This is a genomic window from Paenibacillus sp. JT31N17 (assembly GCF_056269255.1).
Window position 1 is genome coordinate 1 of record NZ_JBWDNP010000006.1, and the last position, 461,237, is coordinate 461,237.

The following is a 461,237-nucleotide window of genomic DNA, read 5'->3' on the forward strand; positions in this document are numbered from 1 at the left end:
ACATGCAATCGAATCGCTTCACGCTTCACCGATTCTGGATAGTATTGATACTTTTGTCCTTTAATCGCCATAAAAATGCACCCCTTAGAATTCATCGGAATAACCAGGGGGTTTTTCCAATGTCTATTCTAAGGGGTGCACTTCAGAGTCCGTTTTCCGGGTTATTTGTTCCTATGCCGATTCGTCTTGATATGACCTTCTTACTCAATCCATTCTGTCTTGCTCGCTGCGCTTTCCCGTCGTCCCTGCGGCTGTAAATCCGGTACGCCCAGAAAAATAAACCCAAGCATCTTGTCCTGCGGGCGCAGCCCGAAGCTCTCGTTCATCAGGGGATGAAAGCAGGGGTCGCCTGTGCGCCAAACCGCACCCAGACCCAGCGCATGTGTAGCGAGGAGCATATTCTGGATAGCCGCAAACACCGCTCCGTATTCCTCAAGCTCAACCACACCCTTGGCGTCGCTTGGCTCAACTCCCACCCCGATGACGACAGGGGAACGGAACGCTTTTTGCCTGGCGGAATCCGCCTTCTTCACATTCTCTTCCGAACCCGGGTCCTGCGCCGCTTCAAGAGCGATGCGCGCATACGCATCCCCCAGCCGCTTGCGGCCGTCTCCCGACATGACAAAAAACCGCCAAGGCTGCGTCAATCTATGGTTCGGCGCCCAAATAGCGGCCTCCAGTATGGTTTCGATCTGTTCTTTGGCTATCGGATCTTCTTTCACTCTGCCGATGCTTCTTCTGGTATGAATCGCTTCAATAATATCCATTTCTGATTCTCCTTCTTGTACCATGTGATCTCTTTATCCTAATGCAGTTGAGTGCTTTATGTAAACCTTCAGAAGCGGAACATTGCAATAAATATCTCTTCATTGATCCATTGGGTCTACATTGAACCCATAACGACATCCTTTTAAGACCTGCCATGATCTTCGGCAACATTCACCTCATCCAATCTCTTTCATAAAAAGCAGTGCTTCTTATATTCAAGGAATTATGTAAACAAGCCCCCGTTCCACAAATTGCGGAACAGGGGCTGGCGCTAATTTCTATGCATGGAATATCGTTACCAGAGCACTCCTAGAAAAGGATCGAACGGCTGATGATGACAAGCAAGATGAAAAGTACCAGGATAATGCCTATACCTGCGCCGCATCCAGTCGATACTGGGCTTACTACCGGACCGCAATTACCTACGCCTACGCCGCCTACTGGATTACCATATCCGTATGACACCTGCAAAACTCCCTTCGTTTTATACTACTCTGCATTGTATGGGGCTGGCATGTATCATGCCTGTGCGTTTGCCCCTCCATGGCATATGCCTACAGCGCCGGCTCCCTAGCAAACCGGAAATAGGGCCTTGCCCATATGGAAATATCGGTATCATCTCAAAATGATGCGCGGCCTTTCCGCAACGGGTTTAATGGATTGTAAAGAAGTAAATAATGCTAGAAAAAGATACCGGGGATAGGCCAACATGAATAAAAATGCGGTTTTCAAATACCCTCGCCGTCAAAAAGGAGCATACTTGCGGTTCCTTTGGAAAAAGCCGCAGAAAAACCTAAACTTCTGGACAGCATCCACCGCTCTGACGGTACGAGCTTAATTGATACTGTTGCCGCATGCGCGACAGCTCTGACGGTTATTGCCTCATCCATCGGATTTATTTTACATTGGGGGCCAATTATATGGGGTTTAATCGGTGCTGCAGCAGGCTTCATTATTGGAGTCCTGATCGATTGGCTGTTAAAACGACAGAAATCCAATCAAAGAAAATCACAAGCGATAAAAGGAAAAAGTACGGAGGTTATTGTTGTAATCGATTGCGAAGCGCATTAAATGGAGGCAGTAGAGGCTATCCAAGCATATGGCGTTTGGCGTGGCTAACTAGAATAAAAACAATCAAGAAGGCGGGAGCGTCATGCCCCCGCCTTCTTGATTGCTTACTTAATGTTATCGGATAAATCGCTACTTATAAATCCGCAGCCTGGAACACCTTGTCAAAACCGGCTTTGGACCGCTGGGCAAGCTGCTCCGGCGAATCCGTCGGCGCCGGGGCGAGGATTTCCTGGGAAACTGCTCCCTGATAGCCGATTTTATGGAGCGCCCGCAGAAACCCGCCCAAATCGATGACACCCTCGCCCGGATAGATCCGTCCGCCATCCATCGCTTCCGACACCGGCACATCCGGAGCGTCATTAATATGGACATGCACGATCTGATCGGCGCGCAGTGCTTCAATATCCGCAATAGTCAGCTCATTGGTGTACCAGTGGTAAGAATCGAAGAGCAAGCCGACATTCGGCTCGCCGATGGCATCAATCCAGTCCAGTGTTTCCTGCAAGGTCCAGATAAACGGATTCTTCCACGCGGTGCGCAGATGATGCGGTCCGACGAACTCCAGACCTAGCCGGATACCATAAGCGCCCAGTATTTGCGCACAGATGCGGATCCTGCGCGTAGCCAGCGCCATGAAATGCGCTGCTTTGTAGTCCGTTGCTGGAAGAACATACGTACAGCAGCTTGTACAGCCCAGTGATGCGGCGGCCGCAGCGGCTTGCGTCAGCTTCGTCAATCCCTGTTGAAAATTCTCATCCGTGTTTCTCCAGTCCACAGGAAGTCCAATGGAACCGATTACAACATTATGGCTCTTAAGCAGCTCGCGGGCGCCTTCAACCCCATGTCGTTCCACCAGGCCCAGCGCATCCACATCCACAGCCTGAAAGCCGTATTGCGAAGCCAATTTAATAAGCTGTTCGTCATTCTCCACTTTTCCCAAACCGGCAGAAGTCAAACCTCTAAGCATTCCTGCACCTCCATATGAAGATATTATTATCGCGCTGCTTATATCCTCAATAAGTATATCAGTTTTATAGAAGGCTTCAACCTCTACCGCCAAGAAAAATTGCGCTGGCCGCGATTACAGATTATAGAAGGACACAGCGGTACCTCCCAATATTGCGTCCCTCTCGGGGTGCGGCCGGTCCTGCAGCGCCAGGTTAGTCTCTGCCCATACCCTGCCGTAGTCGCCTGCCAGATTCGCCACCGGCCAGTCGCTGCCGAACATCAAGCGGTCCGCCCCGAACAAGTCAATCGCATAGTCGATATAGGGCTTGATGTCGGAAGCCGACCAGTTCTCCGCAGCCGCGGTGTTAAGCCCGGATACCTTGGCATAGACATTCGGATATGCGGCGGCAGCCTTCAGCTCGCCGGCCCATGGCTCCATCCGCTGCTCCTTGATCTGCGGCTTCGCCAGATGATCAATGACCATTCTCAGACCCGGGACTTTCTCTGCAAGAAGCGGCACATGCTTAAGATGGTTCGGGAACACAGCTACAACATCGAACGTCAGTCCGAATGCCGCCAGCAGCTTCAGTCCCTCAATAACCGTATCCTGCACGACCCAGTCGGGATCCTTCTCTTCATGAATAAGGTGGCGAACCCCTTTGAACAGCGGATTACGGGTGTACGTCTCCAGCCTCCTGGCCGCTTCATCAGGTTTGTTCAGCGGAACCCAGCCCACCACGCCTGCCACCCAATCATGCTGCGCTGCCGTCTCCAGCATATAATCGGTATCCTCATAGGAGTCCATTGCCTGAACGATGACGGTTCGGTCAATTCCGTTCTCCCGCAGCAGCGGCTCAAGCTCCGGCGCTTCAATCGTCCGGTAAATCGGGCCAAAGCCTGCGGTCAGCCAAGGGTAGGCCACCTTTTCCAAATTCCAAAAATGCTGATGTGCGTCAATCCTTGGTTTCGTCTTATTCGGGAGTGGCTCCATTATCGCAATCGCTCCTTTTTAAAGGGTTAAGGATCCATTAATTCGGTTGGTTATTGGTACTACCAGAGTACCTAATATTGACCTTATCACACGTTCTTGTGCAGTTCAATAAAATTCTGTATAGTAGGCTCCATAACCCTATCCTGAACATTTCCACCAGCAGGTCTATCGGAGGCTACCGTATGTTTGAAGTGAATCCCGTCAAGAAAGTGACCGTAACCGAGCAAATTATGGAACAAATAGCAGGGCTTATCACCACCGGACAGCTTCGCCCCGGCGAGCAGCTGCCCAACGAAAGAGATCTGGCCGAGAAATTCAAGGTGACGCGGGGCCGCGTGCGCGAGGCTCTTCGGGCATTGTCTCTGGTCGGCCTGATTACCATCAAAGCGGGCGAAGGCAGCTTCGTTAACGAGCAAATGGTACCCCTGCCCGCGGAAACGATTATCTGGCTGTTCCATAGCGAAATTCATAATCTGGATGAGGTATACGCCGCCAGGCAGCTCATAGAATCAGAGGTCTACCTGGCTGCAGCCGTGCTTGCCAAGGATGAGGATTACGCCTACCTGCAGGGCCTCCTCACGACCCTCTCCAAATCCGTTAAAAAAGCCGATCCTGCCGTTTTTCTGGACGGGCTGGATACCTTTGATCTTTATATGGGAGATATATGCGGCAACCGCATCTATGCCAAGCTGATGCAGACGATCGTCCATCTCCGGCGGGAGACCAGCCTCCGGCTGCTGCGCGTTCCCGGCGCGATCGAGAACAGCCTGGAGATGCGCTCGGCTCTCTTGAAGTCCTGCCAATCCAAGGATATGGCGCTCGTGAAGGCATCGGTCGAGGCGTTCTTCCGGAATTCCCGGCGTTTCTATGACAATATTATCGCGAAGTCATAGTCTTGTATCCCACAGGAAGAAACGGCTGTCGCCGTCCTTTTGGCGGCGCAGTTCGTTTCTTCCCTCAAACCTTATAGACGCCTATATACGTCTATAGGCGTGAAACTTATACATGCTATAAGGTCAACAAAAGGCAAGAGAAGGCATCATGGATGCCTGTGCTCTTGCCTTTTCATTTGCTCCGCCTGGTCCTACGTGAAGCATGGCGATTCTCAAGAACAAACTTTTTGTTATTCAAACTAAATTTATGTTTGAATTCATTTTGGTTTGTGTTACTATTTTTGAAAGAGGGATATTTTACAGGAGGAGACCGTGATCAACGATGGAGTCTATCCACGAGGACTTTGAATTTTACAGCGATATGATCAAGGGTATTGCCGCTCAATTCGGGGATCAATGCGAGGTTGTGCTGCATGATTTGACCGGGGATTACGAGAGCACGATCGTGGCCATTGAGAACGGCCATATCACCGGACGAAAAATCGGCGATCCCGGTACGAATCTGGGACTGGAGATTTTGCGGGGCAGTCAGGTCAACGGCAACCGGTTCAATTACATGACGCAAACCAAGGATGGACGCATCCTCCGCTCCACTTCCATCTACAAGAAGAACCGCGAGGGCAAAATCATTGCCGCCATCTGCATCAATTATGATGTCACGGATCTGATGCTCGCCAAAAGAACGCTTGATTCATTAACGACCGGCGGACAGCAAATCGATGTGAAGGAATCGTTCGTCAGCAATGTGAGCGACCTTCTGGACGCGCTGCTGCAGGAGGCGCAGGAGCAGGTTGGCAGGCCGGTGGCTGCCATGACCAAGGAAGACAAGATGAGGATGATTCAGCTATTGGACCAGAAAGGCGCTTTCCTGGTCAAGAAAAGCGGCGAGAAAATATGCGGCTATCTGAACATTTCCAAATATACTTTGTACAGCTATCTGGAAGAAAGCAAATCCCAAGCGGAAGGAAAGGGGGAGCAGCATGAGTGAGTCAGCGGATAAGTCCATGTCGCCAATTCAGCCGCAGACGCCTTGCATCGTTATTGAACAAGCCGTTATGGAGCGCAATATTCAGGCTATGGCTGAAGCTGCCCGCAGTCACGGGGTTCAGCTTCGGCCACACGCCAAAACCCATAAGCTGCCCGAAGTCGCTCACCGGCAGCTGCAGGCCGGAGCTGTCGGCATAACAGTGGCAAAGGTGTCAGAGGCCGAGATCATGGCGCAAAACGGGATCATGAATATTTTCATTGCCTATCCGCTCGTAACGCCGGATAAAATCGGGCGCGCCATCCAGCTGAGCCGGCAAATCACGCTGATCGCAGCCGTGGACAGCCTGGAGGGCGCCAAGCGGATGAACGAAGCTGCCGGCCTCAGCGGGCATCCGCTGCAGGTAAGACTGGAAATCGACACCGGTCTGCGGCGGACCGGCGTGCTGTACGAACAGGCGCCGGAGCTGGCAGCCCGTATTCATGAGCTGGAGCATCTGCGGTTGACGGGAATTTACACCTTCCGCGGAGCGATTCACAAGCAGAAGCCGACGCTTGATCTGCAGGCCGCAGGCGAGGAAGAAGGCCGCCTGATGGCCGATTTGGCCGGGCGGCTGCGCACAAGCGGCATCCCTATCCTCGATGTGAGCGTAGGCTCGACGCCGACAGGCAGGTACGCCGCAGCTGTAAAGGGCGTTACCGAGATCCGGCCGGGAACCTATGTCTACCAGGACCGGATGCAGGCCCGACTTGGCGTATGCAGCCTTGAGGATTGTGCCGGCAGCGTCTGGGTGACGGTCGTCAGCAGGCCGTCGGCTGATCTGGCCGTCGTTGACGGCGGCAGCAAAACATTTGCCACCGATGTGCAGCCCGGCGTCGAGCCGCTTATGCTCCAGGGCTTCGGCCATGTCGAAGGCCTGGATGATGCCGTGCTGGAGCGGCTGTCCGAGGAGCATGGCATGCTGCGCCTGGGACCTGATGCGCAGAAGGCGAATCCTCAGATCGGCAGCCGGCTGAGGATTATCCCGAACCATATTTGCAGCACGGTTAATCTGCATAATAAAGTGTTCTTCAAAAGCGGTTCGGCACTTGAAGAAATGGCCGTGCTCGGCCGCGGAATGCTGGAATAGCGTCAGACCCGCAAAATAAGGAGGCTTAAAAGATGCTTGATCTCATTTTAAAAAATGGCCGCATTGTAGATGGCACAGGCAATCCATGGTATATGGGCGATGTGGGAATCAAAGATGGCTTGATTGCCGCCATTGGAAAGCTTGACCAGGAAGCGCACAGGATGATCGATGTGCACCGGCAGGTGATCTCACCGGGCTTTATCGACGGACACTGCCATTCCGATCTGATGATACTGGATCACCCGCTCAGCGAGATCAAAATCCGCCAGGGGGTCACGACAGAGGTGGTCGGCAACTGCGGGCTTGCCCCTGCCCCGCTGTTCAAACCGAATGCCGAGCTGCTGCAAAGCTACGTTCAGCCTGTGCTGGGATCAACCTCATGGGAATGGCCGTGGGAAACCGTGGCTCAGTATATGGATACGCTTGCCCATTCCTCCCCTTCCGAGAATCTGGCAACATATGTGGCGCATGGGGCGCTGCGCATTGCCGTGATGGGTTTCGCCAAACGCGATGCAACGGCGCAGGAGCTGCAGCTTATGAAGAAGCTGCTGGAAGAAGGGCTTCAGGCAGGAGCGATCGGCTTCTCCATCGGACTGCTCTATGCTCCCGGCAGCTACACATCCAAGGAAGAAATAGCGGAGTTATGCTCCGTTCTGCCCAAGTACAACGGTCTGTTCTCGACCCATATCCGCGGCGAAGGCAACAATCTGATTCCTTCCGTCAAGGAGGTCATCTGGATCGCCGAGAAAACAGGCGTTTCCCTGCATATCAGCCATTTGAAGGCGGCGGGCAAACGCAATTGGGGCAAGGTCATGGAAGCCATGGAGCTGATCGAGCAGGCCCGTGCCCGCGGCCTTGACGTCACCTGTGATGTTTACCCCTACAACGCCGGCTCCACGTCACTGACGACCGTGCTTCCGCCATGGTCGCTGGAAGGCGGTATAGCAAGCGCTCTTGAGGTTTGCCGGGACCCGGGATCGCGCAAACGGATCCGGGAAGAGCTGGGAAACGAACAGGAGGATTGGGATAACCTCGTCTGCTCCACCGGTTGGCAGAGCATCTACCTCTCGGCCGTACATACCGACAAGAACCGGGAGCTTGAAGGCAAGCATATCGAAGAGATCAGCGAAATGAGAGGCCAGCATCCGGTGGACTGCATGCTGGATCTGCTGCTTGAAGAAGAAGGACGGATATCGATCGTCTATTTCCATATGGCGGACGATGACGTCAAGCAGGTCATCGGGTATGAGCGGTCGCTGATCGCCTCGGACAGCCTGACCTGTGAAACCGGCAAGCCTCATCCGCGGCTCTACGGGACATTTCCGCGGGTATTCGCGAAATATGTGCGCGAAGAGCGGGTTCTGACGCTGGAGCAGGCGGTACGCAAGCTCACGTCTTTCCCTGTCCAGCGCTTCAAGCTGGGCAAACGGGGATTGATCGTACCCGGATACGCAGCCGATCTGGCCGTGTTCGATCCGGAGACGATTCAGGATCATGCCACCTTTGAGAATCCCAGGCAGTACCCTGGCGGCATAAACCAGGTTATCGTGAACGGCAAACCGACATTTGACCGTGAGCAGCATACGCATGCCAGAGAAGGCCAATTCATCCGGGCACAGTACAGCTGCAATCATTCCCATTAAAATTACGGAGGTATGTTAAAATGGCAAAAATCGAACAACGTCTGCTTGAGCTTGGCATCGTGCTCCCCCCTTCGCCGGAACCGCGTTTCACTTATATTCCCTGCAATCAGACGGGGAATCTGATTTATTTGTCCGGCCAGGACTGCCGGATCAACGGCGAGCTAATGTACGAGGGCAAGCTGGGGACGGATCTGACCATTGAACAGGGCCAGGAGGCCGCCCGCCAGACGATCATCAACTGTCTGGCTGTCATGAAAGGCTATCTGGGCGACCTTGACCGCGTCGTCAAAATCGTCAAGATGCTGGCTTTTGTCAACAGCGCACCCGGCTTCGCGGACCAGCCCTATGTCATTAACGGCGCATCCAATCTGCTGGTTGATGTATTCGGCGAGAGCGGCAAGCATGCAAGATCCGCTATCGGCACAAGCGACCTGCCTTTCCATACGCCTGTCGAAATCGAGATTATCGCGGAAGTACGGGATTAATAAATCCCGCATGAAGCAGCGGCTAGCGCCGTCCTTTCATGAACAACGCGCAGAACACATTTTTATACAGGAAGAACCGGCGGCCTTAAACGATAAGGTTGAGAAAAGCCTGCTCGCGCGAGCAGGCTTTTCTTTATTCGGAGTGACCATATTTCTTGTTCAGCTTGAACAGCAGCAGAATGATAGCCATTGCAATGACCAGCAGAATCCAGGCCATAGCCGATGCATACCCCATCTTGAAGTACTGGAACGCCGCACGGTACAGGTTGAGCGAATAGAACAGCGTCGCATTATCCGGACCGCCTGCCGTCATAATCAAGGGCTCCGCGAACCATTGAAAGACGTGGATGACGGACATGACAACATTGAACAGGATGACCGGCGAGAGGATCGGCAGCGTAATGGACATCGTCCGTCTGAAGAAGCCGGCTCCGTCAATCGAGGCGGATTCGTACAAGGAATCCGGAATTTCCTGCAGCCCCGCCAGATAAATGATGATGGAGGTGCCAGAGCCCCATATCATCATCAGAATGAAAGACGGCTTGGCCCATACCGGACTGGCAAGCCAGCCGGGACCGGTGATCCCGAATTGAGCCAATATGACATTGATAATCCCGTTATCAGGCTGCAGAATCCAGATCCACAGAATGCTCACGATTACCACCGGCACCAAGGTAGGTATGAAGAAAATGACCCTTAAAAAGGATAATCCCTTGATCCTCCGGTTGTTCAGCATAATAGCCAGAGCGATCGCGATGATGGTCGTGAAGAACGTGCCGATGACCACCATATACAGTGTATTGGTCAATGACTTGTAGAACAGTGCGTCATTGAAAAGAGCAGTATAGTTATCCAGTCCGATAAACTCCGGCGGATTCACAACGGAATAATCGGTCAGCGAATAGTAGAACGAAATGAGAATCGGATAGAGTTTAAATACCGCCGTGCCGATAATCCACAGAGAAATGAACAGCATGGCATTGCGGAAATCTCTTTTTCGGATATTCAGGCCTTTGTTCATGGTCTCCCCCTAACCCTTGATTCCGGACATAGCCACACCCTGTATGAAATATTTCTGCAGCAGGAAGAACAAGATCAATACAGGCAGGGTCATCGTCACGCCAAGAGCCATCAATATATTCCATTTGGGATCGTAAGTTCCCATGATCTGCTGTGCGCCCAGCGATAAGGTGTATAATTTATTGTCGCTCAAGAAAATCAAGGGGCCGATAAAGTCATTCCATGTCCCGAGAAAAGCAAAGATGACCACTGTGGAGATAACCGGCTTTGCGAGCGGCATAATAATTTTCCAATAAATTTGAAACTCGTTCGCGCCGTCTATCTTGGCCGAGTACGATAATTCTTTCGGAATTCCGAGCAGAAATTGACGCAGCAGAAAGATGAAGAAGGCATTGCCAAAAAAGCTGGGAACGATCAAAGGCAGAAATGTACCGATCCAGTTAAACTGCTGAAAAAGCAGAAAGAGCGGAATCATGGTGACCTGAAACGGCAGAATCATCGTAATCAGCACCAATACAAATACACGGTCTCTGTACTTCCAGTCCAGTCTGGCAAAGCCGTATGCGATCAGGGAGTTGGATACGATGGAACCGATAATATTGGGAATCAGAATGATGATTGTATTTTTCAGATAAAGCATAAAGGGAAATGAAGTAAAAACCAGGGAAAAATTAACCCATTGCGGCGTTTCCGGCCACCACTTGGTCGGCACCTCGAACAACTCGGAAGGAGCTTTGAGGGATTCCGCTATCAGCCAGAAGAAAGGAATAATGAAGCATAGCGCAAAAAGAATCAGACATACATAAACAACAAATAATTCCGCTTTTCTCCCGATATTCCCCAATTGAAGTCCTGCCTCCAATCCAATTTCATCCTGGATTTGCCGGATTCATCACAGGCAGGCACGCCCGAAATGAACCCGGCAGGTTTCATTGATGCTGCTTCCCTTCAGGCCGGAGAGCCTGGAGGTTTCCATGCGATGCATTATTGCTTGTCAATTTCCTTTTGCAGCTTATCCTGCAAGGCTTCGAGCAAAGGCTTCGGATCTTTATTGTTATAGATCACATTGTCTCTGAGCTGGACAATTTCATCCGCGAGCTGCGAGGATACCGGCGTAAGTCCGGGATGGCCGGAATTCGGCGAATTCGCAAGTTCGCGCTCAACCTTGTAGATCTCATCGTTGTTTTTGGTCCAGCTGACTTCGTCAAACTTCGCGTCCGTAACCGGTATGGATCTCCAGATATCAAAATTATTGCCGTTGATTTCCGGCTTCAGCGCAAACTTCACGAACTCCGCGGCAAGATCCACGTTCTTGGAGCCCTTCGGTATCATGAATACATTGGAATTCAGCGGCGATCCGCCTTCTCTGCCGCCCGGCGGCGTCGGGATCTTCGCCACTTTGTACTGGACGTCGGGAGCATAAATCTTGAGCGCGTTGGTGAACCAGTTGCCGGTCAGGGTCATGGCGATCTTGCCTGTCATGAAAGGATGGTCAGGCGAGAACATGCCTCCGAACCCGGAGGTGAAAGATTTCAATTTGGCAGGATCGTATTTTTGGGCGTAGCTGTTCATCCATTTGAAGGTTTCCACACTTTTGTCATCCGACAACACCAGCTTTTTGGCGGCCGGATCATAGATCGGAGAACCGAACATCCATAACCAGGTAAACGCATCTCCGCCGTTGTCCACCCAGGGAATAAATCCAAGCTGTTCAATTTTCCCGTCGCTCACCTTCGTCAGCTTCGCGGCATATTCGTCAAGTTCCGCTAAAGTCGCGGGCGGTTTGTTCGGATCAAGTCCCGCTTCCTCAAACATCTTCGTATTATAGTAGAGAAGCAGAACATTGGAATCCTGGGGCACCAGATAAGTCTTGCCATCGTATTTCATCAGATCCTTGAACCCGGGCATAACCGAACCGTCCTCAAATCCGATTGCCGGGAGATAATCATCCCAGGGCATCAAAGAATCCTGAGCAGCAAAATTGTAGCCTCTCGCCGGCGCGCTCGTTTCCACCAGATCGGGAGCGGTGCCTCCGGATATGGCTGTAAGCAGCTTCCCGTTCGACAGCCCGCCATCCGGTTCAATAAACTGAACGTCCACCTTGATTCCCGTTTCTTTCGTGAAAGCAGCGATTCTTTCCTTATCCCAAAGCTGGGAATCGCCGCTGAACGGGCTCCAGTAGCTTAATGTCCGGCCTGCAAAAGGCTGATCCGCTGTGGCCCCCTCACCGGCAGGACTTCCTCCGTCATTTCCCCCGCTGCCTGCACAGCCAGCAACCATAGCCAGGATCAGTATGAAAGCGAGCATCAAAAGCCAATTTCTCTTCATAAACAGGTTCCTCCTCTTTTAACCTTTTTCCCTGAAGCCTGGAATCGGGCTGTCTCCCCTTGATCCGTCAAATTTTGTAAGCGGATACATTGTCAACTGCCTTTATTTGTCTGCACGTCTTATTTTAGGGGAGATCCGCTATGAATGCTCGCCACACATTGTCTGATTTATAGTCATTTTTTGCTCATTATTTGTGCATGGACAGTAATAATAAAGGGGCTGGCTGCCCCTGGCGCAAGTCCGTTATTTCCCCGCTCCCCTCAGGGGGAAGGTCTAAGCGATGTTTTGCGAAGATCAGTCGGCGTATATCCTTTTACCAGTCTGAAGCATCTGTTAAAGGTCCGGATACTGTTAAAGCCGCACTCGTAGGCAATGTCCGTTATTGCCGCATTTTCCGTGAGGATCATGCTCTCCGCTTTGTTCAGCCTGAGCTGGTTTTGATAGGTTTTGAGATTCATGCCGATCGTTTTATTGAAGATTCTCGAGAAATAATGGGGGCTGACGTTCAATGTCTTCGAGATATCGTCAAGGGATATGCTGCGCATATAGTTTTGTTCCATATATTCAACAGCCGCTTGCACAAGCCTGATGCCCGAGGAGCTTCGGGCCAGCGCGGATTCGCTCTCTTCCTTGGGCAAATGCCGCAGAAACATGCCGCAAAGCTCAAGCAGCTTTCCCTTCATGACGATCGTAAAATAATCGTTTTGCCTCTGCCTTTCATGGACCAATGCCCGGAACAGCTCCATAATATCCTCATAGACGCGGCTTTTCAGACCGTTTTTCTTGTCTACGAACTTCTTTTGGATAAAGGGAGGCACAAAATGATGCTTCTGCCATGACCCGCTGCCGTCGATCAGCTCCGGAAGAAATTTGATCACCAAGGTCGAGCTGGATTTCTTCGTCACAAAATAATGAATGTCATTGCTGATGCAAATCGCCATATCCCCTGCTTCAAGCAATCGGCTTTCGGTATTGATGCCCATCTGGATGGGACCTTCAAAGACGAGGATAAACTCCACATCCGCATGCCAATGAGCCAAATTATTCAAATTTGGCTGTGTCGTCACAACAATCGGAATGTCATTATAATTGTTCTTGTTTTCGAAAATAGGTTTCATAGAAGGACCTCTTTCGACTTGACAGTGAATGTTTTTCATATGGATATGCAGGCTTGTCCGGCAATTATTCCATTATTCTTTAAAACATCTCGATTTCGACATTTATTTTATTTGGGATCGGATATAATGGGCTTTGGATTGGTCGAACTCGAATCGAATTCTTTCTTTTGGGAGTGTCCTATGTTCAGTAGAAAAGCCAGATATGTATTGATAACTGCTTTAACTGCTTTACTCACGTTATCCTCCTATATTTTGGGAAAAGTAACCAGCCCTGCCTTGTTGCTTCTTTCTGCTGTACTTTTTTTATCTGTGATGATCATTGATCATCAATCCAAAACGGTTCTGTATTCACAAGTGACAGCGCTCGCATTCTTTCATTGGTGCAGCCACCTCAATTGGTGCCAGCTGCTGTACTTTATTTTGATTGTTCTGGAAATCAGAAGCCGGCGGGATATTAAATATACCTTATCCATCACCGTAGGATATTCGCTTCTTTATACCTCCATAAGACTGACTTACCTTCCGTGGACTGAATATAATCTCCTGGTTTCCGTCTATGATTTGATTGGTTTCGTATTGGTCGTGCTCGTGATCCAGTATCTTCTTGCATCTGAAACAGAGAAAAAGCGTCTTCAAAAATGGAATACCTTTTTGACGAATCATGACCCTCTGACCGGGCTGCTCAATTATGACGGTTATATCAACGCGGTGAACGATTTGGTTGAAAACAAGAAGGCAAGCTTTGTCCTGCTGTTATTGGACTTTCAGGATTTTAAGAGCATCAACAAAGAAAGTATAAGCAGCGGCAACGAGATATTGACGAAGATATCCATCATCCTGCGAACCTACTTTTCAAATGCGGCGGCTATCTCGCGTTATGCCGGAGACCGTTTCGCCCTGGCGATTCCGGTAACAGGAGATGCCCTGAGAGAGGTACGAGAGATATTGGAGTCGCGGAGCCTTGGCTACGAGATCACCTACAGCATGGCTATGTTCCCCGAGGAGAGCTCGTCCTCCCAGCAAATTATCTCATTAGCGGAGGATCGTCTTTTTCAGAACAAGAGAGTGCTGTGGCTGAAACGCGAAGAGGAATTATTCAGAAACGAGAAATTGAAAATGGTGGGTGAGCTTGCCGCCGGGATGGCTCATGAAATCAGGAACCCCCTGACAACGCTTAAAGGCTTCATTGATTTATCGAAATCCCAGTCGTATAACATTAAACCATGGGTGGATATCATCTCTAATGAAATAACCAGAATGAATGAATTAACGGCTGAATTTTTGCAATTCTCGCGGCCGCATATGAGCAATATGAAACCGGAGACCATCTCCGGCTGTCTGGACAGAGTCAAATACTTAACCGAATCGCAAACTCTCTCGAAAGGACACAGCATCCGTATTCACAGCCCGGATGACACCATTCTGGTCATGATGGATCGGGACAAGATCGTGCAGGTCCTGATCAATCTTGTTCGAAACGCTCTGGAAGCCATGGACGAACCGGGTCATATTTATATCCAGGTAAAAAGAACGGACCCGATATTTACGGTTATCGAACTCCAGGATACCGGTAGAGGCATACCTGAAGACGAGCTCCCCAAAATATTTGATCCCTTCTACACGACGAAGGAAGAGGGAACCGGACTTGGCCTGTCCATCTGCTACAAGATCATTCAGGACCACGGAGGCATGCTGTCCGTGAAAAGCATCGTAAATGAAGGCACGTTATTTACCATTACACTGCCTGTCCTCGCCCAGCCGCTAGAAAAAAAACCTTCCCCTGTATGAAGGGAAGGTTGGTAAGATCTCATTCTCGCTGCCGGTTTATCTTAAATATACACGGCTGTAGTCAAACTCGTAATATTTGCCGAGGAGCTCGGAGGCGGGCATGGAATGATTCACGCTCGCTACTCCCGTATGCCCCCAGCCCGCATCAACCAGAAAATGGAAATCAATCGGCGTTCCGTTCGAAGTGGCCCCTGAGCTTTGCGGAAACTCCCGTGGCAATCAACGGTGTTGTTGAAACCGGTGAGAATGGAAGCCTGACAGGAGATTGGCAGGGTGCGTTTGCCGAGAATATCGCAGGCCTAGTCGATGCCAACGGAGATGAGCACGGTGCGACTGTTTATTTGCAATATGACTATGACAATTTTTTGTATGCGGTCATGAGATCAGGGCTAAGCTCTCTGGCCATCACAACCTGTTTCCCATCAATAAACGTATCTATGCCGGCGTCATACGCTGCTGTATCCGCATCCGCTGCAGCCGGTTTCATCATGATCGGAAATGCAAGCAATGTCATGATGCAAATCAGTTTGACGAATCGTTTCATGCTTCTCATCCGGTTTTTTCTCCCGGTATTGAAATTAAATTCTCTTCGTAAATCTCAAAAGACTGCTGCTTGCAAACCACACTCTGGATATCCCGATTACTATCCCTCCCACCAATAAAACAAGAAGAAACGGCTGTCGCCGTCCTTGGCACCGATGACGGTATCGGTTCGGACCGACCTGCTCTGCCTAAGGATAAAGCGTTCCGCGTTCCGCTGCACATAACATACGTTCGTGTGTCTAACTCACTTTTTGACATTTCATTTATTTTTTTTGAAAACTCGCAAAACTCTGGCAGGAACCTGATCCTGACCATAGAATCCTTAACAAAAAAGCGGAAACTTCAATTCAAAGCCAGATTAATTACCTCTTTACTGGGTGCGGATAACGGCTGAATTTTATAAGTAAATGACAGGGAGGGAGGGAGTCTATTGAGCGGTACCACTGAACGGAAGCTAGCGGAAAGGGAAATCACAGTAGGTAAAACATTGGTTCATCCCGATGGTCGGACTGTCGCTTTTTTGGCAAAGGGAACGGACGAGAAGGGGGATTTTCTGATCATCGAACATAGCATAACGCAGCGGGGAGCAATGAACGGCCCCCACTGGCACCCGGTACTTACGGAATCATTCCTGGTAGCGGAGGGTCGTATGAGATTCGTTGTGGATGGGAAGGAGACCATTCTCGAGGCTGGCGGACAACTGACGATTCATCCGAATCAGGTTCATCAATTCTGGAATATCGGCGATCGCCAGCTGGTTGCTACTCATGAAATTCGCCCGCCGGGGTTGCACGGGAATATGTTCGTCCTGATTCACAAGCTGGAGTGCGAAGGCAAGCTGACATCAAAAGGAATTCCTCGTAATCCGTTGTGGCTGGGAGTCGCTTGGGAGTGCATTGACGGTTACCTCGCCGGACCTCCCAAATGGATACAAAAAGTATTATTGGGAGGCTTGGCGAGGTTGGCCAAAGCGATCGGGTACCGGTTTTGATATCGGGGGGCAGGAACAGAATGCTCAAAAAAACAAGCAAACTCTAACGGAATATGTCATTTCGCAGCAAAATCTTGTAGACCGGCGCTTTATAACGAACAGGCAAAGGGAACGCAGCAATTACCATAAGGTTGAAGAATACGCCGTCACCCATTCTCCGACCAGGGGATTCGTGGATTCGTGTTGCTGGGTTGATAATGTCCCACTTGGGATCGGCGGCGGCAACTTTGACCACCTTATTAACCAGTACCTTGAAAGGCGCCGTCCTATGGCCTTCCTTTTCCGTTCTCTCTCGTGTTGTCGGGAATGAGATCAAGTTCTTGTTAAAATAGGGAAAAGGATTAAGTACTTGTCATTGGCATTTAACAAGAACATGATCCCATAAAACAAAAATACCGCGATTTCCACGGTATTTAATGAGTCATGTTATTATCACCCGACAATCACGTGCGAGACTGTCGGAGTTATTCCTCCGTCGACTCAGTGGATTTCATTCGAACCAACACACTTTGTTTGGTCCAGTAAGCGGAAGCGGTTCTCGATTAAGCCGTATTTCTACGAGTGTAGTTGTGTACGGATGGAAAAAATTCACTCTGCTATCTTTTAGCAAACTGGATAGTTTCAGAGAAGCTTGCCAATTACCATCTTCATCAATTGTATCGGGGATCGCGGATGCTCCTCCGGCATATCCACGGTAGGTAACCATGGCAGTTCCAGAAGATGCAATGATTCGCAGTTGGAGACTCTTTAGGGTTTCAACCTTTAATTCACTCAGATTGACATGAAAGCTCCGGAGGCTGGGGTCATTGCTATAAATATGTACGTCCATGTCAAACGCCTGAAGTTCCTGTTCTTCTTCATTTTCGCGACTACCTTCAAGCCGGATGTAATAGTCATTGATCGGATCGCCTCGCTCATCAACAGCACGGATCACAAATTGCTGCCATTTCTCAAGATTAGCCAGCATCCTTCCGGTTCGGCTTGTAGTATAGCCATACCATTCGTTTAGTGCTTGCTCGCTCTCTACCTCAAGTGCCCGATGAACGAAATCGACTAGCTCGTCCGACGGTTCACTCATGATCGTTCCATGGTCAATTCCCTGGATGGGAATCAACGGAATGTCAACATTGCTCCAATTCGAGAATAAAATCCTATCATTCTCCTCACCGCTCCTTGTTAGATCCAGGGTGATCTTCCGCGTATTTAACGCGCAGCCCGCCCATCTGACTGTACCGTCTGTACCTGGCTCACTAACCAGCTTCTTTATGCCATGGTATCCTTCTGTTCCACAGAAAATAAAGACATACGGCGTATTGTTATTGGGGCCGTAAAAAGGTTTGTTTCCAAGCAAGTCTTTCTCCGCCAATTCCCACGAAAAACGGCTACCGAGCTCAAGGCTGTCCAAGATGCGGTTCCCTGCCTCCAGGAAGTCTGGCCCCAGTTCCTTTCGGCCAACAAAAATACCTCCCAACCAACTGCGACCCTTGTGGGCAAGAGGAGACCCGAAGCTCGCTGGGGCTAAACCGATAAGGTGTTTTAAACGATCCCTCCGTTTGACAAATGCCGTAAGCCATGATCGGATGACCAACATCCCAGTCGAATGAACGATTGCATCGAACTCTTCATCGCCATTTAACCCAATTTGTTCACGGAGTGCTCGATCAAATCCTTCAGCAATGTCGGGAATCGACACCTCGTTAGTTAGAGTCTCGTAGGTGATCACATGAATGGTTTGCTTATCATATCCTCGGCTGTAAAGCTTGTTAACCCAGGTTTCAAAGGAGTTGCCTTTACTTGAGTAACCGTGAATTAAGACAACTGGTCGTTTTTTCATAAACGGTCTCCATTTTAATAGAATCTATACCTGTATGATCGGCACTGACTAATTTTTAATATTAATTTAATCTAACCGAAGCAAGTTCGGGGAAGATGTGACTAAGGAACTCTTGTTACCATTGTTCGATACACACCGGTCACTGTGAACGCGCATCCAATCCGCTTTTTACTCATAGGTCTTCTTATAACCAAGTAAGCCGGCGACCGGAGCAAGCGCTGTGAACACGGCTTTTTGAACCGGCCAAGGTGGATCTACAATTCGAATTTCATTTTGGTAATATAGCATCGGACGTGACATGCGTAGCAAGCTAGGTGTTCCTTTCTTATTGAGCTTGCCGTTTCTTGCAAGTGCGAAATAGCATTTGAAAAATCCGTCAATTTCTAAAGCAGGATAAAATCGTTGAATCGTGTGCGCTTCTTCGGAACCCTCATTCCAAAAATAATGCGGCACCCCTGCGGGAATGTCCAGCTTGTCACCGGCTTCTAAAATACGAGTCTTGCCGTCAATATAAAAATGAATTTTACCGGAAATCACTTCACACGAACTTTTTTGTTTGGGATGGATATGCTCGGGTTCTCTTTCCATTGTCGGTGGGTTAAAGCTTTCAATCTCCAGCAAAGTCCCGTTCGTGTCCTCCCCTGTCTTGCGGAAAATCATTCTTTGTCCGCTACGGGGATTCGTAATGGAATGACCTGAAAATGTCATTAGCAGCCTCCTCCTTGTACCAGGAAAGTGAAAGCGGAATTCGTCCTCTATGTTTTATACTACTTGCTTTGAGCATGGAATGCTATTGAAGCAAATGTCGAAAAAGGTTAAGTATTCGTTTAGCCCGTATTGATGATGACATCAATATCAACATATCCAACAGCAGCGTCTGCTTTTGGAGGCCGACCAGGTAATGCTATAACGCAAACAAGAACATATTTGAATTGAAAACGGGACAGCTGCAGTTATGCAACTGACCCATGTTTGATTCATTTCAGTGACACCTTCTTTTCTAGAGCATTCATCTTACTTGGCTACAGAATGCTGTTCCGTTGGGTTGAATCCTTCTGTTTGGTATTTTGACATGGGCGAGCCTGTTGGTGAATGGGTCGCCTATGTCAGTCAAGGCAATAAACTCAAAACTACTTGCTGGGCCATGATCACGTTTCGATTTTTTCGGGTGAAAGATCATATAAGCTGCCGTGCATGTGCCGCTCGTTGTAAAACAACAAAACATTGGCCAGAAAAGGACTTAACGGACCTCCTTGCGGAGTTCCTGCTCTTGTATCCTGCTCCATTGCGTTTACCATAGCCCCGGCATGGAGATACGCTCGAATAAATTTAAGGACACGCTTCCCGTAATGCCCTTTAACCCTGGGCTTATTTTATTCAATCAACCTCCATAGCAGATAGGCAGCTTCCGCACGCGTGAAGCCTTCCTTTGGCTCAAACAAATTTTGCAACCTTCCTGTCACAAGACCTTCTTTGGCCAAACCGGCGACCGCAGCTTTAGCCCATTCCGATATCCGGTCGTTGTCAGCAAAATCCGTCGTTTCCGTTTTGGCAACCGATTGGCCCTTGGCTTCCAACACCCATTTCATGATAACAGCCATTTCTTCCCGAGTCAGAGGCGATTCCGAATTCAGACCCTTCAAGCCGTCTTGACTCCATGCCGCTGTGCAATCCATCGAAAATGCTTTATTCAGAAGATCGGCAAACTCCGTTTGAGACAAGATTTCACTGGGTGCGAAACGACCTGCGGCTGTACCTTCCATGATCCCTTTGCCGGTTAGTCCGTAAACTCCTTCTTGTGCCCAGTGACCATACGTAACGTCTGCGAACCCGTTTAGCTGGATCCGATTGTCGGTTTCGATGTTAATCTTGCCAAGCTTTTCCGCATAAGCGATAAGCAGTTCCGCATCAGTCAAAGCTTCATTTGCGGCTACGATACTTTTAGCTTTCCCAAACATAGTGTAATTGTCGCCGCCCGTGAACATATAGTTGGACAATGCAAGCTTGTATCGGGCATCTTTGATTACGGGCAAACCGTTAACCTCTGCCTTATCAATCCGCTGTCCCACAGGCTTATCGGAACTATACGAATACGATATGCCAGAGACTTGCAGGAAGCCGCCTGCTAATTGTTCCGTTGCTGAAACGCCATTCTCAAGGGCGGCGAGCAGCATTTCCCCGCTTACCTCCGCCACGACGATTTTGTTGCCGAAGGGCAAGATGGATTTGGCATCCTTTAAAGTAAAATCCCCTTTTTGGGCGCTTGCGCGGATGCCGCCGCCGTTTGCGAATGCGATGTCGGTTTTATAGTAATCCTTGTAGGCGTCCGCGATCAAATCGCCGATGGCAGTCTCCTGGAAACGGGATTCATGGTTGTCCCCATAGGACAGATCAGTTTCCGATACGGCAATCGTTTTCCCTAATTCCTGATCCAGCCGGGATTGATACTTTCCAGCCATTTCCGCCAAAGGCGCATCGTCTTTGACGGTTTCGTCCGCCTTCATTATCTCGTGCGCCAGCTTCACTTGTCCTTTGGAGTCCTTGGTAATGTCCAATCGAATTACTGACCCCATGTTCCCCTGGGGAGAGAAAATGAACCTTTTCCCGCCGTCGACATCGTAGACGAACGATTTCTCTTCTGCTTCTTCCTCGGTAAAAACGACCCTGATGTCGGGAATGGCTTGAAGCAAGGATTTATCATCGATAACCGGTTCCTGGGTCAGCGCAATGATGAGATCGGGTTTCGCCACCTGTTTTATCATCCCAACCGCTTTTTTGGCCGACTCGATAACGCTTAGCTGCCTGACATTCTCGACCTGGGTCGTCGTATCCATCGCGCTGGTCAAACCTATGACACCTATTCGAATGCCCTGCCTGTCAAATACTTTATACTCCGGTACTTGGCCAAAAGGCTTCCCGTCCTTGCCAACAAGATTGGACGAAATCCAAGTGAAACGGGAAGCCTTCATTAATTCGAGCGCATTCGCCGTTCCTGCATCAAAATCATGCTGGCCGAAATTCGCCAGATCAATCGGAATCGCATTAAAGGCTTCAACCATAGGAAAACCTTTGAATACTCCGCCGAAAAGAGTACCGCCGCCCAGGTCTCCTCCGAATGCAACGATTTTATCGTTTTTGACGTTATCGACCAGTGTCTTGATCCGGGCAACTCCGCCCCGGTCTCCAAAATCATCTGACACGGGGCTGATTTCATGTCCGTCATTAAAATACAAAAAAGAAACGGTATCCATTGTTTTCGATTCCGCCCGAACCGGTATATCCCAACCAAATGGAACGGTAACAATTAACAGTAATAATATAAAATGAATAATACGTTTTGACATGTTCGCTCAATCCCCTTCTTATGAAGCCGAAGAATGCAGGCTTTTTCCATTATTATAAGTTAACAGCTAAGTGAAAATATCGTGCCAGAAGTCTTCAGCACCCTTCCTGCATACCGGTAATGAGCGGATCTTCAGTCACGATGGCTGCAGCCGCCCTCATGAACCGGTTCTGCCAATAATCGGTGCCATCCTACGCGATGGCCACGACGATTTTCGCCGCGTTGAGTGCCTTCTCCGATACCTTTTAAAGTAGCTCCAGCTGCGTGGAATCAATCTCCTGAAGGAAAGCATGACCTATAATGATTATCTTGTCACATTAATTCCCTCCTGGTATTTCTTACGGTTTAATGGTTTTAAAGCGCTTTCGTATCCGGATGCTTCTCCCCGCAAGAGATTCCGGACGTTTTGACTGAACACGCTTGAAACCGTATTCAAGAAACTCTCCCGTTCTAGCCTCATCTCGCTTGTTATCAAGTCTCCTCCTCCTATCGTATTGATAATGACTTGTGGATTAATATCTGACAAAATCATATTAAACCGGTTCTATAAGCGTGATGTTTCTGATTTATTAAGTTAATTTGAATATTCCTTCATTTCCCGTACCAGTTTTTTTGCCATTTAGTGAAACCGGTTTAATATCGGATTAATAGTTTTCCCCATAATGACGGCCTCTGATGAAGCTGAAGATCGCGATGCTGCGATTTTGACAATCATACAATAGGATAGGGAAACCTTAATCTTCGATTTTAATCTCCGGAAATAACAAAAGAGAAAATGACGCGCTGCAAATGGAGCATTGTAATAAAAAAACACCCGCGAGGGTGCTTTTTTACGATGGTTATCGGTTGAGGGCCCGTTTGACGCTGATTTCCAAAGGTGAATAGTCCGAGCCATCGCTTCGTTCGAACTTCATCCGCTCTTTCAACGGAGTCGTCCGATTGCACATGAACCGGGTAATGCCGCTATGATTTTGCGAAGGGGTGTGATACAGGAACGGATGGCATAAAATAACGTCGCCCGGCGATGCAATCGTTTCAATGACCTTCAGACGGGTACCGTGCTCGTCGATGTATGCATGGTCCATGAACTTGCCAATCCGGTCCTCCCCCGGCAGGAACGCATCGCAGGCCTGACCCGTCAATGCGGCAAGCCAGGGATGCTGAAGGCTGCACTCGTCGATTCCCTCTTGCGACTCGACCCCCTCCGTCTTGCTTGCCAAATAACGGGCCACGACCTGATGCGATCCTTCCGCTACCAAGGTCCCGCCGCCGTGCTTCCCAATCTCGGAAAATATGCATAAACAGAGCAGTCCCTGCTCCGATGCGTCGACGTAATGGCGAAAATGCGCTCCGTCCCAGTGCCAGCCTGCCGCAGGCACATCCCATTCTTTGTCTCCTCCAAGCCGGAAGTTGACCGGCCACCAGCCCCACGTTGGGTAATTCCGGTTCGGGTCGCTGTTCCAAAGCACTTTCTCCGTCCATCGGCCAACGCCGATCAAGTCTTCGATAGCCCCGCCCAGCCGCTGCGAATTGCATCTGTCGAACGACGGGCTGCGGAACGATTCCTGCACAAAGAGGATCGGCTTATCCCATGTTGCCGGATCACCCCGATCGATGCCATACCTTATTAACTGCTCCCATAAGAAATCCTGCGATTCGAGCGCCAGCGCAGTGGGGAATGCCTCCTCCACTTTGACCCAGCCAAGCTCTATAAACTGTTCGATTTGTGAGTCCATCAGTACTTTGTTCATGGGTTTCAGTCTCCCTGTTGTCCCGGATTTAAGAAGGGCTAACACAATTTGCACGTTAGCCCGGCCGCTATTCCATCCAATTTACTTGGATGCCTTCCACTCGTCCAACTGCTTTTGCACTTCCGCGTAAACTTTATCCATGCCGATCGATTTCATTTTTTCCAGGAATTTGGGAAGCACTTCCTCCGGATCAACCGTGCCGGTATGCAGACCAGGCGTGAATTCTTTCACGGCATTCTGGAATGCGGAAATTTCGTTTTTCACCGGTTCGATGTTGAAATTGAAGCCCAGCAGCTTGGATTCTACCGCCTCGCCGTTGAACTTCTCGAATTCATTCCACTTTTCCGGATTTTCGTTGTCGAACAGATAATCGTTGAATTGATTTCCGAACATGAAAGGCGTACCCGGGTTATATCCCGACGTGGTTCCGTCTATTCCTTCCGGGTAGGAAATGATGTTGTCTGATTTTTTGACATAATGCTTGCCCTCGATCCCGAATGAGAGCAAATTGACCAGGTATTTGTCGGTATAGAGCAGGTTCAGGAACATCATGGCCCTCTCCGGATCCTTCGACGTAGCGGAGATCGACATCATGGAACCGAGCGCGTCTCCGGTTGAAATAATTGGCTGCGTGAGCTCGACCTGAACCATCGGAACGCCGTGGGAATTGGTCTTCTCCGCATCCTTGCCGGGCTTGAGCTGATCCGTAAAGGCAAACCATTGGCCGGCTTTGATTGCGCCGTCGAAATCCTGAAGCGTAGCTGCGTCTTTGTTAATATAGCCTGCCTGATACCATTTGCGCATCAATTCAAGCGATTCTTTATAACGGGGATCCGCGTAAATATTAAATACCTTCAGCTCATCCCCTGACGCTTCACGGTCGATCGCAGCGCCGCCATCCGTCATGTTCAGCACTAATTCGGCTTCGTTGCCGAACGCGAGCGTATTATCGATAGGATTGACGCTTTTGTTCATTAAATAGGGCGTAATACCCGGCTCGTTCTTTTTGATGATGTCCAGATACGGCTCCAGGTCGGTCAAGGTCTTGATGGTGCTGATATCGATTTTATATTTCTCGACAAGCGCCTTGTTCAGGAGCAGGCCGCGTTGGGACGCGATTTCTTTATTAACGGGCAGCCCATAGTTTTTCCCGTCGTACAAGCCGCCCTTGAGCAGGGCCGGATTAAGAATGGCTTTGGCGTCCTGGCCGTACTTTTCAATCAAATCGTTAATCGGCAGGTACGAGCCTTTCTCGACTCTCGAGAAGTAGTTATCCCATGAGGCTGCCCAGTTAATATCGAAGGCTTCGTTCGACGCGAACTTCAGGTTCATTTTGTCCGGCCAGCTGCCCCAGTCGACAATGGTCATTTCCAGCTTCGCATTGATTTTATCCTTCAAATATTTGCTGGCTTCCTCGTTGATGAGCGCGATATCTTTTTGTGGTACGCCCGGCACGAACATTTTGATCGTATACTCCGGCAAATCCGCTGCTGCAGGAGCGTTTGCCGCATCGGTGCCATTGGCTGCATTTGCCGCAGCCGGCTCGGTCCCGCTTCCGTTAGAATCGTCCGCAGGCGGCGCCGTGTTGTTGGCATTGTTTCCGCCGCACCCGGAGAGAACCAAAACGGTCATAATCATTAATGCGAAAGCGGTAAGCCTGACCCTCTTCAAAGCGTTCATGTTTCATCCTCCTAGTAGATGTTATTTATGCTCACCGGCAAAGCCGGATACAGCCGATCATTAACAGTTATCCCTTGACCGCCCCGATTGTCAGCCCTTTGACGAAATACTTCTGGAATATCGGATAGGCCAGTACGATCGGTCCCATACCAATGATCGCCATCGCCATACGCACCGTTTCACCAGGGAGCTTGGCGATGGCTCCGCCCGCATTGCCGGTATTCGCTGCGTTCGAAACCAGGAACTGCAGGTTCATCATCGTTTTATACATCAGGTACTGCAGGCTGACCAGTTTATCCTGCTGGATGAATACCAGGGAATTAAACCAGTCGTTCCAATAGCCGATCGTATAAAACAGCGCAATCGTCGCCATTACGGGCGTGGAAAGCGGCAATATGATACGGAAGAAAATCCGCAGCTCCCCCGCCCCGTCTATGCCGGCCGATTCGATGATCGACGGGTGGATGGAGGTCTGGAAGAATGTCCTCATGATGATCACGTAGAAAGCATTGAACAGCAGACCGGGAATGATCAGCGCCCATATCGTGTCTCTCATATCGAGCCAGTTCGTGAACACGATGTACCAGGGAACGAGCCCCCCTCCGAAGATCATCGTAAAGAAGAGGAAAAAAGAGAAGAATGTGCGGAAATCGAAATCCTGTCTGGAGATCGGGTAGGCGAACAACGCCGTCATAAGTAATCCAAGTGTCGTCCCGATTACCGTGACAAGGATAGACAGTCCATAGGCATGCATAATTTGCGTTGCATCGTTCAGCAGATAAGAATAGGCGTCCAGGCTGAACTGCCTCGGAATAATGTTGTAGCCGTGAAGCGTCACCTGCTTCTGATCAGAGAACGAAACGGCCAACACCACAAGAATGGGAAACAGGCATAATACGGTATAGACCCAGAACAGGATGTTCAACACCACATTCGTTACCGGAGAAATCGCGTTTATCTCATTTGACTTTACATGTTGTTCCACATTCAAGGCGGTCTGCTGCTGCATCGTCGTTTTCATCTCAAACCCCCTCCTAAAACAGTGCGTTTTCTTTATTGATTTTGCGGACGATCCAGTTGGATGAAAGTACGAGAACGAAGCCGACGACAGCCTGATAGACGCCGGCAGCCGATGACATGCCGAGATCGCCGATTCGGAGCAGCGCCCGGTATACATAGGTGTCGATGGTCTGGGTTACCGGATATAAAGCGCCAGCATCCAGCGGAACCTGGAAGAACAAGCCGAAATCCGAGTTGAATATTTTGCCGACGGCGAGCAGTGTCATGATTGTTATCACCGGCATGATCAGCGGAAACGTAATGCGCCTGGTCTGCTGCCATTTGGAAGCGCCGTCAATTAACGCAGCCTCATAATACTCGTTGTCGATGCCGATGATGGCTGCCAAATAAATAACGCTCAGATAACCGATGTTTTTCCACAAGTTCACAAGCGGTAAAATATAGGTCCAGTATTTGGGCTCGGCATACCAGGCAATCGGTGATAATCCGAGCGGTTCCAATACATTTTTGTTGATATAACCGAATTCCTGGCTTAACAGCGATAATCCGAGATATCCGACGATAATCATGGAGAGAAAGTAAGGCAGGAACATGACGCTTTGATAAAATTTGGCCATGATCCGGTTGCGGAGCTCATTCAGGCCAATTGCGACGGCTACGGCAACGATGGTGTTGAGGACAATGAATACCGCATTGTACAGCACCGTGTTTCTGGTAATGACCCAGGCGTCCGGAGTTTTGAACAAGTACTCGAAATTCGCGAATCCGTTCCATTCGCTGCCGAGGATGCCTTTCTGATAGTCAAAATCCTTGAAAGCGATTATAGTTCCAAACATGGGCAAATAGTTGTTCAGCAGCAAATATAGCGTTCCGGGCAGCAGCAGCAATAGCAGCATCTTGTTCTTGCTGAGCTTCTTCAGGAACGATTGCCGCCGGACCGCCGCTTTTTTCTGCATGCAGGTTCATCCTTTCCTTGTCTCGATTAAGAAGTCTGTCAGCTTATTATAGGTTACTGTCTGCACCCGAAAAATAGCGTATTGTGACCGAAGTAACGTTTTTATGATTTCTATGGCACAAGAAGAAACGGAGGTCGCCATCCTCTGGCGGTATAGATGCTACAGGGCAAAAAAAAGAGACCGCCCTCCACCCTTAGGAAGTGGAGACGGTCCCCCCGCGTGCGACTACCCGATCGCCTGATACCGTTTGCGGAAATCCTGCGGCGTAATCCCGACCTGCTTCTTGAATGTCTTCGCAAAATGGGACAAATTCTCGTAGCCCAAACTATCGCAGATATCGCTGACTTTCATATTGGATTTGGTCAGCATCTGCTTCGCCCGGTTCATCTTCATCGAAATGATATAATCCATTAACGACATTCCGGTCTCCCGCTTATACAGCCTGGACAAGTAGGCGGAATTCAAATAAACCGCTGAAGCGAGTTCTTCCCTTGTAACGCTTTGAAGATTGCTTTCCACATATGCATTTACTTTCTCGACAAGCGCCGAGCTCTCCGTCCTGTTCTTATCGAAGTATTCGGCCGTCGACTGGATCAGCTTGCGCGTCCATGCCAAGAACTGGGTCACCGAACGCGTTGCCGCTGCGGCTTCCGTCCATTTGGAATTCCCGAGAAGCTGCTTGACTGATCCGCCCTTATGATGAACCGTCTGATAAACGAATCCCAGCAGTGTATGATACAAGGCATCCAACGTTTCCGAACTCATGCCGGACGCCGCATCGCCTCTGAACAATTCCTCGATTTGACGGATGACCGCTTCCGTTCTTCCCGCTTCGAGATGAAGCGTCCACTCCGCTGGATCGAACGCGAACGAGGTCATCTTGCGCGGAAGGGGAGCATCCGCACCGTCATTAACCTTCAAGAACAGGACTTGGCCGGTATTGACGATATTGCTTTGTTCCAATTCGATCAGCCGGTGATAGACGGGACTGATATCCGGAATCGGTACGGCTTCCCCGATGTAGCAGGACAGACTGCAGTAAAAATAACGGGAACAGGCTCTTATATAACGCTGACAGGCTTCTTTGAGTTCATCCTGGGAATACGCCTTGGGATCCGGCCAGTATAACAAAGCAAACAAAATGCCGTTGCGGTCCTCGATCACGTCTCCTTCCACTTCCCGGGGCCGGAGCAGCTCGGACGCGGCGTTGCGGAGCGCGTATATCAATATTTCTTCATCGCGCTCGGTAAATTCCCGGTCCCAATGCTCTACGCTGAGCAGAATCGGCATGACATACCGGTCCTTGCCTATTTTTACCTGATACTTGTTCGTGATCTCGTCCCACTGCTCGGGATACGGATGGATGCGCTTGGACAAGAGATCCTGCCAAAACAGCTCCTTAAGCAGCGGTTTCTGGGATTCCTGAAGCTTGGCGTACGTCTTGTACATCTCTTCGAAACGTTTTGCCTCCTTGTTGTTCTCCACCTCTGTCAAAGCCCGCTCCACAATAGTCCGGAACTGCTCGTAACGAATCGGCTTCAGCACATAATCGAATCCCGAGAGCTGAACGACCTGCCGGGCGTAATGGAAATCCGCGTGCGCCGTAAGCATAATCGTCACTGTAGCCGGAGAATGTTCGTTCGCCCACTCAAGCAGTTCTACCCCGCTGCTGCCGGGCATTTCAATATCGCAAATCATGACGTCAATGGGGTGCTGCAGCAGGAAGCCTTTGGCTTCTTCCGCATCGTACGCGCAATACACGTCGGAGAACCCCAGCGACTCCCAGTCAATACCGACTTGAACGGCTTGTACAGCATAGATTTCATCGTCTACGATAAGCAGCCTATACATCTGTTTGGTTACCCTCCTTGCTTGCGTCAAATGGGATCCTTAGGGTTACTTCCGCGCCTCCGGTCAGCTCGCCGCCGTTATTCGCAGGTGTACGATTCTGAAATCGGATGCTTACCGACCTGCCGTATTTGTGCTTGAACCGGTGCTGAACGTTGAGAATACCGAGGCTGCCGCTATTTGCGGTTTCGGTTGTCAGGCCGCTGTTTAAACGCTCCAACGTTTCCGCTGAAAACCCGATGCCGTTGTCGGCAATGACGATTTCCATGACCCGGGGGTTCTCAGAACAAGAGCGCGCTTCTACCGTAATATGAAAAACATGCCTCCCTGTTTTCATTCCATGCACTACCGCATTCTCAACGAAGGGTTGAATCATAAGCGGCAGCACGCTCTGATTTTTGTACCCGCGGGGCACCGTCATCTCGAAAGTCAGCTTTTGGGGAAAGCGCAACCGCTGAATCTCCAGATAGTTACGGATATGATCCGTCTCTTCCTCCAACGTGATATATTCCCTGTTAGCCCGGGTAATGAACCGGAAAAAATCGGTCAGGTGATGGGCCATTTCCATAACCAGATCATTATGTCCAAGCTTCGATAAGCTGTGTATGATATTCAGCGAGTTAAGGTAAAAGTGCGGGTTAATCTGCGACTGCAAATGCCTGAATTCCGCCTCCTGCGTTTTGAGCATTTCTTCGTATACGTTAATCTTCAGCGACCGGATCTGGTAAACCATCCGGTTAAATGTTTCATTCAGAAATTTGAACTCCTGGGTAGCCCCTTCGCTTAAGCGAATGGAGAAATCGCCCTGCGCCGTTCTCCGCATGCCGCGGATCAAGGAATTCATCGGCTTGTGCAGCACCTGCTTGAGGACGATCCAGAAAATAATAAGCAGGAGGACAAGACCGATCGGGATCAGGACGAGTCCGCGCTGAAAATAAGGCAGCTTCTGGAGGAGATCCGTATCCGGTATCGTAACGGCGAGCATTACGGGTGCCTGCATCACCGGAAAACCAACCAAAATATAATCTTTGCCGTTGGCCGGATTTTTCATGATTTGATAGGGCTCGGTTTTGACCGACAGCTTCCGCACCATGTCCTGAAGACTGGTATTATCCCACGTCGTATCCGTCAGCGACACCGCATTATTGGAAATGAGCATCGCTTGTCCCGTAGGCCCGAGATCCAGTGAGCGCAAATCCTTCATCAAATTCTCGACAGGAATGAGCGCGCCGACATAAACGTTCGGTTCAATCTGGATCTGCTCGGTCCGCACCAAATAATAACGCTGCGCATCTTCAACGATTTGCCAGGTATGGCTGTTGCTGAGCGATCCATTATGAATAAACCGGGTAAGCATTTCGTTCATCTTCTGGGAGCTGGCATAATCGACCTGCGATGCGATCAATTCGTTATATTTCTCCGTATACGTGAAAAACGTATCCACGACCACATAAGAATTCGAGGTAATTTCATCCTGGAAGCTGTTATAGATGCGTTGCTTGGCAAAAAAATAATTGCTGCTTCCCTCCGGATAAATGGAAAGTCCGATCAAATCCGAGTAATAGTTTTTGCTGGATACGAGCCGCAGCAAATAATTGCCGACCTTCTCGAGGCTGTTATCGATCTGATTCACATGAATGGAAAGAAAATTGGTCGTAGACTGCGAGACTTCGTCCCGGACAACATTCATCGCATACAGATTAAGCATGAACAAAGCGACGGCCAGGGGAACGATAACGGCGATAAAACCAGCCAATAGTCTAAAACGCAACGTTTTCGTGAACGTCATGGAATGGCACCTTTCACTGGGGGATTCAAATGTACGCGCTTTCTACATAATATAGCAGGAGATTTGATTCCAGTCAGCAATTATTCCGAACCATAGAATCCGTTCATACCCTTTCCATGAAATTCATTAGGTTTATCTTAAAATTTAAACGGCTTTATTTCAATCCTTATCTCTATTTTGATCGTTGTCATCATCCTGTTCGCAAAAAAAAACAGGTGATCATCTTCTTATCAGGAAGACGGATCACCGGAGTCGTTGCTGCAATTAGCCTGTATAAATTCCCGATACTTTGCCATTGGTGAACGTTACGTAATTGAAGCCTGAATAGCCCCATGTTTCAACCGTTATTCCGCTTGAAGAGAGCGAGCTTTTGGACGACGGGCTGCCCCAGGACAGAAGCACCTGTTCCTTTGTCATGCCCATGGAGATTTTCTCCGCCTTCACGGCATTCCATACAGAGGATGACCATTTATATTTCTTGTACGGATCGTAATTTGTAAAGGAATAGCCGTCGGTCAAGGTATCCTGAACATTTGATGCCGGCATGGCGTAGGATTTCAATTCTTTGTTTGACGCTGTTTTAAACACAATTTCAAAATAGCCGTTTTTATCCGGTTCGATATCGGCGACCGTCAGCTTGACGAATCGTTCCCATCCCTGGAAGTGGTTAACCCAGTACGTTTTTCCGATAAATGCGGCCAAGCTTCCCTGTGCTTCCCGTTTCTCGATTTTCGCCGTTTCGGCCGATTGTACGGTCATTTTCGCTTTACCGAACGTAATATTCATCTCTTGCCATCCTGTATCCCACTGCAGCTTTGCTCCTAATGCATCTGCAAGAAGTCCGGCCGGAAACAAAGTCTCCCCGCCCGCCGCTAGCGGAGCTGCCTTCATCTTATAGGGTTTACCGTTGAGCAGGGCAATGGCGCTTCCGCTGGTTAGTACAATGTTTGTCTGACCGACCTTGACCGCAAATGATTTGGATGCAGCCGTATAGGAGACGGTCCCTCCCAACGCTTGGAACACCGGTTTGACGGGAAGGAATACAACGCCTTTTACCTGCTTCGCATTCTGCAAGGCGCGGCCTAAACTCGCCGATACGGTAACGGTCTTCGACACCCCGCCCGACGTTACGGTAACTTGCGTTTCTCCAACGCCCGTAACCTTAAAGGCACCGTCGCTCTCCGGCTTTAACAAATGCGGCTTCTGAACGGTTACGTTCGCTTTGCCAAGCGGCACTTTTATTTTCGCCTGATTGGAATAGAGCTCCGTGATTTCCGCTTTCACCTTGTCCCCGACATTAGGCGCAAGCTTATCAAGCGCGAATGTAAGACTTTGCACAGCAGGAGCTACTAAAGGCTTAATCGCTTCATTATTATAAATCAGCCAGCTGCCGTCGGCTTTTTTGGCATAAAACAAGGAATCGTCGTCCAGTGCGGATGTACGGGTAATATTGCTCAGTCCGCTGATTTGCTGTGTTAATTTGTACCGTTCCTGGTATTCCCCGCTCTTCCATACCGTGCCGTCTTTACGGGTCACCAGCATTGTTCCGTCATTGGCATAGGCCAGGTGAACGGCGTCCTCAGTCATCGTTTCCGGAATGACCTCCAGCGTATCTTTGTCAAGGTTATAAATATCATAAATCACTATTGTGCCGCTGCGGTCCAGCAAGGCTGTCCTGCCGTCATGCGTATCCATCATAACAATATCGGATGCAGCGGAAACCTTGCCCAGCTTCCTGCTGCCGTACAGAATATCCCCCGTCTGCGAAAGCGATGCGTAAGACGTCTCGTCTGCGACTATCAGCATGGTCCCATCAAGCTCTTTGATTCGCCCGTCATAGTTCCACACCGTGCCATCCGTCTTAAGCCATGCGCCTTCCGTTACCAGACGGACTCCGCCGTATTCTGTTTCAGGCTTGAAAATTCCGCGATTCCATGAAACGACTTTGCCGTCACGGGTCAATCCATAACCGTTAATGCCATTGCCGGCAATGGCTGCCAGGTTAAGATTGTTGTGCACATGTCCATCAGAGCCGTATGTCCATAAGGAACCATCATCCAGCAGAAGCGTATTTCCCCCGACAATATCAACAATTTTCGGCTGAGCAGCAGCGGCAGCAGCGGCGGTCTCCGCTGTCCAATTTGCCGGGACAACCAGCAAGCATAATACGAGAAAAAAACCTAATAACCGTTTCATCTTTCCAACCTCTCCTCAACTCTGAATATAATAGGTAAAATATACTAGGGTTCGATAGTATTCTATAAGATTCGCTATAATTTTACAAATATTTCTTATCCGCTTCATGTGCAGGACTCCCTTTCGCAAAAAAAACAGGCTGCCGCGGCAGCCTTGTCGGTATTAAGCCAGATTTAATTCGCTTCTCTACGGTTTAACGGGTAATTAGATGATCCTTATCAAAAATGTGTACGGCTGCCTCGTCTGTCAGGACGGTTGACGTGCCGTTGATAGAGCTCGTAAGCCTGACGGTAAAGTCTTCGTTATATTCGATGAGATGATCGTCATTGATCTTTATCGTTATTGTCTTGCTGGTCTCGCCGTCCTGGAAAACCAGCCATTTATTCTCCGCCGCCGCAAAGTCGGCTCCTGCTGCGGCGCTCCCCGAGTACGCGGTATAGCCTACGTTTGCAATTCCCTGCGTGTTGCCTGACCGGATGACCTTGAGTGCCACCAAACCGGATTCCTCTATCGTATAGTAAGTCGGGGTTTTAAACGATATGATAGGGATGGAGTCGCTCTCGGTAACGGTCACCTCCGCATTGGCCAATTCCCCCAGCACCGCTCCTTCTGATGTGCTCTGTAATGAAACGGTGAAGGTTTCGGTTCCTTCATGGATAAAGTCATCGATCAGGGGAATGTGGAGCTTCTTGCTCATTTGGTTATCCCCGAATGTCAGCCAGCCCGATATGGCGGTAAAATCAGAGCCCGACTCAGCGGAACCGCTGCTCACTGTATAGTAAACGGAAGCTTCGCCTCTGCTGCTCCCTGTACGAATGACTTCGACTACTGCCTCTCTGGACTCCTCAATCGCGTTGTAAGCGGACGATTTGAACTGCAATACCGGCTTCGCTTCGCTGCCGCCATCGCTGCTCAAAATATCGATAAAAACCTCGGCCGGATCCATCACGATATCATCAGGTCCCGATGTACCCGTTATTTTAACGCTGAACCTCTCCGTTTCTTCAGCGTCTTCATCGTCTATTATCGGGATGGTAATGGTCTGGCTATCCTCCCCGTCAGAGAGAACAACGGAGCCGCCGGGCACTTCGTAATCGATACCTCCGGCAGCTGTTTGACCGGTAACCACATAATAGACCGTCACGGATCCGGTAGGAAACTCCCTGCCTACCTGCAGCGAGACAGCTCCGTCATCTTCATTGACCTCCACATGGCTGGGGGATAAAAATCTGACCCTGTTAATGGTATCGTTATTGATAATATTGACAAGCATCAGCGGCTCCCCTAAAGCGGCTCCCCCGGTCGGATTGCTTAAGATTACACTAAAGTCCACAGTAAATCTCTCGTACTTGTTGTTATCGATAATCGGTATCTCAATTCGTTTCCATGACTCTCCATCTGCAAACACAAGAGTCCCGCTCACGCCGATGTAATCGATATTTTCCTGAGCCTCTCCGGGCGTCGTTTGATAATCAACCGCTACGGTCCCGTCTGTACCGCCCGTGCGCTGCACGATTACTGCCGCATACTCATCCTCTTCATCGATATGAATATATTGGAATTCCAGTCCCGGTTTGCTGTCAAACTTCAGCAATCCCGGTCCATGCGGAGCTTGATTGTCATCCAAAACCTCGATACGTGCTCTTGGATACAGCCCGTATTCAAGCCCCTGCCCTTCGATCCCCGCAATAGATGCCTCGATCAGGCGGTTTCCCGTTTCCTCGGCATCGTTCATGACCGGGATGGGAATGGCCTTCGACACTTCTCCTTCCGCAAACGTGTACCATTGGCTAATGCCATCTATGGCTATTTTCACGCTTCCTGTTCCATCTCCTCTTACCCGGGTGACATTCAGCGAAACGGTTCCGGCCGACTCAGGTACGGAAATAAAATCCGTTTCAAAGGATACCTCATTGAGAAGGGGTTGGGCATTTACGGTGCCTTGAATGACGGGAAGCGTGAGCGCAAATGCAAGCAATAAGGCCAACAGAACAACTAGTTTTCTTGTCGATTGGGGAATAATCCATGTTTTATCCAACTTAATTCCTCCTCGATAATGGACTGACCATTGTCTTGTTACAAGCTGCTGCTCATCCAGATTCACGGTTCTGCTTATTTAAGATGATCCTTATCGTAAATGACAACCTTTGTTGACGTTCCGGATGACAAGCTTACATAGAACTGTTCCATGTACTCCGCCAATTGAAATCCAAAATGGGAATTCGTAGTGTCTTGACTGTTTCTCAAGCCTCAAACGTAAGGTTGCCCGTCACCGGGCTGAAATCGTCATTGCCTGCCGACTGGGCTTCCGTGTAATAATGAACGGTCTCCCTCTCTTCGGTGCTGCCCTTGCGAACTACTGGAATGCTGGCCTGCCCCTCCTCCTCAATAATATTGTAGAATCCGCTCTTGAACCCGATATTCAAGGTCCAGGCAAAGCCGGACTGGTTCCTGTATAACCGACACCGTAACGAACACTTGCGCTGCTCTCAATGCCGGTTGTACGTAAAACCCTCAGCGTAACCGTTCCATCCGACTCGTTGACGCCATAATAGGGACTCTCAAAATAAAAATCTTCAGCAGCATCCCCCAAGGCATGAACATCTCGTTGAACCATCGGCACAATCAGTGAAGCAGCTAGAATGAACGCTGCGAACAGGCACGTCTTGATAGTCAGGCTTCTTGAAGTGATCTTCATTGTCTGCATCTCCTTCAGCATATAGTGAAAAATTTGAGTGTCATCATATAAAAAGAACATGCAGCTGTCCTTATATGACTGGACAAGCTGCATGTTCTAAAATTTTCATTATAATAACGTTAGATAAGCCATAATATTCAATAGAAACATTTTGTATCTAATGTAAATTTATAGGATGCCCTGTTGATCGTCAAGAGCAAAATAGACTATGCCTCAAGGCCCTATTTTTACAAAATTCTAAATATTCCCTTTGTAGGAAATGAATCTCGGGGACGACTTTATCAGAAATAATGCCCTGTTTCGATTCATTATTTGACATTGTCATGATCTGTGCCCGTGATTACCTCATGCCATTCGCCGATCTCTGTCTCAAAACGAGCTGTCTTATCGCGATAGCGCGCCAGTGAATCACTGCCCAGCGGCAGATGGACCGGCGGATTCTCCGATTCGGCTAATGTAATGAAGGCCAACGCCAATTTCTTGGGATCGCCGGGCTGCTTCTTATTTACTTCCGTAGCAAAATCCCGCATTTTGCCGACCGTATCCGCATAATCCGCAATAATATTTCCGGTCCGGCTCAAGGAAGTCGTGTCCAGGAAATCGGTACGGAAGAAGCCTGGCGCCACTATAGTTGCATGTATACCTAACGGAGCCAGCTCCAGCGCCAACGCTTCCGTAATTCCTTCGACTGCAAATTTTGTGGAACCGTATATCCCCCAGCCGATATAGCCGCTTAGTCCGCCAACCGATGAAATATTGATTACATGTCCGGAACGCTGATTGCGCATGTGTGGAAGCACAGCACGTATGACATTCAATAATCCGAAGACATTCGTTTCATAATTTTGTCTGACTTCTTCACCGGATGCTTCTTCGACTGCGGTTAACAATCCATAGCCCGCGTTGTTGACGAGAACATCGATTCTGCCAAATTTCCTGATGGTCTGTGCAGCGTTATCAATGGCCATCGCCTCGTTCGTAACATCCAATACTGTAACAAGAAGGTTTTCGTTGTTGTTGAATTGCGCTGCCAATTGTTCCGGCTTGCTCCGGACCGTGGCTGCAACTTTATCGCCTGCCTCGAGAGCCGCTTTTGCGATCTCAAATCCGAATCCTCTTGCCGCGCCTGTAATAAACCATACTTTTTGCTTTGTTTTCTTGTTTGACATGGATATTCTCTCCCTTAGCTTGAAGTGCTGACCGCCTTCTCCATTCATGGTTCCCGGCTGGCTGATACCATAACTATACCAGAGCATAAATGGATCTACTTTGCTTGGAAGTCCAGAGTATTTGTCTATTTAGCTCAAAATCATTCGCCATGCCGCCATGTACCTTTGCTCAGGTCGAGAACCCGCAAGAATGAAAAAAGCACCTTTTTCAAGCACCGGATCACCATGCGGTCTCCAATGATTGGAAAGAGGTGCTGATATATTTTTCTCGATTACTTAAGCGAGGATGGAGAGTATCCAAACCTTTCTTTGAATACTTTGGAGAAATGGGCTGCATTTTCAAATCCAGTTGAGAAACAGGCATCTGTTACCGATAAGGATGAATGGGTTAATAATTCTTTGGCCATATCCAATCGTCGATTTCTGATCCATTGCAGAGGCGAAGTATTGTAAATCGCCTGGAAATCCCGTTTAAAGCTCGATAAACTACGGCCTGATAAATAGGCAAGATCATTGAGAGAAACCGGGTTTGTGATATTCGCCTCAATCACCTCGGTAATATTCTTCCTTTCTTTACGCTTCAGCATAAAAAACTGGAATAAAAATTTTTCGTTGGCATTTGCCACATCAAACAATAATTCCAATAATTTAACCTTAACCAATCCGTCCTCTACCTGTTCCGGTTCTTTGAAATAGGGTTTGAGAGACTCGATATAGCTGACAAGCCGGTCATTGACCGCGCTGATAGAAATTGGAACGATTGCGGCTGGGTACGCGTTCTGCAGATCCGCCATTTTGATAAATTCCGTAATCAATTCTTCTTTCAAAAAAAACATCATGTAGTTCAGTAAATAGTTTGACTCCTCTTCCCCTGACTTCTCAAATTCCACCACAATCGATTTTTGGAGCAGAACCATTTCATTTTTACGAACCGTAAACTCCTGATCGCCGAACCGCACCGTGTATTTTCCGTCAAGCACAAATAAAAGCAGATGGTCCTCCAGCAGCATAGTCCCCTTCTTGCCTTCTGTATGCGTACAGGTCTCGATCACGGTCAGATCGTTCATTCTTAAAGCCGCTTGATAGTAAGGGGCTTGTGTCAAATCCTGCGGAACTTTTGATACTTTCCTGGTTCGAAGCGCCATTGCTCCGACCTCCTTTTTTTCGAAAGCCACAGAAGGTAACCGAAGTTAGATGGCCTAGGTTCCCTTTATTGAATAAATCATAACCTCCTTACTCATCTAATTCAATAAGCCACCGCCATATGGTTATCACGGGTAAAGATCATCTCCTTCGAATGGAAAAGAGGAGCACCGCATCGGATGCTCCTCCACAATTTCAATATGCAGCATGTATGATATTCACGCATCTTGCAGCAGGCATCACCCGGAATTGTCAGACTCCCGGCAGATTCGCCGGCTTGGGCATAAGCCATGCGTGATTCGGATCATTATAGAACTTCCACGTGCGGACCGGTCCCGCCATTACGTTCAAATAATAGACTTCATAGCCCGGCGGCGCGGATACCGGATGATAACCCCTGGGCACGAGTACGGCTTCGCCGCTCGCAACGGAAAGCGTCTCGTTCAGCGACCCGTCATCCGTATACACCCGCTGCACCGCGAATCCCTGCTCCGGCTGGACTTGGTAATAGTAGGTCTCCTCCAGCAGGGATTCCTCCGGCAGAAAATTTCTGTCATGCTTATGCGGCGGATAGCTGGACCAATGGCCGCCCGGGGTAAACACCTCAACGACCAGCAGGCTGTCCGCAGCCTCAGACTCCGGCAAAATGTTGTGAATGAGCCGCTCTGTGCTTCCTTGTCCACGAAGCTCGACCCCCACCTGCCCGGGAGCGATCAGACGCGCAGGCTGCGACCCTTTGCCCGGGGCCCAGCAGACAGCGATTCTCAGCTCGGTCAGCGCCGTTATGGCAAAGCTGTCTCCGGAAGGAACATATACGGAATAAGGCGGGATCTTCTCAAACACGCTCATGCGCTCGCCTATCTGCTTCCATTCGAATTTGTCCGTGGCAACATCCGCTTTGCCTCCGAGGAGAACGATGCAGGCTTCCTGATTGCCGGTTGGGCGGCTAAGCCGTTCACCGCTGCCCAGCGCATATACTTCGAAGCCGACATGCTCCCAGCCTGCGGACTCAGGCGTAATCCGGAGCAGATTGCCTTCGGCATCCGGGATCTGGCCTGGTTTAACGATAAGATCGCTCATCTGGATCACCTCTCCTAAGTATGACTCGAATCCGTCATCGGTTACGCGTTTGCTTTGCCGGATGAACCGAACTCGCGAATTTTGGCCTGCACGCTCCGCTTCACAGCTTCCCGTCCTGCCCCCAAATATTTGCGCGGGTCATATTCGGAGTCATTCTCCGTCAAATAAGCGCGGATTGCGGCCGTGTTGGCCATTTGATTTTCCGTATTCACGTTGATTTTGGCTGTGCCGAGCTCAATCGCCCGCCGGATCTGGTCAGCCGGAATACCGCTGCCGCCGTGCAGAACAAGCGGCAATCCGGTCAATCGCCCGATTGTCTCCATCCTGTCGAATCCAAGCTTCGGCTCCCCGCGGTACGGACCGTGTACAGAGCCCAGCGCAGGAGCCAGACAATCGATGCCGGTTTCCTTTGCCAGCCGGACGCATTCCTCAGGCACCGCATACATCGCTTCCGCTTCATTGACGACGAGATCGTCTTCCCGTCCGCCGATTCGGCCCAGCTCGGCCTCCACGGAGATATTGTAACGATGCGCTTCTTCAACAACCTTTTGCGTAATCCGGATATTCTCCTCAAGCCCGTGATGGGAAGCGTCGATCATAACAGACGTGAAGCCGGCGCGGATCGCTTCTGCGCAAAGCTCGTAGGACGTACCGTGATCAAGATGCAGGGCAACAGGCACCGTGATCCGGTAGTAGTCAACGAGCGACCGGACCATTCCGGCAATGCAGGACAGACCGCCCATGTAGATGATATATCCCTCGCTCAAACCAAGAATAACCGGTGCCCGCTCCTCCTCGGCAGCCTGCAGAATCGCTTGTGTAAACTCCAGATTATTCAGATTAAACTGGCCGACAGCGTATCGGCCCTTGACAGCTTCATTCAACATTTCCTTCATCGAAACCAGCGGCATTTTCCCCATCCTCCTTTTTTTATAAGTGTAATGAGAACAACCTTATTCTGCAAGGAAGACCTTAAGCTTACCAGCGGGAGGTTACCATTTTCTTTCTCGTATAGAATTCGACGCCGTCCGTTCCATTCGCATGCAAATCGCCGTAAAATGATTTCTTCCAGCCCGAGAATGGAAAGAAGGCCATCGGAGCCGGAACACCCAGATTCACACCAAGCATTCCTGCATCGATGGTTTCACGGAACTGCCGGACATTCCCGCCATCCCGGGTAAAGATGCAGGCACCGTTCGCAAATTCCGAGCGGTTGGCCAGCTCAATGGCTTCCTCCAGGCTGTCTACGCGCACAACTGACAGCACCGGCGCGAATATTTCATCTTTCCAAATCTTCATGTCGCTGGATACCTGATCAAAAATCGTCGGCCCGACAAAGTATCCGTCGCCGCTGATTGCGGCATCCTTGCGTCCATCGCGAATCAGCGCTGCTCCTTCCTTCACGCCTGTTTCGATATATCCCAGTGTACGTTCCTTATGCTGTTCCCTGATGACAGGACCGAGGAAAACCCCCTCTTCCATACCGTTGCCGATGGTGAGTTCGTCTGCCGCTGCGACGAGCTTGCCGGTAAGCGTCTCAGCCGCTTCGCCGACTGCGACAACAACGGCGCATGCCATGCATCGTTCACCGGCGGAGCCAAATGCCGCATTAACAATTTGTGCGACCGTATTATCCATATCCGCATCCGGCATAACGATGGTATGGTTCTTCGCGCCTGCGAGGGCCTGTACCCGTTTGCCATGCGCTGTTCCGGTTTTGTACACATACTCGGCGACCGGCTGGGAGCCGACGAACGAAATCGCCTTGACGTCCGGATGCTCCAGCAGACCGTTCACGACATCATGCGCTCCATGCACCAGGTTCAGAACACCGTCCGGCAGGCCGGCTTCCCTGAAGAGCTCAACAAGACGCTTTGCAAGAAGCGGCGTACGCTCGGACGGTTTCAGCACGAATGTATTTCCACAGGCAATAGCCAGAGGAAACATCCAGCAGGGAACCATCATCGGGAAATTGAACGGCGTGATTCCGCCTACAACGCCTATCGGATAGCGGTACATGCCCGATTCGATGTTGGTGGCGATGTCCGGAAGCTGTTTGCCCATCATCAGCGAAGGTGCTCCTGCGGCGAATTCGACGCATTCGATGCCGCGCAGCACTTCACCGTGAGCCTCCTGATAATTTTTTCCATTTTCCATTGTAATGATTCTGGCGAGCTCATCCCAGTGATCCACCAGCAGCTGCTGGTATTTGAACAAAATACGGGCCCGGCGGGGAACCGGTGTTTTGCTCCATGTTTTGAAAGTGTCTTTGGCATTTTGGACAGCCTGATCAAGATCCCGTTTGGAGGACAAGGGAACGTAGGCTAGAATTTCTTCCGTTGCCGGATTATATACAGGATCATAATTGCCTGATGTGGAAGCGATCCATTCGCCTCCGATGAAATTTTTCAACTGAGCTGGCGCATTCGTTTGAGACATATCGGGAATTCCCCTTTCGGATTAAGCTTGTTTGGAAGCGAGCATAAATTGTTCAACCTGCATGACAGTCGGCATGGCGTCGGAGCTGCTGTGACTGGAAATAACGATGGAGGCGGAAGCACTGCCGAATTCCATGCTGCGGCTTGGACTCCATCCCTGCATCAGACCATAAATAAAACCTGCCGCATAGGAATCGCCCGCCCCGAATGTCTTAATGACCTTGGCGGGAAATATCGAGCCCCGGTGAGAGCTGCCATCCTTGCCGTAGGCAATGGAGCCGTCTTTGCCGTGTTTGATGACGACGATCTCGGCATGACAGCCGAACCATTGCGCAGCTGTTACTTCATCGCTGCGGGTCGGATTCACGGCGAACCGCTCCAGCATATCGAATTCTTCCCGGGTTCCGATAATGATATCGCTTTTTTCGGCGGCCAGATGGTAATAGATCGCCGTTTCCTCGGGAGATGTCCATGTATAAGGGCGATAGTCGATATCGAAGACGACCTTTGTTCCGTGTTTGCGGGCGTATTGGAGAGCAAGCAGCACGGCTTCCCGGGAGGGGCTTTTCGCCAGAGCCGTACCGGAAACAAGCAATACCCTGCTGCCCGCAATCAGCGACTCGTCGACTTCTTCCGGCGCCAGCAGCAAATCGGCGACATGATCGCGGTACATCAGGATGCTGCAATCCTCCGGGCTTTTGATTTCCGTGAATGCAAGACCCGTTACCGCGCCTGTCCGGTCTGTAGTAATTCCGGATGTTTCAATATCGTTATTCTGCAAATATTGGACAATAAACCGGCCCATCTGGTCATCGGCCACTTTGCCGATGAAGGCTGATTTCATGCCAAGCCGGGACATGCCGATACAGATGTTGGCCGGTGAACCGCCCACATATTTCGTGAATGTCATGGTCTCTTCCATCGGACGATTAATCTCATTCGCGTTCAAATCGATGCACAGACGGCCGATCGCCACAAAATCAAGAGCTTTGCCTGTGGCAAACGAAACAGATTCCATCTTAATCCCTTCTTTCGATTCGGTTGGAGAGGCTGCATGCAGGCGGAAGCCTGTGTTAACCCCCTACCTTCTCCCATGTGCAGGCCAGCCTAAGGAAGGCTGGCCTGCTCAATAACGAGCAGGCCTTAACCTCTATATTTTAATGTTGCGTCCAATTATTAGTAAGGCCGTGCAGCCTTCACATTCTTGCGCATTTGCTGATGAGCATCCAGCACCTTATCGCTCACCGACACCTCGGGCACGCCGACATGCCACCATGACTCGTAGCTGTCCGTGTTCGTTCCCGGAAGCACCTTAATCTCCACAAGCACCGGTCCCGGCTCCGATTTGGCCTGTCGAAGGGCTTGCTCCAGCTCATCCGCCGTTCGCGCCGTATATGACGCTGCCCCCAGACTGCGGGCATGCGCGGCAAAGTCAATCGGCATATAGGAACCGTTTAAGCGGCCCGTCTCCTTGGCGCGGAAGCGGAATTCATTGCCGAAGCCGTCGCTGCCATGTCCGCGCTGCAGGTTGTGGATGCACTGAAAGCCATGATTGTCGAACAGCAGAACGGTCAGCTTCACGCCTTCTTGAATGGCGGTTACAAACTCGGAGTGCAGCATCAGATAGCTGCCGTCGCCTACGAATGAATATACATTCCGGGACGGCTCCGCGAGAGCTGCGCCGAATGCGCCGCTGATTTCATAGCCCATGCAGGAGAATCCATATTCCATATGGTACGTCTTGGGCTCGACAGACCTCCAGACCCGATGCAGATCGCCAGGCAGGCTGCCGGCAGCGCAGACAATGACGTCTGTCGGTTCTACGAATCCGTTAATGACGCCGATCGCTCTTGTCTGAGTCAATCCCTCATCGCTTTCCAGCGCGTACAGGCGATTAACTTCCTCATCCCACTCTGCTTTGAGGCTGCTGATTCTTCCTTCTGTATAGCCGGAGCGGTACCCTCGCCTGGTTAATGCTTCATGCAGGGCGGCAATCGCTTCCTTCGCATCAGCCGTAATCACTGCGGCATCCATCTTGACCGCATCGAATGCGCTGATATTCAAGTTCAGGAAAGCGGCATCCGGATTCTGGAAGGCGGACTTGGAGGCTGTTGTAAAATCAGAAAACCGTGTGCCAACGCCGATGATCAGATCCGCTTCTGCAGCGATCCGGTTGGCCGCGAGCGTTCCGGTTGCACCGACGCCGCCAAGACTCAGAGGATGATTCCACGGGACAGCGCTTTTTCCAGCCTGCGTCTCCGCCACGGGAATACCGAAGGCTTCGGCAAACGCAAGCAGCTCCTGCGCTGCAGCCGCATAATGCACGCCGCCGCCTGCGATAATCAGCGGCTTCTTCTTGCCCGCAACCAAATCCGCCGCACGGTCAATGGCGTGAGGAGAGGCCGGACGTCGGTCAAGGGTGTGGATGCGCTTCTCGAAGAAAGAAGCCGGATAATCGTAAGCCTCTGCCTGAACATCCTGGGGCAGCGCCAATGTCACGGCGCCAGTCTCCACAGGGTCAGTGAGCACCCGCATCGCATGAAGCAGCGACGTCATCAGCTGCTCCGGGCGGATGATCCGGTCCCAGAACCTGCTGACCGGCTTGAAAGCATCGGTCGCAGAGATCGAATAATCGGTTGGAACCTCCAGCTGCTGCAGCACAGGATCCGGCTGGCGGGAGGCAAAGTTATCTCCCGGCAGCAGCAGGACCGGAATACGGTTGACTGTCGCTGTTGCTGCGCCAGTCACCATGTTGAGCGCACCAGGTCCAATCGAGGTCGTGCAGGCAAAGATCTGGCGGCGATTCTTCTGCTTGGCATATGCGGTAGCGGCATGAACCATCCCTTGTTCATTTTTGCCCTGGATGAATATCAGCTCGCCGGCCTGCCGCTCGAGAGCTTCGCCAAGCCCCGTTACATTGCCGTGTCCAAAGATGCCCATGAGGCCCCGGACAAACTTGGTTTCTTCGCCATCCACGGACAAATACTGCTGGTCCAAAAACTTCAGCAAAGCCTGTGCCATGGTCAATCGGATCGTTTTCATCGGCAAAACCTCATTTATATCAGATTTCATGATTTAACCTCAAGCTGTACAAGAAAGGTCTTGATTTCATATGGCTTCAGTGCGAATTCTCCATCATTAATCCCGGCCTCTCCAAGCTTGCGTTCCATCAGATCGCATTCCTCCAGCGAGCGGATTCGAAGATCGCTGCCGAGCTTCACTTGAGTGCGGATACCCGCAAACTCATGGACACGCAGCACCAGCTGCTCGCCGTCCTCCGCTTTCTTGACGGCATCCACCATCACATTGGGAGCGGACAATCGGAACATCGAAAGCGAATGGAGATCCGCTCCTCCTTCGAAGGCGGTCAACGGGTTATTCAGTGACCACGCCTCTTGAACGGTACCTCCAGCATACCAGTCCCCCTCATGCGGGAGGAGCGCATAGACAAAGGAATGCTCGCCGATATCCGCATCCGGATCCGGATTTATGGCCGATTTCAACAACGACAGCCGGATCACATTATCCTTGATGTCATAGCCGTATTTGCAATCGTTCAGCAGGCTTACGCCGTATCCGCGTTCGGATAAATCCGCCCACTGATGGCCGACGGATTCGAATCTCGCCAGATCCCAGCTTGTGTTCCAATGCGTGGAACGTTTAACATTCCCGAACTGAATATCATAGGTAGCCTCTGTGGAGCGCACATCTACGGGGAAAGCGACCTTCAACAGCTGCTGGTGCTCCTGCCAATTGATATGCGTACGGAAATCAATCCGTCTGCTTCCTGAATAAACCATCATCCGCTGCGATATTTCGGACTTCCCGTAGCGCCACTTGAATTCAACAACCGCTGCGAGCGGGCCAGTTTCCACAAGCTCGACAGAAAGCAGCTCAGAGATTGTCCGCATCTTTTCCTGATAGAAAATATCGATATCCCAGGCATCAAAATTAAGCGGCTTGTCTTCAAATACCTGCAGCACATTGCCAATTGCGCCTTTGGCCAGAACATTCCGGCGATTGTCCAGGTCGTAAATGCGAACCAATTGGCCGGATTCGTTCCACTCGATCTCATAATGAGGTGTCTTAAGCAGGCTGCCCTCCATCATGAAGGGAGCTTCGGCAATTCCGCCGGACGGCTGCGCGGAATCCGCCGTATAATGAATGGCTGCCATGCCTAAAGAAGGCAGATCGGCAGCTTCTACGAGCCAGCGTCCATTGGCATACTGTGAAACCAGTCTTTGGCCATCCTGATTCGTCCATATGCTTCCGGGAGGCACATTCTCTGCGGTTAATTCCAGCAAATCGTTTCGCTTCCAGGACGAGCTGTTAAAGACGGTCCATGTACCTTGTTCCCGTCTGCCGCCAACCAGGGCAGCGGCCTCGTTCCAAGCTTCTGTGGCGATCGATAAGGCTTGCGCATACTCCTCTTTGCTGTCCTCGTACACTTCCTTAATGGAAGAGCCGGGAATGATATCATGGAACTGATTGCGCAGAATGATAGTCCATCCGCTGTTCAGCTGCTCTTGGCGATAACGGCTCCAGTCGCTGCCCATCAAGACAGCGAGCGCGCTCAGCCATTCCGTCTCGCGGTAGAGAAGCTCGAGCTTGCGGTTCATCCGTTTATTGTAAGCCTGGCTCGTATAGGTGCCGCGATGATATTCGAGGTAGAGCTCCCCGTCCCATACATGCACGTAGCGGTCGGTCTCCTCGACGGTTTCATGCAAACGGTCGAAGTAATCATCCGCCCGCCCTGCCTTCACATTCGGCAGACCAGGCATCGTCTCCAGGCGGCGGCGCATCTCAAGCATCTCCCGGTTAACGCCGCCTCCTCCATCGCCATAACCATAAGACAGCAGAAGCTCTTGATTCACTTCTTTGTCCTGATAGCCGTCCCATGCCCCTTTGACGGTTTCCGGCGAGATCAAGCCGTTATAGGTATAGAAGAAGTTGTTGGCTCCTTCCCAATCGTCCGGTGTCGTAATAAAATGCGTCAGAACCTCGGAGCCGTCGATTCCGCGCCATTTGAAGGTGTCATGCGGCATCCGGTTGAACTGATTCCAGCTGATTTTCGTAGTCATAAAGGTTTTGAAACCGGATTTCTTCAAAATTTGCGGCAGCGCCCAGCTGTATCCGAAGACATCGGGCAGCCACAGGTACGTGCTCTCCACGCCAAATTCCTCTCGCATGAACCGGGTTCCAAACAGGAACTGCCGCACCAGCGATTCCCCGGAGGTCAGATTGCAATCCGCCTCCAGCCACATGCCGCCGCCAATCTCCCAGCGCCCTTCACGGATCCGGTCTCGAATTTGCTCGTAGATTTCCGGGTAATCCTGCTTGATATAGGCGTATAACTGAGGCTGCGTCTGCAAAAACACATAATCAGGGAAGCGTTCCATCAACCGCAGGACAGTAGAGAACGAACGGGCGGATTTCTCCCGGGTATGCTTCAGTCTCCAGAGCCACGCAACATCGATATGCGTATGTCCGACACAGGTGACCGTAACCTGATGATGCTTCTCGAACCGGGCTAATTCGGCAGATAGCAGCTCTCTTGCTTCATATACCGAATCATAATAAGCGGCAGAGCCGGGTTCGGACCAATCCACCTTGAAGAATGCGCGGTCCAGCGCTTTGATAAGATCCATGCGATCAGGGCTTCCTGCATCCAGCACCTGAACCGTTTCAAGAACAGCGGTTCCCGTGTAGTAGAAATCGTCAACTCTTTCATCCAGCCAGCACAGATCGGCACGGTTTATCGTATGCTTTATCTCGCGCGGCTTGCCGCCTCCGTCCAGCCCGGACCACAGCCGGATATCCAATCTTCCGGACGTTCCGGCGGATTGATCCGGCAGAAAAACCTCCTGATGGTAGGAATCGACGCCTTGATACGGAGTGCCGTTCCAGTAAAGCAGCGATTCAAAGCCCTCATTGTTGCCTCCGCCGGTCTCACCGAAGTCGAAGAGTGCAAGCACCGTTTTACCGTTCCATTCCTGAGGAACCTCAATGCTGCGGGAGAGCCAGATATACCGGTCGCGGCCGCTCCAGCTGTCTCCGGTCTTCAGCTCAAACGTCGGAAGGACGTCCATCGGCCTTGCCCCTGCTGCGCCATGCTCGTCCTCCGCTGCGGAGAAGCTCCCGAGCGGTATAAGATTGCGATAGCGGGTCTCGCTTAACTCATGCAGCCTTGCCTTGAGCTTCTTTTCTGCAAATAACATGTCATCCTCACCCTTCGGGATTCAACTTTAGAGAGCCTGCTCCAGCTTCAACAAATTTTCCAGGCTCAGTGCCAAGCTGTCCATCGGTTTTCCCGGGCAGTAATCCTGTTCTACGGCGAACCATTCGACTCCATGATCCAGGCCCCAGCGGAGAATGGGAGCAAAATCGATAAGGCCGGTACCAATTTCCGCGAATGTTCGCCGATCGTCTGCCGTCATATCCTTCAAATGCAGAATCGGCATACGATTAGCGTATTTGCGAATGAACGTAAGCGGATCCTGGTCGGCTTTCAGAACCCAATACGTATCGATTTCGGCATAAACGGACGGATCCTCAAGCAGATATTCGAGAGCAAACTTACCGTCGATCAGAGTATGAAATTCAAAGTCATGATTATGGTAACCCACCCTGTAGTCCATGCCTTTTACTTTGGCGGCTACATCAAGCAGATCTCTTCGCACACTCCTGTACCCTTCCAGATTCTGCAGGCCATCCGGCAGCGAGTGGCAGATGAAATCTTTCGTTTCGAACAGGTCCGCTTCCTTAAGGACAGCATCCAGATCCGTCTTCATCCTTTCCAGACCGACATGCATGCCTGCGGTTTTCAATCCCAGCTCCTTCATAAGAGAAGAGATATCCCGGGCGGAGTTGCCGTGCAGCCCGTCGATTTGTACGGCAGCCCAACCCATTTTGCTCAAATCTCGAAGGACGGCTTCAAAATCCTGTTTAATTTCGTTTCGCAATGTATACAGCTGTGCAGCCAGTTGATGTCTGATCATTTTGAAATTTCCTCCCTTTGTAAATCCAGCCATTCCACTTCCTGTGCGGTTAATTCAAGATTCAACGACAGAATGGAAGACTCAAGCTCCTCCGGATTACGCGGCCCGATAATTGCGCTGGTCGGGAAAGGCTGGTAGAGAACATAGGATAAGGCAATTTGTATAGGAGTAACCTGCTTCTCTTCCGCCAGCTTCACGGTGCGGCGGTACCGTTCCCAGTTGCCGCTGCTGTAATAAACTCTTACCATTTCCTCATTGGACCGGTCTTCCGGCGTAAAGTTCCCCGAGAAAAATCCACCCGCTTGAGCAGACCAGGACAGAAGCGGCAGCTGATTGCCCGCATGCCAGCGGCAGGTATCCTCGTCAGCCGACACAACGCCTTCCCATCTGGGTTCGATAGGCTTCGCCAGGCTCAGATTGGAGCTGCTGAAGGCAAAGCCTGTCAGCTTGTGCCCGGCGGCATATTCATTGGCTTCCTGGATGCGCTGGTACGACCAGTTGGAAGCGCCGATCGCCCGAATCCGCTTGGCTTGAAGATGCTCATTCAATTCCTCCATAATCGGTCCGACCGCTACGCTCGGATCATCGCGGTGAAGAGCGTACAAATCCACATAATCGGTGCCCAGCCTTTCCAGGCTCTCCATCAAATCTTTTCTGATCGCCTGCGGATTGACCCGCAGGCCCGGACTCCCGTCATCATGATGGGCGCCCTTGGAAAGAATGACGACCTGCTCCCGCAGCTGCTTTTCCGCCAGCCAACTCCCGAGTATTTGTTCTCTTCCCCGATACTGATGAGCCGTATCAAAAGCATTGCCTCCGGCTTGAATATAGGCATCCAGCATCGTCCGCTCAGACTCGCCCAAGTTCCTCAAATCCCCTGTCCCCATGATCAGGCGGGAAATTTGCTTGTTTACTCCTTCAATCTGCATATATTTCATCTTATTACCTCCTTGGCATATCTCAGCGAGCTTTTATTCATCCTCTTTAAACAGCGGCCTCAGCCTGAGTTCGAACTGGAATTCCTTTTCGTTCAGACGGTAGGGCTCAGCCAGCTCCGGTCCGCAGGAATTGGAGCCTACGCCGCTCATCCGGTAATCCAGATGGACGATCGTTTCCTTTCTCTTCGCCAGCTCCCAGCTGTGTGCGGCATTCGTCAGGTCCTCCGGCGTAAAATGCGATGCGTGGAAGGAGAATCCCTCCGATGCGGAGAATTGAAGGCCCATGCCCTGCTCATTGGATAGGATTGCCCAATCCGTACCATATCTCGCACCATTTTCCTGAGGCATGATGTAGTTTTCGAACATTTCGTCAACGCTTGTCAGGAACCGGCCTCTTCTGACGCTTTGGCGCTTGTCGATGTAGCTCTCATGCGGCCCGAAGCCGGAATACTCGACTTCCTCCATCCCTTGCGGCATGGACAGCCTCAGTCCGAAGCGGGGCAGATAAGGAAACTCGCGCTCCTCCCCCATCTTCACCTTTACCAGCAGATCGACCGCTCCACTCGGGCTCACCCTCCAGCATGCTTCACCTCGCAGGATCATAAAGCGGGAAACAGCGCCTATTGAGAACCGGGTTCTGACTTCGATTGCCCCTTCGCCGGTTTGTTCCCAATCGCATTGATACACCTTGGTGATTGCCCGGTCATAGCCTTCATCACGCCATTTTTCCTTCACATGCATATCATTGTCTGTCGGCGCCCGCCAGATCGAGAACTGGGCGGGGGCATCCAGCATCTCCACTCCGTTCCTCGACAACCGCTGCAAAGTACCTTCAATCAAGTCAAACTCATGCTGGAAATCAAATCCTTCGACCATCAGCCGATGGCCCTTCTGCTCCACTTGAATTGGCGGCTGCCACGCATGCACCGCTTCAGGCTTCGGATCGCTTTGTACACCGCTCTTCCATTCGAGCTGCTGGAACGTGATTTCATGGCCGGCTTCCGCCCAGGCTGTTTCTTCCTTCAACCAGCAGGATAAGGTGAGGACAAACTGCCCATTAACCGCCTCCGGCAGTTCGTATGGAAGGCTCACAATCCGTGAGCTGTGAGGCTCGATCCCGCCAAGCTCCAGCTGTCCTTGGTGAATCATCTGTCCATCGTGTTCCAGCTTCCAGAAAACGCCAGCATGGGAAAGATCAATAAAGTCATACAGGTTCGTGACCTTGATCTCTCCGGTTGGCAGGTTTTGTTCCTCGATCCGGATGGGAGCAATAACCTTCTTGAGCTCCAGCAGTCCCGTGTGAGGCTTGCGGTCAGGTGTGACAAGTCCGTCGATACAGAAGTTGCCGTCATTGGGTGTATCTCCAAAATCGCCGCCATAACCATAAAAAGGCGTTCCGTCCTTAGTCTCTGTCTTGATCCCGTGATCAGTCCACTCCCACACGCAGCCGCCCATCAGCTTCGGATGGAGATAGATCGCTTCCCAATAATCGTTCAAATCGCCGGGACCGTTACCCATCGCATGACTGTATTCACACAGGAACAACGGCTTTTTGTTATTCTCATCGCGGGCATACGCTTCTATCTCTTGCACAGAGGTATACATCCGGCTTTCCAGATCCAGGCATTCGACATGAGGACTGCCTTCGTAATGGGGAGCTGCCCCCTCGTAATGAATGGGCAGGGAAGCATCACGCAATTTCGTCCATTCGGCCATCGCGATATGATTGGCCCCATAACCCGATTCATTTCCCAATGACCACATTACGACACATGGGTGATTCTTGTCCCGTTCAACCATTCGGACAGCCCGTTCCACAAACGCTTCCTTCCATGCCGGATCACGGGACAGCTTATGGAAAACCCCATTTTGAAAATCGCCGGCGCTTCCGATTCCGTGACATTCCAGATCGGCTTCATCTACAACATAAAATCCGTATTCATCGCACAGCTCCATAAAGCGGGAATCATTAGGATAATGGGAAGTTCTGATCGTATTGATATTATGTTTCTTCATTAGAATAAGGTCCTTGATCATATGCTGGACCGGAATCGTCTGCCCGAGCTCCGGATGGGAGTCATGCCGGTTGACGCCTTTGAGCTTGACAGCCTGTCCATTGATCAGAAAGACGCCATCCACAATCGCAACTTGCTTGAAGCCCACCGGGAACTGGAGCGTTTCTCCGCCGCCATAAATATAGAGGCGGTATAGATAAGGCTTCTCGGCATTCCATAAGACGGGATCTATCAGCTCGAACCGGAGCGCGCCTTTGCCATCCACGAGCTCTTGTGCCGAAGCGACTACGCGCCCCTTGGCATCCTTCAATTCAGCACGGACCTCCAGAGGTCCTGTCGTATCAATCTCCGATACCAGTGCAGCCTTGCTGAACCCGTCCTCGAAACTCTGTTTATTAAATACATCCCGGATATGGACAGCATCACGCGCAAGTAAATATACATCCCGGAATATACCCGTATACCGCCAAAGATCCTGATCTTCCAGGTAGGAGCCGTCGCACCATTTCAGCACCATGACAGCGATACGATTCTTCCCCTCCCGAAGGAACGGGGATATATTGAATTCCGCCGGCATGCGGCTGCCTTGACTGTAACCGGCAAACTGCCCGTTAACCCATAAGTAAAAACAGGCGTTAACCCCTTCAAAGACAATAAATCGTTCTTTATTTAATCCAACTGGCGCCGCATTGAACTCCCTCACATAAAGTCCGGCCGGATTATTTTCCGGAACATAGGGGGGATCGCATGGAAAGGGATAATTGAAATTTGTATATTGAGGCTGATCATAGCCCTTTACCTGCCAGCAGGACGGAACCGTTAAATCGTCCCACCCGCTAACATCGGCAGTCTCCTCATAAAAAGCTTCTTTCACATCATGAACCGTTCCGTGATATTGGAATTTCCAGTTTCCGTTTAAGGTTTGATAATAAGGGGACTGACCCCGTTTGCCTGATCTCGCCGCCCGTTCATCCGCATAGGGAATATAATAGGCCCTCGGAGGCTGTCTGTTCACCTGAAGAACGTTCAGATCTTCCCAATATCTCTTGATTTGAATCATGCATCCCATTCCTTTCTGTTAAAGGAAAAACATCAATCGAAGTATCCGTCTCTCATCAGGCCGTGGATCATTTCACTGAACAGACTGTTGGCCCAGGCAAACCAGGGGCGCGTGTAATTCTCGGGACAATCCTTGTCAAAGCCTTCGTGCATGTATCCTGTATTCCCATCCGTCTGAATCAGCGTCGTCAAGATTTCTCTTATTTCGCGCTCATCCTTCGATGTCAGGACCTGCATAGCCAGGCTGATTGGCCAAATATAACCTTCCGGCGTATGCGGACTTCCGATTCCTTTTGCAAATTCACCTTCATAGTAATAAGGATTATCGGCGCTTAACACAAACCGGCGCGTATTCTGATAGATCTGATCCTCGCAGGTCGTGTAGCCCAAATAAGGAATGGACAGCAAGCTGGGAACATTGGCATCATCCATCAGGTTATGGTTTCCAAAACCGTCTGTTTCGTATGCGTAGATCTTTCCGTATTTCGGATGTACAAAGGTGCCGTAGGTCCGGATGCCAAAATCGATCTCTTCACGCAATTCCGCCGCCAGCTTCGCACCATTTGCATCCTTCCATATTTCACTGGCAATCTCCTCGATGTAACGAAGCACGACGACAGCAAACATATTAGAGGGAATTAAATAACCGAAGGTACAGGCATCGTCGCTTGGCCGGAAACCTGACCAGGTCATTCCCGTATAATTGACCGGCATCCCCATTCTGTTATTGCGCAGCGTATCGCTTGGCGGACAATCGATGCGTGCGAACCGGTAAGGAGACTGCTCCGCATGTCTTTGCTCTGTTCGCCACAGGTCCATAATCTTGTACACCGTCGCTTGAAAAGCATCATCGAACAGATCCGTTCTTCCCGTCTCCCTCCAGAACAAGTAGGCTAACTGAATCGGATAACAAAGGGAGTCGATCTCGTATTTCCGTTCCCAGACCCACGGGTTAAGCTCGGTCAAATCTTCGTCGTACCGGTTGTCATTTGCTTCTTCGTTAAACGCATTGGCATAGGGATCGATATGAATATAAGTGATTTGCCTGCGGATTAATCCTATAAACAATTCCTGCAGCTTCTGATCTCCGGCAGCTAGCGGCAGGTAATGCCTGATCTGCGCGCTTGAATCACGGAGCCACATGGCAGGAATGTCCCCCGTAATGACATAGACGGATTGGTCACTCAGATATTTTGTCGTCGTTTCAAGCGTATTCGGATAACAATTCTTAAACATTTGCAGCAGCTTGGGATGGGCAGCAAGCTTCGTTTCCGCTTCTTCAAGCAAGGCTGTAACTGACGCTGGCAATGTCATTGTCGGTATGGTCTCCCTCTTCATCTTGTTGAGTCAGATACACTCAAACCCTCTTCGCGCTGATTGATAAATACGTTCAACTGTTCAAGATCAGGTGCGCTTGTACTTCCGCCATAAGCGCCAACTGAGAGTGCGCCGCACGCATTTCCGTAACGAAGGCTGGTGGCGGCATCCTTGCCTGATAAAAAACCGTATAGATAGCCCGCGTTAAAGGAATCCCCTGCGCCGGTTGTATCTACCGCTTTAACCTTATAAGCCGTGCTGCGGGTCAGCAGCCCGTCTTTCATGGCAATGGCACCGCTCGCTCCAAGCTTCACCACCACATGATTGCAATATTTGCTCATATAACGAAGGCTCTCTTCCTTGTTCTCAAGTCCTGTATAATGAAGAGCTTCCGTTTCATTCATGAGGAAAACATCAAAATACCGCATAAAGTCAAATATGCTGTTGTCCCATTCTCCGGAATCATCCCAGCCTACGTCGCAGGACAGAGTAATTCCCTTTTCCTTGAGCGACCGGGCTAATTGAACATACTGCTCATGATTCCGTCTTCCTTTATATCCGGTGATATGAACATGCTTGCCTTGGGAAATTTGGTCCAGATCCAGTTTGTCTACCTGCAGCTCCATATTCGATCCCGCATATGTAATGAAGGATCGATCCGTTTCCGGATTGAATGCAATGGAGATGCCGGTACTGTGGATTTGACTCGTTTGAATCATTCTGGTATCGATACCATATTCGGCAAAACGATTCCGAATAAAATGTCCGTTGGCATCATCCCCCAAAACACCGTTAAAGGCTACCTGAAGGCCTAGCTTTGCAAGAGAAACCGAGAACAAAGCGGCTCCCCCGCCCAAGTGGATCATCATATTGTCCACAAAAACTTCCTGACCAGACTCGGGAACCTGGCCGGAACCTACTACCACAAGATCGATATTAGCATCGCCGATTACAACAGCATCAAATGTTTCCAACTCTTTCTCCCTCTTCCAATCGCTTATGATTTGGTTTCTTTATTTTTATCTTTATTCAATCATGCTCCTGATAAGCCTTGCAGCTGTCACGCACCACTAATTTATGCTTCAGAATAACGTCATGCACAGGTGCGCCTTCGTTACCTGAAATCATATCAAGCAGCTTCTCAATCGTCACTTTGCCCATCTCCAGGATAGGCTGCTCCATAGACGACAACTGCGGACGCACCTGCTCCGTCAGCTGGCTTCCGTCAAAGCCAATTACGGATAAATCCTCCGGAACCTTCAGCCCGTGGTCATGGATGCAGTTCATGGCGCCGACAGCCATATCGTCACTGACAGCAAAAACGGCCGTCGGACGCGTATCACAATTCAGAATTTTTTTCATTAAATTATAACCGCTTTGGGTTTTGTAATCACCGAAACGGATATAGTCGTTAGCGATCGGGATACCGCTCTCGGCCAGGGCGTCGGTGTAACCGATGTAACGGTTTTGTCCTGAGGTGACGTCACTCATGTCTCCGCCAAGAAATCCGATTCGCTTGTGTCCAAGTCCGATCAAATATCGCGTTGCATCATAGGATGCCGCGTAATCGTCTATAATGACGGAAACAAACGGCTGATTCGCCGGCTTCACACTGGAGAACAAGAGCGGAATGTCCAGGCTCATGATGAGCTCCCGAATTTCATCGCTTAATTTCTCATGCATGATAATAATGCCATCGACGCGCATCTGCTTGAATACCTGCAAATATTTCAGTTCTTTATCGTTATCCTCAATAATATTGCACAGCATAAGATTGTAATCATTGAGGCTTGCAGTTCTCTCAATCGTGCTCAGGATCGTGGAATAGAAGCTCGATGTAATATCGGGAACGATTACGCCAATAAGGTTCGTTTTTTTCAGTACAAGGCTTCTGGCGATATGACTGGGTGTATAGCCAAGCTCGGCAATCGCCCGCTGCACCCTTTCCTTCAGATCGTCCTTGACATACCGTTCGCCATTCAATACCCTCGAAACTGTTGTTACAGAGACGCCCGCTTGCCTAGCGACGTCTTTAATCTTCGGCGCCATTATTGTCACCCTGCCTTCTGAATAACTGAACCTTACTCGATATTTGCGTCCTTAGCTTTTAACCGCTCCTTCCATGATCCCGGCAATGAACTGCCGGCTAACCAGCAGGAAGAAGATGATCAACGGAACGGTCGCCATAAGCGTTCCTGTCATAACCATGGAGTAATCTGCCGTATGAGCCGACTTTAACTGCTGCAGCGCCAGCATCAATGTGAATTTGGACGTATCCGTCAGGACAATCAGCGGCCATAAGTAATCTTCCCAAACTCCCATGAAGGTCGTGATGGCCAGAAACGCAAGGGCAGGTCTCAGGATGGGAAGCGCAACACGCCAATAAAGCCCGAATTTGCTGGAGCCATCGATACGTGCAGCCTCAAGCAAATCATCGTGAATGGCCAGCGCATACTGCCTGATCCAGAAAATCCCCAACGCGCTTGCTATACTCGGAACAATGAGCGCCTTGTAGCTCCCCAGCCACCCCAACTCCTTGATAATAATAAATTGAGGAACAAGCAGCATTTGTGCGGGAATCATCATTGTCAGGATCATTAAATAGAAAAGCGCCTTGGAGCCCGGAAACTTGAATTTGGCGAAAGTAAATCCGGTCAATGAATTAAAAAACAGCTGCAGTGTGGTGCTGATCACAGCAATAAACACCGTGTTCAGGAATGCCCGTGTAAAATTGATATTGTCCATGACATGGTTAAAGTTCATCACAAAATAACCGCCGAATGTCAGCTTCGGAGGAAACGCAAAAATCGCACTTGTTTCATTCGTTGACATGACTACTAGCCAATAAAATGGAAATATAGAAAATAGAACACCGATTAACAAAAAAGTATGCACGAATATTTTTTTTGAAATCATCTTATTATGCTCCTTTTAGTATTAATCGTCTGATTTATTAAAGATTTTCCAGTTCAATAACGATATGATACCAATAATGAAGAACAGCACCCAGGATACAGCTGCCCCATATCCATAATTCTGATAGGTGAAGCCTTCCCGGTACATATAAAGCACGATGGTATCAGAGCCCGGATAAGGAGCTTGATTCCCGGCGAGTACCTGAGGCTCCGTGAAAATCTGAAAGCCGCCGATGGTAGACATCATAACTGAGAACAGGATAATCGGTCTAAGCATTGGAATCGTAATCTTGGTAAAAATCTGGAATCCGCTGGCTCCGTCAAGATTTGCCGCTTCATACAAGTCCTTGGGAATCCTCTGCAAGCCGGATAAAAAAATGATGGCATTGTAGCCCATATATCTCCAGCCAATCATTGCGGCAATGACGGTCCTGACACCGGCGCTGCTATTGAACCAGGCAATTTTATCAAGCCCGAGCTTTTCAAAGAAAAAGTTGATCAGCCCGTACTCATTGCCAAACATAGACTGAAATATTATGACAACGGCAACCATAGCCGTTATATTCGGCAGAAAATAGGCGATTCTAAAAAATCCCTTGAAATTCACGATCGACAGATTAATCACAAACGCTACGATCAAAGCGATGACTAGCATAGGTCCATTAGATAATAACCAGAGCGCTACGTTGTTGATTAATGCCTGCCAGAAAGTGGGATCGTGAAACATGTAAACAAAGTTGTCGAAGCCTACAGGCGTCATTTCCCCGATTCCATCCCATTTGTGAACGGAAAGATAAATGGAGAAGAAAATGGGGAACACGGAAAAAACTAAGAACAAGATATAGAAAGGAGAAATAAACAGATAAAACATCCTGCTTTTATAAATCTCTTTTAAAAGGCCTCCCATATTACTCCTCCACGAATGCGGGCGAGGCAGGCTTCAAATTCCGCCCGCCTCAACCCTTATTTGATTCCCTATTTCAAGGTGGCTGACGCTTAGTGCGACAGCTGGCGTTTAATTTGATCCTGCGCGTCTGTCCATGCCTTCTCGGGATCCTGTTTCTTCGTATCTACATAACCGAGATCCTGAACCAGTAAATTAAGGACCATATCGTCTCTTGGGTCCGTATGCGCGACTTTAACATCCTTCGCCGCATCGGCAAATATGGGGCTCAGATCCTGATTTCCGAAAAATTCATTCTTATTCTCCATTTCCGGATTCGAGTAGACAGCAGGTGTAGAAGGATAATTACCGAATTCCTTATATCCCTTAACAAGATTGTCAGGGCTGACCAGGAATTTAATGACCTCATAGGCTTCCTTCGGATGCTTGCTTGATTTCAAGGCACCGAAGAAGGAACCTCCCTGATTGCCTACGCCAACCGGCGGATAAGCAATGCTCCATTTTCCCTTCGTGTCGGGTGCCGCACCAACCAAGTCTCCCACTGCCCATGAAGCCCCGCTAAACGAAGAAATTTTACTGTTATTCATCGCGGCATTCTTCTCGGAATCGCTGGAGTAAGGGAATGTCAAACCTGCTTTATAGGCTTGTACCGAATCATCCCAGACGCTTTTGATGTGATCCTGGTCGCCGATGTAATTGCCGCCTTCATCGAAGAAGCCTTTACTGTTCTGACCCAGGAGACTTCTGAATATATCTACGAGCGTTCCGGTTTGCGTACCTGTTTTATCCTTAACCTTTTGGAGAAGATTCATGTAATCATCCCAGGTTTTCACTTGACTCTTGATGTCTTCCGGCGTACTTGGCACTCCCGCGTTCGCGAACAAGTCGCTGCGGTAATAAAGGACAACCGGCGCGACGTCAATCGGCAGCCCGATCAGATACTGATCGTCGCTGGTTGCTGCCATTTTCCACTTCCAGTCCAGATATTGGGATTGAATATCACGGGCTCCCTGGTCATACAGATTGACGTATTTGTCTTTATACTCCAGCATGGATGAAACCCAGCTGTCCATCGCGACAATATCCGGTCCGCTTCCGCCGCCGGCTATTGTGGTTTTTAATTTGGTCAAATAGTCAGGTCCGGACGGAAGCTTCTCCGCCTTTATATCGATATTAGGAAAGTTTTTCTTGGCGGCCTCTATCGTTGAATCGGATATCGCGCCGTTCCAATACCAGAGATCCAATGTAATTTTTCCGTTTGCAGCGCTTTCACTTCCAGCATTATTGTTACCGGTATTGGTATTCGTATTATTTTGACCGCATGCGGTCACGACAAGAACAAAGCACATAGCTAACAGAACGCCGAACAAGGCTTTAGATTTCATTTGTTGTGTTCCTCCGATTCGATAAGTTCAGAAATGTAAGGTATGCGGTAAATCAGTTTACTGCTGCTTTTTCATGCTGTTTACGTAAGTATTCCCATGCTTGACACGAAAAATTCGATCCATCAAGCCTGTTAAACCACCGCCTTTTCAGTCCTGCTTTGAATAAAAAATTTTATGGTATCGATACCAGATTTGAATATGGTATCGATACCATAAATACTCCTCTTAAGCCCCCGAAATGTTTGAGAACGATCTGGTATCGATACCAGACGCGGCTTGTGTACAAGTATAATATCTTAAATGATGTTTGACAATAGCAATTATGTATTTTATGAAAATGCTCTTGCAGGTAATATTTCACTATGAAATAATTATAGGCTGTTCATCTGTGTTGTAAGTTCTCATCAAGATTGCTTACCGTGCATGCCCGCCTGACGCGTTCCCTCCGCTCCGGCAGCGGAGGGAAGCAGTCCGGATATCGAAACAGCGGCCGATCAAACGATCCCTTTTTTAGTGCATGTGGCTATTAAGTGTCATTTCATTTGCTGCTTGCTGCGCTGGCGGCAGGATCCCCGTTATCGAAATAAGACGTATCCATAATCCGGGCATAAATATATGGATTTAAATTATGGCTTTGCACATGAATTTTAATTTTTTCCAGACCCTCTACATTGAATATAAGCTGCTTCACATCATCTTCCGGACTGACGGCATGAGTTTCCAGGACAGTCGAGGCTGTCGATCCTGCATCATCCCCCACGTTATAAAGCGAATATTCCACATCATATTCTCCGGGGCTAATGACAGCGGCATCCAGGACGAGACGCTTGTATTTACGGTCAATCGTAAAAATAACATCCCCGTACTGGTCAATCTTCAAAACCTGCTGGAACTGTTTATCTTTCACCATTGTTTCTTTGGGGTCTTTGGTCAAAATGGCATAGATGTTGTCAATCTCCATCGGTGCGGCAAAAATCGGCGTCTTTTCTCCGAGTTTTCCTCCGATATAAATTTTTTGATCGGCAGCGTCAAAGTCGATCGGGACTTTCAGCGCTTCAGACAAAGCGCGGACAGGCAAGTAGGTGCTTCCATTATAACTGATCGCCGCCAGCGATTTGCCGGATGGATCTTTGGGCTGCCATAATTCACCCTTCAGCACAAACGACACGCTCCGGTTAAGAAAAGCATTGATCGGCTCCAGCTTGACCGCTGCATATGCGGATCCCAACGAGCTCGCGATAATGGCAGCTATGAACAAAACACCAATTTTAAACGTTCTCTTTTTCGTAAAATTCAGCTTCAATGAAATTCATCCTTCCGTAATGGTTTGGACAACTGCTGTATCGGTGGCGCAATCAATCTCCAGCTTCTATGGCTATCTGAATAAAAAAATCCCCCCTTTAGATACATCCTAAAGAAGGGAGCGCTTCAAAAGCGTTTCACATTTATCAGCCGTTTAAAAAACGGTCGATTTCATCCAGCATGCCCGGTGATATTCTTTTGGATCGGATGATCTCGGTTGTAAGCTTCGGCAGCGGATGCGCGGCGGCGGCATGGCACAGAGCGCTTAGCTCGCGGCAGCGGTCGAGATATTCCTGTTTGCCCGATTTCCGGTAACGATCTTCGTTCAACGTAAGCGCGGCGGTCCGCTGCTCTGACGATCCGGGATTCAGCTTCCATATGGCGAAGCGAATGGCAGCCTCTTCCTGCTGGCCGGGAAAGTGCTCCAGCATCCGCTGCAGCTCATCCGCTTGTTCGGCGGACGTGATCTGACTTAAATCAGCCTTCAACCGGATGAGAAGCAAATTGAGCCTGAATTGCATATCTCTCCTTTTCAGCCGATTTGCCAGCATAAGCCCTTCCTCCGCCGTCTCCACAGCGCTGTCGAATTGCTGGCGTCTCTGCTTCAGCAAGCTCATGGAATAAAGCGCTTCGGATGCAAAGTAAGGGGTGCTCAGCTGTTTGAACAGCCGAACCGAGCGGCCAAGCATACGATCAGCCTCCTCCAGCCGCTGCCGCTCCAGAAGCCTCAGCCCTTCAAAGCCAAGCATGATGCCTGCAATTCGCAAGTCCTTGACCCATACGGCTTCTTCCAGACAAAAAGCGATGCAGGGCGCCGCTTGCTCAAGCTCGCCGTGACAAAGATAATATTTGCCCAGCATGCCGTGAGCAATGGCAAAGCCCATACGATCTCCAATCGATTTGCTGATCTCCATCTTATCGGCAATGAAGCCGAAGGCCTGATTCATTTCATCCATGTCCATATACACCATCGCCAATACGCCCATAGCTTGCTCGATCGTATACTTGTCTCCGGTCTCCGTTGCCAGCGCGATTTGTTTCTTGATCCAATGAATCGACTGATCGTACTCGCAGCGGTCATAATAGATGTGACCAATAATACCGAAGGATCGGCAATCCTCCCTGGTTTGGTTTCCGATACCGGGCAATTCCATCCTTTTCATCAGATAGTAGAGGACCTCGTCGTACTTCCCTCTATAGTAATGCAGAGTACCAAGCGTTACATAGACGGTGCTGAGTCCGGAATAATCGTCCAGCAGCTCAAAGCAGCGCAGCGCCCGCTCCAAATGAAAGCTTGCTTCCTCATATTTTCCCTGCATTCGCAGACAGTTGCCCAGCGCAACGTCGCAGCGGGATCGCTCCTGAATCGTTGCGGAGCTTCCCGAACGTTCAAACCATTGTTTATAAATCCTCTCCGATTCTTTCCAGTTTCCTGTGATGATCAAGGCCTCGCCAAGCTTCATCAGAATGGGCAGAATCTGCCCGAAAGGCAGCAGAATGCACAGCTTCTGATAATAGTTGATCCGCGTTTCATTGGCGTAAATCTTCTCCGCCGCCAATGCGGCCATTTCATAATAGACAATGGCCTCCCTGTTCATGCCCGCAAGCTCAAAGTGCAAGGCGATTTCCGCGGCAGCGGTTTCAGTCTGCCCATGATGAAAAACGTTCAGGCTGTGTGCAATCTGCCGGTGGCATTGGCGGCGCCTGCTCTCGCTTTTCAGCTTGTACGCGGATTCCCTGATCATATCATGTGCAAAATCGTACTTCCCGTCCCCCGTTTCCTGCAGAACCTTCACCAGCACGAGCTGCTCTATCCGTTCCAGAACAGCTTCCTCTTCCATGTCTGTCAGGATCATCATAAACGCTGCCGATGCAGGCCTGCCGATTGCGGCCATGGCCGATACAAGCTGGCGATCAATGGGCGAGAGCCTGCTTAAGCGGTTCTCGATGACGGTGATTACCATTGGCGAAAGACGAAATTCGTTCTTGTCGCTGCCTGTTTGCCACTCCCTCATCGTTTCTACTATAAATAATGGATTGCCGCCCGTCTCTGCATATAAACCGGATGAATGGCGGTCGGCGAGGACATCGCCGACCGTCGCTGTCATCAGCCGTTTCGTATCTGTTTCGCTGAAAGGAGCAAGCTCGATTTCCGTCAGCTTCCGTTCGGTCCGCAGGCCGGAGAACAGATGCATGACAGCCCCGTTTGCATCCTCGTCTGTCCGCATTGTCGCGGCCACGAGCAGTTTGGTCCTGGAATCGCCGCGCAGAAGAAAGGAAACAAGCTGGAGCGTTTCCGTGTCGCTCCATTGGATATCGTCCAGGATGAGCAGCAGCGGCTGCTCGGCAAGCAGCATCCGTTCGATCGCCTCATACCATTTGTTAAGCTGCCAATTTTCCTGAACGGGATTTGGCGCCGGCAGGTCCGGGTATCGCTCAAGAAGCTCCGGCAGCAAGCGGGCTAATTCGGAAAGCCAGACCGGATTCAGCTGCGGCAGGGGAAGACTTCTCAGCCAGCTTGTCACCGGCGTATAGGACATGGACCTTACCGATAGATAGCAGCCGGCAAAAACCGTTTGAATTCCCCGGCTTTCCACCCATGCCATAAATTCACGGGACAATCTGGTTTTGCCGATTCCCGCCTCTCCCTTCAATACAATCAGAGAGGACTGGCCTGCCGCGGCTTGCTTCCAAACACTCAGCATGCTTTCCCATTCTGCGGTTCTGCCGATGAACGGGGTTTCGCTGTGCACGGCAGCCGCATGTCCGCATCTGTTCTGCACAAGTCTTTCAAATAGCTGCAGGGTCGCCTCCGCAGGACCGATTCCGAATTCCGCCTCCAGAACACCGTGCAGCTGCTGATAGGTTTGCGCGACGCCGGCCATATCATTCTTCAAGGCGTACAGCCTCATCAGCGTGCGGTAAGTTTCCTCTCTTAATCTATTTTGGATCAGCAGCTTATTGGCAAAAAATAAGGCCGACGAATATTCCCTTTGCGTTTCCAATATGGCGATCAGTTTCTCAAGAACATCGGCATACAGCTGCGCCAGCAATTCCCGCTTCGCATTGAGCCAATCCTCGTAATATCCGGGCAGCAGCTCCCCCCGGTACAGCTCTTCCGCTTGTTGCAGCATATGCAGGCTTTGGCCGTGCGCCGCCTGTTCAAATTCGTACACATCCGAATAACAGGGCAATTCATTATTCCAATGTAAATATGCGGGGGTAATCTTCAGATAGGGGTTAATTTGCGGAAAGCTTTCCCGAAGATCGTGGATGACCTTGCGTAAATTGGAAAGGGCCTGTTTCTCCGTGGAATCCGGCCAAAAATCAAAGGCAATTTGCCTTCTGCTCTGCGGCATGTCAAATGAGAGGATTAAATAGGCCAGCAGCAGCCTGGCTTTCCCGCCGGGAAGCGGCGTAATCACCTCGTCATTGAGCGCGATTTGCAAACTGCCTAATAACTTGAATCGGCAACCGGCCAAAAATGATGCCCCCCATCAAATCCGATCGAATATCGACTTGCTTTATTTAAACATTACCGCACACAGCCTTCCTGTCAATAGTCAAAAATATTAATATATTGCGAATGACAAGCCCCTGTTCATTCCCGGCTGATCCATCGACGATTTGCCGACTATCGGCATTTGATTATCCCTAATATAGACCAGCTCTCGCCCTGCATCCGGGACAAGTATACGGGCGAGTCTTCGCATAACGGGCAACTCCATGTGGAAGGTCATTCGTCCTTCAACTGCAATAAAGCCAGCCGTTCTCATTAAGAATGGGCTGGCTTTATTCATTTTCTGTTTACTATCTACGTACGGGGGGATTGTTTTTTGACACCGCCGGACGTATTATTTTCGAACCTTTTGCGGTCAGTCCGTTCAATCTGGACAATCCTTCCGTCATGCACCGTTATTTGAACAGAGCCATATTCCAATCCGTTGACCTGCTCCTCGACCTGTCTGATCCAGACTTCGTCCAATTCCAGTCCTTTCGCCACTTTTCGATCCTCTCCTGTTCGTTTATGGAATTCTTTCCTCTTCTATACGAATTGCATATCAGGCGGGCTCGATACGAGTGATTCCCAATTATATTCGTTCCATTATGACTTTGTTGCCGCCGTTTCGCGCAGCGTCTTTAGACTGCCGGGAACGCCCCGCGTAATCTCGTCAATTTCCGCAAGCTCTTCGGAAGTCAGCTTCTCCGCCGCTTTGGCAACGGAATCCGTTATATTCTGCGGGCTTGAAGCACCAAGAATAGCGGACGTTACATGCGGCTGGCTGATGACCCAGTTGAGCGCCAGCTGCGCCAGCGTCCATCCTTTCCTTGCTGCGATCGGCTTTAGCCCCTCTACGATCTGGAAGTTGCGTTCGTTCTCCAGCAGCGACTTGATCCGCGCTTCTCCCGCAGCACCGCGTGAGCCGGCCGGCGGCGCCTGATCGAACTGGTATTTGCCTGTGAGCACACCGCGGCCGAGCGGGCTGTATGCGATGATCGCCAAGCCTTCGGACGCTGCAAACGGAAGCAGCTCCTGCTCGATCCCCCGGGCTATGAGGCTGTATTCGGGCTGGTTGCTCTCGTAACGGTGCAGACCCAGCTGAGCCGATATGCCGTGAGCCTTGGCAAGCTGCCATGCGGCGTAGTTGGAAGCCCCGATATAGCGGACTTTGCCCTGGCGGACAAGATCGTCAAGCGCGCGCAGCGTTTCCTCGAGCGGCGTCTCTTTATCGAAACGGTGAACCTGATAGAGATCGATATAATCGGTTTTAAGGCGGCGCAGGCTGTTCTCAACCGCGCGAATAATGTGGTAGCGGCTCTGGCCCTGGTCGTTCGGCTCGCTGCCGACGCGTCCATGCACTTTGGTCGCCAGAATAATCCGATGCCTGCGGGCACCCAGCAGATGGCCAAGTATCGTTTCCGATTGGCCGCTCTCCAGCGGGTTGCCAAGGTCGGTTCCTTTGCCATATACGTCAGCCGTATCGATAAAATTAATTCCCGCATCGAGCGCCGTATCCAGCACCTCCGCCGATTTCGACTCATCGATCCAGCGGCCGAACGCCATTGTGCCCAGCGCCACCTCGGATACTTTCAGACCTGTCCTGCCGAACTTCTTCAATGAGATGCTCACTTAAATGCACGCTCCTTCTATCAGGAATTGGTAAAAATGAATAAATGCGTCTGCAGTCACCCCTCCGTTATGGATAGCAAAATGACCGGAGAGGCGCAGCTTCTTACGTCTCTCCGGTCGACCGGTCGATTATTTACTAGTAATCCAATAAATAAACTATGATTTAGAATATAGCATCGTCCATAATCTGTGTCAAGATGTGGAAAACGATTTTGCACATGAAGGATACAGCCAGTTATTGACGCCCTATCCGATTGGTGATAACATTTAACTTATTATTCCACTAGGATTACAAGCATATAGTTGACCAGACTGCTGGAGACACAAGGATTGAATTGTGTTCTCCTTTTTTTTGCTGTTGTCTGGCGTAACGATGAGCGTAAGCGCGCCTTCATGGTCGGAATTCTTGGTGCTTGCAGGCGATTGAGGAAGCACCAAAAAATACAGGGAGGGTTTCAGCGTAATGGGCAAAGCAAAGAAGCAGGTGCATTTGAATGTTTTTCTTCGGCAGGCAGGCCATCATGCCGCCGCCTGGCGGCATCCCAAAACGACGCCCGAACTCACCTTCGACTTCGGGTATTACAAACGATTGGCGCAAACCGCCGAACGCGGATTGCTTGATTCCGTCTTCATGGCAGACGGCTATGTCGGTACGGGACGCCGGCTTGAGCCTTTCACGCTCCTCTCCGCTCTCTCCGTGGCCACTACACATCTTGGTTTGATTGGCACTGTCGGAACTACCTACAACGAGCCGTTCCATGTCGCCCGCAAATTCGCTTCTTTGGATCATATCAGCGGGGGCCGCTCGGGTTGGAATATCGTTACCGGCCATACGGATGCGACAGCCTTCAACTTCGGCAAGGAATCGCATCTGGAGCATTCGGAGCGGTACAAATGGGCGGAAGAATTCGTCGAAGTAACAAAAAAGCTGTGGGACAGCTGGGAGGAAGAGTCGCTCGTCTTCGACAAAGCCTCCGGCATCTCCATAGACGAAGCCAAACTGCATGAAATCAATTTTGAGGGCAGCGTATACCGCGTGAAAGGGCCGCTCAACATCCCCCGTCCGCCTCAAGGCTATCCCGTTCTGGTACAGGCGGGTTCTTCAGACAGCGGCCGCGAGCTGGCAGCCCGGACGGCGGAAGTCATTTTCACTGCACAGCCTACACTGGCCGAAGGCCAGGCGTTCTATGCGGATGTCAAAGGCCGGCTGGCGAAATACGGACGCAGCGCTGACGAATTGGTCGTCCTGCCGGGCTTCAGCCCGATTATCGGCCACACCAGAGCTGAAGCCCAGGAGCTCGAAGATGAGCTGAACGCCTTTCACGATATCCATGACGCCGTAGCCAAGCTGTCCGAGCGCTTCGGCGTTGACTTGACCGGCTTTCCGCTTGACGGCCCGATCCCGCCTATCATCGACCCGAAAGGGATCGAATCCGTCAACGGCAGCAAAAGCCGGCACCAGCTTATATTGGATATGCTGCGCAGCGATTCCAGCCTGACGCTCCGTCAGGTTGTGAACCGGCTGGCAAGCGCGCGGGGCCATCTGACCTGTACCGGCACGCCGATCGAAGTCGCGGACGTCATTCAGCGCTGGATCGAGAACCGCGCAGCTGACGGCTTCAACCTTATGCCTCCCATCTACCCGGACGGCCTCGATATCTTCGTCGACAAGGTCGTACCCGAGCTGCAGAACCGCGGTATCTTCCGCACCGCTTACGAAGGCAGGACCCTTCGGGAGCATTACGGTCTGGCACGCCCGGCCAATTCCTACAGCATCGGCCCGGAAGAAGCCGCTGCGGCACCTTAACGATAATCCACTAGGACAGGAGCTCACCACGATGGCCAAAATCGCCACCAACCTCACCCAGCTGATTGGCAATACGCCCCTGCTGGAGCTGAGAAATTTCAATGCCAAATATAATGTCGGCGCTGTACTGATCGCCAAGCTGGAGTATTTCAATCCCGCCGGAAGCGTCAAGGACCGGATCGGCTTCGCCATGATCAAGGATGCGGAGGAACGCGGCGTCATCAACAAGGATACGGTCATTATCGAGCCCACAAGCGGCAATACCGGGATCGCCCTCGCCTTCGCGGCGGCCGCGCTCGGCTATAAATTGACCATTACGCTTCCCGAAACGTTCAGTATCGAGCGGAGAAAAATACTGCTTGCCCTGGGGGCCGAGCTTGTTCTCACGCCCGGCGCGGAAGGCATCGCCGGCGCGATCAAGAAGGCCGAGGAGCTCGCAGCTGCGACCCCGAACTCGTTCATACCGCAGCAATTCCAGAATCCGGCCAACCCGGAAATCCACCGCAGAACAACAGCGGAGGAAATTTGGCGGGACACGGACGGATCGGTCGATATTTTCGTGGGCGGCGTCGGAACCGGCGGCACGATTTCCGGTGTCGGCGAAGTCCTCAAAGAGCGGAAGCCTTCGGTCCGGATTATTGCGGTTGAGCCTTTCAGCTCCCCTGTCCTGTCGGGCGGGGAGAGAGGCCCCCACAAAATCCAGGGAATCGGTCCGGGCTTCGTACCGGACAATTTCCACCGCCATATAGCGGACGAAATCATCGCCGTGACCAATGAAGATGCGCTCGAGACGACCCGCAAGCTGGCGAGAAGCGAAGGACTGATCGTCGGCATTTCCTCCGGCGCGGCTGTCTATGCGGCTGTTCAGATTGCCAACCGGCCTGAGAATGCCGGGAAAAACATTGTCGTGCTGCTGCCGGATACCGGAGAACGTTATTTGTCAACCGAGCTGTTCCCCATCGAAACGATTTAGATATCCATCAGTCAGGAAGAACCGGTTATCGCCATTCTTGCCGGTAAAGCAATTTTCTTAACTAAGACCTGTCCATAGATTGGATGACAGCCTCCGCGAATTCGCTCGTGGAGGCTGTGCCATGCAGGTCGGCGGTACGGATGCCTGCGGCAGCTGCTCCCTCGACTCCACGTACAATCTGTTCCGCGATGCGCTGCAGCCGCGAATCCCCGTGCCGGCCGGCCAGCCATTCCAGCAGCAATGCCGAGGATAACAATATCCCGACCGGGTTCGCGATATTCCGGCCCGCTATATCCGGTGCCGAGCCGTGGGCGGCCTGCGCCATTGCAAAGTGATCGCCCGCATTGATCGCCGGCGCCATTCCCAGGCTTCCAACCAGCTCTCCCGCGAGGTCGGACAGAATGTCGCCGAACATGTTCGTCGTCAGAATGACGTCGAAGTCCCCTGCCCTTCTAACCAGATGGGCTGCGGCGGCGTCGATATGGTAATCGTCCACCCGCACATCGGGATACTGCGATGCGACTTCCCGGCAAACGCCGAGAAACAAGCCATATCCGAGCTTGATCACATTAGCCTTGTGGATAATGGAAACATGCTTCCGGCGCGACCTGGCCGCCTGAAAAGCAGCATGGGCAATCCGTTCGGCTGCTTTGCGTGTAAAGACGCCGGCCGAAATGACAATATCCGGCGTCACCTGCCACTCTCCCGTTCCGTACGCCATATTCCGGTCAGCGTAGAAGCCCTCCGTATTCTCGCGGTAAATAACGAGATCCGCCTGCTTCGCTACGCTGTCGATGCCGGGCAGCGTCCGGTTGGGCCGGATATTGGCAAACAGGTCGAAGCTGTGCCGCAGCTCGCCGCTCGGATTTCGGCCGGTCCGGTGTTCCACCGGATAGGAAACGGAATCATGAGGTCCCATCAACCAGCCGCAGCAATTCTGCAGCGCCTCCTTCGTCGCCTGCGGCAGCGGGTCGCCATACTGCGCGATCGCTTCAAGCCCCATCGGCAGCCTTACCCACTCCAGCAGCTCAAGCCCGCAGCTTCTCTCCGCAGCCCCTATCACCTTCACCGCCGCAGCGACGATTTCCGGTCCGATCCCGTCCCCTTCCAATACCCCAATGCGATAAATATCCATCTAACCGCCTCCTCATACTTATTAACCTGCAAAAACAAAAAATTCCCGGACCGCCCGTAAAAGCGGTTCGGGATAAGCGACCTGCTAAACAAGCACGCCTTGCGCATTCAAATACAGCCTCGCATAATAACCGTTCAGCTCCATTAATCGGTCATGGGCTCCCTCCTCCACGATGCGGCCGCGATCCAGAACAATGATTCTGTCGGATCTCCGGATCGTTGACAGCCGGTGCGCAATGACCAAGGTCGTCCTGCCCTCCGATACAATCCGCAGCGCGGACTGGAGCAGCTGCTCCGTATGCGAATCAAGATTGGCGGTCGCTTCGTCGAGAATCAATATTTTCGGCTGGAAAACGATAATGCGGGCAAACGAAATCAGCTGCTTCTCGCCGGAGGACAGCCCTGTGCCGCTCTCGGCAAGCCGGGTTTCGTAGCCATGCTTCATCCGCCGCACAAGCTGATCCACTCCGACATGCTCGCAGGCACGAGTAACCGTCTCCACGGGAATCGATTCATCGAACAGCCGGATGTTGTCAAGCACGCTTCCCGAGTAGAGAAACGGCTCCTGCTGCACGAGCCCGACGATCCGCTGCAGCGTTTCCTGCTTCAGACTGCGGATGTCGGTTCCGTCAATCCGGATGCTGCCTTCCTTCACATCGTAGAAGCGGCACAGCAGGCTGATCAAGGAGCTCTTGCCGGCTCCGGTGGCGCCTACGATTCCCAGCAATTCGCCTGGCCGGATATTCAGATTAATATCAGTTAACACCTTATGGCCGCTGCCGTAGCCGAAGGTTACACTGTTGAATTCCACTTTGCCCTCGACCCCAGCCTTCTCAACAGATGCGGCTTTCTCCGGATCGCGCACATCAGGCGACACTCCGAATATGCTCCAGATCCGGTTCACGGACACGATGGTCGACTGAATCGTATTCCACTGCTGGGTGATCGAGTTGATCGGCTGAAAAAACTGGCGGATATAGGTGATGAACGCGTACAATACGCCGAATTCGATATGACCTCCCAGCACAGCGCGGCCGCCGAGCCAGACGACAAACGCCACGGACAGATTGCCGAGAATATCAAACAGCCGGTTGAACAGCACCATTGTACGGACTTCGCGCAGGTTGGTGCGGTAGAAGGCATCGTTTCGCTCGGTAAACTGCCGCTGCTGCTCCTTCTCCTGATGGAATACCTGAATGAGGTTCATGCCGGAAAGATTCTCCGCGGCAAATGCGACCATCCGCGACAAGGCCGTCCGGACCATCTGATACGTCGTCCGCATATAGGACCGGAAGCCGTACGCAATCATCGTAATGACAGGCAGGACCAGCAGACAGAACAGGGTCAGCCTGATATCCAGCTGAAACATCAGCACAATGATGATCAAGAGAGTCAAGCTGTCCCGCAGCAGGCTGGCCAATACCTGGTTGAAAAATCGGTTCAGGCCTTCCGTATCACTGGACACATTCGTAATAAGGCTGCCGGTCGACACGCGGTCGAAGTAGGAAACCGACAGCTTCACCATATGCCTGAACATGCCGCTGCGGATGCCGGCCACGATGCTCTGCCCGATTTTTTGCAGCAAATTGTTCTGCAGATACGTGAAGACGAAGCTGACGACTGCCAACAGGAGATAGATGCCGCAAAGAATCAGCAGCGACCGGTAATCCGCATGATCAACGGTAAATACGTCATCGATGGCGATTTTGATCAAATAAGGCTGCAGCAAATCGGCCGATATGGACAGCAAAATAAAGAAAAACAGCAATAGAAACGACCAACGATGCGGCTTGGCGTAGGTGTAAAGCGCTTTGAAGGCAGAGCCGTAATCAAGCGCGGCATTGTTGTCCTGCGGGATGCCCGTCCGTTGGTCCTGCTGCCAATCGTTAACGGCCCTCGGCATTGGCATCCCCCTTCTCCTGGATATTGTACAGCTCCGTGTAGACACCTTCCGTGGAAACCAGCTCCTCGTGCGTGCCGCGCTGCACGATCCGCCCTTCGTCCATGACGATGATCTGGTCCGCATGCTTGAGCGCGCTGATGCGATGGGAAACGATCAGGGTTGTCTTGCCCTGCCGCCCGGCACGGAGCGAGTCGATAACCGCTTTCTCGGTAAGCGAATCGATAGCGCTGACGCTGTCATCGAGAATCATCACGGGAGCCTGCTTGAACAGCCCCCGGGCGAGGCTCGCCCGCTGCCTTTGGCCGCCGGACAGCGTCAAGCCGCGCTCCCCGAGCCTTGTCTCGAACCCGTCGGGGAACGCATTCACCTCGAGATGGATTTGCGCTTGAATCGCAGCTTCTTCGATTGCCGCAAGCTCCGCTCCGCGGTTGCTGAAGGCGATATTTTCACGGATCGAGGTGCTGAACAGGAAGCCGTCCTGCGGCACATACGCAATGCTGCTCCTGAGGCTCTCAAGCGTCAGATTGCGAATATCCCGGCCGCCTGCGAAAATCGTGCCTTCAGGCGGATTGTAGATCCGCAGGAGCAGTTTCATAAGCGTCGTCTTACCGCTACCCGTCTTTCCGATAATGCCTACCGTTTGACCGGGCCCTACCCTTAAGCAGATATCCGACAATACGGGCGAGGAGCCGTCCGGATAAGCGAACGACAGATTCCGGATTTCGATGGCGGCATGCTCTGCATCCTCCAAGCGCTCTGTCCCGGCATCGGCAACATCGGGCTCTTCGCCAAGCAGGTCGTTCAGCCGCTCCAGGGAACCGCGGGCACGCTGCATCGCATTGATAACATCTCCGATCCGCTGCAGCGGATTGATCATCATGCCGATATACAGGACCAGCGAGACGAAATCGCCAAGGGAAACAGTCTGATCCGCCGTCAAATAGCCGACCAGCGCGATCGCGGTAATCATCGACAGCGCCCCGAGAAACGGAATAACCGCCTGCAGGAGTGAAGAAACGCGCACCAGCTTCAGCTGGTTGTCGCGGATCTGGGCAACCGTTGCGTCGAAACGGCCGATCATGATCGCTTCCACCGCAAATTTTTTTGTGACCCGGATGCCGCTGAACTGCTCGGAGGCTGTTTCCGTCATTTTCCCGAGCGCTTCCTGCACATGGACGGAACGTTTACGGATGACGGGACCCAGCCAGGCAACGACCCATGGAATGAAGAGAAGCGGAATAACGCTGATTAGAATCGTGTATGCCGGGATCGGGCTAAGGATCATGGATACAATGACGGAAATAAGCAAAATCGATGAGTTCGTAATATGGTTGATGCCCATCGATATCGATTCTCTTACCGCTGTTACGTCGTTAATCAGATAGCTCAGAAGCTTCCCCACCCCGTACCGGGAATAATTGTTCAGACTGAGACGCGTAAACTGGACAAACAGCTTGTTTCGCGTAATCCGCTCGAACAATCTCCCCGAGTACATGATGAGAAATTGCCCGGTCCCCCCAAGCAGGCCGTAGCTCAGCGCGATCGCCACAATGAGCAGGCTGTAGTGCACAACCTCATCGAAGGAGAGCAAGCCCTTCTGAAGCTCATCCGTAAAGCTGCCGATTGTTCTGGGCATGCGCGCCAGAATTACATTCGCCGCCCCGATAACAAGGACGGCGCTGATGTACAAGTACCACCTCGACCAGATATAGCCGCTTAATATTCTCTGCTTACTCAACAAGCATTCACTTCCTGTATCTATCATTAATGTTGCGCATAAGAAGAGACGGCAGAAGCCGTCCTTTGGCTGTCGAGAACCCCCTGTTTTATGTACGGGGTCTAAAAACTTCCTTATCAGTCTCAAAAGTGGATTCATCAGAACGTTTTAAATCGATTTTTTGTTTAAAAGATGGGTCTCTCCATACAAGAATTGAAGTGTCGAAAATGCCTCTGGACTTTCTCGATACTTTGAGTCGGCTGAAGCCGTCCTTTGGCGGCAAAGTTGGTTTCTTCCCCCAATCTATCAGAAATGGGCATGACATATTTTTTTACTTGCTGATACTTCAAGAAGAAACGGCTTCGACGTCATTTGGCGATTTGCAGGTTTTTCCCTTGAAGTGCGGTGAAAAAAACAGGCAGCGACTCTGAAGTCACGAAAATGGACTGATTTCAGTCGAGAATCCTCATCGGTCCGCCCAGATCGTTGGAAGCCCTTCTAATAAGGAAATTCCGGCCTGCATGCTCCCAAGCGGTCCCTTTCCACCTTCCAGCAAGGAAAATCCTCACTGCACCCGCTGCCGCATCACATTCAGCCCCTTCGAACCGCTCCAGCAAGGAAATTCCGGCCTGCATGCTCCCAAACGGCCTCCTTCACCTTCTAACAAGGAAAATCCTCACTGCACCCGTTGCTGGCAGGCCCAGGAAGACCGCTCTCCTTTTCTATCCGTTTCGGCTTCCTGCAGCGCTGAGTATTCAGCAAAAACCGGGGCCCAATAAGCCCCGGACTCTTCAATTCAATCTATTATGGCGCGCCGATTGTCGTTTTGAGCGTCTCGACATCCTTGTTGATCGCTTCCTCGGCTTTCCGGATAGCGGAGTTGACGTCGAGACCGCCGATTGCCAGATCCTCAGCCGCCTCAGTCAGACGGGTAGCAATTTCCAGCTCGTACGGATGGGTGTAGTGCTCCTGCAGCGCCTCGCCGACGAATACATTTTGCACCGTCTTGCCCTGGAGAACCGGAATGTCGAGGCCGTATTCCTTGTTCAGCTCGTCATTGATAATAGCGGGTACGCGGCCGTTGCGGGCCAGAATGCGCTGCCCGTCGTCCGACAGAATTTCCGCGATGACCTGGAAGGCCTCATCCTTATGCTTGCTTTTGCTGTTTATGGAAAGCGAGTGGATCTGCGCCTCCCTTGTTTTGCCGAGCTGGTCCGGGAAGTTCGGAGCCGGCGCGATATCCCAGTTGAACTCGACTCCCTGCTGGCGCAGCTCCTCCAGCGGACCGACCATATTGGCCAGCCAGGTCACACGGATTGCCACATTCTGATCCTTCATGAACTGGTCGCGTCCATAGTTCCATGTCTTATCGGGCGCCACATAGCCGGGGATTTCGAATATTTTTTTCTGCAGCTCGAACACACGGCGCCATTCCGGCGTATCCAGCGCGGCTTCGCCTGTCTCGCGGTCCACGTAAGGCAGGCCGAGGCTCTTCGCCAGACCCGTAAGATTATCTACAGAAAGGCCGACATACCGTTTGCCGCCATCGGTGCGCGTCAGCTGCTTCGCCAGCTCCAGCACTTCGTCCCAAGTCAGCTGCTTCTCGGTTGGATATGGCACGCCGAATTTGTCGAAAATATCCTTGTTATAGTACATCACATGCTGATTGGAGTTGAACGGGATCGCAATGATTTCGTCCCCTTTGCCCGCCGTAATCTCCGTGATGTAATTCCATAGAATCGGCTTGATCCGCGAGGTATCAAAGTTATGGCGCTTGATCAGCTCGCGCAGATCTTCATAGGCGCCGGTGCGGACGATCTGCTGATGCGAGGACGAGGAGGAATAAATGATATCCGGCGTATACGTCGACAAGACCTCTTCATTCGTTGTTTCCGCAGCCGGCGTAATCCGCTCAATCGTCACGTTTGGATATTTTCTCTTGATCGGGTCGGCGATAAGCGTATTGAATTCCACATCCGGAAATGTGCCGCTGGTATTGTAGAACGTGAGCGTCAGCGGCTCGTCGCCGAGCTTCTTGAAGCTTGCGGTATTCTCTGCAGCCGACGACGCGCCGTCAGCAGACGCATCCGTACTGCCTGTCGTGCCCGCACTATTGCCGGCATTCCCGCTGCATGCGGAGATCAGGCCGGCAACAAGCAGCAGATTTAGTATTGTGAGCAACTTCTTCATGAAACAAGACACCACCTATAATGTAATTGTTTGCCGGTGTTTCGCCGGAGAGCGGCTTCTATCCATCTTCAGTCTCACTCCACAAGCCCCGTGCGCTCCACCCCTTCGATGAACCAGCGCTGCGCGAAAAAATAAACAATCAGCAGCGGGAAAATAATGAGGAATGCAGCCGCCATCTTGATCGATTCCTCATATACCGACATCTCGCCCGCCCCTGCGGCCAGGGCCATCTCCGCGGCCATTCGCGCAAGCGTTATGGAGAGGGGCACGTTCTCGGCCGTAAACATGAAAATCGACGGCAGATAAAAATCATTCCAGTTCCACACGAAGGAGAACAAAACGACGACGACGATCGCCGATTTGGAAAGCGGGAACATGACCCGGAAGAACAGCCTGAACGCGCTTGCCCCATCCATTCTCGCCGCCTCATCCAGCTCCTTCGGCAGCGTGGAATAGAAGGAGCGGTAGATGATGACGAACAAAGCCCCCTTCAACCCATGGCCGAAAACGGCGGGAATGATCATCGGCAGCACGGTATCCAGCCAGCCGAAGCTTTTGAACATCATGATGGTTGGCAGAATGACGACCTGCGGCGGCATGATGAACGTGAACAGCAGCATCACCATCCAGAAGCGCTTGAACGGAAAATCGAGGCGGGCGAACGCATATCCGGCAACCGCGCAGGAGAACACCTGCAGCACGGACACCGCGCCGGCCAGCGATACGCTGATCGCCAGACTTTTCGTGTACTGAAGCAGCCGCACCGCCTCCTGAAGATGTCCCAGGAAAATGCTTTTGGGCACCCAGATCACCGACGGGTCGAGAATGTTTTTGGCGTCCTTCACCATCGTGGTGACCATGTACAGGATCGGCTTGATGTAGATGAAAGCCACATTGATCAGGATGATATACATGACGATTTTGAACAGGATGCCTTTGTCGATTTCGCCGCCGATCAAGCGGTATCGGACGAATGCCCCGATCCGGTCGAAAGCCGCAGACGGCACGCGCTTCACTCCGTTGATCGTTATTTTGGCCACTTGCGAATCCCTCCCTACTTTACTCACGTGTGCCTGAGAGCGCCTTATCCACCCTGCTGTACAGCAGCAAAGTCAAGCCGACGAACAGCAGAATGATGGAAAAATAAATCCAGGCCAGCGCGCTGGAGCTGCCGTAATTGGTCGTGTTGACCTTGCTTACGATCGGATTGGACGGGAATGTGAACAAATCGACGACCGTATACATCAGGTTCAGGAAAATATAGGGTACGAGCCCCGGCAGCGTTATTTTCCAGAAGGTATTCCATGGCCCCGAGCCGTCGATCCTTGAAGCCTCGTACATCGACGGCGGCAGCGTCTGGCGTCCCGCAAGGAAGATCAGAATCTGTACGCCCGAGTACCAGAGCACCAGCACGAATGAGCTCATCACCGTCTGGATCGGCTCCGCCCATGACGCCGGCACATACTCCTGCAGATATTCCTCGATATGCAGCGACTCCAGTACGCTCAGCGAGCCTTCCCCCTGGTTGATGAATTCCTGGACAATTTGTCCGGAAGAGAAAATAACAGGCAGGAAGAAGATGATCCGAAACAGCGTGCGTCCCGGGAATTTCAGGTTGAGCAGTATCGCAACCAGCAGCGAGAAAACGAGAATGATCGGAATCATCATGATGGACTCGCGCAGGAACGGGATCAGATCCTCATACAGGAGACTTCCGTTCGATACCAGGATTTCCTTATAATTCTGGAAGCCAAGAAAGGTATAGACGACCGAGTCGACGGTAATCCGGACCTGATGAAAGCTCATATACAGGGAATAGCCGAGCGGGAACGCGACAAAAGCAAGAAAGCCGAAAATCCAGGGTGCGATGAATATCGAGCCTTCGATTTTTCTGATCGTCGATGCTTGCAGCCTCAGCTTGCGAATCATCTGCCTGCTCCCCCCTTGATAACGGTGAAATCCTGCGCAGGCACATGAAGATCGCCCTGCACGAACTCGCTTGATCCATAGTTGACGATGACGCGCTGGCCGCCTTCGTAGGTCGTTTCCTTCACGTTCTCGGCAAGCGTGCGGTGGCCCGCGATCCGCTTATCCTGCACATCGCTGAGCGCTTCGTTGACCTTCGCATATTCATCGGACAGGCTGTCAAGCCAATCCCGGTAATCCAGACTGTAATACCAGATCGAATAGGAATGCCGCAGCTTGTCGGAAGGCGCGGAGGCGAATACATAGGTCGGATAAGCGCCGTATTCGATGCTGCGCAAATATTCGGTCCGCGATTCCTGACGCACATTCGCCCACTCGGATGTGTACGTAACCGACCCGTGCAGGACGATCTGGTTGAACGGCACGGCTTCATCGACGAATACATCGTAGGAATAATCGTCCATAAGCCGGGGAATATGCTTCAGATCCTGCCATACATAGGCATTGGCGTTGACAGCCGTGACCGCGCCAAGCTCCTGCTTCGTCCGCTTGAAAATGTCGCGCTGGATATTGGCCACATCCGTACGGCTGGCCGCATAACGGTTATTGAAATCGGTGTTCAGCTGATATCCGATCCCTGAGCCGTCGTACAGGATGCCGTCTGCCCCCAGCTTCTTGTACTCATCCAGATCGGATGCGATGACTTTGCTGTAGAACCGCGGGCTTACAAGCCAGGTGCCCTCACCCGCCTCAAGCGTATTGCCGGACAAATCGCGCTGGCCGTCGCGGCGGTACCAGAAGCCGTCGTCCCCGTTATTGTTGACCGAATAATTAGCTGTCAGAAAAACGGGAATATCCAGCGTATGCGCATAATCGATAAAGGATTTCATCCCTTTATTCCCGCCAAGCCTGGACTCGACTGGAAAATAGCCGCCCTGCGTGCTGTAGCCATCCTGCTGCCAGCCGTTATACTGCACGACCAAATTGTGGATGCCGCGGTCATAGATGCTGCCGACCAGCTCCTTCGCCTCGTCCGTCGTCGTGGCAGTCAGATAAGAATCCAGCAGCAATCCCTGCTCGATATCGCCCCCGACAATATCCACATACAGCGGTATATCCTTCTTGGGCTGCTCCACCGGCTTCAGCACGCCTTCAGCAGACAGATAATCGCGATACCTGGATGCCATGCCCACATAATCGCTTTGATCCGGCGGCAGCAAATAATAGCGGACCGTTCGCCGCGGGGAATTGAAACGTTGTTCCCCGTACGTGAAAAATCCCGCATCCGTGCTTTTGCTTACGCTTTGATAGAACCGCTGGCGGTACTGCCATTCGGTCGTTACCCAGTTCGACAAACCTATCGATCCGGATGGAGCCGCGAACACGTTGGCATGCTCCGGCCCTTCCGTGACAACGGCTACGAACGCCTGATCGCCGGATTTCAGGCCGAACACCGGAACCGAAGCCCGCTGCCGGGCCATATTATCGAGGTAGAAAGAGCCGTCATTGCCGTAAATCGGTTGATTATAGGTGAGCTGCGGGAGGATTCGGCCGGTTTTGAACCGGATCAGCGCGCCTGAGCCGTCAGGTATGAAGATGTAGCCATCCTGGCCCTGGGAGAACTGTCCGCCGAACAGCGGGTACAGCTTTGCATTCAACAGGCTGAAGGCTCCTCCCTCCACGATACCTTCGTCGCGGATGGTCGTTTCGACATAATCATCCCCCAGCGTCACCTCAACCGGAATTTTAAACGAACCCTTCGGCAGCACGAGCGTGGCTGTAAAGCCGCTGTCCGTTGTCTTGAAATCCTCGACATACCCGACCTCGTCCACAAGGCCGACCGTTTTGGACGCCGACTTGTAATTGGACAGATTCGTATATTCCACGATGATGGGGGACAGCAGATTGTTTTTCCATGCCCCGCCGATCTTCTCTTCCGCCCACTGTGCGGGGTCGGGATACGAATACCAGACCTTGCCGGTTTGTTTGCTGACGACCTGAAAATGCCCGGTCTCTTTGTCTGCCGACAGCTTCAAGGAAGCCGATTCGGCGACCGGCTGAAACCTGCTGCCGGGAGGCAGCTCCGGCTTGAACGGCACCGTTCCGGCACCTGGAGTGAAGGACACGGCCGCAGCGGCCGTGACTGCCGGAGCGGCATTTTGCCACGACACGATCTGGAGCGCCAGCCATACCAGGGCGGCAATGACGACCGCAATGCCCGTAATCAGGAAGGAAAGCCGCAGCTTGCTGCCGGTCATCGGATGATCACCTCCTGATAGATGGAATAAATAAAGTTGATCAGTTCCCCGCTTAAGCTGAAGAAGATAAAGATGAGCGTCGCGATGATGGCCAGCGCCAGAAGGGAGAATATGATGTTCAGGATCGCTTCGCCGACGCTGTAATTCTGGATGCCCTGCACCATCCAGAAAAACTGCAGGAACGTCCACAAATACATGGCAAGCTCCAAAAATTTGAAGATTGACGCTTCGCTGAGCGTAAATCCATGGGATATAACCGTTAAGGGTATGCCGATCGCTATAATCGGTATTAGGGCGTAAGAGCTTCCATAGAAAACATCCCGCAGCCGGCCCTCACCGCGCATCAGGGAGCTGACCAGATAATGCGCAATGACCCATCCGATCCAGATTGCAATAAACTGCACGAGTACAGGCCCGAGCTTGACGCCCTCATAGATTTCAGGATTAAAGACGAAGCTCGTCTGGGACCGGATGAGACCAAGGGCGGCGAATGCAAGCGCCAGCAGCGTCAAGCTGCTGGCAAGTCCGGCGCCGTCCTGGTAACGTATCGCATGGTACCCGTCGATGGGGTGCTTCACGAGTGTCCCGACATGCTTCAGCTGCCTGATGTAACTGCCCCGCAAAGGCATCTTGGCGTACCAGGCGCCGGCCCACGCGAATCTGCGCGACAGCCTGACGAGTACAAAAACAGCCAATCCCGCCGCGATGACGATGTTCATCAGCAGGCCAAACCGGTTCTGGAACCAGACCAGCCTGTTCTGCCAGAATGAATCCGAATAACCTTTATTGACCCCCGCCTTATAGAACAACTCCTCGGCAAGCTCGAACTGCTCTTTCTTGAAGGCTGCTTTCGCGAGCCCGACCAAAGCCGGCGTATAGAAGGCATTTTGCCGGTAAGCCTCTGCCCACAGAGGCTCGCTCTCCTCATACCTTCCGTCCTGGGTCAGCCTGTTGGCCTGATGGACCAGCAATCCGAACTCGGTCAGCCGAAGCCGCTGGACGAGACTGTTGACGCTGTCGAGCACCAGCAAATCCCCATTTGCGGTCGTTGCGATTGCCGCCGGCGTCTTGACAAGGCCAAGCTTCGTCGTCCCCGCCAGATCATCGCTGCCCCAGAAGAAGAGCAGGTTGCCGTCCGCGTCATATTGGCTGATCGTATTGTACAGCGCGTCGATGACCGTTAAGTTGCCGTCCGCATCCACGCTGATATCCTGAAGCTGCGGCAGTGCGCCGTGTGGCGCCCACCAGGCGTTCTCTCCGAACGCCCTTTTCTTCTTTTTCGCGGCCGGCGTGAATTCACCGCCTGCTTCCAGCTGATTCAATCCGGCGATATTGAATTTCTTGATCTGCTCGCTTTCGATTTCCTTGGTCACCGTATAGATGAAACCATTGGAATCGATCGCCGTGTTCACGACCGCTCCGGGCAGCTTGCTCAGCTCCCGCTGGTACATCTCTCTCGTATAGACCGCTCTCTTGAACGAGTCAAACAAGGAGAACTGGACCTTGTTGGAGCCGAAGAAGCTTTGATAATTGCCTTCGGGATCCAGCTGCAGCAAGCCCTGGAAAGCGCCCAGCGTCGTAATGTACAGGAAGCCCCGCTTGTCGACAACCAGCTTCGTCGGTTCGTATTTGAACGAATCCGGCAGGTAGGCCGAGTCCGGCCGTTTGTACTCGCGCAGCAGCCTGCCTTCGGCATCCAGGCGGACGACCCGCTGGTTGCCGGTATCCGCCACATAAATATCTCCGTTATCGGCGACGAACAAGCCGTTCGGGCTGCTCAGCGGGCTTTCCTTTACATCGATGATACCGATAAGACGTCCCTGCTCATTCAGATGCACAACACGGTTATTGCCCGTATCGGCAATGAAGATATGGTCCCGCCCGTCGACGAACAGATCCTGCGGCTGGTTCAATGCCAATGTCTGGCTTCCCCCATCGCCGGCAGACGCCGTTTGCACGGGTGCCTTCCACCCGGGTGCTGTCTCCCCGCCGATATCCGGACCAAGCACCTGCTCAGGCTGGTAGGCGGATTGAATTTGCGCAAGCTGCCCATACGCGTCCTTATAAAACGTGGTGTATGGGGAATATGCGTCCGCCGCAGGCAGATTTAGCGACACCGCCGCAATTGCCGCAAGCAAGGAAACCGATGCCGCGCGAAGCCACCGTTGCCTACTCAATGATGCGCCCTCCCCTTCTTTCATTTGATTCCCGAATGCGCCATCGTATCGATAACCTTCCGCTGCAAAATAATGAAAAACAACAGGTTCGGAACAAGAATGATCAACGCCGCGACTGCGGCCGCCCCCTGCCTGGCTACGTTGTTGGCCAGATTATTCGTCAGTGTGGTCAGAAAAAACGGGAATGTCTTCATATCATCATCCTGCATGAAGAACGTCGACGTCTCCAGATTGCTCCACGAATTCTGGAATGACAGAATCGCGACCGTGGCGACGGCCGGCATACAGACCGGAATGACGATTTTCAGAAACAGGCCGAATTCCGTCGACCCGTCGATACGTGCAGCCTCCAGCAGAGCGGACGGAATCTGGTCCATAAACTGTTTAAGCAGGAACACGCCGACCGGCAGCGCCACCATCGGGAGAATATGGCCCAAATACGTGTTCATGAGGCCTAATTCACTGACGACAAGATAACGCGGAATCTGTACAACCTCCGGCGCAAACATAAGCATCAGGATGATGGAAGAGAATACGAATCCCTTGCCCGGAAACTCATGCTTGGCAAGCGCAAAGGCGCACAGGGAGCTGACAATCGTGACCGTAACGACAGTCACGACGGAAATGAACAGGCTGTTGAACAAATAACGGGACAGCGGAATAATGGAATTGGACGTGACCCACAGCAGCTCAATAAAGTTCTGTGTCGTGGGCTCCTTGACAAGAAAAGTCGGCGGATACACGAACAATTCGTGATATGGCTTAAACGCATGATTGAAAATATAAATGATCGGCAGCAGCATAAATACCGCGAACGCGAGCATAAGGGCGATATACAGAATCCTTGATATAGAGATTGCTTTCAGCATGCCTACTCCCCCTTGCTTCCGAACAAACTCCAGCTGAGCTTGTTGGAAGCATACATCAGCAGCAGGAGAAAGACCGAGATCGCCGCCGCGTAACCCATCTCGAAGCGGATAAATCCGAAGTCCTGGATATGGTTGACGATCAGATGGCCGGAGTACTCCGGCGTCGGATTCTGGCCCGACAGCTCCACCCCGATCGAGCCCGTCTTGAAAGTCGTTACAATCGCCATAACGGCGCCGAACAGCATCTGCGGCTTCATGGACGGGATCGTGATGTACCAGACCTCCTGCAGCCGGCTCCGGATTCCGTCAATTCTCCCTGCCTCGTACAAAATCGGGTCGACATTGAGAATACCCGCCAGCATAGCCAGAAATCCCACTCCCATGCTCGACCATAACGAGACCGCAATCATGGAATCCATCAGCAGCTTCGGATCCGTGACCCACAGCTTCGGCACGTCGATCAATCCCTGATTAAGCAGAAAGCTGTTCAGGTAACCGATCCGGTCCCCCGATAGGAGCGGCAGCCAAATGATCGTCATCGCGATACCGACCGTCAGCGAAGGCGTATAGACGGCCAAAGCGATCCATTTGCGGAGCTTCTTGCCCAGCAGCGAGATGAGCCAGGCCAGGATGAAGGCCAGCGCGTAACCGCCGGGCCCGACGATGATCGCGAACTTGAACGTATTCGGGAGGGCATATTTCAGGAACAGCAAATCCTGCGAGATCAAATATTGAAAATTGCTCCACCCGATGAAGCGGGGCGGTTCGACCGCATTATAATAGGTGAAGCTCAGACCGATCGCGATCAAGACCGGTATGACGATGAAGATAATGAAGCAAAGCATAAACGGTGCGATGAATAAATAAGATTTACGGCTCTGCCATACTCTACTCCACATATCGGTCGATTCCTTCCCACGGCTTGTCGACAACCGGTACACGGAGCTCCTTCAGCCTGTTGCCGTCTGCGTCTATAAACCCGAACTCCTGCTGTTTTCTGCGGAGCTCCCGGTTAATGTCGCGGACCGCCTGCTCCAGCGATGCTCTGTAGTTCATCTTGCCGATTACCGTCCTGTTCCAGGCATTGTTTGTTTCCCGTTCCAGATAATAGCCGCCGGGTACATTCGGAATATCCTTGTACCACCGCCATTGATCCAGAATCACCTCCGCATCCTCCCTTTTCCAGGGCAGACGGGTAAAGGCTTGAACATTGGAGGTATTCCACCGGAATGCGACGCCGTTGATCGCCTCAAGATCGGCGCCGTACTGCTGCTGGACATCAGCGGACAGCCACCATTGCAGGAACTTCCAGGCATCCTCTTTCTTCTCCGACTGCTTGAAAATGACGCCGGTGCGCTGCCCGCCCCCGGCCCACCGGGAGATCGTACCGTCTGCCTGCCTGACGCCGGGAATGCCCGCGATCTTCCAGCGGTCGTTCAGCTCCGGCGCAGCTGCCGACAGCTGGACGTACATATTGTAATCCGAGATGCCGATTGGCATCGTACCGTCGCGGAAATGCTGATAGAAGCTCGGCACCTCCTTCTCGATGGCGTAGGTGTTGAACAGATCGGTCCACTGCTTGAACGATTGGAACGCGTCCGGATTGTCCAGAGCGGTCTTCAATCCGTCCGGTTCATAGAATTCAACGCCATTCTGGTAGAAGTACTGGGAGAACTGCAAAGGATTGATATAGAAATTCATATAATTCTGCTGCAGCGTCGGGAGGATGTCGTACACCTCATCCCATGTTTCCGGCACCTTGATCCCGAGCCTGTTCAGGATATCCTCGCGGTAGAACAGTACCTGGAACGACTGCGTTTCCGGCGTCCCGTAATACCCCCCGTCATAATACAGCGGCAGCCAGGAGCCCGGGCTGAACTGATCGTACAGCTTGTCGAAGCCGTCAAATCCCGACAGATTCTGCAAGCTCCCGCGTATGGCCAGATCGACCGGCAGATCCTGCGTCAAGCCAAGGGCGATGTCCGGCTGCACATCCGCCGCATTGGACATCAGCAGCAGCTCGGGATTCGCCAGCAGATTCACCTTCACTTCGATGCCGGTTTCGGGGGTGAACGATTCATCCGCCAGCTGCTGAAGCTGGTCCACATAATCGCGCCCGCGCTGCACCCAGATATTCAGCTTATGATTGTCAAGCTTCGTAATGCTGTCCCTGCTGTTGAACGAATAGCCGAAGTTCTGGACTCCGCCCCACACCCGGTTCCACAGCGTCGCTTCCATCCCCGGGAACTTCGTCTGGACCGGCGAAATATATACTTCGTCCAGCTGAAGCGGCTGCTTAAGCAGCGATTCGATAAATAGATTGAGCTTCTCCCGGATCGAGGAAATTTCGTCCACGCTATACGGGATTTCCTCCGGCTTCTTCAAGATCGACCGGATATCCTTGGCTGCCGTTTCGAGGCCCTGGCTGATAGAGTCCTTATTCCCGTTGATCCGGACGCTGTTCTGCGACAGCAGCTCCATCCGCTCCGCGAGCCCCAGCAGGCTGCCGGGAAGCTTCGGATAATCCCGTTCCATCACCCAGGTCCGGTTGCGGTCGACGACTGCGCCTGTCAGTGCCCGCAGGTCCCAATCTATCGAATCGAGCGCCTGCGACAGCGAATCGATCTCGGCTATAACCGGCTCGACTGGAGCGTGAGTGACGGCAAGCGATAACGTATGCCTGCCTTTCTCCAGGTAAACGGAGTAAGGCTCGCCGTCCGCATTCTCAAGCACCCTTCCCTGCCAGCTGGCGGAATAGGGGAACGCATAGGACTGAAACTCGCGGAACGGAACCTTGCCGTCGATCCGAACGGTGCGGAACGACGTCTTCTGCGAGACGACATTTTGCAAGGCCCGGAAACCGAATTTGTACCTTCCGCTTTCACTTACTTCAAACGACCATGTAATCTCCTGGTTCTGCTCAACCCAGCGCGCGCCGCCGACCGTGTTGTATGTAATTCTGCCTTTGGCCCTCGGCACGCTGCGCGGATTGCGGTCGGAGAACAGCTTGATCGACGTGTCATTCTTATAGGCGAAATCTTCAGCCTGAAGCGTAAAGGCTTCCGCTTCGTTACCGGCGGTTTCGGGGTAGGCGGCAGATACCTCCGCATAGGTTCCAATAGATTCGCTTGGCGCCAGTTCAATCCGCTCCAGGGCAGCAGGCTCATACCCCGAGAAGCGGATCGTATGGCTTCCCTTGGTAAAATGCCACTGCAGCGGGCCTGCGTAAGCCCCCGCTGAATCTACCAGCGGCCGCACGCTCCAAGCGGAAATATCCGTCGACCTCGGCCTGATCTGGTCGCCGTCGCTGTTCGTCAGGATCGGCCTGGAATCCTGCCAGGTGCGGTAAAGAGCGACCGAGGACGCCTCCGCGAACGGACGCTTGCCGTCGAGCTCCACCTCCCAAAGAATCGGACTTGTACCGCTGTCCCCGGCAATCGGATGATACGAGACGCGGATTTCGTACAAGCCGTCCTCCGGAGCTTCAATTGAATACTCGGCCCATTCCTTGTCCGGCGATTCCCAGCGCAGCACCCCGGATTTGCCTTCATATTCGCCGGCCATTAAACGTTCCGTATTGGAAACCGCCTGGGGAACCCCGGCATTCACCGCAACCACGGACCCCGCGCTGCCAATTCCTTTCTCCTTCCATGCGGACAACGCCTGGGCGTATGTGAGCTCATCATCAGGACCGGCTGGAGCTGACGGGTTGGCTGACGGAGCCTGATCGGCACCGCTCACCGTTTCCTTATCCGGTCCGCTTGCGGTTTGCGCAGTCAGCGAAGACTGCACGGAGAACAATAAGACAACCGCCAGAGTGGCGCTGCATATTCTCTGCCATAACCGAGTGTTCAAACCACTCTCTCCTTCCAGCGTCAAGCTTATTACGAGAACCGCTCGCCGGTTTCCCGATGAAAGAACAGCACCTTCAATGTATCAATGCCCAGTCTTACCGCCTCATTCTTTTCGAAATGGACGGATGGGCTGACGCGGGCGATCAGCAAATTGTCCTGGCTGATATCCAGATAAAGATATCTGTCGGCGCCCATCAGCTCCGTGAATTGATAGGAACCGGATATAACAGCCTCCGAGAAAAGCGCTTCAAGGCTGATATTCTCCGGCCGGATGCCAAGAACGACCTGCTTGTTGACCTGGCTGTGCTTCCTCAGCGCCGCCGCATTGGAGCCGTGGACCGGAAGCTTGAAGCGCGAGGTATGGAACTCCAGCACGCCAAGCGCATTCTCTTCGATTTTGCCCCGGATAAAATTGATCTGCGGCGAGCCGATAAAGCTCGCGACGAATGTATTGGCCGGCATCGAATAGATCCGCTCCGGCGTGTCGATCTGCTGGATGATTCCATCACGCATGACGACAATGCGGTCAGCCATCGTCATTGCTTCCGCCTGATCATGGGTGACATAGATGAAGGTGGTCCCCAAATTCTGATGCAGCTTGATAATTTCCATCCTCATCGATACGCGGAGCTTGGCGTCCAGGTTCGACAGCGGCTCATCCATCAGAAACAGCTTCGGATTGCGGACAATCGCCCGGCCCAGGGCGACGCGCTGCCGCTGTCCGCCGGACAGATGCCTGGGCTTGCGGTTCAGATACGGATCGATTTCCAGAATGCGGGAAGCCTTCTTCACGGCGATATCGATCTCATGCTTCGGCAGCTTGCGCATCCGCAGGCCGAACGCGATATTCTCATAGACGCTTAAATTCGGGTACAGCGCATAATTCTGAAACACCATCGAGATGTCGCGATCCTTCGGCGGCAGATGGTTGACCAGCTGGTCGTCGATGAAGATCTCCCCTTCCGATATGTCCTCCAGGCCGGCAATCATACGCAGTGTCGTTGACTTGCCGCAGCCGGACGGACCGACAAACACAATGAATTCCTTGTCCCGGATCGTCATGTGAAAATCCTTCACGACCGGGTGTTTGTCTTTTCCGTAGCGCTTATAGAGATGATTGATTTGCAAGCCCGCCACTTCGAACCCCCCTGTCCTTTTCGCCCGCTTTTTTTTCCACGAAAAAAAGAGGCTATCCATTCAGGTTTCCAGAAAGAAACCTGATCAGACACCTCCGTTTGAACGGTCGATCATTTGATTGTACGTGTAATAGCCGATAAATCCGATGAACTTGGTTTGATTTGAATCAACTTGGTTTTTACTATATCAACGGCCTTTAGCTTTTGTCAACACCGAATCCCGCCCATTTTTTCCAGTATGCATTGACGAGTCTTACAAGATCATATAATATTCTAGTAAATCGATGGGATTACCTTATGATTAGAGACCGGTCAACCGGATCCTTGGCTTTTTAGCCGCGGATCCGGTTTTTTGCGCCTTATAGAAGGTATAAGCTCCACTTTTACACATTTCTATAAGGGTTGAGGGAAGGAACAGCTGCCGCCAAACGCAGCTGTTCCTTCCCAGTCCGGCTTCATGCACAAGGGGCCATCAACGACAGAGGTGAGAGGCATGGGACAATCAAAGAAGAAGGCGCATTTTAATGTTTTTATCCGTGGGGCCGGCCATCATGCGGGGGCATGGAAGCATCCGCTCAGCGATCCGAAGGCCGATTTGGATCTGGACTATTACGCGGGCCTGGCCAAAATCGCCGAGCGCGGCTTGTTTGATTCATTATTCACCGCGGACAACTACTCCGGCCTGGGCAGAAGACTGGAGCCGTTCACTCTGCTGTCCGCACTTGCGGCGCTGACCAAGCATGTCGGATTTATCGCGACCGTAAGCACGACGTACAATGATCCGTTTCATGTCGCCCGTAAATTCGCTTCGCTTGACCATATCAGCAAAGGCCGCTCGGCATGGAATATCGTGACCGGACATTCGCAGGCGGATGCCGACAATTTCGGCAAGCCCGGGCATCCCGAGCCGGCGACGCGCTACGATATCGGCACCGAGTTCGTCGAAGTGACCAAGCAATTGTGGGACAGCTGGGAAGAAGATGCGCTCGTCTATGACAGGGATACCGATGTAACGCTGGACCGGAATAAAGTATACGACATCGATTTCAAAGGCAAATATTTCAACGTCAAGGGGCCGCTCAACATTCCGCGTCCGCCGCAGGGCTATCCCGTGCTCGTGCAGGCCGGATCGTCCGAGAATGGCAAGGAGCTTGCCGCCCGTACGGCGGAGGTTATTTTCACCGCGCAGCAGACGCTTGGGGCGGCGCAGGAGTTTTACACCGATGTGAAGTCCCGCCTGGTCCGTTACGGGAGGACGCCCGACCAACTGCTTATCATGCCGGGTCTTAGTCCGATCATAGCCGACACGGAGGCCGAGGCGAAGGATCTGGAAGCGGAGCTGTTCGATTTGGTCGATTCCGCCAAGGCTTTGAAGCGGTTATCGAATTATTTTACAGTCGATCTGTCCGAATATCCGCTTGACGCACTGGTTCCGGTCGAGAAATCGAAGCCTTACGATTTCTCGAGCAGCGGCATTACCAGCCGCCATGAGGTGGTCGTCGACGCCGCGCGCCGCGACAACATGACAATCCGCCAGTTTCTGAGCCGGAGCTATGCCGGACACGGACATGTTTCATTCACCGGTTCGGTTATCCAGGCAGCCGATTTTATCGAGAAGTGGCTGGCGGAAGGCGGAGCAGACGGCTTCAACATCCTGCCTCCCCTCTTCCCGTCCGGCCTCGACACCTTCGTCGACAAGGTCGTGCCGGAGCTGCAGAACAGAGGGCTGTTCCGCACGGAATATGAAGGCGCGACGCTGCGTGAAAATCTTGGCCTTGCCCGTCCGGCCAACGCGCATAAGCAGATCTGGGCGCTTAGCAAAGTCGCGGAATAACATTCTACGAAACGGAGGGGTTCGCCAAATGGAAGCCATCAATGGAACGGAAGTCGAATTCGGCTGGTATATGCCGACCAGGGGCGACGGCCCTTATATCGGGGTCAAATCGGAGCGTGTGGTCGATACGCCCTATATGATCCGTGTCGCGAAGGCGGTAGAAGACGCCGGCTATACGTTCGCCCTTATCCCGACGGGCGGCACCTGCAGCGACGCCTGGATTATGGGAGCGACGCTCGCCGCCCATACGCGCATTTTCAAGCCGCTCGTTGCGATGCGTCCAGGACTTATTGCACCCGCGTTAGCTGCGCGGATCGGCGCTACGCTCGACGAGGTAACGGGCGGGCGCGCCCTCATCAACATCGTGACCGGCAGCTCGCCGGAGGATATGAAGGCGATGGGCGATCCCCTCGCCTACGACAAGGATGCCCGTTATGAGCGGACGCTGGAATATATCAAAATCGTGCGCGAGCTGTGGATCCGCTCGCACGGCGCAGAAGGGCGGCAATTCCTTGCCGGCGGCAATCTTGCTGCGGGCAATCCGGAGGGCGCCGCGCAAACGTTCGACTTTGAGGGCAAATACTTCACGATCGAAGGCGGCAAGAGCTATCCGCCTCCGGTTCAGCGCCCCCATCCGCCCTTCTACTTCGGCGGCAGCTCGCCGGGAGCGAAGAAAACGGCAGCCGAAATCGCCGACGTCTATCTGATATGGGCGGAGCCGATCGACTGGATCAAGGAACAGATTGCAGAGGTCGAGCATCACCGCGGGCAGCTGCTGGCACGCGAGGGGGTCAACCGCAGCATCCGCTACGGTCTGCGGGCGCAGGTCGTCATCCGCGACACGGAAGAGGAGGCTTGGGCGGCTGCCCGCCTCATCATCAGCAAAGTCGACCAGAGCGACTTGGATGCGACGGAAATCCAGTTCGCCGGCTCGCAGTCGGAAGGCCAGCAGCGCCAAAACCAGGTGCGCGCTCTCGCCAAAGCGAATGATTACGTCATCGGGCCGAATTTCTGGGCGGGCCTGTCCGCCATCCGCGGGGGCGGTGCCATGGCATTCGTCGGCACGCCCGATCAAGTCGCCGACAGGCTGCTGGAATATGTCGATATCGGCATCACCTCGTTCATTCTCTCCGGTTATCCGAATCTGGAGGAAGCCACGATATCCGGGACAAAGCTGATTCCGGCTTTCCGCCGCAAGTACGCCAGGCGGCTGGGAGAGCATGACGGCAGCGCCAGCCTGACCGCTGCGCCGTGACCTGCCAATGATTGATCTTGCCATTATCGGCGCCGGTCCTTACGGCATCTCTCTCGCCGCCCATGCCGCTGCCCGCGGGCTGGACTATCGGCTGTTCGGCCCTCCGATGCACTTCTGGCGGGAGAGGATGCCGCAGAATATGTTCATCCGCACCAATCCCGCTTATGTGAATCTGTCAGACGCAGAGGGCCGCTTTACGCTGGAGCATTTTGCGGAGGCGACGGGCACGGAGCTTGGACAGCCGCTTCCCCGCCCTGTTTTCGTCCAATACGCCATGTGGTTTGCAGAGAAGACCCATATCGTATTCGGGCACCCGCTTATTGCGCAGCTGCGGCGCAGTACAGGCGGATATAAGCTTATGACAGGCGACGGCACCGCCAGCTATGCACGCCGCGTTATCATCGCAACGGGCCTGCAGCATTTTGAGCATATCCCGGATGAGCTTACCGGTTTGCCGGCCTCCCTGGTCTCTCATCCGATCGGCTATTCGGACTACAGTATCTTCGGCGGCAAGAGAGTGGCTGTGCTCGGCAGCGGCCAGAGCAGCTGGGAGGCAGCCGCTCTGCTCCACCTTGCCGGATGTCATGTGGAGTTGATCTACCGCCGGGATGAGCCGCATTACAGTCCTGCGGACAATCACGGCTCCGGAGCGAATCTGATCGCGCTTGCCGAATCGTTCTACGACCTGCCGCTCGAAGAGAAACAGGAACGCTGGAAGAGGCCCTCCGGCAGCATCGCCTCCTTCCTGCGCCCTTACGTCGATGGCAAAATAAAGGAAAGCTCCAGCGTGATGATCTCCTCCGCGGGACAGACTCGCGACCGGCGGCTCCTGCTCCGACTTTCGAGCGGCGAGGAACGGATTGTGGATCATCTGATCGCCGCGACCGGATACCGCATCGACATCCGAAAACTCCCTTTCCTGCATGAGGATCTACTGCAGGACATGGCGGTCGAGCAGTCGGGTTATGGTCTCTTCCCGCGGCTCGACCGCCATTTCGAAAGCAGCCTTCCCGGCTTGTTTTGTGCCGGACCGCTCGCTTCGCACAGCCATGGTCCGGCACACCGCTTTATTGCCGGTCTGGATAAGACATGCCATTCCATCATGTCGGGCATCCTGAAGCGGGATTCCGGGAAGGCGATATGACAATTCGATGAACAGGGATTTTCTTACAATGCAGGCAGCGCCCCGTTATGAAGGGCGCTGCCTGTTGTTTATGGAGCACATGCTGTTTTACTGCAGAGTAATGACACCGCGATCACTAAAAAAAAGACAATGATGCCCGATTGAAATGCCGATCAGCAGCTGTGCCTTCAATTTTTTTCCAGATAGGCGGTAAATAGCTCCCATACAGTTAAACGCCGAGCCTCGCTTATTTGAAGCGGAACCCCTGGCCTTCAATAAAGCCGTGCAAATGCTGCCGCAGCCGTTCTTTGCGGAAACGCGACGACATCTCCTTGGACCAATACGTAGCCTTGCTCCCCCCGGCACGGGAGGCGTAATACTTCCCGGTTGTCTCATCGTAGATTCGAATGCTGTCCGCAAACGCCGCATCATCGTATACTTCCTCATGGTAAACGGCGGCTTTCGGCAGCCTCGGCCGGGTATCGGGCTCCTGATCGGGCACGCCCACACACATGCCGAATACCGGATAGACCAGCTTCGGGAGTTTCAGCAGCTCTGCCGCGCGTTTCGGATTATTGCGGATACCGCCGATGTACACCATGCCAAGTCCCAGCGACTCTGCCGCCACGGTTGCGTTCTGCGCAGCAAGCGTAGCATCGATTGTCGCCAGCAGGAACGTCTCCACATTCTGCTCGGGTACAAAATCCTCCGTGCCTTCGTGCAGCCGGACAGCCGTCTGAATCCGGTTCAAGTCCGCACACCAGACAAGGAACAACGGCGCCTCCTCGATATGCTTCTGGCCTCCGGCCAGCTCGGCGAACTGCCGCTTTGTCTCCTCACGGCGCACGCCGACGACGCTGTAAGCCTGAATATTGGATGAGGTGGATACCGCCTGGGCGGAAGCGAGAATCAGAGCCAGCTGTTCCCCTGTCACCGGATCCGGCTTGAACTTGCGGATGGAGCGATGTGCCTGCAGCTGCTTAATAATGTCGTTCAAAAAAATTCCTCCCCTACAAAATGAATAACGCCAAACGCAAAAAAAGAGCACAAGCATCTCTTGTGTCTCCAGCAGTCTGGTCAACTATGCAATTATTCCAACAGGTATAATCGGTTTTATGCTATCATCATTTCCGCCACCCGTCAAGATCCCAAAGCCTCCATGCACCGATCATTCTGACCGGCCGCCGTCATGCCATCATGAAGGCGCACCACGAAAAAAGAGGCATGCGTCTCAGGCTGCCAATAGCCCGCTTAGCTGCCTCATGACCATGGCCAAAAGCATTTCAATTGCCGAGCAGCAGCGGCAGAAGCTCGTCAATCCGGTCCACAACCGCATCAGGCCTATCAGCGCCTTCAGGCAGAGGCTGTTCGCAGGCGTCGCCTTGTCGAACCAGAATCGCTTTCATACCCAGCCGTTTGGCCGGAATCACATCGTTGTCGATGCGGTCGCCGATCATGACCGCTTGCTCCGGCCGGCAGCCTGCCTGCTCCAGCGCAAGAAGAAAAAAACGTTCGTCCGGCTTCGCCATTCCCGCCTCGGCCGATGCGCAGCATACGTCAAAGTACGGCGAGAAGCCGTATTTTCCGATCCTCTCCTGCGTACCAGGGCCTTGATTGGCGATAATGCCGAGCCGATAGCGGCTGGAGAGCGCCTCCAGCAGCGGAATCGCTGCCGCAAAAGGGCGTTCCAGATCCTTGCGGTATTTCATGCCCTGGCGGATCTGTGTGCGCTGCTCGGCAATTGGCACCCACTGCTCCATTACACTGCGCATGGGAAAGTCTGCGAACTGCCGGTAAGCCTCTCGGATCGCCAGCCTTACCTGTTCCGCAGAAAAATCGAAATCCAATTCGTCTGCTGCGGTTATGAACTGCCGTATGCTTTCATTAATAGCTAGCGATTCGTCGATCAGCGTTTCTCCAAGATCGAAGAATATCCACTCAATTCCCCTCAGCCAGGGCTGTATGTCCGTCATTAAACCCATTCCTTTCCGATCCTGCCTGCCGCTGCCGGCTGTCCTGGTTCCATCAACTCAGGCCGACCGTCATTACGTTTCAATAGAAGGATGAGAGATGTATATCGTCTAGTATTATACTCGGAGCATATGTAATTTCAAACCGCGTCCAAAAAGAAATAGCCGGCAAGCATCCCCAACTATGCGCAGCGGCAGTCGGAAACATGAGAATAATGTCCCGGACTGCCGCCGCATTTGTACTGGTCCTGCCTATCGCTCCTCAATCAGGTGAAACGCGCAATCCAAATCCACCTTCACACGCAGCATCAAATGAGTATTAACCGGCGGGTCTATCCGCCGCCGCAGACGAATGATGCCGCGTGTTGGCCGGACGGGCCAGGCCAAGATTTTCCCGCAGCGTTGTCCCCTCATATTCCGTGCGGAACAAGCCCCGGTTCTGCAGCTCCGGCACGACCTTGTCGACGAAGGTCTCAAGACCGGTCGGGAACAGCTGCGGCAGCACATTGAAGCCATCCGCCGCATAGTTCCGGAACCACTGCTCGATGAAATCGGCCGCCTGAAGCACCGAGCCCGTGAACGTGATATGCCCGTGCCCGCCATTGCTGCGGTAGAGCAGCTGCCGGATCGTGAAATTCTCCCTCCGCGCCGCGTCAATGACCACCTCCTGCCGGCTCCGGATTCCGTTGAACGCCTCCGCCGCCTTTGCCCTATCCACCGGCACCGGATCATCCAGATCGTAATCGTTCAGATTGACCTTGAACCGTTCCGACAATTCGTCCAACGCGCGCTTCGTATCCACGTAGCTGTGCAGCTCCTGCTCAATGTCCCGCGCCTCCGCCGCCGTATCGGCAACGATTGGCGCGAAGCCCGGCAGAATGACGAGCTGATCCCCCGTACGGCCATACTTCGCCAGCCTGCCTTTGACGTCCGCATAAAATTCCTGACCTGCTCCGAATGTTTGCTGGGCTGTGAAGATGACCTCCGCCGTCTTCGCCGCAAGCTCCCTTCCCGCCTCGGATGAACCCGCCTGCACCAGCACCGGATATCCTTGCGGAGGCCTCGGGATATTGATCGGTCCCTTCACGGAGTAGGTATGGCCTTTGAAATTGATTTCATGGACGCGGTCCAGCGCGATATGGACGCCGCCCGCCTTGTCGAAGACCAGTGCGTCGTCCTCCCAGCTGTCCCACAGCTGCTTGACGACCTCCACGAATTCCTCGCCCGATTCATACCGCTGCGCATGCTCGGGATGCTCATCCCGGCTGAAATTATGGGCGGCCGAGCCCGCTCCTGTCACGATGTTCCACCCGGCCCGGCCGCCGCTGATATGGTCAAGCGAAGCGAACTGGCGCGCCACATGGAACGGTTCATTATAGACGGTTCCCACCGTCGCGATAAATCCGATATGATCGGTGAGGGCTGCCAGCGCCGACAGCTGCGTAAAAGGCTCCAGCTTGCTCCCCCGGCCGGCATAGCCGTCAGCCAGAAAGACGGAATCCAGCTTGCCGCGTTCGGCAATCCGTGTCAGATGGGCCAAATACTCGATATCGTGCTCCAGCTCCGGATGTGAATCCGGATGGCGCCAGGCTCCCGCATGATGACCGGTCGCCCGCAAAAAAACATTCAGATGCACGTTCCGCTGCGGCTTGCCGCTCATATTGCCTGCACCCCTTTTCCCGATTGATGGCGGGTGTTCGCCGGATAGGCAAGACCGAGATTCTCCCGCAGCGTCGCGCCTTCATAAGCGGTGCGGAACAACCCCCGGTTCTGCAGCTCCGGCACGACCTTGTCGACAAAACGCTCCAGACCGCTCGGGTACACCTGCGGCATTACGTTGAAGCCGTCGGCTGCGCCGTTCTTGAACCAATGCCCGATTACATCGGCAAGCTGCAGCGGCGTACCGGTGAACGTGAAGTGGCCCCGCGCCCCGGCCAGCCGGTTGATGAGCTGGCGCAGCGTCAAGTTCTCGCGGGAAACAAGATCAAGCACCAGCTGATGACGGCTTTTGTTGCCATTGACCTCGTCTGTTGTGCGGGCCTCGTGAATATCCAGCGGCTGATCCAACGGGTGATGGGTTAAGTCGATGCCGAACCGCTCGGACAACCGCTGGATCGCATTTTTCTGGTCGATCAGCTCGAACAGCTCATTCTCGATGTCGCGGGCCTCCGCTTCGGTATCGGCCAGAATCGGACTGATGCCCGGCAGTATTTTCAGCTGTTCCGGGCTCCGGCCGTACTTCAGCAGCCTCGTCTTCAAATCCGAATAAAAGGATTGCGCTTCTCCGAGCGCCTGATGAGCGGTGAAAATCACCTCCGCATACCTTGCCGCGAACTCGCGCCCCGTATCCGAGGAGCCTGCCTGCACAAGCACAGGATAGCCCTGCGGGGGACGGGCAATGTTGAGCGGGCCTTTCACGGAATGGCGCTGCCCGGTGTAGTTGATATCGTGCACCTTTGACGGGTCGACGTGGATTCCCGCCGCCTTGTCGTTCACGAATGCGTCGTCCTCCCAGCTGTCCCACAGCTGCTTGACGATCTCGACGAATTCCTCGGCGTTGGCGTAGCGCTCCGAATGCTCAGGATGCTCGTCGCGGCTGAAGTTAAGGGCCGCAGGACCTGCCCCCGTCACGATATTCCAGCCCGCGCGCCCTTTGCTAATATGGTCCAGAGAAGCAAACTTCCTCGCCACATGGAACGGTTCGTTATAAGTGGTGCCTACTGTGGCGATCAGCCCGATATGCTTGGTGACCGCCGCGAGCGCCGAGAGCATGGTGAACGGCTCCAGCTTGTTCATTCGCCCCGCATAGCCGTCCGCAAGAAACAACGAATCCAGCAGCCCGCGCTCGGCCGTTTCAGCGATTTTACGAAAATGTCTGATATCCAGATTCTTCTCCGGCTGCGCTTCCGGCAGCCGCCAGGAAGCCTCGTGATGGCCGGTATTATACAAAAATGCATTTAAATTCAGCTTGCGTCCCGCTTCACTCATCGGACCCCGCCGCCTTTCCTCCAATTTATTATTTCAAGTCTCCCAATGTTGTCCGCAGCGTCCCGACATCCTTATTGATGGCTTCCTCCGCCTTGCGGATCGCCGAGTTGACGTCCAGCCCGTTGATTGCAAGATCCTCTGCCGCTTCCGTCAGCCTGACGCTGATTTCAGACTCGTAAGGATGCGCGTAATGCTCCTGCAGCGGCTGCCCGATGAACACGTTCTGTACCGACTTGCCTTCAAGAACGGGGATATCGAGCCCATATTCCTTCTCCAGCCCGGGATTTACGATCGCCGGTACACGGCCGTTGCGGGCAATAATACGCTGTCCTTCGTCAGACAACAGCTCCTCCAGCACCTGGAACGCCTCATCCTTGTGCTTGCTCTGGCTGTTGATGGAGACGGAATGAATCTGCGCCTCGCGCGTCTTGCCCAGCTGGTCGTCGAAGTTCGGCACCGGTACGATATCCCAGTTGAAATCCACCCCTTGCTGGCGCAGTTCTTCCAGCGGACCTACCATATTGGCGAGCCAGGCCGCCCTCATCGCAATGGTCTGGTCCTTCATGAAATGATCGCGGGTCCAGGCCCATACTTTATCCTGCGCAATATAGCCCGGTATTTCATAGATCTTCTTCTGCAGCTCGAAAATGCGGCGCCATTCCGGCGTGTCCAGCGCGGCATTGCCGGTTTCCCGGTCCAAATACGGCAGACCCAGCGATTTGGCGAGGCCCGTCAGGTTGTCGCCCGTCAGACCGATATAATGCTTGCCGTTATCAGTCCTCGTCAGACGCGCTCCGATCTCCAGCGCCTCGTCCCAGGTCAACTGCTTCTCCGTCGGATAAGGCTCTCCAAAATGGTCGAAAATGTCTTTGTTGTAATACAGCACATGCTGGTTGACGTTGAAGGGCAATGCGAATATTTCTTCGCCCTTGCCTCTGGTCACTTCCTTGATGTAGTTGTACGCGACCGGCTTCAACCGGCTTTCATCAAAATGATGCCGTTTGATCAGCTCCCGCAAATCCTCGAATGCGCCGGTCCGGACAATCCGCTGCGATACGCTACTGAAGAGGATGTCCGGCGTGTACGTGGACAATACCTCTTCTATGGCGCTTCCTTCCACAGGCTTGATCCGCTCGATCGTCACATTCGGATATTTTTTCCTGATCGGATCGGCAATCATGATCTGGAATTCGACGTCCGTGAATGTCGCCCCCAGACTGACGAAGCTCAGCGTAAGCGGCTCATCGCCCAGCTTCTTAAAATCTCCTGCCGGCTCTGCCTTCGCGCCTGATCCGGCAGTGACCGTTTTATCTGCGTCCGTCTTGTCTGAATCCGCAATATTGCCCCCGCCTGCCGGCTGATTGCCTGACGAGCAGGCCGCCAGCAGAATGAGGATTATAAGAACCTGGACGCCCGTAAGGATCTTTTTCATATCCATCTCCGCCTTGTCGTTTTTAAATTTAAAATTCCGCGCAGCCTGCCTGCATGGTCTGGGCGCCCCGGTGGGCTGACCTCTGCCTTGATCTCTCCTTTCCCATGTCATAAGTTACAACTTGGAAGAACCGGCTATCGCCATCCTTTGGCGGCATAGCAAGCTTCTTCCCTCCATCCTTATAGACATTTATAATGTGAAGCTTATAAATGCTATAAAGTCAGGAAGAAACGGCTCTCGCCATCCTTTGGCGGCACAGCTGGTTTCTTCCCTTCAACTTTATAGACATTTATAATGTGAAGCTTATAAATGCTATAAAGTCAAAAAAACCGGAGACGCCCTGGGGGCAATCTCCGGCTTTCCGGTGGATATTTTAATCCAACTATTCCAACTGGTATTAGTGAATTTAACATCATTGCTTCAAGATGTCAACCCATAATTATCCAAGTTTTCAATTGACAATGTTTGGATTATGCTTTGCTTCGGCTGCCGACACTTCCTAAAGACCGAGCTTAATCTTCTTCCTGCAGCACAAGATTGTAAACGGCTGCGGCTGCTTCGGCGCGGGTTGTCAGCGCTTTTGGCGAAAATGTGCCGTCTGTCCCTCCTTTTATTAATCCTTGATCCGCGGCAAAGGCGATATACGGTTTGGCCCAGGCGGAGACCGCACCGAAGTCCCTGAATGCCGCTGTCCATGTACTCTCCGGCTGCCAGGCTGCCCCGGATGTAAAAATCGATGTTCGTACGAGAATCGCCGTCATCTCTTCGCGGGTGATCGCCCGGTCCGGCTCAAACCGTCCCTGATCGCTGCCGGTGATGATCCTCGCCGCATAGGCCGCCGCAGCAGCGTCCCTATACCAGGCGGAAGCGGGAATATCGGTGAAAGGCAGTTCCATCGCTGCGTTCGGGCTGTGCAGGGAAGTCAAAGGAACGGCTCCGGCGATCATCCTGACGAACTCGGCTCTGGTGACCTGACGGCCCGGCTGAAAATGATCCCCGTCCACACCCTGTATAATTTGCTTGGAGGCGAGCACGCCAACAGGCTTGGCGAACCAGGCTCCAGCCGGCACATCTATGAACGATGGCCGGTACTCCATCGCTCCATAAACGCTGAAATGCTGCAGCTGCACAGTCACAGTATCATTGACATCGTTAACCCGCCCTCCGGCATATTCCCATTTGCCCGTCTCTTCGTTCAAACGGTAAACCCCGGTGTATTCCCTGTCCATCCGTCCGGCTTCATAATGGAACGAGGCCTGAATCGGCTTGGGAAATTGCTCAAGCATGAACGGTTCCCCGGTTTCAGGCAGCAGGGCGAGCTCCAGCCGGTACAGATGTCCGGCAGCGCGGTAACCGGCTCCCGGGCTGGACACGGCAATGCCCGGCAATTCGCGATCGGCCTCCTGCACATGAAGGGAGATGCGTGCAGCCGGCGTCACGAAGGATTTTGGAGCGGCCTTGATTAATTCCGTGAATACCTCAGGCGGGATAAGGAGGGTTATTCCTTCGAGCAGGATCTCCAGAGTGTTCTGCCCAAGTAGCAGTCCCGTATCGGCAGGAAGCGTCAATCCAATTATTCCGCTGCCCGGGCGCAGGGTAACCTTGTTATCCAGGGCATTTTGCAGATCCGTTTCATCGACAATCTGGAATCGTTGATCAGCGGCATCGGCATGTGAATTTACCCCGTTGGCAGTACCAGGTCCCGGCCCAGTACCACTTCCATTTCCATTTCCTTCACCGCTTCCGTTTCCACCGCCTTCACCGCTATTGCCATTTCCGCCGCTGCCGTTTGGCGGGTCCAGAGTCACCCTAAGCTCATTGCTGGGGGCAGACTCGTTGCCTGCGGCATCCTTGGCCTTGACGGTAAACGAATACGCTGTCGATGGGGACAATGCCGTAATCTCCGCTGCGGCTGCGGTCCCGGGAAGCGTTCTGTAGAGCAGGCCGTCCCGGAAAACCAGATAGCCGGCAACGCCGACGTTATCGGCGGCAGGCTCCCATTCCAACCGGACGGTTGAAGACGTTTTTGCGGCTAATCTGATTTCTGGCGCCGAAGGGGGAATGCTGTCCACTGGACTGTCCGCCGCTTCGATTGAAACGGTTACCGGTTGCGTTGCCGTATAGCCCTGAATTTCCTGCGGCGGCGAATGCCGGTTGACCGCTTTAATCCCGCTCAGCTTGAGCAGGACGTCGCCTTCATGGAGGGCCTTGAACGGAATGTCGGCAATCGGCTGATAGGCAACCAGTCCATCAGCCGGCTCCGCGTTAATCAGGGGGAACGATTTGCGGCCGGAAGGCTCGGCATATTCGTTTTGCATATAGGTAAAAGCGCCGTAATAGCGAATGTCATCCATGCTCATCTCCGCCAGATCGGCGTTATATTCAACGGTATACTGCAAACCAAACAGATTGACCGCCTGCCCGGCATAGACGGTAACGATAAACGTATCGCCCGATTGAACCGAGGTCTTGTCCACGGTCATCGCAATTTCCGTCTTGACGGCCTCCGCGGCATGAAGCCGGGTTTGCGGCAGAAAGGACAGGAGCAGTGCGGCAATCGCCGCTGTCTTCATCAGCTTCCTCAATGAATTCACCACTTTCTTCCAAGGATGGTTCGCTGCCCGGATCCTGCAAGGAATGGGGATCGGCTCGCGATCCCCCTGTTCTCCAGCTATCTTGCGAGTAACTTGTCAGCCACGTAGGCTATATCGTAAATATCGATCAGTCCGTCCAGATTCATATCGTATTTTGGATCATATTTCGCAGGATCTCCGAATGCTTTGGCTACGATGGTCAAATCGTTGATCTTCACGCCGTCATTGCCGATGACATCGGCGGAGACAATGACATTGTAGGACGCAACGTCTTCACCAAGCGCGAACAATTGATCATTCTCATCGGCAATTGTCGAGCCCTTCTTCAGCGTGAAGGCATTCTTCGCATGGACATCCTTCGCTTTGAACGTGATGGCAACCAGCGGAACATCGCCGGTTCTGCCTTCCGGCTCGCCAAGCAGCGTGGACACGATGCGGATCCTGCCGCCGCTTACCGTCTGGTTAAAATAAGGCGTGGAGTTCCCTTTGAATTCAGCTGTCGGCGCGATCGACACAATTTCATACGCCTCAGGATCGAACGTTACGGTCAAGTCATATCCATACAGCCCGGAAACCTCCATCGCAGAGATAACCAGATCAAATCCTTCGCCATGCTCCACAATATCTTTGGATGGGGTCACTTCCATCACAAGACCTTGCGCAGGCGCAGGTTCAGTTGTCGTCTGCAGGGCATTCGAGGCTTCGGACAGATTGCCTGCCGCATCCTTCGCTTTTACGGTGAAGGTGTAAGTTGTCGCCGGCTCAAGTCCGGTGACTTCCGCATGTGTATCGGCTGTTATGCCGGCCTGCTCGCCGTTTTGGTAGATCACATAGCCTGTCACGCCTGTGTTATCGGCTGCAGCCTGCCATTCAAGCGCGATGCTCCGGGCGGTTGCCGATACGGCGGCAAGTCCGGCAGGCGCCGCAGGCGGCGTGGTGTCTTCACCCGGTTCTCCGATGATAATGACGGAAGCATAAGGTTCGGCTACCCCGAGCCCGCCTGCCGTTACCGTATACGTTCCGTCTCCATCAATTGTGAAGGTCAGCAGGAATGTGCCCCCGAAGCCGCTTGTCACCTGGTCGGCGAATACAAGGCGGCCTTCAGAATCCTTCACGTCCACGGTCACTTCCTGATTCGCCCCCGAGGAGACTTCGCCCCGGACTACAACTTTGCCGTTCGTATTGTTAACCGTAGTTTCCAGCACAACCGTTGCCGGCGGCGTCATGGCTTCGACAGGACTGCTCGGAGCCGAAATATTGTTTACGCTGTCCTTGGCCGTAACCGTAAAGACATAAGACCGGTCCGGTTCCAGGCCGCGGACGGTGAAGGAAGTATCCGCCGTGATGCCCGCCGCTTTTCCGTCCGCGTAGACGGTATAGCCGGTAACCGTATCGTTATCGGTCGAAGGCGACCAGGACAAACTCACCGTTGTCTCGGTTATCCCTGCAACCTGCAGCGATGCCGGTGCCGAAGGAGCCGCGATGTCGCCTTCGATGCCGTAAAATTCCAGCTCGGCGACATTGGCGGAGCTGCCGTCCGGTCCAAGGTAGCGCAGGAACCGGAACGCGTGCGGATCACTGATTTTGACTTCGTTCCAGCCATCCTCCGGAACGCCCCTGATCGTGAGGATGGTCGTATATCCGCCGTCCCGGGTCAGCGAGCCTTGAAATTTGCCCCCTGTCATCCGGTCCGGATAGTCCTTTCTCGGATGGAATTTCAGCTTTGTTACGCGCTTGGCGGTCCCTTCTCCGATATCAAGGCCGACATAGCTTCCATTTGCAGCCGCTGCATCAAAATAGCTGTCCGCGCTGCCGTCAAACGCCTTGTCGAACGAAACGGTCCCGCTGTCGCCGCGCGAGGCAGATCCGTAAGGGGTGCCCGACAGCTTCATATGGGCCGTATCCGTCGTGATCAGCACCCCATTCGATGGCTCCGAGAGGTTGCCGGCTGTATCCTTCGCCCGCACAGTGAATGTATAAGGCGTTGATGCGTCAAGACCTGCAACTGTGAATGAGGTTGCGCCGGCTGTCGTTCCTGCTGCCTCATCACCCTTGTAAATAACGTACCCGACCGTCGTATCTTCGTTATCCGTAGAAGCGGTCCAAGCAAGCGACACCACATTGTCCGTTGCGGAAGTGGCCCGCAGATTGCCAGGTACAGTAGGAGCTTCCGTGTCGGCTTCGCCATAACCATTGAAGGTTATGCTGTCCATCCAGACGACGGCGGGAGCATTCGCGGTAAAAGCGATCCCTACCCGTGGGCTCGGAACATCGCCGGTCTCAAATTTTACGTCAAGCGTGATCCATTTGTCTTTCTCCAGATTTTTTGTTTCGTAGAAGCCGCCGTTATAAGCCCAGCCTGCTCCGAACACCATCGGCTGAATGACAATGTCATCCTGTCCGGATGGAACATAGAAGCGGAAGGAAACGGTCTTCCCGGGCTTGATTCTGGGATCCGGAACGTCCCAGCCGATTGTCTGTGCTGTTCCCCCGCCGGATAATGTGATCTTGGCAGCCCCTTCGCCGGCAAATGTGCGCGTGCCATCGATAGCGATCGCCGCATTTTGTCCGTCGAGCAGCCTCATTCCCTGCAGATCCTCATTTTCAAAATTGTAGAGCGAGTTGTCGGCCGGCTGCGCATCTGTCGTTACCTCGACAGGCTCGCTCGCCGGAGAAATATTCCCTTCCGCATCCCTGGCTTTGACGGTGAAGGTGTAGCCGGTCCCCCGCATAAGGCCCTTCACAGTGAAAGTCGTGCCGGAGGTCGTTCCTGCAGGCGTCCCGCCCTGAAACACGTCATAGCCGACGACGCCGACATTGTCGGCCGCGGGCTCCCAGCCCAATGTCACGGCGGAATCGGTTTTCTTCACGACCTCTACGCCTGCCGGAGCCGACGGCGCCTCATTGTCGAAGAAAGCGGGCGTGACGGCACCGAACGTTGTGCCGATCCGGATTTCATCGATCGAATAATCTTCCGTTCCTCCGCTTGCGCTCGTCGTTGAAATCATGCCAAATCCAAGATTTGCGTCCGTCACAGCCTGAACGTCCGGGGCAGCTGGCGCATTCCCGCCCGGCTCCGCCGGATTGACATATAGACTGAACTGGTTCTCGGCGCCGAATTCGAGCTTCATGACAAGCAGAGCCGCTTTTCCGACTTCCAAAGGCACAGCGGAGCGGTAAACGGTTCCGTTCACCTTCAAGGACCAATAACGAATATTATTGTCCGTGGATTCGCTCCCGAAGAAACCCATTTCGAGCTTTGTCGACGGCCAATCCGTGCCTATTGTGAGTGAGCTGTCTGTCATGTTGTCTTTGCGCATAAGGGCGCTAATCCACAGCGCCGTGCCAGGCTTCCCGATTTTGCCGTTCTCCAGATAAGGTGCGAACGGTCCGTCGGCACTGAGGCTCAGCCCCCGGACCGCAGTCAGGTACGCCTTGCCGCCGATTGCATAGCTGCCGGTTTGATACAAGCCGTCATACACCAGCGGGTTATCGCCGCGCACATTGTACCCCGGCTCATCGGCATTGCCGTTTTGCACCTCCCAGCCCTTCGACCAGCCTTTGCCGCCGCCGGCTCCATGCAGTACGCCTTCCGCGGATTCGAAGGAATCCCGCGCAAGAATGATACCTGGCCCTGTATCTGCTGCTGCCGGAGTTACGACTTTCACCCCGGTGCTGTCAGCAGAGCCATCTGCCTCCGTTACGGCTTCAACTGCTTCGCTTGCCGGCGAGGTACGGCCTGCGGCATCGAGTGCAGCGACGCTGAAGACATAGGACGTGGACGGCAGCAAGCCCGTCACAACAAATTGGGTATGGTCCGTCGTCCCCGCGGAGGCACCGCCATTATAAACCGCATACGTGACCGTGCCCGAATTTGCGTCCGGAGCGTTCCAGGACAAGCTGACGCTCGTGCTTGTCGTCCCAGCCACATGCAGACCTGCAGGCGCTGCAGGCGCTTCGGTGTCCGGCGCATCTTCGTCCTGGGATGGTATCCCAGTGACGACGTCACCCGGGACCGGCGCTTCGGCTGCGGTCCCCCCATCGGCACTCACGGCTCCGCCGAACATCGAGAACATCAGAGCAACTAACGTCACATAAACCAGTGCGATTCGAAACGATCGCTTCATCGCCACATATCCCTTCTTTTATTGAAATGGTGGGTTTGCCTGTTCCGGTCTTATCCGCGGATATCGTCGATGTTCAAACTTTCATAAATTTTTGAGCCTTGAAGTTTGAGCAGGGAATCCAGCGTGCTTGATTCCAACACGACGTTCTTTGCTTCCTTTACGTCTCCTCTGCGGTACATGAGCGAGAATCCCGGAAATTGGCCAGCCATCGTCGGCGACATGATCGGCCATTTTTGCCATTTCGTCGGCCACGAGGGTCCGCCTGTCGCAAACATATCCAGTACATCGATTCCCTGCAGCGAGGAGTAGGCGGAAATCATGAATGGTCCTTCCGCACCGTAAGGAGTCGGATTCGTCCAGGTAATCTCCGAAATCATCGACGGCTGGTCATCGTTATGGACAACCTTCACAGGGTTCATGTCGGGATGCTGGACTATAGGAGTTGGAATATAAGTATCGCCTGCGTGAAGTGTCCAGTTTTCATTGTTGAACGCGGTATGGCTTGGTTCGGTGTAGGCATGCCGGTCGACCATGTCGGTGGCCGCATACGTATAACGTTCCAGAGCCTCCATCTTGGCCGGATCGGCCGTGATCCAGTTGCTGGCCGTTATTATGCTTTGCGTACCGATATCTTCCTTGTAGAAACGGTTCATATCCTCGTAGAACAGCCGCTGTTCCTCGGTGAGAAAACGAAGAATGTCCCGCCTGCGCTTATCGTCTCCTCCGTTTCCTGTCGCCCACGGAAGATTGGAAGCGCCTTCAACCTCCATCAATCCATTCTCCGGCTCGTCATTCCAGACCTTGCCGAGCGTTCCCCAGGCGTCATAAGCGGCATCCAGGCTGCCATATTCGTCCTTCAGCCAACCGCCGAACATTCTGGACAGCTCGCGCCTGATATTGTCGGGGAACTTCCAATCCGAGAAGGTAAAGAAGAAATAGCTGTCCTCGTTCTGGGTCTCGATGATCGCAACCGCCGGATCCTTGCCGAGCGGAAGCCCGTTCTCATAGGGATTCGGCGTCAGCAGAAGCTTCCGCACTCCTTTTTTGTACAGCTCCTGCTGCGTTTTATCAAAGAACAGAAGGCCGAACGGCTGCTTGTTCCAATCGAAAAACTCGTCGCCAGGCTGTTTAAAGGCCTCGGCTTTGGTCATATCCCACCAAAGCACGAAGTAATAGCTCAGGTTGACATAGATGCCTTCCTGCTTCATCGCGTGGACAAAATATTGATAGCGGTCAAGCGCCTTGGCGGTGATTTCGCCATTCTCATCAAATATCATGCCGTGTATCCGCACCATATTGACGCCGCGCTTCGCCAGCTGCTTGGCAAAATAATCAACGTCGCCTTTTTCCAGATTGATCGTTTCCGCTCCCGCATTAACGGCCCAGAAACGTGCTTCCTGACCGTCGCCAAGCAGCAGCTTGTCTTTTTGCCGGTGGACATAACCGGATTGGCCCGCCGTCTCTTCGTTCAAGTAACGCAGATCAAGCGCAGCATTGTCGTTGAACGGATCGATATCCGGCTCGAATGCCCAGAATCCCTCTTCCGCGCGGTTCAGCTTCTCTCCCGGACGCAGCAGGCCGCTTGGCATGAACGGCTGTTTGGACAGAATGAAGCTGTCGAATGCGGCGTTGGAATTCTCCGCTTCCTGCTGGAGCTTGATTTCAAGCAGATGCTTGCCTTTCGTCAGCGTTTCGCTCCCGGCGGATATCCAGTTCGCCTCAGTGAATTGCCGGAAACTGACAGAATCCAGAAGCGTGATGTCGCGGCCGACGGATTTCCATTCCCCGCCGTCCCACCGGTAGTCGAAAGGACCGTGCAGCCAGAATTTGCGGACAAAAAACGTATAAGCCGCGTCTTCGGGCACTTCAACTTCATAATTGGCAAACGGCGGATTATCCGGGTCTACCGCTACATTCGAGATCGCCAGCCAGTCGCTGCCGGACAGCAGATGACGCGTCTGAGGGAACGTATCCGCCGAGAAGTCCGCGGTTGCAGGGAAGTTCGTTTCCACCGCATCCTCTCCCTCCCACCATACGTACACGGGATCTTCCTCAGGCTGTGTGCCTGGTACGTAGGGGTCTGTCAGCCCTTCGCGCTCGACGAGAGTATACAGTGCATCGGGCCTGAGCGGAATTTGAAATCCGCCTGCAGCAGCCGTGCCCTGAACCTCCTCCTTCACATAGCCGTTCGGGTCCAGCGCGTAAATCCTGTTAATATCTGTCATGCCTTTGAGCAGTACGGAAGCGTCGATATCGCGGACGTTCATCGGCCCTTCGCCGAGTGAAACGATTTTCTGCTTCGCCACGCCGCCTTCCGTCACTGTCTCCGACTCGAAGCCGTACGATTTGTCTTCCGTCACCGCCTGGATCAGCAGCTTCTTCGATGAGGCGATCGGCAGATCGTCCAGCGAGATGACCATGACCGTGCCAAAAGCATTGCCGGACTCGATGACGACATTATCGAGCTCAACGCTGCTTACGGCATTCAGAATGCCCGTAGCCCCCTGGCTTTTCGGCGTATTCAGGCGGATGACACCTTGCCCGTAATCCCAATCCAGCTCATCCGTAACGCTTTTGATCCGCTTGTTGGTTGTGTCGATGTACGTGTCCAGGTCGGCGGTGAGCGCCTTGTTTTCCGACTCCGAATACGTCCGGGCTACCCGGCCGACATAGAACGCATACGGATTGATTTTGCTTTCCGTGGTTTCCGTCAGTCCGTACGGACTGACCTCCATGACGTTGGACAGCGGCTTCTTGCTTGTCAGGCTGTCCCATACGAACAGCTTGATTGTATGTTTTTTTGGAACGATCGGTTGATCGAACTGTGCGCTGAATGCAGAAGCTTCACCCGCAGCGGTGAAGGATATCTGCTGAATGTCGGAGCTGTCGATCGTATTCTGTTCATTGTAGAGTGCGGCAATCAACGTTCCTTGAAGCGGTCCGGCCGTTTTATTGACCAGCTTGCCGTGAATGACGCCTTCCGCGTCGATGCCGACATCCTCAATGGCAACCCGTTCGGCAAATCCGGCGGCTTCAGCCTGGCGGGTTCCTCCGGAGAAAATGCCCGAAGTTGCCAGCATGGACAGTACCAGGGTCAAGATGAGCGATGTCCTTCTATTCCTTTTCACATGCGCATCTCCTTCATTGTTATAATTTGGGCGGTTCCTTTCCGGTTCAATTGTTCCGGGCATCCCCCCTTCACATTTTGCTTGCGGGGTATACATTTCGTATCAGCGAAACCATCATAATCAATTATGAGATCCATCAGGTAGCGAAAATGGTATTGGCCCCGTGCGAATTCTGTCTCCCGTTTTTTCACGCAAGATCATTCCGCCCGCAATGCTGAAGATATTACCGCAAAACAAAAAGCCCGCCTTGTTAAGCGGACTTCAACCGGTCAATATTCCCGTCATTAATGACGCTCTTTCTGCTGTTCTATAACAAATCACGGGTAATCTTATTAGCCATATAATCAATTCTGCCTGTTCAGGGTTTCTGTCTTTATGAGACTTCGATTAATTGCCGTTCAATCATCCATTCAACCGATTCTTTGACCGCCTCAAGAGACGTATAGCGCGGGGCATAGCCGATCAGGCTCCGCGCCTTGTCGATGCTGCAGTTCGGACTGTGGGCGATATGGTCCCAGGTGCTGCGCGCTTCCTGCTCGGTGAGCTTGCCGCTCAATGTCTCGAACGGCTCGAATTTCAGATTCGCTTCCCTGCCGAACCACGATGCGACGGTCTCCGCATAGCCTCTTAGGGTCAATGCGGCCGGAGACACCACATGGAAGCTGTTGCCGACCGCGGCGTTCCAGCACTGGGAGGCTTTAATGAATGCTTGTGACACATCCTCCGCATGAACATGATGAACCGTTTCGAGGCCCAGGTTTGGGATGACGACTTCCTCCCCCCGGGCGAGCCGGGAAAACACCTGCGGGTTGAAATGACCAGCCGGATTGAGCGGCGCCCATCCTGGTCCGACGATATGCCCAGGATGGAGCACTGTGGCAGGGAAGCCTGCTCTTCTCGCCTGCTCCAGCAGGAAGCTCTCAATCTCTGCTTTCAAAATACCATATTCGCCAAACGGCCTGCGCGGCGCTTCCTCGGCAGTCGGAACCGATACGCTCGGACCGTGTACCCAAATGGTGCCGCAGGAGATATAGTGCTGGATCTCCCCTTTCAGCGCCTCCACGATCTGCCGCGCGCTCTCCGGCTTGAAGCAAATCATGTCAATGACGACATCAGGCTGAAGCCCGGCTATTTTTCGCCCGAATGTCCCGTCCTTCTCCTCCGCTGACCGGTCAACGGACACATGCCGGACTTCCTTCCATGCCAAATCGGGACGATAGGGCTCGCTTGTCCCTCTGCTGATATGAACAACCTCATGGCCAAGACGCACCAATTGCGGGATCATGTATGTCCCGACATGGCCGCTTCCTCCAATAACGACGTATCGCATAATGAACTCCTTTACTAGAGAATATATGATTCTGGCGGATGGCGCTTTCCCGCCTTTTCAAGCCCAGTATACCACTTCACGGAGACGGTTTACAGAGAACGCTTTCAGGTTGATGATTGATGCCATTTTTATGGCTGCGACCTACCAATTGAAAGAAGAAGCTTCCTATTGGAGGATATCCAACGGAAGCAGCATGATTATATATCGAAGCTACGACGGACCCAGCTTAAACGTCCGCAGCGATGCGCTATTTATCGGTTGATCAGCAGTACCGCCAAAAGGCGGGTATTGTATCCGTGAGCTCAGCTGTATGGCTGTTTGCGTACTAGTTGCAGGAATTAAAGCCCGAAGCTCAATCACATCACCGGCATTTAAGCGCAAAATCGCTACCGAACCAGAGTTGTCAAACTCCTGATCTTGAAAAGCTGCTATACCTGATCGGGTAGAATTTTGAAGAACGCCATTGACAAACACGCCAAATGCACAGTGGGTTTGGGTGGGAACCGGCAGGAATATGACTTCCCACAATATCGCATAATCCCCGGCCACCGGAACGGTCAGGGAAGTTTGGGTAGCCGTAATTCCCCCAAACAATATGGAGCCAGGCTGATCAAATTGATTGAATCGTACTGGCTGGTTAGGCTCAAGCCACTGATCAAACGTATCAAAAATATTGGCATACACGGGAGAAAAAGTACCGGGAACACCCATAGGGCCTTGAGGTCCGGGTATTCCCTGTTCACCTGGAGCTCCAGGAGCGCCCGGGGTTCCCAGAACATTGTTTATGATATTTTCAATATTTTGGATTAATACATTGATTTGATTGATCTCTTGCTGTGGATTCTCTAAAATGTTCACGATATTGCTTAGTTCTATTACCATCTGTTCGAGATGTACGACGAGATTCATAGGCGGAGTTAAACCCGGCCTCAGAATAGACAGGGACAACTCCAAAATAACAATAAGTCTTGTTTTTTTGCAGATCTTTGATCCTCTTACAAGTCTATTTAATCGGCGCATTTGAAACCTTAATTGGCGGATGTTTTCCTGATCTTGATCCAGAATAACGGGTGGAATAATATCTGCATTTTTCTTCAGAATATCCGAAAGCAGCTGAATTTCTTTTGTAGTAAATACATTTTTACAGTTTTTCTGTTTTCTACAGCATCGGCTTACCATGACATATTTGCGTTTTTTTCCGCTCACAGCAAACACTTTTTTAATTTTCTTCGTATTTTTATAAACCCTTCTCTTCAGGGTTGAACTCATTCGACCACTCCTCAAGCTTGGATGAAAACATAATATGAGAGGTGGTCAAACATGCTCTACGCTAATATCTTGGCTATGAAAAATAGGCAGATTAATAGGCAGCTGCCAATTGTAAATCTCAAAAAATATGATAGGTTTATATATTTCATTAAATCCGGGAAGCAATGAGACCGGTTAATTGTCCGCCCGCATTGTCGCTTAGAACCCCTCCGTGGTAGCTGATAATCGTGCGGATCTCGAAGGATGCCAGCTTGGCAAGCGAGTGGAGGGCGGTTTCCATATCCGGTGTGGCGCCCGGACTCGGGCCGGTCAGACGGCCGTCCGCAATGTTGAGCTCGTCGGCGGCGATCAGTGTTTGGCTGGCGTGATGATAGAGGCATATATGACCGGGCGTGTGCCCCGGCGTGAATATAACCGTTACGCCTCCCGCATACGGAAGCAGCTCGCCGTCTGAGATGATCCGGCTGATCTTGGAGGTAGGGGGATGGTCGAGCAAATATTCAAGCCGCTTGCGTGCCGCTTCCGGAGCGGCTGCCAGGCGCGGTCCGAATCATTCGCGATTGAATTTAACGAAAGGACGTTCACCTTCAATACTGCTTCTGTCCTCCTCATGGGCAAGCACGAGCAGAGGCTGTTTGGCGGCAGCCGCGATTTCGGGCATGCTGCCAATATGGTCGATGTCCTGATGAGTCAAAATGACCGTATTCAGCTTGTCGAAATCGACACCCGCCCGACCGATCTCCGTCCGGATGCCAGGGAGCATTCCGGGCGTGCCAGTGTCGACCAGGACGACATTATCCTCGTCCCATAAGAGCGTCGGATAGATGACGCTCGAGTTTCCCATAAAATTCATCTCAATCGGCAGGGCAGCGATTCCTTCGGCAATTTTCATCGATTTTCCTCCTCGGGGGTAGCTTGCTTCTTTATTATAAACGGAGGATGGAAGAGCCACAATTCGTATGCTTAAACAGGTCTTGACATTAACACTAGTGTCAAACTTTAGAATATGCATGGAACGAACCTATTTGACAGGAGGCATTTTCAATGAAAAGAAATGAACAAAGCGGGGAAAGAAACAGCTGGAGTGAAGGAACCGTCAGGACTGAAGGCAACGAACGCACACCGGTTACGATTATCGGCTTGGGTCCGATGGGGCAGGCGCTGACCCAGGCCTTTCTAAAAAACGGCCATCCTGTGACCATATGGAACCGGACAGCCGGGAAGGCAGACCGTCTTGTTATGCAGGGTGCTGTGTTGGCAGATACCGTTCATGACGCTATCGCTGCGAGCCCGCTTGTCATCATCTGTGTGCTGGACTACAACGCGGTGCACACGATTCTCAGCCCCGCTGAAAATGTCCTGAAGGGACGGACTCTGATAAACCTCACTGCCGATTCTCCCGAACGATCCCGCCAAATGGCCGCCTGGGCTGCCGAACATGGAATCAGCTATCTTGACGGAGCGATCATGACTCCAACGCCGACCATTGGTACGCCTGCTGCCGTTATTCTGTACAGCGGACCAGAGACCGTCTATCAAACCCATCAACCCTTGCTGGCGAACTTGGGCGGCACGGCCTCTTATCTTGGCGCAGATCCGAGCCGGGCAGCGGCATACGATGTAGCCCTGCTCGACTTCTTCTGGACAACCATGACCGGCTATGCCCATGCGCTCACCCTGGCCGGCGCCGAGAACATTGCCCCTGGAGAATTTGCGGCTTATGCTCAGGGAATCATGGCCATTATGCCTGATATCATCAATTACTCGGCAAAACATGTAGAAGAAGGACACTATCCGGGCGACAAGTCGAACATCGCATCGGCCGCGGCAGGTATGGAGCATATTATCCATGCAGCGCAGCATCACGGGATGGATACCAGCGTTCTGAGCGCTGCCAGGGCCGTTGCGCTGCGTGCTGTCGATGCAGGCTACGGCGCTGACGATTTCTCGCGCTTGACGGAACTGTTACGGAAACCGACTGTGTAGCCGGCCGCTAAAAAACAGGCTCCAGTCCTTCCTATGGACCGGAGCCTGTCATTATTTTGAAGCTCCCGTATGCTCCAATAATTTCACTCTTTGTTTTTCCCGCATTTTTGAGGTTTGTCTTTCCAGCCGCTCTTTCACGACTTCCAATCCGCTAATTTGTCTGTTGATTTGATCCAGCTTCGTTTGATAGGCGTCCAGCATCTCTTCACAAAATTCGTAATCGTCAGGTGTGCTGACCTCGCCTTTCAATATGTCCTCGATTTGCTCCGTTGTCAGTCCAAGACCCAAATAGAGCTGGATGATCCGTATACGCTCAACGGCAGATTCGTCGAACTCCCGATAATCATTGTCAAGACGGGCAGCGGCGATTAATTTTTTCTTCTCATAATGCCTGATGGATCGGGTGCTTGCACCGGTCCTTTCAGACAATTCGCTTATTTTCACTTAAACGGCCTCCTTCTACTTCGCCTGAAATATTAAATCGTTTCAAAGCTCTGCTTCTGACATCAGCACTTTAGCTTCCCGTGATGAATATTTGCCGTCTCCACCTGGATCGTGGTGTGTTCAATATGAAATTTATTCTCCAGCACATGAATGGCATTTTGCAAAATATCCTGACTGTCCTTCCGGTCATCAATCAGAACATGGCAGCTCAACGAATCAAAACCGGAAGTAATGGTCCAGATGTGGAGGTCATGCACATCCTTAACCCCATCGATAGCGAGCAGCGTTTCCCTGACTTCGGATTGATCGATAGCAGTCGGGGTTCCTTCCATTAATATATGAAGCGTATGGCTGATAACTCCCCATGCGCTTTTCAGGATCAGCACGGCGACAAGAATAGATATGATCGGATCAGCAATGTACCACTTGAATGCCATCATCAGGACTCCCGCCATAATCGCGCCCACGGACCCCAAAGCATCGCCAAGCACATGGATATAAGCGCTGCGGAGATTGACGTTGTTCTTCACATCGCCTGAACGCATCAGCGCAAAGGCGCTTCCGACATTCGCGAGGAGCCCGATTGCCGCGATAAGCATCATGGACCCGCTTGCCACCGTCGGCGGGCTGCCAAACCGCTGGATGGCTTCCCATACGATAAAGGCCGCAATGACAAACAGTGCAACACCATTGAAAAGCGCAGCAAGTATTTCAAACCGGTGGAAGCCAAATGTCCGCTTCGAAGACGAGGGTCTTGCGGCAAACCACAACGCAACCAGGCTTAGCGCAAGGGCACTGGCATCGCTGAGCATATGACCTGAATCGGACAAAAGCGCCAGGCTGTTCGTAACAAGTCCCCCGAAAAACTCCAAAAACATGATGCCGACCGTAATGGACAGCGCGATCGCAAGTCCTTTTTTATTGCCCGCTCTGGCGTGGTTGTGATGGTGGCCGTGATGTCCATGGTCATGGCCATGATGATCGTGCGCGTGATGGGAATGGCTGTGCATGGCAGTCGTCTCCTTTGTAAATGTTCAAATGATCGCAGTTGTTTTTCTAATTTATTATATATGAGCATGTATTCATATAATATTATGCTATTATTTCCCTCATTGTGTCAAGTACTGTATATGAAGAAGAAACAGCAGCAGCCGTCTTTTGGCGGCACCGCATATGCTTCAGCAATATAAGCAAAAAACACCGCCGTAGCGATGTCTTTTCAGGGCGGTACTCATAATCGACACATCATCGTCATCGATATGCTTTAAATGGCTTTATAATAGGATTTCATCAATCTTTCGTGCTATCATTCCAGCACCTTTACCGATATTGCCGATTATATGGGCATGTATTTTTTCTTTCGCATACACGGATGATTGCATGATGACTCCAGGATCGCTGCCCATAACATAATATTTGAAAACAGCATTATCATACATTGATATCCATACACCGTATCCATAATACGTATGCTCGTCTTCTTTTACATGAGGCGTCAGTAATATAGGAGTATATTCAGAGGATAGCAGCTGATTATTCATCAATGCCTCCCAAAACTTGACCAAATCATAAACCGTCGTAAAGGCTCCCCCATCAGGTCCGCCTTTAACTGGAACTGAATACATATTAGTCCTCCACGTTTGATCATAATCGATATACCCGATTGCCGTTCGTTCAGGCAGCCGATCCATTCTAAAATATCCCGAGTCCAGCATCCCGCACCGTTGAAATATATTCTTCTCAACATACGTTGTAAAATCCATGCCCGTCATGTTCTCAACAACCAAACCTAGTAATATATATCCTGCATTACTATAGGAAAAGTGATCGCCAGCAGAAAACTTCATGGGTCCATTCTGGAACAAAGGCAAAAAATCCTGAGGCGATTGAATGCTGTACATCGGTAATTCCTTCCACAATTCCTCATAATCATTCATAACCTCTTCATCAAAATAATCCGGTATTCCTGAAGTATGGGTTAAGAGATGGTGCAGGGTAATGTCCGGATCAAAATTAGGAAAAGGGATATGAATGCAATCTCTCAAATGTGAATCAAAAGATAAGACTCCATCCTGGACAAGCTGACAAATCGCTACAGCAGTAAAAATTTTACACCCTGATGCCATCCCGAACCTTGTATTCATGGTATTTTGGATTTGCTCGGACCGGTTCGCATATCCAAATCGCTGTTCAAAGATGTTTGTTCTATCCCGGACCAATACTGTTCCTGAGAATGGCAGGGTTTCATTATGCTTCTTCAGAATTTCTTCTATTTTAGAAAAATTCATGGAACCTCTCCTTTCATTTATACGCTGCTCGCACATCTGCAGGACAAACCAGTCCATTTATCATACTTTTCATTATAATCTGGCTGCCCACAAATTGGTAAATATGAATTATAATTGAGTAAGGCCCGGCTTCCCGGTATAAATCGTTTTTTAAACGGCTGAGTGCCAATTTTTTTATTTATATTTAATATTTCAATGTTACACTCTTACTGTAAAGTGATGCCGTCACCACCTGATAATTGTAAAATACCAAGGAGGAATCATTGATCATGAAAATCGTTGTAGCAGGCGGAGACGGATTTTGCGGATGGCCGACGGCCCTTTATCTATCGGCCAAGGGGCACGAGGTTACGATCATCGACAATCTGAGCCGCCGCAAATGGGACGAGGAGCTCCGCGTAGATTCGCTGACGCCGATTGCACCGATCGAGAAGCGTATTGCCCGTTGGGAAGAGCTGACGGGCCGTTCGATCGGGCTTTATATCGGCGATTTGAATCATTACGATTTTCTCAGAACAGTGCTGCTTCAGACGAGGCCTGACGCTTTCGTTCATTTTGCGGAGCAGCGTTCCGCCCCCTATTCCATGATTGACCGGGAACATGCGGTGTTCACCCAGGTGAACAATGTAGTGGGCACCTTAAATGTGATTTATGCGATTAAAGAAATAGTACCGGATTGTCATATTATTAAATTAGGCACGATGGGAGAATACGGAACGCCGAACATCGATATCGAGGAAGGCTACATCAAGATTACCCATAACGGGCGTGAGGATCTTCTTCCTTATCCGAAGCAGCCCGGCTCCATGTACCATCTCTCCAAGGTCCATGACAGCCACAATCTTATGTTTGCCTGCAAAGTGTGGGGACTGCGGGCCACCGATCTGAATCAGGGTGTCGTATACGGTCTGCATACCGATGAGACCCTGCTTGATCCGCTGCTTGCCAACCGCCTGGATTATGACGGGGTATTCGGCACGGCCCTTAACCGTTTTCTGATTCAAGCGTCCATCGGCCACAATCTGACCGTATATGGGAAAGGCGGCCAGACGCGGGGATTCCTCAACATCAGGGATACCGTTCGGTGCATTGAGCTTGCCGCGGAGAATCCGGCCGATACCGGGGAGTTCCGGGTATTCAATCAATTCACGGAGGAATTCTCCGTCCTGGAGCTTGCCGAGATGGTCCGCAGAGTTGCGCATGACGAAGGAATCCATGTTCAGGTTGCGCATCTTATGAACCCACGCGTCGAGAAGGAAGATCACTATTATTTCGCGAAGAACACCAGGCTGAAGGATTTGGGACTGGAGCCGCATCTGCTGTCGGATGAAGTGCTGCGGGGAATTCTGAGGACCGCCTTGGAGCATAAGGACCGCATTCTGGTCGATCATATTCTGCCGAAGGTGACCTGGAACTAAAGATAGGGAGTCTATGCCGATGAAAATCGTCATTATTACCGAAACGTTTCTTCCCTCTACGGACGGAATCGTTACCCGCTTGTGCGCGACGATCCGCTGGCTGCGGGAAAACGGGCATGACATCACCGTTATAGCGCCGGACCTGGGCGTCTATGATTTTGAAGGAGTCCGCGTGGAAGGGATTCCGGCGCGATATTTCTTTCTCTACCGGAGTAAAAAATTGGCGATGCCAAACCGTAAGGTAGGCCGTCTTCTGCGCGAGCTTCAGCCGGATCTGGTCCATGTGGTCAATCCCGCCGTGCTGGGCGTAGCGGGAATTTATTACGGCCGCCGGCATCGTCTGCCTATGATTGCCTCCTATCATACTCAAATTCCGAAATACGCGGATTACTACCGTCTGCCTTTCTTGAAGCCCGTCTTGTGGTGGTGGTTCCGGACGCTTCATAACCGTGCCCATCTCAATCTGTGCACCTCGCAATCCGTGCTGGACGAGCTGACCGCCAAAGGCTTCCGCAGCGTTCAGCTGTGGAAGCGCGGCGTCAACTCGGATGAATTCGGCCCGGACCACCGTAATCACGATATGCGGGATTTATTATCGAATGGACAGCCCGGAAAGACCATCCTGCTGTATGTAGGACGTCTCGCGGCGGAGAAAGAGATCGAGCGCATTCGGGAGGTTCTGGAATCTTCACCCCGGTATTGCCTGGCTCTCGTCGGAGACGGCCCTCACCGGGCTGCTCTGGAAGCTTATTTTCAGGGAACGAATACGACCTTTACAGGATTCATGCATGGCGAACGTCTGTCTCAGGCTTATGCCTCTTCAGATATGTTCATCTTCCCATCCACAACCGAGACGCTCGGACTTGTGATTCTGGAGGCCATGGCTTCCGGACTGCCGGTTATCGCAGGAATTAGCGGACCGACATGCGAACAGATCGAGGATGGGGTGACAGGACTGCTCTACGATACCGGGCGTCCGGGAGGGCTCACTGAAGCGGTATCCAGAGCGGCGGACCCGGAACTTCGCGAACGGATCTCCGGCAGCGCCCGCAATGCGGCGCGCCGTTTCGGCTGGTCCGAGCCTTCTGCTCAGCTGTTGAATTATTATCAGCATGTCTTGAAAGAGCAGAAAGAAACAGCCAAAGGTGCCGGCCGCAGGGAGCTTGCCGATGAGGATGCCTAGCAGCTGAGTGCAATGACAGTCTGATCTCTAAATGCCTTTTGCAGATACAGCGTGTTCAGCCGGAATCCCTGCGGCACGCCGCACACCAAAAACAGAGCAGCCAAAATCCGGCTTGCTCTGTTTTTTAATTCCTTATATTCAGCTCGCCGCATTCTGCAGATTAAGCTGTTTCCTGTAGACAACCCTCGAAATTGTTATGCTGATTTCATACAGCAGGAAGAGAGGGATAATTACGATAATATCCGACAGGATATCGGGAGGGGTGATGGTAACGCCCACGATCAAGAGAATAAAGTAGGCCATCTTTCTGGCTTTGGCCAGACGCTCGGGATTAAGAATGCCGAGCTTGGTCAGAAACATCACAGCTGCCGGCATCTCAAAGAGCAGGCCGAATGGAAGAGTCATATGGATCATAAATCTGAAATATTTCTCAGCCGTATACATGGTGTCAAAATCCGCCTTGGCCATTTCATTCATGAAATGCAGCACCATGGGAAACAAAATGAAATACCCGAAGCTAAGACCAATGATGAACAGCAGGCTGATGCCCGGAATAAACCATAACGTTGAGCGCTGGATATTGGGCGGGATCGCGGGCTGGAGAAATTTCCAGGTCTGGTAGGCGGCTACAGGCAGGGTGACTGCAATGGCTACAACGCCTGTAATCATCAGATAGACCCAGATTACGTCGGATGGACCAAGCACCACCAGCTTCTGATCCACATTTCTGACCAGCCACTGGTAGATATCCCGGACATAGATGAACGCTGCTGCCATAGCTGCCAGGAAGGTGATCGACGTCCGGATCAAGCGGGAACGCAGCTCCTCCAGGTGCCCGATTACATTCAGATCGTTTGGATTGCGCATTATTTATTCTGCGGTGCAGAAGGCTGCACCGGATCGGCATCCCTCTGTTTCTCGTCTTCTTCCCCGCCAACCAGATTCCGTGTCGCTCCTTTAAATTCGCTCAGCGTGCGACCGAAGGCGCGGCCAAGCTCGGGGAGCTTGGATGGTCCGAAGATAATAAGCGCGATAATTAGAATCAGGACCAAACCGCCAATACCAATGTTTCCGAAAGGCATGTTATCCCATCTCCTTCACATTATTTCCCAAGCTTGAAGCCGCTTATCGCCACTACAGCAGCGCGGGCCTTGGGGTCGCCGCTGCGATGCGGCCAGCGGCTTGTCGGCTTCTGCAAATCTTTCGTTTCTTCTCCAGGATGCTGGATAGACAGAAACAGGGTCTGCTCGTCCGGTGTGAAGAATGGACCTGTCATTTCGCTTTCCACTGGAGCGGAGGCGAATTGAAGCGCAATGCCTTTGCTTGGACCTGAAGTCGGAATGACGAACAGGCCGTTGTTCATAAAGGATTTGTATACGCCTTTGTTTTGGCTGGTACTGGAAATGTCGGTTACCACCCAGAGATCCCCGTCTGAATCGAATACCAGGTTGTCCGGCGAGCTGAAGCCCGATTGTCTGCCGCCGGCGGCAAAGATCTCGAAATCAAAGTCAAGGGCGCCAAGATCGTTGTTCGCTTCGAAAATTCTGGTGATGTGACCATGTATGTTGCCATGATTATCATTATTCGTGTGTGCGATAAACACCGTGTTATCGAACGGAGAGATTTCGATATCCTCGGGACGGTCTGTCGGCGTTCCCCCTACCAGCAGAGACGCTTCCTGGCACAAGGTAACGACATCGCCTTGCGTTTTGAATTTTGCCTGGACATCCGCCTTGCCTTCAGCTGCTTTTAATACCCCATCCAGCGTGATAGGAATCCATTTGCCCGTTTTCAGATTGGCGACATATAGAGTGCCGGATTCCAGAAGGGCGGAGTTCGAGCGGCCTTTGGATTTATCGAATTTGCCTTTGCTGATGAATTTGTAAACGCAGGCGTCTTTCACATCGTCTCCCATATATACGACTACACGTCCGTCTGCCGCAAGCCCCATCGCGGTATTCTCATGATTGAACCTGCCGAGGGCCGTATGCTTCTTCAGATATGTTTTGTCGAAGGGATCGATCTCAACAACCCATCCGTAGTGAGTCGAGGGCAGCTTGGACACTTCGGCGGTATCCGCATAGTTCTCTTCGCAGGAAAGTGCCGTGTTCCAAAGCGTCACGCCCCCGGAGCAGTTCGCGAACGTGCCCTGCGCGGTTGTCGCGCCAACAAGCGCCGCTGTCCCCCTGGCCGGTCCGGTCAATTCAAATTTAGTGAAGCCATTGATGCGGCGGGCATGCTTGGATTTGGTATCCATCTTCCACGTTCCGTTCTCATCGCGGTAAATTTCGATGACAGACATTCCCTGGTAATAGAGGTTCTTCTGGACTTGATCGGCTGTCATCTTGCCGTCCTTGATCAAGCCGATGCTGAATACACCCGTATACTCGTGGTTGTTCACCAGAAGGCCGCGCACATTCGAGCCTTCCAACGGGAAGAAGGCATTGTAATCGGAGCCGTCACCGAATTTTTCGCCGGCCGGGTTGATGACATCGTCCATGGCAGCGATTACATCGTATTTGAAGCCTTGGGGAAGAATCAATTTGTCTTCTTTGGAAGGAGCGATCGGCTCAAAGTAACCGCTGACCTTATTTGTTTTGAATCCGAAGAGATGGCTGGCGGACGAAGATGCGGCATTTACTTTGCTATCCAGCGTCCCGAGTCCCGCTGATGCAACTGCCAGAGCCGCTGCTCCTTTTCCAACATAGGATAAGAATGTTTTACGGTCGATATTAGTATTCAACGCATTCACTCCTCCAAAGAATTGATTAGTCCTAAGTAAAACTATACTGCTGCTTTGTAAGAGGAAGGTTATCTCCATGTGGTAAATATGTAAATGTTTGGCTGGATAATCGCATGAAGTGAGCACCAGGGGATCCGGATAAATTAAAAGCCGCTGGCGTTAAAAACCACCAGCGGTCCTCAAAGGCTTAATCTATACATTATTCACTCGATTTTATAAGCTTTATGAACGGACCTCATTGAATATTTATTGGTGATTTTTTCCCTAACGAAGGGAATCACCCACCGGTCGAATCCGAGCTTTGCCGCGTTCGAAGACGCCGCAAGGATCAGGATTTCCAATAGAACCATTTGCGGCCCTGTGCTTGTAGTTCCCGAAAACAGATAAGAGAAGTTCATAACTATCCCCATCAACGCGGCAATTGAAGTAAACATGCCAATTATTAATCCAAGCCCGACTAAAAATTCTCCCCAAGGAACCAGAAGATTAAATAGACCCGCATTCGGAATTGCAAAATAATTCAGAAAGTCAGCCCACCATGGCTGTACGGCGGGGTTTTCACCGTTCGAATGATTGACGGCAGCTCTTAGAAATCCGGTTGCGTCAAATTTCCCGCCCGAGATCTTGTCCCATCCGGAAGCTAGCCACTGCCAGCCAAGATATATTCGAATAATGGTCAAAAGACAGGAAGCAACGACACTTTCTCTCCAAAATTTAATAATCATACCAAAACCTCCCCGCATGTTATCATAATTGGCTGTTCCCTGCGCAATACCGCTTTTAAGTCGACTCGTTAAGCAACCCTTATCAAAGTAAACGACATAAATACAGAAGCGGTTTGATCGGGAAAAAGCTCCCCTATTTTAAGCAAAGCTTCATGCGGCAACCTATCAGAATACGGGCAACTGAAACGGTAAAGGGAAACGCTCCGAAGAACAGGTTTTTGCCGACATTCCGGCGAACAGCGGCTTGGCTGTTCGCCTTTGCTTTTTCGTTAGCCGAATTCTTGTAAAGTATCTATATCGGGACAAAAAAAATGACAAGCCGGATCGTTGGATTCGACTTGCCATTATGGATTGGAGTACTGTCTTATTGATCTTGATTCATCAGGGCATTGGCGTCGCGAAGCAATACATTGGCCGCATCGGCGGTAATATGCTTGTTTTTTTGCGCTTGAACATGTGAGATGAAGCTGTCGAGAGAACTGTGCTCCAGCTGCTTCAGAAAACTGTTTTCGATGCCGACATTGTTAATCCATCCGGTATCGGCGAATCGCGCCACCAGCTCTCTCATGGAGGCGATGCTGGCGGCCGTCTGGAACTCGACCGTCGCATGTGATGTATTGCCGGCCAGATCGGTTGCCGTTACAGTCATAGTGTGCGTGCCAAGCGGCAGCGTGTACAGTTGAATCGGCGTTTCCTGCGGTACAGTTTGACCATCCACCGTTACTGTCGTAAGGGCGGTATCAACCCCGGCCGACGCATCGGTCACATTAAATTGCGGCGTCAGCCCGGCTGAATCGGCGTAAACTTTGCTTTCCGGCTCCGTTACCTGGATTGCCGGGGGAGTCGTATCCTGGATCGCTTCCGCGGATAAGCTCACTTCCCCATAGCTGTCGGCCTGCTTCCAGTTATCCATCGTGCCGCTCCACATGAGAACGCCGGTGCGGCCGCTGCCTGTATCGTCGTCATTCGCACCGATATCAAAGCCTATTTTCATATTCGCACCCGGCGTCACGCCGAAGGTGCTCCACGGGATCGCCATTTCGGCGGTATAGCCCGTATCCGTGATGCTGGACTTCGCTATTACGCCATCGCTGATTCTCCACGAGGTAACCGTCGTGTCCCCGGGTCCGACGGCCAATTGACTGTCCTTGGCGTTGTCCCAGCCGTTTCTCCCGTTGGCCATGTCCACGTAAACCTCCACGCCGTCGTTGCCGAAGGCATCCTGACCGGAAGTAACGCTGGCATCCGTTACATCAGCTCCGACATACAGGTATTGATCGTCCCACAGCAGACCATACTTCAGCGTATTATTCGAATCTCCGGGCAGGGTGGCGTCGTGAATGGACCGGGTTACGCTGTCAGCCAGCGCGCCCGCCCAGCTCGCATCATCCAGCTTCCCGTCCAGTTCCGGCACCGCGGACGTCCGGTGCGCGGAAGTCTGCAGCGGCTCGTTGTACGCAACATGCAGGAGCTTGGAGTCGGCGTGTCCGCTGCCGTCGTCCGCAGCAACAGATATTTCATTGTTGCCCGGAGCGAGTGTCACTTGTGCGCTGAATTTGCCCGCGCTGACAGCCTCCGTAAGCGCTGCGCCTCCATTCACTTGAAGCTGCACTGACTGCGCATGGGTAACGCTGCCCGAAATCGTATAGGAATTATGAGTAACAGCCCCGTCCGCCTGATCAAGCGTAATGACCGGATTCGCCGCGTCTGCCGGATCAACAGGCCATATTACATGGCTAAACTGCGCAGTGGTGTACTTGTTATACTGATCGTCGGTGCCCCCGACGGCAAACAAGCCTGCCGTCAGCTCCGGCGAACCGGGGTCCGCCCAACCCCAGAAGTCTCCCTGGGTGAATGGCGTCCAGTTCACGCCGTCTTCAGAGGAATAGGCGGCGATGCTCCATGGATTCGGTCCTCTTGTTATTTTCATCCATACCGGTAGAGTTACCGGCTGCGAGGCAATATTGTCGGAATAGTCGCCGCCCTTGCGGAAACGTCCCACCAGCTGGCCGTCCTGCACGAAAATATTGGCGTAAGCGGCATTCAGGGCAGTGCTCGTCCGAATCTGGATACCGGCCATGCCGTTCGGATTCTCCACCGTCATCGAATCCAGCTTGGCCACGATTGAGAAATTGCCCTTCAGCCCCATCTCGTACGTATAGCGCATCGCGTCCGGCGCCGACCAGAAATTATAGCCCGAGCCTCTTAGCGTATATACGCCGCTGCTGTCAACCGTCGTACTGCCCGCATTCGCGGTTAATATATCCTGGCTGATAATACCCGATGCCGACTGGAAGTTCGCGGTAATCGTCTTGTCCGCATCCATTGTAATATCGGCCGGATTCGCCGTTCCCGTCAAATCGCCTGACCACCCGGTGAAAATATAGCCGGTTTGGGCGGTTGCCGTCAGCGTGACGGTACTGCCTTCCGTGTAATTGCCCGTTGCCGGACCCGCGGTGCCGCCCTCGGTCGCATTCAGCGTAAGCATATGGGTCGGGATTAGAGAGAAATTGGCCGTGATCGTTTTATCCCCGTCCATCCCAACCGTCGCCGGATTCTGCATTCCCGTCAGATCGCCGCTCCAGCCGTCGAATACATAACCGCTGTCAGGCAAAGCCTCCAGGGTTACCTGTTCCCCTTGCTCGTAGGCTTCTTTCTGCGGGCTTTGCAGCACCTGCCCGCCGCTTGCATCCACATCAAGCGTATAGGTCGGGGCTGTTTCGTAATGAGCCGTGACCGACTTGTCCCCATCCATCGTAAGGACAGCCGGATTGTCCGATCCGCCAAGATCGCCGCTCCAGCCCGTGAAGCGGTAGCCGCTGTCCGGAACTGCGCGAACCGTTACCGCTGCGCCCTCGTTATAAACGCCTCCCGGAGGGTCAAAAATGAGGGTGCCATGTTCGCCACCGCCGGCAAGCGTATGAGTCGGCACCGCGGTAAATTCCGCCGTAATCATTTTATCCCCATCCATGGTGACAGCCAGCGGGTTGGCCGTACCCGCCGCGTCCCCGCTCCAGCCGGTAAATTTGTAGCCAAGGTCCGGCGCAACGCTCAGGCTGAGCGGAGTTCCTTCCACGTACGATCCACCGGATGGGCTGATCCTGCCGTGCTCCGCCGCGGTCGTCAGCGCGTGCAGCGTCGTGGGAATGAGAGGCAGAATCGATGCCGCATTCCGCGTCGCAATAAGGGTGACAAATTCATTGGTCGTATTCCAGGTGTCGGTGTAGCGGTACAGGGCCGGATAATCGGACAGAGCGGGGTACTGGTTGTTCACCCGCGCGCTGTTCCAGGCATCGTTGAAGTAGCTCGGGAATTTGCCGTCCTGCAGATCGGCGTTCGGAATTCCCGGAACCATCTCCTTCCAGCCGTCATTGCCCGCTTTATACTGCGTCCACTCGTATTGCGAAATTTCATGCGTCAGCCAGTGCGGGCTGCGCTGCGGATTGCCAAGCCCGCTGATGTAGGAGTTGCTGAGCGGGTTGGAACCGAGCAGGTAGTTCCAGGTCTTGACGATCTGATCCCGGTATTTGTCATCATGGCTTACGCCGTATGCCATCATCATCGGGAAGGCAATCTGGCTGCCCGAGAAATACCAGCCGACCTGTGAATACGTATCGTCGACCATCGGTACGCCGTACGGCTGTTCATGCGACGCGCTCATCGCCGTATCCGCCCAGTCCAGAATCGCGTTGTACGCGTTCTGCCGGACCGTCGCGCCCAGATTCGTATCTTCGTAAAGGGAAAGGAACACTTCCATCCACGGTCCTTCATTGACCCAGCCCCACTTCTTCTGGGCCGAGCCGAGCGGGGAAGCAGGCATCTCGCCCGTAATCCAGTCCAGATACTTGGATTCTCCCGTAATTTTGTGCAGGTTGGCTGCCGCAATCAGCATTTCGTCCGACCAGGTATGCGGACCTTCGTCCGTAAAATGATCATCCTCCGGCTTCCAGAAGCTCGCGTCGTCCTTATGGGTTTCGAACGCATTGAACGCCCGAAGGGCCGCCTGCTTGTAGCCTTCCATCCTGTCAGGGAAATACTGCTGCATGAGCGGCGAATTGTAGGCCATCGCCAGAGCGCCCGCACCATACAGCGTCTCCGCCTTCAGCGGACCGTGGGTGACATCGAAGAAGATGCGGCCTGTCTGGCCTTCAGGCGGCGTTCCCTGCTCGTATCCGTCGCTCGCCGGATGGATATACGCGGCAAGAGCGCCGTCCTTGGCCGTGTTCATCACCGCTTTGTCCAGAAAATCCAGCTCGTAGACCAGTTCGTCCAGATAATCGGGGATTCCGTTGCCTGACTCGGGAATTTCCAGAGATTCCCCCTGCGCCTCAATCTGATCGGGGAACAGATTAGCCGACGAGAGCATGGTGCTGACCGTAGCGGCTACATTCCACGGATATTTGCCTCTGTCTCCGGCATCCATATGTCCGCCTGTCAAGTCGACATGCTGCCCTGTCGCTTCGTCGATAGCATCGTCGAGATGTGCGGCGGGGCGGTTCCAATGCGTGACGTTCGGGTCATCCAGCCCGTGATCGCCGTCGCGCTGCATCGTAATGCCGCGCGTCAGTGTATAGCCGATGGCATCCTTGTAAATCGAGCTGCTGATCCTAAAGGAATAGGAGCTGCCGACGCCCGGGATATACAAATGGTATTGTCCTTCCGCATTGAAGGAAGAAAAATCGAGCGAATAGAGATCGCTTTTTCCCCATTTCTCATCCGCTCCCGCTTCGTCGAAATGAACGCTTCCGGTGTAGACCGCAGCGCCAGTGCTTTCGTCGATCACCTGGAATGCCGGCTTGTCCGCGAAGCTGATCGAGCCTTGTCCTGTCCACCAGGACAGATACGCCACCTTCGGGCCGTCCGTGATATATCCGACCTGGTTCACATGAATGACGTCATTAGGCACGGAAGTATCGAAGATTGCCGTCATGGGATCAACATCGACTACGGCCGGATTGACCGTTACCGTGTAGGTCTTGCCTTCCTTCAGCTTTTTGGAAGCAGGGAGCTTCAGATAGATCCGGTAAATCTCGTTCAGATGAGCGACATTGGAGCTGCCGAGCGAGTCGCTGTATGGGCCGTCCTCCGGAAAATATCTGTTGTTGACGAGAATCGGTGCAACCGGCACGGAAAAATCCGGATCGTCGCTGCTCGTAATGGAATAATGGCCCGTATTCGAAACATGGCTCGCATTGTATGGCTTCTCACGCAAATAAAGCTGTATCCAGCCTGAATCGACGACGCTTGCCTGCGCGGCGGTCAGCACCTTCTCCACCATACCGCGTTCGTTCAATGCGAATGCCTGACCGGCCATTGCCGATGAAAAGACCGCGATCAGGGTAAGGATTACCAATAACCGCTTGTACCTTCTGCGCATTAACGGATACATAATATAAGTTTCCCTCCTTCAATATAGTGCCACGTCAGCCGGCTCTTCCCTCTTCGCTGCAAACCCTCTTCTTACGCTGTCTGCTGTAACTCCGCTGCCTTAACATGAACAAGCGACCTTACGATTCAACGATGATAGGGCGTTCATCATCACCTCCCCGGCGAGTAATCTGTTCCATGGATATCCTCCCCGGTAGGGAGAATTCCGGTTACTTGGGATGGATATAGACGGTCTCCTGCCCTCCATCCCATTTCACCACAAGCTCCAGGGCAACATTGGCGGCTGCCGTAAATTGCGGCCGCTCCGATCCCGAGGCGCGTTTCGAACAGGACAAATCAATCAGACCCTCGCGCCCGAAGGGATATTGCGACACGCCGTGAGCCTCCAGCAACCGGATGTCCCACACGAGTCTGGCTTGGCCGGCATCGGGCTGCAGGCCAAAAATATATTCAAACAGGACGGCGATAGGCGGCAGCCCTCCCCATCCAACGAAATCCGGTTTTGCCGGATTTCCCGGCGCCGCTTGCTCAGGCGCATAATTTTCCCATAGAGTTCCTGTCGTCTTGAATACGTCCACGACCTGATCGAGATGGTTCCGGGCGATCTCTTGCGCAAGCGTTTCATAGCCGGATTGGCGAAGGCCCCGCAGCACCATATAATTCGTCGGCGTCCATACGGCTCCCACCCAGTAATCGCCGGCCGGATTGTACGCAGGATGATCCGCTGACAATGAAGGCACACGGTGCGGCCGGTTGAACGCAAGAGGATCGGCGAGATGCCGGATAAAGCGATCCAGTCTGTTAAGCGGGACGATTTCGGCCAGCAGCGCCCAATACGCGCCGATGTTTTTCAAGCCGGTGAGCTTCCCGTCCGGCTGTTTGTCGTAATAATATGCGGTGCTCTCATCCCACAAGCACTCATTGACATAATCGGCCAAACGAACCGACTCACCGGCTATGTCCTGAATGTCCTGTTCTCTTCCAAGTACAGACGCCATGGATATCAGCAGCTTCGCGGCAAAAAGCTGAAACAGGCAGTTGTCGCACCAGACCAGATGGTAGTGGAAGAAGTTGTCCTTCTCCAGACTTGCGCTCCCCGGGAGTCTCGGCAAATTGTCGGCGGAGCCCGACCAGCCATTGGCCCAATAAGTGCCGTCGGGCCAGGTCCGGTAATTTCTCAGCCAGCGGTGATAAGCGACCAGAACGGGAAATACAGCAGCCAGGCGTTCAACATCCGACGTAGTCCGAAAATATTCCCACTCGGCCCAGGGCATGACATTAGGTCCCGTGCTGGACGGATCGAAGCGGTGAAATACGTCCGTTCCATCCTCCTCCCGAATTTGCCGGCAGATGAAACCGTCAGGATGCTGCTTGGCATAGAAGTTGTCCAGGGTCCGCTGAAAGTCAAACACGCGCCGCCCGTAAGCAGCAAACAGGACAATAAAGCTGCTGTCGTACATAAACAGATCATCATTAAATGCGGTATCGATATAATTCGCTATGAATCCGTTGTCCTCATTCGCCTGACGGAGATGCCCGAACGCGAGTTCCCAGGCTTTCCAATACGCCCTGATTGCGTCCTCATGTCCTTCCCAGAATGGCTGGGGCAGTTTGGAGGCTGAATCCGCGAATGAGGGAAGCTCACTGTGCCCCAACCTCATCCGCAGAAACCGATTTTCATTGACCAGCTCACTTGTGACGTACCTGTCATAATAATTCACGGCTACAGGAGCCTCCTTCAGAGGTTACTTTCTTCAGCAGTTGGCTTTGTTCCCTATCTATTAAAATTTTAATTCCAGCAGATTATCCATTCAATTCAAATATCCATCGAAAGATTATGGTAAGTATGACAGTTGGTTCAAGCAGATGGTGATTGATATAAGCATTTTTGATACATATCTATATAAAATGAAAACGGGGGCCGAACCATCATGGACCTGTTGGTGTATTCAAGGCTTGTCAATAAAAAAATACGACTGAACAAAAGTTCAGCCGTTGGTTCAATTCCTGTTTAAAGTCCCTATTTCAGGAACACCGTTCCCAAGACACTGGAACAGCCTCCCTTGCAGAGCTTCTATGCGTTCAATTTCCTTTCAGTCTCCAGGCCTCTGCAAGCAGTTCGCCGTTTAAGCCCGCAGCCGCCAATGATCCCATTGAAGCCGCCGTAATCGCCTGATACAGCTCCGTAGCCGCGTCGCCGGCACTATAGACACCCGGCACGTTCGTTTTGCCTGAGGCATCGACGATGATCGTCCCCGCTTCCGTGGCCTGACAACCCAAAGCTTGCGGCAAGCCGGATCCGGGAACGAGCACAGGCGCAAAGAATATTCCTTTGCATGGAACGTCATTGCCATCCTCCAGCATGACCCGCTTCACCATACCATCGCTGGATTCGATATGCTTGATCGGCGAGTCAAATACGGGAATCTGATGCTGCTTAAGCTCCCCGCGTTGTTCATCCGTCCATTCATCAGGTCCATTGGTGCAAATTGAAAATTGATTGGTCCATCCCGATAACATTTTAGCCGAATGCAGCGCCCTGGCACCCTTGACAATCAGCACAAGCGGCTGGTCCCGCAATTCCCAACCATCGCAATAAGGGCAGACAAAGGCACTTTTGCCATATACCTCTGCTAACCCGTCAATTTCGGGAGGGAGGTCCTTCATGCCTGAGGCAAAAAGCAGTTTTTTGCTCCGATAAGCTGCTCCCTGGGCCGTTGCGATATGAAAGTCCCCATCCGTTCCCGTGATCGTTACCGCTGTATCCTCCGCGAAGTGGACAGAGGGATAGACGCTGATCTGCTCCTTCGCAATTTGCCGGAATTCGTCCGGATGGATGCCATCCCTGGTTAGGAAACCATGAATCTCGCGGGTAACCCGATTGCGCGGCCGTCCCTCATCAATAACCACCGCGCTTTTTCTCGCTCTTCCAAGCACAAGTGCTGCGCTTAACCCGGCAGGCCCGCCGCCAATAATCCCTACATCGATAAGCTTCTCCATGATAGCCTCCCTTTGAGATCCTGATGATCCGCAATACGATTCACCTGCAGCAGAAAGTCCCACTATTAACTTCCCGCTCATATACAGATTTAAGATATCTATAATATCTATATTGGATTAAAAAAAATAACCATTGCATATAACTGCAATGTTATTTTCTTTGGCCGAAACGGTTCAATCAATCATTTAGCTTCGGCATTTATAGACTTTATATATCTATAATAGATCTAATAAGCATCCTCGTCAAGTTTTGCTCTATTCGGGGCAAATCTTTTTAGAAAAGTAATAAAAACCGCTATTATTGCGCCTCCTAGAATCAACCAGCCGAACCAGTCTCCCCATCTGCTGTAAAGCGTCTTAAGCGGCGAAACAGGAACATCCGCAACAATGGATGCATCTTTATAAACGAAGGTTGATTGTTCCGCCAATAACCGGCCGTACCTGTCCGATACCGTTACCAACCCCTCCTTGGACGGGCGGACTACGGCGAAGCCATTTTCGATCCCCCGAACGATGGCCATCCGGGAATGAATCCGCTCGGATCCTTCCCAATCCCACGCCGGCACCAAAAGCATTCCGACATTCTCTCTTCCATACTCTCTAATCGTTCCCGGGAAATCCATGTCCTTGCAGATGACTGTGCCTATTCGCCGGTTAAAAGCGTTAAACCGCGCCGTTTCATGCCCGGCAACGAACCCGTCTTCCAACCCGGAAACCAAATGAATTTTGTCGTAGTCCACAATCTTTTTGCCGTCAGGGGAGAAGATCCATGATTTATTATAGATGCCATCCTCTTGCTTCAGCTTTACGCCGACTTCCAGGAAAACCTGGTTATCCGACGCCGATTTGGAGAATATCTCCTCCATCTCTTGTTGATCGGCAGATGCTACAAAGACCAACTTCTCGGGAAGAACAACAAGCTTGGCACCCTGATCCGCCAATTGCGCAACATGGTTTACATATTCCTTTATAAATGCGGTATTCTTGCCTGAATCTATCGATTCCTCGAAGGGAACCGTATAATTGGAAGCCGTCAACCCTACCCTCACGGCTTCTTCTGCATGCGGAGTCTGAATTCGGAAAGTCCCCCACCCCGCAGCGGCCAGGATGCCCAGAATAAGAATAGATGCTCTTGTCGACCTGGCCCGGTTCCAACCTCTTTGCTTTAGAAGGTAAGCGATGCAGGCTGGAAATAGACAAACAAGAAATACGATGCCATATATGCCGGATATCGACGCATTCTGCATCAGGAACAGATAATCCGTTTGGGTATAAGCCAAGCTGCCCCAAGTACCTTGGGGAGAAAACAACGCCACCACGAACTCGAACGCCGTCCAGCCTATGGGAAATAACCAAACAATCGTCGTTTTGCGTACCCAGACCATGATCAGGGCAAAAACCAAGGCAAACAGCAGATGATATCCCAGGAAAAACGGAACCGACACAACAAAGCTCTCTGCCTTCCACCAGCTCATGCTTCCTGACCAATAACTCAGCATCGAACCTATGAACAAGAATCTGCCGGACAATCCGGGACCGATCACCATAATGGGAAGCGGGGCAAACCAGGCCAGCCAGCCGTAAGCTCCTGAAAAATAGAAGCACACTGCGGACAACAAAAATGCAAGCAACAGATACACGGGTTTATACATAGTCTCACTCCTTGCTTTTCAGCTTAGAGGAACCGGATACTGTTCACTTGACAATTCTTGCTAATGTAAGCCTTGGAATTTACCTTTTTTGGACGGGGATATGGATATCAATGACCCGCCTACCCTCAGGGTCAAACCGGTAAAGCTCCAGTTCCGGCCCATATACAAGCTCAAATTCGGCCTCCGAAAGCCAATTTCCGACCATGTACTTAAACAAATGCGGCAGATCCGCAAGAGAGCCCCAGTGGGAACAAACGGCATAGGTTCGTTTAGGTATGCTGAACACTTCCCAATTCCCGGGAAAGCAGTGCAGATGCGTCTGATCCGTCAATAGACCTGCCAAATAATCGAAGCGTGTTCCGCCTGTCGGAATAATGACTCCGGCCTGCTCCTGGTGAAACTCTACCGCAGGATGAATGGACCTCCATAAACATTCGATTTCTTTTTGATTGTGCTCCATGCTGATTGACGCAGATATATTCAGACCCTTCAGGCGTAAACCGGTGACTTGCAGCGAATTCAGGGTGATTATGCGGACATCGGGAGTTGCGGGGAAGGAGGCTGTGGAAAACAATTCGTTATCTGTGAAGGAGAGCATGGGGTAATGAAAGGTTGACAATCCACGAATCCGGTATTGCTCCGGCGTTATTCCGGTCACCTGCTTGAAGGAACGCGTAAACGCTTCATGACTTGCAAAACCCAGCTCCACCGCAATTTCAATGATCCGTTTTTTCGATTCCAGCAATTCCGTGGCCGCTATGGAAAACCGGCGTTTCCTGATATACACTGCCGCGGGCTCCCCTGCCACCATGCGAAAGAGCCTGTGGAAATGCCAGGGGGAGATATGGACATGCCCAGCTGCAGCTTTCAGCGATAATGGGTTAAACAGGTTATCTTCGATAAATAGAATGGACCTCTGGATCATGTTAATATAGCTCATCTGGCACACCTCCGGCTTTGCGACTTCGAAATACATGCGGGAAGGGCTGCTTCACGAAAGCGGTGAATGTCCTGCTGAATGCCCCCGGGCTCGGAGCTAAATATGAGGTCTGCAAACGACAAACTACAGACCGCACCCCCTCCCGGTTTAAGCCCTATCGTTTCTTCTGTTTGCCTTCCAGATTTTCTTTTGCTCTATACTTGGCGAGCTCGCTTATCAATTCCAACGGGAGCGGTTTATCTGCAGAAAATTTAATCGTGGTTTTGGATACCTCGTAGGGCGACAATTCTTGTTTAAAGACTTCAAATACCATAAATGGCGGCGGAAAAGACAACGAGTAATGATCTTTATAGGCGGAGAAATAGATCAGCATCCCATGATATTTAAATGCTGGCAGTTGATAGCTTATCACTTCCTCCGCTTCAGGCACGGCGTTTTTAATGGTTTGCCTGATTTGTTCCAGAGAGTCTTGAATCTCCTTTTGAAAGCTGCCGAAATATTCGTCTACCGTTTGAAAATTGCTTTTTTTGGTGGATGACATATTTGCCTCCTCGCGCAGTAAAGGATTGAAAAACACAGGTAAATTATAGCATAATGAACCAGTTTCGATTACTTCCAGATTGCTGTTTATCCGTAAATGGAATAAAGGGCTGCTGTATATGCAGCCCTCTGTTTGCTTCATGTGCGCTCAGCGAGCTCTAGCGTTTGTATTGCATCGACGGCGCCAGGCGCTGTCTTAAATCATAGAGCCGATGAAGGCTGGCGAGTGCCCGCTCCTCGTCCTGCTTGGCCATAGCGACGGTTAACGAATCGACCAGCGCAACGGGCGCCACCATCGAATGAAACTCTCCGCTCTCCCCCCGGCAGGTATAAAGAACAGCGTCGGCCAGATCCACCAGCTCGGACACCATCGCATCCGTCACCAGGACGGAGGGGCAGTCCGCCTGCCGCGCCAGCTCCAGCAGCACCTTCGCTTCCGGGGGAGTATTGGCGAAGCCGAACACGATGAGGACATCGGATGCGCCAAGCTGGCCGGCCCATTCGAACAATTCAGACCCGCCGCGGGAAATATGATTCACCCGGTACCCGAACCGGTTCAGCCTATAATAAAGCAGCTCGCAGAGCGAATGGGAGGGTCCCGAGCCATACACGAATATCTGCCTGGCCCGGATCATGCTGTCGACGGCAAACTGGAAATCCTCGCGCGAGAGCCTCTCCATCGTGATGGCCAGATGACGGATTTCCAGCTCCAGCATTTTGCCGGCCAGATCATCGTCGGCGACCTTGCGCAGCTTATCTGCCATTTTGCCTGCCGGCGTCGGCGCGGCATCGCCTTGAAGCTGCCGCTTGAAATCCTTGAAATTGGCGTAGCCCGCAGACTTCCAGAACCGGGATACCGTCGCGATGCTGATGCCCGTCTGCGCGGCCAAATCCTGTTCTGTCATATAAGGGATGTTCTGCAAATGCTTGACGATATAATCGGCGATCTTCCGGTGGCCCGCTGTCAACCGCTCAGCCTCGAACCGAATTTGTTGCATGGCAATTCGACTCCTCTCATACACGTTCTACCATAACCCGAAGGAAATCTCAACTTGTTTTGATAATTTTATTTCATATTTTAAGTTTATGAAATATTTTTTACAAAACGAACACACTGCGTTAACGCTCCCGTGATGCTCCTCTCTTATGATTGCATGGAACGAACTATGGGAGGGTGAAGAACGTATGGAAACTGCAGCCTACAACCGGAAACCGCAGAATCAGTCCCAAAATTTAATGGTGTTTGTATTATCGATGGCGCTCTTTGGACTGGCCGATCTGGTCACCGAAATGATTCCCGATGTGGAGATCGGTCCGATCGAGATCGGCATCCCGTACTTTGGATTCGTCGGGCTCATTCTTGTCGCCTTGTTCAACCCGCTTTATGCGGCGCTTGGGGCCGCGGTTGGCGAAGTCATCTTCGGCGACCTGCTGATGGGCGATTTCGGGGGCATCGGGGAACTCGAAGGGGTGCTGACGCTGTTCATCGGCTTGTACATTGCCGGCTTGCTGGTGAACAACCCGAAGAACAGGCTCAATATTGCGATAGCGGGCATGATCGGCATCGGCATCGAGCAGCTGCTCGGGGGAGTAGCCGATGTCATCAAGGTTTCGGTAGGCGTCAGCGAGCTTGAGGCCGTTGAAGGGCTGCCTCAAAGCATCGTTCTTTTGGAGCTGGTGGAGAATGTGAACGAATGGATCATATCCGGTATTATCGTCGGCATCCTCCCTGCCATGTTCATGCTTCCGCGGCTGCACGGCAAGCTGGAGCCGCTGCTGGGCATCAAGCCGCGCACGAATTCCTCCTACCGCGCCGCGGCGGGCAGTCTGCTCGCGCTCAGCGCAGGCATCTTCATCATCGCCGTATTGTTCGGCGTACTGGGAGAATCGCTGGAGCTTGGCGCCTGGGAGCCGGACTTCATCGATCAATACGGCGGAGGCTTCATCTGGGTCGGGATCGGGGTCGCCGCTCTCGTTGCAATCGCGGTGATGCTGATCGCCTTCTCCTCCCGCAAGAGCATTCCCCGGCAGGCCGAAAAGCTATGATCGCAGCTCCCATTATTGAAATGTCCGGGGTCTCGTTCCGTTATCCGGGCGATGAAGGAATGGCGCTCTGCGGAGTCCATTTATCCATCGGCAAAGGCGATTTCATCGCCATTATGGGCAGCAACGGCAGCGGCAAGTCAACCCTCTGCAAGTCCCTTAACGGGCTTATCCCGCATTATTATGCCGGAGATTTTGAAGGGTCGGTCTCGGTGGGCGGCATCGACCCGATGACGCGTTCGGTAGCGGAAATGTCCAGGCATGTCGGCTATGTGTATCAGGATTTTGAGAACCAATTGATACGGCCCACCGTCTTTGATGAGCTGACGTTCGCAAGAATGAACTTCGGTTTTGCCGACTACAAGGTTAAGGCTGAGGAAATGCTGTATCGATTCGGTCTTGAGCCGATCCGCAATAAATACATTTGGCAGCTGAGCGGAGGACAGAAGCACAGGGTGGCACTGGCAGGCGCACTCGCGATGGAACCGGAAATTGTCATCGTCGACGAGCCGGCCGCCCAGTTGGACCCGCTGAGTGCCGTGCATATTTATGACACGCTCAAAACGGTCAATGAGCAATTCGGCACAACGGTTATTGTCATTGAGCACCATACCGAATTTATTGCCGATTACTGCAAGCATGCCGTTCTGATGGAGCAAGGATCGGTCGCCTGGAAGCTTGAGACGGCAAGTGCCTTGAACGAGGTGGAGACGCTGCTGGCGCACCAGATTCATCCTCCTCAGGTGACGCAGGCCGCATCGCGGATATATCCGGAGCGCAAGCCCTACCCGATCAGGCTCGAGGAGGCGAAGAAATGGTTTGGGCCGGACCGGTCTTCCGATGCCGCTGCAGCCCCTGGCGGCGCAGCTGCAGGCGATGACGCTCCCCCCCTGATCGAACGGGCTGCCGTCGCTGAAATCCGGCATGTGACCCATCGATATATGACGGTCGAGAAAGGACGGAACACCGTGCTCAGCCAAATCGACCTGACCTTTCGCGAAGGGGAACGGGTTGCGCTTGTTGGCGGCAACGGGGCGGGCAAGTCCACGCTGCTCAGACTCATCACCGGCCTGGCAAAACCGTCGGAAGGCATGATTGAAGTTTTAGGGCGGGATACACGTACCGTTACGCCCGAAGCGCTGGCGGAATCGGTCGCTTTCATCTATCAGCAGCCGGAGGAAATGTTCATCGCCGACAACATCCGCTCGGATATCGCCTACTTCCTGAAAGCCCGCAAAACCGCCGATTACGAGGCCTTCGTTGACCGGATGATCGCACAGTTCCGCCTGCAGGACATTCAGGACAGGGATGGCCGGCTGCTCAGCGGCGGCCAGCAGCGCAGGGCGTCGCTGGCCATCGGGATCGCGATGCGCCCGCAAATTCTGCTGCTGGATGAGCCGACAGCCAGTCTCGATATATCAAGCCGCAAGGAGATCACGGGCATGCTGGAGCGGCTGGACACTTATGTCAAGACGGTTATTGTCGCGACGCATGACATGCAGCTTGCCGCCGACTGGGCCAATCGCATCATCGTGCTCCAGCATGGCCGGGTGCTGGCGGATACGGACGGCCAGGCGCTGTTCGCCGACCCGGCCTTGATGAGGGCGGCCAATCTTCAGCCGCCGCAAATCGCGCTGCTCAGCCAGGCGGCCGGCCTCCAGCCGCCGGCGCTGAGCGTCGAGGCGTTCTGCCGTCGGTGGCCCGCAGGAGGAAAGGAGGCGAACGATTATCGACAAGCTGTTGCAGCGACTGTCGCTGGAGCGATTGAAGCTGACGCTCATGAACATCGCCTACGCCAATAAGCAGACGTTTCTGACCCGGTTCGACCCGCGCATGCTGCTGCTCTGGTATTTGATCTTCGCTACCATGCCCTGGTTCATCTATAACCGGACGGTGCTGGTCCTGCTGTTTCTCACGATGCTGGTTCTGGCTGCCGTCTCCCGCGTCAGCGGTCTCATTATCGCGCTAATGGCGTTCAGCACCTTCTGCAACCTCATCTATCTGGTCGTTCTGGCGCTGGTAATCGGCGGAGACCTTGAGGCTTTCGCATCGATGCTGACGCTGACGTTCAAGCTGCTCGCCGTCGCGCTTGTCAGCGTCGCCGTATTCGCCAGTCTGGACCCGGAGAAATTCAGCGACGCCCTGCTGAGCCTGAAGGTCCCGGGGCAGGTCTGCTTCGGCATCTCCTACGGGTACCGGATGATACCGATTCTGGTTGAGCAGTATCAGCAGATTATCAGCTCTTACCGGTTAAGAGGGCGGATGCCGGCAGGCGGAAGATGGCTGCGCAGCCGCAAGCTGTTCTACCTGGGCCGGATCGCCGTTCTTGCTTTTTACCCCATGCTGCTGGGCACCGCCAAGCGGACCCGTACGACCGTCGAGGCGCTGGAGATCAAAGGCTTTACGTACGCCCTGCACAACCCGGAGGCGAAACGGCTGAAGCTCTCCTATCTGCGGCTTACCTACCGGGACGCGCTGTTCGTCGCCGGAACCGCATTGTATTTGACCATCATCTTTGCTCTCGGACGGATGTTCCCGATCTAAGGCGGAAAGAGGCGAAACACACGATGTGGATCGATTTTCACACGCATACGAAAATGTCAAAAAAGCTTGAGTTTTCCATGGACTATTTTCATAAAATGATTCGCAGCGCCCGCCGGAACGGGCTCGACGCCCTGGCGCTCACGGAGCATTTCAACACCCTCCATTACAGCCGGATATATGAGACGCTGGACGGGCATTATCCCTACAAGCATGACTATTATGATGTGGATGGATTTAAGGTTTTTACCGGTATGGAAATCGATATTATCGAGACGGGACATATTCTGCTGATCGGCAACAAGGCGCAAATCCGCGCGATACACGATAAGTTTGCGGATCGGCTGGAGAAGCCGCGTTTTCCAACCTTCGACGAGGTGCTCGATACTGCAGACGCGTTCGCCGTGCTGAAGATCGGCGCGCATCCGACGAGGAACTCGACGCCCCTGCTTCACCTGGGCGAGGAACGGCTGCGGCGGTTCGACGCGTTCGATCTGAACGGCAAGGATCTGGCCAAGCAGCCGGATACGCAAGCCAGGCTAAACGAGCTTGGCGCCAAGCTGGGCAAACCGGTCGTGTGCGGCAGCGATTCGCATTTGCCGATCCAGTTCGGCTGCGTCAGGAACAGGCTCTTCCGCGATTGCCTGACAGCCGAAGACATCCGCCGCTGCCTTCAGGAACGCAGCTACGAGATCAGCGTCTCCAGCTACGCCTCGCTCAAGGTGTTCGCCGCACGCATGACCAAGCGGGCGATGAAGCTGGCCGGCCAGTGCTGATCAGGATAACCTTGGGAATCCAACCGGGCTGTCTGTATATGATTTTTCAATGATCATCTTCTGTAACATGACCGGGCAATCTTGTTGCATTGTCCCATCATCAAAGAGAGTGGAAGTGTGATATAGTAATCGGTGCAGGCAGGCTGGAAAAGCCTCTGACTTAAAGTTAAAGGAGTTTTCATACATGACTGAATCCTTGACAGCAGCCTATAACCAGACCAACTATAAACTGGGCAATCACGGCAAACGCGATATCCGGGTATTAAAAGAGGCTTTTCAAGACATTGAGGGGCAGCTGGAAAGCGACAGATATGGCACGGGAAAGATCATTGAGGATTTTCAAGCGAAGATGGCGGCTTTACTGGGAAAAGAGCATGCCGTCTTCTTCCCGAGCGGAACGATGGCCCAGCAGATTGCTCTGCGCATTTGGTGCGATGAACAAGGCTTAAGGAAAGTTGCCTATCATCCGCTGAGCCACCTGGAAATCCACGAAGAAGATGGCTTGAAGGAGCTGCATCACATCAAAACGGTTCTGCTGGCTGACAAAAGCCGCGTCATCGGGCTGGAAGATGTCGTGAATATGGAGGAGGGCATAGCTTGTGTCCTGCTGGAGCTGCCTCAGCGCGAAATCGGCGGCCAGTTGCCAAGCTTTGAAACGCTTCAGAAGATTTCGGAATATTGCCGCGACAAAGCCATTAAGCTGCATCTGGATGGGGCGCGCCTTCTGGAGATCCTTCCCTTTTATCAAAGGTCGGCCGCTGAGGTTTGCGCTCTTTTTGACAGTGTCTATATCTCGTTATATAAAGGAATCGGCGGGATTGCAGGAGCGATTCTGGCAGGAGATCAAGCCTTTATAGCGAAATCCAAGGTTTGGAAACGGCGCCACGGCGGCGATTTGATCAGCTTGTATCCGTATATCGTCTCTGCGGATTATTATTATAATCTACGCTCACCCAAAATGGGGCAGTATTTTGAAGCAGCAAAGGAGCTTGCCGCCCTGTTCAATTCCTGCCACGGCGTTTCGACGCTGCCGCTTATGCCCGTTTCGAATATGTTTCACGTCCATTTCCATCTGGCCAAAGAGCAAGCGGCCTCTGTTCTGGCAGAGGTTCAGCAAGCCACGGGTGTTGGCATCACGAGCTATTTGACAGAAATCGATGAACATACCTGTTCCTGCGAAATCAGTTTGGGCGATTTGTATGCGGAACTGCCAAGAGAAGCCGTCATCAAGGCATTCCAGGTGCTTGATGAAAAAATGAAGCAATAATTCGTAATTCCCTGCTGTGTTGCATAATGGAAAAGAGGAGCCTCCCTAAAGGAGGCTCCTCTCTAATCGGACCGGTTATTCGCGTGAGAAGCGAAGTCCCCAGGTGCACGGAATGCTGCATTTCAACAAAGACTGAACTCGATATACAGGAAACAGCGTCAAAGCTCCGCAGCGAAACCGACGATGGCATTTCCAGTTTTCGTTATCGTGTATTCAACGGTTTTACCGCTCCAAAAGTGGAAAGTCAGCACGACTTCACCGTCATTCACTTCGTTGAAGAAGTCTTGCGTGAGCTTTATCCCGTTCGTGTCGTACGAAGGCGAGAAGGCGTACGCGAATTCCTTGAAAGACGTCCAGTTCTGCGGACCTGCGTTGCCTCCGGCAGCGTACACGGCTTCCATCGTAGCGAGCCGGTCGCCGTTGAACGCAGTCGGGATCGAGAACTCGTTCGTTGTTCCGGCGGCGTTCTGCAGCACTGGTGTATCGTAGACGATTACGTCAAACGTCCAGTCCTCGCCCTTATTGAAATCCGCAGTGATCTCCGCGTTCTCGCCGTAGGCGCCGGACGCCGTCAGCCTGGAGAGTAAGCCCGCCTTCACCGTCAGGAGATCCCCTTCCAGCGAATAGTCGCTGCCTTTGCGAAGCGGCCTGCCATCATGGCGAAGAGCCGTCAGCCGATTGCCGTTCAATTCGAGCCGGATAACAGCGTCCTGCGCTTCCGCGCCTTTGGCCAAATAAATCAAATCGGTTTCCGCGGCTGCGGAGCGGCCCTTCCAACTGGCTTTCAACATGCCATATAGCTGCGGATCGTTCCATTGCAGCGCATTGCGGTCGAGATGCTGCCCGTTGTCCCACAGCATATGGGTAATGCCTCTTTCTTGAACGTAATGAAGCAAGAATTCGAAAAATTTAAGCTTCTCCCCTTGTTCGATCGTACCCGTATTTTTGTCGAAGCCGAGCAAACCGTATTCGCCTAGAATGACGGGAATACCCTTAGCCACCAGCGAATTATAGACGCGGTCGAACGTTTGGACAATGTCGTTTTTCGTTTCTTCGTTGAAGCGGGTGAAGCCGGCAATGTTGACGCTGAACGGCCAAAAGCCGTAATAGTGAACGGTTGCAATCAGGTTCGGGTCGTCCAGCGCGTCGAACGTGTCCACCAGTGCGTCGAGCCGGTCCTGATTCGCGTTCGTCTCGAGCGTAGGCAGTACGAGCGGGCGCTCGGAGTTGTTGCCGCCGGAGGCGCGCACAATCTCATGGAAGGATGCATTCAATTCTTGCAGCATCGCGAAATGGGCTTCGCCGCTTTCACCCCAGCCGTCAGTGAAACGAGGTTCATTGATGCTCTCGAACGACAGCTTCTTCGAATAGTTTTTGAACCGCTCTGCGATTTGCTCCCATGCTGCGTTATAACGGGCAAGCACAACGTCATGCTCCGTCCCCATCCGGTTAACCCACAGCCAGGAATCGTGGTGCAGATTGATCATGACGTACAATCCGGCGTCCAGAGACCAGTTCACGACCTCTTCAACGCGGTCCAGGAATGCTGGTTCAATCATGTAGTCCGGCGCCTCGCCCATCCGCTGATCCCATGTGATCGGGATGCGAATGCTATTGTATCCTTGCGAGGCGATATGCTTGATGAGCTGCTTCGTCACACGCGGATTGCCCCAGGACGTCTCGTCTGCTCCGGTTGCGTCGAACGTGTTGCCAAGATTCCAACCGGGCTGCATAGCTTCGACATACGATTGAATCTTGCTCTTCGGAACGGGGATCGCTGGCCGCTCCTGCGTGGCCGCGCTGGCGAAAGAAGGAACGAGCATGGTCAACAAAACCGATACCGTCAGCAATATACGAATGAGCTTGCTGGATGAAAACATAATTCTGAATACCTCCTCCTGGATTATGTTCTGAAACAAAATGCGGGTCAGGTTAATCAGTTGCCCTGACGTGTTTCTCCTTTTATGAAAACGTTATCAAAAAGCAGTGGCAGTGATGATTTTACCGGATTATGGGTTTTGGAGAAACCCCGATAATTAGTGGATAAATCAGATGAAAATCGAGACTTATGTGTTAGCGGCAGAGGGGCATTAATCGATTACTTGCCTGGTCGTCAGCTTTCTGGACGCCGGTCTTCTTATATAGGGAAATCTTGCCCATGCTAGCTGCGGTCTCTGTAATCCTGCGGCGTAATGCCGAATTCCTTTTTGAACACCTTAATGAAATACGGCGGGTTCGTGTAGCCGGTCTGCTCGGCAATCTGATAAATTCTGCAGCCGGTGTTTTTCAGCAGGTACGCGGCTCTCTCCATCCGGTACCGTAACAGGTAGTCGCTCAGCATGCTGCCGGTCTCCAGCTTATAAACACGGGACAAATAGACCGGATGCAGATGAACATGGACCGCAATCGCCTGCAGCGACAGGTCGCCAGCGAGATGGTCTTCGATATACTCGTGCACCTGCTTGACAACACTGCTTCGTGTATTCTTAACCTCGTTCTCCATATCAGTCCGGATGCGCTCGACCGATGTTCGGGTCCATTCCTGCAGCTGAGCCACGGAGCGTGGTGAACCGCCCCGCGCGAACATCTCGAACTCTTGCCCGATCAGGTTTTCCAGCTTGCGGCCGTTCTTGTGAGCGATATGGGAGAGCATCGCCGCGATGGAGAAGAACGTTTCCACCAGATGTTCAAGCGAGCCATCGAACCTCTCCTGGAGCTCCTCAAAAATGTGGCCAAGCTTCTCTTCCGCCGCTTCCCACCTTCCGGCTTCCAATAAGTGTATGAGCGCTGGCGGTTCATACAGGCTCTTGAGCGTATGGACCGTGCCGGAATCATCCTCGCCTTCCCTCAGCGCCAGGAAGAACCCTCTTTCCGAACCGACTCTCCGGCGCAGCGACGCGACAGCGGATGCGTACTGATCGCCTAACTGCGCCGGAAACCGTCCCCATGCGCTTGCTACCAGGCTAATCGTGCCTTTCAAATACAAGCTGACGACCTTCTGGAACTGGGCGGCGATGTGTGCGATCTGCGCATGCTGTTGATTCCGCTCACCCCTTGCTTTCACGACCATTACTAAATTTTCATTCCGGTCCTTTGCGGTCCACAGGCGGAAATCGTTCCCGAACATCTCCTCCGCCATGTTGCCGATTGCAAACTCGAAGAGGGACAGGCTTCGCGGATCGAACTGTGCGAATTCGTCTTCGAGACGGATCAAGAGCACCGCGGCTTCATCCCCCACAGTATAGGGCAATTCAAGGAGCTGAAGCTTTTCTTCCAATACATGTGAAGCGTATTTTCTACCCTCCAGCAGTTCACGCAGCAGATGTGCGCGCATAAGCGGCATATTCGCACGCAGAGTACCGACGGCCCGTTCATACGAGCTGATGGCCGCCCACTCGGTCCTGATCTGCTCGATCGCACCCTCGACGGAGGCCCGCAGGTCTTCGTCCCGCACCGGTTTCAACAGATAATCCGATGCACACTGGAGCAGCGCTTCCCTCGCATAATCGAATTCGGAGTGTCCGGACAAAAGAATGGTTCTCGTCCGCGGCCAATCCTGCCGGATCCGCTTGATCAGATCAATGCCCGTAATGCCGGGCATCCGGATGTCGGTTATCACGATATCAACAGTCCTGCCTGACAGAATGTCGATTGCCTTCTGTCCGGAATATGCCTTATGCACCTTGTCGATCTGCATCTCCTCCCAGGGAAGCGTGCCCGCAATCCCGTCCACCACGGACTGTTCGTCGTCGACAATCATCAGCTCATACATACACCTGCACCTCCGGTAAAATCATGCTATTCTTGCGTCCACCTTCGGCCAGCGAAAGCTTACCGTAAGTCCGCCATCTGCGGATGGCCTGATCGATAGTGCGGCCTCCTGGCCATATTGGTAGACGAGCCGCTGGTTCACGTTCCACATGCCGCAGCCCATCTCTTCATCAAGAGGCTGGCTGATTTTTCTTCGCAGCAGCTCCAGCTCCTTTGCCGGAAGGCCAACGCCATTATCCTCCACCTGCACTTCGTAGTACGCCCCTGACTCTCGCCCTGCGATCCGGATCCGGCCTTCACCGACCTTCGGCTCGATGCCGTGAACGATGGCGTTCTCGACGAGCGGCTGCAGCAGCAGCCTTGGTATCACGATCGGAAACATTGAATCCGGCACGTCGATTTCGTAACGGATCCGCTTCATGCGCAGATTCTGGATTTCGAGGTAGTTCCGAAGAAGGCTTATTTCCTCCTCCAGACGCGGCGTCTGCTTCTCGTGCCGGGTCATATAGCGATAATATTCGCCGAGATTAAGCGCCATTGTTTCCACTGCCACTCCCTCGCCGAGCCGCGTCATATTCTTGATATAGTAAAGGCAATTATATAGAAAATGCGGATTAATCTGCGCCTGGAGCTGTTTGAGCGTCGCTTCGCGGGAACGCAGCTTCTCGGTATAGACCTTCTCGATCAGCTCCTGGATCTGCCGCGCCATCGCGTTGAAGCGCTCGTACAGGATGCCAAATTCACTCCGCGGCCTGTGCGTGATCCGCGCAGAAAAGTCGCCGATCCGGAGCCGCTGCATGTTGAGAAGCAGCTGCCTGACCGGCACTTGGACATTGCGGTACAGCATGAGCGCTGCCCCAAGCCCGAGCAGAAGCAGCAGCGTCAGGACGATGTAGAAGGAATTCCGGCTCTTCGTGATGGGCGACAAAATTTTCTCGAGCGGCACATAATCGACCAGATACCAGCCCACGCTGTCCAGCGCAACCACATTCACCACATACTGCTCACCCTTTACCTTCTTCAACCGGTTAAACGCTGGCTGCGTACGGTCTGAATCCAGCATCCGGCTAAGCTCGACGAGCGTATCGTCCTTGTATGTGCCGAACCTGATCACGTCTCCGCCGTCACGGTAAAGGAACGGGTGCCGCTCGCCGTCCGTTTCATAAGCACCGAGCATATCCATGATCCGCTGCGCCGGGAACCGGGTCTCGATAATCAGCTTGGCTTTCAGCGGATTGTCCGAGCCCCCCTGCGGCTCAGCTGCGTACCAGACAAACTCCTGCCGCTCCTTCTCGTATTTCCAGCCCCGTCCGACATTTCGTTCCAGGTATCCGGATTCATAGCTCACCGTATTGTCCGTCGATATGACATCCTTGATCTGCGGCGCGTACACCGAAATCCGGTTGATCCATCCGCTCATGGCCTGCTGGAGGCTGATCCGGTCAAGAACCGTATTTTTGACCCGGATGACATCCGTATAGTTGGGATAAAGATCGATATAGCGGTAATCGTTTAATGAACGATCCCGGATCAACATAATGGAATATGTAGCGATCTCTTCGATCTTCTTATCCATCTGACTGGCAAAGAAGATCAGTTGGTTCTTGTTTGACTGGTAAATCTCCGCTTTCACCACACCGACCGTCTTCTGGTTGGCATACGTGTAGAGCACCACAATCGGGGTCAGCAGCAGCAATATGAGCAGCATCAATTTCTTATAGACGGTCAAACGCACGTTTCCCATCACGGTCTCTCCATTCCCTGCAATCGGTTAACAAAGTAACATCATTCTTCACAGGTTGTTCTGGATTATGAAAGCGCTATCTTATTACAATGGAAGTAATCGGCATAGACCGCTTTCACTGCGGCCATTCATCCCTCTAAAGGAGCGACCTCCCATGCAAGCAAGCACAGGCAACCCGCAACCGATTAAGGCGCCAGCGGCGAGAAAAGCTGCCAAGGTCAGGAACAGGTGGAACTTCAAACGGACATGGCCACTGCATTTCATGATGGTGCCCGGCGTGATCTTCACCCTTATCTTCGCGTACCTCCCGATGGGCGGCATCGTGATGGCGTTTCAGGACTTTAAGCCGTGGCTCGGCTTCTTCAAATCCGAATGGGTTGGCATGGAGCATTTCCGCTATATGTTCCAGCGTCCCGACAGCGTGCAGGTGATTATGAATACGCTCATCATCGCGTCACTCAAGATCGTCTTCCAGCTCATTACCCCCTTGATCTTCGCCCTGCTGCTGAACGAGGTACGCGCGATGGGCTTCAAGCGCTCCGTACAGACCCTGGTCTACCTGCCTCACTTCTTGTCCTGGGTTATCCTCGGCGGCATCCTGCTTGACATGCTGTCCCCTGAAGGCGGTCTTGTCAACCGGGCACTCGGCGTTTTCGGCATCGATCCGGTGTTCTTCCTCGGCAACGGCGACTGGTTCCGCTTCACTGTCGTCGTCAGCGATGTCTGGAAAGAATTCGGATATGGCACAATCGTTTTCCTGGCTTCACTCGCCGGCATCAATCCTTCGCTCTACGAAGCCGCCGAAGTGGACGGCGCCGGGCGCTGGAAGCAGACAGTATACATTACGATTCCTGCGCTGATCCCGATTACCATTGTGCTCGGAACGCTGTCACTGGGCAATATTCTGAATGCGGGATTTGATCAAATTTTCAATCTGTATAACGCCCTTGTCTACAGCAAAGGCGATATTATTGATACTTTCGTCTACCGGATGGCCATCCTGAACGGCGAAATGAGCTTCGGCACAGCCGTCGGCCTGTTCAAATCGGTCATCGGCATGCTTCTGATCATCTTCGCTTACCGGCTGGCTTACAAATTCGCGAATTACCGGATTTTCTGAATTACCTGTTTGCATGTATAGGAAGGAGGTCGTCATATGCGCCGCCAGTCCGTTTCTTACCGGATTTTCTCCGGCTTCAACTATGCTCTTCTGCTTGTCGTCAGTCTGCTCTGCATCATGCCGCTCATTCATATTCTGGCCGTTTCCTTAAGCGGCAAGGCGCCGGCAAGCGCCAACCTCGTCGGCTTGTGGCCCATCCAGTTCACATTCGATGCCTATGAGAAGACACTTGTCAACGATAACTTCCTTCGCGCGCTCTGGCTGGCAGTGGAGCGGACGGCGCTCGGTACCGGAATCAGCATGCTGGTCATCTTCCTGACCGCCTATCCGCTCTCGAAGGAGGATTCGTTCTTCCGCGGCCGATCCGTCTATGCCTGGTTTTTCGTATTCACCATGCTGTTCAGCGGCGGAATGGTGCCATCCTACATTCTCATCCAGAAGCTTCATATGATGAACACGATGTGGGCGCTCGTTCTGCCGACCGCGGTCAATGTGTGGCTGCTGATCCTGATGTTGAACTTCTTCCGTACCGTTCCCAAGGAACTGGAAGAAGCGGCGCTCATCGACGGGGCCAGCCATCTACGGACGCTCATCAGCGTATATCTGCCGATTTCGCTGCCTGCGATCGCGACGCTCTCGCTGTTCAACATGGTGGGCCACTGGAACTCCTGGTTTGACGGTATGCTTTATATAACGGAGTATGACAAATACCCGCTCGCGACGTTCTTGCAGACGATCATCGTCCAGCAGGACCTCAGCAAGGTCAACGTCCGGCCTGAGGATCTTGAGAATATTGCCCAGCGTACCGTCAAAGCGGCGCAGATTTTCATCGGCGCACTGCCGATCCTGCTCGTGTATCCGTTCCTGCAGCGGTACTTCGTCAAAGGGATCGTGCTCGGTGCGGTCAAGGAATAGAATGGTGAAGGAAACCGCCGGTCTGCTGCATGCAGGCAGGCGGTTTTTGTTGTGTAAAGCCTTAAAACCCGATCCGCGGAATTTCCCGGGCTTCTTCGCGGGTCGGCTCCAGCCGCCCGTCCGCTATCCCGTAAATGCGTCCGTGGGTTGTGGCAACCCGGTCGATAAAAGGCTGATAAGGCCGATGGCAGACATCGACGGCGCCAATCTGGAAGTTCTCTCCATCGAAGCGGCCCAGCAAAGCCTGGTCATTGAGGATAAAATAATGTACCCCGACGAGATCCGTCAACGCGGCCGCATGCTCCACATAATGGCTGTATGCCTTGCCGCGCTCCTCTTGCGTCGTTACGCCGCGAAGACCTGTTGCCAACAGGCCGGCGTCAGGCGCTCCGAAGTGAAATTCACCAATCATGACAGGCAGCCCGGTAAGTGCTGCGATCTCGTGAATTTCGTCTGCATCGGGCTTCATTTTGTAGCAGTTTATCGAAAACACGTCGAAATGATGGCTTCCCTTGAACAGCTTCGGGGATGAAATCCATGCATAGCGCATGCCGAGGTTCAAATGGTTCGGATCCGCTTGGCGGCATGCCAAGGACGGGATGGCATTATATTCTTCGATCATGAGCTCCGTAAACAGATCGAGATCCTCCGCTGCGCCTGCCGATGCAATGACTGAATCAGCTTCGAATGGCTGCAGCAGCCCGTCGAACGACATGAGTACCGTTCCCCATGCCTCGTTGAGCCGGCTGATCTCACCTTCATAACGTTCCGACAGGAACCGGATCATCTCCCGCTTGCTTTCGAAGGCGGCATCCAGTTCCAGCAGCTTCGCCGCCAGATTAACATCGCCTGCGAATGCCCAGAGCGGTTCGTTACGCAGGAAATATCCGATCAGATACGGATCGTCCGCGTATGCTTTCAGCTGCTCTGCAAACTGCTCAGCCCTAGCGCGGAACTCCTCGCTGAATACATCCGGAAAGTCGCGAAAGATCGACCGCTGCGTCATCGGAAAATGCTCCAGCGGCAGCACATACGGCATCGCCGCCCCCCGGATGAACCCCGGATCGGACCAATTGCCCACCGTATTAAAGCCCCATCCCAGCAGCCGATTGCGGGTGATAAGCGCCCAATCCTCGTACCATGTGCGCCCGAAAGAACGGATCAAATTGGCGACGGCATAGTTGAAATAGCGGCCATTCATCAGATCGCCCCTCCCGTCGGTCACACTCCATGCCTCCGCATAATCACCGTCCTGCGGCGGCAGCCGGCTAAGCAGCGGCTCCATGCCGTCGACCTTCATGGACTCGCCGGGATTGACGCAGTCCATGCCGAGGCTGTAGAATGCGGAGCCGTCCGGATCGACCAGCCACCACCTCCTGCCGTCATGCTCCGTCCGGAAATAGCCGGACGCCGCGAACATCTTGCCCTTCCAGCCGCCGAACCGGCTCCTCTCCGCAGCTAAGCTGGCTGAACTGCTTTCCCGTTCGCTCCGCAGATAAGTGGCGAGTTCAACCGGATCCGCGGTTTTCCCCGGCCAGCTCTTGCGCGAATACTGTCCCAATTCGTCCACAAGGCTGATTGGCTGCAGCGTATAATCGGGCTCCGCCATTGATAGATGGACGTTCCACACGTTAAACGTCCAGCCCTTGGCGGAAGCGAGCGTGCCGATTGCAAACGCTGCGACCTCAGAGCGCTTCAAGCCTTCACCCGAGACAAGCGTCTTCAGCTTGCCCGGCGTCCTCGGCAGGAACACGGCTTGAGAATCGAGCGCGTCCAGCGGGAATGCGATGCGCGTCAGCACACCCGGCAGCACGCCCGTGAAAGATTGCAGCGACGGCTCCCCGTCTATGTGTTTATAAAATTCAATTCCAAGCCCAAGCACTTCATCCTGCTCGTGATACACATCCATAACAAGATAAGGCGCCATCTCCCAAAGCTTGCGGCCGCTGTGCGCGACGGGGAATAATTTCCGCCCTCCTGCGGGGCCGATTGAAAATTCCTGGTCGCCTGCAAGCAGGCCATTTTCATTGCTGCCCATTTCGCTTCGCCTCCCGGATTTATGAATTTCACTTATACCGCAATTGCAGCATTTGGTACCATAAAGACCCGGCCATTGGAATGACCGGGCTTGCTGTCCGCCGCATTTGCTGGTTACTTGCCGCCTACGGCTTTATACCACTCGTTGGCTTCGGTGTATATTTTGTCGCCGCCGTTCTTGTTGTAATCCTCAACGAACTTATCGAACGCATCGATGCCAAGCTCCCCGTAGACGATCTTGCTGAAGATTTCCTTCTCAAGCTTCTCCAGGAATTCGCGTTTATCCTTCATCGTAGGCGTCGCGGAACCCGTAAACATATTTTTCATGGCGATATCCTTCTGGTCGATGACGATCTTGGCTGCCTCGAGGACAGCTTCCGGCGCCATTTCCTTTTGCAGCTTCTCAAACGTCGTTGAAGGCTCTTCGCCCGAGGCGATCTTCGCCAGCGCATTCATGGAGAGCGAAGGAATCCGCGCACCGTCGAACGTAAGCGTATATTTATTGGTTGCGAAGCCGTTTTCCCCTTCCTTCAGAACCACTTTCTTGCCGTCTTTCTCATCCCAGTCATAGCCCTTCGACAAGCCGTATTCGAACTCGCTGCCTTCTTTGGGATTGGCGTAGTTGTCGAACAGATAGTTCTGGTATGTGAAGAACACTTCCGGATTCTTCATATCCTTGTTGATCAACACCACGCCGTTGTTGTTTGGCGTACCGTGGCGTCCGGCTTTGCCATCCGGTCCGGCCGGGATCGCATACGCCTTATATTCCGCACCTTTTACATTCTTCTTCACATCTTCAAGCGGCCACGAAGGCATCCAGTGCGGACCTGCTACGATACCTGCTTTGCCGGAGGTGAATGCTTCGGTCGACTTCGTTTCGTCCCATAGTCCGGCTTCCTTCGGAATGTAGCCCTTCTTCATCCAGTCGCTTAATTTCGTCAGACCTTCCTTCATGGCAGGATTGATCGAGCCGTACGAGATGCCTCCTTGACCATCGGAGTTCCACTGGTTCGGCATTGTGCCGTAAGCGCCGAAAACCCAGCCTGCATCGCCCATCCATGTATTCAACCAATTCTTGAAGCCGATCGTCAGACCGAATGTATCCTTCTTGCCGTTGCCGTCCGGATCATTGTTCGTGAAAGCTTCCAGGATCTGCTCAAGGTCCTCAATCGTCTTCGGCGCCTGCAGATTCAGCTTTTTCATCCAGTCCTCGCGGATCCAGAGCACCGGGTCGCCGTTGTATGCATAGTCCAGGATCGGGAGGCCCACCCGCTTGCCATCGCGCATATACGGGTACCATACAGTAGGATCCTCGTTCATAGCGTCCTTCCAGGTCTGGGAGGCATACTTGTCAAACAGCTCGCCCGCATCCTGGAAGCGGCCGGAGTCTATGAGGTCGTCGACCACGTCTGCCGTAGTACGCAGCGGCAAAATATCCGGGAACTCCTGATTGGCGGACAGCGCCAGACGGAGCTTTGTCTTGAACGCATCGTTCGTATCCACTACAGTCCACAGATACTTCAGCTCGATGCCGAGCTTCTCTTTCGCCCATTTAGTGTGAACGTTGTTCTCCATCGACTCGCCGTCTTTAAACTTCACCTCGGCACCGATGCCCCGCACCACCGTAATGGTTACCGGCGGATCGAACTTCCCGTCTTTTATCGGTGCACCGCTCTTGGCCGGATCCGTATCCGCGCTGCCCGTACTTCCCCCGTTGCCGGAAGAGCCGTTGTTGTTTGTAGAGTCGTTATTGCCGCCCGTGCAAGCGGCCAAAATGCCGATCAGCACGGTAACCAGTACAAGAGCAATAGATTTGCGCAGCTTTCTCATCGTGGTTCCTCCTATAACGAAATTAATGATAACAATCAAATTGTAAGCGATTTCGTAAAGGGCGGACAGAAAAAGGTATTAACATCCATACCACTTTGTTAACTTCTTGAAAGCACTTCCATTTAAAAGCAGATCATTATATTATCTGTTAAAAACATGGATATTGGCGTCGAAGGCCGGCGCGTGGATAAGGGTAAACGGGCGAATAGATTCAATCTTGGCTCCCGTTACAAGACAAACCCCTCCAGGGAGCGCTCTTGCGAGCGCGGTCTGCTTGGAGGGGTTTGTTCATGCGTCAAAGCGCCCAGTTCAGATAAATCAATTCACTTTGGTAATGCGATTTTCGGTTTTGGCGGTAATCGGCCCGGCCGGGAATTTCGTTTTCACGTATGTGATCGTCGCATCCAGGTCGACAGGACCCGCCTCGCGGTCCGTTCCTTTGACGAGCAGCGTATAGCTGTCGCCCCCGGTTGCCATAAAGTCGTTCACGACGATTGTATAGAAAGCCGCGTCCTCCAGCGGGGTACCGTCCGCTTTTTTGATCTCGATAATCTTCTGGCCGGCCGGCTTGCTGTCATCATAAGAGTACGTGAACCCGGATACTTGGCCGATCTTTGTTCCGGTCTCGCCCCACTGCTGATTCAGCAGTTCTTTCATCTGGCTTCCGGACAGCGTCATTTTCACAAGCACGTTGCCGAAAGGCTGGATGCTGAACATGCTGCCGTACGTAACGGAACCTTCCGGCATGTCGCTGCGGATACCGCCGGAGTTCATAAACGCGAAATCCGTCTTCATCGCCTCGCGCATGCCGTCCGCAATCAAGTTGCCGAGCGCGGATTCGCCGGATGCTGCCGCGGTGCGGGTGATGGCTGCGTCCGTTTTACCGACAGGCGCATTCATGACCGGCGCGTTCAATTCCTGGTAGTCCTTGATCATTTTCGCGATTTCGGCATCCGGTTCGATGCCCTCTTGTTTGACATCGACGACCTCGCCTTTGGCCAGCACGATATCATGCGTGGCGCGGTCGATCTCCAGATCGATGTCGGAGAAGGCTGTGCCGTACGAGTAAGCCTCGGTGACCAGCTTGCCGTCGATCACTTTGTTCAACCCGCCATGATTGTGGCCTGCGAAGATGACGTCCACTTCGTCGTCCACTTCGTTGGCCAAATCGACGACTTCACCGGTCGGCGCGCCGGCGCTGCCCTCAAAGGGATCATGGGCCAGAATGACAATCGCTTCAATGCCTTTAGCCTTTAATTCCGCAACGGCTTTATTGACCGCCGGAGCCTGCTCGATGAAGGTCAAGCCTTCGATGCTGGATGCTTTGACAATCGTAGGGGTGATGTTCGTTACGACGCCGATAAAACCGATTTTGACGCCGCCGACTTTTTTGATGACATAGGCGTCAAGGAGCGGTTTGCCATCCTTATCCACGACATTGGCCGCCACGTAAGGGAAGTCCGCTCCGGCGAAATCTTTGCCGGATACCGGATTCTTGCCCCCGTTGATCAAACGCAGCGCTTCCTCTGCGCCCCTGTCGAATTCGTGGTTGCCCACCGTACCGGCATCGAAACCGAGCCGATTCAGGAAATCGATGGTCGGTTCGTCCTGCAGCAATGCGGATACCGGAGCGCTTGCGCCTACCGCGTCGCCAGCATGCACGAGCAGGGTGTTCGGGTTAGCCGCTTCGCGCTGCTTCAGATAGGCGGCCAGGTAATCGGCTCCGCCGAGCGTGGCGGTAACGTTCCCGCCGGCATCCTTCACTGTCTTGCTATAATCCAACTGGCCATGGAAATCGTTAATGCCGAGCAGTTGGACGGAGATGTTGCCGGTCAGAAGGCTGATCACTTTGGCTGCTTCGGCACGCGTGGCCGCCGCTGTGGGGTTAAACTTGCCGCTGCTGCCGCTCATCACGCCGCGTTCGACGGTTATGTCGACGCTTGCGCTTGCCCCGGCACTGATGGCCGAGCTGTCCGTGAATTTCGCTTCGCTTTCCGCTTTAAGGGTCTTCCCTGCCTTCAGATTCAATGCCCTGCTGATCATAATGGCCATTTGCTCGCGGGTAATGGTTTGATCCGGGGCGAACCGGTCTTTGGTAATGCCGCTGACAAGACCGTTCTCCGAGGCGGCCGCCACCGCGCCGGCATACCAGGCCGATGCAAGGATATCCTTGAATTTCGTTTTACTTTTGGCGGTCAATTTCAACGCTTTAACCAGCATGGATGCAAACTGCGCCCGGGTTACCCTGGCATCCGGTTCGAATTCCGCGCTGCTTGCGCCCGAAACGATTTGTTTGGAGGCAAGCTCATTAATCGCGGAATACGCCCAGTGCGATGAGGGTACGTCCTTGAACGTTTTGCTTACATCCAGGGAAAAGAGGCCGAAGCCTTTATCGTCCGTCTTGTTCAAATAACGGATGTTGGACGACGATTTTACGTACTCGGCCGCTTTCGGGGAAGACGTAATCGTTACGTTCACTTCTCCGAAGATCGGCGCAATCGACCAGTTGTTATCGCTCGAGGGATCAATCGATTTCTGCGATGAGATGTAATCCATCAATATTTGGCGGTTCTCATCGGGCGAGTCGATGATGTACTTGCTTCCTTTCACGCCCGGGAAGCTGCCCCCGCCTCCCGCACGGTAGTTGTTAGTTGCGACAAGAAAATCCTGATTCGGGTCGATTGGTTGGCTGTTATAGTTTAGTTGGACGATCCGGCTGGAATTGGCGTCGTTGATCGTGCCGTCCGGTTTATATTTGGCCGGCTTCGTTACGTCGATCTGGTACGTCACTCCGTCGATGACGTCGAAGTTGTAGACCGGAAATGATGGGTTGAGGAGCGGCTGCTCTTCTTTGTTGTCCGGATCGATCTGTTTGAATTTGCCCGCGGACATTTCGAGCCATTCCTTGACGGCTGAGCCTTTCACCAAAATCACTTTTAACGTGTTGTCATACAGGTAAAGGTCGCCTGCGCTCTTGATCGCGAGAGGGCCGGCTTTAATTTCCGTAAACTCGTCCGGACCGTTGCGTCCCGCTTTAAAAGGTGCGCCAACGGACAGGATCGGCGTGTTTATATACTGGGGCAGGTTTTTCTGCACATAATTCTCGACGTACCACTTTTGCGCATTCGTTACGATCTGGATGGAAGGGTCGTCCTGCACCAGGGAGAAGAAGCTGTGGATCGGCGCGGTCGTCGTCCCGATCGGGCTGTTCGCATATTGAATGGCCGCTTCATGGTCGGCCTTCACCGCTTCAACGACAGCAGGCTCTGCTTCAACCAGCGGCTTTTGGGCCGCAGTATCGTAAATCGCTTTTGTGGACGATTGGGAAGCGGCCACCTTCCACTTCCCGGCCTGCTTTTCCAGCGTCAAATCGATGATGCCGAGGTTGTTCCCGCCGTATCCCGCTTGCACCGCGGGCACTTTGTTGATCGTTCCTTTGGCGTTGTCAACGCCCGGAAACACGCTGCCATCCGTGTCCTTGAATAGCGGGTCGAGCGATTTATCGTCCACCGCAGGAAAAACCTTGTGGGTATGGGAGAATGTAATGGCGTCGATACCCGCCACTTTGCTCAAGGGCAGCACGGCATCCTCTGCATCTGCATATGCTTTGGCGGATCCGTTGAAGCCCGTGTGCGCCAAGGCGATGATGAGATCGGCTCCTTCAGCGCGCATCTTCGGGATGAATTTCTCGGCCGTCGCGACAATGTCCCGGGCCGCAACATGGCCTTCGAGCCATGATTTGTCCCATTGGGTAATTTGCGGCGGAACGAAGCCGATCACGCCGATTTTCAGGGTTTGCTCCTGTCCGGACTCGTCTACCAACGTTTTGGTGATAATTTCATAGGGATCAAAACGATTGACGTCATTGTCCGGATTGCCGTCTTTGTCGTCCATATACACGTTCGCGTTAACGTAAGGAAAGTTGGCGCCCTTCACGGCTTCATCCAAATAATCGAGTCCATAGTTGAATTCATGATTGCCCAGTGTGGCGGCATCATACCCCATAAGGTTCATTGCTTTGTAAACGGTATGGACTTCGCCTGCTTTCAGCGGAGCGACAAGCGCCTTGTAAGTACCGAGCGGGGTTCCTTGAATCAGGTCGCCGTTATCGACCAAAAATGTATTTTTTGCTTCCTGGCGGGCGGTTTTGACCAATTGGGCCGTTTTGGCCAAGCCTACCGTGTCTGAGGGGGCATCCTTGTAATAATCGTAAGAGAGAATATTCGTATGAATGTCCGTCGTTTCCATGATTCTCAGCTTTAAGGCCGCGGTGCCCGGGTCAGCCGCTGCCGCCAGAATCCCGTTAAATGGCAGGGCGATCAGGCCCACCGTCAAAGATGAAATAATGAATCTGCTTAATTTCCTCCTCTTGATCCGGTTTTTCATATGCTGCCTCATCCTCTCATGTTATGCATGCTAACATTTTTATCATAAGGGAAAAGGTGGATGGATTACTAGAATTAAGTTTTTAAAACTATTAAAAAATAAATATAAACGATATCAGTGTATGCTTGAAAAGTTGCAGATCTGCTCAAGCATTCGCTGCAACGCAATACCAATACGAATTACATACACTCCGAAACGCAGCACAAAGACGGCCGAAAACCCTTTCGTCGGGGACTCACGGCCGTCTTTTTATTTTTTGTGAAAGGCTTGCTTACAATTACAGCTTCTTGTCATCAACACCGCTCAGCCAATTATCGATGTCCCCCATGACCGATACGACACAGCCGTCTTCGAACGGCGATATGAGACCGGCCACCTTGACGAGCTCCAGGAACGACTTGCTTCCGCCCTGCTGGCACAATTTCAGGTAATCGGCCCAAGCGGCTTTGTAGTCTTCGTTCATCCGCTTCCAGAACTGGAACGCACAGATTTGCGCAAGGGTGTAATCGATATAATAAAACGGCGAGCGGAAAATATGCTGCTGCTTCTGCCAAAAACCTCCGCGTTCCAGATAGTCGTTTTCATCGTATTTGCGGTGCGGCAGGTATTTCTTCTCAATTTTGCGCCATGCCGCTTTGCGCTCGTCCGGCGTCGCATCTGGATTTTCATAAACGAAATGCTGGAATTCATCCACCGAAACGCCGTACGGAATGAATTGCAGCGAGCTCGCCAGATGATCGAAACGGTATTTATCCGTATCCTCCTTGAAGAACAGCTCCATCCACGGCCAAGTGAAAAACTCCATGCTCATCGAATGAATTTCGCATGCCTCGTAAGTTGGAAACCCGTATTCCGGCACTTCGTAGTGGCGGCTCTCAAACACCTGGAAGGCATGCCCTACTTCATGCGTCAACACGTCGATGTCTCCTGAGGTACCATTGAAGTTGGAGAAGATGAAAGGAGCTTTGTAATCCGGCAAATACGTGCAATATCCGCCGCTTTGCTTGCCTTTCTTGCTGACCAGATCCATCAGCCCGTTATCCAGCATGAAGGTGAAGAATTTGTCGGTTTCCGGAGACAGCTCCCGGTACATCCTCCGTCCGTTCTCCACGATCCAGTCGGGATCGCCTTTGGGCTTAGCATTACCGGTTTTGAAGCTGAATCCTTCATCGTAATATTTCAGCTGGTCAACGCCGATCCGGCGGAGTTGACGCTCTTTGAGCTTAGTGGTCACCGGCACCATATATTGGGCCACTTGATCACGGAAATTTTGAACCATCCCCGCATTGTAATCCGTTCGGCTCATCCGTGCATATCCGAGCTCGACAAAATTGCGGTAGCCCAGTTTTCTGGCGATTTTGGTACGCACTTTGACCAGATCGTCATAAATGCGGTCCAATTCCTGTTCATGGTCCGCCATGAATTGATATTTGGCGTCCGATGCCCGGTGCCTCATATCCCTGTCCGTCGACAATTCAAACGGCGTCAACTGAGCCAGCGTCCGTTCTTCCCCTTCGAACGGGATTTTCGCGGATGCGATGAGCTGGCTGTACTCCGTAGATAATTTGTTCTCCTGCTGCAGGTCTTCAATAATTTCAGGGCTGAATGTCTTGAGCGACATTTCCGCCAGACGGAAAAGCTGCTGGCCCCACTTGGCTTCGAGCTCCTGACGGAATTCCGACTGGGTTAACGCACGATAGTAATCCGTTATGTACTCTTGAATAACGGGATTAATTTCATCGAAATAATCTTGCTCGGCCTTATAAAATTCGTCTCTTGTATCTATGGAATGGCGAATGGAGACCAGCGTCTCCTGTGTGTTGTACTCGTTGCGCAATTGATTGATGGACTCCATCACCTGGTTTTGTTGTGCTGCGCCTTCAGCCTGGTTGAACGATGCGAGCAGTTCCTTAAAACGCTGTTCAATCTTCTTCACGTCTGGACGTTCATATTGATACTCATTGAATGTCATGAATCCGACCATCCTCTCCGTTCCATTTATTTACTATTATTCATCATACCCCAACCGAAATACCATTTTCCATATCGATATCGGCCTTGGTTGACCGCCCCACAGAATCGCTTCTTTTCCGGGCTCTTGAACAACGTCCAGAAACGTTTGGTAGTTCAAATAATAGCAATCTATCCATTTCTGAAAAGTGCCAATATAACCGGTTTCGAAGTCCCAAGGATCCTTAATTCGACATTTAAGGAGGAATCGGGGACGAAAAGGATTGGCGCGGGCTGGAGAAAGGACAGGTGAATGATTACCTTCTACCCTCCCTGATATATTCATCCCTTTGCAGCTCAGGGACTTCAACCTGGACCGTATCCGGATATTTCACTCCAGCTCCGGTGTTTAAAGCAACAACGGTCTCTTGTTCCCTGATCCATCCGTTCTTTCTCAAAATTCTTGCGGCTGCAAAAACAGCAGCGCCTTCCGGGCAAATAAATGCGCCTTCCATTGAGGCTATTCGCTGCTGCTCTTGCAAGATGCCTGGATCGTCAACAGCAATAGCGCAACCATCCGTCTTATAGACCGCATCCAATACCAAAAAGTCACCAAGGGCTTTCGGCACATTGATTCCGAATGCAGCCGTTGTTGAATTTTCCCAAAATTCCGAGACGGCCTTTCTTCCTTCCCAGGCTTTGACAATAGGCGCACACCCGGATGCCTGAACAGCGACCAGACGAGGAAGCGGACCCTCAATCCAGCCTAAAGCCAGCAATTCCATCAATGCTTTATATATGCCAATAATACCTACTCCACCACCGGTTGGATAAAGAATGACGTCAGGCATTTTCCATCCCATTTGTTCAGCTATTTCAAGTCCCATCGTTTTCTTGCCTTCAATACGGTAAGGTTCCTTTAAAGTCGAAGCATCAAATAAATTAAAATCCTTGACAGCCTGTCCTACAATTCTGCCAGCGTCGCTAATTAACCCATTGACCAGATACAAATTTGCCCCTGAAACCGCACACTCGTTTCTTGTAATCCTAGGGGCATCGAGAGGCATCACAATGATAGATTTAATGCCCGCTCTCGCTGCATACAGCGCCCATGCGGCACCGGCATTTCCATTCGTCGGCATAGCCAGCTCTTTAATTCCCAGTTCCTTTGCTTTAGAAACACCGACAGCAGCCCCTCTTGCTTTGAAGGTTCCGGTTGGTATAATGCCTTCATCCTTCATAAACAGGTTGGGAATAGCAACGGATTTACCAAAATTCCGCATTGGAATTAATGGCGTCATTCCTTCTCCCAATGAAACAACGTTCTCTTCTTTTAGCACAGGAAGTAATTCGTGATACCTCCAAAGATCAGCTGGTCTTCCCAATAAATCCTTTGGTTTAAACTCCTTTTTCAATTCATCCAGATCATAGCTGACCAGTAAAGGCGAACCGCATATACACAGCTGATGTTTTTCATGCAAATCGTAGATTTTATTGCACTTGGGACAGTTAAGGTGGGAAACATAGCTAAACTTCATTTATCTTGCCTCCATTTTCAAGTCATTCATCGTAGTAGAACCATTCTGTACGAATGGTTTATTAATTTAAGAGTACAGGATGAATTACTTTTATGGAATTAAAATTAATTAATCGGACTGCCGCTATTGAAAGTACCGCAGCCTGAGCTCTTAGTACCTTTACGGTATCCGAGCTAAGGCTGCGGTTGAGTGGAACGATCAGCACAATTCCCTGATTATTTTAAAAACTTTGGAGCCTTCCGGTGATGGGTCGCTTGCTCATAGGAATACGCTAATTTAATAAGAATCGGCTCACTGAATGCTTCGGATAAGAATGAAATACTTATTGGCAGCCCATCCGATCCAAACCCCGTCGGTACCGAAATAGACGGATAGCCGGATAAACTGGCCAAATTGCTGCTGCCAGGCGCCTGCCCGCATTTATAGCTTGCGTCATTTACTCCCGGAAGGGGCTGAGCGGTACAACCGCTTGTCGGAAATACAACGGCATCCAGATCATTATCTTTCAATAGTTGATCAATGATTCTACGGAACGATTCCGGACCGTACTTCAATGTGGCCTGGTAATAAGGATCCTGAAGTCCCCCTGCAGCCTCTGCTGTCTCCAGCCGTCCAAGCACGTTAGCATTAAGAGGCAGATTATTTTTTTCTGCATCCGAAATGATGTCGGACAATGTTTTGAAAGGTAAAGCATTGCCCCTGGTTTTAAAATAATCTTCAAGCTGCCATTTAAATTCCAAATCTGAAATGGTGCTGTAGATTTTACCGGATACGTCAATCAGGTCCTGCGGGATTTTCAAGGAATCCACAATTACGGCCCCTTGTTTTTGCATATCTTTGATGGCGGCATTGACCGATTGGTCCACTTCCGGATTGGCTCCAAAATAATTGCGCAAAACTCCGATTCGTGCTCCCTTTAGCCCGTTCTTTTTCAAGAATGGCGTGTAGTCTTTATATGATTTTCCAATACTTTGGTAAGTCGCCGGGTCGTCAGGGTCGGCTCCTGCCACAACGCCGAGGACGATAGCCGCATCCGCGACGGAGCGGGTCATAGGTCCGCCGACATCAAACGTCAAGGAAAAGGGAATAATTCCGGAACGGCTGGTAAGCCCCAAAGTCGGTTTTATGCCCACGAGTGCGTTGCTTGCAACCGGTCCACGTATGGAACCGAGCGTGTCCGTGCCCATGCCGACCGCAGCCAAATTTGCAGCCACAGCCGCACCGGGACCGGAGCTGGACCCGGAAGGACCGCGATTCAGTTTATAAGGATTTAATGTTTGCCCGCCAAACGAACTATATCCCCCGCCCGCAGCTCCACCATGCGCCCATTCATCCAGGTTCCCTTTGGCCAGAATAATCGCCCCGGCGTCACGAAGTTTTTTCACCATAAACGCATCCTTAAGGGGGAGTGTGTCTTTAAGAGAAGCGGATCCGCCTGTTGTCGGTATATCCGCGGTATCATAGTTGTCTTTCAATATGACAGGAACCCCGTGTAGCGGTCCTCTGGGCCCCTTGGTTTTCCGCTCCTTGTCTAATGCAATAGCAGTTTCCAGCGCATGCGGGTTCACCGTAATAATGGAATTTAAATGAGGACCTGCTTTATCGATTTCACCGATTCTTTTCAGATACAAGTTTACAAGAGCTTCCGAGGTAAGTTGTCCCGAAGCTAATGCTTTCTGAATGTCTTCAATCGTGGTCTCCTCGATGACAAACGGTTTTTTGGCCGGGGAACTCCCTTCGGCAATTATAGAAGCAGGAACAACCACAGCAAGCATAAGCAAGGATAAGAAGGTTATTCGCAAACTGTTAAACATTCCAATCATCTCCCTCATAGATAATCATTCTGACACTGCACCTTGAATACGTTGTCACTCCTCTCCATGTTAATTAAAGTAACATAAATAATAGTGATTTCCATACTAAAGAATATCCTATTAATTTGCAATACTGTTAAGTCACTCCTCCAACTATGCGCATCAGATAAAACGAGATTCAAGATATGTCCCGAGCGCGAGCGGAATGAGCAGCACCTCTTCATCACTAGGTGGTATGGTTGGCGTTCTTCTTTGTTCTCTTACGCTCCCAGATATATATATATTTATCAGGTTTAGCCATGTTAAATATTGCTTAATTACAAGAGTTGCGTCTATACTAATTGATATAATGTTATATAACCTTACGTATATGGGAGGAAATCGAATGAAACCACTCATCAAAAAGAGTGCACTTCTTTTCTTGACCGCCTGTCTGTTTTTTGGAGTTATGCAGCTGCCCGTTTACGGCAAGAACTCAAATGTAAGCCTGCAGAAAGCCAAACCTTTTGTCCTCGAGGAAGCCACCGTAGAAAGCATCCATGCGGCATTTGCCAATAAAACGCTCACTTGCGCAACTCTGGTTAAAAGTTACCTTGATCGCATTAAAGCCTATGACCAGCAAGGGCCTGCCCTTCACTCGATCATTACGGTCAACCCCATTGCCCTGAGCATTGCGGCACAGCTGGATAAACAATACAAAAACAGCAAAGGCCGAGTCGGCTCGCTGCATTGTATCCCCATCATTCTAAAGGACAACTTCAACACGTATGATATGCCAACTACCGGCGGCAATGTAGCTATGAAAGATTCGGTACCGACATCCGACGCTTTCACCGTCGACAAAATGCGCAAAGCCGGCGCCATCATCCTTGCAAAATCCAACCTGCAAGAGTTCGCGCGTGGCGGCGTATCCATCAGCAAACTTGGCGGTCAGGTTCTCAATCCATATGATCTGACCCGCACTCCCGGCGGTTCCAGCGGCGGAACCGGCGCTGCAATCGCGGCTAACTTCGGTGTGCTGGGGACGGGCAGTGATACCGGACAATCGATCCGTTCGCCGGCTTCCGCTAACAGTCTTGTGGGAGTACGACCGACGAGAGGGTTAATCAGCCGCGGCGGCGTCATTCCAAACAGCTTCACGCAGGACGAAATTGGTCCGATTGCCCGTACAGTGAAGGACGCGGCAAAACTGCTCGACGTCATGGTTGGCTATGATCCCAACGATCCAATAACCTCATTTGGTGTTGGCAAAACTCCCTCCAGCTATGCGGCAGGGTTGAAGGCGTTTGCCTTGAAAGGCGCGCGCATCGGCGTCATGACTAATCTGTATGGCAAAGAGGAGCGTCACGCAGAGGTTAATAAAATCATGGAGCAAGCGATCAAGACGATGGAAGCAAAAGGCGCGACCATTATCCGTTTCACACTGCCTGAATATGACACGTTGTCACCGATCGTCGGCACCTCCCAGTGGGAGGCCAACTCTGCAATGGAACATTACTTTTCCGAACTTGGCAATGACGCTCCTGTGAAAAGCTTCAAACAGCTGGTAGATTCCAAAACAGCATCACCGGATATCCAGAAGACGCTGGAATCTGAGATTGCCATACAAGACGGTCTGAACAATCAAACGTATAAGGATCGCACGCTAAACCGTGACAAACTGCGCTTGGCCGTTTCCTCCAAAATGGCCTCGCTTAAGCTTGACGCAATCCTGTACCCGCTGCAGAAGGTGCTTGTCGCACCGGCAGGCCAACCGGATCAGCCGGAGCGAAACGGTACATTGTCTAATGGCACCGGCTTCCCGGCCGTTACGTTTCCTGGCGGCTTCAGCGCCAAGACGGCCACCGCGCCGCTCGGGATCCCGGTCGGCGCAGAACTGCTCGGCCGCGATTACAGCGAGCCGCTGCTGCTTTCGCTCGCTTATTCTTTCGAGCAGGCAGCAAAGACGCGCAAAGCCCCACTCAGTACTCCAGCTCTCAAGTAAGCATAAACAGCCAACATTTGTGCTTACCAGACGGTTGTGACGAAGGTTCATTTGATCAAGGAGGGTCAAGTATGCGCACTTTTAAACTCCCTGCGTTCAAAATTTGTTTGTCCGTTTTTTTGGCCGCAACTTTATTGCTTGCCCAAATATCGCCTCTGCAAGTTTCGGCAGAAGCTCAAACCCCGTTATGGCCAAGCCTTAAAACCGTTCTGCAACCCATTATCGATTCCGCTGCCAAGCAGGGGATTCAAGTTTCGGTAGGCATAAAAGATTTGAGCGGCACTTACGACAATCAGGAAATCCTGCTCGGCTCGCCGGATAAGTATTACGCCGCGAGCACGATCAAAATGGCAATTGTTGCTCTTCTGATGCAAGAGGTGGAAGCTGGACGATTACGTCTGGAAGATAAGCTTACGGTCAATTCCGATGTCGTTGTCGGGGGATCCGGGACGCTGAAGAATGTCAAATTCCCTCAGGATATTACCATCGAGCGCTTGGCGCGTCTAATGATTGTCCAGTCGGACAATACGGCAACGAATGTACTCATCGATCTGCTTACTTTTGAAAAAATTAATGCCTTGATTGACAATTTGGGGTTTGATGTCATGCAGTTGGGACGGAAAATGCTGACTCCCGCGAAATCCCCTGCTGAAGATAACTATGTCAATGCGGCGGAACTGTTGGAGCTGCTGGATATGCTTTACAGCGGCAGTTTGGTTTCCGACAAGTCCCGAGAACAAATCATCACGTGGATGAAGGGCCAGGAGGTTAAAACCAAATTTGGCGCCGCTCTGCCTGGCAAGCCCATCGCTCATAAAACAGGCGAGTTGGGTGATGTTAGCCATGACATCGGGTATTTTCTGGAACCGGGCAAGGAAATCGCCATTGTCGTGCTTACGAAGATTACAAAACCGGAAGATGCCGGAAAGGCGCAAGAACTCGGCAATCCGATTGTACAGCGGGTTGCCAGGGCAGTTTATAACTATCTATTGGACAACCCGTCCCCTGCTCCGTCTCCGGACTCTTGGCCTGCCCTTATACTAACTGTAAGCCCGATCATTGAAGCGGCAGCGAAGAACGGGATCCGTGTATCCGTCGGGCTTAAGGATCTCAGCACATCACAGGGCAGCCGGGAGCTGCTGCTCGGCTCCCGTCAATCCTACGCGTCGGCAAGCACAATTAAAATGGCACTTGTGTCCGCGTTAATGCAGGAAGTCGACGCCGGCCAATTGTCGCTGGATCAGAAAATAACCGTTGATCCCGAAGACGTCGTAGGCGGGACAGGCTCTCTCCAGAATGAGAAGTTTCCGCAGGACGTGACTATTGAACGTTTGGCCCGTTTGATGATCACGCAATCGGATAATACGGCTACCAATGTTCTGATCGATGCGGTCGGACTCGACAAGGTTGACGCTTTAATGAACCAATTGGGCCTGAAAGTGATGCATCTCGGGCGCAAAATGTTCGCAGCCGCACCAACGCCGGCTCAAGACAACTATATCGACGCATCCGATCTTGCCGCTCTGCTTGAGAAGATTTATAAAGGAGACTTCCTCTCCGGGAAGTCCCGCGATCAGATCATCACCTGGATGAAAGCCCAGGAGGTCAAAACCAAATTTGGCGCCGCTCTGTCAGGCTTGCCGATCGCCCACAAAACCGGAGAGAATGGGAACGTTACTCATGATTCCGGCTATTTCCTGATTCCTGGAAGGGAAGTTGCGATTGCCGTCATGACCGAAGTGACCACCACCAGCAGCTTCGACGAAGCACAAACCATAGGGAATCCGGTCGTTCAGGAGATTGCCAGGGCCGTCTATCATACGATAGCATTCGACTCCGTATATACGGACGTTAATGCGGGCCACTGGGCAAGAAGCTATATTGAAGCGGCTGCCGCAGCTTCCCTTGTCAAGGGAACATCGGAAAGTACATTCAGTCCTGAACGCCTGGTTACGCGTGCGGAATTCGTCTCCATGCTCGTCCGGGCATTTGGACTGAAGCCATCCAATGCCCTTCCAACATTTGTCGATGTCGCGGCTGACAGCTGGTTTGCTGCCGATGTTGCGGCAGCTCAGGAAACTGGAATCGCAAACGGCCATACGGACCATGTTTTCAATCCTTCAGCCCCCATAAGCCGTACTGAAATGGTATCGATGATCATCCGTGCATATGAATATGAGAATGGGCCTGTCAAGGGCTTTTTGGAGAATTTGCCGTACAAAGATATAAATCATATTCCGGCATGGTCAAAAAACGCCGTGCTAAAAACACAGTATCTGGGGCTCATTAATGGATATGAGGACGGCACTTTCCGGCCGAGCGGCAATGTTACCCGTGCCGAAGCCGTTAAATCCCTTGTTTATTCCCGGATTAAATAAGACTGAAGCAACAGACAATGACCGCGCATCAGGAAATGCATGTGGATATACAAGCGGAGATGGCTCCCCACTGGAAAAAGAACATGCAGTCTTTTTCCCGGGCGGAATGATGGCTCAGCAAATTTGTCATCGCCTGTACCAGCAAATGAAAAATAGCCTTGTTCGCATCAATTTGCGAGCAAGGCCATCTATCATTTTCGGATTATTTCGGATTGCCGTTCTCCGGCTTATCTCACAAATTGAAACCAGCCGAAATCGAAACGGCTTCCCGGCAAAAAGATGAAGGTTACTTTTTGGCTGCCCGTTATTTTCTCCAAGTCATATACCCGCTCTTCATATCCACCGGATTGCGTGAATTCGATGAGTTGATTGCTTTCGCCATCCTCGTTTGCGAACCGGATATGAATGGTATTTTTATCAATAGGCGATTGGCCATATACGACAAGCTTCGTCGCGCCTTCACTTGTAAAGTCCATTTGTTCAAACTCCAGGGAAACATTATTCCCTATGCCTTCAACGCCATTATCCGTAATGGTGAAGGTATCACCATAGATACGGTCGCTTTCCGCAGCGTTATTCCGCTCAAAGGCCCGATTCCATTTATCAAATGTGAAGCCCTTGATATGCACTTTCTTCTGAAGGACAAAACAAATCGAAGTGATGCCCGTGAGTCTTTTGGACAAGCGGTATGCCGCCTCTTGATACACATTCCACCTGGATGCTTTTTGATATATGACATCGGCCAGTAATTCACTGCCCTCTGCCTCGGGATTTCCCTCCCAGATTTGCAGTTCATACGCGTCGCTGGTTAAGGCAAAAATTGGCATGGTGATCAGATCAGAGCCATAGGGGCCAAAGTCAATATTGCTGAAGCCTACCCGGGTTTCTCCGTCTCTGCTGGTCGCTACCCCTCTTTCATTCCCGTTTCCCACTTCGCCCTTACTGAAATCGTAAAGTCCTGCCGATATGAAGCCGTAAGGATCCTTGTATGCTGTGCCCAGACCGGAGGCCTTAAATTCCAGCTGGGAAATAAGCTTGGTCTTGTCGCTGCCGTTCCTGCTCATGCAGCGGACCCGAAACTCCCCGTCACCCAGCGCCGTGATCTTCGCTTCATGACCGGAAGCTTCTATGCGGGCAAGGTTGGATACGATCCCCGCCTCGTTCACTACGCTCCATTCCACCTCTTGATAAGAAGCATGTTCAGGATACAGATTTGCCCGCACAACCGCCTCTTGTCTTGATTCGTTAAACAGCTGTCCCGAATCGCTTACAATTTCAATTTTGCGCAGCGGGATTTCTTCCTTGCTTCCCATGACGCAGGGCAGGTCCTGATTTCTCATGGCTGCGGAAATGCCCTCCAACGCCCCATCCCCCGCCGGAAGCGACTCAAATTCTGCAGCTCCGCTTTCCAGACCGGTCGAAGAAACCTCGATTCGAATTCTGCCAGGCTCCAGCGAAGCCGCGATGATGGCCATCAGTTTTCCGCTGAACAGCCTTCTGCTTATCCCTTTATAGGGATCATAGTCCGTACTGTCTCCGTTATCCAGACCGATCAGGCGGCCTGCTCCCGTTACCTGTACATGCACCCGATTGTTCGCGTTCTCCACCGGATTGCCGTCCTCATCCTCCATGGTTATTTCCACAAATATCAAGTCGGTCCCATCCGCAATAAGGGTCTCCTTATCCGCATGCAAACCAATCCGCCTCGCATCGCGAGGGGATCTTCTGACATCCGTCGCAATGACATGGCCGGCTTCATCATAAGCGATCGCTTTGATTTCCCCTTCTTCATAAGGAATCTTCCACCAGCCGGCAAGCTGCGTTCCATGCTCATGATCAATATCATAGGTTCCGATTGTAACGCCATTGCACTGCAATTCGACCCTGGGCGCATTCGAGCATACGCGGACATCAATCATTTGACCGTTATTGAAATCCCAATAAGGAAAAAGATGGACCATTGGTCTTGTCTTGTAATCCGTCCAGGCCGCTTGATAGATGTAATAGGAATCCTTCTTGAAGGTTGCCGTATCGATCTGCCCGAAATAAGAGTTCTTGGTATGATAAGGGGTCGGCTCGCCGATATAGTCAAATCCGGTCCATATAAACTGGCCAAGGGAAAAGGGGGTATCCCTTTCTGCAAGAATGCAGGCCTCTGCCGACTTTGCGCCCCAGCTTGTTGAGCTGTTTCCTAATGCGGAGCACTGCTCGTCGTCGTCGGCAAGAATCGATCTCTCGAACGGGAAGTGGTAGATGCCTCTGCTTTGGACAACGGAGGCTGTCTCGCTGCCGTATATAATCCAGTCCGGATGCTCCGCATGATGGCTTTGATAATACTTCTCCGCGTAATTGTATCCCGCAGCCTTCACGATATCCGCGCATTTTTGGGCATTCTCCCAGGGCATATAATTCGAGCCGATCGTAACGGCGGCGTTGCCTTTCGGATCATACCGAAGCACTTCATCCATAAGCATCCTCGTTACATCCTGCCCTTTCGGATCGGCATGGGTATCGTAAATTTCATTGCCGATGCTCCACATCAGCAGGCTCGGATGATTGCGGTCGCGCATGACCCAGCTTTTCACATCGGTACGGGCCCAATCCTTGAAGAATCTTGCGTAATCATAAGTCGTTTTCGGTCTCTCCCACATATCGAAGGCCTCCGAGACGACCAGCAGCCCCATCTCGTCCGCCAGATCCATAAGCTCGACTGCAGGCATATTGTGAGCTGTGCGGATCGCGTTAACGCCCATATCCTTCAAGATATTAAACCTTCTCCGAAGGGCGTTTATATTAAAAGCCGCCCCTAAGGCTCCCAGATCATGATGCTCGCAAACCCCGTTTAATTTCATTTTTTTGCCGTTTAACTGAAGACCTTGATCGGGACTGAGTTCGATTTCCCGAAACCCGATATTCTGTGTGACGGTTTCGAGCATTTCCGTCTGTTGATTCGCGTCCCCATCCGCTGCAGCCAGGTGCAATTCGGTTTTCAATTGGTATAAATGAGGCTCATCCGTGCTCCACAACAGCGGTTTATTTACCGGCAGCCTTACCCAATGATGTGCGGCAGGAACACTGCCAGCTGCGATTCTATCGGAGGCGGAAGCAATCACCTGGTCCTTGTACAGAATCGTATGCGAGAGCTGCGCGTCCTGATCAAGGTTCATTTCGGTTTCCACTTCCACCTGCCAGCTATCGCCATCCCGTTTGGTGGTGATATAAATCCCATCCGTAACAAGATGATTGCGGTCTCTTGTCTTCAGCCACACATTCCGGTAAATGCCGGCACCGGAGTACCATCTGCTGTTCGGGCTTTGATGCACGACCTTCACCAGAATTTCGTTAATCCCTTCTGCGACCGCATCCGTGATCTCGTGTTCGAATGACGAATATCCGTATTTCCATTCTCCAGCAAATTGACCATTCACATAGACGGTAGAGTCCATGTACACGCCATCGAAGCATAACAGGATCCGGTCTGCGCGATTGGTACAGGTAAATTTCTTGCGGTACCAGCCTATACTATTTTCATATAAATTTAACGTATCGTAGATCAGCCAATCGTGGGGGAGATCGACAGGCTCGAACTTCAAATCCGCACTATCCGCAGCTTCCAGGCTGCTTTTGGCAAATTCCCATCCATCGTTAAACAATGTCTTCTTATTCACGGTTTCATGGCTTCCTTTCCGATTGCTGAATTTATCCCTTGGTCCCCGTAACCGCAATTCCTTCAATAAAGTACCGCTGGGCGAACAAATAGATGATAATAATCGGAATCAGGGACATGGTGGTGGCAGCCAAAATAAGCGGATAGTCAGCACCGTTCACCTGTTGAAAATATCGGATCCCCATCTGGATCGTGTACAGATTTTCTTTGCTCAGGTAAATCAAGGGCTGAAGAAAATCATTCCATGACCCCAGCAGGTTGAATATGCCTAATGTCACGAGTGCCGGCTTGGCCAAAGGCAGTACAATCCGAAAGAATATGCCGAATTCCGAACAACCGTCGATGCGGGCGGACTCGTTCAAATCATGCGGCAGCTGAATGAAAAATTGCCGGAGCAGGAAAACGCCATACGGACTGAACAAATGGAGCAGGATTAACGCCCAATGGGTATTGACGAGGTCCAGATTCTTCATAATGGTAAATTGCGGTATCATAATCGCCTGGCCGGGAATCATCATCGTCGCCAAGTAGAGCAAAAACAATTTGCTGTTCCCTGGGAATTTCAGCTTGGCGAAGGCATAGGCGGCAAGCGATGCGGAGATAAGCGACCCGGCTGTCGATATTACCGAGACTTTAACGGTGTTCCAATAAAAAGTGCCGAATGGAATTTTACTCCATACGTCGCTGTAATTTGACCACAATGGCTGCGTGGGAATAAGCTGCATGGAATGCTGGAAAATCGTCGCCTGATTTTTAAGCGAGCCGGACAGCATCCATATGAACGGCAGGACGGTCACAATGCATACAACCAGAAGCAGGATATAGGTCGAAACGGTCCGTAGGACCTGTTTCTTGCCAAGACCCAATCTCTTTGGGCTTTCGCCCGCTGTCAGTTCCACAATCCGCGCTCCTTTCTATTCGATCAAGAATCTTTATGCAAAAGAACCACTTTATGGGGTTATCTTTAATAGGTGACCCAACGTTTTTGAACCCTTAACTGAATGAGCGTCAGGATCAGGATGATGACGAACAAGACGTAGGACATCGCCGAGGCGGCGCCGAAGCGATAGTTCAGGAAGGCCGAATTGTAAATGTAATAGACGAGAACGTTCGTCGATCTTCCCGGACCGCCCTGCGTCATGGCCATCACGGTATCAAAGACCTGGAACGAGCCGATGACCCCTGTCACGGCGCTAAAGAAAATAACCGGCGACAAGCCTGGAAGCGTTACATGCAAAAATTGCTTGAACCGGTTCGCTCCGTCCAGCTCCGCCGCTTCGTACAGCTGGCGTGGCACGCCCTGCAGGCCGGCAAATAAAATGACGGCGTTATAGCCGACGCTTTTCCAGATGCTGACCAGCATGACGGCCGGCAGCGCCAGGGAGGTCGAAGCCAGCCAGCTTGGCGGATTACTGACGCCGACAAACCGCAGAATCGTATTAATCGGCCCGTATTGCGTAAACATCGCCGCCCAGATAATGCCGACAGCGATGGAGGCCGTAATATTCGGGAAGAAGTAGAGAACACGGAACACTTTTATTCCCCGCACCTTCACATTCATTGCAAGCGCGAGCAGAATGGATAGCGCAATGGTGACCGGCACGGTAACGACCGTGTAATAGATATTATTCCGCAATGAAATGCCGAAGGTCTGATCTGTCAACAAATCCCGATAGTTATCCAGTCCAATAAATTTGATTGGTGTTAATCCGTCCCATTTCGTAAAGCTCAAATAAAGCGAATCCAGAACCGGGTATAAAATAAACACAAGCAAGCCGATCAGACTTGGCGCCAGGAACAAGTACGCGATACTGTATTGTTTAAAGCGGAGCATGTCTTCCCCCTCTTTGCTGTAAAGTTACGGCTTTGGCAGCGCCCTCTGCCCGCGGACGGGCAGAAAGCGGTTGCGGAAATTCAGTTTATCATTTGACTTCTTTTTTGATGCGGTCCTCGATGTTCTTCATGGTTTGATCCAGCGACTGCGTCTTTAACAGATAGAGAGAAGACTCTTCCTTCACAATGTTGATTCCTTGATTGTACAGCGGATCCATCGGCACTTGACTCAGAACCTTGGTATCGTCCGAGAAGACGCTGACATGCTCCGGCGTTGTCACCTTGGTCAGATACGCCTGCTTCACGGCATCGGTGCTCCAGACCGTCAATAATCCGTTGCCGGCCATGATTTTCGCCGCTTCCTCCGAAGCGATAAATTCAGAGAGCTTCTTCGCCTCATCCATATGGCTCGTCTGCTTGTTCACCATGACGGCGGCGAACGAGCCTGTCGTAGCCGGCTCCGAGTCTTTCCAATGCGGCAGCGGAGCGACATCGTAGTTCAGCTTCACGCCTTTCTGCTGAATGGCGTCGTTCAGCATCTGTACGGCCCAGTCGCCGTTCCACATCATGGCTGCGCTTCCCTGAAGGAAGCGTCCCGCAAAATCGGCGCCCGCATTGCCGACCAGCTCGCCGAACGGCTGCTGTGCTCCATCCGTATAGGTCAGGTTGTAATAATACTCCAGCACCTGTTTGAATTTCGGCAGTTCTTCGGGGTTCAGCGGGTTATTCGCCCCTTCGATGTTAGCCAGAACCCTCCACCAGGTGTTATCGGATTGATAACTCATGGAACCGTAAGTTTTATTCTGACCGCTTCCGCTTGTCAGCTTCTTGGCAGCCTCTTCATATTGATCCCATGTCCATGTTCCGTCGGGATACGGGACGCCCGCCTTGTCGAAGAGATCCTTGTTGTAGTAGAGCACCCACTTGCTGGTCCGATAGGGAAGGCCGTAGATGTGGTCGTCGTATTTAACCTGGCTGATCGGGTCGGCAATTCCGGCCAGTTCCGGCGAGCCCGCCAGATCGTCCAGCGGCTCAAGCACCTGCTTGGAGATGTATTCAGCGAGATTTGAGGTGCTTTGGGTAGCGAATACATCCATATCTCCGCCGCCCGTCGACAAATTCACAAGAATTTTCTGGATATAATCATTGCTTGGCACATAGCTGGCATTGACTTTAATAGTCGGATATTTCTTCTCGAAAGCGCTTATAACTTGATCCATATAAGGCTGCTCATCGGTCCAATCATAGTAATTAAGCGTAACCTGTTTATCGCCGGCTGCGGCAGAATCGGACGCAGCCGAGTCCGGCTTATCCGACGAGCAAGCGCTTAACAAACCGGTACCAAGAACCATAAGGCCAACCAACAACGATAATGTAAGCCGTTTCATATTAAACCCCCATCATTCGATCCTATAATCTTGATGTCGCGACCATCTGCGATAATTGTAACCGTTTTAATTTCCTATGGAAACGTGTTAACATTCGGAATAAGGAACAATTCTTCAGGTCTTTCCGCACCTGGCGAACAACCCGCCGATTCGCCGCCAGAGCATTTTATGATCCAACTCCTTCAGAAAATTCAGGCATAAAAGAATAACCCTCCAATCACATTGGAAGGCCGGGATGCCCCGTGTTGGCTATCAACTTTGAATACTGCGGTATTCGGTCGGCGTCATTCCCAGAAAACTCTTGAACATTTTACTAAAGGATCTCGGATCCTTATAACCCAGATATTCGGATATGTCGTTAATCTTTATGGTCGGGTCCATCAGCATGGTTTTGGCTTTTTCGATTTTTATGCGGGTTACGTATTGTATGAAGGTTTCCCCGCTTTTTTCCTTAAAGTATTCACTGAAATAAGTAGGGTTAAAATGAACATAATCCGCGACCTCGGCAAGCGTCAGCTGCTTCTGCAGATGAGTATTGATGAATTCCTTGACCAATTTAATGATCTTATGGTCGCCTTTCCCGTTTCCTTCGATTTGCTTGATATAGGAAAACCGGATTTGGATCGCATGCCGGATATGGGATAAATTGCTCAGATCATTCGATGTAATAGGTAAATCCTTATCGAAGCCCTGGATGCGGTACTTACTGAAAAAATGATTCGTAATCCGCAGGATTTCATCCACATATTCCGTGATGGTCATCCGATCGCTTAACAGAGCCTGTCCATCCTCTATTGCGCCAAAAACACGGTCGGCGTCAAACGAATCCAGCGCATTCAGAAGCTGGAACTCAAACTGCTGAAGATTGGCCTGCTGTATATCGGAACGCATGTTGATGCTTAAAAAATCCTTCTTGAAGCTTGAGAAAACGGTCATTATGTCCTTGTCATGAATGGGCTTTAATAAATAATCATAAGCCCTTAAACGGAGCGCGCTCTGCATGAGGGCAAACTCATCGTACCCGGTCAGAAAAACAACCGGAATCCGATAGCCCTTCCGGGTTAATTCATCCAACGTTTCAATGCCGTCCAATCCGGGCATCTTGATGTCGCAAAAGATCAAATCAAAGGAAGCTTGCTTGATCCGCTCGATCGCTTCTATACCGTTTGCCGCCTGTTCGACTAACCATTCGGGGCTCAGCCTCTCTACCATTCGAACGATACCGGTACGAATCAGCCATTCATCATCGACCACCAATAAACGATGCATATCCGTTTTCTCCCTTCCTTTGGTTCATCAAATCCGTGTTCGGAGCTCTACTCTGGGGATTTTGATTTGAACGGTCATCCCCTCCCCATACTCGCTGATGATGGTTAAACCGAACTGCGGACCGTACTCCAGTTGAATTCTTGAATGCAGGTTTTTAAGGCCGATTCCCGAGCTGCCAAACGTCAGTTCAGCTGCCTCATCGGCCAGATAGGCGTTCAATTTCAATTGATCGCTGGCCGTCATGCCCGTTCCGTTATCCTGAACCATGATGAATATACCGCTTTCATACGGCTGAACCGCGATCTTGATTTTTTTCGGTCCGTTCACTTGATCAAACCCGTGATGAATGCAATTTTCGACCACAGGCTGCAGCAGAATAGGAATCGTCATGCAGTTCAAAAGCTCTTGATCCAGGTCATAGTCGACGATCAGGGAATCTCCCGAACGAATCTGCTCTATTTTGAGATAATTCCGGATCTGATGAATCTCGTCGCGAAGCTCGACCTTCGAATTTTGTTTATTCAGACTGTAACGAAGCATGCCACCGAGGGCTGAGGTAATCTCCACGATCCCCTCCCTGTCACCGATTTCCGCCAAAGCCCGGATCGCCTCAAGGTTATTAAACAAGAAATGAGGCCGGATTTGAAGCTTGAGATTATTGAGCTCCGCTTCCTTTTGCTTAAACCGAATTTCAAGCACCTGGTTGATCAGCTCATCAATTTTCTGATTCATTTTATTGAACGCTCTTCCGACCAGGCTGATTTCCAAATTACCGTTCAAGGAATGATAGGCCACGTTAAAATCACCCTTCTCCACCTTGCCCATCAGCATTCGGAGCGTCTTTAAAGGCTTCGTGATCGTATCGGACAACAAGACGGAAACAATGACGATGACCAGAACAATAAGGGCCATTACCGTGAGAATGGTTTTATATAATATGGCTTTCCCTTGATTCATCTCGGATTCGGACACCATTCCGACGATCTTCCACCCCGTATCCGCAGAATCAATATGATGAACAATCAGCTTATCGCTGGCCGTTTTAATATCCTGTATCCTGTCATTCGAGGCATCGATATTCGGTAGCGCTTCCATATAACGGTTATTTTTGCTGTAGATATTCTGATGGTGGTCATCCAGCACAATAATATTCGAATCCTTGCCCAGATCCACAGGCTTGAAAATACTTTCCAGACCGGTAAAGTTCACATCGATGATAATAACGCCCAGGATCGGCCCATTATAAATCTTGATCGCTCTGACGACTGAAAAAGCGGGCTCCGGACGGTTAATAATTCGTGAATCATTGACTTTTCCGGTGAAGACGACCTTTCCATTCGATGCAATCGCTTTCTTGTACCAGGGCGAGCTTTTGAAGTCATACTGATAATTAATGGCTGCATCATAGATGGAGCTTGAAAAAATCTGTCCGTCTCTCCTGTAAATGGATACGCTTTGCAGGTCCTCCCTGGGGTTGCGGATCGCCTGCGATAGAAGCCCTTGAATTTGTTTGAAATCCGAATCGCCGATATTTCCTGTCTGCTGCATAATATTCAAAATTTGGCTGTTGTAATAGGGGAGAACCGACAGCCTGGTAAGCTCATCAAGATAGGTGTCCAAATGTTCATTGACCAGATTTACAGTATTGACCACATTGTTATCCATGCTCTTGGTAATTTGATTGCTATAGATCCAGCTTGATAGCACGGTCAGGAATATCATTGGAATAAGGACCAGAGGCATAAAGGTAATGATCAACTTTTTTTTAAACGTACGGGTTTCCCAATAATTTTTTAGCGCTGGCAAGCTGACACCCCCATGTTGTACCAAACGGCTCTGTGCTGTCTGAGTCATACTGAATAATCTTCAATAGTCATTGTAATTGCAGCTTAGGAATATGTACAGGATGGAAAAGACAAAATCCCCTTCCGGCCATAAGCCGCAGGGGATTCGATTTAAGGTGAGCAATCGGAAAGCTCATAGGCGAGCCAACCGGTTGCGTGATATGGTTAGTGTACCTTAATACTGTCACTGCCGGTAAAATGGTTTCCATCCTCCAGCACTCCGTTAACCTTCACTTGGACCTCGCCGGTTTGCCCCGAAAGGAGGTTAATCAGCTGTTGCCGGTCAAATTTAACCGTAAATCCCTTGGAACTATCCCCTTTGGCATCTCCCCCTTGCAAAGTGCCGCCATTCACGCTCATGGAAACGGATGACAAGCTTACATTGGAGTCTCTATTATATTCCGGGATATTTATATGAACCGTCACAGAATGATCTCCTCCACGGCTCTTAAGATTCAGCGAGCCGGGACTTACGTTCACATCCGCGATATACGTTACATAAATGTCAGGCGCTGGAGGCTGTATCATACCTTCTCCCAAATAATAGCTGGTATGCGGAGGCTGGTTGTAAGCTACATTCTGCCAAGCCACGTCCAGACGGTATAGCGGGTCGTGCATGAGCGCAGGAAGGCGATGCTCCGTAATCGCTGTCGTCGTATAAATTCGCAGCGCGCTGCTGTCGGCTGTTCTCCAGATCGCTTCTTCCCGCCAGTCGCCCAGAATATCGGCCTGCAGGCTCGGAGTGCCTTTCGTAGAATTATTGGACAGCGTCCCTTCCGCAGTCAATAGGTTGTTGGTCTTGACATTTATATAATCCCATTTGTCAATCTTGCCGGGACCTGCTCCTATGGCCGAATTGTAATTATGATCCAGAAGCTCACGAAGCAAATCACCATCCCACCAGATGCCGAAGTTAGTAGAAGATGGCGTAGAGCTGCTTATTTTTTGGCCTTTTACGGTATTTAGGCCAACGCCGGAGCCGGCCCATTGTTCTTCGCCCAAATAGGTAGGATCGATATCGGCCGACATCCCCCTGCCCGTATCCGTACCTGTAAATATCCCCCAGATGGTTTGGCCCGTAGAGGCATCCCAAACCGCTGCGCCATACGGGGAATCTTTATGCTCCATGACTTTAAATACTTCCAGACCCGGCCTGTCGGGATCCAGATCCCCTACATGAAGCGCATCGCCATGACCCAATCCCGTGCCATACAGAACTTGACCGTCCTCACTAAAGGTCATGGCACCGTAAACAATTTCATCCCTCCCGTCGCCATCCACATCGGCCGCAGTCAAATTATGATTCCCCTGGGCTTCATAGGCGGGATTGCCGTTGCTGTTAAAGGACCATTGCTTGGTGAGCTTGCCGTCTCTCCAATTGTAGGCTGCCAATGAGGTTTTAGCGTAGTAGCCGCGAGCCATGACCAGACTCGGTCTTTTGCCGTCGAGGTAGGCGATGGTTGCAAGAAAACGGTCGACACGATTGCCGTAGTCATCGCCCCAATCGGTGATATTTCCCCGCGCTGGTTCAAAAGGTACGGAAATCATTTCTTTCCCGGTTGCGCCTTCAAACAAGGTGAGATATTCCGGACCGGATAACACATAACCTTCAGCAGTCCGAAAATCCGTGTTGGGGTCGCCTATGACTTTTCCCGTGCCGTCTACGGCACCGTCAGCCGTTCTCATGGCCACTTCCGATTTACCGTCACCATCCAAATCATAAACCATAAACTGCGTGTAATGGGCTCCGGCGCGGATGTTGCGGCCAAGTGATATTCTCCACAGAAGGGTACCGTCCAGCTTATAGCTGTCGATATATACTTCACCGGTTACACCGCTTTGCGAATTGTCCTTGGAATTGGAAGGATCCCATTTCAGAATAAGCTCGTATTGACCGTCCCCATCCACATCTCCGACACTTGCATCGTTAGCGTTATACGTGTACACAGAGCCATCCTGATTGGTCCCGTCAGCCGGCTTTTGCAGGGGAACATCGAGATATGATCCACCCCAAACGCTCACTTCGTCAGATGCAGGCTGCTGCTTGCCGTTCAAGACGGCTCGAACCGTATATGCGGCACTTGTCGTTCCTGACGCATCCAGATAGTTGGTGCTGGTGAAGATCGGAGCGTTATTTACTTTTTTCCCGTCACGGTAAAGATTAAATGAAATATCAGACGGTTCTGTACCCAGCAGCCGCCAGCTGACGAAGACCCCCCCATCGGTTTTAACCGCCACCAGTCCGCGGTCCAGATATTCCATCTGTCTCTTCTCTTGCGCTTGCCCGGTTACAGCATCCGCGGGATTTGCTGTAACCGTTTGCAAAGGTGAGCAAACAGCCGCAATTTGAATGGAGCCAAGCAAGCACAATCCGGTTTTCTTCATAGACCGCTTCCAGTTCCGTACGTTTCCCATTAACTAGAGCCTCCTATAATTGGTTATTTATCACAATTATTGTGACTCCTTAAACCTAATTCATTGGCAGTTTTACAGCAATAGGATTTTTTTGCAAACAAGATAGTATTAATTCAATAGAATAGTTCAAGTTAATTTTCGGCATCCGCATTTCCGATTTTGACAGCCTGTCTGCATACATGATACTGTAACGTTAAAGTCCTGCACTGTGTAAAGTAAGGGAGATCCTGCCTATGTATGAACAGAAAACAAAAGAAACCGACAACTCTGTTATTGAGTTTATTGAAAATGTCGAGAATCTTAAGAAACGTGAAGACGCCTATAAGCTGCTGGATATATTTACAGAAACGACTGGTTATCCTGCGAAAATGTGGGGCACCAGTATAATCGGGTTTGGTTCGTATCACTACAAATACGATTCTGGTCACGAGGGTAATGCCCCGCTCGTTGGCTTTTCACCCCGAAAAGCCAAGATCAGCCTGTATTTTGCGACAGGCGACACGGAGCGGGAGGCGCTATTGCAGAAGCTCGGAAAACATACATCAGGGAAAGCCTGCGTCTACATTAACAAAGCAGATGACATTAATCATGAAGTTTTGAAGGCATTGATTAACCAATCTGTAAAGTTTCTGAATGAGACCTACCAAAAACAATAAAGTGAACTATTCCATTACCATGTCCTGGTCTTATTGATCTCTGTCTTTTTCTGAAAAGACTGTTCCAGGTCGATATCCAGCTTGTTGGCAAGGTCGCAGATATTCCACACTATATCGTACATTTCCAGACCAAGACGATCTTTGATTTCTTCCATCTTCTCATGATCCGGATGATAGGAAATATGCAATAGCTCCTTGACCATCTCCCCTACTTCGGTAACCAGAAAAAGCGATCTTTGTTCAATGGTAGACTTGTCGAATCCCTTCTCGATACTGAATTCTTTGGTATGTTTTTGCATCTCGGATATTTGCATGATTGAACAACCTTCCTTGTCATCATTATTATTTATGCATGAAACACTGAAATTTAACCCGTTGATAAAGTGAGGCACTCCATGATAAGGAGCGGCCCCGCTTTTTTTTTTGTGTTGAATGATTAAACGACCCATCTTTTCTTTGATTCAATCTATCTGGCTGCCTCTTAAAGCTCCATTCCGTTTATTGCAGAAACACACGATACATTATACTATTAACGCCGTGTCAGTTGAATAGATCAACAAAATGGAAGCCATTATTAGCCTCTTATTTGCAGAAACCAAATATGGTTAACAATGGTATACTCTAAATATAAATAAGCTGTAAAGACTGCTCCATTATGGGAGAACCTTATTATTCAACAGACTTGAATAAATAGTAAGGAGCGATGGGCATGGCACAAGCATATTCTTCGGAAATCCCGAAGGAAAAACTGATATTAGCAAAAAAATATCCCGTTCAGGTTGTCGACACGATTGGCGTCAACGCCCACTACCAGAGGCTTCATTGGCATGATATATTGGAAATCAACTTCATTAAAGCCGGGACAGGCTATTACATCATTAACGGACAGACGTTTGAATTTCAGCAGGGAGATATTTTGCTCATTAATTCAAATGATCTTCACCGCGCTTACGAGACAAAAGATCTGGTCATGCAGGTCATATCGTTCGATGCTTCCTGGTTTATGAGCAGCCTCAGGTACGATCCCGTCATCCTGTCGCCATTCAAGGAGATGGGGGTTAGTTTTACGAATCTGCTCGACCGGAATAATCAGCAAATCGGGATGCTCCGCTCGCTTCTGCTGGAAATTCAGGATGAGCATAACCGTAAAGAAAGCTCCTATGAATCCATCGTTTACTCCATTATGCTCCGTTTCCTGGCTACCGTTAACAGACACTTCCGCAATACAAGCATGAACCGCGCCAAACAGGCCATCAACGCCCAGCAATTAGAGAAAATACGCAACGTCATTCATGCGATGGAGGAAAATTATACCCATGCATGGACGCTGGAAGAGCTTGCCTCGCTCGTTTACCTCAGCCCCTCCCGCTTCAGCGATCTGTTCCGGTACGCGGTCGATACTCCGCCTTTGCTTTATTTGATTCATATCCGCCTGGAACGCGCTATTGAGCTGCTTGATAGCAATACGATGAAAATTATGGATGTTGCCCATGAATGCGGTTTCCGCAGTTTATCCAATTTCAATCGCCTGTTTAAGAAGCATATCGGAGCCTCGCCTAAAAAACTCAAGAACCAAGAGTGGAAACAAACAGTAAGATAGTGTTGCTTTATAAGCGATTTGATGGAGAATAACGGCATTTGTCCCTCTATAATAAGGAAATAACGAATTGTTAAGGGGGAATCAGATGCTGCAGACGAAAACCTCCAGACTGACACGTTTGTGGCAGCAATGGGATATTCAACTCATGGTAGTGCCGGCATTGCTTTTCATATTTGTGTTCAGTTACATCCCGATGTACGGAGTATTGATGGCTTTTCAGGACTACAGCATATTCAAAGGTTTTCTAAACAGCCCCTGGGTAGGCTTCAAGCACTTTGAGATGTTTTTTCAGGCACCTGAGTTCTGGACCATCATGCGCAACACGTTAGTCATCAGCATGCTGAAGCTTGGCGTCGGTTTCCCGGCTCCCATTCTATTGGCGTTAATTCTGAACGAAATCGGTCACCGCACCTTCAAGCGCATCGTGCAAACCATCAGCTATTTGCCCCACTTCCTGTCCTGGGTGATCGTGTCCGGATTCGTCATTTCCATGCTTTCTACGGATAATGGCAGTATCAACATCCTGCTGCAGGCGCTTCACATTATTGACGAGCCGCTGAATTTCCTGTCGATTCCCGAATACTTCTGGGCCATTCTCGTGGCGACTGGAGTGTGGAAGGAAATCGGTTTTGCCTCTATCGTTTATTTAGCCGCGATTGCAGGCATAAATCCTCATTTATACGAGGCCGCCTCTATAGACGGAGCCAGCAGAATCAGGCAGATTTTTGCCATCACCCTCCCTTCAATTATGCCGGTCATTATCGTATTCTCGATTCTGGCAATCGGCAATCTGTTGAACGCCGGCTTCGAGGATATTCTCCTGTTAGCCGCAAACCCTGTGCTCCGCGACGTCAGCGATGTCATTGAAACTTACGTATACCGCGTCGGCATTAACAACTCCAGGTTTTCGTATGCAACGGCCGCCGGGCTCTTCAAAGCCGTTATCAGTGTCGGACTTCTGGCAGGCGCCAACTATCTGGCCCGGAAGTCAGGCAACAGCTTATGGTAGCGGGAAAGAGAGGGTAAAGCTATGAAACTGTCATTAGGCGACAAAACATTTGTCGGAATCAATTATTTTTTGCTGACGCTGCTTGGCTTTACCTCCTTTTATCCATTCTGGAACGCTGCCGTTATTTCATTCAATTCCGGTACAGATACCATGCTCGGCGGCATTACGTTCTGGCCCCGGGTGTTCTCCCTGCAAAATTACGAGGTCGTATTCAAGGACGAACGGCTGGTCAATGGCTTTATCATTTCCGTGCTCCGCACGGCGGTCGGAACGGCCTTGTCGATTTCCGCCACCGCCATATTCGCCTACGGCATGACCAAAAAGCAGCTGATAGGACGCAAATATTACATGATTATGTGTATTGTCACGATGTACTTCAGCGGTGGCCTGATTCCGAGCTATTTGCTCATCCGTGAGCTGGAATTAATGAACACCTTCTGGGTCATGGTCATCCCGGGCATTATCAGCGTCTGGAACATGATTATTTTCCGTACATTTTTTGCGGGCATTCCAAGCGGTCTGGAGGAATCGGCGCAAATTGACGGCTCCTCCAACTGGGGCATCCTGTTTCGCATCATCTTCCCCTTATCCGGCCCGGTCATTGCGACATTATCGCTGTTCACAGCCGTGTATCACTGGAATGACTGGTTTACGCCAGGCTTGTACATATCGAATGTGGATCTTCTCCCTATTCAAACGAAGCTTCAGCAAATTCTGAACTCCAATATTATGGCGGAGCAGATGGCCCAGATGGATTCAGCGGCGCAGGGCCGGTTAAACTCGATGAAGGCCGTAACGACCAAATCCTTGTCGATGGCTACAATGATGGTCGCGACCGTACCGATTCTATGCGTCTATCCTTTAGTGCAGAAATACTTTGTGAAGGGTGTTCTTATCGGCTCTTTGAAAGAATAAGCGAGGTTAACGATTATTGCCAGTAATCAAGGGGAGGGAGTTTGGAGATGCAAAAAATCAAAAGAACGTATCAAGCCGCCTTGTCAGCCGTACTCGCTGCCGCAATGGTTATAACGGGATGCTCCGGCAACAACGAGCCGTCCCCGGGGACAAACGAAGGGGATCCCCCTGCGGAAACTTCCTTTGTGTTAGGCGAGACGCCGCTCGATTTTTCCTTCTATGGGCATTATGACTGGTATACGATGCCGAATTGGGGCGAGGATTCCGCTACCAAGTGGATCCAGGACAACAAAAAAATCAACATTACCCCGATCAGCTCAGGCGGCAACGCCCAACAAAAGTTCAATACGATGATCGTTTCGGGCGAGCTGCCCGACGTCATCTGGATGGAACGCGATGCCGATGTCGAGAAGCTTCGTTCCGAGGGTATGCTCGTGCCGTTCGATGAGTACCTGGAGAAATACCCCAATTTGAAAAAATGGGCCGGAGAAGATGCGATTGACATGCTGCGGTCCCCAGACGGCAAGCTTTATCAATTCCCGAACTGGTATACGACGCAGCCTAACGGCAATGCAGGCTATGTGGTAAACAAGAAAATTTACGAGGAGCTTGGTTCCCCCAGCCTGGAAACGACCGATGAATTGTTTGATTACCTGAAGCTGGTTAAGGAAAAGTATCCGGATGTCGTACCGCTTGAAGTCGGGCAGAGCGCTTCGGGTATCGACATTCTGGTATCGGCCTTCGCGGAAAACCGCCCTCCCACATTCAACGCTATGATGGCGGTACCGTCCGGCGATAAGTTGACTTCCCTCTTCACCGATCCGGTCTACCGGGAATTCATCCAATTTGCCAGCAGGCTGTACCGGGAAGGGCTGATTTCACAGGACTCCTTCACGCAAAAGCTGGAGCAGGTCGAGCAAAAGGTCTTGACCGGCAAAATCGCAGTATTCATCGCATCCAGTCCAACCGAATTCGGATCCATAGGCAACACGCTCCTGAAGGAGCAGGACCCTGACGCCGGTTACATAATGGTTTGGCCGGTGCATAAGGAGGGTCTTGACCGCAACAAAATTTTCCCTGGCGACTACACGCAGCTGGGCTGGAACGTCAGCGTCATAACAAAAGCAGCCAAAGATCCGGAGGCCATCTTCGCATTCCTCGACTGGTTTACCGGCCCTGAAGGCCAGCGCATCATTATGTGGGGACCTGAAGGCTTATACTGGCAAGGCACGGATGAGAATGAATATCCTCTTTTCAACGATGCGTTTGTAACGAAAGCGGCTGATCGCGAGAAATTAATGTCTGCTATTGTGAACTTTCAATGGAACGGCAACACCGTATATGTCGATAAATCCAAAATGAAATTCGAGTCCACCCTTCCGCCCGAAAAGCGCAGCTGGGATACGTACTGGCAGTCAGAAATAACGTGGAAAACCCAGTTTAATACAACGGAATTTGTAAACCTGACTCCGGCGGGCGATACGGAAGAAGGCATTGCCCAGCAAAGCGTATTCGACATTTATGAAAAAGCAAGAGCAAGTTCCATCATGAATGCGAAAACCGACGAGGAAGTATCCGCCGTCCTGGATCAGGCCGAGGCCGATGCGCAGCAAGCGGGCTACGGGAAGCTTCTGCAATATAAGACGGAAAAATGGCAGGAAAACAAGAGCAAGCTTGAATAAGTAATCTCCATGGTGCAAAAGTCGCACCGTAGTGCGACTTTTGCAAAGCGATGGGTGGTCCAGCCCGCTCAACTTATTTAGTCCAAAGTATTCTTAATCTCGACGCTCCGCTTTAACTAGCCCTTTACCGCTCCCTCAATCATTCCTGCAATCAATTGCTTCTGAAAGATTAAGACAATGATTAACAGAGGAAGTACGCTTATGACCGAACCGGCCATGATGAGATGGTATGGCGTATTATTACTATCTTCCAGTGCTTTGAGCGCAACAGATAATGTCATATGCTCTTGAGATCTCAAGATAACGGAAGGCCACAGGAAGTTGTTCCACTGCTTGACGAACAGGATAATGCCTAATCCCGCAAAGCCCGATTTTAAATTCGGCAATACAATTCGACGGAAAAGCTTGAATTCACTGCAGCCGTCAATACGTGCTGCTTCCAGCATCTCATCCGGAAGCGATGTACAATATTGACGCATGAAAAATATACCGAAGGCGTTTGCCAGGTCGGGTAAAATTACTCCCCAGATGTTATCTATTAAATGTAAGCCTTTATATATTGAGAATAACGGGACCATCGTAGCCTCGTGAGGAATCATAAGAGAGGCAAGTACGAATATGAACAAAATCTTCTTACCTTTGAAATGATACTTCGCGAAGGCAAAACCGCCCAAACCGCAGAACAGTAATGCAATCAGCGTCGAAGTCGAAGACAGCAAGAAGCTGTTCCATGTGATGATGCCGAATTTCCGATTTACAAATAGCTCCGTGAAATTCTCCCAGTGTAGTGTTAATGGAATCCAGATCGGCGGATTCACAAATATTTCACTGATATCCTTAAGTGAAGAACTGAACAGCCAGAACAGCGGGAATAGTGTTGCCAGTGAAATTAAGGTCATCAGTATGAAGGCCAGCGTCGATGTCCAGCCCCGCTTCGTACTGGATGCGGCAGCTGCTCGACGCAGGGTCACCGTTTTTTCCATGAATTTTCCCCCATTCCTAATCTTTATCATCGAATACGCGCATCTGAATTAATGAAATCGCCATCATCAGAATAAAAAAGCAGACGGCAATCGAAGATGCGTATCCGAAATTAAAGTTTTGGAAACTCTCATTATACAGCATTAGAATTGGGGTCAATGTCGAATTAAGCGGTCCGCCCTGAGTCAGGATAAACGGCTCTGTAAACAGCGAGAAAGTTCCAATCGTAGAAAGCACGGTACAGAACAAGAGCATTTTTTTGACCAATGGAATCGTGATAAGAAAAAAGCTCTTCAATTTGGTTGAACCATCCACATACGCCGCTTCATACAAATCCTTAGATATGCTCTGCAGTCCCGTCATAAGCAGGAGCATATTGTAGCCAATCCACCGGTACAACACCATCATCGCTACGGAAATGCGAGCCCACCAGGGGGATTCCAGCCAAGGTATCGGACTATCGATCAGCCCCATATTGTCAAGTACAGTGTTGATCAAACCATCCTGGGTATTAAACAGCAAGACGAACACGAATGATACAGCCACTACCGATACAAAGTTGGGCACAAACAGAGCCATCCGAAAAAAGCCTTTCCCAACCATCCAATTGGAATTCAGAATGGAAGCAAAGATAAGTCCAAGAAACAGCATTATCGGCACATACATCAAGAAGATAATCGAGCTGTTCCAGAGGGATAACCAAAAGTTCTTATCCCCGAACAGCTCAATATAATTATCAAATCCGATCATCGTCTTCTCGCCAGAACCATTCCAGTCCGTAAAGCTGATATAGAACGAATACAGAATGGGATACAAAGAGAAGATGAAAAACAATATGAAATAGGGTGATATGTATATATAGGGAGCAAACAATAACTGCTTGTTCCATTTGGAAGTCTTCATATCGTCCCCTCCTGACATGTTAATTAATTTCTCTTCGTCTTGCTGCGAAGCTCATCCGCCATTTCTTTCAGCGCCTGCTCAGAGCTAACATTATTGAGAAATACTTTAGCCCATACATCGGTCATCAGCTTGTTTGCCATTGGAAAATCGGACGTATAAGCGAGCGGATACGTATTTGCAAGAGATTGGGCGTACACTTTACGAATCGCTTGATTATTGAAATAGGCCGACGTTTCTTCCATCGATGCATCATCATCCACCATCAGAGCCGGAAACAGGCCTGCACCCGTCATCATTTTCACTTGCGATTCTTCATTGCCAAGCATGAATTCAATGAAATCCCAAGCCTCTTCGGGATGCTCGGAGTTTTTGTTGATTGCCAGATTCGCTCCACCCTGGTTAGCACCGGTATAGGTATCATCCTTCGACCATTTCGGCATCATCGTTACAGACCATTTCCCCTTGTCTGACGGAGAATACTGATTCTCAATTATCGCATCATGCCATGAGCCCCCAACAACCGTAGCGATCTTCCCATCACGAATACCATTACCCCATTGATCCGTGTTCGCACGAGCATCGAAAACAAGCCCATCTTTCTGCATCTTGATCAGGAAGTCTGCCGATTCCTTCACTTCCGGAGAATCTACGGCTACCTTTCCCTGTTCATCGAAGTACCACAAGCCACGCTGCCACAGCATCGATTCAAACATCCGGCTGCTGGAATTTGTCTTGGAATCCCCGTACATGAAAGCTCCTGTTTTCTCTTTGACCAGCTTGGCAGCCTCATAATAGTCATCCCAGGTCTGAATCTTCTTGGCGACCTCTTCGGGATCGGTAGGAAGACCAGCTTGGGCAAACAGATCATTACGATAGAACATCACGACCGGACCGCTATCCCAGGGCATTGCGTATATTTTCCCATCCCGAGTTGCATCTTCCCATTTATAAGCACTCATCTTATCCTTGTAAGGCTCCACGCGCGAGGTAATGTCCAGCAAGGAATCGATTTGTACGATTTGAGATAGATTAGTGGACTCCACAGCTACAATATCCGGTACCTCATCTTCCGTACTTGAAGTAATTAAATATTTGGAGTACAGGTCGGTAGACTTCATGGTTTGAAACTCAATCTCGATATTCGGATACTTGGCTTTGAAAGCTTCCATATTCAGATCCAATCCGTCTTTTGCCGTTTCCCAAATCCATACAATCAGCTTGACCTTCTCATCGCTTGTTCCCGGATCATTCGATGCAGCCTGCTTGGTGGAGCTGGAGCAAGCGCTGGCCAGTAAAGAAATCATGAGACAAGCAATGAGTACATACAGCGTACTTTTTCTTTTCATAAGTCGTAACCCCCTAGTCATTTCTTCATTCTTATCATAAATATTTTGTAAGGGATTTCATACCGACAGACGTTTGATATTAGTGTGATCTTTTCCGATAAATAAAAAAAAAGCCCGGAGAACCCAGGCTATTATCGTCTATTTGTTTGAATGAATCGTCATTTTGTTAGTGTCCGGTATTGCCCTGGCGTAAGCTCAGCACGCTTCTTAAACCATTTCGAGAAATATTTAACATCGTTAATACCTATCTTCTCCGCCACTTCCTCTGTCCGAATGGTGGTAGCCGTCAGCAGTTCCTTGGCTTTCTCCAGCTTGCGCTCTGAAATAAAGGATATAATACTGCACCCAGTAGCTTCCTTGAATATCGTGCTGAAATAACTCCGGCTAACTCCGATATATGTCGCCACATCCGCAGCTCGAAGGTCTGAATCCAGATGCTGGTCAATATAGTCGATAGCTTCAATAATATCTTCCTTATGCGCCTTACTTAACAGCTTGTTATGACACTCCACTCCCCATAACCGATACAGCTTGCTTACGGCAGCGAACCAGTCCTCCACGCTTGTAACGGGACCTGCCTGCCGCCACTCGATCGTATTGTCCTGAAATTTCATCTCTATCAGTTTGGATTGTACGATGCCCAGTAATTGTTGATCACACACAATGAGGTCCGAATAGGCGTCTATTTCTAACGGCTTCAATTGATCCTGGTGAGCCATAGACAGGTCCTTCCATTGTTTCTGATAGGATCGATTAACGGTTTCTTTCTCCTTGGGGATGTATAAGTGAAAGATATAAGCCCCGGACAGCATCCAATTCCACTGCAGCCGAAGATGCTGCATAAGATGCTCTTTTGCCGCATGACCGCGATGATGAAGCCATGTACCCAGAGCTTCTGCAGACTGATCCTGTTGATTCTTCACCACAGACAGAGAGGTCTGCTGCTTCGCGGTCATCTTCTCAATCTCTATGCGTACACGGTTCAGGGAGTTATCAATATGCTCATCGTCCATATCCGTCTTAACAATGTAATCGCTCACCCCAATTTGAATCCCATGCCTGGCATACGCAAAATCCCGATGACAGCTCAGAAACAGAATGGCAGTCTCTGGCGCTTCTTCTTTTATCTTCTGGGCCAGCTCTATTCCATCCATCTCCGGCATGACAATATCGGTAATCACCAGCTGGGGACGATACTTCAAAAATTTCTGCCAGCCGAGGCTCCCATTTGGCGCATCGTCTACAACGGTCATTCGATGCTTCTCCCAATCAATGGTCATGCGCAGGCCTTTACGCACCAGTTGTTCATCGTCTACAATTAATACTTTGAGTGGGGATTTAGCTCTCTCGATATTGGCCATGTCAACGTCACCTTCGTTCCTATATTTCTGTTTGATTCCAACGTTAGGCCGTATGCGTTACCGAAATGAAGTTTAAACCGTTCATCCACATTTCTTAGACCCAACCCGCCTTGCTTACCCGGAATCTTCATCCCGGAATTTATGAACTCCATATGCTCCAGCTTGACCCCGATCCCATCATCCTCAAGCTCCATATATAATTCACAATTGACAGTGAAAATTCTCATGTTAATGTGACCAAGACCATCCCGAAATCCATGGAAAAATATATTCTCAAGTAATGGCTGAAACACCATCCGGGGAACCAGACAATCGTCAAGTCCCGGTTGTATGTCAAACTCACAGGTGAAAACATCTTCGTACCGAAACCGCTGAATCTCTATGAAATGGCGAGCGATCTCCAGTTCCTTGTGAAGAGGGATAAGCGTCTGTTTGAAGTTAAAGCTTCCGTCCAGAACCACGATTAAATGCTGCAGCATTTTAAGGATTTCCGGCTGATGGGCTAACTTTGCTTTCCACTGTATAGAATTCAATGTATTGAATAAGAGATGCGGATTGATCTGGTAATGCAGCGCCCTGAGCTCTGCGTCGCTTTTCAGCTTCTCCGTCCGGCTAATCTCGTGAACCAGGCCTTGTATCTGACCGGTCATCCTGTTGAAGGTTTCACTTAGATAACCAAGCTCATCCGATGACATCACCGGTGTTCGTATCAACAAATCTCCATCACCAAATCTACGCATCGATTGGGCCAGCTTCATAATCGGCCTTGTAAATCGGAACGAGAAGAAGCCTGCCATTATAACCCCCACGATGACAGCCAATACAGCAATAAATAGCGAGTATTGCAAAATAACTGTGGAGGATTCGTAGAAAGTGGCATAAGGAATTCTCGCTTCCACAATCCAGTCTTCCGTATCCAAGGAGCGGGACCAGACAATATCATCATCCTGATTCACATAATCGGAGGACGTCTGCAGCAGAATCTCCCCCGACGCATCCATGATCAGCAAATGGGACTGCATATCCTTCTCAAAAGCTCTGATCAAACTCAGTATCGTATCCGCTTTCATATCAATCAATATCCGGCTCCCGCTGGGAAATCCAAGACCATTCTTAAGCGGCACGATCAGGCTGATCGCATAATCATCATTAGGCGTCGAATAGTAATCCGGAATATGGATCACGACATGTCTATTATTGTAAGCGGATACATACGACCAAAAGGACGAACTTGCCAGGTTATCCATACTCACTGAGCTATTCCCGATGACTCTTCCCGAAGGAGTTATAACCGCCACTTTAAAAATATTGGTACTTTCAATAGAAGACAGGTAATTTTGAAAATCTCTTTCTTCAACGTATTGTGCATAGGTTGTTGGAGGCTTGTCACCAATGAATATGGATGATGCTATCATATAAGCTAAGATATTCCCTGTAATTTGGTCCATCTGCTTGATATTGGAATCAAAATGCAGCTTTAGCTGCTCCACTGCATACATGCCATAGCTGCCAAACTGTGAATTAACGACTTTGGACGATTTATGATAAGAAAAATAGCCAAGTGTCCCTAACGGCAGTACGGCAACAATGAAAAAGATAAGCAGAAGCTTAGTTCGGACATTTCCAGCCATCCTGATCCAAGACAATCTTCCCTTAAAGCCGCTCATAATCAATACCCTCTTCTAGCTGGTCATTTTATATGCTGAATATTGAACCATCACAGTATATCAAAAAACACCTTTAATTTGAACAAATGGTGTCCCTAAAGTTTTCGCTTCGGGGACACCTTCTATCTCGTGCTTATTCATCTTCCTTAAAAACAGGCATAATATTAATCTCAAATGTAAACTGCTTCTCGTCCAGCCGGTAGACTTCCAGAAGCTCCGGCCCGCAGGAGTTGGAGCCTGCACCGCTCATTTTATAGTCCAGATGTACGATGGTCTCGTCACGGCGGACGAGTTCATAGGCATGCATCGCATGGGTCAGATCCTCCGGAGTATAGTGGGAAGCATTAAATGAGAATGGTTTAGCTCCCGAGAACTTCAACCCCATCCCCTGCTCATTGGATACGGTCACCCAATCGGTGCCATTATGGGATCCGTTCTCCTGCGGCATAATGTATGGCGTAAACAAATCGTCAACTGACGTTAAATATTTCCCTTTTCGCGTGCTTTGCTGTTTATCGATATAGCTCTCATGAGGACCATTTCCGAAATACTCCACTTCCTCGGTTCCTGCCGGCATCGTCAGCTGCACTCCGAATCGGGGAAAGAATAAGAGATCCTCCCGAACTTGAGCTTCAACCTTCATCCTGATCTCGCCATTGCCGGTCACACGCCAGTATCCTGATCCATTCAACACAGGCGGTTTAGTGTGACCGCCCAAAGAGAAGGTAACTTTAATATCTACAAATGACGCCCCCTGATCTGTCACACTTGCCTCGTATATATGCATATGTGCGCGATCATAGCCTTCTTCCAGCCACTTTGCCTTAATCTTACGGTCATTATCAATTGGGGCTCTCCAGATGTTGAAGCTCAGCGGCTTCTTGATCATATCTACGCCATGTCTGGACACGGAGATAAAGGTTCCGTTGTATAAATCAAACACATGACGGAAATCAAAGCCTTCGATGATCAATTGTTGACCGGCCTCCATCAGTTTGATTGGCGGATAATTAACCGCAGGTGCCGGCAGTGACAGCCTTTCAACAGGCAGCTCAAACTGTTCAAAAGTCACTTCATGACCCGCACTCGCCCAGACCGTATCCTGCTTCAAACGACAGGACAAGGTCAGCAGATAGGTTTCATTGGATGCCTCTGGCCATGAATAGTCGAGCTTCACTGCCCTCGAGGTATGCGGAGCGATCAGTTCCAACTCCAGCTGGCCTTGTTCGGAGAGTTCTCCTTCTTTCTCCGTCTTCCAATACAGTGTCAAGTGAGAAAGATCAATAAAATCATATAAGTTCGTTACCTGGATGTATCCTTCCTCCAGGTTCCCCGCTTCCAGTCGAATCGGGGCTATCACCTTCTTCAATTCGAGAAGACCGGTATGTGGGAGCCGATCAGGTGAGACAAGCCCATCAATACAAAAATTGCCGTCATTGGGCTGATCACCAAAATTACCGCCATAGGCGAAATAACGCGTTCCATCATTATTGGTTGTCAAAATACCGTGATCGGACCATTCCCATACACAACCGCCCATCAGCTTTGGATATTTATAGATGACATCCCAATAATCCTTTAAATCGCCGGGACCATTTCCCATAGCATGGCTGTATTCACACATGAACATCGGCTTCTTACTGTTCTCATCCTTGGCGTAGGCCTCAATATAAGCCGGGGAGGAATACATTCGGCTCTCCATATCCAGCACAGCCGTATCGGGACTTCCCAAATGTCTCGGGTCGGAGCCTTCATAATGAACAGGTCTGGAATTGTCTCTTGCCTTCGTCCATTTAGCCATCGACATATGATTGGCGCCGTACCCGGATTCATTACCCATGGACCAAATCACGACAGAAGGATGGTTCTTATCACGCTCTATCATACGCTCTGCCCGTTCGACAAATACATGCTCCCATTCCGGCAAACACGTCAGCATATTGAAATTGCCTACTGCATGAAACACCCCGTGACACTCCAAATCCGCTTCATCTATCACATAGAAGCCATATTCATTGCAGAGCTGCAGAAAACGTGAATCATTCGGGTAATGAGACGCTCTTATCGTATTAATATTGTGGGATTTCATCAGCTTCAAGTCTCGAATCATATGATTGACCGGTATCGTTTGCCCTAGCTGCGGGTGAGAATCATGACGATTTACTCCCTTTAGCTTCACAGCCATACCATTGATTTTGAATACCCCGTCAATAATCTCCACCCGTCTGAAGCCGACTGCAAAATGAAGCACTTCGTCCGAAGCATAAATATATAATTGATACAAATATGGAGTTTCGGCAGACCACAGCTTAGGCTTGTCTATCTGGAGTTCGATGCTCCCCTTGCCATCTACGGTAACCGTTCCCGATGCCTGGATATGGCCTTCTCTGTCAGTAAGCTTCACTTGAGCTTCCAGCGCACCGATTGTATCCAGCTCACAGATTATTGTTCCAACTTGATAATCGCTTGCCAATTCCATACGATTGAACAGGTCCCGAACATGGGTCTGATTGCGTGCCAGCAAATAGACATCCCGAAAAATCCCTGAGAATCTCCACAAATCCTGATCCTCGATGTAAGAGCCGTCACACCATTTCAAGACCATCACAGCAATCTTGTTAGTTCCAGCTTGCACATAGGGTGAAATATCAAACTCCGCAGGCATGCGGCTACCCTGACTATACCCCACCCATTTTCCGTTGATCCATAGGTAAAAACAGGAATTCACACCTTCGAACACGATATACTTTTGTTTGCCATCCCAATCGCTTGATAGATTAAAATCCCGTACGTATAAACCCGCCGGGTTAGCATTCGGTACATACGGCGGATCACAAGGAAACGGATAGTTCACGTTCGTATAGTGAAGCTGGTCATACCCTTTGACCTGCCAGCATGAAGGGACAATCAGGTCATCCCAACTGCTGACATCTGCATCCATCTGATAGAATCCATTCTCTACATGTTGAACCGACTCATGATATTTAAATTTCCAGCTGCCGTTAAGTGTACGGTAAAATGGAGACTTTCCCCGCTTTTGTCTCAAAGCGGATTCCGCATCCCCGTAAGGTATATAATAAGCTCTTGCCGCTTCTCTGCTCTTCTGAAGCACGCTCAAATCTTCCCAATATCTCGGTACATTAATCATGCCTTTTCTCCTCATAACATCGAATTAGGTATACGCACCATTCATTGTAATCGATAGTAAAGGGCTCTCATACCGACACTTGTTTGATTGCAGTGTCATTTTGTTTGAAGTGATGGTCTTTTCATCCTACCACTCGGCGACCGACCCGTCCTTATGTCTCCATATCGGATTTCTCCACCTGTGCGGAGATTCCGACGCCATCTTACGGACATACTCCTCATTAACTGTAATACCGAGACCCGGACCCTGCGGAATCTTCACAAAACCGTCCTCATAGGAGAATACGCCGGGGTCCTTTACATAATCCAGCAGATCATTTCCCTGGTTGTAATGTATCCCGAGGCTCTGTTCCTGAATGATTGCATTATGAGCGGTTGCGTCAACCTGCAGACAGGCAGCAAGTGCAATCGGACCCAGAGGACAATGGGGGGCTACTGCAACATCGTAAGCCTCCGCCATCGCGAAGATTTTCTTGCACTCTGTAATTCCGCCTGCATGCGATAAATCTGGTTGAATGATATCCACGTAACCGTCTTCCAGCAATGATTTGAAGTCCCAGCGCGAGAACATTCTCTCTCCCGTCGCAATCGGCGTACTTGTATGATTCGCAATATCCCGGAGTGCCTCGTTATTCTCCGGAAGCACGGGTTCTTCGATAAACATCAGCCTGTAAGGCTCGAGTGACTGGGCAAGCACCTTTGCCATGGGTTTATGAATACGGCCGTGAAAGTCTACGCCGATGCCAAAGTCCGGACCGGTGGCAGCTCGGATCGCTGCTACCCGTTCCACGACCTGATCCACCTTGTGATAGCTATCGATATACTGCATCTCTTCCGTAGCGTTCATCTTGATTGCTGTAAAGCCTGCATGCTGTTTGTCCAACGCCGCTTGTCCAACATCACTCGGTCGATCCCCGCCGATCCAGGAATAGACACGCATCGAATCCCGGCATGCCCCGCCAAGCAGCTGATATATTGGAGCATTGTAATATTTCCCCTTGATATCCCACAACGCCTGGTCAATTCCGGCGATCGCGCTCATCAGTATGGGGCCGCCGCGGTAGAAGCTGCCGCGGTACATGACTTGCCAATGATCCTCAATGCGAAGCGGATCTTTCCCGATCAAATGATCCATGAGTTCATCTACAGCCGCTTGCACCGTATGAGCCTTGCCTTCGATTACGGGCTCTCCCCATCCAACTATTCCTTCATCCGTTTCAATTTTCAAGAACAGCCACCGGGGCGGTACGATAAAAGTTTCAAACTTTGTAATTTTCAAATTTAACCTCTCCCTATTCTCTCGCTTTTTGGATTTCCAGTCTGAATTGCCGAGCTAAATCTGTAAGCTCATCGTACCGTTCCTCTTCAATCGCACTCTTGTTCGTTAAAGAACTCCCGATGCCGACGGCCGCAGCGCCTGCATGAATAAATTGGCCCGCATTGTCCAAGGTAACTCCACCCGTTGGCATCATCGGTATATGTCCTAATGGAGCCGACAGCTCTTTTATATAATTGATGCCCAGTGAGGAGCCCGGAAAAATTTTGAGCATGTCCGCACCATATTGATACCCCTTCACGATCTCGGTCGGCGTCATAACCCCTGGAATCGAGATCCTGCCATATTGATTGGTTAGACGGATCGTAGCTTCATCCAGGATCGGAGAGAATATAAAATCAGCGCCAGCTTCGATCGCTGTCTTCGCTGTTTGTTCGTCTAATACGGTACCTGCGCCAACCAGGACCTTCCCTTCATATCTCTCTTTCAAGCAGGCAATGATTTCATATGCCCGGTCTGTATCAACCGTAACCTCCAGCGCTTCTACGCCGCCTGCCACCAGTGCATCCGTAATCCGGATAACCTTGTTATACGGGGGTCTTCGAATAACTGCAACGATGCCGGAATCCTTTAACTGCTGCAGCTGCTCCGTTTTGTTCATGATAATTCCACCTCTTAGCGTGCCGCATTTTTTTGTTCATCCTGTATCAATCTATTCATAAATCCGGCAGCGAAGCCGTCTCCCGCATCCACCGGATCAACCTCCTATCCTCCTCCTCCGCCATAGCGGCAGGCAATATAGATCATATCTACATTTAATTGATCTATTAAATATGTAAAAAAACCCGATCTATAATAGCATTTCACAACTAAAGTGACTAAAAAACCACAACGCATTGTTCATAGATCGGATCTTTATGAAGGTATCATAGTATCTTTATTTCAAGATGTCAATACGTTTTATTATTAGGAGAAGCTTGTACGATTGTGTTAGTATAAACCTAATATGAAGGTACACAGGGGATTGTTACAATGAAAAAAACGACATTCGCAATGACAGTTGATGTGCTTGAGCAGAAAATTAGAAGTGGGGAATGGCCGCCTGGATCACGCATTCCAACCTTGCAAGAAATCTCCAGAGATCTGGCAGTTAGCGTATCTACTATAAGAGAAGCGCTGCGGACTCTGGAAAGCCAAGGAAACGTCAGTATCGAGCATGGACGGGGAATGTATGTACGCAACGATCCATTATTGTTGGAAGATCCTACAGCAGATCTTAAGGAATTGGGGGATATTTCTCTTGTCAAATTGCTGGAAGCCAGATTGCTCATTGAGCCCAAACTGGCTGCCCTAAGCGCAGAGCATGCCACACACTCCCAAGTCAAGCAGCTGCGTGCGCTGGCTGACTCTATGGTTAACCAGATGGAAGAAGGGGGTCCATTTCTGGATACCGATCTTTCCTTCCATCATCTCATTGCAGAGTCAGCACAACACCCTGTCCTACTTCGCATGATGGAGTCAATCTATCCACTTCTCTCCGAAGGTCGCAAGCAAACTAACACCCTGCCTCATATGCGTACCAAGGCATCCAATTATCACATCTTAATTGCGATCGCCATTGAGGAACGACACAGTGAGCAGGCAAGGCAGCTTATGCATAGTCATATCTACGACATGCTTGAGGCATTAAAGAAATAACAATGGGGGTAAACGATATACCGAAATGGTCAAGAATTTTGCAGATTGGCAAATAAAAAGGTAGGGCAACAAAGTCATGAAAGACCTTGTTGCCCTACCTGAGATGTATCCCGTCGATCCATATACATCTTTCGCCCATTCAGTTCACTACAATTTGCAGCGTACCCGCAATGCGTATACCGCCTGACTCTATGGTCGTGCCAATGACAGCGGTGCCTTTGTTATGCGCCTTCAAGACATCCTGCCCGTTGACGCTAGCGACCTGATTGTGACTGCTTTTATACTTCGCATCATAACCGGACAAATCTACATTGGTGCCATCCGGGTAAAACCCCTTGACCTCCAGCTTGACTGATTCGTTCCTGAATAACTGCGTCTTGTCGGCTATGATCTTTACCTCCGAGAGCCACCGCTTCTGTCTGGCCAGTGGAATGGTAAATGCGTTGCCTGCGCCTAAGTCGTAGAGGAAACCCTGCGACATATCCGTCGAATCGGCGTAAGAACGGACGAACGTTGTGTCGCCTATATCGAGCACGTACAGTCCTTCACTCAGCGCCTTAATCCCGCGGATCATATAAGCCGCGCTGCGCACTCCATCGTTCTGAACGTAAATCATGGTTCCGGGCAAGCTGTCTGGCTCCAATCCCTGCAAATCGAGCTGCACCGTCATCCGGTTCTGCCGGGAAAGGTCTTTCGTGAAATCAACGATAGTGCCTTGAAGCCTGCTTATGCCTTCATTTGCAAAAGATGCCCCGAAACCCTGCATTCCTACCTTGCCTATATAAGCACCGTCATTGACATAGGAATAAAGAGGCTGACCGTCTTTTTCCGAATATATCCCAAACGTGCCCTGGAATCGAATTGATCCGTCAATCGTATAAACGGCGTCCCGGTTCAAGGAACTGACGATATAATCGATCCGGCCATCCATCAATTCGACTTTGACGGCGCGAACATCCTTCAAGCCTTCAATCGCAGAGTCCTCACCCGATACTACCGCCACCGGGGAAATGCTGCGGATGAAGCGCTGCTCCTTATAAGGCTCGATGACCGATGTGAACGTGCTTTGCAGATTTGTTCCGCTGCGATGGGCGATCAGGTATTTAATGCTCTGCGGATTTCCCGGCTTGTTTTGAGGCGGAACTCCGTCGGCAAGCGCGACATCATCCACATCCCCAACCATGGTCAGCCTCACATGCAGATCCTCCGGCTGAGGCAGCACCTTCCATGTGTCCATCACATCATAATCGACGCTGAATGAATCTGCCGGATTGTCGTCGCGCTCCACATTTTTAAGCCAGTGGAAGCCCGCACCCGAATATCCGGCGCCGGAGACGCTGTCGTCCGAAGGACGCTGGCCAAATGCAATATCCGGACCTGCATACGTCCCCGCTGCCTGCGGCGTCAAGTTCAGCCCGACTGCCGTAACCGGACCTTCCGCAGCATGAAAGCTGAAGTGATGCTCGCTGCCGCCCTTGACCCGGAAGAAGTCGACGAGGTAAGAATTGGTTTCATCCACGCGGACCATCGCTGTCGTACGCTTATATAATTGTGTCTGAGGATAAGGCTCAGGTGCTTCGACATCCATCAGCTTCACCATGGAGCTGTTATCGTACAGCTTGGGCGTACCGTCCCATTGCGGTTGTTGTTTCTGCTTGTCGACAAGCACTGTATTATGGCTGATCGTGTTTTGAACCCATTCGAACCGGTTCACATCGGTTGCGTTCGCCTGCTCGGGATAGCCCAGATCCGGTGCAAGATCCAGCCCGAAGCCATATAAGCCCAGGTTCAGCGTATCCCTGTGCCCGTGTCCGCCGCTTCGTCCGTAGTAGAGCCAAGCGGCGCGGTCCGTATCCGGACCCGCTCCATCGCGCAAGCCCGTAAACCCATATCCGGTCAAATTGCTGCTCCCGAGCTTAAGCGGGCCTAGTGTCTCTATTATCGACTCAATGCTGCTTGCCACCTTATCAGGTTCAGGAGTGTAAACATCCGAGTGAATCCCCTCTGTGCTGCCGCCATTAAGCATGTAAGCCAGTTGGGCGTAAACAGGGTCGTTGAACTTCTCGAAGGCTTGTATGGATTGGGACTTGTCGACCAGGATGCCGGGTTGACCCGTCGTTCCGCTGTCGCCGATGGAAGGCGTATATTTGTCAAGCATCAGGAGCGGATACATCGCCTGGAACATCTTTTGAAACTTGAGGTTCTCGTACAAGTCGGCCGCCGGATATTTGTCGTAACCATCGAGGGCATTTGCCGCTTCGAGGTAGGTGCTCAACCATAAGCGGTTATAACCCGGGCCTGCTTCATTGCCATGCCCGTCCCGGTCAACATCGTTCACCAGGCTGTACAGCACGTTCCCGCCCGTCACACGGCGGGGGATTTCGTTAATAAAGCCGCCTGCCTGGAAAGTATAATCCAGCCACAACTTGGTTTCGGGCAGCGTATCGTGAACGACGGCCGCCAAGGCGACAGCGCTTTGATGGAAACCGTTATTGCCCCGGAGCTGATCCCAATAAACGCCTGGCTGCACCTGGCGCAAAATATTATCCTCGATGCTGCGGCGGAGCCCGGTACCGTTTTCTTTAAAAGGCAGATCGAACTGCTCTCCCTTGGATCTCAGGAATTGGACAACTTCTGGGTCGTCGTATACAGGGAAAAAGACGTCATAAGCGGTGATAAACGATTTGACAAGTCCGCTTTCCCAGATCGAGCCAACTGCTTTGCCGTCGCCCGTTCCGCCATGCGAATTCACATAGATGGCATTGCTGAATTGAGCGACATCCAATGAGGGGTAGACATCGGCGATCCGATTGAGTAGAATGGCTCCCGCACGCGCATATTTCATGTCCCCTGTATAGATGTAAGCATCCCGAAGCGCATTCAAACCGCCCTGAATATTTGCCGGACCTCCATACCAGGCGAACCAGTGGGCGTAACAGGCGATAAACGTATACCGTTTATTCGTTGCCGGATCGAACCAACCGTAACCATCGTCAACTCCCCAATCCGGACCTTTCTCGGGATAAAGCGTGTTTAAGAGCAGACTGCGATCGGCCAGAGAAGGATCGAAATTGTTATGTTCATCCAAGCCGCTGCGATAGTAGGCGCCGAAGTCATTGGTGGGAAATTTATACCCGCTAGCCGGGTCCGTAATTTTCCACGGCTCGTTAAGAGGGTCCGCCTTCCAGGGATAATTCCCGTAGGACTTCAGATCACCCGACACCGGGCTGAAATTCCCGCTCAGCTGATTCGTGTTATAGCTGCGCGGGACAGCCTGCGTCGGCACAAGGCTCCACAATTCCTCGTAACCCAATGCCGCATAAGTGTCCGCTTTCATCTTCACGGTGTTCAGGAGCGATGCCGCCCAGTCGAATTGCCGGACATTATTTCTCGCGGCATCGAGTTTAATCTGGTTGTAAAGGGTGCTGCGCGTTTTGCTGCTTGTGACAGCGTCCAGATCGGTCAAGACAAGCCGTGAGGGATACATGAATGTCCCTTCGCCGTTTCCCATCCCGCTGCCCTTTGATTTCACCGTGATCTGGAAGGTATGCTTGCCCTCTGCTAACTGCAGCTGGTCAATATATAGATCCGCTCTGGGATATTGACCCGTTACACTGTAGAAACTATACTGGCCCTGACGGATTCCGTCTATGCTCAGATCAGCCGTGCCGCCGTCCGAAGCGGTCATTCCGCCCAGCTTCACGCTGTAACGGCCGGCTTGCGCCACCATGAACTCGAACGTCCGCGACGGCTCGGCCAGGGTCGAATGAATCTGCACTCCGCTGGCGGCAGATGTTACCCGGGGCGCAGCATTTGGATCGCCGAGAAGCGCAACGACAGGGCCGGAAGCAGGCTCTGTTCCGAAATGGTACACGGTTGTGTCCGGCATAATGAATTCCTCTGTCTCATCCGACGCATTGGAGATGCGCGGATCTTGGAATGAAAATAACGAAAGCATAATCAAACAGCACAGCACCGTTGATAGCCGCCTGCGAATCTGTACAATCATTCATATCCCTCCTCGGTTTTGGAAACGATTTTCACAGCAAGGTTCCCCCTATAATCGTGATATTCCCCTTTGCAGCAGTAAAGCAGCACCCCCCTTGACCAATTGCTCCACGGAATGCGTGAAAGGCGATGGCAATCCGAAGTAATAGCCGGATTCCTCGGACTCGTATCCGCCTTCTCTGAGCTGACTCTCTGTAGGCAAATAGCCGATCATGCCGTTGCTGTACGGCAGCGGCAGAACTCCGCCGGCAAGCGATTTTGCGAATAATCCGTATTCGACGACGGTTTCGGCATTAATGGCGAGCAGAGACAATCCCTGAGCGAGATTCAGGCAACTGAGCTCTAACGGTATAGAAGGCAGAAGCCGTTCCGGATAAGACAGAAGCAGCCTGCTCCATTCTCCGGATATGCCTCCACGGGCTGCCTCGTTTTGCAAATCTTCGATACCGGGCACGCGCTGAAACGGCAGCGCAATTGTCAGGCGCTCCGAACGAATGGATGAGCATGGCAGCACCTCCATCGGGGATTCAAGAACATGTATCACCTCATCAGCCAGCGTGCGGCCCAGCTCCACTATGTCTGTCGTGTCTCCCCGGTAAAATTGGGCGTCACGAATGAGTGCCGGACGAATATCGCCGCAGCAGCCCTGCAGGAAAGAGGCGGCGGCTCCTTCTCCGATTGCGCGTTCCACTATCTCCATGGCAACACCGGGAAACTCGGAGGTGACGCTGTTGTCTCCCGTAGTGGTAGGATGGCATGCGTAATGGAACCATACCCCTGCCGCCTTCCCTGAAGATGCACGAAACCGGATCACAACGACTTCCGGATCGGAAGGTCCTTCCGGGTTTGGCGCCATCGTCATCTTCACTCCGTTTCGCCGCCGGCGATGGATACCGATGCGGCACACTCCGCTTCCGCGCTCGATGGTCACGGGCTCCAACCGTCCGAAGGCTTCTGCAATGCCGTCCATCAGCTTCATTTCCAGCAAGCGTATATACCGGACATCGGGAAGACCGAGCGATGGTGTGAAAAGGCAGCTCGTTTGCGGACCGAAGTGGGTATGGCTTGCATGCAGAATGACGGACGATTCCGGCAAGCCCCAACGCTCCCGTATGGCCAGAGCGAGCTTGGAGACCCGTTCGGAGCCCCACCAGATCAAATCGGCTTGAACGACCAGTGCCCGCTCCGGTTCAAGACCGGCGGCACCCCCGTTTTCGAACAGCCAAACCTTGGCGAACAAGGGGCGGTCAATGGATTCGAATACGGAATGCCGGTGCGCGAACCCGGCCAGCGGCAGCGGTTCTTCCGGTGTAATATCAACCGTTACGACGCCCAGCCTAAGCATGTTCCCTCCCGGCCAGTATGGAATTCGTCACCTTCTTAACCGCCTTTGCAATATCGTACATATCCTGTTCCTCCGCCAGCAGAACGTTCTGGTGCAGCCAGAGTACTTCCTTCTCGCTCGCTCTTTCGCTTACCGGACAAGGCTGGATGCGGTGCTCGCCGGTCCACTTCTCAATCTCGCGGATAACCGCCTCATTGCGGTTCAAGGAAATATAGCCGTAACCGACCGGTATCCCCTCAGAGTTGATATGCCTGATTATCAGGCTCTTATCCATCGTAATCGCAGGTTCCAGCTTGAACATGTATAAATGATTGGCGTGGCGGGTGATCCGCGGATCCCTTCGAATCGTGCGAATGCCCTCTATCTCGTCAAGCAATTCCGTCAACAGCTTTCCGTTGCGCTCCCGCTTTGCCATCTGTTCGTCGAGTCTCGTCATTTGTCCAAGCAGCACGGCAGCTTGAAACTCGGTCATTCTCAGGTTCCAGCCGATATGCTCATGCTGGTACCAGGCGCCCTCGCGAATCCGGCCGACATTGGTCAGCGACCATGCCTGATCGGCAAGCGCCTTGTTATTCGTCAGGATAATACCGCCCTCTCCGGCATTAATGTTTTTACTTGACTGAAAGCTGAACGTCCCCATATCTCCGATGGTCCCGACACTGTTCCCCTCCCACTGTGCACCGACGGCTTGCGCCGAATCCTCGATCAGACGTATCCCATGACGGTCCGCAATTTCCCGCAGCCGCGTCATGTCCGAGGGTGCCCCCGCGAGATGAACGGTCAGGATCGCTTTTGTTTTCGGCGTAATCGCCTCTTCTACCCTTTCCGGATCAAGCAGCAGCGAATCCGGCTCTACATCGGCAAAAACAGGAATAGCGCCGAACATCAAGGCGGAAGTTGCCGTTGCAATAAACGTGTATGGCGGCATAATCACTTCGTCGCCAGGCTGTACCCCGGCAGCCTGCAGGGCAATCGTAATGCCGATCGTACCGTTCACGACAGTGACTGCATGCGATGCCCCATGATAAGCGGCGAACTGTTCCTCAAATTCAGGCAGCTTGATGCGCCCGACACCGCCCCATTTTCCCGAGTGCAGAACTTCCAGGAGATGGCGCTCCTCCTGTTCTCCGTAGATGGGCCATTCCGGGAACGGCGTTGTTCGAACAGGGCTTCCACCTTTGAATGCTAATGTCTCCATTTCCAAGTCCCCTTTCCTTATCATTTAAACATACGTATCATACCTGTATTATATGTGCATGCGCAAAACAGACCGCTCTTCGTGACCGATAATTGTAGGATTTATGACCGGTTTATTAACAACAATCTTACATCTGTATTTCACTTGTATTCTTTTTTTTGTTGCATTACAATATTGAAGTAATAAGCAGTTTAGACAGGGATAGGAGTCATTACATTGAGAAGAGAGAATGAATTCCGATATTTAACATTAGCCAATATTCTTCGTGAGCAAATCCATTCCGGCTTTATCAAGCCAGGAGAATTTCTTTTATCCGAGAATGAGCTTTGCAAGCATTACGGCATGAGCAGAACCTCTGTGCGCAAATCGCTGGATCAGCTTCTGCTGGAGAAGCTGATTGTCAAGAAGGTCGGACAAGGCACCATCGTCTCCCCTGACCTCGTTGTGGAGGCATCGCCCAATAAAGTTCTGCGCATTTTCACCACCTCGCCCTCCAACTTCTATGATCTATGCATGCCCCTGCTCATTGAGGCGTTTCAGAAGAGAAATCCGAATGTGGAAGTCAAGTGCATGAGCTTCTCTGGCGGCGATTTCTGGGACTCTATTAATACAAGCATGGATCTGGGCTTAAAGCCCGATCTTATACTCGTATCAGACCGCCAGTTCGGCGAAGCGGAAAATTTGGAACAATTTACGGATCTGCAGGACAAGCTTGGCGGCAGCCGGGAAGCCATTTACCCGAGATTATGGCAATCTTTCAGCGATTCGGGCAGGTTAAAGGCGCTGCCCGTTACTTTTTCCACCGTGTATCTTGCCTATAATCCGGATTTATTTCAGCGGTATGGCGTAACCGAACCTTCCCCATCCTGGACCCGTGATGATTTCCTGGAAGCCGCCGGGCAGCTGACTATGGACTTGAACGGCGATGGCATTAACGACGTATACGGTTTGTCCTTATCGTCATCCCTCAGCCGCTGGCCCGTCATTGCACTGCAGAATGGCGTGAATTTTAAGGCGATTGACAGCACGGACCCGATCCTGAATACTCTGAAATTCCTTCATCACCTGTTATACAAGCATCGCTCTGCGGCACTCTCACCCAGAAATGCGCTCAACTCCGAATCGTTCACGCGGGAGAAGGCGGCGATGGTCCTGACAACCTCGATAGAGCTTGCCGGCTGGAAGCATCAGACGATGCCTTTCACTCCTAAGATTGCCCCGCTGCCATTCGGGAAGCAAAAGAAGACCATGCTAATCGCCAATGTTCTCATGCTGCCCAAGAACAGCGAAGAACCGGAGTTGGCTCTGCAGTTTCTGCAAACAGCGGTAAGTCCGGAAGTTCAGGAGCAGTTGAGTGCGACAACGGGCTTTATTTCAGTCCGCAATCAGATTAATGAAGCGATATGGAGCCAACCTGGACTGGAGTCGCTCCATATCGATGACGACACGATCGAGAACAGCCTTTTTCTGTATGAAATCTTTGAAGATGCGCATCTCGTCGATGAGCTGGAAGCCGAAATGACCCTGTTCTGGGCCGGTATGGAGTCCGCTTCGGAATTGGCTGAGAGGATGAAGCTTATTTTAACGAAGCCATAATTCCATACGGATCCGACAGCTCCGGAGAAATTCTGCTGCTCCTGATGACAGTCTTTTTCTTATCCCTTAATCGAACCCAGCAGCATCCCTTTAACGAAATACCGCTGCAGGAACGGATAAATCACCAATACTGGAATGATAGCGACCACGACCGTTGCCATCTTGATTGTTTCCGGGGGCAGCGTTTGCAGCAGCATGGGGTTGGATATCGCAAGCTCCTGACTCACGTTGGGCGTCTGGATCATATTCCGCAGGACAACCTGTATCGGATACAGCGCCTTGTCGTTCAGATACATAATCCCCTGGAAATATGCGTTCCAATGGCCAACTCCGTAGAATAACCCGATCGTCGCCATAATAGGGGCTGACAGAGGCAGTACGATACGAAATAAGGTTCCGACATCGCCGCAGCCGTCCACCTTGGCCGCTTCTTCCACTTCGGCGGGCAAATTCTCAAAATAGGTTTTCATGATCAGCATATTAAAGGTAGAGACCAGACCGGGGATGATGAGCGCCCAGACCGTATTCATAAGGCCTGTTGCCCTTACGACCAGGTACAGCGGAATAAGGCCGCCGGAGAACAGCATCGTAAACACAATGACTATGAGGACGACATTCCGGCCGGGAATAAATTTCTTGGATAACGGATACGCCAGCAGGGTCGTTACGGCAAGATTGAGGAAGGTCCCGACTAACGTGATGAATATCGTAATTTTAAGTGCCTGCGGAACGGTCCGGCTTGAGAAAATCGCCTGAAAGGCCTCCAGCGTAAGCGAGGACGGCAGGATGATAAAGCCTCCGTTTCGCAGCACTTCCGAGTAAGGGGTAATCGATACGATAAACACATAGTACAGCGGAAAAAGAGTAAGGAAGCCGAAGATGCCAAGCAGCGCGTAGATTCCGGCATCTACGATCCGATCCGATTTCGATTTATACAGAGAATGGGACATACGTTCGACCTCCTACCAGATTCCCGATCCACCAAGTTTTTTGGCCATCCTGTTGGCTCCGATAATAAGGATGAAGCCGATCACGGATTTGAACAGATTCGTTGCGATGGCAATGCTGAACTCAAGCTCCTCGAGCCCACGGCGGAATACCCATGTATCGATAATGTCTCCAACCTCGTATACGCGCGCATTCAGAAAAATATAAATTTGTTCAAAGCCGGCATCCATGATATGGCCGATCCTCAGAATCAGCAGCAGCACGAATACGTCCCGGATTCCCGGCAGCGTGACATGCCACATCTGCCGCCATCTTCCTGCGCCGTCCACAACCGCGGCTTCATAAAGCTCCTGATTAATCGTAGCCAGCGCGGCAAGATAGATGATCGCTCCGAAGCCCGTATTTTTCCAGATGTCGGTAAGCAGAATGATTGGCCGGAAATATTCGTTGCTTGCCAGGTAATTGACCGCGTTCCCGCCCAGCTCGCGGGTATAGTAATTCACAATCCCGGAATCCTGGGCCAGGAAAGCAACAGCCAATCCGTATACGATTACCCAGGACAGAAAATAAGGGCCGTAAGTAACGGTTTGGATGAGCCGCTTAAACCATAGGATGCGTACCTCATTCAGCATGAGGGCCAGCAAGACGTCAGGCAGCATATTGAACAGGATCCTGTAGCAGCTGATCAGCAGTGTATTGCGAAGCAGTTCGTAGAAATCGGGTGTATGGAATATGATTCTGAAATTGTCCAGGCCCACCCACTCGCTGCCCAGGATCCCTTTACCCAGGCTGTAATCCTTGAACGCAATAATCATGCCTGCCATCGGGACGTAGTGATAAACCGCATAATAGAGCAAGCCTGGAACCATCATCAGATAAAACCAGCGGTATCGGTATAAGGCTCTTGCAATCCGATGGCGAATAGGTTCACTGCCCGCCGGGGAACGCCCGAGAGCCGCGTTTTGCTTCATCCGTGTATTCCCCCTCTGCGCTTGCGTGATTTACTTGATGACTCCGGCCTTTTTGATCTGTTCGGTGTAGGTATCGATCATTTGTTGACCGCCGTACTTTGTCATCAGCTCTTCCTCGTATTTCGGCCAGTTGGACGCATCCGGCTCATCGAACAGCACTTGTACCTGGTATTCCCTCATTTTTTTGCGGAAATCGGCAAGGTTGAAGCCAACTGGAGGAGCAACATTCGTTCCAATTGAAGGATACAGCTTATACGACTGAATCGTTTTGCTGATTTCACGGTCGCGGTCCGACAGTCTCTCATCGACGACTTCAAGTCCAAGCGGCTCATATTCCGGGTTATGCGAGTAGAAGAAACGATATACCTCCTGGAAATTACCCTGTTCAATGACATCCTTGCTGTACGCATCCAGGTCAGACTGCGTCACGGTAATCGTATTGCCAGCACGCGTATAATGTTTGCCCTCAATCCCGTAATTGATCAGCAGGAAGCCTTCCTCACTTGCCATCCAGTCCAGAATTTGCACCATCCGGTCGATCTTCGCAGGGTCTTTCTCTGCTGTTTCGCGGGAGAACATAAACGGCTGGTCAGGCAGGTTCTCCGTCCATGTGCCGGTTTGGGCAAAAGGATGGAACGGCATCCAATTAGCCTTGGGGTTTAAGGCTAACGTTTTGTTCTGGATACTCGTCGGCTCGCTGTCATAAGCGAATGATTTGCTGCCTCCGACAATAATGCCTGCTTTGCCGCCGACAGCCTTATCCACATTCTCGGTACCCTTGAGCAGGAACCAGTCCGGATCCACCGTGCCTTCCTTCATCATGTCCTTCACACCCTGCAGCACCTGCTCAACAGCCAGATCGCTTTGAACGTCAACATATTTGTTGTCCCGAACCATAAGCGCTCCGATCAATCCGTTCTCGATCCATTGGGGGAAATCAAAGGAGAGAGATGTGCCGTTCCCGACAGTCGTCAAACCATACGTATCGTTCTTGCCGTTCTGATCCGGATCATCGAATGTAAATGCGTGCATCACCTTCATCATTTCTTCATAGTTGGCCGGTATTTGCAGCTTCAGGTTATCCAGCCAATCCTGGCGGATATAATAGGATCGGTATACCTCACGGGGGAAAATAAGCGGGGCCCGTTCGAATTTCCCTTCGACTGCATAGCGTTCAAGCTCCGTCTCGCTGATCCATTTGAAATAGTTCGGCATTTTCTCAGGGGTCACAAACGGCGACATATCCGCGGTGACACCGTCCAGGATAAATTTCTGGGAAGCTACTCCCGTCGCCGTAAACAGGTCCGGGGTATCCCCCGAAGCGAGCAGAAGGCTGATCTTGCTGTCAAAGTCTGCGCCTGAAGGCAAGTACTGGATATTGAGATCGACATTGAATTTTTCTTCGATTGCTTGTCCGATAAAATCCGCATCCCCTTCAGGAAGCACAGCATCTCCCGATGAAGTGACAAACCAATTCAGCTGGAGGCGTTCATTATCGGAATCCTCCCCGGCAGCGGTTTCTTCACTCGCGGGATCGCCGCCGCTCTTGTCGGAAGAACAAGCACCAAGTATCAGGATAAATGTCAGCATTATGGCAAGCAATACATTCAGCTTCAACACTTTCATGAATCGGGACCTCCTTCACGTCAATATAACTAACACATAAAATACGATATATGTATCGTACCTGTATTATATTCTGATAAAAAAACAAACGTCAACTATAATTTTGAGAGTGTAATCGCTGTCAATTCTTTTGGTAATGATCGGATACCTTATGGACTGCTTTTATGATGTCATTGATATCCGAATCTGTGTAATATTCATTCACATTGATCCGAACGGCCGTCCTCAATATCTCCTCCGCATTCGGACATAATCCCCGATCATAGGTAATGCCGGTTATATCGAAAGGAAAAGGGCTGCCAGGATACGCACTCCGCTGTTGAAACATCGGCTGCATATAGACGACATCCGGAATATAGCCGGCGCTGCACGGAATTCCTTCCGCAGCAAGCGCCTCACTGAACTCGTTTCGGCTGCAGTCCAGCTCTTCTTCGTTCACCCGAAGCATATAAAACCAGAATGTGCTTGTATTGCCCTCTACAACGCAATGAGGGGAGATACCCCGGATCCCTTCGATTCCGGCGCTGATCTGGTTGCCGTAATCGGTTCGCTGCCCGCAGATCCAGCTGAGCTTCTTCAGCTGGGCGATGCCGACCGCCCCTTGAAGTTCCGTCATCCGGTAATTGGGTGCAAGAGTCTGGAGATCCCGCATGACGCTGCTCCCAAAACGCCGATAGTTCTTGTCTGCGAATGCATGAACCGTGTGATAATCCTCCTCTTCTCCCGAATTGACCGTAACCATGCCTCCGTCACCGGTTGAGATATGCTTGAAATCATTGGTGCTGAAGCAGCCGTAGTCGCCGATTGTACCCGCAAGCCTTCCCTTGTACCGGCTCAGGTAGCTTTGGGCGCAGTCTTCGATCACCTTAAGCTGATGCCGTGCGGCAATGTCCATGATCGCATCCATATCGCAAGGATTTCCGGCTAGGTGGACAACGACAATCGCCTTTGTCCTGCCTGTAATCCGGGCCTCCACGGACGCAGGATCCATATTGTAGGTATGCGGCTCGAGATCGGCAAATACGGGAATCGCATTCTGATACAGAATTCCAACCAGTGTTCCCTGGTCCGTGATCGGACTTGTAATAACTTCATCCCCTAAGGTAACGCCGGCCGCCCCCAAAGCGATATGAATGGCTCCCGTCCCCGACGAAGCGGCAACGCTGTAGTTCACTCCATAGATATGGTTGAAGTCGCGGAGAAACTGCTTCACTTTGCCGCCGAAGTGATAGAATAGCGTATTCTGCTGCAAGGCTTCCATTAATTCCTTCGCTTCCTCGATTCCAAATCGCTGTCCGCTGCCGAACGGCCCGCTCTTCACTTTCGGACCGCCGTGAATAGCCAATTGGTCTTCCATTTTGAAAACCTCCTATAAGGACAGATTCCTTGCTGAACGGTTGAGCACCGTCTTCCTGCATGGCACACCGAAACGTTCTACCACATTAGGTCCTGCTTCCGTAATTGGCATCGGCAGATAGACGATAATCCCGTAGATCCCCTCTGTACCGCTTGCCATGATCTCTCCCTGCTCCCCAATTCCGTCGATCCTTATCCCCCGGCGTGAACGCTCCCAATTGTTGATTTGCTCCGACGTCCAGAACTGGAACCCCCTCTTGACGGCTTCGGCGACCACCTTCCGCAGCGCATCCGTCACTGCAGGCTGCTGATGGATATGGACCTGGTGGAAGAGAAAATGCGCTGCTCCCTCCACCTTCGCGGTTTGCTCCAGGAAAGGGATCACGACGCTGGAATCCGCCAAGTTGACATGATCCAGATCCTGAGTCAGGAAACTGATTTCCAGCACGTCATACAAACGGTTATGCCGATCGAACCAGGCGATGGGAAAATAGGGATGGCAGGTTCCGAACAGGAAACCGATGTTGCCTTTTTTACTTGGACCCCTCGTTTGATCCGCCTGTATACCGTTCTTTTCGCACCATTCAAACAGCTCTCCCCAGCCTTCATACCTGGTATAGTGATTTTTGTTCGAGGTGACAGCATGCAGGCCTGTTGCCTGCTTCAACCATTCGAACTGCCGGTCGAATTCGTCCTCGCTCCACTTCCCATTCTGGATATCGAGCGCATTATAATGAAAGGCGAGTTCATGTCCATCGCGTTTGACACGCTCATAGACAGCAGAATGATACCCTGGCTCAATCATGCACCAGGTCGAATGAATCCCGCATTCCTTCAGGACATCCAGTGTAGTGTCAGCAGTCTCGTCGATATTAAGGTCGCTGTCATGTGAAATGGCCGCTACACATTGAACGCCGTCCGGCCAGTAGCCGATTACAGGAATCGTCAATCCTTTACCGGTCACAATTTGCAACAGATGCGCAATCAGATGCTCCCTCCAGATGTCTGCGTAAGGAAAAGCAAAATAAGGGGCGCCCGTCTCCGTATAGAGACGATCCAGCTCCCAATCCATTCCGCAGCGGTCATCCGCCTTCAAGATCCCTTCATCTACGCTGCCCGTTCCGTCTTTGGCCGGAATGCCGTCGTGAAGCACCGGGCTTGTTCCCTGCTGGAACATCACGACCGTCTTCGGAATGTTGACGGACCAGCGGTCTATCCTGCCCCTTCCGATAGTGAATTGCAGAAGTGCAGCGCCTGCCTCCGCTCCGTCCGGTGTATCGATACGCAGCGTTCCGGATGCCTGGGCACAATAGGCGACGGAAGTTTCGCCAATCTCCCACGGCTTGGCGCTTAAATACCGCAGAGGCACATCACCGAACGCTCCTTGCCGGTTCGGATCCGTATAGCCAACCGCCAATTCCCGCTGCTCGAAGCAGCCGAGCCTGACGGCAAGCCGGTTCAAGCCCCCGTATGAAATAACAGTACCGCCTTGTTCCGAATATGCCCAAATCGCTTCTTCCGTCTCCGGATCTTCCTCTGCTAAGGCGATGATTAATACATCCGGATCGTACTGCTGAATATCCCCTACCCGATTTATCCATTGAAAAGGCAATCCTGCATGTGCCAACAGCTCACCGATATACGATTCGAATACGTTAATGCCGTAACGGTGGCGGCGCCGGGCAGCCTGTTGATCCGACAGCACGCCTATTCTAGCCATTCTCATGCGCTTGCTCCGCATCCCTTCATGTTTAAATTGTTGTCTTCAAGCGGAAAGCCTGATGGTTCTGCCGCTGCTCCGGCTGATGTTGGCCGCTTCGATAAAGCGGATGATTTCAAGCGTTTCCTCCAGAACGATCGGCGATTTTCCGGAACGGAACATCGCCATGATTTGTTCCAGCAAGCTGGCATAATAAGGTTTTTTCTGCGCATACACATCAATGAAGCTCGAGCTATCCATTCGATGGATAACGGCTCCGAATTGCGAATTGCCCTTTCGGTTGCCGCGTATGGTTCCTATACGTCCATCCTTCCAAACGCCAACGATAAGGTCATGATGTTCATTCGTCACCGCGCTTACTTGAACGCAGCCCGATCCCATGGCCGCAAACAGCATCTCCGCCGTATGGATGCCATACCAGAACAGGCCCGGCTGAGTCGGCTCCAACGCCATTGGACCATAGCAGTCCATGCCCATGATGGACTCCTTCCCGGAGTTCTCCAAATCAGCCGTCAACCCTTCCGCATACCGGAGCGCGGAGCAGCTCATAAGCGGAACCTGATATTGTTTCGCTGCTGCAGCGATAGTTTCCGCATCCGCCAAGGAAATCGCAAAAGGCTTATCGATAAATACCGGTTTACCGTAAGGCGCGACCTTCATGAACTGTTCCCGATGAACCCTGCCATCGACGGACTCAAGCAGAATGGCGTCACTTACGGCGGCCACCTCTTCGATGGTGTCCTTCATTTCAACCCCGTATGTTCCGGACAGGTCTTCTGTAAATCCTTCAACTCTGGAACGGCTTAATTCAAAGTCAGGTGAACCTCCGGGAAAAGCGGTGACAATCCTGCCTCCAGGAACATGGTAAGGATGATCGATTTTGTGAAGCATCTCGGTAAAGGCTGTTACATGCGAAGTATCCAATCCGATCATGCCGATCTTCAATGTTGAATCGCTCAAGCTTCCTCCTCCTGATCCTTTTTATAGATACTTTTTAAAGATACTTGTTATATACCTGTATTATAAATTTACATTACTGGCATTTCATCTTCCTGTCAATTCTTTTTTCGGCAATTCCATCCTGAGAAAACACCAAAATCAGCTCCCAAGAATAATGGCCGCATTTACAATTGACGTTGACAAATACCTCTCTTTTATGTAGTGGACTTCAGCTCGCGTTATGTAAAAAAAAGCGTAACCGTCTAACTTCAACCTTTCGGTTGACGGTTAGATGATTACGCCTTTTTACGAATTCGGATATATTTCAACCAGCTGCTTATTCTATGATCCCTTCTTATTTAACAGGTGATCCAGAATGGATTGTGTAACCTCATTGGTGGTCGCATTGCCGCCAAGGTCCGGGGTCTTCACACCCGCCTCCAGCGTATCTTCAATGGCAGCCAGCACAAGCTCCCCGATTTCCTTATATCCAAGAAAATCCAGCATCATTTTGGCGGTCCAAATTTGTCCTATCGGATTGGCCAGCTCTTTGCCGGCAATGTCCGGTGCTGACCCGTGGACAGGCTCAAACATCGAAGGATATTCCCGCTCCAGATTCAAATTCGCGGCAGGAGCAATTCCAATACTGCCCATAATGGCTCCGCCGAGGTCCGTTAATATATCCCCGAATAAATTGGATGCAACGATAACATCAAAAATTTGAGGCTTCATCACGAAAAAGGCAGCTAAGGCATCGATATGAATCGCTGAAGTCGAAATATCAGGATAGGCTGTACAAACTCCCTTGAACACATCGTCCCAAAACGGCATGCTGTAGGTGATTCCATTCGATTTGGTAGCGCTCGTCACATGGCCCTTACGGTCCTTGGCCAATTCGAATGCATGATTCATCACACGCTCCGTAGCCTTCCGTGTAAAAACAGCGTTTTGAATGGCCATTTCATCCGGACCGCGATGAATCCGCCCTCCGATTTCCGAATATTCACCCTCGGAATTCTCCCGGACTACGACCAGATCGAAGTCCTTGGGTTCCCTGAGCGGGGAACGCAGCCCGCGCAGCAGCTTGGCCGGACGAACGTTAACGGCCTGCTTCATCTCCCGGCGGATCTGGATGAGCAAGCCCCAGAGCGAAATATGGTCCTGTACCAGATCGGGCATGCCGACGGCTCCGAGAAAAATCTGATCGAAGCTGCGTAAGGTCGATATGCCATCGGACGGCATCATCCGACCATGCTCCAAATAGTATTCGCAGCTCCATGGAAATTCCGTCCATTTAAAAGCCAGCCCGCCATCAATCTGCGCAGCTGCCTCCAGCACTCTCAAAGCGGCAGGTACAACCTCCTTGCCGATTCCATCCCCCGGAATGACGGCAATCTCATAACTGTTCATCCTCGATTCCTCCACGCAATCGTATCGTTCCGTTTGAGTGCGAAACGTTCTCCTCAAAGCTTCTGGCCATTACACAGCTTATCGATGTATTCATCGCGATAGGTTCCGGGCGTCATCCCCACCAGCCTCCGGAAAGATCGGATAAAGTTCTGCGAATTGTTGTATCGCAGCTTTCCCGCGATTTCAGATATTTTCATATCCGTATCCTCCAGCATTTCCTTTGCTCTATTTAACCGGTATTGCATCAGATAGTCGCTGAAGCTGATCCCCATCTCCTGCCTGAGCACCTTGCCGATATAGCTGGGATGATAATTAAGCAGGTTGGAGCACGATTCAAGGCTGATGTCGGTATCATAATGATCATGAATCATCTGCACCACCTCTTGGGAGATGGTTTGATATTTCGTTTTCCGCTGCTGTTCATACACGCATACCATAGGCTCGATAATCTGGGATTTAAACCAGTTCCGCACATCCTCAACCGATGCAAGCGCATACAACTGTTCCATGAGCGGCGGATCGCCTCCAAGCAGCTCGAAATGGGAGATGCCGCTGTCCTGCAGAAGCCTGATCAGATTGACAAAAAACCGCGTAACCGCAATTTGATAGTCGTTATAATTTTGATATTGACCGGAAATTTCCTCGAAGAAGGGATCCAGCAGCAGCCGGGTTTTTTCGCGGTCCGCCATCTTGACAGCATCAAATATTTGCCGTTCCAGCTCCTTCGGATATTCCGTAGTCACATTCTGGACCGGCTGCACGTCATCAATGTGAAGAATGGTCCGCTGTCCAAACAGCACCCTGTACTTCTGTGCATCCATCGCTTCCTTATAAGCTCTGTTGGCATCCTTGAGTCCGCCGTAAGACCTGCTGATTCCGATGCTGATCCGCAGCGACAAATAATTCTCAACCTCGTCCTGAACCTTTTTGGCAATCGCATACATATAGGTTCGGAATTCCTCTGTCGATTTCGGATCATCAAAGAGGAGCGTTACCTGAGAGGACTGCACGACAATGGGTACCAGCCGGTTATGCTGGGGTATAAGATCGCCTACCATATTGCTTATAGCAAAAAGCAGCAGCTCGCTGTCCCTTTCACTGTACCTTGTGCCTTTCAAGGTATCGATTTGGATCGTGAGCACAGCCATCCGTTTCCATTTGTTCAAGCCGATATTCAGATGCCCCAGCTTCTCATTGATTTCTGAAGCTTTCATATCCCCCCTTACCAGCTTGAGCACATAATACTCCTCCAGCTGCCGGATGTGGTTCTTGATTTGATCGGCCATCTGCACTTGAACATTGCGCATGCGCGTGAAGCCCTCATTGATCGTATGAAATTCATCAATCCGTCTACGTCCCTTGTCCTGGTTGGCAATTAGGGATTGGTACAGCCGTTGAATCGGAGCGTACATACGCTGTGAGCCGGTAAGAGAAAAAATAACCGCTATAAACAGCATTATAATACAGGTGGCCAGTATGATCCATCCCGTTCTTCTTGACTCAAAGCGGATCTGCTCAATGGGAATGACGGATATGTACACCCATCCATTGAACGAGGAGCGCTGGAACGCAACGCCAACCTGTTTATCGCCATATTGGGCTTCATATAATCCGGATGGCTCTTCCGATTTGCGCAGCCTGGCTATCAGCGTGTCAAGGCCCTCCCCTTCCATCTGCATGGTTTCGTTCTGGGTGGCCAGGACATGGTAGGACTCATCGAGAATAATAACTTCTCCCAGCGTATTGTTGTTGGACAAGTAGCTGCGCAGCTGCTTGCTGGGGATTTCGACAATAAACATGCCATCGGGGTTCTCGGAAAAAGCGGGAATTTTTTTAACCAGATTAATGGTGAGGCTTGGTTCAGTTGAGCTGCTGGCGTTATGGAGCAAACGCTCCTGACCGGCAATCCAGAACTTGTCATTGTTAATATTCAGATAGCCCGATATTTGTGAAGACTCCGAATCCGACAGCTTATTGAGTCCGCCGCTGTTTAATATCCAGTTCTTCTTTAAATTGATCAAGTGAATATCCTGTACGCCGACATCAAAGGTCTGGACCTGCGACATGGAGGTTAATATGTTTCGAACCAGAATAAATTGGGATGGAATAATGCCATTATCCAGCACTTCCATAACCAAGGTGCTGTCCGAGAGCCGCGCAATCTGAAGATCGAGCGTAACCAGCACCTGCTCCACGCGCAGTCGTGTCTGCTCCAGAATAAGAATGTTCCCTTCATTGACCTTTTCCTGAATCGTTCCAGAGGTTCTCGTGTAGAAAAACAGGCCAAGCAAAATAATTGGAAGCGTACTGACTCCAATTGTGAACACAATCATCTTTGTCAGATATCTGTTGATTTTAAACATGAGCAGCCACCACCTATTTATACAGCAGTAAAACCAACCTGTAAGCAATATGGATGATTGTTCTGTGCAGTTGTAATGACAGGATCGTTCTGTTGATTAATAAACGATGCTTCCTTCCCACCGCTGCATGGCCTTAACGGTTACTTGCAAGTGCCGGTTCATTTGCTTGAGGCTGGTTATCACTGCTGCGGGATAATAGGTTAAACCGACTGGCCGTCTCTGCCCTTCTTGCCTACATCCAATTGGTCCTTCAACGTTTCCTGGTCGATGATTCCCATGAAATAGGCGCTGGCACTCCGCAAATACCCGAAGCCCATTTTCACTGCCTGGGCATAATGGCTTGTCGGTTCTTCCGCGAAGGCCTTTTCAATTTCTTCTTGGGAAGGCTCCGCTCCCTGACGAAGCGCCTGGGACAGCCGGATAATCGCATCCTCTTCGTTATAGAAGTTGGTGTCCTTCACAAACCGCTGCAATTTGCCTTGGACCGGTGTCACCACCGCTTCCGCATAGCGGTCCAGTTGGATCGTCTGCTCCTGGTGCCTGGCATGCAGCTTTTCGAAAAAGATCTCCACATTGTCCGTATCGGGCGTAAACGTCTGCAGCCCGATAAGCGTACGCTGCCAAATAAAGCGGAACGTATCCGCCGCATCATTCACATTGACCGCCTGTGCCGCCTGCAGGCTTCCCATGCCGTTCTCGAAATTTGCCGTCCTGTACGGAAATGGCGTGCGGCTGTTGTTTTCGTATAATTTGTGGAAAATAAAGGCGTCATGATAAATGCTGCAGTCCGTCGGGAACTCCCTCGATTCCGGTTCCGCCTCACGAAATACAACCTTCATCTGACGGTCAGCCGCGCGGTGGCACAGCCAGCCAAGAACAAAGGCCAGCTTATACCCTAATTGCTCCTCATCCTTGCGTTCCTCCCAGTTCGTCCGGTATTTCTCCAACAGCGGAATGGTAAATTTATCTCCGGAGCGCGTTACGCTGCCGAATTGCGAGAACTGGATGTGGCTGCGGCCCGATTCTTTAAAGGCCTCACAGATCGTGTCCGATGCAAACATCAGATTAAAGCAGTCTTCTACTACCGCTGTGTGGGTGACATTCTCAGACATGTCTCATCCTCCGTCTATTCTTATTTTATAGCGGGCCTTCCATCTTGGACAGCAACAATCGTAACAAGGAACAATCCTTAGAGAATCATTTTTAAAACAAATACGCTCTGCGCAGTAAAGCATTAACCGTAGAATCGTCCATGCCCAAGCCCGGACCTGTCGGCGCTTTGATGATGCCGTCCTTGACCTCCATGTCCGGGAATAAGAAACCGGTCTGTTTAATGCCCGATTTATCCTCCTGGAACTTCCCGATATTCGGTATATACGAAGCATAATGAAGCACATATACATAACCGAAGCCGCCGGAGATATGCGGTGTGACCGGAATTCCTTTTAGAGCAGCCATTCTGGCTATCCGGGTGTTTCTTATGAAGCCTCCATTATACTGCAGGTCCGGCTGAACAACCTGAGCGGCATCGTTGTCGATGATCCATCTAAAGCGCCTGATGCTGGTTTCCTGTTCACCGAATGCCATGGGGATATCCAGAGTATCTGCAACCTCCTTCGTATCTTCCAGATGCTCGAAGGGACACGGCTCTTCATAGAAAAACGCATCGATCTCCTCCAGCATTTTTCCATATTTGATGGCTGCAGCAGGGTCATAGGAGCCGTTGCCGTCCGCGTGGATGGCGATACGGTCGCCAAAAACCTTCCGGGTCATATAGATGAGGCTTTCCGAGCGTCCTTTGATCGAATCCGCATTTTTGCTCATCCGGCCGCCCACCTTGAATTTCACTGCCTTGGCTCCTGTTTCCTCCATTCTTCCCTGGAGCACCTCAATTTCCTCTTCCGGCGTAGTTCCCCGGTTCCCGCTGGCAACGTAAATTGGAATTTCATTCCGTACGACCTCTCCCAGAAGAGCGCCAATGGGCTTGCCGCTTATCCTGCCGAGCATATCCAGCAGACTGGCTTCCACCCATGAGATGCAGCACCACAAAGCAAGACCCGAAAGCTTATAGTTGCTTTGGTGCACATAGACCCCTTCCAGCAGCTGCTCCAAATCCCGGGCATCCTTGCCGATAAAATACGGCAGAATCAGCTGCTTGAGAAGGGGATGCAAATATACCGCCCGCTCGCTGGCCACAGCCACCCCCTCGGAGCCGTCCCTTGAGCGGGATCTCAGGAAATATAACCCGTTGTTGAACAGCAGCTCCATCGATTCGATAATGACCGGTGAGCGCAGCTCATCCACCCTCAAGACCGCAGAATTTGCCGCCTCCTCCAGTTCTTCCGTGCTTACATGACTTCTGGCTTTGGTCAGGGAACCGTCCAGGTGCAAATATGACAAATCGCTATATAGCTTATTCAGGCTCTACCCCTCCTTAAATTTCGCGGCCGTGCATATGAGCTATTGCTTGTTCGGGTCGGCCTGATATTCCTTGTTCAGTTCCTCCAGCACTTTATCGCCGCCGGATTGCGTCCAGCTGTCAAGCGCTTGCTGCCAGCCCTTGCCGTCTATTTCACCCATGATATATTTAATCCGCGCGTCATTAATAATTTTATCAAGCTGTGTGCGTTTTTGATCATACGTGGACGAGCTGTAAGCCGCGGCCGGATTGACTACGAATATATCCGGAATGGCTGCCGCTTCTTTTTTGGCCGCTTTAAATTTTGCCGTGTACTTATCCAATGTGCCCTCCATGGCAAGCGACCCGTCGGCAACCTGCATAGCCTGCTGCATCTGTATTACCTCTGCCGCATACTTGGTGGCCTGCTCCGGCGTACGGGTCGCTTTCCCGTCTGCTACGGAATAGTGGACGCCTTCAATGCCCCATTCGAAAATATTTTGACCCTCTTTGGTGGAAAGCTTATCGAAGTATTGCAGAATCCGCCGCAAATCCGCTTCCGTCTTGACGGTTTGCTTCGGGATGACAAAGGCTCCCGACACGCCTGCATCCATCAGCAGCTTCTTCCCGTTTACGCCTTCAAGGATGCTTGAGGTGTCCATCTCAGCACTGGGATTAAGCTTGAACAGCTCGGTATGGCGGGCAACAAAGTCGTTGTCGCCCAATCGAAAGCCGAAGAGCCCTTTATTGCCGTTATCGATATTTTGCACCCGCTCCGTGATCGCGAAATCCTGATTGATCAGCTTTTCCTGATACAACCGTTTATACCAGTCCATGGCGTCAATATAAGCCTGGCTTTCATGGGCAGGCACGATTTTGTTGTCTTTGACTTCCCATACGTTTCCGCCGCCCATTGCCGCCAAGATGAACTTGAAGCCGCGAAGGCCTTTCTCTTCGGCAAGACCGATGGTATCCGCCTTTCCGTTGCCGTCCGGATCCTGGGTTGCAAACGCCTTGATCACTTCATACATTTCATCGAGCGTGGCCGGCGGCTTCAAGCCAAGCTTGTTCAGCCAATCCGTACGATAAATCATGCCATCGCCGACCAGCGAGCGGGCGCGGTTGATCGTATAGGCTTTACCTCCGACCATGGTGCTTTTCAAAACCTCCGGGTTCAGCGCTTTCTCCAGATCAGGATAATCCTTGAGATAAGCCCCGATTTCCCAAAACTGATCGGATTTCATGGCGGATTTAATATGGGACGGGGTCGGGGAACCAACGAGCAGAACCATCGGCAGTTGACCTGAAGCTATAGTGGCATTTACCTTTTCATCGTAAGTGCCGTTGGGAACCCATTGAATTTGCAAATCGGTGTTGGTCAGCTTTTCTACGGCGGTAATGATCGGGTCGTTTTCTTTGGGCGGCTCGGATAATACAGACAAATTCATCATGGTAATAACAAACGGCTTCTCCTCATTCGCAGGCGTGTTCCCCTGCGGCTTATCGGATGCCGAGGGACCTGGGCTGCTGCAGCCGGCTAACGCCGCAGTGACTAAGAGACTTCCGGCAAGACTGAGCAAGTACTTTGATTTCCATTGAATGGACATGTAATGAACCCCCCATGGTTTTTTGGATTAAACCGCAAGCCCGTATCCACGCTGCGTGACCTTTTTCGCTAGACAGCCAAAAGCTTGTTCAATTTATTCGATTCAATCCCGCCTGAGAAGAACACGCTGGCATTGCGCAGGTTGCCGAGGCCCTCCTTCAAGGCCTTCGCATAGCTGCTCCCCGGCTCGGCTGCTAATGCCGCTTCGATCGTTTCCTGTGACGGCTTCCTCCCCTGCCGGACAGCTTGAGCCAGTTGAATAATCGCATCCTCGTCGTCATAGAAGTTCGTATCCGTCACAAGCTGCTGCACCTTCGCCGGGTCCGGGTTCATTACAGCTTCCGCATAGCGGTCCATATATGCAGCCCGTTCCTGATAGTTGGCATGCAGCCTGTCGAGCCAGACTTCAATATCTTCAACGTCCGGAACGAAGGTATGCATCTCAATGAGAAGGCGCTGCTGTATCACCTGAAACAATTCCTGTACATCCCCGCTGCTGATGGAAGCTGAGGCAGGCAGGCTTTTGGCCTTTTTATCGTATGCCTCTGTTCTGTAGGGTTCAGGCGTATTGCTGTTATTCACGTACAAGCGGTGGAAAAGAAAAGCGTCACGGTACATTCCGGATTCTGCCGATTCCGGCTTCAGGTGATGCTCGGCAGCCCTGTGGCATAACCAGCCAAGAACAAACGCCAGGATGGATTCCGGTTTGGTTTTGGGTACAAGCGGGGCAGACCTGAAGCCGATTTCCTCTTCAGGCCTCTTATGGGAGTCCCAGTTATCACGGTATTTCTCCAATAGTTGGACCGGAAAGCCCGCGGTGATGTCTGTTACGCTGCCGAACTGGGCAAAATTCTCATGGCCTTGGACCACCTCTTTAAAAGCTTCGCAGATTTGATCCGATACCAGCATAATGGCAAGACAATCCTCGATTAAGGCTGTTTGAGTTACGCTCTCTGACATGTCTCATCCTCCGTTTCAAAATTGGCTATTGGTCACTGCTTTACCGGTCCGTTTCCGTTATCTCTGTTTACCTCTCAAATTATCCTGTTTTGGTGGCCGATCGGCCGGGTTCTCGTTTCGTTGTCGGCCGTTTCCGCATCTTGGCTTCGGTGGTGAACGTTCCATCTGATAGAGATTATTCATAGAACCTCCTTATGTGGACGCCACGATTTCTTATCCTTTAACAGAACCGATCAAGGCTCCTTTGGCAAAATGCTTCTGCAGGAACGGGTAGACGCACAGGATCGGCAGCGTGGATATGACGATCACGGACATCTTGATAATCTGACTCGGTGGAACGATATAATTGGAATCAAAGGTCGCCGAATCGCCCAGCCCGCCCGACGATAGAATAACGATTTGCCGCAGCCACACCTGAATCGGCCACTTGTAGCTGTCGTTGATGTACAGAACCGCATGGAAAAAGGAGTTCCAATGGTTAACCGCGTAAAATAGCGAGAAGGTGGCAATGGCCGGGAGCGAGAGCGGCAGTACAATTTGCCACAAGATACGCAGATCATTGCAGCCGTCGATTTTGGCCGCTTCCTCCAGCCCCTCCGGCATCTGCTGGAAAAAGTTCTTCAGTACAATCAGGTTAAATGCGCTGATCGCTCCCGGCAGGAGCAGCGACCAATAGGAATTGATCATCCCCAATGACTTGACGACCAGAAACGTCGGAATCATTCCTCCGCTGAACAGCATCGAGAATATAACCCCCAGCATGATGATCCGCCGGCCGTCCAGATCCTTGCGGGCCAGCGGATAGGCCATCAGGCAGGTAAACAGCAGATTGATCGCGGTTCCGGTGACCGTAATAAAGATCGTTACCCCCAGACTTGTGAGGAGCACGCTTGTGGAGAAAATATAGATGTAACCCTCCAGGGAAAATTCGTGCGGGAACAACACAATCTTCCTGGTGATAAATTCCTGAGGCGAGGTGAACGAGCCTGCGACGACATAAATAAACGGAAGCACCGTGGCCAGACCGAACAGACCCAGAAAGGTGTTGTTGCCGATATCGAACAATCTGCTGCCAAGCGATCCCTTACGCATGTTACCCACTCCTTATCTGCCAGCGATAGACGTTGTACTTCTAATAGATGCCTTCCTCGCCCATCTTCTTGGCGAAGTAATTAGAGCTGACCACCAAAATAATGCCGATGGCCGATTTGAACAAATTGACCGCCGTTGAATAGCTGAAATCCCCCTGCTGGATGCCGCGTTCATACACATACGTCTCGAATACCTCTCCGACCTCCCGATTCATCGGATTAAGCATCAGGAATATCTGCTCAAATCCGGTATCCAGAAAAGATCCCATGCGAAGAATGAGCAGCACCACAATCGTGCTTTGAATCGCGGGAAGCGTGACATGAACCATTTGCTTCCACCGGCTGGCTCCATCCATCCGGGCCGCTTCATACAGCTGGGGATCAACACCCGACAGCGCAGCCAGGAATAGAATCGTGCCCCATCCGGTTTCCTTCCAGATCGATTCGCTGACGATCATCACCCGGAACCAATCCGGATTAAGCAGAAAATTAATCTTTTCCCCTCCATATTGAAAGATAAGCTCATTCACAATGCCGCCTTCGGTGGTGAACAGAATATAGGCAAGACCAACGACGACGACCCAGGAAATAAAATGGGGAATATAAATCAAGCTTTGAATAACCCGCTTGTATGCCTCCTTGCGCACCTCGTTCAACAAAAGCGCAATAATAATGGGAAGCGGAAAAAAGAACAAAATATTATAGACCGCCAGAATAAATGTATTTCTAAACAGCATCCAAAACTCGGGCTCGCTGAAGAAAATGCGGAAATGCTCGAAGCCGACCCAGGAGCTTCGCAAGAAACCGGTAAAGGGCGAATAATCCTGGAAAGCGATGAGCACGCCCCACATAGGCGCATATTTGAAAATAAGAAAATACAAAATACCCGGCGCCAGCATGTAGTACATCCAGCGGTTTTTGATCAACCGTTTCTTGAGAAAGTCTCCAGCCGTGGGCGTAACCATGGGATTCGGTTTATTTGCCGATAGCGCTTTCAATGATTTGACCATCCTTTCTGCATACAAGGTTTGTATGACTGGTTCGTGTTAAGCCGAGCATACCATCACCTGTCGTAACCGGATACAATCACTAGAGAGTCAAAATGGATGCGCTTTCAAAAAGCGGTATATCAGGCTTCATCCAGCCTGATAATCATAAGAGCGACTCCGCATAATCATTTAGAGGTGTTAACTGCCGGCTGCGCTATTGTCAAATCGCGATTCCAGGAAACCCGCTATAAATGCCGCTTGCAGCCGCCGCACCTCATCTACAAAGTGAACGTGATCGCAGTAAGCGGAGTTTCCGAATTTCCTTGTCAAGCTGTACAGGTCGATCCGGGGTATTCCCAGTTCTGCGAAGATGGAGTCAGCCGCTGCATTATAAAGCAAGACGTCTTCATGGAACCGGTGGAACGTTTTGCCTGGACTATTATGAAGCTCCTCCACGACGTCTGTCGTCCGAATCCAAACCACCACGTTTGCCATTTCCATGGCGAGTTTGGCTATTTCCTTCAGGTTGTCCTCGTACGAGTCAAGCGGAACCTGCTTGGCACGGGTTCGCGGATCCGTCTTCATATCGTGCAGTCCGCAGTTCAGCAGCAAAATATCGTAATGCACGCCGCTCTTGCATTCCGACTTCAAATAGCTTAAAACCATCGAGCTGTCTCCGCCATTGGCACCCATGGCTTTATCCAGATCGACCATCGCCTGATCGCCGCCGCGCTTTCGGTCATAGCGGAACCTGCCCGCAAGCAGCGTACTCAAAAACGGACCGTATTGGATTGAGATGCTGTCCCCGATTACCATCACATTTCTCATATTTGCCGACCTCCGAATGGTTTATATCTGTCTGTATTTTGCAATTTCCTGTTCGTACAGATCATTTCCATGAGCATCGTAAGCGACAAGCAGCGGAAAGTCCTCCACCAGAAGCCAGCGGATCGCTTCCGGACCCAGATCCTCATAAGCAACAATTTCAACGGCCCTCACCTTTTGGCTAAGTACCGCGGAGAGCCCGCCAATTGCCGCAAAAGAAACGGCATTGTACCGCATGCAGGCCTCCTTGACCGTATCCCCCCGCGGCCCTTTACCGATCGTCCCCTTCACCCCGTATTCGTACATGGCCGGGGCGTAAGGGTCCATCCGAAAAGCAGTCGTCGGGGCAATGGGACCAATGATTTGTCCCGGTTTGGGAGGACAAGGCCCTGCGTAAAAAATAATTTGCCCTCTCAGGTCGACGGGAAGCTGCTCCCCCAGCTCAAGCCTGGCAATCATTCGTTTATGTGCAGCGTCCCTGGCCAGGTAGATCGCTCCGGAGAGCAGCACCTCATCCCCAGCCTTGAGTTGGTGAATGAAATCTTCAGCAAGCGGCGTATTTACACGGTATTGTGTCACCTTGGACAGCTCCTCCCTAAATGACTGTTGATTGTTTCCGCGCGGCGTGACATTGAATATTAACGGCGACCGGGAGCGCCGTAATGTGGCAGGCATAGGTTTCCACGGATACCCAGAGTGCGGTATTGGTTCCGCCGAGTCCTTGCGGCCCGATTCCGGTCTTGTTAACCAGCTCAAGCAGCTCCCTCTCGAGCCGCGCAATATGCGGTTCGTGATGGTGCTGTCCGATTTCACGCAGCACAGATTCCTTGGCAATCGCCGTCACCTTGTCAAAGGAGCCGCCGATCCCGACGCCGACTACAATCGGCGGGCACGCTTTTCCTCCGGCAGCAATAATGGTATCGAGCACAAACTGCTTGACACCCTCTTCCCCTTCGCCGGGCAGCAGGAACTTCATGGCGCTCATATTTTCACTGCCGCCGCCTTTGGGCAGCAAGGTCAGCTTGATTTGATCCCCCGGCACGATTTCCGTATGAACGACAGCCGGCGTATTGTCGTTTGTATTTACGCGCAGCAGCGGATCGCCGACCACCGACTTGCGCAGGAAGCCCTCCTCGTAGCCTTTTCGAACACCCGCCTGGATTGCTTCCAGGAAAGGACCGCCCGTAATGTGAACATCCTGGCCCACATCGGCATATACGATAGCAAGTCCCGTATCATGACAATAAGGCATATGCTGCTCCGCCGCTAATTCGGCATTCTCGATGAGCTGACTGATGATCGATTTGCCCAAAGGCGATTGTTCTGTCCGCTCTGCTTTCCTGAAGCCTTCTACGATGTCTGCAGGCAAATAATAGCAGGCCTCCCAACATAAACGGGCCACGTTATCGACAATTTCGTCCACATGTATAGTTCGCACCATGTAATCTCCACCTTTACGCTTTGTTAAATCGAGCATAACATCCTTTCATCATAACCGGATATAATCAGGAGAGCGCCAGATTTTTCGAAGGCTGGAGCACATTACGCGAAACCGGGCATTTGCCCTGTGGATATAATCTTGCAAGCCTTGCCTCAATCAACAGTCATCAATGATTGCACGTAAAAAACCCCCTGCGGCTGCAGGAGGAGAGTACTATTATTGAAGAAACTGCCGTATGTGTCACCTGGATCCTGTAACCAAGCCAAGGCTGCTACCATGATCGTTTTTTAACGAACCGTCCCCTGCATGATCTGCTTTATCGCTGAATGCTCTAACCTAATGAGCTGCATGGTATGCGTCATTGTACTCGTCAATGACTTGATCCCCCCCTTGCTCGCTCCATACGTCAATGGCTTTCCGGAATCCTGCTTCATCAATGCTGCCCAGAATAAAATCATAGGTCGCGTCCTCCATGATTTGGTTCAATTCATTTCCCTTCTCATTGAAGGTGACCGATTCCAGAGCATCCGCAGGATTCGGAACAATAAAATTGACATTGTCCGCATTGAACAAAATATTCTTCTTCCTTAGCGGATCATTATCCGGTTTTAGCAGCTCGGGAACGGTAACCTGAATCGAAGACAGTGGACGAACATCCTTCTCGATTGCTGCTGCGGCACCGGAAATATTTTCATAAACCCGCTCGCCGATCACCTTATAATGAATCCCTTCTATGCCAAGCTGCGTCAACCTGTATATATCCGGATCCCCCAGCCTGTCGAAGAAAGCCAGAATCCGCTTCAATTCCTCTTCTGTTTTCACTTGTGATTTGGGAAAAACATAGACCCCGTTATGCCCGGCTTGTGACCATATATGAGGCTTGCCATCAGGCCCATTGATCCGGTTGATCAAATCAAGCTGTGCATCGGGATTCACTTTCAGCAAGGCACTATTCAGATTCTTGGAATCATCCATATTCCCGATATACACACCGGCATGTTCATTCGTAAAATAATCCCATTGCTGCTGCTTGCTCGTCACGGCGAAGTCCGGATTGATCAGCTTTTCCACATAAAGCTTCTTCATGAATTTCATCGTATCCATATATTCCTTGAACATGAAATCAGGGACCAGCTTTCCATCCTTCAACCCCCAGCTATTCGGAGCTCCTTCGTAGGAAGCCAGCGTCTTAAATATACCGAATACCAAATCATTGCGGTCAGGTATTCCAAAAGTATCATCAATCAGATTGCCATCCGGGTCCTGCTCCTTGAAGGCGACAAAGATATTATACAAATCATTGAGGGTTTCAGGCTCCGGCAAACCAAGCTTCTCCAGCCAGTCCTTACGAATAATAATCCCTTGTCTGGACAAATCACGTTCCCGGTAGATGCCATAGTTCTTGCCGTCAATGGCCGTATCCTGCAGAATCGACGGATTCATTTTGCTTAGATTGGGGAAATCCTTGAGATATGGACCTATTTCCCAGAATACTCCGCCGCGGGCAGCATTCAAGTAGGCAGTGCTCTTGATGTCTTGAATCGTGACAACCTTGGTAAGGGTGTGCGAAGCAAGCGCGATTGTAATTTTATCTTCACTTACCGCGTCCGGTACCCAGGTAAAGCTCAAATCTGTATTTGTAGCTTCCTCAATTTTGCTGATTACAACATCAGAGGGTGGTGCAGGCGCATAAAGAATTGCCGTCCAGGTGATTTCCAATGGGTCCTCTTTTTGCTTTGTCTTTCCATTATCTGCAGTGTTATTATAGAAGCATGCGCTAAGGAGCATCATAAATATGCCGGTCAAGACAAACAGTCTTATCATCCCTATGCTCCTCATCTGCTTGACCTCCTCCTCCGTTCATTCACCATTGCCCCGGTTAGGATGATAGAGCACAAATTTGTATTGAATTCCCGAATGTAAGCGCTATACTTATTGTAACGAATCCATGGTATTATATCAAAGCTTTATAGTCTCGCCCGCTGACGCAATCATAAGTTTCTTCCAGGAGGATCAATGAGCAAACAACCGAATATGTATTTTCTCAAAATCCTGTTATTTGGTGTAATCATTGGTTCACTGCCCGTCATCACGATTGGGATATTCTCATACTTCAAGGCATCGCATACGATTCAGATCAATGCCAATCATTCAAAGCAGCAGAACCTGTTTCGTATTCAAAATAGCGTTGAACAAGTATTGAAGACAACGGACCATTCTCTTACCTACTTCGTCAACTCAGCCTTGTTAATCGATACCCTTACCGAGCCCCTCACTGTCACCCAATTTAAACAGTACAATCAAATCAGAAAGGAACTGACTCATCTCCAAACCTTCGATACGGGCATTTCGGATATCATTTTGCTTAGTCAGGATAAGGGATGGTTTATTGATAATGTCGGGTTATATCGCCTGGATCAAATCAAAGACGCGGACCGTTTTACCCGGTACCTTGATCTTCCGTTCGATTCTGTATGGATGGTCGACTCTCCTATTAATAATTCAGCAGCCTCTGACAACTGCCAATCCAATATCCAATTAATTAAAAAACTGCCCATCAATTCAATGAATAAAAAGGGCTTGGCTGTTACGCAAATCCCCGTCTGTTATCTTGGTAAAATGTTTTCCTATGATGTGGCCAATGAATCCGTGATGATCGTAGACCAGAATCAACAGATCTTCCTGGAAGCCAATCCGACTTTGCTTAAAGATGTGGATGTCAAATTATCCGTGCTTGATCCGATATCAGATCTGGTGCCCTCTTCCGGCCAATTCCAGATTAACAATCATAGTACTGAATTTACCGTTACCTACCAAAAATCCGATTACAACGGATGGATCTATCTATCCTTCATATCCATCAAAGAACTGACAAAGGAATCACGTGCAATTGGCTGGTTTACGGCTGTGATCTGCATCGTGCTGCTGCTTGCTGCGCTCATAACCGCCTGGATCGTAACGAAGAGAATCTATAATCCCATCAAGAAATTGTTTCATTTCTCTTCCGAGCTGGAGGGTCAGCTGCAAACACAAACAGGACAGCTCAAAATCCTGTTCATGTTCAAGCTGTTCCAGGGGGGACTGGGCTCCAGGGAAATCAGCGAAAAGCTCCAATCGCTGGGCTTCACCGATTCATATAAACAATTGTCCGTCATTACGATCCAGATTGACACATTGGAAGGAACGCGGTATGACGACAATGATTTGGACCTGTTGCTGTTTGCTATTAACAATATTATAGAAGAATTGATTGCCGAGCATCGCCGGTTAACGCCGGTCGTCATCGACCAATCTCAAACAACCATTTTGCTGAACAACGCAGCAGACCCTGACAAATTGAAAGAAGATATTTATTTACTGGCCCAAGACATTCAACTTACGATATTCAAATATCTCCATGTGGATGTCAGCATAGGGATCAGTCTGCCGTTCTTTGATCTGTCCACGACCCAGCAGGCCTATCAGGAAAGCATAGAGGCTTTGAAAAACCGGATACGTCTGGGAGATAAAGCGATTATTTATTACCAGGAGCTGCCGCAAGGGGGATATCCCATCCACACGTTCTTCCCCTCCAAAGTGCAAAACGAATTGTCGGATGCCATTAAACTTGCGGATCGCGGGGAGGTAGACAAGCTATTGGCTTTGTTCTACCTGAATTTATCAAATAATCATATGGGGCCAAAGGAATACGAAATTTGGACAACCCGATTACTCATCGACTTTATCCAGCTCACACACTCCCTTGGCATCCAGTACATGCCATTTACCGATAACCAGTCGGTTTTCGAGCGCATGTTCAAATTGCGGACAACAAAGGAAATCCAGGTTTGGTTGCGGCAATCCGTAATTGAACCTATTATCGTGGCTATTGAAGAACGGACATTATCGCAATACAAGAATATCTCCGAACAAATCATCATGATTATTCAAGAAGACTTTGATAAGGAGATTTCGCTGGATTCCATTGCCGCCAGAATGCATTACAATCCCAACTATTTAAGCAGTGTATTCCGTAAGGAGGTAGGCATCCCCTTCAGCGAGTATTTAGCCGTGCATCGCCACAGCAAAGCGATCAGATATTTGGTCGAGACCACGATGTCCATAAAAGAAATTTCTGAGAAACTGCAGTACAATAATTCCCAAAATTTCATTCGTTCGTTCCGTAAAATAGAAGGCATAACGCCTGGCAAATACCGTCAGGACCGTCAAACTGGTTGAATGTTTGATTATTAAGCCTGGACAAGACCATCCATTTCACAGCACGCCATGATGAGCGCACCGACTCCGTGCAGATCATTCCCGCTGGTTTCCCTTGTCACATAATGGGTATAGTCGCCCGCAGAGGTACCCACACAAATGCCCGGCATGACAAGACCTTGCTCATCCTCATAGAGAGAATGAATTAACCCCTCGTACCCTGCGATAGCAGCAGACCGGCAATCGTTATCCACATAACCATGTTTGATTGCCTTGGCAATCGCATAGACAAACAGACTTGTGCAGGATGACTCCAACCAATTGTCGGAGCGGCTGCCCTTGTCTATTACCTGATACCACATACCGCTGCCTTTATCCTGATAACGGATCAAGCTGTACAGTAGATCGCGAATATGTCCGGTTAACTCGGCGGTTGCGGGATGCCCTGCGGGCAAATCATCCATCAAGTCAACAATGGCAATGGCATACCAGCCGGCCGATCTCCCCCAGAATTCCGGTGAACAGCCGGTTTCCGGGTCAGCCCACGGCATGAGACGGCGCTCATCCCAGGCATGATAGTACAATCCCGTCCGCGGATCCTGCATATGTGTTCTCATCAGCTTTTCCTGTTTCAACGTTTGATCCACTAATTCGGAAGCGTTATAGTGTCTCGCATACTTCACAGCGAAAACTCCGCTCATATATAAACCGTCCAGCCACATTTGGTATGGATACTTATCTTTATGCCAAAATCCGCCCTCGGAAGTCAGATTGAGGGTGTGGAAAAGCTGCCGTAATTTAGCTGCCGCCAACCGGTAACGCGCTTCTCCGAATTGTTCATCCAGCGTGAACAGAATAAGCCCAGCCTGTATCGCATCCAGTTCGTCGCGTTGAAAATAAAAATTGCCATATTCATCAATCAGCAGGTCCGCATACGCTTTCACATACAGCAAATAACGTTGGTCATGATTTTTCTGCCATAATTGCAGCATCCCGCACAGGAACACACCCTGATGATAATGCCAGCGGTTAGCCGGCGGCAACTGCATCGGTGAATACCGGTTCATTAAAGAATTGCAGGCAGCCTCTGCCCATTCCAGAGGGGTTCGTTGAACCCTCCTGCTATGCTCTGCTTGATTAATCATTCCAGTATCTCTCCTTCATTCTTTATTTACGTAACATAGCCATTGACTATCCTTTAACCGAACCGAGCAGTGCGCCTTTGGCAAAATGCTTTTGCAGGAATGGATAGACAAGCAGGATCGGGAGGGTGGCTACAACAATAACCGCCATCTTAATGGCTTGATCCGGCGGCGGGACTTCACTATCCATGGACGAATCGCTATTCATACCGCTGGCGAGAATAACAATCTGCCGCAGCAGGATCTGTATGGGCCATTTGGCATTATCATTCAAATACAGAATGGCTGAAAGATAAGTGTTCCAATACGTCACCGCGTAGAAAAGTGAAATTGTCGCTATCGCGGGCAAGGACAGCGGCAGCACAATTCGAAAAAATATGCCAAAGTCGTTGCAGCCATCAATTTTCGCCGACTCTTCAAGTCCCTCAGGTATGTTTTGAAAAAAGTTTTTGAGTATTACCATATTGAAGGCATTTACCGTAACCGGAATAATGAGTGCCCAATAAGAATCGATTAATCCCAGTTCTTTCACGACCAGGAAGGTTGGAATCAATCCCCCATTAAACAGCATCGTGAAGACGACAAGGAACATGATCAAGTTCCTGCCATCCACATCTTTGCGCGCAAGTCCGTAAGCCATTAACGAAGTAATGAACATGCTGATTGCCGTTCCGGCAGCGGTAACCCCGGCGGAAACTCCCAATGCCTTAGCGATGGTGCTCGTGGAGAAGATAAAGCGGTAAGCATCGAGACTCCACCGCGTTGGGAGAAGTACAAATTTCCTGACCGATAGCTCTGCAGAGGTTGTGAACGAGCCCGCGATGATATGGATGAACGGCAAGATCATAATCAAGGCAATCAGGATCAGGATGGCAAGATTAACGGAAGAGAACAATCGACCCCGGAATGAAGTATCTTCGACCATTAGTAGATACCCTCTTCCCCCATTTTTTTGGCCAATCTGTTTGCGGCTGCAATCAAAATGAGCCCGACAATCGATTTGAAAGCGCCGATTGCGGCACTATAGCTGAACTGCTGCTGTCTTAATCCAGCAGTAAATACGTAGGTATCTATTATTTCTGCAACACCGCGGTTCATCGTATTTAACAATAAATAGACATGCTCAAAGCCGAGTTCAAGGACGTCGCCTATTTTCAGAATCAATAGCAAGACAACCACGCTCCGGATAGCCGGCAATGTAATATGCCAAATTTGCCGAAACCGGCCGGCGCCATCAATGCGGGCCGCTTCATACAACTGCAAATCTACTGCTGCAATGGCTGCTAAATATATAATCGTCCCCCACCCCGCCTCCCGCCAGATCACCTGTAGAATGTACACGGGTCTAAACCATTCCAGGCTTAGCAGGAAGTTCACCTCATTAAAGCCAAAATAGACGAGAAGCTCATTGATCAGTCCGCCGTCCATCGTGAGCATGACGAAGCTGATCGATACAATAATGACCCAGGACATAAAATGAGGAATGTAAATGATCGTTTGGATCGTTCGTTTAAGATAAGATATTCGGACCTCATTCAGCATTAAAGCCAGAATAATCGGAATCGGGAAGAAGAAGATCAGATTCATCCCAAACAAAATAAACGTATTCAATAGAATGTTGATGAAATCCGGCTCGGTGAACAATCTTTCGAAATGCTTAAAGCCCACCCATTCACTTCCGGTTATCCCCTTGAAGGGCTTATAGTCCTGAAACGAGATAATCAACCCGTACATCGGTAAATATTTAAATAAAACAAAATAAATCAGACCGGGGGCGATCATGATATACAGCAGCTTGTTTTTCCAGATCCGTTTCTTTAGTTCGCTGCTGCCGGGTTTTGGCACATAGGCTTGCGCAGTTTGAACTGCTGAGTCTTGCATGATCGTTCTTCCTTTCTTCATACAGAATTAACGATTCGGAAGAGATTGTTCAATTCACAATCTCTTCCGCTTGACTACACCTCATTACCGGTTTTACCCTTCGCACCGCGCGCAGCTCCCAGCGCGCGGTGTGGCGTTGCATGCTCTCATTTCTTATAGGCTGCGTTATATTCTTCAATGATTTTATCGCCGCCGCGTTCTCTCCAATCCTTGATAGCCGCTTGAAATCCGGCTGCATCAATGCTCCTGTAAATATATTTATAAGTGGCATCCGTAATAATTTGCTGAAGCTGTACACCTTGCTCCGTATAAGTTGCCGAATCCAGAGTTGTTGTCGGATCATTGATCATGAAGCCTTCATTTTCCTTCGCTAATTGTACGGCTTTATTAGCGGCGTCAAGCGTGTAATAAGGCTCGTATCGGCCATTTGTTTCAGGCTCACCGATCACGCTGTCCTTATAGCCTTTCACTTCTCTAATGTTCTTGTCCGGATCGTCTCCATCTTTCGCACGACCGTCAACGATGGTATAATGTTCATTTTCAATGCCCCAATACATCATATTTGCAACTTCAGGTGTCATCATTTTATCGAAAAACGCTAATATTTTCTTCAATTCGACTTCATCCTTGATGGCCGATTTCGGGAACAAAACAACATTGTTATAGCCGGGAATGGTCCAGCTGCCAAATGTGCCTTTAGGTCCATTAATGTGGCTTTGAACGTCAACTTCAGCTAGAGGAACGTTCTTGACCAGATTATTGAACAAACCGTTCACATCTGCCATCGAACCGATATAAGTTCCTGCTGTTCCTGCCTGGAACATATTAACCTGGTCGGTTTTACTCGTTGCAGCAAAGTCCTTATTCATGTATCCCGCATCCCGGATCTTGGCGAAGTAGTCCATCGTTTCGATATATTCCGGGAACATGAACTCAGGCAGCAGTTTACCTTCCTGCTCGCCCCAATTATTCGGCGTACCGAACCATGCGGCAGCTGTTTTGAAAGCGCCGTAGATCAGATCATTACGATCCGTCAAGCCGACGGTATCGTCCTTGTTATTGCCATCGGGATCATCTTCGGTAAACGCCCTCAGCATCTCAAAGTATTCATCCACATTGGCGGGAGCCTTCAAGCCTAACTTGTCCGCCCAATCTTTACGGTAGATCATACCTTGACGCGCTAATTCTCTTCCCAGATACAAGGAGTAAATTTTCCCGTCTACCTTCGTATTGTTTAGAATGATTTCCTTTAATTTGCCCAGGTTTGGAAACTCTTGCATATACGGGCCGATTTCCCAGAACTGTCCATCACGAATGGCATCTTTAAATAAAATAAAGCTGGCTTGATTCTTCAAATATGTGACCTGCGGCAGCGATCCGGTAGCGAATGCTGTATTCAATTTTTCCTCATACGCATCTGCCGGAAAGAATTGATAAGTAAGCTTCGTATTGGTCAGCTTCTCTACTTCATTCTTAATCCTGTCCGGCGGCGTCTCTGGTGTATTCAATGGAAGCATAATTGTGATTTCCGTTGGCGCTTCCGGTTCAACCACATCCGTTGCAGCTGCATCGTCCCCGGCTGGTGACTCTCCTGCAGCTGGTGCATTCGTGTTCTCTGCGCCTTTGCCGGAGCACGCGGACAGAACGATGCTGCAGATCATAATCATGCTCAGCAATAACGCTAAACCTTTTCTCTTCATTTTGCTTGACCTCCGTATTATTAGTTTTGTGCAACTTCACTGTACATTCATCTGCAGCGTTTCAGATACAATCATTAGTTCATTTGAAGACCGTTTGATGCACGATCTGTACCCATGATTATGATCTGTGCTAATGACACCTCCATCTATCAAGAGCACGGCGGCACCTTGCGGCGGTTTTTTTCGGCATAATTGTTTCTCCTGCATGGGCAAGGATGCTCTTTCTAATGCTCTTTCTATCGCCTTTTTCCCGATGGCTTGAAAAAAAGGTTACCCCGCAAGCGGCTTATTGCTCGAAGGATAACCTTTTGTCCTGGCAGATTTAAATCAGGTTGGATTTCTGAAGAAGCCTCTGAACAATGGTGGCAGCCTCTGCTCTGGTGATGTAAGCTTCCGGAGCAAGCTCCCCGCTGCTTCTGCCCATAACGATTCCTGCCTGCAAGCTGCCATAAATACCGTCCATCGCCCATTCGGAGGCCTTGCTGACATCTGCGAATGGAAGAAGCAATTCTTCTGCTGCTCTGGATGGAAGCGTTGCTTTCAGGCCGGTAACGTTCATTGCATGAGCGATGATAACCATCGCTTGTTCCCGGGTGATTCTATCCATCGGGCGGAAAGTACCATCTTCAAACCCACTGATCAGGTTAAAGGAGTCTGCCGTTTGCACAGCGCCGCTGAACCAATCTGCTGTTTGAACATCTGAGAACGAACTGGTCCCGATTTCCGGCTTCAAGCCCAATCCTCGAACAAGAATCGCTGTGAATTCTGCCCGTGTAATCTCCTGATCCGGATTAAACAGCTCATCGCCGACCCCCTGGATCACCATTCGCGACCCCAGATCATTAACGGCATTTTTAGCCCAATGACTTGCGACATCCTTAAACTCAACGGGGTGCCATACTACAGTGTACATGCTGTTTGTTAAGCTGTTTATTTTTATGAAATTCTTGCCGTCAATCACAACAACCTTGGTGGGTACATGCCGAACCGTTCCGTCAGGCTCAATAACAACACCCGTTGTGACTTTTCCTGGATCAGTACCCTCCGGTACAGCAATGGTACGTTCCACATAAGCATTGAACCTGGCCGCTTCAATTGCAGTATCCCCGTGAAAAGCTCTTACCGTGAAGTCCAGCGGGGAAACGATGATGCTGAATTCTCCTTTAGCCGCTGAATTCTCAACGATTTCCATCGCTGCTGCCGTCGGTGCCGCTATCCCGATTTGTACTTTTATATCTTCGAGCCTTACGCCTGCACCAAATTGTTCTGATAGCTTTTGAATGTTAATCTGCTGTGCAGGCAGCGTATAAGTCGCATTCGGAGTCTTTATTTTCACAGCTGCCTGTTTCTGCTCCATGATTTGGACCGATTGGCCGGTAAATTCTCCAATAACAGAATCAGCGCTCAAATTCGTTGATATCTCAATGATTGCATGCTGGCCTGCTCTTTCAAGGACAGCTTGTAATTCCCCAGAGTTAATGACTATCGCTGCTGTTGTACGATCGTTCACGGATGTCGTCGTTAATGTTCCTATATGTTCAGCCCTGCCATTGACAACAACATCCGCTTCGTTACTCTGATCTGCAGGATTCACCGGAGTGTCAGGATTTATTGGCGTGCCCGGATCTGTCGGCGTGCCCGGATCTGTCGGCGTGCCCGGATCTGTCGGCGTGCCCGGATCTGTCGGCGTGCCCGGATCTGTCGGCGTGCCCGGATCTGGCCCAGGGTAGGATATATCAAAGCGGCTGTACACATTGCTGTTTCCGTTCGAAACGGTTCCAGACCACTGCACGCCTGCCCCGCCAAATTCATTCGGAGCAATCGTTTCCGCAAGGGATAATACCTCGTCGTCCACATCGTTATAGGCGCTTACCGTAAAGGTATTTCCTGTTATTGCGAGATTTATATACGTGTTTGGCTTGAGAACGCCCGTTAGTACTTGTGTGTCGCTAATAGGTCTGCCCACACCATTGTCGATCTTATAAAGCTGGAACATGACTTTCTGTCCGGATTGCGTTGTTCTCCAGAATCTCAACGAATATCCGGTCTTTGTACGCGGATCGTATTTAATAAAGATATCCGATTTCTGTACGAGTGGTTCGTCGCTGCCAGAGCCAGGGCTTCCAAAGCCTTGACCTTCAATCTTCTCAGGCGACAGCACCGCACTGATTTGCATATCTCCAAACCTGGCATCCTGCTGATAGTACAGCGCCGCTCCCTGCGAAGCCGCTCTAACCCCATAGCCATTTACCAGATTCGCCCCCGCTGCCGATGTCCAGTTGCCGGCAACGGTCCACAAACCGCTGGTGTATTCTGCGTTTGTTGTTATGACGAAGTTTCGGAAGTTAGGAGAAACGTTCATCGATGGGATGTCCGCCTCCCGGATCGGAGCGGCGGACATGGCGTATTCCGCTGGGCCCGGATTACTGATCGAGTGCTTGGGCTCAACGCCTGCACGAATATATTTTCCGGCATCACCCGGAGTAAGCGTGTACTCCTTCAAGGGCAAATTTCCTCTGCTCATGGCGACTGCTCTTGAATTTGTTCCTGCAGCATCGTCGCTAATGTACCATGTAATGACCGATTGATCCTCCTTCTTGCCCAGATCCATCGAATAATTGAGACTTACTTTGCCGTTTGCCGGTGCATTTAAAATCGGCTTTTCAACGAACGTCGGCGGATCAATATACTCCGGCTCAACATAAATATGCGCCGTAACATAAAAACCGTTAACTGCAGTTGCTCTGACCGTGACATACTCGGCTTGTTCTGTCGTATTCCGGCCGGTTACAACGATTTCCTCGCCTGTCGTGCTGCTTAAAGTGATCAGGTCTGAATCCGTAGACCATGTAATTGTCTTGTCAGGCGCTCTTGCGGGTGATACGGAGGCTTTAAGGGCAGCGCCTTCTCCACCCGTTCGAATCGACTGCGTTCCGTTAGTGATCGCCATTCTGTAGATCAAGTCGCCCTGGTCTGCGTATTGCTCTTTAAGGCCCGCTGGATCCCAATCGTCTGCGACACCCGTTGGCGTTGCGCGGAGCAGGTTTCAGGGGTTGAAGGCTAACGCTTCCTCGTCCGATAATTCTCTTGATGTATGATTGGCAGGCTCGCCATTAAGGCTATCTACAAATTCCGCTCTATTACCGGTGGTGTCCTTCGTGTTATACGTAAGAGAATATAAATTATTTCTAATGATCGGGGTCGTAGTTCCCCATACGTTAGGCGTTGTTGGGGTGAATACAGGCAGCGTGCTGTTGATCAGGGCAACCGGATTCGAGAATCCTTTATAGAAGCCCACGCCTCGGTCTGATGTGAATTTCGTATTAATGAAGACAATGCCTGATGCCGCCATTACAGGTCCATAACCATCCGGAAAAGCAATCTCAGAGTCTTCCCAGACACTGATTGTTCCGCCTCCAAGGAAATCCGCAGTACCCTCCAGATAACAATTCTTACAATAGGAACGCGTAGTCTGCAAGAAGAGTGTGTCTAATCTGCTGAGGAAAGCAACATTCATATAGGTGTGCTTGTCACCAGACGCTTGCAGCGCCACTGCCTGTGTTTCTACATTCGACCGCTTCGTCAGGTTTTTGCCCGGATCGCCTGGATATTCATAATCTATGTTCGTATAGTTAAGGAATGTAAGGTTCTTGGCTGTGAATCCGGTTGCTCTTACAATGACGACATAACCGTTATTGGAAGTCGTCTCCGTACCGGCTCCTTGCTTATTACCGCGATTGTCGGCGAGCACGACTTTACCTCTATCATCGGTAAGTCCAAGCAAGGTTATATAGTCTTTGGTAATGGTCAGTCCCGGCTCGGTCGGCGTTCCCGTAATCTGATAGACATCCGGCTTCAGGCCAATCACGGTCGGATTGTCTGCCGTTCCTGCAGGCGCGGCTGCATAAGCCGCCTGCAGCGTTCTAAATTCGTTCTGTTCGGGAATATCTGCCGGAAGCGAGCTATCTACAAGATAATCATAGCTAAGCCCGGAAGCGGGGCTGTTTTCAGGCAGGCCATTCTCCTCCGCGGACGTACGTGATCCTGTAAGGGACATGACTAATACCAACATAACTGTAAGCGCTAACATAATCATTGTTGGTTTTTTATACATCTTCATTTTCATCTCCTTGTATAAGCTTGCTTCAAATCCTGATCCGTTTGTCTCATCGATGCCGGAGACAGTCATTGATCTTGCTCAGCCTTATCCAAAAGCTTCTTCTCTTCATTCTCTGTTGACCTCCATAATATTATTTCTGTGCCTTTACTCCACTTTCACTGTACATTTCCCGCATGGTTACGGATACAATCATTAGCTCATGTAGAGGCTCTATGATGCACGATCTGTAATGATGATTACGATCTGGACTAATGACACCGCTTAAATATCCGGATTTTTGAGTCAAGACCGCCTAACGAGCCTACTCCGCACATTTGAATGAATCTTCTCAGCCATTCACCGTGAATGGCTGAGACTTACCGGGCCATGGTCGCCCAGTCATTCGGTATCCTCTGTACCTCTGTTTATTTGGCGGGAATATTCAGTAATTCAGTAATCGTAACCAGCTTGACCCCATCGTTTTTAAGCTTGTTAATAATGTTGGGCAGGGCCTTTACCGTTCCCGATAGATCCTCACCCGTTCCACCGGCAGAATGCTGCAAAATAATGGATCCCGGGTATACATGGGCAAGAATATTCCCCTCTACCTGTTCGGCACTTAAACCTTTCCAATCCAGGGAATCTACGTTCCAATTCACAATTTTTTTGTGTTGACTCGCTAACCACTGGATTTGTCTCTCACTTATATTTCCATAAGGCGGCCTGACAATTTTCGGGGTAAATCCGGTGAATTGACGAATAAGCTGATCCGTTTTATTAATTTCATAACGAAATTCGGCGTCGGACAATTTCGGGAGATTCGCATGATCGTAGGAATGATTACCAATTAAATGGCCATCCTGAACAATGCGTTTCATGATGTCGGGGTGTGATTCAGCCCGGTTTCCAATCACAAAAAATGTTGCTTTGACCCCCGTTTTTTTCAGAACGTCAAGTATTTGCGGGGTGAAATCAGCATCAGGCGCATCGTCGAATGTCAAAGCGACTTCACGTTTTTTTGCAGAACCATTTAACAGAAAGGTACTTTGGTATTTATTTCGCAAATCCGATAGAGAGAGGGAATGGGGTTGACGGTTTTTTTGCTCCGACCCATCCAATAGATCAGGTGTTACAGACTGTGATTGTATGTTCGACTGCTCAGTCAGGCTCCGCGGTGCAGGCTGCGCCGCTTTTTGATCTATACTTCTTTGTGTACAACCAGAATCCATAAATAGAACGACAAGAAATGGAACGAGCCAATGTAGCTTCATGTAATTGTCCAGCCCCCGTTTTTAAATTTTTTCATGTCGTTTAGGTTGTGTTATTGCCAATAAATTATACAGAATTAAGAATGAATGATGCGTTAATTTCGAGGGAAATATAGGCATGGGCATTACAAACATAAGAATGTATATTAAAGCCTGTACCAATGGAGTTTTCCATAATGAAAAAGGTTTATATTCTATATTGGAAAAAGGTAGCTTGGTTTCTTGTCTGCTTGCTCATTGGCTTGAAAGACAGCCAGCAGTTTGACAGCATCGTCCTCACAGCTTTCAGACAGTTTTCCCCATATCCCATAGCAGGATGTGAGCGGCCTGATTGTTGTGAAGCCGGTCACGTCTTCTTCTTTTGCCCGAATAAAGCCCGGCTTTGCAGCCCCTAAATAGAAAAAAACCGCCCTCACTTAACGAAAGGACGGTTTTATAAAGGAATTCTTTAAACATACCTAATGCCCAACTAAATTATTTTCAGGACGGGAATATCGTTTAGCACGGATGTTCCTGCCTTACAACGTGATCGGTGAGACCGGGAAACCGTATATCGTTCATCCTTCACTTCGTATTGTGGGATGAAGCGGAAATTGGTGAAATGGGTGTGTGTCCTATATCCCTTCGCCGCCGCAGCTGCCGCTCATCCATATCGCGTCGTCTTCGACGCGGCCAGTCCGGTCGGCGCACCGCCAGCGACCACGCTCCGAACGCGCATTGAAGCCGCGCCCAAGCCGGATCCACGGTCAGTCTGACGATCACCGCATGGTCGGGATAGTTGGCGAATAGCTCACGCTTGAAAGAAATGCTGCCCTGGCTGAACGCCATCGCAACGATCCTGCTGTCCATATCCAGCAATCGGGAATAGTGCGCCATATCGCCTTCGGGGAGCGCAAGCTGCAGCCGTTCCTGCCGCGGCTGCCCGTACACCATCGCGCCTAGCCGACCGCTGCCGACCGGCAGCGACTCTTCCAATGTGTCGCCGGAGTGTCAAATAACAGCTTATGGCCGATCATATACCAATCCTCATTACTGCTGTCATTCGTCCATGCTTTCCCGCTGAATTAGGTCTCACAATCTTCGCGGTAGGCTCCCGGGGTAACGCCCGTATATTTCTTGAATACTTTCGAGAAGTAATGCTTGTTCTCGAGCCCCACCTTTTGACCGATTACGTTTACAGGAAGATGCCACTGCGTCCTTAACAGCTTCTGTGCTTCACGAATCCGCAGGGCGTTTAAGAAATTAACGAAGTTGTCACCCGTCTCCTTCTTGAACAGTCTGCTGATATAGTGCGGATGTAAATTCATCAAATCCGCAAGACACTCCAGCGACAGGTCTTGCATGTAATGGCTCTCCAAATAAGCCAGAATGCGCTTGGCATGTCTTGTATACTCCGTATCCCGATCAGAGGGCAACTCCTCGACGATTCCTGCCAAAAGCTTCGCAATTTCATCCTTGTCGATCGGCTTCAATAAGTAGTCCACCACGCCGATGCGCAGGGCTTTGCGAACATACTCAAAATCTTCGTGTCCTGTCAGAATGATAAATCGATTGCACAGTCCGTCCTCCCGGGCTTCTTCGATCAACTCAAATCCGTTCCTCTCTGGCATATGGAGATCTGTAATGGTGACATCCGGCATAAACCCCTGCATGACTACAAGTCCCTCAGACACATTACCTGCCACACGAATCTCAGTACCGGGGGGAGCCACTTCGTTGACAACCTTGGTCATGCCATTCAGAATCAAAGGCTCGTCATCGACAATCAGTATTTTCATCGTATACCCGCCGTCCCTTATCTATAATGATTATCAGGCACGTTCCCTTCCCATGCTCGCTTCTAAGCTCTAGCCTTGAAGTCCCGCGGAAGAACGATTTGATCCGCTCGCTGACATTATAGAGTCCTATGCCTTCTTTTCGCTCGTTCACAGGCTTCGACTCGCTATCTTTCGCCATTTTACTTTGAATGACATTCAGTATCTCCTGCGGGATGCCGGGCCCGTTATCCGTAATGGAAATCCGGAAATCATCGTGTGTCTCCTCCGCCTGAAGTCGAATATGAATGGGGCGGATGAGATTCGATGCACCATGCACAATACTATTCTCAATGAGCGGCTGCAGTATGAAACGCGGGCAAGCAATTCTCTCGGCGTCCACAGCGACGTTGATTTCGTAGGTCAGCCTGTCCTGAAGCCTCATCTTATGAATCTTGAGATAGAAGGTTACCGTCTCGATTTCCCTGGCCAGTACCGTATCGTCCTTCTGAGAAGACAGGCTGTATCGCATCAGCTTTCCGAACCAGAATGATATGTTCGCTACTTCTTTGTCATTGTTGGATTCTGCGAGCATCCGAATCGTTTCCAGTGTATTGTACAGGAAATGCGGCTTGATCTGTGCCTGAAGCACTTGATAGGCGGCTTCCTTATTGCGCAATTCGACACGATGGACGTTATTGATCAGCTCATCCATCCGATGAATCATATTGTTGTAAGTAGTGATGAGAAATCCGATTTCGTCTTGATTGTCAGGGCGGTTCACCATCAGCTTCATATTATCGTCGCCCAGGTTGCGCATGTGCCTTGCAAGTCGAAGAATGCGCTTCGTGATGGTCGATGCAAGTAAATAATAGGCAAAGGACAAAGCGACCAGCAGGGCAATGATCGTTGAGACCAGCACGATCTCCTTCCGCTTGATTGTACTGAACACGTTGTCAACTTTCCCCAGCACTGCGACACGGACGCCAAGCTCCGCTATATACAGCTGATTCACGATAGTTTGCCTGTTGATGATGTAGGCTTTGTGTTTGTTCACTTCCAGCAGTCTCTGCGTTTTGTCGTCCAGTTCCCCTGCATGCAGCGGCAAGCTCATCTCTGACAGTAAAACGGCTTCCCAGTTTCCATCAACCCCGGCTGCCTTATAAAATTTATGGATCAACTCGCTGCTGATCCGAATCTCGAGAAGACCAAGTTTCTCTGTTATATTCGTATTGTATATATTTTGATAGTAGACAAGAGACGGTTCCGGAGCCCGCAGATCGAGAATGAACCATTGTCCTTTACCTGGCTTCAATGAAAGGGAAACCTGCTCAGCCTTCGGTCCAAGCAAGGAAGCGTCCATAAACCGATCCGTTATGGTAAGGGCCTGTTTCTTCATTTTATAAATCCTAAGCGATTCAATTTCCGGGTTGGCAAAAAGCGATTGAGTGAATATCGGATTGATATAGCGCGTATAGGCATAGATGCTCTCGGCGTCGGATTCATAAACGCCGTCCAGATAATCCGTTACATAAGTATTATACTGCAGCAAACGGTGGCTCGATTGAATTCGGATTAGATCGGCTTTCATATTCGCGTAGGCTTGTTCCAAAATTTTGTGCCGGCTTTCGACGAATTGTTGCGTCAGGTTTCCATATATTTGTGTGTAGTAATAATAGCCGAACACTACGACTGGAATAAAAATCAGGACGATATATCCAATAATAATTTTTCGGACAATGCTCATGATGGCGAATCTCCTCCGGATTGCGGAATTTCTTCTAACCGTATCATGAGCAAGCAAAATTCGGTAGAGGCTTCATAGCCTCTACCGGTTGCCCATCTGCTTACTTGAACAAATCCTTCTTCTTCTGATAGGTGTCGTTAGCCCAATCGACCAGCTTCTGCAGTCCGATCTTCTGCGCATTCTTGACCATGCTTTCGTAGTTCGCTATGGCTTCATCTTCGGACTTGGACAGATAGATCTTGACTTTCTCGTTCTTAATCATTTCATCTATCTTGGTCCTAATCGTCTTTTCCTCGGAGTCCGGACGCATCTGAATCATGCCGAGCTCCGGCTTGTACTGAGTGATCGCCTTGATTTCCGTGAGCGCCTGCGTCGTCTGCGTACCCGGCACATAGCTCCACAGCCCTTCCGTGATGGCGTCGTTATACAGATACCACCATTTGATCCCGTTGCCTTCCACGAATTGGCCGTCATTCGGATCGTATTTGAGATTCGGGTAGCCTGCCTCGTTCCAGGTCCAATGCTCGCCTTCGATTCCGAACATCGTCAGCTTCTTGCCTTCGTCTGTTGCCAGGTATTGCAGGAACTTAATTGATTTCTCCGGGTTCTTGTTTTTCTTCGTAATGAACGTACCCGCGAAGCCGACCCCTCCGCTGACAATTTTCGCATCGCTCGTCAGCACGGTCGGCAGCATTTTGAGCGTGAAGCTGCCTCCTTCCTGCTTGATGGCCACGTTGTCGCTGTCTGCGACACTTACCGTGTGCATATGGGCAAACGCCTTACCACTGGTAACATATTGATCGTCGATTTTATCGTTGGCGTGAGCGAAATTCTCCGACATGATGTAGCCGTTGCGGTACAGGTTGTTCATAAACTTGAAGTATTCCTTTATCTTCGGATGGTTAATGACAAAGTCCACTTTGCCGTTTTGCTCGAACCAGGGGCTGGAAAAGGTGGCATCGATGCCAAACTGCATCAAAAAGTACTGCTCCATCCATTCCTTGTCCATGACCAGCGGCACCATGTCCGGGTGCTTTTCCTTGACCATGCCCAGTACCTTCACGAAATCGTCCAGTGTCTTGATTGGCGGGTTGCCCAGCTCCTTCATGATATCTTCCCGCACGCCAACGCCCGGATTTCCGTTATTGCCGAGGGCGTACTTGTTTGCCGCCCACTCTTCCTTCGTCGCAAAGGCGTTGCGGATGGTGTAGAAGTTGCCGTCGTCCATCGTATGGATCGCAATCCGCGTCTGGTCGATCTTAAAGTCCGGCGCATACTGATCGATCAGCTCATTCCAGGGGTAGGACAGCTTCGAATCGGACAGCCGGTCAACGTTGTTGTACGTGAAGACCAGATCCGGCAGATCGCCCGATGCGATCATTAGCGGCAGCTGCTTGTCATCCGTCGCCACGGTAACCTTCAGCTTGACGCCTGTTTTCTCTGTGATTTTTTCCGCAATCGGTCCCTTCCATTCCTTGACCGGATACCACGGCGCATCTATGAACAGCGTCAGTTCTTCGACTTCGCCGCTCGCCGGTGTTTCACCCGCCGTATTATCCCCCTCCGTATTGCTGGCATTTTCCGCCGGAGCCATGCTGTTCGTTTCGGCTCCCTGATTCGCATTGCCTCCGCTGCCGCTGCTGCAAGCGGACAGCAGTGCCAGCACGAGCACAACGGCCAGCGCAGCGACAAGTTCCTTCATCCCTCTCGTTCTATTCAAGATAACCCCTCCAATGATATTGATTTGTATATTAAAGCAGTTGCTTTAATATCGAAGTTAAGCGGTTTCATCCCTTAACGGAGCCAAGCATGATTCCTTGGACGAAGTACTTCTGCAGGAACGGATACACGCAAACAATCGGTGCAATGGAGACGACCATCGCTGTCACTTGCAGAGAGAAGCTTGTCACGCCCGACGAGGAGCCGTTCGCGGCGGCGATCATGTCCATTGGCGAGTTGAACTTGTTGATGACCTCCATCATCCGGTAAGCAAGCGTCCGCAGGTTTTCAGACTGCACGAAGTAGGCCGAATCCAGCCACGAATTCCAATGGCCGACGCCCATGAACAGCGCCATCGTCGCGATGAGTGGCGTTGAAACCGGCAGGATGATCCGCCGGAAAATGACAAACTCGCTTGCGCCGTCCATGTGGGCGGACTCCTTCAGTTCGCCTGGGATTTCGCGGAAAAACGAGATGGCAATCAGCAGGAAGAACATGTTGAGCATCGACGGGATGATATACACCCCGAACGAATTAAGCAGACCGATCGAGCGCAGCACCACGTAGTACGGGATGAGGCCGCCCGAAAAATACATCGCGAAAATGATAACCGTGAAATAAAACTTACTGAATAACAGATTTCGGTGCGAAAGGCCGTAAGCGACCAGACACGTTAGCAGGACGCCAAGCGCGGTACCCAGCACCGTTCGCGCAACCGTCACCAGAAAGGCGCGATACCAGTTCGGATCGGTCAGGAAGGTCTTGTAATTTTCCAATGTGATGCTTCGCGGCCACAGGTATACGCCACCGAGAAGCGAATCGGATCCCTTGTTGAACGAAACGACCAGTACATAGTAAAACGGATACAGCATCACGAGCATGATGAGAAAAAGAACGATGTAATTAATGCTGTCCAGAAGCAGGTCCTTCTGTCTTTGGCTTCGGAGCACGAACGCTCCTCCTTTCCCTAAAACAAGCTCGAATCCGACTTTCGCTTGGCGATGAAGTTGCTCGAGAAAATCAACACGACAGAGATGACCGATTGGATCAGATCGATGGCTGCTGCATAGGAGAAGCGACCGTCCCGCAGACCGACCTTAAACGCATAGGTCTGCACAATCTCGGAGGTCGAGTTGTTGATGCTGTTGCCAAGCAGGTAAGCCTGCTCGAAGTTCGAGCCGACCAGACCGCCGCCAAGGATACTGCCGATTGACAGAATAAGAACCACGACAATCGTCCCCTGTATCCCCGGGATTGTGATGTGGCGGATGCGAGCCAGACGTCCGGCGCCGTCGATTTGGGCCGCCTCGTACAAGGATGGGTTGATACCCGTGATGGCCGCGAGGAAGATGATCGTCCACCAGCCCATCTCCTTCCATACAGCGCTGCCGACCGCGAGCCCCCAGAAATAATTCGGATTGGTCAGTATGTCGAGCGGCTTGTCAATCAGACCAAGTGCTAGTAGCGCTTTGTTCACAAGTCCGACATCGGAGGACAAGAGGAAAAAAGCGAGGCCTACCACAATGACCCAGGAGATGAAATGCGGCAGGTAGCTGACCGTTTGAACGAACCGCTTGAAGGCCATGTTCTTTACTTCGTTCAGCATAATTGCGAACACGATCGGGGCGGGAAAGGTGAAGATGACCTTCAGCAGACTCATCATCAGCGTGTTGCGCACGATCGTGCCAAACTGGTAATCGTTTACGAATTCGTCGAAATACCGCAGACCGACCCATTCACTCGTAAAGATTCCCTTGATGCCGGTCGAGATGCTGTAATCCTTGAACGCCATAAGGATGCCGAACATGGGCATGTAGGAAAAAATCAGCAAAAAGATCAGGCCGAGTCCGACAAAAAGATGTAACACCTTTTGCTGTTTAAACCGCTTCCATAAAAGCGCTTGCCTTCCGACTTTGGCAGTGGAGCTTGTAAACTCCGTATTCAGTTCCATGCGCGTTCCTCCCTTACTTTCATCCTACCTCCAATAACGCCGTTCCGTAAGCCGAAATTTTTGAGAAAGCGTTGTCAATTTTTGATCTCTCTTTGGAGATTTTCATTGTTTTGCTGAAAGACAGAGAAATTCTGATGGAACGGCTTGTCCGCGCTTTTGTCCTCTTCAGAGCAAAAGTGTGGGATCGATCTCACTCGAATGCAGCTCAATAGAGGAGTTGAGCCTGACACGTAGTATGAACTCTAAACGGCAGATTCTGCCGCGATTGACCGCAAATCACTTACATACGAGATGGACCTGAAGGCATTTTCAGTGATTTCACCAAATAGATTACGTTTTATATGCAATAACCGCACTTCGTAAAAAATCCCGTAATTCCTTATGGACTCAATCAGAGAAGGAGAACATATTTCGCTCCCCCTTGCTGCGAGTGAAGCCATTCTGCATAGGGACTAATATAAGTTACAGCTTTGGCCTGACAGGATGCAAATCATATACGACGTTGGGCTCCGCTGTAAACCGGAGAACGGAATCCTGATCCGGCACAGTGCCAACAGGTTGATCGCCCCGCATAATCATTGCCGGTACCGGCATTCGGACGACACATTCGCCGCCCACGGTGGACGCGATGCGGGCCTTCTTCAGTTTACCGTCAGCCCATTCGATATCGACGATATAGCCGCCCCGGGCGCGGAGACCATTCACTCGTCCTGTGTGCAGCATATTTGGCAGCGCGGGAAGAAAGTGAATTTCGCCTGCATGGCTTTGAAGCAGCATCTCGGCAACGGCAGCCGTGCCGCCAAAGATTCCGTCGATCTGAAAGACTGGCGTATTATTTGGATGATTTGGCAGCATATTTCTTGCAAGCAATCCGGGCATTCGGCTGAAGGCATTCTCCGCTTCACCCAATCGCGCCCAACAATTGATCACCCAAGCCCGACTCCAGCCTCCCGGTGCCCCGCCATGCTCCAGTCTTCGTTCCAGCGACTTTCGCGCTGCAGCCGCCAGCTCCGGCGTTTTGTGCAGCGTAATTTGGCTGCCCGGATGAAGGGCGAACAGATGTGAGATGTGCCTATGGCCAGGCTCCGCCTCATCATAATCCTCCAACCACTCCTGAAGCTGGCCATGCCGGCCGATTTTCGGTTTCGGCAGCTTTTCCAGCGCTCTCCCAATCTCGGACGCAAGCGCCTCCTCTCCTGAGACCGAAAGCAATCGCTCACTTTCCGACACAGCCATAAAGAGTTCGCGCGTAATTTGGGTATCCATGGACGGTCCGGCGCAAAGCACGCCCGATTCGCCATTGGGCAGCAGGTATGTATTCTCCGGAGACAAGGAGGGGTTGGTCACAAGCTCACCGCTGGGACTTTCCACAAGAAAATCAAGCAAAAACAAGGCAGCATCGCGCATCAGTGGATACGAGCGTTTAAGGAATTGAATGTCCATTGTAAACTGATAATGATCCCATAGATGCAGGCAGAGCCAGGCGGCGCCCATTGACCAGTAGGTAGCCGGAATATAAGTATCCTGCGGGGCAGTATCCGCCCACAGATCCGTATTATGGTGAGCCATGAAGCCCCTGCATCCATACATGACGTCAGCAGTCTGGCTCCCGTTCTTATGCAGACGCTCCAGCAATACGAAAAGCGGCTCATGACATTCGGAAAGTCCGCAGGTTTCCGCTGGCCAATAGTTCATTTGCGCATTGATATTTAAGGTATACTTGCTGTCCCACGGCGGAATAAAGAGCTCGTTCCAGATCCCCTGCAGGTTAGCTGGCAGCGAACCGGGCCGGCTTGAAGCAATCAACAGATATCGGCCATACTGGAAATAAAGTGCGATCAGTCTTGGGTCTTGCTCTCCTTCGTTCAATCGTCTTACGCGCCGATCTAAGGTCATGTTATCAAGCGAGGAGTTCTCTGGATCAACTACCAGCGACACACGCTGGAACAGCTCGCTGTGATCACCAACATGCCGTTTGTATAATGCGTCGTATGAATGGGCTGCCGCTTCCTTTGTCCTCTTCTCGGCATCTTCCAATGGGTTTTTAACTCGAAAGGTTGTAGCTGCGGCCAGTAGCAATGTTACGGCAGTTGCATTCTCGACCACGATGTGCTCGCCGATTACCTTCGTTGACCCGTCTTCGGCGGATGCTTTCAATACGGCTGCGTAATCGCACCCTTCCTCCCCTCCGCTGTTTCCTGCCATGAAGATCGCATCGTTCCCCGTTCGCCCCGCACGGTCCGAGTAGCGCCAGTTTCCCCGCTCCAATCGGGCGCTACAGCTCACGGCGCCAGGGCGATCTGCCGACAGTCGGACAACGATCGCCTGATCGGGAAAGCTCGCGAAGACTTCGCGCGTAAAGGTAACACCGCCCTGCCTGAAGGTGATTCTCACTACGCCTTTATCCAGATCAAGCGCTCGGCTGTAGCTTTCCATTTGACCATCAGGCATCGAGAACTGAAGCAGAAGATTACCCAGGGGCACATAATGCCGTTGGGACTCGGGCAAACCCGACAGCGCTAATACGGCCAGTTCCTCGGCCTCCTTAATTCTGCCCTTGAAAATGAGCTCTCGGATTTCCGGCAGGTGCGTCTTGGCATCCGGATTATGGCGGTCTCTCGGTCCGCCGTACCAGAGCGAATCTTCGTTAAGCTGGATCCGTTCGTTCTCCGGCCGCCCGTATACTACCGCGCCGAGTCTTCCGCTCCCGATCGGGAACCCTTCCGTCCATGCTTCTGCCGGTCTATCAAACAGCAATCGATTAAATTCCCTACTCGTCATTGTGCTTCTTCCTCCTTTATTTTCATACACCTATGCTAGGAGTGACACTGCACTGCACAGTCGAAACAGAACGATGGTTCGATCCGTCACCAGCTGCCGTGATGCACGGATTTACTTGAAGGGAGAGTAATGAAGAGTGTCTCCCGCATTTACGGCGCATCGAATCGATTCATTCCGGTAACGCAACGTACTCGCCGATCCATTCAATGAACGTACATCTGCTTTTATCAGCATCCCCCCTGCCCACGTCATGTCGATCTCGAAGCCTCCACGCGCGCGCAGTCCCTTGATGGCTCCTTCCGACCATTGAATTGGAAGCGCCGGCAGCAGTTCAATCAGATATTCCGCGCACTCGCCTTTATATCGAGCACTGCTTTGCAACAGCATTTCTGCGATGCCGGCGGTGCCGCCGAAATTCGCGTCAATCTGCATGGGAAAAGGCTCATGCTGATTGAACATGTTAGGATTCGTTGAATCTGCCAACAAGTCGACGAGGCGGTCGTGAGCGCTCCTGTCGTCCTTCAGGTGCGCGTAAAGCGCGATGCGCCACGCTGCGGGCCAAGCCAGGCTTCTTCCACTGTTGCGAAGCTCAAGACTCTTCCGCACCCCGGCGAACAATTGAGGGGTATCCTCCTGGGAAATCTGATTGCCGGGATATAGACCATATAAATGTGAGACATGGCCGTTATGGTCTTCGGGACGGTCCCAGTCCTCCAGCCATTCTTGTAATTGTCCATACCGGCCGATTTGCATGAACGGCAGCCGATCGAGCGCGGCTTTAACCTCGGTTTTGAATGCATCGTCCGCTTGCAACAAATCGCAAGCGATCAGGTAGCGTTCGAACAAGTCCCGTATCAACTGCAAGTCCATCGTGGATGAATAAGTCAGGTGCCGTCTGCGATTTCGACCGTCCATATAGGCATTCTCCGGCGAATAAGAAGGGTTGGTCACCAGCATGCCGGCGAATTTGATTCCTTCGGGCGCCTCTACCAAAAAGTCCAAGATGAACCTCGCGGCCTCCTTCATAACGGGGTATGCCCTTTCCCTGAGAAAGGTCAAGTCAGGATTGTACTCATAGTGATCCCATAGATGCTGCACCATCCATGTTCCGCCGAGCGGCCAAATTCCCGCATAGGTATCGACTGGCGCCGCGGCTCGCCATAAATCAGTGTTATGATGGACGACAAATCCCCGCGCGCCATAATAGATCTCTGCGGTACGTGAGCCGGTGACACGAAGATCGTCGATCAATTCGAATAGTGGCAAGTGGCATTCCCTCAAATTACCAACCTCGGCTGGCCAATAGTTCATTTGGACATTAATATTGGTCGTCCATTTGCTGCCCCATTCCGGCCATTCCTCCTCATTCCAGATTCCCTGAAGATTGGAAGGCTGATCGCCAGGTCTGGAAGAGGCTATAAGCAAATATCGACCGAATTGAAAATATAATGCCGCTAATGCCGGATCCTCCGTCTGACGAAAAGAGCAAATGCGTTGATCCGTCGGCAGTTGATCTCCTCCCCCGTCCTCTTGATCCTTATTCGCATCACCGCCCAGCCGCACAGCAACACGCTTGTACAAGGATTGATAATCCTCAATATGTTCGTTCAACACTTCTTCGTAAGGACGACCGGAGATACGTGCAAGGTATTGCTTGTTTTTCTCTGTCGGATCCCCGCCGATATCACAATAATTTACGAAACCGGTCGCTCCGGAAAAAACGAATGTCACTGCATTTGCTTTCGCAATCAGCAGGACACCATCGGCAACCCTGCACTGTCCTCCATCACAAAAGGCCGAGAGTACGCCTTCAAACCGGAGCCCCGGCCCTTCCCAACCGGCGATCCAATGCCTGGCCTCTTTGCGTGTACCAGTCTGTCCAACAAGTCTGATCGTATCGTTTCCGTCCGACTGAACGAAAGTATCCGGATGTACGCTGGACAACGAGGCATTTACGCTAATGCTTCCTTGCGAGCTGCCCGCAAGCCGGATAACCATGCACCCGCTTGGATGCGAGCAGAAGATCTCACGGGTAAACGCGACCCCGTCTACTTCGTAGCTTACCGTCACCACCGCCCGTTCCAAGTCCAATTCTCGGCGGTAATGATTGACCGGCCGATGCTCCGGAAATTCTAACCATAAATCGCAAAAAGGCAGATAGGACTGCAAATTGACAGGATCGCCCATCATTTGCTTCAGAAACACCTGTTCCGCTTCCTCGATGCGGTCCTCAAAGATCATCTCCCTGACCTTCTGTAAATACTGGCCAGCATCATCCCGGTTGTAATCATGCGGAGCCCCAGACCACATCGTCTCCTCGTTGATCTGGACTCTTTCCTTCTCCAGTGCTCCGAACACCATGGCTCCAAGCCGCCCGTTTCCAATCGGAATCGCTTCTTTCCATGTCGAGCCGGGCGAATCATACCAAACCTTCATATCAATTCCGCCTTTCAGTTAGTTTGTGATTCATGCCGTTTTAAGGCTCTGTGCGATACGTGCGTCGGCATTTCCTCCGTTACTCTCATACTACTTCCCGGTGACCGCTGCAGTAAGCAAACATTTTTGAGAAAGCGTTGTCAATTTTTGATCTCCGCTACGCCGTTAATTATGGAAGCAAGGCATACGTTGTCCGGATGCCGGCATCTTCCAAGCGCCTCCGATATAGTTGTCAACCATTGCTGACCAGTCGACATTTAATGCAATCGTTTATATTTTATGCAAAAAAACATCAGTACCGACTGGATCCGGCACTGATGAATAACTGGCAATAATGAGAGTATCTATTTGGCGCTTATTCCATATCGGAAATAATCAAAATCGGCATGCCCGCCAATTTCCTTGGATGCATAATGGAAAAGCCCGATTCGGTAGCCCATAAAATGATCCAGCGTGTATTTCATCTCTAACGAACCGCCGATTCGATTCCAATTGCTTCCGTCTGCAGAGTAATAAAATCCCGCAATATCGGTACTGTCCTCAAAATTAAATTCAATCTTCAAGAAAATTTGGCTGCCGTCGAATCGGATCGTCTCGAGCACAGTCTCGCTGCCGTCGCCGCTATTAACACACATCGCAACGAATTTTTCGCCGTTCTTCGCAGCTTTAATGCCAACGGTGCCGAAATGACTCTGCAAGGCAACCAATCCTGCATGGTCTCCCGGCTTCATATGAGAAACGTCTACCAGTGTTATCCCGTAACACGCTGGACCTTCCGTCCGTTGCGTTAATGTATTGCGGGCGTAGACGACACTCTCGTTTATGCTGCCGGTTGTCAATCTTAGATAACCGGGCCTCTCCGTTACCGACCAAAGCCCATTATCCGGGTTATGGTTCCACTGCCAGTTCAAAGCCAGCTTGTTTTCCGTATAGTCAAACTCATCGCTGATAACCAGCGGCTCCTTGGGAGAGGGAGGCAAATCTACTTCAAACTGCTCCGGCGCCTTTCCATCAATTCCGAAGACTGGCCATCCGTCTGCCCAGGATAGCGGCAAGAGATAAGGGATTCTGCCTACGGCATCATGATCCTGAAACAGCATCGCATACCATTTGCCCCCCGGAGTGTCAAAGATGCCCCCTTGCGCAATACCTTTGTTGTGATAACCCATGTCGTCATCGAATACGATTTTGCGTTCATACGGACCCAGCAGCTCCTTCGAACGATAACAGATTTGCCTGCGCCGCGCGTTTCCTGCGTCTCCCTTAGGCCATTCGATAAACATCAAATAATAATAGCCGTTTAATTTATAAGCGTGGCAGCCTTCGCATCGAAGCCCGATCCCATTCCGCTCCGTTTCGAACAGGAGCTGGTTAATTCCGCCCGGTTTGATCGCCGTCGCATCGGATGTCAGCTCGGTGATGTAAATGCTGCCGTTACCGGAAAACACAAACACGCGGTCTTCATCAAACAATAAGCCCGGGTCATGCAGTAGTCCTTTGATGACGGAGCGCTCCCATTGTCCGTTCTCGACATCGTTTGTACGGTAAATGTAGAAGCTACGCATGTCGTTGCTCGAGAAACATACATAAAACAGCCTGTTATGATAACGGAGGCTGGCGGCCCATGAGCCTTTTCCATAAATGTTTTTCCTATCGATCAGATTATGGGCGTCGTTATCCTCGAACCGGTCATATACGTAGCCCACAACCTCCCAATGCATTAAATCTTCCGATTTCATAATCGGACAGCCCGGCATTGAGTGCATGCTTGTGCTGACCATATAATAGGCTGTTCCTACTCTTATAGGGTCCACATCCGGAACGTCCGCCCACATGATCGGATTCGTGATTACCGTTTTGCTCATCTCATGCTCCCCCTGTTCTCACTTGACAGCTCCCGTAATGCTCCAATAGGATTGCTTTGGCTGATGCTCCGCGTCAAAGATAAACGGCCAATTTTTGCGGCCTCTCACCGGAAAGTTATCGAGCCACGTATAATCGTCGGCCGCTCCCCAGAATGTAACGGAAGTAACGCTTTCACTATGCTCCTTGAACAATTGGAAAAACTGCATATAACGTTCCGCTTGCCTTTCAAGCATCTCCTCTGTCGGCGCCTCCAGATCGGTTCGGCGATCATCATGACGGAAGACGGATACGTCCAGCTCCGTGATATGCAGCTTTACGCCAAGACTTGCATACCTTTCGATCGCTTGGCTAATATTGTCAAGCGACGGATGGTCCAGGCTCCAGTGCGCTTGCAGTCCAATTCCGTGGATCGGCACGTCTTTCTCCCTCAACGACTTGACCAAGGCATAGATTTTTTCTCTCTTCTCGGGTACAGATTCATTATAATCGTTATAAAATAGCAACGCCTCAGGGTCTGCCGCATGCGCATATTCGAACGCTTTGGCAATAAAATCCTCGCCGGCGATATCGAGCCACTTGGATGAGCGCAGCAGCTCCCCCTCTTTGTCGGAAACGGCTTCGTTCACGACATCCCATGCATAGATCTCTCCCTTGTAACGCGTAACGACCGTTTCAATGTGGGATTTCATCCGCTCGAGCAGCATATCGCGTTCAACTGCACCTCCTGATTGATCCTCAAACATCCAATCGGGCGTTTGATTATGCCATACGAGCGTATGACCTCTAACCGCCATGCCATTCGCTTTCGCGAATGCCATCAAGCGGTCCGCTTCCTCAAAGGTATACCGTTCTGAAGCAGGATGCACACGCTCGAACTTCATTTCATTTTCGGCCGTTATGCTATTAAAATGATGCGCCAACAACTCACGCTGAATGACCAGCGTCTTTGGATTTACTGCCGCCCCTATTAAGAACTGCCTCCTGAACGCTTCATGCAGCTTTGGGAACCCATCCGTACGAGAATTGACCACTTCTTCGTTCGCCTCCTCTTCCTATCCAACCCTAAAGGTTATACAAGCCGTAGGTAAGTTCTTCATACCAAGAGTGTAGCGCTTGGACACAATCGCAGCAACCTGTCGATTTTTTGTTCGTTTACCCGGCAAATGATAGGTTTACTGCTCCTCGTCCTCCTTTACAAGGACATTAATGGAAACATGGGCCAATTCCCTGTTCAGGTCCTTATCCTCCGTCAAATCCAGAACCGGATATCCGTCAATGTCAAAATGAACGCGGCGCAAGCCTGAACCCCTAGAAGCATCAACCCCTGGTCTAGCATGGTAGGTATTCCAAATAACGCCGTCATCATCCGTAACATAGGAATTATGGCCAGGACCGTATTCCCCCGGAACGCTTCTGGAGGTCAGCAGCGGATAATTCCCCTTTGTCCAGCTGTCAGGATTCAACAAATCCGCATCCGTATCCGCGGTCAGAAGTCCAACGACATACGTGGCATCCACCGCTGCACTGGCAAAGGTGACAAACAACTTATTGCCTCTAATCATGGCAAACGGTCCTTCGTCGACAAAGGTATGGTTATTGGCCCAGCCGTAATCCGGTTTCGTAAGCAGCACCGGATCGCTTGTCAGCTTCCATGGCTCCTTAGGATCCAATTTTGCAATATAAATCCATGCTCCAAGATCAATAGGCACGAACTGACGCTCCGACCAGGCTGCATAGTACTCCCCGCTCAAATGAATAACGGTCATATCAAGGGAGATGACCTTGCCTGCTTCGCATAATTCCGTTCCGTCTTTCTTGACCACGCGCCGGGGCATCGACCAGTCTGCCGCACAGGTCGGATTGCCGCCTTTGCGCAGCTGCATTACGTGGCACTCTTCATATAAAAAATCGCCGGTCGTTGCCGCGTGAAAAATGTACAATTCATCTTCAATGATATGGATCTCAGGCGCCCACAATAGGCCTTTAATATGATCATAGGTCTTCGTGTCAAGTATTAATGCTTCCTCGGCATTTACCAGACCGGGAATGGTATCAGCTTCCCTGATGTAAAGGGTTTGATTGTGGTCGGCATCGTTGGTGGCAATGAAATAATATTTGCCGTTCCATTTGGCGATACAAGGATCCGCGCGGTTGATCGCGATGGGGAAATCATAATGCTCCTGATGAACGGTTCCCGAAATGCGATAAGTTCCCGCTGTATTCCACTCAACCGCTGCCGTTTTCCAGTCCACTCGTTTGGATGCCGTTGTTCCGTCACTATAAACCGCGGTCGCCCGTATTTTCTTTAATTCTTCTGCCGATGCCGCTGCGACGGTGTCCGGAACTTCGATTGCAACGTTCGCGGGAACCGTAAGCTTGCATACAAGTCGATGAGCCAATTCCTGCGGGACGCGAATCGCATTGCGTGGCGCGAATCCTTCGATAGCTACAGATACGGGATCCCATGCAAAAGTGTCTATTTTTTCCGGTACCGATGCACCGTCCAGGTTGAAAATATCCGCGATAAAGTTCCTGTAGCTGATCCCGGACTCATCGCTCCAGCGGATGTCGTATGCCTCATTCGTTTCATCATACTCACAGTACACGTCATGTACAAAGGTATCGCCCTTCATGTCAATAAGGCCGATTTCTTTATATTGCAGCAGATCGGATGAAGTAAAGAAGAGAACCGATCCTCTGCTTTGTTCGTCATTTTGACCATCTGCTTCCGTACGTATCGCAACCACGCCGTAAGCGCCGTTCGTTAGCTGGAAGAGATACGGATTCTTCAAGCTTTTTGCGTTCATCGTTCCATTCTCGTTATCCGTCGCTTTGGCAAACAAAACCCCGGAATTATGATTCAATGCTTGATAGCGTTTACCGTCTTCGCTATACGCAAGATGCATGCTGAATGCGAGCTTTGCTGCGTAAATGATATCCTCCTGCGGCACTCTCGTATAGCATAGAACATAGTTACTTTCTTTCTTCGTTTCTGCTATCATACTAGCCGGCTCACCCTTTATTGATGATTTCGAATACGGTTCACACGTGAAGCATCTCACGCCAGCCGAGTTCCGGATCCCGGCTATTGCCGACATCAATCAGAAAGCGCCTTGGGGTAACCTCCGGTCCCCGCAAGACGTTTTCTGTTCAGCTCGGCAAAGGTTAACCGACGATCCCGGTGCGCTCGATACTTTCGACAAAATAACGCTGAACGAACAAATAAAGAATAACGAGCGGCAGGATCGCGAGCAGGATGCCAGTGTCCTGCACCATGCTCATGAAGAATGGATCCTTGTTGGTCGTTGCGCCGCCCTCAAGCAGAATCGCCAGATTGTACGGCAGGGAAGCAAGCTGCGTAGACATCACCTTGCTCGACGTCAAATACGTTGTCGTGAAGAAGCTGTCATTCCATTGCCATACGAACGAGAACAACAGCACGGTAATGATCGACGGAATGGCATTCGGCAGCATGATCCGCAGGAACGTCGAGCCGACGCCCGCACCGTCGATATAGGCCGCCTCCTCGACCTCCTTCGGAATGCCCCGGAAGAACTGCCTGAAAATGAAAATATAGAGGCCTGCCTTCAGCGAGTTTGCGGTGATCGAAGTCAGAATAAACGGCCAGTACGAATCCAACAGATTTATTGGCTTGCCGGTCAATAATGGGATTAGGCCCATCAAGGTAAAGTCCTTCAAGTTCATATAGATCGGGATCAGAATCGTCGTTGGCGGAACCAGAATGGTCAGGATAACGCACGCGAAGAGCAGGCTGCTTCCCTTGAATTTAAGACGGGCGAACGCATACCCGGCAAGCGCGCACGATGCGGCAGTCAATATCGTTGTCATACTCGTGAGCGCGAACGTGTTAAGCAGAGTCTCCCAATAATCCATGATGGCGATCGCTTGCTTGAAATTATTGAGCGTATAATGCTCGGGAATGAATACGACAATAGGCGAATACAAGTCAGCTTTATCCTTGATCGATGTCGATATTTTTTGAATGATCGGATACAAAATGACGAAAGACAGTCCAACGATCAATACCAGCCGGACGATTGTCCACAGCCATCGCTTCCAATTTTCAAACGATAACAATTGGGCCATTATCAATGCTCTCACTCTCCTTCTATTCCTGGTAGAAGACCCGTTTGGATATGAAATACGTACTAATCAGCAAAATGATCATGATTGCCAGGAAATAAATCCAAGCCATCGCTGAGCTGAGCCCGAAGTTGAAGCTCGTGAAGCCCGTTTCTTTGATGAGCGTCGTCATGTTGTTCCTGGAGAACGAGTCAATAATCGTGTAGATCACATTGACGAGAATAAGCGGGCTAACCATCGGGAACGTGATCTTCCAGAATGCTTCGTACCCGGTAGCTCCTTCGATCTTGGACGCCTCGTAGAGCTGGGGAGAAATCGTCTGGATTCCTGCCAGGAAGATCAAGATTTGCACGCCCGATTGGCTTACGATCTGGTAGATCCGATCGACCGCATCCATAAGATAAAAGACAACATTTTCATTCACGCCGGAATTTATCATGATCCTCGCCATTTCGATCGTGCCTGTCGAGAATACGCCTTCGGCGGCATTTTGCTCGTTGATCGCTTGAACCAAGCTGGAGGCTTCCAGAGTCGCAATAACACCGGAAGCAAGTATGACCGGAAGGAAGAAAATCGATCTGGCGATGGCTCTGCCGACGAATTTCTGATTGAGCAGTACGGCTAGGAACAAACTAAAGATGACGATTAAAGGCACGTTAATGATCATATTCACGATCGATTCCGTCAGCGTGCGGTTAAAGCTCGTGTTCACCGTCAAAGCCTCGATGTAATTGGCAAATCCGATAAAATCAATTGTCATGCCATTCGCATTAGCCGTAATGGAGCTTAAGCTGTATCGCAACGAATTCAATAACGGAATGAGGAAGAAAAACAGAAATCCGAGCAGCCACGGCAATACGTAGAGAAAGCCCAAAAGCGCTTTCTGCTCGGCGTACGTCCTCGGTTTAAGGCGAAATTTTAATATCGGTTTCACGATTGCTCACCACCCGTCACATAACTCTCGGCATCCACAGTCATCCCTTCGGCTGTCGCTTGCTTATCCGTATAGTTCACGATGACGAACATGCCGCTTTCATAGACGGTTTTGAACAAGCCGTCACCGAGCTTCTCATGCGCGACGATCCGCTCGTTCCGGACGTTCTTCAGTACCGTATTTACTTCTTTATAGATTTCCGCTGCCTGGTCCAGCCACAGCTCGTAATTGACGGCGTACAGCTTGCTGAACTCCGTATCCTTCACCTTGTAATTCGGCTCGTGAATCCACTCGAAGTACACGCCTGAGCCGTATTCCAGGCATTTCAGAATATATTGCCGGACATTGGTATAGGCGGTCAGATTGTACGGCGTCCCCGTATAGTCGATATGTCCGCGAATAAGCATCTGATAGAACGGAATTTCTTCATCCTCGAGCTTGAATTTGCTGTTTGACATCGGCGCATTCGTAATATCAGACAAATAAGGAAAGGCGTACGCGTTGCCTCCTTCGGCCAAGATGTTCAGATTCGCTTCGCGAATATCGTTCAGAGCCTGAATGGAAATGTCCTCGGACTCCGTCCGGTCGATTTGCTTGTTCTTGCGGAAGTCGCTGTTCAGCTGATCAGCCATATCCCGAAGCGAAATACCGCCTGTCTCGAAGCCCTTCAAGTCCTTCAGCATCTCTTCAACGTAAGTACCAACCAGGCGAGGCGAAACGGCATACGACGGCGGCTTGTTCCGGTCGCGCCTGCCTAGCGCCAGATCAATCGGGTAAAACGCCGATGGCACGCCTCGCAGCGAGCGCGAAGCTTCTTCTTTCTCGTCGAACCCTTTCCCCGTATGCGCAGTCAGAACGGCAACGTCCGGATACAGATCGATGCCTTGCTCCTTGGCGAACGCTGTCAAATCCCGCATGCCTTTGGCGCCGCCGATTACCCGGTCAACCGACACGCCGTCCGGCACTTCGTGATCGAGGCCCCCATTGAACCAGCCCGCATACCTCAGCTTGATATTGGCGATGCCAAGGTTTTTTATCCGATTTATCAGTTGCTGAGCCTGTTCGAACGTCGTAAGCGGTTCCAGCGTACGATATGGAACGCCGACGAGATGCTTCTGCTTTGCTATGCTTCCGACAAGCTGAAGATAGAACGGAAGCTCCTCTTCCTCGTTCTCCGCCTTCGTATCGGGCAATCCGCCGCTGCCCTCCAAATATTGACGGTAGTATTCGGCCATTCCTTGATACGTAGCATCCTCCCCGCTAAGAAAGGCATAGCGGACCTTAAAGTCGCTCTTCATCGGATTCTCCTGAAACTTCGGCAGCGTGCGCTCCGCTCCGTTCGCTTGGAGCGTCAATTCTCCCTTGTTAATGACGTTAAAGGCCGGATACACGTAATTATAACTGTTTAATTTACCGCTAATATCCGCATTGATGGTAGCAGCCGGGGCGCCTTCTTCAATAATGCCCAGGAAGGCGCTACCCTCCAGTATGACGCCGAACACAGGCAGCCTGACGGTTTGCTCGTTAACGGCGTCTTCGACTGCCTCCATCGACAGGTCTGCCCCGTATACCGCTTGTTGATACGCCGGGTATTTGGTTTTGCCGTTATTGAAGTCAATTAGCGCGCCGGAACCGTCCGGCACGAAGATCGAGCCTTTCTCTTCCGTCCCCCCGGCTCCAAAGAAGCTTAGCACCGAAACGCTGCTGACCGGATATTCGCCCGGCGACTTAATGTCCCCGGCCGGTACTTTAACGACGAGGCTATCGGCATCAAGCGTATACTCAATCGAGGCCAGGAAGATTCTCGGTGCAGGCGACTCCTGTGTGAAGTTCAGCTCAGCCATATCTTTCTCTAAATCTTCACTCGTGTAGCCGGCATCCTCGAACGCTTTGAATGCACGTTCCAGCTGAAGCCCGTTCAGCGCTTGGTCGTTCCGGACATAGGCTGATTTCTCGGGATCTTCGGTGTAAGCGATTCGCAGCGCGCGTTGTCCCGCCTTATCCAGCTTGCCCGACAATTCCCCGAAACGGGCAACGCTTAGCATAAGCGGCAAATCCTGAGCCGTTTTCTCGGCCTTGCCGAATTTATAGGTGACTTTGACCCCGTTCGGAATGGGATCGAACTTTACTTGCTTGTATGCGACGCTGTCCAAGAAAGTGTTGATCGAGCTGATCTGCCCGAAGCTATTGTAGTAATCGATCTTTAATTGCGAGGACAGTAAGCCCTTGTTGACACCAGCTGCAATCGGATCGGCGTCTCCTTCGGGCGGATTGCTGTGCCATATTTCGCCGCTGCGTTTATTCAGAACGGCAATGGCGCCCGTTTCGTCGTTGACAAACAGCCGAAGCCGGTCGTTCTCGGTGATTCCCTTCATACCGGCGACGCGCGTATCCGTAAAGGAAGGGTTAAGCGCCTTGCCCAGCTCGAACGCAGCCTCCAACTGCTGCTCTCCGGAAGCCTGCTTCGTGTTGCTTGTACCCGAGCAACCGGAGATCAGCAGTCCTGCGACGATGAACGCGGACAATATAGCATTTCTGGCTGAATGCATCTCCATTCCCCCTTCCTTAGTTCCTCATGGCGATTTCTTGATAAATAACGGAGACGAAAGTCATAATCTGTTGGAGCAGGCTAAAAAACAATAAGCAGAGAAATGCCATGAAACCAATGGCGACGACCGTGAGCAGGATCGTTCCAATCGTCTTGCTCGGCGTGAATTGATGTACGGTCATATTTCCGACAAACAACAAGTACATGGACCACAGGACGGCAAAGCTGTTGCAGAAATAATAAAAAGTCGTCTCCTGCATTGAAATAACGTTGCTTAACCAGATCCATGGAAAGTTGATGATGACCATCGGAACGATCGCGAAGCAGGTCGACGTGAATATTTCGACGAACTTCCCTTCTCCGTCCATCAGCGTCGTAAGCGACCAATTGGCCACGCACCAAAACAAGACCGGCACGACCACGTACGTAATCTCCATCAGGCTGTTCATGTTGTCGGGATTATAAATATTGACCAAAAACCCGCTGTACTGGCTGCTCAGGACATTGGTCAAGACCATTAGCAGCAAGATCGCAAACGATAAAATCAGATTCAGCTTCTTGCTCCGTTCGTATTTCAGCTCCCAATAACCGTTAAAGGGATGCATGATAAGATATAAAGGATATTTAATGAGCTCTCTATTCAACCGAAACGCCCCTCTTTCTATCCAACATTTTCCGGTATGCCCGAACGAGCAGGTAGACAGCCGCTAGCGCGATAATGACGGTCATAATCGTGCCAAAGTGTTCTCTCAGCACTTGCTTGCGAAAGAGCAGGTACGCCTTCGAATAGTTTGGTTGGTCCAGGCTTTGCTTGAAATACCGCATCGCCCCGTCGTAGTCGCCTTGCCGGAGAATGGCCTTGCCGATGCCGGAATAAGCGAAATCCAGGTTCGCGTTCATGTTAATGGTTTGTTCATAGAGATGAAACGCTTTTTCTTCTTCGCCCCGGTAGTAGCTTCTGACCGCCTCGTTTAATGTCCGGCCGTATTCCGTCGTCTGGAACACCGTAATCTCGCCGAACGCCTTATCCAGAACCAGGAAATCGTCCCCCACCCGTTCTATGGCGACCGGCGTGTTGAACTCGCCCAGACGATTGCCTATGCCGCCGAACATGTACATGAAATGGCCGTCACCGTTGTAAGTGAAGATCCGGCCTTTCTTCGAATCGAGAACGGAGTAGATTTCACTGTCCGTGACATCGATATCGATGAGCCTGGAAGGCCCGACATCGTTCGAATAGCGAATGTCGCCTTGCGGACTGTAGTATCCGGTTCTCCTTAGAATATCGCTGCCTTGGGCATTCAGCTTCCGGATGTTGTCGCCCCATTCTCCGCTCGTCGCGTAGATGAAGCCTTCGTCGTTTATATCGAGGTTCGTAAATTCCGTCGGCGTGAACATAATCATCTGGCTTCGCTGCGCCTTCGTCGACAGCCTCTTCCAGAACAGCTCGACCGGATCGACCATAACGCGATTCGCGCCGATGAAAGACGTGAATGCACCTTCCGCGCTAAATTCCATCAATCCGTCGAATACGCCTACCGCCATGACATAGGTCCGCTGCGCCTTGTCCATGACGACCCGTACCGGCTGAAACTCGAAGTTCTCTTTCAGCAGCTCGGACTCAGGCTTCTCGATTACTTTCACCAATTGATGGTTCTGGTCGAGATGAACGACGCGTTTATTGCCCGTATCCGCGATAATAACGTGCTTCTGTTCGGTTATAAAAATGCCCTGTGGATTCAGGAAGGTATCGGCCTGCCCGTCGCGTTTGAAGGAGTCGATGACAGCCGTCTGTCGATAATCCCGGTCGAGCACGACAATCCGATTGTTACCGGAATCCAGCACGTAAATTTCATTGTCCGCCGTGACATGCAGATCGCTCGGATTGTTGAACGATTCTGTTCCTGGACCAGAGCCGTCCAACAAGATTGTCGCTTCGTATGCGGACGGTGATATGACAGTCTCGCCCCAGACGGAATAATTATAGGAAGCCCCGCCGTCTTGCGCATGCGTAATAGTCCCTCCCGCGCTCACGCCAAGCAAGCAGCAAACCGCCGCAAGAACACAAGCTCTTATTCTTGATCTGCTCTTCAACATCGTACAAGTCCCCCTTCTACTCTTTCATCCCGGAGGTCGCCATCGTCTGAATGACGCTGCTCTGAGAGATGACGAAGAGCGTAATCGGAACAATCATCAAGATCAGCGCGACTGCCGCTCCGACGCCTGCGCGGGCGATGCCGCCCGCCGTAATCTGACCAAGCGCATAATGAAGCGTCTTTAAGTTTTCGCTGTAAATGAAGTTGCCTCCATCGGTCCCCCATAATGCGGGAAACTGTAAAATCATGAGCGTTAACCATGCGGGCTTAACGTTCGGCATGACAATGGTCCAGTAAATCCGGTATTCGTTCGCTCCGTCGATCTTGGCCGCTTCCAGCAAAGCAGTCGGAATTTGCTCGATAAATTGCTTCATCAGGAACAGCCCTAATGGGAACGCGAGCGACGGAACGATAATCGACGCATGCGAGTTGATCCAGCCGAGCCAAGACATAACCATATAGTTAGGAATGGCCGTAACATGACCTGAGAACATAAGTGAAAGCACGACAATCGAAAACAGCGTCGTCGAGCCGGGAAAACGATATTTCGCCAGCGGATACGCCGCCGCGGAAGCAAGCAGGATATGTCCCGCAGTTCCGATAAGCGTAATGAGCAGCGTATTGGCGATATAGCGCGACAACGGTACCCAGGAATTGCCCATCAAGGCGACCAGGTCGTAGAAGTTATCCATTGTCGGATTGTTCACGAAGAAGCGCGGCGGGAAAATGAACAATTCGTCGAGTGGTTTGAAGGCGTTGTTCACCGCATAAAGCAGCGGCAGCGCCATGAAGGCTCCGAACACAGCTAGAAACGCGAACAAGATAAAGTTGACCGTAAACGAACGGTTCAGTCTCTTCGGCGTTCGGAAAGCGGCCATCAATCTAACGACCAACGTCACTCACCTACCTTTCTGAGCAATTTTTGCGTCACCTTGTTAGCTCCGATCATAATGCAGAAGAGTACGGTCGCAATCGCGGACGCGTAACCCATCTCGAACCGGATCGTGCCATAATCCATCAGATGCGTAACGATCGTATGCGCGGCGTAGTTGACGCTTGGGAAGCCCGCCAGCGCTACCGTAATGTCGGCAACCGCCAGTGATCCTGTAATTTGCATGACGGCGCCAAACAGCAATTGCGGCCTCATCGAGGGTAATGTAATGAACCACAGTTCTTGCCAACGGTTCTTGATTCCATCTACTGTTCCCGCTTCGATTAATGCCCTGTCGATCGTCTGCAGGCCGGCGATAAAAGCCAGGAAGCTTGTGCCCAGACTAAGCCAGAGCTGCACGATGATGACGATAGCAAGAATATAATGTTCATTCGTCAGCCATTGAATCGGTTCCAGTATAAATCCGAATTTAATCAGGAAACCGTTCAAGTAACCGTACCGGTCTCCTGAGAATACGATTAGCCAAATAAAGAACACGTTCCCTGAAATCGCCGGTGCATAAAAAATCAGCGTCATGAACGCCCTCACCTTCGGTGACAGCTCATTGATGATCCAAGCGAATAGAAAGCACGCAATGTAGCTGACCGGTCCGGTAATGACCGCAAACAAGAATGTGTTCTTCAGCGCAATCATGAAGATATCGTCGTTCAGAAATAGTCTCGAGTAGTTCTGCCATCCGACAAACCGCGGAAACTCGAGCATATTGAAATAAAAGAAGCTAAGGATTAACGAAAAGACGACTGGAATGACGGTGAAGGTAAAGAAAATAAGCATATACGGACTCATTAGAATATAGTAGTGCTTATTTTTTTTCAGTTCCGTCCACGCATGGGCCAATCTCGACTTTTTGTCCGGATGGATAAGGCTGGGCACGGCTTGACTGGTTAATTCGGCTTGCAATGGATTCCACCCCCAAACTAATACGGTAAATTGAATTCTTTCCTCTTGATCTCGATTTCGTCGTTAATGTAAAGTACGTAATCGTTCAATGCTTCCCGAGGGTTCTCGCTCGCGTTAACGACTTTTCGGAAGGCGTTGTCCAGATGTCGGCCGGTAAAGTAGCCGCCCGGTACTTGCGGAATGCCTCTGACCCATTCCCACTGGCTCGCCAGATTGTTGTAGTCTTTGACCGGCCAAGGCAATTCCTCGAGCGCCTCGACGTTGGCCGTCGGATAACGCGCAGCTTCACCCATCAGACCTTCCATCTCGCGTCCGTACGCGATTTGTGTATCCTTGCTGGTCCACCACTTCATGAACGCCCATGCCGCGTCCTTGTTATCGGCATTTTCCATCATCATGACGCCTGTCGTATGGCTCGCTACCTCATGATTCACAGTGCCGCCTTCCTTCTGCGTGCCTGGAACCAGCGTAAATTCCCACAGCCCTTTGATTTCCGGAGCCAAGACTGTCAACATATTGTACGTCGTATAATCCGCGATGCCGATCGGCATCTCGCCTGTACGGAACCGGTTCGGAAAATCCGCCAGCACCGGGAATTTGTAGTTCGTATAAAATTGAGTCCACTTCTTGAACATTTCCATAGAAATATCGGTATCGAGCGCGGTCTTCTTGTCGCCGTCCCGATAAAACTCGCCGCCGTTCTGGTAGAGCAGCATGGAGAAGGTCGCATTCGGAACCAGACTCGCGTTTGTAGCTTCGATCGGCATCCAAAATTCCATGTTATGCTTTTGAAGAACGGAAATCATGTTATAGATATCCTGCCATGTCTTTGGCGGCGCGAGGCCAAGCTCCTCCAGAATGTCCTTGCGATAGAACAGCATCGGGAATGATTGCTGCTCCGGCAGAGCATACACGCCGTCATCGAACTTATACGGAACGAGTCCGCTGTCATGGAAACGGGATGCGACTGTATCGAAATCGGCAAATTGCGTCAAGTCCGCCGCGGCGTCCCTCATTGCATAGTTCACAGGAACATCTTCGCCGATCTGCATGGCGACGTCTGGTCCTTCGCTGGCCAGCGTAGCCGGCAGAAGGATGTTGCCCGGCACGAGCCTCAGGTCTACTGCGATATTCGAATCAGGCGTGAAGGAGTCGTCGATTAAGCTCTTGAGCACTTGCGCCTGATCGCGCCCCGTTGTAATCCAAACCGTGATCTTGCTGTCTTGCTTCCCGTTCGTATTGCCGATGCTGTCGTAATCCTCGGTATAGGAGGCAAAATATGCGCCAAGCTCGTGCTTAGCCTCCTCGAAGAGAGTCGCTTCCGCCCTCGGCAGCTCATGTCCCGGTGAAGAGATGATCAGATAATCCAGTGCCAGCGGCTGCTCGCGAACAGTAAGAATCCATGTGCCGAGACCGCCGACATTGACTTTGAACGCGTTCAGTCGGGTGCCGACCGTCTCCGGATTTTCCGCCATTTCTTTCAGTTGGCCGACCATTGTATGCAGAACGGCGACCTTGTCGCTTAACTCTCCCGTCGATTGCTCCAAATAATCGGCCACGCTCTGGATGATGACGGCTTGTTCCTCGAACGTCTTAACCATATCCGGTATCCGCTTCTCCAATTGGTAATCGCGGAACGGATCTGGGGAATTCGACGTAATCATCAAAATATTTCTGTACATTTCGTTCAGCTGCAGCACGCTCGATTCGATCGTTCGAATCAAAGGAGCGATATCGCCGAGCGAAACCATCATCCGAATGCGATGCGTGCCTTTTGTCAAGTGGAACAGGTACGGTTCGTCACCGCCGATCACGTTCATCTTCCATTCCATATCAAAGTTAAAGCGAAGTCGCTTCATCTCCTGAAACGGATGTTTCCCATCGATGGTTAAGCTTCGTGTGGCGTAAACGCCTCGAAGCTGATCCTGCTTCTGCTTCAGTGCGATCTGATATAAACCGTCCTCAGAGACCTCGAACTCCCATTCGATCCATTGTCCGGGGAGCTTCCAGTTCAATCCGCCGATCGTATTGATTCTGAGCTTCGATACGTTGTACGGAACAACGGTCGGGCTGGATCTATCCGATAACGGATATAAAGTAGGCGAAGACTTGGCGACGGCATCCTCCGCTTGGATGAGAATGTACTGATCAATGGAGGGTTTGATTCCTTCGGCCTTGTGCTCGTTATTTAACTCTTGATACGACTTCAATGTATCGTCCTGGTACAGCTCAATATAATCAATTGCCACCGGTTCCCTTAAGGCCGTCAAGGAAATCGATTGCTGCCCGCTCTCGAAATAAAAGGAATAAGGCTCGTCATAATAACCATTGCGGTCAGTAAATGCGGCAAGCTGCCATACCGGTTTCTCTACCTGTCTAGGCCGAATTTCGTTGCCGCGGTCGTCTTTCTCGATCTCGTCCTGCCGATTACCCCATACCCGGTCAAATAAAAGGATGTCTGCGCCCTTATAAGGAATTTTCTCATTAATGGCAAATTGCCTTTCAATGGCAGAGCTCTTGCCTTCAATCGGCAAATAATGAATTCTTACATTGTACAGACCTGCATGCTCGACTTGCACATCCCAGCGGATTGCCCCAGTTTCCGGCGTGATTACTGCTTCGCCGTCCAGCCCGTCTAGGCGGTCCGAGATTTCGAATCCGACGCCGGTCGTTCCCGAGTAGCCCTCGCCTTCGATACGGATGACCTCTTCCGGCCTATTCGCAGCCGAGTGGCTATTCAAGTAGGTTTCATAGCTGTCTTCCCCTGCCGATGCCGTAACGGCGGTGAAATCCGCCATGGCCAGACTGTGATCGGACGAATCTGTAGGGTATAAAGCCCAAATAGACGATACCAGTACGGCGAGAACTAGTATGATTACGGCATAGTTCTTCTTTCTGAAGTTCAACTTTTCTCCCTCCTGCTGCAAGAGATTAAATTCAACAACAGTCCCCATTATAGAAGTAGTTTCTAAATGGGGACTGTCGGTCACACGCTATCACATGTTAAGAACCGTACACTTCGTCAATTGCCGCCTGGAACGTCGCTTTATACTTCTCGACGACGGTGGATACCGACACCCCGCTGTTCAACTCGCCGACGAATTCGTTGAATTTCAGATTGGGGAATGTGTTGTGGTCGAGAACGATCATGTTTGGAGCAACCAACTTGGCGTTGTTGATGTCAGCCTCATCCGTAAACAAGGTCTCATACATGCCCTGATCCGGATAATCATACATGGAATCGATATCGTTAATCTTCTCCCAGATATATAGGAGCTGCTCCGGATTCTCGACCGCTCTCGGAATCGTCAAGGCTTGGAATAGCGCTTCTGCGGAATGATAGGTTGTTGCATTCGGTCCCTTCGGAAAGGGAACAAAACCGAGCTCATAGTCCGGCATGTCCGTCTTGAAGCCGCCAAGCTCCCACAGGGCTCCCGCATACATCAGCGTGTTGCCTTGACGGAAGAATTGGCCAGGCTCCGTCCAATCGCCGCCCTCAGTAGGTCTGGCAACTTGCTCAGTTGCCAGGCGGGAAACGAAATTAAGCGCATCAAGCGTTGCGGGATCCTCCAGATTTTGCTTTTCCCCCTTGGTGAGTCCCGTATTGTTGGAATAAAGGGCTTGATCCATAAGCGACGGATTCGCTAGCCCCCATGTATCGAGCTTGCCATCGTTATTCGTATCCTTGTTTGCCTCTTTGGCAACCTGAGTAAACGTTTCCCAATTCCAGTTGTCTTCGTTCACATATTCTTGAAGCGGTTTCAAGCCCAACTGATTCATAAGCGTGCGATTGTAGAAGATACCCTGGACCAGATTGGCTTGACTCTCGCTGAACCCGTACCCTTTGCCCTCATACTGGTAATATTCATTGGTGACCTTCTGGTTAAATGCCCTAGAATTCTTTGTATACTCATCGATTGGCCATAACAGGTCTTGCTTCACAAGCGTTGGCACCGTATATGTTTTGCCTAATCGGACGATATCCCCAATCGGCTCGCCCGCCAGCAAGGAAGCGGTGACCTTCTGCTGGTATTCGCCGTAATCGATAGCAATGTATTCTACTTTAAAATTATGCTTCTCCATTAAAGCGTCCAGGTTTTTCTTGCGCTGGATATTGTCCGGATTGTCCTCCGGAATCGTCATATCCCACCACGATACGATTTTAATTGTTTTGCCGCCCAGGTCGAAATCCATCTCCGGCGTGCTGCTCTCGTCCTCCTCATTGTTTACCGCCGCGTTGTCTGGCTTATCGGTCTCGCCGCTGTTCATTGCGTTGCTGGTTCCGGTGTTATTACCGGTGTTGGTGCCGGTGTTGGTGCCGGTGTTGGTGCCGGTGTTGGTGCCGGTGTTGGTGCCGGTGTTGGTGTTGGAACCGCCGCTGCATGCTGCGAGAACGAGAACCATGGCGAATAACAGAAATATCATGTTACGGATCCGCATGACTTAATCCCCCTTAAGGTTTATGAACACAACAAAAGTGTAGCGCTTACATAATGCAGCAACAACCTGTTGAACGCGAGGTATTCTACCCGTCTAATTATAGGTTGAGAGCTGACGTTTTCGATTCCGAACCGACTTGTAATGATAAGTGGTAAACAACTGTTTAGGATATAAAGAAAAGCACATTGTTAATCATTCGTGTATTTACCATAATGAAAGCGTAATCAATGAGGGGCATAAGGGAGGGGGCCGACGTAACGCGAATAATTGTTAATCATTTGTTTAATCAACATTTTGTTATTTGACATAATGAAAGCGTAATCTTTTTCAAGCATAAAGGGGACTTGACGTGCCGCGAATGCATTGGGAGGTAAACATTGTGTATAAGATACTGTTAGTCGATCTGGATAATCAACCTGTACATAAGACACGAAATTTGATGGATTGGAGCAGTATGGGATTTGTCTTGGATGGTTATGCCTGCTCTTCCGGAGCCGCCATGTCTTTATTCACCAAACATCATTTCTCGCTGATTGCGATTCATATGAATGGCTATCATGAAGAAGGAATGGAACTTTGCGGCAAAATCCGCTGCACAAGCCGCGTACCGATTATTCTCATCGGCGGGGGCACGGACTTCCAGCTTGCAAGAAAGGCGATGTACTATCAAGTCAGCGACTATTTGCCCGACCCTTTATCGACCGAAGAATTAACCGCAAGTCTGCAGAATGTAAAGCAAACGCTTGACTTAGCCCCGCAAGCGGAACAGTATACGCAGCCCTTGTCCTTATCGGAAAATGATCCTTCCCCGCAGGCCAACGTCATCGATAAAGTAAAGGAATACGTGGAGGAAGCGCTGAAACAAAACATCACCTTGAAGGAAATATCCAATATATTGCACTTTAACTGCTCTTACCTGGGACAGAAATTCAAATATCACGAGAACATGACCTTCAACGAATACCTGCTGCAAAAGCGCATGGAGAAAGCCAAATCCTTGCTTGAACAAACCGACATGAAGGTTTATGAAATCGCTAACGAAGTCGGATACACCGAAATGGATTGGTTCTACAAAAAATTCAAGTCGTACACCGGTGTAAGCGCTAACGAGTACAGAAAGATGTCCTCATTTACGGCATAAATTCGCATGCTGAGGATTATTATGGAAATCCGCTTGCTTAGTTCAAACGAAGCAAGCGGCCGTTTTAATTTGTATAATTTAGAAGTTTCTTATTAATGTAAACCGGTCACTTCGTTTCCCTAAGCTTAAGCCCCGAATGGGCAGCCAAGACAGAGGCTGTCAATATTTCATTGCCGCCTCGCCCTGCCAGCCCTGCCCGCTCCTTCGATTTCCCTCAAATATTCGGGTAGCTTTGCCCGATTTACCTTGATGCATCGATGCCGCCGAACGCGAAGCGGGCGTCAGCCCGTCTTACTGGCCTCCGGCGGGTAAAGAACGATACGGCCGTCCTCCATCTCCACTCGAACTTTGTTGCTGTCCCTGAAGCCCTCCAGGTCAAGGTACCCGGAGGGGATCTGCAGCCTTCCCGCCTTATCGACAACGGCATACTCCACATGGCTTACAGCCTCGTACCGGGCGTTCTCCGCATCCAGCAGCGCAAGCTCCTCCGCATGCGATACCCGGCGGATCATCTCCGCCGACGTCTTGCCGTCGCGGATCTGAACGACTCGGTCCACCTTGCGCGCCAGCAGCGGATCGTGCGTCACAATAACAATCGTAAGGCCGATCGTCCGGTTCAACGTACGGAACAGCTCCAGCACCTGATTGGACGTATTCGTGTCCAGCGAGCCCGTCGGTTCGTCAGCTAGCAGCAGCCGCGGTTCATTCGAAAGGGCGATCGCGATCGCAACCCGCTGCTGCTCCCCGCCCGAGAGCTCGCTCAGCCGGTTCGTCATCCGGCGGCCGAGTCCCACCGCCTCCATAAGCTCTGTCGCGCGCGCACGCCGGCGGCTGCCGCGCAGCAGCATAGGCAGCTCAACGTTTTCCCGAGCGGTCAGGTAGGGGATCAGGTTCCGTGCATTGTTCTGCCATACGAACCCGACCGTATTCCGTTTATACTTCACCAGATCCTGCTCTCCAAACGTAAGCAGATCCTTGCCGTCTACAAACAGCTTGCCGGCTGACGGCTTGTCGAGTCCGCCCAGCATGTTGAGCAGCGTTGACTTGCCGCTGCCGGAATTTCCGATGATGGCCATTAGCTCGCCAGCTTCGACATTCATATCGAGACCTTGCAGGGCTACGACCTCGAGATCCGCCGTTTTATAGATTTTAACGAGACCTTCACATCGAATCATAAGTTACTCCTCTCCCAGCTTCAGCGCTTGGGAAATCCTGGTCCGCGACAGGCGATAGCCGAGAATCACCAGGCCGGTCGTCAGCATGGTGCCGACGATGCTGTAAAGCTGCACATAATCACTGAGCTGATTCGTAATCTCGAACGGTGGCACTTGATCGGTTGACTGCAACGACAATTCGAACAGGGGAACAAACATTTCGCTGGTCAAGTTGCCTATGATTACGCCGATAATGACGGCCGCTCCCGAGGTGAACAGCTGCTCACTGACGAGCATCCCTATAATTTGCGTGAATGGAATACCCATAGCCCTCAGTACTCCGTATTGGAGTGTCCTTCCCGACAGGGTCAGCACCCAGAAGAGCAGGAAACCGAAGAAGCTGATCAGCATGGAGATCACGAAGCCCAGTGTCATAACGCCGTTGATCGCGAGCCGGAAAGGATCGTTCCTGGACTGGATCAGCTCTTGCTTCGCATCACGGAGGTCGGTAACCGGTACTTTCTTCTCTGCCAGCTGGTCGTATACCGCCTGACTGGAAACACCGTCCTTCAGTTTGAGCCATACCTCATAAGGCTCAACCGCAAGCCTGTTCTGGATCGTGCCCAGATGGCCGACGATCAGATGTGGCTCCGCTGCCTCTTTGTCTACCGCCTCGACGACCGGAAGCGGATTCCAGCTCGGCCAGTAGTCGATGACACCGTAGACGGTGAACTGTACCTGGTCGAGACCGTCCCAGGAGACGCGAATCGGATCGCCCGGTTTGAGCTTTGTCGCATCGGCGAGTGAGCGAGAGATCAGCACCGCTTTCGGATTCAGCGCCATCAGATTCAAATAGCTGTTGATGGGGTATTCAAGCAGCCCGTTCTTCATCCAGGCTGTGTTGCCGAAATCCATCGTATCGATGCCGAGCAGCATAGTCTTGCCGGTCTTGCCGCTGCCTGATGAACTGAACCTTGCCCCTTCCTTCTTGAACACTTTTGCGACCTCCACCACGCCTGCCAGCTCCTGAAACGGCTGGAACGGCGGTTCGGTATACTGAACCCTCCTTGTTTCCGTAGAACCTGCTTCAGTCTGCGGCTGCTGCTGGGAGCCGGACAGCAGCGGAGGCGGCGCATCGCTCTCCCAGCGCGTCGTAACCGCAATGTCGGCGCCGATCGCGTACTGGATTTTGCTCTCCACGTTATCATTGATTGTCCTTGCTGCATTCGCGCTGAAGAGACCCGTTGCGACCGTCATAATCAGAAATACCTTGATCGTCAAATATTGCCCGGACGAGCGGCTGATTTGAACCAATGTATTGTAGAGCGCCGGCGACCACCATCTGCGTCCCGCCAAGTAAATGAGACGGATGAGCCACGGATACACACGCAGCACGAGCAGTCCGCCGCCGAGCGCGAACAGTGCCGGCATCAGGAACAGCATCGGATCAAGCTGCAAAGCGTCGGAATCGAGCGCCAGCCGCTTCAAGTCCTCCTGTCGTTTATTGAAATTGTATAGGAGATAGACCGCCAGGCAGACAAAAAAAATATCGAGCCCGGTCTTATGCCAGAAAGACATCTTGTTCAGGCGCGCCATCTGCTGCTTATGTCCCACGATGCTCGTCCTTGTTGCAAGGAAAGCCGGAATCAGTATGAGCACGATCGCTGTACCCACGGCAATCGCCGCGATCCTATAGGCGGTGCTGGTCAGACTGATTTCAAGCGCCGATCGCTGGACGAACTCCAAGAAGCCGCTTGAGGCGCCAAGCACCTTTGTGAACGCAACGCCGAGGAACGGTCCGGCGACCAGCGCGAACAGACCGAGCAGCGCGTTTTCCACCGTGTAGACCGCCATAATTTGCAAACGGCTCGCTCCGCGGCTGCGAAGAACGGAGATTTCAGTCTTTTGACGTTCGATAATAAGATTGGCGGCCATATACAAATAGAAGGCCAGCATCAGCATGACAGGAGAGTAAAGGGACAGCATCATCACGTCGAGCTTCGCTTGTTTTCCTTGATAAGACGCCATCGTCTCGACCGCCGGGACGTTAACCTCTTCCACCCCCAGCCGTCCCCGAAAATAACGCCGGATGTCCGTATTGGCCTTGATGAATTGATCGATACTGTCAACGCTCAGCTGTTTGTAATTCAGGGCAAAGCGCCATTCAAGGTCGGTTAGCCTTGCTCTGCCGCCCTTGGTAAATTCGCGCTCGAATTGCTCAAACGGAATAATAAAACCGTCTTCGGCCTCTGTCGTCAAATACGGCAAATACGGGTCGGCCACCGTGTCTGTCTCGATGATGCCGACCGGAATGACACGGAAGCGGAGCTTCTCCCCTTCCGGTGATTCCGCCACTAGTTCTTCCCCGAGACCGCGTTTGGTTGCGAAAAGAAATTTCTGCGTCACGAGCGCTTCGAAGACGCCATCCGTTCGGTCAACCGGCAATCGGCCGTCGATCAGCCGCACGCGCTTCTCCGCCTCGGATAAGGATTTAAAGCTGCCCGCCGTTTTTTGCGACTGTTTCTCCTGCTCCGAGGCGTCGGCACCGTACACCTTCATTTTTTGTGTAAACCGCTGCTGGTAGAAGGACAGCGCCGAAAGACCCGCCCTGCCTGGAATCGTATGCACGAACTTGTCAGCCCGAGCAATCACTTCAGACGCCTCCTTATCCATCTTAGATGAAGATACGGTCGTGCTGATCCGGACAAAGCCCGGATAAACGGCGTCCCGGCTCTGTACCAGCTGGAGCTCCTTCAACAATGTCCGCTGCAGGATGGCTTCAGAATATAGGGGCATGGAACTGAACAAGGCCACACATACGGTAAGGCCAAAGCACAGATTCAGCTGCAGCCATTTGTTATTTGCCATTTTGCGGAGGATCATCGTCCATAAGGCCATATGTACACCCCAATTCTCTTGCGTCCGGATAATCCGGGCATTTGGTTTAATTGTTCAGGATCACCTGCTGACCTTCCTCCAGACCGCGGACGATCTCCACCTCGGTCGAAGTCGTTAATCCTGGCTCGACGTCGACCTCCTTGCGGCGATCGCCCTCCGAGACCTGAACATAGCTGCGGCCCATATAGGAGCGAATCGCCGAACGCGGCAGCACAATGACGTTCTCGCGCTTCTGAAGCTCGATCGTAAGCTCCGCGCTATGACCGATCTGGACACCATCAGGCTCATCAACAATGCCGATAATAATGGTCACCGAATTTCGTTCGGCCTTCGTTTCGTCAGCTGCGAGGGGCACGTTAGAAGGCGATTGCAGCACCTTCCCTTTATAATCCTTGCCCTTATACTTCAAGCTTACGGGCATTCCCGCTTCTACCGGAAGCAGGTCCTTCGTATTTGCCGCAACATAAGTGAGCTGCATCTTTGACGGATCCGCCACGGTTACAATCGATTGGTACGCGTTAATAGAGTCGCCCGCATTCAACGATTCGACGAAGGTGACAATCCCTGTGATCGGAGAGTGCAGCTGCGACTGGTCAAGCCGTCTCTCCATCGATTCCACCATCATCGTTTCCCGCTCCATGTCAATCTCCCGGAGTCTCAGCTCGGTTTCGTGCGCGCCTGCATCCCGTGCCTGCTTGTATTGCAGTTGCGTACGCTCTACATTCAGCCGCTGGAGACGTATCTGAAGCTCTAGATCGCCTGTCTCCAACTCGACTAGCAGGTCGCCTGCCTTCACTTCTTGGCCGACCGTCACGTTGATGGATTTCAACCGCCCGCCGGATTCTTTAAACGAGAGCGCATCCGTGCTCGAGGACACGAAGTTTGCCGTTCCTTTGAGGAACGTCTGAATGCTTCCCTTGGCTGCGACCACGATATCCAATTCTTCCTCTGCCGGCTGGACGAGCGGCGGCTGAAGCGCCTCGTTCTCCAAGGGAAGCAGCGAACAGCCGGATAGCGCTATTGAAGCGACGAGTATAACGGTCATATACTTGACGAGGGGAAGCCTTCTAAACAACGAATAATTCATGCGTCGTCTGCGGTACAATTTGTCCATCCTCCAATGCGATAACGTAGTCGGCAAGCTCCATAATGCCCGGGTCGTGCGTCGTTAGAACAATCGTCATGCCGGACCGTTTCACAAGATCACGGAATACACGTATGACCTGCAGTCCCATCTTGCTGTCCAGCTCCGCGGTCGGCTCATCCGCGATCAACAGCGCAGGCTCGTGGGCTATCGCGCGGGCGATCGCCACGCGCTGCTGCTCGCCGCCGGACAGCTCCGTCGGCCGGTGCTTCATCCTTTCCCGCATGCCGACGCGTTCCAGCGCCCGCTCCGCGGCCTCGCGGTTGACTTTGACGGGGGTACCCGCGATACGCAGCCCGAACTCCACGTTCTCATAGGCGGACATCAGTGGAATCAGACCGAACGATTGGAACACCAGACCGATCTCCTTGCGCCGCAGAGCGCTGCGCTGCGCGCCGGATAATCCGGTAATCTCCTGTCCCCGGAGAAACACCTGCCCTTCCGAAGGCTCGTCAAGCGTACTTAGAATATTCAACAGTGTCGTCTTGCCGGAACCCGACCGGCCTTTGAGCGCCACCATCGATCTGGCGGGTATGGCCAGATCGATGCCCGCCAGCGCGGTAACGGCGGTATGGCCTCTACCAAAGATCCGCTTAATGCCTGATGCCTTCAGGATCGTTTCGCCGTTTGCCTCTTTCTGTTCCTCTGCCTTCGCAGCCATCGCGCTCCCCTCCAATTCGTAAACAGGTCATGCTGTATAGACATATCAGCACATACTTTACAAATATTTAAAGCCGATTCGGTTCTATCTCACATAATTTTAGCGCTTTCATTTCGCGAACAATACCTGTTTGTTTCTTGTTTAATCACCCTTCAAATGATAGTTTTGCTGATAAAGAAAGACCGCCGTCCCCTTAACCTGATGGCCTGGACCGCGATCTTCATTATGCCCATACGAGTGAAGCGTACTTTCAAAAAAAGAGAAGACCCGGCCATTCGCCGAGTCTCCCATTGCTTGCGCGGCCTGTATCAGCTATTTGTGCTCAAATATGAGGCTTTAGCGGGAGGTTTTCCTTCTACGTACGACATGCAGATTGTGGAAGGTTGCGGTCGTTTCGAAGTAAGCGTAGTCTTGTTGAATATAAAATGTCTCGTGTGTCTACAGGTTTATTGTCATTACGGTGAAAAACCTGCGCTTGAGTACGAGTTAGGCAACAGTTAATTGCAGTTCCTACGAATGAAACAAAGCGTTGCCGTTTAGCATGGAGGGGCCCTGGTGAATCAAAACTTGTAATTCTGCTGATTGGTTACTTACATGTTCGAATCAAACCGCTTCTTGGCTAAACTGCCAGGAGCCAAGTTCAAACAACTCCGTACCGGGCTTTCCTTTAAACACAAAATAGAGATCATGAATACCATCGGCGCCCGAGACTTCCGTTATCGACTCGGTCCACCCGGTTGCCGAAGGCACGGCAAGCGTCCCGATCAGCCGTCCTTCCGGATCGTCCAAGCGCAGCTCCATGATGCCGCCCTCCTCGCCCGATACCAATGCCGTAAAGGAGGATGCCCCGCTGCCGAAATTCACTTTTGAAACCGCGGTCCAATCTCCGGCATGAATGCCGGTAACAGCCAGCTTCGCATAAGCTTGCCCATTGTCGTCCATCAATCGCGGCTGCGTGTTAACTCCTGCGTTCCACGCCATCGTCGCAGCTTCAACGCGAGCGTACGGATTGAAATCCTTGATTTGATAAACACCCTTCATGTCTGCGGCGATCTCCTGGATAGAACCGTCCTCTTTTAAGTGAACCTGATTCAAATGAGTCGAACGGTAGCCCTTAGGCACACCCATCGCTTTGGATAAGGTCTGCGCATGGTAAGCAATGTACCAGGCGTCATGGAATTGAAATATAACGTGATGGTTATTGCCGCCAACCCCGAAGAAGTGTCCGGGATTTTTTAATATAGTTCCCTGATACGTCCATGGACCCATCGGCTGGTCACTCGTCATATAGGCAATTTCCCCGGCCGGTGGACTTCCTTCCGGACGGACGCCGTTGTAGAAGTTCGAGCAGTAGGTATAGTAATAAACGCCTTTGTATTTATTGATACCGGCATCCTCGAACATATAAGGAGCCGGGATTGCCGCCGCTTCGCCGACAACGCTGATCATATCGTCGCCCAGCTGCATCACGCGCGCGGTATTCGGCATTTCATTCTTTCCTTCCGGAACGCCACCGCCATAGTAGATATAGGCTTTGCCATCGTCGTCTACCAGCACGGCAGGGTCGAACAGCCAGGTCACGCCTGCAGCGGAGGGCATGTCTCTCGATATAAGGGGCTTCCCGATCGGGTCCACCCACGGGCCGATCGGACTGCCGCTTGTCAATACGCCGATGCCGCTGGCATTATTGGCGAAATATAAAAAGTACTTGTCTTCTCCGTTAATGACTTTATGTGCGGCTGCGGGCGCCCACGATTGCGTCGCCCATTTGGCCGCGCCTTCCGGGCCTGCGGCAGCGATCTCGCCGTGATCCGACCAGTTCACCAGGTCATCCGTGGAAATAACCGACAGCTTGTTAATGTTGCCGTATGTATTGTCTTTGACAATGCCTCCCCCGTCATATTCCAGCACATCGTTCGTATTGTACAGGTAGACGCGATCCTTGAATACCAGCGCATATGGATCAGCGCCGAATTTATGGGAGACGACCGGGTTGCCGTTCGGAGGAAGCTTCCCGACCGCCTTGGCAGGCGGAGCGCAGGTCGCTTTGGCAGCGTCACCGCTAACGTCGTACGATGCCGTTTTATTGTCGGAACAACCGATTTCCAAGCTATTCATTTTAATTTCTTCATTCATGACTTGTGTCAACTCCCGATTCAATTTTAATCTGATCGTCGCCAATTCCTTCGCCGCCTGGGAATTCATCGATTAATAGGCTAAAATCATAAGCGGTTCCCTTTTCTTTACTAGGCACAACAGCGTCTTCTTTCACGCCTCCTGCCCTTATGCTCGCCTCCTCTTCCGATATGTAAAAAGTGTATAGCTTGCAGCTCGAGGCAGCAACCTGCCGATTGCTACATATTACCCGGCAAGTTATAGGTTTTTAGGGTGTAGACATAAACAAAGCCTGTTGTGACAAATCTGACGCCAACCAGTAATCGGAACGCAGCTTCGAGCCGGTTGCTGATTGATTAATGACTATCGCTTGTCTACAAAGTATCCCGGTATTCCTGAGGCGTCAGTCCCGTCGCCTTTTTAAAAAAACGGGTAAACGAGTGAGCCGCCTCGTAGCCGACGCGCAATGCCACCTCCCGCACCTTCAGATCCGGGTCCTTTAGAAGCTCCTTCGCTTTTTTTAACCGGCATTTATCAATATACTCGGATAAATTAATCCCACGTTCCTGTTTGAAAAAACGGGATAAGTAGGACGGATTAAAATAATGGATTTCCGCTAGCCGAACCAGCGACAGATCCTCGCTTAAATGTTCCTCAATAAATTGGCATATCCGTTCGACGATCTGGGAGGCGCGGTCCCGTTCATCCTTACGCTTGAATTTAAATATCGCATCCGCGATTTGTTTCAGATAGAGGAAGCCTTCTTTCATGGAGGCATGATCATCCAGACGCATCAGCGTTCCGTGATCATCAATGTAACCATGCATCCCTAAGCGATTGATGTAAGAGAGAAGGACAAGTGCGATGGAATAATACGCTTCAATCGTTCTCTGGACATTGCCGTTTGGATTTAAGGCGGACTTCGACAGCTTCTCCAATTCCTCGAAGTACTCCGCTGCCCTGTCCGCTTCAAGATGCGCTGCCATGATCTCGGCTTTGTGGCTTAACACAAAACCTTCTTTCATAGAGCAGACAGCAAGCGGGTCGGAACGGTCCACCATTATCATGGAAATACCGTCACCGATCTTTAACTGCTGCAGCTGACGAAGCCTCTCGTATTGCTGGTTTACATCTCCCCATTCACAGTTGCTGCCGCTTATGGTAAAGCCGATTATCACACCCAGCGACGCCAGACACGCTTCTTGAATCAGCTCCAGCGTTCCTTCCAAATAACGGATTAAGTGATTGTTGAACTTCTCCTCGGAGTGCAGCGACGACTGAAGAAACCATACGATGTCTCCGTGCTTATCCACGATTCCAATGCTTCGCGTCTGCTCGGTAAGAAAGGAGTTCCATATGATTCTGGACGAAGCTAGGATTTCGTTTCTCTCGGCATAAGCCGTCCCCGCCGGAAAGGATAAGCGGCCGAGGGCCAGCACAACCGGCGCCTTGGGATCCATGCCAATATTTAATGTGTTGAAGTCTTTAACCAGCGTCTCCTGACTCTCCTCATAAACATGGCTCTTCTGCAGAAAATGTCTAAAATACTCACCCTGCGCCATATATTCAAGCGTATCCTTCTGTTCGCGGGACTGCTCTGCTAACTTATTCATTTGAATGCCGTGATTTAATTCCTGGATGACCTCTTGCACGGTTTGGGTTACCTTCGCGAACCCTTCCGTCTTCAACAAATACCGGACATTTGGCATTTGAATGGCTTTATAAGCATAGTCGAACTCGCTGTATCCTGTGAGAAAAATATTTCTGCATCTTGGCCAAAAAGTTAGAATTTCTTCGGTTAATTCCATACCGCTCATCCCCGGCATGCGAATATCGGTGAGTACGATATCGATTCGCGTGCGCGACATCCAATTCAACGCTTCCTTGCCGGAATAGGCTTTACAAATATCCAGCGTTTCCGGCATGAGCTGATTAAACACTTCGTATAGACCATCCGTAATAATTTCCTCATCATCGACGATCAAAAGTCTATACATCCTAACTCACCTCCTGCAGCTTGATTCGAATAACAACTTTCAGACCGTTTAACTCGCTTCTGGACAGCGACAAGCCACTGTCATCACCATATGTTAATACAAGACGCCGATGGATATTGATCATGCCCGTCATTTCGCAGGATTCGGCCGTATGATCCAGCCGGACCTTTAGCGCTTCAATTTCGGTATCGCTGATCGTGTTCCCGTTATCCTCTACAATGATCCGAGCCATTCCAGGATCCAGCTCGAACGAAATGCGAAGCTGGCCTTCCTCGGTCATTTTCTCAAGACTATGCTCGTACGAGTTCTCGATAATAGGCTGGATGATCAATCTCGGTACCCGGATATGCTCCATATCCTTCGGCAAATCATCAAATTGCACCCGAATGCGTCTTGAGAACCGGAGCTTCTGAATTTCCGTATACATACGCGAGTGTCTCGTTTCCTCCGACAACAAAACATGGTCCTCGCTATTTCGGGTAATAAACCTGAAATACTCCCCGAGCATGTTGGTAAATTGTTCGATCCGATCCAGATCCCCGGTATTCGCCAGTGAGTTCAGAATGAAGAAGCTGTTATATAGAAAATGCGGGTTAATCTGCGACTGCAGCTGCTTTAACTCCGCCTTCTGCATCATCATTTTCAGTTTGAAATCCTGATCGATCAGGCTTTGCAATTTCATCAGCATATGGTTGAATCTTGTATATAAATAGCCGAATTCGTCTTTCTTACCGTGTTCGATTGGAATGTTCAATGCACCCCCTTCCATCCGTTTAAAGCTCTGGACGAGAGACAACAGCGGTTTATGAATAAACGTATAAGAAGAATAGGAAAAAATAACAACGGCAAACAGAGACGTTATGGCAAATACCCATGCCCACCGGTAAAAAATGCTCAAAGGTCTTTTGACGGTTTCTTCCGGCAAATATGTAGCGACCGAAAGCTCCCGTTTATTAGAATAGGCTTTGTCGATGTGGTAGGTTCGGCCGTCCAGCTTTAATAAAAAGATGCTGCCGCTTGATGCACTCGTTCCTCTCACGTAGTCCCGGATCACGGGGTTTGATGCCTCATTGCTCATTAGCGCAAATCCCGTATTCTCCGAGATCAGAATTGAGCCGCTATCCGGATAAATGTTGATCTGATGCAAAGATTCCCTTAACCTCTCCGTATGCAGCTCGATTTCAATGAGGAATAAAGGCTCCTCCCCCTTTGTCCCACTTTGCTTGGAGGCGCTGAGATAAAGCGTGTTATTCCAATTGATCAGCCGGTTGTCATTTTTTCCGGCACTGGAACGGAAGTAATTGAACCTCTCCTCGTCAAATTTATATACGTCATTTGCAGCCGAGACCGTTTTGTTAATGGAACGGATATGCACGTTGATATCTTTAATATAGGGACTGCTGTTTTGGAACGACGTAAGACGGTGCAGCAGGTAGTTCAGGCCTGATCTTCTTTCCACATTATCCATTAATTCCCAAGTAGCGACAAGCTTGTTCAGCTCGCTGTCCTCCAGGATATCGAACTGCTGAAGCTCCATCCATTCGAGTTCCCGGTCCAAACCCTCTAAATAATAAGTCAACTGCTTAACGGTCGCTCTCGATATATCCTGGCTTGCGTTTTTGTAGCTCCAGTTATACAGATATACCCCAAGCAATATAATGGGGAGCACAACGATGAGATAAGTAAGTACCAATCGGACAAAGATCGTATTACGCAATGATACAGCGGGAAATTTAAACAAGAAAACGCCTCCGTTGCCGCTTTAGTGAATGAATTCAAGAGAGTTATGCCGTTTAGCAGACAAATCCGGAGCATGACCTCCTTGCCTTGATTACTGTCTTTCAGCAAACCATTCGTTTACTTCAGTCGTCATCTTCTCACCGCCCAGCACATGCCATTCTTTGACAAATCGATCGAATTCGTCAATAGATCTGCCAAGTATGATATTCACATAGGTTTCAATTTGCAGATCATATAGAATGGCTTTTTTCTCGATCATCATTTCCGTCGGGGCTCCGACAAAGCTCTCATATAATAACTGATTATTTTTCTCGTATTGGTCAACGATCGCAAAGGCTCCCGAGGGGCCGTATGTTCGCTCCCATCCCCACCCGGATTCCTTGTCCGCACCGCCGGAAAGATATGTATCAATGTTCTTTTGTATGGCTTTAGCTTCGTTTTTTAAGACGGATATATCCCCCGTTCGGCGGGCCTCATCCAGTTGTAGATACGCGTCCAGGTTTTTTCTTGCCGGATAAGGGGTAACGGGGGAAAGCTGCCATATAGGGTACGGCGAGCTGTAGTAGGTTTCATATTCGGCAGTTTTACCCCAATTTTTTTCCAGATGCAAATTAAATAGCTTAACGATCGCTTCGGGATGCTTATAGTCCTTCCTCACCGCAAGGAACTGATTGGTGCTGAACCGGAGCGGTACCTTCGGCGCTTCCCCCGATACGGAAACGATCGGAAAGGCCTGCCACTGGGCGTTCGGATCGTTTTCGCGGCTCGATTGAACGAGAAACGATCCCCATTGCTCCCCATAAAGCATGCCGATCTTCCCGTCAGCTACTTGCTCCTTCGCTTTAATGCCATCCTTAATTCCGAATTCGCTGTCGATTTGGCCGTCCCGATACATGTCCTGCAGGGTTTGCAATGCCGTTTTCACTTCCGGTTTAATGCCTCCGTATACAAGTTTGCCGGAATCGTCCTTGATCCACATATTCGGGAACGCATTATAGCCTGCCATAAAATCTGTTAATCCCATGACGGGATCCAACAAATACTGCGTAATCGCTAGCCCGATTGTGTCTTTGGCGCCGTTTTGGTCCGGATCCTCTTCTGTAAACGCTTTCGAAATTTCCAGCAAATCATTCATGGTACGTGGCGGTTTCATGCCGAGTCGATCGAGCCAATCTGTCCGGATCCATATAAACTGAGCCCCCTCAATAGAGGAACCCGTTTCCGGAATGCCCATCAGCTTGCCGTCGATCGTTGCCGCATCGAACGGACCGTTTCCTTCTTGGCTAAGAATCTGTTTGGTTAGCTGAGTGGCGTATTTCTCGTAAACTTCGGATAAATCCTGAATTAATCCCGCGTTGCTGAGCAGTCTGAGCTGCTGCGCATTGACCCTTACCACTTCCGGGATATCGCCCGAAGCAAGCGCGACGCCTAATTTTTGATAATAGAGATCGCCCTTGGCGACCCAATCGTACTTTATTTTGATGCCGAGCACCTGTTCATACAGACGGCTCCACGTGTTGTCCTCCAGCGTTTGTCCCGGCAATACGTTGATTAAATTTTCCAACCCTTCGCCAGTTTCCCTTACGAAGGTAACTTCGACCGGCGGATCATATTTGCTTAGCCCTAATTCATTATATTCGATCACCTGTTCGTTCCCGTCCGGCTTTTGATTATTCGTATTGTCGCTTTGGCTGCATCCCGATATAACTTGAACAGACAATAATGCGGTAAGCATAAGCTTGGACTTATTCATTATTGGTATCCGCAACAGATGTAACCCCATTTCACATGTATTGGTGGCAAGCCAGCGTAATATTATAATTATCCAGATCGAATTCCGGTCATGCAAGATGCATTTTTTTATATCGTTACCCTATCTTTACTAATTTGCAATAGAAACAATTCACATGAGGAATGCTTGGCGGTTAGCGGCTTCTATAGCCGCAGCCCCGTCGGTGAAGGCGCTCTCCTGCGGTACGATCCGCTTGGGCATAGTCATTACTTCCACAATTCCCCTTACGCCTTGCATCAGGCCACGAAGAAGAGCCGGTTCAAAATGCGACCCGGCTCTATCATTTCTTATGGCGTTAGGCATTTATAGTGCCTATTTCTAAGAATATCGGTATCCCTCCGCTCCCTGTTTACCGTCTTATCTCGTCATCGTTGAAGCGGTATGAAACGAATTCCAATCGGCAGGATGATACTGGCCTTATCATTCAGCCGCAAGGAAGAAGGTCCCTGCTTTTCCCCCTTATGGAATCTTTAAAATATGCTTTTCCCTGTAATCCTGCGGGGAATAACTGGTTGCTTTTTTAAAAAAACGAGTAAATGAAGTAGCCGTTTCGTATCCCACCTGCCGGGCAATATCACTGATTCGTATTTTTTCGCTTTTGAGCAATTCCTTTGCTCTTACTAAACGAATGGATTCAATAAATTCCGTCAGATTACTGCCGGTTTCCTGTTTATAGATGCGCGACAAATACGAAGGATTCAGATACACTTGTTCTGATAATCGAACCAATGACAAATCCTCATCCAAATGGTTCATAATAAACTCTTTTATAAAGTCGATCGTATTATCCGCCCGCTTCTTTTGCTCTTTTGTTTGCATATCAAAAAGAACGACCGACAACTCCTTCAAGTACACTGCCGCTTCGTTCCAGGTATCAAAAAAATCCGTCCGCATCAGTTGCAACTGACCACAGTTAAGGAACAGCTTTTCATTTAGTCCCCATCTGTTAATATATGACATCATATACAGGGATACCGTGTAGTAAGCCTCCTGCGCCAGGGCGTTGCTTTTAGAGCGAATACCCGTTAAGGGGATAAGCAGCTGCTCTATCGCTTCAAAATACTTCTCCCTCTGTCCTGAATCCAGATACTGCTCGATAACAGAAAGATTTTTTGACTTGAGCTCTGTTACCAGCTTCGCTTCTTCAGCGGATTCTTCCTCATTGACTATGATCAAGCCGGCCTCATTGCGAATCGTGTTGCTAATCTCACTATCAACCAGTAGGATGGTGCTTTCAATACCTATTCGATAGTTGAGCAAATGATAAAGCGAATGATATTGATTGGAGATCGAGTTCCACCAGCACGCTTCACTGCCGACTGTAAAGCTGATTGAAATCCCGATGTTCTCCTGACAAGCCGACTGTATGATTTCCAAAGTGCCTTTAAGGTAGGACACCGTTTTCATATAAGTTTGCTCAATTAGCTCCGATTTTGCCTCGAAGATGCTCGTTAACGATTCTTTAGGTTGTGCTAATATAACAATCCGATGATTCTCGTCCAAAACCATCACAATATTCACATGAGTGGCAAGATATCTTCGAATAACCTGACGAACCGAATACATAAGCTGCATCTGTTGCATATAGTCGCTGCCCTCAGGTAATTTATCAATCTTTCCCGTCACCAAGGTGACCGGCCATTGCGCATTCATCGGAATCGACAGCTGTTCAAACTGCCCTTTGGTAACTTGTACGTTGGGATTGCCCTTTAAAATGCACAGAATATAATCTTCTTGAAATAAATCCAGCGCCATATGGATTTGCTCTTTTGCATTACGAATTAAATCTTCCGTCTTGATTTCCATACGAATTTTCAAAATAGTCTCTTCTATGACCTGAATAACTTTTTCGATATCTTCGGCTTTAAGTATAAAGCTTACGTCCCGATGCTGAATCGCTTTATACACATATTCGAATTCGCTGTGACCGGTCAATAATACAACCTTGCACTGGGGCCAGCTTTTAAAAATTTCCTCCATGAGCTGCAATCCATTTATGTCTGGCATATCGATATCTGTAAGCACGATATCGATTCTTGTTCGATTGAGCCACTCAATGGCTTCCTCCCCGCTATAGGCCTTATACACATCAAGATCCAAATGATCAAGGCCGCGAAAGATCTCATACAAATGATTCACGATAATTTCTTCATTATCTACGATTAGAAGCCTGTACATGCTCAACCTCTCACCTCTGGATTAAGTCGCAAAGATACCTTTAAACCGCCCATTGCGCTTCGCTCTAAATATAATCCGTTATCGGCGCCGTAAATCAATTTGATTCGTCTATGAATATTGATTAGTCCTGACGTTTCAATAATCGAATCATCGTAAAAGAGCTTTTGTAAGGCATTCAATTTTTGATCCGATAAATCAGCTCCATTATCTTCAACCATTATCCGCACGGAAGCCTCTTCCAGACGAAAGCTTAACAGAATGATTCCTTTTCCTTTCGTTTTTTCCACGGCATACTTAAAAGCGTTTTCAACGATTGGCTGAAGGATTAATCTAGGAACCTGTACGTCCCTGACCGCTTCGGGACATTCTTCAAACTTGATGGAAAGTCTGCTGGGATAACGCATCATCAAAATTTCCGAGTAAGTCCGGGCATGTTCAACCTCTTCATAAAGTGGCAAATCATCTGAAGCATTTCGTGTAATAAATTGAAAATATTCGCCCAAAAGCTTGGTAAACGGGATTAAATTATCATCCTTAAGCTTTGCCATCGAATGAATCAAAAACAAGCTGTTATATAAAAAGTGCGGGCTGATCTGTGTCTGCAATTGTTTTAACTCAGCCTTCTGATTGAGAATCTTCTGCTTGTATACCTGGTCGATCAAGGCAGATACATTCTGGACCATGGAATTAAATCCTTGGTACAAGAAGCCGAATTCGTTTTTGTTGTTTATGTTGATAGATACGTTAAAGTCGCCGCTTTCCACACGACGAAATGATCCCACAAGCTTTCTCATAGGCTTGTGGATCAAATTAAAGGTGTAGATGGAATAGAGAATAATCATCAACACGCCGACTCCGGTGAAAATCCATAACCAGATATAAAAACTTTGCACGGGTACAAATATTAATTCTTGCGGGATATAACGCAGCAGCAGCATATTAAGATAATCCGACCGAAGGGAAACGACATAAATTTTCTGCCCGTGAATGGCGGCATAACCGTTGTTAACGCTTACAAAACGGTGATAATTTTCCACCAGTCCTTCCAAAATCTCGGTTTCGTCCTTTTCTTTTCCGGTTATCACCACATCGTGCGTTAAGTCCACTAAAAAAGAACCGTTATCGTCATAGGTATAAAATTGCTCTAACGACTCTTGCAACGCAGTCGTGTTGATTTCAACTTCAATCATGTACGACTGAGACAAACCGGCGTTTCCATCGTGAAGGGTGGTTAAATAAAGTTTGTTCTCGTATTGTACCAGTTGCGCTCCCTTTTCTCCCTCCGGAACCCGGATCCGCTCGAATTTTTCCATGTCGATGGGGCTCACCGAGCTGACGGAGGATATCGTTTTTTGAATCGGGAGGATATGCGCGCTTACGCTGGCAATATAAGAGCTGCTATTATGGATGGTGACCAGCCGTTGTTGCAGTTTTCTCATGCTTTCCATTATTTCATGCTCGTTCATAATCGGATAACGAACGGTAAGCTTCGCAAGATACTCGTCATTGAGCGTATCGTATTGCAAAATTTTAATGCGTTCGATTTCCTCTTCCAGACTTTTCAGATAAAACGATACTTGAGCGGCAGAGGAGTTCACAATTTCATTTTTAACGGTACGCAGGCTCCAATTGTACATGTAGATTCCAAGCAAGGAAATCAGTATGATCGCCAACAGAAATGTCGCGATCAACCTTGCAAAAATACTATCTCTGATCTGCACCTCCCTCCTTACATACGCAGCCTTAAATAAATTTTATGGATATAATACCATAGAACGAATTTAATTCGTAAGAACGAATTTAATTCGTAGCCGGGAAACTATCCTTTTACGCTCCCCAGCACGATCCCTTTCACAAAAAAACGCTGTAAGAAAGGATAAGCGCAAAGGATGGGCAGTGCCCCAAGAAAAATTTGAGCCGATCGCAATGTTTTGTCCGATATGGTCGCCATGAGTTTGGCTTCCTCCGCCGTTATCGTACTAAAAGAACGCTGAGCCACAATGGTCTGAATATAGCTTTGGACGGGATAATTGCTGGGATCGTTCATATAGATCAATCCATCAAACCAGCTGTTCCAATGCGAGACCAGCGAGAACAATAGAATGGTCGCCAATGCCGGCAAAGATACTGGAACATAAATCCGCCACAGCGTTGTCCAATGACCGGCCCCGTCCATAAAGGCAGACTCGCTTAATTCCTTTGGCACAACGCGGAAGAAATTGAGCAGCAAGATTACGCTAAACACAGGAACCGCGGTAGGCAGAACAAGCGCCCATACACTGTCAATCAACCCAAGCTGGCGAATAACCATATAGGTCGGTATCAACCCCGCGCTAAAGATCATGGTGATGAAAAAGCTCCATGAATAAAAGCTCCGAATCCGGAATTCAGCGGTTTCTTTGGACAGCGGATAGGCTATCATGATCGTAAGGAACAGATTAATCGTTCCCCCATAAGCAATTCGTTGAAATGACACAAGCATGGATTGCCAGAAAGCTTCCCGTTGCGCGACGAACTCATAAGAGCTTAAGGTGAATTCCTTGGGCCATAAAGTTACAGCCCCCGTTGCCGCCACGGCGCTGGAGCTTAGAGAAACAGCCAGGATGTGAATGATCGGGATCAAGCACAGCGCGGAGACGAGCACCAAAAAGCAATGATTAATAATCGCAAACCAGTCGATTTTCTTTTGCACGAGCACAAAAATCCCCCCTAAAAAATCCTATAGTCTGCAAATTTATATGCGAAGAAATAGGAGATGGACACGAGTATTAGCGCTATGACCGATTTAAATAATCCGATGGCGGTTGCTACGCCGAATTGAGCGTCCAACATGCCAATGCGGTACACGAAGGTATCAATGATATCCCCGCTTTCGTACACCATTGGGCTGTACAAATTGAAAATCTGATCAAAGCCGGCATTGAGCAGGTTGCCAAGATTGAGAACCATAAGAAGAACAATGACCATCTGCATGCCCGGCAGGGTTACATGCAGCGTCTGCTTCCAGCGGTTAGCTCCGTCAATCTGTGCCGCTTCATATAAACTCGGGTTAATGCCTGTAATTGCGGCAAGATAAACGATCGTTCCATATCCGAATTCCTTCCATGTATCCGTCAGGATCATCGTTATCGGGAACCATCGGTTATCCCCAAGGAAAAAGATCGGTTCAAAGCCAAACGCCTGAATGACTCGATTCACCAGGCCGTCGGTGGGCGACAGAAGATCGATAAAAATGCCGCCTAATACGACCCAGGATAAAAAGTGAGGCAAATAAACGGCTGTCTGAACGCCTCTTTTCAACCCTAGCCTTTTGACTTCGTTTAGAAGAACGGCAATTGCAATTGGGACAAGAAGACCCAAAGTGATTTTCATTACCGCAATGTAAAGGGTATTCCACATGATGTTTTGGAAATTGGGCAAGCTCATCACATACTGAAAATTGCTCAGCCCAACCCATTGCTGGTCGCCAAACAAGCCTTTGGCCGGGTAAAACTTCTGGAACGCTATGATGATGCCCGCCATGGGAAGATAACTGAAGATGAGCAAAAACAGGAACCCCGGCAATATCATCAAATGCAGCGGAACTTCCCTTATCAACCTTCTTTTATGCATACGATTCACCCTGTTTCAATAAAATAATACTCGCATAGAAGAGAAAGGATACTAGCAGAAACTCCAGTATTCTTTCCCTTTGTTCAGATTATTCAGCTGACGGAATCATACCATTCATTGACTTCCTTGGTTATATCGGCACCGCCAAGCCTATTCCAATCCTTAACGAACTTGTCGAACTCATCAATGGAAGCGGCACCCATAATAATTTTCACGAATATCTCGATTTCCAGCGCTGTCAGTGCGGACTCTTTGTCCGCCATTGTTGGGGTAGGCGGTCCTGCGAAAGCCTCGAGCATGAACAGATCGTTATCGACATAATTCACACCGTGCCGAAACACGCCTTCCACTCCGTAAATTTTAGGCCATCCCCACTGAGAGGTATCTCCATTTTCAAACGCGACAATATTCTTGTGTATGGACATCGCTTCGCCGGTCAATTGATCCAACGTACTTTTGGCTCGTGCCTCCTGGATCTCCCTAAACGCGTTCAGGTTTTTAAAAGGAGGGAACGGCTGAACAGGCGAATACTTCCAAACGCCTACGCTGTCATTGGCGGCTGGCATATAGTAATAGTCAAAATCTCCGGATTCTCCCCAGTTTAGTTCAACGTGAAGATTGAACATTTTGATCAGCGCTTCCGGATTGGAGAAGCCCTTCCTGACAACCCAGAACTCGGAAGCCCCGAATACCTGAGGCGAAAGAGCCGGTTCTCCGTCGACCGAAACCAGCGAGTAACCTACCCAGTTTGCGTTGGGATCGTTCTGATAGCTGCTGATAAGCGGATACATGGGGTTCCATTGCGCGCCGTATTGCATACCGATCTTACCCGATGTGACCGTTTCCGCTACCTTTCCGCCATCCTTTACACCAAATTCCTTATCGATCTGCCCAACTTTATACATATTAGACAGTACTTGAAGCGCTTCCTTTACTTCGGGAAGGGTACTGCCCCATACCAAATTGCCTGCCCCGTCATCTATCCACATATTGGGATAAGCATGGTACCCTGAGAAGAAGCCTTCCAACCCCATGGCACCGCTGTAAAGATCCTTTGTTAACGCAAGACCGTAGGTATCCTTATTATTGTTTTTATCCGGATCCTGAGTTGTGAATGCCTCACTGATCGCAAGGACGTCAGCCATCGTTTTAGGCTCCGACAGACCCAGATTATCCAGCCAGTCCTTACGGATCCATAGGAATACACCGTCGCCGTAAACCTCCGCTGGGCCTAAGCCCATCATTTTACCGTCAATTTTTGCAGCATCGAGGGCTGCGGGACCCTGAACCGCATACAACTCCTTCAGAAAATCAGTAGCATAGGTATCCCAATATGGTGTCAAATCCTCGATCATATCAGCATCGGCCAATTGCTTCATCTGTGCAGCCGTAACGCGGAGCATGTCGGGAATTTCACCTGAAGCCAGCGTCACGTTGATTTTTTGGGTATAGGGATCTCCGACCTTCACGGTCCAGTCGTATTTTACGTCAATCCCCAGTTTTCCTGAGAACGCTTTCAGCCAGCGGTTGTCATCAACCGTCTCTCCTGGAGTTTTGGGAATGATATTATCCTGCAAATCATCATCCACATCACGTGCGAAGTGAATGGTAAGCGGTGTATCATACTTGCCCAATGGATTATTGTCACCGGAGACTGCTTCGCCGGATTCATTGCCCGAGCCGTCCGCCGGTGTCTGGCTTGGCTGTTGATCGCTTGGTGAATTGGACGTACATGCTGATAAAGCGCTTACGATCATTAGCAAACAAACGAACATAACCATTCCTTTTGTGTACATTCTACTTTTCACACTCATAACCCCCCTCTAAAATTGTTAAGCATTATGCTTCTCAACTGTAACCCGAATTTTTAGATTAATCTATCTTCCGGTTATGACATAACTAACATCTCTTTACTTCATTGTCGCGCCCCGCCTAACCGTTTTTTACTCACTTTTCATCTTTTTACAACCTTGCGGATGAACGGCATTTTGTGTTGAAACCGATCGTTTGAAAGCGCTATAATAAATAACCGCAAGCAAAATAATGTGCCGATAAGAGGTTCGATTGCATCCGCATAACCGGAACATCCATCATCGTACACGGACTGGAGAGGATATTTGTGGCGTTATTGATCATTAATTCGGGACGAAAGTATTCTAAAATTAACAAAAACATTTTCGGGCACTTCTCGGAGCATTTAGGGATCGGGATTTATAATGGTCTTTATGTAGGTGAAAACAGTCCAATCGCCAATATACGCGGAATACGAACCGACGTCGTGAACGCGCTGCGGCATATTGAGGTTCCGGTATTAAGATGGCCTGGCGGATGCTTTGCCGAATACTACAACTGGAAAGACGGCGTCGGACCTGTTCGCAAGCGTATCGTCAACGCGGGCTGGGGCGGCGTGGTGGAGGATAACACGTTTGGAACCCATGAATTTCTGGATCTTTGCGAGCAGATCGGGTGTTCCGCCTATATCGCAGCGAACGTTGGCTCCGGCACCCCACGGGAAGCAAGCGAATGGGTTGAATACATGACTTTCAGCGGTGAATCCCCGATGGCGGACTGGAGGCGTCAAAATGGCCGCGAGGAGCCCTGGAACGTAGAGTTTTTGGGAATCGGGAACGAAAACTGGGCCTGCGGCGGGCATATGCGGTCGGAATATTATGCGGATGTATACAAGCGCTTCGAAACATTCATCCGCAACTATGGCAGCAATAGGATTTTCAGGGTTGCCTGCGGCGCCGACGGTGCCGACTATAAATGGACGGAAACCTTGATGCGCCTTGCAGGTAATAGGATGAATGGTCTCTCGCTGCACTATTACACCATGCCGGGGTATTATGACACTGAAGAATACCCGTGGGAACGTAAGGGACCGGCCGTGGGATTTGACAAGGCCAGCTATTACCGAACGCTCCGTCGCGCCCTGTATGTCGATGAACTGATTCGCAGACATAAGTACGTGATGGATTAGTACGACCCCGAACGCAAAGTGTCGATTATTATGGACGAGTGGGGAACATGGCATCAGGCCGAGCCGGGTACCAATCCCGCATTTCTTTTCCAGCAAAACACCATGCGCGACGCCATTGCTGCCGCGGTATCATTGAACATTTTCAACACCCACAGCGACCGGCTGCATATGGCCAATCTTGCACAGATGGTAAATGTGCTCCAATCGGTTATTCTAACCGAAGGAGAAGAGATGCTCCTTACTCCCACCTATCATGTATTTGATCTGTTTAAGGGGCATCAGAATTCCACATTGATCGAAAGCTACATACAGCAGGACCTTACGGGGACAGAAGAAGCTCCCGTGCCCGCGCTTCACGTCAGTGCCTCCGAGAGAGCTGATGGCAGAATTCATGCAACGGTTGTAAACCTGTCGGCAGACGAGCCTCGGCTGGTGCAGGTAATTCTTGAGGGAAAGGCGTTCTCTTCCGCCTCTATCCGCCTGATCAGCGGCGATATGAACAGCCATAACCGATTCGGGCAGCCTGCTCAAGTCGAAATTAAAACGATGCCGGATATGAATGTGAAAGACAATTGCTTTTCGATTAAACTGCCCGCCTGTTGCGTAGCAGAAATCAGGGTAGAGTAGCCTCCGGGCAATCGATCAAATGAAAGAAATGACGGTGCAAGGATAAATTCCAGCACCGCCATTTCTTTTATTTTTGCCGATTTTTCACTAATCGAGCATTGTTATCAAGTGTAATATACCTGCTTTTGAGACTGCCCTTTTGCCTGTTCGGATGAATTTGTTCTATTGCGGCAAAGACACGATTTCGACGCCATAAGGTTCCATATCCAGAGATGGTCCGACCGTCGCTTCCGCAAGCAATCCATAATATCGGCCTCCTAGAGGCACTGTCTTCCGCTGGCGGCTCAGATTGGTTATGAACAGATAACGTGAGCGGTCTTTCTCGCGTATTGATATCTGCACTCCATCAGGCAATCCCTCAAAGCGGCTGAACCCCGCCTTCTCCGCCGCGTCGATGAACATTTCCACGTAGAAGCTCTCTTCGGCCACCGTTCCCAAGTAGATCATCTGTCCTTGCCCCAGCTTATGGCAAGTGGCTGCAGGCTTGCCGGCATAGAAGTCGTCCTCGTACCAGGCAAATGGCTCTGCCCCTTCTGGCGTTAAAATATCGCACCATTGGCTGCAAGTATACGTATGGCCTCGCTTGGTGCGGATGGTATGCGAATCAAGGCCTACAGGGTCGTATTCGGAGACGCGCACCCCTGCCGCATCGGCAAGAGGACCGGGAAGCGGCTTCAGCCAGCATACATTATTTTCGTTTTTGACACCTGTTCGAGGGGTCACGATCAGCGTGGCGCCGTTCCGGACACAAGCTTCAAGATGCTGCGCCACGGCTTCGTCCAGCATATATACCGACGGGGCGACGATGAGCCGATACCCGCTCAAGTCATCGGCAACATTCAATACATCCGACATGATCCCGGCTTTGGTCAGCGCCCGATGATAGAGCTTGAGGTTGTCAAAGTAGTCCATGCCCTCCGCTTGAGGCTGCATCTGGAAAGCGTTATAAATGTCATGCGAGTGAAGCATCACTGCCTCGCTGCGCACCTCGGTGTCCTGAATGAGCGCAGATAACCGATTCACTTCTCTACACAGCCGTGTATACTCTTCAAATCGTCTGCCGGGAACATTGCCGTGATCGATCAGGCCATGCCAGAACTGCTCGGCGCCGATCGTCGCGCTCCGCCACCGGAAGTGGACGACTGTATCTGCTCCTCTGGCGATGCATTGCCATGCAAATGCGCGGATGAACCCTGGTTGAGGCGTTCGCCACATCGGGAACCAGCAGCCCGGTGGACCGCTGATCGTTTCCATAATCCAGAACCCCCGCCGCTTGATGCCTCTTGCCAGATCCAGCGTCAGCGCGCCTCCATAACCGCTTGTGTCCGCTTTTCCGGGACTGGTGCCAGGATAATAATCGAGCGAAGCAAAGTCCAGGGGCTCGCAGAGCTTATAGTAATCCAGAGCCATCGGGTAGCTCCAAATATTATGTGTCACGAATTGGTCAGGGCATCGCTGACTCAGCAAGTCCAGCTGAAGTTGCTGAAACGACACCACAGACTCCGTCTCGAACCTCTTCCAGTCCAGCAGAAAGGAAGGATTCTGAAAAGCAGCGCTTCCCTGCGGCGGCGAAACCTGACGCCAGTCGCTGTATTCGCCGCTCCAGACAACGGTCCCCCACGATTCATTCAACTTGGTCAAAGAAGAATCGTACTTGCCGCATAACCAATCTCTGAACTTTTCCGCACAATGTTCGCAGCGGCATTCGTTCAGACTGAATTCGTTATCGATCTGCCAACCGATCACTGCGGGATGCTTGGCATATCTGTCGGCGAGCCTCTCGACAATTCGCGCCGACAGCCTCCGCATTGAAGGGCTGTTGTAGCAACGATGTCCTCGCACGCCAGGATAGCGTGGATGCTGCTGGGCGCCGACTGGCAGCGCGTCGGGATAACGATGCGTCAGCCAGTTCGGGGGCGTGCACGTCGGAGTGCCCAATACGACCTGTATGCCCCGACGATGAAACACCTCGATTGCGTCGTCGAGCCATTCTAAGTTATATTCCTCTTCTTGCGGTTCCAGACGAGACCAGGCGAATTCAGCCAGACGTACGATTCCAACACCAGTCCGACGCATCATCTCCGCGTCCTCGTCCCACATGGCTCGATCCCAATGCTCCGGATAATATGCAACACCCATTCTTGTCATAATATCAAGTTACCTCCGTCTAGCCTTGTTTATGATCGCTCTATTCCTTTACGGATCCTACCATAACGCCTTTGACAAAATACTTCTGCACAAATGGATAGATAAGTAAGATCGGAATCGTCGTGATTACAATCAGTGAATATTTCAACAAGGTCTCCATATTCTGCATTAGTGTCAGCCTCTGGGTATCCAATGTCGACGACATGCTCGTATAATCGATTTTATTCTCTACCAGAATCTGGCGCAGCACGAGCTGCAACGGGTACAGAGACTGGGAGTTCAAAAATATAAGGGCATTAAAGTACGAGTTCCACAGTCCGACCGCGGACCACAGAATTAAAACGGCGAGGATTGGCTTGGACAACGGCAGCGCAATGCGCGTTAAAAACCGGAAATCGCCGCAACCGTCCAGCTGCGCTGCTTCGTAAAGCTCCTTGGGCAATGAGGTCTGGAAGAAGGTCTTGGCGATAATAATGGAAAAGATATTTAGCGCCGACGGTACGATGATCGCCCAGGGCGTATTCAGCATGCCCAACTGCTTGACGACAAGATAAAAAGGAATAAGTCCCCCATTAAACAGCATGGCAAACAGAATAGCCCAAATCCAGACGCTGCGTCCGAACATCTCTTTCCTCGACAAAGGATATGCCATCATAACCGTGAGAGAGACGCTTAGCAAGGTGCCGCCCACGGTATAAAGAAGTGAATTGGCAAATCCGGTCCATACCGCGCTGTACTTAAAGACGCCGATATAACCGTCCAGCGTGGGATCGACTGGCCACAGCCACACCTTGCCGCTCTGTACGGCTGCTCCCGAACTGAATGAAGAACTGACAATAAAGAGCAGTGGATAAAGCACCATAACGAGAACCAGAGTCAAGCCTGTATATACGAAAAACAAAAAAATGCGGTCCGCCCCAGACTCTCGGATCGTGGTTGTGTGACGCATAGAATATATCCTCCTAACCTAGAACAGACTGCTGTCCGAAACTTTTCGGGCGCTATAGTTGACGGCTGTAATCAAGATCAAGCCTATGACTGAGTTAAAGAGACCTATTGCAGCGGCAAAGCTGAAGTCGGCATTAACCAGACCGACCTTATAAACATAAGTAGATATAACCTCCGAGGAGCTCAAGTTCAGATTGTTCTGGAGAAGATATACCTTCTCAAAGCCGACGCTGAGCAGCCCGCCGACGCTCAGGATCATCAGGATAATAATTGTCGAGCTGATGCCAGGCAGGTCGATATACCGGATTTTCTGCAACCGGGAGGCGCCATCGATCTTGGCGGCCTCGTACAGCTCAGGGTTTACTCCAGCCAGAGCCGCGAGATAGATAATGGCTCCGTATCCAGTCTCTTGCCAGATACCCGACCAGACATAGATGGAGGAGAAACTATCCGCGCTAGCCAGCACGTTGGGAGGATTGTTTTTGCCGAACAGTTGGGAGATAAGGGCAAGAGGTCCGCTTGTCGGCGAAAGCATGATTTGAATCATGCCGACCAGAATGACCGTCGAGATAAAATAAGGCGCATAAGTAAACATCTGTACCGCCTTTTTGAACCGGCCGTTTTTGACCTCGTTCAAAGCGAGTGCCAGGATAATTGCACATGGAATGGAAACGGCAAGATAATAGATGCTTATGGTTAGCGTGTTTTTAAGCAACGGCCCAAAATACGGGGAGGATAGAAACAGCTCAAATTGCTGAAAACCGACCCAGGGGCTTCCCCAAATGCCCAGCACCGGGCTGAAATTGCGGAACGCAATCTGCACCCCCAGCATCGGCCAAAAACTGAATATGATCAGAAAAGCAGTAGGCATCGCGATGATGGCGTACAACGGCCAGTGCTGAACGATTCTTTTATTTATCCCATGACTTTGTTTCATGTTTATCATTCCTCGCTTAAAGAAGTTGCATCATCCTCTCCAGGAAGCCTAGAGGGGATGATGCCGTTGCGACTCCTATTCCAACGATTCTAGACTCTTGATGACAGCATCGTCACGCTGGAAGCTGCTCGTATCGAACGGGCTGACCATGGCGGATTGGGTGATGCTCAGATATTCATCCAATCCCAGATTCTGAACGCCGGAGACGTAAGCGTCCCAGTCTTTGCTTAGTGACTTGTTGCCGACGATGAATTCAGCAGTCCATTGCTTCACGTAATTGTTGATGTTAGTCTTTAGCAGCGAAAATTGCTGCGACTTCACGGGATCGATCCATATAGAGGCTGGCACCACTTCTCCGGGTTGCTTGCCTTTATAGTCTTTCTCCGTGTAGTAGTGAAGCAGCGCTTCCGAGCCCGATCCATCAGGCGTAAAAGGCGCTTTAGCGACGATACTATTTCGCCATTCTTCGGATTGATAGATTGGTCCCAACTGGTTCCAGCCCCAGGTAAATGGAGAAGGCGGCTGAATATCGATCGCGAACTTTGCCGACGTGCCCACCAGGCCCTTGTCGCCATCCTTGGCTTTGAACCAGTACTTGCCTTCCGGTCCGTAATCGGTAATCGTCGTGCCTTCCGTAGTCCAGATGAAATCAAGCAATTTCATGATGGCGATTTTCTCTTCGTCAGAAGCTTTATTCGTAATCGCGAATACGGCGCCGCTTACTCCGTTACCACTGAAAGCTGCATATTGCACGCCATCCGGACCTTTAAGCGGAGGAACCGTTACCCAGTTAATAACGTCGTTCATGTTCTCCGAGCCGACGACGCAGTTCATACAGCCCCAGGGCACAACTCCAACCTCATGGTTGATGGCTTGCTTGTTAAGCACATCATTGGTCTGTGTGAATGCCGCGTTACTGATCAACCCTTTGGCATACAGCCGGTTAATATACTCGAGTCCCTTCTTCCATCCGTCCTGAATCGCGGCTAACTCTACTTGGCCGTTGTTGATCTGCAGATGATTACCGCCATCGTTGTACACAAAGGCATTCATAAGGAATGTAGTCGGGTCAGAGTTCCAGCCATCCGTCGAGCCGGTTAACGGCAGGATACCGTTCTGCTTAAACACCTCTAGCATATGCTCGAATTCCTCGGTTGTGGTCGGTATGCTCAAGCCATACTTTTCAAGAAAGGGTTTATAGACCCAGAGCTTGCTGGAATAATAACAGTGAAGGCAATAGTTGTAGAATGGCAGGCCGTAGATGTTGCCGTCCGGAGTAAACAACCCTTGCTTCAGCGCAGGCGTATTCTGAATGGCGTTCCAGACGTTCGGCGCGTGCTCCTGAAGAAGATCGTTCAATGGTACAAAGACGCCTTGTTGTCCGTATTTCAACAGGTCTTCATTGCTGAAGCTCCCCGCCCAGAAGATGGATGGATAATCTCCGCTTGCAAGAAGCAGCGGCTGCTTGGTGGCTACATCCGTATTGGGCACGGTAGACCACTGGATATCCATATTGAAGTTTTTTTCTGCATATTCCGTAAACCAGTTCGTATCCAGATTGCCGTTAAAGCTGGATGTACCCGCGAATAAATTCACTTTTACGGGCTTGCTGCCGGCAGACGAATTGTTAGTGTTCGAGGCGGAATCACCCGTTGTGGCAGCGTTCTCATTATTGCTGTTGTTGCTTTGCGAGCACGCGGCTAGCAATACGATAATCAGAATGACGGTCATCATCGTCGCAATCTTCCGTTTAACGTTCATTGTTGAAGCCCCCTGTATCATTTCAAGTTTGATTATGCTGTAACCCCTTGCTGTGCCAAGCTTTGAAGGCCCCGCACCACCTCCTTTTTTTGAATATTCTGTAAATATTTCATATAAAATAATTCCACTCTATATGATGACGATTCCTTTTCATCCTTTGAAAAGGAAAGCTCCCGCCAATAATAATGTGAGTGCTTTCAAAATGTTACGCATCCATAAAATTCTGGAAAAAATTCAAGGGGATATTCAAGTCATTACTTGAAAAACAATCATTATTTCTGGGAATTCCAAATTAATAAGCTACGTTAATTATAATGGATGGTCACACAAAGTAAAATCAGATATAATTAAAGAGGCATATAAAAAAATGAAAGTAGTGATTGACTATGAAACACTACATGAAGCAAATGCTAGTCACACCTTTAGACCGGGCATTGCCGATCTATATCGAGCTTATGGGCTGGAACGAATGGCAGGAGGAATTCGACAGGCCCGAAGGATATCACTGCTACCACTGGCTGCATACCACCAGCGGAGAAGGGCAATTCGAATGCTCCGGGTCGACGGTGACATTAGCCGCGAATCAGGGCATTCTGCTCCCGCCTCAAGTTCCTCATCGTTATGTCACGTTATCTCATCCCTGGTCGACCTGGTACGTTACGTTCAACGGCAATCTCGCGCCAACGATTGTATCTTCGCTAAGCCTCGCCACCTCTACAGTGATTACCTGGGAGCCCGGATCAAGGCTGGCCAAGCTTCACAGGAGAAGCCGCAATCTGGCGTTAGGCCATTTCGATTTCAAAGGTATGGACGGCTCTGCCTTCCTTTATCGATTCCTTATGGATTTGAAACGCTATGGGCAAGTGGACAAGCAGCGCTCCTATTCCCAGCATTCGCTCCGCCTGATGCCCTTGTTTCAATTCATGGAAGAAAACTTCCACAACCCGTCGATCGGCCTCGGCGATCTCTCCAGTTACGCTTGCCTCAGCTCGCAGCGGCTCAACTACCTGTTCCGGATCACAACCGGGATGAGTCCCTATCAATACCTGATAAATCTGCGCATTCAGAAAGCGAAAGAATATCTGATCAAGGACAAAACGATTACCATTAAATCAATCTCATCCTTGGTGGGCTTTCTGGATGCCAGCCACTTCGTGTCCACTTTCCGAAATTTCGAGAACATGACTCCGCAGCGATTCCGGGAGCAGAACTAGGATCAATCCCTGAATTCCTGTGGCGTTACGCCAAAGCGCTCTTTGAAAACCTTGATAAAATACGTCGGATTCTTGTAGCCCAGACGCGAAGCAATTTCATAAATCTTGTATCTGCTCTCCTTCAATAAAACAACTGCATGATCCATTCGCAAGCGCAGCAAGTAGTCGGATATCGTCTCCCCTGTCTCCCTCTTGAATACTTTCGAAACATGAGTAGGGTGCATATACACATAATCCGCGATAGCTTGCAGTGACACGTCTTCCGATAGATGCTCCTGTAAAAACTGATGAATCTGCGCAACCAGCGAGTGGCGAGTAGCCGACATCTCCGAATTCAACTCATTCTGCAGCCGCTCCAGAATGTCCGCAGCCCAATAGGTCAGCTCTTCGATGGTCTTCATTTCCGTCGTTCCGCGCAGGCGATAATCGGCCAGAAGCTTGCCGTTTTTGTGCACAAAGTACGAGAAGGCGGACTTCAGGGAGTAATAAATCTCGGACAAATGTTCGTTGGAGCCGTTATATTTGGATTTCCATTCCTTCACAATCTCATCCAGTTTCTCCTTCGCTCCCGCCCAGTTGCCCGCTTCCAGCAAATGTGGAAATAAAGGGGGCGAGTAGAGGGAGCCAACCACATGGGATGCCGGTCTCCTGTGTTCGCCGCCAAGTCGTACGACCAAATCATGCTCATGTCCAACTTGCGAGCGCATCGTGGCGATGCAGCGTTGATAAAGTTCTTCCAATCCTCCCGCAAGCGTTTCGATTGGCGACAGCACCACTGAAATTGCAAGATGCAGCAGTTGGTTGACTACCCGTCTCATCTCATCTGCCAATTGTTCGATGCATTGATCGGTCATATCCCCGGTATTGCGCCTGATGACAAATACCAGATTACCGTACAGATCTTCGCTGCTCCAGCTTTTGCCGGTTCCGGACAGCAGCTCCTCCACAATATTCGCGACGGCAAACCCCAGTACAGGCATATCCGACGGTTGATATCGCAAATACACATCATGAATTCGGATGAGTATTAGAGATACGACATCATCGGAGCGGATCGGAATATCGTACAACTGCAATTGCTCCTCCAATTTGGCCTTAGGAATCGTCTGACCCCGTATAAGATTATTAAGCAGATTGGCGCGAAGCACAGGAAGATTGCGATGCACCATGGCTTGCGAATGGATAAAAGCCCTTACTTGCTCCTGCTCATCCCTTCTGGCATCAGCCGCTTCATTTACTGCGGCGAGCAGCTCCGAGTCCTTGACCGGCTTGAGCAAATAATGAGACGCCTTATGCTTCAGCCCTTGCTGGGCGTATTCAAACTCCGCATGACCGGTCAAAAGCATACAGGATATATGCGGCCACTGGCTTTTGATCGTCTTGATCAGTTCAAGGCCGGTTATACCAGGCATGCGAACATCGGTAATCACAATGTCTACTGTCTCCGTCTGTATAATATCCAATGCCTGTTTGCCGGAGTACGCCGCAAAACATGCTGTGATTCCAGCCTCCTGCCACGGTATGCTCGCGATCATGCTATCCACCAGATGCTCCTCATCATCTACGATCAGCAGCTTCATTGTCACTTGCCTCCAATCTCCAATGCAGCTCGACTCGAAGTCCTCCGGCAGCGTTGCACGATAGCCTCAAGCCAGAATCTGCTCCGTAACGAAGCTGCAGCCGCCGATGGACATTTCGCAAGCCGCAGCTCCCCGTGCGATCCTTAGGATTGCCGCTCAACAGGCGCTGAAGCTCCAGGACCTTCACGGACGTCATCGCTCCGCCATTGTCCTCCACGATCAGTACACACAGGCTTCCAGTGAGGTTGCCCGTTATTGCTATTACACCGTCGTCTTCCATACTCTCTATACCATGAATCAGCGCATTCTCAATGATCGGCTGCAGTATCAATCGAGGCACTTTGACCTCCATCAACCCCGGCATCACCCCGATCGAATATCGAATTCGCTTCATCCGCATCCGGTGAATGCTCAAGTAGTCGTCGGCGTTCTTCAACTCCTCGGACAGCTTGACGAGTTGATACTCGACACGAGTAGTGTAACGATAGTAGTCGGAGAGATGGTAGGCCATGTTAATCACGGCATCTTTGTTGCCGAGCTTGGTCATGCTGACCACATAGGTCAAGCTGTTGTAGAGAAAATGCGGATTAATCTGTGATTGCAGTTGCTTAAGCTCGGCTTCGCGCGCATGCAGCTTCTGCTCCAGCACATTCTCAATCAATTGTTGAATCTGCTCCGTCATTTCATTGAACCTGGAAATCACCAACCTAAATTCATTGTTAGCCTGCAGCGGAATCCTTGATTTGTATTGACCCATTTTGATCTGCTGCACCCCTTTTACAAGCGCCCCCAAAGGTACCTGCACATTACGGTAAAGCAGCCAGGAGACGACGATACCGACAATTAGAAGCAGCCCCAGGACAAGATAGCTGAACTGATTGGCAATCCGCAGAGGTGTAAGGATCTCGTCGAGCGGCACAATATGGACCACATAACCGTCAAGCGCCTGAACGTCGGAATAGGTTAGCAGATACGAGATGCCGTCGAGCTTCAGCGTCATGTCTCCTTCGCTTACAAGCGGAGTACGCTGCAATGCCGATAGCCCTTGTTCAAGGAGAACCGGCGGCATCGAACTGGCAGACAGATAAGCTTCCCGGGACCTGTAGAACAAAACCTCTCCGTTACCCTGCGCTTTGAATTCATCCAGCATACGAATCACGTTGCTCATGTCGAAGCCGATCTCGATGATGGCATTCGCGTTAGCGATGCCTCCTTTGTACTGTTCGAAGGTTAGATGAATCACCTTGCCAAGCTCGCCGACGCCGCTATGATTCCAGATAAAATTCCAATTCTCCTCGCTTAACTCCTGAAGCCGCTCCGGATTGAACATTGTCCCGTGCATGGTGGACAAGGATTGACCCGACTGCGGGGAATATACGGTAATGTCATTGATCCAGTTCGTAGAGGTGGCCTGAAGATACAGCTTGTCTAGAATAATCTTCTTCTTCCTGATCTGCTCGTAATGGTTGGGGTAAAGGAGAGACAAATCTTGAAATTCAACCACATTCGGATCCCGCAGCAGCATGTGCGAAAAAGTTTCCATCTGCATGATAATATAATTCATCTGCGTGCCTAGTGTGGACAGCCGGCTAATGTTCGACTGTTTCAGTTGGCCGGTGATGACGTCTTCATTGACCCGGCTGGAGTATACCGAAAGGACCAGAACCGGCAGCAAGAGCAAGACAAGCGAGCCGATCAATTTGGAAAAGAGACTGTGTTCCTTGTTGCTCATCTGCCACGACTCCCAAGTTTCTTCCGATTTTATTCTTTGACCGCTCCCATCGCCAAGCCTTGCACGAAAAACCTCTGAAGGAATGGATACACGATCAAAATCGGCAAGGCGCCGATCAGAATCTGTGCCGATCGAACCGTTCGCTCCGACAAAATCTGAAGCTGACCCGGATCAATATTGGTATTTCGCATGTCCCCGCTCTGAATGATGGTCTGAAGGAAGGTGGCCAGCGGGTACTTCCGATAATCCGTCATGTAGATCAAACCGTCAAACCACGAATTCCAGTGCGAAACCATCGCGAACAGAGACAGCGTGGCCAGGGAAGGAAGCGACAGCGGAAGATAGATGGAAACCAGTGACCGCATATATCCCGCTCCGTCAATATGCGCCGCCTCATCAAGCTCTTTGGGAATAGCCCGAAAAAACTGCATCATCAGAATCGTATTAAACACATTGACGGCGGAAGGCAAGATGAGCGCCCAGAGGGTATTGGTCAATTGGAGCTGGGTAACGACAAGATAGGTGGGAATCAATCCGCCGTTAAACAGCATGGTAAATACGAAGAACCAGGCATAAAAGGATCTTCCGGCAAAAGACCGCGACAGCGTATATGCTGACATTACAGTCAATAACATGGAAAATAACGTGCCGACAGCCGTCCTTTCCACCGAAAAGAACAAGGAACGCAGAAAAGAAGGATTCGTCAGCGTTCTCAGGTAAGCCTCGGCCGTAAAATCGACCGGCCAGAAGTAGACCCGGTTGGCAGTAGCCGCAGATCTGGAGCTAAGGGATACTGCTGCCACATGAATTAGCGGCAATATACATAGAATGGCCAATACTGCCAAAAAAATGGTGTTGCCCGCCGTAAACCAACGGTATGCGATCGTCTTTTGATGCATCAGCTATCACCTGCCTATGTCAAAAAATCCTATAATTGCCAAACCGGTAGGCAAGTCGGTATGCAGCAACAATAAGTACGAAGCTAACAACCGATTTGAATAAACCGACAGCGGTCGCGAAGCTGAAGGACCCGTTCATAAGGCCTACCCTGTACACAAAGGTATCGATAATATCTCCTTGCTTGTAGACCAATGGATTGTACAGATTGAAAATTTGATCGAAACCTGCATTGAGGATGTTGCCCAAAGCCAGCGTGCCCACTACCAGGATCACAGGCACCATCGCAGGCAGCGTGACATGAAGCGTCTGCTTGAAACGTCCAGCGCCATCCATCTCCGCCGCTTCGTACAACGACATGTTGATGCCGCTCATCGCCGCGAGATAGATGATGGCAGAGAAACCGAATTCCTTCCATACGTCGCTTATGATGACCGTCAGCCTGAACCATGTGCCGTCTCCAAGAAAGAACACGGGCTTGGCTCCCAAAAATGAAATCAACTGATTGATAATGCCTTTATTGCCCAGAATGTCCGTCAATATGCCGCCGAGAATAACCCAGGACAGAAAATGAGGCAGGTAAACCAGCGTTTGAACAAATCGTTTGAATACAATCTTGCGAACTTCATTAAGCAGCAATGCAAAAACGATCGGCACCACGATATTTGCGACAATCTTAAGAGCAGCGATAATCAAGGTGTTATAGATCACTTGCAGGCTGTCGGGATACGTAAACATGTATTGAAAATGCTCAAAACCTACCCATGCCGACTTCAGCAAGCCCAAACGAGGCTTATAGTCTTGAAACGCCATGACCAGTCCGGCCATTGGAGCATAATTGAAAATCAGCAAGCAAATTACCGATGGCAATATGATCAAATGAAGAGGGAGGTGGCGAAACAACCCCCTCCTGCTCTTCCTTCCCTCCGTCATTCAAGCCTCACTCCTTCGCATTCACCGCTTGATACCATTCGTTAACTTCATTCGTGATATCGTCTCCGCCGGAAGACTTCCACTTCTCCACAAACGCATCGAATGCATCCGGCGATTTTTGACCATATATAACTTCCATGAATGCTTCATTTTCCATTCTGCGCAGCAACTCGCCTTTCTGAACCATTGTTGCCGTTGGCGGGCCGGTATATCGGTCAAATACAGCCGCATCGTCGAGATACGTTTCCAGAACGGCAGCCGCCTCCGCCCATTTTTTCGGTCTTGCCGAGAAATACTTCTCATAAGGCGTCTCCGGCGTCTCGCCACGCCCCAGTCTAGCCATAACCTCAAGCTCTTTTTTCGGCGTTTGAATATCGTTGCCATAGATCGAATACTTCTTGACGTCGATCCAGCCCCCAGGAATCTTGTCCTGGTCGTACACCGGCTCGCCGTCGACCAATACATAATCGTAACCTTCCGCCCAGCCATTGGCAAATTCGGAATCGGGATCATAGAACCCGGGACCCATGATGGCATCCAAATAATCGAAGAACGCATCCATATGCTTAAAGTCCTTGTTGAAATAGAATCGGATAGACGATTGCGGCTCGCTGCCGAAGCCCACCTTGCCATCGACTCCGGCTGGAACCGGGATCGGCCGATAATCAAAGTCCATATCCTGATTGAACGGATACGTCGACATCCATGTCGGACCGAATACCATGCCCGATTTGCCCTGAACAAAGCTTTCCGCAGCTTTGGCTTCATCCATAATACCCGCGTCCTTATCCAGATAGCCCTTGCTCATCCATTCGCTCATTTTAACCAGCCCTTCCTTGACCGTCGGCTGAATGGAGCCGTATTGCAGCGTTCCGTCGGCCGCCTCTGTCCAGTACGTAGGTATGGCCGCCTGACCGAAGAGAAAATCGCTGGATACCATATACGTATCCTTGACGGCTGCTACTCCTTTTTTAAGAGAAAGCGACAAACCAATCGTATCTTTTTGTCCGTTGCCGTCAGGATCCTTATTAACAAATGCGTTCATCACCGTCTCCATCTCTTCCAGCGTGGTCGGCGGCTTCAGGCCCAAATGATCCAACCAATCCTGGCGGATCCATAATACACTGAAAGAACTGTTGGCGTTAAAAGTAGGCAAGCCATAATGCCGCCCATCATACGACACCGTGTTCCAGATCTCGGGATACTGCGCATACAGTTCTTTGAGCCGCGGTGAAGCGTATTCTTCAAAGGCCTCGCCGATATCCATAACTTTGCCCGAGTCGACAACCTGATTCTCGAGGGTCGGATTGCTCAGAGTGAAGACATCCGGAAGCTTGTCATTGGAATTGAGCAGGAGACGGAGCCTTGTATCATACGCCTCCCCGGTTCCTACACTCCATTCCACCTTGAAGTTGATGCCGAACTTTTCTTTGGCCCATCGTGTATGAACATTCTCTTCAATACTCTCTCCGTTCTTGAATTTGTTGTCCGATCCAACTACCCGCCCTAGAGAGATGATCGCTTCGCGTGAGGCGTTTTCTTCCTGTTCGGAGTTTGGTTCCTTGCCGCACCCCACGGCCGACAATAGCAATGAGCCAGTTACAATCGCTATTGCCGTTTGCTTTGCAAGTCTTTTCTTCATATCTTGACCTCCTGTTTCTCATACGCTCAGTATATCCTCGTACGGAAGGTTGAATAAATAACAATATCACGAGATTTATATAATTATTTTAGTCTTTGCTAAGTAATTTCATTTTCTTATATATCGATATTCTTTTTTTATATTTCTTATTTCCCTTTCAGCATTTATCATATTTTTAAGTTTTAATATTTTTATATGGCGGTGATCATCATGTTATTTGCAGGCGCTAATTACCATCCCCACGACTGGCCGCGTGAGCGATGGCGTCACGATATTGAGCTGATGCGCAAAGCTTCTTTCAATATAGTGCGATTAGGCCATCTTTGTTGGGACAGCTTCGAACCATCGGAAGGCAATTATACATTCGAATGGTTTGACGAGGTGATGGCGCTATTTGCTGAGACGGACATCAAGGTCGTTCTGGATATTGCGACCCGTCCCGCCCCGACATGGCTACACAAAAAATATCCCGAAATTTCACTTACTGCTCCCAGCGGCTTCCGAATGGAAGCGCAAACGCGATACATGGAGGACATTGGCCATCCTGCCTTCCAGGAATACGCTTATGCTTTTGCCAAACAGCTGGTTTTGCGTTATCGGCATCATCCTGCGCTGTATGCCTTCGGGCTATGCAACGAGCTTGGCTCAGGCTCGCCTTCGTATTCCATCGCAGCCAGGGATCGATTCGAGGCATGGCTGCGGAACAAATACGGCACGGTCGAGCGACTTAATCGGGCCTGGACTTCCCAGCGTTGGTCCAGAAAGTTGAACAGCTTCAACGACGTTGTGTTGCCGATCTCCGGACAAGTGAAAGGCGCTCCGGAGCGCATGCTGGACATGTCTCGTTTTTATTCTGATGAGACACTGGCCTATATGCAAGGATTAAGCAATATTGTAAAGGAATTGGCCCCGCACACAAGGGAAACGACCAATCATTGGTCCGAGAATCCCGGCTATGGCTTCGATTATCTGAAGCAGTATCAAAATATCATCGATTTGCCCGGCATCGGGTTCTATCCGGGCACGAATCCGGAGGACCGGAGTGCCTTGTCTGCGGCCTGCTTTTTCATGGATCATCGGATTGGAGAACTGGACGAGCCGATCTGGTGTTTGGAATTCCAGACCGGCGATTTCGGCGGATACGCATCTCCCCGCAATGCCATGCGAATGTATGCCTACCTGTCGCTGATCCACAGAGCGCAAGCCGTATGCGCCTGGACATGGCGTACGATGCTTGGCGGCGAGGAGCAGTACGTGTTCGGTCTCGTGGATCATGACGGCATTCCTGGCTGGAAGTATGACGAGTTCAAACAAATCGCAGAGGAATTCAAGCAGCTGAAGGACAGAGGGTTCCCGCGAAGGACTAAAGCAGAGATTGCTGTCGCCTATTCCTATGAAAGTCTGAAGGTAACGGCGGGGAATCGAAGCTTCTATAAGACCGACTATACCGAGCAGGTCTTGCAAGCATACAAAGCGCTCGAACTCGCCAATTTGGACTGCAACATCGTCAATCTGCGCGACATTCGAAAAAGCTACAAGCTGCTGATCGTCCCCGGGCATGCGGTGATGGACAGCGAGTCGGCCGAAGCTGTTCGTTCCTTTATTGAGCAAGGCGGCACTGTCATCATGACCGCCTATTCAGCGAAGGTCAACACGCACAATCAGGTGTTCGATACGGCGCAGCCCGGTGGCCTGAGCGATGTGTTCGGTATCCGCAGCGGAGCGTTTGTCAGAACCCGCAGCCATACCCCTGAGGAGAATGCCGGCGGGCTAGAGAAAACGGAGCTGGGACTGGAGCGCGAGAAGCCTATGATCATAATGGACTCCCGGGAACTCCAGCCCGTGATCGACTATTACGAGATCCTGGAGCCTCGTACGGCCGAGACGATGGCGGCCTTCACCAATACATGGGAGTGCTCCCCCGCCGTCACTCGCAATCGCTACGGCAAAGGCGAAGCCATCTACGTCGCACTTCCGGCAAACACGGAGTTTCTGACAATTCTGCTAGACTCCTTATATCCGGCGCTTGGAATTGCCGAGGGGCCTTCAACGCCTTCGGGTGTAGCCGCCCGGCGATTGGACAATGGCGATATCCTGTATGTCAATACAACAGGCAAAGCTCAGACGCTGTCACTGCCTCGTTCCGGATTGGGCCTCTTCTCCTGTCAATCGTTCGAATCCGAACTGACTTTAGACGCCTATGACGCAGAGCTTGTACAATTCCAAAACCAATTAAAAGGAGGAAATGATCGATGAGCGTATCCATTAAAAGCCTTGCCCAGGTTGTCCCTTCCCCGCGCCAGCTGGCATGGCAAGAACTGGAGTTTTATTCTTTTATCCATTTTGGCATCAACACGTTTACGGATAAAGAATGGGGCCTCGGTGACGAAGATCCCTCCATCTTTAATCCAACGGAATTCGACGCCAAGCAATGGGTGGATGTGTGCAAATCCGCCGGCATGAAGGGTCTGATTTTGACCTGCAAGCATCATGACGGCTTCTGTCTATGGCCGAGCGCCTACACGGAGCATTCGATTAAAAACAGTCCATGGCGAGGCGGCAACGGAGACATGGTCAAGGAAGTGGCGGATGCCTGCCGGGAAGGGGGTCTGGCGTTCGGAGTATATTTGTCCCCGTGGGATCGTCATGACATGCGCTACGGCTCTTCTCTCTACAACGACTATTTCAAAGACCAGCTGCGCGAACTATTGACCGGCTACGGCGATATTTTTTGTGTCTGGTTCGATGGCGCATGCGGCGAAGGTCCGAATGGAATGAAACAGGTCTATGATTGGGACGGATATTACGAGGTGATTCGCGAGCTTCAGCCTGGAGCCGTCATCTCCGTATGCGGTCCGGATGTGCGCTGGTGCGGCAATGAAGCCGGACATACGCGAGATTCCGAATGGAGCGTAGTTCCGGAGGAACTGCAGGATTGCGAGAAGATCCAAGAGGCGTCCCAGCACGTCGATGACGGCGAGTTCTCCAGACGGGCGAACTCCCGCGACGAAAACTTGGGCAGCAGAGAAGCAATCCAGGACAAATCGAGCCTGGCATGGTATCCGGCTGAAGTCAACACGTCCATCCGTCCCGGATGGTTCTATCATGCCTCCGAAGACGATCAGGTAAGAAGCCTGGAGAAACTTCTGGATATCTACTACAAATCGGTTGGCGGCAATTCGACGTTCCTGCTGAACCTGCCTCCCGACAAGCGGGGATTGATTCATGAGAACGATGCCCAGCGCATGGCGGAGCTTGGCAGCAGACTCAGGTCGACGTTCAAGGATAATCTCGCTTCCGGAGGAAGTGTCGCTGCCTCGGAATCCCTGGATGGGCAGCACGAAGCCGAGCGTATCCTGGATGGCGACAAACATACGTATTGGTGCCCCAAGGAATTGACGGAGAGAGCCAGCATCGAGATCGAGCTTCAGGAAGAAAGCACCTTTGACACAATCGTGCTTCAGGAGCATATCGCATCTGGTCAAAGGATCGAAAGGCTGTATATCGAGTATTTGGTAGATGGCTCCTGGAACAAGCTGTATGAGTGCACCGTGGTGGGATATAAACGGATCTGCAGCTTCCCTCCGGTGAAGGCGAAGCAGGTTCGCTTAACGATTGCTGAATCCAGATGGTGTCCTACGCTTTCCGCAGTTGAATTGTATCTTAGTCCTCAGAATATCGGATAATGCACGAAACGGGCAGCCAAGGAAATCATCCTTGCGCTGCCCGTTTTTTTTCCGCCCCAAGTTCAACCCTTTACAGAACCGTTCGTTTGCCCGTAAGAGTGTATCGCTGTCCCAGCAAATAAATAATCACAACCGGCAGAATCGTCAATAATATATCCGCACTAACTAGATTCCACGATTGCTCGAATTGTCCGAAGAAATTATAAAACAGCCAGAAGCATCGGCCATTTTGTGCGCTATTCAAGTAGTAAAGCGGCAATACAGACTCGTTCCATGTGGAGCGATAACAGTGGACGTTAAAAAAGATGACCCCCGACGAATTCAGAGGCCATCCGCTTGCTAGTCAAGCTTAAGGCTGTTTATAATAACCGTCCACAAACCGGGTCACAGTTCAACTTAATGAAAGGATCTAAAGGAATTCAATTATTTAGCTTGCGAGATTCCGTTAATGATTTGGGTCAGTGCCTCCCTGATTGGGGTTGCTGGACGACCGAGCAGCTTCTCCAAATCGCTGCTTTCGATCTCAAGTGTGCCTTCCCGGATGCCCTGCTGGAAACCGACGAGAATAGGGATGACGAAGTCGGGTACGCCCGCGCCTTTCATGATTTCGGCATACTGGGCATCATCGACCTGCTGTACAGATACTTCTTTGCCCAATACGGTTCCAATAGCGGACACCAGTTCTTCTTGCGTCATCAGCTTACCCGAAAGCTCATAGATCGTATTCTCATGCCCCTCTTCCGCCAATACCGCTGCCGCTGCCTCCGCGTAATCCTGCCGTAAAGCCCAACCCGTCTTGCCTTCTCCAGCAGACGTCACCCACGGCGCTCCTGCCATCACACCTTGAATGCTCCCGATCTCATTCTCCAAGTACCAGTTGTTTCTCAGGAAGGAGTACGGAATTCCCGTTTTAATAATGGCTTCTTCCGTGACACGGTGTACGAGAGCAAGGAACAGCTTGCTTTCACTCGCATTTACTGCACTGGTATAGGCAATGAATCCAACTTGTGCCCGCTGCGCCGCTGCTACCGCATCAGTATGTTGACGAATTCTTGTCTCGTTGTCCCCATCTGCTGATATGATTAAGAGCCGATCGATACCCGCAAAGGCGGAATCCAATGTTTCCGGGCGGTCAAAATCCCCATGCCGAACTTCTACTCCCCGGGCTTGCAGCCCTGCTGCTTTTTCCGGTTCGCGAACGCTGACTGCTAATTGACTAGCGGGTACTAATTTCAGCAGTGTTTCAACTACTTTCGTTCCCAATTTCCCTGTTGCACCTGTCACCAAGATTTTCATCTTCGCATTCCTCCTGATGAATCAATTTGGTTATAGCTGTATAAGTTACAACATGTTTATATAAGAAGAACCGGCTTCGCCGCTTTTGGCGGCAAAGTTAGTTTCTTCCCCAAAAATATAAGCAACGTATAGGTCAAATTTTATACTTTCTTATATTTAAATAAAAACTCTTATGGGAGCTCTCATTTAAGTGAATCTTGAAGTGAGTTGACTCAATGTCGTTTGTGCCAACCTCTGTTCCATAGCGGATTGAGCCTCATACAATTCGGCTCGGAGAACCGTCTCGATATTCCGGCCGACTTGGCATCGTATATTCGGTTCTTCATGAACACGGAATAATTGGTTATCTTCAATCACATTTACAGCGCGATAAATATCAAGAAGCGTAATTTCCTCAGGCGCTTTAAGTAGAGAAGCGCCACCTACCCCAGGACGTATTTCCACTAGCCCCGCCTTTTTTAACATCCCCATAATTCTTCGGATTACCACAGGATTTGTATTCACACTGCCTGCAATGTAGTCCCCGGTCAATTCGTTCACATTGACAGCAATCAGGGAAAGAATATGAACAGCCATCGAAAAACGCGTGCTAATTTGTTTCAAGGTAATCACCACCGTTGTAACCATTATAGTTACATCAAATTGTTATGTCAAGATTCATACCAGTCATTTTAAAATCATTCTTTACTAATCGTTCCCGTAATGATAAGATCGCTTAGGGAGGTGAACTTGAATGGCAAGAAGCAAAGAATATGACGAGAATGCAGTTCTTCATAAGGCCATGCAGCTTTTCTGGGAACAGGGCTACGAAAAAACATCCATGGCTGATCTTGTTGAACATATGGGAATTCATAGAAGAAGCCTGTATGATACCTTCAGCGACAAACACGCATTGTTTCTCAAGGCTATGGACCGTTATGGAGAAATTATGGACAAAAATCTTGAGACAGGAATTAAACAAGCTGAAACAGCTGATCAAGCTGTACGTTTCGTTTTCAAGTACACCATCGATGAATCCGCCAATCCCCCTACGGGATGTCTGTTTGTAAATGCAGCAGTTGAGCTGGGCGCGCGTGACGCTGTTACTGATGCCAAGGCCATTACGGGCTTTGCAAAGGAAGAACAGCTGCTCGCATCTATTATTCAGTGGGGACAGCAGAACGATGAATTCTCAACGGATTATGATGCCCAAGATCTGGCGGCGTCCATGCAAAATACGCTATTGGGACTAAGAGTACTGGCACGGACATCGATCAGCAAAGAAAAGCTTTACGATAGAGCTGCCATATTTATGAAGATTTTAAAAAAGTAAACCATATTTTTTTAAGCATAAGAGAATGATCGTTCCCGTAAGCATTCTCGTCAAGACATTTCACCCCCACCCACATAATATTCATATTAAAGGAGACGATTTAGATATGACAACAACACAGGATTTAAACGGTAAAGTGGCATTGGTAACGGGCGGAGCCCGGGGAATTGGATTGGAAACGGTTCGCGGTCTGGCTCAATTAGGAGCTGCGGTAGTAATCGGTGCGCGTGATGCTCAAAAAGGGATGGAAGCCGCTCAACAATTTAAACAAGAAGGGTTCAAAGTCGAAAGTATTAAACTCGATGTCACTGTGCATGAAGATAATGTGGCAGCTTATCAATACTTGAATGAGAACTATGGCAAGCTGGATATCCTGATTAACAATGCAGGGGTTCTGCTGGATCAGGAAAGTGTGTCCATCGAGGTTATCAACCGGACAAGTACCCTGTCTTCGAAGGTTTTGCGGGACACATTTGATGCCAACTTCTTTGCTCAAATTGATCTGACACAGATTCTTTTGCCGCTGATTCGCAAATCTGATGCCGGACGTATCGTCAACCTGTCCAGCATATTGGGATCACTCTCCCTGCAGGCCAATCCTGACTCACCCCTTTATTCCGTGAAGACCTTTGCGTATAACGCATCCAAAGCAGCGCTCAACGCCTTCACCATACATTTGGCAGCGGAACTCAGGGGCACACCGATTAAAGTTAATTCCATTCATCCGGGTTGGGTTAGCACCAGAATTGGTGGAGGTGCAGCGGATATTGATGAAGTGGAAGGCAGCCGTACGAGCATAATGGCGGCAACATTACCTGAGGATGGTCCAACAGGCTCCTTCTTCTTCCTGGAAAACACGCTTCCTTGGTAATCCATACATGCAATTCCGTCTGAAACACGGGAGGCATAAGAAAAGGACGATTACCTGTATTCGGTTGGCTGCTATTGTGGATCGATAAGGGCGGCACAAAAGTGCCGCCCTTATCATTGTGCGGAAGCAAGTATGCAGCTACTGGCTCGTTTATGATCCTGGAAAGGCCATCGGGCCGATAGTCTGGTTTTCCATGCATTTTAAAGGCCGGCTAAGTCTGCTTGCTTTGGGTGTATCCTCCCCCCTGCCGCTGCCGCCAAAATAGCGAAACATTTCCATGGACACGCCTTCAAGTTGCCAATTTCCACACACCTTCATGTTGTCCAGGTCTATGAAGTGGTCACTTAAATACCATCATACATTTCTAACAAGGGTGAAATCCTGTCAATAAGCGAATAGTAAACTGCACCTATCCCCACGACAATATACTTTTTGTCTAGTACACTATCAATCTTTCATGCATAAGCTGTGTACTATCACTAGAGGGAGGGAAACACTATGTCTAAGTTTCTTAACTACCTGGGCGGTATCATTGGTGGTTTTAGCCTAATTTACATCCCTGTATCGGAATTGCTGCCAAGCTTGGAACCTCTGCTAGACACGGTAGGCATCATAGCCGTGATCGTATTCGCCACCGCCTTAATATTCAATGGCGTACGCTCCCTGCTAAGCAAAGTGTAACAGATCAGCTCGCTACTAAGATAAAGATATTTCCAAATTTAATCGAAAACGGTTTTGCGAAGAAAGTAGAGCACGGGGATGCTGAATTACGTCGTCGAACAGACGGCGCACATCATCGAGACGCGGCTTCAATATTATACGAAGCTCTCCACCTTTCTGCTAAGCAGAAGCGCTATCTGTGTGAGCTTGCGGATGTAAGTTCTAGCTGCTACTACAGATGGCTTTCTGTCGGAGAGAAGCTTTCAGCTCCGCATGGTGGCGGACGAGCGAGACATTCTCTCCATGGACATTAAAAAAGATGACCCCAGACGAATTGCTTGCTAGTTAAGCTTAAGGCTGTTTATTATAACCATCCACAAACCGGGTCACAGTTCACGAAGCCAGTAGGGTTTCGTTTTTTCCGAACTGAACTTTTAGTTTAAAGAAGGACCATTATGCTCCTTCCCATTCCCCTCTCTCAATCGCATCTCCTTGACTACCATAAGACGAATAAAAAGCCCCTTTTCAGGGGCTGGAAGAGGTATCATTTTGAGAAACATAATTTTTATGTTAATTTTTCAATTACGATTGATGCACTAACAGTAGGCGTACCTCCGCCAATGCTTGCTTGCAAGGTTAGAGCGCCCATATTATCAATTCGGTTTAATGTCAAAGTACCTCCGGCTGTTAATTGGGCAATAACTTGACCTTGATAAGGATTGTTTCCTGCACCTGTACCATAATTGCTGCAAAGTACCAAAGATGCCGGAGCAAGTCCGCCAGCGTCTGGATCAAAGAACAATCCGAATGCGGAGTTGCCCGGTGTAGGAAAGACTTCCCAGCTAATATGATAAAATCCACTTTGTAAAATATTAATACTTGAGGGCGAAGTGAACGAAATTCCTGTTGAATTAATTACTGAGTTATTAAAAGTAACAGCTCCGCCTTGCCCGCCTGGAGCTGGTGCTGCCGCAACCGTTTGATCAACCGTACTGCAGAGGAAGGCAAAGGACGTTACTGCAGCAGGGCCTTGCGGGCCTTGCGGGCCTTGCGGACCTTGCAGGCCTTGCAGACCTTGCAGACCTTGCAGACCTTGTGGGCCTTGTTGGCCCGGAGGGCCTGGAGGGCCTTGTGGACCAGGAGGACCCGCGGCACCTACTAATCTACCCATTTTAATTAACACACTCCTTATAATTTTTGTTGTTTTGAGGACTAAGGGCTAAGATAGTCCTGCAGTAACCCATTGTACTCAAAACAACGTATTCCTAATGATAAAATTTAGTGCGTTATCTATCCAAAATTTTTTTTGGAACTGTATTGTTGTCCACACAGTTTTTGCATCTTTACATATCCTATTTTTATGAGTTTTTTAATGAAACGGAGGTAAATTGTGAACAAAGAAAACGATTTTATAGGAATTTTGGTTGAAAACCAAATCCAAAGGAAGCACGTTCTTAGGCAGTATCTTCAATACAATACAGCTAATTTAAAATTATTTTGTTTCACCCCACTATCCATAAATTGGAATAAGGAGAGTGTGGTTGGACTTTACCGTTCTAACGGAAGATGGGTGAATGGTAGATTTTCATTTCCCCAAGTTGTGTATAATCGCTGCTACGGTGAAGATCAAGAGGTGATCGAACGTTTAGGAGCAGTAATCGGCAAAAATAAATGTTTCAACCATATCAGTCAGTTCAACAAACTTGAGATTTATAATAAACAAAGCAGATGGCTTGTTGAATATTTACCGGAAACCGTTAACTACAATAACGAGGACGTTGTTCAATTTTTAGATAAACATAAAATTTTATATCTTAAGCCCACTTACGGACATAAAGGTAAGGGAGTGTACCGTGTGGAGTGGAAGAATTCAGAAGAAATCTATATCGGTTACAATTTTTTTACACCTCGAATGATTGTCAGAGATTTCATTCAATTTCAAGAACATGTTCATAAGCTTATTGGCTCTACTCCCTATATCATTCAAAAAGGTATCAATATTCAACAAATAAATAACCAAATTTTCGATATCCGTGCGCTTGTACAAAAAAATGAAAAAGGTTTATGGTCTGTTACGAATCTTGTCAGTCGGATTGCTTCAACAGGTAGTTATAATACAAGCCTTTACGAAAAGGCTTGTTTAACGCAAGAAGTGCTCAAATGTTTGTATCCGCCCAAAAAAGTAAATGCGATCGTTCTCTCAATATTTAATAATAGTTTAAGAACAGCAGAAATAATAGATACAGAAACTAATTATCATATGGGTGAGCTTAGCGTAGATTTTGCGTTAGATAACGACGGCCATGCATGGATAATTGAAGTAAACGGAAAACCGCAAAAGAATCTATATAATGGAATCCGTAAACAACAAGTAGTTTATAAACGGCCATTACAATACGCCGAGTATCTGTGCAAACACTAATCCTTAATTGACATTATATTAGTTATTGCTTGGCAGGGTTACATGCATTTTACAGTTTCTCGAGCAATAGATGCTGGCAGCCAATGCTGAGATAGCGCATCTCGAATTCACGGCATAACCTTGAAAATGCATGTCAAAAACAGACGTTTGACGGAAGAAACCATTTTGCGCTAAAGATGACAAAAGTACAAAAAGGGAGGACCAAGCGCGGTCCTTTCTTTTTCCCGTTCCCCATTGAATCAGCATCACCTAAACTGTCATAAAATGAACCGAAACGCATGATCATTCATAAACTGACCGAAATCAATTCTATCCACCCTTTCCAGTGCGTAAATAGTTAAAAAATGAAGCTATACGGGCTTAGCCATATAGCTTCTTTGAAAGAGATGCATAAAAATCAACTATTCCATTTATGGTATTATTTCGTTACCTTTTCCCGATACTCCTGGGGAGTCAACAAAGTAATTTTTTTGAAATACCTGGAAAAATAACCTGAATCGAGGCCTATACGCGCTGCGACCTCGCTGATTTTGAGATTGGATTCTCTGAGCAGCGACTTTGCTGCCGCAAGCTTCACATCCGTAATATAATCGGATAGACCGATGCCTGTCAGTTGTTTATAAAGTCTGCACAGATAGCTTGAATTCAATCCGGCGACATCCGCCAGCCGTGCCAGCGACAGATCGTCAGCAATGTGGCTCATAATATACCGGTGCAGCCGTTCCACGACCTCATTGCTTTTGTCGGACTTGTCCTTCTCCAGCAGCCCGAACAGGATCTCCGCCGCCTGTTGAAGAAACCTGCCCGCCTCCAGCCATGAAACATGACTGTTCAGCGACAGCAGGGCGTTCATCGGCAACTGCGCGGCAACTTCCTCATAAACATCCCAACGATTGATCTGTGTCAAAATCATTGTCGCAACCGTGTAATAGGTTTCTTGAATCTCCCCGTAGGGTCGGCCAGCCGTACGTTCGGCAATGCCGCTCAGAAGCAGCCCGAACTGCTCCCGATTGCCGCTCTCCAGCAACGTGTTCAGCTGATTCAGCCCGGCGTGCCGGCGATGGGCTGCTGCTTCCCGGGTGTGCTCCCCTGCTCCCGCCTCTTCATCGCTGCATGTGTTTCTCGCTTCCTCGTACAGCAGCATTTCATCCCCCTGGCCGAGACCGCGGATCAGCAGCCGGTTCAAGTGGCCGTATTTCTCCGGCAGCTCATGCCATGTGAACGGCTCAAGCGTAGCCGCCAAGGAGACCGGCAGCTTGAGCAGAAGACGGCACTGGCTCTGAATAAAGTCCAGCGACTCGTGGACAAAGCGCGAGGAATGGTTTTCTCTTTCCTCTTGTGCCTCATGCTCCTGAATGATCCAGAAGAAACGGGAACGGTCGTATACGACGGGCACCGTGACCGCGGCGTGACTGATCACCTCGTAAGCAATATTCTGGACGGCATACAGCAGCAGCTCCTTGTCCATTGGGGTGAAGCCATCCCCCCAATGGTCCACTCTGCCGACAACCAATGTCAGCTTCCGATTTGCTTCCAGCGGGAGCTCAAGCTCCTCGAACTGCTTTTGACGGTTCGGGGAGCCCGCTGCCTCCCCTCCGGTCTGGCCGATCAAATAATTTTTCTGCAGCACCGGAAGCGCCTTATGCATTTGCTCCTTGGCCTTGTCGATCAGAATTTGCATTTGCTGTTCGCCCGCAAGCTCATCAATAACCTTCATCACAGTTTTCAAAATATCCTCTTCATCATCCGCCTTCAGCAAATACCCCGCGCTGCCGTGGCGGATCGCCTCCTGGACATAGGAGAATTCGTTGTGCCCCGATAGAAAAATCACCTTACAGGCTGGCCACTTGCTTCGGATATGCTGAAGCAGCACAAGTCCTGACATACCCGGCATGCGGATATCGCTCAGGACGATATCGATCCTCGTCTGCTCCAGCCGCTCCAGCGCCTCCATCGCCGAGTGCGCGCAGTAAATATCCAGCTCCGGCTCCTCCGCCTCCTCGAACAGTTCTTTGAGGCCTGCCACGATATACGGCTCATCATCCACAATAAGCATTCGATACATGTCAACAATCCTCTCCTGCCGGAATGAACAAACAAACCTTCAAACCGCCGAGCTTGCCGCTTGTCATAATGGCGATCCCGCTTTCAGGACCATACTTCAGCTGCAGCCGTTTGTGCACATTGATGACTCCTGTACTTTCCAGCTGGGGCGGCGGATCGGACAGCTTGCGGCTCAGCGTCCAGATCTCCTCATCGCTCATCCCGCTGCCGTTGTCCTCAACGATAATAACGAACAATTTTCCCTGAAGCTCGAATGAAATACGGAGCAGGCCACCCGAAGCGACGCTCTCCAATCCGTATTTAAAGGAATTTTCAATAATCGGCTGCAGTGTCAATCTGGGCACCAGCGCCTGTTCATACGCTTCCGGAAGCTCCGCCAGCTCGACGCGGATCCGATCCTCGAACCGGATCTTCTGAATTTCCAGATAGGATTTCACAAACTCAATCTCTTCCCGGAGCGGTACTTCGTCAGAGGCATTGCGGGTAATGAATTTGAAATAATTGCCCAGATGCCTGGTGAACGGCCTGAGCTTGGGATAATCCTCCACCTTGACCATCCGGTTCAAAATGAAGAACGTATTATATAGAAAATGCGGATTGATCTGCGCCTGCAGCTGTTTCAGCTCCGCCTTCTGCGAGCGGATCTTCTCCTCGTACACTTCCTCAATCAGAATTTTCAGCTGGCTCAGCATGGAATTAAACTGCAGGTACAGATACTCAAACTCGTCATTGCTGGTCGGCTTCAGCTGCACATCCAAATTGCCCTTCTCCACCTTTCGGAAGGTGCGGACCAGCTGCTTCAGCGGGCGGTGGATGATCCGGTAGATCCAGAACGAGAAGAGGATAACAATAACCAGCGAGAAGATCGACAAGATCCAGAACCAGACATTGTAGGTTTTTAGAGGACCGAGCACATTTTCCTCCGGCATAAACATGAGCAGCGTAATATCGAAGGCAGCCGAGTGTTCCAGCGTCAGGATATAGCGCTCGCCGTTATAGGCAAAGCTGTCCATCTGCGTACCCGAATCGCCCTTCTGCACGAGATGCTCTACGATTTCTTGCAAATGCTGCATTAGCTCCTGGTCCGTCGAATTGGTAACCTCCCATTCGAATCCGCTGCCGAACAGCACGGCCTTCTCGTCCTTGAAGCTGATGAACTGCTCCAGCTCGCGCTGAATCTCCTGCTTGGACAGCTCCAGATTCAGAAAGAAGGTAAGCGCTTCCGGATAACCGATATCGGGATACCTCTGGCAAATATACACCTTGTCCTTCCAAGGAATGATCGGTGATTCGGTGCGGCTTGCAGCGTCAATGAGCGGCTGAAGCTCCTCCTGGCTGGCCGAATTGTATTGATTCTGGGAATCGATCGTCTTGCCCAGCTCCGGTACGAAAGCATTCATGCTCGTAATGTAGCGGCTTGAATTTTTGATCAGGCGCAGCCGGTTTTCCAGACGGATTGTTGCCTCAGTCCGCTCCAGATCGGTCATGATCGAGCTGGCTACGCTGAGCATCCGCAAATCATCGTCGTTGATAAACTCCTGCTGGAGCTTTTGAATCCGGTCGAATTCCACATACAGCGATTGAATGTAAAAATGAACCCGTGCTTTCATAGAGCTTGAAATCTCGTCCCTGACGCTGGATGCTCCCCAATTATTGAGATAGATGCTGATCGTATAAAGCGGAATAATGACAAGCAGGAATGCAAGCACCAGCTTCACGAAGATTGGAGGCTTGATTAATCGCAGACGGGGCAAATCAATCGACTTCCTTTCGGATCATTCCCTTCCATTCCCAACATTATATCATGGAAAAAAATGATCAGTCCTGCGCCGCAGTTCCCCTCTTTGCTATTCCTTCACACTGCCCAGTACGATGCCTTTGACGAAATACCGCTGGAGGAACGGATAGACAATCAGGATCGGCAGCGCCCCCATAAAAATTTGCGCCGCCTTCGACGTTCGCTCCGATACTTTGGCCAGCGAATTGAGATCGGAGGCCGACTGCATGAGCAGGTCGGTCTTGATAATGACGGTCTGCAGGTAGCTTTGAAGCGGATAATGCTCGGGATTGTTGATATAGATCAAGCCGTCAAACCAGGAATTCCAATGCCCGACAATCGTAAACAGCGTAATCGTCGCAAGCGCCGGCGTCGACAGGGGGACAAACAGCTGCCACAGCACCGTCCACGGTCTCGCCCCATCTACGAATGCCGCCTCCTCCAGCTCCCTTGGCAGCCCCCGGAAGAAATTGAGCAGCAGGATCACATTGAATACCGGCACCGCGCCCGGAATAATAAGCGCCCATATCGTATCCAGCAGCCGGGTTTCGTTCACGATCATATAAGTCGGAATTAGACCTCCGCTGAACAGAATCGTAACGACGAAGAACCAGGCATATGCCGTCCGGTACTTGAAAACCCGGCTCTCTTTGGAGAGCGGATAGGCCAGCAGAATAGTCAGAAACATATTGATGGCTGTCCCAAGCGCCACCCGTTCTATAGCAATCCAGAATGCGCGCATAAATTCCGGCTTGCCCAGCACGTAGCTGTAGGCTTGCCAGGTAAAACCCACAGGCCACAGCACGACCTCGCCTGTCGAGGCAGCCGTTTTATCGCTGAGCGAGATGGCCAATACGTGAACCAGCGGAAGTACGCATAATAGAGACAATACAATCAGAAAGGTATAGTTAAGCAGATTGAACACTCTTCTGCCCGCCGTCAATTGATAGTTCACAGGAAGCACCCCCTAGAAGATACGATAATTGGCCAGCCGATAGGCGAGCATGTAGGATATGGAGATGAACAGCAGCGAAACGGCCGATTTGAACAATCCGACGGCAGCCGCCGGTCCGAACTGCGCATCCACAAGACCGAGCCGGTAGACCATCGTATCGACGATATCCCCGCTTTCGTATACCTGGGGCGAATATAAGTTGAAAATTTGATCGAACCCCGCATTCAGCACATTGCCGAGACTGAGCGTAGTAAGCAGGACAATAATCGGCACCATGCCGGGCAGAGTGACATGCCGCGTCTGCCGCCAGCGGTTTGCCCCATCCACGATGGCCGCTTCGTAGAGTACCGGATTGATCGAGGTCAATGCGGCCAGATAGACAATGGTAGCGAATCCGAATTCCTTCCACAGGTCGGTGAAGACAACCGTGTAAGGAAACCATGCGTTATTTCCCAGAAAATATATGGGCTTCAAGCCAAGCGTGCCGAGCACCTGATTGATAATGCCGGTAGATGGAGAGAGAACGTCGATCAGTATTCCGCCGAGGATGATCCATGACAGAAAATGCGGCAAATAGATGAGTGTCTGAATTCCGCGCTTGATCAGATTCTTGCTGACCTCGTTCAGCAAGAGCGCAATGATGATCGGAACGAAGAGACCGGCAACGATTTTCATCAGCGAAATATAAATCGTATTCCACAACACCGTCAACGTATCGGGCATCTCCAGCACATATTTGAAATTGCCAAGACCAACCCATTCCGAGCCGGTGAAGCCCCTTGCCGGTATAAAATTCTGAAAGGCCATAATGACGCCGAACATCGGACCATAGCTGTAAATGAGTACGATAATGACACCGGGAAGGAGCATGAAATGATAGGGCAGATGGCTGTTGATCTTCTTCATCCGGGTTATCCTCCAATCTTTAAACTTTCGTCATGAGAAAGAAGAAGAAAGATAGGAATGACACTATCATTCTTCTTCTTAAATGTTGCTTATTCACGCTATTTGGACTGTGCGGCGTACCAGTCATTGACCTCCTGCGTCATTTGGTCGCCGCCCAGCTTCTTCCAGTTGACGACAAATTTATCGAATTCTTCGATCGGCGAGCCGAAAATGATTTTCGTGAATGTCTCCAGCTGCATCTTCTCGAGCGTAGGACGCTTCATTGCCATCGCTTCCGTTGGCGCTCCATAGAACTTGGTGAACATCAGATTCTGGTCCTTGTTGCTGAGGATATCTTCAATAACCGTATAGGAGCTTTCCGGACCGAATACGCGCGCCGTGCCCCAGGTGGTACGGTCGCCGCCATTGAAGGCCACGATTTTGTCATAGTACCCTTTTTGCTCCGGGTTAAGCCCGGCCGGATCATTGGCAGTCAATGCCGCTGTTACTTTTTTGAAGTGTCCGAAGTTGCCGCCGATCGGATTGCTTCCTCCGACAGGAACAACATTTTCCTTGAAGTGGGCGTATTCTTTATCCCCGACAATCTCCGTGTGGAATACCTTCGGATCCGCATTGCCGCTATATAATTTGTCATTGGCAAAATTCAGTAGCTTGATCAGCGCCTCGGGATGCTTTATCCCTTTCTTGGCGACCATATAACTGTCGAAATTCAGGTCGGCGGTATACTTCACGGGACTCCCCGTTGCCGTCACATCTCCTGCCGCGATCCAGTCGGAATCAGGATTTTTGGTAATGGTGTCCTGCAGCGGGAAGAGGGAATTCCACAGCGCCCCAAACTCCACGCCGATCCTGTTATTGGCAAAATCCTCCCCGACCTTGCCGGTGTCCTTGACGCCGAACTCGGGATCGATCAAGCCTTTCTTGAACATCTCCTGCAGTTTCGCGAGCGCCGTTCTGACCTCCGGCTGGATGGAGCTGTATTCAAGCTTGCCGTCCTTGCCCTCGATCCAGATATTCAGATAGGCGCCGAATGCGTTGAATACGCCATTCAAATCGCCAATGCCCTGATTGTACAAATCTTTATTCAAAGCCAGTCCGTAGGTATCCTTCTTCCCGTTTCCGTCCGGATCCTGATTGACGAAGGCATCCATCACCTTCTCCAGATCGTCCCAGGTTTTCGGAACCTCCAGATTGAGCTTCTTGAGCCAATCGGAACGCAGCCACATGAGCGATAATCCGCCATCGTAACCGCTCTCATCCGGCGGGATCGCCATCAGCTTGCCGTCGAAGGTAGCGGAGGCCTTGGCCAGCGGTCCCAGCTCGATCGCCTTTTTCGTCAGTTCCGAGCCGTATGTGTCGTAGACATCCGTGAGGTCCTCCAGCAGGCCGGCATCGACAAGCTGCTTGAGCTGCGAGGCATTGACTCGGAAGATATCCGGCAAATTATTGGAAGCGATTGCAATATTCAATTTCGCATCATACTGGTCGCTGGGAACGATCCAGTCGAATTTCGTTACAATTCCGAGCTCGTCTAGGTATGCCTTGGTCCAGTTGTTGTTGTTAAAATCCTCGCCTTCCTTGAAGGTGATCGACGGATCCTGGTCTCTTACTAGCGAGATGGTAATCGGCGGGTCGTATTTCGCGTTGATGTCGGTTACAGCTTCCTGCCCGGCATTGCCGGATGCTTCATCGTTCACTGCTTCTTCCGTGCTGCCTGCGTTTCCGTTTCCTCCGCCGTTTGCCGGCGCATTGGATTTGGCGCATGCGCTTACCAATACGAGAATCAGCACACATGACAGAAGCATTAGCTGCTTTATGGGCTTCATTGTTGCGCAACCTCCCTTTTTCATGTTCATTTTCTCTTACAGCCCCATCATAACGAAGGTTTCGGTATTGATAAATATGAATGTATTGACATGACCTGACCTTTGTTTACAAAAGTAAACGGAAGAGAATGGAAGTCAATAATGTCTAATTCCGCGCTTCTGGCCGGTCAAAAAATAATGGCAGATCAGAGCTTCATGCCATGCTCCGATCTGCCAATAGGCTTATTATTTCAATCTGATGCTTGAGGATAACCGGCGCTCTGCCTATGCAGGAGAGACGGCATCGGCCATGGGACATTCGGCGGCGATTCCTTGCGCCGATTGAAAATGGCGCTGCGTTCCATCCGGCAGGGTCAGCAGAACGGGAATGCCGGGCGGCCCTTCGACGGTCATACGAAAAACACCGTCAGCGACCGTCCACCCCGTTTCAACCATACCGCGGGGAGTTGCCACGCTGCCTTGCGCCCATGACAATTCCCCCGGCTTCGGCGCTATCGTTATAGCGCTGTAGCCAGGAGCGGACGGTTTCACTCCCAGGATCTCGGAGGGAAATTCATAGAGCGGCACGGCTCCCCATCCATGACAGTCGCTCCGCTGGCCGACCGGGTCCTCTGCCCAGGTCGTCATATTATTATCAACCATCCGCTGCCAATCCTTCCAGAGCGGATAGGCCAGATCGTAGCGCCCCGCCTCCGATAAAGCGCGGAACAGGAAGAACGCCATGGAGTAGGAGGCTTTGGCAAGACTCGAATCGCCCAGGGCGCGCTCCATCAGCTGTCCGGCCTCTTCTTTGGCACAGACCCCGGCGAGCACCGCCCACATCTGGGCATGCTGGCTGTACTGCTCCACCCCGGGGCCATCCCGGAACAGCTGCCTCTCCGGCGACCAGCACAATTCCCGTACGGCTTCTTTTACAAGCTCCGCCTTCTCCAAGTATTCCCGCGATAACCCTTCACGGCCTGACCAAGCCATCAGCTCAGCCGCTTTGCGGAGCGCCACGATGTACATCAGGCTGTATATGACTGCCGGTCCCTGCTGCGCTGCCGGAGGAACACCGAACGGCCAATTCTCCACCCAATCGACATAAGCCCAATACTCCGGCGGGGATTGACCGACAAGGCCATCTGGCGTCAGCCTGCCATGAAACCATTCCAGAACGCCGTCTGCCGTGGCACGGCATTCCCGCAGCAATTCCTCATCTCCAAAATACAAATAATGATCATGCAGCATCAGAATCCAGTAAACGGAAAATCCGGGAATCACCTGGGGCTCGGCCGAAGGATAACGGCACTGGAGGATTCCCGAGGGCAGACGGGAATTGTGAAAGTGACGGATCGCCTTGCGGCCGAGCCGTTGGTCTGCGCTGACACTGAAATGGAACAGCATTTCCAGCCTTGTGTCCATCGTATACTGAAGCTGCTCATAATACGGGCAGTCCTCATAGGTTTCATGCATGCTTCTCGCCAGCGTGTTGAGACTGATGGTCCATAACGGCGCAAGCCGCGCATCCGAGCAGCGGAACGTGGTCTTGGCTTCCAGCGGATAACCCGTTTCCCGGTAGTAAAAACGATGCAGGTGCATGGGCTCGGCGCCTGTCTCGATCTCAAGCCTCACATAGCGGAACGTCCGGAACCAGAATGGCTCATAGCTCTCCCGTACGGGAGCTTCGGGCTGAGTGTGGCCCGACACGATATATTGATCCGAGTCGCCAAGCAGTTCCATTCCATCCGAGCTGTCGTCCCGGATGCCCTTGCCTCTGCGCCCGTTCCCGGCGGCTGGCTTCTCGTAGCATTCCGAGCAGAGGATACGCAGACGGCTTCCCCCGCCGCCCGTCCATTCCGCGCGCAGGAATCCCGTTGTAAGCTCTCCTGCAGCGAGCTCCACCCAGACCCGGCTAAGGGGTTCGATGACAAGCGCCGGAGTGTCAGAACCGGCATCCGTGAAAAAGCTGACCGCCGCCCGCTCAAACGCAGGTCCCCCTTCTCCGCCCGAGCGCTTCACGCCCTTGAACGCCGTCTCCCGTTCGAACATCGGCGGGATCGATCTGGGCTCAAGCTGCCATGGCGTAAGAATGCCAAAATCGCTGCGCGTATCCATAAAGGCAGCCGCACTCTGCCAGGCGCTGTCGTCATAATCGGCTTCCTGCCAGCCATGAGGCACAAGGCCGCCGTCGATCCGTTCGATTCCGCCGAGCCAGATCGCGGACATATACGATTCGTAGCCAAGCCGGTAGCTCGCATCCTTGAGGCATTTCCACTTCTCGTCGCTGGCAAGCGACTCTACTTCATCCCCGCCGGGAGCCAGCAGTTCGCCATCCAGCAGAAATCCGCCCCAGGCCGACCTGCGGATCGCAGTTGGACCCGACAGCGGACCTCCAGGGGCATAATGAAGTACGCATATCGCAAGTACGTTAAGACCTGTCAAGAGATAATCCGAGAGATCCGCCGATTCATAATAGTGGACGTGATCGTCGCCCTTGGCCGGTCCGATCAGCACCTGCCGGCCGTTCAGATACAGCCGGTACCGGCTGTCTGCGGTCAGATGAACCGCGAGCCTGCAGCCGGTTTCCGGCACCATGAACGAACGCCTGAAATATACCAGCTCATTCCCATTGTCAGTTCGCGGAAGACCTTCGCGCCAGATCCATCTCCCGCGCCATTGCCTCGACTGCTGCATAGTTATCCCTCCAAATATGAATAATCTTGAGATTGATGCAGAACTTGATCTGCCGATTCTGCGACTGCTGCCCGCCGATTCTGATGCTGATGCAGAACTCTATGACAAGACCCAGGGAAGACGCCTTCTGCACGATATAATCAACATGCTGCCAATAATCGCTTCCGCCTGGATTGACGGCCGGCGCGGACGGATCGTATGCCCCGGACTCGTCCTGACGAAGCGGAACGTCTCCGTAGGCGTTAGGCTCGGCCAGCCCGCCGAGTTCGGCGAGAAGGACAGCCTGAATGACGGTAAAGCGCTGGGCGCTGCGCTTCTCCAGATAGAATGCGGCGTCCTCCCTGTTCAGCCGATGAAATAGCTCCCAGGCTGTGCCGCCCGCATAAATAAACGGCGTGCCGTCTGCATGCACAAAAAACCGTTTGTTCTCCGATACGCCCAACATTCGCCCATTCACCGCCTTGAATCCGGATTTGCCGGTAATTCCGGAAAATATTGATGAATCTTATCCCTGACGCCAATTACATCGTCCAGAATATCCATATCGCCCGATTCCAGATATTCAATGGAGAAATGGCCCTTGTAGCCGCGGCGCGCCAGCGCCCCAAGCATCCAATCAAAATCGACGTCTCCCTCTCCGAGATGCGTCTGCATCCGGTCGCGCGCGGCGTCCCGCAGATGCACATGAACGGCGTGATCCATCAGCCATTCCGTTTCGCGGATATCGATGCCCTGCATGACGAAATGGCTCGGATCATAAACCAGCCGAACCTCCGGCATGGCCGCCAGCAGCGCTCTGGCCTGATCAAGCGTCTCGAACGGGCTGTTAATATGCAGCTCAAGCGCAAATGTCACCTCTGCGACCCGGGAGGCAGCATCATACTCCCGAAGCGTAGCCACGCAGTCCGCCAGCACGTCCTCCCAAGGTCGTGTGCGGTCGGCGCTGCGCGGCTGAATGGCCGCGATTTGCACCCCATAGGCATTCATCAGCCTGAGCAGCGCCGCAAGCTCCCCGTTCCGTTTGGCGCCTGCCGCTTCGGAACGGTCATGCAGCTGCGGACTCGTACCCGTGTTGAGGGCTAGCGGGATCAGCTCATTCGCAGACAGCAGATGATCCAGACGGTGAAACGTCCCCTCCCAGTCAGAGGCCAGATCGCTTGGATTGACATGAGCCCAGCCGTCAATGGCAAGCAGATCGATATAGGTGAAGCCCAACTGCCGGATTGTGCCCAGCGCCGTTTCCGCCGGACTGCCGCAGCGGATCGAAGTGGAACATGCGATCGTCATACGTCATTCCTCCTTGTTTCGATTAGAGCTGTCCTGCGGCAATCATCAGTTCCAGGGGAAAAGCTTCCTGCGTCAGCGGAAATTCAATAGACGAACGGAGCCGGGCAGATTCGAATACCGCAATCAGCATCTCAAGGCCGCGCAGGGCGATTGCACCATCCATAGGATGAGGCGACCCGCTGCGGATCGAGTCAGCCATCGCACCGAACACGCCGGCAAAGACGGCTGCATTCGATTCCTCCTCAACCGGAACGGCCCGCCACCCGCCTGCCGCTGAATCTGTAATCAGCAGCGGCGGGTCGCTGCGGTCTCCGCGCCGCCACAATCTTCCGGTGCTGCCGATGATCTCGATGTCCTGGTAGCCTCCGCCCGGCAGCTGCATATCTCCGGTCATAAGCTCCCCACGGATGCCGCCTTCGAATTCAAAGTGGGCGATCGCCCCGCTCTCCACGGCGTGGCCATATCGTCTGCCTGTGAAGGCATACCGCTGGGCGGCTGCCATCTCAGGCGACACACCCGGTTTGCGGCAGATTTGCCCGAAGGCCCAGCGGACCGCACGGTCATGGAGCAGATATAGCATCGAATCAACGGTGTGCGAGCCGTCGGAGAGCAGATCTCCGGCGCATGAGCCGCGGATGAGCCGGAGATCCCCAATTGCGCCTCCGTCGACAAGCTCGCGCATCTTCCCGTATACCGCGCTCATCCGCCGCTGATGTCCGACGACCAAGGTGACTCCCCGTTCCCCGCATAACTGGACCATCCGGCGGGCATCGCCGAGATTCGTCGCCATCGGCTTCTCGCAGTAAATACCGCGTGCGCCTGCTTCGGCAGCCATCAGTGCGAAAGGCGCATGCGTAATGTTCGGCGTGGCAATGACGACCGCCTCCGGCCGAACCTCAGCCAACATCTTCTCATAATCGGTGTATACGGCCGGATTTCCGCTCTTAGCAGATACCTGGCTGGCCGTTTCTCCGTTCAAATCACAGACCGCTGCCAGCTCATATTCGGGCGATGCGGCAAGCGCCGCCGCCTGATTGCGGCCCATATTGCAGCCTACGACAACCGCCCGCAGCAGCTTGTTACGCTCTGTCATGACCGGTCACCATCCAATGTGCGAATGTAGGCAAGAGATTTCTCCAGGCAAGCATCCGGCGGTTCGTTGTCCGGACAGATCATTTCGATTTCCATAATCAGCTCTTCGGGAAACGGCGCATGCCGGAGCAGCAGGTCATAGCACTCCTGCAGCGGCACATCCCCTTCGCCGAGCGCCGACGGTCCAACCTCGAAGTGAAGCGGCCGGGCCTTGAGCATCGGGCGAACCTTGTGATCCTTGAAATGCGTGCCGATGACGCAGGGGGCAGCCTCCCGGAAAGCCTCCAGGGGACGTTCACCAATGAGAAAGGTGTTGCCGGTGTCCAGAATCAAATAAAGCTCCGGTGTCTCGCGGCATACCTGAACGAGGTCGGAGCAGTAGAAATCGCCGTGATTTTCGATGCCGAGCCGGGTTCCGAGCTCCCGGCAGCCGGCAGCGAGCGGAGCTATGGCCGCCGACAGCCGCTCCAGTGCCGAGGCAAGCGGAATCCGGCGGTCGAACCTGCTCGTGTAGCGCGCCCCGGTCATGACTATAGCCGGCCTTCTTAGCCCTGCCAGACCGGCAAGCCCTTTTAATATACGTTCGTTGCCCGCATGAATCTCTTCCTTGTCTGCGGTGATATACGGGTAGCCCGTATGCACAGCCAGCTCCATGCCATTCTCGTCCAGGAAATCCCGGACAAACTGCCTGTCTGCCTCCGGAAGGCCGGACAGCTCCTCAAGCCCGATGGAGAATACCTCCAGATCGCACCGCTTCAGCATCTGCAGCCGATCCCGCACAGAATTGCCGCCCGCGGTCAGCTCGCCGTACCACGGTCCGGCATATCCCCATTTTCCTGCTTTGGTCCATTTATTTTCGGAAATGACCTGCATGTCGTTTGTTCCTCCGTCTCTTTTAAAGGTTCGGTGATCAACGGGCGGAGCAGGCGGAAACCCTCCGTAGAAGCGTAAACCGCAAGCTTACTGAAAGAAGGCTGCTTCGGAAGCCTCAGCCTGCGACCTTAGCACCCCCGAGTTTAACAAGCAGGGTAACAAGGCTGTTCAGCAGCTTCCTCGGCAAGCGGCAAGCAGCCAGCACGCCTATAAAACTTGTGAGTATCGGAGACATTTCCGCATGCACAGCCTGGTTTTTGCCGGTCTTTGAAGCTCACCCACATTATAGACTTCATCTGCGGAGCGATTCTATAAGAGCTTATTGGCATGCGATGCTTTATGTTGACATTGCCGCCGACAGCAGCGTGATCCACTGGACTAGCGGCGGTTCTTCCGCCACTCGTCGCCCCACAGCTTCGCTCCGCCGCCGAATGCGCTGCGGTATTCCTGCCGCCAGTAATGGATATCATGAAGATTGAGCACCGGCATATTCTGCCGCTCCCCTTTATCCGGCAGCTTCGGAAACGGCTTGTGCGGTTCATTCTGGTACCAATAGGCGACAGTAGCCAGATCCAGAGTAAGCACGTTGGCATGTCCGTGCTCGATGCTCGCGCGCAGCGATTTTTCAAAGTATACGGGGTCCTCCAGCATAAACCGGTAGCAATGGGTGCGGCCAAGAAAGCCCGTCTGATCCGTCACTCTCGCGTAACCGAAATACGGGTGGAGATACAGCTCATCCGGGCACCAGGAGCTGTTGAAGAAATCCTCTGTTCCCGTGCCGTGCATGGACCCGGGCCACTCCTCCCCATCGATCATCCACATATCGTCACCTTCGCCGTACCACATCGGACTCGGATTATCCACATAATAATTAAGCCCGACAAAATGTCCCTTGCCCTCAATATCGGCAAACATGTAATTGTTGGCATCGCTCTTGTTGGGCATCTGCGGCTTTAATTCAAGCCCCTCGTTCTCGCCGTCATCCCCGTGAACCTCCGTCAGCTCCCGCCTCCACTGGGCATGAAACCGGCCGGCGTCATCGGGAAGCCTGTCATGCTCTTCATAATCCACGTAATAATAGAAGGAGTCTATCGCCTCCTCCGATTCATTCTCCACCGTAATGAGGGCTCCACTGCCAAACGGCATCGGAAAATAGCAGTTCAGCGCCTTTCCCTTCTGCGGAGCGGCGGCCAGTGGCAGCGAGATGAAGGAGTAGTTCTCGCCCCAGCCCTGGCCGAAAAAATCGCCAAGGGGCGATTCGACGCTCGGCTTCCTTTCGCCATCCCAATACATGCGGATAACCGCATTGCGGCGGATCATCGGATCCTTCGCGCTGACGGTGATCCAGATATGGCGGATAATCCCCGCCCCTTCGATCCTGGCGATTTCCTTCGTCTCCCCGGCGGCGATCGGGACGGAATCCCGGTTGCCGCCGCTGCGGTCATAGCTGGATATCCGCCTGGTGCGGATTCCGGATTGCAGCCGGTAGATGCTGTCCAGCGATTTCATGGCCGTTTTCTCCTCTCCTGCTAGAATCGGATGCCAAGCTTGATGCTGCGCTCGGGATGGCGATCCACATAGTTCTCGTACGCCTCTGCGCTTTCTTCGAACGGAACGACCGGATGAATAATCGGTTCGCAATTCAAAATGCCGCTGGACAGCATTTCCCAGCAGGTCTGCTCGATCCTTCTGAAGCTCCATCGGGGGTGGTCGGGATTCGGCTCGCTGCATGCTCTGGAAAATACGATTTTAGCATTGTTGAAATGCGCTTCCCGCCCCAGATCAAGCCCGCCGCGAAAGGCTCTTGCCCACCCGGTAAAAGCGATCGTGCCCCCGTAAGCCAACCCGCGCAGCACATGCTGAAGCGCAGCTTCGCTTGCGCTCGTCTCGATGATGACATCCACGCCCAGCCGGTTCGTGTCCTCCTTCAGACGCAGTCCGACATCTTCGGCAGCCGGATCGAATGCGCGGTCCGCCCCGCTGCGGAGCGCGACCTCTCTGCGTTCCGCAATGGGGTCGACCACCGCCACATAGGAGGCGCCCGCGAGCCTCGCCATCTGCGCGGCGATTTGCCCGATAGCGCCGAGACCAAAGACAGCGACCCGGTCGCCAAGCCGCAGACCGCCGTCGCGGATGGCGCCAAGGGCGAAGATGGACGGATCGAGGCAAACCGCATTTTGCCATGACATGCTCTCGTTCATTTTCAACAAATAAAAGTTGTCCACGGCTTTTACATTGTGTGTCTCCCGGATACCGCCATAACCGCATACCCTCTCGCCGATCTGATAACCAGTCACAGCGGAACCGACTTCCCTGATCGTGCCCACCCACTGGTTGCCGAGGTTCCACTCCCCGTACTTGACCATACCTTCACCATGCGTGCGGGGCATGAAGGCATGCCACTCCGGATCGTAATATTCTCTGAGATGCGGGCTTTCACCCCGAAAATCCGCCAGCTCCGATCCGTGCTTGGGTGAAGCGAAATCCAGCTTGACCTTGACTTCGTCAGGTGCTATGGGCTGCTCGTCATAGGGTTGAAGCGCCGCCACCCGCGGTTCAGCTGCAATAAGCCTTTTCGACATGATGCATCTCCTCCTTGATTGCTTTTAAGCGTTATACCCGTGCCGGCATAAAAGAGCCGAATTCCTCCGGAAATTTGCGCACAGCGGCCTCTCCGTCTCCCTGCGGAAATATTCAAGACCGACAAAACCGTTATAGCCGGTCATCTTGCCGCAACCCAATATCTCCCTAAGCCTATCCCTGCAAGCCGGAAAACGATGACTGGACAGACTGCTAGCCCCTCCCGGCATCACGGTCATACCTTAAACGGTACTGCTGCGGCGACAGCCCCACCTTGCTCTTGAAGAACCGTGAGAAATCGTCGATGTCCTCATAACCGACCAGCAATCCGACCTCCTTGACGGTGCAGCCTCCAGTCTCAAGCAGCTTCTTTGCCTTGTCCAGCGTCAACTGCTTCTGCAGCTGGATCGGCGTGATTCCGAACATTTTTTTGAAATGGTTGCTGATATACGTCGGATGCAAATGATAGCGCTCGCCCAGCTCCGCCAGACTGCAGCGGGACGCGGACTCGTCCAGCAGCTCGGCCAGTATGTCGGCGAACGCATCGGAGAACGCGCTTTTGAGCTGCATGTCAGGGTGCCGCAGCGCCTCGTCGATGATCAGGGCAACGAGCTCCATCGCCTTCGCGCTCTTCATCAGCACATCTGCGATCGAACGGTAAGACGTCGCGCAGCGCAGGTACTCGTGGAACACCTGCTCGAATCGCTCCGGCTGCTGCAGCCGGAAGCACACGGGGAACCGGAAGGCGCTCAGCGCATCAATCGTCCCGGCTATCTTCAGATTGAAATGCCACCAGAGAAATTCCGTCTCTTCTCCCGTGTCCATGACATGATCATGCGGCATATGCGCGGGAATGATCAGCACATCACCCGGATTGGCGTAATAGTCCCGGCCCTCCATATGCAGTCTGGAGGCGCCGGACTTGATATACGATACAATATAGAACGGCATTATCCGGCTTCGCTGCTGCAGCTCGCGCCGCTTATGCATATCGTACTGCAGCATGTTCAGCTCCGCTTTCTCCACGAGAGAGAACCAGGGGTCGATTTTTGCCAAAGGCTTCCCTGCTTCCAGCCCCTGCTGAGGGCTCCCGGATTCAGCCGCGCTTTGCCGCCTATTCATCGAAGCTCAGCACGACTTGAAGATTCTTCTCCGTCTGCCGGTCAAGCATGGCATAAGCGTCCGCAGCTACGCTGAACGGCATGATCCGGGTAATGAGCCCCTCCAAATTCAGCTCGCCTTGACCGGCCAGCCGGAAGACCGTCTGCTCCATCCGGATCCGGCTCCAGCGGTTGCTAAGCTCAGGAGCTACTGCATTGATCTGCGAGCACACGATCTGGATGCGGTTATGATGAAACTCCTCTCCGAGATACAGCCCTTCCGCCTGCCCCTGATAGAAGCCCGCCGCCACAACGCGTCCGTTATACACCGCAGAACGGACAGCTTGGTGCAACGCATGCGGGGAGCCGGAGATTTCAATCACGGCATCCGCGCCGCGGCCCCCTGTGAGCGCTCTGATTTCCTTTGCAGCATCGCAGGTACCGCTGTTGATGGTATAGTCGGCGCCCAGATCTCTGGATTTGGCCAGACGGTAATCGTCCAGGTCGACCGCGATAACTGCTGCACCGCTTCTTCTGGCCAACTGGGCGACCAATTGTCCGGGAACGCCCTGGCCGAATACCGCCACCGTCTCGCCGACATGAAGATGGGCGTCCAGTACGGCATTCAATGCAATGCAGCCCATCTGCGAAAATATGCCAATGATCGGCTTAAGACCCGGAGCAAGGCGATGCTCGCGGGCAAACGCCTCCGTGACGACATGCGAGCTGCGGTGTCCCCATGTCCCGTAAACGAGATCGCCGGCCCGTACCTCCTGTACATCGGGCGACGCTTCGACCACCTCGCCGATTTCCTCGTAAGCCCATCCGCCGACAACAGGATAGAACGTGCTGCCCGGCTGCCTCTTCTCGAACAGCTGCAGCTCCCTGTTCCATATGCCGCCGACCATCGGATTCGTCCCCCGATAGGCGGTCAGCTGCGTGCCTGCGCTGATCCCCGAATAAAGCGTCCGCAGTCTGAGCTCTCCCGGCCCAAGCGGCCTCTCCTCATACTCATCGATCCGGACGGAGCGTTCCCGGTCGAATACCAGTACCTTTCCCACTGCTGCAGCCTCCTTCGCTGATTGGTCAGAAGAAACGGCTTCGCCAGTCTTCCGTCATTGTCATCTTATCATCCGGGGAAGCGCTTTCTCCATTGCAATTCCACATCAATGTTTGTCATTTCTACAGGTATGAGGAGTCGCAAATTTCTTCCCGGACTCCCTGCCGGGGTTCACGGCGTGTCGCTCGGCTGCTGGAGCGAAACGGCGATTCCGTTCACAATATGCCTCGGCAGCTCCCCGGTGAACAAACGGCCGATCTCCATCGCCGCATATTGCTGAAGACGGTTCATCGAATCCTCTGAATACCAGGCGCAGTGGCTGGTTACGATGCACTGCTTCATCCCGAGCAGCGGATGTGCAGGCGGCATCGGCTCCTCTTCCAGAACATCGAGCGCGGCACCGGCGATTGTGCCGCTGCGCAGCGCATGAACAAGCGCATCCGTCTCGATGACCGCCCCGCGCGAAGTATTGATTAATAGCGCGTGAGGCTTCATCCGGGTAAAGGCTGTCTCGTTCAGCAAATGACGGGTATCCGGCGTAAGCGGCAAATGGACGGACAGCAGGTCGCTCTCCTGCAGCAGCTGGAGCCACTCCACCCGGCGGACGCCGTATTGAGCGAATATTTCCGGCTGGACGAACGGATCGCAGGCGATGACCTGCAGATCAAAGGCCATTGCCCGGCGGGCAACCGCCCTGGCGATATTGCCGAAGCCGGCAAGGCCCAGGGTCCTGCCGGACAGTCCGGCGATCGGCCTGCAAGGAGCGTTGTCCCAGATTCCGCTGCGGACCTGGCCTACAATCTCGGGAATTTTCCTCACGGCCGACAGCAGCAGGGCAAAGGTATGGTCCGCCACCTCGCTTATCCCGTAATCGGGGACATTCACGACCGCAATTCCCGCTGCCGCTGCCGCATCAATATCAACATTGTCCACTCCGATGCCGTAACGGACAATGATTTTGCAGGACTGCAGCTGCGAGATGACTGCGGCGGTTATCGGAGCGTACTGTGTCATAATGGCATCGGCGTTCCGGCAGAGCTCCGCAACCTCCCGCTCCGACCTGCACTGTCCGGTAACAAACCGGAAGCCCAAGGGTTCAAGAATCGCCCTCTCCGGCGCAAGATCCGGATACGTGTAATCCGTTACCGCCACGCTGCGGTTTTCATTCGAGTTCGATTTCATAAAGCGCCACTTCCCCTCTGTAATGATTGGCCGATAAAATCTTCAGACCTTCCTTGTCTTCCAGAACCAGCGCTTGTGTCGGCCCGACTCCTTCGTCGACGACGAATTTCCCGAACCGAAGCTCCCCTTCTCCGCAATAGGAATCCGGAAGCCAGATTTCCAGAGACCGGCTTCCGCTCCTGTTCCCGACAAGCAGCCCCGTCTTCCCTGCTGCCTTCACTTCAAGGATCACATGCCCGAAGCTGACGCCGCCCTCGAATATCGGCTCCCAACGTCCCGCCCGCCGCTTGTAGACGGCCAGACGATCACCGTGGAACGGCTCGACCGCTGCAAGCTCCAGCTCCCCGTCGCCGTCCAGATCGAGCAGTACCGCCTCGCTCACCGGACGGTCGAGCATCCGCTCTGCAAGCCATTCCCCCTTCGGTTCCGAGGGAACCGAAATGCGGAACAGCCCCTCTTCGGCCGAAACAAGAACTGCCCCGGTTCCATCCGTCCGGTCAACCAGCAGGCCGTGGTTTTTCGTAAGTCCGGTCAGAATCGGCTTAAGCTCCCACTCCCCGCCTGCCTCCTCCGGGAACCGCGCAGCGTATATGGCACCGGCCGACGACCAATCCTCCTGATGCCGCTTGCTCCCGCACAGCGTCGCAGCGATCAGGAACGGCACGCCACCGGCCTGGACCGTCTCGATCCGGTGCACATACGGCAGCGGGAACAGCTCCTGCACCTGCCATGGCTCTGCGAAGGCTGCACCTTGACTTGCATGGATAACGCAAGCATGCTCCGACTGGAAAATCGGAAAAAATTTCTGTATCGCCAGAAGCTCGCCCGGCCGACCGGGATAAGCGGTCATATTCATCGTCCCGCCCGGCCGCTGCCAGACGGCCGAGGCGTTCCAATCCGGCGGCGAGAACAACAGACATTCCCGCTTGTCCTCGCTTGCCGCGAGCAGATGCGTCCCGCCCCGTAGATCAATCCGCTGCACTGCATAGACCATCGGCAGCTCGGCCAATATCCGCTTGTTAACCTTCATCTGCCGCACTCTCCTCCTCTTCCAGCGATTGCCGTATCGACTCCAGCAGCGCTCTTCCCGCGCGCTCGACGGCAAAGGGATCTCCCGTCTCCGTGCGCACTTCGACAGCGACGCGCAGCGTGCCGCTCTCCAGCAGTCCGGCGGCCTTCGCCTGACGGAACAACCTGCAGGCAAAATGGGTATCCAGAAAGCCCGGTGCTCCAATAGGCCTATGGTAATCACCATATTCCGGATCGCGCCGGTCAAGTACCGCATTCGCCAAATGAATCTGCGGCGTATACGGGGCAGCCAGCCGCCATGAATCGGCAAGCCCCTCGCCGCACAGGGCAGCGTGAGCGGTATCCCAGGACAGCCGGACCGGTCCGCGAACGCCGCCAAGCCGATCCATCAGCAGGACGGCCTCTTCTGTCGGTCCAAGCAGCCGGTTTTTATGAGCCCCCCTGTCCAGCGGCTCAATGAGCAGCCCCATTCCTTCATAGCGGCGGACAGCCTCGCCGAGCTCGCTCAAGCTGTCCGCGAGCCGCTCTCCCGCCTCCGCGCGGAGCGACTCGCCGGGATCTTCCCCGCTGACCACGGCAATATGGGTTGCGCCGGATTCGGCTGCCGACTCCAGATAATCGGCGATGCGCCGTACCGCCTGTCTTCTCTTTGCAGGATCGATGGCGGACAAATTTAACCGCTCCTCCGTGATAAGACGGGTAAGCCACTGCGTAAGCGACAAACCGGCTGTACGGACTGCATCCGCAATCCGCCGCCGTGCAGCGCCATCTTTCACAATTCCGATTTCCAATCCGCCGTAGTAACCTTCGGCAGCATAGCGTTCTACCGCATCAGGCAGAAAACCCGGCTCTTCAATCGCATAGTGGAACACCTCTGCCATGTGCAGCGCCGGGACAAACCATTTATGATTAACCAGTATAGTCACCTTCTCTCATAGCGGTCGGCAGCTTGTTGGCTGCGCGGGCGCAACGCCGTTCCCGACAGAGGACAATCACTCCGAACTGCCGCCCCCTCTGCGACGCCGCGACCGGCCCGAATACGGTCTGCCGCTCTCAACAAAATGCAAACAGGCCTGTGATGAAATTGTGCGGCGTGTTCCTTCACTAAATTGTAGCAACCGCCGCCTGCGCCCGCTATTGTCGTCTGTTGACATCCGCTGTCTTTTATTTACTTTCAGTACAGAAGCGGCATAATTCTATTTATTGCGGGTGCTTGAAGCGCCATTAACCTGGATAGTCACCGTCGGGAAGGAGGATTGAATGCAATGCTTGTAGAAGGTATGTACCATCGGGTCACTGCTGCAAGCTCCGATTCTTCAAGCTGTTAAGCAGAGAGGATAGGAGAATAGCAGAACACAGGATGGGGCATGCCATAAGCGATGGAATCAGATAACAATAGGCTCGCATTTGGGGCGCTAATCAAAGGTGGTAGTCATGACAAGTAACACGTACAAAATAATTGAACGCCCCCCGACAGTACCGGTACATAAATTCTTATGGGAAGCTGTAGGCTGGGGGCAGGTCGACACCGGGATGACAGAGCATTCTATCGCTAATTCCGTTTATTCCGCAGTTGTCGTGCATCAAGAAAATGTTGTGGGCATGGGCAGAATTGTCGGCGACGGAGCCATGTATTTTTATATACAGGATGTGGCCGTTCTGCCCGATCATCAGAAGAATGGGGTCGGCAAATTAATTGTCGGGCAACTGCTTGCCTATATAAAAAAATGCAGGCATCCGAATGGCATCGCATTTGTCGGATTATTCGCATCAGGCGGACAAGATACCTTCTACGAGCAGTTCGGATTCAAGGATTACTCGCCGGACATGACAGGCATGTTTATGGTTCTGGATAAATAACAAAATACGGAAGACTATTGCAGAATTTTATTCTCTGGATAGTCTGCCGTATTTTATGGGCGCAGAACTCATATACGGACTTTTCTAAAATTGTTCAAGCCAGGCGAAACAGTATTTGCTTGCGGTCCACCATCGCCTTATCCTCCGGCAATCGAAACAGGTCATGGATCGGCTTCAGCTGATAGACAGCTGAGCTGGCGAGTCCGGCGGGAACGGCATGCAGCAGGTATTCAGCCACCCGACCGCCCGGCTCCGTCCGAAAGCCCTCTTCCAGGACAACTTCCTCCTCCACTGCGCGCAGTCCGAGAAGCAGCGCGCCATGACGGAACGAGCGGTAGCCTCCCGTCAGAGTGCTGCGGCTGATTATAAGCTCCGCGCGCAGTCCGATCCCGAAGCGGATTTCCAGCGAGTGCCTCACTCCGTCCACGACCGCAAAACCATTCTCAATCCGCACGGCCGTCCCGCTGCCATCCGCGAAAAGCGTCAGACTGCCGCGATCCATCCAATCCGGCAGAAATATGCGCCATTGCAGCACGTCGCCGGAATCCGATTCGGACGGCTCCCCTCCAAGCTTGATGCGCAGCCAGCCCTCAAGCGGATAACCTGTCGTTATCTCGACCTGCAGCGGCTCTGCTCCTGGCCTCTCGATCCGGACGGCAGCCGGATGAAAGAAAGGCACGATGGCTGCGTCTTTATCGCGAAACAGGACATAAGAGGCCGCGCGGGACAAGCCGTCGCCTCCCCGCATCGTGCAGCACCACCATGCCTCGAACACATTGGCAAGAGGATACAGATACGGCTCGCGCGCGCCGGAGCAGCAGTCGCAGCCAAAGCCGCCGTTTGGCCGCTGCCCGTGCCCGATTCCGTTATAATAAATATGGTGCGCGGTGTTCAAATAGACGGAATAGCCTGTCAGCCGCCACAGGTCGACCGATGCCAGGAATGAATCGACCACAGCGCAGGGCTCGGTCCATTCCGGCCGGCTGAACCAGTTGTAATTGGCATAATTCTCGGTCATGCCGTATCCCGTATATAGGCTGTACAAGGCCTTCGCCTGTTCGAGAATGGGCTCCCTGCCGGTATCCTCGCAGTAGCGCAGCATGCCGCGCAGTCCGGAAAGGGCAGCATGCGTCTGCATGGAAGCTTCGAGAAAATCAATGCCGGTGAAGACCTCGATCATTTCCTCGATCAGAACGCCAAGCTCCGGCCAGCGCAGCAGCCGATAGGCGTGCGTCGCCCCGTCCAGCATGATGAAGGCGCAGCCGATATCCGTGGACAAGTACCAGCCGCTGATCAGCCCGGACAACAATGTTCCCGATGCCTCTCCGGCGAACACGCGTTGTTCCGGCCGAACGGGATACTGCCTGTAGAAGCCCGCGGCGGGCAGCAGTAAATTGCGCACTAACGTCTCGATGCGGCGGAGCGCCCACTCGTCCTGCTTCCATTCGTAATATTCGCACAACGCACGCAGAAACCAGCTGTTGCCGGATAACTGCTGCTCATCGTTCTCTCCATAGGGCAGCATCCTGCCAAAATAGCCCCTCTCATTCAACGCTCCGCCGATCCTGTCGACGATATCCTGCAAATAGCGGGGTTCGCGGCCTGATGCCTGCGCCAGCATCACAAGCGCGAGCATCGTGCGGCCCTCCTGATCGCCTGGCCAGTCGTACTCCGGCGATCTGTAGACCCGATCCGGATGGAAGTCATCTTCCTCCAGTCTTCCGAAGCTCGCTTCGATTCTATCGCGCAGTTCGCCGCCTGCTTGAATGCCATTCAGGCGGATAGCATGCAGTTTCATCTGCTTCTTCCTCTCTTATTCGGGGTATCCATTCACCAGATAGCGGAGCTGTCCGGGCGTCAGGGCGATATCTCCCGCCCCGCAGCTGTCTGCCAGATACGAGAGCTTATTGGCGCCAATCAGGGCAAACACGGGAAAGGGCTGCGAGACAAGATACGCCAGCGCAATTTGCGAGCCGCTCGCGCCAAGTTCTCCCGCCAGCTCCCGAACCCGGTCCAGTCTGGCATAGCTCTCTTCATTGGCGTACATCGCTTCCACCAGAGCCGACCGGCCGCCCTGCGGCTTCAGATCGCGTCCATATCTCCCGCTGAAGAAGCCGGACGCCTGTGAGGAGAAGGCGAATACCGCAAGTCCTGAAGCTGCATACCAGGCATATTCAGAGTCGTCAACCGCCATGTTGTCGGCGGGCAGAACGGGATTGAGCGAAGCCAGATTCCAATGGGGCTGACTGCCGATTAACGGAGTGCGGCCGTTCTCCAGGGCGTACCGGTTGGCTGCCTCGATGCGGCTGCTCTTCCAGTTGGAAGCGCCAATATAGCGGATGCGCCCTGCCTCAACATGTTCATGCAGCGCGTCCATGATTGACTCGACTGACTGCCGGGGATCGTCCCGGTGCAGCCAGTACAAATCGATGCTGTCCGTCTGCAGCCGTTCGAGGCTGTCGTGCAGATCGCTGCGTATCGAGCCTTCATCCAGCCGCGGCTTCGACATCTCTTTCAGGGGCGGATGCGCCCCCTTCGTGGACAAAATGACTTGGTTCCTGGCGTCCCGCTCGCGCAGCCACAGCCCTACCATTTTCTCGCTTGCGCCCCTGCCTCCATCCGCCCAATCGCCATACACATGCGCGGTATCAACAAGCGTTCCTCCAAGCTCTAAATAAAGATCGAGCAGCGCGAAGGACTCTTCCCTGCCGAGGGCAGTGCCAAAATCGGCCGTACCCAAACCAATGACGGAAGGCTCCAACGTTGTTCCCGGAATTTTATGGTATCTCATATTTACATGATCGCCTCCGATGAAATAAGCGGTGTATTCGTAACCAAGCCGGTGTTGAGACCATTCAGGCTTCACCAGTTTATCCCCTATTTCTCCCCCGTTTCCGACTTGCTGGATATACCGGCATTCACCTTGAGCATAATCGTGAAACAAAACGTACCGGCAAGCGATTTTCGAATCTGTCCATGCCGGTACGAATTCATCTGTTTCCAGCCGTCAATGGCCTGCCTGAGCGATTTCCAGCACAACCTCCCCAGGCAGCTCGGACACGACCCCGCCTGGCGGCATCCGCTCCACCGATACGCGAAGCGTTCTGCTTTCGGGAAAATATTCGAATCCGACGCTTCCATAATAGGTCGGCATATCCCGGACAGAAAAAGCCTCGCTCATCCAGGCCGCAGGAACGCCGGAGCCGATGAAGATCGTCCCGTCTTCCTCCCTGGCCAGACAGTCACGGAGCAGCAGGAATAATTCCGCCGCTGTCCAGCAGTGCGGAGTAATGAACGGGATTTGGTCCCATCCCCGCGTACGATGCCATTGAAGGGACGTATTCTCGTCGTCGCTCCCTTCCGGATATGTGTAAAGTCCAGGCGCCGCGTGCTTATTCAGGAAGAAATCGATTGAGATCCATGCCCGCTCCCGCTGTCCCATCAACAGATAATTATGCGCCTGGCCCGCTTCGAAATACGTCCACATGTCCTCAGGAACATGCATGCCGTTCGGGTAACGCTCCTCATTCCAGAAACGTTCCATGCCGCGTACGATGATCGGATCGTCCTTCTTCGCCCACCCTGTCGGCCAGAACGCCGAGTTGGGATCCCGCGGATTGTCGCCAAAGATCTGCTCAGCCTTGAGATGCAGGGACCTCCTCAAATCCTCCGCTTCCTCATCGAACCAGGTGCCCTCTATGCCCAGCTCCTCCGCGCACATGGCTGCCCGCTTGAGCGCCATGTAAGCGTATGCGTTAATCCATAATGTCGGCTGGTGATGATCCATTCGTCCGTTAATCAAGCCGTCCCTGGCAGGCTGGCACATGACATCGCTGTCCGGCCTCAGCAGCATTTCGTAGGTGCGGATCTCACTGTGCCGAAGAATCGGCACAACGGTATGACGCATCTGCCGGATCAGCTCCGCTTTGCGCTCGATATGTGGATATACACGCTCCAGGAAGGATTTGGAGCGCGTCAGAAGATAATGCTCCGACAGCATCCAAATACCGTTGGACGGTCCGTCTCCTTCTGCGCCGAATCCGCCGAACGCATCCCGGTGGGCAGCATTGATCACGGCCTCCCGGACAAAATCCGTATAGCCGCCTTTATCCAGCGCCACAAGTACATATGCCCCGTCCCTCAGCCACCAGAGCGGGTAGGAGATCGCGCTGATCCGCGGCTCTGAGGCTACTGTTGCCATGTACATATGAGTTAATTGTGCCTGCATCCCCTCCTGAAACCGCCGGTCGGGCAGGTTCAGCTTGATTCTGCTTCCGGCTCTCCACCGGGAGATAAAGTCATCCATAATTCGCTCAACATCTCCGGGTCCCAGCGAATCGTCCGCGCCTTTCCTGACCATCCAGTTGTCGGCATGAACCTGACAGACGAACGAATACGACTTTTTACCGCCCGGCTCCAGGTTAAGGGTATAGGCCATTGCACCGCTGGCCCATGTGGAAGGATCGTTCACCATGACTCCTTCCGGCAAAGCATCCTTCTTCAGGAATACGGAGATATCCTTCTCTGTCTCCCCGTAGCTGACGGCACCGAAGCGGTCCGGGGGCACCGTTACCGCCATCACTTTTCCACCATTAATCTCCAGCGCGCTTCCCCGCATCCCGAGACTCTTGACCGGCCCGCCGGCTGCGCCGAACGATCGGGTCACCAGATAGAACGTACCGGTCCCCGCAGCAGTTCCCGTATTCTCGATATCGACTGTAAAATAGTTGCGGATATCCGTCGTCGCCGGATCCCCGTCCGCAAACAAACGCGATGTAATCCGGAAGGTTCCCGCCTGCCAGACGGAGGTCAGTACGGGAATATGACCCTCCAGCAGCGACCAGGCCAGCTGCTCCTGCGGCTTCTCCTCCGGCGCATGGAGCATTCCGCCTGTGTAAACCCAGGTGGAGACTCCGTATGTCCGGTGCCCGGGGGAGAAGGAATTTCCCGGCTCAACGACCGTTTTGTATCCCTCATGAGACGTCGGAACCCCCAGAATGACATGCGTATCGCTGCGGTTCCAGATCCATTCCGGATGCTCCTCCTTAAGCTCTGCCATCCTGATGTGCTCAATCATCGTATGAACGGTATATCGTGCTTCTGCTGCCATGCCGAATCAGCTCCTTCTAGTTCTAAATGACTTCCAGATCGTTCTTGCCCGGCATAGGGGCATACGGAGCATGAGGCTCAGCCTGATACCAGTAGGCAACTGAAGCGATATCATCCCGCAGCGGCAAATACCTTCCTTCGCTCCGCCACCCAAGCGCCTGGATCGTCACCTTCAAATCCGTTTCGAAGCGGATCGGGTCGAGGATATGCCACCGGTACATGCCAAAACGCTGATTGACCCTGGAGAAGCCGTTTTGTCTGGATACTTGATGAAAACCAAGATACGGGGCGGAGAAGGGCAGATAGCCTTCGCCCTCCACCTGCTCGAATGCCCAGGCGCCGCCTACATAATCCTCAGTTCCCGTTCCGCAGATGGTGGGGAACTCCTTATCCCCGTCCAGATAGAATTTGACCTCGCCTTCGCCCCACCAGCCGTTATTGTTGGCCTGCCACGCGAGATAGGTACCCACATAATGGCCCGTTCCCTGAACGCCGTCCAATAGGGTGTGCACATCGGCATAGCCAACCGGATTGCTGCGGCACCACTGCGCATGGAAATAAGCCATATTGTCCGGAATATCAGTCAGCGTATAATCGATCTGGTAGAAAAATTGCGGGATTTCTCCGCCAAGATTCTCGATCGTGATGCGCGCCGCCTTGCGGAAGGGCATCTGCCAATAGCTGTTCATGCCGCCTCCGGTCATAACGGAGATCGGAATCGAGTTGACGATGCTTCGCTCGCACCAGCCGTTGCAGTAGAAATCCCCGAGCGGCACTTCTACGGAAGCGCTTTCTTCATCGTCCCAGTACATGCGCAGAATGAGGCTCCGCCATCTCTCGGGCGCACAGGTCATCCACATATGCTGGATCATCCCGGGACCTGCAATGTCGGCAAGCACGAAGGTCTCTTTCGCCCTCAGCGTGACAGCCGGCGACACCTTCCAGCCCTGTCCGAGCTCACGGGCGCATGACGCGCTGATGCCGTCGGTGGACATGCCGCCTTTGCCCTTCTCTCCCATAAAATTCTCCGCGCTGATCGAGCGCGTGCGGGCTTTGGAAAGCTGCATCAAATTTCCCAGGTGCAAACCAACTCCATTAAATTCCATGACTTCACTCCTCACATGCATGATAAATGATGGCAAATCGGCAAACTCAACTTTACCGGTAAAGTTATTATAAGAAAATCCTTCCATACCGTCAATCGAAAAAAAGAATAAAAAATCTTCCCAGTCCGAATCACCTTATTACCAGTGGATGAACATAGCAAGAAAATCCTGAAAGAGAAGATTCATTTAACTTTACCGATAAAGATAGATCAGTTTCTTTGCTGGCTAATATTTACTCAACATGTTTTTGGAATACCGTCGAATCTCTCACCTTCAGTTCGGGCTTAAGCTTGATATTGATCACTTCGGCAGACGATGTCGTTCCTTCGATTTTGTCGATTAGAATCTGGCAGGCTCTTCGCCCCATCTCCCTGATCGGCGTTTCTACGGTCGTCAGCGGCGGATCCATGATCTGGCCGATGAATACGCCCTCATAGCCCCCGACCGATACATCTTCGGGTATACGCAAACCAAGCCGTTTGAGCAGGAGGTATACGCATGAGGCCGTAAGATCATTGCATACGAAGAGGGCGGTAGGCCGGTCCTCGCTCTGAAACATCCGAGTAAACAGAGTGTTGCGGTTGCTCAGAGACGCCGGATCGAAATCGGTCGCGAAGGGGATGCAGGTCTGGTGATCCGAAGATAACCCGGCATCGGACATCGCCTGATGGAAGCCTTTTTTGCGGTTGATGATCTCCGATGATTCCGCCAGCCCCTCGTCATACAGATATGCGATCCTGCGGTGCCCAAGTCCCAATAGATGCTCCGTCATCGCGTATCCGCCGGAAAAATCGTCGCCAACGACATAATCGCATGACAGCTGCTCGAAATATTTGGTATAGAGCACATACGGCACACCCTGCCTGGTCAGCTTCCGGTAAGGCGTATCGTCCAGGCTGTGAAAGACGAGAAAACCGTCCACCATCATATGACGGAACTTTTCAATCAATTCGCTTTCATTCAGCTTATCTTTATCGGTAATCCCCACCGACAAGGTATATCCCCGCTCTATGGCATGCGGCAATGCTCCCCTGATGAACTGCTCATGGTAGCTGTCGTAGAACGACCCCCCTACGATAACGGCGATGCTGGAGGATCTTCCGCTCGACAGACCCTGGGCAAGCCGGTTTGGCGTGTAGCCCAACTGCTTGGCGACCTCCTTGACCTTATCGATGGTTTCCCTGCTGATCGACCTGTCTTCCCGCAAGGCCAGAGAGACCGCCATTTTAGAGATGCCTATCACTTTTGCGATATCCGAGAGGTTTACTCTTTTTTTCATACGATCCCCTTTTCGCTGATCTGATAGAAGAAAGTATATCAAATTGCCTGCAGGCAATCTATAAATGAGTAAACAACCACTATAAGGCTTCTCCTGCGGCCAGCTTCTGCCTGGCGTATTCGCGGTACTGCTTGGGTGAATACCCCATGAGGATTTTGAACTGCTTGGAGAATGAAGGGGATCCTGGTAGCCGACTGCGCGCGCGATTTGCTTGATCGACAGCGGCTCGAACAGCAGGTGCTTCGCCCGGTCGAAGCGAATTTGCACCAGAAACTGCATTGGACTCATCCCGGTGGCCTTGCTGAACGCTTTGCGGAAGTACCTTTCGCTGTAGCCCGTCAGCTCCGCCATTTCCCGAATTGACATACCTCGGCGCCATGATGACGCGCGTTCGTCCGGTTCTTGAATGGCAGCAGGACAACGGGCAAAATACAGCCGGCACGATGCTGAACTTTCTGGACAACTGGTACGGCAACCGCGACGGCAGCCATGTTGCAACGGCTCGCCCTATCAATTATTACATCTGGGGCGGCAGCGGCTCCGCTTATTATAGCCCGAGCCCGCAAATGGTAACGAACGTGGTCAATCATCAGAAGTTCTGGGAGCAGTACGGCGGTGACATGCTCATGTACTTCACATTGACCGGATCGGATCACGCCGGTTACTACCAATGGGAGTTCGTCAAGGATATGAACAATCCCGTCACCACATCTCCAAAAATGCAGGGCATCGGCACGCTTAACGGAGGAATGAAGGAGGATGTGACAATAGGAACCGCTGTCGGCAGCACGGTAGACGGCAACAACTGGAGCTCGCTGGACGGCGGATGGGGTACGCCAGGTACCGGCTCCTTCTATATGAACGGAACCGACACGAACTGGGCGAGCTACAACTATCGCTCAACCGCGTCCGGCACTTACACCGCCAAGATCCATTATTCCGCAGGCGGCGCAGCTCAGGTCAGTGTGTTCATTGACGGCACAAGTGCCGGCACGATTTCGACAAGCGGCGGAAGCGCTACCTTCACATCGTCAGGCAGCTCCCTGCCAGCGGGGCTGCACAGCGTAAGAGTGTACGTAACATCCGGCTCTGTCACAATCAACAGCATTCAGCTGAGCTAGCTTGGGACCCAGGATTGGAGGAAGCCTGTTTATATGGGCTTCTTCCTTTTTTTGTGTCCCCGTCGCGTAAGACGGGCGACAAACGCCATTGCTTGATACCGCAACTTCGTACCGTTTGGCTGACAGCACGAAGGTGTCAATCCCAGCATAACTGGAAGCGGACCGGACCGCATATAGAAAATTGTCCGGTCCACGGTAGATTTTGGCCTTTTCGATCGGCCGGGTTTCACACATCAATCAGGCGAATTTCGCACATGGGGTCACGAGCGCCCGCTTTATAATGGTTGAAGGGAAAACGGCGCCGTTTATGTCTTTTTGTACGGGCATCAAGATACAAATTGTATCTTGATGCCCGTGATGGATGAACGGCAGCGCATAGAGGGAGGTTTCGTAAAAGAGCGATTGACCGTAAGCGGTAATTGCTTTTAGCTTGTCCATCCTAATAAGTGAGGTGTCTGATCATGAAACATTTTGCTGCACGTTCAATATCCGTTTTGCTGGCAGCGGCGCTGCTTGTCGGCGGCAGCCTGCTGTCTGCCGGAAGATCTTATGCGGATTCGGCCCCGCAGGAGCAGCCTGCTGTTATTACGATTGACAAATCGGTTCAGTATCAGCAAATCGAAGGCTTCGGCGGCTTCGGCGGGAACAAGCCGGGCTGGGAGCCCGGCCCTTATTATGACAGCGGCTTCCTGGATCGGATCGTGGACGACCTGGGTCTTACGATTCTCAGGGACGAGGTTCCGTCGAATTTCGAGCAGGAAAAGGGAAACTGGAATATCGACGGCGCCCTGCCGGCGAATTCCTGCCAATCACAGACCTCTGCGCTCAATGTGCATATCGATTATTTGAAAGCGCTTAAACAAAAGTCGGAAGCTTCCGGAGAGCCTCTGAAGATTATTGCGAGCGTATGGAGCCCGCCTTACTGGATGAAATATGTGAAATGCATTTTTGGCCAGGATACGAACTGGAACAAGCTTATTATGAGCGAAATTCCCTCCGGCGAGAACCCGAACGATTATAAGGAAGAATATGCAAAATGGCTAATCGAATATATCAAGGTGATGAAAGAGCAGGCCGGCGTCGACATCTACGCCCTCAGTATCGCCAACGAGCCCGCCTTTGGCCAGCCATATCAGTCGGCAGTCTATACACCTGACGAGCTGGCGCGCGTGATGAAGTATGTGGGCCAGCGGTTCGAGCAGGAAGGCATCCGGACGAAGCTGTTCGGTCCGGAGGACGTTCAGACGACGGACCGGATCATCTCCTATATGAATGCGATTGGAGCCGATGAGGAAACCCGGAACCTGACGGATATCTTCGCCGTTCACGGCTACGGGGCTGACGGCATAAGCGCCCCAAACGCCAATATTGATAATTGGAAGCAGCTGAGTGAAGCTGCCGGCGCGTATAATAAGCCGTTATGGATGACCGAAACCTCCGGTTATACGCCGGACTGGAGCGGCGCCATGTCGCTTGCAAAGTCGATTAATCTGGCCCTGAAGCATGGAAAGACAAGCGCCTGGGTCTTCTGGTCACTCGCCGAGCATACTCCTTCCGAATTCAGCCTGATTTCCGATACGGGGCCTAATCCGACTTACTATGCGTCCAAGCAGTATTACCGGTACATCCGGCCGGGCGCCGTGCAGGTGGACAGTCAATCGAGCGACCCGGAGCTGCTTGTCTCCTCGTTCACCCACCGTCAGCAGAAAACATTGACGACCGTCCTGGTCAACACGGGAAGCACCGCTAAAACGGTCGCCATGCAGGTATACGGCGGCAGTATCCCTGCGGATTATTCTGCTATCCGCTCCTCCGAGAGCGAACAGGCGCTGCAGCTCGGGAACGTAGCCGCGACGGATACGCTGACTGTTCCGGCGCAATCTGTCGTTACGCTGGTCGGCGCAGCAGCGGATGAGGATGCTCCGCTGCTTCCGGCCATTCGTACCCAGCCGGTGTCTGTAACGGCCGGTGAAGGCGGAACCGCCGCATTCACCGTTGACGCGACAGGCACTCCGGATCTGCAGTTCCAGTGGCAGCGGGACGGACAGGATCTTCCGAACGAGACGGGCCGCCGGCTGTTTATCAAGTCTGTCTCTGCACAGACAATCGGGACCTATACGGTAAAGATCACAAGCCCGTACGGATCGGTAACAAGCGATCCCGCTGTGCTGAGCTTGGCTGGCTTCACGGGCATACCGATCGCGAAAACGCAGCAGGCGCCTACGATTGACGGCTCAGCCGATCCGGTTTGGGGCAGCGCTCATGAGGTTCCTCTTGCCAGGAATGTCATCGGGACGCCCTCCTCGCCCGTGGAATTTTCCGGTACGGTAAAGACCATGTGGGACGATGTGAACTTATATTATTTGTATCAGATTATGGACAGCACTACGGATAACCCGAATGATACAGTAGAAGCCTTCCTTGATCTGGACAACTCGAAGAACCAGGTCTACGGGGCGGACGATTACCAATACGCCTTCAAACGCGATGGTACGGCGCTGAATGAGTACAAGCACAACGCTATCACCGGAGCCGTGTATAAATCAGCCGAGATCCCGGGCGGCTATACGGTGGAAGCCAGCATCCCCTGGTCCACCCTTGGCATAACGCCTGCGGCAAATGCCTTTATCGGTGCGGATGCCGCATCCGACAACGATTTGGGCGGAGGCAGCCGATACAAGATTGCTTACAACACAACGAACAACGATATATGGCTGAACCCTTCCTATATGGGCGTCGCCAAGCTGATGGACGCAGCCGCGCCAGCTGCGGAAACGAAGCTGTCTATCGATAATTCCAGCGTCTACGTCCAAACGGGAGATACCGTCGAAGTTACACTGGGAGCCAAATCCGCCGGTGATTTATATGGCTTCGACGTTTCGCTTAGCTTCGATCCAGGTGCCTTCGAGCTGGTGGATGCCTCCTTGAGCAATCAATTCGGCGTAAACGGCGATGATGCGTATTTCGCTTCCCAGCCGGTCGACGGCGGCGTGCGGATGATTGGAACGCTGCTCGGTGCAGGCGAAGGAAAATCCGGCGATTTGTCCCTGATGAAGGTCAGGCTGAAAGCAAAAGCCGCCGGGCCAGTCAATATATCGGCCGGAGCATCGGCGCAATGGTCCGACCGGACAGGAGAGGTTCATGCCTTCGTTATTAACGATACTGTATTGACCGCCATGACGCTTCAATCGCTTTCTTCCGCAGCCCTGCTGGATGAAGGCCAATCCGTGGATCTGGTCGTCGGCGCAGCCAATGCCGATGATTTCTACGGATTCGATTCCACGCTGCAATATGACACGGGCAAATTCGAGTTTATCGATGCACAGGTAAGCGAGGAATTTGCCGGACCGGATCAGAATGTATTTTTCATCAGCGATCCCGCTGACGGCAGGATCCGCCTGATCGGCACATTGAAGGGCGACACCGCTGGACGTACAGCCGACCAACTGCCCCTTGTAAATATCCGCCTAAAAGCAAAAGCGTCCGGCAGCTTCGATCTTGCCATCAAAGAAGGCGCGACGTGGACAAACAGCGATTCCGCACTCCTGCCTTTCCAATCGGTGGGCGCTGTTCATCTCGTGGTAGCCAACGCTGACGTATCGCTTCCCGCAGGCATCGGTATCAACGACTTGTCCGCCGTAGCAAAAGCATTCGGCAAGTCACAGGGCGACAGCGGCTATAACGCGAAGCTGGATATGAACAAAGACGGTATTATCGATATCACCGATATTGCCTACGTGGCCAATCACCTGCTGGGCAGTATGTAGCCGAGTCGTCAAATTCCAGACAATATCCCGGGTGGAGACAGTCAGCCGCATCGCTGAACCCATCCGGGCTTCTCAAGTCCCACATACGAAAAATGGGGGTAACATTTGATGAAATCAATCGTATCGTTCTGCCTGCTTGTCGCACTGTTCATTTCAGTCGCAGCTCCACATGCCTCGGCAACACCAGGCGGCGGGCAGCTGTGACGCTTAATCTCTCCTGTGAGGCAGGCGTGAACGGCCTGGCTGTTTTCGAAATCAAGTTGCTGAACAGCGTGAATCTCCTCGGCATTCAGGCCACCGTACATTACGACCCGGAAAAGCTCGATCGCAATCCGAATCGTTCTTCGTAAATCCGATAAAAACACTTATGATAAATAATCATGTTTTCTTGTTCTTCCGCGACAACGCGAATATTCCCTTTCTTCAACTCGCTTCGTAATCGGTAATAGTCCTCGGCTATTTAAGTTAAGACTTTGTGCCCAGCTACCCTCTGGAGAGCTCTGCATGTTCTTTCGTTTGCCGATTGTCAAGGGCGACGTATACCTAAATGCGGCTGCAACCGATGACGGCGTCAATTTGGTGTTCAGCCATATGATCGTCAACGTCTCGCCGCGGGATTACTCGGACGGTTATGAGAGCAAGGCGGTTTCGCTGTCCAACGGCACCAAGGCCAAATGGTACACGCCAGGAGACACCGCGATGCTGAGCTTCAAGCTGGACGACCGGACCATCACGATCAGCTCGCCGGATCATGCGCTGAACAGCGCGCAGATCGAGAAGGTGGCGGCCAGTGTAGCCAAATTGCAGTAAACGACTGATTTGCCTGCTCCACATTTATGAACGACTTAAGGCTACCCCGCCGGTGATAATCTACCGGCGGGGTAGCCTTCCATTTGTTGGATGAAACTATCGCGTGTGCAGCCTGCTCCCCCAATGTCTTCTTCCTCTTAGCCTAGCCGAGGGTGAAATCCTGCGAATTCATGAGTCAGGGTGAGAAAATTAAATCGTACCGAGGGAACGTACCTGTTAGTTTAACAGGCCACCATTTACGCAGACAGCCTGGCGTCATTGCCCTATCGTGCCCGTTATCGTAATGCTTAACGCCAAATCCTTTGAATAGTTGTTGAAGTGTCATCAAATTGTATGTGATAGACATCTGGATTTGATAACCCTTCCCATTCTTCAAAACCGACATTGTTGTCGAAATATTTAAGTAACAAGGACATTAAGTTCCCATGGGTAACGATGACAACATTTGTTAATCCGCTTTCTCTTACATCCTTGATGACCGATAATGCACGATCCATCGCAGCGACACTTGACTCCCCGCCTTTATAACACAACTCAAGGTCATTAAAAGTATTACGAAGCATTTCGCGCCAATTCGTATGGTTTTCAGCGCACAAAATTCTTTCTGATAAACGGTCATCTGTAATTATATTAACTCTGAGTTTCTGCGCTAACGGGGTGATTGAACTAATTGCCCTTACAAAAGGACTTGAATGGATGCTTTCAACGTTTTTTCTGTACAGAAATTCAGCAAGTCGGTTGGCTTGCGTATATCCTTCTTCTGTAAGATCAGCACTTGGTGATTGTCCATCCGCTTTGCAGTGTCTCACGATAAAAATGTTCAAATATTACCACTTCCATTCCTTAGATGCTTTTCTCCGCCCTTGTTATGCTTTTCTTCGTCCAAGGTAGTGTATTAGGATAATTCATTATTTCATCGTATGTCATCTAACATACCTTATGACTTTTTTATTATAATCTACCCGCTAGTATTAGGAGGTCAGCCAGTTTTTTCTGATTGCCCTCTTTTTGTAATTAAGAGGTTTAGCAAACGGTAGCCGGGGGCGGCAAGAAAAAAGAAGCCTGACCGTCTTGCTTCAAGCTTCTTTAGCTTCAATCATTAGGTTACCGCCTCGCATTCCCGCTTGCAGCCGTTTTTTTCGCAAGTCTTATACGTGCCCGTAAATTCCAGGCGATGGTCCTTCACCGAGAAGCCGAATTCACGTTCCAGACGCATCTCCATTTCCAAGAGCCAGTCTTCTTTGATTTCCTCCATTTCCCCGCAAACGGTACAAATCAAATGATGGTGCATATGCTCATGATCGTCGCCACGGAGGTCGAAACGGGCCACCCCATCGCCAAAGTTCATCTTTTCAACGATATGCAGCTCGGCCAGAAGCTCCAGCGTCCGATAAACCGTGGCCAGTCCAATTTCAGGGTGCTTGTTCTTTACACGCATAAATACTTCCTCAGCGCTCATGTGTTCCTCTTCATTCTCCAATAAAACCCGTACGGTCGTTTCTCTCTGTATCGTCAATTTGTAGTTTCTGCTCATCAATTGTTGATTGATCTTGTTCAACTGTTCCGGCACGTTCATTAAACGGCTCCTCCTTTGCCACCCTTCCTTTATTTCCATTTACAACATTTTAATTGATAATAATTCTCATTGTCAATAAGAAAGAAATGCATAATTATTAAGGTTCATTAAATTTATCCTTCGTTTCTGGCAGCAAAATATTGTTCCTGGCTGCACCGATTGATGATTTCAGCAAAACAACCGCTGCTTCAGCGGATAATGGTCCGTCAAGCAGCGGTTGCTGAAGATGACTATTTAATTGCTTCCCGGTATCTGCAGCCGCTGCTTCGCCGGGTTATTTATGCAGCAAGGAACGACCTTCTGTGTACAACCTCAAAATGAGCGGTACAGGCCTTGAACTGCAAAAAGGTTCTTCAATTATGAATTTCATGAGCATCATACCATATCGTTGGTCACATAAATGACAAAGTGAAAACCATCCACAGTTCAAACGTTGTAGAGTCGTTTCTATCCGGCAGCAGCTGCGCTGCCGCATATTAGATTTCTTTCAACCGGAAATGTTCGATATCGATATTACCCGATTTAATGTCTGCGAAGGGTTCTCCCCCGCGTATGCCGACTATGCCGTAACCGCCGGATGTGCAGAGGAAGCTGCTGAAGTCACCGGACATCCTCTTCGTAATGTACATGGTCCGGTCGCAAGCATCATAACGGATCCCGCTCCAGCCTTGGAGCAGACCGTAGGAAGCCATAGCGCGCGCGTACCAATGGCCGCATTCATATTCGTTGAACGGATTGCGCGTCCGGCCGTCGAAACGGTCACGACAAATCCGTACGATATCCAGTCCTTCCTCTATGCAGCCAAGCGAGAGCAAGTGGGAGGCCACCTGATATTCGATCCCCGTCCATACTTCATTGCTGTATACGAAGGGCAGCGTAAGCTTTCCGCCTCTCGGCCAAGTGCACAGGAGCAGTCCGCCCTCGCTGCCAAGCGCGAAACCGGGTCTTTGCGGATTCACATGTTCCGACAAGTCCCGCTTCAGATTGTATTTGTAGACGCTGAGCAGGTGACTGCGGACATTATCCCGGTCCAACACGTCCTCAAGCCCGCACATTTCTCCCAACCAGGCTCCGATGACGCCATCTGACAGGCAACCCTGTCCGTACTGGTATTTCGGACCTTCTTCCTTCATCAGCTCAAGTGCTTCAGCCGAATAGTTTACATTCCAAGCCTGTTCCCCGCTTGTCGGAGATGGTGTTCTCAACCCCTGCCAAACGATCTTCTGCTCATAATATTCCCCGTTGAACAGTTCTTTGTCCATATAGTCTCTGCCTTTGCGGTACAAGGACTTGTAGATTTCGGCCTGATCCCCGGCTGCTTCCGCCAAGAGCGAGGCTGACTTGAGCGCGCCTAGATAGATCGATGTGCACATGCCGTCGGGACCCCAAAACTCAATATCATAGGTGTTATGATGAGGCTCCGAGAGTACGCCCAGCCCTTCCGGATCCCAGGTTTCCATGCAGTAGTGAAGGCTCTTTTTCACCTTGGGCCAAATTGCGAGCAGCCACTCCGTATCTCCGCTGACTCGCCATTCCCGGTATACCTTCATAATGCCGCCGAGCTGCCCGTCGCTTGCGGCATGGAAATCGTGATCTGCCGGAATGATCGGCAGCGGGATGCGGAAGTTCTGATGTCCATGCTCATCCTGACCTTCCGCGAATTCGGTATCGCGGATTCCACGTTCCAGCTCCGGGAACAGATGAGGCAGAGCTTGCGCATAATTCCAGACATGGGTACAGGTTCCGTGACAGCTGCCCTTCGTATCCTCGCAGCCCTCCCATCCCCAAAACCTGCCATCGGTTTGCCGGAGCACGGTCGGTGACTTCAGGATGGACAGATTCGCCGCTGCCGCCTCCACCAGCTCGGCAGGCATCGACGTGCCGTAGAAGGTGTCGTTGAACCGGACGCTCTCTTCACGTAATCGCATATAGCTGCACAGCCAATAATCGGCAACCTCCTCAACATCCTTAAACCTTCCGGCATACCATGGTTTATGAAATGCCGCTTTGTCCGCAGCCTCGTTACCGCTCTGCTGCCGAGCTGCGGCGGGAACACCTACGGTCAAATTCGTTTCGGGTACGTACCAGGACAGCAGCAGGCGAACCGTCTGCCGCTCATTCGGTTGGAGCTCCATCGGTACGAAGATGCTCGCCCCCGGACTTGGCTTACCCGTATCCACCGGAGGTTTGTCCTGGCAGCGTCCGGACTCGATATCCTTCCAGATCATCGTCAGCGGATCAAACCAGCCTCCCCTGAACCAGGCACAGTCCACGGCGGCACGGGGATGATCGACAACGGCGCTGAACGCCCCCTGCGTCCACGGCTTATGTTCAATGGGCGGCTGATCCAGGATGAAGCCGTTTCCCGATTCCGCACGGATCACGCGATGATTGCCGGCACCCTCCTCCATGAAATGAGCCGCATGAAAGGAATAGACGAGCTCTACGCTCCGATCCGTATGGTTAGTGAATGTAAATTCCAGTCCGGCTGCCGGCAAGCTCGAATCATCGGCATTCAAGGGGATAAATGGGCTCCAACCGGTTATCGTCACATCAACAGGTACTTTCGGATCGCGAAGCTCCACTGTTCCGAACGGAAACTTCGAGTCAAATACGCTTTCTTTATAGCGCGGCAGCCCATAATGCTTGCCAAAGAGCCCGTTTCCAGGACCGACAAACCGATCCGACCGGTGGCTGAACACTTTCCAATCCGGCACAGGCCCTTCCAGAACCCGTGCCACGCTGCCCTCACTGTCCTTCACGCAAACAGCAGAAAACATCAGCGGTTCATGGGTAATGTCCGGTGCGTTGCGAAGGGAGAAATGAGACATGGCACCCGTTCCCTCCAGGCAAAACATGCCGGCGCCAATTCCTCCCAGCGGAAATGCAACATGCGAATTGCGGCTTCCTGAATACGTACCTTGAGCGGATTTCCGATTCACTATTTATCTCTCCATTCCGATACGGCGCGCGCCATATTTACTTTCTCATCTCCGAGGGGGACACACCATAATATTTCTTGAATACTTTATCAAAATAGGAGACATCCTCGTAGCCTACCCGCTTCGCGATGTGTTTGATTTGGATGTCATCCTTCATCACCCAGGATTTAGCGGATTGCATGCGCAGGCGAATGATTTGTTCCATGATGTTTTCCCTGAACTGGAGCTTATAGCTTTTGCTGAGATACTCCCTGCTCACGTAGAACCGCTGTGCCAGCGACCCCAGGGAAATGTCATCCGCGTAATGTTGTTGAACATAATCGAAGATCTGTTGTAAGTCTACTTTTTTGCGGTCCCTTCTTATGACAAGAATGAAGTCCATCGCTTCTCTATAAATTCTTTTGATCGCTTCAAGTACATCCGATGCATTGAGCTTTGACGGCATATGCCCAAGAAGATCCTTCTCTTTAAGCACACCATTCAGCTCCAGTCCTTCCATCGCCGTGAATTGTTCGAGAGTAATCAGAAACTCATGGTAGACCCGGAGCCACTGCGCCGATCCGCAATCGAACTGAGAATCCAGATGGCTGATGCATGCTGTCAATACGTCTTCTACAGACTTGATGGCTAACTCGTTCAAATGCGCGGCGGCATTTTTCTTGTAATCGTTCAATATAGCCAGTATCCCGGGAGGAAGGGTCACCAGTACCTCTGATAATTGGTGGCGGTGATGCTGCAATTCCTTGAGACATAATTGCAATGCCTGGGTCAATTGTCCGGGATCCACCGGTTTAAGCAGGTATTCAACCGCACCCGAGCGTAATGCTTGATGCATGTACTTATAGTCATCATACCCGCTCAGGACAATCACTTTCATATTCGGCTGATTCGATTCCAGGATCCGCAGCAGCCCGATTCCGTCAAGGAGAGGCATCTTCATATCCGTAATGACGATATCCGGATTCAGTTCCTGAATCATGCGGAGGCCATCTTCCCCGTTATCCGCTTCGCCGATGATCTCCATATCCGGAATAGCCTGCGCCACGAATTTCTTGATAAGATCGCGAACCAACGATTCGTCTTCCACGATAAGCAGCTTAGCCATTTGAACCGCCTCCCTGTACGGACGTATTTGGGATCACAATGGTCACTTGAGTTCCGCCATGAAGCGTGCTTTCGATTTTCAATCCGTATTCTGAGCCGAATTGGGTCTTGATCCGTGCCTGAATGTTGCTGAGAGCCATGCTTTCTTTAATTTCGATTATCTCTTCAATATTGCGCATTAAGCTTTGTTTGAGCTCAAGCTCCCTTTGCGGTGATAAACCGGTACCGTTATCGGTAATTTCAATGTACAGCTTTTCCCAGTCGCATCGCGTCCTGATTCCGATGTTCCACCTTCCTCTTTTATGCTGGAATCCGTGCTCGAATGCGTTTTCAACAATGGGCTGCAGCGTGAGCGGCGGTATGAGGCAGTCGGCTGTAGAGGGATCAATTTCCCATTCTACCGTAATTTTATCCTTGATTCTGAATTTTTGTATGACCAGATAATTGCTGACATGATCGAATTCCTGCTGCAAGGTGACAAGATCATTTCCCACTCCCATCGTATACCGCAGATTGCTGCTGATCGCCTGGATGATGTGATAAATTTCCGGGACATCCTTAATTACAGCCATCGCGCCGATCGATTGCAGGGTATTATGCAGGAAATGGGGATTAATCTGCGCCTGCAGCGCTTTCAATTGCGCCGTTCTTTTCTCAATGTAAATCTGATATCGCGATCGGATAATCTGGGCATATTTTTGCTCCAGCCAGCCGATTTCATCTTTGCGGTTATGTCCGACATAGATGTCGCTGTTCGTCTCCTCGGTCCACGTGATAGCCCTTACAAGCTTTAATATAGGAGAAACCGCTTTGTTCGCGATAAATTTGGAAGCGGTAACAGAAACGATAATCAGAATCGTCACGATCCCAATCCCGAACCTTAACGTATTGTTGCTGCTCGCGGATACGACGCTGGTTGGAATCATTTTCACGATCGTCATTTTGCCATCCGCAAAAGACTGGTAAAAAATATAATGGGCGTCGTCTTGGAGAAAATGATCCTTGGAATGCTGTTCGATCCGTTTCACCACAGAGGTCGCTAGTACTGCTTCAGAGCTGCCCTCAAAGGGGATGTTCACGACATTTCCCGACTCGTCCAGAACCAGGATCGTACTCTTGTCATCGCTGCCCAGCGACTTGAAGATGGGATCGAACATGCTCCAGTTCACTTGAAGCGCGACTCCGCCCACCAGCTTGCGGTCAATAAACCGGTATAAGTTGCGGTACATGGTAAATTGGTCTGAGTCCGGCACGAAAACATATACCGGTTTTCTGCCTCCGGGCGAGTTCCAGGGGGCTGTCGTCCCTGGATTGGGAAGAACCCGTTCCTCGCCGTTTCGGACGGAATAACTTCGCTCATTCTCTTTTTTGAACACCGTGATCTCGCTTATTCTGTTCAGGTTCGCCAAATTTTGCGACGACAATATGGCGAACAGATTTTTCTGCAGAGTGAAGTCAAGGGCGTCATCCTGGTTTTGCGCATTCTCCATGAATTGCGTAACGCTCTGATCATTCATCACGGAGAACAGAATCTGGTCCAGGATTTGAATCTGATCGTCGAGAAAAGTTCCGGACCACTCGATTTTGGATAAGTTCGATCCCATGATTTCAGCCTCCAGCTGATCTTGGGCGTTATGGATGGCGACAACGGTTAACATGATGAGCGGAATGCAGGTCAGCAGCACCAGCACCAGAAACATCTTTTTTTTAATGCTGCCGGAGAAGGACTCCATGAATGATCGGCAGGTGATAAGCAGTTTTATACGCAGTCGATTCGGCATACCTCTATTTTAACTTATTTATGATCATTTCGAATAGGAGCAGATCTTCCCTGAAATCCTCCGGTGTCGTTCTTACCGTTCCATTTTCCGTTATTGCTTGGTGCAAAGCCTTCAATTCGAGGGTATACGGGTCTGTGAGCGTCGGTCTGATTACAGATTCCTTATAGGTCTCTCCTTCCGTTTCGCTGACGAATAATTTGACTGGAAGATGGCGGATATACGGCGTATCATATTGCACTTTAACAGATTTATGACTGGAGTAAACCTCAATATGGGCGTCGAACCTGCCCTGCTGATCCATACCGGTTTCATAGACGACGGAGAAATTGCCATAGTCGAATATAGCGGTAAGGAATATACTTCCCTGCTGCTGCGAAACCTTGGCCCCAATGACTCCCTGCGGCATTCCCAAAGCCTCCCGCATCGCCGACAGATCATGGCTTCCCAAGCCGGTCAAGAAACGGTAAACACCGAATATTGGCGATTCAGGCTTCAACCCTGTCGCTGCGATGCTCATTTGTTCCGCCCTGGCCTTTCGGTCGGCCTTGGCCGACTCCGGAATATCGTCGAAGGAAACCGTTCGGCTGGTAGGTTGAATGAAATAGTGATTCGGCCCGATGATATCCCTGACCCTGGCGTACGTGATGTTCTTAAGTCCCCCGATTTCCTGCACCGCCTCGACAAAGGAGGCCGCGTAGCGGCGCATATAGCCGACCATCACGACGACTTGATGCCGGTCGCGCAAGGCAATAATGGCATCCGTTTCCGCATTTGTAAGGCACATCGGCTTTTCGATGAATACATGCTTATTGCGGCTGATCGCCTCAATCGCGCAATCGGCGTGATATTCATCGCTGTTGAGGACAAAAACAACATCCAAATCTTCTTGTTTGACCAGATCGGACATATCCGTATACAGATTCTCAACCCCGTACCGATGCCCCAGATGCTCCAGCAAACGAGGGGATATATCGCATAATGCCGTGATCCGGAAATAATCGGGAAGCGATTCCAATACAGGTAGATGAATGACCTGGGCAACTTCGCCAAGACCGATCAAGCCAACGTTTAATATTTTTTTATGCATGACCTGGTCACTCCTTTATTTGGGTTTGTTCTCCGGCTGCGGCAGCCAACTTACGAAAGAAATCTTTAAATACCGCATCTCGATGCACGAAGGTTGCGCAGCGGATCAAATGCCTGCTCGAATCCTTGCTCCAAGTGACCCCGTCGGTAAGCAAAGGGCTTGGGACGAGCTCTGTTGAAACAGCAGCGGGATTCAGCAAATAGGCGATCGTTGAAATATCCCAGATCACTCTTGAGTATCCGAAGTGGTCATCGGAGCAGTTCTTGAAGCGCTCGGCCAGAAAATCGCCAATCCGCCCTTTCCCTCTGACATGCGCATCAATCTCCGGCAGCGTGGTCAACAAGCTCGTGGTGACGCCCAGGACGGGGATCAGCACCAGAGGCACGCCGCAGTCAAGCAGTACCTGAGCGCCCGGAACGTCCTGCTTCAAATTGAATTCCGTCGTGTCGTTCCACCAGAGCGCATGTCCTCCAAGCCACACCACGACGATCTTCTCGATGATGCGCGGCTCTAACAAAATAGCAGACGCTATGTTCGTGATCGCTGCGATTGCCACGACATAAAGAGGTTCGTCATCGGGGGCGGCCATCGCCTTCGCAATCAGGTCGCGGGCCGCTTCGCTGTCTACCGGCTCTTGCGGTCCCGGCAAGTAGCCTTCCGACCCGCGGAACACGAACCCTCCAGCGGGCTCGTTCATTTGCTCCAGGATGCGGATAATCTCATCATAGCTTTTTTCCATGCCGTCCTTCGGCCCATCGGAAAGCTCATTGTGAAAAGGTGCGGCATAAATGGCTTGCAGATTGATTTTGTCTTTCGAGAGCAGGGCATAGACGATCGCAAACTGGTCGTCGATTTCATTATAGGTATCGGTATCCAATACCATGTTGATTTTACCGGCAGGCGGCTGTAGGCGGCGAACCCGCAGTTCCTCGGACAATTTCGGATAAGATTGGATCAAATCGGATTACCCCCTTCTTATGATGGCGTTCTCCTTCTCTTGTCAGCCCTTGATCGCTCCATCGGCGATGCCCTGCACGATATACTTTTGGAAGAAGAGATACACCATGATCACAGGCAGCGAGGTGAGAACAAGGATGCTTAAGATGTAGGACCATTCATTCGAATACTGACTGAAAAATGTGCTCGCCAGCAATACAAGCGTGTAACTCTTATAGTTGGTCAGCATAATCAGCGGCAGCATAAAATCATTCCACACCCATAAAATATCGAGAATCGTGATCGTCAAGGTAATGGGTATGAGCAGCGGAAAAATAATTTTTATAAACGTCTGCAGCTGTCCGCACCCGTCAATCTGAGCGGATTCCTCCAGCTCTCTTGGAATGGATTTAACGAATCCGTGGTACAAAAAGATCGCGAAGTTAACGCCAAGTCCGATGTAGATCAAGGGAAGACGATAGATCGAGCCTTGAATTTTCAGAGCAGTCGCCATCTGGATAAGTGAAAACATAATAGAGTAAAAAGGTATAAGCATGGAAGACAGGAACAGAAAAAAAATAAAAGCGCTGAACTTTCCGGGCGTGCGCGATAATTTGTATCCGGCCGGTGCGCTGCAGACAATAATTCCGATGATAGACAGGGATGTAATGACGAATGTATTATACAGATTACTTAAAATATGAACTTCGGTCAGCACGTACCGGTAATTTTCCCAGTGCAGCACCTTCGGCCATTGAATAACCGACTTGAACATCTCGCCTTGCGACTTCAATGAGTTCATTATGGCCAGCAATATGGGAAACAGGAAAAATACAGTCGCACAAGCCAGCAGCACAACAATCAACAACGAGAAGAGAAAGGATGATTTCGATTTCCTCATGCTTCAACCTCTCTCTTTTTCAAGACGGCAACCTGGGTCACCGTAATGACCAAAATAATAAGAAATAAAATCATCGCTTTGGCAGTCGCGTATCCATAACGCAAATCCCTGGCAAACCCCTCCTGATAAATATTAAAGGCAATGACCTCCGTGCTGTAGCCGGGACCTCCTCCTGTCAGGGCGTACACAACTTCGAAGATTTTGAAAGATCCGTTCAGGGTCAGGAAAACGCATATCGTAATGGCCGGCATAATCATCGGCAGGGTAATATGAAGAAATTTACGAAAAGGCGTCGCTCCGTCAATGGTAGCAGCTTCCTGCAAATCCCGCGGAACACCCTGCAGAGCTGCGATATAAATGACCATCAAGTAGCCTGCCCCCTGCCAGATGGATACCAGAAGGATCGATACAAAAGCCATATTCGCGGAGCCCAGCCAGGGCTGGTCCAGGAAGCTCAGAATGGTCTTGTCGGCCAGCTGGGGAAATACCGTCGAGAAAATGAAGGTCCACATTAACGTACTGATGTATACGCTAAACATATTGGGCATAAAAAACAGAGTACGGAACACGGATTTGGTGCGGGTGCGTATCCGGCTTTCCACCAATACCGCCAGAGATATTCCGACTATATTCTGTAATACGACGATCGCAACCACATATTTTAACGTGTAAAACAGCGAATATATGAATCTGGAATCTTCCGTGAACGCTTCGATATAGTTGCTGAAGCCGACAAAATTATACTGCCGGAATAAACCGTTCCAATCCGTAAAGCTGTAATAGATGCCGCCGATCGTCGGAATCAATAAAAAAATCACATAAAAGAACAATGCCGGCGCCGCGAAAGCCAGCAGGGGAATCCAAGGTTTGGATCTCAGAGTCCGGTACATCCCAATCACCGCCTATTGGAAGGAAAAGCAGCAGCGTTAACGGCTGCCGCCCTTCTCCATAGATTTATTTTTGAACTTTGAGCGAATTTTTCCAGGTTTTATCCAATTCTGCAATCAACTGATCCTGCGTAATTTGTTTTGCGAAATAGGATTGAGACATCTTGCCTATCGCTTCATTGGCAGCTTGCGGTATGGATTGATCCAGATACGAGTGGCCGCTTTCCACGTATTGATTTCCCTGCTCGGTCCAAGGGAACGTGCTGATTTGTTGGTTTGATGCCACTTTGTTAAACTTTAGCTGATCAAAGAAAGCAGAAGAATCCTTGTCATCCAAAATGTAATTCAGAAAGTCGACGGCAACCGCTTTGTTCGGACTTTCCGGATAAACGGTCAGCGTAGTGGAAACCGCCAAATTGACCATCGTGGACGCCGGATCATCATTGACAGGCAAAGCGCCGAGGCCCAGCTTGAAATCCGGATTCGCTTTCAGAATGCTGTCCGCATACCAAGTGCCGGTAATCAACATCGCGGCTTCGCCGTTCGCGAATTTCGCCAGCCCGTCATCCGCGCCGGTCTCCAGCGGGCGTTTTGTCCCGTTTGCATTGACCAGATCGATAATATCGAACATCCCTTTATCCTTTAATTCGCTGAAGGACGCTTCCCCCTTGTTCATCCGGTCCCACCAGTCCGGAACCTGCTTGGCGGCAACCGATTCGAAGCTCAATTGCGTAAGCCATCCCGGAAAGCTCTCTTCTTTATATGCAAGCATAAATGGAGTCACATTGTTGCTTTTCAGGGTTTCGACCACTTGTTTCATTTCCGATAACGTCGTCGGCACCTTCAAACCGTATTTTTCAAAAATCTCCTTGTTGTACAAGTAGCTCCAGGAGAAGCTTTCCATCGGAACACCGATAACCTTGCCGTTAATCGTCACGACATTGCGAATGCTTTCTATTAATTTGCCGGCGAAAGGCTCGTTCGAGAGATCCGGCAGATAGCCTCCTTTTTCGAAGACCGGACCGTCAAAAGCGGCATGCAGGGAATATATATCCGGTGCGTCTCCGCTCGCCAAACGAGTTTTCAGCAAATTGGCGTCCGATGGCATTTCCATATTGTAAGTGACGTCAATCCCTTTCTCCGCTTTCTCCTTAACCGCAAACTGTTTCAAATACTGGTCGAACTGCTCCTTGAAACGCCCAAGCCCCGTCAACATCAGGTTCAGTTCCACCTTTTGCGGTTGTTCAACGCCGGCTGTGCCGGATGCGTCCGGACTGTTGTTCTGACTCGATGAATTGTTCCCGCCGCAAGCCGATACCATCACAGCCAACAGTAATATTCCGAACCAAACCGTCATTTGTTTTTTCAAAATCTGATCCCCCTTCATATTCATTAATATCTTTGCAAGCGTTCTCAATTAGTAGTATAGGGTTAATTTGCTCTTTTGTAGTTGGAAAATGTTAACCCGATAAATTGGAATATATTAAGATGGATAACATGAAGCGCCGGCTGCTTGCCGCTACGCCAGCCAGAACTGCCTATCCTTCAATTAAACCGAAAGAGGAGCTGCCCGAGGCAAGCTCCTCCACAATGATATATGTTCAATGAGCAGCACTCCGGCTGCGGTACAGTTCATCCTAATCTGACTTAAGAATCATACACTAGACATTAACTCTAATTTCCTGTAATACTGTCGATTCCCGCAAAAATGTCTTTCAATCTTTGGGTATCCTGCTCAGGCAATGGCCCCCTGCTTACCGATTCGATGTTATTGGCCAGGTGCTGCAAATTTCCCGTCCCCATTAACACGGAATGGACTCCCGGTTCATACCTGCAAAACCTGTAAGCCGCATCCACAATGCTTTGTGCCCCGTCCGGATGCACCAAAAAGCCCAATGGATTATTGCGGTCCACTTTGCGTGCATCCAGCAGTCCTTTGTCAAACAACTCATTGAGTAATTCGATCAGGACCTCCGGACGAGACAAGGCTCTTCTAACGGCAAACATATCGAGAACTCCGATATTTTTGGCAACGGCAGTTTTAAAGATTTTTTCGCGCGCACTCTGATTCAACAGATTGAAGCCGACCATCATAACATCCCAGCAATTATCCTGTACCGCTCTTTCCAGTGTTTTATGCGTCGAGTCGGAAGCGAACGCTTCGGTAATTCCCAAAAAGCGAATTTTACCCTTTTCTTTCATTTTAATCATTTCGGGCACAAGCTGCTGGACTGCATAATCATAATCGGTATGATCCACACCATGCAGATGGTAAATATCGATATAGTCAGTGTTTAAGTTGGCCAGGCTTTGATCTACACTTTTTTCGAAGTCTTGCGCTTTTTTTAATCCCTTGTTCTCGCGAAGAGAATATTTGGTTGAAATAATGACATCTTCTCTTTTAACATGCTTCAATCCGGCTCCAACCACGGATTCGGTACCGTAAGCCTCTGCCGTATCGATCAGATTGATTCCCCGTTCGATCGCATTATGCACGATCTGCGCGGCATGTTGTCCGCTCCGCTCCGTTTGTATGCCCAGCCTGCTGCTTCCTCCGGCACCCAAGCTGATAACGCTTACATTTAAACCTGTCCTGCCCAATGTTACATAATCCATTCCAATCACTCCTTTTCGTTAGAATCACACCTTTGCAAGATGCCTTATTGACGCTATTGTCCGGCTTTTACCTGTAACGTGCTTCGCCAGCATTCCCATCATCCCGGAGGACGCTTTACTATGAAGTTTAAATCGCAGGACAAACAAAATCAACTCATTGAAAAAATTACCCCCGGCATCCGGCGTCGGGATTGGCATCGCCCAGCCGCAGACATGATATTGAGCTGCCGTCCTCCCGAAATTCTATCTAGCAAACATAATCGTTCAAGCAATAGGCATGTCCGTTAAAACGGTCATGGGACCCGTATACATAGACTCTGTCGTTAAATACATACGGTTCTCCATCAGGAATCTCCCATGAGGGTCAAGCCTTGTTTTTCATTTTCGTTCGTCACTCCTTCTCAAAATTTGAATGGTACACGGACGTTTATTAAAATCTAGGCGTTCCAAAAACAAGAAGGCGGCCATACAGGAAAATTCTGTATGGCCGCCAAATAATCCCGCGATGCCGCCCCTGGCATGGCAAAGATTGCAGATCATTTTACCGGATTGATGCGACAATCCGTTTGCCTATCAGCTTGCCAGCTGCTCCTTATACGATTGATTGAATTCTTCGGCAATTTTCTGATATTCCGGATCCGCCTTTAAATCTTCCACCAGTTGATCCCAGGCCTCGATCGGCTCCGCGCCCATAATCACTTTCACCTTCATATCATCGACTTTTTTGGTGTACTCCGCTCCCATTGTCATATTCGTCTCCGAGATCAGACCGATCGTCGGGTCCGCGATGCTGACTTTGGCGCGCTCATCAATAATCAATTTATTTCTTTCGTATAATTCCTTCGGCATACCGACATTGTAAGCATTCAAATATTTGTCGAATCTCTCAAAAATTTTGCCGAACGAGCTTTGGGATACACTATCCTTCAATGCTTGCTCCGTCGCGACTCTGAACCCGTCCTCCATCGTGAAATGAACGCCTTCTATTCCATAGCACGCGAGCTCGAAGCCTTCTTCCGTTGCGCCATAATCCATTAGAGCCAATATTTTTTTCACCTTGGCTTCCGGTACATTCTTCGAAATCAGATATACCCCGCCAAATCCAGGCGATTGGGTAGCAACTTTGCCTTCCGGCCCGGTAAGATAATTGAACGGCAGAAAATCGGCGTCCGGATACTGTTTCTTCGCTTCAATTGCCGATCTGTACACTCCCGCTACCGTATCCAGGGTCATTCCGACCTTGCCGCTCTTGGCCATATCCTCCATCTGCGTACTCTTCAGCACCGAAAAATCCTTGGGGACCAGTCCTTCATCATACAACTGCTTGTACCACAGAATCGCCTCACGGGTTCCCGGCTGCAGAATTGTATCAACGATTTCCCCATCCTCCAGCTTCCACTTGCCGTTGCTGTGGTTAAAGACATCATAAGCGAAATTCGCATCCCGCATATTATATCCGTAGGTATCCTTCTTGCCGTTGCCATCCGGGTCCTGCTCTACGAATGCTTTGAGTGCCTCGTACAACTCGTCCATCGTTTCCGGCACTTTCAGGCCGAGCTTGTCAAGCCAATCCTTACGGATCGCCGGGAACCCCCCGCCATCCAACGGCCTGACCGAGGGAATTACATAATTTTTGCCGTTGATTTTCGTCTTGTCCCATGTTTCCTTCGGATATTCCATCAAATGCTCGTAATCCTGAATAAACGGCGTCAGATCCCAGAAGGCTCCCTGGGCCACCATCTGCTGCATTTGCGGGTTGTTCAGGTCGCTGACTTTCATCAAATCGGGCAAATCGCCCGAGGCAAGAACAACATTTTGCTTATCTGTCCAATTGTTCGGCGAAACCCAGATGATATCCAAGTCGGTGTTTGTCCGCTTTTCAAAATCCAGTGTCACCGGATTATCCGCAGCCGGAGGCTGGGCGGTGTGAAACTCGGTCATGATGCTGATTTTCACCGGCTTCTCGTCCTGACCGCCGGCTGTTGTGCCTGTGGAATCGGAAGTTGGCGAAGAGCAAGCGGTTGCTATGGAAGCGGTTACTAAAACAATTGATAACGACTTTACTACCCGACTCAGCCGAACAGAACGGTATACTCTTTTCACAGAAATACTCCCCCTATATATTTGCAATAATGAACTTCCTTACCCTTTAACCGATCCCAGCATGACGCCCTTGGCAAAATGCTTTTGCAAAAACGGATATACAAGCATAATCGGCACGGTTGCGATTACAACCGCCGCCATTTTGAGCGTCTGAGCGGGAATCTGCTGCTCCGACATAATCTCCGCCGCAACAGCTCCGCTTTGCGAGGTGGATGAATCGATAATCATGTTGCGAAGCACCAGCTGCAAGGGCCATTTGACATTATCGTTGATATAAAGCACGGCATTGAAAAATGTATTCCAATAACTGACCGCGTAAAACAAGCCGAAAGCCGCCAGCGAAGGAAGGGAAAGCGGTAAAATGACACGCATAAAGATGCCAATATCATTACAGCCGTCCATTGCCGCCGCCTCTTCCAATTCCACGGGAATACTATCGAAGAAGCTTTTCATCAATACGACGTACCACCCGCTGGTAAGCACCGGCAATATCAGCGACCAGATGCTGTTGATCAGTCCCAGATCCCGCACCAGCAGATAGGCCGGGATAACACCCGGGCTGAACAGTATCGTGAACAAAACCATCAGAAGTACGACTCGCCTTCCGCGTAACCTCTTCCTCGACAGGCCATAAGCCATTGCTGCAGTAATAATCAGACTAAGCGCTGTTCCTACCGTTGCCAAAAAAGTGCTTACACCTCCGGCGAGCTTGAACGTCGAGGTGGACAACAAATATTGATACGATTTCAAAGTCCAATGCTCAGGGAAGAAGATAAGTCCCTGCTTCTGGATGTATTCCGTAGGATCCGTAAATGAAACAACAAACACATAATACAAGGGAAACACGGTGACAATCGAGATCAGAAAAAGAACAATAATATTGGTCATGTTAAGCAAGCGGTCGCCCAAGCTTTCTTTCAATTCATCCACCTTCTTCTACAGCGGCTATGCGGGATCAATAAACGCCTTCCTCACCCATACGCCTCGCCACATAATTTGCTCCGATGACAAGAATCAACCCCACGACTGATTTAAACAGACCTACCGCCGTACTAAAACTAAATTGTCCGCCCTGAATGCCCAGCCGATACACATAAGTTTCAAATACATCCGACACCTGGGAAACTGCGCCGTTCATCATAAGGAACACTTGTTCAAAGCCGACGTCCATGATTTGACCCAGTCTTAAAATAAACAAAATAAGAACCACACTTCGAATTCCCGGCAATGTAATGTGCCAAATCTGGCGAAAACGATTCGCGCCGTCGATTTTTGCGGCTTCGTACAATTGGGGATTTATTCCGGCAATAGCCGCCAGAAATAAAATGGTTCCCCATCCGGTTTCCTTCCATATAGTTTGTGTGGTCAGCAGCCCCCAAAATAAATTTGCATTCGTTAGAAAATCAATTTCCTTAAAGCCTGCAGAACTGAGAAATAAGTTTACAATACCAGAGGATTGGGACAAAAGCAGATAGGAAATGCCTGCAATAATGACCCATGACAAAAAATGAGGCATATACACAATCGTTTGAACGATTCTTCCAAAAACCACGCTGCGAAGCTCGTTCAGCATGACGGACAACAAAATCGGCAACGGGAAGAAAAAGATTAAATTCAACAAGCTGATCATCATCGTGTTGCGAAACAGCAAGTAAAAATCGGGATTGGAGAAAAAGCGGATGAAATGGTCAAAGCCGACCCAGGGGCTTTGCAGCACCCCCATATACGGGGAATAGTCCTGAAAAGCAATCACGATTCCCCACATCGGGACATATTTGAAAATCAGAAAAAAAAGCACGCCCGGCATAATAAGCAAATATAAATATTTATCTCGCTTCACATCCATCAGCCAGGAACGGCCCTTCTGGCCAGTACCTGTGGAAGGAATGCTCATGAAGATTCTCCTCCTTTCTAAAAAAATTTCAGCGTTCTTACCTGCCGTCCAAAAGCGCTTGCGCCAGGATGATTTCAGCAACTTCCATCGTTTTCAGCGCATCGCCGAAATGGGAGGATGGCAGCTTGCCTTCCTTCAGGCAATCAATAAATTCCCGGTGCTTGGCCTGGAAGCCTCCATACTGGTAGAGTTCATTGCCTCCTGCGATCTCGCGAGCATCGTATTCGACACCTTGTGTATCGCCGTTTGCATAAAGATATCCTTTCCGTTCATGCTCGGCTTCGACGCAAATGTCAGGCGCATGCATTTCTACGGAAAAGATTCTTCTTCCGCTGGACCAGCTGTTGATCAAATAACCGATAGCGCCGTTATCGAAATGAATCGTAGCTGAAATAAAATTAATGTCCGGCACCTGAACGCGCTTTGTCGCACTCTCCACCTTCACCACATTCCCTCCGCACATCCAGCGAATCGTATCGATGGAATGAACCGTATCGTCCATCATTCGGTCTCTTGCGCCAAAGAAGGGTTGGATTTCGGATTTGTAAAAACGGCAAACCGCATGTGTGATCGGACCTCTCTGCAAGCATTCCTCACGGAGCTTGACCACCATCGGAGTACTGCGACGTTGAAAGCTGACCTGTGTGATGCAATTCTTTTTTTTCGCCGTGTACGCCAATGCTCTTGCTTGATGGATCGTTATGCCGAGCGGTTTCTCGATGTACAGATTCAAACCTTGTTCGAGACACCACATCCAGACGTCATACAAAATATGGGGCTGCCCGATGGCATATACAGCATCCGGTTTCACCTCCTCCACCATTTGCCGATGATCGGAATATCGATGTTCAATCCCGTATTTATCCGCCGTTTGCTGCAATGCTTCTGGCGAAATATCGCAAATACCTGCTATTTCCACATCATTAAAGGAAGCAAGCGAAGGGTAATGAACCGCATTGGCCATTTTCCCGGCGCCTATCACAGCGACTCTCACTTTATTGTTCATTGTTAACCCTCCTGTTCAAATAATGACCGGGCGTAAACGACGTCCTGACGGATTAAACGATCGACGTCCTGTTCATTCGTGTATTCTGCCGTTAAACATACTACACCGTTATAATTCCGTTTCTTCAAGTAATTCGCCGCTCGTGGCCAAGAAGCCAGACCTTGATTGCCGGCTGTAAAATATCGCTTCCACTGCGCATCTTCCGCTTCCGGACCGTTTACGCGATGATAATAGGCATTTTTAAAATTAACCATAGACAAATACTCCCATACGATTTCCAATCCATACTCCGGCTGCTGCCCGGCCAATGCATCGTGTGCGGTATCCCAGATGGCTCCGACAAGCTTCGGATCAAGTCCTTCCAGAAGGTGGAGGAGCCCCATTGAATCCACCACATTGTTGCCGTAATGTTGCTGTGCGGCGACCTTAACGCCATATTTTTCGCATAATGGCAGCAGATCCTCCAGCTCAGCCCGGGCCTTTCTCTCCGACGCCACGTAGCCAAGTTTCGGATCGATGAACGGCATGATCCGAATCAATGGAATGCCGGCTTCCGCGCAGCCCGCGAACACATCTTCGTCAGTACCGCTCGCCACGCTGAATATTTTCAGCCCATGTTCGGCAAATTGCTCCACCAATTGCGGAAGCTTGCGAGCTTCAGCAGGCTCCAGCTGGTACCCGTTCCGCAGCGGAAATTCGATTCCGTCAAATCCCAATTCCTTGACGAATTTCCCCAAATTCCACACGGATGCCTCTTTCCAGGGCTTCGTAAATACAGACAATGAAATCTTGTTAGCAGACACAACCACACATCCTCATTTTATTTTTTTATGTCAAAATTTAAATTAAGCAATTAATAAATGCGGCTGTGATTTCGATTCTCGTAATAATCCGGATTGCCGCCCAATTTTTTCAGCACCGGATCGGTTATCTCGTTCAGCCGGTAAACGACATCTGCGCTCAATTCCAGAGCAGCTCCTCCCACATTAAGCTTCAACTGCTCCAAATTTCGAGATCCGACGATTGTAGTTGCGAGATCGCCGTTTGCAATCGCCCATGCCAGAGAAAGAGTCGTCATCTCTGTGCCGACCTCGTCGGCCACAGTCTTGATTTGTTTAAGCGCTTTATTTATTTCCGATTCGGCCCCTTCTTCGCCATGCCTTGTCCCTTCTCCTCTGGAGTAATGAAAATGGCGAGATCTCGCCTGCATCGGGCGGATTGACCCGGTATATTCCCCTGTCAGCAGACCTTGCTGCAGAGGCATGTAGCCGATCACTCCGACGTTATGTTTGGCGCAGAAAGGCAATATGGCTTCTTCAATCGCGCGAGAAAGCAAATTATACGCAAGCTCGTTGGCAACGACCGGGACGCCGCTTGCAAACACCTCTTCCATTTGCGCCACGCCGTGGTTGCTGATTCCGATGTAGCGGATTTTTCCTTCTTTCTGCAATTCCTTTAACATTTCGAATACATCCTGGACCTTGGGCAGGTTTTCGATCAAATCGGCGTCCTTCGTAAAATGCTTTACCGACCCGCGCGTGATCGGCCAGTGCAGCATATAAAGGTCGATATATTCGGTCCCCAGTCTTTTTAAGCTGGCTTCACATCCAGCTTTTAATAAATCGGGGCGTGAATTAGCCGTATTGATTTTGCTGCCGATTACAGCTTGATGACGCCTTCCCTTCAATGCCCGACCTAATGAAATCTCGCTTGCGCCGTCGTTGTATACTTCCGCCGTGTCAAAATAGTTGATTCCATATTCCAAAGCTTTATGCACTACTTTATCGACGTCCTGCTGGCTTTGCTCCCCCCAGTATGCTCCGCCCCCAAACTGCCAGCATCCCATGCCTAGTACGCTGAGCTGCAATTCCGAATTTCCAAGTCTCCTTGTTTTCATTTCAAAAACGCTCCTTTTTCCCGACTACTCGCGAATAACTCCTTTCTTTAGGATCAGATTTCCTTTAAAAGATTGATCGCTCGTCGCGACTACCGCGAATGCGTTTCGGGTCCGAGTATAGAAGGCGAACCTTTCCTCATAACCGAACTCGTCCAGGCTTGGCTCATGTTCCCGTATGAGGGATCGATATTGCTCCCATACTGCCGGAGACTCATCTCCCTGCAATAAAGACATCACCACCGCGGGGCGATCAGTGGATTTATCCAACGGGAAAAATGGCATAATTGCCTGCAGCAGGTCCGGTATGGAATGCCCGTCGCATCGCACAAGCCTTTGCGCATTTGCCGAAGCCGGAAAATTGCCGTCGGCCAGCACGACTTCATCCCCGTGGCCCATTTCCATCAATATTTTCATCAATTCCGGCGAAATGATCGGTGGTATACCTTTTAGCATCTTCTGCCTCCCCGTGCATCATGGTCGTAAAAGTAGCCGCTTACAATGAACATACTATCATGCCCCAAAATCTTTTGTAAAGATTTTAATTTAATTTTTTATTTTTATTGAAAAGCATCAACTTCTGTTATAATTTAACGCTATATGCTATACTTATGGTGTTTTTCAATGATCGATTTTAAATTAACTAGAGGGGTATTATGACTCAATTTGAATTAAAGGAATTAAAGGATCAGAAAGGCAGTAAACTCGCGATCCTCCAAGCATTGCGAATGCACGGGAGCATGTCCCGAATCGATTTATCGCGCTTAACCGGACTAAGCAGGGCCACCATATCCATTTCGATCGCCGAACTGATAGAGTACGGATTAGTTTATGAAACGCACCACCGGCTGACCACGAAGGGACGTCCGGCTACATCGTTGGAATTGGCGCCGAACTCCAGAGTCATTATCGGCGCAGACCTCGATAACCGGACATGGACCCTTGGGGCGTTCGATTTGCTTGGGAATGTCATCAGGACCTTGAAAATTCCAGTTCACACGCTCGATCCCGATGCTTCCTTCAAAATTCTTGCGGGGGAAATCAAGTCTTTTGTGCAGGAACTTGAGCAGCCTGCAATTCCGCTATTGGGCCTGGGAGTTCCCGGACTGGTAGATGCCGAACATCGCGTGATTCGCAGCGCCGCGGAGTCCGGCTGGCACAATGTGGATGTCGGCGGTCTAATGAAGAATGAAACCGGGTGGACGACCGTTGTCATCAATCGCCATCGGGCCCGCGGCCTCGCCGAATGCAGGTATGCGCCGGACCAGCAGTATCACAACATGATTTACATCGGGGTTGGTTCGGGGATCGCGGCGGGGCTTTATATCAATCGGCAACTATTATCGGGGGCTAAGGGAGGCGCTGGCGAAATAGGGCATACTACCGTCGAACCGGACGGTCCGTTATGCCCTTGCGGTAACCGCGGATGCCTGCAGGTGTTATCTGCAGGACCCGCAATCGAACAGGAATATCGAAAATTAATTCGCCTTTCCGACAGTCCGACTGCGTTATCTGATCACCTTGCGGACCTGCAGCTGGTAAAGGCCCAAGACATTTGCGCAGCCGCTGAGAACGGAGAGACGCTGGCGATCGAGGTCGTCCGGCAAGCGGCTGACTATTTGGGCATTGCGATGGCCAATTTACTCAATACCTTTAACCCCGAAGCCATTATCTTGGGTGGCTTTATTCCCAATGCAAGCCCTCTCTTTGTGGAATATGCCACCAAAACGATGCGGCAGCGCGCGATGCATCCTCTGTCCAGGGAAACGGTTGTCAAGACATCGACATTCAAAGAAATCGGCGGGGCGCTGGGAGCCGCCAACTTTGCTTTAGACAAGCATATTACGCTCTCTTTTTTTGGCTCAACCTAGGGCGTGTATTCAAATCTCAGTGCCCGCTATGCTCAGTCCGAATTCCACGTTCTCGTATGCTGACATCAGCGGAACCAGGCCTAACGACTGGAATACCAGGCCGATATCCTTGCGCCGCATCGCGTTTCGATCTGCGCCGGACATTCGGGTGATTTCCCTACCCCGGAAAATGACCTGCTCCTCAGTCGGCTCATCAAGAGCGCCGAGTATGTTCAGCAGGGTCGTATTGCCGGAGCCCGACCGGTACAACCTGCCGAGTTTTCTTATTTACCTGTCGAGTTATGGATTTTGCTCACATGAAAGGGCGAGCTCCGGTTGGAGCTCGCCCTTTGCGTACAATCGGCATGGTAAGCCGCCAATATATCTTCTATCTCGAATAAAGGTATTTCTTGCGTATTCTCTATGAAAACGTGTTTTCATCAACCACACAGACGGACCCCGGCCGCTCAAAATGCAATGCAGCCGTTTTGCCTCGGTAGATGACTGCAGCGCTTGTTCCCCCTCGGCCGGACTGTATGGATGCCTTGGTCAGGAGGCCGTCCTGCCATTCCATATCAATCTCCAGCCCGCCGCGGGCGCGCAGCCCCCGAACGCTGCCTGTTTTCCAGGACCCTGGTAAAGCCGGCAGCAACACAATGGAACCGTTTCGGCTCTGCAGCAGCATTTCCGCTATTCCTGACGTTCCTCCGAAATTGCCGTCGATCTGGAAAGGAGGGTGATCGCAGAACAAATTAGGCAGCGTGGAGGAGCGGAGCAGCTCCGTCACATTTTCGCCGGCCAGCTCGCCTTCCTCTAATCTGGCCCACATATTGATAATCCACGCCCGGCTCCAGCCGGTATGCCCGCCGCCGTGTTCCAGCCTTCTCTCCAGCGTTCGCTTCGCCGCCGCAGCAAGCTCCGGCGACTCTCTCCGATCGATCTGATTGCCGGGATGCAACGCAAATAACTGCGAGATATGGCGATGACCGGGCTCTACCTCTTCGTAATCCACGGTCCACTCCTGGATTTGGCCGTATTTGCCGATCGACGGCTCCGGTATACGGGCGAGCGTTTCCTTCAGCTTCCCGGCGAATTCCCTGTCCATCTGCAAGATTTCCGCACTCTTGATGCAATGCCCGAACAGCTCGCGGATAATTTGATTGTCCATTGAAGGTCCGTAGCACAGCGCCCCGCTTTCCCCGCTTGGGAGCAGGTAGCTGTTTTCCGGTGACAGGGACGGGCATGTAACCAGGTTCCCGTCAGGGTCCTCTACCAAATAATCGAGGACAAATTGAGCAGCTTCCTTCATCGTTCCGTAAGCTTCGCGAAGGAATGCCTCGTCACCTCCGTAATCGTAGTGATCCCACAGATGGAGGCAGAGCCATGCGGCGCCCATCACCCAGAAGGTCGATGCCGTATATACATCCTGTGGGGCGGTATCCGCCCATATATCTGAATTATGATGCGCCATGAAACCACCGCAGCCATACATGTAGGCGGCGGTTTTTCTCCCGCGCACCCGCAGTCTTTCGATAAAATCGAACAGCGGCACGTGGCAATCGGACAGATTGCAGCTTTCCGCAGGCCAGTAATTCATTTGCGTATTGATATTAATCGTATATTTGCTATCCCACGCCGGAATCATGTCCTTATTCCAAATCCCTTGCAAATTGGCCGGGAGCGAGCCAGGCCGACTGCTGGCTATCAGCAGATAGCGTCCGAACTGAAAATACAGCCCGATCAAACTCGGATCATCCTTGCCATCGGAAAGCCGCTTTAACCGAACGTCTGTAGGGAGATCCTCCGCCGAAGCGTCCGCTTCCGAATTCTGCAAGATAAGTGACGCCCGGCTGAATAGTGCACGGTAATCGCTGACATGAACGGAACGCAATTCGGAATACGTCCTGGCCGCCGCACGGTCGAGCCGTCTCGCACATTCGGTTTCCATCTCTTCGCGGGAAACTCTGAAGTTCGTGCACGCCGATATAAGCAGCGTTGCCGCATCCGCATGTCCCACCTGCAGCTGCCGGCCAGTGAACGACCGGGAGCCCCCATCGGTAAGCACCCTCACCGCACAGCAAAACGAGATGCCGCCTTCACCGCCGCTTTTTCCCCGGACAATCAGGTCTCCTGCGCCGTTTGCTCTGATCTCGTCCAAATTGGCATGGAAGGCAACCGGGCGCAGCAAAGCGCCAGACATTGAATTCAGCACCGCTCCTCTGCCGAACAAGAGGGAAAATGAAATACTCCCGGGGCGGTCGGCGGTTAAACGGATGCACATGACCTGATCGGGAAAGCTGGAGAAATATTCGCGTTCATACCCAATGCCCCCCGATGTGTAGCGTACGCGTGCCACCGCTTCCTCCAGGTCAAGTTCTCTTCTGTAGCTCTCCACGGCCTGAGAACCCAAATTCAGGTAGAGGTCCCCGAGAGGCTCATAATGGCGCTGCCCATCGGGTACGCCGATCAGAGCCTGTGATGCCAGCTCTTCGGCCTCGCGTATACGACCGGCGAAGATAAGCCTCCGAATTTCACTCAGATGCTTCAGCGCATCCGGATTTTCCCGTTCTCTCGGACCTCCGTACCATATGCTGTCCTCATTCAGCTGTATCCGCTCAATCTGCTCTTTACCAAATACCATGCCGCCGAGGGTACCGTTACCGATTGGAAGCGCCTCCTCCCATCTGCCAGCAGGCTTGTCGAACCAAATTTTCAGTGGATTTCTTCCGTTCATTCTATATCCCTCCGGTTGTTCGTCTCCTCGTAACTACAGCGAAAGAGGCGGCATTGATAGGGTCAATGCCGCAAAATTCATGTTCAACTATTTGCCAGTATTGCTTTTATACTGATCGTACGCCTTTTGCATAATTTCCAGGTAACGCTTGAGATTCAGCTTATCGTACCCTGGTCGGTTAGGAAAATTCCCGGATTTTGCGAAGGTTCTGCTTCCAGAATAACCGTTTCTGCATTATCGCCCAAGGCCTGGTAAGCGTCGGCATTTTGGGAAACTACGCCAGGATCGATCGGACCTTCCTTTGAAAAAGGTTGCGGAAGTTCTTGTAATTAAATATCCGCCATCAGTGCCGTCGTGGGCAAAGGATCGAGCCCTGGCCAGAATCGTATTTTCAATTCTTCACCGTTGGGAGGATATGCTCTTCATTATATGGCTGCGCAGCGTACAAAGGCGAGTCCCGTCCGGGACTCGCTTCTGTACGCCTTCCATAAAGAGCGGCTCCTAAATTTCTGCGACGCTGCCATCCAGATTATATCGCGGTTCGTACTGCATATAAGTGAACGGATATTTCTCAAACGCCTCTTCATTAAGCTCTATACCCAAGCCGGGACCTTTCGGCAAAGGAAAATACCCGTTTTCAGGCTTGAAGGTCATATTGCAAATGTCCGGCCGAGCGTAGACGGAATGGGCCGCAAACTCCAGAATATCGAAGTTTTGAGTGGCTGCGCTTACGTGCAGGCTCGCAGCCGTTGCGATGGGCCCGTTCGGATTGTGGGGCGCCAGCTTGATATAGTACGTCTCCACCAGCGAAGCAATTTTACGGATTTCCGTAATGCCCCCGCAGTGGCAGATGTCGGGCTGGGCAAAGTCGAACAGCTGGTTTTCCGCAGCCTCGCGGAACTCAAAGCGGGTGAAGAGGCGCTCACCCGCCGCAATCGGGATGTTGCCCGCATTGTCGCGGATTCGCTTATACACGGCCGAGTTCTCCGGAGGAATCGGCTCCTCGAAGAAATGGATATTGTGCTTGGCAGCGGCCTCGAGCAGCCTGATCGCCTCGGCTGGACCCGACTGGCCGTGATTGTCGATACAGAGCGCCTTGTCCTTGCCGATAGCCTGGCGGATCGCGGCCAGATTCTCATTCAGAAATTCGGTATTGGAGGCCGGATCGTGCAGGCTTCCATGTTTTCCGCCGCCCGTTTTGACGCCGTCAAAGCCCATGTCGATCGCTTTCTTCGCAGATTCCGCGTTGCCCGCATGCGTATAGGTTCGGATTTTGTCGCGCACGGCTCCCCCGAGCAGCATGTATACCGGGACATTATAGAGTTTGCCGTTTATATCCCACAACGCCTGATCGATCCCGCTGATGGCGGACATATAGAGGAACCCGCCCTTCCAGAAGCCGTGGCGGTACATCTTCTGCCAGATCTTCTCGATATTGCGGGGATCCTCGCCAATCACGCTGCGCTCCGCCAAAATATGAATGCTCTGCTCGACCGCCTTCGTCTGACCTTCCACGCTGGCCTCGCCCCAGCCGTAAATCCCCTCGTCCGTCATGACCTTGACGAACAGCCAATTTTGTCTGAGCGTGGATACCAGATAGGTTTTAATTTCGGTGATTTTCATCTCGTTTGGGCCTCCATGATTAAATTCACATGCAAGATGGCAGGCCTTGATTCGGCCTGCAATGAATCAGCTTATTCGGTAGTGAAGGGCGAAGCGGGCAATCCTTCCTGATTGCACAGATTGGCGCTTACCGGATTGTCGGCCCATGCGTATCGCACATAGACGGGATCGGGAATCCGGTCGTGCCATACAGCGACAACGTCGCCCTCAATCGCGGCATCCGCCCAAACAAATACCCTATCTGCTCCCGATATGGCGAAGTGTCCCGGGCTGTCCCCGCCCCTGGCTGTCAATCCGCCGCCCGTACTGTCGAAGGACAGCAGGATTCGGTTTCCCTCTCTTGCCGCTGACTTGAACATGGGGCCGGAATGGGCCGACGCATCATCGCCGTATGCTACCCGCCTTGCCGCGAGGGCCAGCCGCAGACCGACGTCCCTTTTATTTACAGGATGAATGTCGTTCCACTCTCCGAGATCGATGGCGACCGCCATCCCCGTGCCGGGCAGGATGAGCGTCCTCCGTTGAGCCTCACGGATTGCGGCCCATCCGCCTGAGGTAGGCCGGTCCGAGGGTTCCATATAGTTGGGCAGCTGAACATACAGGAACGGGAAATCACCGATGCCCCATTTCGCTCTCCAGTCCTCAATCATGGCCCTGAACAGCCTCTCGTACGGCTCGGGATTTTTAGCGTTGGATTCACCCTGATACCAGACGGCTCCTTTGACGGCGTAGCGGACGGCCGGTGCAATCATGCCGTTGTACAGGCCGAGCGGACGCCACTGGACAAACGCGGGGACGGGCAGCGGCTCGCTTTTAGCCCCGATTCGATACTGCCACTCCCCGCTTAAATCGATGATGGTCTCCCCGATTACCAGATGATAGGGCTTGCCCTTGTAAAAGCCGCCTCTGCCCGAGGCATTGACCACCCGAACGACCAGCGTATTTTTGCCTGCCCGCAGACAGCATTCCGGAACCTCGTATTTTCGTGGCGTATATTGGCCGGGGGTGCTTCCCGTAAAAATTCCGTTGATATAAACCGTATCCTCGTCTATTATATGTCCCAGAAAAAGTTTTGCCGGCTTGCCCGCAAGCGAGGGCGGAAGCTCGATGTCCTTTCGGAACCAGACAACGCCGTTGAATTGCCCCAATCCCTCATCCGCCCAATAAGACGGCACCGTTATGGTCGGCCAGGCCGCCGCGAAGAAGCCGGTACCCAGACTCGGCTTCCCGTCATCGCTCAATCCCGCGTCGTTTCGATTGAGATTGCAGGTCCACTCCTCCCGCGCCGTCTGATCCCCTCTCTCCAGAGCTTCCACGAAGGCTTTATCCTTGAGCACGCTTACCGCCTCAACACACTCCGGGAAAGCGGACAGGGCCTTTTCGCTCATGAAGGCTTCTATCGGCGCGCCGCCCAGGCTTGCGTGAATCAGGCCGATTGGAACGCCATACTGCTCGAACAGCCTCGCGGCAAAGAAATATCCTACAGCCGTGAAGTCCAGAACGCTTTGCGGGTCTGCCGCCATCCAGCTCCCCGATTCGTAATCGGCTTGCGGCTCTTGAAAGTTGTATTTGACCGGAACGGAAAACTGCCGTATGGAATCATTGCCGGAGCGGGCGATTTCCTCGGGATACAAACCCTTGACGGAAAGCATTCTCATTCCCATATTGGATTGACCGGAACAAAGCCATACATCACCGAGAAGGATATCGCTTATCGTGACGCTCTCTTCGCCTTTCCCGGTCTCGATTACCATATTATAGGGTCCGCCTGCATTTTCCGTCAGGAAGCTTACCTGCCACCGGCCGTTCGCATCTGCAGCCGCACTGTGAATCTTGCCCATAAAGCGGACCGTAATGGCTTCTCCCGGCGGCGCCTGGCCCCATATGTTCACCATTGCGTTTCGTTGCAGCACCATACCGTCGCCGATCAGGCGGGGCAATTTGATTTTCGTCATAGAAAGCTCCTTGTTTCATTCTCCAATGTAAGCGCTTTTCCCGCTGTGCATCCGCTCCCGTCAAGCAAACGTGTCGTATATCCGGTTTCTCCCGGCTCTCTCCTCCGGGCCGAGTCGCTGGGCGTCCGCTATCTCGTAGCCCCCGAAGATGTCAAACAGCCTCGAAGAAGGATCGATTTCCACATAGGTGCACCAGGGCAGCCAGTGGTAGTGGCTCTGCAGGGTCTGGCTGGTAAAGTTGCCGCTCTCGTGCCCAAGTCCGGGCATAATGTATCCGATGCTGCCGTCCACGTCGTTGGACTGCCGGGTATTCTTGTGAATAAACTCGGCAAAATCGAGATAATGCTCGTCGCCCGTTATGACATACAGCCTGTAGTAGGTATACGAGCATGCGGCCATGTAGACGTCGGCTCCGCCGCCAATGGTAATAATGCTCTGCCCGCTGATCGAATACTTGTTGAAGGGATGTTTCGGCAGCAGCGTTCGCACCGGGAATTTCCAGGCATAGGTCCACGTTTCGGTGTAGTCGGCCGCTCCGATCGCGGCCTCGAGCCATCGGGCCTCGCCGGTCAGATCGTACAGGGACAGGAATCCGAACAGGGCGTAGATGCCCGCCTCCTTGTCCTGAATATCCATGTTGTCGCAGGTTCCGCCGCGGTATTCCATATTCAGATAATTGTTGTCATAGGACCACTGTCCGGCCTTGACGGCCGCGGCTTTATATCGCTCATCACCGGATACCAAGTAATATTGTATCAAAAAACGGATGACGCTGGGAGTGTTAGATTTCGAGTCCATGCGTATGGTATTGTCGGTATTGTACGCGCGGTAAAAACTGCCGTCCTCGTTCTGTACGCTCACCAGCCAACCGGCGGTCCTTCTGCAAAATTCCAGCCAGGACGGTCGCTCGTCTCCCTTCCTGCGCATATAGAGGGCGGCGTCCAGGATAGCCTCGACCCCGTCGGCAAGCATTCGCACATAGTGGGGATACGGCTCGAATCCCTCGATGTTCGGATTGTAGCACATGTGCGGCAGGCCGGATTCGGTCATTGCCGATCTCGTCCAGAAATCGACGATGCTCTCGCCCTTTTCATAGGCTTCGGGCACGTTTTCCTTGTCGCCGTAACGCAGCAGCTGATAGCCGATTCCGGGCTGCTGCCCTACAAAGCCGAACTGGAAAGATACACAGGAGACATCCATGTCCGGCAGCTGACAGGCAAAGGGCAAGCCGTACGAATCGCCGTACTTCCGCGTATATCGGGTAAGCATCTTCATGCAGTTGTGGAAGTGAAGTTCGTTATCGACATCGAATAACATATCGCGCAGCCTGTCGTATGTTGTCCGCCAGTTGTCCGTCATCATTCCCTGAAAGCTGCCGTAATGGCCAAAATTGACCGCCACCGTGTAATGCTGCTCGAAGCCGGCCTCCACCGGGTGGTTGACGCGCTGGAACGTCTTGGACTGCTTGTTATAGTCAAGACCCGCGTACCGGTTTCTTCTGGGCATCTGTCCTTCGCAGCCGGGATACACGTAATCGATGGACAGGCCGTCGACCTTCGCCTCGAATGCTTTGCGCACGGCAAAGCCGTAGTACATATAATTCAAGGTTCTGCCTTCCGGCTTGCTCATGCCGATGGCGCCTACGGTCATTTTCGGGTCGACCTGATTTTCGGCTCTCACGATGTCCGTGGAGGGCATGCCGACGTCCGCCGCCCAACGCGACAGAGCCGCCGTTTCACCGGAAGCGATGTTTTGCATGGCAAACAGAGGCAGAGCCGAGCAGGTCTCCAACCGCCAGAAATATTCGCAGTCCTGATCCTTGCCCATAGCGTAATCCGGAGCAAATTCGTTTTGCTTGTACCAGACGCCCGGCGCAAAGCAGTTATAGTCGCGGACATTGTCCGATTCCGCCATTACAAAGGAGAGCTTGGTGGAGAAGCCGAGATCGTCCCCCGCCTTCAGCACCTTGACATTTCGGCTCGCCTTGAACCCCGCGCCGGCAATTTCATATTCGTCCTTAAACGCAAATTCGGAGCCTGTGGGCGAAGTAAGCGTCCCTGTGGCGACAATTGTGCCGCCGGAGGCAGCAATCTCGCCGTAAGCGCTGTCGTAAAACTCGCTTACGGCAAGAGCGGTCTTCACCGTCATAAACATCGGACGCCTGTTGAAATAGAGAAGCTTGCCGTCCTTGAGAACCTCAAGGCCGCCGTCCTTAAAGCTCAGAGTATAGCTGCCGTTTGTCAGCTTCATAGCGATTTCCCCTTTTCGATGGAATACCGTTCGCCTTCACTTACGCTGCCTGATTCATTCTCGCGCGCTTTAAAATATTGCCTCACCAAGAACCTCATCACATCGCCGGGCTGCTCCCTTGCAAACTCGGGCTTATCCTTGAATAGCATTCCGTACGGCGCCTCGGGCGTATACGGGTCCCACTGCGGCATATCCTCGCTGCCGTTCGGATTTCCGGAGCGTATGAAGCTGGCCCAGCTGTCGCACATCTGGCGGGCCAGATCGTAATGCTTGCCGACAAAAGGCCTCCAGCACTTGGCGAGTGTCTCGAAGAAAAACCACAGATCCACCGAATGGAACGTGCCGGGATTGTCCCAGCCCGGGATATCGGCATCGAAATTGTAATAGTACAGCGGAGCGGAGCCGCCTGCGCTCGCCTGCGCGGCAATGCGGATAGCATATTCGATGCCGTTCACGGAGGCTTTCTTCAAAGCCTCATTCAGGTTGCCCGACTGAACGTCGCACAGGGCAAGAAATTCTTCAGCGTCATCGCCGAACATGTCGGCGGCCAGCTTGCGGAATTCATCCGGCGATTCGACATTCGGAGCGTTGATGAACTCAGAGGATGTATGACCAACAAGCACCGGCACCATCCAGCGCTTGTTTTCAAGAAATTGCTCAAACGCGTTGCCTACGCTAAACATATGATCCACGACGGTTCCCCAGCGTCCCTTGTACTCCAGAGATTTGTCACGAATATATTCCGCCTCGAGCTTGCGGGCTTCCTCCAGCGAGGAGACGCCAAGAAACTCAAAAAATGCCACGCCTTCTTGTTCGGCCTCCGCCAGATTGCGCCTCACCCTGGGGGAGCGGCTGCCGGGGTACAGCAACGTGAACATCCCACTCTGAATAATCGCCTTCTGAAAGAGACCTTCGTTCCCGGGCGAAGCAAGGTGACTCAGGACGCTGCCGCCGCCGGCCGACTGTCCGCCAATGGTAATGTTGCCGGGGTCGCCGCCGAAAGCGGCGATATTACGCTTGACCCATTGCGTACCCGCCTGCTGGTCGAGGTGGCCGAAGTTAGCGGGAGCATCCGGAGCATCCGCCGTGATTTCCGGATGGCACAGAAATCCGAAAGCGTTCAGGCGGTAGTTCACCGTTATGACCACAATGCCTCTGCGGGCGATGCGTTCGCCGTCAAACTCCATCTCGGCCGTATGACCCACCTGCAGTCCGCCGCCGAAGTACCAAACAAACACCGGCAACTTCTCGTCCGCGCGGCGTGCCGGCGTCCACACGTTCAGATAGAGACAATCCTCGTCCATCGGGATATCGGGATCGACTGCCCATTCTCTCGTGTAGATATTCTTCTCGTCGATCACCGTCTTCGCCTGCATCGATATCGGGGCGAATTCGAATGCCTTTAAAATACCATCCCAGTCCTTTGCGGGCTGCGGCGCGCGCCAGCGATTGTCGCCGACAGGCGGAGCCGCAAAAGGGATTCCCTTGAAGCTTGTTATACGGGGATCGGCGCCAGGCAACCCCCGAACCTCGCCGTTTTCAACTTTCACGACTCTAAGCATGCTTGATGAGCTCCCTTCACTTCAGATACGAAAGCGATCGCACTATACGGTCTGATTGATGCGCTTCTTCGCTCCCTCGGCTCGCGGGCGTACCTCTTGTAATCCATAAACAAGCGGTTGGAGTTGAGGTTCAACCTGCGGCAGTATTCCAGCTGTTTGTCAGGAGGCATTGCATCCGGATTCTTTTCGAAGCCTATATGGCTGTTATCGTTTAAAGGTCTGATTATAACCCTCCTTTACGATCGACTGTCCGGCGGTCTCCGCCCTGAGGCTGTCCGATTCCGACTCAATCAGGCCTTAATCGCCCCGATCAGCATTCCCTTGACGAAATGCCTTTGCAAAAAAGGAAAAACACACATGATCGGGAGCATCGTAATAATAACGGCCGCCATTTTCATACCTTCTGAAAATTGCTCGGTTTGCACGTTCGACACATTCATCTGCGCGCTAATCTGGGAATCGATTACAATGGATCTCAAAGCAAGCTGCAAGACGACAAGATCGCCGTTTCTGATAAATATCATCGCATTAAACCACTCATTCCAGCGGTCCACCGAATAAAACAACGTTATCGTGGCGATGATCGGCATGGATAACGGCAATATAATCTTGATCAGGATGCGCCACTCGCCCGCCCCGTCCAGCTTCGCCGACTCTATCAGCGAAATCGGCAGTGTCGTGAAATTGTTCATCATAATGATTAAATAGAACGAATTGATGCCATAGCACAGCACGACCGACCAGAGCGTGTTGATCAACGACAGCTGCTTCATCAGCAAATACATCGGAATGATGCCACCGGAAAACAACAGGGTAATGACAACAAAATAAATGAAAAATCGCTTTAGCGGAAAGTTGGGGCGGCTCAGCCCGTAAGCCATGCTGGTTGTCAAAAACATATTGATCGGCAAGCCTAATGCGAGCAGCAGCAAGGTGGTGCGATAGCCTAACCAGATACGCCCGTCATGGAACAATGCCTTGTAATTTTCCAGCGTAAAGAGCTTCGGGACCAGCAGCACCGTTGATTTCAGATATTCCTGTTGCGTTACAAAGGAGATGGCAACCACATTAATGAATGGTAAAATGATTGCGATCGCAAAGAACGTAAGCACGACCAGCAGGACAACATCCAGAGACTCTATTTTTTTACGGCTCCTTCTTCTCGATACCGTTCTCTCGGTCATATTCCCATTCCTTTCTTGCAGCGGATTCGCTTCAGGGTTATCTCCGGGCCGTTCTCCTCACAGATGGAAACAATCCTTCCGAGCCCAGCCATTTGCATACGCGGTCGGCGAACAGCAGCAGCGCAAAATTGATAACGGATCGAAATAGGCTCACTGTACTTGAGAATGAGAAATCGGCGGCAGACTGAAAGGTAATTCGATATATATAGATGTCCAGAATTTCGCCTGCTTTGGCAGTGGTTGCATTGCTGATATTGAAAATCTGATCAAAACCCGTATTCATCAGATTGCCGACTGTCAGAATCAGCATAACGACTATAGTGCTTTGTATGCCCGGAAGCGTGATATACCACATCGTCTGCAGACGGGTCGCTCCGTCGAGCTGGGCGGATTCATACTGCTCCGTATCGATTCCCGCGATCGCCGCCAGATAGATGATCATCGTCCATCCAGCCGACTTCCAGTTGTCCGTTATATACAATAACGGTTGGAACGCCTTGGCCGATCCGAGAAAATTGACGGCCTCCCCGCCCAGCATTCTGATAATGCCATTCACCAAGCCCTGTATATCCAGCGTATTGATAACAATGCTGGAGACGATGATCCACGACAAGAAATGGGGAAAGGTATACACCGTTTGAATGGCCTTTTTATAACGATTTACGCGCAATTCGTTCAACAATAGCGCCAATATGATCGGAAGAGGAAACTGAAAGAGAATGCGTCCCGCATTGATCCATAGCGTCTTCCAGATTGATTCCATAAAGGCCGGATCTCTGAAAACATAGGTGAAATTTTCAAATCCGATCCACGGACTGCCAAAAATTCCGAGGCTTGCTTTATACGTCTTGAACGCCAACGTTAAGCCGTACATCGGAATGTAAGCGAAAATGACAAACCACAAGAATCCCGGAAAAATCAGGAAGTAAATTTCCCTCGACTTCCATATACGGCCGATTAAGGAGGAATATTTGCTTTCCACCGAGGAATATTTCTTTTCCGCTGCCGTGTTTTCCATAGTTAACTCCTTCTGCCGCTTAAACCTGGCACATTCTGTGTGACGACATTCAAGCAGCCGGGTAAGCCGCAGACGATTGGCCGCGGCTGCCTGAAACGGATGAAGCCGAAGGCCTGCGTATTATTTCCCCAGCTTCGAGTTCAGTTCGTCCAGAATCGGCTGAATCAACGGCATTTTCGATTTCACCCAATTTTTCCAGTTAGTTTCGATATCGCCTGGTTGAGTCACAAGATTGGCGTACTCTGTCGAATAATCCAATTGGGCTCTTCTCATGGTCGGCGAATCGAAGGTGTACAAGTCCCAGTCCACCTTCGGGAAAGTCTCGGGAGTTCCCATTTTCACCCTGTCGGCATACAGCCGCTTGGACTGCTCCCTTAATTGCTGATCGGTATTGGGGTTGTCGAAGGCAAAATCGTCAAACAAAATCATACTACCCAAAAGATAGCCCCAGGACTGATACTTCCCGTTCGTTCCGCCTAGCGGCTTGCCTTCCTTGACTTGGTCATAGAGCGATTTGACGTTGCCTTCGTCGTCATACGTCCAGTCCACATCCTTCAGCCCCATATTGCTGATGATGTTGCCTTCTTCGGTGGCGTTGTAATCGAGAATTGCCATATAGCGCTCAAATTTGTCCTCAGATATGTTTGGATTGAAGACAATGGTGCCCCAGAAATTAATAAGATCCTGCTGATGATAGTTCCCGTCTTCGCCCAATACGGTAGCCATTGCAATGGTCTGATAAGGATCGACTCCCGTATTGGTCCGGAAATCGTTATAGAAGATTTGCAGATTCGATGTAGGCGCCTGGTTATACGTCTCGCCCGAAATCCCCTGGACGTTAAAATACGTTGCGTGCTCCTCGTTCTTCACCGTATAGAAGTCCTTGCTGAGCACGCCCGAACGATACGCCTCCGAGAACAGCTCCAGCCCCTTCAGCGTATCCCCGGAAGCTCCGCCCCATTGATACTTGCCGTCCTTGTCCTTGTAGAAGGTGTTATAGTACGTGCTGTTTCGGCCTACGAACAGATCGACCGCCTGGCTGGTGTTCTCCGCGAGCGGTATGAGCTTGGCGCCTACCTTGCCCGGGTCCCGCTCCTTGATCAGCTTGCCGTACTGAATGATCTCGGAGGTCGTATACGCGGGCTTGACGGGGAAGCCTACAGCTTCGGCCCAATCCTTGCGCAGATAAAGGGACGGATGATTCGGCAGCGGATCGCCGGGCAAATTGTTCATGAAGCGCGCTCTCGGAAGGAAATACGTTCCATTAAACGTTTTTTCCATTTGCGGCCCCAGCGATGTTTTGTCGAAGACGGCTGCCACATGAGGCCACCGCGTCTTCCAGTCGTCGGGAAGCCGCTTGATCAGTCCCTGATCGACATAGGAAGCCGCGTCGGGATGAATGTAATTGTATACGGCAACATCCGGCATATCGCCCGAGTTGATCCATATCCGGAGTCTTTCGTTCCAATTGTCCCAGTTCAGCGCCGCTACATCCATCTCGTAGTTGAACTTATCCGAATAATATTTGGCAAGCCCGTCGTCCTTGTTGTAGTCGAATCCCTCTATGGCTTGTACGGACGCATAGGTGAATTTGATACGCTTGGAAAAATCGCTTTGCGATTTGTTTTGACCGTCGTCCGTTTGGGCATCCGTGCTTGGGCTGTTTGCCGTCTGATTCCCCGAGCTGTCGCTGCAAGCTGCAATGCCAAGCAGCATGAACACGGTGGTCATGACAAGACAAACCGGTTTCAGCAGTTTCTTCATGCTTTGAGCACCCCGTTTTTATTAAATTTTCCTTTATTCTCTCGCCAAGAGACGGAAATTCTTGAGTCAAAGCTGAGTCGTGCTTGCTTTTCATGCAAATCGGTAAAATGGACTTGCAGTGCGCGAATCCGCTTATACTCAGGGGTTTCTGAAATCATTGCTGTCCATGCCAATATCCGCCTCATATTCGCACCTGTAAGTCCAAGCTGCAAAATTCCTGCCATGTTGCCATTCAATGGAAAACGCTTTCAATTATTTGGCCCAACCCGTTAATGAAACGCCTGTCATTCTTATCTCCTTTCTGTTACGAACTTTTTTTGCCATGAATGTTGGCCCTCTGATTCGCTCTTTACTGTCACGCTGGATATGCGAATCGGGAACGATTTAAATGTAAGGGTTCTCAACTGCCCGTGCAACAAACACCTTTCCATCCCGCAAACCGATTTCGAATCGAGAAAAAACCGGCCAAGAGAAGGGATTATACAGCAGTGGTAAAACTTTTTTCTACAAGCATACACCATTCGCTTGCGCCAGCCCCTCATGCAATCACACTATTCTTGCTTCCGCAAGCGGTACACGCCCGGGGTCGTTCCGGTAATTTTCTTGAACGTCCGCCGGAACGAGATTGAATTCGTGTAGCCTGACAGCTCCGCAATTTCCTGTATGGAATAAGTCGTATCCGTCAGAAGCTTGCGGGCATGCTCCATGCGCAGGTTAATGACGAAATCCCCAAAATTGATGCCGAATTCATCCTTGAACAGCTTGCTGATGTATTTCGGATTCAGTTCGAATTGGCCGCCGAGAAGCTCCAGAGATAAAGACAGATCGGCAAAGTGCCGGATGACAAAGCTTCGGATTTGTTCCAATCGAACCCGATGAAGACGGGATTCCCGCACATTTTCCATATGCGAATAGACTGCCCCCGTTTTAGCGCCGATCATCTCCTCGGCTTCATCGACTGTCTCGGGCTCCTCGAGCTGCCAGGTGCCAAGAATGGAGGACTCCGCATCCGGGTCGCACATGGCATTCAATTCCTGCCCGATCTGGGTGAAGAGCTCCCTGACGATCTGCTTTAACGAATCCTGATCCATTCGGTCTTTGCGCATAGCCACGAACAGGTCATGCAGCTTATCCTGAACGTCTTGTTTGGACACTCGAAGCGCCGCGGCGACCGAACGGGCGAGCGTGTAGTAGCGGCCGATCGGCACCGGCGCCGCTCCGGCAACCTCCTCAGCCTCGATCACACGGTTTAAGCCAAACGCTGCCTTATACTGCAATGCACGGACCGCCGCGGCAAAGCTCAGCCCCAATTCGTCCGCATTCCGCACTTCGCTGCCAACCCCTAACGTAATTGTATAGCGGAGATTGGCGTGAACCCACTCCACGACCTTCGCGTAAAGGGACAGGGCGTCCGCACCTGAATCCGCCAGAGGTGCGGTTATGCAGGCTAGATGCCGGTTGTTCGTCCATTCCGCCCAGTTTGCAAGGCAATGCTCTTGCAGCATTTCCTGAACCATAGATTTCAGCACATATTTCAGCAGGTCTTGATCCCGCCGGGAATATTTGAGAAATTGATTGTAATGGTCGATTTCCATGACTATGACCGCAAACCGGTTGTCGGCCGGTATGGCGCCTAACCGATTATGAATGGACTGCCAGCTGTCAGCGGGCCGCTTGCTTTCATCGATCAAATCGCGGAAATACCGAAGTCCGACCAGTTCCCGACTCTCCAACGACCGGTCGATTAACGTATGGATCACATTCTCGATATATTTCATTTCGTTCGGAAAGCTCCCCGCAATTCGAACCGCTTCTTTTCGGGTGAACTCATTAATCATGGAAGTAATCGCCCGAACGGGCCTGTAATTGCGATACGTGGCATAGACGACCCCGGCAATGCCAAACAGCGAAGCGAGTACCATGACCACCATCCACAGCTTCGGAACCGTATTGTAGATGAAAGGGGCTTTCCGATCGAGCCAATGGATGCTGTAATTCCAGTCCGTATACGAAGAGACCGATTCTACCAGCGCCGTGTTCGTCCCATTCCCTGTTGTGCCGATAATCCGTTGACCGTTCTTGTCAGTAATCCATACATACGGATAATTGGAGCCTGTCAATTCCTCAACGAAGCTTCCAAGCGAGGCCAGCGATATATTGATGATCATCACGCCCGAGTCCGAAGACGATGGAAAGCCTCTGCGGACCAGAGAGACAACCTGCTGGATAGATCCGTTCCAGGCCTTCACGCTTCGCACAGAGGACCAGCCGGTCGCAAAGGGATCCTTTTTTTGCTCCTCTATGAAAGACTTGTCAGGATAGAATTCCACCGAGGTAATGCTTTCATTCCCCACTACGGTGTTATCAGAGAATCTTACGGCGTACAAGGAATCAATCATCGGAAACGCATTCTTGATCTCCTGAAGCCTCGTCATAACCTCATAATTAATTAGCGGATCGCTGGCCGCATCTTGCTTAAAAAATCCCATGATCGGGCTGTCGACGTTCATTTCACTGCTTATTTGCAGGAAAATGGCTTTCAGATGATTATCAAGCGATTGCTGGATGCTTTTGTTGATATATTCGCTTACTGTCTGCAATTCCTTCTGATTTCGCTCCGAAAAAGACAGCAGAAAAGAAGTGAACACCAGTGCCAACACGATAAGGAAAAGTGGCAGATAAGAGAAAAGCAATCGGAAAAACCAGTTATTTAACCGAACTGCTTCTCGCCACCTAAAATTATTTTCCAAACGTATATCCTCCTTTTTCTGCTTGCATCTTACTGCTCTTTAAATTCCCCATGTCTTCTGGATAGACCCTCCACAAAACAGTCCTCATGTGTTATGTGGACCGGACCCCATTTCAAATTCGGTGCTTAAAAGTGAATAAAGATGATATGCAATTCGGAAAGCAAGCTAAACTTTGAAGTATTGGAGGCCATGGAAGGATTTGAAGAATTATCGAACATAATTGAAATGCATTGGATCAAGTTGGACATGCGATTGAGGGCGTAAAGGGCATTTAGTCAGTGTAAAAGCAAATGATATTATTACAGAAGGATCCTCTGTTCCGGTGAGTTATAATAGACGTCGATCGCACGCAGGCAGATTTTGTAGGCGATTTCAACGAGGTTCATCATGGACAATCAAACACGAAGCCCTTGCATTCTACTCCTATCGCGAATGGCAAAATATTTTATATGGCAGCATTTTTTCAAATGGAGAATATGGCTGAGAAGGGGAAGATGAATTGCCAAACTAACAGACTACGGCGCTAATTGTAGGTCTGTTTGTACGCGGTTCAAACCCTCTATCTTTCTACCACGAAATCCATGGATACTTCCGTCAATTACGGTCTAGATCCCTTTCTTCCGTTAGGTCGATCATCGGATACCCGCGATGTTGAAGTGAACGCGGCCCCTGCCCCTCCTGTAAGGACAAGGGGGTCTGTCGGTTGTCTTCGGCGCAACCAGCGGCTTCGCTTATCTGAGAATTCCCAAACGGGCGCTGCTGATCGGCTGGGTCAGTGATCGCCTGTTCCGCGGCGGCGACCGGCCTACCACCTCGCATCTTCGCCATCATCGGATTCGGCGTCATTTTGAAATACGTATCGGGCATGCTCTGGCTGGCTCACAAAGCACAAATATCTATATCCGACGCCCTCATCGGCGGAGGTTATCCGCGGCGATATTGATTCGCTCGCTTCACCCCCAGCTACCGGCTCTGCGCCCCGTAAACAGCGCGCTTCCATCCCCCATTCGCCGGAGCATACCGAGTGAGACCCAACGAGGTAGCCGCGCCATGGTTGAGCGTCTGCGCTAAGGCGTTGCCGGCCATACGTGTAAACAAGAGGCCGGGAATCGTCCCGGCCTCTTGTTTGTGCCCCAAATCCGGGCGGCGAGCGTCGCATACGTCCTGGCCCGCCGGCCGAAGATGATATGCGCCTAGGTGTTCCTGGCTATGGCGATATCCTCGTCCACCCGCGCCTGGAATGCCGCAATGTCCACAACGTTCCATCCCTGGCGCGTCAACTGCTGCGGCACGTATAGGCTCGCGGTTTGCGCGGCGTAATCTTGCCAATGTCCGGAAGCCGACTGCAGATATGAGACCGCCTGCGCTTGACAGGACGTATCGCCCGTCTGCCGGAACAGGCACAGCTGCAGCGCGCCGGAAATTTTGGCTGCGTAATATCGGCCGAGGTATGCCATCGCCCGCAGATCGCCGAGCGTCAGGCGAAGCTGCTTGTCATCCCCATGGTCGATTTCGCCGGCGAGCTGCAGCGCGCGCTCCGCATATTCGCGCAAATTCTGTGCTACCCTCTCCGGCGTGATGCCGTCGACGGCGCGCTTGCCGCTCAAATGAGCGCAATAATCGGGAATACTCATCAGTCCACTCCCAGGCATCGGCGCGTCGTTCATGAAGTGCTCCACCGTATGGAACCCCTTGGCGATTTTCGGATTGCTGCAGCACGCCTCGGGATACCATTGAAAATCCAGATGGTTATTTTCCCAATGGAACGTTGTGACAAGCGGCAAAATGCGTGAGGCCGCCGACCAAGCTTCAAGCAGCGCATGGCTCGGCGCTTGCGGGAAACGGAACGCAAGCTGCCGCTCGAAATAGGAGTCGGGAAGCGTCGGCTCGTAAGCCAGCCGGCCCCACAGCAAGAAGCTGTACCAGCGCTTGCGAATGATTGACTGTCGCGGCGTATCCGGCTCAGTGCTGACAAATTCACGCCCCCAGACGACCCCGTCCGGTCCCATGTAGAAGCCAGCCAGCTTCTCTGCTGGCGGCATATTCAGAATATATTGCCGGGCAAATTCCGGATCGCCCCAGCGGAAATAATAGTAGTCGTCGTCCCGCACAGTAAGCCACGTCTTGCGGCCCTCCGGCAGTTCGGTCAGGAAGCCGCCTTCCAGCTCCTTGTAGCCGCTCGTCTGATAAATAAACGGTGGATGAACGGACGAATACATGTGCGCAAGCGAATATTTGTAGCTATAATCGAACGTATCCGGGTAAGCTGAGAACGCCTGATCAATGGTGGACAGAGCCGACTGATGCGCCCGGTGAATGAACCGCACCTTCCGTTCCGGATTCTTCCGCTTAATATCCATTACGCCCTCTCCGTACGTACGCCAAAGCCAGTCCTCGTTGGCAAGCGGATCGCCGTGCTTCATGTTTTCGCCAGCGGTTACGCCGATTCCGGCAAGCAGAGGATATGCCTCCAACAAGGCGCGGACGCTGGCCCGGAAGTAGTCTGCTGTCGTTTCGTTGTCCTGATCGCAGGAGATGCCGTAGCTGTTGCCCTCTGTGCCGTATGTGAACATATTCCAAGTGATGATTAAGACCTCGATGTTACGGTTCTTTGCATGCTGCATAACCTCGCGCCAGAAGTTGATCTTCTCCTCGATGCTCATAAAGCGGACGGTCTCAAGCGAAGCGAGTGTCTTCTCGGTCGACATGTCGGTTCCCATCAGGCTCGCCTGGATCGGAGACGTCGTCCGCTTCACATCGCTGAGGGCGATTTCGGGATATTCGGGCACGCGGACCATCGACGGGAAGGGGTGAAGATTCCACAGCGACAGCGTGTTGTACCGGTACAGCGCCATATCGTCGAGGAACTCCCGCCAGAAGTCCATACTCCACATCTCGGGAATATTGTGCTGCGCGGAGTCGCCGTTGTCGGAATAGCTCGGCGTGCGCGCGTCAAGCGGGATGTTGAATTTGATTCCGCGTCCGGCGATATGCGGCTTGCCCGTCTTGTTCAAAAGATTGACGACGCTCGTTCCGGCATTGATCGAATCCGCTACGTCAAGCCCTCCGTACATTGCTCCGGCCGGATCGGCGCCGGTCACACGGCACAGCGTAATGCCATCTCTCCACTCCATCCGGATCGTGTAGCCTTCCGCCGCGAGAGCAGCGTTCCCCTCCTGCGCAACGGTAAGCGCAATGCGAATTGGGGCGTCAGTCTCGGCCAGTGAGGGGGGCGAGATGCCGGCAACGGCCGCGCCACGGTTTTCCAACGCCTCCCGCAGCTTTGCAGCCGCAAAGGAAACGGCCGGGATCGTTTCATCCCATGCTATAACAACCCGTTCCATCTTCTTCATTCCTTTCCTGTCCGCTGCATGCGGACGTTCTATGTTCAGTTCGGCGTTCAGTGCGAGTTCCGGGCGGCTATCGCACAAATCGAAAAATTCAAAGTTGCCGAAATGGTTGTTTTCGACCACTCTGCCCCAATGCGTATTGATCATCTCGGGCCTGTTCTCGCGCTGGCCGATGCCGTCCATCCAGCGGTATTCGTCGGCGAAGCAGACACCCGGCCAGCGCAGAATCGGAGTACTCAGCCATTTAAGCGCTTCCAAAATATCGTTCCGAATGCCGCCCCTAATCGAATGGACGAATCCTCCCTTTCCAGAACCCCTGCTAAATACTACGGTCCCAGATTCTCCGCAAAATGTCCGTAAATGTTACGGTCGATTGTGTGCTTGCCGGCCTGGGCGTCAATTTTGACCACGTTTTTCATCGTCTGCTTCCTCGTCAGGATTACCCCTTCAAGGTGGCGCCTGAAGGGCTCGCTGCAGAAGTCCTGTCGTCAATCGCTTAACGATTCGTCAAAGTCAAGCCTGATGACAAGTACTTCGTCCGTCAATTCATTGACAGGCAGATTTCGGATTCTCAGATAAGGTTTCTCTCTCCAGTGAGAGGGAATAAGATCGACACGGGCTTCCAGCTCCTGTCCGTTGTTCAGCAGCACTGCCTTGTTTGGAAGAATATCCCATGGTTTCAGCACGATCGCCGTGGTTTGGATATCCCGGTAGAGATGAACGTAGAGCGTGTTTCCTCTTTTCGTCGCCAGCGCATGGTCTCTTTCAATCCTGTCTCCACCGGACGTGACTACGATATCCTTGTGAATCAGCGCGGAGGCGGGGAGCGCCTGTTCGAACGATTCTTTGACTGTATTATACCACTTTCCAATTTTTTGAAAAGCCTGAACGCTCTCTTCCGGAAACGAGCCGTCTGCCTTGGGACCGACATTCAGCAAATAATTGCCGCCCATCGCCAAAATTTTGTCGATGCTCTGCATCAGAAATTTGTGGCTGTAATAATCCTCGTCGCTTTTGTAGGACCAGCTCTCCCTCCCGAGCGACTGGTTGGCCTCTGCCGGCGACCGAAATTCGTTTCCTTCGGGAAGAATCCGTTCCGGTGTGCTGTAATCGCCCTCGCCCGGCCCGCGGTTGTTGATCAGAATGCCCGGCTGCAGCTTGCGGATCAGCTCATTCAGACTGGGATCGTAGTGCTCCGCCACGTTAATGTCCCAGAAAAATTGATAGATTTTGCCGTAGCGAGTGCACAGCTCTTCGATCTGCTTGCGCACAAACTCGTAATATCGGTCGATATCGGGCTCTTCGGCAGCCCGGGGAGCGAACATCTCGTGATGCCTGCCCATATTCGGATAATTGGGATGATGCCAATCCGGACATGAGTAGTAGAGACTGAGCGGGAAGTTTCTCCGCTCGCACGCTTCGGCCAGCATCGCGAGTATATCTTTTCCGAAGGGGCTGTTCATTACATTGTAATCGGTATACCGGGTATCCCACAGGCAGAATCCGTCATGATGCTTGGTTGTAAAGCAAATATATTGCATGCCGGCGGCTTCCGCCATATCGATCCAGGCGTCCGGATCGAAGCGGTCCGGATTGAACTGATCGACCAGCCGCTCGTATTCGCTGCGCTTCATCATCCCTTTTCCGCGCCATAAAATCTGCTCGTGCCAGGCAGGGATGGCATATAAGCCCCAATGAACGAACATGCCGAACCTTCTGTCGAAAAAGACGTCCCTCTCATCATAAAAGCGTCGAACCATGGCTTGTTGTTCCTCCGTTTAGGTATTTTTCTTCTTTGCATCGTAGGCTTGCTGATAAATTTCCAGATAACGCGACAGGTTCATTCCGTCCAGTGTCTTCAGGTATGAATCCCAATCCTGATCGAGATTAGCGTCGCCGGTAATAAACCGCACCTTCATCTCATTGACATAGTCGTTGATCGTTGTGGACAGGTCGCTGATTTCGGCCGCTTCCTGTTCTCCGAAGTACAGCGGCGGCACAATCTGATCCATGCTCACCTGATAAGGTTCCATCTTATTCTTCGTCTCGTTGTAGAGAATGGCTTCCAGGTTGGTATTGGGGTCAGATACCGACTCGCCCATCTTCGTCTCGGCATTGTCGAACAACGCGCGGGCAAACCAGCCGAAGCTTTGCGGGGATCCATAATCTTCCAGTCTCGTCCAGGTAGCCGGACGGCCGTCAAGCCCCTTGTCTCCCGGCTTTGCCTTCTCCCATTGTTTTCCTTCTATGCCGTAGCTGTTCCGGAAGGAAGCCTCGAAATCGTAGAAGCCGTCCAGCCATCTGAATGCGATTTCAGAATTTTTGCTGGAATTGGTGATGACTGCCGCGCCGTATTCATTCCCGCCGTACGGGTCGTATGCCGCTACCTGCAGGCCATCTGGTCCTTTGAGAGGAGGGATCGCCTTATAATCGAGCCACCTGCCGCTCTCGCCGTTGTACTGCGTAAACGTTCCCATGTTGTGGGCGGCGGATACCCCGACAATCACCGCATCTGGATTCTCGCCCAATTGCTGCAGCTGCGTCTGATCCTGCGTGAATGTCTCCGGCGCGATCAGACCCTCCTTGTAAAGCTTATTCAGGTATTGCAGCCCTTCCTTCCATTGCGGTTTATTGAAGGCCGTATCAATTTTTCCGTCTTTGACAAAGAACTGCTTGTTGTTTTGGAAATAGTTGTTGTAAATAAAGGCATTCATCAAAAAGGCGTCGGGATAGCTGGTGAACGTGTCGATGGCGCCGGTCAGTGGAATTTCATCGTGCTTTCCGTTGCCGTTCGGGTCTTTCTCCTTGAACGCCTTCAGCACCTGATAAAACTCCTCGGTCGTCGTCGGCATCTTCAGCCCGAGTTTGTCCAGCCACGGCGTATAGATCCACATGCGCTGCGACATGGAGCAATGGTAGCAGTTTTCAATATTCGGAAGCGCGTAAATATTGCCGTCAGGCGCCGTAATCCGATCCTTGAAAATGACGGGATACTTCTCGAATTCCTTCTTCGTATTGACGCCGTACTTCTCGATCAAATCGTTCATCGGGATAAAGATGCCTTGCTGGCCGTACGTAAGAACCTGCGTATCCGGCATATTGAAGCCCATGATGATGTCAGGCAAATCGCCGCTTGCCAGCATCAGACTCAGCTTGTCGCCGGAATTCTTCTCGGGAGCGATGTCAAATTCAATGTGCACGTTGGTCTTTTCCTCATACCACTTCGTAAATTCGTTGTTCACGAAGTCCTGCACCAGTCCATGACCCCTGATCAGCACATGCAAGGTGGTTTTCTCCTTGATGATCGGAAACGTTCCCACTTCCGTCATGTTTCCTTCCTGATTTACAGCGGACAATTCGGACTTCTTGTTACCAGAGGAGTCCGAGCCGGAGCAGGCGGACAGACCTAATGTCAGAACGAGCAGGACCGACATTGCGATATAGAAAGCTTTTCCTTTCAATGCCAATCTTCCTTTCCCGAATAGAGTATAAGTACGCAACACTCAGCCTTTCAGCGAACCAATCATGATTCCTTTGACAAAGTGCTTTTGAACAAACGGATAAATAACCAGCACCGGGAGAGACGCTACGACTATCAGTGAATATTTCAGCAGCTCGTGCAGGCCTTGCCGGGCCAACTGGTCGCCGGCATGCGCCAGCATGCTGTTGTCCACCTCATTCTGAACGAGAATATTGTTCAGCACAATCTGAAGCGGAAACAGGGAAGGCGAGTTTAAATAAATCAGGGCGTTAAAAAACGAATTCCACTGCCCGACCGCATAGAAGAGACAGTTGACCGCCAGGATCGGTGCTGACAGCGGCAGCACCATGCTGGTCAGGAAACGGAAATCCGAGCAGCCGTCGATCTGAGCTGCCTCCAGCAGCTCGCTTGGAATCGAGGTCTGGAAAAAAGTACGGGTAATAATCATATTCCATACCGACAGCGCGCCTGGCAAGAGCATCGCCCATCTGGTATCGAGCAAGCCGAGATCCTTGATCATCAAATAGGTCGGAATCAGCCCGCCAGAGAACATCATGGTAAAAACGAACAGGAACATAATGAAGTTTTGTCCCAGCAAGTTTTTACGAGACATCGGATATGCGGCCAATACCGTCATTGCGACGCTGATCACCGTACCTACTACCGTATAGACGGTCGAATTGGCAAACCCGACCCAGACGGATTTCTGGCTGAAGACGGCCTTGTAGCCTTCAAGCCCCGGATCGACCGGCCACAGCCATACTTTGCCCCCGATGACCGCATCCACCGAGCTGAAGCTGGAACTTAAAATAAATATCAAAGGATACAATACGACTGCCAGCAGCAAGATCAGCAGTGCATGATTGACAATCGCAAACATGCGGTCGATTCCCGTATCCTTGATGGCATGTTGTTGTTTCATGAACGGCTCCTTTCGTCGACCGCAGCATTTACCACAGGCTGCTGTTCGTAAATTTTCGAACGATTCGGTTAACGGCAACAAGCAGGAACAGGCTGACCACATTGCGGAACAGTCCGATCGCAGCGGAGTACGAGTAGTTCATTGAGGTTGAAATGAGCCCCACCTTGTACACATACGTGTCGAGAATCTCGGACGTTCGCAGATTAATTGGATTTTGCAGCAGCAGCACCTTCTCGAAGCCAAGGTCCAGCATGCTCCCTACATTTAATATCAGCAGAATGAGCGCGATGGGCATAATGCCCGGCAGATCAATGTACCACATCCTGTGCAGCTTGTGCGCGCCGTCAATGGCAGCGGATTCATGAAGCGAAGGATCAATGTTTGTAAGCGCCGCCAAATATATGATGCAAGAGAAACCGAGCTGCTGCCAGACGCCTGACCAAACGTACAGGGATTGAAAATACTCCGCTTTGCCCATAATATTGACGGGCTGCATGCCAAGAAGGCCGAACAGATTGGCAAAAATGCCCGTCCGGGGATTCAGAAACTGCAGCAGAATACCGACGACCACGACGACGGAGATGAAATGCGGGGCATATGTCACCATCTGCACCGATTTCTTGAAAAATCCGTCCCTCACTTGGTTCAGACTGAGCGCCAGCAGAATCGGGAAAGGAAACCCTGCAGCGAGCTGATAGACGCTGAGGCTGAACGTATTCCTAATGATTCGCCAAAAATCATACGAGCCGAAGAAGCGGTAAAAATGCTTCAGGCCGGCCCAATCGCTGCCCCAAATGCCCTTTGACGGCAAAAAATCCTTGAAGGCAATCGAAGCTCCGTACATCGGGACATACTTAAACAGCAACAGATAAAGAAGCGGCAACGATAAAAGCGCATACAACTGCCAATCTCTGCGGACCCGTCTGAACACCGGCCATTGCTCGGCCGTCTTGTGCCTCACCTTCTTCCGATCTTCAATGAATGTCTTCATCCAGCAAGTAACCTCCCCATAAAATTTCGCAACCTTCGCGATTACGTCTATTACGATAGCAGCAGAGCTCCTCAAGCGATAGCGGCTTTTCCCCAAAAACGGGGTAACATCTTAGAAATCCGGAGAAGCATTTGTAAAACCAGCGTGCAATTCATTAGAAATGGCAATTGCACCTATCTGCGGGCGGGCCGTTGTACTATAATAAATTAGACTGATCGCCCAAATGGCTGGCTGTTTTTTGTAACCGCTTTAAAATCCTTTCTGCAGGTGATCCCATGTCCCGTTTCTCCGAAATGCGTTACTACAAAAATATACTCATCCGTTATTTAATCCCGTATTTGATTTTTTTGCTGTTCCCGCTCATCATCGGCACCGTTGTGTACGAGAAGACGCTAGATATCGTGGAAGCCGGCATTATGAAGTCGAACCTGACAACGCTGGAGCAGATCAAGAGTGGGATCGACCAGAAATTTTCCGAGGTCGACATGATTGTATACCAGACAATGAACAATCCGAAAATTAAATCATTTCAGTATGAAACGCAGCCCTTTCAGAACGTATACCGCATGATCAATACTCAGCAAAGCATCGTCGACTACCGCATCGCCAACAGCATCATCCTCGACTACGCGATCTTGTTCCGCAACAGCGACGTTGCCCTGACCCCCTATTCCATCTACAAGGCGAAGGAATTTTACGGTCAGCACCTGCAGTTCGACGATGAGAGCTTCGATTATTGGCACCAGCAGGCAATGAACATCTGGCATCAGGAGGAGACGCTGCCTGCACGGAATGTCGTCATAGACGGCAAGCCCTATACGGCGATCACATACATGCAGTCTCTGGGAACACCGAAATTCTCCTACGGAGCGGTCATGATTATGATCGACAATACCGAAATCCAGCGCATCCTAAGCGCCATCAACACAGCCAACGGCGAAGCGGTATATATTCTCGACCAGAACAAAAAGGTAGTTTCCCAGTTGTCTCATTCCGCCGGCAGACGGCCGGAATATATTCCCGCCGGCAATACCGCGGGGATCATTGAGCCGTCGGCAGCGACCGGCGATCAATACATTACCTACATTACGTCCAACGTCAATAGCTGGACCTTTGTCGTTGCCCAACCCGCCAAGGTGGTGCTGCAAAACGTCTACTATATTAAAAAAATGACGTTGATCATTTTATTTATTACCCTGCTGTTCGGACTGGCCTTCGCGTGTTTGTTGGCCTACAAGAACACCCAAGCCGTTCGGGATCTGCTGAAGCTCATTCCCAACCGGCTGCACAAGGATCTTAACGAATTTCGTGATGCCTTCGGCACGATCGCAACCACGCTGTCCGGGCTGCTATTGAGCAACGAAGAGCTGCGGGTCAGGCTGGATGAGCAATTTCCGTACGTATATAGCGACTTTTTCCATAAATTATTAAAAGGCAGCTTTAGCTCGACAAACGAGCTGCATTCCTTGCTGGCCTACAGCGGATTGCAGATTCAGGGTCCCTTTTTTGCCGTCGCTCTTCTGCAGTTTCGCGGGTATCCAGACGAAATGAATGTCGAGCTTCTGCACGATCTGGAAAGAAAGCGGATACATGTGCGACAAGCCGTCCTGAAGGGGGTGTCCGAAAAGGTGCATCTCTACGATCTGGACGAAGACCTGATCGCGTTACTGATTGAACTGCCGGGATTTGATTGGGAAGAAAGCAGGCAACTGTTGAGCCGTACGATCCAGCAGCTCAACGAGTTGATCCGGGAAAAGCTGAAGCTGCCAGCCGTCATTGCTGTCGGACGACCTTGCGGCAGTCTGGCTCATGTGCCTCAATCGTTCGAGGATGCGAGAAGTGTCATGAGCCTCGCCCTGTGGCAGGAGCACAAGCCCGGTGTGTTATGGTACAACGAACGGCCAGTCCATTTTGACCGGTACTTTTACCCCGACGATATGGAAGTCCGCTTGATGAACAGCGCCCGCATCGGGGACAAGGCGAGCATCAACGAGATTTTACAAAGCCTGTTTGTTGAAAACTTCAGAACACGGAAGCTGTCTCTTCCGATGCTGAATCTGTTCCTGAGCGAATTATGGGGGAGCGTCGTCAAGCTGGACGAGCAGGGAGCTGCGAAATCATACTGGGCCGATCAGATTAGATCCGTCGACGCGACGGACACGGCGGACACGATGGCGCGGATGTACGATAATATCCGTACTGCCTATTATTCGATCTGCGATTCGGTGCTGGAACGAAAAAAAAGCCACAATCATCGATTGAGGGGAGAAGTGATCGAGCTGATCCGGACTTCGTTCATGAATCCCGAATTCAGCCTGACGTACGCAGCCGATCAGACAGGCATGTCCGAAGCCTACATGTCCCAATTTTTCAAGGAACAAACGGGTGTCACATTTTCCGAACATGTGGAGGTTTTGCGTATGGAGAAAGCTCGGGAACTGCTCGTGGAATCCGATTTGCCGATCCAAAGGCTGGCGGAGGAGGTCGGATACCATTCAGCCAATACGTTTCGCAGAGCGTTCCGAAGAATTCACGGCATTACGCCGACCGAATATAAGTCGACCAGGATGCAAGACTGCCCGGGCACGACCTTGCCCGGAGGTGGCGGAAATCCGTAAGATAAATGTCCGGGGCCCTGTTCCTTAAGCCGTTGATGAGCGGAATCGCTTCTTCGTAAAGGAAAGGATATCCCGCTCCATGAATTCTACATCGTGCAGGAACAGGATATCGACATAGTCGGTGTTCAACCGCTGGACGTAACGCTCTTGTCGTCGAAGACGAAGGGCATGGTTCGCTAGAATTGACGCTTTGCGACGGCCACTTCACATGATACTTTCGGATATCCATATAATCCCCACTATCATCCTTCTGCATAAGCCGAGCTTCCGTCCTTTGCGTAGGAAAAGCCGCCGCTATCCTAATTTCCCGTCAGGTCCAAATAGACCGTATATTCTTCTTCCTCCACTCGATACAACGGGATAAATTTAGCTTGATTGCCCTGATCGTCATCGACGGCAAATTCCAATCGATTCGACGGAAGCTTGACGAATTTTTCATGGAGATTGCTTTCGTCAAAGCCCTTCAAAGAACGATTTCGTCCAACCTGAGCGAGTAAAACGCTACCGTACCTAACTGCCGACAGACCTTCGGAGCCTTGCAGCGGTACCAAATGCAAGTGAGCATCGATTTCAATCTCGATTTTATCCTGATCCTTAAAAACACGTTGAACCACGATATAGCCGTCTTCCTTCTTCAGATCGATAGAGACGGAATTGATCTTGACAGCTTTAACGGCTTTTTCTTTCAACATCAGTTTAAACTCTGCAGGTTCAGCGGCCTCGATCACGAGCGATGAGGTAAGCAGGTCGGGGAAGCCTGTCGATTGAATGATCTTGACATTCTTTTCTTTCCAAATCACAGTCGAGGATATAAAGGCGTTGAGCAGGATTGTGTCATCATGTTTAAACCAGATATTCTTTTGAAGCTCGCTCATCGCTTCGACTCCGGATGCGGTGCAGCACCAGAAGGAATCGTACGGGCTGCTGAATTTCTTGACCGCGCAGCTTCCCATCGGCTGGTGGTACTGGGAAAGACCCGTTTTATCACTCGCGCTGTTTAAGATGGCGTTAAACTTCAGGGATTCCATATGATCCAGATATTCAACCGCACCCGACCATTCGAACAATCGCTCCAGAATCCTTTCCGTATTATGTGCGCAGCAGCTTTCGCTTTCCCCTCCGGTTAACGAATCATTCAGCTTTCCATATCCTCCCCAATGTTCCGACTTTTCAGAAACTCCGCCTTTTATAAATGCAGTGGCCTTTGAACTGCTGTTGCCGTTGGCAAAGGTCCTTCCTTGCAAGTATCGATAAAAATTTAAGGCGGCCGTCTTGTACTTCTCCTCCCCGCTTATGTTATACCGGTGCATGGCGGCAATGATCATGGGCAGGTGCGTGTTGGAATGCAGATTTTCAAGTACATCCCTGCCGGCTCCAAGATGCCCAATCCAATAATCCCTGTCGAAAATGTTCGCCAGCTCGAGGAGCTTGACATCGCCCGTCAGGTCGTACAAAGTGCAGAGGACATCCCCAATGCCTCCGAACTCGTTCACCGGGTTCACCTTCGTGCAGCGAAGGATTCCGTCGATTTTCCAGAAGGATAGCTTCTCGAAGCGGTTAAGAATGCAATGAGCCAAGTTTACGGCAAGTAAATGGGATTTCGGGTTGCCCAGATAGTGATGACAGTCGACCAATCCCTGCATGATTTTGTGCAAAGTATAGTAAGGCGCCCATACGTTTCGGTTTTCTTCGAATTCCAGAATATCCAGCTTCTCTTCTTCGAACGCGCTTAGATATCCGTTCGGCTGTACGCATTTTTCCATCATATCGACGATCTCGTTTGCTTTGTTGCTCAACCCTTCATCCTTATCGGCAAATGCGAATTTGGCGCACGCCGACAGAAAATGCCCGGCAAAATGTCCTCTCAAGCCGCAATCGACGTCTTCCCAACCGCCCAGTGGCTCCGCGTTCGACGGAATTCCCGCATTGATTTTAAACGTGTGCATGAGCCGATCGATGTCAAAATCAATGATATACTTTTTAATGAGATTTCTTCGGTGAGAAAAAGTATAGTCGGTCAACATTACTTCATCGAGTTTAAAATTGCCAAACATGCCGGACACCTCAATTCCAACGAATATATCTTTATTTTATAACGTCAAATCCGAGCTTTGAATTCATTCTCTTTGGATAATCTATATTATTTTTGGGTTTTCTAATGAATGGACACTTAGGAATTGCGAATTTATAATTAGAATGAACGACTTGCATGAAAAGGGGAATTTCGGTGAGCAGCAGCGTATTGCTACAATTCGATCAAATGCTAAGAATACTTGATTTGGGTGTTCATACCGCAAAAAACCAATATACTCACCCTAATCGGACGCTGGACTGGAATGTTTTCCTCTATGTTTCCGACGGCCAGATGCAGGTTTGGGAAGAAGATAAGGAATATGTAATTAAGAAAGGACAGTTCCTCTTTTTGAAGAGCGGTCTGCATCATTGGGGAGAGCCGAAAACGTCTGCCGGGACCTCATGGTACTGGATACATTTTTACGGCCATTCGGATACGGAGACATTCTAAGAATTGAACGTCTATTTGACTCCTGCTCCATCGCTGTCCATTTCGCAAGAGGACTATCGTAAATTTATTGCGCTTCCCAAACAAGGAGAGATTTCACAACGTAAAAAAATGGAGCAAAGATTAGAGCCCATCGTTCGAATATTCCAATCTGCCGATCCTTTTCGGGCAATCACCCTCAGTTTGCAAACGATGAAGCTTTTTTCGGATATTTTCAGAGAGTCTATGCAAAAATCCCCTTTAACCAAGTCCGACCGTACCGTGCAACGGATTATGGAATACCTGGAACAAAAGAAAGGCTACGCCCTTAATTCACAGGAGCTTTCTAATTCCCTGGATATGAATTACAGCTACTTGAGCGAAGTATTCAAAAAGAAAAATGGGAGCACAATCCATTTTTTTAACTCCCAGATTTTTATGGATAAAGCGGTTAGAATGATGAGAAATTCCAACCGGAATATATCTGAAATCAGCGAGCTACTCGGCTTTAAAAATCCCTTTTATTTCAGCAGGGTGTTCCGAAAGGTAATGGGCTGTTCGCCGTCAGAATACATGAGCAGGGTTTACAGAGATAACGAATAATAAAATTAAACCGGCTAGGACCGACAAATTTGTTTACAACCGATGACCGTGCCACTAAATACCGTTGCCCATCGGGGCAGAATGAGAAAAAACGATTCCGACAGGAACAGGGGAGTCTATTCACGGAATGGGAACCGACGATATAAGTATCGGCTGGTATGACAACATGCGCCTCGATACATGCCAGAGACGAACGCGGAGTCATTCGATATATGAAGCAATTCGCAAAGCCGTACAATCCGATTACGAAATTTGTGTACCTATACGAAAAGCCAACAGAAAATGTCATCAGTTCCCCCAACTCCGGATGTAGGAACCACGACGTTCACGTCGGCTGCCGCTTGCCGAAGACGAATCGTTCGACGTAGTGATGAGCAATTACCGCGCGGGAGGCGGAGGCAATTTCACGATGTTCCAGCATAAGCCCGTTGTGAAAGATATTGCGCATTGTTATGTGTTGGCTAAATCCAACCAATCTTGCGCCAACGCTTCCACCTCTTCAATTATTCGTACAATAACTTCATCCGGCCGTAAAGCCAAACTCGTGGACAATTTTTTGGCGTCTACGACATTTGGCGACAGAATAGATATATAAGGTCGTTCGAGTTCTTTTGTCGTATCATTCATCAATCGATAAATGATTCAATACATGTGATCCGGGCTGATATACAGGTCAAGCCTTTTTCCCTTACATGTCAGCTGTGCATTTCGCATGGCAAGGGAATGCAGTGATAAGATCTTTACATTTCACCATTATACTCTCGACATAACTGCTCAAGCCACTGCTGTCCAATGCCACGGCTTTCGGTAATTAGGACCTTTCTCTACAGTGGGTAATTTTGTAAAACATTGTTGAGATGTATCAGCCGACGACAGGGACTACTCTCAGGTAACTCTAGCTAATTTTAATATATTGCATCCAAGAACACATGTTCCTATGAACGGCATTTCCATTTCCAAAAAAAAATACGACTGAAATTATCACAGTCGCATTCAGGGATCCTTTTTCTTTCAATTTTTAGGCTTTTAAAATTCACATGCTATACGACCATCATCGCTTCGCCTTATAAAACTCATGATACAGCTTCATCAGCGCCCGCTTCTCGATCCGTGACACATAACTGCGCGAGATGCCAAGCTCCTTGGCGATTTCACGCTGCGTCCGCTCTTCCCCGCCGGCGATTAGTCCGAAGCGGCCAACCACTACTTCCTTCTCCCGGTCATCGAGGATATCGAGATTTTTATAAATCTTGCTCTTCTCAATTTTTAACTGCACCCGGTCTGCGACATCATCGGCTTCGGTGCCAAGAATGTCGATCAGTGTAATTTCATTGCCCTCTTTGTCCGTCCCGATGGGATCATGCAGGGACACATCCTTGCGGGTCTTCTTCAGGGAACGCAGATGCATAAGTATTTCATTCTCAATACAACGGGCGGCGAACGTCGCAAGCTTCGTGCCCTTGCCGGTCTGGAAGCTCTCGATCGCTTTGATCAGACCAATCGTGCCGATGGAAATCAGATCTTCCAGATCCTCGCCGGTGTTGTCGAATTTCTTGACGATATGCGCCACCAGCCGCAGGTTATGCTCAATGAGCAGGTTTCGGGAATGCTGATTGCCCTCTGCAAAAAGCCGCAGATGCTTGATCTCCTCTTCTTCTTGAAGCGGTTGCGGAAAAGCGTTGTTTTTCACATAGGAAACGAGCAGCGTTAATTGTTTAATGAACAGTGCGATAGCAGCAAACAAACCAGGCATTGAGCGGGCCACCCCCAAGGTTGAATTGCCGGCTGCGGACTGTCGTCCCCCACATCCGGTGAACACTGAAGTCTGTTCTACAGTGTATGTAGGCGGCGGCCCATCCGTGCCTGTACGGGGTTTCAAGGACTAAATTCTGTTAAATCATTCAAAAAAATCATGCCGCATTTCAATCAGCCCGGCTCGTTTTTGGCACCGCAGCCATTTCAATTGCCAGCACTTCAGGCTTCATATCTGTTTTTCACTTCCACCAAGTCAAATGATTGGATGGCGAAACTCTCAGACGGCAGTCACTGACACGATTTGACCTTATGCACCGAAATAAGCTGCTGCCAGCCACATAAGCAGCTCTGCCGGCATGCAAAAAAAGGCTGCCGGAACTATTTCCGGCAGCCTTTCTCTCAAGCAGCAGCTATATTTAAATGGAGAATTTCACCCCGGTCAGATCCTCGCTCAAATCCCACAATTTCTCGGCCGATTCCGAATTCATAGCCCAAGGGTATACACCCGGCTTCCCGAAGAGACTGCCGTCTGCCGGGATAGCCTCGGCGATCTCGACATTCTCGCAATAAACGCCGCCCTTGTTGTCCAATTGCTTGTTGGCAGCACACCAGACGATGGTGGCCGCCCCTTCCGGAATGGTCTTTAATTCATCGTTGGTTTCCTTGAAGCCCCGCTCGCCCTGCTCATCAATCGCGCCCATGGCGCGCAGTTCATCATCGGTTAGATGGCGAGCCAGATCAGTCAGGATGCTTCCCGGATGGACGGAGAAGGCACGGACGCCATAAGCCTTGCCCTTTTTATCCAGTTCAACAGCAAATAATGCGTTAGCCGTCTTGGATTGACCATAGGCCATCCATTTATCATATTCCCGATGCTCGTAATTCGGATCGTTGAAATCAACTTCGGCGAATTGATGCCCCCTCGAGGAGACAGACACGACCCTTGCGCCTTCCGCTTGTTTCAAGGCTGGCCAGAGGCGCGCCGCAAGCTGAAAATGGCCCAGGTGATTCGTCGCAAATTGGGATTCATAGCCGCGTCCGTCACGCGCTAACGGAGTCGCCATAATACCGGCGGAATGAACAAGGATGTGCAGTGGGCGGCCCGATTCAAGAAAACGCTGGGCGAAAGCGTCGATAGAGGCCGGATTCATCAGATCCAATATCCCGATCTCCACCCCTGGAATGCCCGCTACGGATGCTTCAGCCTTGTCCAGTGTGCGTGCCGGCACAATAACAGTTGCTCCCGCTTCGGCAAGAACACGCGTTGTTTCAAGTCCAAGACCTGAATATCCGCCGGTCACAATTGCAATTTTTCCGCTCAGATTCTGTCCGCCCAGAGCCTCGCGGGCAGTCGTCCTTGGGCCGAATCCGGAATTAATGGGGGCTTGTTTGGTTATTTCATTATTATGAGTCTGCATCGTTAATCTCCCTTATAGAGCCGTTATTATTTATATATCTTCAGTTCGCTTGCCTGTCTTTAACGCCTGAAAGTTATCCAGCTTATATTTCAAAATATCCAACGTAGTCTGCATGTCCGCGAGCTGAGATTCAATATGCTGCTTATGTGCATCAAGAATGCTGTAGCATTCCTCATAATCTTTTTCTTTTGACCGTGTCACATACTCCAGAATCTTCTTCAGCGACATGTCTGTTCTTTTGAGATGAGTTATGAAAAGTACGCGGTCCAAGTCGATTTTGACATATTCTCTTTGTCCGTTTGCCCTTCGCTTGGGTGCTGGCAGCAGCCCGATTTTCTCGTAATACCGGATTGTGTCCTGGCTCAATCCCGTCCTCTTAGAAAACTCTGCAATGGCGAAGGTTTCCTCCACTTTCCAATCCTCCTTTCTGCTGTTCGTGATCTGATAAAAGGCATAACTCCTTCATGATACAATCTGGAGTTCACTCCAAGTCAAGTGGATAATTCAACCATATGCCTGAACCGTTCCAGCATCAGGAATAGGACAGACCTGCCGGTTAGTTTCCCCGCAAGGTTCTGGATTATTCATCCAGCCCCTTCGCCAAACCAGTGGTTGCAGCCTGGTATCCCAAGTCGAGATGTGACATCGGAATGATGGAACGCATTCTCTGCTGCACCCTCCACAATATGCTTCGCCGCCAATACCTTCAGCGTCCGGCAAGCCCAATGGCATCCGCTGTATGCGCCTTCTTTGGGCATAAGAGAACTTATAATTGCTAGACTGCACGCCGCAAAATTGACCGTTTCAGACAGAATTGCTGCTTCCTTCATTCTGAAAGGATAAAAAAACAGGAGCGCGGAATCTGCTGTCAGATTCCGTACTCCCGCTTCATTGGCCGGTTGGCGGAGATGGCTTATGAATATTCCCTTTTCCCTTTTGCCTTTTATCCTTTACCCTTTTGTCGCCCCCGACGAGATCCCCTTCACAAAATACTGCTGCAGGAAGACAAAAACGACGATGAGCGGTAAAATCGCGCAGACCGTTCCGGCGAACACGATATCCCAGCGCGATGCGAACTGGTCGACGAAGGAGAAAATCTCCACATTGATCGTCTTGGCGCCGTTACCCGGAAGTATTAGCAGCGGAAGCAGGAAATCATTCCATATGCCAATGCCGTTGAGTACGATCAATGTGGCTGTACAGGGCGCGAGCAGCGGGAAAACGATGCGCCAGAAAATCCCCATCCGGCTTGCTCCGTCGATTTGCGCCGCTTCCTCGATTTCCCTGGGCACCCCTTTCAGAAAACTCGTATAAAGCAGAATGCCGAAGCTGATGGAACCCGCGACATAGATGATGATCGGGCTTGACAAGTAACCGTAAAGCCCCAGCCAGTTCATTTCCCGGAACAGCGGCACCATGTAGATCTGGAACGGGATCATGAGGCCCATAAGGAAATATAAATATAGCAGACTGCTCAGCCTGGATTCCTTGCGCTCCAGTGCGTAAGCTGCCATCGGGATCACGAGAATCATACCGATGATCGAGGTGATGGTCAGGTATGTGGTATTGAAGATCGCCTGTACGAATTTCGTTTCCTGGAATAAGAAACGGAAGTTGTCCAGATAGAGACTGGTCGGCAGCTTCATGGAATCGTTCAGAATTTGCCCGTTCGTTTTGAAGGCGGAGATAAAGCTGAAATAGAGCGGAAACAGGAAGATCACCGACAGGACAACAAGAATGAGCGTTTGCAGGACTTCCCCTGCACGTTTGCGGTTTGCCAACTTAGAGCTGCACCTCCCGTTTGCGCAGAATGAAGGTTTGGATGGCGGTGGTGATCAGAATCAGCGCAAACAAACCAATGGCGAGCGCCGTTCCAAATCCCTGCCGTCCTTCGGCGAATGCGACCTTGTATATAATGTAAGTCATCGTTTCCGATGTAAAGCCGGGTCCTCCGTCCGTCATGACCGCGATTTGGTCAAATACTTTGAGACCGTTAATGAGCGCAAGCGTCATGCAGACGGTTACGGCACCCGCGAGCAGCGGAAAGGTGACATGGCGGAACTGCTGCCATCTGTTTGCTCCGTCAATACGCGACGCTTCTCCCAAATCCTGCGGCACGCCCTGCAGAGCGGCCAGATAAATGATCATATAATAACCGGCACCCTTCCATACGGTGGCGACAATAATCGAAATCATCGTGTAGCGCTGATCGCCGAGCCAATCGATTGCCCATGATTCTAGCCCGAGCTTCGTCAGAATCTGGTTGATAGCACCGAAGTTGAAATTATAAAGGATGGTCCAAATAAAGCCCATCACGATCCCGCTGATCAGCACAGGCAAATAAAATACGCTGCGAAAGAAATTTTTGAACCACCGCACCTGATCGACCAGAACGGCCAGGACAAGCGCGACGATATTCTCCAGAATCATCAGGCTTACAGTCAGAATTATCGTATTTTTAAATGCATTATGAACCCTGTCGCTATCGATCATTTCCTTATAATTCGCAGCGCCGATAAAATTCATCGTTGCCGGATTGACGCCGTCAAAATTCGTAAAGCTGTAATAGATGCTGCTGATGGCCGGTGCGACGATAAATCCGGTGAACAGCAGGAAGGCCGGCAGCAGAAACAGGTAATAATGAAGGTCGAAGCGGGCTTTCCTATTGCTCTTCACGGCTGGTTGCCCCCTCGGTAATCGCTTTTGTTTGCAGTCTGTTTTCCCATCGCACTATTCTCCCCTGAATCAAGCCCCTCCTCTTCCAAATAAAGAAGGGGCCTTAATGAATCCGGTTCTTTTTTTAGGTTTGATTTTTCGCTTTTACTTCTTTATCCCACTCTTCGTCCGCCATTTTCATCGCGTCCTCCACGGACGGCTTGCCGGTCGATACCCACTGCTGCGCGAGCTTGTAGAACCAGTCTCGGAACTGCGGCGGGATTTGGTTCTCTCCCCAGAAGCCGTTAATCGTCGCCGATTTCTTGACATTGGGGTCAGCCATAAGGTCGATGACCTTTTGCAGCTGCGGAGAGGCCTCGTAGGTTACTTTTTCTTTTGTGGACGGAATGGCGTTGGCGCTTTTCAGGTAATTGCCGTATTGCTCAGGCGAGAAGAAGAATTTTACAAATTCCGAGAAAGCAGCCGCTTTATCCGGGTCCTTCGCCGCTTCCGCCGACAGCGACAAGCCTTGCGGCGACAACAAGCCGTTCACGACGAGGTTCCCTTCGCGGTCAGGCAGCGGGAAGAAGTCGAATTCGAAGCTCGGATCCGCTTCCGCAATGGTAGGGAACATCCAGGGTCCGGAGTACAGCATGGCCGCTTTACCGGATGTGAGCAGAGAAGCCGTCTGGTTGTCGGCGGTGCTGAGCCAGCCTTTATCCACAAAGCCTTTATCGAACAGCTCCGTGAAATCCTTCATGGCGCTGACAACATTGGCGTCCGTGAAGGACACCTTGCCCGCAGAACGCTGAGCGTTCCAGTCCGGGTTCTGGATAAACACTTGATCCATCAGGTATTTATTGACCCAGAATCCCATATGCCAGACATCCTTGCCGCCGATGACGATTGGCGATACGCCCAGATCCTTGATTTTCTGAGTGTCGGCCAGGAATTCATCATACGTCTTCGGCTCTGCTGTAATGCCAGCCTTCTCGAACAAGGCTTTGCTGTAGATAATGCCGTTCGGAGCTACGCTGGTGAATGGAAGCACGTAATATTTGTCATTCACCTTCGGGGCATTATCAATCAGCTCCACCAGGTCGCTTGGCAGCTCAGCCAGCTTGCCGGCGTCCGCATAGATTTGCGTATCGCGCATCTCCAGAAAATCCGGAAATTCGCCGACGGCGTCCTTGGTCTTCAGAAAGTCGGCATAAGGGCCAGAGCCGGAGGGCTCCTGATTGATGGTGATGTTTGGATGCGTTTTTGTAAATGCGTCCACCGCATCGGAAATCGCCTGTTTCGTAGCAGGGTCGCCTCCGGCGTATACGAAATTCATCGTCACTTTCTTATCGGCCTGCTCATTTCCCGCAGCGGGCTGATTCGCGTTTGACGCCTCATTGCCGGAAGTGCCGCCATTGTTCCCGCTGCTTCCGCAAGCGCTCAGGATCAGCGAACAGCTGGCCACAACGGCCAGAAGCGTGCAGGTGAATTTTTTTCTCATTTCTTTAAAAGCCTCCCTTTTATCACATATGCAAGGAATCATGCGGTTTGCCGATGCGCACTGTCGGCAAGGACATCCTTGTTGCCTCTTAAAAGTACCACACACGCCAATGCGCTTAAATGCGGTTTTTCGAGAGCGATATGCAGGTTTTTTTGGAACATTCATTGGCAGACTGAAGCGAACATGCCAAAAACCCCCTCAGACGAGGGGGCCGCAGCAAATTGCCGGCTGTTATGCAGTTTCATAACGCGCGCCTTTTCCGGGCGTTCGTCTCTGCTGCGCATGGCGGGGGCCGTTTAAGCATGCGCAGCAGTCGAATAGCGTTACCGGTACTCGTTCGGCAGCTTGCCGTAATGCTTTTTGAACATATCGCTGAACTGCCTGGCATTGTTGTAGCCGACGCGCTCCGCAACCTCATAAACCATACTGTCGGTTTGAAGAAGCATGCGGAGCGCATGCTGCATCCGGATTTCCGTCACATACTGCTTGAAATTCTGGCCGGTATGCTTCTTGAAAAAGCTGCTGAAATAGGATGCGTTCATATATACAAGCGCCGCCATCCTCTCCAGGTTAATCTCCTCGGCGTAATGCGTGGCAATATATTCCCTCACCTGCTTCAGCTGCGCCGCCTCCTTGCCGACGGACCGGCCGGAATGGGTTTCCTGAAGACGTTTGAGCTCCAGCCGCACGAAGTTGCCGAGCTCATCCAGCGTCTCGAAGCCTCGCAGCTTTGGGGCAAGCACGCTTTCATCCCTTGCCTCGGAGATTTTGCCCAGACGAAACGCTTCCCGGTAGCATGAAATCAGAGTCGTCAATCCAAGCTGCACCGCATATTCCCGGTTGCCCCAGGAGAAGGAGCGGACCGCCTGCAGCCAGCCTGCGAGCAGCAGCTCCCTATCCTCCGCCCGGTCGGCTCCCATCGCCTTGACGAGCTCGGACTCGAGCTCCTCCGGAGAGCGCATCGCCCGCGGAGGCGCCACAGGCAGCGCGGCATCGGCAAACACGCGGTTGCCGCCGACGAAAAACTGGAATGCGGCCGCGTCTTCCGCCCGCTTATAGGTATCTCCGAGCCGGTCCAGGGAATCCGGCCCCGCAGTGCCTACGGCAGCATGGACTTTCAGGAAGCGGTTCAATCTGTCCAGCATACGCCGAGCCGCCGTCACTGTCTCCTGAGGGCTGAACGCGACAATCGCATAGACCCATTCCCGTTTCGGCACTACCCAGCCTGCGCCGATTTCCCGGACCGTATCCTCCATTACATTCTGCGCTGCGAACTGCAGCAGCTTCCATTCTCCTTCGGCCCAGCGGCCCGATGTCTCGGGGCTTTCGTCCGGTTTTACGAGGATGACCGAGATGCATTTCCCGGGATGCTTCCCGGCGAGTTCCCGGGCTGTTACAGCCAGATCGCCGAGCCGCTCCCGATCGGTCAGCCGTTCGAACAATTCACCGATGCGCTGCTGCTGCTGCTGCTTCTCAAACACCTGCAGCCGGCTCTGCGCCGTTACCTGTACGGTAGACTCGCGAATGAGCGCCGCCGTACGCATCACGACCTCCTCAAGCTTGGCTCTGTCGACCGGTTTAACCAGATAATCGACGGCGCCGTACGATACAGCATCCTTGGCATACGAGAATTCCTGATAAGCGCTGACGAAGATAACCTTGGTCGACAGTCCGCGGGACTGGATTTCCTTCAGTACGTCAATGCCGGTCATGCCCGGCATCGATATATCCGCAATAACAAGACTGGGCAGACTCCGTTCGATCGAGCTCAGCAGCTCCTTGCCGTTGTAAGCCTCCCCGATGATTGTAAAGCCGAACGATTCCCAGTCAATCAGCTTGGCCAGTCCGCGGATAATGTACGGCTCGTCATCAGCCAGCAGAACGTTTAGCATGGTCGGTCTCCTCCTTCACAAGCGGTATGCTGAAGCGGACGGATGTGCCTACATAGGGAATGCTGTTGAACGCAAGGCCATAAGCGTGGCCAAACAGGGAAGAGAGACGGTCATGAACGTTTTTGAGTCCCACATGAAGCCGTTCGCTGTCCATGGGCAAGCCCTTCAGATAGTCCGACAACTGATGCAGCTTGCTCTCCTCCATTCCTATACCGTCGTCAATGACGGTTACCGTGAGGCTATTCCGGTCCGTTCGCACAATATTCACGCGGATCTTCCCCCATCCGCCATTTGGCAGGATGCCATGCTGCACCGCGTTTTCGATCAGAGGCTGAATGGACAGCTTCAGCATCGGCGAGCTTAAAGGAATATCTTCATCCATGTTAATTTCAAGCTGAATCGTGTCGTCGAAGCGGATCCGGATAAGACGGAAATAATTCTGGACATGATCCATCTCCTGCGCTAGCGTCACCAGATCCTCTCCGTAATCGAGGACATACTTGAGCTGATTGGAGAGGGAATGGATCATATCGGCCACTCTCATATTGTCGCTCGTCACTGCGCACATCCGGATCACTTCCAGCGTGTTGTATAAATAATGGGGCCGGATCTGGCTTTTCAGCGCATTCAGCTCCGACTGCCTGTTGCGGATTTCCGCCAGATACGCCTCTTTGATAAACTGTTCGAGCTGTTTGGCCATCCGGTTGAAGCCATGGGCGAGCTGGCCGATTTCATCCTCCGACTTGACCGGCACCTGAATATTCAAATTCCCCGACTCCATCTTGGTCATCTGACGGATAACGTTGAGAATCGGCTTGGTGAACCGCCGCGAGAAAACGATTGCAAGAGCCACAAGCAGAACAATGCAGCCGCCCAGGGCGAAGACGAGCGCATCCTGGAATTGAGACAACCGGTTGTTCATCTCCTGCTTGGAGAAGCGCCCCTTAAGCATCAGGCCGATGCTGGAGATGGGCTGATCGTAGGCGATCGTCATAGCGGGATCACCTTCCTCCGCCTGCGGATCGGCGGGCCTGCCGATATCCTGGCCGTGATTTTCGTATACGACGGTGCCGTTCGACGTTTCGATCCGGATGATATCCTCGTCATTCAAATTGATATCCGCAAGCAGATTGACGAACACATTCAAATCCACATCGAAATACAGCGTGCCGAGCACATGCGGATGGCCTTCCAGCGTTGTGCTCTTGTCGATCAGATTACGCGCGAACGTAACAACCTGCCGTTTGGAGCCGAAATAATACTGCTCCGGATGAGTCGAGAAGAAGCTCAGCCCTTTCAAATCGCTTTTGACTTCTTCCCCCCAATTGAGACTGCGGAATTCAGATTCCTCAAACAGCTTGGACTGCCTGCTCTGTGTATAGATCAAGTCCCTGCCTTCATCGATAAACAGGGCGTTCTGAATATACCGGTCGGAGCTGATGATCGTTTTCAGAAAATCGTCCATAACGGTGTTTCGCTGCGCATCCGCTGTTACACCTGTCGCATTCAGCACATCGTACAGCTGATTGTACCGGTCCGGGTTCGTATACATCAGCTTAGACAGGTTATCGTATTCATCGATCACCTGGTTTGAATTTTTGGACAAGTAAAGCATCATCTGCTCCAGATTGCTTGTGTTGTAACGCTCCGCCTGGGTGGAGAATGAATCCAGCAGCCAATAGCCAAGCGATGCGATCGGGATGGGCCCGACCAGAATAAAAGCGAGACTGAATTTGATAAAAATGCTGCGCCGTATCGAAAGACGCCAACCTGCATGCATCTATAGCTGCCTCCTTCCCCCCGGTAATCAATAAGAAAACGATATCATTCTCAAAATTTTTCTATAGTGTACCAGAGTTATCGGGGTTTCGGCTATATGTCCGGAAACGGTTGCCGAACTGGCAGTGGAAAGAGTGGCAGTATCCGGCCCATGCATATGCTCAAGAAGAAACCGGTATTTTCGTCCTTTGGAGGTGCAGCAACCCTCCTGTCGATTACATATAATATAATTATTGTTAAATATTAATTTTTTCTGCATTTTAAAATAAAATCCCGCCAATCAGCGCGATCAGCGGGACAGGAATTGCGAATAAGGTCTTTCCGTTTCATCAGGAGCGGATAATCCGTTTCTCCCTGGCAGCCGCAAGCCAGCTTGGAAATTCATTCAAAAGCTGCTCATACAGCATCTCGTCAGATATCGCAGCGATATCGTCCAAATGGAAGAAGCTCGCGTTGTCCACGACTCTCCCTTCCATTGTATCGAGCTGCTTCAGCACCTCAAAGTCCGATTGGCCGATGCCGACGAACTGCCAGAAAATCGGCTGCACCGAAGCTGCGGTAATGACTTTCCTGGTGGGCCTCACAACACCGCCATCGTTAATGAATATGATGAATACGGGGGTCCCGTCATCCTCTTCCACCGTATATTTGCGTATGACATCCTCCATAACCGGCGGCTCATTATTGCGGCCGAACTTATGGATGGCCGTATTCTCCAGAATATGTTTTTGCACATAATCGCCAAAATCACTTTCCGTCACCGAAGGCAAGCGGCTAAAATGCGTATCATAAACCCAAACATCAAGCGCTGCATTATCATCAAATTTGCAGGCAACCGCCAAGATGCGCTCAACCACTTCCTGCACGGTTCCATTTTTATATAAAGCCTGCATGGAGCCCGTGATGTCGAGCACAATTCCCACTCTGGCCACGACATGAACCAGCTTCTTCTTCTCCAGAATGATCTGAACCTGCTTTTTTCGGAGATCAATCGGCTTCATTACCGCCTCTTCTGCCGCAGCAGCAGCCTCGGAGACTGCAGGCTCGATTTCAAGGCCGAAATTCGTACATAACGCTGCAAGTCCCCCGTAGAATCCGCTACCAATGGCATTAAACTTCCATTCCCCGTTGTTCCGGTACAATTCCCCGACGACAACAGCCGTTTCCCTGGTATACTCAGCGCCGTAATCAAACCGCAGCAGCTCTTCACCCGTGCTTTCATCCACGAGCCGGACATACAAGCCCGATACCTCCTGCATAAAATGGCTCTGCCGCTCACCCTCATGAATCGTGACGGTAAACGCAATTTTCGCTGTTTGCGCCGTGATGCGGGCCAGAGATAGGGTAATGGATTCCTTGTCTGCCGCATCCATCGCTGCATGCGAAACAGCTCCGTTCCCGGCAGCCGGATTGCCGTAAAAGATGAAATCCTCATCCCTCTCGCAGCGGCTGCGGTCCGAGAGCAGAAAAGCGGCAGCATCTATGCTCATTGATGCTTGCCTTGTTGACCAGCCGAAACGCAGGCTGATTGCGGCAAGCTCCCGTCCCTTTGTAACGTCTGCCTTTTGTCCCTTCGATAACAGCATGCTGCCAGCCCCTTCCTGAATACGATAATTGCACTTTGAGAAACGCTGTCCAATCCTGTATGATTAAGGAAAATCTGCTCTTATTATAGCTGATTTTGGCGTGCGAATATATGCAGATGCTGTCGCCCGGCAGCTGGCTTTGTTTCGGATACAGCCTTTTTTATTTGGGCAAACGATGATATGATTTTAACTAACTATTGACTACTTGTTCGAATGCAGGAGGAGACACGGATGGAGTTTATCAGTACAAGAGGAAATGTGGGCAAAATAGGGTTTATCGATGCGTTTATGATGGGGCTCGGCGATGACGGCGGCCTTCTGGTGCCGCATGAAATACCGGTCGTATCGGCGGAAACACTGAAGAAGTGGCAGGAGCTCAGCTATCAGGAGCTGGTGCTGGAAATATTCGCGCTTTACACGAACGGGGAGATTCCCGGGCAGGACTTGAAGGAGCTCGTCCATGCCAGCTATGAGACATTCCGTGATCCGGAAGTAACGCCGGTACGCAAGCTTAAGGATGATTTGTACCTGCTGGAGCTGTTCCACGGTCCGACCTTTGCTTTCAAGGATATCGCCCTGCAGTTCATGGGCCAACTATACACGTATGTTGCAGCGAAGCAGAACAAGAAGATTCACATTCTTGGCGCAACCTCAGGCGATACCGGAGCGTCAGCTATCGAAGGCGTGAAGGGCAAGGAAGGAATCAAAATTTGCATTCTCCATCCGCACGGCAAAGTCAGCAAAGTGCAGGAATTGCAAATGACGACGGTATTGGATGACAATGTGCTGAATTTGTCGGTCGACGGCAATTTCGACGACTGCCAGCGGATGATCAAGGAGTTGTTCGCCGATCTGGACTTCAAGGCCGCCCATCACCTTGCTGCGATCAATTCGATTAATTTCGTGCGGATCATGGCGCAGACCGTCTACTACTTCTACGCTTACTTCCAGGTAGCGAAGCAGACGGGCGCGAAGCAGGTCAGCTTCAGCGTTCCAACCGGCAACTTCGGCGATATCTTTGCTGGATATTTGGCGAAACGGATGGGCCTGCCGGTAGGCAAGCTGATTCTGGCGACGAACGAAAATAATATCCTGGAGCGGTTCGTGCTGGAGGGCGTGTACAAACCGGGAGATTTCCGGGCGACGTACAGCCCGTCGATGGATATCCAGGTCGCAAGCAACTTTGAGCGCTACCTGTATTATGTGCTTGACCAAGATGCGGCGCAAATCCGCCGGCTGATGGATCAGTTCAAGACGGATGGCGAAATCGTCATCACCGGCGAAGCGCTCGCCAAGGTACAGGCGGAATTCGGCGCGCATGGCGTACAGGGTCAGGAATGCCTGAATACGATCAAGCAGTATAAAGAGGCTGCCGGTTATCTGCTCGATCCTCATTCCGCCTGCGGCGTTGCGGCAGCGGACAAATATAACGGGGAACCGGACCAAATCATCATTTCGCTGGCAACCGCACATCCGGCGAAATTTAATGAAGCCATTGAACTGACCGGGATCGAGCAGCAGTTCCCGGAGCAGATCGCGGCACTCTTCGAGAAGCCGCAGCGTCAGACCCGTGTAGACGGCTCGCTGCAAGCGGTTGTCCGCGAGCTGGAAGCTTTCTATACAGGCTGATAAAGAAGCGGATGAAGCCGTCCTCTGTCGGCAGAGCATAATGACATTCTAATGGACCTGAAAGGGGCTGCGGCAGAAGGGAATTCCTTCTGCCGCAGCCCCTTTATTCTGGATAACCGGATTTTGTAATAGATTAGTCAGGGTTTTGGTTCCTTGCCGTAACGGATGAATACATAGACGCCAACCAGAATGAACAGGCCGGCAATCACCTGGAGAGGCGTCAGAAATTCATCAAGCAGCAGCCAGGCCAGAATGGAGGCTCCAACCGGCTCCCCCAGAACCGCCATCGATACGGCAGCCGCGTTCATATACTTCAGCAGCCAGTTGAACAAATAATGGCCGAACAGCGTCGGAACCAGGGCCATCAGCAGAAAAAGTCCCCACTCCTTTTGCGGGTACCCCCAGAATGGAAAATGATGAAATCCGTTATAGACGGCAAGCGAGCTGGCCGCGAATGCAAATACCCAGAAATTGTAAACATATGCGCTGATATGTTCCCGCAGGACCTTGCCCAAGAGCATATGAATGGAGACTGCAAGGACGCTGAGGAAGGAAAGAAGATCTCCATACAGGGCTGATCCGGATAAACGAAAATCGCCGACGCTTATGGCGAATGAACCGACAAGAGCGATCCCCATGCCGATCAGCATCACCCGGTTCGCACGTACCCGAAAAAAATAAAAGGCTCCCAGCATCACCACAATGGGCTCGAGTGTCAGGAAAATCGTGGAACTGGCAACGGTCGTATATTGGAGAGATCCCATCCACCATAAAAAGTGCAGCCCCAGCGCAGCCCCCGATACCAGAAGCAGACCCCACTGCCGGAGAGTCAGCCGGGCAATTTCCCCTCGATATTTCCAAATTAATGGAAGAAGAATCAGGTTCGTCAGAAACAGCCGATACATCGCTATGACAGACGCCTCTGCCTGCGACCATTTAATAAAAATAGCGGAGAAAGAAATGGCAACAATACCTAGTACATAAAGAAAATCAACTGCATATGCGTTTTTCCTCAAGGGGTTCAATTTCAAATTCCTTTCTCTAAAACCTGTAAATAGACTGGCATAACAAACCACAAACCTATTAATTCGCTAAAAGAGATGTGAAACCCTTGTTTTAAAAATAACTTAAACAGCGTTAAAGCGACTGGCGCCGGCCAGCCGCTTTAACGCTGTTTCTGTCATGCACTACTTGATTGTAATCGCCGTAATGCTTCCGTTGGTTTTAAAGTCGTCCGTATAGGATATCGTGGCTGTCGCCGTGACTGTGCCGCCCGGTCCCTTGACGGTAATGACAGGTTTTGAAGAATAACCCGCTCCCGCATTCGTGATCTTCACGCCTGTCACCACTCCATTGGTAATGATTGCGGTGGCTGCGGCCTCCGTTCTTGTCCAGACTTCGCCTTTGCTGCCGTTATAGCGGTAGTAGTTGGACACCTCGTCCAGACGCTCATTGGTGATTCCATAGGAGCCAAGAACCTTAAGGAGAGCCGCTTTGTTTTGCCGGGCTTCTTCAGCAGTTGGTCCGCCGCTGCCCGCCGCTGCCGGCGTCACTCCGCTGAAGGCTTCCCGGAAAACTTCAGCGGGCACGCCAAGCGCCGCCGCTATGAGCACAACCGGTCTGCCATGATCCACAGGATCAGTGTCAAAACCGCCTGAGAGGACTACGGATGTATCTCCATTTTCAGCCGTGGTTCCACTGGTTGTGCCCGCTGATGTTTCGGTGTCTGCAGCGTGTGGTGCTTTTGCGCCTCCGGCAGGCGGCGCAGATGCTTTTACGCCTTTGGCAGGTCTGGAAGGCGGACCGCCTTTTGCGTCGCATATCCTTTTATCTGCTTCATTCCCGGTGTTGACGTTCCCTGCGGGGGCCGCCTTGGCTGCAGAAACAATTATGGCGGTGCTTGAGCTGACAACCAGCAGAATACCCAGTGCAGCGATCATCTGTTTTGTCTTCATTGTATAATCTCCTCTCGAATGTTGGTTCACTATCAATTTAATACAGGCATGTGTCAGCAATAAGTCCTGATTGCAAGAAGAAACGACTGTCGCCGTCCTTTCGGCGGCGCAGTTCGTTTCTTCCCTTAGACCTTATAGACATGTACAGATGTGAAACTCATTCATGCTATAAAGCGAGAAGAAACGGCTGTCGCCGTCCTGCTTGCCGATAATTTCGTTATCTTGCTGTTCTATTCCAAAAGACGTACAAACGCCCGTTCCCGGGGTTATACTATTCGTAGAGGTGGTGAGTCATAATGACCAATAATAATAGACAGGCGCCTGAGAAGCTGTCCCGCCGTCTGGATGATGACGCCAGCCTGACATCCCCGGAAACAATGACCGATGAGAAATGGCAGGCGATCATCAACAATGACGCTTCTTATGACGGCCAATTTTTTTACGCGGTCAAGACCACGGGCATATTTTGCCGGCCCTCCTGCAAATCCAGACCGCCAAACAAAGAAAATATCGGTTTATTCCAAACCGCCGAGCAGGCGTTATCCGGGAAATTCCGACCCTGCAAAAGATGCAGGCCTACCGGACAGCGATTGCCGGATGATGAATGGATTTCGGTTGTGACCGATTATATCGACCGGAATTACACGGAAAATTTGACACTGGACGTTCTCGCAGCGGTCAGTCACGGCACTCCCTATCATCTTCACCGGACGTTCAGGAAAGTCACGGGCATGACACCGGTGGATTATATCCAGCATAAACGGATCGAGCAGGCCAAGGAACAGCTCTGTACGACGACAAAGGCCATTGCCGATATCGGTCATGGCGTCGGCTTGAGCAATACGTCTTATTTTATAACCCTGTTCAAAAAGAAAACCGGCTTCACGCCGGCAGGCTATCGTCAAACCATGAAGGAGGCTATTGGAGATGGAAAACAAAACTAAAACGGCGGTTTATTGGACACTTTTAATTCATGAGGATTGGAGCCTGCATATCGCAGCTACTTCGGAAGGGCTTTGTTTTGTGGGCTCGCAAAATCATCCCTTCGAGGAACTGTCCGATTGGGCAAAAGCCCGCATACCGGGCAGCGAGCTCATTCGCGATGATGAGAGGCTGCTGCCCTATGCGGCTGAGCTGATCGAATATCTGCAGGGGACGCGCACAAGCTTCACAGCTCCCTTTGACTTTCCGGGAACGCCATTTCAATTAGCGGTTTGGAACGCCCTTCGCAGCATTCCTTACGGACAAACCAGATCCTATTCGGATATCGCCGATCAAATCGAAAGACCCGCAGCCGTGCGTGCGGTCGGAGCCGCCATTGGCGCAAATCCCGTTCTGATTACAGTGCCCTGCCATCGAGTAATCGGCAAGGGGGGAGCTTTGACCGGCTACCGCGGAGGGCTGGACATGAAAACAAGGCTGCTGCAATTGGAGCAGGACGGCGCGCTCGCTGATGGACAAGCACGGCATGCATGACCGCCTCAGGGAACGGATAACCGGTCTGGATTGGGTCTCTCTTCACCGGTCGTTGGATGAACACGGGTACGCGAAGCTTCCTTCCATGCTGACTAAAGCGGCATGCACAGAAATCATCGGCACTTATGGGGATAACAATCTCTTCCGCAATACCATTGATATGGCCAGATACCGGTTCGGAATGGGGGAGTACAAATATTACGCCGCTCCCCTTCCGGGCCTGCTGCAGCAGCTGCGCGAAGCCCTTTATCCGGAGCTGGCAGCAGCAGCCAACCGCTGGCTTGAACAGCTGGGACATGCTGCCGCATACCCCGGTGAGCTGGCGGATTTTCTCGATCAATGCCATCGGGAGGAGCAGATGCGCTCTACCCCATTGATTCTCCGGTACGAGGCCGGGGGCTACAACTGCCTGCATCAGGATTTATACGGAAAGGTGTTCTTTCCCTTTCAGGTCGTATTCGCTCTCAACCAGCGGGAAACGGATTACACGGGCGGAGAGTTTCTGCTGGTGGAGCAGCGGCCGCGGGCGCAGAGCAGAGGACATGTCATCACGCTGGAGCAGGGAGAGGGTCTTATTTTCCCGACTAATCACCGTCCGGTTTCGGGGACGCGCGGTTATTATAAAACCACGCTGCGGCATGGCGTCAGCACGGTGGCTTCGGGAACCCGATACAGTCTGGGGATTATTTTTCACGATGCGAAATAGGGATTGTCCAGGATGCGCTGCCCCATATGGAAAAATGCAAGAAGAAATGGCTGTCGCCGTCCTTAAGCGCAGCAAGTTTCTTCCCTTAGACCTTATAGGCATGTACAGGAGTGAAACTTATACTTGCTATATGGTAAAAAAAACAACCCTCCTGCCGGCCAAAGCCGCTCTGGAGGGTTGTTCCTGTTATCTTGCTATTTCTTGTCAATCATGCGCATCAGCACGCTGACGGCTTCGGCTCTTGTCGCCGTGTCGCCAGGATTGAAGCTGCCGTTATATCCGGTAATGACGCCAAGCTCGACGGCCTTCCCAATATAGGGCTTGGACCACTGGGGAATATCCGATTCATCCGCGAACGAAGCAGCTCCCGTGCTGTCTCCGCTCTCCTGATAGGCCCTCATAAGCATGACCGTCATCTCGGTACGGTTGATGATCTGGTTCGGGCGAATAGTGCCGTCGGTGTATCCGGTCAGAATACCCGCCGTCACTGCCGCATTCAGACTCGCTTTCGCCCATGCGGGAACATCCTCATTATCCGTAAAGCCCGGACTTCCGGAAGCATCGCCCAGACCAAGCGCGCGTACGAGCATAGCGGCAAACTGCGCCCGGGTTACCTGTTCATCCGGTCTCATGCTTCCATCGCCGTAGCCTGTCAATATACCTTTGTCTACAGCAGCCTTCATCGCCTGCTCCGCCCAATGATTACGCAGATCCGGCCATACTGTGCCCGTACCGGCCGGTTTCTCCGGCACGGAAGGCCCATCTGCCGGTGCTTCGGCTTTCACCAGATGCACCGCGAATTTGCCCAATTCGGCTGCGGCTACCGAGATAACTCCGTCATGCGCTTCACCGCCGAGCTCGATCCACTTCTTCTGCGCCTCGTCATAACGGAATACCGAGGCCCTGCCTTCATCCGCATGAGTGACGTCATAAGCGAAGGTAAGTGTCAGCGGCTTGAGCAATTTTTGCGCGGTATCCTTCTTGATCAGGTAAACCGGACTCAGCGCAGGGAATGGAGCACGGTTCGTTTCGCTTGCCAGCTTCTCCAGCGTCACCTCCGTCCCCGCATTTTCCGCCGGAATGTCTACTGACAGCTCATCCGCCAGTTTTACTGTTGTCGAACCCGGTTGAGCAGCGGGCTGGTACGGAATATAACCGGAACCCGGATTCGTATCGGGATCTGTATCCGGATCCGTGTCTGGATCCGTACCCGGGTTTGTACCGGGATTGCCGGCAGCCTTCCGGTTCACGGCGATCGTGTAGGTTCTGCTTTCCTGAATGTTCGCGGCTTCCACCCGTATTCCGATAATATTGGCTCCCTGACTTAATTCGACCGGTTCGCTCGGTTGACCGCTTGGGACAACCTTGGCGGGAGCGCTGCCGGAACTGATGGAGATCACCGCACCCGGATCGAACGCATAAGGAGTGAAGCTTACCGCTCCCGTCTCGTTCTCAACGTTGACGGCATATTGAAATCCGTCCGCCGAGAATACAGGGGACAAGCTCCCGCCGGAAATTTCCAATGCGCTCAGACCGAATTTCTTGACGATATGAATCGTATAGGTCGTAGATGCCAGCCCATCCTCGGAAACAGTGCGGACGATCAGATCCATTCCGCTCTGGACCGCGAACAACCGGCTTGGCATTCCGCTTGCCACGGCGACGGCTTCTCCGTCTCCCGCCTGGACGGTAATCTTCGTGTGGAGATCAGGCGATACCGGCGTAACGCTTATTTGACCGGCTTCATTCGGAATTAACGCCGTATAGTCGATCCGCTCTGCCGAGAAAGCAGGGTCAAGCTGCCCAGAGGACAAGGTCAGTCCCGAAAGCTGCGAGCTTGTGCCTTGAGCCCGTACTGTCACAACGGCAGAAGCCGCATCTCCATTGACATTGACCGCCTTAATGCTGGCTGTTCCCGCGCTTACGGCGGTTACTTGTCCTGTCTGATCCACGGTCGCCACCGCTTCATTGTCCGACGACCAGATCACGGTCTTGTCGATGGCATTGGTCGGCTTCACGATGGCTGAGAGCATGCCGGGAGCTCCGCCAACTACGAGATCAAGCGCGGGCTGATCCAGCTCGATACCGTCAGCCGGCATTTTGTACACAATGCGCAGATAAGGTCTCAGCTCCGCATCGCTGTACTCTGAGGAACGGAACTGCATGGCTCCAACCATGCTTCCTTCGGGAGCCGTATAGTCCTTCGACTTGAGCAGGATGCCGTTATTGCCGGCCGGATTCGCGATCCAGTCGTTCACCAGTGCCGTAATCGGCAGGGAATACCATTGGTTGAGCGTGGATACGACAGTTTGTGCAGCGGCAGAGCCGTTGTCGTACGTATTCATGCCCTGTGTAATAAAATTGTTCCATGTCACTTCATTGCCGCTTGCCGGTGAGCCGTCGTTCGTGCCGGGGGCTCCTCCTGCTCCCTCAACCCATGGAGCGGTTGCCGGATGCACGTAAAGGGTTTTTGGATCTGTGACTGAGGATCCCGTACGCGTGCCGTAATAGTACAGATTCAAGGTTGCTTCCGTGACGATCGCGCCCGCTGGAACGGGCAAATTATCAAAACGGACAAGTCCGTATTTGCGGTCGGCCACGTTCTGATTATAGTAGCCTACCTCATATTTGTCCTGCGCGCCGAGGTTGTAATTAAAGTATTGGTTCCCTTGGCCCCCGACCCCTTCGGACAGCTGGGTATCGGCCGTTCCCGCATAGCCCGCATAGCCTTCCTGAACGATAATAGCGGGCTTGGCGATAGTGATTTCATAAGTTTGCTTCAACAAGCCGTCTTTCGATGTTACGGTAATTTCAATCCGGTTGTCTCCTGCAGCCAATGGAAGGGGCGCGCTCGGCGTCCCGCTTGTCACCTCTGCGGGCTCGCTTCCGTTAATCGCCACTGTAATCTTCGCCAGCTCATCCTCAGCGGACGGCGTAATGGTTATTTCATTGACTTTGTCCGGGACAGCCGCGGCGTAGCGAAGCACGGAAGGCTGGAATGACTCCGTCAGTTCACCTTGACTGAAGGACAAGCCGCCGAGATTCGCACTGTTGACTGAACTTTCCACCATAATGTCGGCCGCTGCGGTATGTCCGCCATCCGCCGTCGTCACGGTAATATGCGCGATGCCCTTGCTGATGGCCGTTACGGTTCCGTCCGCCGCGACCCGTGCCACCGCTTCGTTATCCGAGGACCAGACCACATTGCGGTTGAATGCCGTCTCCGGCAGGACATGAGCCGCGAGCGTCTGCTGCTCTCCCGCGAGCATGGCGAGCGACGCAGATGAAAGCTCAACCGACAGTGCGGGAATAACGTAGGTAATCGTCAGCTTCGGATGCCAGCTCTGCCACGCATTCTCCGAGGAGGCAAAATATTTCACAGGCTGCTCCGGAGCCGTGTCGCTGCCTTTGAGCAGCAGGCCGTTATTGCTGGTTCTGTCGCTCAGCCAGCCGGCGGCCAGCTTGCTCACATCGAATGAATACCATTCCAGATCGGTCGTTCCTACAGCCTTGGAAGCGACAGCCGCCGAATCAAACGCAGGCTTGTTGTTCCAATTGACGCCCGGCGCGTTTGCGGTGCCGTTTTCTCCCGTTCCGCTGCCTTCCTCCCATGGCGCGTTCACCTTCTGAACGGAGATCGTTTTGTCCTTCGGACCGTCCCCATTGCGCAAAAGGAACATATCCAGGCTCGCCCCGGTCACGACGGCATGCTCGGGAATCGGGGACAAATCGAACTTCAGCAGCGCTTCTTTCCCGTCATCCGCGCTGGACGAATTGTAGCCGACAACAAGCTCGCCGTGGCTGCCCGTATTGGAACCGGCCGCAGACGGCCGTTTAATGATATGCGCATCCGTTGTGCCGCTGTAGCCGTCCAGTCCCTGCTGCAGGGTAATAGTGTTCGTAGTAACCGGCGGCTGCGTTCCTCCGCCAAGCTTGCCGTCCAAATACTTCAGCAGCAGCGCGGTCGTGTCCGTCTGAATCATGTCGACTCCGCGTCCGATCAGCCACGGGAAGCCGGCGTTCGGATCGCTTAGAAAGGCATAGTCGCCATGCCGGCCGACCATACCGGGAACCGAGAAGATCGTATTGACCCAGATTCGGGCGCCCTTGTCATGCGCACTCTTCAGGAAATCCGGATCCATGATCGGATGATTATCATTGTCGAAGCTGACCTCGAATGCATGGGTTCTGAAAGATGTCGTTTCGGGATTTAAAAAATCGTTTACTGTGCTTTGCTCGGAAGTAAGCTGCATAAACAGCGGCTCGGTTGCGGAGCCTTCGAACTGTTTCATAAAGGCAGCCGTCGAAGATTTCGAACCGCTTGTTTTGTAAAGCGCATGGTCCGTCGTATCCGTACGCTCCAGAATATCCCACATGATGTCCCAGTTGGCATTTTTAATATCCAGATTAACCATGATGTTGCCCTTGGCGAGCGTCATCGCTTCCTCAAGCGTCGGCACTTGCTCGCAGGGGCTGGCTACGACGCCCTTGCTGTCCTTCAGGCAAAGCTGTTTGATCTGTGCCAGCGACAAATTACTCACGCTGCCGGTTCCGTTTGTCGTACGATTGACGCTGTCGTCGTGCATCAGCACCGGAACGCCGTCGCTCGTCGTCCGGACGTCCAATTCCACCATGTCCACGCCTTCGTTGATGGATTCCCGGAATGAATTCAGCCCGTTCTCCGGCTTGCCGTTCAACCAGTTGCCCCGGTGGGCGACAACGAGCACGCGGCCATACGGATTGAGAAATTGGCGGATGACCTCGTCTGCGCGGCCTCCTGTCAGACGCGGTCTTACCGCAATATGATATTCATGCATCGTTTCGGCAGGCTCGCCGGCCTGAACGGACTGCACCCGCACCGTAATGTCGGCGCTGGCGTCCGTCAGTACGACCGGCTTGCTGGCTGAACCGCTGGCTACAACCTGAGAGCTCCCGCCGCCGGACTCAATCGTAATAACAGCATCCGCTTCCGCCGCAACCGGCGTAATCGTAATATGACGCGCATTGAGCGGAACCTCCGCTTCATAGTCAAAAACCTTCGGCAGGAAGCCCGGATCTAGGTTCGCCCCTTTCAACGTCAATCCCGACAATATGCCGCGCGTATCAATAGCCTCCACGGATACATTTACCTCGGCCGAATACATATGGACACCGTCGGAAACTTCCGCCCGGATGACCGTGTCTCCGTCTCCGATTGGCGTGACCAGCCCGTCAGAATCGACTGTTGCGACGCTCTCGTCATCGGACAGCCATTGCAGCCCGATTGTCTCCGCGTTCAGCGGCCGGATAAAGGAAGCCACTTTCACCGGCACCTGACCGACTGTAAGCGCAAGAGCAGCGGAATCGAGCTTGATCCCCTGCAGCGGCAGCGTATAGTTTACTGCCAGCTTTGGTCTGATCGTTGCATTGCTGTTTTGTGCGGAAGCAAAGTCTTTTGTCGACGGAATGGTCGTCGCGTCGCTTGTGCTGTCCTCCGCCTTCAGCAGCATTCCGTAATTCGTCTTGCCGCCGTCCTTCCAGTCTCTCAATAAATCGGTTATTTCCCATTCATACCACGTATTGTTCGCCGAAGCGACAAGCTGGGAATCCAGAGCTTCCGCAGCGTAAGCCGGCATGGTATCCCATATGACGCCGGCCGATCCGTCTGTGCCGTCGAAGCCCGTTCCCGTGCCTTCGTCCCAATTGCCCAACGCCTCATAAAGGAACAGCGTCTTGTCAAATCTGGCGTCGGTCCGTCCGCGGGTGCCCGCTAAATTCAATTCCAGCTTCGCCTCCGTGATGCCGGCATCCGCCGGCAGTGAAGAAATATCGAACTGGAACAGGCCAAACTTCCGGTCGGCCATTAACGGGTCGTAATTCCCGACCTCCACCATATTGTGCTGGCCCGTATTCTTGGCCTTATGCTTTCCTTCGCTGAGGTGGACATCCTTCTGACCGCTGTAGCCGCCCACGCCTTGCTGAAGGACAACGGCGGATTTATTAACGGTAATCTTATAAGTCCGGCTTGATTCGCCGTCTGCCGACGTGACCTTGACGGCAATCCCGTTCACGCCGATTTCCAGGTTCAGCGGTGCGCTTGCCGAGCCGCTCGCCACAGGAGCGAAATCCTCGCCGTTCATCGATACCGCTATTGCCGCCCCGGCATCCGCAGTCGGAGTGACTGCAACCTGACCGTTCGCATCCGGCACATTTGCCGTGTAGTCGGCGGTCTCCGAATCAAATACCGGCGACAGCATGCCGTCGCTGAGCGACAGTCCCGTCAGCAGGGCATCGGCGCTCCCTTCATCGAACGCGGCGCTGGCAGACTGTGGTATGGCTGTAATAAGTAAAGACCCTAACAACAAGGCAGAGAGACTGCCGCTGAATAAACGGTTCAATACCCTGCGTAAGCTTGTTCTCATTATCGATTGCCTCCCGTGTAATGCTTGTTTAATGAACACTGCCGGACATATAAGCCTGACTCAGGCAGGAGAAGCAGATCTCCCCCGTACTCTCGAGCTCTTCCTGAATCGTTGTCAGGGAGTCCCGCCTTGATTGGCTTAAAGCTGTATAATCATCCACAACCAGATTCCCTTCGGAGATGCCGAGTATCGCTTGTTCGCGCCCGGACAATCCACCCTTCTGCTTCAGCAGCCCGGCGACTGTGCCCCGCAGCACCGGAATTTTTGCCGTTTCGTTCAGGAGCCGCTTCTGAATATCAGGCTCCAGCAGATAACTGACAATCTGCCGTACAATATGTTCCGTATCCGGATTGGACTTCAGCATGACGAATCCGCTCACCTGCGCCGGTGTGGGGCTGCTTCCCTGAATTTGCGGAAAAGGAAGCACGCCGAAGCCAAATGTGCCGCCGATGTACTGCTCAAGCATCGTCCTGCTGTCGGAGGGGGCGAGCAGCATGCCGGCCGTTCCGTCGATGAAGTCGCTTAACGCCATATGATGCTTAAGCGGCGGCATCAGCCTGTAGCTGTATACCAGATCATGCCATAAACGAAAGGCATGGCCCGCCGCATCTGCGGACTCGCTTCCGCCGGATTCAACCGCGCTGCGCAAATACCAGGGAGCATCCTGGTCCGCCACAAGTCCCCATATATCCGTCACACCGTCGTCATCCACATCCCGTGTCATCTTGAGGCCCATTTTAACCATCTCGTCCCACGTCAGGGATTTGACTCCGGAGGAGATGCCCGAGAATCCGAGCAGATTCTCGTTATAGTACAGCAGAGGGACCACCGCCCCGTAAGGCATGGCCCACAGCTGCCCGCCCACCTCGAAGGTTTCCGTGAAATCGGGGTCAATCGCCCCCTTCTCGTCCTTGGACAGTTGACCGTCAAAGGCAGCCAGCTCTCCCGTTGCGGCAAGCCCCGCAATGCCCGAAGAGCTGCTGATCTCCGCCATGTGGGGGGGCATATGCGCGGAGATCGCGGCGAGCAGCTCCTCATGCAGCTGTTCCTCCGAGCGAAATACGCGCACTTCGATATTGATCCCGGGATGACGGCTTTGAAACTCAGTCAGCAGCGCTCCGACGGGCCTGCTGTAAATCCAGGCGGTCAGCGATACGCTCGTCTGCATTTCATATTGAAGCGGACGGCTGCGGTTCTGGACCTGCAGCTCCCACAGGACGGAGGCACATATGACAAGGCAGACGATGATGACAATCATATTCCGCTGCTTTCCAAGCCTCATGTTCAACCGTCCCCTTCTTGGCAAACCTCTGTCTGGCTATAATGTAAATTTGCTTCCCTTGGACAGCCGGTTGAAAATAATCAGCGAAATGACCGTGCATCCCGCAAGAATAGCAGCCAAAGCCGCGCCGGTGCCGAAGTTGGAGCTGATGACCTCGCTGTAAATGCTGACCGATATCGTTGCCGTTCCTCCGTGATAAAGCACGATCGTCGTACTCAGCTCATTAATGACGGCGACCCAGCTGATAATCGCTCCTGACAGCACCCCGGGCATCATCAGCCGCGCCGTCGTGCGGAAGAAGGTCTTCATCGGAGGAACGCCGAGGCTGATCGACGCCTCCTCCACGCTTTTGTCCAGCTGCTGCAGAATCCCGACGCTGGAACGGATGGTATAGGAGATTTTCCGCGCCACATAAGCGATGACGAGAATGATCCAGGTACCCGTCAATATAAGCGGCGGCTTGTTGAAGACGATAATGAGGCTGATGCCAAGCACCGTCCCCGGGATGATGTAGGGAATCATGATCAGCCCGTCCAGAAACGCCGTGATGCGCGATGGTCTTCTGACCAGCACATAAGAAACGAGAACGCCGAACACGACAATAACCAGCATGGCCGCAAGCGAGAAAGTGAACGTATTGCGGACCGCCTGCTGCACTTTATAGCCGATATCGATATAGCTGTCCAGACTGAAGCCCCTGTGAAACACCGGACCCCGCCTCTCCAGGAATGAAGTGAAGAGGACGGTTGCCTGCGGCAGAATGGAGATGCAGACCGGAATAAAAGCGACTGCCGTCCACAGATTGCGCTGCACCGGCCTGAGGAGCTTGACCTGCGGCGTTCTCATTCCGGATGTGGCGTAATTTTTGCGCGATGCCAGATGCCGCTGAATGAACAGCGCAGCTGTCGAGCAGCCGATCATAATGGCGCTGATGGTGCTGGCCATGGACAGATTGCCGCCCATCTCATTGACGAACTGCTCGTACGCCATGATCGGCAGTACTTTGAAGCCCTGTCCGAGCAGCATTGGCGTACCGAAATCGGCGAACGATTCCATGAACACCAGCAGCGTTCCGGCAGAGAGGGTGGGCAGCAGCAGTGGCAGCGTGACGGTCCATATTCTTCTTGCCGCCGGCATCCCCAGACTGTCGGCCGCTTCCTCGACAGACGAATCCGCCGTCCGCAGCGCTCCGGATACGTACAAGTAAATTTGCGGGTAAAACTGCAACGCGAACACGAACACAATGCCCTTCCAGCCATAAATCGATTCGAATGGAATTCCAATGCTGTGCAGCATTCTGGTAATGACGCCATTGCTCCCCAGCAGGATAATCCAGGAATAAGCTCCGATAAACGGCGGCGACATAAAGGAAAGAATGATGAGTATATTCAACAGACCCTTGAAGCGTATCTGGAACCGTGCCGCCAGATAGGCCAGCGGAGCTCCGATCAGAACGGCAGCCAGCGTCGCCAGCAGCGATACCTTGAAGCTGTTGAATAATGCCGAATAGTAATATTTCAGTCTCACAAAATCCCAGTAGTTCGCGAGGGTAAGGTGTCCTTCCTGGTCATAAAAGCTGCTGAGCAGCAGCGAAATCAACGGGTAAACGATGAAAAAAAGCAGAAAGGCAAATGCGGCGACCGTCACGACCGTCCACACATCCCACTTCCATCTCCGCCTCCATGGCCGCTTCGATCGGCCGGCTGTTCCATCATGCAAAATAGAGAACCTCCTCGCCCTTGCCGTCGAACATGACCGCGCGGTCAAGCTGCAGATCGACAAATACGCGCTGCTGCCGCTTGAGAAGCATGCCCTGCTCGGTCAGCTGCTGCTCGACCTCGAAGCGCTCGCCATAATCGGACCTCACCACATAGTGGCTTTTGCCGCCCAGGAAGGTCGCCTGCTCTACCACGGCCGGCAGCTGCATGCTATGCCTCATGGTCTGCTCGATGCGGATTTTCTCCGGCCGGATGGAGAACAGCACCTTGCCCTGGTAAGCGCGCTTCAGCTTCAGGCTCATAGAGCCGTTGTTCAGCGAAATAACAGCCTGCCCGGTTTCCTTGTTGAATCCCTGCACATCCGCTTCCATGAAATTGGAAGTCCCGATAAAATGGGCCACATTCCGATTGGCGGGCGTCTCATAAATGTCCGCAGGGCTGCCGATCTGCTGAATGACGCCGCCATGCATGACGGCTATCCGGTCCGATACGGCCAGCGCCTCTTCCTGATCATGGGTTACATACACCGTTGTAATGTTCAGCTTCTTTTGCAGCTCGCGGATATCCGCCCTCATCTTGATTCGGAGCTTGGCGTCCAGATTGGACAGCGGCTCATCCATCAGGAGCAGCTGCGGCTCAATGACAACCGCACGCGCCAGGGCGACCCGCTGCTGCTGTCCGCCGCTCATGGCCGAGGGAGAACGGTCGTGCAAATGCTGAAGCTCAACCATTCTCAGCGCCTCCATGACCCTGCTTTCGATTTCTGCCTTCTTCACTTTGCGGGCCTTCAGCCCGTAAGCGACATTGTCGAATACGGTCATATGGGGAAAAATCGCGTAATTTTGAAACACCATGCCGATATTCCGCTGATGCGTCGGCACCTCGTTCATGAGGCGTGTCCCGAAGTAAACATTGCCCTGATCCTGCCGGTGAAAGCCGGCAATAATGCGGAGCAGCGTTGTTTTCCCGCAGCCGCTGGGACCAAGAAGCGTGAAAAACTCCCCGTCCTTGATGGTAAAATCGGCCTTGTCTACAGCCGCTGCCTGTCCAAAAGCTTTGGTAACCTGTTGAAACTTTACTTCCATCTTGCGCCTCCTCGCGTTCTTCCGGGCCAGAGGCGGCAAGCAGGCAAACTGCAAATCCTGCCTGCCTTGCCGCCTGTCTGCCGGCAGCTTCTACTCCTGCCCCGTAACAACGCGAGTGAATCGTTCGCCGATTGCGGTCTTGTTGGCGGTTACCCAATCATAATCGTAATCGACGGTCTTGATGCTGCCGATTTCCGGAAGGCCGGATTTTGGCGCGACATCGTTCCGGACCGAACGGCGCAGGAATTCATCCTGCAGCAGATTCTGAACATCGATGCCGGAAGCAAAATCGATGAAAGCCTGCGCATTTGCCTGGTTTTTGGCGCCTTTGATAACAGCCATGCCGTCAGGCGTTACAACTGTTCCTTCGGACGGATAGACGATGCCGACCGGTGCGCCGCCTTCCACATAACGCAGAGCCGCTTCCTCCAGCGTAATGCCAACCGCAAATTCCTTGCTGGCTACACCCTCATAAACAAGTCCCGAGCCCGAAAGCAGCTTTCCATCCAGATTGGCAACGAATTTCTTCACGAAATCCCAGCCTTTCTCGTCGTCTTTGCCATAGGCCGTAAGCATGGTGGCCAATTGTGTAAACGAGGAGCTTGATTTGCCCGGATCGGCGAACGCGATTTTGCCCTTCCACTTCTCATTCAGCAGATCATTCCAGCTCTTGGGAGCGTCCGTCTCGGAGACCAGATCCTTGTTGTACATAATAACCATCGGGAGCAGCGTGAATGGCGTATAAAGACTACCGGTATCCAGATACCCGGGATTCAGATTCGCTTTTTCCTTGGTTTCGTAAGGCTCCAGATAATCGCCGTACGCCCGGAGCGAAGCAATGTCGCCTCCGAACATAACGTCGCCGAGCGGGTTGTCTTTCTCCGCTTCAACGCGCTTGAGCAGCTCTCCGGTTCCGCCGGCGATCAGCTCGACCTGCACGCCCGTACGCTCTTGAAATTCCTTGACGATCGGATTATTGATATCCGCATTGTTAGGTGAATAAATAACGACCTTGCCGCTGAGCTTGGTAGCAGTGCCCGCATCTCCGGCTCCATCAGCCGAAGTCGTTTCTGCCGTCGAAGCGGTGCTTGCCGCATTGCCCGCGTCCGCTGCCGTATTGTTCGCATTCGCCGTTCCTGCGTTATTCGCATTCGCTGTGCCTGCGTTGTCCGTTCCCGAATTTTCGCCGCATGCCGTCAGCATGACAACAAGGACCACCATCAATAAACTGAGTACTTTTAAACGTTTCATTTTCTGCCTCCTGCGTTTTTGTAGGTACTTTCCCACTATAGAGCCGCAGGGTCCTTTCCAACAACGCGGTAGAATTTCATTTATGTTCGTTATTTTTCCTTGTTGTTTTTAAGCTTTTCAAGCTTCCTGCGGAAGCTTTTTTGCGTCATCCCCGTCGTTTTCTTGAACAGCTGGCTGAAATAGCGCGTCTCCTGATAACCGACCATTAAGGCAATTTCGCCGATTCTCACCTCCGGATCCAGCAGCAATTCCTTCGCTTTGTTAATGCGCAGCTCGGTAATATAGTCCATGAAGCTTTTGCCGGCCTGCTTTTTGAACAGCTTGCTGAACCTGCTCTCGCTCATATGCAGGCTTGCGGCCAAATCATACATCATCAGCTCTTCTGTAAAATGGTCGTGAATATAATCCAGCACAGCGTCGATCTCATTCCTGGAGGGCGATTTGCTTTCCAGATACCGGGTCCGCACCTCTCTTGCCATGCTCTCCAGCCAATCGAGCATGAGCTCGCTGGAACGCAGCTCGTTCATCTTTTCCAGTACGCCCTTCAGCTCCGGCAGACCGCCTGTCTCGTGGAAATGCAAGGTCAACAGATTGTAAACGCCAAATACAAGCTGCACGCGAAACTGCTTGGGATCGGCTTCTTTTCCGCCGGAGCGCCACAGCAGAGCTTTGTACAGTGCCTGCAGCGCTTCCTTCAGCTTGTCCTCCGATCCCCACTTGATCGCTTCGACGACTTCCGATTCATCCCATACTTCCGAGGATACGGCATCATTCGATAAGTTCTCGTAGCTGATAACGGTCGGCGATTTCAAGAATACATGATGGAGCCTGGCGATGCAGGCCTCGTCATAGGCTTTGCCAAGTGCAAGCAGACCATGATGGACGCGGCTGAGGCTGATGGTGGGTCCGCCGTGCCAGCCGGATTCCCGCTGCGGAATCCCCTCCCGCCACCTCGAGCCTCCCGCCTCGCTCAGGAGAACCGCGTAAACGCCGCTGTTCATCGGGATGGGGTCAGTCAGCGCACAGCTCCTGAAGTACGCGGCGGCGCCTGACTCCCAGCCCGGCTCCTTGAGCGCATCCGCATCGCCGCCTCCAAAATCGACGACAGCGACTCTGAAGGCTTCGAATGGCTCCAGAAAACCTTCCAACGCTTCGTACAGCAGCTGCATGTCCTGCATGCTTGCCGTATCCGTAAGGAGATGCTGAAGCACCTTTTCCAGCACGAAGGGCTGGCTTGTCCGCTGATGCTTCTCCAGAATTTTCGTATAGTCCATCTGCTGCCTGCGGAGCGTGATCTTGCGGGTCGCTTCTCCGAAGGTTTTGCGGAGCTCATGGGGATCGGACGGCTTCAGCAGAATGTCGAAAGCGCCCAGCTTCACCGCCTGCTGCGCATAGGAGAAATCGTCGAAGCCTGTCAAAAAAATCGTCGTAATCTCTGAATCCCTGCGGGAAATGGTCTGAACAAGCTCCAGCCCGTCCATCCCCGGCATGCGGATGTCGGACAGCAGTATATCCGGCGACAGCTCGTCGATAAGCCTCAATGCATCGATGCCGTTATCCGCCTCGCCCACGATCTCGCACTGCATTTCATGCCAGGCAATCGTTGTTTTCAGCCCTTCCCTTACCAGCCATTCATCGTCAATAATCATGACCTTGAACATCGTTTTCACCCGCTTGTTTAATTTGAGGAAACTCGATCGTAACCGTCGTTCCGATACCCGGCTTACTGACGATATGAAGCGAAGCGCTGTCGCCGAATTGCAGCTCCATTCTTCTGCGCAGATTTTCCAGCCCGATGCCCGTGCCCGCCTTCGCCGTGCCCATCTCATGCTTGTCCGGCACGAAGCCGGCCCCGTCGTCGCTGACGGTGAACCGGACCTTGTCGCCAGCGGCCTGCCCGGTAAAGCGCAGCGTTCCTTTGCCGTTCTTCCGTTCGAGGCCGTGCACAATTGCATTCTCCACAACCGGCTGAATGAGCAGCTTCAATGTATAAAAGGAGAGGATTTCGTCTTCCATCTCGATTTCCATCGTGATTTTTTCCCTGAACCGCATCTTCTGGATCGCCAGATAATGCTGGATCTGCTTCATGTCCTCGCTGATCAGAATGATCTGATTGCCCTTGGAAATGCTGTAGCGCAGCAGCTCGCCCAGGGAAATGACCGTCCGCGATATTTCATCGACATGGTGAATGCGGGCCATCCAATTAATGGAGTCCAGCGTATTGTACAGAAAATGGGGATTGATCTGCGCCTGAATCGCCTTCAGCTCCGCCTCGCGCAGCTTCAGCAGCTTCTCGTAATTTTCATTGATCAAATATTGAATCTCCTGCAGCATGCGGTTGAAGCTCTGGCCCAGCTGGCCCACCTCGTCCTTGTATTTGGAGGAAAAGGATACGCCAAGATCGCCTTTCTCCGCCTGCTTCATCAGCGAGCGCAGCTTGCGCAAGGGGGTGGTGATGCTGCTCGAGACGATATACGCAAAGCCGAACGCCGCGATAATTCCGACAAGCATTACGCCGATCGTCAGCTTCCGGATGCTCTGGCTTTCCTTGATCATTTCCTTGACGGGCATGACGCTGACCAGCTTGAAGCCGGTCGCCTCGGAAGTGTCGTAAATGATCATTTCCCTGTTCCCGCCATCGTCCCTGGATTCAAAATAGCCCTTCGTCCCGGCCAGCACATTCGGCAGAAATTCGGCCTGCAGCTTCGTTCCGATCTGATGCTTGGGCAGACTGGACATGACATTGCCGAAACGGTCCAGCAGAAAAATCTGGCCGTCCGGCACAAGATGCGCTCTCGCATATTTGTCCACCAGCGCCGATTCCATAATATCGATGACGAGATAGCCCAAATCCTCGTTTGTTTCTATATTTTTGAGGACCCGCCCGGTTGCCACCGCCGTGCCGAAATCATAGAGCTTCTTCAGCGTATAGTGGGTATCCCATACGGCGTTGCCGCCCGCAAGCCGGGCTTTGCGGAACAATCCCCAATTGGAATCGATGTTGTCGTATTGCTTAGGCAGCACATCGCCGGTAAAAAACCGCTCCCCATTGTTGCCCAATATATAAATTTCGATATCCCATTTCTTAAAGCCCACAAACGACTCCAGAATGGCCGAAATCTTCTGTTCATCCGCATAGCGCTCGCTGATCGTACGGTCCGCGCTGCCTGAAGAGAGAACCTCCTGAACGTCCTCGTTGCTGTAGATGTACATCGACAGCTGCTCAATATCGCTGATGAAATAATTCATGCTGTATGTAATCTGGGAAAGACTTTCCAGCACCGTTTGGTACACCTTCTCCTGAACCGTGTAGGAAGAATGATTATACGACAGAATGCCCAGCACGCTGAGCGGCGCGATCGCAATGATCATAAACAAAATGATCAGCTTGTTTCTGAAATCCATACTCCCGATCAAGGCCATGAATTGATTTTTCATGATGCGGTTCCCTCCTCGCTGCGGCCGAGAGTAATGCTGCATTCAGCAAGCTATCTTCTATTCCCCCATCCCCCTTCGCATGTTCAATGTACCTGTATACAATGTTCATATGGTTATGGCAATGTAAAAAAAATTGTTAAAAAAATATAAAGGGCAAAAAAGCCTGATGAAGCGCCTTTACCGGGCCGGGCTGGTCTAAGCCCTGAGCTGCTGGACCCGCACAAAACAAAAAACCTTGCGCCGCGCGACGCAAGGTTTTTGAAGTTTATTGCAAGATTTGAAGACTGGTATGAAAGATTTCTCTTCTATAATATCGCCTGAACCTGATCCCATCCGGTCATCTACGATCTAACTTCATTAATAATAACGAGCCGCAGCCCCACTCTATCCATCCATTCTTGACCGCGCTCGTCATTCACAGCAATGAGCGCTGCCTGTCTCTTTTTTATTTCCCAAGCAGCACCGGCGCTACACGGTATTTGGTAGACTGCTCATAGTCATAGGCCATGCCCAGCAGGCTGGCTTCGCTCCACATTTTGCCGATGAAGGCGACAGCAAACGGGGAACCGCTCTTGTAATAGCCGCCTGGCACCGTCACGAGAGGAATCCCGGCTATATTAATTTCGGAAACAGTGGTCGCGCCAATATTATCCTTGCTGTCAAGAAGAGGCGTCTCTTTAAACATTTGAGGATAAACCAGAGCGTCGAGATCGTAGAAATCCATTACATCGTTAATGATTTGAAGGTATTTGGTACGGATTTTCACGAAATTGGACAAATCCGCCACGGAATTCGGATCGGGCATATCCTCCTTGTACCGGTCGAAGATGGACGGTTTTTGACCGGTTTTATCCATCAGCTCTTGTACCGAATTGATTTCGGCGCTTGGCCCGAGCCGCTCCAGATAATCTTCCATATCGTAGATAACGGATTCAATGCCCACCGATCCGGAAGCTTTGACGAATTCGGCAAATTCCGTCCCTGCGAACGGATCCGGAATTACGGTAGCGCCCTGCTTCTCAAGCTCTGATACGGCACGGTCATACAGCTCCTGGGTTTCCGGCGTCAGCTCCTGATCCCGCCAGCCTTTCCCGTACAGGCCGATCCGCTTGCCCTTCAGCGCCAGCTGATTAAGCTGCGAGGTGTAGCCGTTGCGCGGCATATTGCCGATCGAAGCAACGGTCTTCGGATCTTCATGGCTGTAGCCTGCAATCACGTCAAGCATCGCCGCCGCATCATGAACGGTTCTGGCATGCGTGCCGATGACGTCCCGCGTGCTTCCTCCAAGCGGTACCACACCCGCATTCGGCACGAGTCCAAAGGTCGGCTTGATTCCAACCAACGCCTGGGCAGCTGCCGGATTTTGAATGGAGCCTCCCGTTTCCTCCGCGATACCGAGCACCGCAAAGTTCCCCGAGACCGCCATTGCCGTTCCGCTGCTGCTCGCACCGGGAACCAGCTTGCGGTCTACCGCATTATAGGTATCTCCGTCCCAGCTCGACGTAGCGCGTGTGCCGGAATTGCTGAACGTCGGGATATTGGTTCTTCCCAGAATGATCGCTCCCGCTTCCTTCAGCCTTGCCACCACCGGGGCATCCGTCTCGGGGATCAGCTGAATGCCGCCCTTCTCCTTGCTCAGCGGCGCCCATCCCATCGTGGAGGGAAATCCGGCCATATCCACCGCTTCCTTGATTACAATCGGAACGCCGGCCAGGCTCCCCAGCGTTTCTCCTGCAGCCCGGCGGCGGTCGATTTCCCGGGCCTCCTCCAAGGCCTTTGTATTCATTGTCGTAAAAGCATTATAATTTGGCTCGTACGTTTGAATGCGGTCCAGATACGCCTGGACGACCTTCTCAGCCGTATAGTCGCCTTTGGCATAACCTGCCTGAAGCTCCTGCAGGGTTATTTCCTCAAATTGAAATTCGTCGGCAGCCGAAGCTGCAGGGGTATAGGGAAGTAAAGCTGCTACCAATAAAAATAAGAGAGCGACGAATACGGATCGTTTCAACGCAAAAAAACGATAAGGGGTTCTCATTGCTGTCATACACCTCTCCCAATCTGCAAATTTTGATTTCCACAGTGAAATAAGACCGTTTTCAAGACGATTTCACCCAGTCTTCCTGAGAAGCCACCTCCGTCCTACAACCCATTACGCAGTTCTTATGTATACGTTTTGTATCTATTATTCTAGTATTCCATAATTTTCATGTCAATATATATGACTCAATAAGTCAATAATATTTAATTTTCTCTTGAAACTGAATGAATCTTTCGAAATAAAGCTTTTAATTTTCTTTAATTCAATCTTTTAAGTCATATTACTGTTAGCACTATGATATATATAATATCGCAAATTCCGTTTGCTCCTTATCGTACCCCTTTCAACTATATGTTCCAGCCGCCGAAAAATCCCACTTTATTTGTTCATTCCTATATCGAACAACACTCTTGTTTGCTCCGGCAGCCTTCCCGCCGCTTGATGTTCAAGCATGACGGGACCACAGCGGCACTTAAGTTTGAAAATGCCGGTTGACAAGATTTTATATTAAATGCTAATCTAGGACTAAGTTCTTTATAACGAACATGAAAACAGCCTCTTCTTCTTCAATAAGCCTTAAATATTACTAAAAATATTATTTCAACCTACCATTGGGGATCAGGCTTTCCTATTGCTGCTCCAACGTTCTATAAAAAGAACAGCAACTAACATCCCCATCACCCTGGAATCGTCAATGAAAGGCTGGAAAATTACCATGAGCGCGATTGCCGGAATTTATCATATGAATCATGAAGAGATCCAACCCGGGCGGGGCGATGCGCTGATGGCCCAGTTTGAGCCCTATCCTGCCGACCGGGTACATACCTGGCAAGCGCAAGGCGCGTTTCTCGGCTGCCATGCACAATGGATCACGCCGGAATCCGTGGGAGAAATCCTTCCCTTCCATGACCGGGAGCGGGGCCTTGCCATTACGGCGGATGCCATCATCGATAATCGCACCGAGTTATTTGACCAGCTGAACGTCCCCCGCGAGGACCGCGACGACATGCCTGACAGCCTGCTCATCCTGCTGGCATATGACCAATGGGGGGAAGATACCCCCCGCTATCTCGTCGGCGACTTCGCCTTTGTCATCTGGGATGAACGCAGACGGTCGCTCTTCGGCGCAAGAGATTTTTCGGGCAACCGCACCTTGTATCTGGCCCGTTCGTCTGAGCTTTTCTCCTTCAGCACCATCATAGAGCCTTTATTCACGCTTCCCGGCCTGAATAAAAGCATGAATGAACAGTGGATCTCGGAATTTTTGGCCATTCCCGTGACCACCGATGCTGTCGATTGCTTCTCTACCGTCTATTCGCATATTCAGCAGCTCCCGCCATCCCACAGCCTGACTGTCTCGGGCGGCAGGATCACGTTCTCCAGATACTGCACGCTGGAGCCGGAAGAACGGCTGAATTATAAGTCCGATATGGAGTACGAGGAAGCGTTCCGCGAGGTGTTCAACGCGGCAGTCACCTCCCGTATCCGGACGCACCGTCAGGTCGGCGCCCATCTCAGCGGAGGACTGGATTCGGGTTCGGTCGCAAGCTTCGCCGCCAGAGCGCTGCGCAAGGCTAATAAGCCCTTGCATTCCTTCAGTTATTATCCGCTTGAGGATTTCGTTGATTTCACGCCCAAGAGCAGGATTGCCGACGAGCGTCCCCTGATCATGTCCACCGTCAGCCATGTGGGCAACATCAAGGACAACTATTTGAATTTCCCCGGGCTGAGCCCGTTCTCCGAGATTGATGACTGGCTGAAGACGATGGAGATGCCCTATAAGTTTTTTGAAAATTCGTTCTGGCTGAAGGGGATTTACGAACGGGCTTACCACGAGAACATCGGCGTCATGCTGAACGGCCAGCGGGGCAATTGGACCATCTCATGGGGACCGGCGCTGGATTATCAGGTCAATCTGATCAGACAGTTCCGCTGGATCCGCTTCTACCGGGAGCTGCAGCAGTACAGCCACAGCCTTGGCGTGAAGAAGTCGCGGGTCATGTCCGTCGTCGGCAAAAAGGCTTTCCCGTTCTATGGAAGGTTTACGACGCAAAAAAGCGATTATCAGCTGCCGATGCTGATCAATCCGAAGTTTGCGAAGCGGACGCAGGTATTCGAGAAGCTGCAAACCTATGGGCTTAACACATGGGGTTCTCCCCTGAACAGCGCCTACGCCATCCGAGAGGACCAGTTCAAGCAGCTCTATTTCTGGAACATTAACGGTACGATCGGCACCAAGCTGTCGCTCAAATATCTGATGTGGGACCGCGACCCGACGAATGATCTGCGCGTCATCCGCTTCTGCCTCTCCGTCCCTGACGATCAATTCGTCCAAAACGGCGTAGACCGCGCCTTGATCCGCCGGGCCACCGAAGGTTATTTGCCCGACAACGTCCGGCTGAACCATCGCACCCGCGGCGTTCAGGGTGCCGACGGCGTGCACCGGATGGCCGAATCATGGGATGCTTTTATAAGCGAGCTGCATCAGCTTATAGCAGACCCTGCGGCTGCAGAATTTTTGAATACGGAGCAGCTGGCTGATTCATTGGGCAAGATCGGCACCGAGCCCCGGCCGGAGCTTGCGTTTGATTTCAACTACCGGATTCTGATGAGAGGCCTGATCTTCTACCGCTTTATCAAAAAACAGACTTGAGAGGAGGTGATACTATGCAAAACGAAGCCAAAAAACAATGGCAAGCGCCATCATTGGAAGTTCTTGACTACAAAATGACTATGGCAGGACCAGGCGTTCATCTGCCTGATGCTGTTCAACCGGATCCCACAGAAAACATTCACTACAGCTAATCTTCATTGATGGCCGCTTATGTACCAGAGTGTATATAGGCGGCTGTCAACCGTTTGCGGGCGCTCACGCATCCGCATGCTATGGACTGAATTATGAATCGGATCAACTGGAGTGAAAATGATGATCGAAACGACCGCTCTTGCTTACTATCACGCTTTTGGCTGCGTCATTCAAAGCGCCATTCCGCTTCCGGAGCTGACCGAAGCCTGCGGGTCAACCGGGGAAAATCTGCAGCAGCAGGCTCCCGCTACCATTAGCGTTGCGGATTTACTGCCGCTATGGAACGCAGAAGCAGCTCTGGATGAAATCTGGGTCGTTCGTGGAAGCGCAGTCATGTTCCAGGTGCCGGATGTGGCCATTTTCCGTATCGAGGATGGCTGTTCTATTGCCGTTTCCCCTTTCCCTGAATCGGATCCGGACAAAATCAGGCTTTATGTATTGGGCACCTGTATGGGTGTGCTGCTTCTGCAAAGAGGAATTCTTCCCCTGCACGGCAGCGCTGTCGCTATCGACGGGAAAGCCTATGCCATTGTGGGACATTCCGGTGCCGGAAAATCCACTCTCGCTTCCGTTTTGCTGGACCGCGGCTGCCGGCTGCTGAGCGATGACGTCATTCCCGTTATTCTCAATGAAGATCATATGCCAATCGTGCTTTCTTCCTACCCGCAGCAGAAGCTGTGGCAGAACAGTATCGACGAACTCGGCATTCATCATACAGATTGCAAGCCGCTATTTGACCGTGAGCTTAAATTTGCGGTGCCGGTCCGCTCCGGGTTTCACCCTTCTCCCCTGCCGCTTGGCGGCGTATTCGAGCTGGTGCCGGGTGAAACCGATACCGGGATTCAGCCGGTTGACGGGCTTGAACGGTTCCATACCCTGCTGCGCCACACCTTCCGCCGCTCGTTAATGGAGAAGATGGGCCTCATGGAATGGCATTTCGGCATGCTTGTCCGGTTCATCAACCGGCTTCCGGTATACCGGATCGGCCGTCCCGCCTCCGGATTCACCGCGCACTTGCTCAGTTCGCTTCTGCTCGAAACCATTCAAAAGGAGGAAGCATCATGAACCCAAGCGTTGTACAGCCGACCGGAACTGTCTCGCAATACCCCGGCAATATCGTGAGCGACATGGATGGCGAGAAGGTCATGCTGAGCGTCCGCAATGGCAAATATTATAATTTGGGAGAGACCGGCGGGAGAATGTGGGAGTTGATCGGCGCAGGCAGTCCCGTTGTCCGGATCGTTGAAACGTTGACGGCTGAATACGAGGTTGACAGCAGCGAATGCGAACGCGATGTTTTGCTGTTTCTGAACCATCTGCTCGAGCATGAACTGATCCTGTACGCCCAAGCGGATGAACATCTGTCTGCATCCTAATTTTCATTTAAAAAGTAGGGACCTCATATGAAAATCTTCAGAATTCTCCGCAAGCTGCTTCATACGGACAGAAGGACGCTGCTCATGTTCGTCGAGGCATGTCTGCTGCTGGGCTGGGCACGATGCCAGCTGTTCCGGCCATTCGCCGCCATCGCCCCGAAGCTGGGAGAGCAGACCCGGGAAACCTCCCTGGACTATGACCCGCCCTGTATGCCTGCAATCAGACAGGTCGCGCATGCAATCAATACCGTTAGCCGGCATACGCCATGGGAGAGCAAATGTCTGGTGCGCGCCATCGCGGGCATGAAAATGCTGGAGCGCCGCAGAATCGACAGCACCCTTTACATGGGAACTGCCAAAGACAAGACCGGGCAGCTCATTGCCCATGCCTGGCTGCGCAGCGGCCCCGTCTATATTACCGGCGCGGAAGTTATGAACCGGTTTATCGTTGTGCAGAAATTTGCGAAGGCAGGAAGAAACGGCTGACGCCGTCCACTGGCGGCTAAGTTAGTTTCTTCGCATAGACCTTATAGACATTTATCTACGTGAACCTGATACAGGCTATAAGGCGGGAAGAAACGGCTGATGCCGTCCTCTGGCGGCTAGGTTAGTTTCTTCGCATAGACCTTATAGACATTTATCTACGTGAAACTGATACAGGCTATAAGGCCGGGAAGAAACGGCTGACGCCATCCACTGGCGGCTAAGTTAGTTTCTTCGCATAGACCTTATAGACATTTATCTACGTGAAACTGATACAGGCTATAAGGCCGGGAAAAACCGGCTGCCGCCGTTCATAGGAATGGTGGCGAGAGGTCTCACTTTAGGAGCGAGTTTGATGAACCCCATCCTGCATTACATGAAGCGTCTATACGCTTATTCCGGAGCTGCCCTCACAATCAATCTGCTTGGTATGGTATTCAGCAGTCTCCTTGAAAGTCTCGGCATTCTGCTGCTGATCCCCATGATCAGCATGAGTGGGATTTTGAGCGTACAGCAGGCAAGCGGCTACGATTTCAAAATTCTCGAAGAGCTGCGGGCAATGCCACAGACGTTGGCGCTGACCCTGATTTTGTCTCTTTATGTATTGATCGTGTTCGGTCAAAATCTCATTCAGCGTAAAATAACGATCCGCAATGTGGAGATCCAGCAGATCTTCAGCCGCAAGCTGCGCTTTGAAACCTACAGCACACTGCTCGCGTCCAGGTGGTCCTTTTTCCTCCAGAAGAGGAAGTCGGATCTCATTAATCTGTTAACGATCGAGCTTGCGCGCGTCATTAGCGGAATCAACCTGTTTCTCCAGCTCGTGACCTCCTTCCTGTTTACGCTTATCCAGATTGTGTTCGCCTTCTGGCTCTCGCCGGCCATGACTTTATTCGTACTGGGCTGCGGAACGGTTCTTGCGCTGTTCTCGCGCCAATATATTCATCAGGCGAAGGTGCTCGGCAGTCAAACCTCGGAGCTCTCGCAAAGCTACCTTGCCGGCATTACCGATCAGTTGAACGGTATCAAGGACATCAAGAGCAACAACCTCGAGGAATCCCGCCTGGGCTGGCTTCATTCGCTTACCCAGGGGATGATGCATGAGCAGATGGAGTATATCCGGCTCAGAATGAATTCGCAGCTGGTTTACAAAATATCCTCTGCTCTATTGATCGCGGGCTTCGTGTTTATCTCATTCCAGTTCTTTCATACGCAGGGTCCCCAGCTTCTGCTGGTTATCCTGATCTTCGCCAGGCTGTGGCCGAGATTCACAGGCATTCAATCCAATCTGGAGCAGCTGGCGGCAACGGTCCCCGCCTTCAAAGCGCTCATCAGCCTCCAGAAGGAATGCGCGGAAGCGGTGGAGCAGCACGAGGCGGGTCCTGCCGGCCTGAGTCCGGCCCCGCTTCGTCTGGAGCATGGGCTTACCTGTGACAATGTGTATTTCCGCTACCACCGGCAGGAGGCTGCGCATACGCTTCAGGCAATTAATCTGTTCATTCCCGCTAACCGGATGACAGCCTTTGTCGGACGTTCCGGCGCGGGAAAAAGCACGTTGATCGATCTGCTGATGGGCCTGATGCAGCCTGAATCGGGCCGGATTCTCATCGACGGAGAACCCATTACCAACGCGAATCTGTTTGCCTACCGGCGGTCCATCGGCTATGTGGCGCAGGACCCCTTTCTGTACAATGCCAGCATCAGGGAAAACCTGCTGATGATCAGGCCCGATGCCAGCGAGGATCAGCTGTGGGAAGCGCTGGACTTCGCCTCGTCCGCTGAATTTGTCCGTGCGCTGCCTCTGGGGCTGGAAACGCTCATTGGCGACAGGGGCATCCGGCTGTCCGGAGGCGAAAGGCAGCGGCTTGTGCTGGCGCGGGCCATCATCAGCAAACCGGCCGTGCTCGTGCTGGACGAGGCGACAAGCGCGCTGGATACCGAGAACGAGAAGAAAATCCAGGAGGCGCTGGAGCGGTTGAAAGGAACTATGACCATTATTGTGGTCGCCCATCGTTTATCCACAATCCGTCACGCGGATCAGGTCATTGTCATTGATCAGGGGAAAGTGGTGCAGCGCGGAGGCTTCATGCAGCTTGCGTCTGATCGGGACGGAGTATTCGGCCATCTGCTTGATAATCAGAAGGAAGCCATTGTATAGCTGCCGTAGAGGATGAGGAAACAGGCAGATTCATGCGGCCATGCATGAAAAGAAACGGCTATCGCCGTCCTTTGGCGGCAAAACCCTGGTTTCTTCCCTCAGAAATATAAGCAAAGTATAATCGGGATTTATACTTTCATATATTTCAAAAAAAAAGCGGAAAAGTCTTCAGCGCAATAAAACCGCTGTTCACTTTTCCGCAACTGTTCGTTATAAGCAACAGATTCTTTCTTAATGAAGAAGAATCCGATATAATAAGGTTCAGCAAGCTATAACATTGGAGGATACGTATAATGATTGGAGAACGCATACAACTGCTGCGCAAAAGAAAGGCGCTCTCTTTAACCGAGCTCTCTGAGCGGGCGGGCGTGGCCAAGTCCTACTTAAGTTCCATTGAACGTGGGATTCAGCAAAATCCCTCCATTCAATTTCTCGAGAAAGTCGGAACCGTACTGGGTATTTCCGTAGAAGAACTGCTTCACGTCCAGAAGTCCGATGACGAAGCAAGGCAGCTTGACCGGGAATGGGAAGACCTCGTACGCGAAGCCATGGCATCAGGCGTGAGCAAGGAACAGTTTAAAGAATTTCTGGAATTCAACAAATGGAGGCTCCACAAGGATTAGGCACTATGTAGATGTATTTTCTTCCATGGGTAATGTGCCGTTTTCCAGTTTCGGGAGGGCGCTCAGAACACCCCGGATGACTTCCCGGTCAAGCCCCATTGCCCGTGCGATCATAATCAATTCAACCCACTCTTTGTCCAAATTATCCTTGCGAATCCGTTCTGCAAGCGCCATAACCATTTCCTCCGCTCCGAATTCGGCCGGTTGCACCACTGACTCCATGCGTTTAAGGTGCCCAGGTAAAAACGCACTTCTTCGTCTCCTATTTAAATGTAATCGTTTTCTATATTCACCATTATAATCAAGCCTTTCCGCTGATGCTGTCGCTTCGTGCGATCGAATTTTGATTTTTTCAACTAATTTTGTCGAATAATTCACATTTTTAGTAAAGCAGTCATGAACCGATTCTCATGGATATCGTAGCCTTCGGGATTATTCGCCTGCCATCGCCAAGTATCCTCGCACATCTCCTCGATACAACGGTCTGCAGTCCATCCAAGCTCTTGTCTGGCCTTCCGGATGTCCGCGCAGCTGACCGCAATATCCCCCGGCCTGCGGGCAGCGAAGCGGTACGGCACATGAATCCCCGTCGCTTTCTCGAAGGCCGCTATCATCTCCAGAACGCTTGAACCTCGCCCGGTTCCCAGGTTGTAAATATTCAGACCCGATGAATCCAGAATGCGTCCAAGGGCTCTGATATGCCCAAGCGCCAGATCTACAACATGGATGTAATCCCTGATTCCCGTGCCGTCAGGGGTAGGATAGTCGCTTCCATATATGCTCAGCTCTTCCAGCCTCCCGGCAGCCACCTGCGACAAATAAGGCATCAGATTGTTAGGCGTGCCCGAGGGATTCTCACCGATTCTCCCGCTCTTATGGGCGCCGGCAGGATTGAAATAGCGGAGAATGCTGATTCCCCATTCGGGATTGGATGCCGCCAGATCCTGCAATATCTGCTCAATCATTTGTTTGGTGCGGCCATAGGGGCTGGATGCGCCAATGGGCGAATTCTCGGACACCGGCATATCCCCGGATGCCCCGTACACGGTGGCAGAAGAGCTGAACACAAGCTTGTGCACGCCATATTTGCTCATGATCTCGCACAGCGCCAGCGTGCTGTTCATATTCATCTCATAATACCAAAGCGGTGAACGAACCGACTCGCCGACCGCCTTGAGACCGGCAAAATGGATGGCGGCATCGATTTGATTTCTTGCAAAAACGGCCTCAAGAGCGCTGCGGTCTCTTACGTCCAATTGATAGAACCGAAAGGATTTCCCTGTGATTTCCTTTACCCGATTGAGCGCCTCCGGGCTGCTGTTGGCGAAATTATCCACCACAATGATGTCATATCCGGCCTCCAGCAGCTCGACGCAGGTATGGGTTCCAATATATCCGGCCCCGCCGGTAACCAATATCGCCATAAGGATTATCCCTCCATATTGTGATTGACCTTGCGGCTCATCGCCAGCCTGCGGATGATGCTCCGGCTGATTCCGAGCAGATAGCCAAACTCTTCCGTACGGTGAAACAGTGCGATATAAAGAACATTCACGGTGAAAAAGCCCGCAATGCCTTTCCCTATCAGCTCTGCAAAGCCGTTCGCGGGAATGAAATGGCATACTGCGCTGGCAAGGGCATAAGCACCCGCGCCTGCCAATGTATAGATGAAATAGGTCTTGAAATAATCCGTCAAGGGCCGCTGGAATACATTCCGGTAGACAAAATAAGGAGTCGTCCAGAAGGGAACGGCCAAGCTGCTGATGAGCGACCCGATAAACACGCCGGCTATCCCGATCGTCTGGACGAGCGTAATGGACACGCCAAGGCATACGGCCGCCTGAATGAGCGGGGCATAACGGTCCTGATGGAAGATGCCTGCCGTTGTTTTCACCGTCGTGATGGAATTTCTCATGCCTCTTTCATAAAACAGAGCCAGCAGCAGAACGAGCACGCTGCCGCTCATCAGGAAATCCGGACCGATCCACAGGGTGATGAACGGTTCGATTAATAGGGACAAGAGAATGACAAACAGCGAATACAACCAGAAATTAAGCAGCAGCGTCACTTTATACACTGCAAATATCTTATCCTTGCTCTCCTTGGATACCAGATTGCCGATGCTGTGATACATATTGCTGAAAATCTGATTGATAAAGGTCCGCCCGATTTCGATCAGCATCTTGTAGTTGGAGTACAAGCCGACAGCCGCAACACTTACGAAGCTTGAGATGAGAATATTCTCCGTCCCAAGCACGAAGTAGCTGCCTGTATTCTGCAGGACAATGGCTTTCACATTCTTGATGATCCCCTTCTTCGTCACGCTGTCCAGCCCTCCGCTGACCTTGTCGCGCAGGAACGGATACATCCGGTTGACGGTTACCGTCAGGATAACCGCGGTGCTAAGCGTGATCACACTGTCTATCATCAGAAAAAGAATATAGTTTTTCGTGTAAGTAAGAATTCCTATTTTCAGGCAGGTTGACAGAATCGAAGACAAGGTGAACACAAGCGTCACGATATATCCCTTCTGGCTGACGTTCAGAAATGAATTTTTGTAAGAGAAGAGGTATGGGGTGACGGTATTGAGCAAAAAAATCAGATAAATGGCCGTAAGATGCTCCACGCTGGAATCTTTGACAAAATGGTCAAGGAAAGGCAGCACGGATAAGCCAAGGAGCGCCACGATGAGAGCAATGACCAGATAGGCATTCCGGTACAGCTTCATCAGCTTGTTGATGGTGTCCCTGTCATTGTCCGCGACGGGCTTATAGAGGCTGTAGATAATACTGGAGCCGATACCCGCCTCCGCCAGCGTGAGCATTGTCAGCAGATTGGTGAACAATCCGTTAATACCCAGATACTCGATGCCAAGGCTGTTAATGAACACTGTCCTGGAAATAAAACTGAGGGCCGTAATCACGATCTGGTTGCCGAGTCCCGCCGCAATATTAATTAATGAGCTGCGGACTCTCATGCCGGCACCTGATCCCGGCCCTTGTCCGTCATCATCCGGATGCAAAACCCCTGCGTGAAGGGCAAAATATTGAACAGCATGGAATATACGCCGATATCCTTCGTATCCCCTTGGGAGAAATCGACTGCACCGCTGCGCCTGGTTACCTTCATCAAATAAGAGGCTGCCCGCTGCGATCCCTTGGAGCAAGCCTCCGCGAGATGCTCCAGATGCGAAGCTTCGCCGAGAAACCAGCCAAGCACCGCCGTGGCCGACGAATCCGCTCTGGACTCCTGGCGGGTAATCGTCCAGTTCCAGTTCCCCTCCGTGCCCTGGAAGGCGAGGGAGGCTGCCGCAAATCTCGTAATCATCCCCTCGAGCAGCGGCTTGTCGGGATGAGCCGCCGGCAGCTCGCGCCAGGCGTCCATGAGCCCGATGGCGAACCATCCCAAGCCCCGCCCCCAGCCGTACAAGCCAAGCGGAGTTTTATGATCCACATGGTAAGCATGGCTTGGCAGATAATGATGATCAAGCATGCCGTGCCTCTCGTATTCGACCAGCTGCCTGACGGCCAGCTCCACGCATTCCGGCTTGTCATAACGGAGACCGTACGCGACAAGAAAAGGACAGACAAAGCCGATCGTATCGACATAGCGGTAGTTCTTCATCGATTTGCGGTACATGACCGTGCCGTCATCCCCGATATGCTCCTTAATGAACTCCCAAATGTAGTCGAACGCCGGCTTGAATCCATCCGGATCGATGCACTGCTGCTTCATCACAGCATAAGCCACGATGGCGCCATCGATATGCCTGGGCTTCTCCACCCAGTTCCCGCTGCTGTCAAATTTGGCTTTCACGTATTTTCTGATTTCGTTCTCGATATCCCGATCCTTGTTCTTGTCCGCATATTCCGACAAGCCGATAAGCAGGGACGCCTCTTGCCAGTGCTGGATCGCATTCTTGGTATAGTTTCCCTGCAGCATATCAATCACGACCAGTCTGGTATTATCGGTCACCTTCATCTTCGGGGTACGGTTCAGCCACTGGGCGCCCCTCTGGGTGACGGATTCGTTCCACTCCTTGAGATCGCGGTATCGTCCGATACGAATGCGGCTGAGCCAGTCCGCGAATAGCGGAATAGCATCAATTAAAATAATGAGTACTACTGCGGCAAGCAGCAGCAGACAACATAGTAACGGAATATACAATAGCCTCGCCCCTTCTTGCTAGCTGATCCATTGATACAGCTTATGGATCTCATGCTCGGTTCCCAGTGTTTCCTGCCTCAGGTTATCTGTCAGATGCCGGCGGAGTGTCTCGCTGGTGATCAGTTTCTTAACGCCCTGATAGACCGAAGCCGCATTCTGCTCCACGATCAAACCGTTATGCCCGTCGGTTAACTGGTCGTATATCACTTTAAAGTCGGTGGATACAATCGGCTTATGCAGGATTTTCGCCTCCGTAACCGTCAGGCAGCGGCCTTCGAAATAAGAGGTTTGTACATAAATATCGCAGGTTTTGATATAGGGATAGGGATTCTCCAGAAGACCGGTAAGGATGACTGAGTCCTGAAGCCGTCTCTCCTTTATGGACTGCTCCAGCCTCCCCCTCTCCTCGCCTTCGCCCACGATGTACCACTGGATATCGAATCCATCCTTGACAAGCAGCTCGCAGGCTTCCACGGCTAGCTCGAAGCCCTTCTGATAATTCAGGCGTCCGACTGAGACGATGGTGATGCCTTTACCCGGGGTGGGAGCATTCTCCTGCGCCATGCTCAGAACGGCAGCTGGCGAGACGATGTTGTGCATCAGGACAATTTTGTCCCGGTACATAGGGAAACGGTCCGCCAGAATATTTACGCATTCCTCCGAAACAGTAGCAATGTAGTCAAGCGCCTTGAAATAGCCCAGGTCGATTCCGGGATCCATTCCCAGCTTGTCGTAATCGTTGTGAATAAATCCGATTTTCGTCCGCGCCTTTACTTTATCGATGACATAATAAACCGGCGATTTCTCAAGATAACCGATAGCCGCGTCGTATTGCTTGCTGAGTCCGGACATCGATCTGCCGATAAACTTCCAGACCCGCTGCTCGCATATGGACCGGTTGCTCTCCCTGCGGAAGACAAGACCGGCGCGCAGACGCGACCATGCAATATCGATCCTGCCTTTTCTGATCGTTCCCGCCAGCGCCTTGCCTACCGGCATATCAAAGTAGGTATAGCCGGAGGGCTCCGCAAGCACGCGGACCTGTTCCGGAACTTTATCCATGAACATTCCTTCCCGCTTGAAAAGCAGCAGATCCACCTCACACCGTGAGTAATCAATGGCCTGCAGGAGGGAAATAAGCGACTTCTCGGCGCCGCCGCAGTTCAGGTTGTTCATGACGAACAATAGCTTCTTCTTCACGCCGACCACCCGCCCAATAAGTTTATCCTGACTTGCTCCTAGCCCAATTGCTTCAAATAATCCACCGCTTTGTACGACATCCGCTTGATATTCGGGATCGACTTCCGGAGCGTCTGCACCAGCTCCGCTTCATCCATGAGCATCTCGTCGAATCTGCCGATCAGCTTGCTGCTGTCGGAAATATCGGCAATTCCAAGCACCAGACGCTCTCTTCCGAAAATATCAATCGCGATTCCCTTGGATTTGACGCTGTAGCCCAGCACCATCGTGGGCACACAGCTGGAATAGGCAGCAATCGTGGCATGGGTTCTGGCTCCGATGAAAAACCTCATTCTGGCGATATATCCCTTGTACTGCACGGCAGTCAGGTTATCAGGGAGCAGAATGACTCTGCCCGTTTGCTTGAACTCTTCGTGATACTGGCGGAGAATCTCATGATCGTTGTTGTCGTTCTCCATGACATGGGGCGTAAGGGCAATAGTCATATCCGATGTATGCAGAATATGCCAGATAAGCTCGCGCACCGCCGCCCGGGACTTGGTGTTGCGCTTCCAGACAAGCGGACTGAAGTTAAGCCCGACCGTCTTCCCTTCCTGCCAGCCATCCGGAAGCGGCAGCTCTTCCTTCTCCATCGTGAACGCCGGATCTGCGCATAATTTGACATTGGGCAGCCCTTTACTCAGGAGCATGTTATAGGTAAGGGACTCGCGGGCCAGGATCAGATCAAATAATTTCAAGTCCTGCAGCTTCTGCTCGGACATATCCTCTTCGCCGATGGAGCAGCCCCAAAGCACCAGCTTCTTGCCGCTCCGCTTCACATTGCGGTCAATCTCATACCATTGAGGCTGCTCGCCATAGCAGTAATTATCGCCGCCGATCGACATGCAGACATCAACCTCCTTGATCCGCCCGATCACTTTTTGCTCGATCTTCCGCAGCGCGTAAGATTCGTCCTTCAGCAGTCTGAAGTGGAGAAAAGACACCGCCCAATCCAGCGAATATTTCCTGATCTCGGTTCTTGTGCCGTCGTATACCCCGTCCAGTCTGGGTATGATCCCGTCTGTATGAGGCTTCTGCGACGATAGATAGACCTTCGCGCCATTGATTTTCTCCTTGATAATAAATGCGGACGACCGGACGATTGCCTCGCATCCTCTGTTCAAGCTGCCTCCGTGAGCAAACATCATAATCTTCACTGAAATTCCCCCATTAATTTTGTTTAAGCGCTCCTGATTCTGCTGTAGGCCGCCGCGCATAACAAGCCAAAGGTGAATTTGGCCCGGATCATGGCAAGCAGCCATCTTTCATACCGGCCAATGGATCCTGTCCGCTTCTCATAGTAGACAGGCAGCGACTCTCTTACATAAGGATCCGTTATCATCCGCTTTACATAGCCGTATCTTTGCCGGAAGCTCATGTCGCTGCCGGGCTTGAAATAGATATAAATGAGGGAAACCGTATTGTGGATCAGTCTGACGGATTTGAGCTGCTTGATCCGGCCAGGCGGCATCATCTCCTTGTAGAAGGCGGGAGGCTCCATCCGGTACACCTCCAATGCCCGGTGAAAATAATCCTTGCCGGCTATGTTCCGGGTTGCGCTTCCTGCCACTTCCCGGTAATGATAGCCCGTATAGTCGATATATTTCATCGTGGACGCACAGCTGAAAAACGACATATTAAACATCCCGTCTTCACCGAGCGGGACCCGTTCCGGGAAGGCGACCCTTCCTGCTGCGGCCACACTTCTTTTGTAAAGCTTGTTTACAGCCGTATTCAGATGATCCGCCATGAGCAAATAAGGCAATATTTCGTTACGTATGTAGTCCCTGCCGAGCAGCTCATTCACCTTGAACGGATATCTGGTGACGACCGTCCGGCCTTCGATTTCACTCTCCATATTGGACACGACTACATCGCAATCATCCATCACGGCACAGCCGTACAGCTTCTCGTACATATCCGGCTCGATATAATCGTCCGCGTCAACGAAGCCGATATAATCGCCTGTTGCCGCAGCAAGCCCCGCATTGCGGGCCATGCTCACACCCCGATTCTCCTGTCCGATCAGCTTGATCCGCGCATCCAGGCCTTGATAAGAGGCGATGATCGGCCCGCTGTCATCCGTCGAGCCGTCATTGACGAAGATGAACTCGCATTCCCGCAGGGTCTGGCCAAGCAGCGAATCGATACAGGCCGGCAGATGCCGCTGCGCATTATAGACAGGAATAATAACGCTAACCTTATACGACAGCTCTGTTCTCATGAAACTTCCCCCTGCAGCAGGCTGTACAGCTGATAAATTTCATCTTCCGTCCCAAGCCTGGCCTGTGCCAGCTGGTCGGCCATTTTTCGCTGCAGTCCCCTGTCGCGGAACAGCTTCTCGATCCCTTGGGCAACAGAGGATGCCTGCATGTCCACAATCAGCCCCTCCAGCCCTTCGCGGATCTGATCGGCAGCCGTGCTGAATCTTGTAATGACGATCGGCTTCTTCAAGATTTTCGCCTCGTCAATGGCAATCGATTTCCCTTCGAATCTGGAGGTCTGCACATAAAGATCCGCCTGCTTGATATAAGGATAAGGATTGGATTTCAGACCCAGCAGAATGAAGTGATTCTCCAGACGGTTAACCTTGATCAGCTCGGTCAGCCTGACTCTTTCCGCTCCCTCGCCAATGACATGCCACCGGACATTATAGCCTTGTCCGACGAGGATTTTACATGCTTCAATAGCCAGCTCATAGCCTTTCTGCGGATGGAGCCTCCCGACCGTCAGGATGATCAGCTCATCCTCTTTCCGGTTGTAGACGTCAGAGCGATTCTCCTCGGCCATATGATGAATCACGGCCGGCGATACGATATTGTGGATCACGTTCACCTTATGCTGCTGGCTTGGAAACCGCTTCTTCAATATCGCCGCACATTCCTCCGATACCGTGACGATATGGTCGAGCTGCTCAAAATATACAATATCAAAGTCCGGGTCCATCCCGAGCTCGTCATAATCAATATGAACCCAGCCAATCTTCCGCCCGGCCTGCACCTTCTCCACGCAGAAATAGGTGGATGTCTTCTCCAGAAAGCCGATAGCAGTGTCATATTTCTTCTGCAGAAGCTCGATGGAGGATGAAATATACCGCCAGTTGTACTGCTCCCTTGTGGACAGATTCCGGCTGAAGCGGTTTTTGAGGCTGAACATAAGGCGGCTGTAAGCCAGCGGAAGCCTACCCTGCATCAGGAACGACCAGACCGATGGCCCAAGCGGCTGGGCGAAGCGCTGATAGCTTTCCGGTATGGGCAGAATAGTGACCTCTTTGGGCACATATTCCATAAACAGCCCTTCGTGATTGAACAGGAACAGGTCCACCTCATACTGGCTGTAATCCATTTGGGAGAGCAGGTTGACCAGGCTTCGCTCCCCGCCGCCGGATGCCAGACTTGGCATGACAAACAGCAGACTTTTCTTCATACGCTCCTCTATGCCCCTTCCTTCCGTACACCGATCAGGCTATACAGCTTCTCAAGCTCGGAGCCGTTGCTGTAATCGGTATGTATGCATGTACCGGCCAGATGAGCCCGAAGAGCCCCATCCCGGTAAAGCCGCTGAATGCCGTCTGCGATTCCCTCGATTGACATGTCGGCAATGCATCCATCATATCCGTCGACAACCTGGCTGTGAGCGGTTGAATAATTGGTAATCAAAATCGGCTTGCCGATAATTTTCGCTTCCGTGACCGTCACGGCCTTTCCCTCATACCGGGACGGCTGGACATACAGATCGCAGGAGCGGATATACGGATAAGGATTGGTCTGTTTGCCCAGCAGAATAAAGCTGTCCTCAAGGCCGTTCCCGCGAATCAAATCCCGGATCAGCGCTTCGTCGCCGCCGTATCCGACCACGTACCAGGCAATATCGGGGAAGCCTCTGTCTCTCAATAGCTTCAAAGCCTGTACCGCCTGATCAATTCCCTTGGCATGGGACAGCCGGGCGACGGTCAGCAGCTTGAACCGGCTGTCCCGATCCATCGGATTGACAGCCGGCCCGCCGGCCATCGACCGGACGAACGCAGGGGAAGTGATGTTCTCAATAACGAACACCTTGCTGCTGAGCGATTCATAGCGGGACAAAAATGACTGTCTGCACGCTTCCGATACCGCCACAATATAATGAAACTTGTCCCACATCGCCAAGTCCAGCTCCGGATCTGCCTCCACCATGGAATAATCGGTGTGAATCCAGGCGATCTTCGTTGCGGCGTTGACCTTGTCGGCTACAAAGTAATGCGGCCATAAATAGCTGATCGCCGCGTCGTAGGACTGCTCCACCTTCGGCAAAAAAGGCAGGGCATACTTCCACATGAGCTGCATCTGGAGGTACCCGGGCTCGGAGAGGCCTTTTCTTCTTCCCGCCCAATCCGCCTGGAGCTTGGACAATGCCCTGGACAAACCAAGAAACCACTGACCTTCGGTAAAGATTTCGCGGATCGGCTTGCGAAAGGTTGAGTAAGCCCGGATTTCTCCCATGAGCCTGATCCGGTCAGGCAGCAATTCCATGAAATCGCCCTGATGGCGGCAGAGCATCACATCGATGGCATGACGGTCGTAGTCGAAGGCTTCCAGCATGCTTGCCAGGCTTCGCTCCACACCGCCGACCTCCATATCATAAGAGGCGATCAATACGTTTTTCATGCTGTCCCCCCTGCAGTTTTCTCCAGGCCCACAGAAACGGCCGTAAAGGAATATAGAGAAGATGAAGTCTTTTGGGCAGCGGCAGCGTCCTGGCATCCTCGGGATAGGGAAAGAGGAAGCTGAGCATGAACAGGGACCGCTGCTGAATCGTCATGAGCGAGAATAGATGACGCTTATGGTAGCGGCTGACATCCTCAGGCAGGGGATCGCTATGCAGCTGGACCATTTGTCTAATATAGAACATCGCTCCCTTGGCCAGCCGTCCCGGCCTGGCTCCAGCCATAAGCGGCCTGAGTGCCGGCTGCGTCTCCATCCCCAGCAGCTGCGAGGTCAGGACAAGCGCCTGCCCGCCGATATGAGCGGCCTGGTTGGCCCGCAGCAGCTTCTTAAGCAAATCGGCATCCGGATTCTGCTGCGAAATTTGCCTGATATCCAGCAGCCAGCGCAGCCGGGACCATCCGTGGCGCGCCCCATGGGTAACCAGGAACAGAAACAAATCCTCCCTCCCCAGATAGAACAGCGGATAGGACGACAGCGGGGTCCTTCTTCTGCGGCTCCATAATTCCTCGAATGCCGGCTCCTTCGACGGCGCAGGATTCAGTCTCCAATGAAGCTCGACCTTAATGCCGGTCCGCGGATGCTTGAAGGTCGTATGATGATGCCGCCATTTCCAGTCATTCAATACGGTATCGATATAATCGTCTTTGATATAACCAAGCTCCAACAGTCCGGCCTCCGCGCGCAGCAGATCCCTGATCGGGATCAATATATCCAGATCACAGGAGGTCCGCTGCGAGATGTCGCCATAGAGATCGGCTGCAAGCACCGGGCCTTTCAAAAGAAGCGGACGAATATGAGCCTCGTCAAAGTGCTTGCAGATGCGCTCCATCTCGCCGCATAAACCGAGCATAATAAATGTATTATTGCAGTATTCCTGGTAGAAGCCCCGAAGGACCGGCAGCGGCACCAGGTCGTGACCGATATCCTTCAGCCTGGTATATAAATAGGGATAAACCCGGTGATGCCTGGCAAGCTTGATGAAAGCCTCCCAGTCCATACCGGCGAACAGCTCCGCATGATCACTCCATCTGACCCGCCTGTCATCGGCTAAAATCTTGAGCATCAGCTGCAAAGGAGCGGTCAGCTGACACTTATCAATCACAACTGTATTGACCATAGGGTTCTCCTTCAAGAATCCATCATAACGAACAAATGACAATTTACTGTTCTATAAAACGAACACACTATCAGAGTAACACCCTCTAAGAATGTTGTCAATCAGGAGCATGCGAAATTGTCCGAGTATGCCATTTTCCGACCGGGACCGCTAATTATCCCGTCCGCATGCTCCGGATGACGACATAAAACGACAAATAAGAAGAAACGGCTGCCGCCGTCCTTATGGCGGCGCAGTAAGTTTCTTCACTCAAAAATAGAAGCAAAGTATAAGTCAAATTTTATGCTTTCTTATATTTTAAGAAGAAACGGCTGCCGCCGTCCTTATGGCGGCGCAGTAAGTTTCTTCACTCAAAAATAGAAGCAAAGTATAGGTCGAATTTTATGCTTTCTTATATTTTAAGAAGAAACGGCTGCCGCCGTCCTTATGGCGGCGCAGTAAGTTTCTTCACTCAAAAATAGAAGCAAAGTATAGGTCAAATTTTATGCTTTCTTATATTTTAAGAAGAAACGGCTGCCGCCGTCCTTATGGCGGCGCAGTAAGTTTCTTCACTCAAAAATAGAAGCAAAGTATAAGTCAAATTTTATGCTTTCTTATATTTTAAGAAGAAA

325 protein-coding genes, 6 pseudogenes and 1 riboswitch are annotated in these 461,237 nt (G+C 51.4%); of the genes and pseudogenes, 61 read left to right on the forward strand and 270 right to left on the reverse strand.

What is annotated here, in order from left to right:
* Nucleotides 1–200: 200 nt before the first annotated feature.
* Entirely contained in the window at nucleotides 201–767 is a 567-nt protein-coding gene (locus tag AC0YOB_RS19955; protein WP_475794236.1) for a nitroreductase family protein, read from the reverse strand.
* Between the two features lie 772 nt (nucleotides 768–1,539).
* On the opposite strand from AC0YOB_RS19955, the gene AC0YOB_RS19960 reads away from it, so the two are divergent.
* Nucleotides 1,540–1,839 carry a hypothetical protein gene (locus AC0YOB_RS19960; RefSeq protein WP_475794237.1) on the forward strand — a complete coding sequence of 100 codons (300 nt, stop codon included), beginning with the start codon at nucleotides 1,540–1,542 and terminating at the stop codon, nucleotides 1,837–1,839.
* A gap of 133 nt (nucleotides 1,840–1,972) precedes the next feature.
* On the opposite strand, the gene AC0YOB_RS19965 is transcribed toward AC0YOB_RS19960, so the two are convergent.
* Nucleotides 1,973–2,806: a sugar phosphate isomerase/epimerase family protein gene (locus AC0YOB_RS19965; protein ID WP_210037769.1), complete on the reverse strand. Its 834-nt coding sequence runs from the start codon at nucleotides 2,804–2,806 to the stop codon at nucleotides 1,973–1,975.
* A 114-nt stretch (nucleotides 2,807–2,920) separates the two neighbouring features.
* Complete coding sequence (locus AC0YOB_RS19970) at nucleotides 2,921–3,778, reverse strand: amidohydrolase family protein (RefSeq protein ID WP_475794238.1); 858 nt, start codon at nucleotides 3,776–3,778, stop codon at nucleotides 2,921–2,923.
* A gap of 182 nt (nucleotides 3,779–3,960) precedes the next feature.
* On the opposite strand from AC0YOB_RS19970, the gene AC0YOB_RS19975 reads away from it, so the two are divergent.
* The 5 genes from AC0YOB_RS19975 to AC0YOB_RS19995 all read left to right on the forward strand — a co-directional run bounded on the left by AC0YOB_RS19975 (nucleotide 3,961) and on the right by AC0YOB_RS19995 (nucleotide 8,913).
* Nucleotides 3,961–4,671, forward strand: a complete 711-nt coding sequence (locus AC0YOB_RS19975; protein WP_475794239.1) for a FadR/GntR family transcriptional regulator — start codon at nucleotides 3,961–3,963, stop codon at nucleotides 4,669–4,671.
* Between the two features lie 322 nt (nucleotides 4,672–4,993).
* Complete coding sequence (locus tag AC0YOB_RS19980; RefSeq protein WP_210037772.1) at nucleotides 4,994–5,659, forward strand: helix-turn-helix transcriptional regulator; 666 nt, start codon at nucleotides 4,994–4,996, stop codon at nucleotides 5,657–5,659.
* Entirely contained in the window at nucleotides 5,652–6,785 is a 1,134-nt protein-coding gene (locus AC0YOB_RS19985) for an alanine racemase (RefSeq protein WP_475794240.1), read from the forward strand. The genes AC0YOB_RS19980 and AC0YOB_RS19985 overlap by 8 nt, the downstream gene beginning before the upstream one ends.
* A gap of 32 nt (nucleotides 6,786–6,817) precedes the next feature.
* Nucleotides 6,818–8,428, forward strand: coding sequence for an N-acyl-D-amino-acid deacylase family protein (locus tag AC0YOB_RS19990; RefSeq protein ID WP_475794241.1), 1,611 nt, complete (start codon nucleotides 6,818–6,820; stop codon nucleotides 8,426–8,428).
* A 20-nt stretch (nucleotides 8,429–8,448) separates the two neighbouring features.
* Complete coding sequence (locus tag AC0YOB_RS19995) at nucleotides 8,449–8,913, forward strand: RidA family protein (protein WP_475786281.1); 465 nt, start codon at nucleotides 8,449–8,451, stop codon at nucleotides 8,911–8,913.
* A gap of 133 nt (nucleotides 8,914–9,046) precedes the next feature.
* Here AC0YOB_RS19995 and AC0YOB_RS20000 read toward each other — a convergent pair whose 3' ends face one another.
* The 4 genes from AC0YOB_RS20000 to AC0YOB_RS20015 form a co-directional block, all read right to left on the reverse strand.
* Nucleotides 9,047–9,934 carry a carbohydrate ABC transporter permease gene (locus AC0YOB_RS20000; RefSeq protein ID WP_475768238.1) on the reverse strand — a complete coding sequence of 296 codons (888 nt, stop codon included), beginning with the start codon at nucleotides 9,932–9,934 and terminating at the stop codon, nucleotides 9,047–9,049.
* Between the two features lie 9 nt (nucleotides 9,935–9,943).
* A complete protein-coding gene (locus tag AC0YOB_RS20005) occupies nucleotides 9,944–10,795 on the reverse strand; it encodes a carbohydrate ABC transporter permease (protein WP_475794242.1) in 852 nt (283 codons plus the stop codon).
* A gap of 122 nt (nucleotides 10,796–10,917) precedes the next feature.
* Nucleotides 10,918–12,261 carry an ABC transporter substrate-binding protein gene (locus AC0YOB_RS20010; RefSeq protein ID WP_475794243.1) on the reverse strand — a complete coding sequence of 448 codons (1,344 nt, stop codon included), beginning with the start codon at nucleotides 12,259–12,261 and terminating at the stop codon, nucleotides 10,918–10,920.
* Nucleotides 12,262–12,521: 260 nt separating this feature from the next.
* On the reverse strand, nucleotides 12,522–13,379 hold the full coding sequence (locus tag AC0YOB_RS20015) for a helix-turn-helix domain-containing protein (RefSeq protein ID WP_475794244.1): 858 nt from the start codon (nucleotides 13,377–13,379) through the stop codon (nucleotides 12,522–12,524).
* A 180-nt stretch (nucleotides 13,380–13,559) separates the two neighbouring features.
* Here AC0YOB_RS20015 and AC0YOB_RS20020 point away from each other — a divergent pair, with 180 nt between their 5' ends.
* On the forward strand, nucleotides 13,560–15,167 hold the full coding sequence (locus AC0YOB_RS20020; RefSeq protein WP_475794245.1) for an ATP-binding protein: 1,608 nt from the start codon (nucleotides 13,560–13,562) through the stop codon (nucleotides 15,165–15,167).
* 352 nt (nucleotides 15,168–15,519) lie between these two features.
* On the opposite strand, the gene AC0YOB_RS20025 is transcribed toward AC0YOB_RS20020, so the two are convergent.
* Nucleotides 15,520–15,720, reverse strand: a complete 201-nt coding sequence (locus tag AC0YOB_RS20025; protein ID WP_475794246.1) for a hypothetical protein — start codon at nucleotides 15,718–15,720, stop codon at nucleotides 15,520–15,522.
* Nucleotides 15,721–16,140: 420 nt separating this feature from the next.
* Between AC0YOB_RS20025 and AC0YOB_RS20030 the strand changes: the two genes are divergently transcribed.
* On the forward strand, nucleotides 16,141–16,701 hold the full coding sequence (locus AC0YOB_RS20030; protein WP_475794247.1) for a cupin domain-containing protein: 561 nt from the start codon (nucleotides 16,141–16,143) through the stop codon (nucleotides 16,699–16,701).
* A 490-nt stretch (nucleotides 16,702–17,191) separates the two neighbouring features.
* Here the strand turns inward: AC0YOB_RS20030 and AC0YOB_RS20035 are convergent, their stop codons facing one another.
* The 35 genes and pseudogenes from AC0YOB_RS20035 to AC0YOB_RS20205 form a co-directional block, all read right to left on the reverse strand.
* Complete coding sequence (locus AC0YOB_RS20035) at nucleotides 17,192–18,535, reverse strand: esterase/lipase family protein (protein ID WP_475794248.1); 1,344 nt, start codon at nucleotides 18,533–18,535, stop codon at nucleotides 17,192–17,194.
* A gap of 168 nt (nucleotides 18,536–18,703) precedes the next feature.
* On the reverse strand, nucleotides 18,704–19,243 hold the full coding sequence (locus AC0YOB_RS20040; protein ID WP_475794249.1) for a cupin domain-containing protein: 540 nt from the start codon (nucleotides 19,241–19,243) through the stop codon (nucleotides 18,704–18,706).
* Between the two features lie 506 nt (nucleotides 19,244–19,749).
* A pseudogene (locus AC0YOB_RS20045) lies at nucleotides 19,750–19,878 on the reverse strand (group II intron reverse transcriptase/maturase); the annotation flags it as partial.
* 30 nt (nucleotides 19,879–19,908) lie between these two features.
* On the reverse strand, nucleotides 19,909–21,879 hold the full coding sequence (locus AC0YOB_RS20050; protein ID WP_475794250.1) for a 5'-nucleotidase C-terminal domain-containing protein: 1,971 nt from the start codon (nucleotides 21,877–21,879) through the stop codon (nucleotides 19,909–19,911).
* Nucleotides 21,880–22,717: 838 nt separating this feature from the next.
* Nucleotides 22,718–23,629: a phytanoyl-CoA dioxygenase family protein gene (locus AC0YOB_RS20055; RefSeq protein ID WP_475794251.1), complete on the reverse strand. Its 912-nt coding sequence runs from the start codon at nucleotides 23,627–23,629 to the stop codon at nucleotides 22,718–22,720.
* Nucleotides 23,630–23,710: 81 nt separating this feature from the next.
* Nucleotides 23,711–25,309 (reverse strand): ABC transporter substrate-binding protein, encoded by a 1,599-nt coding sequence (locus tag AC0YOB_RS20060; protein ID WP_475794252.1) that lies wholly within the window; start codon nucleotides 25,307–25,309, stop codon nucleotides 23,711–23,713.
* 67 nt (nucleotides 25,310–25,376) lie between these two features.
* Nucleotides 25,377–26,330 (reverse strand): carbohydrate ABC transporter permease, encoded by a 954-nt coding sequence (locus tag AC0YOB_RS20065; protein WP_475794253.1) that lies wholly within the window; start codon nucleotides 26,328–26,330, stop codon nucleotides 25,377–25,379.
* Between the two features lie 13 nt (nucleotides 26,331–26,343).
* Nucleotides 26,344–27,285, reverse strand: a complete 942-nt coding sequence (locus tag AC0YOB_RS20070) for an ABC transporter permease (RefSeq protein WP_475794254.1) — start codon at nucleotides 27,283–27,285, stop codon at nucleotides 26,344–26,346.
* A gap of 225 nt (nucleotides 27,286–27,510) precedes the next feature.
* On the reverse strand, nucleotides 27,511–29,136 hold the full coding sequence (locus AC0YOB_RS20075; RefSeq protein ID WP_475794255.1) for a response regulator transcription factor: 1,626 nt from the start codon (nucleotides 29,134–29,136) through the stop codon (nucleotides 27,511–27,513).
* Nucleotides 29,129–30,922 carry a sensor histidine kinase gene (locus AC0YOB_RS20080; RefSeq protein WP_475794256.1) on the reverse strand — a complete coding sequence of 598 codons (1,794 nt, stop codon included), beginning with the start codon at nucleotides 30,920–30,922 and terminating at the stop codon, nucleotides 29,129–29,131. Before AC0YOB_RS20080 ends, AC0YOB_RS20075 begins: the two co-directional genes overlap by 8 nt.
* Nucleotides 30,923–31,186: 264 nt before the next feature.
* The gene (locus AC0YOB_RS20085; RefSeq protein WP_475794257.1) at nucleotides 31,187–33,118 is read right to left on the reverse strand and encodes a copper amine oxidase N-terminal domain-containing protein; all 1,932 of its coding nucleotides are present in this window, start codon (nucleotides 33,116–33,118) and stop codon (nucleotides 31,187–31,189) included.
* A gap of 193 nt (nucleotides 33,119–33,311) precedes the next feature.
* On the reverse strand, nucleotides 33,312–35,156 hold the full coding sequence (locus tag AC0YOB_RS20090; protein ID WP_475794258.1) for a Calx-beta domain-containing protein: 1,845 nt from the start codon (nucleotides 35,154–35,156) through the stop codon (nucleotides 33,312–33,314).
* Nucleotides 35,157–35,361: 205 nt separating this feature from the next.
* Nucleotides 35,362–35,544, reverse strand: coding sequence for a Calx-beta domain-containing protein (locus AC0YOB_RS20095; protein ID WP_475794259.1), 183 nt, complete (start codon nucleotides 35,542–35,544; stop codon nucleotides 35,362–35,364).
* On the reverse strand, nucleotides 35,541–35,816 hold the full coding sequence (locus AC0YOB_RS20100) for a hypothetical protein (RefSeq protein ID WP_475794260.1): 276 nt from the start codon (nucleotides 35,814–35,816) through the stop codon (nucleotides 35,541–35,543). The genes AC0YOB_RS20095 and AC0YOB_RS20100 overlap by 4 nt, the downstream gene beginning before the upstream one ends.
* Nucleotides 35,817–36,124: 308 nt before the next feature.
* Entirely contained in the window at nucleotides 36,125–36,985 is an 861-nt protein-coding gene (locus tag AC0YOB_RS20105) for an oxidoreductase (protein ID WP_475794261.1), read from the reverse strand.
* 272 nt (nucleotides 36,986–37,257) lie between these two features.
* A complete protein-coding gene (locus AC0YOB_RS20110; protein WP_475794262.1) occupies nucleotides 37,258–37,995 on the reverse strand; it encodes an AraC family transcriptional regulator in 738 nt (245 codons plus the stop codon).
* Between the two features lie 385 nt (nucleotides 37,996–38,380).
* The gene (gene iolB / locus AC0YOB_RS20115; protein WP_475794263.1) at nucleotides 38,381–39,208 is read right to left on the reverse strand and encodes a 5-deoxy-glucuronate isomerase; all 828 of its coding nucleotides are present in this window, start codon (nucleotides 39,206–39,208) and stop codon (nucleotides 38,381–38,383) included.
* 41 nt (nucleotides 39,209–39,249) lie between these two features.
* The gene (gene fba, locus AC0YOB_RS20120; protein ID WP_475794264.1) at nucleotides 39,250–40,119 is read right to left on the reverse strand and encodes a class II fructose-1,6-bisphosphate aldolase; all 870 of its coding nucleotides are present in this window, start codon (nucleotides 40,117–40,119) and stop codon (nucleotides 39,250–39,252) included.
* Between the two features lie 67 nt (nucleotides 40,120–40,186).
* Entirely contained in the window at nucleotides 40,187–41,647 is a 1,461-nt protein-coding gene (locus AC0YOB_RS20125; protein ID WP_475794265.1) for a CoA-acylating methylmalonate-semialdehyde dehydrogenase, read from the reverse strand.
* A 21-nt stretch (nucleotides 41,648–41,668) separates the two neighbouring features.
* On the reverse strand, nucleotides 41,669–42,664 hold the full coding sequence (gene iolC / locus AC0YOB_RS20130; protein ID WP_475794266.1) for a 5-dehydro-2-deoxygluconokinase: 996 nt from the start codon (nucleotides 42,662–42,664) through the stop codon (nucleotides 41,669–41,671).
* Between the two features lie 158 nt (nucleotides 42,665–42,822).
* Nucleotides 42,823–44,688, reverse strand: coding sequence for a 3D-(3,5/4)-trihydroxycyclohexane-1,2-dione acylhydrolase (decyclizing) (iolD, locus tag AC0YOB_RS20135; RefSeq protein WP_475794267.1), 1,866 nt, complete (start codon nucleotides 44,686–44,688; stop codon nucleotides 42,823–42,825).
* A gap of 26 nt (nucleotides 44,689–44,714) precedes the next feature.
* Nucleotides 44,715–47,864 carry an alpha-mannosidase gene (locus AC0YOB_RS20140; RefSeq protein WP_475794268.1) on the reverse strand — a complete coding sequence of 1,050 codons (3,150 nt, stop codon included), beginning with the start codon at nucleotides 47,862–47,864 and terminating at the stop codon, nucleotides 44,715–44,717.
* 27 nt (nucleotides 47,865–47,891) lie between these two features.
* Nucleotides 47,892–48,644: a sugar phosphate isomerase/epimerase family protein gene (locus tag AC0YOB_RS20145; protein ID WP_475794269.1), complete on the reverse strand. Its 753-nt coding sequence runs from the start codon at nucleotides 48,642–48,644 to the stop codon at nucleotides 47,892–47,894.
* On the reverse strand, nucleotides 48,641–49,582 hold the full coding sequence (locus AC0YOB_RS20150) for an aldo/keto reductase (protein WP_475794270.1): 942 nt from the start codon (nucleotides 49,580–49,582) through the stop codon (nucleotides 48,641–48,643). The genes AC0YOB_RS20145 and AC0YOB_RS20150 overlap by 4 nt, the downstream gene beginning before the upstream one ends.
* A gap of 33 nt (nucleotides 49,583–49,615) precedes the next feature.
* Entirely contained in the window at nucleotides 49,616–52,657 is a 3,042-nt protein-coding gene (locus AC0YOB_RS20155) for a glycoside hydrolase family 2 TIM barrel-domain containing protein (RefSeq protein ID WP_475794271.1), read from the reverse strand.
* A 32-nt stretch (nucleotides 52,658–52,689) separates the two neighbouring features.
* Nucleotides 52,690–53,970, reverse strand: coding sequence for a glycoside hydrolase family 125 protein (locus AC0YOB_RS20160; protein WP_475794272.1), 1,281 nt, complete (start codon nucleotides 53,968–53,970; stop codon nucleotides 52,690–52,692).
* A gap of 20 nt (nucleotides 53,971–53,990) precedes the next feature.
* The gene (locus AC0YOB_RS20165; RefSeq protein WP_475794273.1) at nucleotides 53,991–54,947 is read right to left on the reverse strand and encodes a carbohydrate kinase family protein; all 957 of its coding nucleotides are present in this window, start codon (nucleotides 54,945–54,947) and stop codon (nucleotides 53,991–53,993) included.
* A 55-nt stretch (nucleotides 54,948–55,002) separates the two neighbouring features.
* Nucleotides 55,003–56,022: a LacI family DNA-binding transcriptional regulator gene (locus AC0YOB_RS20170; protein ID WP_475794274.1), complete on the reverse strand. Its 1,020-nt coding sequence runs from the start codon at nucleotides 56,020–56,022 to the stop codon at nucleotides 55,003–55,005.
* A 51-nt stretch (nucleotides 56,023–56,073) separates the two neighbouring features.
* On the reverse strand, nucleotides 56,074–56,889 hold the full coding sequence (locus AC0YOB_RS20175) for a carbohydrate ABC transporter permease (RefSeq protein ID WP_475794275.1): 816 nt from the start codon (nucleotides 56,887–56,889) through the stop codon (nucleotides 56,074–56,076).
* A gap of 21 nt (nucleotides 56,890–56,910) precedes the next feature.
* On the reverse strand, nucleotides 56,911–57,795 hold the full coding sequence (locus tag AC0YOB_RS20180) for a carbohydrate ABC transporter permease (RefSeq protein ID WP_475786236.1): 885 nt from the start codon (nucleotides 57,793–57,795) through the stop codon (nucleotides 56,911–56,913).
* A gap of 89 nt (nucleotides 57,796–57,884) precedes the next feature.
* On the reverse strand, nucleotides 57,885–59,177 hold the full coding sequence (locus AC0YOB_RS20185; RefSeq protein WP_475794276.1) for an ABC transporter substrate-binding protein: 1,293 nt from the start codon (nucleotides 59,175–59,177) through the stop codon (nucleotides 57,885–57,887).
* A gap of 538 nt (nucleotides 59,178–59,715) precedes the next feature.
* Complete coding sequence (locus tag AC0YOB_RS20190) at nucleotides 59,716–60,480, reverse strand: hypothetical protein (protein WP_475794277.1); 765 nt, start codon at nucleotides 60,478–60,480, stop codon at nucleotides 59,716–59,718.
* Nucleotides 60,481–60,625: 145 nt separating this feature from the next.
* Nucleotides 60,626–63,961 carry an AAA family ATPase gene (locus tag AC0YOB_RS20195; RefSeq protein ID WP_475794278.1) on the reverse strand — a complete coding sequence of 1,112 codons (3,336 nt, stop codon included), beginning with the start codon at nucleotides 63,959–63,961 and terminating at the stop codon, nucleotides 60,626–60,628.
* A gap of 332 nt (nucleotides 63,962–64,293) precedes the next feature.
* Entirely contained in the window at nucleotides 64,294–64,482 is a 189-nt protein-coding gene (locus tag AC0YOB_RS20200; RefSeq protein WP_210037812.1) for a YezD family protein, read from the reverse strand.
* Nucleotides 64,483–64,584: 102 nt separating this feature from the next.
* Complete coding sequence (locus tag AC0YOB_RS20205; protein ID WP_475794521.1) at nucleotides 64,585–65,604, reverse strand: aldo/keto reductase; 1,020 nt, start codon at nucleotides 65,602–65,604, stop codon at nucleotides 64,585–64,587.
* 469 nt (nucleotides 65,605–66,073) lie between these two features.
* Between AC0YOB_RS20205 and AC0YOB_RS20210 the strand changes: the two genes are divergently transcribed.
* Nucleotides 66,074–67,417: an LLM class flavin-dependent oxidoreductase gene (locus tag AC0YOB_RS20210; protein WP_475794279.1), complete on the forward strand. Its 1,344-nt coding sequence runs from the start codon at nucleotides 66,074–66,076 to the stop codon at nucleotides 67,415–67,417.
* Nucleotides 67,418–67,448: 31 nt separating this feature from the next.
* Nucleotides 67,449–68,390 carry a cysteine synthase A gene (cysK, locus tag AC0YOB_RS20215; protein ID WP_210037815.1) on the forward strand — a complete coding sequence of 314 codons (942 nt, stop codon included), beginning with the start codon at nucleotides 67,449–67,451 and terminating at the stop codon, nucleotides 68,388–68,390.
* Nucleotides 68,391–68,451: 61 nt separating this feature from the next.
* Here the strand turns inward: cysK and AC0YOB_RS20220 are convergent, their stop codons facing one another.
* The 13 genes from AC0YOB_RS20220 to AC0YOB_RS20280 form a co-directional block, all read right to left on the reverse strand.
* Entirely contained in the window at nucleotides 68,452–69,525 is a 1,074-nt protein-coding gene (locus AC0YOB_RS20220; RefSeq protein WP_475794280.1) for an isocitrate/isopropylmalate dehydrogenase family protein, read from the reverse strand.
* Between the two features lie 84 nt (nucleotides 69,526–69,609).
* Nucleotides 69,610–71,427, reverse strand: coding sequence for an ABC transporter ATP-binding protein (locus tag AC0YOB_RS20225; RefSeq protein WP_475794522.1), 1,818 nt, complete (start codon nucleotides 71,425–71,427; stop codon nucleotides 69,610–69,612).
* Nucleotides 71,411–73,165, reverse strand: coding sequence for an ABC transporter ATP-binding protein (locus AC0YOB_RS20230; protein WP_475794281.1), 1,755 nt, complete (start codon nucleotides 73,163–73,165; stop codon nucleotides 71,411–71,413). The genes AC0YOB_RS20225 and AC0YOB_RS20230 overlap by 17 nt, the downstream gene beginning before the upstream one ends.
* A gap of 431 nt (nucleotides 73,166–73,596) precedes the next feature.
* Nucleotides 73,597–73,779 (reverse strand): hypothetical protein, encoded by a 183-nt coding sequence (locus AC0YOB_RS20235; RefSeq protein WP_475794282.1) that lies wholly within the window; start codon nucleotides 73,777–73,779, stop codon nucleotides 73,597–73,599.
* Between the two features lie 169 nt (nucleotides 73,780–73,948).
* Nucleotides 73,949–75,334 carry an ABC transporter substrate-binding protein gene (locus AC0YOB_RS20240; protein WP_475794283.1) on the reverse strand — a complete coding sequence of 462 codons (1,386 nt, stop codon included), beginning with the start codon at nucleotides 75,332–75,334 and terminating at the stop codon, nucleotides 73,949–73,951.
* A gap of 74 nt (nucleotides 75,335–75,408) precedes the next feature.
* Nucleotides 75,409–76,374, reverse strand: a complete 966-nt coding sequence (locus tag AC0YOB_RS20245; RefSeq protein ID WP_379114037.1) for a carbohydrate ABC transporter permease — start codon at nucleotides 76,372–76,374, stop codon at nucleotides 75,409–75,411.
* A gap of 19 nt (nucleotides 76,375–76,393) precedes the next feature.
* Nucleotides 76,394–77,263, reverse strand: coding sequence for a carbohydrate ABC transporter permease (locus AC0YOB_RS20250; protein WP_210037821.1), 870 nt, complete (start codon nucleotides 77,261–77,263; stop codon nucleotides 76,394–76,396).
* Nucleotides 77,260–79,518: a DUF5696 domain-containing protein gene (locus AC0YOB_RS20255; RefSeq protein WP_475794284.1), complete on the reverse strand. Its 2,259-nt coding sequence runs from the start codon at nucleotides 79,516–79,518 to the stop codon at nucleotides 77,260–77,262. Before AC0YOB_RS20255 ends, AC0YOB_RS20250 begins: the two co-directional genes overlap by 4 nt.
* Nucleotides 79,515–81,695 (reverse strand): YIP1 family protein, encoded by a 2,181-nt coding sequence (locus AC0YOB_RS20260; protein WP_475794285.1) that lies wholly within the window; start codon nucleotides 81,693–81,695, stop codon nucleotides 79,515–79,517. Before AC0YOB_RS20260 ends, AC0YOB_RS20255 begins: the two co-directional genes overlap by 4 nt.
* Before the next feature lie 20 nt (nucleotides 81,696–81,715).
* Entirely contained in the window at nucleotides 81,716–82,564 is an 849-nt protein-coding gene (locus AC0YOB_RS20265) for a carbohydrate ABC transporter permease (protein ID WP_475794286.1), read from the reverse strand.
* A 2-nt stretch (nucleotides 82,565–82,566) separates the two neighbouring features.
* Complete coding sequence (locus AC0YOB_RS20270) at nucleotides 82,567–83,463, reverse strand: carbohydrate ABC transporter permease (RefSeq protein ID WP_475768285.1); 897 nt, start codon at nucleotides 83,461–83,463, stop codon at nucleotides 82,567–82,569.
* Nucleotides 83,453–86,419, reverse strand: coding sequence for an extracellular solute-binding protein (locus AC0YOB_RS20275; RefSeq protein ID WP_475794287.1), 2,967 nt, complete (start codon nucleotides 86,417–86,419; stop codon nucleotides 83,453–83,455). Before AC0YOB_RS20275 ends, AC0YOB_RS20270 begins: the two co-directional genes overlap by 11 nt.
* A 29-nt stretch (nucleotides 86,420–86,448) precedes the next feature.
* A complete protein-coding gene (locus tag AC0YOB_RS20280) occupies nucleotides 86,449–87,555 on the reverse strand; it encodes an ABC transporter ATP-binding protein (protein WP_475794288.1) in 1,107 nt (368 codons plus the stop codon).
* Between the two features lie 492 nt (nucleotides 87,556–88,047).
* On the opposite strand from AC0YOB_RS20280, the gene AC0YOB_RS20285 reads away from it, so the two are divergent.
* Genes AC0YOB_RS20285 through AC0YOB_RS20295 form a run of 3 tightly spaced genes read left to right on the forward strand, consistent with a single transcriptional unit; the run spans nucleotide 88,048 to nucleotide 91,787 of the window.
* Nucleotides 88,048–89,388, forward strand: coding sequence for an LLM class flavin-dependent oxidoreductase (locus AC0YOB_RS20285; RefSeq protein ID WP_475794289.1), 1,341 nt, complete (start codon nucleotides 88,048–88,050; stop codon nucleotides 89,386–89,388).
* 28 nt (nucleotides 89,389–89,416) lie between these two features.
* The gene (locus AC0YOB_RS20290) at nucleotides 89,417–90,643 is read left to right on the forward strand and encodes an LLM class flavin-dependent oxidoreductase (protein ID WP_475794290.1); all 1,227 of its coding nucleotides are present in this window, start codon (nucleotides 89,417–89,419) and stop codon (nucleotides 90,641–90,643) included.
* A 7-nt stretch (nucleotides 90,644–90,650) separates the two neighbouring features.
* Nucleotides 90,651–91,787, forward strand: a complete 1,137-nt coding sequence (locus tag AC0YOB_RS20295; protein WP_475794291.1) for an NAD(P)-binding domain-containing protein — start codon at nucleotides 90,651–90,653, stop codon at nucleotides 91,785–91,787.
* Nucleotides 91,788–92,013: 226 nt separating this feature from the next.
* Here AC0YOB_RS20295 and nfsA read toward each other — a convergent pair whose 3' ends face one another.
* From nfsA to AC0YOB_RS20350, 11 genes and pseudogenes are all read right to left on the reverse strand, one after another.
* Nucleotides 92,014–92,763, reverse strand: a complete 750-nt coding sequence (gene nfsA, locus AC0YOB_RS20300) for an oxygen-insensitive NADPH nitroreductase (protein WP_475794292.1) — start codon at nucleotides 92,761–92,763, stop codon at nucleotides 92,014–92,016.
* A 286-nt stretch (nucleotides 92,764–93,049) separates the two neighbouring features.
* Nucleotides 93,050–93,739 (reverse strand): HAD family hydrolase, encoded by a 690-nt coding sequence (locus AC0YOB_RS20305; RefSeq protein WP_475794293.1) that lies wholly within the window; start codon nucleotides 93,737–93,739, stop codon nucleotides 93,050–93,052.
* 316 nt (nucleotides 93,740–94,055) lie between these two features.
* Complete coding sequence (locus tag AC0YOB_RS20310) at nucleotides 94,056–95,396, reverse strand: LLM class flavin-dependent oxidoreductase (RefSeq protein WP_475794294.1); 1,341 nt, start codon at nucleotides 95,394–95,396, stop codon at nucleotides 94,056–94,058.
* Entirely contained in the window at nucleotides 95,393–96,724 is a 1,332-nt protein-coding gene (locus tag AC0YOB_RS20315) for an LLM class flavin-dependent oxidoreductase (RefSeq protein ID WP_475794295.1), read from the reverse strand. Before AC0YOB_RS20315 ends, AC0YOB_RS20310 begins: the two co-directional genes overlap by 4 nt.
* Before the next feature lie 28 nt (nucleotides 96,725–96,752).
* Entirely contained in the window at nucleotides 96,753–98,156 is a 1,404-nt protein-coding gene (locus AC0YOB_RS20320) for an ABC transporter substrate-binding protein (protein ID WP_475794296.1), read from the reverse strand.
* Between the two features lie 512 nt (nucleotides 98,157–98,668).
* On the reverse strand, nucleotides 98,669–100,750 hold the full coding sequence (locus AC0YOB_RS20325) for an S-layer homology domain-containing protein (RefSeq protein WP_475794297.1): 2,082 nt from the start codon (nucleotides 100,748–100,750) through the stop codon (nucleotides 98,669–98,671).
* Nucleotides 100,751–100,827: 77 nt separating this feature from the next.
* Complete coding sequence (locus AC0YOB_RS20330; RefSeq protein WP_475794298.1) at nucleotides 100,828–104,877, reverse strand: fibronectin type III domain-containing protein; 4,050 nt, start codon at nucleotides 104,875–104,877, stop codon at nucleotides 100,828–100,830.
* 50 nt (nucleotides 104,878–104,927) lie between these two features.
* The gene (locus tag AC0YOB_RS20335; protein WP_475794299.1) at nucleotides 104,928–108,005 is read right to left on the reverse strand and encodes a hypothetical protein; all 3,078 of its coding nucleotides are present in this window, start codon (nucleotides 108,003–108,005) and stop codon (nucleotides 104,928–104,930) included.
* A 373-nt stretch (nucleotides 108,006–108,378) separates the two neighbouring features.
* Nucleotides 108,379–109,335, reverse strand: coding sequence for an NAD-dependent epimerase/dehydratase family protein (locus AC0YOB_RS20340; RefSeq protein ID WP_475794300.1), 957 nt, complete (start codon nucleotides 109,333–109,335; stop codon nucleotides 108,379–108,381).
* Nucleotides 109,336–109,545: 210 nt separating this feature from the next.
* The gene (locus AC0YOB_RS20345) at nucleotides 109,546–110,604 is read right to left on the reverse strand and encodes a hypothetical protein (protein WP_475794301.1); all 1,059 of its coding nucleotides are present in this window, start codon (nucleotides 110,602–110,604) and stop codon (nucleotides 109,546–109,548) included.
* Nucleotides 110,605–110,752: 148 nt separating this feature from the next.
* Nucleotides 110,753–111,616 (reverse strand): annotated as a pseudogene (locus AC0YOB_RS20350) (MBL fold metallo-hydrolase).
* Nucleotides 111,617–111,648: 32 nt separating this feature from the next.
* On the opposite strand from AC0YOB_RS20350, the gene AC0YOB_RS20355 reads away from it, so the two are divergent.
* Nucleotides 111,649–112,590 (forward strand): NAD(P)-dependent oxidoreductase, encoded by a 942-nt coding sequence (locus tag AC0YOB_RS20355; RefSeq protein ID WP_475794302.1) that lies wholly within the window; start codon nucleotides 111,649–111,651, stop codon nucleotides 112,588–112,590.
* 51 nt (nucleotides 112,591–112,641) lie between these two features.
* On the opposite strand, the gene AC0YOB_RS20360 is transcribed toward AC0YOB_RS20355, so the two are convergent.
* The 3 genes from AC0YOB_RS20360 to AC0YOB_RS20370 form a co-directional block, all read right to left on the reverse strand.
* Complete coding sequence (locus AC0YOB_RS20360; protein WP_475794303.1) at nucleotides 112,642–113,034, reverse strand: MerR family transcriptional regulator; 393 nt, start codon at nucleotides 113,032–113,034, stop codon at nucleotides 112,642–112,644.
* Nucleotides 113,035–113,096: 62 nt separating this feature from the next.
* Nucleotides 113,097–114,044, reverse strand: a complete 948-nt coding sequence (locus AC0YOB_RS20365) for a cation diffusion facilitator family transporter (protein WP_475794304.1) — start codon at nucleotides 114,042–114,044, stop codon at nucleotides 113,097–113,099.
* A gap of 264 nt (nucleotides 114,045–114,308) precedes the next feature.
* On the reverse strand, nucleotides 114,309–115,322 hold the full coding sequence (locus tag AC0YOB_RS20370; RefSeq protein ID WP_475794305.1) for a serine hydrolase domain-containing protein: 1,014 nt from the start codon (nucleotides 115,320–115,322) through the stop codon (nucleotides 114,309–114,311).
* A gap of 269 nt (nucleotides 115,323–115,591) precedes the next feature.
* Here AC0YOB_RS20370 and AC0YOB_RS20375 point away from each other — a divergent pair, with 269 nt between their 5' ends.
* Together AC0YOB_RS20375 and AC0YOB_RS20380 are read left to right on the forward strand one after the other, a co-directional pair.
* Entirely contained in the window at nucleotides 115,592–116,740 is a 1,149-nt protein-coding gene (locus AC0YOB_RS20375; RefSeq protein ID WP_475794306.1) for an NAD-dependent epimerase/dehydratase family protein, read from the forward strand.
* A 19-nt stretch (nucleotides 116,741–116,759) separates the two neighbouring features.
* On the forward strand, nucleotides 116,760–117,923 hold the full coding sequence (locus tag AC0YOB_RS20380; RefSeq protein ID WP_475794307.1) for a glycosyltransferase family 4 protein: 1,164 nt from the start codon (nucleotides 116,760–116,762) through the stop codon (nucleotides 117,921–117,923).
* A 138-nt stretch (nucleotides 117,924–118,061) separates the two neighbouring features.
* Here AC0YOB_RS20380 and tatC read toward each other — a convergent pair whose 3' ends face one another.
* The 11 genes from tatC to AC0YOB_RS20435 form a co-directional block, all read right to left on the reverse strand.
* Nucleotides 118,062–118,790, reverse strand: coding sequence for a twin-arginine translocase subunit TatC (gene tatC, locus AC0YOB_RS20385; RefSeq protein ID WP_475794308.1), 729 nt, complete (start codon nucleotides 118,788–118,790; stop codon nucleotides 118,062–118,064).
* Entirely contained in the window at nucleotides 118,790–119,005 is a 216-nt protein-coding gene (tatA, locus tag AC0YOB_RS20390; RefSeq protein ID WP_475794309.1) for a twin-arginine translocase TatA/TatE family subunit, read from the reverse strand. Before tatA ends, tatC begins: the two co-directional genes overlap by 1 nt.
* 20 nt (nucleotides 119,006–119,025) lie before the next feature.
* The gene (locus AC0YOB_RS20395) at nucleotides 119,026–120,666 is read right to left on the reverse strand and encodes a PhoX family protein (RefSeq protein ID WP_475794310.1); all 1,641 of its coding nucleotides are present in this window, start codon (nucleotides 120,664–120,666) and stop codon (nucleotides 119,026–119,028) included.
* A 203-nt stretch (nucleotides 120,667–120,869) separates the two neighbouring features.
* Nucleotides 120,870–121,391: a DoxX family protein gene (locus AC0YOB_RS20400; protein ID WP_475794311.1), complete on the reverse strand. Its 522-nt coding sequence runs from the start codon at nucleotides 121,389–121,391 to the stop codon at nucleotides 120,870–120,872.
* A gap of 364 nt (nucleotides 121,392–121,755) precedes the next feature.
* On the reverse strand, nucleotides 121,756–126,780 hold the full coding sequence (locus AC0YOB_RS20405) for an InlB B-repeat-containing protein (protein ID WP_475794312.1): 5,025 nt from the start codon (nucleotides 126,778–126,780) through the stop codon (nucleotides 121,756–121,758).
* Nucleotides 126,781–126,988: 208 nt separating this feature from the next.
* Entirely contained in the window at nucleotides 126,989–128,500 is a 1,512-nt protein-coding gene (locus tag AC0YOB_RS20410) for an MGH1-like glycoside hydrolase domain-containing protein (RefSeq protein ID WP_475794313.1), read from the reverse strand.
* Between the two features lie 361 nt (nucleotides 128,501–128,861).
* Nucleotides 128,862–129,779: an NAD(P)/FAD-dependent oxidoreductase gene (locus AC0YOB_RS20415; protein WP_475794314.1), complete on the reverse strand. Its 918-nt coding sequence runs from the start codon at nucleotides 129,777–129,779 to the stop codon at nucleotides 128,862–128,864.
* Nucleotides 129,780–130,006: 227 nt separating this feature from the next.
* Nucleotides 130,007–131,431, reverse strand: coding sequence for an apolipoprotein N-acyltransferase (locus tag AC0YOB_RS20420; protein ID WP_475794315.1), 1,425 nt, complete (start codon nucleotides 131,429–131,431; stop codon nucleotides 130,007–130,009).
* Between the two features lie 79 nt (nucleotides 131,432–131,510).
* Nucleotides 131,511–132,371 carry a helix-turn-helix domain-containing protein gene (locus AC0YOB_RS20425; protein WP_475794316.1) on the reverse strand — a complete coding sequence of 287 codons (861 nt, stop codon included), beginning with the start codon at nucleotides 132,369–132,371 and terminating at the stop codon, nucleotides 131,511–131,513.
* Nucleotides 132,372–132,525: 154 nt separating this feature from the next.
* A complete protein-coding gene (locus tag AC0YOB_RS20430) occupies nucleotides 132,526–133,053 on the reverse strand; it encodes an iron chaperone (protein WP_475794317.1) in 528 nt (175 codons plus the stop codon).
* Nucleotides 133,054–133,069: 16 nt separating this feature from the next.
* On the reverse strand, nucleotides 133,070–133,909 hold the full coding sequence (locus AC0YOB_RS20435; RefSeq protein WP_475794318.1) for a MurR/RpiR family transcriptional regulator: 840 nt from the start codon (nucleotides 133,907–133,909) through the stop codon (nucleotides 133,070–133,072).
* A gap of 187 nt (nucleotides 133,910–134,096) precedes the next feature.
* Here AC0YOB_RS20435 and AC0YOB_RS20440 point away from each other — a divergent pair, with 187 nt between their 5' ends.
* The 5 genes from AC0YOB_RS20440 to AC0YOB_RS20460 all read left to right on the forward strand — a co-directional run bounded on the left by AC0YOB_RS20440 (nucleotide 134,097) and on the right by AC0YOB_RS20460 (nucleotide 139,538).
* A complete protein-coding gene (locus AC0YOB_RS20440; protein WP_475794319.1) occupies nucleotides 134,097–134,957 on the forward strand; it encodes a DUF8171 family membrane protein in 861 nt (286 codons plus the stop codon).
* A complete protein-coding gene (locus tag AC0YOB_RS20445; protein WP_475794320.1) occupies nucleotides 134,954–136,756 on the forward strand; it encodes an ABC transporter ATP-binding protein in 1,803 nt (600 codons plus the stop codon). The genes AC0YOB_RS20440 and AC0YOB_RS20445 overlap by 4 nt, the downstream gene beginning before the upstream one ends.
* Entirely contained in the window at nucleotides 136,734–137,498 is a 765-nt protein-coding gene (locus tag AC0YOB_RS20450; protein ID WP_475794321.1) for an energy-coupling factor transporter transmembrane component T family protein, read from the forward strand. The genes AC0YOB_RS20445 and AC0YOB_RS20450 overlap by 23 nt, the downstream gene beginning before the upstream one ends.
* 23 nt (nucleotides 137,499–137,521) lie before the next feature.
* Nucleotides 137,522–138,271: a PHP domain-containing protein gene (locus AC0YOB_RS20455; RefSeq protein WP_475794322.1), complete on the forward strand. Its 750-nt coding sequence runs from the start codon at nucleotides 137,522–137,524 to the stop codon at nucleotides 138,269–138,271.
* A 184-nt stretch (nucleotides 138,272–138,455) separates the two neighbouring features.
* Entirely contained in the window at nucleotides 138,456–139,538 is a 1,083-nt protein-coding gene (locus AC0YOB_RS20460; protein ID WP_475794323.1) for a threonine aldolase family protein, read from the forward strand.
* Nucleotides 139,539–139,696: 158 nt separating this feature from the next.
* Here the strand turns inward: AC0YOB_RS20460 and AC0YOB_RS20465 are convergent, their stop codons facing one another.
* The 3 genes from AC0YOB_RS20465 to AC0YOB_RS20475 form a co-directional block, all read right to left on the reverse strand.
* The gene (locus AC0YOB_RS20465; protein WP_475794324.1) at nucleotides 139,697–141,418 is read right to left on the reverse strand and encodes a cellulase family glycosylhydrolase; all 1,722 of its coding nucleotides are present in this window, start codon (nucleotides 141,416–141,418) and stop codon (nucleotides 139,697–139,699) included.
* A 281-nt stretch (nucleotides 141,419–141,699) separates the two neighbouring features.
* Complete coding sequence (locus AC0YOB_RS20470; RefSeq protein ID WP_475794325.1) at nucleotides 141,700–143,310, reverse strand: response regulator transcription factor; 1,611 nt, start codon at nucleotides 143,308–143,310, stop codon at nucleotides 141,700–141,702.
* Between the two features lie 21 nt (nucleotides 143,311–143,331).
* Complete coding sequence (locus AC0YOB_RS20475) at nucleotides 143,332–145,053, reverse strand: sensor histidine kinase (RefSeq protein ID WP_475794326.1); 1,722 nt, start codon at nucleotides 145,051–145,053, stop codon at nucleotides 143,332–143,334.
* 262 nt (nucleotides 145,054–145,315) lie between these two features.
* Here AC0YOB_RS20475 and AC0YOB_RS20480 point away from each other — a divergent pair, with 262 nt between their 5' ends.
* Both AC0YOB_RS20480 and AC0YOB_RS20485 read left to right on the forward strand, forming a co-directional pair.
* On the forward strand, nucleotides 145,316–146,173 hold the full coding sequence (locus AC0YOB_RS20480) for an ABC transporter permease (RefSeq protein WP_475794523.1): 858 nt from the start codon (nucleotides 145,316–145,318) through the stop codon (nucleotides 146,171–146,173).
* A gap of 36 nt (nucleotides 146,174–146,209) precedes the next feature.
* A complete protein-coding gene (locus tag AC0YOB_RS20485; protein WP_475794327.1) occupies nucleotides 146,210–147,088 on the forward strand; it encodes a carbohydrate ABC transporter permease in 879 nt (292 codons plus the stop codon).
* Between the two features lie 61 nt (nucleotides 147,089–147,149).
* On the opposite strand, the gene AC0YOB_RS20490 is transcribed toward AC0YOB_RS20485, so the two are convergent.
* From AC0YOB_RS20490 to AC0YOB_RS20515, 6 genes are all read right to left on the reverse strand, one after another.
* Nucleotides 147,150–149,126 carry a beta-galactosidase gene (locus tag AC0YOB_RS20490; protein WP_475794328.1) on the reverse strand — a complete coding sequence of 659 codons (1,977 nt, stop codon included), beginning with the start codon at nucleotides 149,124–149,126 and terminating at the stop codon, nucleotides 147,150–147,152.
* Nucleotides 149,127–149,239: 113 nt separating this feature from the next.
* Nucleotides 149,240–150,955 carry an extracellular solute-binding protein gene (locus tag AC0YOB_RS20495; protein WP_475794329.1) on the reverse strand — a complete coding sequence of 572 codons (1,716 nt, stop codon included), beginning with the start codon at nucleotides 150,953–150,955 and terminating at the stop codon, nucleotides 149,240–149,242.
* A 318-nt stretch (nucleotides 150,956–151,273) separates the two neighbouring features.
* Complete coding sequence (locus AC0YOB_RS20500) at nucleotides 151,274–155,341, reverse strand: bifunctional 2',3'-cyclic-nucleotide 2'-phosphodiesterase/3'-nucleotidase (RefSeq protein WP_475794330.1); 4,068 nt, start codon at nucleotides 155,339–155,341, stop codon at nucleotides 151,274–151,276.
* 277 nt (nucleotides 155,342–155,618) lie between these two features.
* On the reverse strand, nucleotides 155,619–157,313 hold the full coding sequence (locus tag AC0YOB_RS20505) for a M3 family oligoendopeptidase (RefSeq protein WP_475794331.1): 1,695 nt from the start codon (nucleotides 157,311–157,313) through the stop codon (nucleotides 155,619–155,621).
* Nucleotides 157,314–157,608: 295 nt separating this feature from the next.
* On the reverse strand, nucleotides 157,609–158,829 hold the full coding sequence (locus AC0YOB_RS20510) for a threonine synthase (protein WP_475794332.1): 1,221 nt from the start codon (nucleotides 158,827–158,829) through the stop codon (nucleotides 157,609–157,611).
* Between the two features lie 215 nt (nucleotides 158,830–159,044).
* Nucleotides 159,045–160,643: an amidase family protein gene (locus AC0YOB_RS20515; RefSeq protein ID WP_475794333.1), complete on the reverse strand. Its 1,599-nt coding sequence runs from the start codon at nucleotides 160,641–160,643 to the stop codon at nucleotides 159,045–159,047.
* A gap of 385 nt (nucleotides 160,644–161,028) precedes the next feature.
* On the opposite strand from AC0YOB_RS20515, the gene AC0YOB_RS20520 reads away from it, so the two are divergent.
* Nucleotides 161,029–162,627, forward strand: a complete 1,599-nt coding sequence (locus AC0YOB_RS20520) for an amidase family protein (RefSeq protein ID WP_475794334.1) — start codon at nucleotides 161,029–161,031, stop codon at nucleotides 162,625–162,627.
* Nucleotides 162,628–162,698: 71 nt separating this feature from the next.
* Nucleotides 162,699–165,005, forward strand: a complete 2,307-nt coding sequence (locus AC0YOB_RS20525) for a serine hydrolase (RefSeq protein ID WP_475794335.1) — start codon at nucleotides 162,699–162,701, stop codon at nucleotides 165,003–165,005.
* 227 nt (nucleotides 165,006–165,232) lie between these two features.
* On the opposite strand, the gene AC0YOB_RS20530 is transcribed toward AC0YOB_RS20525, so the two are convergent.
* From AC0YOB_RS20530 to AC0YOB_RS20560, 7 genes are all read right to left on the reverse strand, one after another.
* A complete protein-coding gene (locus AC0YOB_RS20530) occupies nucleotides 165,233–168,673 on the reverse strand; it encodes a glycoside hydrolase family 2 TIM barrel-domain containing protein (protein ID WP_475794336.1) in 3,441 nt (1,146 codons plus the stop codon).
* Nucleotides 168,674–168,704: 31 nt separating this feature from the next.
* The gene (locus tag AC0YOB_RS20535) at nucleotides 168,705–169,571 is read right to left on the reverse strand and encodes a carbohydrate ABC transporter permease (protein WP_475794337.1); all 867 of its coding nucleotides are present in this window, start codon (nucleotides 169,569–169,571) and stop codon (nucleotides 168,705–168,707) included.
* A gap of 65 nt (nucleotides 169,572–169,636) precedes the next feature.
* Nucleotides 169,637–170,506 (reverse strand): carbohydrate ABC transporter permease, encoded by an 870-nt coding sequence (locus AC0YOB_RS20540; RefSeq protein WP_210037879.1) that lies wholly within the window; start codon nucleotides 170,504–170,506, stop codon nucleotides 169,637–169,639.
* Between the two features lie 88 nt (nucleotides 170,507–170,594).
* A complete protein-coding gene (locus AC0YOB_RS20545; protein WP_475794338.1) occupies nucleotides 170,595–171,893 on the reverse strand; it encodes an ABC transporter substrate-binding protein in 1,299 nt (432 codons plus the stop codon).
* Nucleotides 171,894–172,145: 252 nt separating this feature from the next.
* On the reverse strand, nucleotides 172,146–173,162 hold the full coding sequence (locus AC0YOB_RS20550; RefSeq protein ID WP_475794339.1) for a response regulator transcription factor: 1,017 nt from the start codon (nucleotides 173,160–173,162) through the stop codon (nucleotides 172,146–172,148).
* Nucleotides 173,163–173,189: 27 nt separating this feature from the next.
* Nucleotides 173,190–174,968 carry a sensor histidine kinase gene (locus tag AC0YOB_RS20555; RefSeq protein WP_475794340.1) on the reverse strand — a complete coding sequence of 593 codons (1,779 nt, stop codon included), beginning with the start codon at nucleotides 174,966–174,968 and terminating at the stop codon, nucleotides 173,190–173,192.
* A 203-nt stretch (nucleotides 174,969–175,171) separates the two neighbouring features.
* Entirely contained in the window at nucleotides 175,172–177,421 is a 2,250-nt protein-coding gene (locus AC0YOB_RS20560; RefSeq protein WP_475794341.1) for a rhamnogalacturonan lyase, read from the reverse strand.
* Nucleotides 177,422–177,654: 233 nt separating this feature from the next.
* Between AC0YOB_RS20560 and AC0YOB_RS20565 the strand changes: the two genes are divergently transcribed.
* On the forward strand, nucleotides 177,655–178,077 hold the full coding sequence (locus tag AC0YOB_RS20565) for a DUF1801 domain-containing protein (RefSeq protein WP_475794342.1): 423 nt from the start codon (nucleotides 177,655–177,657) through the stop codon (nucleotides 178,075–178,077).
* 14 nt (nucleotides 178,078–178,091) lie between these two features.
* Here the strand turns inward: AC0YOB_RS20565 and AC0YOB_RS20570 are convergent, their stop codons facing one another.
* Entirely contained in the window at nucleotides 178,092–178,391 is a 300-nt protein-coding gene (locus AC0YOB_RS20570) for a MazG nucleotide pyrophosphohydrolase domain-containing protein (RefSeq protein WP_475794343.1), read from the reverse strand.
* Between the two features lie 395 nt (nucleotides 178,392–178,786).
* On the opposite strand from AC0YOB_RS20570, the gene AC0YOB_RS20575 reads away from it, so the two are divergent.
* The 4 genes from AC0YOB_RS20575 (at nucleotide 178,787) to AC0YOB_RS20590 (ending at nucleotide 183,283) form a co-directional block, all read left to right on the forward strand.
* Entirely contained in the window at nucleotides 178,787–179,677 is an 891-nt protein-coding gene (locus AC0YOB_RS20575) for a helix-turn-helix domain-containing protein (RefSeq protein ID WP_475794344.1), read from the forward strand.
* An 85-nt stretch (nucleotides 179,678–179,762) separates the two neighbouring features.
* A complete protein-coding gene (locus AC0YOB_RS20580) occupies nucleotides 179,763–180,686 on the forward strand; it encodes an ABC transporter permease (protein ID WP_475794345.1) in 924 nt (307 codons plus the stop codon).
* A gap of 21 nt (nucleotides 180,687–180,707) precedes the next feature.
* Nucleotides 180,708–181,601 carry a carbohydrate ABC transporter permease gene (locus AC0YOB_RS20585; protein WP_475794346.1) on the forward strand — a complete coding sequence of 298 codons (894 nt, stop codon included), beginning with the start codon at nucleotides 180,708–180,710 and terminating at the stop codon, nucleotides 181,599–181,601.
* Between the two features lie 47 nt (nucleotides 181,602–181,648).
* The gene (locus AC0YOB_RS20590; RefSeq protein WP_475794347.1) at nucleotides 181,649–183,283 is read left to right on the forward strand and encodes an extracellular solute-binding protein; all 1,635 of its coding nucleotides are present in this window, start codon (nucleotides 181,649–181,651) and stop codon (nucleotides 183,281–183,283) included.
* 116 nt (nucleotides 183,284–183,399) lie between these two features.
* On the opposite strand, the gene AC0YOB_RS20595 is transcribed toward AC0YOB_RS20590, so the two are convergent.
* From AC0YOB_RS20595 to AC0YOB_RS20630, 8 genes are all read right to left on the reverse strand, one after another.
* Nucleotides 183,400–184,266 (reverse strand): carbohydrate ABC transporter permease, encoded by an 867-nt coding sequence (locus AC0YOB_RS20595; RefSeq protein ID WP_475786169.1) that lies wholly within the window; start codon nucleotides 184,264–184,266, stop codon nucleotides 183,400–183,402.
* Nucleotides 184,267–184,282: 16 nt separating this feature from the next.
* A complete protein-coding gene (locus AC0YOB_RS20600; protein WP_475786168.1) occupies nucleotides 184,283–185,167 on the reverse strand; it encodes a carbohydrate ABC transporter permease in 885 nt (294 codons plus the stop codon).
* A gap of 23 nt (nucleotides 185,168–185,190) precedes the next feature.
* The gene (locus AC0YOB_RS20605) at nucleotides 185,191–186,513 is read right to left on the reverse strand and encodes an ABC transporter substrate-binding protein (protein WP_475794348.1); all 1,323 of its coding nucleotides are present in this window, start codon (nucleotides 186,511–186,513) and stop codon (nucleotides 185,191–185,193) included.
* A 158-nt stretch (nucleotides 186,514–186,671) separates the two neighbouring features.
* Nucleotides 186,672–187,874, reverse strand: coding sequence for a response regulator transcription factor (locus AC0YOB_RS20610; RefSeq protein ID WP_475794349.1), 1,203 nt, complete (start codon nucleotides 187,872–187,874; stop codon nucleotides 186,672–186,674).
* Nucleotides 187,832–189,121 carry a sensor histidine kinase gene (locus AC0YOB_RS20615; protein WP_475794524.1) on the reverse strand — a complete coding sequence of 430 codons (1,290 nt, stop codon included), beginning with the start codon at nucleotides 189,119–189,121 and terminating at the stop codon, nucleotides 187,832–187,834. Before AC0YOB_RS20615 ends, AC0YOB_RS20610 begins: the two co-directional genes overlap by 43 nt.
* 553 nt (nucleotides 189,122–189,674) lie before the next feature.
* Complete coding sequence (locus AC0YOB_RS20620; protein WP_475794350.1) at nucleotides 189,675–192,689, reverse strand: glycoside hydrolase family 2 TIM barrel-domain containing protein; 3,015 nt, start codon at nucleotides 192,687–192,689, stop codon at nucleotides 189,675–189,677.
* Nucleotides 192,690–192,815: 126 nt separating this feature from the next.
* Nucleotides 192,816–193,967: a galactonate dehydratase gene (dgoD, locus tag AC0YOB_RS20625; protein WP_475794351.1), complete on the reverse strand. Its 1,152-nt coding sequence runs from the start codon at nucleotides 193,965–193,967 to the stop codon at nucleotides 192,816–192,818.
* Between the two features lie 13 nt (nucleotides 193,968–193,980).
* On the reverse strand, nucleotides 193,981–194,625 hold the full coding sequence (locus AC0YOB_RS20630) for a bifunctional 4-hydroxy-2-oxoglutarate aldolase/2-dehydro-3-deoxy-phosphogluconate aldolase (RefSeq protein WP_475794352.1): 645 nt from the start codon (nucleotides 194,623–194,625) through the stop codon (nucleotides 193,981–193,983).
* A gap of 371 nt (nucleotides 194,626–194,996) precedes the next feature.
* Here AC0YOB_RS20630 and AC0YOB_RS20635 point away from each other — a divergent pair, with 371 nt between their 5' ends.
* Nucleotides 194,997–195,662, forward strand: coding sequence for a FadR/GntR family transcriptional regulator (locus AC0YOB_RS20635; protein ID WP_475794353.1), 666 nt, complete (start codon nucleotides 194,997–194,999; stop codon nucleotides 195,660–195,662).
* A 139-nt stretch (nucleotides 195,663–195,801) separates the two neighbouring features.
* Here AC0YOB_RS20635 and AC0YOB_RS20640 read toward each other — a convergent pair whose 3' ends face one another.
* The 3 genes from AC0YOB_RS20640 to AC0YOB_RS20650 are packed head-to-tail and all read right to left on the reverse strand — an operon-like array spanning nucleotide 195,802 to nucleotide 202,213.
* Nucleotides 195,802–199,671 (reverse strand): heparinase II/III domain-containing protein, encoded by a 3,870-nt coding sequence (locus tag AC0YOB_RS20640; protein WP_475794354.1) that lies wholly within the window; start codon nucleotides 199,669–199,671, stop codon nucleotides 195,802–195,804.
* Nucleotides 199,672–199,719: 48 nt separating this feature from the next.
* Nucleotides 199,720–201,015 (reverse strand): hypothetical protein, encoded by a 1,296-nt coding sequence (locus tag AC0YOB_RS20645; RefSeq protein ID WP_475794355.1) that lies wholly within the window; start codon nucleotides 201,013–201,015, stop codon nucleotides 199,720–199,722.
* A complete protein-coding gene (locus AC0YOB_RS20650; protein WP_475794356.1) occupies nucleotides 201,008–202,213 on the reverse strand; it encodes a DegT/DnrJ/EryC1/StrS family aminotransferase in 1,206 nt (401 codons plus the stop codon). Before AC0YOB_RS20650 ends, AC0YOB_RS20645 begins: the two co-directional genes overlap by 8 nt.
* A gap of 216 nt (nucleotides 202,214–202,429) precedes the next feature.
* Between AC0YOB_RS20650 and AC0YOB_RS20655 the strand changes: the two genes are divergently transcribed.
* The gene (locus AC0YOB_RS20655) at nucleotides 202,430–203,809 is read left to right on the forward strand and encodes an extracellular solute-binding protein (RefSeq protein ID WP_475794357.1); all 1,380 of its coding nucleotides are present in this window, start codon (nucleotides 202,430–202,432) and stop codon (nucleotides 203,807–203,809) included.
* 59 nt (nucleotides 203,810–203,868) lie between these two features.
* On the opposite strand, the gene AC0YOB_RS20660 is transcribed toward AC0YOB_RS20655, so the two are convergent.
* The 18 genes from AC0YOB_RS20660 to AC0YOB_RS20745 all read right to left on the reverse strand — a co-directional run bounded on the left by AC0YOB_RS20660 (nucleotide 203,869) and on the right by AC0YOB_RS20745 (nucleotide 226,291).
* Nucleotides 203,869–204,759 (reverse strand): carbohydrate ABC transporter permease, encoded by an 891-nt coding sequence (locus AC0YOB_RS20660; protein WP_210037903.1) that lies wholly within the window; start codon nucleotides 204,757–204,759, stop codon nucleotides 203,869–203,871.
* A gap of 12 nt (nucleotides 204,760–204,771) precedes the next feature.
* On the reverse strand, nucleotides 204,772–205,728 hold the full coding sequence (locus AC0YOB_RS20665) for an ABC transporter permease (RefSeq protein WP_475768356.1): 957 nt from the start codon (nucleotides 205,726–205,728) through the stop codon (nucleotides 204,772–204,774).
* A 30-nt stretch (nucleotides 205,729–205,758) separates the two neighbouring features.
* Nucleotides 205,759–207,354: a type 2 periplasmic-binding domain-containing protein gene (locus tag AC0YOB_RS20670; protein WP_475794358.1), complete on the reverse strand. Its 1,596-nt coding sequence runs from the start codon at nucleotides 207,352–207,354 to the stop codon at nucleotides 205,759–205,761.
* Nucleotides 207,355–207,475: 121 nt separating this feature from the next.
* A complete protein-coding gene (locus AC0YOB_RS20675; protein ID WP_475794359.1) occupies nucleotides 207,476–208,711 on the reverse strand; it encodes a DegT/DnrJ/EryC1/StrS family aminotransferase in 1,236 nt (411 codons plus the stop codon).
* Between the two features lie 12 nt (nucleotides 208,712–208,723).
* Complete coding sequence (locus AC0YOB_RS20680) at nucleotides 208,724–210,436, reverse strand: polysaccharide deacetylase family protein (RefSeq protein WP_475794360.1); 1,713 nt, start codon at nucleotides 210,434–210,436, stop codon at nucleotides 208,724–208,726.
* Between the two features lie 39 nt (nucleotides 210,437–210,475).
* Entirely contained in the window at nucleotides 210,476–211,390 is a 915-nt protein-coding gene (locus tag AC0YOB_RS20685) for a Gfo/Idh/MocA family oxidoreductase (protein ID WP_475794361.1), read from the reverse strand.
* Nucleotides 211,391–211,711: 321 nt separating this feature from the next.
* Nucleotides 211,712–212,779 (reverse strand): tartrate dehydrogenase, encoded by a 1,068-nt coding sequence (locus AC0YOB_RS20690; RefSeq protein WP_475794362.1) that lies wholly within the window; start codon nucleotides 212,777–212,779, stop codon nucleotides 211,712–211,714.
* Between the two features lie 53 nt (nucleotides 212,780–212,832).
* Nucleotides 212,833–215,142 carry a helix-turn-helix domain-containing protein gene (locus tag AC0YOB_RS20695; RefSeq protein WP_475794363.1) on the reverse strand — a complete coding sequence of 770 codons (2,310 nt, stop codon included), beginning with the start codon at nucleotides 215,140–215,142 and terminating at the stop codon, nucleotides 212,833–212,835.
* A 200-nt stretch (nucleotides 215,143–215,342) separates the two neighbouring features.
* A complete protein-coding gene (locus AC0YOB_RS20700; protein WP_475794364.1) occupies nucleotides 215,343–216,254 on the reverse strand; it encodes a hypothetical protein in 912 nt (303 codons plus the stop codon).
* 91 nt (nucleotides 216,255–216,345) lie between these two features.
* Nucleotides 216,346–217,542, reverse strand: a complete 1,197-nt coding sequence (locus AC0YOB_RS20705) for a mandelate racemase/muconate lactonizing enzyme family protein (protein WP_475794365.1) — start codon at nucleotides 217,540–217,542, stop codon at nucleotides 216,346–216,348.
* Nucleotides 217,543–217,602: 60 nt separating this feature from the next.
* A complete protein-coding gene (locus AC0YOB_RS20710) occupies nucleotides 217,603–219,147 on the reverse strand; it encodes an extracellular solute-binding protein (protein ID WP_475794366.1) in 1,545 nt (514 codons plus the stop codon).
* Between the two features lie 68 nt (nucleotides 219,148–219,215).
* Nucleotides 219,216–220,106 carry a hypothetical protein gene (locus AC0YOB_RS20715; protein ID WP_475794367.1) on the reverse strand — a complete coding sequence of 297 codons (891 nt, stop codon included), beginning with the start codon at nucleotides 220,104–220,106 and terminating at the stop codon, nucleotides 219,216–219,218.
* 213 nt (nucleotides 220,107–220,319) lie between these two features.
* Nucleotides 220,320–221,198 (reverse strand): carbohydrate ABC transporter permease, encoded by an 879-nt coding sequence (locus AC0YOB_RS20720; RefSeq protein WP_210037914.1) that lies wholly within the window; start codon nucleotides 221,196–221,198, stop codon nucleotides 220,320–220,322.
* Between the two features lie 40 nt (nucleotides 221,199–221,238).
* A complete protein-coding gene (locus AC0YOB_RS20725) occupies nucleotides 221,239–222,195 on the reverse strand; it encodes an ABC transporter permease (RefSeq protein WP_475794368.1) in 957 nt (318 codons plus the stop codon).
* Nucleotides 222,196–222,384: 189 nt separating this feature from the next.
* Nucleotides 222,385–223,014: an SGNH/GDSL hydrolase family protein gene (locus AC0YOB_RS20730; protein ID WP_475794369.1), complete on the reverse strand. Its 630-nt coding sequence runs from the start codon at nucleotides 223,012–223,014 to the stop codon at nucleotides 222,385–222,387.
* Nucleotides 223,015–223,035: 21 nt separating this feature from the next.
* Nucleotides 223,036–223,686 (reverse strand): FumA C-terminus/TtdB family hydratase beta subunit, encoded by a 651-nt coding sequence (locus tag AC0YOB_RS20735; protein WP_475794370.1) that lies wholly within the window; start codon nucleotides 223,684–223,686, stop codon nucleotides 223,036–223,038.
* Nucleotides 223,607–224,452: a fumarate hydratase gene (locus AC0YOB_RS20740; RefSeq protein ID WP_379114022.1), complete on the reverse strand. Its 846-nt coding sequence runs from the start codon at nucleotides 224,450–224,452 to the stop codon at nucleotides 223,607–223,609. Before AC0YOB_RS20740 ends, AC0YOB_RS20735 begins: the two co-directional genes overlap by 80 nt.
* 336 nt (nucleotides 224,453–224,788) lie before the next feature.
* Nucleotides 224,789–226,291, reverse strand: a complete 1,503-nt coding sequence (locus AC0YOB_RS20745) for an extracellular solute-binding protein (protein WP_475794371.1) — start codon at nucleotides 226,289–226,291, stop codon at nucleotides 224,789–224,791.
* A gap of 177 nt (nucleotides 226,292–226,468) precedes the next feature.
* Between AC0YOB_RS20745 and AC0YOB_RS20750 the strand changes: the two genes are divergently transcribed.
* Nucleotides 226,469–228,670: a helix-turn-helix domain-containing protein gene (locus AC0YOB_RS20750; protein ID WP_475794372.1), complete on the forward strand. Its 2,202-nt coding sequence runs from the start codon at nucleotides 226,469–226,471 to the stop codon at nucleotides 228,668–228,670.
* An 11-nt stretch (nucleotides 228,671–228,681) separates the two neighbouring features.
* Here AC0YOB_RS20750 and AC0YOB_RS20755 read toward each other — a convergent pair whose 3' ends face one another.
* The 27 genes from AC0YOB_RS20755 to AC0YOB_RS20885 all read right to left on the reverse strand — a co-directional run bounded on the left by AC0YOB_RS20755 (nucleotide 228,682) and on the right by AC0YOB_RS20885 (nucleotide 268,967).
* Nucleotides 228,682–229,794 (reverse strand): glycoside hydrolase family 88/105 protein, encoded by a 1,113-nt coding sequence (locus AC0YOB_RS20755; RefSeq protein ID WP_475794373.1) that lies wholly within the window; start codon nucleotides 229,792–229,794, stop codon nucleotides 228,682–228,684.
* Between the two features lie 46 nt (nucleotides 229,795–229,840).
* Nucleotides 229,841–230,716: a carbohydrate ABC transporter permease gene (locus tag AC0YOB_RS20760; protein WP_475794374.1), complete on the reverse strand. Its 876-nt coding sequence runs from the start codon at nucleotides 230,714–230,716 to the stop codon at nucleotides 229,841–229,843.
* Complete coding sequence (locus tag AC0YOB_RS20765) at nucleotides 230,716–231,672, reverse strand: ABC transporter permease (protein WP_475794375.1); 957 nt, start codon at nucleotides 231,670–231,672, stop codon at nucleotides 230,716–230,718. The genes AC0YOB_RS20760 and AC0YOB_RS20765 overlap by 1 nt, the downstream gene beginning before the upstream one ends.
* A 146-nt stretch (nucleotides 231,673–231,818) precedes the next feature.
* Nucleotides 231,819–233,372 carry an extracellular solute-binding protein gene (locus AC0YOB_RS20770; RefSeq protein ID WP_475794376.1) on the reverse strand — a complete coding sequence of 518 codons (1,554 nt, stop codon included), beginning with the start codon at nucleotides 233,370–233,372 and terminating at the stop codon, nucleotides 231,819–231,821.
* A gap of 322 nt (nucleotides 233,373–233,694) precedes the next feature.
* On the reverse strand, nucleotides 233,695–236,322 hold the full coding sequence (locus tag AC0YOB_RS20775) for an S-layer homology domain-containing protein (protein WP_475794377.1): 2,628 nt from the start codon (nucleotides 236,320–236,322) through the stop codon (nucleotides 233,695–233,697).
* Between the two features lie 96 nt (nucleotides 236,323–236,418).
* Nucleotides 236,419–237,486, reverse strand: a complete 1,068-nt coding sequence (locus tag AC0YOB_RS20780) for a pectinesterase family protein (protein ID WP_475794378.1) — start codon at nucleotides 237,484–237,486, stop codon at nucleotides 236,419–236,421.
* Between the two features lie 410 nt (nucleotides 237,487–237,896).
* Nucleotides 237,897–238,742: a polysaccharide deacetylase family protein gene (locus tag AC0YOB_RS20785; RefSeq protein ID WP_475794379.1), complete on the reverse strand. Its 846-nt coding sequence runs from the start codon at nucleotides 238,740–238,742 to the stop codon at nucleotides 237,897–237,899.
* Nucleotides 238,743–239,303: 561 nt separating this feature from the next.
* The gene (locus AC0YOB_RS20790; RefSeq protein WP_475794380.1) at nucleotides 239,304–239,714 is read right to left on the reverse strand and encodes a glycoside hydrolase N-terminal domain-containing protein; all 411 of its coding nucleotides are present in this window, start codon (nucleotides 239,712–239,714) and stop codon (nucleotides 239,304–239,306) included.
* Nucleotides 239,715–239,803: 89 nt separating this feature from the next.
* On the reverse strand, nucleotides 239,804–240,517 hold the full coding sequence (locus AC0YOB_RS20795; protein ID WP_475794381.1) for a response regulator transcription factor: 714 nt from the start codon (nucleotides 240,515–240,517) through the stop codon (nucleotides 239,804–239,806).
* Nucleotides 240,495–242,240: a sensor histidine kinase gene (locus AC0YOB_RS20800; RefSeq protein WP_475794382.1), complete on the reverse strand. Its 1,746-nt coding sequence runs from the start codon at nucleotides 242,238–242,240 to the stop codon at nucleotides 240,495–240,497. The genes AC0YOB_RS20795 and AC0YOB_RS20800 overlap by 23 nt, the downstream gene beginning before the upstream one ends.
* Before the next feature lie 100 nt (nucleotides 242,241–242,340).
* Nucleotides 242,341–243,960, reverse strand: a complete 1,620-nt coding sequence (locus tag AC0YOB_RS20805; protein ID WP_475794383.1) for an extracellular solute-binding protein — start codon at nucleotides 243,958–243,960, stop codon at nucleotides 242,341–242,343.
* A 67-nt stretch (nucleotides 243,961–244,027) separates the two neighbouring features.
* On the reverse strand, nucleotides 244,028–244,909 hold the full coding sequence (locus AC0YOB_RS20810) for a carbohydrate ABC transporter permease (protein WP_475794384.1): 882 nt from the start codon (nucleotides 244,907–244,909) through the stop codon (nucleotides 244,028–244,030).
* A 17-nt stretch (nucleotides 244,910–244,926) separates the two neighbouring features.
* On the reverse strand, nucleotides 244,927–245,910 hold the full coding sequence (locus tag AC0YOB_RS20815) for an ABC transporter permease (protein ID WP_475794385.1): 984 nt from the start codon (nucleotides 245,908–245,910) through the stop codon (nucleotides 244,927–244,929).
* 462 nt (nucleotides 245,911–246,372) lie between these two features.
* Entirely contained in the window at nucleotides 246,373–248,691 is a 2,319-nt protein-coding gene (locus AC0YOB_RS20820; RefSeq protein WP_475794386.1) for a glycoside hydrolase family 95 protein, read from the reverse strand.
* Between the two features lie 111 nt (nucleotides 248,692–248,802).
* The gene (locus tag AC0YOB_RS20825; protein WP_475794387.1) at nucleotides 248,803–251,127 is read right to left on the reverse strand and encodes a glycoside hydrolase family 95 protein; all 2,325 of its coding nucleotides are present in this window, start codon (nucleotides 251,125–251,127) and stop codon (nucleotides 248,803–248,805) included.
* 344 nt (nucleotides 251,128–251,471) lie between these two features.
* Nucleotides 251,472–252,992, reverse strand: a complete 1,521-nt coding sequence (locus AC0YOB_RS20830; protein ID WP_475794388.1) for a glycoside hydrolase family 43 protein — start codon at nucleotides 252,990–252,992, stop codon at nucleotides 251,472–251,474.
* Between the two features lie 18 nt (nucleotides 252,993–253,010).
* Nucleotides 253,011–254,024 (reverse strand): endo-1,4-beta-xylanase, encoded by a 1,014-nt coding sequence (locus AC0YOB_RS20835; protein ID WP_475794389.1) that lies wholly within the window; start codon nucleotides 254,022–254,024, stop codon nucleotides 253,011–253,013.
* A 141-nt stretch (nucleotides 254,025–254,165) separates the two neighbouring features.
* Nucleotides 254,166–255,995 (reverse strand): family 43 glycosylhydrolase, encoded by a 1,830-nt coding sequence (locus AC0YOB_RS20840; RefSeq protein WP_475794390.1) that lies wholly within the window; start codon nucleotides 255,993–255,995, stop codon nucleotides 254,166–254,168.
* A 163-nt stretch (nucleotides 255,996–256,158) separates the two neighbouring features.
* Nucleotides 256,159–257,100, reverse strand: coding sequence for a carbohydrate ABC transporter permease (locus tag AC0YOB_RS20845; RefSeq protein WP_475794525.1), 942 nt, complete (start codon nucleotides 257,098–257,100; stop codon nucleotides 256,159–256,161).
* A 22-nt stretch (nucleotides 257,101–257,122) separates the two neighbouring features.
* Nucleotides 257,123–258,031, reverse strand: coding sequence for a carbohydrate ABC transporter permease (locus AC0YOB_RS20850; protein ID WP_475794391.1), 909 nt, complete (start codon nucleotides 258,029–258,031; stop codon nucleotides 257,123–257,125).
* Entirely contained in the window at nucleotides 258,028–260,580 is a 2,553-nt protein-coding gene (locus AC0YOB_RS20855; RefSeq protein WP_475794392.1) for a DUF5696 domain-containing protein, read from the reverse strand. The genes AC0YOB_RS20850 and AC0YOB_RS20855 overlap by 4 nt, the downstream gene beginning before the upstream one ends.
* Before the next feature lie 16 nt (nucleotides 260,581–260,596).
* Nucleotides 260,597–261,223: a Yip1 family protein gene (locus tag AC0YOB_RS20860; protein ID WP_475794393.1), complete on the reverse strand. Its 627-nt coding sequence runs from the start codon at nucleotides 261,221–261,223 to the stop codon at nucleotides 260,597–260,599.
* Nucleotides 261,216–262,676 carry a hypothetical protein gene (locus AC0YOB_RS20865; RefSeq protein WP_475794394.1) on the reverse strand — a complete coding sequence of 487 codons (1,461 nt, stop codon included), beginning with the start codon at nucleotides 262,674–262,676 and terminating at the stop codon, nucleotides 261,216–261,218. Before AC0YOB_RS20865 ends, AC0YOB_RS20860 begins: the two co-directional genes overlap by 8 nt.
* A 16-nt stretch (nucleotides 262,677–262,692) precedes the next feature.
* Nucleotides 262,693–263,553, reverse strand: a complete 861-nt coding sequence (locus tag AC0YOB_RS20870; protein ID WP_475794526.1) for a carbohydrate ABC transporter permease — start codon at nucleotides 263,551–263,553, stop codon at nucleotides 262,693–262,695.
* 17 nt (nucleotides 263,554–263,570) lie between these two features.
* Nucleotides 263,571–264,527 (reverse strand): carbohydrate ABC transporter permease, encoded by a 957-nt coding sequence (locus AC0YOB_RS20875; RefSeq protein WP_475794395.1) that lies wholly within the window; start codon nucleotides 264,525–264,527, stop codon nucleotides 263,571–263,573.
* Between the two features lie 17 nt (nucleotides 264,528–264,544).
* Entirely contained in the window at nucleotides 264,545–267,433 is a 2,889-nt protein-coding gene (locus AC0YOB_RS20880; protein WP_475794396.1) for an extracellular solute-binding protein, read from the reverse strand.
* Between the two features lie 97 nt (nucleotides 267,434–267,530).
* A complete protein-coding gene (locus tag AC0YOB_RS20885; RefSeq protein WP_475794397.1) occupies nucleotides 267,531–268,967 on the reverse strand; it encodes an extracellular solute-binding protein in 1,437 nt (478 codons plus the stop codon).
* A gap of 379 nt (nucleotides 268,968–269,346) precedes the next feature.
* On the opposite strand from AC0YOB_RS20885, the gene AC0YOB_RS20890 reads away from it, so the two are divergent.
* On the forward strand, nucleotides 269,347–270,108 hold the full coding sequence (locus AC0YOB_RS20890; RefSeq protein WP_475794398.1) for a helix-turn-helix transcriptional regulator: 762 nt from the start codon (nucleotides 269,347–269,349) through the stop codon (nucleotides 270,106–270,108).
* Between the two features lie 281 nt (nucleotides 270,109–270,389).
* On the opposite strand, the gene AC0YOB_RS20895 is transcribed toward AC0YOB_RS20890, so the two are convergent.
* The 14 genes from AC0YOB_RS20895 to AC0YOB_RS20960 all read right to left on the reverse strand — a co-directional run bounded on the left by AC0YOB_RS20895 (nucleotide 270,390) and on the right by AC0YOB_RS20960 (nucleotide 291,207).
* The gene (locus AC0YOB_RS20895; protein ID WP_475794399.1) at nucleotides 270,390–271,283 is read right to left on the reverse strand and encodes an ABC transporter ATP-binding protein; all 894 of its coding nucleotides are present in this window, start codon (nucleotides 271,281–271,283) and stop codon (nucleotides 270,390–270,392) included.
* A gap of 3 nt (nucleotides 271,284–271,286) precedes the next feature.
* Nucleotides 271,287–274,160 carry an ABC transporter permease gene (locus AC0YOB_RS20900; RefSeq protein WP_475794400.1) on the reverse strand — a complete coding sequence of 958 codons (2,874 nt, stop codon included), beginning with the start codon at nucleotides 274,158–274,160 and terminating at the stop codon, nucleotides 271,287–271,289.
* Nucleotides 274,161–274,206: 46 nt separating this feature from the next.
* Nucleotides 274,207–275,265, reverse strand: a complete 1,059-nt coding sequence (locus tag AC0YOB_RS20905; RefSeq protein ID WP_475794401.1) for an efflux RND transporter periplasmic adaptor subunit — start codon at nucleotides 275,263–275,265, stop codon at nucleotides 274,207–274,209.
* Nucleotides 275,228–275,965 (reverse strand): ABC transporter ATP-binding protein, encoded by a 738-nt coding sequence (locus AC0YOB_RS20910; RefSeq protein WP_475794402.1) that lies wholly within the window; start codon nucleotides 275,963–275,965, stop codon nucleotides 275,228–275,230. The genes AC0YOB_RS20905 and AC0YOB_RS20910 overlap by 38 nt, the downstream gene beginning before the upstream one ends.
* Nucleotides 275,966–276,568: 603 nt before the next feature.
* Nucleotides 276,569–278,101 (reverse strand): glycoside hydrolase family 43 protein, encoded by a 1,533-nt coding sequence (locus AC0YOB_RS20915; RefSeq protein ID WP_475794403.1) that lies wholly within the window; start codon nucleotides 278,099–278,101, stop codon nucleotides 276,569–276,571.
* Nucleotides 278,094–278,237 carry a hypothetical protein gene (locus AC0YOB_RS20920; RefSeq protein ID WP_475794404.1) on the reverse strand — a complete coding sequence of 48 codons (144 nt, stop codon included), beginning with the start codon at nucleotides 278,235–278,237 and terminating at the stop codon, nucleotides 278,094–278,096. The genes AC0YOB_RS20915 and AC0YOB_RS20920 overlap by 8 nt, the downstream gene beginning before the upstream one ends.
* A 217-nt stretch (nucleotides 278,238–278,454) precedes the next feature.
* Entirely contained in the window at nucleotides 278,455–280,077 is a 1,623-nt protein-coding gene (locus tag AC0YOB_RS20925) for a response regulator transcription factor (RefSeq protein ID WP_475794405.1), read from the reverse strand.
* Nucleotide 280,078: 1 nt separating this feature from the next.
* Nucleotides 280,079–281,818 (reverse strand): sensor histidine kinase, encoded by a 1,740-nt coding sequence (locus AC0YOB_RS20930; protein WP_475794406.1) that lies wholly within the window; start codon nucleotides 281,816–281,818, stop codon nucleotides 280,079–280,081.
* A 90-nt stretch (nucleotides 281,819–281,908) separates the two neighbouring features.
* On the reverse strand, nucleotides 281,909–283,570 hold the full coding sequence (locus AC0YOB_RS20935) for an extracellular solute-binding protein (protein ID WP_475794407.1): 1,662 nt from the start codon (nucleotides 283,568–283,570) through the stop codon (nucleotides 281,909–281,911).
* Between the two features lie 498 nt (nucleotides 283,571–284,068).
* Nucleotides 284,069–285,787 (reverse strand): response regulator transcription factor, encoded by a 1,719-nt coding sequence (locus AC0YOB_RS20940; protein ID WP_475794408.1) that lies wholly within the window; start codon nucleotides 285,785–285,787, stop codon nucleotides 284,069–284,071.
* 2 nt (nucleotides 285,788–285,789) lie between these two features.
* On the reverse strand, nucleotides 285,790–287,508 hold the full coding sequence (locus tag AC0YOB_RS20945) for a sensor histidine kinase (protein ID WP_475794409.1): 1,719 nt from the start codon (nucleotides 287,506–287,508) through the stop codon (nucleotides 285,790–285,792).
* A 98-nt stretch (nucleotides 287,509–287,606) separates the two neighbouring features.
* Entirely contained in the window at nucleotides 287,607–288,485 is an 879-nt protein-coding gene (locus tag AC0YOB_RS20950; protein WP_475794410.1) for a carbohydrate ABC transporter permease, read from the reverse strand.
* Nucleotides 288,486–288,496: 11 nt separating this feature from the next.
* The gene (locus tag AC0YOB_RS20955; RefSeq protein WP_475794411.1) at nucleotides 288,497–289,399 is read right to left on the reverse strand and encodes an ABC transporter permease; all 903 of its coding nucleotides are present in this window, start codon (nucleotides 289,397–289,399) and stop codon (nucleotides 288,497–288,499) included.
* Between the two features lie 92 nt (nucleotides 289,400–289,491).
* A complete protein-coding gene (locus tag AC0YOB_RS20960; RefSeq protein ID WP_475794412.1) occupies nucleotides 289,492–291,207 on the reverse strand; it encodes an extracellular solute-binding protein in 1,716 nt (571 codons plus the stop codon).
* A gap of 311 nt (nucleotides 291,208–291,518) precedes the next feature.
* On the opposite strand from AC0YOB_RS20960, the pseudogene AC0YOB_RS20965 reads away from it, so the two are divergent.
* Nucleotides 291,519–293,006, forward strand: a pseudogene (locus AC0YOB_RS20965) (alpha-N-arabinofuranosidase).
* Nucleotides 293,007–293,168: 162 nt separating this feature from the next.
* On the opposite strand, the gene AC0YOB_RS20970 reads toward AC0YOB_RS20965, so the two are convergent.
* From AC0YOB_RS20970 to AC0YOB_RS20985, 4 genes are all read right to left on the reverse strand, one after another.
* The gene (locus AC0YOB_RS20970; protein ID WP_475794413.1) at nucleotides 293,169–295,154 is read right to left on the reverse strand and encodes a beta-galactosidase; all 1,986 of its coding nucleotides are present in this window, start codon (nucleotides 295,152–295,154) and stop codon (nucleotides 293,169–293,171) included.
* Between the two features lie 40 nt (nucleotides 295,155–295,194).
* Nucleotides 295,195–296,103 (reverse strand): carbohydrate ABC transporter permease, encoded by a 909-nt coding sequence (locus AC0YOB_RS20975; RefSeq protein ID WP_475772246.1) that lies wholly within the window; start codon nucleotides 296,101–296,103, stop codon nucleotides 295,195–295,197.
* A gap of 18 nt (nucleotides 296,104–296,121) precedes the next feature.
* The gene (locus AC0YOB_RS20980; protein WP_475794414.1) at nucleotides 296,122–297,039 is read right to left on the reverse strand and encodes an ABC transporter permease; all 918 of its coding nucleotides are present in this window, start codon (nucleotides 297,037–297,039) and stop codon (nucleotides 296,122–296,124) included.
* Nucleotides 297,040–297,114: 75 nt separating this feature from the next.
* Nucleotides 297,115–298,800 (reverse strand): type 2 periplasmic-binding domain-containing protein, encoded by a 1,686-nt coding sequence (locus AC0YOB_RS20985; protein WP_475794415.1) that lies wholly within the window; start codon nucleotides 298,798–298,800, stop codon nucleotides 297,115–297,117.
* Nucleotides 298,801–299,198: 398 nt separating this feature from the next.
* On the opposite strand from AC0YOB_RS20985, the gene AC0YOB_RS20990 reads away from it, so the two are divergent.
* On the forward strand, nucleotides 299,199–300,014 hold the full coding sequence (locus AC0YOB_RS20990; protein ID WP_475794416.1) for an AraC family transcriptional regulator: 816 nt from the start codon (nucleotides 299,199–299,201) through the stop codon (nucleotides 300,012–300,014).
* Nucleotides 300,015–300,016: 2 nt separating this feature from the next.
* Here the strand turns inward: AC0YOB_RS20990 and AC0YOB_RS20995 are convergent, their stop codons facing one another.
* Genes AC0YOB_RS20995 through AC0YOB_RS21015 form a run of 5 tightly spaced genes read right to left on the reverse strand, consistent with a single transcriptional unit; the run spans nucleotide 300,017 to nucleotide 306,798 of the window.
* Nucleotides 300,017–301,594 (reverse strand): response regulator, encoded by a 1,578-nt coding sequence (locus AC0YOB_RS20995; RefSeq protein ID WP_475794417.1) that lies wholly within the window; start codon nucleotides 301,592–301,594, stop codon nucleotides 300,017–300,019.
* Entirely contained in the window at nucleotides 301,572–303,326 is a 1,755-nt protein-coding gene (locus tag AC0YOB_RS21000; RefSeq protein ID WP_475794418.1) for a sensor histidine kinase, read from the reverse strand. The genes AC0YOB_RS20995 and AC0YOB_RS21000 overlap by 23 nt, the downstream gene beginning before the upstream one ends.
* Before the next feature lie 29 nt (nucleotides 303,327–303,355).
* Nucleotides 303,356–304,225 (reverse strand): carbohydrate ABC transporter permease, encoded by an 870-nt coding sequence (locus AC0YOB_RS21005; protein WP_475794419.1) that lies wholly within the window; start codon nucleotides 304,223–304,225, stop codon nucleotides 303,356–303,358.
* Nucleotides 304,226–304,244: 19 nt separating this feature from the next.
* Nucleotides 304,245–305,156 (reverse strand): ABC transporter permease, encoded by a 912-nt coding sequence (locus AC0YOB_RS21010; RefSeq protein ID WP_475794420.1) that lies wholly within the window; start codon nucleotides 305,154–305,156, stop codon nucleotides 304,245–304,247.
* A 7-nt stretch (nucleotides 305,157–305,163) separates the two neighbouring features.
* Nucleotides 305,164–306,798, reverse strand: a complete 1,635-nt coding sequence (locus tag AC0YOB_RS21015) for an extracellular solute-binding protein (RefSeq protein ID WP_475794421.1) — start codon at nucleotides 306,796–306,798, stop codon at nucleotides 305,164–305,166.
* Between the two features lie 210 nt (nucleotides 306,799–307,008).
* Here AC0YOB_RS21015 and AC0YOB_RS21020 point away from each other — a divergent pair, with 210 nt between their 5' ends.
* Entirely contained in the window at nucleotides 307,009–309,054 is a 2,046-nt protein-coding gene (locus tag AC0YOB_RS21020) for a beta-galactosidase (RefSeq protein ID WP_475794422.1), read from the forward strand.
* Entirely contained in the window at nucleotides 309,051–310,484 is a 1,434-nt protein-coding gene (locus tag AC0YOB_RS21025) for an alpha-L-fucosidase (protein ID WP_475794423.1), read from the forward strand. Before AC0YOB_RS21020 ends, AC0YOB_RS21025 begins: the two co-directional genes overlap by 4 nt.
* Before the next feature lie 423 nt (nucleotides 310,485–310,907).
* On the opposite strand, the gene AC0YOB_RS21030 is transcribed toward AC0YOB_RS21025, so the two are convergent.
* Both AC0YOB_RS21030 and AC0YOB_RS21035 read right to left on the reverse strand, forming a co-directional pair.
* A complete protein-coding gene (locus AC0YOB_RS21030; protein ID WP_475794424.1) occupies nucleotides 310,908–311,780 on the reverse strand; it encodes an SDR family oxidoreductase in 873 nt (290 codons plus the stop codon).
* Between the two features lie 186 nt (nucleotides 311,781–311,966).
* Nucleotides 311,967–312,383 (reverse strand): Rrf2 family transcriptional regulator, encoded by a 417-nt coding sequence (locus tag AC0YOB_RS21035; RefSeq protein WP_210038084.1) that lies wholly within the window; start codon nucleotides 312,381–312,383, stop codon nucleotides 311,967–311,969.
* A 130-nt stretch (nucleotides 312,384–312,513) separates the two neighbouring features.
* Between AC0YOB_RS21035 and AC0YOB_RS21040 the strand changes: the two genes are divergently transcribed.
* Together AC0YOB_RS21040 and AC0YOB_RS21045 are read left to right on the forward strand one after the other, a co-directional pair.
* Nucleotides 312,514–313,092, forward strand: a complete 579-nt coding sequence (locus AC0YOB_RS21040; protein WP_475794425.1) for a TetR/AcrR family transcriptional regulator — start codon at nucleotides 312,514–312,516, stop codon at nucleotides 313,090–313,092.
* Between the two features lie 106 nt (nucleotides 313,093–313,198).
* Nucleotides 313,199–313,963, forward strand: coding sequence for an SDR family NAD(P)-dependent oxidoreductase (locus AC0YOB_RS21045; protein WP_475794426.1), 765 nt, complete (start codon nucleotides 313,199–313,201; stop codon nucleotides 313,961–313,963).
* A 1,225-nt stretch (nucleotides 313,964–315,188) separates the two neighbouring features.
* Here AC0YOB_RS21045 and AC0YOB_RS21050 read toward each other — a convergent pair.
* Nucleotides 315,189–315,794, reverse strand: coding sequence for a collagen-like protein (locus tag AC0YOB_RS21050; RefSeq protein ID WP_475794427.1), 606 nt, complete (start codon nucleotides 315,792–315,794; stop codon nucleotides 315,189–315,191).
* A gap of 219 nt (nucleotides 315,795–316,013) precedes the next feature.
* On the opposite strand from AC0YOB_RS21050, the gene AC0YOB_RS21055 reads away from it, so the two are divergent.
* Nucleotides 316,014–317,045, forward strand: a complete 1,032-nt coding sequence (locus tag AC0YOB_RS21055) for a YheC/YheD family endospore coat-associated protein (protein ID WP_475794428.1) — start codon at nucleotides 316,014–316,016, stop codon at nucleotides 317,043–317,045.
* Between the two features lie 418 nt (nucleotides 317,046–317,463).
* Here the strand turns inward: AC0YOB_RS21055 and AC0YOB_RS21060 are convergent, their stop codons facing one another.
* From AC0YOB_RS21060 to AC0YOB_RS21140, 17 genes are all read right to left on the reverse strand, one after another.
* Nucleotides 317,464–319,110, reverse strand: a complete 1,647-nt coding sequence (locus tag AC0YOB_RS21060; RefSeq protein WP_475794429.1) for a response regulator — start codon at nucleotides 319,108–319,110, stop codon at nucleotides 317,464–317,466.
* A 1-nt stretch (nucleotide 319,111) separates the two neighbouring features.
* Nucleotides 319,112–320,863, reverse strand: a complete 1,752-nt coding sequence (locus tag AC0YOB_RS21065) for a sensor histidine kinase (protein WP_475794430.1) — start codon at nucleotides 320,861–320,863, stop codon at nucleotides 319,112–319,114.
* Between the two features lie 93 nt (nucleotides 320,864–320,956).
* Nucleotides 320,957–321,841 carry a carbohydrate ABC transporter permease gene (locus tag AC0YOB_RS21070; RefSeq protein ID WP_475794431.1) on the reverse strand — a complete coding sequence of 295 codons (885 nt, stop codon included), beginning with the start codon at nucleotides 321,839–321,841 and terminating at the stop codon, nucleotides 320,957–320,959.
* Between the two features lie 12 nt (nucleotides 321,842–321,853).
* On the reverse strand, nucleotides 321,854–322,747 hold the full coding sequence (locus AC0YOB_RS21075) for an ABC transporter permease (RefSeq protein ID WP_475794432.1): 894 nt from the start codon (nucleotides 322,745–322,747) through the stop codon (nucleotides 321,854–321,856).
* Nucleotides 322,748–322,845: 98 nt separating this feature from the next.
* Nucleotides 322,846–324,573, reverse strand: a complete 1,728-nt coding sequence (locus tag AC0YOB_RS21080) for an extracellular solute-binding protein (protein WP_475794433.1) — start codon at nucleotides 324,571–324,573, stop codon at nucleotides 322,846–322,848.
* 264 nt (nucleotides 324,574–324,837) lie between these two features.
* Nucleotides 324,838–327,249 carry an alpha-L-rhamnosidase-related protein gene (locus tag AC0YOB_RS21085; protein ID WP_475794434.1) on the reverse strand — a complete coding sequence of 804 codons (2,412 nt, stop codon included), beginning with the start codon at nucleotides 327,247–327,249 and terminating at the stop codon, nucleotides 324,838–324,840.
* Nucleotides 327,188–327,694, reverse strand: a complete 507-nt coding sequence (locus AC0YOB_RS21090) for an apiosidase-like domain-containing protein (protein WP_475794435.1) — start codon at nucleotides 327,692–327,694, stop codon at nucleotides 327,188–327,190. Before AC0YOB_RS21090 ends, AC0YOB_RS21085 begins: the two co-directional genes overlap by 62 nt.
* Before the next feature lie 8 nt (nucleotides 327,695–327,702).
* Nucleotides 327,703–328,536 carry a sugar phosphate isomerase/epimerase family protein gene (locus tag AC0YOB_RS21095; protein ID WP_475794436.1) on the reverse strand — a complete coding sequence of 278 codons (834 nt, stop codon included), beginning with the start codon at nucleotides 328,534–328,536 and terminating at the stop codon, nucleotides 327,703–327,705.
* A 22-nt stretch (nucleotides 328,537–328,558) separates the two neighbouring features.
* Complete coding sequence (locus AC0YOB_RS21100) at nucleotides 328,559–329,629, reverse strand: Gfo/Idh/MocA family protein (protein WP_475794437.1); 1,071 nt, start codon at nucleotides 329,627–329,629, stop codon at nucleotides 328,559–328,561.
* Complete coding sequence (locus AC0YOB_RS21105; RefSeq protein ID WP_475794438.1) at nucleotides 329,626–330,501, reverse strand: sugar phosphate isomerase/epimerase family protein; 876 nt, start codon at nucleotides 330,499–330,501, stop codon at nucleotides 329,626–329,628. Before AC0YOB_RS21105 ends, AC0YOB_RS21100 begins: the two co-directional genes overlap by 4 nt.
* 378 nt (nucleotides 330,502–330,879) lie before the next feature.
* Nucleotides 330,880–332,010 (reverse strand): glycoside hydrolase family 172 protein, encoded by a 1,131-nt coding sequence (locus AC0YOB_RS21110; protein WP_475794439.1) that lies wholly within the window; start codon nucleotides 332,008–332,010, stop codon nucleotides 330,880–330,882.
* A gap of 20 nt (nucleotides 332,011–332,030) precedes the next feature.
* The gene (locus AC0YOB_RS21115; RefSeq protein WP_475794440.1) at nucleotides 332,031–333,083 is read right to left on the reverse strand and encodes a zinc-dependent alcohol dehydrogenase; all 1,053 of its coding nucleotides are present in this window, start codon (nucleotides 333,081–333,083) and stop codon (nucleotides 332,031–332,033) included.
* Between the two features lie 211 nt (nucleotides 333,084–333,294).
* Complete coding sequence (locus AC0YOB_RS21120; protein WP_475794441.1) at nucleotides 333,295–334,137, reverse strand: helix-turn-helix domain-containing protein; 843 nt, start codon at nucleotides 334,135–334,137, stop codon at nucleotides 333,295–333,297.
* A gap of 58 nt (nucleotides 334,138–334,195) precedes the next feature.
* Nucleotides 334,196–335,242 carry a zinc-dependent alcohol dehydrogenase gene (locus AC0YOB_RS21125; RefSeq protein WP_475794442.1) on the reverse strand — a complete coding sequence of 349 codons (1,047 nt, stop codon included), beginning with the start codon at nucleotides 335,240–335,242 and terminating at the stop codon, nucleotides 334,196–334,198.
* A 170-nt stretch (nucleotides 335,243–335,412) separates the two neighbouring features.
* The gene (locus AC0YOB_RS21130) at nucleotides 335,413–336,423 is read right to left on the reverse strand and encodes a C-terminal binding protein (RefSeq protein ID WP_475794443.1); all 1,011 of its coding nucleotides are present in this window, start codon (nucleotides 336,421–336,423) and stop codon (nucleotides 335,413–335,415) included.
* Entirely contained in the window at nucleotides 336,404–337,453 is a 1,050-nt protein-coding gene (locus AC0YOB_RS21135) for a hypothetical protein (protein ID WP_475794444.1), read from the reverse strand. The genes AC0YOB_RS21130 and AC0YOB_RS21135 overlap by 20 nt, the downstream gene beginning before the upstream one ends.
* Nucleotides 337,443–338,378, reverse strand: a complete 936-nt coding sequence (locus tag AC0YOB_RS21140; protein WP_475794445.1) for a sugar phosphate isomerase/epimerase family protein — start codon at nucleotides 338,376–338,378, stop codon at nucleotides 337,443–337,445. The genes AC0YOB_RS21135 and AC0YOB_RS21140 overlap by 11 nt, the downstream gene beginning before the upstream one ends.
* Nucleotides 338,379–338,886: 508 nt before the next feature.
* Here AC0YOB_RS21140 and AC0YOB_RS21145 point away from each other — a divergent pair.
* Nucleotides 338,887–339,312, forward strand: a complete 426-nt coding sequence (locus AC0YOB_RS21145) for a GNAT family N-acetyltransferase (protein ID WP_475794446.1) — start codon at nucleotides 338,887–338,889, stop codon at nucleotides 339,310–339,312.
* Between the two features lie 94 nt (nucleotides 339,313–339,406).
* Here AC0YOB_RS21145 and AC0YOB_RS21150 read toward each other — a convergent pair whose 3' ends face one another.
* From AC0YOB_RS21150 to AC0YOB_RS21175, 6 genes are all read right to left on the reverse strand, one after another.
* Nucleotides 339,407–341,110 (reverse strand): glycoside hydrolase family protein, encoded by a 1,704-nt coding sequence (locus AC0YOB_RS21150; RefSeq protein ID WP_475794447.1) that lies wholly within the window; start codon nucleotides 341,108–341,110, stop codon nucleotides 339,407–339,409.
* A gap of 15 nt (nucleotides 341,111–341,125) precedes the next feature.
* A complete protein-coding gene (locus tag AC0YOB_RS21155) occupies nucleotides 341,126–342,178 on the reverse strand; it encodes an aldo/keto reductase (RefSeq protein ID WP_475794448.1) in 1,053 nt (350 codons plus the stop codon).
* Between the two features lie 11 nt (nucleotides 342,179–342,189).
* Entirely contained in the window at nucleotides 342,190–342,351 is a 162-nt protein-coding gene (locus tag AC0YOB_RS21160) for a hypothetical protein (RefSeq protein ID WP_475794449.1), read from the reverse strand.
* Nucleotides 342,320–344,422: a glucosidase family protein gene (locus AC0YOB_RS21165; protein WP_475794450.1), complete on the reverse strand. Its 2,103-nt coding sequence runs from the start codon at nucleotides 344,420–344,422 to the stop codon at nucleotides 342,320–342,322. The genes AC0YOB_RS21160 and AC0YOB_RS21165 overlap by 32 nt, the downstream gene beginning before the upstream one ends.
* 22 nt (nucleotides 344,423–344,444) lie before the next feature.
* Nucleotides 344,445–345,527, reverse strand: a complete 1,083-nt coding sequence (locus AC0YOB_RS21170; protein WP_475794451.1) for a glycoside hydrolase family 172 protein — start codon at nucleotides 345,525–345,527, stop codon at nucleotides 344,445–344,447.
* A 232-nt stretch (nucleotides 345,528–345,759) separates the two neighbouring features.
* A complete protein-coding gene (locus tag AC0YOB_RS21175; RefSeq protein ID WP_475794452.1) occupies nucleotides 345,760–347,172 on the reverse strand; it encodes a substrate-binding domain-containing protein in 1,413 nt (470 codons plus the stop codon).
* An 11-nt stretch (nucleotides 347,173–347,183) separates the two neighbouring features.
* On the opposite strand from AC0YOB_RS21175, the gene AC0YOB_RS21180 reads away from it, so the two are divergent.
* From AC0YOB_RS21180 to AC0YOB_RS21190, 3 genes are all read left to right on the forward strand, one after another.
* Complete coding sequence (locus AC0YOB_RS21180) at nucleotides 347,184–347,927, forward strand: carbohydrate-binding protein (protein WP_475794453.1); 744 nt, start codon at nucleotides 347,184–347,186, stop codon at nucleotides 347,925–347,927.
* 461 nt (nucleotides 347,928–348,388) lie between these two features.
* Complete coding sequence (locus AC0YOB_RS21185) at nucleotides 348,389–351,694, forward strand: sugar-binding protein (RefSeq protein WP_475794454.1); 3,306 nt, start codon at nucleotides 348,389–348,391, stop codon at nucleotides 351,692–351,694.
* A 200-nt stretch (nucleotides 351,695–351,894) separates the two neighbouring features.
* Nucleotides 351,895–352,044 (forward strand): hypothetical protein, encoded by a 150-nt coding sequence (locus tag AC0YOB_RS21190; protein ID WP_475794532.1) that lies wholly within the window; start codon nucleotides 351,895–351,897, stop codon nucleotides 352,042–352,044.
* Here the strand turns inward: AC0YOB_RS21190 and AC0YOB_RS21195 are convergent.
* Nucleotides 351,999–352,121: a hypothetical protein gene (locus tag AC0YOB_RS21195; protein WP_475794455.1), complete on the reverse strand. Its 123-nt coding sequence runs from the start codon at nucleotides 352,119–352,121 to the stop codon at nucleotides 351,999–352,001. The genes AC0YOB_RS21190 and AC0YOB_RS21195 overlap by 46 nt on opposite strands.
* Nucleotides 352,122–352,198: 77 nt before the next feature.
* Between AC0YOB_RS21195 and AC0YOB_RS21200 the strand changes: the two genes are divergently transcribed.
* Complete coding sequence (locus tag AC0YOB_RS21200) at nucleotides 352,199–352,504, forward strand: hypothetical protein (RefSeq protein WP_475794456.1); 306 nt, start codon at nucleotides 352,199–352,201, stop codon at nucleotides 352,502–352,504.
* A gap of 287 nt (nucleotides 352,505–352,791) precedes the next feature.
* On the opposite strand, the gene AC0YOB_RS21205 is transcribed toward AC0YOB_RS21200, so the two are convergent.
* From AC0YOB_RS21205 to AC0YOB_RS21295, 19 genes and pseudogenes are all read right to left on the reverse strand, one after another.
* Nucleotides 352,792–353,328: a histidine phosphatase family protein gene (locus AC0YOB_RS21205; RefSeq protein WP_475794457.1), complete on the reverse strand. Its 537-nt coding sequence runs from the start codon at nucleotides 353,326–353,328 to the stop codon at nucleotides 352,792–352,794.
* A 275-nt stretch (nucleotides 353,329–353,603) separates the two neighbouring features.
* A complete protein-coding gene (gene fur, locus AC0YOB_RS21210; protein WP_475794458.1) occupies nucleotides 353,604–354,080 on the reverse strand; it encodes a ferric iron uptake transcriptional regulator in 477 nt (158 codons plus the stop codon).
* A 476-nt stretch (nucleotides 354,081–354,556) separates the two neighbouring features.
* Nucleotides 354,557–357,022, reverse strand: a complete 2,466-nt coding sequence (locus tag AC0YOB_RS21215) for a GH116 family glycosyl hydrolase (RefSeq protein WP_475794459.1) — start codon at nucleotides 357,020–357,022, stop codon at nucleotides 354,557–354,559.
* Between the two features lie 37 nt (nucleotides 357,023–357,059).
* Entirely contained in the window at nucleotides 357,060–358,127 is a 1,068-nt protein-coding gene (locus AC0YOB_RS21220; protein WP_475794460.1) for a response regulator transcription factor, read from the reverse strand.
* The gene (locus AC0YOB_RS21225; RefSeq protein ID WP_475794461.1) at nucleotides 358,120–359,907 is read right to left on the reverse strand and encodes a sensor histidine kinase; all 1,788 of its coding nucleotides are present in this window, start codon (nucleotides 359,905–359,907) and stop codon (nucleotides 358,120–358,122) included. The genes AC0YOB_RS21220 and AC0YOB_RS21225 overlap by 8 nt, the downstream gene beginning before the upstream one ends.
* A 4-nt stretch (nucleotides 359,908–359,911) precedes the next feature.
* A complete protein-coding gene (locus AC0YOB_RS21230) occupies nucleotides 359,912–360,994 on the reverse strand; it encodes a Gfo/Idh/MocA family protein (RefSeq protein ID WP_475794462.1) in 1,083 nt (360 codons plus the stop codon).
* A 7-nt stretch (nucleotides 360,995–361,001) separates the two neighbouring features.
* Nucleotides 361,002–361,952 (reverse strand): nucleoside hydrolase, encoded by a 951-nt coding sequence (locus AC0YOB_RS21235; RefSeq protein WP_475794463.1) that lies wholly within the window; start codon nucleotides 361,950–361,952, stop codon nucleotides 361,002–361,004.
* 42 nt (nucleotides 361,953–361,994) lie between these two features.
* On the reverse strand, nucleotides 361,995–362,831 hold the full coding sequence (locus AC0YOB_RS21240; RefSeq protein ID WP_475794464.1) for a carbohydrate ABC transporter permease: 837 nt from the start codon (nucleotides 362,829–362,831) through the stop codon (nucleotides 361,995–361,997).
* Nucleotides 362,828–363,721, reverse strand: a complete 894-nt coding sequence (locus tag AC0YOB_RS21245; protein ID WP_475794465.1) for a carbohydrate ABC transporter permease — start codon at nucleotides 363,719–363,721, stop codon at nucleotides 362,828–362,830. Before AC0YOB_RS21245 ends, AC0YOB_RS21240 begins: the two co-directional genes overlap by 4 nt.
* Nucleotides 363,722–363,785: 64 nt before the next feature.
* Nucleotides 363,786–365,087 (reverse strand): ABC transporter substrate-binding protein, encoded by a 1,302-nt coding sequence (locus AC0YOB_RS21250; RefSeq protein WP_475794466.1) that lies wholly within the window; start codon nucleotides 365,085–365,087, stop codon nucleotides 363,786–363,788.
* A gap of 305 nt (nucleotides 365,088–365,392) precedes the next feature.
* Nucleotides 365,393–366,334, reverse strand: coding sequence for an aldo/keto reductase (locus tag AC0YOB_RS21255; RefSeq protein ID WP_475794467.1), 942 nt, complete (start codon nucleotides 366,332–366,334; stop codon nucleotides 365,393–365,395).
* Nucleotides 366,335–366,584: 250 nt separating this feature from the next.
* Nucleotides 366,585–366,686 (reverse strand): annotated as a pseudogene (locus tag AC0YOB_RS21260) (family 43 glycosylhydrolase); the annotation flags it as partial.
* Between the two features lie 221 nt (nucleotides 366,687–366,907).
* Entirely contained in the window at nucleotides 366,908–368,437 is a 1,530-nt protein-coding gene (locus tag AC0YOB_RS21265; protein ID WP_475794468.1) for an extracellular solute-binding protein, read from the reverse strand.
* A 39-nt stretch (nucleotides 368,438–368,476) separates the two neighbouring features.
* On the reverse strand, nucleotides 368,477–369,358 hold the full coding sequence (locus AC0YOB_RS21270) for a carbohydrate ABC transporter permease (protein WP_475794469.1): 882 nt from the start codon (nucleotides 369,356–369,358) through the stop codon (nucleotides 368,477–368,479).
* Nucleotides 369,359–369,392: 34 nt separating this feature from the next.
* Nucleotides 369,393–370,331 (reverse strand): ABC transporter permease, encoded by a 939-nt coding sequence (locus AC0YOB_RS21275; RefSeq protein WP_475794470.1) that lies wholly within the window; start codon nucleotides 370,329–370,331, stop codon nucleotides 369,393–369,395.
* Nucleotides 370,332–370,368: 37 nt separating this feature from the next.
* Nucleotides 370,369–371,337 carry a Gfo/Idh/MocA family protein gene (locus AC0YOB_RS21280; RefSeq protein WP_475794471.1) on the reverse strand — a complete coding sequence of 323 codons (969 nt, stop codon included), beginning with the start codon at nucleotides 371,335–371,337 and terminating at the stop codon, nucleotides 370,369–370,371.
* 2 nt (nucleotides 371,338–371,339) lie between these two features.
* Nucleotides 371,340–372,140 (reverse strand): sugar phosphate isomerase/epimerase family protein, encoded by an 801-nt coding sequence (locus AC0YOB_RS21285; protein WP_475794472.1) that lies wholly within the window; start codon nucleotides 372,138–372,140, stop codon nucleotides 371,340–371,342.
* A 50-nt stretch (nucleotides 372,141–372,190) separates the two neighbouring features.
* Nucleotides 372,191–373,234, reverse strand: coding sequence for an aldo/keto reductase (locus AC0YOB_RS21290; protein WP_475794473.1), 1,044 nt, complete (start codon nucleotides 373,232–373,234; stop codon nucleotides 372,191–372,193).
* A gap of 24 nt (nucleotides 373,235–373,258) precedes the next feature.
* On the reverse strand, nucleotides 373,259–373,687 hold the full coding sequence (locus AC0YOB_RS21295; protein ID WP_475794474.1) for an RbsD/FucU family protein: 429 nt from the start codon (nucleotides 373,685–373,687) through the stop codon (nucleotides 373,259–373,261).
* A gap of 200 nt (nucleotides 373,688–373,887) precedes the next feature.
* Between AC0YOB_RS21295 and AC0YOB_RS21300 the strand changes: the two genes are divergently transcribed.
* Complete coding sequence (locus AC0YOB_RS21300) at nucleotides 373,888–375,102, forward strand: ROK family transcriptional regulator (protein ID WP_475794475.1); 1,215 nt, start codon at nucleotides 373,888–373,890, stop codon at nucleotides 375,100–375,102.
* A gap of 21 nt (nucleotides 375,103–375,123) precedes the next feature.
* Here AC0YOB_RS21300 and AC0YOB_RS21305 read toward each other — a convergent pair.
* The 16 genes and pseudogenes from AC0YOB_RS21305 to AC0YOB_RS21380 form a co-directional block, all read right to left on the reverse strand.
* Nucleotides 375,124–375,345: pseudogene (locus tag AC0YOB_RS21305) on the reverse strand (ATP-binding cassette domain-containing protein); the annotation flags it as partial.
* 157 nt (nucleotides 375,346–375,502) lie between these two features.
* Nucleotides 375,503–377,815, reverse strand: coding sequence for a glycoside hydrolase family 95 protein (locus AC0YOB_RS21310; RefSeq protein ID WP_475794476.1), 2,313 nt, complete (start codon nucleotides 377,813–377,815; stop codon nucleotides 375,503–375,505).
* A gap of 501 nt (nucleotides 377,816–378,316) precedes the next feature.
* The gene (gene dgoD, locus AC0YOB_RS21315) at nucleotides 378,317–379,438 is read right to left on the reverse strand and encodes a galactonate dehydratase (protein WP_475794477.1); all 1,122 of its coding nucleotides are present in this window, start codon (nucleotides 379,436–379,438) and stop codon (nucleotides 378,317–378,319) included.
* A gap of 71 nt (nucleotides 379,439–379,509) precedes the next feature.
* Nucleotides 379,510–381,393, reverse strand: a complete 1,884-nt coding sequence (locus AC0YOB_RS21320) for a sialate O-acetylesterase (RefSeq protein WP_475794478.1) — start codon at nucleotides 381,391–381,393, stop codon at nucleotides 379,510–379,512.
* Between the two features lie 60 nt (nucleotides 381,394–381,453).
* Complete coding sequence (locus tag AC0YOB_RS21325; protein ID WP_475794479.1) at nucleotides 381,454–383,643, reverse strand: hypothetical protein; 2,190 nt, start codon at nucleotides 383,641–383,643, stop codon at nucleotides 381,454–381,456.
* Entirely contained in the window at nucleotides 383,640–385,205 is a 1,566-nt protein-coding gene (locus AC0YOB_RS21330) for a carboxylesterase/lipase family protein (protein ID WP_475794480.1), read from the reverse strand. Before AC0YOB_RS21330 ends, AC0YOB_RS21325 begins: the two co-directional genes overlap by 4 nt.
* A gap of 290 nt (nucleotides 385,206–385,495) precedes the next feature.
* Nucleotides 385,496–386,389 carry a carbohydrate ABC transporter permease gene (locus tag AC0YOB_RS21335; protein ID WP_475794481.1) on the reverse strand — a complete coding sequence of 298 codons (894 nt, stop codon included), beginning with the start codon at nucleotides 386,387–386,389 and terminating at the stop codon, nucleotides 385,496–385,498.
* A gap of 37 nt (nucleotides 386,390–386,426) precedes the next feature.
* A complete protein-coding gene (locus AC0YOB_RS21340; protein WP_475794482.1) occupies nucleotides 386,427–387,407 on the reverse strand; it encodes an ABC transporter permease in 981 nt (326 codons plus the stop codon).
* Nucleotides 387,408–387,527: 120 nt separating this feature from the next.
* Complete coding sequence (locus tag AC0YOB_RS21345; protein WP_475794483.1) at nucleotides 387,528–389,171, reverse strand: type 2 periplasmic-binding domain-containing protein; 1,644 nt, start codon at nucleotides 389,169–389,171, stop codon at nucleotides 387,528–387,530.
* Entirely contained in the window at nucleotides 389,168–389,407 is a 240-nt protein-coding gene (locus AC0YOB_RS21350; protein ID WP_475794484.1) for a hypothetical protein, read from the reverse strand. The genes AC0YOB_RS21345 and AC0YOB_RS21350 overlap by 4 nt, the downstream gene beginning before the upstream one ends.
* Before the next feature lie 315 nt (nucleotides 389,408–389,722).
* Nucleotides 389,723–391,921, reverse strand: coding sequence for a helix-turn-helix domain-containing protein (locus AC0YOB_RS21355; protein WP_475794485.1), 2,199 nt, complete (start codon nucleotides 391,919–391,921; stop codon nucleotides 389,723–389,725).
* A 1,193-nt stretch (nucleotides 391,922–393,114) separates the two neighbouring features.
* Entirely contained in the window at nucleotides 393,115–395,529 is a 2,415-nt protein-coding gene (locus AC0YOB_RS21360; protein WP_475794486.1) for a beta-N-acetylhexosaminidase family protein, read from the reverse strand.
* 230 nt (nucleotides 395,530–395,759) lie between these two features.
* The gene (locus AC0YOB_RS21365; RefSeq protein WP_475794487.1) at nucleotides 395,760–397,031 is read right to left on the reverse strand and encodes an alpha-L-fucosidase; all 1,272 of its coding nucleotides are present in this window, start codon (nucleotides 397,029–397,031) and stop codon (nucleotides 395,760–395,762) included.
* Nucleotides 397,032–397,049: 18 nt separating this feature from the next.
* Nucleotides 397,050–398,732, reverse strand: a complete 1,683-nt coding sequence (locus AC0YOB_RS21370; RefSeq protein ID WP_475794488.1) for an ABC transporter substrate-binding protein — start codon at nucleotides 398,730–398,732, stop codon at nucleotides 397,050–397,052.
* A 42-nt stretch (nucleotides 398,733–398,774) separates the two neighbouring features.
* Nucleotides 398,775–399,674, reverse strand: a complete 900-nt coding sequence (locus AC0YOB_RS21375; protein WP_475794489.1) for a carbohydrate ABC transporter permease — start codon at nucleotides 399,672–399,674, stop codon at nucleotides 398,775–398,777.
* Between the two features lie 28 nt (nucleotides 399,675–399,702).
* On the reverse strand, nucleotides 399,703–400,665 hold the full coding sequence (locus tag AC0YOB_RS21380; protein WP_475794490.1) for an ABC transporter permease: 963 nt from the start codon (nucleotides 400,663–400,665) through the stop codon (nucleotides 399,703–399,705).
* 275 nt (nucleotides 400,666–400,940) lie between these two features.
* On the opposite strand from AC0YOB_RS21380, the gene AC0YOB_RS21385 reads away from it, so the two are divergent.
* On the forward strand, nucleotides 400,941–403,283 hold the full coding sequence (locus AC0YOB_RS21385) for a helix-turn-helix domain-containing protein (protein ID WP_475794491.1): 2,343 nt from the start codon (nucleotides 400,941–400,943) through the stop codon (nucleotides 403,281–403,283).
* A gap of 299 nt (nucleotides 403,284–403,582) precedes the next feature.
* On the opposite strand, the gene AC0YOB_RS21390 is transcribed toward AC0YOB_RS21385, so the two are convergent.
* Nucleotides 403,583–405,337: a beta-L-arabinofuranosidase domain-containing protein gene (locus AC0YOB_RS21390; protein WP_475794492.1), complete on the reverse strand. Its 1,755-nt coding sequence runs from the start codon at nucleotides 405,335–405,337 to the stop codon at nucleotides 403,583–403,585.
* Nucleotides 405,338–405,510: 173 nt separating this feature from the next.
* On the opposite strand from AC0YOB_RS21390, the gene AC0YOB_RS21395 reads away from it, so the two are divergent.
* Both AC0YOB_RS21395 and AC0YOB_RS21400 read left to right on the forward strand, forming a co-directional pair.
* Entirely contained in the window at nucleotides 405,511–405,807 is a 297-nt protein-coding gene (locus AC0YOB_RS21395; protein ID WP_475794493.1) for an AraC family ligand binding domain-containing protein, read from the forward strand.
* 3 nt (nucleotides 405,808–405,810) lie between these two features.
* Nucleotides 405,811–406,386 (forward strand): AraC family transcriptional regulator, encoded by a 576-nt coding sequence (locus tag AC0YOB_RS21400; RefSeq protein WP_475794494.1) that lies wholly within the window; start codon nucleotides 405,811–405,813, stop codon nucleotides 406,384–406,386.
* 1,051 nt (nucleotides 406,387–407,437) lie between these two features.
* On the opposite strand, the gene sigK is transcribed toward AC0YOB_RS21400, so the two are convergent.
* From sigK to AC0YOB_RS21450, 10 genes and pseudogenes are all read right to left on the reverse strand, one after another.
* A complete protein-coding gene (gene sigK, locus AC0YOB_RS21405; RefSeq protein WP_475794495.1) occupies nucleotides 407,438–408,139 on the reverse strand; it encodes an RNA polymerase sporulation sigma factor SigK in 702 nt (233 codons plus the stop codon).
* Between the two features lie 418 nt (nucleotides 408,140–408,557).
* Entirely contained in the window at nucleotides 408,558–409,559 is a 1,002-nt protein-coding gene (locus tag AC0YOB_RS21410) for an oxidoreductase (RefSeq protein WP_475794496.1), read from the reverse strand.
* Between the two features lie 30 nt (nucleotides 409,560–409,589).
* A complete protein-coding gene (locus tag AC0YOB_RS21415; RefSeq protein ID WP_475794497.1) occupies nucleotides 409,590–409,970 on the reverse strand; it encodes a MerR family transcriptional regulator in 381 nt (126 codons plus the stop codon).
* 539 nt (nucleotides 409,971–410,509) lie between these two features.
* Entirely contained in the window at nucleotides 410,510–411,340 is an 831-nt protein-coding gene (locus AC0YOB_RS21420; RefSeq protein WP_475794498.1) for a carbohydrate ABC transporter permease, read from the reverse strand.
* Between the two features lies 1 nt (nucleotide 411,341).
* Complete coding sequence (locus tag AC0YOB_RS21425; protein WP_379114006.1) at nucleotides 411,342–412,235, reverse strand: carbohydrate ABC transporter permease; 894 nt, start codon at nucleotides 412,233–412,235, stop codon at nucleotides 411,342–411,344.
* A 124-nt stretch (nucleotides 412,236–412,359) separates the two neighbouring features.
* Nucleotides 412,360–413,715 carry an ABC transporter substrate-binding protein gene (locus AC0YOB_RS21430; protein ID WP_475794499.1) on the reverse strand — a complete coding sequence of 452 codons (1,356 nt, stop codon included), beginning with the start codon at nucleotides 413,713–413,715 and terminating at the stop codon, nucleotides 412,360–412,362.
* Between the two features lie 323 nt (nucleotides 413,716–414,038).
* Complete coding sequence (locus AC0YOB_RS21435; protein ID WP_475794500.1) at nucleotides 414,039–415,607, reverse strand: response regulator transcription factor; 1,569 nt, start codon at nucleotides 415,605–415,607, stop codon at nucleotides 414,039–414,041.
* Nucleotides 415,585–417,387 (reverse strand): cache domain-containing sensor histidine kinase, encoded by a 1,803-nt coding sequence (locus tag AC0YOB_RS21440; protein ID WP_475794501.1) that lies wholly within the window; start codon nucleotides 417,385–417,387, stop codon nucleotides 415,585–415,587. Before AC0YOB_RS21440 ends, AC0YOB_RS21435 begins: the two co-directional genes overlap by 23 nt.
* Before the next feature lie 328 nt (nucleotides 417,388–417,715).
* Nucleotides 417,716–418,387 carry a vWA domain-containing protein gene (locus AC0YOB_RS21445; protein WP_475794527.1) on the reverse strand — a complete coding sequence of 224 codons (672 nt, stop codon included), beginning with the start codon at nucleotides 418,385–418,387 and terminating at the stop codon, nucleotides 417,716–417,718.
* A 69-nt stretch (nucleotides 418,388–418,456) separates the two neighbouring features.
* Nucleotides 418,457–418,972 (reverse strand): annotated as a pseudogene (locus AC0YOB_RS21450) (TerD family protein); the annotation flags it as partial.
* A 231-nt stretch (nucleotides 418,973–419,203) separates the two neighbouring features.
* On the opposite strand from AC0YOB_RS21450, the gene thrC reads away from it, so the two are divergent.
* Nucleotides 419,204–420,601, forward strand: a complete 1,398-nt coding sequence (thrC, locus tag AC0YOB_RS21455; RefSeq protein WP_210037969.1) for a threonine synthase — start codon at nucleotides 419,204–419,206, stop codon at nucleotides 420,599–420,601.
* 137 nt (nucleotides 420,602–420,738) lie between these two features.
* On the opposite strand, the gene AC0YOB_RS21460 is transcribed toward thrC, so the two are convergent.
* Together AC0YOB_RS21460 and AC0YOB_RS21465 are read right to left on the reverse strand one after the other, a co-directional pair.
* Complete coding sequence (locus AC0YOB_RS21460) at nucleotides 420,739–421,626, reverse strand: DMT family transporter (RefSeq protein WP_210038093.1); 888 nt, start codon at nucleotides 421,624–421,626, stop codon at nucleotides 420,739–420,741.
* 162 nt (nucleotides 421,627–421,788) lie between these two features.
* Nucleotides 421,789–422,556: a hypothetical protein gene (locus AC0YOB_RS21465; RefSeq protein ID WP_475794502.1), complete on the reverse strand. Its 768-nt coding sequence runs from the start codon at nucleotides 422,554–422,556 to the stop codon at nucleotides 421,789–421,791.
* Between the two features lie 296 nt (nucleotides 422,557–422,852).
* Between AC0YOB_RS21465 and AC0YOB_RS21470 the strand changes: the two genes are divergently transcribed.
* From AC0YOB_RS21470 to AC0YOB_RS21480, 3 genes are read left to right on the forward strand one after another with little or no spacing between them, the layout of a single operon-like run.
* Nucleotides 422,853–423,500: a bifunctional transcriptional activator/DNA repair enzyme AdaA gene (locus AC0YOB_RS21470; RefSeq protein ID WP_475794503.1), complete on the forward strand. Its 648-nt coding sequence runs from the start codon at nucleotides 422,853–422,855 to the stop codon at nucleotides 423,498–423,500.
* A complete protein-coding gene (locus AC0YOB_RS21475) occupies nucleotides 423,484–424,032 on the forward strand; it encodes a methylated-DNA--[protein]-cysteine S-methyltransferase (protein ID WP_475794504.1) in 549 nt (182 codons plus the stop codon). The genes AC0YOB_RS21470 and AC0YOB_RS21475 overlap by 17 nt, the downstream gene beginning before the upstream one ends.
* Nucleotides 424,025–424,738: a 2OG-Fe(II) oxygenase gene (locus tag AC0YOB_RS21480; protein WP_475794528.1), complete on the forward strand. Its 714-nt coding sequence runs from the start codon at nucleotides 424,025–424,027 to the stop codon at nucleotides 424,736–424,738. The genes AC0YOB_RS21475 and AC0YOB_RS21480 overlap by 8 nt, the downstream gene beginning before the upstream one ends.
* 194 nt (nucleotides 424,739–424,932) lie before the next feature.
* Here AC0YOB_RS21480 and AC0YOB_RS21485 read toward each other — a convergent pair whose 3' ends face one another.
* The 8 genes from AC0YOB_RS21485 to AC0YOB_RS21520 form a co-directional block, all read right to left on the reverse strand.
* Nucleotides 424,933–431,139: a DNRLRE domain-containing protein gene (locus AC0YOB_RS21485; RefSeq protein ID WP_475794505.1), complete on the reverse strand. Its 6,207-nt coding sequence runs from the start codon at nucleotides 431,137–431,139 to the stop codon at nucleotides 424,933–424,935.
* 28 nt (nucleotides 431,140–431,167) lie between these two features.
* Nucleotides 431,168–432,421 (reverse strand): extracellular solute-binding protein, encoded by a 1,254-nt coding sequence (locus tag AC0YOB_RS21490; protein ID WP_475794506.1) that lies wholly within the window; start codon nucleotides 432,419–432,421, stop codon nucleotides 431,168–431,170.
* A 36-nt stretch (nucleotides 432,422–432,457) separates the two neighbouring features.
* Complete coding sequence (locus tag AC0YOB_RS21495) at nucleotides 432,458–434,140, reverse strand: ABC transporter permease (RefSeq protein WP_475794507.1); 1,683 nt, start codon at nucleotides 434,138–434,140, stop codon at nucleotides 432,458–432,460.
* Nucleotides 434,133–435,224, reverse strand: coding sequence for an ABC transporter ATP-binding protein (locus AC0YOB_RS21500; RefSeq protein ID WP_475794508.1), 1,092 nt, complete (start codon nucleotides 435,222–435,224; stop codon nucleotides 434,133–434,135). The genes AC0YOB_RS21495 and AC0YOB_RS21500 overlap by 8 nt, the downstream gene beginning before the upstream one ends.
* A 90-nt stretch (nucleotides 435,225–435,314) precedes the next feature.
* Nucleotides 435,315–436,475: an ABC transporter substrate-binding protein gene (locus tag AC0YOB_RS21505; protein WP_475768890.1), complete on the reverse strand. Its 1,161-nt coding sequence runs from the start codon at nucleotides 436,473–436,475 to the stop codon at nucleotides 435,315–435,317.
* Nucleotides 436,476–436,564: 89 nt separating this feature from the next.
* Complete coding sequence (locus AC0YOB_RS21510) at nucleotides 436,565–438,136, reverse strand: response regulator transcription factor (protein ID WP_475794509.1); 1,572 nt, start codon at nucleotides 438,134–438,136, stop codon at nucleotides 436,565–436,567.
* Nucleotides 438,114–439,913, reverse strand: coding sequence for a cache domain-containing sensor histidine kinase (locus AC0YOB_RS21515; RefSeq protein WP_475794510.1), 1,800 nt, complete (start codon nucleotides 439,911–439,913; stop codon nucleotides 438,114–438,116). Before AC0YOB_RS21515 ends, AC0YOB_RS21510 begins: the two co-directional genes overlap by 23 nt.
* Before the next feature lie 445 nt (nucleotides 439,914–440,358).
* Entirely contained in the window at nucleotides 440,359–441,957 is a 1,599-nt protein-coding gene (locus AC0YOB_RS21520) for an amidase (RefSeq protein ID WP_475794511.1), read from the reverse strand.
* Nucleotides 441,958–442,666: 709 nt separating this feature from the next.
* Here AC0YOB_RS21520 and AC0YOB_RS21525 point away from each other — a divergent pair.
* From AC0YOB_RS21525 to AC0YOB_RS21555, 7 genes are all read left to right on the forward strand, one after another.
* The gene (locus AC0YOB_RS21525; protein ID WP_475794529.1) at nucleotides 442,667–444,604 is read left to right on the forward strand and encodes an asparagine synthase-related protein; all 1,938 of its coding nucleotides are present in this window, start codon (nucleotides 442,667–442,669) and stop codon (nucleotides 444,602–444,604) included.
* 14 nt (nucleotides 444,605–444,618) lie between these two features.
* The gene (locus AC0YOB_RS21530; protein ID WP_475768886.1) at nucleotides 444,619–444,756 is read left to right on the forward strand and encodes a paeninodin family lasso peptide; all 138 of its coding nucleotides are present in this window, start codon (nucleotides 444,619–444,621) and stop codon (nucleotides 444,754–444,756) included.
* A gap of 121 nt (nucleotides 444,757–444,877) precedes the next feature.
* Nucleotides 444,878–445,822, forward strand: a complete 945-nt coding sequence (locus AC0YOB_RS21535) for an aldolase (protein WP_475794530.1) — start codon at nucleotides 444,878–444,880, stop codon at nucleotides 445,820–445,822.
* Nucleotides 445,819–446,133, forward strand: coding sequence for a lasso peptide biosynthesis PqqD family chaperone (locus AC0YOB_RS21540; protein ID WP_210037981.1), 315 nt, complete (start codon nucleotides 445,819–445,821; stop codon nucleotides 446,131–446,133). The genes AC0YOB_RS21535 and AC0YOB_RS21540 overlap by 4 nt, the downstream gene beginning before the upstream one ends.
* A 27-nt stretch (nucleotides 446,134–446,160) precedes the next feature.
* A complete protein-coding gene (locus AC0YOB_RS21545) occupies nucleotides 446,161–446,619 on the forward strand; it encodes a lasso peptide biosynthesis B2 protein (RefSeq protein WP_475786086.1) in 459 nt (152 codons plus the stop codon).
* A gap of 352 nt (nucleotides 446,620–446,971) precedes the next feature.
* On the forward strand, nucleotides 446,972–448,774 hold the full coding sequence (locus AC0YOB_RS21550) for an ABC transporter ATP-binding protein (RefSeq protein ID WP_475794512.1): 1,803 nt from the start codon (nucleotides 446,972–446,974) through the stop codon (nucleotides 448,772–448,774).
* Nucleotides 448,775–449,067: 293 nt separating this feature from the next.
* Nucleotides 449,068–449,397 (forward strand): helix-turn-helix domain-containing protein, encoded by a 330-nt coding sequence (locus tag AC0YOB_RS21555; RefSeq protein ID WP_475786084.1) that lies wholly within the window; start codon nucleotides 449,068–449,070, stop codon nucleotides 449,395–449,397.
* 3 nt (nucleotides 449,398–449,400) lie between these two features.
* Here the strand turns inward: AC0YOB_RS21555 and AC0YOB_RS21560 are convergent, their stop codons facing one another.
* The 10 genes from AC0YOB_RS21560 to AC0YOB_RS21605 form a co-directional block, all read right to left on the reverse strand.
* Nucleotides 449,401–449,607, reverse strand: a complete 207-nt coding sequence (locus AC0YOB_RS21560) for a hypothetical protein (RefSeq protein ID WP_475768883.1) — start codon at nucleotides 449,605–449,607, stop codon at nucleotides 449,401–449,403.
* Nucleotides 449,587–449,669: riboswitch (cyclic di-GMP riboswitch) on the reverse strand. (Overlaps the previous gene by 21 nt.)
* A 102-nt stretch (nucleotides 449,670–449,771) precedes the next feature.
* The gene (gene galE, locus AC0YOB_RS21565) at nucleotides 449,772–450,821 is read right to left on the reverse strand and encodes a UDP-glucose 4-epimerase GalE (protein WP_475794513.1); all 1,050 of its coding nucleotides are present in this window, start codon (nucleotides 450,819–450,821) and stop codon (nucleotides 449,772–449,774) included.
* Between the two features lie 5 nt (nucleotides 450,822–450,826).
* Nucleotides 450,827–452,374, reverse strand: coding sequence for a lipopolysaccharide biosynthesis protein (locus AC0YOB_RS21570; protein ID WP_475794514.1), 1,548 nt, complete (start codon nucleotides 452,372–452,374; stop codon nucleotides 450,827–450,829).
* Entirely contained in the window at nucleotides 452,371–453,558 is a 1,188-nt protein-coding gene (locus AC0YOB_RS21575) for a glycoside hydrolase family 88 protein (RefSeq protein WP_475794531.1), read from the reverse strand. The genes AC0YOB_RS21570 and AC0YOB_RS21575 overlap by 4 nt, the downstream gene beginning before the upstream one ends.
* Nucleotides 453,559–453,582: 24 nt before the next feature.
* Nucleotides 453,583–454,764, reverse strand: a complete 1,182-nt coding sequence (locus AC0YOB_RS21580; protein WP_475794515.1) for a glycosyltransferase — start codon at nucleotides 454,762–454,764, stop codon at nucleotides 453,583–453,585.
* A gap of 38 nt (nucleotides 454,765–454,802) precedes the next feature.
* Nucleotides 454,803–455,960: a polysaccharide pyruvyl transferase family protein gene (locus AC0YOB_RS21585; protein WP_475794516.1), complete on the reverse strand. Its 1,158-nt coding sequence runs from the start codon at nucleotides 455,958–455,960 to the stop codon at nucleotides 454,803–454,805.
* Between the two features lie 23 nt (nucleotides 455,961–455,983).
* Nucleotides 455,984–457,027, reverse strand: coding sequence for a glycosyltransferase (locus AC0YOB_RS21590; RefSeq protein WP_475794517.1), 1,044 nt, complete (start codon nucleotides 457,025–457,027; stop codon nucleotides 455,984–455,986).
* Nucleotides 457,024–458,229, reverse strand: a complete 1,206-nt coding sequence (locus AC0YOB_RS21595; RefSeq protein WP_475794518.1) for a glycosyltransferase — start codon at nucleotides 458,227–458,229, stop codon at nucleotides 457,024–457,026. Before AC0YOB_RS21595 ends, AC0YOB_RS21590 begins: the two co-directional genes overlap by 4 nt.
* A gap of 8 nt (nucleotides 458,230–458,237) precedes the next feature.
* Nucleotides 458,238–459,449 carry a glycosyltransferase gene (locus AC0YOB_RS21600; RefSeq protein ID WP_475794519.1) on the reverse strand — a complete coding sequence of 404 codons (1,212 nt, stop codon included), beginning with the start codon at nucleotides 459,447–459,449 and terminating at the stop codon, nucleotides 458,238–458,240.
* Nucleotides 459,421–460,626, reverse strand: coding sequence for a nucleotidyltransferase domain-containing protein (locus AC0YOB_RS21605; protein WP_475794520.1), 1,206 nt, complete (start codon nucleotides 460,624–460,626; stop codon nucleotides 459,421–459,423). Before AC0YOB_RS21605 ends, AC0YOB_RS21600 begins: the two co-directional genes overlap by 29 nt.
* Nucleotides 460,627–461,237: the final 611 nt, after the last annotated feature.

Coding starts and splice junctions, on each gene's coding strand:
- AC0YOB_RS20740 (WP_379114022.1), bottom strand. CDS start 224,452: ATGGTGCGAACTATACATGTGGACGAAATTGTCGATAACGTGGCCCGT.
- AC0YOB_RS20885 (WP_475794397.1), bottom strand. CDS start 268,967: ATGCGGATCCGTAACATGATATTTCTGTTATTCGCCATGGTTCTCGTT.
- AC0YOB_RS20755 (WP_475794373.1), bottom strand. CDS start 229,794: ATGATTAATCAAGCAGAGCATAGCAGGAGGGTTCAACGAACCCCTCTG.
- AC0YOB_RS20515 (WP_475794333.1), bottom strand. CDS start 160,643: ATGTTTAACAGTTTGCGAATAACCTTCTTATCCTTGCTTATGCTTGCT.
- AC0YOB_RS20775 (WP_475794377.1), bottom strand. CDS start 236,322: ATGGCGATCACTAACGGAACGCAGTCGATTCGAACGGGTGGAGAAGGC.
- AC0YOB_RS21530 (WP_475768886.1), top strand. CDS start 444,619: ATGCAAAACGAAGCCAAAAAACAATGGCAAGCGCCATCATTGGAAGTT.
- AC0YOB_RS20995 (WP_475794417.1), bottom strand. CDS start 301,594: ATGAAGCTGCTGATCGTAGATGATGAGGAGCATCTGGTGGATAGCATG.
- AC0YOB_RS21200 (WP_475794456.1), top strand. CDS start 352,199: ATGTTCTTTCGTTTGCCGATTGTCAAGGGCGACGTATACCTAAATGCG.
- AC0YOB_RS20475 (WP_475794326.1), bottom strand. CDS start 145,053: ATGGGAAACGTGCGTTTGACCGTCTATAAGAAATTGATGCTGCTCATA.
- AC0YOB_RS20105 (WP_475794261.1), bottom strand. CDS start 36,985: ATGTCAAACAAGAAAACAAAGCAAAAAGTATGGTTTATTACAGGCGCG.
- AC0YOB_RS20070 (WP_475794254.1), bottom strand. CDS start 27,285: ATGCAGAAAAAAGCGGCGGTCCGGCGGCAATCGTTCCTGAAGAAGCTC.
- iolD (WP_475794267.1), bottom strand. CDS start 44,688: ATGAAAACGATCCGATTGACCATGGCACAGGCTTTGCTGAAGTTTTTG.
- AC0YOB_RS21385 (WP_475794491.1), top strand. CDS start 400,941: ATGTCCCGTTTCTCCGAAATGCGTTACTACAAAAATATACTCATCCGT.
- AC0YOB_RS20470 (WP_475794325.1), bottom strand. CDS start 143,310: ATGTATGAGCTGATGATTGTCGACGACGAACAGTCCGTGGTGGACGGG.
- AC0YOB_RS20840 (WP_475794390.1), bottom strand. CDS start 255,995: ATGATAGCAGAAACGAAGAAAGAAAGTAACTATGTTCTATGCTATACG.
- AC0YOB_RS21240 (WP_475794464.1), bottom strand. CDS start 362,831: ATGAGGAAATCGAAATCATCCTTTCTCTTCTCGTTGTTGATTGTTGTG.
- AC0YOB_RS21185 (WP_475794454.1), top strand. CDS start 348,389: ATGAAACATTTTGCTGCACGTTCAATATCCGTTTTGCTGGCAGCGGCG.
- AC0YOB_RS20605 (WP_475794348.1), bottom strand. CDS start 186,513: ATGAAAAGAAAAAGTACGCTGTATGTACTCATTGCTTGTCTCATGATT.
- AC0YOB_RS20615 (WP_475794524.1), bottom strand. CDS start 189,121: ATGGATAACCTGGCAAGTTCGTCCTTTTGGTCGTATGTATCCGCTTAC.
- AC0YOB_RS21605 (WP_475794520.1), bottom strand. CDS start 460,626: ATGGTCAATACAGTTGTGATTGATAAGTGTCAGCTGACCGCTCCTTTG.
- AC0YOB_RS20675 (WP_475794359.1), bottom strand. CDS start 208,711: ATGGAAGACCAATTGGCTATTCACGGCGGTCCGAAAGTGAAGAGCGGG.
- AC0YOB_RS21130 (WP_475794443.1), bottom strand. CDS start 336,423: ATGAAATCGAACTCGAATGAAAACCGCAGCGTGGCGGTAACGGATTAC.
- AC0YOB_RS20435 (WP_475794318.1), bottom strand. CDS start 133,909: ATGCAACAAATTCGGTTCGAGGCTGAGCGGTTGACAGCGGGCCACCGG.
- AC0YOB_RS20785 (WP_475794379.1), bottom strand. CDS start 238,742: ATGAAGCTACATTGGCTCGTTCCATTTCTTGTCGTTCTATTTATGGAT.
- AC0YOB_RS20440 (WP_475794319.1), top strand. CDS start 134,097: ATGGAAACTGCAGCCTACAACCGGAAACCGCAGAATCAGTCCCAAAAT.
- galE (WP_475794513.1), bottom strand. CDS start 450,821: ATGGCGATATTGGTTACCGGCGGGGCCGGATATATTGGAACCCATACC.
- AC0YOB_RS21015 (WP_475794421.1), bottom strand. CDS start 306,798: ATGAAGAAAAGACTTGCAAAGCAAACGGCAATAGCGATTGTAACTGGC.
- AC0YOB_RS21225 (WP_475794461.1), bottom strand. CDS start 359,907: ATGCCGAATCGACTGCGTATAAAACTGCTTATCACCTGCCGATCATTC.
- AC0YOB_RS20035 (WP_475794248.1), bottom strand. CDS start 18,535: ATGAAAAAACGACCAGTTGTCTTAATTCACGGTTACTCAAGTAAAGGC.
- AC0YOB_RS20405 (WP_475794312.1), bottom strand. CDS start 126,780: ATGTATCCGTTAATGCGCAGAAGGTACAAGCGGTTATTGGTAATCCTT.
- AC0YOB_RS21245 (WP_475794465.1), bottom strand. CDS start 363,721: ATGTACCGGACTCTGAGATCCAAACCTTGGATTCCCCTGCTGGCTTTC.
- AC0YOB_RS20425 (WP_475794316.1), bottom strand. CDS start 132,371: ATGAGCTATATTAACATGATCCAGAGGTCCATTCTATTTATCGAAGAT.
- AC0YOB_RS20610 (WP_475794349.1), bottom strand. CDS start 187,874: ATGGCCAATATCGAGAGAGCTAAATCCCCACTCAAAGTATTAATTGTA.
- AC0YOB_RS21165 (WP_475794450.1), bottom strand. CDS start 344,422: ATGGCAGCAGAAGCACGATATACCGTTCATACGATGATTGAGCACATC.
- AC0YOB_RS21470 (WP_475794503.1), top strand. CDS start 422,853: ATGACCAATAATAATAGACAGGCGCCTGAGAAGCTGTCCCGCCGTCTG.
- AC0YOB_RS21300 (WP_475794475.1), top strand. CDS start 373,888: ATGACTCAATTTGAATTAAAGGAATTAAAGGATCAGAAAGGCAGTAAA.
- AC0YOB_RS20295 (WP_475794291.1), top strand. CDS start 90,651: ATGATTGATCTTGCCATTATCGGCGCCGGTCCTTACGGCATCTCTCTC.
- AC0YOB_RS20640 (WP_475794354.1), bottom strand. CDS start 199,671: ATGATTGTACAGATTCGCAGGCGGCTATCAACGGTGCTGTGCTGTTTG.
- AC0YOB_RS20225 (WP_475794522.1), bottom strand. CDS start 71,427: ATGCCGAGGGCCGTTAACGATTGGCAGCAGGACCAACGGACGGGCATC.
- AC0YOB_RS20645 (WP_475794355.1), bottom strand. CDS start 201,015: ATGCTTAGGCTGGGCGTCGTAACGGTTGATATTACACCGGAAGAACCG.
- AC0YOB_RS21335 (WP_475794481.1), bottom strand. CDS start 386,389: ATGACCGAGAGAACGGTATCGAGAAGAAGGAGCCGTAAAAAAATAGAG.
- fur (WP_475794458.1), bottom strand. CDS start 354,080: ATGAACGTGCCGGAACAGTTGAACAAGATCAATCAACAATTGATGAGC.
- AC0YOB_RS20185 (WP_475794276.1), bottom strand. CDS start 59,177: ATGAAATCTAAAGCCTTGTTCGGCGTTCTGTTAGCTATGTGCTTTGTT.
- AC0YOB_RS20690 (WP_475794362.1), bottom strand. CDS start 212,779: ATGAACAGTTATGAGATTGCCGTCATTCCGGGGGATGGAATCGGCAAG.
- AC0YOB_RS20940 (WP_475794408.1), bottom strand. CDS start 285,787: ATGTACAGGCTTCTAATCGTAGATAATGAAGAAATTATCGTGAATCAT.
- AC0YOB_RS20180 (WP_475786236.1), bottom strand. CDS start 57,795: ATGGGAGGCCTTTTAAAAGAGATTTATAAAAGCAGGATGTTTTATCTG.
- AC0YOB_RS20635 (WP_475794353.1), top strand. CDS start 194,997: ATGAAAAAAACGACATTCGCAATGACAGTTGATGTGCTTGAGCAGAAA.
- AC0YOB_RS21145 (WP_475794446.1), top strand. CDS start 338,887: ATGACAAGTAACACGTACAAAATAATTGAACGCCCCCCGACAGTACCG.
- AC0YOB_RS21410 (WP_475794496.1), bottom strand. CDS start 409,559: ATGCAGACTCATAATAATGAAATAACCAAACAAGCCCCCATTAATTCC.
- AC0YOB_RS21325 (WP_475794479.1), bottom strand. CDS start 383,643: ATGAAGCTGACAAACGGCAGCTATACTCTGAGCTTTAAGGACGGCGGC.
- AC0YOB_RS20495 (WP_475794329.1), bottom strand. CDS start 150,955: ATGAGAAAGCTGCGCAAATCTATTGCTCTTGTACTGGTTACCGTGCTG.
- AC0YOB_RS20140 (WP_475794268.1), bottom strand. CDS start 47,864: ATGTTATTTGCAGAAAAGAAGCTCAAGGCAAGGCTGCATGAGTTAAGC.
- AC0YOB_RS20865 (WP_475794394.1), bottom strand. CDS start 262,676: ATGTTGAAGAGCAGATCAAGAATAAGAGCTTGTGTTCTTGCGGCGGTT.
- AC0YOB_RS20750 (WP_475794372.1), top strand. CDS start 226,469: ATGAGCAAACAACCGAATATGTATTTTCTCAAAATCCTGTTATTTGGT.
- AC0YOB_RS20595 (WP_475786169.1), bottom strand. CDS start 184,266: ATGGAAAAAACGGTGACCCTGCGTCGAGCAGCTGCCGCATCCAGTACG.
- tatA (WP_475794309.1), bottom strand. CDS start 119,005: ATGCCTTTCGGAAACATTGGTATTGGCGGTTTGGTCCTGATTCTAATT.
- AC0YOB_RS21290 (WP_475794473.1), bottom strand. CDS start 373,234: ATGAAAACAAGGAGACTTGGAAATTCGGAATTGCAGCTCAGCGTACTA.
- AC0YOB_RS21445 (WP_475794527.1), bottom strand. CDS start 418,387: ATGAAGCCGATTGATCTCCGAAAAAAGCAGGTTCAGATCATTCTGGAG.
- AC0YOB_RS21255 (WP_475794467.1), bottom strand. CDS start 366,334: ATGGATTATGTAACATTGGGCAGGACAGGTTTAAATGTAAGCGTTATC.
- AC0YOB_RS21465 (WP_475794502.1), bottom strand. CDS start 422,556: ATGAAGACAAAACAGATGATCGCTGCACTGGGTATTCTGCTGGTTGTC.
- AC0YOB_RS20010 (WP_475794243.1), bottom strand. CDS start 12,261: ATGAAGAGAAATTGGCTTTTGATGCTCGCTTTCATACTGATCCTGGCT.
- AC0YOB_RS20700 (WP_475794364.1), bottom strand. CDS start 216,254: ATGTCTGAGAATGTCACCCACACAGCGGTAGTAGAAGACTGCTTTAAT.
- AC0YOB_RS21280 (WP_475794471.1), bottom strand. CDS start 371,337: ATGAACAATAAAGTGAGAGTCGCTGTGATAGGCGCCGGGAAAATGGCC.
- AC0YOB_RS20550 (WP_475794339.1), bottom strand. CDS start 173,162: ATGCATCGTTTATTGGTGGTCGATGATGAATGGCTGATTCGTACCGGT.
- AC0YOB_RS20565 (WP_475794342.1), top strand. CDS start 177,655: ATGTATGAACAGAAAACAAAAGAAACCGACAACTCTGTTATTGAGTTT.
- AC0YOB_RS21095 (WP_475794436.1), bottom strand. CDS start 328,536: ATGACGATCGCATGTTCCACTTCGATCCGCTGCGGCAGTCCGGCGGAA.
- AC0YOB_RS20450 (WP_475794321.1), top strand. CDS start 136,734: ATGAACATCGCCTACGCCAATAAGCAGACGTTTCTGACCCGGTTCGAC.
- AC0YOB_RS21330 (WP_475794480.1), bottom strand. CDS start 385,205: ATGCTTAGAGTCGTGAAAGTTGAAAACGGCGAGGTTCGGGGGTTGCCT.
- dgoD (WP_475794477.1), bottom strand. CDS start 379,438: ATGAAAATCACCGAAATTAAAACCTATCTGGTATCCACGCTCAGACAA.
- AC0YOB_RS20240 (WP_475794283.1), bottom strand. CDS start 75,334: ATGAAGAAGTTGCTCACAATACTAAATCTGCTGCTTGTTGCCGGCCTG.
- AC0YOB_RS20935 (WP_475794407.1), bottom strand. CDS start 283,570: ATGAATAAGTCCAAGCTTATGCTTACCGCATTATTGTCTGTTCAAGTT.
- AC0YOB_RS20520 (WP_475794334.1), top strand. CDS start 161,029: ATGAAACCACTCATCAAAAAGAGTGCACTTCTTTTCTTGACCGCCTGT.
- AC0YOB_RS20695 (WP_475794363.1), bottom strand. CDS start 215,142: ATGTTTAAAATCAACAGATATCTGACAAAGATGATTGTGTTCACAATT.
- AC0YOB_RS20505 (WP_475794331.1), bottom strand. CDS start 157,313: ATGACATTCAATGAGTATCAATATGAACGTCCAGACGTGAAGAAGATT.
- AC0YOB_RS20080 (WP_475794256.1), bottom strand. CDS start 30,922: ATGACGTTCACGAAAACGTTGCGTTTTAGACTATTGGCTGGTTTTATC.
- AC0YOB_RS20310 (WP_475794294.1), bottom strand. CDS start 95,396: ATGAGCGGCAAGCCGCAGCGGAACGTGCATCTGAATGTTTTTTTGCGG.
- AC0YOB_RS21320 (WP_475794478.1), bottom strand. CDS start 381,393: ATGACGAAAATCAAATTGCCCCGCCTGATCGGCGACGGTATGGTGCTG.
- AC0YOB_RS20620 (WP_475794350.1), bottom strand. CDS start 192,689: ATGATTAATGTACCGAGATATTGGGAAGATTTGAGCGTGCTTCAGAAG.
- AC0YOB_RS20970 (WP_475794413.1), bottom strand. CDS start 295,154: ATGACAAGAATGGGTGTTGCATATTATCCGGAGCATTGGGATCGAGCC.
- AC0YOB_RS20445 (WP_475794320.1), top strand. CDS start 134,954: ATGATCGCAGCTCCCATTATTGAAATGTCCGGGGTCTCGTTCCGTTAT.
- AC0YOB_RS21375 (WP_475794489.1), bottom strand. CDS start 399,674: ATGAAACAACAACATGCCATCAAGGATACGGGAATCGACCGCATGTTT.
- AC0YOB_RS21525 (WP_475794529.1), top strand. CDS start 442,667: ATGAGCGCGATTGCCGGAATTTATCATATGAATCATGAAGAGATCCAA.
- AC0YOB_RS21090 (WP_475794435.1), bottom strand. CDS start 327,694: ATGTTGGGCGTATCGGAGAACAAACGGTTTTTTGTGCATGCAGACGGC.
- AC0YOB_RS20735 (WP_475794370.1), bottom strand. CDS start 223,686: ATGCCTGCCACATTACGGCGCTCCCGGTCGCCGTTAATATTCAATGTC.
- AC0YOB_RS20600 (WP_475786168.1), bottom strand. CDS start 185,167: ATGAAGACTTCCAAATGGAACAAGCAGTTATTGTTTGCTCCCTATATA.
- iolC (WP_475794266.1), bottom strand. CDS start 42,664: ATGGAATCTGTTTCGTTTGCCACAGGCAAAGCTCTTGATTTTGTGGCG.
- AC0YOB_RS21075 (WP_475794432.1), bottom strand. CDS start 322,747: ATGAAGAAGATCAACAGCCATCTGCCCTATCATTTCATGCTCCTTCCC.
- tatC (WP_475794308.1), bottom strand. CDS start 118,790: ATGCGCAATCCAAACGATCTGAATGTAATCGGGCACCTGGAGGAGCTG.
- AC0YOB_RS20370 (WP_475794305.1), bottom strand. CDS start 115,322: ATGAATTTTTCTAAAATAGAAGAAATTCTGAAGAAGCATAATGAAACC.
- AC0YOB_RS20500 (WP_475794330.1), bottom strand. CDS start 155,341: ATGAAAAACCGGATCAAGAGGAGGAAATTAAGCAGATTCATTATTTCA.
- AC0YOB_RS21340 (WP_475794482.1), bottom strand. CDS start 387,407: ATGGAAAACACGGCAGCGGAAAAGAAATATTCCTCGGTGGAAAGCAAA.
- AC0YOB_RS20585 (WP_475794346.1), top strand. CDS start 180,708: ATGAAACTGTCATTAGGCGACAAAACATTTGTCGGAATCAATTATTTT.
- AC0YOB_RS20270 (WP_475768285.1), bottom strand. CDS start 83,463: ATGTGGAGTAGAGTATGGCAGAGCCGTAAATCTTATTTATTCATCGCA.
- AC0YOB_RS21390 (WP_475794492.1), bottom strand. CDS start 405,337: ATGTTTGGCAATTTTAAACTCGATGAAGTAATGTTGACCGACTATACT.
- AC0YOB_RS21365 (WP_475794487.1), bottom strand. CDS start 397,031: ATGGTTCGACGCTTTTATGATGAGAGGGACGTCTTTTTCGACAGAAGG.
- AC0YOB_RS19955 (WP_475794236.1), bottom strand. CDS start 767: ATGGATATTATTGAAGCGATTCATACCAGAAGAAGCATCGGCAGAGTG.
- AC0YOB_RS21550 (WP_475794512.1), top strand. CDS start 446,972: ATGAACCCCATCCTGCATTACATGAAGCGTCTATACGCTTATTCCGGA.
- AC0YOB_RS20125 (WP_475794265.1), bottom strand. CDS start 41,647: ATGTCTCAAACGAATGCGCCAGCTCAGTTGAAAAATTTCATCGGAGGC.
- AC0YOB_RS20575 (WP_475794344.1), top strand. CDS start 178,787: ATGGCACAAGCATATTCTTCGGAAATCCCGAAGGAAAAACTGATATTA.
- AC0YOB_RS21170 (WP_475794451.1), bottom strand. CDS start 345,527: ATGGAATTTAATGGAGTTGGTTTGCACCTGGGAAATTTGATGCAGCTT.
- AC0YOB_RS20365 (WP_475794304.1), bottom strand. CDS start 114,044: ATGCACAGCCATTCCCATCACGCGCACGATCATCATGGCCATGACCAT.
- AC0YOB_RS21180 (WP_475794453.1), top strand. CDS start 347,184: ATGATGACGCGCGTTCGTCCGGTTCTTGAATGGCAGCAGGACAACGGG.
- AC0YOB_RS21030 (WP_475794424.1), bottom strand. CDS start 311,780: ATGAAAATCTTGGTGACAGGTGCAACAGGGAAATTGGGAACGAAAGTA.
- AC0YOB_RS20085 (WP_475794257.1), bottom strand. CDS start 33,118: ATGAAACGGTTATTAGGTTTTTTTCTCGTATTATGCTTGCTGGTTGTC.
- AC0YOB_RS20250 (WP_210037821.1), bottom strand. CDS start 77,263: ATGATTCGCAAGCTGAGGCTGCAAGCATCGACGATCAGAAAAATCGAA.
- AC0YOB_RS21520 (WP_475794511.1), bottom strand. CDS start 441,957: ATGACAGCAATGAGAACCCCTTATCGTTTTTTTGCGTTGAAACGATCC.
- AC0YOB_RS21440 (WP_475794501.1), bottom strand. CDS start 417,387: ATGCATGCAGGTTGGCGTCTTTCGATACGGCGCAGCATTTTTATCAAA.
- AC0YOB_RS20025 (WP_475794246.1), bottom strand. CDS start 15,720: ATGAGAAGCATGAAACGATTCGTCAAACTGATTTGCATCATGACATTG.
- AC0YOB_RS20465 (WP_475794324.1), bottom strand. CDS start 141,418: ATGTTTTCATCCAGCAAGCTCATTCGTATATTGCTGACGGTATCGGTT.
- AC0YOB_RS21105 (WP_475794438.1), bottom strand. CDS start 330,501: ATGCAGGTCATTTCCGAAAATAAATGGACCAAAGCAGGAAAATGGGGA.
- AC0YOB_RS21220 (WP_475794460.1), bottom strand. CDS start 358,127: ATGGCTAAGCTGCTTATCGTGGAAGACGAATCGTTGGTTCGCGATCTT.
- AC0YOB_RS20510 (WP_475794332.1), bottom strand. CDS start 158,829: ATGAAGTTTAGCTATGTTTCCCACCTTAACTGTCCCAAGTGCAATAAA.
- AC0YOB_RS20910 (WP_475794402.1), bottom strand. CDS start 275,965: ATGGCTGCGAAGGCAGAGGAACAGAAAGAGGCAAACGGCGAAACGATC.
- AC0YOB_RS20265 (WP_475794286.1), bottom strand. CDS start 82,564: ATGCTGAAAGCAATCTCTATATCAAGGATTCTGTATATCGCCCTTATG.
- AC0YOB_RS19970 (WP_475794238.1), bottom strand. CDS start 3,778: ATGGAGCCACTCCCGAATAAGACGAAACCAAGGATTGACGCACATCAG.
- AC0YOB_RS20355 (WP_475794302.1), top strand. CDS start 111,649: ATGAAAAGAAATGAACAAAGCGGGGAAAGAAACAGCTGGAGTGAAGGA.
- AC0YOB_RS21100 (WP_475794437.1), bottom strand. CDS start 329,629: ATGACAGAGCGTAACAAGCTGCTGCGGGCGGTTGTCGTAGGCTGCAAT.
- AC0YOB_RS20660 (WP_210037903.1), bottom strand. CDS start 204,759: ATGTCCCATTCTCTGTATAAATCGAAATCGGATCGGATCGTAGATGCC.
- AC0YOB_RS21345 (WP_475794483.1), bottom strand. CDS start 389,171: ATGAAGAAACTGCTGAAACCGGTTTGTCTTGTCATGACCACCGTGTTC.
- cysK (WP_210037815.1), top strand. CDS start 67,449: ATGGCCAAAATCGCCACCAACCTCACCCAGCTGATTGGCAATACGCCC.
- AC0YOB_RS20745 (WP_475794371.1), bottom strand. CDS start 226,291: ATGAGGAGCATAGGGATGATAAGACTGTTTGTCTTGACCGGCATATTT.
- AC0YOB_RS21515 (WP_475794510.1), bottom strand. CDS start 439,913: ATGAAAAATCAATTCATGGCCTTGATCGGGAGTATGGATTTCAGAAAC.
- AC0YOB_RS21135 (WP_475794444.1), bottom strand. CDS start 337,453: ATGAAGGTTAACAAGCGGATATTGGCCGAGCTGCCGATGGTCTATGCA.
- AC0YOB_RS19965 (WP_210037769.1), bottom strand. CDS start 2,806: ATGCTTAGAGGTTTGACTTCTGCCGGTTTGGGAAAAGTGGAGAATGAC.
- AC0YOB_RS21150 (WP_475794447.1), bottom strand. CDS start 341,110: ATGAAACTGCATGCTATCCGCCTGAATGGCATTCAAGCAGGCGGCGAA.
- AC0YOB_RS20220 (WP_475794280.1), bottom strand. CDS start 69,525: ATGGATATTTATCGCATTGGGGTATTGGAAGGGGACGGGATCGGACCG.
- AC0YOB_RS20710 (WP_475794366.1), bottom strand. CDS start 219,147: ATGTCCATTCAATGGAAATCAAAGTACTTGCTCAGTCTTGCCGGAAGT.
- AC0YOB_RS20820 (WP_475794386.1), bottom strand. CDS start 248,691: ATGACGAGTAGGGAATTTAATCGATTGCTGTTTGATAGACCGGCAGAA.
- AC0YOB_RS20380 (WP_475794307.1), top strand. CDS start 116,760: ATGAAAATCGTCATTATTACCGAAACGTTTCTTCCCTCTACGGACGGA.
- AC0YOB_RS20845 (WP_475794525.1), bottom strand. CDS start 257,100: ATGGCCCAATTGTTATCGTTTGAAAATTGGAAGCGATGGCTGTGGACA.
- AC0YOB_RS20175 (WP_475794275.1), bottom strand. CDS start 56,889: ATGATTTCAAAAAAAATATTCGTGCATACTTTTTTGTTAATCGGTGTT.
- AC0YOB_RS20235 (WP_475794282.1), bottom strand. CDS start 73,779: ATGCAGGCCGGAATTTCCTTGCTGGAGCGGTTCGAAGGGGCTGAATGT.
- thrC (WP_210037969.1), top strand. CDS start 419,204: ATGGAGTTTATCAGTACAAGAGGAAATGTGGGCAAAATAGGGTTTATC.
- AC0YOB_RS21050 (WP_475794427.1), bottom strand. CDS start 315,794: ATGGGTAGATTAGTAGGTGCCGCGGGTCCTCCTGGTCCACAAGGCCCT.
- AC0YOB_RS21085 (WP_475794434.1), bottom strand. CDS start 327,249: ATGCAGCAGTCGAGGCAATGGCGCGGGAGATGGATCTGGCGCGAAGGT.
- AC0YOB_RS20715 (WP_475794367.1), bottom strand. CDS start 220,106: ATGTCAGAGAGCGTAACTCAAACAGCCTTAATCGAGGATTGTCTTGCC.
- AC0YOB_RS20055 (WP_475794251.1), bottom strand. CDS start 23,629: ATGAACAAAGTACTGATGGACTCACAAATCGAACAGTTTATAGAGCTT.
- AC0YOB_RS20075 (WP_475794255.1), bottom strand. CDS start 29,136: ATGTATAGGCTGCTTATCGTAGACGATGAAATCTATGCTGTACAAGCC.
- AC0YOB_RS20255 (WP_475794284.1), bottom strand. CDS start 79,518: ATGACCGGCAGCAAGCTGCGGCTTTCCTTCCTGATTACGGGCATTGCG.
- AC0YOB_RS21060 (WP_475794429.1), bottom strand. CDS start 319,110: ATGTATCGAATGCTTATTGTGGATGATGAGCCGTATATCGTGGCAGGC.
- AC0YOB_RS21025 (WP_475794423.1), top strand. CDS start 309,051: ATGAGCGTATCCATTAAAAGCCTTGCCCAGGTTGTCCCTTCCCCGCGC.
- AC0YOB_RS20340 (WP_475794300.1), bottom strand. CDS start 109,335: ATGCGATACGTCGTTATTGGAGGAAGCGGCCATGTCGGGACATACATG.
- AC0YOB_RS21590 (WP_475794517.1), bottom strand. CDS start 457,027: ATGAGAACAGAGCTGTCGTATAAGGTTAGCGTTATTATTCCTGTCTAT.
- AC0YOB_RS20980 (WP_475794414.1), bottom strand. CDS start 297,039: ATGAAACAAAGTCATGGGATAAATAAAAGAATCGTTCAGCACTGGCCG.
- sigK (WP_475794495.1), bottom strand. CDS start 408,139: ATGCCTGGTTTGTTTGCTGCTATCGCACTGTTCATTAAACAATTAACG.
- AC0YOB_RS20915 (WP_475794403.1), bottom strand. CDS start 278,101: ATGAATGAAGAAATTAAAATGAATAGCTTGGAAATCGGTTGTTCCGAC.
- AC0YOB_RS20145 (WP_475794269.1), bottom strand. CDS start 48,644: ATGATCAGACATCAACTGGCTGCACAGCTGTATACATTGCGAAACGAA.
- AC0YOB_RS21545 (WP_475786086.1), top strand. CDS start 446,161: ATGAAAATCTTCAGAATTCTCCGCAAGCTGCTTCATACGGACAGAAGG.
- AC0YOB_RS21000 (WP_475794418.1), bottom strand. CDS start 303,326: ATGAGCAACAAGGAACACAGTCTCTTTTCCAAATTGATCGGCTCGCTT.
- fba (WP_475794264.1), bottom strand. CDS start 40,119: ATGCCGCTGGTTTCGATGAAGGAAATGTTGAATGAAGCTGTCAAGGGC.
- AC0YOB_RS20290 (WP_475794290.1), top strand. CDS start 89,417: ATGGAAGCCATCAATGGAACGGAAGTCGAATTCGGCTGGTATATGCCG.
- AC0YOB_RS21535 (WP_475794530.1), top strand. CDS start 444,878: ATGATCGAAACGACCGCTCTTGCTTACTATCACGCTTTTGGCTGCGTC.
- AC0YOB_RS20285 (WP_475794289.1), top strand. CDS start 88,048: ATGGGACAATCAAAGAAGAAGGCGCATTTTAATGTTTTTATCCGTGGG.
- AC0YOB_RS20150 (WP_475794270.1), bottom strand. CDS start 49,582: ATGAAATATATGCAGATTGAAGGAGTAAACAAGCAAATTTCCCGCCTG.
- AC0YOB_RS21080 (WP_475794433.1), bottom strand. CDS start 324,573: ATGAAGCCCATAAAGCAGCTAATGCTTCTGTCATGTGTGCTGATTCTC.
- AC0YOB_RS21010 (WP_475794420.1), bottom strand. CDS start 305,156: ATGACGGAGGGAAGGAAGAGCAGGAGGGGGTTGTTTCGCCACCTCCCT.
- AC0YOB_RS20315 (WP_475794295.1), bottom strand. CDS start 96,724: ATGAGTGAAGCGGGACGCAAGCTGAATTTAAATGCATTTTTGTATAAT.
- AC0YOB_RS20780 (WP_475794378.1), bottom strand. CDS start 237,486: ATGTATAAAAAACCAACAATGATTATGTTAGCGCTTACAGTTATGTTG.
- AC0YOB_RS20825 (WP_475794387.1), bottom strand. CDS start 251,127: ATGAAGGTTTGGTATGATTCGCCCGGCTCGACATGGAAAGAAGCGATT.
- AC0YOB_RS20770 (WP_475794376.1), bottom strand. CDS start 233,372: ATGAAGAGAAAAGGTTTAGCGTTATTGCTGAGCATGATTATGATCTGC.
- AC0YOB_RS21475 (WP_475794504.1), top strand. CDS start 423,484: ATGGAAAACAAAACTAAAACGGCGGTTTATTGGACACTTTTAATTCAT.
- AC0YOB_RS21480 (WP_475794528.1), top strand. CDS start 424,025: ATGCATGACCGCCTCAGGGAACGGATAACCGGTCTGGATTGGGTCTCT.
- AC0YOB_RS20925 (WP_475794405.1), bottom strand. CDS start 280,077: ATGTATAGACTTTTGATCGTCGATGATGAGGAAATTATTACGGATGGT.
- AC0YOB_RS20955 (WP_475794411.1), bottom strand. CDS start 289,399: ATGCATAAAAGAAGGTTGATAAGGGAAGTTCCGCTGCATTTGATGATA.
- AC0YOB_RS21570 (WP_475794514.1), bottom strand. CDS start 452,374: ATGAGAGTCCGCAGCTCATTAATTAATATTGCGGCGGGACTCGGCAAC.
- AC0YOB_RS20815 (WP_475794385.1), bottom strand. CDS start 245,910: ATGGAACTGAATACGGAGTTTACAAGCTCCACTGCCAAAGTCGGAAGG.
- AC0YOB_RS20670 (WP_475794358.1), bottom strand. CDS start 207,354: ATGAAAGTGTTGAAGCTGAATGTATTGCTTGCCATAATGCTGACATTT.
- AC0YOB_RS20400 (WP_475794311.1), bottom strand. CDS start 121,391: ATGATTATTAAATTTTGGAGAGAAAGTGTCGTTGCTTCCTGTCTTTTG.
- AC0YOB_RS20330 (WP_475794298.1), bottom strand. CDS start 104,877: ATGAAGCGATCGTTTCGAATCGCACTGGTTTATGTGACGTTAGTTGCT.
- AC0YOB_RS20060 (WP_475794252.1), bottom strand. CDS start 25,309: ATGAACGCTTTGAAGAGGGTCAGGCTTACCGCTTTCGCATTAATGATT.
- AC0YOB_RS20800 (WP_475794382.1), bottom strand. CDS start 242,240: ATGAGCATTGTCCGAAAAATTATTATTGGATATATCGTCCTGATTTTT.
- AC0YOB_RS21510 (WP_475794509.1), bottom strand. CDS start 438,136: ATGTTCAAGGTCATGATTATTGACGATGAATGGCTGGTAAGGGAAGGG.
- AC0YOB_RS20630 (WP_475794352.1), bottom strand. CDS start 194,625: ATGAACAAAACGGAGCAGCTGCAGCAGTTAAAGGATTCCGGCATCGTT.
- AC0YOB_RS20990 (WP_475794416.1), top strand. CDS start 299,199: ATGAAGCAAATGCTAGTCACACCTTTAGACCGGGCATTGCCGATCTAT.
- AC0YOB_RS20580 (WP_475794345.1), top strand. CDS start 179,763: ATGCTGCAGACGAAAACCTCCAGACTGACACGTTTGTGGCAGCAATGG.
- AC0YOB_RS21505 (WP_475768890.1), bottom strand. CDS start 436,475: ATGAAACGTTTAAAAGTACTCAGTTTATTGATGGTGGTCCTTGTTGTC.
- AC0YOB_RS20545 (WP_475794338.1), bottom strand. CDS start 171,893: ATGAAACGGCTTACATTATCGTTGTTGGTTGGCCTTATGGTTCTTGGT.
- AC0YOB_RS20540 (WP_210037879.1), bottom strand. CDS start 170,506: ATGCTCCGCTTTAAACAATACAGTATCGCGTACTTGTTCCTGGCGCCA.
- AC0YOB_RS21310 (WP_475794476.1), bottom strand. CDS start 377,815: ATGAACGGAAGAAATCCACTGAAAATTTGGTTCGACAAGCCTGCTGGC.
- AC0YOB_RS21110 (WP_475794439.1), bottom strand. CDS start 332,010: ATGAAATCGCTGGACAGCATCTACCGGCTGCAATCCGGAATCCGCACC.
- AC0YOB_RS20100 (WP_475794260.1), bottom strand. CDS start 35,816: ATGAAGATCACTTCAAGAAGCCTGACTATCAAGACGTGCCTGTTCGCA.
- AC0YOB_RS21600 (WP_475794519.1), bottom strand. CDS start 459,449: ATGAAAAACGTATTGATCGCCTCTTATGATATGGAGGTCGGCGGTGTG.
- AC0YOB_RS19995 (WP_475786281.1), top strand. CDS start 8,449: ATGGCAAAAATCGAACAACGTCTGCTTGAGCTTGGCATCGTGCTCCCC.
- AC0YOB_RS21275 (WP_475794470.1), bottom strand. CDS start 370,331: ATGAGCATTCCTTCCACAGGTACTGGCCAGAAGGGCCGTTCCTGGCTG.
- AC0YOB_RS20525 (WP_475794335.1), top strand. CDS start 162,699: ATGCGCACTTTTAAACTCCCTGCGTTCAAAATTTGTTTGTCCGTTTTT.
- AC0YOB_RS20040 (WP_475794249.1), bottom strand. CDS start 19,243: ATGACATTTTCAGGTCATTCCATTACGAATCCCCGTAGCGGACAAAGA.
- AC0YOB_RS20375 (WP_475794306.1), top strand. CDS start 115,592: ATGAAAATCGTTGTAGCAGGCGGAGACGGATTTTGCGGATGGCCGACG.
- AC0YOB_RS20680 (WP_475794360.1), bottom strand. CDS start 210,436: ATGAGAATGGCTAGAATAGGCGTGCTGTCGGATCAACAGGCTGCCCGG.
- AC0YOB_RS20345 (WP_475794301.1), bottom strand. CDS start 110,604: ATGAGTTCAACCCTGAAGAGAAGGGTTTATAAAAATACGAAGAAAATT.
- AC0YOB_RS20795 (WP_475794381.1), bottom strand. CDS start 240,517: ATGAAAATACTGATTGTCGATGACGAGCCTTTGATTCTGAATGGCATG.
- AC0YOB_RS21490 (WP_475794506.1), bottom strand. CDS start 432,421: ATGAGGCTTGGAAAGCAGCGGAATATGATTGTCATCATCGTCTGCCTT.
- AC0YOB_RS20730 (WP_475794369.1), bottom strand. CDS start 223,014: ATGAGAAATGTGATGGTAATCGGGGACAGCATCTCAATCCAATACGGT.
- AC0YOB_RS21485 (WP_475794505.1), bottom strand. CDS start 431,139: ATGAGAACAAGCTTACGCAGGGTATTGAACCGTTTATTCAGCGGCAGT.
- AC0YOB_RS21430 (WP_475794499.1), bottom strand. CDS start 413,715: ATGAGAAAAAAATTCACCTGCACGCTTCTGGCCGTTGTGGCCAGCTGT.
- AC0YOB_RS20650 (WP_475794356.1), bottom strand. CDS start 202,213: ATGGAGACATTAGCATTCAAAGGTGGAAGCCCTGTTCGAACAACGCCG.
- AC0YOB_RS20895 (WP_475794399.1), bottom strand. CDS start 271,283: ATGATTCGATGTGAAGGTCTCGTTAAAATCTATAAAACGGCGGATCTC.
- AC0YOB_RS20570 (WP_475794343.1), bottom strand. CDS start 178,391: ATGCAAATATCCGAGATGCAAAAACATACCAAAGAATTCAGTATCGAG.
- AC0YOB_RS21540 (WP_210037981.1), top strand. CDS start 445,819: ATGAACCCAAGCGTTGTACAGCCGACCGGAACTGTCTCGCAATACCCC.
- AC0YOB_RS20000 (WP_475768238.1), bottom strand. CDS start 9,934: ATGAACAAAGGCCTGAATATCCGAAAAAGAGATTTCCGCAATGCCATG.
- AC0YOB_RS20420 (WP_475794315.1), bottom strand. CDS start 131,431: ATGTATAAACCCGTGTATCTGTTGCTTGCATTTTTGTTGTCCGCAGTG.
- AC0YOB_RS21555 (WP_475786084.1), top strand. CDS start 449,068: ATGATTGGAGAACGCATACAACTGCTGCGCAAAAGAAAGGCGCTCTCT.
- AC0YOB_RS20720 (WP_210037914.1), bottom strand. CDS start 221,198: ATGCGTAAGGGATCGCTTGGCAGCAGATTGTTCGATATCGGCAACAAC.
- AC0YOB_RS21595 (WP_475794518.1), bottom strand. CDS start 458,229: ATGAAGAAAAGTCTGCTGTTTGTCATGCCAAGTCTGGCATCCGGCGGC.
- AC0YOB_RS20560 (WP_475794341.1), bottom strand. CDS start 177,421: ATGGGAAACGTACGGAACTGGAAGCGGTCTATGAAGAAAACCGGATTG.
- AC0YOB_RS21045 (WP_475794426.1), top strand. CDS start 313,199: ATGACAACAACACAGGATTTAAACGGTAAAGTGGCATTGGTAACGGGC.
- AC0YOB_RS20590 (WP_475794347.1), top strand. CDS start 181,649: ATGCAAAAAATCAAAAGAACGTATCAAGCCGCCTTGTCAGCCGTACTC.
- AC0YOB_RS20415 (WP_475794314.1), bottom strand. CDS start 129,779: ATGGAGAAGCTTATCGATGTAGGGATTATTGGCGGCGGGCCTGCCGGG.
- AC0YOB_RS21020 (WP_475794422.1), top strand. CDS start 307,009: ATGTTATTTGCAGGCGCTAATTACCATCCCCACGACTGGCCGCGTGAG.
- AC0YOB_RS19990 (WP_475794241.1), top strand. CDS start 6,818: ATGCTTGATCTCATTTTAAAAAATGGCCGCATTGTAGATGGCACAGGC.
- AC0YOB_RS20830 (WP_475794388.1), bottom strand. CDS start 252,992: ATGAGCAAAACGGTAATCACGAATCCGATCATGTGGGCGGACGTTCCG.
- AC0YOB_RS20020 (WP_475794245.1), top strand. CDS start 13,560: ATGTTCAGTAGAAAAGCCAGATATGTATTGATAACTGCTTTAACTGCT.
- AC0YOB_RS20900 (WP_475794400.1), bottom strand. CDS start 274,160: ATGGCCTTATGGACGATGATCCTCCGCAAAATGGCAAATAACAAATGG.
- AC0YOB_RS21175 (WP_475794452.1), bottom strand. CDS start 347,172: ATGTCAATTCGGGAAATGGCGGAGCTGACGGGCTACAGCGAAAGGTAC.
- AC0YOB_RS21230 (WP_475794462.1), bottom strand. CDS start 360,994: ATGCATAAAAAAATATTAAACGTTGGCTTGATCGGTCTTGGCGAAGTT.
- AC0YOB_RS20110 (WP_475794262.1), bottom strand. CDS start 37,995: ATGCTGCTGGAGGACCATCTGCTTTTATTTGTGCTTGACGGAAAATAC.
- AC0YOB_RS20455 (WP_475794322.1), top strand. CDS start 137,522: ATGTGGATCGATTTTCACACGCATACGAAAATGTCAAAAAAGCTTGAG.
- AC0YOB_RS20320 (WP_475794296.1), bottom strand. CDS start 98,156: ATGAAAAAGATCCTTACGGGCGTCCAGGTTCTTATAATCCTCATTCTG.
- AC0YOB_RS20015 (WP_475794244.1), bottom strand. CDS start 13,379: ATGAAACCTATTTTCGAAAACAAGAACAATTATAATGACATTCCGATT.
- AC0YOB_RS19985 (WP_475794240.1), top strand. CDS start 5,652: ATGAGTGAGTCAGCGGATAAGTCCATGTCGCCAATTCAGCCGCAGACG.
- AC0YOB_RS20490 (WP_475794328.1), bottom strand. CDS start 149,126: ATGGGCAGCAATGAAAATGGCCTGCTTGCAGGCGACCAGGAATTTTCA.
- AC0YOB_RS21500 (WP_475794508.1), bottom strand. CDS start 435,224: ATGGAAGTAAAGTTTCAACAGGTTACCAAAGCTTTTGGACAGGCAGCG.
- AC0YOB_RS21040 (WP_475794425.1), top strand. CDS start 312,514: ATGGCAAGAAGCAAAGAATATGACGAGAATGCAGTTCTTCATAAGGCC.
- AC0YOB_RS20305 (WP_475794293.1), bottom strand. CDS start 93,739: ATGACGGACATACAGCCCTGGCTGAGGGGAATTGAGTGGATATTCTTC.
- AC0YOB_RS20485 (WP_475794327.1), top strand. CDS start 146,210: ATGCGCCGCCAGTCCGTTTCTTACCGGATTTTCTCCGGCTTCAACTAT.
- AC0YOB_RS20170 (WP_475794274.1), bottom strand. CDS start 56,022: ATGGCGCCGAAGATTAAAGACGTCGCTAGGCAAGCGGGCGTCTCTGTA.
- AC0YOB_RS20765 (WP_475794375.1), bottom strand. CDS start 231,672: ATGCAAGACTCAGCAGTTCAAACTGCGCAAGCCTATGTGCCAAAACCC.
- AC0YOB_RS20065 (WP_475794253.1), bottom strand. CDS start 26,330: ATGAAAACGACGATGCAGCAGCAGACCGCCTTGAATGTGGAACAACAT.
- AC0YOB_RS20985 (WP_475794415.1), bottom strand. CDS start 298,800: ATGAACGTTAAACGGAAGATTGCGACGATGATGACCGTCATTCTGATT.
- AC0YOB_RS19980 (WP_210037772.1), top strand. CDS start 4,994: ATGGAGTCTATCCACGAGGACTTTGAATTTTACAGCGATATGATCAAG.
- AC0YOB_RS20760 (WP_475794374.1), bottom strand. CDS start 230,716: ATGGTCGAAGATACTTCATTCCGGGGTCGATTGTTCTCTTCCGTTAAT.
- AC0YOB_RS20460 (WP_475794323.1), top strand. CDS start 138,456: ATGACTGAATCCTTGACAGCAGCCTATAACCAGACCAACTATAAACTG.
- AC0YOB_RS20975 (WP_475772246.1), bottom strand. CDS start 296,103: ATGCGTCACACAACCACGATCCGAGAGTCTGGGGCGGACCGCATTTTT.
- AC0YOB_RS20160 (WP_475794272.1), bottom strand. CDS start 53,970: ATGACATTGCCAGCGTCAGTTACAGCCTTGCTTGAAGAAGCGGAAACG.
- AC0YOB_RS20430 (WP_475794317.1), bottom strand. CDS start 133,053: ATGAAGCAAACAGAGGGCTGCATATACAGCAGCCCTTTATTCCATTTA.
- AC0YOB_RS20155 (WP_475794271.1), bottom strand. CDS start 52,657: ATGATTCAAATCAAGAGATATTGGGAAGATCTGAACGTTCTTCAGGTG.
- AC0YOB_RS20480 (WP_475794523.1), top strand. CDS start 145,316: ATGATGGTGCCCGGCGTGATCTTCACCCTTATCTTCGCGTACCTCCCG.
- AC0YOB_RS21380 (WP_475794490.1), bottom strand. CDS start 400,665: ATGAAGACATTCATTGAAGATCGGAAGAAGGTGAGGCACAAGACGGCC.
- AC0YOB_RS21115 (WP_475794440.1), bottom strand. CDS start 333,083: ATGTCGAAAAGGCTTATTGCAGCTGAACCGCGGGTGGCGGCGCTTCAA.
- AC0YOB_RS20665 (WP_475768356.1), bottom strand. CDS start 205,728: ATGAAGCAAAACGCGGCTCTCGGGCGTTCCCCGGCGGGCAGTGAACCT.
- AC0YOB_RS21435 (WP_475794500.1), bottom strand. CDS start 415,607: ATGCTAAACGTTCTGCTGGCTGATGACGAGCCGTACATTATCCGCGGA.
- AC0YOB_RS20050 (WP_475794250.1), bottom strand. CDS start 21,879: ATGTCAAAACGTATTATTCATTTTATATTATTACTGTTAATTGTTACC.
- AC0YOB_RS21295 (WP_475794474.1), bottom strand. CDS start 373,687: ATGCTAAAAGGTATACCACCGATCATTTCGCCGGAATTGATGAAAATA.
- AC0YOB_RS20870 (WP_475794526.1), bottom strand. CDS start 263,553: ATGGCCGCTTTCCGAACGCCGAAGAGACTGAACCGTTCGTTTACGGTC.
- AC0YOB_RS20855 (WP_475794392.1), bottom strand. CDS start 260,580: ATGCATTCAGCCAGAAATGCTATATTGTCCGCGTTCATCGTCGCAGGA.
- AC0YOB_RS20210 (WP_475794279.1), top strand. CDS start 66,074: ATGGGCAAAGCAAAGAAGCAGGTGCATTTGAATGTTTTTCTTCGGCAG.
- AC0YOB_RS21005 (WP_475794419.1), bottom strand. CDS start 304,225: ATGCATCAAAAGACGATCGCATACCGTTGGTTTACGGCGGGCAACACC.
- AC0YOB_RS19975 (WP_475794239.1), top strand. CDS start 3,961: ATGTTTGAAGTGAATCCCGTCAAGAAAGTGACCGTAACCGAGCAAATT.
- iolB (WP_475794263.1), bottom strand. CDS start 39,208: ATGAGCGATCTTATCGTTAAACCAGGCCAGATCCCGGATGCCGAAGGC.